This window comes from Haemophilus sp. THUN1690 (assembly GCF_059704375.1).
This window is the reverse complement of the sequence record NZ_AP046582.1, coordinates 807,399-1,268,771: the sequence shown is the minus strand read 5'-3', so window position 1 is coordinate 1,268,771 and position 461,373 is coordinate 807,399. Positions and strand designations below refer to the sequence as shown.

At 38.3% G+C, this 461,373-nt stretch carries 415 protein-coding genes, 11 tRNA genes, 1 other RNA gene, 5 pseudogenes, 2 riboswitches and 1 other annotated feature (2 of these 435 running past the window's edge); of the genes and pseudogenes, 253 read left to right on the top strand and 179 right to left on the bottom strand.

Features of this window, described 5'->3' with window-relative positions:
- From AC6H22_RS05965 to AC6H22_RS05955, 3 genes are all read right to left on the bottom strand, one after another.
- Positions 1-449 carry the beginning of a heavy metal translocating P-type ATPase gene (locus tag AC6H22_RS05965; protein ID WP_118817164.1) on the bottom strand. The gene continues 1,723 nt to the left of window position 1, outside the view, so the window shows 449 of its 2,172 coding nt (coding positions 1-449); its start codon is at positions 447-449; its stop codon lies off the left edge, out of view.
- Complete coding sequence (locus tag AC6H22_RS05960) at positions 424-630, bottom strand: heavy-metal-associated domain-containing protein (RefSeq protein WP_118817163.1); 207 nt, start codon at positions 628-630, stop codon at positions 424-426. Before AC6H22_RS05960 ends, AC6H22_RS05965 begins: the two co-directional genes overlap by 26 nt.
- 85 nt (positions 631-715) lie before the next feature.
- Positions 716-922, bottom strand: coding sequence for a heavy-metal-associated domain-containing protein (locus AC6H22_RS05955; protein ID WP_005634291.1), 207 nt, complete (start codon positions 920-922; stop codon positions 716-718).
- Positions 923-998: 76 nt separating this feature from the next.
- On the opposite strand from AC6H22_RS05955, the gene cueR reads away from it, so the two are divergent.
- On the top strand, positions 999-1,385 hold the full coding sequence (cueR, locus tag AC6H22_RS05950) for a Cu(I)-responsive transcriptional regulator (RefSeq protein WP_497515509.1): 387 nt from the start codon (positions 999-1,001) through the stop codon (positions 1,383-1,385).
- Between the two features lie 13 nt (positions 1,386-1,398).
- Here cueR and metJ read toward each other — a convergent pair whose 3' ends face one another.
- Positions 1,399-1,716, bottom strand: coding sequence for a met regulon transcriptional regulator MetJ (gene metJ / locus AC6H22_RS05945; RefSeq protein ID WP_005634287.1), 318 nt, complete (start codon positions 1,714-1,716; stop codon positions 1,399-1,401).
- Positions 1,717-1,963: 247 nt separating this feature from the next.
- On the opposite strand from metJ, the gene rho reads away from it, so the two are divergent.
- Positions 1,964-3,226, top strand: coding sequence for a transcription termination factor Rho (gene rho / locus AC6H22_RS05940; protein ID WP_005629550.1), 1,263 nt, complete (start codon positions 1,964-1,966; stop codon positions 3,224-3,226).
- 54 nt (positions 3,227-3,280) lie between these two features.
- Here the strand turns inward: rho and AC6H22_RS05935 are convergent, their stop codons facing one another.
- Genes AC6H22_RS05935 through ppdD form a run of 4 tightly spaced genes read right to left on the bottom strand, consistent with a single transcriptional unit; the run spans position 3,281 to position 7,018 of the window.
- Positions 3,281-3,973, bottom strand: a complete 693-nt coding sequence (locus AC6H22_RS05935) for a prepilin peptidase (RefSeq protein ID WP_497515507.1) — start codon at positions 3,971-3,973, stop codon at positions 3,281-3,283.
- Entirely contained in the window at positions 3,970-5,190 is a 1,221-nt protein-coding gene (locus AC6H22_RS05930; RefSeq protein WP_497515506.1) for a type II secretion system F family protein, read from the bottom strand. The genes AC6H22_RS05935 and AC6H22_RS05930 overlap by 4 nt, the downstream gene beginning before the upstream one ends.
- A complete protein-coding gene (locus AC6H22_RS05925; RefSeq protein ID WP_497515505.1) occupies positions 5,187-6,581 on the bottom strand; it encodes a GspE/PulE family protein in 1,395 nt (464 codons plus the stop codon). Before AC6H22_RS05925 ends, AC6H22_RS05930 begins: the two co-directional genes overlap by 4 nt.
- Complete coding sequence (gene ppdD / locus AC6H22_RS05920) at positions 6,578-7,018, bottom strand: prepilin peptidase-dependent pilin (protein ID WP_106013961.1); 441 nt, start codon at positions 7,016-7,018, stop codon at positions 6,578-6,580. The genes AC6H22_RS05925 and ppdD overlap by 4 nt, the downstream gene beginning before the upstream one ends.
- 114 nt (positions 7,019-7,132) lie before the next feature.
- Between ppdD and ampD the strand changes: the two genes are divergently transcribed.
- The 6 genes from ampD to tadA all read left to right on the top strand — a co-directional run bounded on the left by ampD (position 7,133) and on the right by tadA (position 11,792).
- Positions 7,133-7,687 (top strand): 1,6-anhydro-N-acetylmuramyl-L-alanine amidase AmpD, encoded by a 555-nt coding sequence (ampD, locus tag AC6H22_RS05915; protein ID WP_497515503.1) that lies wholly within the window; start codon positions 7,133-7,135, stop codon positions 7,685-7,687.
- Positions 7,688-8,212: 525 nt separating this feature from the next.
- Positions 8,213-8,803 (top strand): RNA pyrophosphohydrolase, encoded by a 591-nt coding sequence (gene rppH, locus AC6H22_RS05910; RefSeq protein ID WP_497515501.1) that lies wholly within the window; start codon positions 8,213-8,215, stop codon positions 8,801-8,803.
- Positions 8,803-9,600, top strand: coding sequence for a sulfite exporter TauE/SafE family protein (locus AC6H22_RS05905; RefSeq protein ID WP_005627469.1), 798 nt, complete (start codon positions 8,803-8,805; stop codon positions 9,598-9,600). Before rppH ends, AC6H22_RS05905 begins: the two co-directional genes overlap by 1 nt.
- 8 nt (positions 9,601-9,608) lie before the next feature.
- The gene (gene lgt, locus AC6H22_RS05900) at positions 9,609-10,415 is read left to right on the top strand and encodes a prolipoprotein diacylglyceryl transferase (protein WP_005627471.1); all 807 of its coding nucleotides are present in this window, start codon (positions 9,609-9,611) and stop codon (positions 10,413-10,415) included.
- A 10-nt stretch (positions 10,416-10,425) separates the two neighbouring features.
- On the top strand, positions 10,426-11,277 hold the full coding sequence (locus AC6H22_RS05895; RefSeq protein WP_005627473.1) for a thymidylate synthase: 852 nt from the start codon (positions 10,426-10,428) through the stop codon (positions 11,275-11,277).
- Positions 11,277-11,792 carry a tRNA adenosine(34) deaminase TadA gene (tadA, locus tag AC6H22_RS05890; RefSeq protein ID WP_005627475.1) on the top strand — a complete coding sequence of 172 codons (516 nt, stop codon included), beginning with the start codon at positions 11,277-11,279 and terminating at the stop codon, positions 11,790-11,792. The genes AC6H22_RS05895 and tadA overlap by 1 nt, the downstream gene beginning before the upstream one ends.
- 33 nt (positions 11,793-11,825) lie before the next feature.
- Here the strand turns inward: tadA and AC6H22_RS05885 are convergent, their stop codons facing one another.
- A complete protein-coding gene (locus tag AC6H22_RS05885) occupies positions 11,826-12,140 on the bottom strand; it encodes a DUF721 domain-containing protein (RefSeq protein WP_005627477.1) in 315 nt (104 codons plus the stop codon).
- Between the two features lie 78 nt (positions 12,141-12,218).
- Here AC6H22_RS05885 and secM point away from each other — a divergent pair, with 78 nt between their 5' ends.
- The 3 genes from secM (at position 12,219) to mutT (ending at position 15,829) form a co-directional block, all read left to right on the top strand.
- Positions 12,219-12,521 carry a secA translation cis-regulator SecM gene (secM, locus tag AC6H22_RS05880; protein WP_118817160.1) on the top strand — a complete coding sequence of 101 codons (303 nt, stop codon included), beginning with the start codon at positions 12,219-12,221 and terminating at the stop codon, positions 12,519-12,521.
- A gap of 124 nt (positions 12,522-12,645) precedes the next feature.
- Positions 12,646-15,351 (top strand): preprotein translocase subunit SecA, encoded by a 2,706-nt coding sequence (secA, locus tag AC6H22_RS05875; protein WP_118817159.1) that lies wholly within the window; start codon positions 12,646-12,648, stop codon positions 15,349-15,351.
- Between the two features lie 64 nt (positions 15,352-15,415).
- Positions 15,416-15,829, top strand: a complete 414-nt coding sequence (mutT, locus tag AC6H22_RS05870; protein ID WP_005627484.1) for an 8-oxo-dGTP diphosphatase MutT — start codon at positions 15,416-15,418, stop codon at positions 15,827-15,829.
- Positions 15,830-15,877: 48 nt separating this feature from the next.
- Here mutT and AC6H22_RS05865 read toward each other — a convergent pair whose 3' ends face one another.
- From AC6H22_RS05865 to yggU, 5 genes are all read right to left on the bottom strand, one after another.
- Positions 15,878-16,141, bottom strand: a complete 264-nt coding sequence (locus tag AC6H22_RS05865; protein WP_032825592.1) for a DUF5339 domain-containing protein — start codon at positions 16,139-16,141, stop codon at positions 15,878-15,880.
- A gap of 89 nt (positions 16,142-16,230) precedes the next feature.
- Positions 16,231-17,265, bottom strand: coding sequence for a DNA polymerase III subunit delta (gene holA, locus AC6H22_RS05860; RefSeq protein ID WP_005627489.1), 1,035 nt, complete (start codon positions 17,263-17,265; stop codon positions 16,231-16,233).
- On the bottom strand, positions 17,265-17,768 hold the full coding sequence (locus AC6H22_RS05855; RefSeq protein WP_005627491.1) for an LPS-assembly lipoprotein LptE: 504 nt from the start codon (positions 17,766-17,768) through the stop codon (positions 17,265-17,267). The genes holA and AC6H22_RS05855 overlap by 1 nt, the downstream gene beginning before the upstream one ends.
- 97 nt (positions 17,769-17,865) lie before the next feature.
- Entirely contained in the window at positions 17,866-20,451 is a 2,586-nt protein-coding gene (gene leuS, locus AC6H22_RS05850) for a leucine--tRNA ligase (RefSeq protein ID WP_046952731.1), read from the bottom strand.
- A gap of 128 nt (positions 20,452-20,579) precedes the next feature.
- The gene (gene yggU, locus AC6H22_RS05845; RefSeq protein WP_005627500.1) at positions 20,580-20,867 is read right to left on the bottom strand and encodes a DUF167 family protein YggU; all 288 of its coding nucleotides are present in this window, start codon (positions 20,865-20,867) and stop codon (positions 20,580-20,582) included.
- 152 nt (positions 20,868-21,019) lie between these two features.
- On the opposite strand from yggU, the gene uppS reads away from it, so the two are divergent.
- The 6 genes from uppS to lpxD all read left to right on the top strand — a co-directional run bounded on the left by uppS (position 21,020) and on the right by lpxD (position 28,108).
- The gene (uppS, locus tag AC6H22_RS05840; protein ID WP_118817158.1) at positions 21,020-21,739 is read left to right on the top strand and encodes a polyprenyl diphosphate synthase; all 720 of its coding nucleotides are present in this window, start codon (positions 21,020-21,022) and stop codon (positions 21,737-21,739) included.
- 21 nt (positions 21,740-21,760) lie between these two features.
- The gene (locus AC6H22_RS05835; protein WP_118817157.1) at positions 21,761-22,627 is read left to right on the top strand and encodes a phosphatidate cytidylyltransferase; all 867 of its coding nucleotides are present in this window, start codon (positions 21,761-21,763) and stop codon (positions 22,625-22,627) included.
- Between the two features lie 9 nt (positions 22,628-22,636).
- Positions 22,637-23,968 (top strand): sigma E protease regulator RseP, encoded by a 1,332-nt coding sequence (gene rseP / locus AC6H22_RS05830; RefSeq protein ID WP_118817156.1) that lies wholly within the window; start codon positions 22,637-22,639, stop codon positions 23,966-23,968.
- Positions 23,969-23,987: 19 nt separating this feature from the next.
- On the top strand, positions 23,988-26,366 hold the full coding sequence (gene bamA, locus AC6H22_RS05825; RefSeq protein WP_118817155.1) for an outer membrane protein assembly factor BamA: 2,379 nt from the start codon (positions 23,988-23,990) through the stop codon (positions 26,364-26,366).
- 110 nt (positions 26,367-26,476) lie between these two features.
- Positions 26,477-27,070 carry an OmpH/Skp family outer membrane protein gene (locus tag AC6H22_RS05820; RefSeq protein WP_118817154.1) on the top strand — a complete coding sequence of 198 codons (594 nt, stop codon included), beginning with the start codon at positions 26,477-26,479 and terminating at the stop codon, positions 27,068-27,070.
- A 12-nt stretch (positions 27,071-27,082) separates the two neighbouring features.
- Positions 27,083-28,108 carry a UDP-3-O-(3-hydroxymyristoyl)glucosamine N-acyltransferase gene (lpxD, locus tag AC6H22_RS05815; RefSeq protein WP_118817153.1) on the top strand — a complete coding sequence of 342 codons (1,026 nt, stop codon included), beginning with the start codon at positions 27,083-27,085 and terminating at the stop codon, positions 28,106-28,108.
- Between the two features lie 181 nt (positions 28,109-28,289).
- Here lpxD and tsf read toward each other — a convergent pair whose 3' ends face one another.
- From tsf to mtr, 4 genes are all read right to left on the bottom strand, one after another.
- Positions 28,290-29,141 (bottom strand): translation elongation factor Ts, encoded by an 852-nt coding sequence (tsf, locus tag AC6H22_RS05810; RefSeq protein ID WP_005627519.1) that lies wholly within the window; start codon positions 29,139-29,141, stop codon positions 28,290-28,292.
- 133 nt (positions 29,142-29,274) lie between these two features.
- Positions 29,275-29,997 (bottom strand): 30S ribosomal protein S2, encoded by a 723-nt coding sequence (rpsB, locus tag AC6H22_RS05805; RefSeq protein ID WP_118817152.1) that lies wholly within the window; start codon positions 29,995-29,997, stop codon positions 29,275-29,277.
- A gap of 177 nt (positions 29,998-30,174) precedes the next feature.
- Positions 30,175-30,939: a class I SAM-dependent methyltransferase gene (locus AC6H22_RS05800; protein WP_118817151.1), complete on the bottom strand. Its 765-nt coding sequence runs from the start codon at positions 30,937-30,939 to the stop codon at positions 30,175-30,177.
- 64 nt (positions 30,940-31,003) lie between these two features.
- Positions 31,004-32,260: a tryptophan permease gene (mtr, locus tag AC6H22_RS05795; RefSeq protein ID WP_497512701.1), complete on the bottom strand. Its 1,257-nt coding sequence runs from the start codon at positions 32,258-32,260 to the stop codon at positions 31,004-31,006.
- A 120-nt stretch (positions 32,261-32,380) separates the two neighbouring features.
- Between mtr and AC6H22_RS05790 the strand changes: the two genes are divergently transcribed.
- Complete coding sequence (locus tag AC6H22_RS05790; RefSeq protein WP_005627527.1) at positions 32,381-33,160, top strand: M48 family metallopeptidase; 780 nt, start codon at positions 32,381-32,383, stop codon at positions 33,158-33,160.
- Between the two features lie 97 nt (positions 33,161-33,257).
- Here AC6H22_RS05790 and AC6H22_RS05785 read toward each other — a convergent pair whose 3' ends face one another.
- Positions 33,258-34,472, bottom strand: a complete 1,215-nt coding sequence (locus tag AC6H22_RS05785; protein WP_497512700.1) for a pyridoxal phosphate-dependent aminotransferase — start codon at positions 34,470-34,472, stop codon at positions 33,258-33,260.
- A gap of 156 nt (positions 34,473-34,628) precedes the next feature.
- On the opposite strand from AC6H22_RS05785, the gene AC6H22_RS05780 reads away from it, so the two are divergent.
- The 4 genes from AC6H22_RS05780 (at position 34,629) to AC6H22_RS05765 (ending at position 39,797) form a co-directional block, all read left to right on the top strand.
- The gene (locus tag AC6H22_RS05780) at positions 34,629-35,900 is read left to right on the top strand and encodes an isochorismate synthase (RefSeq protein ID WP_192885332.1); all 1,272 of its coding nucleotides are present in this window, start codon (positions 34,629-34,631) and stop codon (positions 35,898-35,900) included.
- Between the two features lie 14 nt (positions 35,901-35,914).
- Entirely contained in the window at positions 35,915-37,621 is a 1,707-nt protein-coding gene (gene menD, locus AC6H22_RS05775; protein WP_118817147.1) for a 2-succinyl-5-enolpyruvyl-6-hydroxy-3-cyclohexene-1-carboxylic-acid synthase, read from the top strand.
- Between the two features lie 61 nt (positions 37,622-37,682).
- Positions 37,683-38,426 (top strand): 2-succinyl-6-hydroxy-2,4-cyclohexadiene-1-carboxylate synthase, encoded by a 744-nt coding sequence (menH, locus tag AC6H22_RS05770; RefSeq protein ID WP_118817146.1) that lies wholly within the window; start codon positions 37,683-37,685, stop codon positions 38,424-38,426.
- 54 nt (positions 38,427-38,480) lie between these two features.
- Positions 38,481-39,797, top strand: coding sequence for an MFS transporter (locus AC6H22_RS05765; RefSeq protein ID WP_118817145.1), 1,317 nt, complete (start codon positions 38,481-38,483; stop codon positions 39,795-39,797).
- Positions 39,798-39,868: 71 nt separating this feature from the next.
- Here the strand turns inward: AC6H22_RS05765 and raiA are convergent, their stop codons facing one another.
- From raiA to arcA, 3 genes are all read right to left on the bottom strand, one after another.
- Positions 39,869-40,192, bottom strand: coding sequence for a ribosome-associated translation inhibitor RaiA (raiA, locus tag AC6H22_RS05760; protein ID WP_118817144.1), 324 nt, complete (start codon positions 40,190-40,192; stop codon positions 39,869-39,871).
- Positions 40,193-40,427: 235 nt separating this feature from the next.
- Positions 40,428-41,798, bottom strand: coding sequence for an alanine/glycine:cation symporter family protein (locus AC6H22_RS05755; protein ID WP_118817143.1), 1,371 nt, complete (start codon positions 41,796-41,798; stop codon positions 40,428-40,430).
- Positions 41,799-41,909: 111 nt separating this feature from the next.
- Positions 41,910-42,020: riboswitch (glycine riboswitch) on the bottom strand.
- A 198-nt stretch (positions 42,021-42,218) separates the two neighbouring features.
- Positions 42,219-42,929 carry a two-component system response regulator ArcA gene (arcA, locus tag AC6H22_RS05750; protein WP_497515498.1) on the bottom strand — a complete coding sequence of 237 codons (711 nt, stop codon included), beginning with the start codon at positions 42,927-42,929 and terminating at the stop codon, positions 42,219-42,221.
- 190 nt (positions 42,930-43,119) lie between these two features.
- Between arcA and AC6H22_RS05745 the strand changes: the two genes are divergently transcribed.
- The 15 genes from AC6H22_RS05745 (at position 43,120) to adk (ending at position 58,313) form a co-directional block, all read left to right on the top strand.
- A complete protein-coding gene (locus AC6H22_RS05745; protein WP_497515497.1) occupies positions 43,120-44,859 on the top strand; it encodes a protein-disulfide reductase DsbD in 1,740 nt (579 codons plus the stop codon).
- Between the two features lie 111 nt (positions 44,860-44,970).
- Positions 44,971-45,369: a DoxX family protein gene (locus AC6H22_RS05740; protein WP_118817140.1), complete on the top strand. Its 399-nt coding sequence runs from the start codon at positions 44,971-44,973 to the stop codon at positions 45,367-45,369.
- A 178-nt stretch (positions 45,370-45,547) separates the two neighbouring features.
- Positions 45,548-47,146, top strand: a complete 1,599-nt coding sequence (gene purH / locus AC6H22_RS05735) for a bifunctional phosphoribosylaminoimidazolecarboxamide formyltransferase/IMP cyclohydrolase (RefSeq protein ID WP_497515495.1) — start codon at positions 45,548-45,550, stop codon at positions 47,144-47,146.
- 182 nt (positions 47,147-47,328) lie between these two features.
- Positions 47,329-48,618, top strand: coding sequence for a phosphoribosylamine--glycine ligase (gene purD / locus AC6H22_RS05730; protein ID WP_497515493.1), 1,290 nt, complete (start codon positions 47,329-47,331; stop codon positions 48,616-48,618).
- A gap of 24 nt (positions 48,619-48,642) precedes the next feature.
- Positions 48,643-49,866 carry a DUF711 family protein gene (locus AC6H22_RS05725; protein ID WP_118817137.1) on the top strand — a complete coding sequence of 408 codons (1,224 nt, stop codon included), beginning with the start codon at positions 48,643-48,645 and terminating at the stop codon, positions 49,864-49,866.
- 64 nt (positions 49,867-49,930) lie between these two features.
- The gene (locus AC6H22_RS05720; protein WP_118817136.1) at positions 49,931-50,476 is read left to right on the top strand and encodes a hypothetical protein; all 546 of its coding nucleotides are present in this window, start codon (positions 49,931-49,933) and stop codon (positions 50,474-50,476) included.
- Positions 50,477-50,572: 96 nt separating this feature from the next.
- A complete protein-coding gene (locus tag AC6H22_RS05715; RefSeq protein ID WP_118817135.1) occupies positions 50,573-51,142 on the top strand; it encodes a hypothetical protein in 570 nt (189 codons plus the stop codon).
- Between the two features lie 115 nt (positions 51,143-51,257).
- Entirely contained in the window at positions 51,258-52,523 is a 1,266-nt protein-coding gene (gene glyA, locus AC6H22_RS05710) for a serine hydroxymethyltransferase (protein ID WP_118817134.1), read from the top strand.
- The gene (locus AC6H22_RS05705) at positions 52,520-52,816 is read left to right on the top strand and encodes a DUF1294 domain-containing protein (protein WP_118817133.1); all 297 of its coding nucleotides are present in this window, start codon (positions 52,520-52,522) and stop codon (positions 52,814-52,816) included. The genes glyA and AC6H22_RS05705 overlap by 4 nt, the downstream gene beginning before the upstream one ends.
- Positions 52,817-52,923: 107 nt before the next feature.
- On the top strand, positions 52,924-53,544 hold the full coding sequence (gene coaE, locus AC6H22_RS05700) for a dephospho-CoA kinase (RefSeq protein WP_118817245.1): 621 nt from the start codon (positions 52,924-52,926) through the stop codon (positions 53,542-53,544).
- The gene (yacG, locus tag AC6H22_RS05695) at positions 53,537-53,743 is read left to right on the top strand and encodes a DNA gyrase inhibitor YacG (protein WP_005645697.1); all 207 of its coding nucleotides are present in this window, start codon (positions 53,537-53,539) and stop codon (positions 53,741-53,743) included. Before coaE ends, yacG begins: the two co-directional genes overlap by 8 nt.
- A 116-nt stretch (positions 53,744-53,859) precedes the next feature.
- The gene (gene rhlB / locus AC6H22_RS05690) at positions 53,860-55,107 is read left to right on the top strand and encodes an ATP-dependent RNA helicase RhlB (RefSeq protein ID WP_192885331.1); all 1,248 of its coding nucleotides are present in this window, start codon (positions 53,860-53,862) and stop codon (positions 55,105-55,107) included.
- Positions 55,108-55,150: 43 nt separating this feature from the next.
- Positions 55,151-56,167 carry a UDP-glucose 4-epimerase GalE gene (gene galE, locus AC6H22_RS05685; protein ID WP_497515490.1) on the top strand — a complete coding sequence of 339 codons (1,017 nt, stop codon included), beginning with the start codon at positions 55,151-55,153 and terminating at the stop codon, positions 56,165-56,167.
- A 139-nt stretch (positions 56,168-56,306) separates the two neighbouring features.
- Positions 56,307-57,584, top strand: a complete 1,278-nt coding sequence (locus AC6H22_RS05680) for an MFS transporter (RefSeq protein ID WP_497515489.1) — start codon at positions 56,307-56,309, stop codon at positions 57,582-57,584.
- A gap of 84 nt (positions 57,585-57,668) precedes the next feature.
- Positions 57,669-58,313, top strand: a complete 645-nt coding sequence (adk, locus tag AC6H22_RS05675; RefSeq protein WP_005625977.1) for an adenylate kinase — start codon at positions 57,669-57,671, stop codon at positions 58,311-58,313.
- Between the two features lie 67 nt (positions 58,314-58,380).
- Here adk and acrB read toward each other — a convergent pair whose 3' ends face one another.
- From acrB to AC6H22_RS05645, 6 genes are all read right to left on the bottom strand, one after another.
- Positions 58,381-61,461 (bottom strand): multidrug efflux RND transporter permease subunit AcrB, encoded by a 3,081-nt coding sequence (gene acrB / locus AC6H22_RS05670; RefSeq protein WP_497515488.1) that lies wholly within the window; start codon positions 61,459-61,461, stop codon positions 58,381-58,383.
- 17 nt (positions 61,462-61,478) lie between these two features.
- Positions 61,479-62,675 (bottom strand): multidrug efflux RND transporter periplasmic adaptor subunit AcrA, encoded by a 1,197-nt coding sequence (gene acrA / locus AC6H22_RS05665; protein WP_192879470.1) that lies wholly within the window; start codon positions 62,673-62,675, stop codon positions 61,479-61,481.
- Positions 62,676-62,723: 48 nt separating this feature from the next.
- Entirely contained in the window at positions 62,724-63,269 is a 546-nt protein-coding gene (gene acrR, locus AC6H22_RS05660) for an efflux transporter AcrAB transcriptional repressor AcrR (RefSeq protein WP_497515487.1), read from the bottom strand.
- Positions 63,270-63,464: 195 nt separating this feature from the next.
- The gene (locus tag AC6H22_RS05655) at positions 63,465-64,457 is read right to left on the bottom strand and encodes an amidohydrolase family protein (protein ID WP_497515485.1); all 993 of its coding nucleotides are present in this window, start codon (positions 64,455-64,457) and stop codon (positions 63,465-63,467) included.
- A gap of 197 nt (positions 64,458-64,654) precedes the next feature.
- Entirely contained in the window at positions 64,655-66,412 is a 1,758-nt protein-coding gene (locus AC6H22_RS05650) for a DUF3413 domain-containing protein (protein ID WP_497515484.1), read from the bottom strand.
- Position 66,413: 1 nt separating this feature from the next.
- Positions 66,414-66,632, bottom strand: coding sequence for a YejL family protein (locus tag AC6H22_RS05645; RefSeq protein ID WP_005625990.1), 219 nt, complete (start codon positions 66,630-66,632; stop codon positions 66,414-66,416).
- A 128-nt stretch (positions 66,633-66,760) separates the two neighbouring features.
- Here AC6H22_RS05645 and yejK point away from each other — a divergent pair, with 128 nt between their 5' ends.
- The 4 genes from yejK (at position 66,761) to cpxA (ending at position 70,407) form a co-directional block, all read left to right on the top strand.
- Positions 66,761-67,777 (top strand): nucleoid-associated protein YejK, encoded by a 1,017-nt coding sequence (gene yejK, locus AC6H22_RS05640; protein ID WP_118817126.1) that lies wholly within the window; start codon positions 66,761-66,763, stop codon positions 67,775-67,777.
- Between the two features lie 64 nt (positions 67,778-67,841).
- A complete protein-coding gene (gene bamE / locus AC6H22_RS05635) occupies positions 67,842-68,255 on the top strand; it encodes an outer membrane protein assembly factor BamE (RefSeq protein ID WP_005625994.1) in 414 nt (137 codons plus the stop codon).
- 57 nt (positions 68,256-68,312) lie between these two features.
- Entirely contained in the window at positions 68,313-69,011 is a 699-nt protein-coding gene (locus AC6H22_RS05630) for a response regulator (RefSeq protein ID WP_046952703.1), read from the top strand.
- Positions 69,012-69,015: 4 nt separating this feature from the next.
- Positions 69,016-70,407, top strand: a complete 1,392-nt coding sequence (gene cpxA / locus AC6H22_RS05625; protein WP_118817125.1) for an envelope stress sensor histidine kinase CpxA — start codon at positions 69,016-69,018, stop codon at positions 70,405-70,407.
- 38 nt (positions 70,408-70,445) lie between these two features.
- Here the strand turns inward: cpxA and epmA are convergent, their stop codons facing one another.
- Positions 70,446-71,417: an elongation factor P--(R)-beta-lysine ligase gene (epmA, locus tag AC6H22_RS05620; protein ID WP_118817124.1), complete on the bottom strand. Its 972-nt coding sequence runs from the start codon at positions 71,415-71,417 to the stop codon at positions 70,446-70,448.
- Positions 71,418-71,633: 216 nt separating this feature from the next.
- Between epmA and frdA the strand changes: the two genes are divergently transcribed.
- From frdA to frdD, 4 genes are read left to right on the top strand one after another with little or no spacing between them, the layout of a single operon-like run.
- Positions 71,634-73,433 carry a fumarate reductase (quinol) flavoprotein subunit gene (frdA, locus tag AC6H22_RS05615; protein ID WP_497515482.1) on the top strand — a complete coding sequence of 600 codons (1,800 nt, stop codon included), beginning with the start codon at positions 71,634-71,636 and terminating at the stop codon, positions 73,431-73,433.
- Positions 73,426-74,196, top strand: coding sequence for a succinate dehydrogenase/fumarate reductase iron-sulfur subunit (locus AC6H22_RS05610; RefSeq protein ID WP_005696861.1), 771 nt, complete (start codon positions 73,426-73,428; stop codon positions 74,194-74,196). The genes frdA and AC6H22_RS05610 overlap by 8 nt, the downstream gene beginning before the upstream one ends.
- A gap of 10 nt (positions 74,197-74,206) precedes the next feature.
- The gene (gene frdC / locus AC6H22_RS05605; protein WP_497515481.1) at positions 74,207-74,617 is read left to right on the top strand and encodes a fumarate reductase subunit FrdC; all 411 of its coding nucleotides are present in this window, start codon (positions 74,207-74,209) and stop codon (positions 74,615-74,617) included.
- Positions 74,618-74,629: 12 nt separating this feature from the next.
- Complete coding sequence (gene frdD / locus AC6H22_RS05600) at positions 74,630-74,974, top strand: fumarate reductase subunit FrdD (RefSeq protein WP_005631316.1); 345 nt, start codon at positions 74,630-74,632, stop codon at positions 74,972-74,974.
- A gap of 105 nt (positions 74,975-75,079) precedes the next feature.
- Here frdD and mtgA read toward each other — a convergent pair whose 3' ends face one another.
- The 11 genes from mtgA to AC6H22_RS05545 form a co-directional block, all read right to left on the bottom strand.
- On the bottom strand, positions 75,080-75,820 hold the full coding sequence (mtgA, locus tag AC6H22_RS05595; RefSeq protein WP_497515536.1) for a monofunctional biosynthetic peptidoglycan transglycosylase: 741 nt from the start codon (positions 75,818-75,820) through the stop codon (positions 75,080-75,082).
- Positions 75,807-76,112, bottom strand: a complete 306-nt coding sequence (gene trpR / locus AC6H22_RS05590; RefSeq protein WP_005633437.1) for a trp operon repressor — start codon at positions 76,110-76,112, stop codon at positions 75,807-75,809. The genes mtgA and trpR overlap by 14 nt, the downstream gene beginning before the upstream one ends.
- A gap of 37 nt (positions 76,113-76,149) precedes the next feature.
- Complete coding sequence (locus tag AC6H22_RS05585) at positions 76,150-77,931, bottom strand: transglycosylase SLT domain-containing protein (protein ID WP_497515480.1); 1,782 nt, start codon at positions 77,929-77,931, stop codon at positions 76,150-76,152.
- 25 nt (positions 77,932-77,956) lie between these two features.
- Complete coding sequence (locus AC6H22_RS05580; RefSeq protein ID WP_005633433.1) at positions 77,957-78,253, bottom strand: YciI family protein; 297 nt, start codon at positions 78,251-78,253, stop codon at positions 77,957-77,959.
- A 15-nt stretch (positions 78,254-78,268) separates the two neighbouring features.
- Positions 78,269-78,748 carry an acyl-CoA thioester hydrolase YciA gene (yciA, locus tag AC6H22_RS05575; RefSeq protein ID WP_497515478.1) on the bottom strand — a complete coding sequence of 160 codons (480 nt, stop codon included), beginning with the start codon at positions 78,746-78,748 and terminating at the stop codon, positions 78,269-78,271.
- A complete protein-coding gene (locus AC6H22_RS05570) occupies positions 78,748-79,305 on the bottom strand; it encodes a septation protein A (RefSeq protein ID WP_223893630.1) in 558 nt (185 codons plus the stop codon). The genes yciA and AC6H22_RS05570 overlap by 1 nt, the downstream gene beginning before the upstream one ends.
- Before the next feature lie 5 nt (positions 79,306-79,310).
- Positions 79,311-80,045, bottom strand: coding sequence for a hypothetical protein (locus AC6H22_RS05565; protein WP_497515476.1), 735 nt, complete (start codon positions 80,043-80,045; stop codon positions 79,311-79,313).
- 159 nt (positions 80,046-80,204) lie between these two features.
- Positions 80,205-81,215: a galactose/methyl galactoside ABC transporter permease MglC gene (gene mglC / locus AC6H22_RS05560; RefSeq protein ID WP_005645969.1), complete on the bottom strand. Its 1,011-nt coding sequence runs from the start codon at positions 81,213-81,215 to the stop codon at positions 80,205-80,207.
- 18 nt (positions 81,216-81,233) lie between these two features.
- Positions 81,234-82,754: a galactose/methyl galactoside ABC transporter ATP-binding protein MglA gene (mglA, locus tag AC6H22_RS05555; RefSeq protein ID WP_497515475.1), complete on the bottom strand. Its 1,521-nt coding sequence runs from the start codon at positions 82,752-82,754 to the stop codon at positions 81,234-81,236.
- Between the two features lie 65 nt (positions 82,755-82,819).
- Positions 82,820-83,815: a galactose/glucose ABC transporter substrate-binding protein MglB gene (gene mglB, locus AC6H22_RS05550; RefSeq protein ID WP_005628316.1), complete on the bottom strand. Its 996-nt coding sequence runs from the start codon at positions 83,813-83,815 to the stop codon at positions 82,820-82,822.
- A 187-nt stretch (positions 83,816-84,002) separates the two neighbouring features.
- Positions 84,003-85,001 carry a substrate-binding domain-containing protein gene (locus AC6H22_RS05545; protein WP_497515474.1) on the bottom strand — a complete coding sequence of 333 codons (999 nt, stop codon included), beginning with the start codon at positions 84,999-85,001 and terminating at the stop codon, positions 84,003-84,005.
- A gap of 209 nt (positions 85,002-85,210) precedes the next feature.
- Here AC6H22_RS05545 and galT point away from each other — a divergent pair, with 209 nt between their 5' ends.
- The 17 genes from galT to pnuC all read left to right on the top strand — a co-directional run bounded on the left by galT (position 85,211) and on the right by pnuC (position 101,672).
- A complete protein-coding gene (gene galT, locus AC6H22_RS05540; RefSeq protein WP_497515473.1) occupies positions 85,211-86,254 on the top strand; it encodes a galactose-1-phosphate uridylyltransferase in 1,044 nt (347 codons plus the stop codon).
- Positions 86,255-86,323: 69 nt separating this feature from the next.
- Positions 86,324-87,478 (top strand): galactokinase, encoded by a 1,155-nt coding sequence (gene galK, locus AC6H22_RS05535; RefSeq protein WP_497515472.1) that lies wholly within the window; start codon positions 86,324-86,326, stop codon positions 87,476-87,478.
- Positions 87,479-87,487: 9 nt separating this feature from the next.
- On the top strand, positions 87,488-88,522 hold the full coding sequence (galM, locus tag AC6H22_RS05530; RefSeq protein WP_118776904.1) for a galactose-1-epimerase: 1,035 nt from the start codon (positions 87,488-87,490) through the stop codon (positions 88,520-88,522).
- Between the two features lie 119 nt (positions 88,523-88,641).
- On the top strand, positions 88,642-90,876 hold the full coding sequence (locus tag AC6H22_RS05525) for a TonB-dependent receptor domain-containing protein (protein WP_118817117.1): 2,235 nt from the start codon (positions 88,642-88,644) through the stop codon (positions 90,874-90,876).
- 147 nt (positions 90,877-91,023) lie between these two features.
- Complete coding sequence (gene corC / locus AC6H22_RS05520; RefSeq protein WP_118817116.1) at positions 91,024-91,923, top strand: CNNM family magnesium/cobalt transport protein CorC; 900 nt, start codon at positions 91,024-91,026, stop codon at positions 91,921-91,923.
- Between the two features lie 119 nt (positions 91,924-92,042).
- Positions 92,043-93,581, top strand: a complete 1,539-nt coding sequence (lnt, locus tag AC6H22_RS05515) for an apolipoprotein N-acyltransferase (protein WP_118817115.1) — start codon at positions 92,043-92,045, stop codon at positions 93,579-93,581.
- A gap of 39 nt (positions 93,582-93,620) precedes the next feature.
- The gene (gene mlaF, locus AC6H22_RS05510) at positions 93,621-94,415 is read left to right on the top strand and encodes a phospholipid ABC transporter ATP-binding protein MlaF (protein WP_118817114.1); all 795 of its coding nucleotides are present in this window, start codon (positions 93,621-93,623) and stop codon (positions 94,413-94,415) included.
- On the top strand, positions 94,412-95,197 hold the full coding sequence (gene mlaE / locus AC6H22_RS05505; protein WP_118817113.1) for a lipid asymmetry maintenance ABC transporter permease subunit MlaE: 786 nt from the start codon (positions 94,412-94,414) through the stop codon (positions 95,195-95,197). The genes mlaF and mlaE overlap by 4 nt, the downstream gene beginning before the upstream one ends.
- Before the next feature lie 9 nt (positions 95,198-95,206).
- Positions 95,207-95,713, top strand: coding sequence for an outer membrane lipid asymmetry maintenance protein MlaD (gene mlaD, locus AC6H22_RS05500; RefSeq protein ID WP_118817112.1), 507 nt, complete (start codon positions 95,207-95,209; stop codon positions 95,711-95,713).
- Positions 95,714-95,741: 28 nt separating this feature from the next.
- Positions 95,742-96,386 carry a phospholipid-binding protein MlaC gene (mlaC, locus tag AC6H22_RS05495; RefSeq protein ID WP_192877056.1) on the top strand — a complete coding sequence of 215 codons (645 nt, stop codon included), beginning with the start codon at positions 95,742-95,744 and terminating at the stop codon, positions 96,384-96,386.
- 10 nt (positions 96,387-96,396) lie between these two features.
- On the top strand, positions 96,397-96,723 hold the full coding sequence (locus AC6H22_RS05490; RefSeq protein WP_118817111.1) for an STAS domain-containing protein: 327 nt from the start codon (positions 96,397-96,399) through the stop codon (positions 96,721-96,723).
- 11 nt (positions 96,724-96,734) lie between these two features.
- The gene (locus AC6H22_RS05485) at positions 96,735-96,992 is read left to right on the top strand and encodes a BolA family protein (RefSeq protein ID WP_005631356.1); all 258 of its coding nucleotides are present in this window, start codon (positions 96,735-96,737) and stop codon (positions 96,990-96,992) included.
- Positions 96,993-97,003: 11 nt separating this feature from the next.
- Positions 97,004-98,278: a UDP-N-acetylglucosamine 1-carboxyvinyltransferase gene (murA, locus tag AC6H22_RS05480; protein ID WP_009499784.1), complete on the top strand. Its 1,275-nt coding sequence runs from the start codon at positions 97,004-97,006 to the stop codon at positions 98,276-98,278.
- 300 nt (positions 98,279-98,578) lie between these two features.
- Positions 98,579-99,352 carry an amino acid ABC transporter substrate-binding protein gene (locus AC6H22_RS05475; protein WP_009499785.1) on the top strand — a complete coding sequence of 258 codons (774 nt, stop codon included), beginning with the start codon at positions 98,579-98,581 and terminating at the stop codon, positions 99,350-99,352.
- Positions 99,336-100,052 (top strand): amino acid ABC transporter permease, encoded by a 717-nt coding sequence (locus AC6H22_RS05470; protein WP_005633396.1) that lies wholly within the window; start codon positions 99,336-99,338, stop codon positions 100,050-100,052. Before AC6H22_RS05475 ends, AC6H22_RS05470 begins: the two co-directional genes overlap by 17 nt.
- Before the next feature lie 9 nt (positions 100,053-100,061).
- The gene (locus AC6H22_RS05465) at positions 100,062-100,829 is read left to right on the top strand and encodes an amino acid ABC transporter ATP-binding protein (RefSeq protein ID WP_118817110.1); all 768 of its coding nucleotides are present in this window, start codon (positions 100,062-100,064) and stop codon (positions 100,827-100,829) included.
- A gap of 165 nt (positions 100,830-100,994) precedes the next feature.
- Entirely contained in the window at positions 100,995-101,672 is a 678-nt protein-coding gene (pnuC, locus tag AC6H22_RS05460) for a nicotinamide riboside transporter PnuC (protein ID WP_118817109.1), read from the top strand.
- Positions 101,673-101,742: 70 nt separating this feature from the next.
- Here the strand turns inward: pnuC and gorA are convergent, their stop codons facing one another.
- Positions 101,743-103,113: a glutathione-disulfide reductase gene (gene gorA / locus AC6H22_RS05455; RefSeq protein WP_118817108.1), complete on the bottom strand. Its 1,371-nt coding sequence runs from the start codon at positions 103,111-103,113 to the stop codon at positions 101,743-101,745.
- Positions 103,114-103,280: 167 nt separating this feature from the next.
- Here gorA and AC6H22_RS05450 point away from each other — a divergent pair, with 167 nt between their 5' ends.
- The 7 genes from AC6H22_RS05450 to AC6H22_RS05420 all read left to right on the top strand — a co-directional run bounded on the left by AC6H22_RS05450 (position 103,281) and on the right by AC6H22_RS05420 (position 113,465).
- Complete coding sequence (locus AC6H22_RS05450; RefSeq protein WP_118817107.1) at positions 103,281-104,234, top strand: ABC transporter permease; 954 nt, start codon at positions 103,281-103,283, stop codon at positions 104,232-104,234.
- Positions 104,227-105,186, top strand: a complete 960-nt coding sequence (locus tag AC6H22_RS05445; RefSeq protein ID WP_118817106.1) for an iron chelate uptake ABC transporter family permease subunit — start codon at positions 104,227-104,229, stop codon at positions 105,184-105,186. Before AC6H22_RS05450 ends, AC6H22_RS05445 begins: the two co-directional genes overlap by 8 nt.
- On the top strand, positions 105,177-105,944 hold the full coding sequence (locus AC6H22_RS05440; RefSeq protein ID WP_118817105.1) for an iron ABC transporter ATP-binding protein: 768 nt from the start codon (positions 105,177-105,179) through the stop codon (positions 105,942-105,944). The genes AC6H22_RS05445 and AC6H22_RS05440 overlap by 10 nt, the downstream gene beginning before the upstream one ends.
- Positions 105,945-106,174: 230 nt before the next feature.
- Positions 106,175-107,083 (top strand): siderophore ABC transporter substrate-binding protein, encoded by a 909-nt coding sequence (locus AC6H22_RS05435; RefSeq protein WP_118817104.1) that lies wholly within the window; start codon positions 106,175-106,177, stop codon positions 107,081-107,083.
- A 217-nt stretch (positions 107,084-107,300) separates the two neighbouring features.
- Positions 107,301-110,387: a TonB-dependent siderophore receptor gene (locus tag AC6H22_RS05430; protein ID WP_118817103.1), complete on the top strand. Its 3,087-nt coding sequence runs from the start codon at positions 107,301-107,303 to the stop codon at positions 110,385-110,387.
- A 77-nt stretch (positions 110,388-110,464) separates the two neighbouring features.
- Positions 110,465-112,543 carry a TonB-dependent receptor domain-containing protein gene (locus AC6H22_RS05425; protein WP_005629162.1) on the top strand — a complete coding sequence of 693 codons (2,079 nt, stop codon included), beginning with the start codon at positions 110,465-110,467 and terminating at the stop codon, positions 112,541-112,543.
- Between the two features lie 55 nt (positions 112,544-112,598).
- Positions 112,599-113,465 carry an alpha/beta hydrolase gene (locus AC6H22_RS05420; RefSeq protein ID WP_118817102.1) on the top strand — a complete coding sequence of 289 codons (867 nt, stop codon included), beginning with the start codon at positions 112,599-112,601 and terminating at the stop codon, positions 113,463-113,465.
- 14 nt (positions 113,466-113,479) lie between these two features.
- Here the strand turns inward: AC6H22_RS05420 and AC6H22_RS05415 are convergent.
- A pseudogene (locus AC6H22_RS05415) lies at positions 113,480-114,109 on the bottom strand (FAD-dependent oxidoreductase); the annotation flags it as partial.
- A gap of 62 nt (positions 114,110-114,171) precedes the next feature.
- Entirely contained in the window at positions 114,172-114,771 is a 600-nt protein-coding gene (locus tag AC6H22_RS05410; RefSeq protein WP_005629168.1) for a YajG family lipoprotein, read from the bottom strand.
- 92 nt (positions 114,772-114,863) lie between these two features.
- Between AC6H22_RS05410 and AC6H22_RS05405 the strand changes: the two genes are divergently transcribed.
- From AC6H22_RS05405 to mnmA, 10 genes are all read left to right on the top strand, one after another.
- Positions 114,864-115,175: a BolA family protein gene (locus AC6H22_RS05405; RefSeq protein WP_005629170.1), complete on the top strand. Its 312-nt coding sequence runs from the start codon at positions 114,864-114,866 to the stop codon at positions 115,173-115,175.
- A 293-nt stretch (positions 115,176-115,468) separates the two neighbouring features.
- Positions 115,469-116,812, top strand: a complete 1,344-nt coding sequence (locus AC6H22_RS05400; protein WP_005629172.1) for a Na(+)-translocating NADH-quinone reductase subunit A — start codon at positions 115,469-115,471, stop codon at positions 116,810-116,812.
- A gap of 2 nt (positions 116,813-116,814) precedes the next feature.
- Positions 116,815-118,050, top strand: a complete 1,236-nt coding sequence (locus AC6H22_RS05395) for an NADH:ubiquinone reductase (Na(+)-transporting) subunit B (RefSeq protein WP_005629174.1) — start codon at positions 116,815-116,817, stop codon at positions 118,048-118,050.
- Positions 118,043-118,777 carry a Na(+)-translocating NADH-quinone reductase subunit C gene (locus AC6H22_RS05390; protein ID WP_005629176.1) on the top strand — a complete coding sequence of 245 codons (735 nt, stop codon included), beginning with the start codon at positions 118,043-118,045 and terminating at the stop codon, positions 118,775-118,777. The genes AC6H22_RS05395 and AC6H22_RS05390 overlap by 8 nt, the downstream gene beginning before the upstream one ends.
- Positions 118,777-119,403: an NADH:ubiquinone reductase (Na(+)-transporting) subunit D gene (nqrD, locus tag AC6H22_RS05385; protein WP_005629349.1), complete on the top strand. Its 627-nt coding sequence runs from the start codon at positions 118,777-118,779 to the stop codon at positions 119,401-119,403. The genes AC6H22_RS05390 and nqrD overlap by 1 nt, the downstream gene beginning before the upstream one ends.
- 3 nt (positions 119,404-119,406) lie before the next feature.
- On the top strand, positions 119,407-120,003 hold the full coding sequence (gene nqrE, locus AC6H22_RS05380; RefSeq protein ID WP_005629181.1) for an NADH:ubiquinone reductase (Na(+)-transporting) subunit E: 597 nt from the start codon (positions 119,407-119,409) through the stop codon (positions 120,001-120,003).
- 12 nt (positions 120,004-120,015) lie between these two features.
- Positions 120,016-121,251, top strand: a complete 1,236-nt coding sequence (nqrF, locus tag AC6H22_RS05375) for an NADH:ubiquinone reductase (Na(+)-transporting) subunit F (RefSeq protein WP_005629183.1) — start codon at positions 120,016-120,018, stop codon at positions 121,249-121,251.
- A gap of 144 nt (positions 121,252-121,395) precedes the next feature.
- Positions 121,396-122,436: an FAD:protein FMN transferase gene (locus AC6H22_RS05370; RefSeq protein WP_005629185.1), complete on the top strand. Its 1,041-nt coding sequence runs from the start codon at positions 121,396-121,398 to the stop codon at positions 122,434-122,436.
- Between the two features lie 2 nt (positions 122,437-122,438).
- Positions 122,439-122,699 carry a (Na+)-NQR maturation NqrM gene (gene nqrM, locus AC6H22_RS05365; RefSeq protein WP_118817099.1) on the top strand — a complete coding sequence of 87 codons (261 nt, stop codon included), beginning with the start codon at positions 122,439-122,441 and terminating at the stop codon, positions 122,697-122,699.
- Positions 122,700-122,815: 116 nt separating this feature from the next.
- Positions 122,816-123,967 (top strand): tRNA 2-thiouridine(34) synthase MnmA, encoded by a 1,152-nt coding sequence (gene mnmA / locus AC6H22_RS05360; protein ID WP_114892576.1) that lies wholly within the window; start codon positions 122,816-122,818, stop codon positions 123,965-123,967.
- 42 nt (positions 123,968-124,009) lie between these two features.
- Here mnmA and pgeF read toward each other — a convergent pair whose 3' ends face one another.
- Both pgeF and rluD read right to left on the bottom strand, forming a co-directional pair.
- On the bottom strand, positions 124,010-124,744 hold the full coding sequence (gene pgeF, locus AC6H22_RS05355) for a peptidoglycan editing factor PgeF (RefSeq protein WP_005627440.1): 735 nt from the start codon (positions 124,742-124,744) through the stop codon (positions 124,010-124,012).
- Position 124,745: 1 nt separating this feature from the next.
- Complete coding sequence (gene rluD / locus AC6H22_RS05350) at positions 124,746-125,720, bottom strand: 23S rRNA pseudouridine(1911/1915/1917) synthase RluD (RefSeq protein WP_005627435.1); 975 nt, start codon at positions 125,718-125,720, stop codon at positions 124,746-124,748.
- A 107-nt stretch (positions 125,721-125,827) separates the two neighbouring features.
- Here rluD and AC6H22_RS05345 point away from each other — a divergent pair, with 107 nt between their 5' ends.
- Complete coding sequence (locus tag AC6H22_RS05345; protein WP_005636887.1) at positions 125,828-126,616, top strand: outer membrane protein assembly factor BamD; 789 nt, start codon at positions 125,828-125,830, stop codon at positions 126,614-126,616.
- Positions 126,617-126,667: 51 nt separating this feature from the next.
- Here the strand turns inward: AC6H22_RS05345 and smpB are convergent, their stop codons facing one another.
- The 5 genes from smpB to dprA form a co-directional block, all read right to left on the bottom strand.
- On the bottom strand, positions 126,668-127,150 hold the full coding sequence (gene smpB, locus AC6H22_RS05340) for an SsrA-binding protein SmpB (RefSeq protein ID WP_118817098.1): 483 nt from the start codon (positions 127,148-127,150) through the stop codon (positions 126,668-126,670).
- 238 nt (positions 127,151-127,388) lie between these two features.
- Positions 127,389-128,354, bottom strand: coding sequence for a 6-phosphofructokinase (pfkA, locus tag AC6H22_RS05335; protein WP_005627427.1), 966 nt, complete (start codon positions 128,352-128,354; stop codon positions 127,389-127,391).
- A 107-nt stretch (positions 128,355-128,461) separates the two neighbouring features.
- The gene (locus tag AC6H22_RS05330; RefSeq protein WP_005627426.1) at positions 128,462-129,043 is read right to left on the bottom strand and encodes an HI_0983 family protein; all 582 of its coding nucleotides are present in this window, start codon (positions 129,041-129,043) and stop codon (positions 128,462-128,464) included.
- A complete protein-coding gene (gene yaaA / locus AC6H22_RS05325; protein WP_005627424.1) occupies positions 129,036-129,812 on the bottom strand; it encodes a peroxide stress protein YaaA in 777 nt (258 codons plus the stop codon). Before yaaA ends, AC6H22_RS05330 begins: the two co-directional genes overlap by 8 nt.
- A gap of 52 nt (positions 129,813-129,864) precedes the next feature.
- Positions 129,865-130,986, bottom strand: coding sequence for a DNA-processing protein DprA (gene dprA / locus AC6H22_RS05320; protein ID WP_032825579.1), 1,122 nt, complete (start codon positions 130,984-130,986; stop codon positions 129,865-129,867).
- Positions 130,987-131,529: 543 nt separating this feature from the next.
- On the opposite strand from dprA, the gene leuA reads away from it, so the two are divergent.
- The 4 genes from leuA to leuD all read left to right on the top strand — a co-directional run bounded on the left by leuA (position 131,530) and on the right by leuD (position 136,428).
- Entirely contained in the window at positions 131,530-133,077 is a 1,548-nt protein-coding gene (gene leuA / locus AC6H22_RS05315; protein ID WP_118817097.1) for a 2-isopropylmalate synthase, read from the top strand.
- Positions 133,078-133,251: 174 nt separating this feature from the next.
- The gene (leuB, locus tag AC6H22_RS05310; protein ID WP_118817096.1) at positions 133,252-134,328 is read left to right on the top strand and encodes a 3-isopropylmalate dehydrogenase; all 1,077 of its coding nucleotides are present in this window, start codon (positions 133,252-133,254) and stop codon (positions 134,326-134,328) included.
- A gap of 77 nt (positions 134,329-134,405) precedes the next feature.
- On the top strand, positions 134,406-135,815 hold the full coding sequence (gene leuC, locus AC6H22_RS05305; RefSeq protein ID WP_005627415.1) for a 3-isopropylmalate dehydratase large subunit: 1,410 nt from the start codon (positions 134,406-134,408) through the stop codon (positions 135,813-135,815).
- 10 nt (positions 135,816-135,825) lie between these two features.
- Positions 135,826-136,428, top strand: a complete 603-nt coding sequence (gene leuD / locus AC6H22_RS05300) for a 3-isopropylmalate dehydratase small subunit (protein WP_118817095.1) — start codon at positions 135,826-135,828, stop codon at positions 136,426-136,428.
- A gap of 40 nt (positions 136,429-136,468) precedes the next feature.
- On the opposite strand, the gene recF is transcribed toward leuD, so the two are convergent.
- From recF to dnaA, 3 genes are read right to left on the bottom strand one after another with little or no spacing between them, the layout of a single operon-like run.
- Positions 136,469-137,548 (bottom strand): DNA replication/repair protein RecF, encoded by a 1,080-nt coding sequence (gene recF / locus AC6H22_RS05295; protein ID WP_118817094.1) that lies wholly within the window; start codon positions 137,546-137,548, stop codon positions 136,469-136,471.
- A gap of 1 nt (position 137,549) precedes the next feature.
- Positions 137,550-138,650: a DNA polymerase III subunit beta gene (dnaN, locus tag AC6H22_RS05290; protein ID WP_005627409.1), complete on the bottom strand. Its 1,101-nt coding sequence runs from the start codon at positions 138,648-138,650 to the stop codon at positions 137,550-137,552.
- Between the two features lie 12 nt (positions 138,651-138,662).
- The gene (gene dnaA / locus AC6H22_RS05285) at positions 138,663-140,027 is read right to left on the bottom strand and encodes a chromosomal replication initiator protein DnaA (RefSeq protein WP_005627407.1); all 1,365 of its coding nucleotides are present in this window, start codon (positions 140,025-140,027) and stop codon (positions 138,663-138,665) included.
- Between the two features lie 254 nt (positions 140,028-140,281).
- Between dnaA and rpmH the strand changes: the two genes are divergently transcribed.
- From rpmH to rlmC, 11 genes are all read left to right on the top strand, one after another.
- Positions 140,282-140,416 (top strand): 50S ribosomal protein L34, encoded by a 135-nt coding sequence (gene rpmH / locus AC6H22_RS05280; RefSeq protein WP_005539760.1) that lies wholly within the window; start codon positions 140,282-140,284, stop codon positions 140,414-140,416.
- 12 nt (positions 140,417-140,428) lie between these two features.
- Complete coding sequence (gene rnpA, locus AC6H22_RS05275) at positions 140,429-140,788, top strand: ribonuclease P protein component (protein ID WP_032803246.1); 360 nt, start codon at positions 140,429-140,431, stop codon at positions 140,786-140,788.
- Positions 140,752-141,012 carry a membrane protein insertion efficiency factor YidD gene (gene yidD, locus AC6H22_RS05270; RefSeq protein WP_005627402.1) on the top strand — a complete coding sequence of 87 codons (261 nt, stop codon included), beginning with the start codon at positions 140,752-140,754 and terminating at the stop codon, positions 141,010-141,012. The genes rnpA and yidD overlap by 37 nt, the downstream gene beginning before the upstream one ends.
- Complete coding sequence (gene yidC / locus AC6H22_RS05265) at positions 141,012-142,643, top strand: membrane protein insertase YidC (RefSeq protein WP_005627400.1); 1,632 nt, start codon at positions 141,012-141,014, stop codon at positions 142,641-142,643. The genes yidD and yidC overlap by 1 nt, the downstream gene beginning before the upstream one ends.
- Before the next feature lie 158 nt (positions 142,644-142,801).
- Positions 142,802-144,160, top strand: a complete 1,359-nt coding sequence (gene mnmE, locus AC6H22_RS05260) for a tRNA uridine-5-carboxymethylaminomethyl(34) synthesis GTPase MnmE (RefSeq protein WP_005629369.1) — start codon at positions 142,802-142,804, stop codon at positions 144,158-144,160.
- 10 nt (positions 144,161-144,170) lie between these two features.
- Positions 144,171-144,737, top strand: coding sequence for a manganese efflux pump MntP (locus AC6H22_RS05255; protein WP_497515470.1), 567 nt, complete (start codon positions 144,171-144,173; stop codon positions 144,735-144,737).
- A gap of 66 nt (positions 144,738-144,803) precedes the next feature.
- Entirely contained in the window at positions 144,804-146,672 is a 1,869-nt protein-coding gene (ppiD, locus tag AC6H22_RS05250) for a peptidylprolyl isomerase (protein ID WP_114892578.1), read from the top strand.
- A gap of 78 nt (positions 146,673-146,750) precedes the next feature.
- On the top strand, positions 146,751-147,101 hold the full coding sequence (hinT, locus tag AC6H22_RS05245) for a purine nucleoside phosphoramidase (RefSeq protein ID WP_118867726.1): 351 nt from the start codon (positions 146,751-146,753) through the stop codon (positions 147,099-147,101).
- The gene (locus AC6H22_RS05240; RefSeq protein ID WP_114892579.1) at positions 147,101-147,451 is read left to right on the top strand and encodes a YcfL family putative periplasmic lipoprotein; all 351 of its coding nucleotides are present in this window, start codon (positions 147,101-147,103) and stop codon (positions 147,449-147,451) included. Before hinT ends, AC6H22_RS05240 begins: the two co-directional genes overlap by 1 nt.
- Before the next feature lie 3 nt (positions 147,452-147,454).
- Positions 147,455-148,507 carry a beta-N-acetylhexosaminidase gene (nagZ, locus tag AC6H22_RS05235; protein ID WP_497515469.1) on the top strand — a complete coding sequence of 351 codons (1,053 nt, stop codon included), beginning with the start codon at positions 147,455-147,457 and terminating at the stop codon, positions 148,505-148,507.
- Positions 148,504-149,682: a 23S rRNA (uracil(747)-C(5))-methyltransferase RlmC gene (rlmC, locus tag AC6H22_RS05230; protein ID WP_497515468.1), complete on the top strand. Its 1,179-nt coding sequence runs from the start codon at positions 148,504-148,506 to the stop codon at positions 149,680-149,682. The genes nagZ and rlmC overlap by 4 nt, the downstream gene beginning before the upstream one ends.
- A gap of 366 nt (positions 149,683-150,048) precedes the next feature.
- Here the strand turns inward: rlmC and crp are convergent, their stop codons facing one another.
- The 5 genes from crp to coaBC are packed head-to-tail and all read right to left on the bottom strand — an operon-like array spanning position 150,049 to position 153,349.
- A complete protein-coding gene (gene crp, locus AC6H22_RS05225; RefSeq protein WP_005627381.1) occupies positions 150,049-150,726 on the bottom strand; it encodes a cAMP-activated global transcriptional regulator CRP in 678 nt (225 codons plus the stop codon).
- On the bottom strand, positions 150,711-150,962 hold the full coding sequence (locus AC6H22_RS05220) for a YheU family protein (RefSeq protein WP_005631427.1): 252 nt from the start codon (positions 150,960-150,962) through the stop codon (positions 150,711-150,713). The genes crp and AC6H22_RS05220 overlap by 16 nt, the downstream gene beginning before the upstream one ends.
- A gap of 21 nt (positions 150,963-150,983) precedes the next feature.
- Entirely contained in the window at positions 150,984-151,640 is a 657-nt protein-coding gene (slmA, locus tag AC6H22_RS05215; protein ID WP_005627377.1) for a nucleoid occlusion factor SlmA, read from the bottom strand.
- Between the two features lie 3 nt (positions 151,641-151,643).
- Positions 151,644-152,099: a dUTP diphosphatase gene (gene dut / locus AC6H22_RS05210; RefSeq protein ID WP_005627376.1), complete on the bottom strand. Its 456-nt coding sequence runs from the start codon at positions 152,097-152,099 to the stop codon at positions 151,644-151,646.
- Between the two features lie 47 nt (positions 152,100-152,146).
- The gene (gene coaBC / locus AC6H22_RS05205; RefSeq protein WP_497515466.1) at positions 152,147-153,349 is read right to left on the bottom strand and encodes a bifunctional phosphopantothenoylcysteine decarboxylase/phosphopantothenate--cysteine ligase CoaBC; all 1,203 of its coding nucleotides are present in this window, start codon (positions 153,347-153,349) and stop codon (positions 152,147-152,149) included.
- 163 nt (positions 153,350-153,512) lie between these two features.
- On the opposite strand from coaBC, the gene radC reads away from it, so the two are divergent.
- From radC to mutM, 4 genes are all read left to right on the top strand, one after another.
- A complete protein-coding gene (gene radC, locus AC6H22_RS05200; RefSeq protein WP_005627369.1) occupies positions 153,513-154,178 on the top strand; it encodes a RadC family protein in 666 nt (221 codons plus the stop codon).
- Positions 154,179-154,391: 213 nt separating this feature from the next.
- On the top strand, positions 154,392-154,628 hold the full coding sequence (gene rpmB / locus AC6H22_RS05195) for a 50S ribosomal protein L28 (protein ID WP_005542826.1): 237 nt from the start codon (positions 154,392-154,394) through the stop codon (positions 154,626-154,628).
- 11 nt (positions 154,629-154,639) lie between these two features.
- A complete protein-coding gene (gene rpmG / locus AC6H22_RS05190) occupies positions 154,640-154,810 on the top strand; it encodes a 50S ribosomal protein L33 (RefSeq protein WP_005613503.1) in 171 nt (56 codons plus the stop codon).
- A 71-nt stretch (positions 154,811-154,881) separates the two neighbouring features.
- Positions 154,882-155,697 carry a DNA-formamidopyrimidine glycosylase gene (gene mutM / locus AC6H22_RS05185; protein WP_497515465.1) on the top strand — a complete coding sequence of 272 codons (816 nt, stop codon included), beginning with the start codon at positions 154,882-154,884 and terminating at the stop codon, positions 155,695-155,697.
- Between the two features lie 60 nt (positions 155,698-155,757).
- On the opposite strand, the gene degS is transcribed toward mutM, so the two are convergent.
- The 8 genes from degS to AC6H22_RS05145 form a co-directional block, all read right to left on the bottom strand.
- Complete coding sequence (gene degS, locus AC6H22_RS05180; protein WP_497515464.1) at positions 155,758-156,780, bottom strand: outer membrane-stress sensor serine endopeptidase DegS; 1,023 nt, start codon at positions 156,778-156,780, stop codon at positions 155,758-155,760.
- Complete coding sequence (gene ribD, locus AC6H22_RS05175; protein WP_497515462.1) at positions 156,781-157,899, bottom strand: bifunctional diaminohydroxyphosphoribosylaminopyrimidine deaminase/5-amino-6-(5-phosphoribosylamino)uracil reductase RibD; 1,119 nt, start codon at positions 157,897-157,899, stop codon at positions 156,781-156,783.
- Between the two features lie 2 nt (positions 157,900-157,901).
- Positions 157,902-158,351: a transcriptional regulator NrdR gene (nrdR, locus tag AC6H22_RS05170; RefSeq protein WP_005627362.1), complete on the bottom strand. Its 450-nt coding sequence runs from the start codon at positions 158,349-158,351 to the stop codon at positions 157,902-157,904.
- A gap of 61 nt (positions 158,352-158,412) precedes the next feature.
- On the bottom strand, positions 158,413-161,787 hold the full coding sequence (gene recC / locus AC6H22_RS05165; protein WP_497515461.1) for an exodeoxyribonuclease V subunit gamma: 3,375 nt from the start codon (positions 161,785-161,787) through the stop codon (positions 158,413-158,415).
- 48 nt (positions 161,788-161,835) lie between these two features.
- The gene (locus AC6H22_RS05160) at positions 161,836-162,123 is read right to left on the bottom strand and encodes a DUF5374 domain-containing protein (protein WP_497515535.1); all 288 of its coding nucleotides are present in this window, start codon (positions 162,121-162,123) and stop codon (positions 161,836-161,838) included.
- Positions 162,116-162,799: a DUF2572 family protein gene (locus AC6H22_RS05155; protein ID WP_497515460.1), complete on the bottom strand. Its 684-nt coding sequence runs from the start codon at positions 162,797-162,799 to the stop codon at positions 162,116-162,118. Before AC6H22_RS05155 ends, AC6H22_RS05160 begins: the two co-directional genes overlap by 8 nt.
- The gene (locus tag AC6H22_RS05150) at positions 162,799-163,515 is read right to left on the bottom strand and encodes a hypothetical protein (RefSeq protein WP_497515534.1); all 717 of its coding nucleotides are present in this window, start codon (positions 163,513-163,515) and stop codon (positions 162,799-162,801) included. Before AC6H22_RS05150 ends, AC6H22_RS05155 begins: the two co-directional genes overlap by 1 nt.
- Positions 163,509-164,027: a prepilin-type N-terminal cleavage/methylation domain-containing protein gene (locus AC6H22_RS05145; protein ID WP_497515459.1), complete on the bottom strand. Its 519-nt coding sequence runs from the start codon at positions 164,025-164,027 to the stop codon at positions 163,509-163,511. The genes AC6H22_RS05150 and AC6H22_RS05145 overlap by 7 nt, the downstream gene beginning before the upstream one ends.
- 199 nt (positions 164,028-164,226) lie before the next feature.
- Here AC6H22_RS05145 and suhB point away from each other — a divergent pair, with 199 nt between their 5' ends.
- The 6 genes and pseudogenes from suhB to AC6H22_RS05115 form a co-directional block, all read left to right on the top strand.
- On the top strand, positions 164,227-165,030 hold the full coding sequence (gene suhB / locus AC6H22_RS05140) for an inositol-1-monophosphatase (protein WP_118861791.1): 804 nt from the start codon (positions 164,227-164,229) through the stop codon (positions 165,028-165,030).
- A gap of 107 nt (positions 165,031-165,137) precedes the next feature.
- On the top strand, positions 165,138-167,045 hold the full coding sequence (gene nrfE, locus AC6H22_RS05135; RefSeq protein ID WP_497515457.1) for a heme lyase NrfEFG subunit NrfE: 1,908 nt from the start codon (positions 165,138-165,140) through the stop codon (positions 167,043-167,045).
- Positions 167,045-167,575, top strand: a complete 531-nt coding sequence (locus AC6H22_RS05130; RefSeq protein ID WP_005627344.1) for a DsbE family thiol:disulfide interchange protein — start codon at positions 167,045-167,047, stop codon at positions 167,573-167,575. Before nrfE ends, AC6H22_RS05130 begins: the two co-directional genes overlap by 1 nt.
- Positions 167,572-168,729, top strand: coding sequence for a heme lyase NrfEFG subunit NrfF (nrfF, locus tag AC6H22_RS05125; RefSeq protein WP_497513555.1), 1,158 nt, complete (start codon positions 167,572-167,574; stop codon positions 168,727-168,729). The genes AC6H22_RS05130 and nrfF overlap by 4 nt, the downstream gene beginning before the upstream one ends.
- The gene (locus tag AC6H22_RS05120) at positions 168,726-169,931 is read left to right on the top strand and encodes a BaiN/RdsA family NAD(P)/FAD-dependent oxidoreductase (RefSeq protein WP_497513553.1); all 1,206 of its coding nucleotides are present in this window, start codon (positions 168,726-168,728) and stop codon (positions 169,929-169,931) included. The genes nrfF and AC6H22_RS05120 overlap by 4 nt, the downstream gene beginning before the upstream one ends.
- 202 nt (positions 169,932-170,133) lie before the next feature.
- Positions 170,134-170,321: pseudogene (locus tag AC6H22_RS05115) on the top strand (5-methyltetrahydropteroyltriglutamate--homocysteine S-methyltransferase); the annotation flags it as partial.
- Positions 170,322-170,383: 62 nt separating this feature from the next.
- Here AC6H22_RS05115 and yedF read toward each other — a convergent pair.
- The 4 genes from yedF to asd form a co-directional block, all read right to left on the bottom strand.
- The gene (gene yedF, locus AC6H22_RS05110; protein ID WP_005627337.1) at positions 170,384-170,653 is read right to left on the bottom strand and encodes a sulfurtransferase-like selenium metabolism protein YedF; all 270 of its coding nucleotides are present in this window, start codon (positions 170,651-170,653) and stop codon (positions 170,384-170,386) included.
- Between the two features lie 17 nt (positions 170,654-170,670).
- A complete protein-coding gene (gene yedE, locus AC6H22_RS05105; RefSeq protein ID WP_118789831.1) occupies positions 170,671-171,891 on the bottom strand; it encodes a selenium metabolism membrane protein YedE/FdhT in 1,221 nt (406 codons plus the stop codon).
- A gap of 204 nt (positions 171,892-172,095) precedes the next feature.
- Positions 172,096-172,719: a BamJ family beta-barrel-assembly machinery protein gene (bamJ, locus tag AC6H22_RS05100; protein ID WP_005627333.1), complete on the bottom strand. Its 624-nt coding sequence runs from the start codon at positions 172,717-172,719 to the stop codon at positions 172,096-172,098.
- Between the two features lie 24 nt (positions 172,720-172,743).
- Entirely contained in the window at positions 172,744-173,613 is an 870-nt protein-coding gene (gene asd / locus AC6H22_RS05095; RefSeq protein ID WP_032825584.1) for an archaetidylserine decarboxylase, read from the bottom strand.
- Positions 173,614-173,771: 158 nt separating this feature from the next.
- Here asd and yceD point away from each other — a divergent pair, with 158 nt between their 5' ends.
- The 12 genes from yceD (at position 173,772) to hflC (ending at position 185,680) form a co-directional block, all read left to right on the top strand.
- Positions 173,772-174,296: a 23S rRNA accumulation protein YceD gene (yceD, locus tag AC6H22_RS05090; RefSeq protein ID WP_005627329.1), complete on the top strand. Its 525-nt coding sequence runs from the start codon at positions 173,772-173,774 to the stop codon at positions 174,294-174,296.
- Positions 174,297-174,318: 22 nt separating this feature from the next.
- Positions 174,319-174,489, top strand: coding sequence for a 50S ribosomal protein L32 (rpmF, locus tag AC6H22_RS05085; RefSeq protein ID WP_005544470.1), 171 nt, complete (start codon positions 174,319-174,321; stop codon positions 174,487-174,489).
- Positions 174,490-174,510: 21 nt separating this feature from the next.
- On the top strand, positions 174,511-175,530 hold the full coding sequence (gene plsX / locus AC6H22_RS05080; RefSeq protein ID WP_005627327.1) for a phosphate acyltransferase PlsX: 1,020 nt from the start codon (positions 174,511-174,513) through the stop codon (positions 175,528-175,530).
- 20 nt (positions 175,531-175,550) lie between these two features.
- The gene (locus AC6H22_RS05075) at positions 175,551-176,501 is read left to right on the top strand and encodes a beta-ketoacyl-ACP synthase III (RefSeq protein WP_497513550.1); all 951 of its coding nucleotides are present in this window, start codon (positions 175,551-175,553) and stop codon (positions 176,499-176,501) included.
- A 627-nt stretch (positions 176,502-177,128) separates the two neighbouring features.
- Positions 177,129-178,067, top strand: coding sequence for an ACP S-malonyltransferase (gene fabD / locus AC6H22_RS05070; RefSeq protein WP_114892584.1), 939 nt, complete (start codon positions 177,129-177,131; stop codon positions 178,065-178,067).
- 12 nt (positions 178,068-178,079) lie between these two features.
- Complete coding sequence (gene fabG, locus AC6H22_RS05065) at positions 178,080-178,808, top strand: 3-oxoacyl-ACP reductase FabG (RefSeq protein WP_005627320.1); 729 nt, start codon at positions 178,080-178,082, stop codon at positions 178,806-178,808.
- 272 nt (positions 178,809-179,080) lie between these two features.
- Positions 179,081-179,311: an acyl carrier protein gene (gene acpP, locus AC6H22_RS05060; RefSeq protein WP_005627318.1), complete on the top strand. Its 231-nt coding sequence runs from the start codon at positions 179,081-179,083 to the stop codon at positions 179,309-179,311.
- A 204-nt stretch (positions 179,312-179,515) separates the two neighbouring features.
- A complete protein-coding gene (locus AC6H22_RS05055; protein WP_005627315.1) occupies positions 179,516-180,847 on the top strand; it encodes an anaerobic C4-dicarboxylate transporter in 1,332 nt (443 codons plus the stop codon).
- 60 nt (positions 180,848-180,907) lie between these two features.
- Positions 180,908-181,615, top strand: coding sequence for a 4'-phosphopantetheinyl transferase family protein (locus AC6H22_RS05050; RefSeq protein ID WP_005627311.1), 708 nt, complete (start codon positions 180,908-180,910; stop codon positions 181,613-181,615).
- Between the two features lie 827 nt (positions 181,616-182,442).
- A complete protein-coding gene (locus AC6H22_RS05045; RefSeq protein WP_497513547.1) occupies positions 182,443-182,805 on the top strand; it encodes a hypothetical protein in 363 nt (120 codons plus the stop codon).
- 752 nt (positions 182,806-183,557) lie between these two features.
- Positions 183,558-184,793: an FtsH protease activity modulator HflK gene (hflK, locus tag AC6H22_RS05040; protein WP_497515456.1), complete on the top strand. Its 1,236-nt coding sequence runs from the start codon at positions 183,558-183,560 to the stop codon at positions 184,791-184,793.
- Positions 184,793-185,680, top strand: coding sequence for a protease modulator HflC (hflC, locus tag AC6H22_RS05035; RefSeq protein WP_005639909.1), 888 nt, complete (start codon positions 184,793-184,795; stop codon positions 185,678-185,680). Before hflK ends, hflC begins: the two co-directional genes overlap by 1 nt.
- Before the next feature lie 42 nt (positions 185,681-185,722).
- Here hflC and AC6H22_RS05030 read toward each other — a convergent pair whose 3' ends face one another.
- The 5 genes from AC6H22_RS05030 to AC6H22_RS05010 all read right to left on the bottom strand — a co-directional run bounded on the left by AC6H22_RS05030 (position 185,723) and on the right by AC6H22_RS05010 (position 191,929).
- Positions 185,723-186,154, bottom strand: coding sequence for a methyltransferase family protein (locus AC6H22_RS05030; protein WP_497515455.1), 432 nt, complete (start codon positions 186,152-186,154; stop codon positions 185,723-185,725).
- A gap of 63 nt (positions 186,155-186,217) precedes the next feature.
- Positions 186,218-187,681: an N-acetylglucosamine-specific PTS transporter subunit IIBC gene (gene nagE / locus AC6H22_RS05025; RefSeq protein ID WP_497515454.1), complete on the bottom strand. Its 1,464-nt coding sequence runs from the start codon at positions 187,679-187,681 to the stop codon at positions 186,218-186,220.
- 88 nt (positions 187,682-187,769) lie between these two features.
- Positions 187,770-188,897 (bottom strand): N-acetylneuraminate epimerase, encoded by a 1,128-nt coding sequence (locus tag AC6H22_RS05020; protein ID WP_497515453.1) that lies wholly within the window; start codon positions 188,895-188,897, stop codon positions 187,770-187,772.
- Between the two features lie 123 nt (positions 188,898-189,020).
- Positions 189,021-190,871 carry a TRAP transporter large permease subunit gene (locus AC6H22_RS05015; RefSeq protein WP_497515452.1) on the bottom strand — a complete coding sequence of 617 codons (1,851 nt, stop codon included), beginning with the start codon at positions 190,869-190,871 and terminating at the stop codon, positions 189,021-189,023.
- Positions 190,872-190,942: 71 nt separating this feature from the next.
- On the bottom strand, positions 190,943-191,929 hold the full coding sequence (locus tag AC6H22_RS05010; protein ID WP_497515533.1) for a sialic acid TRAP transporter substrate-binding protein SiaP: 987 nt from the start codon (positions 191,927-191,929) through the stop codon (positions 190,943-190,945).
- 358 nt (positions 191,930-192,287) lie between these two features.
- Here AC6H22_RS05010 and AC6H22_RS05005 point away from each other — a divergent pair, with 358 nt between their 5' ends.
- From AC6H22_RS05005 to AC6H22_RS04975, 7 genes are all read left to right on the top strand, one after another.
- Positions 192,288-192,974: a putative N-acetylmannosamine-6-phosphate 2-epimerase gene (locus tag AC6H22_RS05005; RefSeq protein ID WP_118817073.1), complete on the top strand. Its 687-nt coding sequence runs from the start codon at positions 192,288-192,290 to the stop codon at positions 192,972-192,974.
- 44 nt (positions 192,975-193,018) lie between these two features.
- Complete coding sequence (locus tag AC6H22_RS05000; protein WP_497515451.1) at positions 193,019-193,921, top strand: N-acetylmannosamine kinase; 903 nt, start codon at positions 193,019-193,021, stop codon at positions 193,919-193,921.
- Positions 193,914-194,780 carry a MurR/RpiR family transcriptional regulator gene (locus AC6H22_RS04995; RefSeq protein WP_005625613.1) on the top strand — a complete coding sequence of 289 codons (867 nt, stop codon included), beginning with the start codon at positions 193,914-193,916 and terminating at the stop codon, positions 194,778-194,780. The genes AC6H22_RS05000 and AC6H22_RS04995 overlap by 8 nt, the downstream gene beginning before the upstream one ends.
- A gap of 10 nt (positions 194,781-194,790) precedes the next feature.
- Positions 194,791-195,669: an N-acetylneuraminate lyase gene (gene nanA / locus AC6H22_RS04990; RefSeq protein ID WP_046953070.1), complete on the top strand. Its 879-nt coding sequence runs from the start codon at positions 194,791-194,793 to the stop codon at positions 195,667-195,669.
- Positions 195,670-195,846: 177 nt separating this feature from the next.
- Positions 195,847-196,650 carry a glucosamine-6-phosphate deaminase gene (nagB, locus tag AC6H22_RS04985; protein WP_009500377.1) on the top strand — a complete coding sequence of 268 codons (804 nt, stop codon included), beginning with the start codon at positions 195,847-195,849 and terminating at the stop codon, positions 196,648-196,650.
- Between the two features lie 57 nt (positions 196,651-196,707).
- On the top strand, positions 196,708-197,853 hold the full coding sequence (nagA, locus tag AC6H22_RS04980) for an N-acetylglucosamine-6-phosphate deacetylase (RefSeq protein ID WP_046953069.1): 1,146 nt from the start codon (positions 196,708-196,710) through the stop codon (positions 197,851-197,853).
- Between the two features lie 132 nt (positions 197,854-197,985).
- Positions 197,986-198,741 carry a class I SAM-dependent methyltransferase gene (locus AC6H22_RS04975; RefSeq protein ID WP_046953068.1) on the top strand — a complete coding sequence of 252 codons (756 nt, stop codon included), beginning with the start codon at positions 197,986-197,988 and terminating at the stop codon, positions 198,739-198,741.
- A 75-nt stretch (positions 198,742-198,816) separates the two neighbouring features.
- Here AC6H22_RS04975 and AC6H22_RS04970 read toward each other — a convergent pair whose 3' ends face one another.
- A complete protein-coding gene (locus AC6H22_RS04970) occupies positions 198,817-199,518 on the bottom strand; it encodes a YggS family pyridoxal phosphate-dependent enzyme (protein WP_005625604.1) in 702 nt (233 codons plus the stop codon).
- A gap of 170 nt (positions 199,519-199,688) precedes the next feature.
- Positions 199,689-199,807 (top strand) — a sequence feature (Thr leader region).
- Positions 199,808-199,842: 35 nt separating this feature from the next.
- On the opposite strand from AC6H22_RS04970, the gene thrA reads away from it, so the two are divergent.
- The 3 genes from thrA to thrC are packed head-to-tail and all read left to right on the top strand — an operon-like array spanning position 199,843 to position 204,565.
- Entirely contained in the window at positions 199,843-202,290 is a 2,448-nt protein-coding gene (gene thrA, locus AC6H22_RS04965) for a bifunctional aspartate kinase/homoserine dehydrogenase I (RefSeq protein ID WP_005625603.1), read from the top strand.
- A gap of 12 nt (positions 202,291-202,302) precedes the next feature.
- Entirely contained in the window at positions 202,303-203,247 is a 945-nt protein-coding gene (gene thrB, locus AC6H22_RS04960) for a homoserine kinase (protein WP_005625602.1), read from the top strand.
- A gap of 43 nt (positions 203,248-203,290) precedes the next feature.
- Positions 203,291-204,565, top strand: coding sequence for a threonine synthase (thrC, locus tag AC6H22_RS04955; RefSeq protein WP_497515450.1), 1,275 nt, complete (start codon positions 203,291-203,293; stop codon positions 204,563-204,565).
- Positions 204,566-204,772: 207 nt separating this feature from the next.
- Here thrC and AC6H22_RS04950 read toward each other — a convergent pair.
- The 4 genes from AC6H22_RS04950 to AC6H22_RS04935 form a co-directional block, all read right to left on the bottom strand.
- A tRNA-Lys gene (locus AC6H22_RS04950) sits at positions 204,773-204,848 on the bottom strand.
- Positions 204,849-204,867: 19 nt separating this feature from the next.
- Positions 204,868-204,954, bottom strand: a tRNA-Leu gene (locus AC6H22_RS04945).
- Between the two features lie 27 nt (positions 204,955-204,981).
- Positions 204,982-205,055 (bottom strand) — tRNA-Cys (locus AC6H22_RS04940).
- A 6-nt stretch (positions 205,056-205,061) separates the two neighbouring features.
- Positions 205,062-205,137, bottom strand: a tRNA-Gly gene (locus AC6H22_RS04935).
- A gap of 245 nt (positions 205,138-205,382) precedes the next feature.
- On the opposite strand from AC6H22_RS04935, the gene AC6H22_RS04930 reads away from it, so the two are divergent.
- The 3 genes from AC6H22_RS04930 (at position 205,383) to trxA (ending at position 207,944) form a co-directional block, all read left to right on the top strand.
- On the top strand, positions 205,383-206,492 hold the full coding sequence (locus AC6H22_RS04930) for a methionine biosynthesis PLP-dependent protein (RefSeq protein WP_192885328.1): 1,110 nt from the start codon (positions 205,383-205,385) through the stop codon (positions 206,490-206,492).
- Positions 206,493-206,504: 12 nt separating this feature from the next.
- On the top strand, positions 206,505-207,500 hold the full coding sequence (locus AC6H22_RS04925) for a 2-hydroxyacid dehydrogenase (protein ID WP_005627942.1): 996 nt from the start codon (positions 206,505-206,507) through the stop codon (positions 207,498-207,500).
- A 120-nt stretch (positions 207,501-207,620) separates the two neighbouring features.
- Positions 207,621-207,944: a thioredoxin gene (gene trxA, locus AC6H22_RS04920; RefSeq protein WP_005627940.1), complete on the top strand. Its 324-nt coding sequence runs from the start codon at positions 207,621-207,623 to the stop codon at positions 207,942-207,944.
- Between the two features lie 100 nt (positions 207,945-208,044).
- On the opposite strand, the gene AC6H22_RS04915 is transcribed toward trxA, so the two are convergent.
- The 6 genes from AC6H22_RS04915 to AC6H22_RS04890 form a co-directional block, all read right to left on the bottom strand.
- On the bottom strand, positions 208,045-208,509 hold the full coding sequence (locus AC6H22_RS04915; protein WP_046953137.1) for a hypothetical protein: 465 nt from the start codon (positions 208,507-208,509) through the stop codon (positions 208,045-208,047).
- Positions 208,502-209,671 carry a cobalamin-independent methionine synthase II family protein gene (locus AC6H22_RS04910; RefSeq protein WP_005627935.1) on the bottom strand — a complete coding sequence of 390 codons (1,170 nt, stop codon included), beginning with the start codon at positions 209,669-209,671 and terminating at the stop codon, positions 208,502-208,504. Before AC6H22_RS04910 ends, AC6H22_RS04915 begins: the two co-directional genes overlap by 8 nt.
- Before the next feature lie 53 nt (positions 209,672-209,724).
- Positions 209,725-210,531, bottom strand: coding sequence for a phosphate/phosphite/phosphonate ABC transporter substrate-binding protein (locus AC6H22_RS04905; RefSeq protein ID WP_005627932.1), 807 nt, complete (start codon positions 210,529-210,531; stop codon positions 209,725-209,727).
- Between the two features lie 13 nt (positions 210,532-210,544).
- Entirely contained in the window at positions 210,545-211,672 is a 1,128-nt protein-coding gene (locus AC6H22_RS04900) for an acyl-CoA dehydrogenase family protein (RefSeq protein ID WP_046953139.1), read from the bottom strand.
- 111 nt (positions 211,673-211,783) lie between these two features.
- Positions 211,784-212,572: a TatD family hydrolase gene (locus AC6H22_RS04895; protein WP_114892342.1), complete on the bottom strand. Its 789-nt coding sequence runs from the start codon at positions 212,570-212,572 to the stop codon at positions 211,784-211,786.
- Between the two features lie 54 nt (positions 212,573-212,626).
- Positions 212,627-213,136 (bottom strand): peptidylprolyl isomerase, encoded by a 510-nt coding sequence (locus AC6H22_RS04890; RefSeq protein ID WP_005627927.1) that lies wholly within the window; start codon positions 213,134-213,136, stop codon positions 212,627-212,629.
- Between the two features lie 102 nt (positions 213,137-213,238).
- Between AC6H22_RS04890 and cysS the strand changes: the two genes are divergently transcribed.
- Complete coding sequence (gene cysS, locus AC6H22_RS04885; protein ID WP_005627925.1) at positions 213,239-214,618, top strand: cysteine--tRNA ligase; 1,380 nt, start codon at positions 213,239-213,241, stop codon at positions 214,616-214,618.
- Positions 214,619-214,692: 74 nt separating this feature from the next.
- On the opposite strand, the gene AC6H22_RS04880 is transcribed toward cysS, so the two are convergent.
- The 4 genes from AC6H22_RS04880 to grpE all read right to left on the bottom strand — a co-directional run bounded on the left by AC6H22_RS04880 (position 214,693) and on the right by grpE (position 219,585).
- A complete protein-coding gene (locus tag AC6H22_RS04880; RefSeq protein ID WP_005627921.1) occupies positions 214,693-215,559 on the bottom strand; it encodes a ferritin-like domain-containing protein in 867 nt (288 codons plus the stop codon).
- A 10-nt stretch (positions 215,560-215,569) separates the two neighbouring features.
- Entirely contained in the window at positions 215,570-216,430 is an 861-nt protein-coding gene (gene tesB / locus AC6H22_RS04875) for an acyl-CoA thioesterase II (protein WP_005627920.1), read from the bottom strand.
- 119 nt (positions 216,431-216,549) lie between these two features.
- On the bottom strand, positions 216,550-218,673 hold the full coding sequence (gene nrdD / locus AC6H22_RS04870; protein ID WP_005627918.1) for an anaerobic ribonucleoside-triphosphate reductase: 2,124 nt from the start codon (positions 218,671-218,673) through the stop codon (positions 216,550-216,552).
- A gap of 318 nt (positions 218,674-218,991) precedes the next feature.
- Positions 218,992-219,585: a nucleotide exchange factor GrpE gene (gene grpE / locus AC6H22_RS04865; RefSeq protein ID WP_005627916.1), complete on the bottom strand. Its 594-nt coding sequence runs from the start codon at positions 219,583-219,585 to the stop codon at positions 218,992-218,994.
- 100 nt (positions 219,586-219,685) lie between these two features.
- Here grpE and AC6H22_RS04860 point away from each other — a divergent pair, with 100 nt between their 5' ends.
- Positions 219,686-220,576, top strand: coding sequence for an NAD(+) kinase (locus AC6H22_RS04860; RefSeq protein WP_032825633.1), 891 nt, complete (start codon positions 219,686-219,688; stop codon positions 220,574-220,576).
- Between the two features lie 111 nt (positions 220,577-220,687).
- Complete coding sequence (gene recN, locus AC6H22_RS04855; protein WP_118817065.1) at positions 220,688-222,364, top strand: DNA repair protein RecN; 1,677 nt, start codon at positions 220,688-220,690, stop codon at positions 222,362-222,364.
- Positions 222,365-222,385: 21 nt separating this feature from the next.
- Here the strand turns inward: recN and glnE are convergent, their stop codons facing one another.
- The 8 genes from glnE to dksA form a co-directional block, all read right to left on the bottom strand.
- Positions 222,386-225,331, bottom strand: a complete 2,946-nt coding sequence (gene glnE / locus AC6H22_RS04850) for a bifunctional [glutamate--ammonia ligase]-adenylyl-L-tyrosine phosphorylase/[glutamate--ammonia-ligase] adenylyltransferase (RefSeq protein WP_118817064.1) — start codon at positions 225,329-225,331, stop codon at positions 222,386-222,388.
- A 5-nt stretch (positions 225,332-225,336) separates the two neighbouring features.
- The gene (gene miaA, locus AC6H22_RS04845; protein WP_005627905.1) at positions 225,337-226,272 is read right to left on the bottom strand and encodes a tRNA (adenosine(37)-N6)-dimethylallyltransferase MiaA; all 936 of its coding nucleotides are present in this window, start codon (positions 226,270-226,272) and stop codon (positions 225,337-225,339) included.
- 7 nt (positions 226,273-226,279) lie between these two features.
- Positions 226,280-228,169: a DNA mismatch repair endonuclease MutL gene (mutL, locus tag AC6H22_RS04840; protein WP_497515449.1), complete on the bottom strand. Its 1,890-nt coding sequence runs from the start codon at positions 228,167-228,169 to the stop codon at positions 226,280-226,282.
- Positions 228,170-229,543: an N-acetylmuramoyl-L-alanine amidase gene (locus AC6H22_RS04835; RefSeq protein WP_118817062.1), complete on the bottom strand. Its 1,374-nt coding sequence runs from the start codon at positions 229,541-229,543 to the stop codon at positions 228,170-228,172. It abuts the gene before it with no gap.
- Between the two features lie 7 nt (positions 229,544-229,550).
- Complete coding sequence (gene tsaE, locus AC6H22_RS04830; protein WP_118817061.1) at positions 229,551-230,027, bottom strand: tRNA (adenosine(37)-N6)-threonylcarbamoyltransferase complex ATPase subunit type 1 TsaE; 477 nt, start codon at positions 230,025-230,027, stop codon at positions 229,551-229,553.
- Positions 230,028-230,102: 75 nt separating this feature from the next.
- Positions 230,103-230,585, bottom strand: coding sequence for a 2-amino-4-hydroxy-6-hydroxymethyldihydropteridine diphosphokinase (folK, locus tag AC6H22_RS04825; RefSeq protein ID WP_118817060.1), 483 nt, complete (start codon positions 230,583-230,585; stop codon positions 230,103-230,105).
- A gap of 8 nt (positions 230,586-230,593) precedes the next feature.
- On the bottom strand, positions 230,594-232,036 hold the full coding sequence (pcnB, locus tag AC6H22_RS04820) for a polynucleotide adenylyltransferase PcnB (protein WP_420897177.1): 1,443 nt from the start codon (positions 232,034-232,036) through the stop codon (positions 230,594-230,596).
- A gap of 164 nt (positions 232,037-232,200) precedes the next feature.
- The gene (gene dksA / locus AC6H22_RS04815; RefSeq protein WP_005630220.1) at positions 232,201-232,638 is read right to left on the bottom strand and encodes an RNA polymerase-binding protein DksA; all 438 of its coding nucleotides are present in this window, start codon (positions 232,636-232,638) and stop codon (positions 232,201-232,203) included.
- Between the two features lie 259 nt (positions 232,639-232,897).
- Here dksA and AC6H22_RS04810 point away from each other — a divergent pair, with 259 nt between their 5' ends.
- The 8 genes and pseudogenes from AC6H22_RS04810 to AC6H22_RS04775 all read left to right on the top strand — a co-directional run.
- Complete coding sequence (locus AC6H22_RS04810; protein WP_118817059.1) at positions 232,898-235,264, top strand: DNA internalization-related competence protein ComEC/Rec2; 2,367 nt, start codon at positions 232,898-232,900, stop codon at positions 235,262-235,264.
- Between the two features lie 40 nt (positions 235,265-235,304).
- A complete protein-coding gene (msbA, locus tag AC6H22_RS04805) occupies positions 235,305-237,068 on the top strand; it encodes a lipid A ABC transporter ATP-binding protein/permease MsbA (RefSeq protein WP_005627993.1) in 1,764 nt (587 codons plus the stop codon).
- 71 nt (positions 237,069-237,139) lie between these two features.
- Positions 237,140-238,138: a tetraacyldisaccharide 4'-kinase gene (gene lpxK, locus AC6H22_RS04800; RefSeq protein WP_497515448.1), complete on the top strand. Its 999-nt coding sequence runs from the start codon at positions 237,140-237,142 to the stop codon at positions 238,136-238,138.
- Positions 238,139-238,208: 70 nt separating this feature from the next.
- A complete protein-coding gene (gene kdsB, locus AC6H22_RS04795) occupies positions 238,209-238,973 on the top strand; it encodes a 3-deoxy-manno-octulosonate cytidylyltransferase (RefSeq protein WP_005643449.1) in 765 nt (254 codons plus the stop codon).
- A 1-nt stretch (position 238,974) separates the two neighbouring features.
- Positions 238,975-240,804 carry an excinuclease ABC subunit UvrC gene (gene uvrC, locus AC6H22_RS04790; protein ID WP_046953435.1) on the top strand — a complete coding sequence of 610 codons (1,830 nt, stop codon included), beginning with the start codon at positions 238,975-238,977 and terminating at the stop codon, positions 240,802-240,804.
- 97 nt (positions 240,805-240,901) lie between these two features.
- A complete protein-coding gene (locus AC6H22_RS04785) occupies positions 240,902-241,615 on the top strand; it encodes a TerC family protein (RefSeq protein ID WP_497515447.1) in 714 nt (237 codons plus the stop codon).
- Between the two features lie 174 nt (positions 241,616-241,789).
- A complete protein-coding gene (gshAB, locus tag AC6H22_RS04780) occupies positions 241,790-244,078 on the top strand; it encodes a bifunctional glutamate--cysteine ligase GshA/glutathione synthetase GshB (protein WP_497512951.1) in 2,289 nt (762 codons plus the stop codon).
- Between the two features lie 458 nt (positions 244,079-244,536).
- Positions 244,537-244,832: pseudogene (locus tag AC6H22_RS04775) on the top strand (IS3 family transposase); the annotation flags it as partial.
- A 47-nt stretch (positions 244,833-244,879) separates the two neighbouring features.
- Here the strand turns inward: AC6H22_RS04775 and AC6H22_RS04770 are convergent.
- Entirely contained in the window at positions 244,880-245,206 is a 327-nt protein-coding gene (locus AC6H22_RS04770; protein WP_046953438.1) for a zinc ribbon domain-containing protein YjdM, read from the bottom strand.
- Positions 245,207-245,309: 103 nt separating this feature from the next.
- Between AC6H22_RS04770 and AC6H22_RS04765 the strand changes: the two genes are divergently transcribed.
- The gene (locus tag AC6H22_RS04765; protein ID WP_114892336.1) at positions 245,310-245,864 is read left to right on the top strand and encodes a YtfJ family protein; all 555 of its coding nucleotides are present in this window, start codon (positions 245,310-245,312) and stop codon (positions 245,862-245,864) included.
- A gap of 56 nt (positions 245,865-245,920) precedes the next feature.
- Here the strand turns inward: AC6H22_RS04765 and AC6H22_RS04760 are convergent.
- Positions 245,921-246,010 (bottom strand) — tRNA-Ser (locus tag AC6H22_RS04760).
- Positions 246,011-246,190: 180 nt separating this feature from the next.
- On the opposite strand from AC6H22_RS04760, the gene AC6H22_RS04755 reads away from it, so the two are divergent.
- Genes AC6H22_RS04755 through AC6H22_RS04735 form a run of 5 tightly spaced genes read left to right on the top strand, consistent with a single transcriptional unit; the run spans position 246,191 to position 250,288 of the window.
- Positions 246,191-246,853 carry a Bax inhibitor-1/YccA family membrane protein gene (locus AC6H22_RS04755; protein ID WP_005628031.1) on the top strand — a complete coding sequence of 221 codons (663 nt, stop codon included), beginning with the start codon at positions 246,191-246,193 and terminating at the stop codon, positions 246,851-246,853.
- 59 nt (positions 246,854-246,912) lie between these two features.
- Positions 246,913-247,977 (top strand): YcjF family protein, encoded by a 1,065-nt coding sequence (locus tag AC6H22_RS04750; protein ID WP_005628034.1) that lies wholly within the window; start codon positions 246,913-246,915, stop codon positions 247,975-247,977.
- Positions 247,977-248,651 carry a TIGR01621 family pseudouridine synthase gene (locus tag AC6H22_RS04745; RefSeq protein WP_005628037.1) on the top strand — a complete coding sequence of 225 codons (675 nt, stop codon included), beginning with the start codon at positions 247,977-247,979 and terminating at the stop codon, positions 248,649-248,651. The genes AC6H22_RS04750 and AC6H22_RS04745 overlap by 1 nt, the downstream gene beginning before the upstream one ends.
- Positions 248,652-248,698: 47 nt before the next feature.
- Positions 248,699-249,502, top strand: coding sequence for an exodeoxyribonuclease III (xthA, locus tag AC6H22_RS04740; RefSeq protein ID WP_005628039.1), 804 nt, complete (start codon positions 248,699-248,701; stop codon positions 249,500-249,502).
- Between the two features lie 9 nt (positions 249,503-249,511).
- The gene (locus AC6H22_RS04735; protein WP_114892333.1) at positions 249,512-250,288 is read left to right on the top strand and encodes a TIGR01619 family protein; all 777 of its coding nucleotides are present in this window, start codon (positions 249,512-249,514) and stop codon (positions 250,286-250,288) included.
- A gap of 51 nt (positions 250,289-250,339) precedes the next feature.
- On the opposite strand, the gene mreD is transcribed toward AC6H22_RS04735, so the two are convergent.
- The 4 genes from mreD to AC6H22_RS04715 form a co-directional block, all read right to left on the bottom strand.
- The gene (gene mreD, locus AC6H22_RS04730; RefSeq protein ID WP_139989125.1) at positions 250,340-250,828 is read right to left on the bottom strand and encodes a rod shape-determining protein MreD; all 489 of its coding nucleotides are present in this window, start codon (positions 250,826-250,828) and stop codon (positions 250,340-250,342) included.
- Positions 250,828-251,883 (bottom strand): rod shape-determining protein MreC, encoded by a 1,056-nt coding sequence (mreC, locus tag AC6H22_RS04725; RefSeq protein ID WP_005629099.1) that lies wholly within the window; start codon positions 251,881-251,883, stop codon positions 250,828-250,830. The genes mreD and mreC overlap by 1 nt, the downstream gene beginning before the upstream one ends.
- 79 nt (positions 251,884-251,962) lie before the next feature.
- Entirely contained in the window at positions 251,963-253,018 is a 1,056-nt protein-coding gene (locus tag AC6H22_RS04720; RefSeq protein WP_005629101.1) for a rod shape-determining protein, read from the bottom strand.
- Between the two features lie 134 nt (positions 253,019-253,152).
- On the bottom strand, positions 253,153-254,931 hold the full coding sequence (locus AC6H22_RS04715; protein WP_497512957.1) for an ABC transporter ATP-binding protein/permease: 1,779 nt from the start codon (positions 254,929-254,931) through the stop codon (positions 253,153-253,155).
- Between the two features lie 205 nt (positions 254,932-255,136).
- On the opposite strand from AC6H22_RS04715, the gene AC6H22_RS04710 reads away from it, so the two are divergent.
- Complete coding sequence (locus AC6H22_RS04710) at positions 255,137-256,792, top strand: putative transporter (protein ID WP_005629106.1); 1,656 nt, start codon at positions 255,137-255,139, stop codon at positions 256,790-256,792.
- A 272-nt stretch (positions 256,793-257,064) separates the two neighbouring features.
- Here AC6H22_RS04710 and ribA read toward each other — a convergent pair whose 3' ends face one another.
- Positions 257,065-257,715, bottom strand: a complete 651-nt coding sequence (gene ribA, locus AC6H22_RS04705; RefSeq protein ID WP_005629111.1) for a GTP cyclohydrolase II — start codon at positions 257,713-257,715, stop codon at positions 257,065-257,067.
- Between the two features lie 69 nt (positions 257,716-257,784).
- Between ribA and AC6H22_RS04700 the strand changes: the two genes are divergently transcribed.
- From AC6H22_RS04700 to AC6H22_RS04690, 3 genes are all read left to right on the top strand, one after another.
- Positions 257,785-258,510: a phosphatase PAP2 family protein gene (locus AC6H22_RS04700; RefSeq protein ID WP_497515446.1), complete on the top strand. Its 726-nt coding sequence runs from the start codon at positions 257,785-257,787 to the stop codon at positions 258,508-258,510.
- Between the two features lie 63 nt (positions 258,511-258,573).
- Positions 258,574-259,488, top strand: a complete 915-nt coding sequence (gene nagK, locus AC6H22_RS04695) for an N-acetylglucosamine kinase (protein ID WP_046953448.1) — start codon at positions 258,574-258,576, stop codon at positions 259,486-259,488.
- 183 nt (positions 259,489-259,671) lie between these two features.
- Positions 259,672-261,111 carry an alanine/glycine:cation symporter family protein gene (locus AC6H22_RS04690; protein WP_046953449.1) on the top strand — a complete coding sequence of 480 codons (1,440 nt, stop codon included), beginning with the start codon at positions 259,672-259,674 and terminating at the stop codon, positions 261,109-261,111.
- 185 nt (positions 261,112-261,296) lie between these two features.
- Here AC6H22_RS04690 and fghA read toward each other — a convergent pair whose 3' ends face one another.
- Positions 261,297-262,124 (bottom strand): S-formylglutathione hydrolase, encoded by an 828-nt coding sequence (gene fghA, locus AC6H22_RS04685; protein ID WP_046953450.1) that lies wholly within the window; start codon positions 262,122-262,124, stop codon positions 261,297-261,299.
- Positions 262,125-262,132: 8 nt separating this feature from the next.
- Positions 262,133-263,269 carry an S-(hydroxymethyl)glutathione dehydrogenase/class III alcohol dehydrogenase gene (locus tag AC6H22_RS04680; RefSeq protein WP_118817050.1) on the bottom strand — a complete coding sequence of 379 codons (1,137 nt, stop codon included), beginning with the start codon at positions 263,267-263,269 and terminating at the stop codon, positions 262,133-262,135.
- Between the two features lie 121 nt (positions 263,270-263,390).
- Between AC6H22_RS04680 and AC6H22_RS04675 the strand changes: the two genes are divergently transcribed.
- From AC6H22_RS04675 to gdhA, 5 genes are all read left to right on the top strand, one after another.
- Positions 263,391-263,798, top strand: coding sequence for a MerR family transcriptional regulator (locus tag AC6H22_RS04675; RefSeq protein ID WP_007526955.1), 408 nt, complete (start codon positions 263,391-263,393; stop codon positions 263,796-263,798).
- A gap of 444 nt (positions 263,799-264,242) precedes the next feature.
- Positions 264,243-264,470, top strand: coding sequence for a twin-arginine translocase TatA/TatE family subunit (gene tatA / locus AC6H22_RS04670; protein ID WP_005629124.1), 228 nt, complete (start codon positions 264,243-264,245; stop codon positions 264,468-264,470).
- A gap of 3 nt (positions 264,471-264,473) precedes the next feature.
- Entirely contained in the window at positions 264,474-265,034 is a 561-nt protein-coding gene (tatB, locus tag AC6H22_RS04665; RefSeq protein ID WP_046953451.1) for a Sec-independent protein translocase protein TatB, read from the top strand.
- Positions 265,035-265,043: 9 nt separating this feature from the next.
- A complete protein-coding gene (gene tatC, locus AC6H22_RS04660; protein ID WP_497515444.1) occupies positions 265,044-265,814 on the top strand; it encodes a twin-arginine translocase subunit TatC in 771 nt (256 codons plus the stop codon).
- 374 nt (positions 265,815-266,188) lie between these two features.
- Positions 266,189-267,538, top strand: a complete 1,350-nt coding sequence (gene gdhA, locus AC6H22_RS04655; protein ID WP_046953453.1) for an NADP-specific glutamate dehydrogenase — start codon at positions 266,189-266,191, stop codon at positions 267,536-267,538.
- A 106-nt stretch (positions 267,539-267,644) separates the two neighbouring features.
- On the opposite strand, the gene fur is transcribed toward gdhA, so the two are convergent.
- The 3 genes from fur to AC6H22_RS04640 all read right to left on the bottom strand — a co-directional run bounded on the left by fur (position 267,645) and on the right by AC6H22_RS04640 (position 269,523).
- Positions 267,645-268,088 carry a ferric iron uptake transcriptional regulator gene (gene fur, locus AC6H22_RS04650; protein ID WP_114892332.1) on the bottom strand — a complete coding sequence of 148 codons (444 nt, stop codon included), beginning with the start codon at positions 268,086-268,088 and terminating at the stop codon, positions 267,645-267,647.
- A 29-nt stretch (positions 268,089-268,117) separates the two neighbouring features.
- Complete coding sequence (gene fldA, locus AC6H22_RS04645) at positions 268,118-268,642, bottom strand: flavodoxin FldA (protein ID WP_005629135.1); 525 nt, start codon at positions 268,640-268,642, stop codon at positions 268,118-268,120.
- Positions 268,643-268,740: 98 nt separating this feature from the next.
- Entirely contained in the window at positions 268,741-269,523 is a 783-nt protein-coding gene (locus AC6H22_RS04640; protein WP_046953454.1) for an alpha/beta fold hydrolase, read from the bottom strand.
- A 69-nt stretch (positions 269,524-269,592) separates the two neighbouring features.
- Here AC6H22_RS04640 and seqA point away from each other — a divergent pair, with 69 nt between their 5' ends.
- The 8 genes from seqA to selD all read left to right on the top strand — a co-directional run bounded on the left by seqA (position 269,593) and on the right by selD (position 279,953).
- Positions 269,593-270,204, top strand: coding sequence for a replication initiation negative regulator SeqA (gene seqA / locus AC6H22_RS04635; RefSeq protein WP_114892331.1), 612 nt, complete (start codon positions 269,593-269,595; stop codon positions 270,202-270,204).
- A gap of 2 nt (positions 270,205-270,206) precedes the next feature.
- Positions 270,207-271,568 carry an o-succinylbenzoate--CoA ligase gene (gene menE / locus AC6H22_RS04630; RefSeq protein WP_118817241.1) on the top strand — a complete coding sequence of 454 codons (1,362 nt, stop codon included), beginning with the start codon at positions 270,207-270,209 and terminating at the stop codon, positions 271,566-271,568.
- 16 nt (positions 271,569-271,584) lie between these two features.
- Entirely contained in the window at positions 271,585-274,923 is a 3,339-nt protein-coding gene (mscK, locus tag AC6H22_RS04625) for a mechanosensitive channel MscK (protein WP_118817049.1), read from the top strand.
- Positions 274,924-274,934: 11 nt separating this feature from the next.
- Positions 274,935-276,008 carry a chorismate synthase gene (gene aroC, locus AC6H22_RS04620; protein ID WP_046952968.1) on the top strand — a complete coding sequence of 358 codons (1,074 nt, stop codon included), beginning with the start codon at positions 274,935-274,937 and terminating at the stop codon, positions 276,006-276,008.
- Between the two features lie 198 nt (positions 276,009-276,206).
- A complete protein-coding gene (mepA, locus tag AC6H22_RS04615) occupies positions 276,207-277,067 on the top strand; it encodes a penicillin-insensitive murein endopeptidase (protein WP_118817048.1) in 861 nt (286 codons plus the stop codon).
- 17 nt (positions 277,068-277,084) lie between these two features.
- Complete coding sequence (locus AC6H22_RS04610) at positions 277,085-277,852, top strand: TSUP family transporter (protein WP_118817047.1); 768 nt, start codon at positions 277,085-277,087, stop codon at positions 277,850-277,852.
- Between the two features lie 46 nt (positions 277,853-277,898).
- On the top strand, positions 277,899-278,855 hold the full coding sequence (gene lpxM / locus AC6H22_RS04605; RefSeq protein ID WP_118817046.1) for a lauroyl-Kdo(2)-lipid IV(A) myristoyltransferase: 957 nt from the start codon (positions 277,899-277,901) through the stop codon (positions 278,853-278,855).
- Between the two features lie 57 nt (positions 278,856-278,912).
- On the top strand, positions 278,913-279,953 hold the full coding sequence (gene selD / locus AC6H22_RS04600; protein ID WP_497515443.1) for a selenide, water dikinase SelD: 1,041 nt from the start codon (positions 278,913-278,915) through the stop codon (positions 279,951-279,953).
- A gap of 51 nt (positions 279,954-280,004) precedes the next feature.
- Here the strand turns inward: selD and serS are convergent, their stop codons facing one another.
- Positions 280,005-281,294 carry a serine--tRNA ligase gene (gene serS, locus AC6H22_RS04595; RefSeq protein ID WP_005628254.1) on the bottom strand — a complete coding sequence of 430 codons (1,290 nt, stop codon included), beginning with the start codon at positions 281,292-281,294 and terminating at the stop codon, positions 280,005-280,007.
- A gap of 142 nt (positions 281,295-281,436) precedes the next feature.
- Between serS and AC6H22_RS04590 the strand changes: the two genes are divergently transcribed.
- Both AC6H22_RS04590 and AC6H22_RS04585 read left to right on the top strand, forming a co-directional pair.
- Positions 281,437-281,580, top strand: a complete 144-nt coding sequence (locus AC6H22_RS04590) for a hypothetical protein (protein ID WP_239994370.1) — start codon at positions 281,437-281,439, stop codon at positions 281,578-281,580.
- A gap of 252 nt (positions 281,581-281,832) precedes the next feature.
- Positions 281,833-282,051 carry an HP1242/YdcH family protein gene (locus AC6H22_RS04585; RefSeq protein ID WP_005628252.1) on the top strand — a complete coding sequence of 73 codons (219 nt, stop codon included), beginning with the start codon at positions 281,833-281,835 and terminating at the stop codon, positions 282,049-282,051.
- A 48-nt stretch (positions 282,052-282,099) separates the two neighbouring features.
- Here AC6H22_RS04585 and AC6H22_RS04580 read toward each other — a convergent pair whose 3' ends face one another.
- Both AC6H22_RS04580 and AC6H22_RS04575 read right to left on the bottom strand, forming a co-directional pair.
- A complete protein-coding gene (locus AC6H22_RS04580) occupies positions 282,100-282,579 on the bottom strand; it encodes a threonine/serine exporter family protein (protein WP_005628250.1) in 480 nt (159 codons plus the stop codon).
- A gap of 1 nt (position 282,580) precedes the next feature.
- On the bottom strand, positions 282,581-283,351 hold the full coding sequence (locus AC6H22_RS04575; protein WP_032825681.1) for a threonine/serine exporter family protein: 771 nt from the start codon (positions 283,349-283,351) through the stop codon (positions 282,581-282,583).
- Between the two features lie 217 nt (positions 283,352-283,568).
- On the opposite strand from AC6H22_RS04575, the gene AC6H22_RS04570 reads away from it, so the two are divergent.
- The 3 genes from AC6H22_RS04570 (at position 283,569) to AC6H22_RS04560 (ending at position 289,304) form a co-directional block, all read left to right on the top strand.
- On the top strand, positions 283,569-286,925 hold the full coding sequence (locus AC6H22_RS04570; protein WP_118817044.1) for a TonB-dependent receptor domain-containing protein: 3,357 nt from the start codon (positions 283,569-283,571) through the stop codon (positions 286,923-286,925).
- A gap of 66 nt (positions 286,926-286,991) precedes the next feature.
- Complete coding sequence (locus AC6H22_RS04565; RefSeq protein ID WP_005626879.1) at positions 286,992-287,810, top strand: hemophilin; 819 nt, start codon at positions 286,992-286,994, stop codon at positions 287,808-287,810.
- Positions 287,811-287,864: 54 nt separating this feature from the next.
- Positions 287,865-289,304 carry a porin family protein gene (locus tag AC6H22_RS04560; RefSeq protein ID WP_118817043.1) on the top strand — a complete coding sequence of 480 codons (1,440 nt, stop codon included), beginning with the start codon at positions 287,865-287,867 and terminating at the stop codon, positions 289,302-289,304.
- Positions 289,305-289,369: 65 nt separating this feature from the next.
- Here the strand turns inward: AC6H22_RS04560 and AC6H22_RS04555 are convergent, their stop codons facing one another.
- A complete protein-coding gene (locus AC6H22_RS04555) occupies positions 289,370-290,632 on the bottom strand; it encodes an HlyC/CorC family transporter (protein WP_118817042.1) in 1,263 nt (420 codons plus the stop codon).
- A gap of 280 nt (positions 290,633-290,912) precedes the next feature.
- On the opposite strand from AC6H22_RS04555, the gene ffh reads away from it, so the two are divergent.
- Positions 290,913-292,301: a signal recognition particle protein gene (gene ffh, locus AC6H22_RS04550; protein WP_118817041.1), complete on the top strand. Its 1,389-nt coding sequence runs from the start codon at positions 290,913-290,915 to the stop codon at positions 292,299-292,301.
- Between the two features lie 55 nt (positions 292,302-292,356).
- Here the strand turns inward: ffh and AC6H22_RS04545 are convergent, their stop codons facing one another.
- Entirely contained in the window at positions 292,357-293,112 is a 756-nt protein-coding gene (locus tag AC6H22_RS04545) for a Nif3-like dinuclear metal center hexameric protein (RefSeq protein ID WP_118817040.1), read from the bottom strand.
- Positions 293,113-293,489: 377 nt separating this feature from the next.
- On the opposite strand from AC6H22_RS04545, the gene AC6H22_RS04540 reads away from it, so the two are divergent.
- A complete protein-coding gene (locus AC6H22_RS04540) occupies positions 293,490-293,633 on the top strand; it encodes a hypothetical protein (RefSeq protein ID WP_005630689.1) in 144 nt (47 codons plus the stop codon).
- 50 nt (positions 293,634-293,683) lie between these two features.
- Here AC6H22_RS04540 and AC6H22_RS04535 read toward each other — a convergent pair whose 3' ends face one another.
- On the bottom strand, positions 293,684-294,715 hold the full coding sequence (locus AC6H22_RS04535; protein ID WP_005646627.1) for a branched-chain amino acid aminotransferase: 1,032 nt from the start codon (positions 294,713-294,715) through the stop codon (positions 293,684-293,686).
- A gap of 475 nt (positions 294,716-295,190) precedes the next feature.
- Here AC6H22_RS04535 and AC6H22_RS04530 point away from each other — a divergent pair, with 475 nt between their 5' ends.
- From AC6H22_RS04530 to cysB, 7 genes are all read left to right on the top strand, one after another.
- Complete coding sequence (locus AC6H22_RS04530) at positions 295,191-296,084, top strand: transcriptional regulator GcvA (RefSeq protein ID WP_005626304.1); 894 nt, start codon at positions 295,191-295,193, stop codon at positions 296,082-296,084.
- Positions 296,077-297,168, top strand: coding sequence for a 23S rRNA (cytidine(2498)-2'-O)-methyltransferase RlmM (gene rlmM, locus AC6H22_RS04525; RefSeq protein WP_005626302.1), 1,092 nt, complete (start codon positions 296,077-296,079; stop codon positions 297,166-297,168). Before AC6H22_RS04530 ends, rlmM begins: the two co-directional genes overlap by 8 nt.
- 35 nt (positions 297,169-297,203) lie before the next feature.
- Positions 297,204-298,373 carry an ADP-forming succinate--CoA ligase subunit beta gene (gene sucC / locus AC6H22_RS04520; protein ID WP_046952980.1) on the top strand — a complete coding sequence of 390 codons (1,170 nt, stop codon included), beginning with the start codon at positions 297,204-297,206 and terminating at the stop codon, positions 298,371-298,373.
- Positions 298,373-299,242, top strand: coding sequence for a succinate--CoA ligase subunit alpha (gene sucD, locus AC6H22_RS04515; protein WP_046952981.1), 870 nt, complete (start codon positions 298,373-298,375; stop codon positions 299,240-299,242). The genes sucC and sucD overlap by 1 nt, the downstream gene beginning before the upstream one ends.
- Before the next feature lie 134 nt (positions 299,243-299,376).
- On the top strand, positions 299,377-300,000 hold the full coding sequence (locus tag AC6H22_RS04510) for an L-threonylcarbamoyladenylate synthase (protein WP_497515442.1): 624 nt from the start codon (positions 299,377-299,379) through the stop codon (positions 299,998-300,000).
- Positions 300,001-300,047: 47 nt separating this feature from the next.
- Positions 300,048-301,121, top strand: coding sequence for a 23S rRNA pseudouridine(2605) synthase RluB (gene rluB / locus AC6H22_RS04505; protein WP_118817039.1), 1,074 nt, complete (start codon positions 300,048-300,050; stop codon positions 301,119-301,121).
- Between the two features lie 11 nt (positions 301,122-301,132).
- The gene (gene cysB / locus AC6H22_RS04500; protein WP_497515441.1) at positions 301,133-302,104 is read left to right on the top strand and encodes an HTH-type transcriptional regulator CysB; all 972 of its coding nucleotides are present in this window, start codon (positions 301,133-301,135) and stop codon (positions 302,102-302,104) included.
- Between the two features lie 54 nt (positions 302,105-302,158).
- Here the strand turns inward: cysB and AC6H22_RS04495 are convergent, their stop codons facing one another.
- Together AC6H22_RS04495 and prmB are read right to left on the bottom strand one after the other, a co-directional pair.
- A complete protein-coding gene (locus AC6H22_RS04495) occupies positions 302,159-303,223 on the bottom strand; it encodes an MFS transporter (protein ID WP_497515440.1) in 1,065 nt (354 codons plus the stop codon).
- Positions 303,224-303,326: 103 nt separating this feature from the next.
- On the bottom strand, positions 303,327-304,271 hold the full coding sequence (prmB, locus tag AC6H22_RS04490; RefSeq protein WP_497515439.1) for a 50S ribosomal protein L3 N(5)-glutamine methyltransferase: 945 nt from the start codon (positions 304,269-304,271) through the stop codon (positions 303,327-303,329).
- A 129-nt stretch (positions 304,272-304,400) separates the two neighbouring features.
- Here prmB and smrB point away from each other — a divergent pair, with 129 nt between their 5' ends.
- Positions 304,401-304,904 (top strand): endonuclease SmrB, encoded by a 504-nt coding sequence (gene smrB, locus AC6H22_RS04485; protein WP_497515438.1) that lies wholly within the window; start codon positions 304,401-304,403, stop codon positions 304,902-304,904.
- 75 nt (positions 304,905-304,979) lie between these two features.
- Here the strand turns inward: smrB and pta are convergent, their stop codons facing one another.
- Complete coding sequence (pta, locus tag AC6H22_RS04480; RefSeq protein ID WP_046952987.1) at positions 304,980-307,115, bottom strand: phosphate acetyltransferase; 2,136 nt, start codon at positions 307,113-307,115, stop codon at positions 304,980-304,982.
- 67 nt (positions 307,116-307,182) lie between these two features.
- Positions 307,183-308,388, bottom strand: a complete 1,206-nt coding sequence (locus tag AC6H22_RS04475; protein WP_497515437.1) for an acetate kinase — start codon at positions 308,386-308,388, stop codon at positions 307,183-307,185.
- 221 nt (positions 308,389-308,609) lie between these two features.
- Between AC6H22_RS04475 and yfbV the strand changes: the two genes are divergently transcribed.
- The 3 genes from yfbV (at position 308,610) to purF (ending at position 311,159) form a co-directional block, all read left to right on the top strand.
- Positions 308,610-309,053: a terminus macrodomain insulation protein YfbV gene (yfbV, locus tag AC6H22_RS04470; RefSeq protein ID WP_497515436.1), complete on the top strand. Its 444-nt coding sequence runs from the start codon at positions 308,610-308,612 to the stop codon at positions 309,051-309,053.
- 86 nt (positions 309,054-309,139) lie between these two features.
- Entirely contained in the window at positions 309,140-309,631 is a 492-nt protein-coding gene (locus AC6H22_RS04465; protein WP_497515435.1) for a CvpA family protein, read from the top strand.
- Positions 309,632-309,641: 10 nt separating this feature from the next.
- Positions 309,642-311,159, top strand: a complete 1,518-nt coding sequence (gene purF, locus AC6H22_RS04460; RefSeq protein ID WP_497515434.1) for an amidophosphoribosyltransferase — start codon at positions 309,642-309,644, stop codon at positions 311,157-311,159.
- Positions 311,160-311,223: 64 nt separating this feature from the next.
- Here the strand turns inward: purF and AC6H22_RS04455 are convergent, their stop codons facing one another.
- Both AC6H22_RS04455 and argR read right to left on the bottom strand, forming a co-directional pair.
- Positions 311,224-312,114, bottom strand: coding sequence for a TIGR01777 family oxidoreductase (locus AC6H22_RS04455; protein ID WP_497515433.1), 891 nt, complete (start codon positions 312,112-312,114; stop codon positions 311,224-311,226).
- A complete protein-coding gene (gene argR, locus AC6H22_RS04450) occupies positions 312,114-312,569 on the bottom strand; it encodes a transcriptional regulator ArgR (protein WP_497515432.1) in 456 nt (151 codons plus the stop codon). Before argR ends, AC6H22_RS04455 begins: the two co-directional genes overlap by 1 nt.
- Positions 312,570-312,776: 207 nt before the next feature.
- Here argR and mdh point away from each other — a divergent pair, with 207 nt between their 5' ends.
- The gene (gene mdh / locus AC6H22_RS04445; RefSeq protein WP_005634845.1) at positions 312,777-313,712 is read left to right on the top strand and encodes a malate dehydrogenase; all 936 of its coding nucleotides are present in this window, start codon (positions 312,777-312,779) and stop codon (positions 313,710-313,712) included.
- A gap of 85 nt (positions 313,713-313,797) precedes the next feature.
- On the opposite strand, the gene lysS is transcribed toward mdh, so the two are convergent.
- Both lysS and prfB read right to left on the bottom strand, forming a co-directional pair.
- Positions 313,798-315,306 carry a lysine--tRNA ligase gene (gene lysS, locus AC6H22_RS04440; protein WP_497515431.1) on the bottom strand — a complete coding sequence of 503 codons (1,509 nt, stop codon included), beginning with the start codon at positions 315,304-315,306 and terminating at the stop codon, positions 313,798-313,800.
- Positions 315,307-315,418: 112 nt separating this feature from the next.
- Positions 315,419-316,517 (bottom strand): peptide chain release factor 2 gene (gene prfB, locus AC6H22_RS04435; protein ID WP_497515430.1). Its coding sequence is split into 2 segments (ribosomal slippage): positions 315,419-316,441 and positions 316,443-316,517, totalling 1,098 coding nucleotides; the frame shifts between segments, so codons are not numbered across the junction.
- Positions 316,518-316,649: 132 nt separating this feature from the next.
- On the opposite strand from prfB, the gene dsbC reads away from it, so the two are divergent.
- The 4 genes from dsbC (at position 316,650) to AC6H22_RS04415 (ending at position 320,528) form a co-directional block, all read left to right on the top strand.
- Positions 316,650-317,339, top strand: a complete 690-nt coding sequence (gene dsbC / locus AC6H22_RS04430; RefSeq protein WP_497515429.1) for a bifunctional protein-disulfide isomerase/oxidoreductase DsbC — start codon at positions 316,650-316,652, stop codon at positions 317,337-317,339.
- 75 nt (positions 317,340-317,414) lie between these two features.
- A complete protein-coding gene (gene recJ, locus AC6H22_RS04425) occupies positions 317,415-319,142 on the top strand; it encodes a single-stranded-DNA-specific exonuclease RecJ (RefSeq protein WP_497515428.1) in 1,728 nt (575 codons plus the stop codon).
- Complete coding sequence (locus AC6H22_RS04420) at positions 319,135-319,839, top strand: thiol:disulfide interchange protein DsbA/DsbL (protein WP_497515427.1); 705 nt, start codon at positions 319,135-319,137, stop codon at positions 319,837-319,839. The genes recJ and AC6H22_RS04420 overlap by 8 nt, the downstream gene beginning before the upstream one ends.
- Positions 319,839-320,528, top strand: coding sequence for a 5'-methylthioadenosine/adenosylhomocysteine nucleosidase (locus tag AC6H22_RS04415; protein ID WP_497515426.1), 690 nt, complete (start codon positions 319,839-319,841; stop codon positions 320,526-320,528). The genes AC6H22_RS04420 and AC6H22_RS04415 overlap by 1 nt, the downstream gene beginning before the upstream one ends.
- Positions 320,529-320,625: 97 nt before the next feature.
- Here the strand turns inward: AC6H22_RS04415 and AC6H22_RS04410 are convergent, their stop codons facing one another.
- Positions 320,626-323,472, bottom strand: a complete 2,847-nt coding sequence (locus AC6H22_RS04410; RefSeq protein WP_497515425.1) for a TonB-dependent receptor domain-containing protein — start codon at positions 323,470-323,472, stop codon at positions 320,626-320,628.
- 294 nt (positions 323,473-323,766) lie between these two features.
- On the opposite strand from AC6H22_RS04410, the gene cmk reads away from it, so the two are divergent.
- From cmk to yciH, 7 genes are all read left to right on the top strand, one after another.
- Positions 323,767-324,444 (top strand): (d)CMP kinase, encoded by a 678-nt coding sequence (gene cmk / locus AC6H22_RS04405; protein WP_049374308.1) that lies wholly within the window; start codon positions 323,767-323,769, stop codon positions 324,442-324,444.
- Positions 324,445-324,540: 96 nt separating this feature from the next.
- The gene (gene rpsA / locus AC6H22_RS04400; protein ID WP_005630739.1) at positions 324,541-326,190 is read left to right on the top strand and encodes a 30S ribosomal protein S1; all 1,650 of its coding nucleotides are present in this window, start codon (positions 324,541-324,543) and stop codon (positions 326,188-326,190) included.
- 103 nt (positions 326,191-326,293) lie between these two features.
- Complete coding sequence (locus AC6H22_RS04395) at positions 326,294-326,593, top strand: integration host factor subunit beta (protein ID WP_474509137.1); 300 nt, start codon at positions 326,294-326,296, stop codon at positions 326,591-326,593.
- An 80-nt stretch (positions 326,594-326,673) separates the two neighbouring features.
- Positions 326,674-326,967 carry a LapA family protein gene (locus AC6H22_RS04390; RefSeq protein WP_053465343.1) on the top strand — a complete coding sequence of 98 codons (294 nt, stop codon included), beginning with the start codon at positions 326,674-326,676 and terminating at the stop codon, positions 326,965-326,967.
- On the top strand, positions 326,967-328,157 hold the full coding sequence (gene lapB, locus AC6H22_RS04385) for a lipopolysaccharide assembly protein LapB (RefSeq protein ID WP_497515424.1): 1,191 nt from the start codon (positions 326,967-326,969) through the stop codon (positions 328,155-328,157). Before AC6H22_RS04390 ends, lapB begins: the two co-directional genes overlap by 1 nt.
- 23 nt (positions 328,158-328,180) lie before the next feature.
- Positions 328,181-328,873, top strand: coding sequence for an orotidine-5'-phosphate decarboxylase (pyrF, locus tag AC6H22_RS04380; RefSeq protein ID WP_497515423.1), 693 nt, complete (start codon positions 328,181-328,183; stop codon positions 328,871-328,873).
- Between the two features lie 5 nt (positions 328,874-328,878).
- On the top strand, positions 328,879-329,199 hold the full coding sequence (gene yciH, locus AC6H22_RS04375; protein WP_118782413.1) for a stress response translation initiation inhibitor YciH: 321 nt from the start codon (positions 328,879-328,881) through the stop codon (positions 329,197-329,199).
- Positions 329,200-329,227: 28 nt separating this feature from the next.
- Here the strand turns inward: yciH and hda are convergent, their stop codons facing one another.
- The 8 genes from hda to aceE form a co-directional block, all read right to left on the bottom strand.
- Entirely contained in the window at positions 329,228-329,923 is a 696-nt protein-coding gene (hda, locus tag AC6H22_RS04370; protein ID WP_497515421.1) for a DnaA regulatory inactivator Hda, read from the bottom strand.
- A 70-nt stretch (positions 329,924-329,993) separates the two neighbouring features.
- Complete coding sequence (locus tag AC6H22_RS04365) at positions 329,994-331,238, bottom strand: nucleobase:cation symporter-2 family protein (protein ID WP_005628846.1); 1,245 nt, start codon at positions 331,236-331,238, stop codon at positions 329,994-329,996.
- A gap of 110 nt (positions 331,239-331,348) precedes the next feature.
- The gene (gene upp, locus AC6H22_RS04360) at positions 331,349-331,975 is read right to left on the bottom strand and encodes a uracil phosphoribosyltransferase (protein ID WP_118817035.1); all 627 of its coding nucleotides are present in this window, start codon (positions 331,973-331,975) and stop codon (positions 331,349-331,351) included.
- A gap of 123 nt (positions 331,976-332,098) precedes the next feature.
- Positions 332,099-334,165, bottom strand: a complete 2,067-nt coding sequence (dnaX, locus tag AC6H22_RS04355) for a DNA polymerase III subunit gamma/tau (RefSeq protein WP_046953034.1) — start codon at positions 334,163-334,165, stop codon at positions 332,099-332,101.
- An 11-nt stretch (positions 334,166-334,176) separates the two neighbouring features.
- A complete protein-coding gene (apt, locus tag AC6H22_RS04350) occupies positions 334,177-334,719 on the bottom strand; it encodes an adenine phosphoribosyltransferase (RefSeq protein ID WP_046953035.1) in 543 nt (180 codons plus the stop codon).
- Between the two features lie 157 nt (positions 334,720-334,876).
- The gene (gene lpdA / locus AC6H22_RS04345; protein WP_118817034.1) at positions 334,877-336,301 is read right to left on the bottom strand and encodes a dihydrolipoyl dehydrogenase; all 1,425 of its coding nucleotides are present in this window, start codon (positions 336,299-336,301) and stop codon (positions 334,877-334,879) included.
- A 100-nt stretch (positions 336,302-336,401) separates the two neighbouring features.
- A complete protein-coding gene (aceF, locus tag AC6H22_RS04340) occupies positions 336,402-338,297 on the bottom strand; it encodes a pyruvate dehydrogenase complex dihydrolipoyllysine-residue acetyltransferase (RefSeq protein ID WP_118817033.1) in 1,896 nt (631 codons plus the stop codon).
- Positions 338,298-338,360: 63 nt separating this feature from the next.
- Complete coding sequence (gene aceE / locus AC6H22_RS04335) at positions 338,361-341,021, bottom strand: pyruvate dehydrogenase (acetyl-transferring), homodimeric type (protein WP_118817032.1); 2,661 nt, start codon at positions 341,019-341,021, stop codon at positions 338,361-338,363.
- Positions 341,022-341,324: 303 nt separating this feature from the next.
- On the opposite strand from aceE, the gene mgsA reads away from it, so the two are divergent.
- Positions 341,325-341,783 carry a methylglyoxal synthase gene (gene mgsA, locus AC6H22_RS04330; protein WP_048954058.1) on the top strand — a complete coding sequence of 153 codons (459 nt, stop codon included), beginning with the start codon at positions 341,325-341,327 and terminating at the stop codon, positions 341,781-341,783.
- A gap of 67 nt (positions 341,784-341,850) precedes the next feature.
- Here the strand turns inward: mgsA and AC6H22_RS04325 are convergent, their stop codons facing one another.
- A complete protein-coding gene (locus tag AC6H22_RS04325; RefSeq protein WP_497513016.1) occupies positions 341,851-343,290 on the bottom strand; it encodes a YdgA family protein in 1,440 nt (479 codons plus the stop codon).
- A gap of 313 nt (positions 343,291-343,603) precedes the next feature.
- Here AC6H22_RS04325 and dnaK point away from each other — a divergent pair, with 313 nt between their 5' ends.
- The 3 genes from dnaK to dnaJ all read left to right on the top strand — a co-directional run bounded on the left by dnaK (position 343,604) and on the right by dnaJ (position 347,350).
- Entirely contained in the window at positions 343,604-345,511 is a 1,908-nt protein-coding gene (gene dnaK / locus AC6H22_RS04320) for a molecular chaperone DnaK (protein ID WP_497515420.1), read from the top strand.
- Positions 345,512-345,735: 224 nt separating this feature from the next.
- Positions 345,736-346,140 carry a GyrI-like domain-containing protein gene (locus tag AC6H22_RS04315; protein ID WP_497515419.1) on the top strand — a complete coding sequence of 135 codons (405 nt, stop codon included), beginning with the start codon at positions 345,736-345,738 and terminating at the stop codon, positions 346,138-346,140.
- A 61-nt stretch (positions 346,141-346,201) separates the two neighbouring features.
- The gene (dnaJ, locus tag AC6H22_RS04310) at positions 346,202-347,350 is read left to right on the top strand and encodes a molecular chaperone DnaJ (protein ID WP_497513024.1); all 1,149 of its coding nucleotides are present in this window, start codon (positions 346,202-346,204) and stop codon (positions 347,348-347,350) included.
- 78 nt (positions 347,351-347,428) lie between these two features.
- Here dnaJ and proA read toward each other — a convergent pair whose 3' ends face one another.
- Positions 347,429-348,682, bottom strand: coding sequence for a glutamate-5-semialdehyde dehydrogenase (gene proA, locus AC6H22_RS04305; RefSeq protein ID WP_497513026.1), 1,254 nt, complete (start codon positions 348,680-348,682; stop codon positions 347,429-347,431).
- 20 nt (positions 348,683-348,702) lie between these two features.
- Positions 348,703-349,365: a trimeric intracellular cation channel family protein gene (locus AC6H22_RS04300; RefSeq protein ID WP_005646565.1), complete on the bottom strand. Its 663-nt coding sequence runs from the start codon at positions 349,363-349,365 to the stop codon at positions 348,703-348,705.
- 97 nt (positions 349,366-349,462) lie between these two features.
- On the opposite strand from AC6H22_RS04300, the gene AC6H22_RS04295 reads away from it, so the two are divergent.
- Entirely contained in the window at positions 349,463-350,263 is an 801-nt protein-coding gene (locus tag AC6H22_RS04295; RefSeq protein ID WP_046953049.1) for an HI_1241 family integral membrane domain, read from the top strand.
- Positions 350,264-350,295: 32 nt separating this feature from the next.
- Here AC6H22_RS04295 and AC6H22_RS04290 read toward each other — a convergent pair whose 3' ends face one another.
- The 3 genes from AC6H22_RS04290 to AC6H22_RS04280 form a co-directional block, all read right to left on the bottom strand.
- The gene (locus AC6H22_RS04290; RefSeq protein WP_046953050.1) at positions 350,296-351,492 is read right to left on the bottom strand and encodes a Bcr/CflA family multidrug efflux MFS transporter; all 1,197 of its coding nucleotides are present in this window, start codon (positions 351,490-351,492) and stop codon (positions 350,296-350,298) included.
- Between the two features lies 1 nt (position 351,493).
- Positions 351,494-352,192, bottom strand: coding sequence for a 16S rRNA pseudouridine(516) synthase RsuA (rsuA, locus tag AC6H22_RS04285; RefSeq protein ID WP_046953051.1), 699 nt, complete (start codon positions 352,190-352,192; stop codon positions 351,494-351,496).
- 90 nt (positions 352,193-352,282) lie between these two features.
- Entirely contained in the window at positions 352,283-352,903 is a 621-nt protein-coding gene (locus tag AC6H22_RS04280; RefSeq protein WP_046953052.1) for a DUF1919 domain-containing protein, read from the bottom strand.
- 196 nt (positions 352,904-353,099) lie between these two features.
- Between AC6H22_RS04280 and AC6H22_RS04275 the strand changes: the two genes are divergently transcribed.
- Together AC6H22_RS04275 and AC6H22_RS04270 are read left to right on the top strand one after the other, a co-directional pair.
- The gene (locus AC6H22_RS04275; protein ID WP_046953053.1) at positions 353,100-355,370 is read left to right on the top strand and encodes an NADP-dependent malic enzyme; all 2,271 of its coding nucleotides are present in this window, start codon (positions 353,100-353,102) and stop codon (positions 355,368-355,370) included.
- A 282-nt stretch (positions 355,371-355,652) separates the two neighbouring features.
- Complete coding sequence (locus AC6H22_RS04270; protein WP_497513030.1) at positions 355,653-357,578, top strand: LTA synthase family protein; 1,926 nt, start codon at positions 355,653-355,655, stop codon at positions 357,576-357,578.
- A 30-nt stretch (positions 357,579-357,608) separates the two neighbouring features.
- Here the strand turns inward: AC6H22_RS04270 and uvrB are convergent, their stop codons facing one another.
- Together uvrB and AC6H22_RS04260 are read right to left on the bottom strand one after the other, a co-directional pair.
- A complete protein-coding gene (uvrB, locus tag AC6H22_RS04265; protein ID WP_005646675.1) occupies positions 357,609-359,648 on the bottom strand; it encodes an excinuclease ABC subunit UvrB in 2,040 nt (679 codons plus the stop codon).
- Positions 359,649-360,075: 427 nt separating this feature from the next.
- The gene (locus AC6H22_RS04260; RefSeq protein ID WP_497515417.1) at positions 360,076-362,136 is read right to left on the bottom strand and encodes a YadA-like family protein; all 2,061 of its coding nucleotides are present in this window, start codon (positions 362,134-362,136) and stop codon (positions 360,076-360,078) included.
- A gap of 228 nt (positions 362,137-362,364) precedes the next feature.
- Here AC6H22_RS04260 and AC6H22_RS04255 point away from each other — a divergent pair.
- A tRNA-Asn gene (locus tag AC6H22_RS04255) sits at positions 362,365-362,440 on the top strand.
- 102 nt (positions 362,441-362,542) lie between these two features.
- On the opposite strand, the gene zevB is transcribed toward AC6H22_RS04255, so the two are convergent.
- The gene (gene zevB, locus AC6H22_RS04250; protein WP_497515416.1) at positions 362,543-363,511 is read right to left on the bottom strand and encodes a zinc transporter permease subunit ZevB; all 969 of its coding nucleotides are present in this window, start codon (positions 363,509-363,511) and stop codon (positions 362,543-362,545) included.
- Positions 363,512-363,513: 2 nt separating this feature from the next.
- Positions 363,514-364,134: a zinc transporter binding subunit ZevA gene (gene zevA / locus AC6H22_RS04245; protein ID WP_497515415.1), complete on the bottom strand. Its 621-nt coding sequence runs from the start codon at positions 364,132-364,134 to the stop codon at positions 363,514-363,516.
- A gap of 325 nt (positions 364,135-364,459) precedes the next feature.
- Between zevA and ettA the strand changes: the two genes are divergently transcribed.
- From ettA to mfd, 5 genes are all read left to right on the top strand, one after another.
- Positions 364,460-366,130 carry an energy-dependent translational throttle protein EttA gene (gene ettA / locus AC6H22_RS04240; RefSeq protein ID WP_497515414.1) on the top strand — a complete coding sequence of 557 codons (1,671 nt, stop codon included), beginning with the start codon at positions 364,460-364,462 and terminating at the stop codon, positions 366,128-366,130.
- A 61-nt stretch (positions 366,131-366,191) separates the two neighbouring features.
- Positions 366,192-366,533 (top strand): SirB2 family protein, encoded by a 342-nt coding sequence (locus AC6H22_RS04235; RefSeq protein WP_497515413.1) that lies wholly within the window; start codon positions 366,192-366,194, stop codon positions 366,531-366,533.
- 3 nt (positions 366,534-366,536) lie between these two features.
- Positions 366,537-368,381 carry a tRNA(Met) cytidine acetyltransferase TmcA gene (locus AC6H22_RS04230; protein ID WP_497515412.1) on the top strand — a complete coding sequence of 615 codons (1,845 nt, stop codon included), beginning with the start codon at positions 366,537-366,539 and terminating at the stop codon, positions 368,379-368,381.
- Entirely contained in the window at positions 368,378-368,551 is a 174-nt protein-coding gene (locus tag AC6H22_RS04225) for a DUF5363 family protein (RefSeq protein WP_497515411.1), read from the top strand. Before AC6H22_RS04230 ends, AC6H22_RS04225 begins: the two co-directional genes overlap by 4 nt.
- A 102-nt stretch (positions 368,552-368,653) precedes the next feature.
- The gene (gene mfd / locus AC6H22_RS04220; protein ID WP_497515410.1) at positions 368,654-372,094 is read left to right on the top strand and encodes a transcription-repair coupling factor; all 3,441 of its coding nucleotides are present in this window, start codon (positions 368,654-368,656) and stop codon (positions 372,092-372,094) included.
- A gap of 55 nt (positions 372,095-372,149) precedes the next feature.
- Here the strand turns inward: mfd and AC6H22_RS04215 are convergent, their stop codons facing one another.
- A complete protein-coding gene (locus AC6H22_RS04215; RefSeq protein ID WP_497515409.1) occupies positions 372,150-373,541 on the bottom strand; it encodes a DegQ family serine endoprotease in 1,392 nt (463 codons plus the stop codon).
- Positions 373,542-373,743: 202 nt separating this feature from the next.
- Between AC6H22_RS04215 and accD the strand changes: the two genes are divergently transcribed.
- Together accD and folC are read left to right on the top strand one after the other, a co-directional pair.
- On the top strand, positions 373,744-374,634 hold the full coding sequence (gene accD / locus AC6H22_RS04210; protein WP_497515408.1) for an acetyl-CoA carboxylase, carboxyltransferase subunit beta: 891 nt from the start codon (positions 373,744-373,746) through the stop codon (positions 374,632-374,634).
- 1 nt (position 374,635) lies between these two features.
- Positions 374,636-375,940, top strand: coding sequence for a bifunctional tetrahydrofolate synthase/dihydrofolate synthase (gene folC, locus AC6H22_RS04205; RefSeq protein ID WP_497515407.1), 1,305 nt, complete (start codon positions 374,636-374,638; stop codon positions 375,938-375,940).
- Between the two features lie 80 nt (positions 375,941-376,020).
- Here the strand turns inward: folC and AC6H22_RS04200 are convergent, their stop codons facing one another.
- From AC6H22_RS04200 to AC6H22_RS04190, 3 genes are all read right to left on the bottom strand, one after another.
- Positions 376,021-378,648: a YadA-like family protein gene (locus AC6H22_RS04200; RefSeq protein WP_497515406.1), complete on the bottom strand. Its 2,628-nt coding sequence runs from the start codon at positions 378,646-378,648 to the stop codon at positions 376,021-376,023.
- A gap of 414 nt (positions 378,649-379,062) precedes the next feature.
- Positions 379,063-382,485 (bottom strand): autotransporter family protein, encoded by a 3,423-nt coding sequence (locus AC6H22_RS04195; RefSeq protein ID WP_497515405.1) that lies wholly within the window; start codon positions 382,483-382,485, stop codon positions 379,063-379,065.
- A 100-nt stretch (positions 382,486-382,585) separates the two neighbouring features.
- Entirely contained in the window at positions 382,586-383,266 is a 681-nt protein-coding gene (locus AC6H22_RS04190; protein WP_497515404.1) for a SanA/YdcF family protein, read from the bottom strand.
- Positions 383,267-383,423: 157 nt separating this feature from the next.
- On the opposite strand from AC6H22_RS04190, the gene metX reads away from it, so the two are divergent.
- Complete coding sequence (gene metX, locus AC6H22_RS04185) at positions 383,424-384,500, top strand: homoserine O-acetyltransferase MetX (RefSeq protein ID WP_497515403.1); 1,077 nt, start codon at positions 383,424-383,426, stop codon at positions 384,498-384,500.
- Between the two features lie 69 nt (positions 384,501-384,569).
- On the opposite strand, the gene gyrA is transcribed toward metX, so the two are convergent.
- From gyrA to AC6H22_RS04170, 3 genes are all read right to left on the bottom strand, one after another.
- Positions 384,570-387,212 carry a DNA topoisomerase (ATP-hydrolyzing) subunit A gene (gene gyrA, locus AC6H22_RS04180; protein WP_497515402.1) on the bottom strand — a complete coding sequence of 881 codons (2,643 nt, stop codon included), beginning with the start codon at positions 387,210-387,212 and terminating at the stop codon, positions 384,570-384,572.
- Between the two features lie 505 nt (positions 387,213-387,717).
- Positions 387,718-389,481, bottom strand: coding sequence for a 30S ribosomal protein S12 methylthiotransferase accessory factor YcaO (ycaO, locus tag AC6H22_RS04175; protein WP_005628093.1), 1,764 nt, complete (start codon positions 389,479-389,481; stop codon positions 387,718-387,720).
- A gap of 137 nt (positions 389,482-389,618) precedes the next feature.
- Entirely contained in the window at positions 389,619-390,095 is a 477-nt protein-coding gene (locus AC6H22_RS04170) for a hypothetical protein (RefSeq protein WP_005628091.1), read from the bottom strand.
- 230 nt (positions 390,096-390,325) lie between these two features.
- On the opposite strand from AC6H22_RS04170, the gene AC6H22_RS04165 reads away from it, so the two are divergent.
- Positions 390,326-391,132, top strand: a complete 807-nt coding sequence (locus AC6H22_RS04165; protein WP_497515401.1) for a methyltransferase domain-containing protein — start codon at positions 390,326-390,328, stop codon at positions 391,130-391,132.
- On the opposite strand, the gene AC6H22_RS04160 is transcribed toward AC6H22_RS04165, so the two are convergent.
- A complete protein-coding gene (locus AC6H22_RS04160) occupies positions 391,129-391,827 on the bottom strand; it encodes a class I SAM-dependent methyltransferase (protein ID WP_497515400.1) in 699 nt (232 codons plus the stop codon). The genes AC6H22_RS04165 and AC6H22_RS04160 overlap by 4 nt on opposite strands.
- Positions 391,828-391,860: 33 nt before the next feature.
- Between AC6H22_RS04160 and gloB the strand changes: the two genes are divergently transcribed.
- Positions 391,861-392,577 carry a hydroxyacylglutathione hydrolase gene (gene gloB, locus AC6H22_RS04155; RefSeq protein ID WP_497515399.1) on the top strand — a complete coding sequence of 239 codons (717 nt, stop codon included), beginning with the start codon at positions 391,861-391,863 and terminating at the stop codon, positions 392,575-392,577.
- Between the two features lie 53 nt (positions 392,578-392,630).
- Here gloB and tehB read toward each other — a convergent pair whose 3' ends face one another.
- Positions 392,631-393,491: an SAM-dependent methyltransferase TehB gene (gene tehB, locus AC6H22_RS04150; RefSeq protein ID WP_497515398.1), complete on the bottom strand. Its 861-nt coding sequence runs from the start codon at positions 393,489-393,491 to the stop codon at positions 392,631-392,633.
- A 112-nt stretch (positions 393,492-393,603) separates the two neighbouring features.
- Entirely contained in the window at positions 393,604-395,652 is a 2,049-nt protein-coding gene (gene metG / locus AC6H22_RS04145) for a methionine--tRNA ligase (RefSeq protein ID WP_497515397.1), read from the bottom strand.
- Between the two features lie 150 nt (positions 395,653-395,802).
- Between metG and apbC the strand changes: the two genes are divergently transcribed.
- Positions 395,803-396,915: an iron-sulfur cluster carrier protein ApbC gene (gene apbC, locus AC6H22_RS04140; RefSeq protein ID WP_497515396.1), complete on the top strand. Its 1,113-nt coding sequence runs from the start codon at positions 395,803-395,805 to the stop codon at positions 396,913-396,915.
- Between the two features lie 52 nt (positions 396,916-396,967).
- On the opposite strand, the gene AC6H22_RS04135 is transcribed toward apbC, so the two are convergent.
- Positions 396,968-397,630, bottom strand: a complete 663-nt coding sequence (locus AC6H22_RS04135) for an NAD(P)H-dependent oxidoreductase (protein ID WP_497515395.1) — start codon at positions 397,628-397,630, stop codon at positions 396,968-396,970.
- Positions 397,631-397,742: 112 nt separating this feature from the next.
- Here AC6H22_RS04135 and siaB point away from each other — a divergent pair, with 112 nt between their 5' ends.
- Both siaB and AC6H22_RS04125 read left to right on the top strand, forming a co-directional pair.
- Complete coding sequence (siaB, locus tag AC6H22_RS04130; protein WP_162790458.1) at positions 397,743-398,417, top strand: 5-acetyl neuraminic acid cytidyl-transferase; 675 nt, start codon at positions 397,743-397,745, stop codon at positions 398,415-398,417.
- A gap of 295 nt (positions 398,418-398,712) precedes the next feature.
- A complete protein-coding gene (locus AC6H22_RS04125) occupies positions 398,713-404,481 on the top strand; it encodes a YadA-like family protein (RefSeq protein ID WP_497515394.1) in 5,769 nt (1,922 codons plus the stop codon).
- Positions 404,482-404,569: 88 nt separating this feature from the next.
- On the opposite strand, the pseudogene AC6H22_RS04120 reads toward AC6H22_RS04125, so the two are convergent.
- The 3 genes and pseudogenes from AC6H22_RS04120 to lysC form a co-directional block, all read right to left on the bottom strand.
- Positions 404,570-404,668: pseudogene (locus AC6H22_RS04120) on the bottom strand (IS1595 family transposase); the annotation flags it as partial.
- 274 nt (positions 404,669-404,942) lie between these two features.
- A complete protein-coding gene (gene purA / locus AC6H22_RS04115; RefSeq protein WP_005633671.1) occupies positions 404,943-406,241 on the bottom strand; it encodes an adenylosuccinate synthase in 1,299 nt (432 codons plus the stop codon).
- A gap of 129 nt (positions 406,242-406,370) precedes the next feature.
- A complete protein-coding gene (lysC, locus tag AC6H22_RS04110) occupies positions 406,371-407,723 on the bottom strand; it encodes a lysine-sensitive aspartokinase 3 (RefSeq protein WP_118817002.1) in 1,353 nt (450 codons plus the stop codon).
- Between the two features lie 365 nt (positions 407,724-408,088).
- Here lysC and AC6H22_RS04105 point away from each other — a divergent pair.
- The 5 genes from AC6H22_RS04105 to AC6H22_RS04085 all read left to right on the top strand — a co-directional run bounded on the left by AC6H22_RS04105 (position 408,089) and on the right by AC6H22_RS04085 (position 409,203).
- Positions 408,089-408,165: transfer RNA gene (locus AC6H22_RS04105), tRNA-Met, on the top strand.
- 5 nt (positions 408,166-408,170) lie between these two features.
- Positions 408,171-408,255, top strand: a tRNA-Leu gene (locus AC6H22_RS04100).
- Positions 408,256-408,283: 28 nt separating this feature from the next.
- A tRNA-Gln gene (locus AC6H22_RS04095) sits at positions 408,284-408,358 on the top strand.
- A gap of 46 nt (positions 408,359-408,404) precedes the next feature.
- Positions 408,405-408,479, top strand: a tRNA-Gln gene (locus AC6H22_RS04090).
- Positions 408,480-408,891: 412 nt separating this feature from the next.
- Positions 408,892-409,203, top strand: coding sequence for a DUF2726 domain-containing protein (locus AC6H22_RS04085; protein WP_497515530.1), 312 nt, complete (start codon positions 408,892-408,894; stop codon positions 409,201-409,203).
- A gap of 93 nt (positions 409,204-409,296) precedes the next feature.
- Here the strand turns inward: AC6H22_RS04085 and rplY are convergent, their stop codons facing one another.
- The gene (gene rplY, locus AC6H22_RS04080) at positions 409,297-409,584 is read right to left on the bottom strand and encodes a 50S ribosomal protein L25 (RefSeq protein WP_005633680.1); all 288 of its coding nucleotides are present in this window, start codon (positions 409,582-409,584) and stop codon (positions 409,297-409,299) included.
- A gap of 225 nt (positions 409,585-409,809) precedes the next feature.
- Between rplY and AC6H22_RS04075 the strand changes: the two genes are divergently transcribed.
- Positions 409,810-410,415, top strand: a complete 606-nt coding sequence (locus AC6H22_RS04075) for a DedA family protein (protein WP_118817001.1) — start codon at positions 409,810-409,812, stop codon at positions 410,413-410,415.
- A gap of 246 nt (positions 410,416-410,661) precedes the next feature.
- The gene (locus AC6H22_RS04070) at positions 410,662-411,309 is read left to right on the top strand and encodes an OmpW/AlkL family protein (RefSeq protein WP_497515393.1); all 648 of its coding nucleotides are present in this window, start codon (positions 410,662-410,664) and stop codon (positions 411,307-411,309) included.
- Between the two features lie 77 nt (positions 411,310-411,386).
- On the opposite strand, the gene ribE is transcribed toward AC6H22_RS04070, so the two are convergent.
- A complete protein-coding gene (gene ribE, locus AC6H22_RS04065) occupies positions 411,387-412,001 on the bottom strand; it encodes a riboflavin synthase (protein ID WP_046953484.1) in 615 nt (204 codons plus the stop codon).
- Positions 412,002-412,043: 42 nt separating this feature from the next.
- Between ribE and hmrM the strand changes: the two are divergent.
- From hmrM to tyrS, 3 genes and pseudogenes are all read left to right on the top strand, one after another.
- Positions 412,044-413,422 (top strand): annotated as a pseudogene (gene hmrM, locus AC6H22_RS04060) (sodium-coupled multidrug efflux MATE transporter HmrM).
- Positions 413,423-413,430: 8 nt separating this feature from the next.
- Complete coding sequence (gene sfsA, locus AC6H22_RS04055) at positions 413,431-414,147, top strand: DNA/RNA nuclease SfsA (protein WP_046953482.1); 717 nt, start codon at positions 413,431-413,433, stop codon at positions 414,145-414,147.
- Between the two features lie 198 nt (positions 414,148-414,345).
- Positions 414,346-415,533, top strand: coding sequence for a tyrosine--tRNA ligase (gene tyrS / locus AC6H22_RS04050; protein WP_005625679.1), 1,188 nt, complete (start codon positions 414,346-414,348; stop codon positions 415,531-415,533).
- 82 nt (positions 415,534-415,615) lie between these two features.
- Here the strand turns inward: tyrS and AC6H22_RS04045 are convergent, their stop codons facing one another.
- The 7 genes from AC6H22_RS04045 to AC6H22_RS04015 form a co-directional block, all read right to left on the bottom strand.
- Positions 415,616-416,563 carry a ribose-phosphate pyrophosphokinase gene (locus AC6H22_RS04045; protein WP_005641811.1) on the bottom strand — a complete coding sequence of 316 codons (948 nt, stop codon included), beginning with the start codon at positions 416,561-416,563 and terminating at the stop codon, positions 415,616-415,618.
- Between the two features lies 1 nt (position 416,564).
- Positions 416,565-417,506, bottom strand: coding sequence for a 4-(cytidine 5'-diphospho)-2-C-methyl-D-erythritol kinase (gene ispE / locus AC6H22_RS04040; protein WP_046953497.1), 942 nt, complete (start codon positions 417,504-417,506; stop codon positions 416,565-416,567).
- 11 nt (positions 417,507-417,517) lie between these two features.
- Entirely contained in the window at positions 417,518-418,138 is a 621-nt protein-coding gene (gene lolB, locus AC6H22_RS04035; protein WP_032825338.1) for a lipoprotein insertase outer membrane protein LolB, read from the bottom strand.
- Positions 418,139-418,209: 71 nt separating this feature from the next.
- Positions 418,210-419,460 (bottom strand): multifunctional CCA addition/repair protein, encoded by a 1,251-nt coding sequence (locus AC6H22_RS04030; RefSeq protein WP_497515392.1) that lies wholly within the window; start codon positions 419,458-419,460, stop codon positions 418,210-418,212.
- A gap of 6 nt (positions 419,461-419,466) precedes the next feature.
- Positions 419,467-420,078, bottom strand: a complete 612-nt coding sequence (locus AC6H22_RS04025) for a TIGR04211 family SH3 domain-containing protein (protein ID WP_118800343.1) — start codon at positions 420,076-420,078, stop codon at positions 419,467-419,469.
- A 67-nt stretch (positions 420,079-420,145) separates the two neighbouring features.
- Positions 420,146-421,408, bottom strand: a complete 1,263-nt coding sequence (locus AC6H22_RS04020; protein WP_497515390.1) for an inorganic phosphate transporter — start codon at positions 421,406-421,408, stop codon at positions 420,146-420,148.
- Positions 421,409-421,432: 24 nt separating this feature from the next.
- Positions 421,433-422,113, bottom strand: coding sequence for a TIGR00153 family protein (locus AC6H22_RS04015; protein ID WP_005641798.1), 681 nt, complete (start codon positions 422,111-422,113; stop codon positions 421,433-421,435).
- 218 nt (positions 422,114-422,331) lie between these two features.
- Here AC6H22_RS04015 and AC6H22_RS04010 point away from each other — a divergent pair, with 218 nt between their 5' ends.
- From AC6H22_RS04010 to AC6H22_RS03965, 10 genes are all read left to right on the top strand, one after another.
- A complete protein-coding gene (locus AC6H22_RS04010; RefSeq protein ID WP_497515528.1) occupies positions 422,332-422,772 on the top strand; it encodes an HvfX family Cu-binding RiPP maturation protein in 441 nt (146 codons plus the stop codon).
- 34 nt (positions 422,773-422,806) lie between these two features.
- A complete protein-coding gene (hvfA, locus tag AC6H22_RS04005; protein WP_209364332.1) occupies positions 422,807-423,043 on the top strand; it encodes an oxazolone/thioamide-modified RiPP metallophore HvfA in 237 nt (78 codons plus the stop codon).
- A 77-nt stretch (positions 423,044-423,120) separates the two neighbouring features.
- The gene (locus AC6H22_RS04000; RefSeq protein WP_497515389.1) at positions 423,121-424,041 is read left to right on the top strand and encodes an HvfB family MNIO-type RiPP peptide maturase; all 921 of its coding nucleotides are present in this window, start codon (positions 423,121-423,123) and stop codon (positions 424,039-424,041) included.
- The gene (locus AC6H22_RS03995; protein WP_497515388.1) at positions 424,031-424,747 is read left to right on the top strand and encodes an HvfC family RiPP maturation protein; all 717 of its coding nucleotides are present in this window, start codon (positions 424,031-424,033) and stop codon (positions 424,745-424,747) included. Before AC6H22_RS04000 ends, AC6H22_RS03995 begins: the two co-directional genes overlap by 11 nt.
- A gap of 400 nt (positions 424,748-425,147) precedes the next feature.
- Entirely contained in the window at positions 425,148-426,185 is a 1,038-nt protein-coding gene (locus AC6H22_RS03990) for a CYTH domain-containing protein (RefSeq protein ID WP_118816993.1), read from the top strand.
- Between the two features lie 125 nt (positions 426,186-426,310).
- Positions 426,311-427,687 carry a DNA repair protein RadA gene (radA, locus tag AC6H22_RS03985; RefSeq protein ID WP_497515387.1) on the top strand — a complete coding sequence of 459 codons (1,377 nt, stop codon included), beginning with the start codon at positions 426,311-426,313 and terminating at the stop codon, positions 427,685-427,687.
- Positions 427,688-427,809: 122 nt separating this feature from the next.
- Entirely contained in the window at positions 427,810-428,289 is a 480-nt protein-coding gene (gene lrp, locus AC6H22_RS03980) for a leucine-responsive transcriptional regulator Lrp (RefSeq protein ID WP_005633718.1), read from the top strand.
- A 1-nt stretch (position 428,290) separates the two neighbouring features.
- Positions 428,291-431,062, top strand: a complete 2,772-nt coding sequence (locus AC6H22_RS03975) for a DNA translocase FtsK (RefSeq protein ID WP_497515386.1) — start codon at positions 428,291-428,293, stop codon at positions 431,060-431,062.
- A 17-nt stretch (positions 431,063-431,079) separates the two neighbouring features.
- Positions 431,080-431,697 carry an outer membrane lipoprotein periplasmic chaperone LolA gene (lolA, locus tag AC6H22_RS03970; RefSeq protein ID WP_497515385.1) on the top strand — a complete coding sequence of 206 codons (618 nt, stop codon included), beginning with the start codon at positions 431,080-431,082 and terminating at the stop codon, positions 431,695-431,697.
- Between the two features lie 60 nt (positions 431,698-431,757).
- The gene (locus AC6H22_RS03965) at positions 431,758-433,098 is read left to right on the top strand and encodes a replication-associated recombination protein A (RefSeq protein ID WP_497515384.1); all 1,341 of its coding nucleotides are present in this window, start codon (positions 431,758-431,760) and stop codon (positions 433,096-433,098) included.
- Positions 433,099-433,182: 84 nt separating this feature from the next.
- Here the strand turns inward: AC6H22_RS03965 and aroA are convergent, their stop codons facing one another.
- The 3 genes from aroA to AC6H22_RS03950 all read right to left on the bottom strand — a co-directional run bounded on the left by aroA (position 433,183) and on the right by AC6H22_RS03950 (position 435,792).
- Positions 433,183-434,481 carry a 3-phosphoshikimate 1-carboxyvinyltransferase gene (gene aroA / locus AC6H22_RS03960; protein ID WP_497515383.1) on the bottom strand — a complete coding sequence of 433 codons (1,299 nt, stop codon included), beginning with the start codon at positions 434,479-434,481 and terminating at the stop codon, positions 433,183-433,185.
- Positions 434,481-435,317, bottom strand: a complete 837-nt coding sequence (purU, locus tag AC6H22_RS03955; protein WP_497515382.1) for a formyltetrahydrofolate deformylase — start codon at positions 435,315-435,317, stop codon at positions 434,481-434,483. The genes aroA and purU overlap by 1 nt, the downstream gene beginning before the upstream one ends.
- Positions 435,318-435,387: 70 nt before the next feature.
- Positions 435,388-435,792 (bottom strand): H-NS histone family protein, encoded by a 405-nt coding sequence (locus AC6H22_RS03950; protein WP_046943189.1) that lies wholly within the window; start codon positions 435,790-435,792, stop codon positions 435,388-435,390.
- A gap of 218 nt (positions 435,793-436,010) precedes the next feature.
- Positions 436,011-436,186, top strand: a riboswitch (Lysine riboswitch).
- 57 nt (positions 436,187-436,243) lie between these two features.
- Between AC6H22_RS03950 and AC6H22_RS03945 the strand changes: the two genes are divergently transcribed.
- The 3 genes from AC6H22_RS03945 to ilvN all read left to right on the top strand — a co-directional run bounded on the left by AC6H22_RS03945 (position 436,244) and on the right by ilvN (position 440,244).
- Positions 436,244-437,764: a Na+/H+ antiporter NhaC family protein gene (locus AC6H22_RS03945; RefSeq protein ID WP_005626248.1), complete on the top strand. Its 1,521-nt coding sequence runs from the start codon at positions 436,244-436,246 to the stop codon at positions 437,762-437,764.
- Between the two features lie 267 nt (positions 437,765-438,031).
- Positions 438,032-439,753 carry an acetolactate synthase 3 large subunit gene (locus tag AC6H22_RS03940; protein ID WP_497515381.1) on the top strand — a complete coding sequence of 574 codons (1,722 nt, stop codon included), beginning with the start codon at positions 438,032-438,034 and terminating at the stop codon, positions 439,751-439,753.
- Positions 439,753-440,244, top strand: a complete 492-nt coding sequence (gene ilvN, locus AC6H22_RS03935; protein WP_005626246.1) for an acetolactate synthase small subunit — start codon at positions 439,753-439,755, stop codon at positions 440,242-440,244. Before AC6H22_RS03940 ends, ilvN begins: the two co-directional genes overlap by 1 nt.
- A gap of 293 nt (positions 440,245-440,537) precedes the next feature.
- Here ilvN and argS read toward each other — a convergent pair whose 3' ends face one another.
- Positions 440,538-442,271, bottom strand: a complete 1,734-nt coding sequence (gene argS, locus AC6H22_RS03930; RefSeq protein WP_497513112.1) for an arginine--tRNA ligase — start codon at positions 442,269-442,271, stop codon at positions 440,538-440,540.
- Positions 442,272-442,350: 79 nt separating this feature from the next.
- On the opposite strand from argS, the gene AC6H22_RS03925 reads away from it, so the two are divergent.
- Genes AC6H22_RS03925 through AC6H22_RS03915 form a run of 3 tightly spaced genes read left to right on the top strand, consistent with a single transcriptional unit; the run spans position 442,351 to position 443,712 of the window.
- A complete protein-coding gene (locus AC6H22_RS03925) occupies positions 442,351-442,920 on the top strand; it encodes a VOC family protein (protein ID WP_005626242.1) in 570 nt (189 codons plus the stop codon).
- A gap of 4 nt (positions 442,921-442,924) precedes the next feature.
- The gene (locus AC6H22_RS03920; RefSeq protein WP_118816983.1) at positions 442,925-443,221 is read left to right on the top strand and encodes a hypothetical protein; all 297 of its coding nucleotides are present in this window, start codon (positions 442,925-442,927) and stop codon (positions 443,219-443,221) included.
- A gap of 26 nt (positions 443,222-443,247) precedes the next feature.
- Positions 443,248-443,712, top strand: a complete 465-nt coding sequence (locus AC6H22_RS03915) for an outer membrane lipoprotein (RefSeq protein ID WP_118816982.1) — start codon at positions 443,248-443,250, stop codon at positions 443,710-443,712.
- A 221-nt stretch (positions 443,713-443,933) separates the two neighbouring features.
- On the opposite strand, the gene pgi is transcribed toward AC6H22_RS03915, so the two are convergent.
- From pgi to pyk, 4 genes are all read right to left on the bottom strand, one after another.
- Entirely contained in the window at positions 443,934-445,583 is a 1,650-nt protein-coding gene (pgi, locus tag AC6H22_RS03910) for a glucose-6-phosphate isomerase (RefSeq protein ID WP_118816981.1), read from the bottom strand.
- Positions 445,584-445,689: 106 nt separating this feature from the next.
- Positions 445,690-446,772 carry an alanine racemase gene (gene alr, locus AC6H22_RS03905; protein WP_118816980.1) on the bottom strand — a complete coding sequence of 361 codons (1,083 nt, stop codon included), beginning with the start codon at positions 446,770-446,772 and terminating at the stop codon, positions 445,690-445,692.
- A gap of 9 nt (positions 446,773-446,781) precedes the next feature.
- Positions 446,782-448,197 (bottom strand): replicative DNA helicase, encoded by a 1,416-nt coding sequence (locus AC6H22_RS03900; RefSeq protein WP_268988379.1) that lies wholly within the window; start codon positions 448,195-448,197, stop codon positions 446,782-446,784.
- Positions 448,198-448,329: 132 nt separating this feature from the next.
- On the bottom strand, positions 448,330-449,766 hold the full coding sequence (pyk, locus tag AC6H22_RS03895) for a pyruvate kinase (RefSeq protein ID WP_118816979.1): 1,437 nt from the start codon (positions 449,764-449,766) through the stop codon (positions 448,330-448,332).
- 228 nt (positions 449,767-449,994) lie between these two features.
- Here pyk and AC6H22_RS03890 point away from each other — a divergent pair.
- A tRNA-Val gene (locus tag AC6H22_RS03890) sits at positions 449,995-450,071 on the top strand.
- Between the two features lie 134 nt (positions 450,072-450,205).
- On the opposite strand, the gene AC6H22_RS03885 is transcribed toward AC6H22_RS03890, so the two are convergent.
- Both AC6H22_RS03885 and AC6H22_RS03880 read right to left on the bottom strand, forming a co-directional pair.
- Entirely contained in the window at positions 450,206-450,610 is a 405-nt protein-coding gene (locus tag AC6H22_RS03885; RefSeq protein WP_005629056.1) for a Z-ring associated ZapG family protein, read from the bottom strand.
- A gap of 29 nt (positions 450,611-450,639) precedes the next feature.
- Entirely contained in the window at positions 450,640-450,990 is a 351-nt protein-coding gene (locus AC6H22_RS03880; protein WP_005629055.1) for a RidA family protein, read from the bottom strand.
- A gap of 111 nt (positions 450,991-451,101) precedes the next feature.
- Here AC6H22_RS03880 and AC6H22_RS03875 point away from each other — a divergent pair, with 111 nt between their 5' ends.
- Both AC6H22_RS03875 and AC6H22_RS03870 read left to right on the top strand, forming a co-directional pair.
- Positions 451,102-451,818 (top strand): YwiC-like family protein, encoded by a 717-nt coding sequence (locus tag AC6H22_RS03875; RefSeq protein ID WP_005629053.1) that lies wholly within the window; start codon positions 451,102-451,104, stop codon positions 451,816-451,818.
- Positions 451,819-452,361, top strand: coding sequence for a tetratricopeptide repeat protein (locus AC6H22_RS03870; protein WP_005629051.1), 543 nt, complete (start codon positions 451,819-451,821; stop codon positions 452,359-452,361).
- Positions 452,362-452,375: 14 nt separating this feature from the next.
- Here AC6H22_RS03870 and AC6H22_RS03865 read toward each other — a convergent pair whose 3' ends face one another.
- A complete protein-coding gene (locus AC6H22_RS03865; protein ID WP_005629049.1) occupies positions 452,376-452,783 on the bottom strand; it encodes a Cd(II)/Pb(II)-responsive transcriptional regulator in 408 nt (135 codons plus the stop codon).
- A 95-nt stretch (positions 452,784-452,878) separates the two neighbouring features.
- On the opposite strand from AC6H22_RS03865, the gene AC6H22_RS03860 reads away from it, so the two are divergent.
- The 8 genes from AC6H22_RS03860 to hypE all read left to right on the top strand — a co-directional run bounded on the left by AC6H22_RS03860 (position 452,879) and on the right by hypE (position 459,019).
- Positions 452,879-453,562, top strand: a complete 684-nt coding sequence (locus AC6H22_RS03860; protein WP_118816978.1) for a DUF4198 domain-containing protein — start codon at positions 452,879-452,881, stop codon at positions 453,560-453,562.
- Between the two features lie 12 nt (positions 453,563-453,574).
- Positions 453,575-454,060 (top strand): HI_1622 family ECF transport-associated protein, encoded by a 486-nt coding sequence (locus AC6H22_RS03855; RefSeq protein ID WP_005632431.1) that lies wholly within the window; start codon positions 453,575-453,577, stop codon positions 454,058-454,060.
- Complete coding sequence (gene cbiM, locus AC6H22_RS03850) at positions 454,060-454,680, top strand: cobalt transporter CbiM (RefSeq protein ID WP_005644665.1); 621 nt, start codon at positions 454,060-454,062, stop codon at positions 454,678-454,680. Before AC6H22_RS03855 ends, cbiM begins: the two co-directional genes overlap by 1 nt.
- A complete protein-coding gene (locus tag AC6H22_RS03845; protein ID WP_497515380.1) occupies positions 454,680-455,312 on the top strand; it encodes an energy-coupling factor transporter transmembrane component T family protein in 633 nt (210 codons plus the stop codon). The genes cbiM and AC6H22_RS03845 overlap by 1 nt, the downstream gene beginning before the upstream one ends.
- Before the next feature lies 1 nt (position 455,313).
- Entirely contained in the window at positions 455,314-455,931 is a 618-nt protein-coding gene (locus AC6H22_RS03840) for an energy-coupling factor ABC transporter ATP-binding protein (RefSeq protein ID WP_497515379.1), read from the top strand.
- Positions 455,932-456,078: 147 nt separating this feature from the next.
- On the top strand, positions 456,079-456,888 hold the full coding sequence (hypB, locus tag AC6H22_RS03835) for a hydrogenase nickel incorporation protein HypB (RefSeq protein WP_118796277.1): 810 nt from the start codon (positions 456,079-456,081) through the stop codon (positions 456,886-456,888).
- Positions 456,889-456,891: 3 nt separating this feature from the next.
- Entirely contained in the window at positions 456,892-458,004 is a 1,113-nt protein-coding gene (hypD, locus tag AC6H22_RS03830; protein WP_497515378.1) for a hydrogenase formation protein HypD, read from the top strand.
- 1 nt (position 458,005) lies between these two features.
- Complete coding sequence (hypE, locus tag AC6H22_RS03825) at positions 458,006-459,019, top strand: hydrogenase expression/formation protein HypE (RefSeq protein ID WP_497515377.1); 1,014 nt, start codon at positions 458,006-458,008, stop codon at positions 459,017-459,019.
- Positions 459,020-459,235: 216 nt separating this feature from the next.
- Here hypE and AC6H22_RS03820 read toward each other — a convergent pair whose 3' ends face one another.
- Together AC6H22_RS03820 and ssrA are read right to left on the bottom strand one after the other, a co-directional pair.
- Complete coding sequence (locus AC6H22_RS03820; protein ID WP_005629036.1) at positions 459,236-459,616, bottom strand: pyrimidine dimer DNA glycosylase/endonuclease V; 381 nt, start codon at positions 459,614-459,616, stop codon at positions 459,236-459,238.
- Positions 459,617-459,792: 176 nt separating this feature from the next.
- Positions 459,793-460,158: a transfer-messenger RNA gene (ssrA, locus tag AC6H22_RS03815) on the bottom strand.
- A gap of 174 nt (positions 460,159-460,332) precedes the next feature.
- Here ssrA and dinB point away from each other — a divergent pair.
- On the top strand, positions 460,333-461,373 hold the 5' portion of the coding sequence (gene dinB / locus AC6H22_RS03810; protein ID WP_005629034.1) for a DNA polymerase IV. The gene runs 27 nt beyond the window's last position; 1,041 of the gene's 1,068 nt are visible here — the first part of the coding sequence; its start codon is at positions 460,333-460,335; the stop codon falls past the right edge of the window.

Sequence of the window (461,373 nt, the reverse complement as noted above, 5' to 3'; positions counted from 1 at the left end):
CGAATACTACCGATTGCTCCGCGATAAAATGGAATGGCTAACCAAAGTTGCACAATGCTCGCTAATGCAAATTGCCAAATCGGGGGCAACATCAAGTGATGAGATCCACTCATCATACCAAGCATACCAATCAGAAATGGAATATTGATTATCCAAAGAACGATTAATCGCCAAGGGATTAATGTATTTTTTTCTTCTATTGGCAATTCATTGGCTTGTTTGATATGAGCAGAGAAACCTGTTTTATGGATAATCTCTATAATTTGAGTTTCGTTTACTTGCGTAGAGTCAAATACAACTTGAGCTTCTTCAGCGGCAAAATTCACCCCAGCTTGTTGCACAAATGGTTTTTTATTTAAAACTTTTTCAATACGATTAGCACAAGATTGGCAGGTCATCCCACCAATCTGAATCGAAATTTTTTTACTCTGTGGCGTCAAATCCGGCATCTTCAATTACCTCAATCAACTTGGCAACATTGACTCGATTTTCATCAAAAGTAATATTTGCTTTCCCTTCTAGTTGGACATCAGCAGATTGTACGCCATCTAATTCAGTTAAAACTTGAGTAACGCTTTTTACGCAACAGCCGCAATGTATGCCTTCTATGTTTAATGTGATAGTTTTCATTTTTACTCCTTGTTAGTGGTTCTATTGATGAATACGATTGGTACAAGATTGGCAGGTCATCCCACCAATCTGAATCGAAATTTTTTTACTCTGTGGCGTCAAATCCGGCATCTTCAATTACCTCAATCAACTGTGCAACATTGACTCTATTTTCATCAAAAGTAATATTTGCTTTACCTTCTAATTGCACATCAGCAGACTGTACGCCATCTAATTCAGTTAAAACTCGAGTAACGCTTTTTACGCAACCGCCGCAATGCATGCCTTCTATGTTTAATGTGATGGTTTTCATTTTTACTCCTTGTGAGTTGTTTTATTGATGGCTACACTATAAACCTTTACGTAAGGTTAAGGTCAAGGAATTTTTTATGAATATTAGTGAAGCCGCAAAATTAGTAGGTTTATCTACGAAACAAATCCGTGATTATGAAAAAATGGGTTTAATTAAACCCGCTGTGCGCAGTTTGTCAGGCTATAGAAATTATGGAGAAAGTGATTTAGAAAGGTTGAATTTTATTCGACACTCCCGCGATGTGGGATTTTCGCTACATCAAATCGCACAATTATTAGAACTACAAGATAATCCTAAGCGTAGCAGCCGCGAAGTGAAAGCGCTAACAGCTCAACATATTGCGACATTAAATCAACAAATAGAACAGTTACAAAAAATGGTACAAGAATTGCAGCGTTGGCATGATAATTGTCAGGGCAATGATTGCCCTGAATGTTCAATTTTGAATGGATTAAAAGGATAAATGAAAAGTGCGGTTAATATTCCCAACTTTCTGGATCGACACCTAATTCACGCATAAGTACTTTGGCATCTTCGGGAATTTCATCATTACGCTCTTTCATTAAATCTGCATCGGTGGGCAAAGGTTGACCGGTGAAAGCATGCAAAAATGCTTCGCAAAGTAATTCACTGTTAGTTGCATGACGTAAACTTTTTAATTGGCGGCGAGTGCGTTCATTCGTCAAAATTTCCAATACTTTGATTGGAATAGACACAGTGATTTTTTTTACTTGCTCGCTTTTTTTGCCATGTTCTGCATAAGGGCTGATATATTTTCCGTCCCAATCCGCCATAATTTACCTTAGTGCTTATTGATAACCTTACAAATTGTCCGTATTCTAATGAAAAATCAAATAAATAACAATCTAGACGGCTAAACTTCTATGTTAAAAAGAGAAAGAAAAGTGCGGTAATTTTTTAGATTAAATATAAAGAAACGCTAGACAGTACAGGGTTTTAGTGGTAATTTACGCGCCATTCAAAGAGCATTAGCTCACCATTCGAATCACCAATTCTTATTAATTCCAATATTTATTCATTATGCATTTAACTGAACTTAAAAATACCCCTGTTTCTGATCTTGTGAAACTTGGCGAAGAACAAATGGGCTTGGAGAATTTAGCTCGTTTACGTAAACAAGATATTGTCTTCGCAATTTTAAAACAGCACGCCAAAAGCGGTGAAGATATTTTCGGCGGCGGCGTGTTAGAAATCTTACCGGATGGTTTTGGTTTCCTTCGTTCTGCTGACAGTTCCTACCTTGCAGGTCCTGATGATATCTATGTTTCCCCAAGTCAAATTCGTCGTTTTAATCTTCAAACTGGTGATAAAATCGAAGGTAAAATCCGACCACCAAAAGAAGGCGAACGCTATTTTGCACTTTTAAAAGTTGATCAAGTTAATGATGACAAACCTGAAGTTTCTCGTAGCAAAATCTTATTTGAAAACTTAACGCCATTACATGCTAACTCTCGTTTAAGAATGGAGCGAGGCAATGGCTCAACAGAAGATTTAACCGCACGTATTTTGGATTTAGCATCACCAATTGGTAAAGGTCAACGTGGTTTGATTGTTGCTCCGCCAAAAGCAGGTAAAACCATGTTGCTGCAAAATATTGCGCAAAGTATCACACATAATTATCCTGATGTAGAGCTTATCGTATTATTGATTGATGAACGTCCAGAAGAAGTGACAGAAATGCAACGTTCCGTAAAAGGCGAAGTGATTGCGTCTACTTTTGATGAGCCTGCAACTCGTCACGTTCAAGTGGCAGAAATGGTAATCGAAAAAGCGAAACGTTCAGTAGAGCATAAAAAAGATGTGGTGATTTTGCTTGACTCTATTACTCGTTTAGCACGTGCTTACAATACGGTAACCCCAGCTTCAGGTAAAATTTTATCTGGTGGTGTGGATGCTAATGCGTTGCATCGTCCAAAACGTTTCTTTGGTGCTGCGCGTAACGTGGAAGAAGGTGGTAGTTTAACTATTATTGCGACTGCGCTAGTTGATACCGGTTCGAAAATGGATGAAGTTATTTTCGAAGAATTTAAAGGTACAGGTAATATGGAATTACATCTTTCTCGTAAAATTGCAGAAAGACGCGTATTCCCAGCCATTGACTTTAAACGCTCTGGTACTCGTAAAGAAGACTTACTCACAACATCTGATGAATTACAAAAAATGTGGATTCTTCGTAAGATTCTTAATCCAATGGATGAAGTGGATGCAATGGAATTCTTGATTGATAAGCTCATGATGGCGAAAACTAACGAAGAGTTTTTTGAAGTGATGAAACGTTCGTAAAAGCAACCGCACTTCTATGAAGAATAAGGGGAAAATATTATGTTTTCCCCCTTTTTAATATCCGTAATATTTGACGAAATAAATGATGATAGCCGATAAGTTCATAAAAGGGGCAAAAGGTAAAAATTCTTTTTTCTTCCTATGAATAAGCGAAAAACATATTCCAAGAACTGAGGCTAATAATAAAAAGTGCGGTAAAGTTTCTAAATGAATAAAACTTCCTAATGCCATTGCTAGCCAATAATCTCCCCGTCCAAAGGCTTCTTTTCCGTAATAGAATTTTGCAATCGAATAGATTGCATAGAAAACAATAAAAAAACTTGCCGCACTTTTTATGCTTTCAGATAACGTAAGCAATGAAAAGTTATTGTCTGCGCCAAATAAACCCATTGTAAGTAACCATAAACAGGGTGTAGTAGAAATAAGTTGATAGTGCCAATCAAGATAACTGATTGCCCAAAGGATAAGAAGTGTGATCCCTAGCCATATAGTGAAAGTAGAGTTCCTGAAGGCAATTTGTAAAAATATAAATCCTACTCCAATACCTAAAAAATACCTCAAAATATGACCGCACTTCTTTTGTTGAATAGAGGCAAAGTGCGGTTGAAATGGAGAACGGTTTTGTGGGAATAATTCAACGTAAGTCGCATAAACCTCTTGCTGCAAACGCGTAATAAAACCAGATAGGTAGAACCACAATGCGATCCCTAAGATGCCGCCTAATAAAAACATTGCGAAGTAAATCATTGAATAACAGAGCCCATATTAAAGATAGGTAAATACATTCCCATCATAATAATCCCAATCAGACTGCCAATTATCACCATCATTAATGGTTCTAGCATTTGTGAGAGTAAGTCAATTTGATGATTAAGTTTTTCTTGGTAATTATCCGCGATGTGCTCTAGCATCAAAGTGAGTTTTCCGCTTTGCTCGCCAATTTGGAGCATTTGTTGTGCTTCCATCGGGAAAAGATCGCTACTTACACTATGAGAAAACGCATAGCCTTGAGAAACCCATTGTAAAATTGACCGCACTTCTTTATCTAATACGATGTCATTTACAAGCGTTTTCTTAGTTTGCCACGTTTGTGTGCGAGGGAGAAAACTGTCTAGTGCTTGATTAAGCGGTACGCCAGCCTGCAACATAATTTGTAAACTTTGACTAAAGTTCACTAAACGTGAAAGCTTTTGAATTGTGCCAAAAATAGGCGTGATAGAAATAAGTTTATTTTTCTGTTGATGAAACCAAGTCTGGCGTTTTAGATAGAAGTAATAAAATAGAAAAAAACTAAAAGCGAAAAATAGCAAAATGCCAATATTTTGCTTAAGAAAATTGGATATAGAGAGCAATATTGCGGTTATTTTTGGTAATTCGGCATTGTTGCCACTGTACATTTCAGCAAATTGAGGCACGATAAAAAGCAGTAATGCGAGTGTCAATAATAGAGAAATTCCCAACACCATTGAAGGGTACAGCATAATTTTCTGTAATTTGCGTTGTAATGCTAAAGATTGGCTACGATGCGTGGCTATTTTTTTACAAACAACGGAAAGTTTGCCCGTCATTTGTCCCACTTGAATCAGTTGAATTTCTTGTTGAGTGAGATATTTCCCTTGTTGTTCAATGGCTTGTGAGAATGCTAAACCAGATTCAATGGATTGAAGCAGTCGCTCAAGCCATTCATTGAGCATAATTTGAGTGCAATTTTGTTGCAAAATTTGCAGACTGTTTTTTAACGGAATTGCGGACTGTAGCAATGTCGCTAATTGATTGAGTAATTCACTGATTTCTGAATTTTTGGGCTTTGCCCCAAATTGCCAGTTTTGTTGTAATTTGATGTGAGTAAGCCCGCGGCTTATTAATTGAAAGTGTGCTTGTTGTTTCGTATCCGCAATAATTGAGCCTTTTTGTTTCTGATTTAATGCGTTACTACCTTGATAATAAAAGAGTTTTTTAGTCATGAGTTTTTACCTAACACACGTTCAATTTCTTTCTCATCTGTTATACCTTGGCTAACTTTTTCTAAACCACTCTCACGTAAATTTTTAAAATCGGTTTGATAGCCATTCTGCTGCCAATGTAGAAATTGATACACGCCGATTCGACCTCGATAACCTTGATGGCAATCACAAGAATTTATTAAATTTCCACCGCACTTTGGACAGATTTTTCGTACAAGACGCTGTGCAATGACGAGTAGTAAACTGTTTTCAATTTCATGTTGCTGAATACCGAGTTGTTGTAAGCGGGAAATGGCAGATATTGCATCATTGGTATGTAAAGTTGAAAGCACCAAATGCCCCGTTTGGGCGGCACGTAGTGCCATCATTGCACTTTCTTCATCGCGAATTTCACCTAGCATAATAATGTCTGGATCTTGGCGTAAAAAAGCGCGCAATAGACGGCTAAAATCTAATCCAATCTGTAGATTAATTTGGCTTTGAATAATGCCATCCAGCTCAATTTCAATGGGATCCTCGGCGGTCATAATATGTTTATCTGGTGTATTCAGCCACTGAAGTGCAGTGTAAAGTGAGATACTTTTCCCACTTCCTGTTGGGCCGGTTACTAAAATTAATCCTTGTGGTTGGCTAAGCGCGCGTTGAAATTCTTTCTGTTGGTTTTCAGTCATGCCTAGTTCAGAAAAGCTGAGTTCTACTGGTTTATTTTGCTGTGCTCTCAGGACAACTTTCTCTCCCCAATGAGTTGGTAACGTTGAAAGACGGAAATCAAGAATATCGGAAAACGTAGTTTTAAATTGAAATCGTCCATCTTGTGGAAGGCGAGTTTCACTGATATCTAATTTAGCGAGCAGTTTTAGGCGAGAAATAATTCGATTAGCCAAATTTTTACTAAGTGGAGGTTGAGCTTGTAAAACACCGTCAATTCTAAACCGCACTTGGAAATGATCCGATAAGGTCTCCAAATGAATATCTGAGGCATTGTTTTGTAGAGCAGATTCAAAAATTTGATTAAGCAAGCGAATGACGGGCTCATCATCTTGTTGTTCAAGATAGGACTGTTCTTGATGTTGGTAATATTTAACTTGCTCTTCCACTTGAAGTTGATTAGGGGCAAGTTGTTGTAATAGTTTTTTAAGTTGAGTGCTTTCTAATAAAACTGGCTCAACAAGCTTGCCAGTTATAAAAGCAATAGTTTCACAGGCGGAAAGATTAGAAAGGGAATCGACACCTAGCCAAAGACGATTATTTTCTTCTTTGAGTGGTAAAGCAAAATAACGTAAGAGCAGTGACTGTTGTTGCTGATTACGTACCCATAAATCTGGCGAGATCGTAAATATCTCGCCATTTTGTGCTTTTACACGAGGTTTCGCACTAGTTAAGTCGATCATTTTGAACAGAATCCAGCAGGGAAAATATCGGCATTCGTTGTGCCACAGGTGGTTTTCCATGTAACGCCTTTTGCACTATCGCCTTCAGCCGTGAGCGTGTAACTCATTCCATCTAATGTACCATTACCCGCTACTGTTATTGCACCGTTGCTTGTTGTCACTGATTTTACATAGCCTTTTGCTGTTGTAATATCAGCCGCGATTCCATTGCTTCCTCCTGAGCAACTGGAAGGTTTACCTGTGCTATAAACGCATAATTCCACATCTGACTTATAAGGTGCGGAAGCTTGCAGTAATTCGGATACCGCAGCTTTTTTGGTATAATTTTGATAAGAAGGAATAGCGATAGTGGCTAAAATCGCGATGATGGCGATGACTATCATCAATTCAATTAAGGTAAAACCTTTTTTCAAGGTAGTTTGTGTAGTTAGTTTCATTTATTTTCCTTTTGTTAAGCCTTTATTGGCTGAAATATTGTGAAAAGGGAAAATTGTTTTGTAAAACAGACCGCACTTTTTCTGCGATCCTGATCGCAAAAATAGGAAAAATGTATGCGAAAAATAAAAGATATTGAGAAAGGATTGCTGACTAATTGTCGACAAATTCCATCTCCTCATTTTGATGAACGTCCAGATTTACAAGATATTTCACTTCTGGTGATCCATTACATTAGCTTACCGCCAGAACAATTTGGTGGAGGATATGTGGATGATTTTTTTCAAGGAAAATTAGATCCTAAGATTCATCCTTATTTTGAAGAAATTCATCAAATGCGTGTTTCTGCCCATTGTTTGATTGAACGAGATGGGCGAATCACGCAATATGTTAATTTTAACCAAAGGGCTTGGCATGCTGGATTATCTTGCTTTCAAGGGCGAGAAAAATGTAATGATTTTGCCATTGGAATTGAGTTAGAAGGTAGTAATGAACAACCTTTTACTAATGAGCAGTATTTGGCATTGCAAGAACTCACTAACCTAATCATGAAAAGTTATCCTAAAATTACGAAAGAGCGGATTGTTGGGCATTGTGATATTTCTCCAGGGCGTAAGATCGATCCCGGTCAATATTTTGATTGGGAACGTTATTTTGCTAGCCTAAGATAATTTGTTTAAAAATTAGACATTAAAATTTAGAGACTTCTGTGTATTACAAATGTTGTTATGTTTTTCTGTTAAATACTTGAATTTAAATGAATAAATTTTATCTTGAAATTATCTTAGAAAGGTTTGTTTGAGTTATACAACATTATGGATTTTCTCAACCACAATTTTATCCACAGAAATATTGAATAACTCAAAGAGATAGCTAAAAAATCGTTTGTGAATGGAGTCCCTTCAAAAATTGTATTTTTTTACCGCACTTTCTTCTATTTTTGTATGTAAAAAGTGCGGTTTATTTTTTCTTTAGATCTTTAGATCGAAAATAACTCAATTTATTTTTAAGTTTGATGAGATAAGGATCCTTTCCTATTTTTACGTGATCAATTCACAATTAGAAATCCGTTATTCACAATGTTATCCACAATCTGTGTATTTTATTGCGTAATCAGCCCTTTGGTTGATAAAAACACTGATTTATGAAACAATCTGCAGACTATTTTTATATGAAAAATTTAAGGTAAAACGATAGTGATCGATTTTGATGGCTACCGTCCAAATGTGGGTATTGTGATTTGTAATCGCAACGGGCAAGTGCTTTGGGCGAAGCGCTGTGGGCAAAATTCGTGGCAGTTTCCGCAAGGTGGCATTAATGATAATGAAAGTGCCGAGCAAGCGATGTATCGTGAACTGTACGAAGAAGTTGGTCTACAGCCTAAAGATGTGCGCATTTTATATGTATCTAAGCATTGGTTGCGTTATAAATTACCAAAACGTTTGTTGCGTTATGACAGCAAACCGATGTGTATAGGGCAAAAACAACGCTGGTTTTTGTTGCAGCTTGTTGGCGATGAAAAAAATATCAATATGCAAACAACCAAATCGCCAGAATTTGATGGATGGCGTTGGGTTAGTTTTTGGTATCCTGTTCGTCAGGTCGTATCGTTCAAAAAAGAAGTGTATCGCAAAGCAATGAAAGAGTTTTCGAGTGTGTTGTTCTCAGTAAATCCTCCTGTATATCAACCTGCGCGAGAATTGGAGCAAAAATCTTATACTCATCCTAAAAAATATAATGGTTCAAAATTTCCAAAACGTTCTTTTAATAAAACAAGGAATTCATAATGCTTAGCTTTATTTTACTTTGTTTGCTTGTGGGGGCTGTGGCTGGCTTTTTTGCGGGGCTTTTTGGTATCGGCGGTGGATTAATGATTGTTCCTGTGTTGGTGTACTTACTACCAATGGTAGGCGTGCCAGAACCTTTGTTAATGTCTACCGCACTTGGAACCTCTTTCGCAACGATTGTTATTACTGGCTTTTCTTCGGCTCAACGACATCATAAGTTAGGTAATATTGTGTGGAGTGCGGTGAAGATCCTTGCTCCAAGCATCATGGTTAGCGTATTTATTTGTGGTTTCTTTATCGGAAAACTTGATCGCGATATTTCTAGTAAATTATTTGCCTGTTTAGTGGTTTATCTCGCAGTTAAAATGGTCTTATCTATTAAACCTAAGACAAATAAAACAGTTAAACCTTTAACGACTCAATCGTCTATTATCGGAGGCATTCTAATTGGTATGGCATCTAGTGCTGCAGGTATCGGTGGTGGCGGATTTATTGTGCCGTTTTTAAATTCTCGCGGCATCGATATGAAAAAGGCTATTGGTTCCTCGGCTTTCTGTGGCATGTTACTCGGAACTTCTGGAATGTTCAGTTTTATGTTAAGTGGCTGGGGCAATGCTGCAATGCCGGAATATTCTTTAGGTTACATTTATTTCCCTGCAGTGTTATGTATTACTGCTACATCGTTTTTCACGTCAAAACTTGGTGCGACAGCCACCTCAAAACTACCAGTGCCAACTTTAAAGAAAGGATTTGCCCTTTTATTAATTACCATTGCTGTTGATATGTTTATTAGATAGAGAAAATTATGAATTCAAATTACTTGCTTCTGCCTCATTTTGATCCAACTATTTTTACTCTTGGTGATAGCAATATCGGCTTACGTTGGTATGGTTTGATGTACCTTTTAGGTTTTATTTTTGCACGCTGGCTTGCGGTTCGTCGTGCTAATCGCCCAAATAGCGGTTGGACAGTGGATCAAGTTGATACCTTACTTTTCAACGGTTTTATGGGCGTATTTATTGGCGGACGTGTTGGCGATGTATTTTTTTATAATTTAGATCGTTTCTTACAAGAGCCGCTTTATTTATTCCGTGTTTGGGAAGGTGGGATGTCTTTCCATGGCGGCTTAATAGGCGTCATTGTTGCCATGATTTGGACGTCTTATTCACAAAAACGTAATTTTTGGCAAACGGCTGATTTTGTTGCGCCTTTGATTCCGTTTGGTTTAGGTTTAGGTAGAATTGGTAATTTCATTAACCTTGAGCTATGGGGACGCGAAACGGATGTGCCTTGGGCAATGATTTTCCCGAATGATCCGCTATTACTTCCACGCCATCCATCACAACTTTATGAAGCCTTTTTAGAAGGCGTAGTGTTGTTTACGATTCTGAATATTTTTATTAAAAAGCCACGTCCAATGGGCTCTGTTGCAGGCTTATTCTTAATTGGTTATGGCGTCTTCCGTTTTATTGTGGAATATGTGCGTGAACCTGAAGTTGAAAATTTCTTTGGCGTCATTACAAGAGGACAAGCGCTGTGTTTACCAATGATTATTGGTGGCGCTTTAATTATGGCTTGGGCTTATTCACGCAAAAGTGCGGTAATAAAATAGGAGATTTTTTATGAAGCAATATCTTGATCTTTGTCGTCGCATTGTTAATGAAGGTGAATGGGTTGCCAATGAGCGTACAGGTAAGCGCTGTCTCACCGTTATTAATGCTGATTTAGAATATGATGTGGCGAACAATCAATTTCCGCTGATTACTACACGTAAAAGTTATTGGAAAGCGGCCATTGCTGAATTTTTAGGTTATATTCGTGGATATGACAATGCCGCTGATTTCCGCGCACTTGGTACTAAAACTTGGGATGCCAATGCGAATGAAAATGCCGCATGGCTTGCCAATTCGCACCGTAGAGGTATTGACGATATGGGGCGCGTATATGGTGTGCAGGGCAGAGCATGGCGTAAGCCTAATGGTGAAACCATCGATCAGCTACGCAAAATTGTTAATAATTTGACAAAGGGCATTGATGATAGAGGGGAAATTTTAACCTTCTTTAATCCAGGGGAATTTGATCTTGGTTGTCTTCGTCCTTGTATGCACACGCATACTTTTTCTCTTGTGGGCAATACTTTACATCTTACTAGTTATCAACGTTCTTGTGATGTTCCGCTTGGATTGAATTTCAATCAAATCCAAGTGTTTACGTTCTTGGCGCTTATGGCTCAGATTACGGGCAAAAAAGCAGGCAAGGCATATCATAAAATTGTGAATGCACATATTTATGAAGATCAGCTTGAGTTAATGCGTGATGTGCAACTTAAACGCGAGCCTTTCCCATTGCCAAAATTAGAAATCAATCCAGATATAAAAAGCCTTGAAGATTTAGAAACTTGGGTCACGATGGATGATTTCAACGTCATTGGCTATCAATCTCATGAACCGATTAAATATCCTTTTTCCGTCTAATGGATGCAACAAAAGTGCGATCAGAATTTGACGAGAAAATGATGCGCTATGCCCTTACTCTTGCGGATAAAGCAGAAGCGTTAGGTGAGATTCCTGTGGGGGCGGTTTTGGTGGATGAGAGTGGGAATATTATTGGCGAAGGTTGGAATCTCTCCATTGTTCAAAGTGATCCTACCGCACATGCTGAAATTATCGCCTTGCGTAATGGCGCGAAAAATATTCAAAATTATCGCCTACTGAATACCACGCTTTATGTGACATTAGAGCCTTGCACAATGTGTGCTGGGGCAATTTTGCATAGCCGAATTAAACGCCTTGTGTTCGGCGCTTCTGATTATAAAACTGGTGCGGTTGGATCACGTTTCCATTTTTTTGATGATTATAAAATGAATCATACTCTGGAGATTACATCTGGTGTATTGGCAGAAGAGTGTAGTCAGAAATTAAGCGCATTTTTTCAGAAGAGACGCGAAGAGAAAAAAATAGAGAAAGCATTGTTAAAAAAGTCTGATTGATATTAAATCTCCATTTTCTCCTATTCTTAGCTTTTAAAAACCAGGGTTTATTGTTATCTCAAGTCGTTTTACCTGCGGAAATTCTTCTTGAATGAGTTTCAACAATTCTGTCTGTCTGAATAAAATTCCTTGACGAACGATCGCATTTGCTGTTTCAATAAAAATTGAGTTATCTATCATATTACCAATACGAAATTTGCCGTGAAATTCCTGTGGAAAAATGCGGTTAAATTTTTGATTAAGTTCATTCATGGCAAGACCTTTTTTCATTATTTTGGCAAAGGGGGATTGCTCAAGCACATCCATAATATTGACTGCTTTTTGATAACGCTCAGCCTTGTTTTCCATAAAGTCTGCCCTCAGTAAATGACATTAGTTTAGATTTCCGCTACAATACACGCAATTTTCATAATAAACAACGAGACGATGATTTCAGGCACTGTCAAACCGAATTTTTGGTCGCGATTACTTTTAAGTATTATCGCGATTTTTGCTTTGCCTAACGCACAAAGTTTTGAAAATCAAAATAATGCGGAAAATTATTCCTCGAGTGTTTCCATTCAACAAGCGTTGGAAACGGTAAAAGTAGCACGTGCAGTGCAACGACAAGCCATTCCTCAACCTTCAATTTTCCGTCAAACTGAAAAACAACCTAAAATTCAACCGCACTTTTTTGCTGAAGTGTTGAACATTAGTGCGCCAATTCGAGCTGGTCCCTTGCTTATTTAATTTTCTGTTTTCTGTGAAGAATATTGCTATTGAAATAGCGATATTTTAAAAAAATTATTGTGCATGAAAGAAAGTATTTCATACGCATTTAACTATTTAACTTATATATTTAAAAAGAGAAATTATGAGCATTTTAACGAAAATTTTTGGCAGCCGTAACGACCGTATTTTACGTAAATTAAGAAAACAAGTTGCAAAAATCAATAAATTAGAACCTGAGTTTGAATCCCTCACAGATGAACAACTTCGTGCAAAAACAGATGAATTCCGTCAACGTTTAAGTGCGGGTGAAACTTTGCAACAAATTTTACCAGAAGCATTTGCAACGGTACGTGAAGCAAGTAAGCGCGTGCTTGGTATGAGACATTTTGATGTTCAGCTTATTGGTGGGATGGTATTGACTAACCGCTGTATCGCAGAAATGCGCACTGGTGAAGGTAAAACATTAACTGCGACTTTGCCTTGTTATTTAATCGCACTTGAAGGTAAAGGCGTTCATGTTGTTACGGTGAATGATTATCTTGCTCGCCGAGATGCAGAAACCAACCGTCCGTTATTTGAATTTTTGGGCATGAGTGTAGGCGTAAATATTCCTGGTTTACCGCCTGAAGAAAAACGTGCCGCTTATTCAGCAGATATTACTTATGCAACCAATAGTGAACTTGGTTTTGATTACTTACGTGACAACTTAGCTCACTCAAAAGAAGAGCGTTTCCAACGTACTTTAGGCTATGCGTTGGTGGATGAAGTGGACTCTATCTTAATCGATGAAGCGCGTACACCATTGATTATTTCTGGTCAAGCGGAAGACAGTTCTGCACTTTATATTGCGGTAAATAAACTGATTCCAAACTTAATTAAGCAAGAAAAAGAAGATACAGAAGAATACCAAGGTGAAGGTGATTTTACTTTAGATCTTAAATCTAAACAGGCGCACTTAACTGAACGTGGCCAAGAAAAAGTGGAAGATTGGTTGATTGCGCAAGGTTTAATGCCAGAAGGTGATTCTTTGTATTCTCCTGGTCGAATTGTATTGCTTCACCATGTTATGGCTGCCTTGCGTGCGCACACATTGTTTGAAAAAGATGTCGATTACATTGTGAAAGATGGTGAAATCGTGATTGTTGATGAACACACGGGTCGTACGATGGCAGGGCGTCGTTGGTCAGATGGTTTACACCAAGCCATTGAGGCAAAAGAAGGGGTTGAAATTAAGAGTGAAAACCAAACTGTTGCGTCAATCTCTTACCAAAACTACTTCCGTTTATATGAGCGTCTTGCGGGTATGACGGGGACTGCGGATACCGAAGCGTTTGAGTTCCAACAAATTTACGGTTTGGAAACCGTTGTGATTCCAACAAACCGTCCAATGATCCGTGATGATCGTACCGATGTGATGTTTGAAAATGAACAATATAAATTTAATGCAATTATTGAAGACATCAAAGATTGTGTAGAACGCCAGCAACCAGTGTTAGTGGGGACGATTTCAGTAGAAAAATCAGAAGAATTATCTAAGGCTTTAGATAAAGCGGGCATCAAACATAATGTATTGAATGCGAAATTCCACCAACAAGAAGCAGAAATCGTGGCAGAAGCTGGTTATCCCAGTGCGGTGACTATCGCAACGAATATGGCGGGTCGCGGTACAGATATTATCCTTGGTGGTAATTGGAAAGCGCAGGCTGCTAAATTAGAAAATCCAACTCAAGAACAAATTGAAGCGCTTAAAGCTGAGTGGGAAAAGAACCACGAGATTGTAATGAAAGCCGGTGGTTTGCATATTATCGGTACAGAGCGTCATGAATCTCGCCGTATCGATAACCAGTTGCGTGGTCGTTCTGGCCGTCAAGGTGACCCTGGCTCTTCTCGTTTCTATCTTTCTTTGGAAGATGGCTTAATGCGCATTTATTTGAATGAAGGTAAACTCAATTTAATGCGTAAAGCGTTCACCGTGCCTGGTGAGGCAATGGAATCGAAAATGTTGGCGAAAGTTATCGCATCTGCCCAAGCAAAAGTTGAGGCTTTCCACTTCGATGGTCGTAAAAACCTACTTGAATATGATGACGTGGCAAATGACCAACGTCATGCAATTTATGAGCAACGCAATTATTTGCTTGATAATGATGATATTTCTGAAACTATCAACGCCATTCGCCACGATGTATTTAATAGTGTGATTGATCAATATATTCCACCGCAATCTTTGGAAGAACAATGGGATATTAAAGGGCTTGAAGAACGTTTGGCTCAAGAGTTTGGTATGGAATTACCAATTTCTCATTGGCTGGAAGAAGATAATAATCTGCACGAAGAAAACTTGCGTGAACGCATCGTAGAAGTCGCTGAAAAAGAATATAAAGGAAAAGAAGCGCTGGCTGGTGAAGAAACTATGCGCAACTTTGAAAAAGGCGTCATGTTACAAACCTTAGATGAGCTTTGGAAAGAGCACTTAGCTGCGATGGATTATTTACGCCAAGGTATTCATTTACGCGGTTATGCGCAAAAAGATCCAAAACAAGAGTATAAAAAAGAATCTTTCCGTATGTTTACGGAAATGTTGGATTCTTTAAAACATCACGTTATTACGACTTTAACGCGTGTACGTGTACGTACTCAAGAAGAAATGGAAGAAGCTGAACGTGCTCGTCAGGAGATGGCTGCTCGTATCAATCAAAATCATTTACCTGTGGATGAAAATGGTCAGGCAATCCAAAATTCAGATTCTGAAGATTATTCAGATCGTCGCATTGGACGCAATGAGCCTTGTCCTTGTGGTTCGGGTAAAAAATACAAGCATTGTCATGGCAGTCGTGCTGCTCGCCATTAATGATTAGCCAAAGTGCGGTGATTTTTCACCGCACTTTTTTCATACGTGCTATTGGATAGAAGAAATGGATAAAAAAATTATACAAGTTGCTGCGGGGATTATTCGTAATGAGTTTGGGCAGATCTATTTAACGCAGCGTTTAGAAGGACAGGATTTTGCCCAATCTTTAGAATTTCCCGGTGGAAAAGTGGATGCGGGAGAAACTCCAGAACAGGCTTTAAAACGTGAACTGGAAGAGGAAATTGGCATTGTTGTATTAAATGCTGAACTTTACGAACGCTTCCAATTTGAATATCCAACAAAGATTATTTCTTTTTTCTTTTATGTTGTAGATGAATGGATTGGTGAGCCTTTTGGGAGAGAAGGGCAAGAAGGTTTTTGGGTTGAGCAACGCGCATTAGATGCAGGACAGTTTCCGCCAGCTAATGCTAAATTAATTCATCGCTTATTGAATGAAGCTCTCCATCCCATAAAATAAAACCCTAGTCAGGCTAGGGTTTATATAATATCTATTGATTTTTTCAAATTATTTCGGCATTGCGGCTTTCATTTGTTTAAGTTGCTCTGCCGCTTGATTACAAGCCTGATCCTGTGCCGCTACGGGCATTGATGCAAATTGTTGTTTGCTTGATTCATATTGAGCTTTCATCGCATTTGCTTGCGCAGCTGGCATTGATGCTAAGAAAGAATCAATTTCAGCGAAATAAGTTTTACAACTTGCAGACAAATCAGTTGCTGAAGCTGAAAAACCAAATCCCATTAAAATAAGCGTAGCTAGTGTTTTTTTCATCATGATATCCTCACGAAAGTTAATTAATAAGTCATTGCCGATATGGCGTTTTATTATACCGCTTTAGTGCAAAAAAAAAACAATAGCAATTACAAACAAATTTTTACAGATAAATCAGCGAGTTTAATCCACACTTTATCACTAAATTCTTGCTTAGCAAGACGTTCAATATTGGCAAGCTCTTGGATAATTTCGTAGAGTTTTTGGTAGGTTAAACGTTGAATCGCACTTAAAAAGAGCGGTCGGCGATTTTGCCAGATTTTTAGACGGTCAAATTCAGCCTTAATTCGTTGAGTTGGAAGTTTTTCCGTTGTCATAATGCGTTGCTGTGGTTTGGTAAGTTCAAGCAACGTAAATAATTCTCGCTGTAGCGTGCGTAATAAAATAACAGGTTGCACATCTTCTGCTTGTAAACCTTTTAAAATACGTTTAGCGCGATTTGCTTTTCCCATTAGCAAAGCATCAATCCATTGAAATGGTGTAAAAATTGATGATTGTTCGACGACGCTAATGACACGATTATAGTTAAGTTTATGGTCAGGATAGAGCAAATCTAAAAGCTGCAGAGATTGTTTGAGCGCAAGCAGGTTATTCTCATAACTGTAACAAAGTTGTTGAATTGCTTCATCATCAGCGTCTAATCCCATCGCTTTGGTACGATTTTTTACCCAACGAGGGAGATTTTCAGCCGTAGGTGTTTGGCAATTTACAAGAATCGCACTGGTTTCATATTGGTTTAGTTCAACAAACCATGCTTGGTTTTCATTTGCTTTTGTTAGTTTTGCAATTTGTAAAATTAGCAAGATATCTTCATGTAGAACCGAAATAAATTCTTGCAGATTTTTTTGTAAAAGTGCGGTGAAATTTTCAGGTAAATTTAATACCATGACTTGTTTATTAAAAAACAATCCCATAGACTGACAGGATTCTATGAGTTGTGCCCAGTCAGTTTGGCTATCAATCTGGATGCTATTTTTCTCATCGAATCCTTGTTGGCTGGCTGTTTTATAAATGGCATCTTCACTTTCACTCAGTAACAAGGGATCTTGTCCTACCAAAAAGTAAACTTTGGCTAAACGCTGGGAAAGATGTTGATTGAGTTGCTCAGGAAAGATGCGATTCATTATTTGTTTTTCACTTGTTTTTCTAATGCAACCATTTTAGTAATGAGCTGACGTGCAGCTTGTTCCCGCATATCATTCCAAATTACTTCTCGTTCGGCGGATTTAGCCAATGCTGCGCGAGAGTTATCAAAGAAAGTACGGTTGACTTTTGCCGTGATTGGGTGGCTTTCACCATTCGCTAAACGAATGCTTGCTTCCACTTCTAACATCAATACTTTTTCAGCTTCACGTCCGCGTTTAAAGACAGAGGCGACTTCATCATTTGTGCGGAATTTATTGATACGCAAAACAGGAACGCCTTGAGTCGAATTGACGAGCTGAATGTTGTTCGCTTGTAGCTGATTATGCATCGCCACTGACATTTCGCTGTATGGATCAGGGCTTTCAAATGTAAGAGTACGTAATTCTTGTGGAATTAATGTACCATTTTGAAAATGCCAGCCGCAAGCAGAAAGCGCGGTAATGCTTGCTACAATAAAGAACGCTTTGATTGATTTAATCATAAAAATTACCTTTATTGTGGAGTGTATGAATTTAAAATCCATACACTAATATAAAGATAGAACCTGTGAAATATCAATATTCCACAGATTCTACGGATTATGGTTTAACCACAAAATTCAACATTTTTAATGGAATATAGATTTCTTTAAGAATTTCTTTTCCATCAAGGAATTTTGCAACATTAGGATCTGCTTTGGCCACAGCTTTAATTTCCTCTTCTGAAGACGTTGCAGGAACAGTCACTTTTCCACGAACTTTGCCATTTACTTGCACAACAATGAGTTTTTCATCTTCTACCATTGCGGCTTCATCAGCTTTCACCCATTCAGCGGTATCGATGTTACTTTCATTTCCTAGCGCTTGCCATAATTCAAAGCAGATATGTGGCGTAATTGGATAAAGCATACGCACAACTGCACTTAATGCTTCCGCCATGACTGCACGATCTTGATCGCTTTCTAAGGAAGCCTTAGTCAGTTTATTCATCAACTCCATTACTGCTGCAATCGCAGTATTAAATGTTTGACGACGACCAATATCATCGCTCACTTTTGCAATGGTTTTATGTACTTCACGACGAAGCGCTTTTTGCGCGGCTGAAAGTGCGGTGATATCTAGGCTAGTTTTTGCTGGATTTTGTTGATATTGATACACTAAATTCCATACACGACCTAAGAAACGTTTCGCACCTTCTACGCCAGATTCTTGCCATTCCAAGGTCATTTCTGCTGGAGAGGCAAACATCATAAACAGACGAACAGTATCAGCGCCATATTTTTCTACCATTTCTTGTGGGTCAATACCGTTATTTTTGGATTTAGACATTTTGGTCATGCCACTGTGGACTAGTTCACGCCCTTCAGGATCGGTCGCCTTAATAATTCTGCCTTTTTCATCACGTTCAAGAGTCACCTGTGTTGGACTTACCCAAATACGCTCATTTGTTGGACTGGTGTAGTAGAAGGCATCTGCAAGCACCATACCTTGACATAATAATTTATCGGCTGGTTCGTCACTGGTTACAAATCCTGCATCGCGTAATAATTTGTGGAAGAAACGGAAGTAAAGTAAGTGCATTGTTGCGTGTTCAATACCACCGATATATTGATCCACTGGTAACCAATAGTTTGCTTCTTCCGCATCAAGCATGCCATTTTGATATTGTGGACAAGTGTAGCGCGCGTAATACCAAGAGGATTCCATAAAGGTATCAAAGGTATCCGTTTCTTTTAACGCTAGTGCGCCGTTAAAGGTTGTTTTTGCCCAATTAGGATCAGCTTTAATTGGACTTTTCACGCCATCCATTACCACATCTTCAGGAAGAATAATTGGTAAATCTTCCATTGGTGCAGGTACTACATCACCATTTTCAAGGGTTAGCATCGGAATTGGCGCCCCCCAATAACGTTGGCGAGAAACGCCCCAGTCACGTAAACGATAATTCACTTGACGTTTTCCAACACCTAATTTTTCTAATTTATCTGCAATACCATTGAAAGCACCATCAAAATCTTTACCATCAAATTCAGCTGAATTAACAAGTTTGCCGTGTTCAGTAAAGGCTTGTTTGGTTAAATCAATTTCTTCATCTGCAAGTGGTGCGATCACTTGTTTAATTGGTAAGCTGTATTTTTGAGCAAATTCAAAGTCGCGTTGGTCGTGAGCTGGAACAGCCATTACCGCACCAGTACCGTAGTGCATTAACACGAAATTAGCGACCCAAATCGGTAATTTTTCACCCGTCAATGGATGAATAGCAAATAAGCCCGTTGCCATTCCTTTTTTCTCCATTGTCGCAAGATCTGCTTCTGCTACTTTTGCGTTTTTCGCTTCTTGGATAAAGGCGGCTAATTCGGGATTGTTTTGAGCTGCCAAACTTGCTAATGGATGTGCCGCCGCAATGCCTAGATAACTCACACCGTAAAAGGTATCTGGACGCGTGGTGTAAACTGCTACTTTTTCGTTGGTATCTGCAACATCAAAGGTAATTTCTACCCCTTCAGAACGACCAATCCAGTTGCGTTGCATGGTTTTTACCATGTCAGGCCATTGTGGAAGGGTATCTAAACCACCTAATAATTGCTCTGCATAGTCAGTAATTTTGATAAACCATTGTGGGATTTCTTTTTGTTCCACAGGTGTATCACAACGCCAGCAACAACCTTCGTGTACTTGCTCGTTTGCGAGTACGGTTTCATCGTTCGGGCACCAGTTTACGGTTGAGGTTTTTTTGTACACTAAGCCTTTTTTATAAAGCTCAGTGAAGAACCATTGCTCCCATTTGTAGTATTCTGGTTTACAGGTTGCGATTTCACGATCCCAGTCGAAACCAAAGCCTAAAAGCTGAAGTTGTTTTTTCATGTAAGCGATGTTTTCGTACGTCCATTTAGCTGGCGCAGTTTTGTTTTTGATTGCGGCACCTTCTGCTGGTAAGCCGAAAGCATCCCAACCAAATGGTTGTAATACGTTTTTGCCTAGCATGCGTTGATAACGAGAAATTACATCACCAATAGTGTAGTTGCGCACATGCCCCATATGCAGGCGGCCAGAAGGATACGGGAACATAGAAAGACAGTAATATTTTTCTTTAGATTCGTCTTTGATTGCTTTGAAAACTTTATTTTCTGCCCAATATTGTTGAACCTTTGGTTCGATCATATCGGGGCGATATTGTTCTTGCATAAAATCACCTTAAATTTTAACCGCACTTTTGCAGCATTTTGACAATAGAAAATGTGGTATAGAATACCGTAAAACGGCATAAATTGATAGGGTGAGAGTCCAAAGTGCGGTGATTTTTTTCTTTGTTTTTACAATAGATTTTGAATTTCTTTGGGAATTAATTTTGGGTCAGGAATCCAAACTTGTTTGTGTCGGCTCAATTCCCCTTTTTCTAAAATAATACTGCTTTTGGGCACTTTGAAGGATTTACTTAAAAATTTCAATAAATGCGCATTTGCTTGACCATCAACAGGTGGCGCAGTAATGGTAATTTTTAGTTCATCATCGTGAATGCCAGCAATATGATCTTTACTGGCTTTTGGCTGTAAGAATATTCTTAATCTAATACCGTCTTTATTTTGTTCAATCGCAGACATAAATTCTTCGTTTTGTTTATTTTTCTTTATTATAAAAATGAATTATGTAAAAAATAAAGTGTGGATTAGGGATCGCTAATCCATAGCAAGCAAATACAACTTATGATATAGTTCACAGCCGAATTTATAGGGATCTTTTTATAATAAAAATAATGATAGAACTCGATCAAAACAATATTCCAAAACACGTTGCCATTATTATGGATGGTAATGGGCGGTGGGCAAAACAAAAAAATAAAATGCGTATTTTTGGTCATACCAATGGCGTATCTGCAGTTCGCCGAGCAGTAAGTTATGCTCGCCAAACTGGCGTGAATTTTCTTACACTTTATGCCTTTAGTAGCGAAAATTGGAATCGACCAGAGCAAGAAGTCAGCGCATTAATGACGCTTTTTATGCAAGCGTTAGACCACGAAGTGAAAAAATTACATAAAAATAATATTCGCCTGAAAATTATTGGCGATGTATCTCGTTTTAGTGAATCTTTGCAAGAAAAAATTGCAAAAGCGGAAAATTTAACAGAAAAAAATACCGCACTTACGCTTAATATTGCTGCAAATTACGGCGGTTGTTGGGATATTGTGCAAGCAGCAAAACAACTTGCAGAAAAAGTAAAAAATAATGAAATGAGCGTTGAGGAGATTGATGAAATTGCTTTTCAGCGTCATTTGGTTACACAAGATGAACCACCAGTAGATCTATTGATTCGTACCAGTGGTGAACAACGGATTAGTAATTTTTTATTATGGCAAATTGCATATGCGGAACTTTATTTTTCCGATGTGCTGTGGCCAGATTTTGATGAGGCGGAATTTAACCGTGCCATCGCCTGTTATCAACAACGTCATCGCCGTTTTGGTGGGACAGAATAATTCAATAAATGGATTAAAATTATGCTTAAACAACGAGTTTTATCTGCCATTGTGTTAATCGTAGCGGTGCTATGTGCGCTATTTTTATTCACGCCTTTTTATTTTGCCCTTGCGTTAGGTACAGTAGCGACTTTAGGCGTTTGGGAATGGACTCAGTTTGCTCGCCTTAAACAGCCTTTAGCGCGTTTTTGTGTTGCAGCCTTTTTAGGCGCCTTTATTTTTTTATGGCTCTACACTGAGGGCAACTATTTAGATGCTGGTCGTGTGTTTGAACAGCATCTTCAGCTTTTATTGATGAACGCTGTTGGTTGGTGGCTTTTAGCTTTATTGCTTGTGGTGAGTTATCCTCAATCAGCTAAATTTTGGTCTAAAAATCCTCTTTTACAGCTTTTATTTGCCTTTTCTACTTTAATTCCATTTATCGCTGGGGTATTGCGTTTACGTTTAGAACACTATACCCATGATCCTTATCACGGCTTATTTTTATTACTTTATGTATTTGTGCTTGTTTGGGCGGCTGATTCTGGTGCTTATTTTAGCGGGCGCGTATTTGGTAAACGTAAACTTGCGCCAAAAGTTTCACCTGGTAAAAGTTGGGAAGGCGTTGTTGGTGGTTTAATTACAGCGTTAGTGCTTGCTTTTGTATTTATTCATTTCTCTGGCGATGTTTTAGTTGGTGAGAGAAATATCTCTGGATTCATTATTCTTTCCGTTGCTACAGTTGCAATTTCAGTATTGGGCGATTTAACTGAAAGTATGTTTAAACGTGAGTCAGGAGTTAAAGACAGCAGTCAATTAATTCCGGGTCATGGTGGTGTATTAGATCGCATTGATAGCTTGACTGCTGCGGTACCTTTTTTCAGCTACTTCTATTTCTTTGTGTTATAAGGATTCTGAATGTCATTTTTGTGGTCGCTAGGTTCTTTTATCATTGCTATTGCGGTATTAGTATCCGTTCACGAATATGGTCACTTTTGGGCTGCTAGAAAGTGCGGTATAAAAGTCCATCGTTTTTCGATTGGCTTTGGTAAGGTAATTTGGAAACGTATCGATAAGCATGGTACAGAATTTGCGGTTTCAATGATTCCTTTAGGCGGCTATGTAAAAATGCTTGATGGACGTAATGAAGCGGTTCCAGTTGAACAAAAGTCACAAGCATTTGACAGTAAAAGCGTATTACAACGCGCATTTGTGATTATTGCAGGCCCTTTGGCGAATTTTATTTTCGCCATTTTTGCCTATTGGGTCATCTACCTTTATGGAATGCCAAGTGTTAAACCTGTGATTGAATCAATAACACCAAGTTCAATCGCAGCACAAGCTCACATTGAACCTAATACGCAAATTCTTGCTGTTGATGGTGAAGAAACTCAAGATTGGGAAACCATCAATATGCTACTTGCCACAAAAATGGGTGAGCCTAATGTTGAAATTACCCTTTCTCCTTTCGGTTCTAATGTTGAACAACAACGTATTTTAAATCTTACAAATTGGACTTTTGATCCTGAAAAAGAAAGTGCTTTTGAGGCATTAGGGATTATGCCTATGCGTCCTAAAGTTGAAATGGTGCTTTCTAAAGTTGTTCAAGGTTCTCCAGCTGAGAAAGCAGGTTTACAAATCGGTGATAAAATTTTAAAAGAAAATTTAACCGCACTTCCTTGGCAAGATTTTATAAAACAGGTCGAACAAGGCGAATCTTTTTCTATTAAAGTTGAACGTAATGGGGAAACGCTTGACAAAATTATCACTCCAGTGCGTAATCAGAGTGGAAAATGGTTTGTAGGTTTAAGCCCAACTTTCGTAAAATTATCTGATGAATATCGTACTGAATTAAAATATGATATCCTTAACTCTTTGCAAAAAGGCATTGAAAAGACTGGCCAACTTTCTGTGTTAACCTTGAAGGTGTTAGGAAAATTAATCACGGGTGATTTGTCATTAAACAATTTAAGCGGCCCGATTTCTATTGCTAAAGGTGCTGGTGCATCCGCTAATATTGGATTGGTGTATTTTTTAAGTTTTATGGCATTGATTAGTGTGAATTTAGGTATTATGAATTTATTCCCATTGCCTGTATTAGATGGCGGTCATTTAGTTTTTTTAGCAATGGAAGCTGTTAAAGGAAAACCTGTTTCTGAGCGGGTGCAAAGCATCTGTTATCGAATTGGCGCAGCACTGTTATTAAGTTTAACAGTGTTTGCATTATTTAATGATTTTTTACGTCTATAATTTATATAGGATACAATCGATGAAAAAACTTCTAATCGCAAGTTTATTATTCGGTACGACAACGACTGTGTTTGCCGCACCTTTTGTGGCAAAAGATATTCGTGTGGATGGTGTTCAAGGCGACTTAGAACAACAAATCCGAGCAAGTCTACCTGTTCGTGCCGGTCAGCGTGTGACTGACAATGATGTGGCTAATATTGTCCGCTCTTTATTCGTAAGTGGTCGATTCGATGATGTGAATGCGCATCAAGAAGGCGATGTGCTTGTTGTTAGCGTTGTGGCTAAATCGATCATTTCAGATGTTAAAATCAGAGGTAACTCTGTTATTCCCACTGAAGCACTTAAACAAAACTTAGATGCTAACGGTTTTAAAGTTGGTGATGTTTTAATTCGAGAAAAATTAAATGAATTTGCCAAAAGTGTAAAAGAGCACTATGCAAGCGTAGGTCGCTATAACGCAACCGTTGAACCTATTGTCAATACGTTACCAAATAATCGTGCTGAAATTTTAATTCAGATTAATGAAGATGATACTGCAAAATTAGCATCATTAACTTTCAATGGTAATGAATCTGTTAGTAGCAGTACGTTGCAAGAGCAAATGGAATTACAACCTGATTCTTGGTGGAAATTATGGGGTAATAAATTTGAAGGCGCTCAGTTCGAGAAAGATTTACAGTCAATTCGTGATTATTATTTAAATAATGGTTATGCCAAAGCACAAATCACTAAAACTGATGTTCAGCTAAATGATGAAAAAACGAAAGTAAATGTAACCATTGATGTAAATGAAGGTTTACAGTATGACCTTCGTAGTGCTCGCATTGTTGGTAATGTGGGTGGGATGGCTTCAGAACTTGAACCCTTGCTTTCTTCATTACACTTAAATGACACTTTCCGTCGAAGTGACATTGCCGATGTTGAAAATGCGATTAAAGCCAAATTGGGTGAACGTGGTTACGGTACTGCAACAGTGAATGCTGTACCTGATTTTGATGATGCAAATAAAACTTTAGCTATTACTTTTGTTGTTGATGCTGGTCGACGTTTAACTGTTCGTCAACTACGCTTTGAAGGAAATACTGTTTCAGCGGATAGTACTTTACGTCAAGAAATGCGCCAGCAAGAAGGGGCGTGGTATAACTCGCAATTAGTTGAGTTAGGTAAAATCCGTTTAGATCGTACAGGATTCTTTGAAACCGTAGAAAACCGAATTGATCCTGTAAAAGGTACGGATGACGAAGTAGATGTCGTGTATAAAGTTAAAGAGCGTAATACAGGTAGTATCAACTTTGGTATTGGCTACGGTACAGAGAGTGGTATTAGTTATCAAGCTAGTGTTAAACAAGATAATTTCTTGGGAACTGGTGCTTCAGTTAGCCTTGGTGGAACACGTAATGACTACGGTACTAGCGTAAATTTAGGTTATGTTGAGCCGTATTTCACGAAAGATGGAGTCAGTTTAGGTGGAAATGTTTTCTTTGAAAACTATGACAACTCTAGAAATGACACCTCTTCTAATTATAAACGTACGACTTATGGTGGTAACGTTACTTTAGGTTTCCCTGTAAATGAAAATAACTCTTACTATGTAGGATTAGGTTATAGCTATAATAAAATTAGTAACTTCGCGAGAGAATATAGTCGTGATTTATATATGCAATCGATGAATTTTAATGGAAATGCTATTAAAACAAACGACTTTGATTTCTCATTCGGTTGGAACTATAACAGTCTCAATAGAGGATATTTCCCAACTAAAGGGGTCAAAGCAAGTCTTGGTGGACGAGTTACGACTCCTGGTTCTGATAATAAATACTATAAATTAAGTGCTGATGTTCAAGGATTCTATCCATTAGATCGAGATCATCGCTGGGTAATGTCGGCAAAAGCATCTGTTGGCTATGCAAATGGATTTGGTAACAAACGCTTGCCATTCTATCAATATTATACTGCTGGTGGTATTGGCTCTTTACGTGGATTTGCATATGGTGCTGTTGGACCGAATGCTATTTATTTAAATCCAACCCAAAATAAATGGGTACCAAGCACAGATATTGTGGGGGGTAATGCAATAGCTACAGCTAGTGCAGAGTTAATTGTGCCAACTCCATTTGTCGGTGATAAAGGCCAAAACTCTGTTAGAACCTCATTATTTGTGGACGCTGCAAGTGTGTGGAATACAAAATGGAAATCCGATAAAGCATTAGACGCAAGTATTGCTGCGTTAAATTTACCTGATTATGGAAAAGCTAGTCGAGTTCGTGCATCTGCTGGGGTTGGTTTCCAATGGCAATCACCTATTGGACCGTTAGTGTTCTCTTATGCTAAACCGATCAAAAAATATGAAAATGATGATGTAGAACAGTTCCAATTTAGTATTGGTGGTTCTTTCTAATAAATTGAACTTTTTCCATCATTAGAATTCAAAGATAACATTCTCTGCCTAATTTTATTAGGTAGAGAAAATATTAAACAAACCACTATTTAATTAAGGATATTTATCAAATGAAAAACATCGCAAAAGTAACCGCACTTGCTTTAGGTATCGCACTTGCTTCAGGCTATGCTGCAGCTGAAGAAAAAATTGCTTTTATTAATGCAGGTTATATTTTCCAAAATCACCCAGATCGTCAAGCGGTAGCGGATAAACTTGATGCTGAATTTAAGCCTGTAGCTGAAAAATTAGCTGCAAGTAAAAAAGCAGTTGATGATAAAATCGTAGCTGCTCGTAAGAAAGTTGAAGCAAAAGTTGCCGCTTTGGAAAAAGATGCGCCTCGCTTACGTCAAGCAGATATTCAAAAACGCCAAGAGGAAATTAATAAATTAGGCGCTGCTGAAGATGCTGAATTACAAAAATTAATGCAGGAACAAGATAAAAAAGTTCAAGAGTTCCAAGCGCAAAATGAAAAACGTCAAGCAGAAGAGCGTGGTAAATTATTAGATAGTATTCAAACTGCTACAAATAATTTAGCAAAAGAGAAAGGTTATACTTATGTGCTTGATGCAAATTCAGTTGTGTTTGCGGTAGAGGGTAAAGACATCACAGAAGAAGTATTAAAATCTATCCCTGCTTCTGAAAAAGCTCAAGAGAAAAAATAATAGGTTCTCATAATGCAAAAATCCTATTCTTTACAAGAATTGGCAACTCAAATCGGCGCTACCGTTCGCGGTAACGCCGATGTTGTTGTTGAGAATATCGCTCCACTCGATAAAGCCCAATCAAATCAACTTACTTTTATTTCTAACGCAAAATTTCGTGCATTATTGAAAGATTCTAAAGCAGGAATTTTGGTTGTTTCTGAAGAGGATGTCGAACACTGTTCTCCAGAAAGTAATTTACTTATTGTTAAAGATCCTTATGTAGCTTACGCAATTTTGGCTCAATATATGGATAGCACACCAAAGGCTGCGCAAGGCATTGCAAAAAGTGCGGTAATTTTTGATGACACATTTTTAGGGAAGAATGTTTCAATTGGCGCCAATGCAGTGATTGAAGAAGGTGTTGTACTTGGTGATAACGTGATCATTGGTGCAAATTGTTTTGTTGGTAAAAATACTAAGATAGGTTCAGGCACTCAACTCTGGGCTAATGTAACTGTTTACCATAACGTTGAGATTGGCACTAATTGCTTAATTCAATCAGGAACAGTCATCGGTAGTGATGGTTTTGGTTACGCAAATGATCGTGGTCGTTGGATTAAAATTCCACAAGTAGGGCAAGTAATAATTGGTAATAACGTTGAGATTGGTGCGAATACCTGTATCGATAGAGGCGCATTAGACGCAACGATTATTGAAGATAACGTGATTATCGATAACCTTTGTCAAATTGCACATAATGTTCATATAGGCACAGGTACAGCGGTTGCTGGTGGCGTTATTATGGCAGGTAGTTTGACTGTTGGGCGCTATTGCTTAATTGGCGGTGCAAGTGTGATTAATGGCCATATGGAAATTTGCGATAAAGTCACGATTACTGGAATGGGAATGGTTATGCGCCCAATTACAGAGCCTGGAGTATATTCCTCTGGTATTCCATTGCAAACGAATAAAGAATGGCGTAAAACAGCGGCACTGACGTTAGGTATTGATGGAATAAATAAACGTTTAAAAGTGTTAGAAAAGAAAATTTCTTAATTTCTTCTGAAGTTTTATTACAAAATCCAGACTTTAAAAGTTTACTATTAAAGTGTGGATTTTTTATTTTACTAAACGTAACTAAAAAAGTTTAAGCCCGTTAATTAAGCACAACTTATCCTATAAAATAAATAAGCCCAACTTAAGTTGGGCTTATTAACATATCGTTATCTTTAAAGAATTACGCGTTACCGCCAGTGATTTTTGCTACTTCAGCAGCAAAGTCTTCTTCTTTTTTCTCGATACCTTCACCAACTTCTAAACGGATGAAGTTAGAAACTGAGGTGTTTACTGATTTTAAGAAGTCACCTACAGATACAGAAGGATCCATTACGAATGGTTGGCCAGTTAATGAAACTTCACCAGTGAATTTCTTCATACGGCCTTCAACCATTTTCTCTGCGATTTCTTTTGGTTTGCCAGAGTTAACTGCGATGTCGATTTGGATTTGACGTTCGTGTTCAACCACTTCAGCAGATACATCTTCTGGGTTCACGAATTCAGGTTTAGATGCAGCTACGTGCATAGCTACTTTTTTAAGTTCATCTGCAGAACCTTGACCTGCAACTAATACACCGATTTTCGCGCCGTGTAAGTATTGAGCAATTACTTGACCATCTAAGTAAGCAACACGACGGATGTTCATGTTCTCACCGATTTTAGCTACTAATGCAGCACGTTTTTCTTCGAATTGTGCTTGTAATGCTTCGATAGTTGTACCTTTGTTTGCTGCTGCGAAATCAGCAACTTCGTTTGCTAAACCTAAGAAGCCAGCATCTTTTGCTACGAAGTCAGTTTCACAGTTCATTTCAACTAATACACCGAAACCATTTTCTACACGAGCAAGGATAACACCTTCAGCTGCAACACGGCCTGCTTTTTTAGCTGCTTTAGCTTGACCAGATTTACGCATGTTGTCGATTGCTAACTCGATATCACCGTTTGCTTCAACTAATGCTTTTTTACATTCCATCATACCGGCACCGGTACGTTCACGAAGTTCTTTTACTAATGATGCTGTGATTTCAGCCATTTTTAAAATCCTCTGTCGAAAATGCGGTTTATTTTGACCGCACTTTTAGATAAAAATATAGGGGCTAAATTTTAGCCCCTATGCCAATTAATCGTTTGATTATTAAGGGCTTCGCCTTACTGCAAAACTTAAATTATTCTGCGTCAGCTGCTAATTCTTCAGCAACTTGAGCTTCATTACCACGACCTTCTTTAACCGCTGCTGCAGCTGTAGAAACGTAAAGTTGGATAGCACGAGTCGCATCATCGTTACCAGGGATAACGAAATCTACGCCAGCTGGAGTTGAGTTAGTATCAACGATAGCAAATACAGGAATACCTAGGTTGTTTGCTTCTTTAACCGCGATATGTTCGTGGTCAGCACCGATAACGAATAACGCATCTGGTAAGCCGCCCATATCTTTGATACCGCCAAGGCTTAATTCAAGTTTTTCCATCTCACGGGTACGCATTAACGCTTCTTTTTTGGTTAATTTTTCAAAAGTACCGTCTTGAGATTGAGTTTCTAAATCTTTTAAACGTTTAATTGATTGACGAACGGTTTTCCAGTTAGTCAACATACCACCTAACCAACGGTGGTTTACGTAATATTGTTGACAGTCTAATGCTGCAGCTTGTACTGCTTCAGACGCTGCACGTTTTGTACCAACGAATAATACTTTACCATTGTTGCTAGCAATGCGAGTTAATTCCGCTAAAGCTTCGTTGAATAAAGGTAAAGTTTTTTCAAGGTTGATGATGTGAACACCGTTACGAGCACCAAAAATGAAAGGTTTCATTTGTGGGTTCCAGTAACGAGTTTGGTGTCCGAAGTGTACGCCTGCGTTGATCATGTCGCGCATTGAAACTTGTGCCATAATATTTTCCTTTTGTTGGGGTTGAGCCTCCACATATCAGCTAATCGACCGTTTGGCACCCCGATTAAGCCTTGTTGATATGTGTGTGTTGTTAGTAATTAAAAAGCTGCTTTTGAAAGGCAAAAACAGCGGGGCGATTTATACCATAAAGTGCGGTTAAAAACCAGTTTATTTTGTTTATTTCTCCACTTTTCTTGCTTTGATAAATAACAGTGGTGGTCGGTGTGATAAATCTTTAAATTCATTATGCCATTGCGGTTGGTCGGCAAGCATAGGTTCTTCCATTTGCTCGATTTGAAACCCTGTATGAATTAAATTATTGATAATTGTCGCTGTTGTTCGATGATAGGTTTGAAAAGGTTGTTTGAACCAATTTCTATTGCGTTTCCCTTCTTCTCGATAATGATTTAAACGATAAGCAACTTGCTGTTTTTTGTCATTTTTTTCCCAGCGTTCTCCTTCTTTGTGGCAGGTAGTTATCGGATGTTCTTGTGAGAAAATTAATGTGCCATTGGACAAGAGTTTGTCATAGATAGTTGATAATAATGCTGGAAAATTTTCAATATAATGAAAGGCAAAAGAGCTAGTAATCACATCAAAATGACGTTCTGGTAACTCAGCTAATTTTTCCATAGGTAACTGATATAAGGAAAAACGCCCTGAAAATTGGCCGCACTTTTGCAGATCTTTTTCAGCTTGTTCGAGCATTTTTTCGGAAAGATCGGTTCCAATCACTTTAGCCGCCCCTCGTTCTAAGTAAAGTTGTAAATGTCCTCCTGTACCACAGCCTAAATCGAGTAATTTTTTCCCTTTTAAATCAGGCAACAGTGAGAGCATGGTGGGCTTTTCAACAATTTCATTGAGACTAATTGGATTTGCGCGGAGTTTCTGATAAAGATCAAAGAAGTTTTCTTTGTCATAAACGCTAGTTTTATTATTCATCTCGTATCCTATATTACAAATAAAAAGGGCGCATGATATACGCCCTTATTGTATTGAGTAAAACTTATCCTGTGAAATTGGCAAACCATCCTAAGTTGGCACCGACTTGTGCCACAATGTTTAATACACCGAATAAGATCACAAAGCCAATCATAAAATTGCCACCGTAAACTTTATAAGTCGCATTTGGGAATTTTTGACGGCTTGCTTTAGCAAGAAGTGCAGGTACGATTGCAGCCCAAATGGTTGCTGCTAATCCTGCATAACCAATGGCAATCACAAAGCCATAAGGAAATTGTAAACTTAATAATAGCGGTGGTAAAAATGTCACCAATGTGGTTTTTGTTCGTCCTAACAAGCTATCGTCAAATTTAAACAGATCCGCAATATAATCAAATAGGCCTAACGTTACGCCTAAGAATGATGTGGCAATCGCCATATAAGCAAAGAAATTTAATGCGACGGCAAGGTATTCTACTTCAATATATTTATGTAATGCCTCTAGTAATGCAGAAACATCGCCGCCTTTTTCAATTACCGGAGCAAATTCGTTGCGTGGCAAATTACCTTGCACAGCAAGTTGCCATAAAATATAAATTACGAGTGCTAACCCCGTACCAATAAAGATTGATTTCATCACGCGGCTACCATCGCGATCGTAATATTTTACGAGACTCGGTACATTTCCATGGAAACCGAAAGACACTAAGCAAACAGGAAGTGCGGTGAATAAATAAGGTAAATATGTTTGTTCGCTTTCAGCAACGGTATTGAATAACACCTCTGTTTTTACAGAGCTTAATAAACCGGTAGTAGAAAGGAAAAAAGCGACCACCATCCCGACAATTAACACGGTTGTGAAACGGTCCACAGCTTTGGTTGAAAGCCACACGAAAGCTGCAAGGATAAGGCAGAAAATTAAAGATCCTGAAGTTCTTCCAATATCTACCGCACTTTCAGCAGAACTGAATGCTTGGTTGAGCAGATTTTGTGTAATGCCTCCGCCTGAGGTGATGTAGGCATAAGTCAAAATATACAAGACGAAAGCAACGGAAAGACCATTGATAACATTCCAACTTTTTCCTAATAAATCTTTAACGATAGTGTCAAAACTTGAACCTGTTGGATAATGTAGATTAGCTTCTAGGATCATTAATCCTGATGTTGTCATACAAAACCAAGTATAAATTAAAGCGAGAATCGAACCAATAAACCATACACCAGCCGTTGAAGTTGGATTGGCAAGCATGCCTGCACCAATAGCTGTACCCGCGATGATCATCGCTCCGCCTAAGAGAGAGGGGGATTTTTGTTGTGTCATAAAATGCCTCTAAAACAAATTTGCACTATTATAGTAGTGCAAAAGAAAAGTGCAATATATTTATATCGACAAAAAATAATAAATTCATATAATCTGCGTCAGTTCAAAAAAGGATCACTTATGAAAAAACAACTTAAAAGTTTTGCTTTTGCGCTATTAGCTAGTTCACTTATCACAGCTTGTGCTGATTCGGCTTCTATAAATCGAGAGGCGGCGAGTAGTTATGCACAAGAAATGGGAAAAATTCGTACTCAGGGGGCAATTGATACTTCATCAAATACCGCAAAACGAATTCACCATGTGTTTCATAAAATGGTGAATTATGCAAACCAAGCTAATGAAACCGGACAGCAATTTAACTGGCAAATTAATGTTATTAAGTCAAAAGAATTGAATGCTTGGGCAATGCCGGGCGGTAAAATGGCATTCTATACTGGGTTAGTTGATACTTTACAACTTAATGATAACGAAATCGCGGTGGTAATGGGGCATGAAATGGCTCATGCATTAAAAGAGCATGGTAAAGCTAAAACTAACTTTGGAACCGTTAGTAATATTGTTGGTGCCATTGGAGGGACAGCATTATCTATTGCAGTTGGGACGGATGTGACTGATTTGGTTTCGCTTACTAAAGATTTTGCTTTAGACAAACCTTATTCTCGTAGCGCTGAAACCGAAGCAGATGAAGTGGGATTAATGTTAATGGCTCGTTCTGGATACAACCCACAGGTAGCGCCAGGATTGTGGCAAAAAATGGTAAAAGTGTCTGGTGGTTCTCGAGGTGCTCTTGATGTGTTAGCTTCTACTCATCCTAGTGATCAATCTCGTCAAGAAAACTTACAACGTTTATTACCTGAAGCGATGGAGCTTTATAAAGCCGCTAAAGATAAAAATGGCTAAGTAAATTTAGTCAAAAAAATGACCGCACTTTATTTTTGAAATTTACAATAAAAATAGGGGACATTTAGTCCCCTTTGTAATTTTGTCAACGCATACATTATTGACGGTAATCCGACAAAAATCTTGCTAATTTTGTAATGGCTTCTTCAAGCTGATTCACATAAGGAAGGGTCACTACGCGGAAGTGATCAGGTGAATGCCAATTAAATCCTTTACCGTGCACAAGTAGCACTTTTTCTTGGCGGAGTAAATCTAGCACCATTTTTTCATCACTGTGAATATTGAATTTTTTCACATCAATTTTTGGGAACATATACATCGCTCCCATTGGTTTCACGCAAGTAATGCCTGGAATTTGAGTGATGAGATCGTAGGCTTTATTGCGTTGCTCAAGTAATCGTCCGCCTGGCAAAATAAACTCATTAATACTTTGATAGCCACCCAGTGCGGTTTGAATTGCATGTTGCATTGGTACGTTGGCACATAAACGCATTGATGCCAGCATATCCAAGCCGTCAATATAACCTTTCGCATTATGTTTTGGTCCGTTCAAAATCATCCAGCCTTGGCGGAAGCCTGCAACTCGATAAGCTTTTGATAAACCATTCAGCGTAACAGTTAATAAATCAGGAGCAAGTGCGGCAATGTGATGATGCACTGCGTCGTCATATAAAATTTTGTCGTAGATTTCGTCAGCGAAGATAATCAAATTATTTTGGCGCGCGATTTCCACAATTTCTTGTAATAATTCTTTGCTATACACCGCTCCAGTTGGGTTGTTCGGGTTGATGATGACAATCGCTTTAGTCTTTGCATTCACCTTGGCTTTAATATCATCAATAGCGGGAAACCAATTTGCTTCTTCATCACAAAGGTAATGAACAGCTTTACCGCCAGAAAGTGTTACCGCAGCAGTCCAAAGCGGATAATCAGGCATCGGCACAAGTACTTCATCACCATCATTGAGTAATGCTTGCATGGCCATTGTGATAAGCTCAGAGACGCCGTTACCAATATACACATCATTGACGGTCGCGCCGTGAATCCCTTTTGATTGGTAATATTGAACAATGGCTTTACGAGCAGAATATAACCCTTTTGAATCACAGTAGCCTTGCGCTGACGGCAAATTACGTAGCACGTCCACTAAAATTTCGTCTGGTGCTTCAAAGCCGAAAGGTGCGGGATTGCCGATATTAAGTTTTAAAATTTTATTGCCTTCTTCTTCTAAGCGTAGTGCTTCTTTGTGCACTGGCCCGCGAATGTCATAACATACGTGTTCTAATTTGTCGGATTTTGGGAATAATCGCATAGTGAAATCCTTTTGTTTCTAATAAATTTTTCGAGAAAAGTGCGGTTAATTTACGCTGAATTTTCAATATTGAAAAGATTTTGTAAAAAAATTTTTTGTCATTAACAATCTGCGGTAGAATACGGCTAATTTTTTGTGTATTTAAAACAAAATCTAATGAATGATTTAGCGCAGGCAATAGGCGAGTTAAAATCGCAAATTCACGCATATTTACAGCAATCAACGAATGAACTTGTCCGTTTTCAGGTGAAACTGGACAAGGTCGATTTGTTGGCTTGGCTGAAAGGTCAATCTGCGTATCCACAATTTTATTTACATTTTCGTGATGAACCAAAAGCATTAGCCGCTCTTGGTGAAGAGCGGTCATTTTCACAGTTAAATTTAGCGCAAGAGTTTATTGAAGAAAGTGGTTTCCCATTGGTAGGTGGTTTGCAATTTCAAGGCACCGCACAATTTGTATTGCCAAAAATTCTTGTTGAACAGGATGAGAAAGGTGCATTGGTATCATTTTTTGTACCAGATGAGCAAAGTGCGAATGATACTTTAGCCCACCTCAAAACTTTTGAAAATTTCACAGCACTTTCTGCTTTGCCAAAACAAATTCCTTTGCATACAGAGCCTCGAGCTAACGAAAGAACTTGGTGTGATTGGGTAAATCAGGCTTTGGTAGAAATTAAAAGTGGGGATCTGACAAAAATTGTATTAGCCAATGAAACCACTTTTCATTTAAAGCAAGCGATTAATGCGTACGATTTTTTAGCAGAAAGCGAAAAACAAAATCAAGGTTGTTATCATTTTTTGTGGGCTGAAAACCCTCATTCAGTTTTTGTTGGTTCTACACCAGAACGCCTATTTGCTCGTGAGTATAACTTGTTGCTAACCGAAGCTTTGGCGGGGACGGCATCGGTTTCTGAAAGTGAGGAAGAAACGCAATCTCAAGCCAATTGGTTGTTAAATGACGAGAAAAATTTAAAAGAAAATTGGTTGGTCGTAGAAGATATTTCACAGAATTTATGTAAGCAAGTAGAAAGTTTTGATGTAAGCAATGTGAAATTGAAACCGTTACGTAAAGTACAACATTTGATTCGTAAAATTCGTGCAAATTTGACCGCACATTATGCAGATGTAAATATATTAAAAGCGATTCATCCTACAGCTGCCGTATCGGGTTTGCCACAGCAACAAGCCAAAATGATTTTGTCAGAAATTGAAACCTTTGATCGTGGCTGGTATGCGGGAACATTGGGCGTGATGAGCGATGCATGTTCAGAGTTTTGTGTAGCGATTCGTTCTGCCTTTATTGAAGGTCATCGTATTCGTGTATTTGCTGGCGCGGGCATTGTGGCAGGCTCGCAGCCATTGGAAGAATGGAAAGAAATTGAACGTAAAGCGGCAGGGTTAATTTCCTTGTTTGCAGAAGAAAAATGATAACGGAGAAAAAAATGTCGGTAAGCGTGTTTAATCGTTGTTGGTCGAAAGTGATTTTAGAAACCTTGGTGCGCCAAGGCGTTTCTCACGTTTGTATCGCGCCAGGTTCGCGTTCGACACCTTTAACTCTAGAAGCGGTACGTTTGCAAAATGCGGGTTCAGTCACTTGTCATACGCATTTTGATGAACGCGGTTTAGGTTTTTTTGCCTTGGGTATTGCTAAGGCAACTCAATCGCCTGTTGCCATTATTGTGACATCAGGTACGGCGACTGCAAACCTTTATCCCGCAATTATTGAAGCACGCCAAACAGGTGTGAATTTATTTGTTTTAACTGCTGACCGTCCACCAGAACTTTGGGAGTGCGGTGCAAACCAGGCTATTTTGCAGCAAAATATGTTTGGTCAATATCCAGTTGCAAATGTTAATTTACCTAAACCGAACGTTGATTACTCTGCGCAATGGTTGATTTCTCTGCTTGAACAAGCGGCCTTCCAACAAAAACAACAGGGTGGCGTTGTTCATATTAATGTGCCATTTGCCGAGCCTCTTTATGATGCAACTGATGAGGCTGTAGACTCTCACCCTTGGCTGCTGCCGTTACAACGCTGGTTAATTCAAACTAAGTCTTGGATGAATGTGGAAGCGCAACAGAACGAAGTATTAATGCATGAAAATTGGGATCATTGGCGTACAAAACGTGGTGTCGTTGTGGTTGGTCAATTACCTGCAGAACAAGTGATGGGCATTAACTCTTGGGCAAGTGCCATGGGCTGGGTGTTACTGACGGATATTCAATCTGGTGTTGTTCCAACGACGCCTTATGAAGATATTTGGCTAGCAAACCAAACTGTTTGTGAAAAACTTCTGCAAGCTGATATTGTGATTCAATTCGGTGCACGCTTTATCAGTAAACGAATTAATCAATTCTTACAGGCGTTTAAAGGTGAATTTTGGTTGGTTGAACAAAGCGGTAAAGCATTAGATCCTTACCATCATTCATTGACAAGATTCAATGCTAAAGCACATCATTGGTTGCGTGCACATCCACCTTTACGCCAAAAGCCTTGGTTGCTTGAGCCGTTAGCTTTATCTAAGTTCTGTGCGACCTTTATTGAACAGCAAGTAGGCGGAAATTTAACGGAAGCCTCGCTCGCATTACGTTTACCAACACTTTTACCTTATAACGGTGTTTTATTTTTAGGTAATAGTTTACTTGTTCGTCTGGTTGATGCACTAACGCAATTACCAGAAAGTTATCCTGTTTATACCAATCGTGGCGCGAGTGGAATTGATGGTTTGTTGGCTACTGCTGCGGGAATTGGTATTGGTTCAAATAAACCTGTTGTTGCGGTGATTGGCGATACGTCCACTTTATATGATCTAAATTCTTTTGCATTATTCAAAAATGTTACGCAACCAACGGTAATCTTTGTGATCAATAATAATGGTGGCGCGATTTTTGATATGTTACCTGTGGATGAACAAGTCAAAGATCAGTTCTATCGATTACCGCATAATGGTGATTTTTCTCAAATTGCGGCAATGTTTGATCTCAAATACGCTCATCCTTATACTTGGGCGGATCTCAATTCCGTTGTGAAACAGGCTTATAGTCGTCGCAAGGCAACGTTAATTGAAATTAAAACAAATCCGAGTGATGGTAGTAGTTTGTATAAACGCTTAATCGAGCAAATTAGTCACGCCGTGATTGGTGCTTAAGTATTCTGTAGGCGGGTTTTAGTCCCGCCATATTTTATTATTTCTATCAATAATCCCTTCAATGATAAACATCATTTTTCTTCATGGACTTCTTGGTACAAAAAATGACTGGCAAAAAGTCATTGAAAATCTACCGCACTTTAATTGTATTGCGCTAGATTTACCTTTTCACGGGCAAGCTAAAGATATTGAAGTCACAAATTTTGAAGATACGGCAGAGTATTTATCTCAGCAAATCAAAAGTGCGGTGAAAAATGAACCCTATTTTCTTGTTGGGTATTCTCTAGGTGGAAGGATTGCTTTGTATTATGCGCTGCAAGCTCAGGTGGAACGATCTAATTTGCAAGGCGTTATTTTAGAAGGGGCGAATCTAGGTTTAAAAACTGACGAAGAAAAGCAGGCTCGTTTTCAGCAGGATTTTGCTTGGGCGCAACGTTTTATACAAGAACCACCAGAAAAAGTGTTGAATGATTGGTATCAACAGCCCGTGTTTTCCCATTTGACTACCGAAGAAAGATTACAGTTGGTTGAAAAACGAAAATCAAATTGCGGTGAAAATATTGGCAAGATGCTGCTGGCGACAAGTCTATCTAAACAACCTGATTTTAGTGAAAAAGTGCGGTTAAGTTCTTTGCCATTTTTTTATTTTTGTGGGGAACGAGATCATAAGTTCCAAGTTTTAGCCAAAGAAAATCAAATTGATTTAGTAACCATTCCTTCCGCTGGACATAATTCACATTTAGAAAATTCAAAATATTTCTCTGAAAAAATAGAAAATTGCATATTAAAAATTGCTAGGCCTTAGTTAAAATGCTAGGATTCAATCCTTTCTCTTTATAATAAACTACTAAGGAAACACATGTCTACACAACTTCGTAATAATCCGATGAAAGTGGCGTTAGCCTCGATGGTCGGTACGGCAATCGAATTTTTTGATTATTATATCTATGCGGCTGCCGCTGTATTAGTTTTCAATACGCAATTCTTCCATAGCGATGATCCGCTTTCTAATGATTTACTTTCTCTTTCTACGCTTGCTTTAGCATTTTTTGCGCGTCCAATTGGTTCTGCATTATTCGGTCACTTTGGCGATAAAATTGGTCGTAAAAAAACCTTGGTTGCCTCACTTGTTTTAATGGGTGGTTCAACGGTAGTAATTGGTTTACTTCCTAATTATGCTCAAATTGGTATCTGGGCACCGATTTTGCTTTGCGTATGCCGTGTTGGTCAAGGAATTGGTCTAGGTGGTGAATGGGGCGGTGCAGCTTTAGTTGCAACAGAAAATGCGCCAGAAGGTAAACGTGCATGGTACGGTACGTTCCCTCAATTAGGTGCGCCAATCGGCTTATTTGTAGCGAATGCAACATTCTTCTTAGTTAGCTATTTCCTCGGACAAGATGCCCTTGTGGAATGGGCATGGCGTATTCCGTTTGTATCTTCTGTTTTATTGGTCGCTGTCGGCTTATATGTTCGCTTAACTTTGCATGAAAGCCATGTATTTATGGAAGCTGAGCAAAAAGGTAAAAAGTTGAATGCACCAGTGAGTGTTGTTTTTACTAAACACTTAAAACCAATGATTATTGGCACATTTATTATGGTGGCAACTTATTCTCTGTTTTACATTATGACGGCTTTTGCTCAGGCATATTCTCGAACAGCACCAAAGCTTTCTGAAGCAGGTTATGCGCTTGGCTTAGGTATCCCAGCAAATACGTTTACTGGCTTGTTATTAATTAGTGCTATTGTATTTGGTATTTTTATCAGTATTTCTGGTGTTTATGCCGATAAAATTGGTCGCCGTAAATGGTTGATTTGGGTGACTGTAGCTGTTGGCGTGCTCGGTTTAACCATGCCATTCTTCTTAGAAAATGGCACCCCAATGAGCGTATTTGCATTTTTAGTAATTGGTATGGCGATCATGGGGATGACATTTGGTCCAATGGCTGCGCTATTACCAGAATTATTTCCAACGGAAGTGCGTTATTCAGGCGCATCTCTTGCCTATAATTTAGCATCAATTATTGGTGCAACGATTGCGGCGATGATTTCTTTAAAAATTAATGCATCATTTGGTGTGATGGGCGTAGGTATTTATTTAGCAATCAATGCCCTCATGACTCTATTGGCATTATTAGCGTCAAAAGAAACTAAAAACGTAGATTTAACACAAATCTAAGCTAGTTAAGAAAAAAGAGCGGTGAAATTTCACCGCTCTTTTGCTTTTCTTTGTTTAGCTTATTTTCAATATTAACTTTCAAATGAATCTTTTAAGCGTTCATCTGCTCGACGAGATTCATTTTTATGTTGAAGTTTATTAAGCTGGCGCTCTAATTTTTCCTCAACTTCATTAATTGCTTTATACATATCATCTGAGGTTGCACTTGCCAATAAATTGCCCAGTGGCGTGCCAATAGATGCTTCTACAGTAAATCCATTCGGTACTTTGTTTAAAACAAAATGGGGGTTAATTAACTGTGTTTGCCATTTACCTAATTTCGCGAGTCTTTCCTCCACGTGTTCACGAATTGCAGGGGTGATTTCCATTTGTTTGCTGGTGATATTAAGTGTCATAGCATTTACCTCTTTGTTGCGTGATTTACAGTTTTCTTTAATTACAAAATAGCTTTGTTAATTCAGGTTTTCAAGGGCTTTAAGAGGAAATGTCAAAGTAATTTTTAAAAATATGATCTATGTCTAATTTCTGAAAAAAAGTTGCTTTTCTTTCTAAGATAAGTTGTTAAGATGGGAAATTGTGATAAGAAAAAAGGTGTGGATATTGACTATATCCACACCTTTTTTCATTTGATTATTCTACGATTTCGTCTTGATCGTGATGATTTATTTTCAAGCGTTGGAAATAATCTTTTGTTTCTTCAATCACAACTTTTCGCAATCCAATGAGTGCGATGAGATTTGGAAAGGCCATTAAACCATTTACGATATCAGCGATAATCCATATTAAATTTAAGTGTAAGAATGAGCCTAATCCTACCAACACAATATAAGCTAAACGATATAGTTTTACGCCACGAATACCAACGAGATAAACAAAGCAACGTTCACCGTAGTAACACCAGCCTAAAATAGTTGTGAATGCAAAAAATAATAAACCGACGGTTACAATCGTTGCGCCAATTGATGTCCCTAAACCTTGTGCAAAGGCATAGTTTGTGACTGTAGCACCCGCTAATTCAGGATTGTTCCACGCTCCAGTTAATACCAATACAATACCTGTCATTGTACAAACGATGATGGTATCTAAGAATGTACCGGTCATGGAAATTAAGCCTTGTCGAACAGGTTCACGAGTTTGTGCCGCTGCGGCTGCAATTGGTGCGCTTCCTAAACCTGATTCATTGGAGAAAATGCCTCGAGCGACGCCTGATTGAATTGCCTTCATTACGGTAAAGCCAACAGCCCCGCCTAGCGCCGCTTGCGGATCAAAAGCACTATAAATAATTAATGAGATCGCATCTGGTACTTTTTCTATATTTAAAAGGATAATAACCAGTGAAGTAGTGACATATAAAATCGCCATAAACGGCACAATTACCGATGATGCGGTTGCGATACGTTTTACACCACCAAGAATGATTAAGCCGACTAAAAGCGTTACAATAATTGCAGTAACTAAAACGGGAATATTAAAAGTATCTTGCATTGCATAGGTAATCGCATTGACCTGTGGGAATGTACCGATCCCGAAAAAGGCAACCATTACACCAAATAATGCAAATAATTTTGCTAGCCACTTGATGCCTAGACCGCGTTCAATGTAATACATTGGACCGCCAGCCATAAAGCCATTTTTATCGCGAACACGGTATTTAACCGCGAGTAAACATTCGGCATATTTTGTTGCCATTCCTAATAAGGCGACTAGCCACATCCAAAAAATAGCGCCAGGACCACCTGCCTGTACAGCAGTTGCAACGCCCACAATATTCCCAGTTCCGATTGTTGCTGCTAATGCGGTACAAAGTGCGGCAAAAGATGATACATCGCCTTTCCCGCCTTTATCTTTTTTAAATAAATAACCCAGCGCACGTGGTAAATAGCGAATTTGAATAAAGCCTAAACGTAGCGTTAAATAGAGTCCCGTGCCCGATAAGAGTATGAGTAGCGGTGCACCCCAAATAAAGCTATCAATAGCTGAAAGAATTGACTCAATTGTCATGTGATTCCTCGTCGTTTAAATCAAAAATAAACACGACAAGAAGACGAAAAGATACAATGGAAAAGAAAGTGCGGTGAAAAGATAGATAATTTCCACACTTACGATAGATTGTCTTTTGCCCCTGTCCTTTTGCCTGAGCGTTTGAAAAACGATTGAAAAATTAACCGCTCTTTTGCGCCTTCGGCGTCCATTTCTAAAATGGATCTCTCCAAGGGTTCGTCCAGTAACAGTCCCTGCCATCGCACCTGAAAGATTTTACATCGTCGGTGTGGGGTCAATTCCCCGCTCTCCAGCTACCTTCATCCGAACTCACTTTTCATTGTGACAATCACAATGAAAGCGTATGGATTCTATCAAAATGGGAAATTAATTTCAAAAAGGAATTTTAAAATAGTCTTTCAGTTGATAGAAATAATGACTTTATTCTATATCCCCACAAAAACGATATCCTTCACCATGCACCGTCATAATGATATTTGGGGTATCAGGATGATCTTCAAAATGTTTTCTGATACGTCGAATTGTAACATCTACAGTTCGATCCTGAGGTTTCAATTCACGTCCTGTCATTTTTTTTAGTAATTCTTCGCGAGTTTGTAATTTTCCTGGATTTTCACAGAAATGCAGCATTGCACGAAATTCACTGCGCGGAAGTTTAAATTCTTGACCTTCTGGCGTAATTAAACTGTGGCTATTTAAATCTAATTTCCAACCATTAAAACGATAGAATTCTCGACCAAATGTATTTTCTTTTTCTTGATGTGGCATTGTGCGATGCAATAAATTTCGTGCACGGATAGTCAATTCTCGAGGGTTAAAAGGCTTGGTTAAATAATCGTCGGCACCGATCTCTAGCCCTAGTATTTTATCGACTTCATTATCACGACCAGTTAAGAAAATAAGTGGCAAGTTGAGTTCTTCGCGGAGCTCTCTTGCTAATAATAAACCGTTTTTACCTGGTAAATTAATATCCATTACAACCAAATTTATATTGTGGTTTTCTAGTATGTGATGCATCTCTGCACCATTTTCTGCTTCAAGCACATCATACCCTTCCGCTTCAAAAATCCCTTTAAGCGTATTTCGGGTAACGATTTCATCTTCAACAACGAGAATTTGTGGAGTAGCCATTTTCCATCCTTATACTTATTTTGGTGTATGCTATCATGATTCCATTCTAGCGGTGTAACATTGTTGTAACAATAAAAAAGTGCGGTTATTTTTTATAAGATTTTCCTTTTTATGATCTAAATCATAGTTTTAGATATTCAAGTTTCTTTGTGATAGAATTTCGCGCATTTTTACTTTTCCTTTCAATTCTATGAAAAAACTTTTTCTTTTTTTTACACTGATTTTTACCGCACTTGCAGCGAATGCTGGTCTATTTGATAAAAAACAATCTTTCTTGAAAGTAGATGATGCTTTTGCATTTTCCGCAACTTTATCTAAGGATAAAAGTCAATTACAGGTTCATTGGGATATTGCTGATGGCTATTATTTATATCAAGATAAGATTAGTGCTGAATTAGTGGGTAAATCGGATGCTCTCACTTTGCATGCTCAACAAGCAGCTGAATTACATCAAGATCCTTATTTTGGTGAAGTGAAGGTGTTTACTCGTTCAATTGATGGTGTGTTTGGCGGCGCATTTAGCAATGCTGATGATCAGGTTGAAATCAGTTATCAAGGATGTACAGAAGGTTTTTGTTATCCGCCTGAAACTAAAGTATTACGAATTGGGGATTTAGCCGTTTCTCAAGAGAAAATTGTCGAAAAAATAGTTGAAAAAAATACCGCACTTTTATCTGAACAAGATCGTTTGGCCGATGGTTTATTCCATAGTAAATGGGCGATTTTCGGTTTCTTTTTATTGGGATTGGGGCTGGCTTTTACACCTTGTGTATTGCCAATGTTACCGTTGCTTTCTGCTATTGTTATTGGTCAGCAACAACGTCCAAATATGATGCGAGCGTTTAGTTTAGCTTTTCTTTATGTTCAAGGCATGGCACTGACTTACACCTTGTTAGGTCTCGCAGTAGCGGCTATCGGTTTGCCGTTTCAAATTGCCTTGCAACATCCTTATGTGATGATCGGGCTTTCTATTTTATTTGTTGTTCTTGCCCTTTCAATGTTTGGCTTATTTACTATTCAATTGCCAAATAGCTTACAAAATAAATTGAATACATGGAGCCAAAAACAAACCTCAGGTGCTTTTGGCGGTTCCTTTGCGATGGGAATGATTGCTGGGCTTGTAGCATCACCTTGCACATCTGCACCACTTTCTGGCGCTTTACTTTATGTGGCGCAAAGCGGTGATTTATTCACAGGCGCAGCAACCCTTTATTTACTCGCACTTGGTATGGGCGTACCGCTAATGTTAATCACATTGTTTGGTAATAAAATTTTGCCAAAATCAGGTGAGTGGATGAACACAGTGAAACAAACATTCGGTTTTGTTATGTTAGCGTTACCTGTGTTTTTGCTTTCTCGTATTTTGCCTGAAGTATGGGAGCCACGCTTATGGGCTGGATTAGCGACAGCATTCTTTATTTGGTTTGCGTTGCAGATGCCTAAGAGCGGTTTTGGCTATGCCATTAAAATTATTAGTTTTGCGTTGGCTATGGTTTCCGTACAACCTTTGCAAAATTGGATTTGGCAAACTCAAACTACAACACAAAGTGCGGTAGAAAATAAGCCTGTTTCTCAGGTTAAATTTAAGCAAATTAAAAATATTGAAGAACTTGACCACACTTTAGCGGAAAATGCACATTCGATCGCGATGTTGGATTTATACGCAGATTGGTGTGTTGCTTGTAAAGAATTTGAAAAGCTGACTTTTTCAGATCCAAAAGTGCAACTGCAATTTCAAAATATCTTATTGTTACAAGTGAATATGACAAAGAATAGCCCTGAAAATAAAGCATTAATGGAACGCTTTAATGTGATGGGATTACCCACAATTTTATTTTTTGATAAGCAAAATAATGAGATTCAAGGAAGTAGAGTAACAGGCTTTATGGATGCTGATTCTTTTTCTAATTGGATTGAAAAGCTACTTTAGTTATTTTTTATTTTTGGTAAAAAGTATTTTTCAATTTTAATTATTGTTTAACTATCCATTAAAGATTAATATGGTGCCGTTTTAATTCATCTTTAAACAAAAGGAAAGCAAATGAACAATCTTGAAAAATATCGCCTTTATGTATTAGCTCTATTACGCATCACTGCAGCTTACATGTTTATCTTACATGGCACAGCAAAATTCTGGGAGTTCCCAATTTCCATGACGGGTGGAAATGGCCCGGTCGGTGACTCTATGATGATTGTAGGTGGTGTGATTGAAATTGTCGGTTCAATCTTATTAATTTTAGGATTATTTACGCGTCCAGCTGCGTTTATTTTATCTGGTCAAATGGCTTTTGCGTATTTCTTTATGCATGTTGCTGGAAAAGGGAATTTATTATTCCCAATTGCGAACGGTGGTGAACTCGCTTTACTTTACTCTCTCGTGTTCTTCTATTTTGTGTTTGCTGGTGCTGGTGCATTTTCTTTAGATAACCGCAAACGTTAATTAATCATCTTATTCATTTATTGCCCGCATTTTGCGGGCTTTTTTGTTTTTAAAATCACTTAAATAAATCACCGCACTTTAAGTGCGCTTACCAGGAAAATTTTCTCTATATAAACGCAAACGTTTGCGTTATAATTCACCCCGCTTATTTTTAACCATTTAATGAAAGGAAAATGTAATGACAGATCGTCTAATTCGTCAGGCTTTACTGAGTGTTTCTGATAAAACCGGTATCGTAGAATTTGCTCAAGGCTTAGTACAGCGTGGTGTAAAACTACTTTCCACAGGCGGTACCGCAAAATTATTGGAGCAACATGGTTTACTGGTGACTGAAGTGTCTGATTATACGGGGTTCCCTGAAATGATGGACGGTCGTGTGAAAACCTTGCATCCCAAAGTACATGGCGGGATTCTTGGTCGTCGTGGTACAGATGATGCCATCATGCAACAACATGGTATTGAAGGCATCGATATGGTCGTCGTGAATTTATATCCGTTTGCCGCCACCGTGGCTAAACCAGATTGTACCTTGGCTGATGCGGTAGAAAATATCGATATCGGTGGACCAACCATGGTGCGTTCTGCCGCGAAAAACCATAAAGATGTGGCGATCGTGGTGAATAATCATGATTTCAACGCAATTCTTGCGGAAATGGATAAACACCAAAACAGCCTAACACTTGAAACCCGTTTTGACCTTGCGATTAAAGCCTTTGAACATACCGCTCAATATGATTCCATGATTGCCAACTACTTTGGACAAATGGTGAAACCGTATCATGTAGCTGAGGAAGAAGATGCGAATGCTAAGTGCGGTCAATTCCCACGGACTTTAAATCTTAACTTCGTTCGTAAACAAACCATGCGTTACGGTGAAAATTCTCATCAAAATGCAGCCTTTTATGTTGATTTAAATGTGAAAGAGGCGAGTGTAGCTACAGCTCACCAACTACAAGGTAAAGCCTTGTCTTACAATAATATTGCTGATACTGATGCAGCACTTGAATGCGTGAAAGAATTTGATGAGCCGGCTTGTGTGATCGTTAAACATGCCAATCCATGTGGCGTGGCTTTAGGAAAAGATATTTTAGAAGCCTATAATCGAGCTTACCAAACCGATCCAACTTCTGCATTTGGCGGCATTATTGCTTTCAACCGTGAATTAGACGAAAAAACTGCGAATGAAATTGTGGAACGTCAATTCGTTGAAGTGATTATTGCGCCGAAAGTTTCTGCTGAAGCGCAAGAAGTCGTGAAACGTAAGAAAAATGTTCGTTTGCTTGAATGTGGTGAATGGACTTCTCATTCCGAACGTTTAGATTTCAAACGTGTAAACGGCGGTTTATTAGTACAAGATGCGGATTTAGGCATGGTTGGTTTGGATGATTTAAAAGTAGTAAGTAAACGTCAGCCAACTGAACAAGAATTAAAAGATTTATTATTCTGCTGGAAAGTAGCGAAATTTGTGAAATCCAATGCCATTGTTTACGCCAAAGATAACCAAACCATCGGCATTGGTGCTGGCCAAATGAGCCGTGTGTATTCTGCTAAGATTGCGGGTATTAAGGCGCAGGATGAAGGCTTGACTGTGGCAGGTTGTGTGATGGCATCTGATGCTTTCTTCCCATTCCGTGACGGCATTGATGCAGCGGCGAAAGTGGGTATTCAATGTGTGATCCATCCAGGTGGCTCAATGCGCGATCAAGAAGTCATCGATGCGGCAGATGAACATAATATGGTGATGGTATTAACTGGAATGCGTCATTTTAGACATTAATTTATGTCGTCACTTCGCTCAATGAGCGACTTATTCCTCCCCCCCTCTTTCGTAAAGAGGGGGCCGGGGGGAGATTTAAACGATTCTAAATATACTATGAGGTTGAAATAACTTCTGCCAAATCTCCCCTTCCCCTCTTTGCTAAAGAGGGGGGTTAAATTCAAAAAGATACAAGGAGCATTATGAACATCCTCATCATCGGAAATGGCGGTCGTGAACACGCCTTGGCTTGGAAAGCAGCACAATCTCCACTAGCAGATAAAGTTTTTGTCGCACCAGGCAACGCAGGTACAGCATTGGAACACAAAGTAGAAAACGTGAATATTTCTGCAACAGATATCCCTGCATTAGTGAAATTTGCTCAAGATAAGCAAATTGGATTAACCATTGTTGGCCCTGAAGCACCGCTAGTGATTGGGGTGGTTGATGCGTTTCGTGAAGCTGGATTGAAAATTTTTGGTCCAACTAAAGCAGCTGCACAATTGGAAGGTTCAAAAGCATTCACTAAAGATTTCCTCGCTCGTCACAAAATTCCAACAGCAGAATATCAGAACTTCACCGAAGTTGAGCCTGCGTTAGCGTACTTGCGTGAGAAAGGCGCGCCAATTGTCGTAAAAGCAGATGGTTTAGCGGCGGGTAAAGGCGTCATCGTGGCAATGACATTGCAGGAAGCGGAAGAGGCTGTGCGTGATATGCTTTCAGGTAATGCCTTTGGCGAAGCGGGTAGCCGAGTGGTGATTGAAGAGTTTCTAGATGGTGAGGAAGCCAGCTTTATCGTCATGGTAGATGGTAAAAATGTCGAACCTATGGCGACTAGCCAAGATCATAAACGCGTGGGCGAAAATGATACAGGTCTGAATACCGGCGGTATGGGGGCATATTCACCAGCCCCAGTGGTGACACCAGAAATTCATGACCGCATTATGCGTGAAGTGATTTATCCAACAGTCAATGGCATGGCGGCAGAAGGCAATGCTTACACCGGTTTCTTGTATGCAGGGCTAATGATTATGCCGAATGGCCAGCCGAAAGTGATTGAATTTAACTGTCGTTTTGGTGATCCGGAAACGCAGCCGATTATGCTTCGTCTTGAATCCGATCTCGTTGAGCTTTCTCTTAAGGCTTGCGAGGGAAAATTGGATGAAGTGAAATCCCAGTGGCATCCAAAAGCGTCCTTAGGTATTGTATTAGCTGCGGAAGGGTATCCAGGCGATTATCGTAAAGGTGATGTGATTAGCGGTTTACCACAAAGTGCGGTCGAAAATGAGAAAGTTTTCTTAGCGGGCGTTGCAGAACAAGAAGGCAAGTTAGTCACGAACGGCGGTCGCGTGCTTTGTGTTACTGCGTTAGGCGAAAGTGTATTTGAAGCGCAACAAAAAGCCTTAAAACTAGCTGAGCAAATTCAATGGTCTGGACGTTTTTATCGTCGAGATATTGGCTATCGTGCTGTTGAACGTGAGCAGCAAAAATAACTACATTAAATGTTAAGGTATCGCATGGATTATAAAAATAAAGAATTATGTCGTATTCGCACAATAAGTTTTTTTCTAACATTACATAAAGATAAATCGCAATGGGAAAGAGTACTTTATTCAGTGAAACGTGATGTTGATTTGTTATTGCCTGCTGTGCAGAAAGCTGGTTATACCTTGCAATCGATTCGAGTCATTACCAATCCTTTTGGTGAATATTTGGATTTAACCAATTTGCAGACGGCAAAAGCAGATTTACAGTATTTAACGGAGTTATTGAATAAATTTAATGAAAGTGGAATTCGTATTCGATTTGCTATTGGTGCAGCTAGAAATACAGAGGAAATTGCTTTATTGCCTGAGTTAATCGCGGCTTATGGAGACTTGTGTAATGCTTGTGTCAACGTGCCATTAGATGAAAATGCTGTGTTAGATAATGAACTCATTGAGCAATCTGTTTATGCCGTACAAAAAATTGCAAACATCACACCACGTGGTGAAGGTAATTTTAACTTTACTGTCAATTTTAACTGTAAGCCATTTATTCCTTATTTCCCTGCCGGTTATCATCTAAGTCATTTGCCAAACAGTTTTGTTATTGGTTTAGAAACACCAGATTTATTAGTCGAAGTATTAAAATCTGTACCAAAGTCTCCTCATAATCAATTTTATGCGGATTGTTATCAAGCGATGTCGCAAGCGTTGCAATATCATGTAGATCAAGTATTAGAGATGTTAAGTGCGGTCAAATTATCAGGTGAATTTGAATTTGCAGGCATTGATAGTTCGGCGGCACCATCTAAAAATTGTTCATCCATGACAAAAGTGTATGAATTAATGGGATTGCCCTATTTTGGTGCGGCTGGTTCAGTAGAGGTTTCTGCTTTACTGACAAAAGTCTTTAAATCAATCCAGCGTGTACCATTGGTTGGATTTTCTGGATTAATGTTGGCGGTGACAGAAGATTTAGGTTTAGCCGAAGGGACACAAAAACACTATTTTGATATTCGCGCTTTACTAACTTATAGCGCCGTATGTGGTATCGGTTTAGACACGGTTCCAGTGGCGGGAAATGTTAAGGCAGAAAGTATAGCAGCTATTATGCGCGACACTGGGACGATGGCATTTCGCTTAAATAAACCACTTACAGTACGCTTATTTCCAATTCCGAATAAGGTCGCAGGTGAAATATCAGAATTTGAGAGTGATGATTTATGTAACTGCCGCCTTTTACATATTCCTGATTAAGCGAAAATTTTCCTATTTTGTTGTGATCAATGTTATCCCTACTGTCAATAAAAAGGAGTATCTCATGAGAAAATTAATATTGGGTAGCCTTGTTGCTGCATTATTAACAGGTTGTGCGGGAGCATCAAATGTCTCACAAAGTGCAACATTAGATGGCGAGTGGATTTGTCGTACTATACCGACAAAAGATAGACAAACTTACGATCGTTTAGAACACTTCGTCTTAAAATCTGATGGAACAGGCTCCTTGCGAGGCATTTCCTACATTGAATTGGATAAAGAGACGACTATTCGTTATTTAACAAAAGGTAAGGTGAAATGGCAGAGCCAAAATAATGTTTTGAGTTTTGATTTTGTTAATCGCGCGATGGTGCCTGCACACAGTAACAATGTGGCTAAAGCCATTAAGCAAGATAAGAAATTACAAAAACAAGAAAAAGAGAAACTAGCTACGTTTTATAGCAAATCAGGCGATCACGTGAATATGCCAATTGAGCTTAAACAGAATGGCAATCAACTTATTTTAGATAAGGATTTTGCGACTTGCCGACGAGTCACCGAGAATGACAAAGATATTCAGTTATTGAATCAGTGGTTTGTAAAGAAATAAATACAATTATTTTAAGCTTGATAAAAAACAAGCGTGATTTTAACCGCACTTTATTTTTGATAGTGAGGAAATCAACTAAATAAAAGGAGTATTACTATGAGAAAATTAGTATTAGGTAGTCTTGTCGCTGTATTGCTATCGGGATGTGCAACGGCGCATCAGCAAACTGAACAGGAAAAAGCATTGGTGGGTGATTGGGTTTGTCATGTTAAACCAACCGCCAAGGCACCTTTGCCAGTTGAGCATTTTGATTATGTCACTTATCGAGCGGATCAAACCGTGCTGATGCGTGGTATCTCTCAGATTAATACAAAAGAAGGCTGGATGCGTTATTTATTGCAAGCTAAAGCTAAATGGCAGGCAGGTGATGGTAAATTGAGTTATGATTTTACCGATCGTCTATTTAAAACCGCGCATTCACCACAAGTCGCGAAAATTATTGAACAATCTCCAGAATTTAAAGAGTATGATAAGGAATTTGTTTCACCTTGTAATAGTTGCGGTAATCATTTGGATATGAAGATTAAAATGAAAAGCCCAACCAGTATGACTAATTTTAATACTTATACGAAAGAGACCAGCCAATGCCGTAAACTGGGTGCAGGCGAGAAAACAAAAGAAGTTAAACTAATTGAGAAATTAGTGAAAGAAAAAGGCTCGATTTAGATAAATGAATGTTTTTCATTGTAATAATGAAAAATATGATCGAAATTTCTGATTAAGTTTTTACTTGGAAACAGGTAAACTATACACAAATAATTCAAACAACGAGGAATACACAATGTTTAAAAAAAGTATGAACATCGCTGATTACGATCCAGTATTGTGGCAAGCGATTCAAGATGAAAATCGTCGTCAAGAAGAGCATATCGAACTAATTGCATCTGAAAACTATGCTAGTCCGCGCGTGATGGAAGCTCAAGGTTCACAATTCACTAATAAATATGCTGAAGGCTATCCAGGTAAACGTTATTACGGTGGTTGTGAGTATGCAGACATTGTGGAACAGTTAGCAATTGACCGTGCGAAAGAATTATTTGGTGCAGATTACGTGAATGTTCAACCACACTCTGGATCACAAGCAAACGCTGCAGTGTATGGTGCATTGATTAATGCAGGCGATACTATTTTAGGTATGGATTTGGCTCACGGTGGGCACTTAACTCACGGTGCAAAAGTCAGTTTCTCTGGCAAGATTTATAACTCTGTGCTTTATGGAATCACTGCGGATGGCTTAATTGATTATGAAGATGTTCGTCAAAAAGCATTAGAATGTAAACCAAAACTTATCGTTGCGGGTTTCTCTGCTTATTCTCAAGTGGTGGATTGGAAAAAAATGCGTGAAATCGCCGATGAAGTGGGCGCCTATTTATTTGTTGATATGGCTCACGTTGCGGGCTTAATCGCAGCAGGTTTATATCCAAACCCATTACCATACGCACACGTTGTGACAACGACTACCCATAAAACCTTAGGTGGTCCACGTGGTGGTTTAATCCTTTCTTCTTGCGGTGATGAAGAAATTTATAAACGCTTACAATCTTCTGTTTTCCCTGCAAACCAAGGTGGTCCATTAGTTCATATTATTGCGGCGAAAGCAGTATGTTTCAAAGAAGCATTAGAACCAGCTTATAAAGAATACCAAGCAAACGTGATTAAAAATGCGAAAGCAATGGTGGAAGTGTTTAAACAACGCGGTTATGACGTTGTGTCAAATGGTACTGAAAACCACTTGTTCTTAGTAAGTTTCATTAAACAAGGATTAACAGGTAAAGCAGCTGATGCGGCATTAGGCAAAGCAAATATTACCGTGAATAAAAATGCTGTACCAAACGATCCGCAAAAACCATTTGTTACTTCAGGTATTCGTGTAGGTACACCATCTGTGACTCGCCGTGGTTTCAATGAAAATGATGTGCGTGAATTAGCTGGCTGGATGTGTGATGTTTTAGATGCTTTAGGCAAAGAAAATGAAGAACAAGTGATTGCTGAAACTAAAGAAAAAGTGTTAGCAATTTGTAAACGTCTTCCAGTTTATCCTAAATGATTTATTTTCTTTCGTTGATTATATGGTTAGCGGCGATCAATATCGCCGCTTATTTTTTTATGTGGAGAGATAAAATTCGGGCTGTGCGTAATGAGTGGCGAATTCCTGAAAAAACATTTTTTCTTCTAAGCCTTTTAGGTGGCTTTATGGGAATACATTTAGCCATGAAACATTTTCGTCATAAAACGCTGCATTTTAGTTTTAAATTTATTGTTGTTATTAGCGGATTTCTTTGGATTGTTGTTTTTCCATGGTTAAATTTTTCTTTTATTTTTCAATATGTAAAAGCATGATGATTTAGATAAAATAATTTGTTATGGTTCGCTAACCATTGGCTTGGAGAACTGATTTTTACTAGCGTTATTTTGTATAATATTGGAAATTTTTTATGAGAAATCATATGAGTTATATTGTTGGATTAACTGGTGGCATTGGTAGTGGTAAAACAACGATTGCTAATTTATTTGCCGATCTTGGGGTACCTCTAGTGGATGCGGATGTGGTTGCTAGAGAAGTCGTCGCGAAAGATTCCCCCTTATTGTCTAAAATTGTTGAATATTTTGGTGCTCAAATTTTAACGGAACAAGGTGAACTTAATCGCGCGGCTTTACGAGAGCGAGTGTTTAGCAATGATGAAGATAAATTGTGGTTAAATAATCTTTTACATCCCGCTATTCGTGAACGAATGAAACAACAATTAGCTGAACAAACTGCGCCTTACACATTATTTGTCGTCCCTTTATTAATAGAAAATAAATTGACCGCACTTTGTGATCGTATTTTGGTGGTGGATGTGAGTCCACAAACTCAACTTGAGCGTTCATCGCAACGAGATAACAATAATTTTGAGCAAATTCAACGAATTATGAATTCTCAAGTTTCTCAACAAGAGCGTTTAAAGTGGGCAGATGATGTAATTAATAATGATGCTGAACTGGCCCAAAACTTACCGCACTTGCAGCAAAAGGTGTTAGAATTGCACCAGTTTTATTTACAACAAGCGGAACATAAAAATGTCTGACGAAATTATTGAAGTACCTTGTCCGATTTGCCAAAAATCTGTGCCTTGGACAAATGAAAGTACTTTTCGACCTTTTTGTAGCAAACGTTGCCAGTTAATCGATCTTGGCGAATGGGCAGCTGAAGAAAAAGCGATTCCAAGTGATACAGCTGATTTTGCTATGGATCCAAATGTGAGTGACGAATGGAGCATTAAATAGAGATTAACCGATAGGAAACCCTATCGGTTAATTTTTATAAGTGCGGTCCTTTTTTGAGGATTTTCCCTAAGCATGCTATGCTAAACGTAATTTTATTATTCTAAAATGTGATTTTTATGCAACAAGATTATTTAAGCCAACAGCGATTCTCCGATCTTCCTCTACATCCGATTGTACGAGATGCTTTGGCAAAAAAAGGCTTTGATTTTTGTACCCCAATTCAGGCTTTATCCTTGCCTATCAGTTTAAATGGACGAGATGTTGCAGGACAAGCTCAAACTGGTACAGGCAAGACAATGGCTTTTTTAACGGCTACTTTTCACCATCTTTTAACTCACCAAGATCCTAATCTTGAATATCCCCACCCAAGAGCTTTGATTTTAGCACCTACTCGAGAATTAGCGGTGCAGATTAGTAATGACGCAGAATTTCTTGCAAAAGCGAGTGGATTAAAGACCTCACTTGCCTATGGTGGCGATGGTTATGACAAACAGCTACAAGCGATTGAGCGTGGCGTAGATATTTTGATTGGTACGACGGGACGAGTCATTGATTATGTGAAACAAGGCGTAATTAGTTTAGATGAAATTCAAGTTGTCGTGCTAGATGAAGCGGATCGAATGTTCGATCTTGGGTTTATCCGTGATATTCGTTATTTATTGCGTAAATGCCCCGCTCCGCAATCTCGTTTAACGATGTTATTTTCAGCGACACTTTCTTATAAAGTGCGTGAATTAGCATTTGAAGATATGAATGACCCTGAATATATTGAAATTGAACCGGAACAAAAAACAGGGCACCGAATCAAAGAAGAACTTTTTTATCCATCTAATCAGGATAAAATGGCACTTCTCTTAACCTTAATGGAAGATGAATGGCCTGAGCGTTGTATTGTATTTGCGAATACGAAACATCGTTGTGAAGAAATTTGGGGTTATTTAGCGGCTGATGGGCATCGTGTCGGCTTACTGACTGGCGATGTAGCACAGAAAAAACGTTTATCGTTATTAAAACAATTTACTGACGGTGATTTAGATATTTTAGTAGCAACAGATGTGGCTGCTCGTGGCTTGCATATTTCTGATGTAACGCATGTTTTCAATTATGATTTACCCGATGATCGAGAAGATTATGTTCACCGAATCGGTCGTACTGGACGAGCTGGGGAAAGTGGCGTTTCTATTAGTTTTGCTTGCGAAGAATATGCGATGAATTTACCAGCAATTGAAGAATATATTGGCCATTCTATCCCAGTGAGCCAATATGAAATAGAAGCCTTGCTTGAACTGCCGAAACCGTATCGGTTAAAACGTACAGCTCCGGCGCAAGGGCATACAAGACATCGTTCTTATCACACAAAATAGTGATATAATTTTTTTAGTCTCAATAATTAATAAGGAAATCATTATGGCCATTTTAGTGACAGGTGGCGCCGGTTATATCGGTTCTCACACAGTTGTAGAATTATTAAATGCTGGCAAAGAGGTGGTGGTATTAGACAATCTTTGCAATTCATCGCCAAAATCCCTTGAGCGTGTAAAACAAATTACAGGCAAAGAAGCAAAGTTTTATGAAGGTGATATTTTAGATCGTGCGTTGTTACAAAAAATCTTTGCAGAAAATGAGATTAGCTCTGTTATTCATTTTGCAGGGTTAAAAGCCGTAGGGGAAAGTGTTCAAAAGCCGACAGAATATTACATGAACAATGTAGCTGGCACCCTTGTATTAATTCAAGAAATGAAAAAAGCGGGTGTTTGGAACTTTGTATTTAGCTCATCTGCAACAGTTTACGGTGATCCAAAAATTATTCCAATTACAGAAGATTGTGAAGTCGGCGGTACAACCAATCCTTATGGTACCTCTAAATATATGGTTGAGCAGATTTTACGTGATACAGCAAAAGCGGAACCAAGATTTAGCATGACCATCTTGCGTTATTTTAATCCAGTTGGGGCGCATGAAAGTGGCTTAATTGGTGAAGATCCAAATGGCATTCCAAATAATTTGTTGCCTTATATCAGCCAAGTTGCCATCGGTAAATTAGCTCAACTTTCTGTATTTGGTAGTGATTACGACACCCATGATGGAACAGGCGTGCGTGATTATATTCATGTAGTGGATTTAGCTGTGGGGCATTTAAAAGCGCTTCAACGTCATGAAAATGATGCTGGTTTACATATTTATAATCTTGGTACAGGCCATGGTTATTCCGTATTAGATATGGTAAAAGCCTTTGAAAAAGCCAACGACATTACAATTGCATATAAACTTGTAGAACGCCGCCCTGGTGATATTGCAACATGCTATTCTGATCCTAGTTTAGCTGCAAAAGAGCTTGGTTGGGTGGCAGAATGTGGTCTTGAAAAAATGATGCAAGATACGTGGAACTGGCAGAAAAATAATCCAAAAGGGTATCGAGATTAATATTCTATAATATTTGTTTTCTTCTTTATGAAGAACGCTAAACATTGGGGGATGTGATTAAAAATCCCCCTAATTTTTATACTTATCCTTTAATTGAAAGGCGAAGTTTCTAAAATACAACCCAAATTAACCGCACTTTATGTCAAATTCCCTTTCTTCCCAAATTTTTACACGCAAGATGTTAATTTGCGTATTCACAGGTTTTAATTCTGGTTTGCCATTATTTGTGTTATTGCAAATGTTGCCTGTTTGGCTAACAGATAAACATCTTTCAATTGAGCTTATTGGTGCAGTAACCGGTGTGATGTTGCCTTATGGATTGAAATTTTTGTGGGCACCATTATTGGATCGTTATTTCCCGAGTTTTTTAGGGCGTCGTCGTAGCTGGATGCTGCTTTCACAAGTGGCATTATTGATTTTACTTTACATAATTAGCCTGTTTGATCCGCTCACACAACTGAGTACGGTGGCAAATATTGCTTTGCTTATCGCCTTTTTTTCAGCCACACAAGATATCGTGTTGGATGCGTATCGTCGTGAAATTTTGAGTGATCATGAATTAGGTTTGGGAAACACTATTCATATTAATGCTTATCGAATTGCAGGATTAATTCCTGGTGGATTATCGCTATATTTGGCAGCGATTTATCCTTGGGAAACAGTCTTTTTATGGACCGCACTTTGTATGTTAGCGGGCATCTTCATGACACTATTTTTAGCCAAAGAGCCAAAAATCAACGTACAACAATCTAATCAGCCGTTCTATCAAGCATTTTGGATTCCATTACAAGAATTTTTCCAGCGTAAGGGCGTTATTCAGGCTATCGGTTTTTTACTGTTTTTGTTTTTATATAAATTCGGGGATTCTTTTGCCACAACGCTACAAACCAAATTTATTTATGATATGGGGTTTAGCAAAGAGGATATAGCCATTGTTGTAAAAAGTACCGCACTTTGGTCAAGCATTTTATCTGGACTTGCTGGTGGTGTGATCATGCTAAAACTGGGTATTAACCGTGCATTGTGGCTATTTGGATTTGTACAAATGGTGACAATTGGTGGGTTTATTTGGTTGGCCGCTTTCGGACATTTTGATGTTATTACATCGGCCGAGTTATGGAAATTGGGTGTTGTGATTGCAGCAGAATATATCGGCGTTGGACTTGGTACCGCAGCTTTTGTGGCTTTTATGGCGCGTGAGAGTAATCCTCTTTATACCGCAACACAGCTTGCACTTTTTACAAGCCTTTCAGCTTTGCCAAGTAAAGTTTTAGGTATGCTTTCTGGTTATGTTGTGGGAGCAGTGGGGTATTATCAGTATTTTTGGTTTTGTTTATTTTTAGCGATTCCTGGCATGCTTTGCTTATTTTGGGTAGCGCCTTGGAATCAAGAAAATAATACGGCCAATTCACTATAAAAGTGCGGTAAAAATTATAAAAAATTTGACCGCACTATGCTTTATCAGTATCTTAATCACGTTTTTTATTAATGGAGATTTTTTATGAAAATTATTCTTTTAGGTGCACCAGGCGCAGGTAAAGGCACTCAAGCGCAATTTATTATGAACAAATTTGGTATCCCACAAATTTCAACAGGCGATATGTTCCGTGCTGCAATCAAAGCGGGGACTGAACTTGGCAAACAAGCTAAAGCATTAATGGATGAAGGTAAATTAGTACCAGATGAATTAACCGTTGCCCTTGTAAAAGATCGTATTGCTCAACCTGACTGCGCAAATGGTTTCTTGTTAGATGGTTTCCCTCGTACTATTCCACAAGCGGATGCTCTAAAAGATTCAGGTGTTAAAATTGACTTTGTTTTAGAATTCGATGTGCCAGACGAAGTGATTGTTGAACGTATGAGTGGTCGTCGCGTACACCAAGCGTCTGGTCGTTCTTACCATATAGTTTATAATCCACCAAAAGTGGAAGGTAAAGATGATGTGACAGGTGAAGATTTAATTATTCGTGCGGACGATAAACCAGAAACTGTGTTAGATCGTTTAGCCGTATATCATAAACAAACCAGCCCATTAATTGATTATTACCAAGCAGAAGCGAAAGCGGGGAATACTCAATATTTCCGTTTAGATGGTACAAAAAAAGTAGAAGAAGTTAGCCAAGAGTTAGATAAAATCTTAGGCTAAAAATAATCTAAAAAAATAAACCGCACTTTGGGTGACCTAAGTGCGGTTTGTTTTTTCTATGTTTTAATTAGTGGGTTGTTTTATTTTCATCAAAAACCGGTAATGGTTTGTGTTCGGTTGCGACATAGCTATATACCACAGGCAATACGAACAAGGTGAAAATAGTACCAATGGATAATCCCGCTACAATCACTATCCCCATACTAAAGCGAGATACTGCTCCCGCACCTGTTGCATAGAGTAATGGAATTAAGCCAGCGACCATTGCCGCAGTTGTCATTAGAATTGGGCGTAAACGTACTTTGGCTGCATGAGTGATTGCCTCAATTCGAGTTTTACCATGGTTTAGCTGCTCTTCTTTTGCCACTTCACACATTAAGATACCGTGCTTGGTGATTAATCCTACGAGAGTAATTAACCCAACTTGAGAATAGATATTTAATGTTGTTCCCGAGATGCCAAAGAAGGATAAAATATTTAAGCTCACTAATGCACCACTCACCGCTAATGGTACGGAGATCATAATTACCATTGGGTCACGTATAGATTCAAACTGAATGGCAAGTACCAAGAATATGATGATAACAGCCAATGCAAAAGTGACGGCTAATGCGTTACCTTCTTGGACTAATTGACGTGCTTCGGATTTAAAATCAAACGTATAGCCTTGCGGTAAGTTATCAGTCGCATGTTGTTGTAGCCATGAAACTGCATCACCCGTTGATGAACCAGGCATTGGAACGGCGCTAATCTGTGCTGAGTTTAATTGGCTAAAGCGTGATAATGAAGTTGGTTGTGTTTCTAGCTTCATCGTGATTAAACTGCTTAATGGCACAGATTGCCCATTACTTGCCGTTAAGTAATAGTTTTTGAATGCTTCGGGCGATAAACGATCATCACGTTTGACTTGCGAAATGACTTTATAAGCTCGTCCATCTACATCGACTCGCGTAATCGTCGCACCAGATAAGAAGCTCCCTAGAGTATTACTAATTTGTTGCATCGTAATACCGTAAGTCCCAGCTTTCTCTTTATCGACTGAAATTGTCATTTGTGCCGTGTCATAGGTCAAATCTAAATTTGTATAAATAAATTTGCCAGAGGCTTTCATCGCACTTAGGAATTTCTCTGCGGTATTTGCCAAAGATTTATAATCTTGAGCAGTTTTCAACACGATAGAGACTGGAGGGCCTTGTTCCCCTGTATCAATTTCAGGAAAGTTAAATGCAGATACGGAGACTTCTGGAATTGATTTCGCTTTTGCATTGATTTCATTCATTACGGCAGATTGCTTGCGTGAGCGTTCTTTCCAGTCTTTCAATGTGATGATGTTTAACGAACCATTAGAATTTGGCGCGCCAGCAATACTCATCCCAAAAGAGACTTCAGGTGTTTCCATTACATTTTTCATGTATGGCTGCATTGCATTTTGAATGTAATCCACATTTACGCTAGATGGCGCATTACCAATCGCAATAAATGCACCTTTATCTTCATTTGGTGTTAATTCATTAGAAAGTGAATTAAATAAAAATGGGAGCGTTGAGAAAATCACCACAGCAAAAGCCAGCATTGATTTACGATTGAGCATAACGAGATCAAGCATGTATTCGTAAATACGATTTACTTTACCTAAGGTATGTTCTACGCGTTCTTCCATCCATGTTGGTTTAGCATTGGATTTAAGTAATTTACTACTCATCATTGGCGATAACGTTAATGCCACGATACCAGAAATAAATACCGAGCCAGCTAGAGTTAAAGCGAACTCTTTAAACAATGTGCCAGTAATGCCCCCCATTAAAGCCATTGGTGAGTAAACCGCGATCAATGCGATAGTCATAGAAATTACAGGCACAGCAATTTCACGAGTACCAATAATTGCTGCGCGGAATGGCGTTTCCCCTTCTTTAATATGGCGATCTACGTTTTCTAAGACCACAATCGCATCATCTACGACTAAACCGATAGCAAGAATAAGTGCTAATAATGTCATTAAGTTAATAGAAAAATCTAAACTTTGTAGCATCATTAAAACACCGATCAAAGAAATCGGAATGGTGAGAACTGGAATTAAAATTGCGCGAAGCGATCCAATAAACATCAAAATAACCACTAATACAATAACAGTCGCTTCCACAATAGTTTTAATTACTTCATGGATTGAACTATTAATCGCAATAGTGCGGTCATAAAGAATGTCAGTTTCCATACTATCCGGTAGTTGCTTTTTAATACTTTCAAAGAGCGGTCGGATTTTTTCTGCAACGGTTAATGGGTTAGCTGATGAAGTTGGATTGATGCCTAATACGACAGAATCTGCACCGTTTGCAGTTGCACGAGAATTATCGCTTTCTTTGTTTAATTCAATGGTTGCAATATCGCGTAAGCGGACTAAATCATCGCCACGAGAGGAAACAATTAAATTACCTAATTGCTCAACCGATTTGGTCGTTGTTTCAACTTTGTTACGGTAAGTGACATAGTAGCCGTTATCATTACCAGCCGCAGTTTGTACATTATTTGCAGAAAGGGCAGACATCACTGTTGGCGCAGAAAGATTTTGTGACGCCATTTTTTGTGGATCTAACCAAATACGTAATGCATATTCAGCTGCGCCAAATACTTGTACTTCGGCCACACCTTCAATCGTAAAGAATTGAGGTTTTACTACGCGATTAATGTAGTCCGTAACTTGACTTGAGTCGAGTTTGTTGGAACGGAAACTTATATACATAATTCCCGTGCCACCAGATGAAGAGGCCACGGTTGGTGCTTCAATTCCACTTGGTAATTTAGAACGTACAGCATTTACTTTGGCTAATACATCGGCAAGCGCCCCAGCAGGATCGGTATTTAGTTTCATTTTGACTGTAATAGTCGATGCATTTGGTGCACTACTGGATGACATATAGTCAATGTTATCCGCTTGGGCGATAGATTCTTCTAATGTAGAAGTAACAAATGCTTGAATTAGATTTGCATCAGCACCAGGGTAGGCGGTTGTTACCGTAATTACTGTGGTGGTCATTTTAGGGTATTCACGCACTGCCAATTTCGAAATAGCTTGCAAACCTAAAATAATAATAAGCAAGCTAATTGAAATCGCTAAAACAGGACGACGAATAAATATATCGGTAAATTTCATTCGTATTTCCTAGTTAATTAAAGGTTAGTTTTATTTACTGGCTCTGTTGCACCTACAATGTCTTTTTCAATCCATTCTACAAGACTGCCATTGCCGATACCTTGTTGACCACCAGTGATAATCTTATCACCAGGTTTTACTTCATTACCCTGTAATTGAGAATAAATGCCTTGGCGATCTTTAGTAAATACAGTGATTTGTTTTGCTCGATATAAACGATCTAATTTTTTATTCTCAGCCATTTTCTCTTTATCTTCATCAGATAATGGTGTGAGTAAATAAGCAATTTCACCATACATATTGTAGCTAATGGCTACTTGTGGAACGACAACTTGATTTGTTTCAGTTGGAAGCGCAATGCGTAAACGAGAGAACATGCCTGAAAGCAATTTACGTCCATCTTCAGGATCAAATGTAGCCTGAACATCAACCAAACCTGTTGATGAATTAATAGCGGGTTCAATAGCCGTGATTCGAGCTGAAAATGTTTCGCCCAAGCGAGCATCCGTTGTCGCCGTGACGCGTTGACCGATATGCAATTTATCTAAATCATTTTGTGAAAGAGCAAAATCCACTTTCATTGAGCTCGTATCTTCTACACGCACAATTTCTGTTCCAACATTCACATATTGACCAACATTTACTTTCACAATACCTGCTTTGCCATCAAATGGCGCAACGATTTTACGGCGTTCAATTGCTGCTTTTAGAGATTCGATATTGGCTAGTTGAGCATCATAAGCCGCTTTTGCGTTATCCATTTCTTGTCGTGAAACAGCATTGCTTTTCAATAAATTCGCATAACGTTGATAAGTTTGACGAAGAGCGGGGAGCTGTGCTTGTGCAGCTTGAAGGCTTGCATGTTCTACTGAACTGTCGAGTTCAATGAGTAAATCGCCTTTTTTAACTTGTTGGCCATTTTGCACAAGTACTTGAGAAATCGTACCTGCATTTTGTGTACTGAGCATCGCGCCTTGATTTGGACGCACAAGACCTGTTGTGTTGATAACTGGCGTCCATTCTCGAGGTTGAACTTCAAGTGCGGTCACTGGGCTTGAAGGTTCTGGCATTCCTGCAATGGCTCGGCTTATCATTACACCTTTTATCATATTAAAACCGATGACACCGGCAAAAATTAAGACAAATACCACTAAAATTATTTTCATAAAGAAAATATGTGAGCGTTTTGGTCTTTGATGTTGAGTTTGACTCATGTTTAAAGCTCCGTTATAAAATAACAACTATTATTTCTGAATTGCACGTCAAGAGCGTTCAATCACAGATTCTAAAATTTCAGGCTTAAGATCGAAATCGATAAATTTTGCATCAGAGGCTAAATTTATCGCCGTTTTCAAACTTAATAAAAAGAGAATATCTTCAGATAATTCCGCTAATAAGCCAGCTTTTTGTGCTTGATGACAAAATAAATCCCAACGGCAATTTTTAACGTTTTTACAAATATCCTTGAAATTAGGCAAAGATTCATATTGCTTTAAATTGGATAAGATAGTGGGATTTTTTTGTAAGAAATACCAAATGTTTTTCCACATTTGTCGATACTGTTCGAAAAAAGGCTTAGATTCATCAAAATCTTTTTCAAGCGTTGCCATAAACATTGAAAACACTCTGTGTGCAAATTGTTCAAGCAACTCATCTTTGTTTTTGAAATAAAGGTAAATCGTTCCTGCGGCTACATTCGCTTCTTTCGCAAGTTTGTGCATAGAAAGTTGATTCAACCCTTCTTTTGCCATTAAACGATCTGTCGCTGAAAAAATCTGTTCAGCTAAGTCAGTTTTAGCTTGTCGCATAAGATCCTTGAGTAAAATAAGGAGCAATAATTGCTCAAAAATGAATCAGCGTTCATTTTATTTATTTTTTATTTTTTGGCAAGTTAAAAAACACAAAAGCACAACGAAAATGGGCAACATTTAAAAGCTAGATTTTTTAATCAACTTTTAAATGTTGCCCATTTTGACCGCACTTTTGATTGGGAGAATAAAAAGCTAAATTGGATCTAGTCCTAACACTTTACGACCATTAATACTTGCGATGTTGACCATTTCATCTAAGTGAGGGAAACGGCAACCTGCAGCCAATAGGCTTAATTCTTGCCATAAATCGCCTTCACATAAAGGAACCATGTAATCACAAATATTATCAGTGCCTAGGGCAACAGTAATACCTTCGGGGATCATTTCATCTGCTGGCGTGAGTGCATTATGGAATGGCATAAGATCTTCTTTGCGATTACTGTCAATCCATGCCATCGGACAGGCTATCATCATCATTTTGGCTTTACGCATTTTTTCGTAAAGTTTGTAGCGATATTCTTTTGAATGTGAGCCAATGGAAATTCCGTGGATACCCACAACTCGCCCCTCCATTCTGTGTTCAATGGTTTTGTCGCAAAGTTGCTCAGTTTCTTTTTCACTTGGATTATTGAATTGGTCGACATGTACATGACACATAATTCCAAGAGATTTGGCCTTATCTAATAAAATATCCATCGCCTCTAGGCCGCGTCCATAATCCAATTCATCACGATATGGTAAGCCGCCAATCATATCTACCATTTCCGCACCAATATCAAACCATTTACGCGCAGTGGGTTCGATAACCCCTTTTAAAGTTTGATTGGCAAATTTTAAAATTATGTCATGTTTATACACTTCGCGGGCTTTGTGTGCGGCAATAATTGCACGATCTTCACAAATTGGGTCTATATCGACAAAAGTACCAAATGCGGTTACACCTTGGGATATCATTAATTCAATAGATTGGCAAAAACGTGCGTAATAATCATCAACACTGGAAGTGCGTTTTACTTCATCCACTAAATCCCATTTTTGTTGCAAATTACTACTATGATAAATCCCAATTTTTTCTGGCGTCATCGTAAAAGCGCGGTCAGCATGAGCATGGGCATTTACCCACCCGCCTTTTTTGATAATTTCATCGCGAATATAGGTTTTAAAACTACGAACGTGGCTTTTCATACAAACTCCGTAAAAAAGAAAGGATAAAAAGACGAGAATGTATATTAATTGAAAGGTGCTGTAAGTACGGCGAGAAGCATTATGATAATGTTATGAAAAACTCACGGATTTTCATTAATAACATTTTTCAGTCTTAAACTGAGTCGTGAGTATAAAGGCTTAAGGGCAAAAAATCTATTCTTTTATGCCCTTATAGATTATTTTTCAAAGAAGAAATTTTGTAATTGGAAGGCTTCTAAGAAGATCCCAAGTGGCGGTCTGTCTGACGATTGCTCGATATAATCTTTATCAAATTTTTTGTAATTCCCTTTGCGATCAATGTGATATTGTGTTCCATCAGGTTGAATCACTACATTCCAATGGAAATTAGAGGCAAGTACCCAGTCATCACCCTTAAGATCAAAGAGATTACGTCCTTGACTATAATCCATCAACGGGTTTTCTACTCTGAACACTGTTTGCATTAATGCAGAGAAAATATCAGCATGATTACTTAATCCATTTTGTTTGCCTACAGGTAAATCTTTCCAATATACAAGCAATGGCACTTGAACTTCATCGCGCCCAAAGTAGTTTTCTCGCTCTTTTTCATTCATTTCATTAAAGGTTAAACCATGCTCTGACGTGATGATGACTAATGTATTTTCAAGCGGTGTACTTTCTAACGCTTTTGCTAAAAGAGAATCAATGTCCTGCAAAGTGCGGTCATAATCTGATGGTTTTTTAGCCTCCAAGGCTACATCCAAATAAGCAAACCAAGGTGAGTCAGTTTTTTGTGCTTTAATAAAAGCATTGAGATTTTTTACCGCACTTTCATTATTTAGTTTGTTGGTTTTATTCGATGAAAGTTTTATTTCACGAAATAATGCTTGGCGGAAGACGCTATCTTTGAAATTCGTAGCAGAAAATAAACCCAATTGATAATTTTCAGCACGTAATTTTTCGATTAAAACAGATTGGGTATGATTGCTTAAAACGCTATCGGTGTAATTTGCATTTAGCCCGTAAAATAACCCAATTAAGCCTGCGTTATTACTATTGCCTGTGCTGTAATGATTAGTGAATTCCGTTGAACTTGTTGCAAATTCAGCAAGTTTTGGCATCTTTTCATTAGAAATCGCATCATGGCGTAAACCCGAAACCGTTACGATCAGAATATTAGGTTTGTGCGTAATTGGTGCGTAAGTGAGTTCTTTTTTCGGATAATCAATTTTTAAGGCATCTAAACGACCTTCTTGCGCCAATTTTTGCGTATATTCTTCTCCATCCAAGAAACCGTGTTTTTCTAAAAAAGAACGAGCTGTCATTGGATAAGATAAAGGGAAATTAGATCGTTGCATGGTGATAGGACGATATAAATAAGCATCTGCCCAAGCATAAATTAAATGCGTCGCAATGAACGTTGTGGTTAAGAATATGCCAGTGCCTTTTAGCCATTTTTGGCGTTCAAGACTACGTAATTTTTCCCAACTCCAGCGAGAAAATAACATTTGTGCCAGTAAAATTATTGGCATTGGTGCAAAGAAAATTTGCCAATCGCGCGACATTTCACCATTTTCTGGATTGACCAGCAAATTCCATACAATAGAGGATAAATGTAGATTGAAACGATTGAAAACGGCGGTGTCAAATAATAATAAGGTTGTACAAATGGTGGAAAAAATCACGGTTAATCCGCGAAAAGTGCGGTGATTTTTAACAATGAAACTCAGTGGAAAGACAACGAGTAAGTACAACGCAAAAACGTTGAAACTGAAATGCCCGAGCAAACTCACAAAGAAATAAAGTTTTCCTGCGAGAGTATCTGGCCAGTCAATGATAAAGGCATAACGAGTGCCAATAAGAATAGCAACAATAATATTAAAAAAAGCAAACCAATGACCCCACGAAATTTTTCGTGAAACGTCATCGCGGTATTGTTTGCCGCTGAAGGTGCCTTTTTTAATCCATTTCATATTAACGTGTTTTTACCGCATTAATTAAGGAATTCGAAAATGCTTGAGCTAATGCCTCACGTTGAGTTTGTGGCACACTGGTGGTTAATAAATTGCTTGCCATGTTACCCAGTGCGATTAAGGATAGATCTACAGGGGCTTTATGCTTTTCTAATACCGCGATCATATCGTTCACAATTGCACTTAGCTGTGCATCAGAATATTTAGAATGTTGAGCCATAATGTCAAAAATAAAACAAAAAATTTAGCTTATGATACCCGATTATTTGGTAGAACCTAAATAATTTCTTTTTTCTTGCTTAAAAAGTGCGGTTATAATTTGCGACAAATTTTTCAAAGGTGACAAAAATGAGTATTACCGTTAATCAAATTGTTTTGCATCAGTTAGTCAAAAATGTGGATGGCGACATCATAAAAATGGAAAGTGTATTACGCGATGAGTTGCTGTCCATTACGCCAGAAGTAGAACAAATGATGTTGCAACTTCATCAAGGCTATCAAAATAAATCGAAGGCTTTTGGCGTATTTCAGGAAAAGTCTATCTTTGCACAACATTTAAATCGTTTATTAGAACAAGAAATTGAGTTTTTAGGTTTTAGTCAATATTCAACAAAATTGCTTGCAGATGAGTTAGGTAAATATAACTTTGCAGAAAGTGGTACTTTGATTTTATGTCAATATAATTTCTTAGCGACAGATTATTTGTTTATTGCATTGCTTGATAGTCGTTATAGCATGTTAGTTGATGAGCATTTAGAGATTCGTCGTACAGAATATCTTGATATAACTCAGTTTGATATTGCGGCAAGAGTGAATTTGACGGATTTGCAGGTGAATGCAAACTCTAATCGTTATTTAACTTTCATAAGAGGCCGAGTTGGTCGAAAAATTAGTGATTTTTTCATGGATTTTTTAGGTGCCGAAGAAGGATTAAATCCACAAGTTCAAAATCAATGTTTATTGCAAGCTGTGAGTGATTATTGTGATCAAGGTGAACTCAACAAAGAGCAAACTCAAGCGGTGAAAAAACAAGTGTTTGAATATTGCAAAGCTCAACTTGCTGGCGGTGATGAAATTGAATTGCAGGAACTTTCTGATTCCTTACCCACTCTAAATGAACAGCCTTTTGTTACTTTTGCGGAAGAACAAAACTATGGCTTGGAAGATAGCATTCCGCCAGTACGTTCAACTTTAAAATCCCTAACGAAATTCACTGGTTCAGGAAAGGGGGTGAGTATTAGTTTCGATGCTGATTTATTAAATACTCGAATTCAATGGGAACCGATGACGGATACGCTTACAATCAAAGGTTTGCCACCAAATTTAAAAGATCAATTACAAAAGGCTTTAAAATCAGAGAATTAATTTGGAAATATGCTCAAACTTGGGTATTATTTAACAGTACTTTTGCACAAATAAGGTAAAGAAAATGCAAGTTAAAACACTTTTAGGCGCAACCTTCTTAGCATTAAGCGTCGTTTCTTGTTCGACCGTTGAAAAAGTTGTATATCGAATTGATGTGCCACAAGGCAACTATTTAGAAGCGACTACCGTTGCTCAAGTTAAAGAAGGCATGACAGCTCAACAAGTACAATATTTGTTGGGTACGCCTGTATTAATTGATCCTTATAATAGTCAGACTTGGTACTATGTGTTCTTACAACAACGTGCTTATGAAACACCTGTTCAACACACTTTCACTGTAAAATTTGATCAACGTGGTATTGTGACTGAAACCAATCTTGATAAACCTTTGCCAGAAGTTTCGCAACAAGGCGAGAACAACACCATTATTCAAACTGGTGAGAAACAAAAATCAAGCTGGTGGAAATTCTGGAAATAAGCTGTACATATATAGTGACAGTATAAACACAGAAGTTTGATAAAAAGGACTGTGCCCATGTCGAAGCTCTTGCTCGTTGATGACGATGTTGAATTGACGGAATTACTTTCGTCCCTTTTAGCGTTAGAAGGGTTTGATGTTCAAACAGCAAATAATGGATTAGAGGCATTACAAAAACTGAATGAAAGCCACGAGTTGGTTTTGCTTGATGTCATGATGCCTAAGCTAAGTGGTTTTGAGACATTAAAAGAAATTCGTAAAGTCTCTAATGTACCAGTGATGATGCTTACTGCAAGAGGAGATGACCTTGATCGTATACTCGGTTTAGAATTAGGCGCTGATGATTATTTACCCAAGCCATTTAATGACCGTGAACTTATTGCTAGAATAAAAGCTATTTTACGTCGTAGCATACTTGTTAAAACAGAAAGCATAGAATCAGATGAAAATGAAGAGCTGGTAACACATTTTCGTGGTATTGAATTACACCCTATTGCTCAACGAGCTATTTACCAAGGACAAGATTTAAATTTAACTAGCTCTGAATTTTTACTATTTTATCAACTAACTCAATCTCCAAATGGTATTGCTACTAAAGAAGAACTCAGTGAAAAAGCATTAGGGAAACCACTTGCTCCTTTTGATCGTTCTGTTGACATGCATATGTCAAATATTCGTAAAAAACTTCCTCTCCGAGAAAATGATCTACCTTGGTTTAGAACATTACGTGGACGAGGATATCTTTTAGTTCCCTAGAATAATGAGACTCTCTAGAATCTTTAATATCAATCAATTAGCTATACGTACATTTTCAATTTTTTGGATAGCGTTTTTTTTCATGATGACACTTGTTGTTATAATACCTTACTTCGATCTTCGTATTTATACCCCTTTAAAAGAATCGGAAGTGATCAGCTATCAAAAAAAGATTATGGATACAATACGAAATAAACAACTTAGCGATCTACTTGCCAAAGCGCCAGTCTTGCCAACAGATAAATATAATCCATCTCGCCCTGTTTTAGTCAATTTACAGACTAAAAATATATTAGGTGAATTACCAGAAGAACATAATGCGATTTTATCCTTTACCATTGTATCTGATGATTTTTCTCATCCTAAGCGTAAAATATTCGGTGACTTGGAAATTATAGGCCCCTTCCAAATTTATCTTAGTGATAAATCTGATGAATATGCTTTATTTTTCATCAACCATATAAATCCACAACAAGAAATTTTAAATTATTTATTTGATAACCCAGCAGTGACTGCTTTCTTAATTTTACTAATTACTACACCATTACTCTGGTGGTTCACAAAAACTATTGTCAACCCAATATCTCGTTTACAAGAAGCTGCAAATTCCGTTGCCCTGGGGAACTTTAAAATTGACAATAACCTATCTTTATCGGGCCCTCTTGAACTCCGACAAGTCGGGAGAAGTTTTAATAGAATGTCAATAGCGATTGATAATCTTATCTCCAATCAACAATCTTTACTTTCATCTATTTCACATGAGCTTAAAACACCACTTACACGTTTACAATTAGCTACAGCGCTTATTCGCCACCAATATGGTGAAACAGATAGTATAAAACGTATTGAGAAAGAAATAGGGCGAATGGACAAAATGATTAGCGAATTACTCTTGCTCTCTCGTCAAAAGATGAACAGCCAAGTTGAACGAGAGATCTTTCATGTTGAAGCACTTTGGACGGAGAGTATAAAAGATGCATTATTTGAAGCTGAACAACGAGGTATAACGTTTCTCACAAATATTCGTTTACCTAAAAATAAATTACAACTTAACGGCAATTTTAGATTGCTGGAAAGTGCGGTTGAAAATATCGTGACAAATGCACTCAAATACACCAAGGATAAGATCGAACTTCATATTTTTATACAAGAAGAATTTCTCAGAATCCGTATAGATGACAACGGATCTGGAGTCCATCCAGATGAATTTGAAAAAATCTTCAAACCGTTTTATCGTGTGGATGAAACACGAACTAGAACGACTGGCGGCACAGGATTAGGATTAGCGATTGTATCTAATGTTATTCAGGAGCATCAAGGAAAGGTCTGGGCTGAAAAAAGCCCGATGGGTGGACTTGCAGTTACCATACAATTGCCATTATGGATCAGTAACTAAAAATCAAAAGTGCGGTAAATCTTTACCGCACTTTTCGTCTAGGCATTATCCACGGAAAAAGAAATCACTTCATTAATTTTTTCACAACCTAACGCAACCATAATCAGGCGATCGACTCCTAGCGCAACGCCAGAAGAATTTGGTAAGACAGCTTCCAATGCAGATAGAAAACGTTCGTCAATGTCTCGAACTGGCAATCCATGTTTCTTTCTTTGCTGATTATCTAATTCAAAACGATGTCTTTGTTCTCGTGCATCTGTCAATTCATGGAAACCATTTGCCAGTTCTAACCCTTTGTAATAAAACTCAAAGCGTTCTGCAACCCGCTGATCTTCTGGGCTAACTTGTGCTAGGGCGGCTTGCGTTGAAGGGAAATGATAAACCGCCACAGGTCGATCTTTTCCTATTTGGGGTTCAACGACTTCACTAAATAAAAACTGTAATAAAGTATCGCGATCTTCATTATCTTCCGCCATAAAGTTATGTTTACGCGCCGCTTCGATTAATTCTGAACGTTCTGCAGATAAGGGATCTAAACCTACATATTCTTGGAAAACAAATTGGTAGCTTAAACTTTCTGCAGGTGGGCAATCTAAAATTTGTTGGAGTAAATCATCCACTTCATTAATTAAACGATGCATACTAAAGTGCGGTCGATACCATTCCAACATGGTAAATTCTGGATTGTGGCGATTACCCGCTTCTTCATTACGGAACACTTTACTGATTTGGAATATTGGTCCACTGCCTGCAGCAAGCAAGCGTTTCATATGATATTCAGGGCTTGTAGAAAGCCAAAGTGTTTTGGATTGTTCACCAAAAGGCGCGAGAAATTCTGTGCTAAATGTGGAAAGGTGCAAATCAGTGACGCCAAATTCACTTAGAACAGGCGTCTCAACTTCAAGTAAGCCTCGTTCTGTAAAAAATTGACGAATTTCAGCAATAATTTTTGCACGTTTAAGCAGATTTTTTATATCGGCAGAAGGTTGCCAATGAGTAAGTGCGGTCATTTTTATTCCCATTTTTAAATTTGCATCATTGTAAACGAGAGCCCTTCTCAACTCAATCTAAGCTTTTTTGAGGTAGATCACAAAATCATACTTTTTCCCCTTTTCCTACATAAAAAACGTTATTAATTTGTAACAAAAAATGGCAGAATGGCCTTACTAGATTACCCTTTTAGGGTGATTTCTATTTTTTACTTTCTACATTTATTGGAGGATATCGTGCAAACAGTTAATGTCGATATTGCGATTGTTGGCGCTGGTGGTGGCGGTTTACGTGCAGCGATTGCAGCAGCAGAAGCAAATCCTAACTTAAAAATTGCATTAGTTTCAAAAGTGTACCCAATGCGTAGCCATACTGTGGCAGCAGAAGGTGGCGCAGCGGCAGTTATCAAAGAAGAAGATTCTTACGATAAACACTTCCAAGATACTGTGGCTGGTGGTGACTGGCTTTGCGAACAGGATGTTGTGGAATATTTCGTACAACATTCACCAGTGGAAATGACTCAATTAGAACGTTGGGGTTGCCCTTGGAGCCGTAAAGCAGATGGCGATGTGAACGTGCGTCGTTTCGGTGGGATGAAAATCGAGCGTACTTGGTTCGCGGCAGATAAAACTGGTTTCCACTTATTACATACTCTTTTCCAAACATCCATTCAATATCCACAAATTCAACGCTTTGACGAGCACTTCGTTTTAGACATCTTAGTTGATGATGGTCATGCTCGCGGTATGGTTGCGATGAATATGATGGAAGGCTCACTTGTTCAAATCAACGCAAATGCGGTTGTAATTGCAACTGGTGGTGGTTGTCGTGCATTTAAATTCAACACCAACGGCGGTATCGTAACTGGTGATGGTTTATCAATGGCATATCGTCACGGTGTTCCTCTTCGTGATATGGAATTCGTCCAATATCACCCAACCGGCTTACCAAACACCGGTATCTTAATGACTGAAGGTTGTCGTGGTGAAGGCGGTATCTTGGTTAATAAAGATGGCTACCGTTATCTTCAAGATTACGGTCTAGGACCAGAAACCCCAATCGGTAAACCTGAAAACAAATATATGGAACTTGGTCCACGTGATAAAGTTTCACAAGCTTTCTGGCAAGAATGGAAAAAAGGCAACACCTTAAAAACAGCAAAAGGTGTTGATGTGGTTCACCTTGACTTACGTCACTTAGGTGAAAAATATTTACATGAACGTCTTCCATTCATTTGTGAATTAGCAAGTGCTTATGAAGGTGTAAACCCAGTTAATGAACCAATTCCAGTTCGCCCGGTTGTTCACTACACCATGGGTGGTATCGAAGTGGATTTCAACAGCGAAACTCGCATTAAAGGTTTATTTGCTGTGGGGGAATGTGCGTCTTCTGGTTTACATGGCGCAAACCGTTTAGGTTCTAACTCGCTTGCAGAATTAGTGGTTTTAGGCCGTGTTGCAGGTGAATATGCAGCACAACGTGCAGCAGAAGCACAACCTGCAAACCGTGCAGCAGTTGATGCACAAGCTCAAGATGTTGTGGCTCGCCTTGAAGCACTTTATAACCAAGAAGGTAATGAGTCTTGGTCTGAAATCCGTGACGAAATGGGTACTGTGATGGAAGAAGGTTGTGGTATCTACCGTGACCAAGAAAGCATGCAAAAAGCAGTAGATAAAATTGCTGAGCTTAAAGAACGTTATAAACGTATTCGTGTTGCAGACCGTTCAAGCGTATTCAATACCGATGTGCTTTACACTGTAGAATTAGGTTACATCCTTGATGTGGCACAATCTATTGCCAACTCTGCAATTGAACGTAAAGAGTCTCGTGGTGCACACCAACGCTTAGACTACACTGAACGTGATGATGTGAATTATTTAAAACACACCCTTGCTTACTACAATGGCGATGATGCACCGCGTATTGAATACAGTCCGGTGAAAATCACTAAATCTCAACCAGCAAAACGTGTTTATGGTGCTGAAGCAGAAGCGGCAGAAGCGGCTGCGAAAGCTAAGGAGCAAGCAAATGGCTAATTCACCGGTAATGACTGTAGAAGTATTACGCTACAACCCAGAAAACGATCAAGAGCCACATTTAAGCTCTTATCAAGTACCTTATGATAACCAAACCTCTCTTTTAGATGCGTTAGGTTACATTAAAGATAAACTTGAACCGTCTCTTTCTTATCGTTGGTCTTGCCGTATGGCAATCTGCGGTTCTTGTGGGATGATGGTCAATAACAAACCAAAATTGGCTTGTAAAACGTTCTTACGTGATTACAGCGGCCATATGCGTATTGAACCATTAGCAAACTTCCCTATTGAACGCGACTTAGTGGTTGATTTAAGCCACTTCATCGAAAGTTTAGAAGCAATTAAACCTTACATTATTGGCAACGAAGCGCCAGCATTAGATGGTAAACCACATCCATCGAAAGAATTGCAAGTAAGCCGTACTAAACAAACCCCAGCACAGCTTGAAAAATATCGTCAATTCTCAATGTGTATCAACTGTGGCTTATGCTATGCCGCTTGTCCGCAATTTGGTTTAAACCCTGAATTCTTAGGCCCTGCAGCAATTACAATGGCGCACCGTTACAACCTTGATAACCGTGACCATGGTAAAGCACAACGTATGCCATTATTAAATGGTAAAAACGGTGTTTGGAGCTGTACTTTCGTGGGTTATTGTTCTGAAGTGTGTCCAAAACACGTGGATCCAGCTTCAGCAATCAACCAAGGCAAAGTGGAAAGTGCCAAAGATTATGTTATCTCAATGCTAAAACCAAAAGGCTAAGGGGAAGAATATGTCAGTAACAGTAAGTAAACGCAAAAAATATGTTCGCCCAATGATGGCTACTTGGTGGCAAAAATTGGATTTCTACAAAGCTTATATGCTACGTGAAGCGACTTCAATCTTTGCTGTATGGTTTTGTATTGTATTGCTTTATGGTGTTCTTTGCCTTGCAAGCAATCCAATGCCAGGTTTAGGCATCTTGAGCTTTATTGAGTTTTTAAGAAACCCAATTGTGGTGTTCTTAAATATTATTACGCTTATTGCAACGCTTTATCATACGGTGACATATTTCTTAATGACACCAAAAGTGATGAATATCATTGTGAAAAATGAACGCTTACCACATACTGTTGTAAGAAATGCACTTTGGGCGGTAACCGCATTAGTTAGCGTGATTGCTTTAGTTTTAGTTTATATTTAAGGGAGAGAAAAAATGGTTGATCAAAATCCAAAACGCTCCGGCGAACCGCCAGTATGGTTAATGTTCGGTGCAGGCGGCACAGTGAGTGCAATTTTCTTCCCTGTCGTTATTTTAATTATCGGTTTGTTATTACCATTTGGTTTAGTCGATGCGCATAATTTAATTACTTTTGCTTATTCTTGGATTGGTAAATTAGTTATTTTAGTGCTTACTATTTTCCCAATGTGGTGTGGTTTACATCGTATTCACCATGGTATGCACGATCTTAAAGTGCATGTGCCAGCTGGTGGATTTATCTTTTATGGTTTAGCCACAATTTATACTGTTTGGGTGTTATTTGCGGTAATAAACCTGTAATAAAAATGCTATAAATAAAAAAACGAGTCTAAGACTCGTTTTTTATTTTGTGTATCAAGTAAATATTTTTTAGTTTGTTTTACTTTAGAAATTCGATTGGATTTTTTATAAATGGCTCAAGTATTCAGTACCTAAATTTTCCATTTGTCTCAAAATCCAAGCTTGTTTTTTACGAACTAATAAGCTTGGCTTATTTACTTTATAAATGATTGGATTGGGCAGCACAGCAGCTAAAAGTGAGGCTTCATTTTGAGATAAATTTTTAGCTGATTTTTTAAAGTAATAGCGACTTGCCGCTTCCACACCAAAAATGCCGTTCCCAAATTCTGCGATATTTAAATACACTTCTAAAATACGTTTTTTTGACCAAGTCAGCTCGAGTAGCATAGTTGCTGGAACTTCTAAACCTTTTCGTAGCCAATTTTGTCCGTGCCAAAGTATTAAGTTTTTAGCGGTTTGCTGGGAGATGGTTGATGCTCCTCGGATTCCTTTTTTAGATTTTTCGTTATACCGAATTGCTCGTTGGATAGCCTCAAAATCAAATCCGAAATGTTCAGGAAAACGCTGATCTTCTGATGAAATCACAGCTAATTGAATGTTTGGGGAGATATTTTCTAGGCTGACCCAGTTATATTGGATTTGATATCGAAAATCGCCTTGTAAAAGATTAGCGATTTTTTGTTGTACCATATAAGCGGAAAATGGAATAGGTACAAAGCGAAAAATCAGCAACAAAGCAAAAACGGCGAAAAAAAAACGAAAGACAACTCGCTGCCAGTTTTTTTTCCACCATTTAAGACTAAATAAGTGAGAAAGCGCGGTAAAAATTCGCTTAGTTTTTTTCAATGAGATCAAGATTTTGTTTCATCCATTGCATAAAATCAGGATCCATCGTTTTAATCATATTGGAACCTCGAGTGATTGTTGCAGCACTTGTATTCAGATTTTGTTGAATTTCCCGCTGAGGCATATTTTTATCAATCAGCTGAGAGACAATCTGCAAGCGTAATCCTACAGCATCCCGTTCGTCTGCCGTTAATAATAAGGTTAGAAACTCCTGTGCTTTATTTTCTTCAAAGGCAATTTTTAGCATTTGAAGAAATGCATTCCATTGTTCTAAATTGCGGCTGATATACATAATTACGCTCCCATTCCACACTATTAAACTAGTGCGATTAGTATAGCCGATTCAATTCTTCTTGGCTAAAGATTTGTGGGTTTTCTTTATTTTGTAAAATTTGATAGTAAAAGTCATAAGTGACTACATTTTGCACATAACCACGAGTTTCGTAAAAAGGAATAGATGCGACAAATTCGTCTAATGCTAATTTTCCATTCGCGCGGCTTAACCATTTTTCTACTCGATTTGCCCCTGCATTGTAAGCGGCTGCAATCAATATTCGATTATTAGGATATTTTCCATTGAGTTCATTAAGATGTGCGGTACCTAGTAAAATATTATTCAATGGTTTGAATAAATCTTGTTCGCCTTGATAAGGTAGTTGATTATTCTCTACTGTCAATTTTGCCGTGCTTGGCAGAAGTTGCATTAAGCCCCGCGCATTTGCAGAAGATTGTGCCATTGGATTCCAAGCACTTTCTTGACGGGCGATTGCCATAGCAAAAGTTTTGCTGATATTTAAATTCTGTAATGCTGCATTGAAGTATTCTGAATAAGCATTTGGCAGACGAAGGGTCAGGTAATCCCACGCTTTTGCAACAATAGAAGCATCAACAGCTAATTCAAACCATTGTTGGTTTTCAGCATATTCTGCAAGTTTTAGCTGAGTCGTGAAATCAGCATTATCAAGTAAAATTCGCCAACGTTGTTTTGCTAAACCATTTCGTCCAAGTTCTCTCAGCTCTCGAATCATGGCTAAAACTTGCTCGAAAGGAAGTTGTTCTGCCACGGTAAAACTTGGTGCTACTGGAAAATCAACTTTATACGCTTGATTTAATTGTGCAGCTGCTAACATTGGATAGAACCCCCGCTCTTTTGAAAGTGCGGTTAGTTTTTCTATATTTTTTGATATATCTTGTTTGGCTTCCCAATAACGCCATTCTTGTTTTGCTTTTCCTTCAGTTGTAAGTGAATTAAGCCACAGAGAAAGGTCGGTCTTCTGCCAAATTGCCATTCGTAAACGGCGTTCGGTTAGATTATCAGTCTGTAATTGTCGGATTTGTTCATCACGCCATTTTTGAAAATCAGCGTTTTCATTATCAAAAAAACGATTTAAAAAGGCTATTTTCCACTGTTTGATTTCATCTTCTGAGAGTTGCCAAGTATCACCCCATTGCTGATAGAGCTCAAAATTTGGATTCTCTATTTGTTCCGATAGTGTTTTTAGATAACGAGGAAAAGAATCGATTAATACACTTTTATCTAAAGTGCTAGGATTACTGTTCTTTATAATCTCAGCAAGCTGTTTAGGATTTTCTACTTGATTTTGTTCTTTTTGATTCGTGTTATTTTCTTTAGCATTATCCGACGTTGCTGATGTTTGTTGTTCCTCTAACGTGGATAGTTTTTGTAATAAGGTTTGAAATACTGGTGTTACAAAAGGGTAATTTTGTTGCACTAATGCATTGAGTTCATTTATTGCTTGTTGTTTGCCTTGAATGTCATCACTTTTTAAAAAGGCAATTTTGGTTTCCCAAAAGCGTGCTAGCAAATCGTATTGCAAAGGGTAGTCTTGCAATGAGTCTATTAAGGTTTTTGTGATATTTTGAGTCGCTTCAGAAAATTGCTGGTTTTTTACCGCACTTTTTAGCAAACCTTCAACCTGTAAAAAGGTTTCACGTTGTTTTAAACGTTTTAAGTAGTCTTGATGCTGTATTGACGCCCAGTTTTGTTTTTCTTGCTCAAGATTGATGGATGCTGTTGCCGTGTTAGGTGTATCGGCAAAGGCAGAAAGTGCGGTCAAAATGCAGAGAGAAATTAAAGCGAGTTTTTTCATATTAGCTTATTAGAATTGAGGAGGGCTAAAATACTTTTTTAAATGGTTTTACAATAACATCACCATATACGCCAGCTTCAACATAAGGATCTTGTGCCGCCCAGTCTTTTGCTGCTTGTAAATTTGCGAATTGTGCAATGACGGTTGAACCAGTAAAACCTGCCTCTCCAGGATTTTCATCATCAATAGCTGGATTGGGGCCTGCCGTAAGTAAACGGTTTTCTGCTTGAAGTTGTTTTAAACGAGCTAAGTGTTGCTCGCGTACGGCAAGACGTTTTTCTAATGTATTTGGAATGTCTTGAGCAAAAATCACATAGAACATTATTATTTCCTTCTATTAACAAGCGTTTTGTTCAGCCTCTAACTCTGCAATTGAGGCCAATGTTTTTTCTAATTCGTGGTTATTTTCACGAGGAATCGTGCGTGAGCGACCATTATTATCTACTGCAACGAAGGTAAATACTGCATCAGTCACACAATAACGTTCACCAATTGGCTCACTTGCCACTTTTTTCACCCATACTTCCACTTTAATTTTAATGGAAGAACGTCCTACTTTTAGACATTGGCCGTAGCAACAGACCACATCGCCCACAGAGATTGGTTTGATGAAATTCATGCTTTCAACCGCAACGGTAACGACGCGCCCATGTGCGATTTCTTTTGCTAAAATTGCCCCACCCATATCCATTTGAGACATGATCCAACCACCGAAAATATCTCCGTTAGCATTGGTATCAGAAGGCATTGCTAAGGTTCGTAGTAATAGAATTCCTTTCGAATGGCGGCCATTTTTATCAGTAAAATTGGAAGACATTATTTTTCTCCATCTTTTGAATTTGAATCATCTTTAGGTAAATAGCGATAGATATAAGCACCTGAAATAATCGTTGCAATCACCGTCATACCAATAATTCCGAAAGATTTGAAATCAACCCAAGCTTCTTCCGACATATTATGGCTGATATAAATATTCACCAACATGCAAATAATAAAGAATAATGCCCAGCCAAGGTTAAGTGTATTCCAAGCCTTTTCGGGCAGTTGTAGCTCTTTACCAAGTAATTTCTTGATTAATGGGGTTTTAAATTGAAATTGTGCGACGAGTAAAACAATGGCAAACAAGGCATTGATAATTGTCACTTTCCATTGCAAATAGCGGATTTCATTAAAGTAAGCAGTTAAAAGTCCAAAAAAAACGACCGCACTTGCCATGATTTTTTGTTGTTTTTCAACGGTTCCATATTTCCATTTTAAAATCACGATCTGCAAAATTGTTGCCACTACTAATACGATGGCTGCTTCACGTACACCACCGAGTTTGTAAGTGACAAAAAATAAAATTAAAGGGATAAAGTCAAGGAGTTGTTTCATATTGATTAATCCTTCATAAATAAACTGTAGAAACGATAAGTCACTACTAGCATAAAAATATTAAGTAATGCGGTGAAAATGCCTATTACCATATCAAATACAGCATTATTGGAAAATGCGCTTAATTGGAAAACAAGCACTGGCACGAGAAAATAAACCAGTAGAGTGTAAATAAACAATACGCCTTTTCGAGTATTTCCTCGCATCCAAATTTTTCGGATAGTTTGCGAAAGTGTATCTTGAGTCGAAAGATAATGTACTGCCGTCAAATTTAAACGGACGAAGAACCAAACGCCAACAATCATCGCGATAACTGACATGATAGAGGGCGATTTTTTTGTGAGTAATGCAGCAAATGCTTCACCAAGACCAAGTAACATTGGTGCAACCATTAATAGATCTAACAGAATTACACCTGCAAAACGACGCAAGGTAAGTGAGAAGGTTTCACCCAAAGTGCGATAATTTTGTAAGCTAATTTTATGGATTGAGGTTAATCCCCAAGCTGCAATAAAGCTCGTTAAAATTTGAGTGATTACAACTGAAAAGAGAAAACTCGTGATATCTGTATTGGCGAAATTTAATACATCATTTTTATTTTCATCATTAACTGGGAAACTTAAAAGTGCACTTGGGCTTTGCACAATAAATAAAATTGCGACAAATTGCAGCATGATTTTTTGTTGATTACGGAAGAAGTTCCAACTGTCTTGCAATACTTGTGTAAAGTTAATTTGCATGATTATCTCTCTATAAAAATGGTGGCGCAATTATACAGGGTTTGCTGATTATTGCATAAATATCGTTAGTGAGGTATGAATTCACGTTGAATTGAGTATATAAAACAAAAGTGGGCAAGGATGCCCACTTTTTTGTTATCTTTAGAGAGATTATTCGTATTATTTTTTCTTCGCGTATTTTAATGAGTCAATAGCTACCGCTAGAATAATAATGCTACCTTTAATGATGTATTGCCAGTAAGGGTTTACACCGATATAAGTTAAGCCGTAGTTGATAACTGTAAAGATGATAACACCTGTGATTACACCAATTACGGTACCTACACCACCTGCGAAGGATACGCCACCCACTACGCAAGCGGCGATCGCATCTAATTCATACATGAAACCTAGGTTGTTAGTTGCAGAACCGATACGACCAGCTTCGAGCATACCACCGAATGCATAGAACATACCTGCAATCATGTAGATGACAACTAAGTTACGCGCAACGTTTACACCTGATACTTTCGCCGCTTCTGGGTTACCACCGATAGCAAATACGTTTTTACCGAAACGAGTTTTATTCCACATAATCCATACTAATAATGCTGCGATAGCTGCATAGATCGTGATGTAAGAGAGTTTAAAACTACCAACTCGGAAGAATCCCTGAGCGAATGTTGAGAAGTTTTCGCTAAAACCTGCGATTGGAGAACCACCTACAGCATCATAGTATAGTGAGTTGAAACCATATACGATGATCATTGTACCCATGGTTGCGATGAATGGCGTTACATTTAAGTAAGCAATAACTAAACCATTCACTAAACCAATTACTGCACCGATAGCACAAACTGCAAGAATTACCACAGGAATTGGAATTTCACCCATTTCAGGGAATACGCGGTTCATATTTTCCATTGATTGCAACATGGTTGCAGAGATAACCGCTGCTAAACCAACTTGACGACCAGCAGATAAGTCAGTTCCTTGTGTAATCAACAATCCAGCAACCCCAAGAGCAATAATTAAGCGCACAGAAGATTGGGTTAAGATGTTACTGAAGTTGATTAAATTTAAAAAGGTTGGATCTTGCGCAATAATAATGCCGAGCAAAATCAGCAAGACAAAATAAATCGCATTTTGTTTTAATAAATCAAAGGATTTGTTTTTTTGTAAGGCACTCATGATTTGTTCCTTTTATCTTTATAAATATTTCGCAGCGAGTTGCAAGATTTCTTCTTGTGAAGTTTTTGCAGTTTCTACAATACCCGCCAATTTACCGTTACTCATCACTAAAATGCGGTCAGTTACACCTAGTAATTCAGGCATTTCTGATGAAATCATAATAATGCCTTTATCTTTTTTAGCGAGTTCTTGAATGAGTTGATAAATTTCAAATTTTGCTCCGATGTCGATACCACGAGTCGGCTCATCAAGCATCAGAATTTCAGGTTGAGTTAAAAGCCAACGACCGATAATGACCTTTTGTTGGTTACCGCCAGAAAGAGAACCTATTGTTGTTCTATGTGAGGGCGTTTTAACATTCATTGAATCAATGACCCACTGGGTATCACTTTTCATTTTCTTCGTGCTAAGTAATTTCCATGGTGTGAGATAAGATTTCATATTTGAAATCAATGAGTTAAATTCAATGCTTAAATTAGAGTAAATACCTGTTGAACGACGCTCTTCAGTTACCAATGCAAAGCCATTATTAATCGCTTCAAGTGCGGTATGATTTTTCACGGTTTTTCCGTGTAACTTGATAGTTCCTTCGGTTAATTCACGTACACCAAAAATAGCTTCAACGATATCAGTACGTTTAGCTCCCACAAGACCTGCAATACCGAGAATTTCACCTTTTCGTAATTCAAAAGATACGTCTTGAATGGATGGTTGATTTTTAGCGGTAAGATTTTCCACCTGTAAAATTACTTCTTTTGGCGTGTTTGTTTTTTCAGGGAAACGCTGTGTTAATTCACGACCTACCATCATTCCGACAATTTGTTCCATGCTGGATTTTTTCACGTTTACTGTGTTGATCCATTTACCGTCGCGTAAAATAGTAATTTCATCACAGATTTTGAAGATTTCATCCATTTTGTGAGAAATATAAATAATTCCGCAACCGCGTTGTTTTAATTTGTCGATAATTTTAAACAGATGCTCAACTTCTTTTTCAGAAAGCGAGGATGTTGGTTCATCCATGATTACGATTTTAGCGTTATACGAAAACGCCTTCGCAATTTCGATCATCTGCATTTGAGAAACTGAAAGTTTGGCGACCTTTTCTTTAGGATCTACATCAATATCCAATTCATCAAAAATCGCTTTAGTATCACGGTACATTTTTGCGTGATCGACAAAAGGTCCTTTAAGTGGATAGCGTCCAAGCCACAAGTTATCCATTACGCTAGTTTGGCGCACGAGATTGAGTTCTTGGTGCACCATTGAAATACCATTCTCAAGGGCTTCTTTAGATGTTTTAAAATTGACGGGTTGGCCTAAGAAAAGGATTTCGCCTTCATCTTTGGCATAAATGCCGAATAAGCATTTTAGTAATGTAGATTTGCCCGCGCCGTTCTCACCCATTAAAGCATGAACAGAATGTGAACGAACCGTTAAGTTTGCGTTATCTAAGGCTTTTACGCCTGGAAAGGACTTGCAGACATTGGTCATTGTGAGCAGCACTTGGCTGTCTTGACTTTGAGTTTGAGATGTCATATCCAACCTCGTTAAAAAGGGGAAGGGTAACTTCCCCTTGGATTACAACAAAAATTGATGAGAAATTATTTTAAGAAGTCGCCTAAGTTGTCTTTATCTACACCAACATAAGGGATACGTACAACACGATCTTTTAATTCCCATTTTGTGCCTTCAGTCGCTGCTTTGCCTTGTGCTAAGTTGTTAGATAATTGAACAACTGCTTTACCTTGGTTCACACCATCGTTTAACACAGTACCTGCAAGTTCACCTTTTTTGATGAGTTGCAATGCTTCTGGTAATGCATCCACACCGAAGATAGGGAGTTTTTTACCATGTGCTTTGGTCGCTTCTAATGCGCCTAATGCCATACCGTCGTTGTTAGAAATAATTACTTCAATGTCGTTAGCTTTAGAGCTAGATAACCACGCATCTACTTTATCTTTCGCCATTGCAGCATCCCACATACCGGTATCAATAAATAATTGTTCAGTTTGGATACCTTTCGCATTAAGTTCTTCAACTACGAATTTTGTACGTGCTTCAGCATCTGGGTGACCTGGTTCACCTTTTAATAATACGAATTGGATTTTGCCATCTTTATTTAAGTCTAGAGCTGGATTTGCTTTCCATTGTTTTGCAATTAAATCCCCTTGAATTAAGCCAGATTCTTTTGGATCAGTACCTACATAGTAAGCGTGTTCATAAGAACCGATAGCTTTTGCACCTGGGTCTTTATTAAAGAATACAACAGGAATGTTATCTGGTTTTGCTTTGCTAATAATGGTTGGTGCAGCGGCAGGGTCAACTAAGTTAATTGCAAGAGCTTTCACACCTTTGGAAAGTAATACATCAACTTGGTCATTTTGAATTGATTGTGCATTTTGGGAGTCATTCATTAATAAGTTAATGCCACCAAGTGCTTTAGCTTCTTTGTCGATTTCTTTACGCATTAAAGACATGAAGTTGTCATCGTATTTGTAAATGGTTACACCAATTTTGTTACTTGCTGCGAAGCTAGAAGATGCTGCACCTAAACCGATAGCCAAAGCAACTGCACTTAATACTGCTGTTTTTTTCATAATAACGCTCCTATTTTGGAATGTTGATGTTAGAGATAAATATTGCATTACATTCTGCAATTGATGCCATATTAGCAGAATAATCTGCTTGGAATCTGTGATCAAACTCACATAAATGAAAACGATTACATTAAAAGTTCGGATTTGTGATCGACATCACATTTTATGAGTGTGTTTATTTTCAAATTTAGATAGATTCCACAGAAAAACGACGTACTAATGTTGGGTTAAATTGAATTGTTGATGGCGTTCTCACCCCATTATCAACAAGGCTTAATGCAAGGTTGGCAGCATAAGTTGCCATTAAATCAATAGGATAGCGAATGGTTGTCAATTTAGGAATTAAATAACGAGCAATTGGCATATCGTCAAAACCAATGATTGAAAATTGGCTTGGTACACTAATATTGTTTTCATTGAGAACTGAAATGGCTCCCGCCGCCATTGAATCGTTATAAGCAACCACAGCAGTAAGATCTTTGTTATAACTAAGCAAATCAATCATTGCTTTTTCACCACCTTCGAAGTCTGGTGAATTGTGCGTTATGGCGTGTTCAATAATTGGATAATTGTGATCTTTTAATGCAGTAAGATAACCATCTCGACGCTCAATTTCATCGAAAATAGCATGGTTAGATCCAATATATGCAATATGTTTATGGCCGCATCGGATAAGCATTTCTGTTGCTAAGTAGGTTCCCTTTTTATTATCTAAACTTACGCAACGATTTTCATAGCCTTGAATGACTCGGTTGATAATCACCATTCCTGGTACTGTTTTCAAATAATGACTAAGTTCATCGTCGGATAAAGCCTTAGAATGCACTACTAAACAACTACAACGCTTGCGAAGTAAAGTATCAATAGCTTCACGTTCCTTCTCTGCATGGTGATAGCCAATGCCAATCAAGATTGTTTTACGGTGTGCTTCAGCAACTTTATCTACGGCTTTCACTAAAATAGCAAAAAACGAGTCTGTTACATCGGTGACAACCACACCAATAGTATCGGTGTTTTGTATTGCAAGGGCTTTAGCATTTGCATTGGGCTGATAATTAAGTTGCTCAATTGCTTGTTTTACGGCAAGGCGGGTATCTTCACTGACTGAGGGATGTTGATTTACAACACGAGAAACCGTAGCAATAGATACATGGGCTAATTCGGCTACATCATGAATGGTGCTCATAGAATGCTCTCCATAATGGAATCACGTTTCTTATTATGTTCTTTCTAGATAAAATTGAAAGCGGTTACTTTCTGATTTGTAACCGAGATCACAAAAAACTTTCAGAGATTTTCCCATTATGTGATACTGATCACGGTTTATTTTTGTGAATTTGCTATCTTATGCGTAGTCTTTTATGTAACCGTTTACAATTTAGAGAGGGAGCAATTATGAGTGATATTTTTGAGCCAACCGAGCATCCACATCGTCGCTATAATCCGTTAATTGATCAATGGGTTTTGGTATCACCACATCGTGCTAAGCGTCCATGGCAAGGGCAACAAGAAAAAGTGAATGAAGAACAAAAACCAAGTTATGATCCAACTTGTTATCTTTGCCCGAGTAATAAGCGTATTACAGGTGAATTAAATCCAGATTATCGTAAACCTTATGTGTTTAAAAATGATTTTTCCGCGCTTTTAGAAGATACGCCAGCCCCTGAAAAATCCTCCGATCCACTTTTCCAAAGTTCTCAAGCTCGTGGTGAAAGTCGAGTCATTTGTTTCTCTCCAGATCATAGTAAAACATTGCCATTATTGACCGCACTTGAGATTGAAGATGTGATTAAAGTATGGCAAGCGCAACTTCGGGAACTTGGTGCGAAATACCAATGGGTGCAAATTTTTGAAAACAAAGGGGCGGCAATGGGCTGTTCGAACCCACATCCACATGGCCAAATCTGGGCGAATAGTTTCTTGCCAAATGAAGTCGCTCGTGAAGATCGTACACAACGTGATTATTTGCTAAAACATGGCTCAGTAATGTTGGTTGATTATGTAAAACGAGAATTGGAGTTAAAGGAACGTATTGTCGTTGAAACTGAGCATTGGGTAGCTTTAGTGCCTTATTGGGCTGTTTGGCCATTTGAAACATTGCTTTTACCAAAAACTCATGTAAAACGTTTAACTGAATTAAGTGACGAACAATCAAAAGATCTTGCGGTTATTTTGAAAAAATTGACGACCAAATACGACAATCTATTTGAGACCTCTTTCCCATATTCAATGGGATTCCATGCCGCACCGTTTAATGGCGAAGATAACGAACATTGGCAGCTACATGCTCATTTTTACCCTCCTCTTTTACGCTCAGCAACCGTGCGTAAATTTATGGTGGGATATGAAATGTTAGGCGAAAGCCAACGTGATTTAACGGCGGAACAGGCAGCAGAAAGACTGCGCGCGTTGAGTGAAATTCACTATAAACTTAAATAATGCGCCCAATTCCCCTCTTACAAAAGAGGGGAGCTGATTGAGCGATACTTGAAGATAAAGGACACAAACATGACCCCAATCCAAAAATCCCAACACATTTTCACCCAAAAATACAACAAACAACCTGAATTGACCGTCTATGCGCCTGGTCGAGTCAATATCATCGGCGAACATACCGACTACAACGACGGCTTTGTTATGCCTTGTGCGATTAATTTTGGTACGGCTGTTTCTGGTACAAAACGAGATGATCATATTTGGAATGTTTATGCGGCGGATCTTGATGAAATTGATGAATTTTCTCTCAATGTTGAAATTCCTAAGAGTGAACACAAATGGGCTAATTACGTGCGTGGGGTTGTAAAATTTATCCAAGAACGTTACCCGTACTTTCAACAAGGTGCAAATTTAGTGATTTCTGGAAATGTGCCGCTTTCTTCTGGATTAAGTTCATCTGCAGCGTTAGAAGTTGCGGTGGGTAAATTCTGCCAACAACTTGGCAATTTACCGCTTTCTCACACAGATATTGCATTGAATGGACAAAAAGCGGAAAACCAATTTGTTGGAGCAAATTGTGGCAATATGGATCAGTTAATTTCGGCACTTGGGCAGGAAAATCACTTACTGATGATCGATTGTCGTAGTCTTGAAACCACTCCAACACCTGTGCCACAAGATGTTGCCGTTATTATTGTGAATTCAAACGTACCGCACGATTTGGTAACGGGGGAATACAATACTCGCCGTCAGCAATGTGAAGAGGCAGCAAAATTTTTTGGAGTAAAAGCGTTGCGTGATGTTTCAGTTGAACAATTCCGAAAAAGAGAAGCAGAATTGACCGCACTTTCTCCGTTAGCAGCAAAACGTGCTCGTCATGTCGTAACAGAAAATCAACGAGTACTCGATGCAGTGGAAGCCTTGAAGAAAAATGATTTGACTCGTTTAGGTGAGTTAATGGGGGAATCTCATGATTCAATGCGTGATGATTTTGAAATCACCGTGCCACAAATTGATTATTTAGTTGAATTGGCTCAACTTGTTATTGGCAAAAGTGGCGGTGCGCGTATGACGGGCGGCGGTTTTGGTGGCTGTATTGTTGCACTTGCGCCGCATGATAAAGTCGATGCGGTTCGTAAAATTATTGCTGATAATTACGAGAAAACGACTGGTTTAAAAGAAACTTTTTATGTGTGCACTGCATCACAAGGTGTTAGAGTGATTTAAGAGAAAATGATGTTAGAACAAACCACTTTTAATGCGCCTGATGGTGCACCTTATCAGCTTGTAACCCTGCAAAATGAAAATGGGATGCGCGTTCAATTTATGGATTGGGGCGCAACGTGGCTTTCCTGTAAAGTGCCAGTAAGTGGCACCTTACGCGAGGTTTTATTGGGTTGTAAGGTAGAGGATTATCCCACTCATCAAAGCTATTTAGGCGCAAGCGTAGGGCGTTATGCAAATCGTATCGCAAACGCACAATTTGAATTGAATGGTGAACTCATTCAGTTGAAAAGTAATCAAGGTAAACATCAGCTTCATGGTGGAGAGGGCTTTGATAAACGCCGTTGGAAAATTCAAGAGTGCGGTGAGAATTTTGTGTGTTTTTCATTACATTCAGAGCATGGTGATCAAGGTTTTCCTGGTAATGTGGATGTGTCTGTAACCTATACGCTAACAGATGATAATAGCGTAAAAATTGAATATGCAGGGATGAGTGATAAGGATACCGCATTGAACCTAACGAATCATGCCTATTTTAATTTAGAAAATGCAGAGCAAGGCAGTGACGTGCGTGAACATACATTACGTTTAAATGCTGATTTTTATCTGCCTGTAGATAATGAGGGGATTCCTAATTCTCCATTAAAGCACGTAGTGAATACGAGTTTTGACTTCCGTATTGCTAAACCCATCAAGCAAGATTTTTTACAAGGGGATCAGCAAGCAACAAAAGGTTACGATCATTCCTTTATTGTCAATAAAGCTTGGCAAAAGCCTTGCGTGTTACTGACTTCTCCAACTGGTGATTTAAGTTTGGAAGTAAGAACCTCGCAAGCCGCATTGCAGGTTTATACGGGTAATTATCTTGCTGGCACACCAACGAGAAATGGCGAATTATATGCCGATTTTTCTGGCGTAGCACTAGAAACTCAATGTTTACCCGACACTCCTAATCATCCTGAATGGCAAAATTACGGCGGGATTCAAAAAGCAGGCGAGCGATATTATCAATGGACGGAGTTTAAGTTCTTATTGATCTCTGGTTAACTGTGTTCGGTTTGTTAGCGATAAGGTTATGTCAATCACTTAAGCATGAAGAAATTTTGAAAAAATAATACACTCAGATATAATTGATAATGTTTATCAATTATATCTGAGGTTTATTTATGAAAAAAACAAAGCTTGCTACATTAGTAGCGTTTTTTTGCACATCTCCGATAGTGTTTGCTCAAGAACAGGCTGCACTTTCTCATAACTCACCGCAAGAAAAGTTGAATGAAATTGTTGTGAGTGATTCAAATATTAGCGATGCATTGGTGAATACATCGGTAAGCCATCAACAAATTTTCTTAAAACAGTCACGTGATGTAAAAGATGTTTTTGCAGGAAAAATGGATGTTAATGTCAGCCAATTGCAAGGTGCACGCTCCGGCGGAGAAGGTGTAAACATTCGAGGTTTACAAGCTAACCGAGTCACTACAACAATAGATGATATTCCTTTACCAGAAGCGCAAGAAGCGAAACATTTTATTTCTTATGGTTCAGAATTTGGTCGTACTGATTACATTGATGTAAGTGCTTTACATAGTGCGGATGTTCGTTATGCTGGTTCAGCTAATAGCCTTTCTGGTAGTGTTAATTTTACAACGATAGAACCTTCAGATTTATTAAAAGGTCGTCATTTTGGTGGCGTTGTAGGAACTGGTTATAACAGTGTTGATCATTCAGTTTATGGTAGTGCTGGAGGCGCAGTCAAAGCTGCAGATTATGAAGGCATGGTAATGCTAACTCAACGAAAAGGGAATGAAACTAAAAACCAAGGTAAAAATAATAGTGTAGGGGAAACACGCACAGCACCAAATCCAACGGATACTAAAAATACTTATCTACTAACTAAGCACTATTATCAACTAGACGATAAGAATAAGTTAGGTTTTATTTTTGAACATCAACATAAGAATATTAATAAAGATTTACTTTCTTTCAATAATTCTAACATTGATATGCGTACAGGAACGCAGATCACGGGCTATACGCAGGATAAAGTAACTAGAGATCGTTTTTCGTTAAGTCACGAATACAATAGTGAAAAAGGCTGGTTGCAATATGCAAAAACACAAGTTTTTTATCAAGACGCCAAAACTGAAAACTATCGTTATCGTTTAGGTACGCGAAGCTATCGTCAAGAAAATACTAAATTTAGTGATAAAAGCTATGGCCTTATAAGTAATTTAATTTCAGTAATTGATGGCACTATTCCTCAAGTGTTACGCTATGGTTTATCTTATGTGCATAATAAAGCGAGTGATGATATTCATCTTATCAGACCAGCTTATCGTCAAATTACAAATATGTATCCAATGGCAGAGATGCAACAGGATAAGTTTACTGGTTATTTAGAAGATGAAATGGCGTTTGGTAATTTTGCCATTACACCACAATTGGGGTTTGTACATTATCGAGTAAAACCAATATCTAATAATGATCGAGTTGCTGAATTGCACGCTCGTAAGCAATCCGAGACCCAATTTACGCCAAAAATTAGCTTGGAATATCGCTTGTCCGATAATTTCATTCCTTATTCACAATATTCCCGCGGTGTTAGAACGCCATCAACACAGCAGCTAAGCTCGTATTTCTTTGAAAGTGTTATCTATCCTATTCCAGGGCGTGGTACACAAACGGTAAATGTCGCAGTAGTAGGTAATCCTAATTTGAAATCAGAAACGGCAGATAATTTTGAGGTTGGCGTAAAAGGTAAAACATCAGAGATTAATTATTTAGTGACTGGTTATTACAACCGCTATCATAATTTTATTGATTGGGTTGCCAAACCAACGAATGGTTACACCAGCTTTATTCAATATGATAATCTTGATAAAGCTAAGGTATACGGTGTCACAGCCGATATGAAATGGAATTTTTATGATGATTTTTACACTATTACAGGTCTTTCATATTCACGTGGTAAAGCTGAAAATAATGGTATAAAAACACCAATAAATAGTATTCAGCCAATGAAAACAAAATTAGGTTTTGGTTATGAAGGAGAATCTTTTGGGGCTACTATCCAATGGACATACAGTCGAGGTAAATCAGACAAAGATATTGAACAATCATCTGCTTATCTATACAACCCAACAGGTGGATATTCTTTATTTGATTTAGGTGCTTATTGGAAACCAACCAAAAACTTAATGTTTACAGCTAATGTGAATAATCTGTTTGATAAAAAATATTGGAATTGGAATGATATTTCTTATCTTGCCCTGTTAAGTAAAGCAACGCAAGATCAAGGAAGACCTTCATCAACTATTCCAATGGCTATTACATCAGCCAATGCGGATCGTTATAGCGCGCCAGGACGTAATTTCAATATTGGCGTACGTTATGAGTTCTAACTAAAATCTTGATGAAATTAACCGCACTTTAGGTTCAAACCTAATGTGCGGTTATTTTTTTATTGATTTTCGTCTTTTCGCTTTTTGCGCTTTTTTTTAAAATGTGATACTTTTTCGCCGTCAATAAGACATCAACTACAAACCAATATGAACGACGAACAGCAAAATTCAAACCAATCTGAAAATACGAAAAAAACTTTTTTCCAATCTTTATTTGGTCGCTTTTTTCAAGGTGAACTAAAAAATCGTGAAGAACTCGTCGAAGTGATTCGCGATTCAGAACAAAACGATTTAATTGATCAAAATACGCGTGAAATGATTGAAGGTGTGATGGAAATCGCGGAGCTTCGTGTTCGCGATATTATGATTCCTCGTTCACAAATTATTTTTATTGAAGATCAACAAGATTTAAATACTTGTTTAAACACAATTATTGAATCAGCTCATTCTCGTTTTCCTGTGATTGCCGATTCGGATGATCGCGATAATATCGTAGGTATTTTACATGCGAAAGATTTATTGAAATTTTTACGTGAAGATGCCGAAGAGTTTGATTTATCTTCATTATTGCGCCCAGTTGTGATTGTGCCAGAAAGCAAAAGGGTGGATCGTATGTTGAAAGATTTCCGCTCTGAGCGTTTCCATATGGCTATTGTGGTGGACGAGTTTGGTGCAGTGTCGGGTCTTGTTACCATTGAAGATATTTTGGAACAAATTGTTGGCGATATTGAAGATGAGTTTGATGAAGAAGAAGTCGCGGATATTCGTCAGCTTTCTCGTCATACTTATGCTGTGCGTGCGCTCACAGATATTGATGATTTCAATGCGCAATTTAATACAGATTTTGATGATGAAGAAGTGGATACCATTGGTGGTCTGATTATGCAAACTTTTGGTTATTTACCAAAACGTGGTGAAGAAATTACGTTGAAAAATCTTCAATTTAAAGTCACCTCGGCAGACAGTCGCCGATTGATTCAACTTCGAGTCACAGTGCCTGATGAACATTTGGCAGAAATGGATGATGTGGAAGAAAAAGCCGAATAGCATTTTATCATCCTTAATGATGGCGCGCGTTTTATAACGCGTGCTTTTTATTTACTTGAAATGGAATTTTAAATTTCAACACACAAGACGCTCGTGAGGGCGAAAATATAATTGAATCTATGAATAAATATTTTACTTATCTTATCGCGATTACGTCTGGTTTACTCGGTGTTTTTGCCTTCTCGCCATTTGATTATTGGCCTTTAGCCTATGTGTCTTTACTCGGTTTACTTTATGTCGCTAAAAATCCTAAAAAATCCACCGCACTTTTAGCGACGTTTTTGTGGTCGATGGGATTTTTCTGTTTTGGGGTGAGTTGGCTTAATGTCAGTATTCACCAATTTGGCGGTGCGTCTTTAGGTGTAAGTTATTTCCTTGTCGGTTTACTTGCAGCTTATCTTGCTCTATACCCGATGCTCTTTACCTATTTGGTTCAGCGTTTCAACGTTCAAAGTGCGGTAATTTTTGCCGTGATTTGGACATTGACGGAATTTTTACGAGGTTGGATTTTTACCGGTTTTCCTTGGCTTCAGTTTGGTTATACACAAATTGACAGCCCATTTTATGGCATCGCTCCGATTTTTGGGGTAACAGGATTAACGTTCTTTACCGTTTGGGCAAGTGCGGTAATTTTTAATTTTGTTTTGTCTTTGTTTAAAACGAAAAATCTTAAATTAGTCTTGGCGAATGTTTTGTTATTGATCATCGTGGGGGGATTAAGTGCTTATTCATCCCGAATTCACTTTGTAAAAGCTGTTGAAGATAAGGCAATTTCAGTCACGCTTGCTCAAGGCAATATTGAACAAAATCTCAAATGGGATCCGGCTTATTTCTATTCTACTTTGGAGATTTATCAAAAATTAATCGCAAAAAATCTTGGTAAAACAGATTTAATTATTTTGCCTGAATCAGCGTTGCCAACTCTTGAAAATGTGATTACGCCATTTTTTGAAGGTTTAGATCGAGCTGCTAAAGAAACGAAAACGGAGATAATGGTTGGAACCGTATTCCAAGATACGAAATCTGGTAAGTTGCTTAATTCTATTATGACTGCTGGGAACCCAGACTTTCCTTATCTGCCAGATACGTCAAATCGTTATAGTAAACATCATCTCGTGCCGTTCGGTGAATATGTTCCGCTAGAAAGTATTTTGCGACCACTTAATTCTGTGTTTAATTTGCCGATGTCTGCATTTCAAAGCGGGGATGCTATTCAGCCATCTTTAATGGCAAAAAAACGCGCTTTTTCGCCAGCAATTTGCTATGAGATTATTTTCGGTGAACAAGTGCGGCAAAATTTGAAACAAGATACAGATTATTTGCTCACAATTTCTAATGACGCTTGGTTTGGTGATTCGATTGGACCTTGGCAACATTTACAGATGGCAAGAATGCGAGCTTTAGAACTGGGTAAACCGCTTATTCGTGCAACGAATACCGGGATTTCAGTCTTTGTTGATGCACAAGGTAAGGTGTTAGCGCAGGCACCGCAGTTTATTGAAACAACGTTGACGCATAACATTGCACCAGCGGAAGGCAAAACCCCTTATTCTGTGTTGGGAAATATGCCTTTATATGCTTTATCATTGTTGTTTTTAGTATTACACGGCATGATGGAGGTTGTTCGTCGTAAGATGAACCTTTCACAAAAATGGTAGTCAAAACGACCGCACTTTTTATTTATAAACGAGATTTTAATGAATCAAAATCTAATTAAAGTTAAGAATCTCACCTTTAAACGCGGTGATCGCGTGATTTACGATAACCTGAATTTGCAAGTAAAAAAGGGAAAAATCACTGCGATCATGGGGCCGTCCGGGATTGGTAAAACCACCTTACTTAAATTGATAGGTGGGCAGCTAATACCAGAACAAGGTGAAATTTTGTTTGATGGGCAAGATATTTGTCGTCTATCTAATAGTGAACTGTACGAAGTACGCAAGCGGATGGGGATGTTATTTCAATCCGGTGCGCTTTTTACGGATATTTCTACTTTTGATAATGTCGCCTTTCCAATTCGTGAACATACGCATTTGCCTGAAAGTTTAATTCGTCAAATCGTATTGATGAAATTGGAGGCGGTTGGGTTGCGAGGCGCAGCCGCATTGATGCCTTCAGAACTTTCTGGTGGTATGGCTCGTCGAGCTGCATTAGCGCGCGCTATTGCACTTGACCCTGATTTAATTATGTTTGATGAGCCATTTACTGGGCAAGATCCAATCAGTATGGGCGTAATTTTGAGCCTCATTAAACGATTAAATGAAGCGTTAAATTTGACTTCTATCGTCGTGTCACACGATGTGGAGGAAGTATTGAGTATTGCAGATTATGCCTATATTATTGCAGACCAAAAAGTCATCGCAGAAGGAACATCTGAGCAGCTTTTACAAAGCCAAGATCCGCGAGTGGTGCAATTCTTAAAAGGTGAATCTGATGGTCCAGTGCGCTTTAAGTACCCAGCGCAAGATTATGTGAAGGAATTGTTTGAATGATCGTCAATTTTATTTCTGCTTTAGGAAAACAGGTGATCGACTTTTTCCGTGCATTAGGGCGAGCAGGTTTTATGTTATTTGGCGCATTGATCGGCAGGCCACAAATTCGTAAGCATTTTCCTTTGCTTGTGAAGCAAATGCATGTTTTAGGTGTCCAATCGTTACTCATTATTTTGTTGTCCGGTTTATTTATTGGAATGGTATTAGGACTACAAGGTTATGTTGTGTTAGTCGATTTTTCTGCTGAAACAAGTTTGGGGCAGCTCGTAGCGCTTTCTCTTTTACGAGAATTAGGGCCTGTTGTTACCGCACTTTTATTTGCTGGTCGAGCAGGTTCTGCATTGACCGCTGAAATAGGCTTAATGAAAGCGACTGAACAACTTTCTAGTCTTGAAATGATGGCTGTTGATCCTTTACGTCGAGTGATTGCACCTCGTTTTTGGGCAGGAGTTATTTCCATGCCAATTTTGTCAATCTTGTTTATCGCGATTGGTATTTGGGGCGGTTCCTTAGTTGGTGTGGATTGGAAAGGTGTTGATTCAGGTAGCTTTTGGTCTGTGATGCAAAATTCCGTGAGTTGGAGCTATGATATTTTAAATGGCTTTATTAAAGCGATTTTCTTTGCTGTAGCCGTGACTTGGATTGCGCTTTTTAATGGTTATGATTGTATGCCAACATCAGAAGGTATCAGCCAAGCTACAACACGAACAGTTGTTCATGCCTCTCTTGTTGTTCTAGGATTAGATTTTATTTTAACTGCTATTATGTTTGGAGCAGGTTAAGGATTTTTTATGAGACAAACAATTAAATATGAATTTTGGGTAGGGTTATTTTTATTACTTGGTATTGGCGCCTTAGTTTTTTTAGGTTTACGCGTAGCCAACGTACAAGGTTTTGGTGAGACGAAATCTTATACTGTGACGGCAACTTTTGATAATATTGGTGGACTTAAAGTACGTGCACCATTAAAAGTTGGTGGAGTGGTTATTGGGCGCGTGAGCGGTATTACACTTGATGAAAAAAGCTATTTACCAAAAGTCAGTATCGCAATTAATCAGGAATATAATGAAATCCCAGAAAACAGTTCTTTATCAATTAAGACATCTGGCTTATTGGGTGAGCAATATATTGCATTAACAATGGGATTTGATGATGGTGAATCGGCTATGCTTAAAGAGGGTAGCCAAATTCAAGACACAAAATCTGCTATGGTGTTGGAGGATTTAATCGGCCAATTCCTTTACGGCGATAAAAAATCTGATGGTAACAGTGAAAAGACTGAGCCTAAAGGGCAATAACAACTAACATTTATTTAGGAGATTTATGATGAAATTTTTCCAAGTGAAAAAATGGTTTGCAATTTTAACCTTAGTATTTACCGCACTTTTTGCTGCTGGTACTGCTATGGCTGAAACAAGCCCTTATGTATTGATGCAACAAGCATCAGATAAATTGTTTTCTGATATTCAGGCAAATCAAAGCCAGATTAAAAAGAATCCAAATTATCTACGTACTATCGTTCGTAATGATTTGCTGCCTTATGTTCAAGTCAATTATGCAGGTTCTTTAGTTTTAGGTTCTCATTTCAAATCTACTACACCTGAACAACGTGAAAAATTCTTTAAAGCTTTTGGTGATTTTATTGAACAAGCTTATGCACAAGTATTAACGGCATATTCAAATCAACAAATCCAGATCGAGCCAGAAAAAGCATTAGGCGATAAAAACTTAGTAAATATTCGTGTGAATATCATTCAAGTTAATGGAGCTGCGCCAATTAAATTAGATTTTAAATGGCGTAAAAATAGTAAAACTGGCGAATGGCAAGCTTATGACATGGTTGCTGAGGGCGTGAGCATGGTTGTGACAAAACAACAAGAATGGAGTGGTATCTTACGTCAACATGGCATTGATGCATTAACTGCACAAGTACAAAAATCAGCAGCCCAACCTGTAACATTAAGCAAATAATCTTGTTGCCATGTTAAATTGGGATTTAAAGAAAAATGATGATAAGATAGCGCTCCTTTTGTCAGGGGAGCTATCTCGCAACACGTTGTTGCCTATGTGGCAGCAACGTGATGTTTTTTTATCAGCTAATGCGCTGGATAAAACAGTTGTTGAATGGGATTTGTCTGGTATTCAACATATTGATTCAGCAGGTTTTGCAGCTCTTTGTGATTTTTTACAAGAGTGTCAAAAGCTTAACAAAACAGTGCGATTAGTTTATCCACCAAAACAATTATTAACCCTTGCAGATCTTGTTGGTTTGTCTGATTGGATCGCAAATTTTACAGATCTTAATTAAACGGAAATTTGATGGAACTTCAAGAAATTGAACGAATTTTAAAAGATGCGCTAAACGTAGAAGAGGTTTATGCTCAAGGTGAAAATGCGCATTTTGGCGTGATTGTAGTGAGTGATGAAATTGCTGCACTTTCTCGCGTAAAACAACAACAAACAATTTATGCTCCGTTAATGGCTTATTTTACTACTGGCGAAATTCACGCGTTAACAATTAAAACTTATACCACTGAAAAGTGGAAACGTGATCGTGCATTAAACCAACTTAATTAAGGATTCAAAAAATGGAAAAATTTCGTGTTTATGGGCAATCTCGTTTAAGTGGAACCGTGAATATTTCAGGTGCAAAAAATGCCGCACTTCCAATTCTTTTTGCCGCTATTTTGGCAACAGAACCCGTTAAACTCACGAATGTTCCTGCGCTTAAAGATATTGAAACCACTTTGAAAATTTTACGTAAATTAGGCGTGGTGGTAGATCGTGATGAAACTGGTGCAGTTTTATTAGATGCATCGAATATTGATCATTTCACTGCCCCTTATGAATTGGTTAAAACCATGCGTGCTTCAATTTGGGCATTGGCGCCTTTGGTTGCTCGTTTTCATCAAGGCCAAGTATCGTTACCTGGTGGTTGCTCTATCGGTGCTCGTCCAGTTGATCTCCATATTAGTGGTTTAGAAAAATTAGGCGCAGACATCGTTCTTGAAGAAGGATATGTAAAAGCACAAGTATTAGATCGTCTTGTGGGCACTCGAATTGTCATGGAAAAAGTGAGCGTAGGTGCAACTTTATCTATTATGATGGCAGCAACGCTTGCGAAAGGAACCACTGTGATTGAAAACGCGGCTCGTGAGCCTGAAATTGTAGATACCGCTGACTTCCTTAATAAAATGGGTGCGAAAATATCTGGTGCAGGTTCTGATCATATTACGATTGAAGGTGTTGAACGTTTAACTGGTTGTGAGCATAGTGTCGTGCCAGATCGTATTGAAACGGGTACATTCTTAATTGCCGCAGCAATTTCGGGCGGTCGTGTTGTTTGTCAAAATACTAAGGCTGATACCTTAGATGCAGTGATTGATAAACTTCGTGAAGCTGGCGCTCAAGTTGATGTTACTGAGAATAGTATCACTTTAGATATGCTTGGAAATCGCCCTAAAGCAGTGAATATTCGTACTGCGCCACATCCAGGTTTCCCTACTGATATGCAGGCTCAATTCACCTTATTAAATATGGTGGCAGAGGGCACAAGTATTATTACTGAAACGATTTTTGAAAATCGTTTTATGCATATTCCTGAATTAATTCGCATGGGCGGAAAAGCAGAAATTGAAGGGAATACTGCGGTATGTCACGGTGTTGAACAGTTATCTGGCGCCGAAGTAATGGCGACAGATTTACGTGCATCAATCAGTTTGGTTCTTGCAGGTTGTATCGCAACAGGTGAAACCATTGTAGATCGTATTTATCATATCGATCGTGGCTATGAACATATCGAAGATAAATTACGTGGCCTAGGTGCAAAAATTGAACGTTTTTCTGGAAGTGATGAAGAGTAATTAGCTACTCCACTTTTCTATTAGAAATTACAAGTTTATTTATAATCTTAAATTTCTACTAATGCCTTTCTCTAGAAAGGCATTTTTTTACTGAAATTTTATAAGGGTAGATTGAACACATTGTTTAGAAACCTGTTTTTCTGCAAGAAAGTGCGGTAGATTATTTTCTTATTTTGATAGTAATCTGTCATATCGCTTTTTTATAACTAAAATTTATAAACTATAAATAAATAATCTTGTTTTTTCATAAGTTTGGTTTTTATAATCACGTCTAGTCAAACACAACACAAGGAAGAAAAAATGAAAAAATTACTTTTTACAACCGCACTTTTAAGCGCTGGTATTGCTTTCTCAACATTTTCTCACGCAGGTGAAATTGCTGACCGCGTTGAAAAAACTAAAACTTTATTAGTGGGAACTGAGGGTACTTATGCGCCATTTACTTTCCATGATAAAAGTGGAAAATTAACAGGCTTTGATGTAGAGGTTATTCGTAAAGTTGCTGAAAAGCTCGGTTTGAAAGTGGAATTTAAAGAAACACAATGGGATGCAATGTATGCGGGGTTAAATGCAAAACGTTTTGATGTGATTGCAAACCAAACTAACCCAAGCCCAGAGCGTTTAAAAAAATATAGTTTCACAACGCCTTATAATTATTCTGGTGGGGTGATTGTAACAAAATCATCGGATAACAGTATTAAATCATTTGAAGATTTGAAGGGGCGTAAATCTGCGCAATCTGCAACAAGTAACTGGGGTAAAGATGCAAAAGCAGCAGGCGCGCAGATTCTTGTAGTGGATGGTTTAGCACAGAGCTTAGAGCTTATTAAACAAGGCCGTGCAGAGGCAACAATTAATGATAAATTGGCGGTATTAGATTATTTTAAACAACACCCAAATGCTGGTTTAAAAATTGCTTATGACCGTGGGGATAAAATTCCGACTGCCTTTGCTTTTTTACAAGGTGAAGATGCATTGATTACAAAATTTAATCAAGCACTTGAAGCACTTCGCCAAGATGGTACATTAAAACAGATTTCAATTGAATGGTTTGGTGATGATATTACTCAATAATTGGTTAGCGAGTCTTCCATTTATGAGCGCAGAACGAGCTGATTATGTAATCAGCTCGTTTTGGCCTATGTTGGAAGCAGCAATTTTATACACATTGCCATTGGCAGTCATTTCCTTCTTCTGTGGTTTGCTTATTGCAGTGATTGTTGCAGTTATTCGTACTTTGCCTAGCCCTAATTTACCCTTAAAATTGTTACAGGCTTTATGTCGAGTGTATATCTCTATAATTCGAGGTACACCGATGTTAGTACAAATTTTTATTATTTTTTATGGATTACCTGAAGTTGGTATTACTTTAGAGCCCTTTCCAACAGCGATTATTGCATTTTCTATTAATATTGGTGCTTATGCAGCAGAGACAGTTCGTGCTTCAATTATTGCTATACCTAAAGGACAGTGGGAAGCCTCTTATGCGATAGGTATGAATTATCGACAAGCATTTATTCGTACAATTATGCCACAGGCTTTACGTATTTCAGTACCATCGCTTTCTAATACTTTTATTAGTACAGTGAAAGACACTTCATTAGCTTCTCTTGTTTTAGTGACAGAATTATTCCGTGTTGCACAGAATATTACGGCAGCAAACTATGAATTTATTTTAATTTATAGTGAGGCAGCTTTGATTTATTGGATTTTCTGTTTTGTTTTATCTTTCTTACAAGATCGTCTTGAAATTCGCTTATCTCGCCATTTATAAGGAATGTTTATGTTAAAAGTAACCGATATTCAAAAAAACTTTAATGGCAATGATGTATTAAAAGGCATTGATTTTGAGATAAATAAAGGTGAAGTTGTCGCTATTTTAGGTCCCTCAGGCTCAGGGAAAACGACATTTTTGCGTTGCCTAAATTTGTTAGAACGCCCAGAGCAAGGTAAGTTAGTTTTTACTGATGGTGATTTGAAAATTGATTTTAGTCGAAAAATTACGAAATCGGATGAATTAAGTTTACGCCGTCGTTCATCAATGGTATTTCAACAATATAATTTATTTCCTCATCGTTCCGCCCTTGAAAATATCATGGAAGGAATGGTTGTCGTACAAAAACAAGATAAGGCTCAGGCTAGAGAAAAGGCTCTTAGCTTGTTAGAAAAGGTAGGGCTAAAAAATAAAGCGGATTTATTCCCATCCCAACTTTCTGGCGGTCAGCAACAGCGAGTTGGAATTGCCCGAGCCATTGCGGTAAAACCTGATATTATTTTATTAGATGAACCTACATCGGCGTTAGATCCCGAATTAGTTGGCGAGGTGTTACAAACACTAAAAATGCTTGCTCAAGAAGGCTGGACAATGATTATTGTTACGCATGAAATGCAGTTTGCGAAAGATGTTGCGGATCGTGTAATTTTTATGGCAGATGGGAATATTGTAGAACAAAATACAGCAGATAAATTCTTTACTTGCCCACAACACGAGCGAACTAAACAGTTCTTGCTACAAGCAAAAATACCACTTGAGCCAGATTATTGTATTTAAAGTGCGGTAAATTTTTAGAGAGTTTTCTGAATAATGGATTATTTAGGATTTGATTGAAATGTGATGAATTTCACAAGTTGAGAATTAAATTTCTCTGAATCTTTACATTATCAACGCACAATGCAAGAATGATCGCATTCAAATTTAAGTCAACAGGAGTAAATCATGACTTTGTCAGAACGTTTAAAACAAGAATTTGTTTCTGGTTGGAAACCTTTTGAGGTAGTTTGGCTTGCGCTTTTCATCATTGCACAGATTTGGGCTTATGTACAAGCGCCAGATTCTTGGTTAGCAATGATTTCTGGTATTTCCGGTATTTTGTGTGTGGTATTAGTAAGTAAAGGTAAAATTAGTAATTATTTCTTTGGATTAGTTTTTGCTTACACTTATTTTTATGTCGCTTGGGGATCAAATTTCTTAGGCGAAATGAATACCGTACTCTATGTATATTTGCCATCTCAATTTATTGGTTACTTCATGTGGAAAGCCAATATGCAAAATAGTGATGGTGGAGAAAGTGTAATTGCAAAATCTTTAACTGTTAAAGGATGGATGACATTAATCGTTGCGACTACGGTTGGGACCTTGCTTTTTATTCAAGCATTACAAGCGGCTGGCGGTAGTTCAACTGGTTTAGATGGTCTAACCACAATTATTACGGTTGCTGCACAGATTTTAATGATTTTGCGTTATCGTGAACAGTGGTTGTTATGGATTGCTTTAAATGTCCTTTCTATTTTCTTATGGGCAGAAACACCAGCCATGTACTTAATGTATTCAGCCTACTTACTTAACTCGTTGTACGGTTATTATAACTGGACGAAATTGGTTAAACGTATCTAAACATACTTAAGCAAACTTAGAAACAAAGAAGAGCGGTAATTTTACCGCTCTTTTTTCTTTGCTTTGAAGATTAACGCATGGTCACGAATTCTTCTGAACCCGTTGGGTGAATAGCCACGGTGTTATCAAAATCAGCTTTTGTTGCGCCCATTTTGATTGCGACGGCAAATCCTTGAATCATTTCATCTACACCGAAGCCAATACCGTGTAAACCTACAATTTTTTCATCCTTGCCCACACAAACTAATTTCATTTTGCACGGTTGGCGATGTTGAGTGACTGCAGTGTACATTGCAGTGAAAGAGGATTTATATACCTTAACATTTTCAGCACCATATTGTTCGATAGCTTGAGGTTCAGTTAAACCTACAGTGCCGATTGGTGGATGGCTGAATACAACGGTTGGAACTAAATTGTAATCTAAATGTTCAGTCGGTTTATTATTGAATAAACGCTCAGAAAGGCGACGACCTGCTGCAACTGCAACTGGTGTTAATTCAATGCCGTTTTCGATAATATCGCCTACCGCATAAATGCCTTTCACATTAGTATTTTGATATTTATCTACTTTGACATAGCCGCGTTCATTCGTTTCTACGCCAGCATTTTCTAAGCCAATTGTATCTGTCGCTGGAACACGACCTGCCGCCCAAATAACACAGTCCACAGTAATATCAGATTGACCATCACATTTTACTGTAAGAGATCCATCTGCATTTTTAACAATTTCAGATGGAGTGGAATTGGTATGTAATTGAATTCCATCTTGCGCAAGCACTTCCACTAATGTTTCTACGATTAATGGATCTTGATTACGCATTGGTGCATGGCGACGTACTAATAAATGCGTTTCCACGCCTAGGCTGTTTAATACACCAGAAAGTTCAACGGCAATATAGCCAGCCCCGATAACAGCAGCGCGTTTTGGTAATTCGGTTAATGCAAAGAAACCATCTGAATCAATGCCGTATTCTTGTCCTTTAATGTTTGGACGATATGGACGACCACCGGTTGCGATTAAAATATGATCTGCGGTTACTTGTTCTTTTGTACCATCAGCAAGTGCTACTTCAATAGTATGAGCATCTACAAATTTTCCGAAACCGTTAATTACATCAATGTTATTTTTCGCTAATACATTGTTATAAGATGTATGAATACGACCAATATAGGCTTGGCGACTTTCAATCAGTTTTGAAAAATCAAATTTTTTCACTTCAACATCAAAGCCATAATCTGGCGCATAATTGTTAATTGCTTCTGCAATATGTGCACCATAAAACATTACTTTTTTAGGTACGCAACCTACATTTACACAAGTACCACCAAGATGTTTTGCTTCAATGATTGCGCATTTTTTTCCATAGCTTGCAGCACGATTTAGAGAAGCAATACCGCCACTGCCACCGCCAATAGCGATGTAATCATAATGTTTAGTCATAGTTTGATCCTTTTTTGAACTCAAAAATTTTCCGTATTTTGCCTAATTTTTATAAAGAATGCTATAAATTGATGTAATTGGTCATTATTAATAATCGTTCTATCCCCTTTTCTTTTTTAACTTTGATATGTTATCCTTTTTCCGTTACGAATCATTCTCATTTTAAGATGTTTAAACGGCGATACTTAGTTTTTCTATTAGTTTTACTTTCCGCTATTTCTCTTTTTCTTGGCATAAGTACGGTTAATTTACAGGGATTGCTCTATTTTAAAGGCAATCAATGGCAGATTCTTCTTGATAGTCGTGTGCCACGTTTAGTGAGTATTTTGATTGCGGGCGCGTCGTTGAGTATTTGTGGCTTGGTGATGCAGCAACTGAGCCGAAATCGTTTTGTATCGCCAACAACCGCTGGCACAATGGATAGCGCGCGTCTTGGGATTTTGCTGGCAATTCTATTTTTTCCAGGTGCCTCGATGCTGCTGAAAACCACTATCGCGGTACTGGTGTCTTTCCTTGGCTCGCTGTTATTTATGACGATCCTATCCCGTCTGAAGTTCAAAGATACGATTTTTGTACCTTTAGTAGGGATGATGTTCGGCAATATCATTAGTTCGATCACTGCTTTTATCGCTTATCAACAAGATTTGTTGCAGAACCTTTCCGGCTGGTTACAAGGAGATTTTTCTCTTGTCATGAGCGGTCGCTACGAGCTGCTTTATTTCAGCATCCCGATGTTGATTGTGTCTTATCTGTTTGCGCATCGTTTTTCTATCGTCGGAATGGGTAAAGATTTCGCTACTAATCTAGGATTAAATTATAACCAAGTGCTTTATGTTGGCTTGATGATTGTGGCAACGGTGTCGTCGATTATTATTGTATCTGTCGGCGTAATTCCTTTTTTAGGCTTGATTGTGCCGAATCTCGTCACATTGTATTTGGGCGATAACTTGAAAAAAAACCTTTCTCACACCGCACTTTTAGGGGCTGTTTTTGTGTTGTTCTGCGATATTTTGGGGCGCGGCCTAATTTACCCTTACGAGATTTCTATTAATGCTGTTGTTGGTGTGATTGGCAGCGGAATTTTCTTGTATTTTTTACTGAAACGGGAGCGTTATGCGTAAATCATCGTTCCTTCATTTAGTGACTTTAGGGATTCTGGTGCTCGTGAGCATTTCCTTATATCTTGGCTATCATTTACCAATCCGCTGGCAATATGCTTTAACCAATCGCGCTTTATCGGTAACGGCAATTATCGTGACAGGCATTGCGATTGCGTTAGCTACGATGCTTTTCCAAACGGTGGTAAATAATCGTATTCTCACGCCGAGCATTTTAGGGGTGGATTCACTGTATTTATTAATCCAAACAGGCATTTTGTTTTTATTCGGTTCGAACACGCTACTTTCCATCAATCCGATTACGCTTTTTCTCGGCAGTACTAGCGTGATGATTTGCTTTATGCTTGCACTCTATCATTTTCTGTTCAAAAAGGAATCACAGAATATTTTCTTTTTATTGCTCGTCGGGATTGTGTTTGGCACGTTTTTTGGCAGCCTGACGATCTTTATGGAAGTATTGATTGACCCCAATGAATTCCAAATCTCGCAAGATATTGGCTTTGCCAGTTTCAACCGAATTAATACTCATATTCTTTGGTTAGCGTTGGTGATTTTGATTGTCGTCATGCTGTTTAGCTTGCGTTATTGGAAATACTTGGATGTGCTGGCACTGGGGCGCGAACAGGCGATTAATTTGGGCGTGGATTATCAACCGATGATAAAAAAACTGCTGATTATTGTGGCAATTTTAATGTCTGTTTCCACCGCACTTGTGGGACCATTGACTTTTTTAGGCTTGCTGGTGATGAATGTGACCTTTGAATTTATGCGTGATTATCGTCATAAATTCCTTATTCCGGCAGCCATGTTACTTTCCGTTTTTACCTTAGTAAGCGGACAATTTTTATTGGCGCAAGTGTTTACTTTCAGCACACCACTGAGTGTGATCATTAATTTTGTGGGCGGCATATATTTCCTTTCTCTGTTATTAAGAGCAAATAAAAAATGGCAATAGAAATCAAACATATTCATAAATCTTACGGCATAAAAAAAGTGGTGGATGATGTATCACTCACCATTCCCACTGGGAAAATTACATCTTTTATCGGCCCGAATGGTGCAGGAAAAAGCACTCTTCTAGGCATTATCAGCCGATTGTTAGCAGCCGATAGCGGCGAAGTGTATCTGAATAATCAGTTACTGAATGAACAAAAAAGTACTGACATTGCTCGTCAATTAGCCATCTTAAAACAATCTAATCACATTAATTTGCGCATTACTGTGGAAGAATTGGTGGCATTCGGTCGTTTTCCTTACTCTAAAGGAAATCTCACCGAAAACGACCGCACTTTTATCAGCAACGCTATTGCTTATATGAATTTAGATGAAATTCGTCATCAATACATTGAAAACCTAAGTGGTGGACAACGCCAGCGCGCTTATATTGCGATGACTTTAGCGCAGGATACAGATTATATTTTGCTCGATGAACCGCTCAATAATTTGGATATGAAACATTCCGTGCAAATTATGCAGGTGCTGCATAAACTCGTCACGGAGCTGAATAAAACCGTCGTGATTGTGATTCATGATATCAATTTTGCGTCCTGTTATTCTGATTATATTATCGCCATGAAACAAGGTAAGCTCGTTGCGCAAGGTTCTGTGGAAGAAATGATGCAATCACCAGTGCTGCAGGATATTTACGAAATGACGATTCCGATTCAAGAAATTGATGGGAGAAGGATTGCGGTTTATTTTCGTCAGGAATGATCTTTTATTAAATAAAAATTATCTTGCCCTTCCACTGCTTGTGGGGAACAAAATACATAGCATTTTGAGTATTGGCTTTGCCAACGAACCCTATCGGGTGAACGTAGCGAATAACGTGCTGAAAGGGAGGAAGGGGCCATATAGGGTTCCCCTCTCAACTTGCGCACCTCCTCTGTAAACAGGGTGAGCGAAGCATTCTTTACCTTAATAACATTACACAAGGAAACACTATGAAAACATTGAAAAAACTCACCGCACTTAGCATTGCAGTTTTCGCAGCGGCAACGGCAAACGCACAAGACATAACCGTAAAAAATGCAGCTGGTGAACAAATCGTGCCACAAAATCCACAAAAAGTGGTGGTGCTGGATTTTGGCGTAGCGGATACCATCCGCGCCTTAGGCGATGCTGGTAAAATCGTGGGCTTCCCGAAAGCAGGGCATATTCCAGAGTATTTAGCTGAGTTCAACCAAGACAAATTCAAAAACGTCGGCACCCTACCTGAACCAGCATTTGAAGCCATCAACGAACTCAATCCGGATTTAATTATCGCCGCGTCGCGCCAACAAAAATTGTTGGATAAATTGAAAGAAATCGCGCCGGTGTTCTATGTACAAAACGACTACGCCAATTATTACCCAAGTTTCCAAGAAAATGTGACCGCGCTTGGTAAAATTTTCAATAAAGACGCCGTGGCAAAAGAAAAATTGGATGCTTTAGAAAACAAAGTAGCGCAAGTAGCAAAAGATGCGAAAGGCAAAACGGCGTTGCTAGTGTTAGTAAATGAAAGCAAAATCAGCGCCTTTGGCGACAACTCGCGTTATAGCATGGTGTATCAAAAATTTGGCTTTAAACCGGCGGATCCGAATATTAAATCTTCCACTCATGGAATGAGCGTTGGTTTTGAATATATTTTAGAAAAAAATCCAGATTATTTACTTGTGGTGGATCGCACTGCGGTAGTCACCGACAAAGTAAACAATGCGCAAAAAGTGCTTGATAATTCCCTCATCCAACAAACAAATGCATTTAAAAACAACCATATAGTATATTTAGATGCCGCAAATTGGTATTTGGCTTTTGGAGGATTGGAATCCATGGAGATTATTGCTGCGGAGCTTGAAAAAGCGGTGAAATAAACGCAATATTTTTCTTTTTTGATAAGTCGGCGGTTCTTTTGGCTCGCCGATTTTCTTTTTCACTCAAAAATCTAAATTTACACTTTACTAAATTAATGCAAATCATTATCATTAATGTGATTTTAGGATGTTCTCTATTCTTTCTTTTTTATAATTATTCAGTGACGTAAGCAAATGGAGAAATGTATGGAACACAAGAAAACAATAGGATTAAGTTATGTCGAATAATGTAGTCTTTGACAAACAAACAAATTCCACCTCTCCCCTAGGCTTTTCTTTAAGCCTCATTTCTTTAGCGATATTTGCTTTTCATCCCTTTGCTCAGGCTGAAAGCTTAGAGCAAATTAATGTTGTTGATGAAAGCCCAGCTAACTCCACAGCTGGCAGTAAAAGCTATACTATCAAATCAATGAATACAGCTACCGGTTTGCGTATTTCTGGTAAAGACACGCCACAATCTGTTAGTGTGGTAACAAGAAAACAACTTGATGATCGTGCGATTCATACCCTTGAAGACGCAATGAAAAACACTACAGGTGTGAATGTTGTGCATGATTCTGGTTTACAAACCCGTTTTCTCTCTCGTGGTTTCTATGTGGATCAAATTGGTGAAGATGGTATCACTACCAATGTCGGCGGGCGTTCAGGTTATACTGCTAAAATTGATGTGGTGCCGAGCACAGACTTAGCCGTTTACGATCATATTGAAGTAGTACGCGGTGCAACAGGTTTAACTCAATCCAATTCCGAACCAGGCGGAACTATTAATCTTATTCGCAAACGCCCAACAGATAAATTCCAACATTTAGGTGAAATTACCGTAGATCACCGTGGCAGTGTTCGCACTATGCTTGATGTGTCAGGCCCAATGAATAAAGAAAAAAACGTACGTGGGCGTTTAGTGGGCGTGGATGAAAAATCACATTCTTTCAAGCAAGATGTAAAAGGCAGTAAACAAATGGTTTATGGCGTATTTGAGAGCAATATCCGTGATAAAGGTTTATTTACCCTTGGCGGTATGTATCAAAAAATTAATGAAGTACCGGATTTTGCCGGTGTTATGTTGCCTTGTGAGAATCCAAAAGTTGCGGCATTTTCTTCTCGCCCAGCTTGCCAAGATCCCCTTAAATTTCCACGAAGTACATACTTAGGCGAAAGTTGGTCTCGATTAAAAGGAGATAAATATAATCTTTTCTCTGAAACAAAATTATTTTTAGATAATGATTGGGAATTAAGTCTAGAACTTTCTTATACACAAAATAATTCCGATGCCAAAGTGGGGCAATATTTTATTAAAGATGAACATGCTGCGGGGGTTTCTGGCGCAGATGCTACAAGCTTTTTAACTGAAAAAGGTGAAGTAATTCCCTTTGAGCCTAAAGATAAAGCATTAGAAAAACTAGCTTCATATCGCAAAGACGCCAAAACAGAATTTGAATCTAAAAAAGCGGATTATTTAAAGAATGGTTTTAATCAACAAGATTTTGAGCAATATAAAAATAAACGTATAAATGACCGCGCTTTATTACGCCAGCAATGTATTGATGAGGGAACATTGGATTTCTTCTGCGATGGTTATTATCCTGCCTTGACTGATGAAGAATACAAACAAGATTTTATTAATAAAGAGCTTGCCGATCAGGGAATTAGTGATAATGCAAATGAACGCTTCCCTAATCGTTTATATGATTCAGCCTATAATAATCGAGATGTGATAAATCGTCGATTTAACTATATGCCAATGAGATATCAAAAAAAGGATAAACAATATGGTATTAAGTTAAATTTAAAAGGCAACTATGAACTCTTTGATAGAAGCCACGATTTTTATCTTGGTTATGCTTATAACAATGAAAATATAGAATCAACTTACCTTGAAATTTTCCAAAAGAAATATAGAGTACGCCCAAGTACCGGAACTATTCATGCACAATTTGATGGCTTATGTGAAGTACATCCATTAGGTAGTAATAAACTACCAACAGAAAAAGGAAATCGTGAGCCGGATTGGGATAAATATAATGAATATGGAAATGTGAGTATCTATGAACCAGATTGTAAAAATGCCATTAAAACCAAATATAAACCGATGCTTGATGCCAGTGGCAAACAAATTTATAAAATTGATGATTTTGGTAATAAAGTACCTGCTTTAGAGCCAGTTTATGAGCTTGATGCCAATGGCAATAAGATTCAAGAAGTTGATGAAAAAGGCAATCCTATTTTTGTTGGTTTTGCAGGTACTACGCCTGTTTATAAACACGTTAAAATTCCAGATGATCATATTTTGGCACAATATAATTACGCTAAATATTTTAACAAAAATCAAACTCACACCATTACAGCAAGTAACCGCTTTAATGCCACAGATAAATTGCATATCTTAACTGGGTTAAGTTTTGTACATTTCACCACTTCACAGCAGAAAGAAATGCCTGTTCGTTATGGTGAACCTATCACAAACTTTCAGTCAGCCAGTAATGTTAAAGTGGATAATGAACATTATAAAGCCAGTATGACGGGGCATAAGTTTACGCCTTATTTGGGGATAACTTATGATCTTACTGACAATCACAGCGTTTATGCGAGTTATACCAAAATCTTTAAGCAACAAGATAATGTTGATGTCACAACAAAAACAACCTTGCCACCCCTTGTTGGAACAAATTACGAAGTCGGTTGGAAAGGAGCATTTTTAGACAATCGTTTAAATGCGTCATTGGCTTTATTTACTTTAGAGCAAAAGAATAGAACCGTTGTTGATTTTGGTTTTGTGCCTGATTCTACTGGTAGACAAGGCTCTTTCCAAACTATTGCGAAACCAATAGGAAGAGTTGAAAGCAAGGGCTTTGAAATCGAAGCTGCAGGCAATCTCACCGAAAACTGGCAACTCTTTTTAGGTTACACTTACAACAAGAGCAAATATAAAAATGCTCAAGAAGTGAATGCTGAACGTCTAGAGAAAAACACAAAAGCGACTCCTTATAACTTCAGTAACTTCACACCGGTTCAAATGTTCCGCTTGGCGACTTCTTATCATATCCCAAATACAAAATTAACCATCGGTGGAGGTGCTTCTGCACAAAGCCCAACAAGCAGTTTATATGGCATCCATCAAGCTGGTTACGCTCTTTGGGATGCGAATATTCAATATGAATTTAATCCGCACGCTAAGTTAAGCCTAATTGGGACGAACTTAACGGATAAAATCTATTTCGAGAACAATTATAACCGCACTCGAGGGATGAACAATTTCTATGGTCGCCCACGCACAGTTATGATGAAACTCGATTGGACATTCTAGGAAAAATCAGTCGCAAAAGTGCGGTCGATTTTCCCATTGTTTTTGAACATTAATCATCACAAATTTAAGGACAAACTATGAACCCATTCAAAATAAAACTTTCACTTTTAAGTCTGTCAATTCTTGCTGCCCTTGCAACCAATGCGGCAGCTACGGAGCAAAATACTGAAAACCTTGATGCGATTGTGGTTACAGCCTCAGGTACGACGCAAGAATTACGTGATGCACCGGCAAGTATTAGCGTGGTGAATCAAGCGAAATTAAGATCGCATCCTTCTAATCGCTTAGAGAACGCGTTGCAAGATATTCCTGGAGTAAATGTAAGTGGGAGTAATGCAAACCGAACCGATATTGCTATTCGCGGCTTACCGGCGGACTACACTTTAATTATGGTGGATGGTCGTCGTCAAAATACGCGTGAATCCCGCCCAAATGGCAATGGCGGATTTGAAGGGGGATTTATTCCGCCTGTTAGTGCAATTGAACGAATTGAGGTTGTTCGTGGACCAATGTCATCACTCTACGGCTCGGATGCGATGGGGGGAGTGGTAAATATCATCACGAAAAATGCAGCAAAAGAATGGACAGGATCGGTTTCGACAGGATTTACCGTACATGATAAGTCAGACTTTGGTGATGGTTATCATGGTGATTTCTTTGTGTCAGGTCCACTTGTTAAGGATATATTAGGTCTTCAGGTTTATGGTGGGGGGAACTATCGTCAAGAAGATAACTTGATTGGCGCATCGAATAAAAATAAAGATCAAAATTTGAATGCGAAATTGACTTTTACGCCGGTTGATAAACAAACCTTTATTTTTGAGGCGGGGCGCCATCGTTTAGAAAAAGATGAAACACCGGGGAAAACTATTGATTTGACCACAACACGTGGAACATCAGTCACGCCTAATAATCCAAGTTCTACTCGTGCAAGCCGTAATCATTGGTCTATCACACATCAAGCTGATTGGGATTTGATGACATCAGAATTAAGTTTTTCACAAGAAATTGCAAAACGCGAAGTCAGTGTTAATGGCGTGATGAATACCCGTAAACCAGAAATCAAAAATAATGTCTTTGATGCAAAATTTATGCTGCCTTTATCCAATCATTTCTTTGTATTTGGCGGACAGGTTCAACAAGCTAAATTACAAGATGACTCGGTAACACGTGTTTTAACAAAAACTTTACCAAATGGTCATAAAGCCTCAAGAGCTGTATTTGAAAATAGTAAAAATAGTGTAAAACAATCCGCACTTTTCTTAGAAGATCGCATTGATATTGGCAAAGACATTTTATTAACGCTGGGATCTCGTCTTGATCATCATGAAAAATATGGTTCACATTGGAGCCCAAGAGTTTATGCGGTTTATCATATCAATGATAATTTCTCGTTAAAGGGCGGTGTAAGTAAAGCTTTTAAAGCACCAAGTATTCGTGAAATCAGTGAAAGTTATGTGACATCCACAGAGGCTGGCGCAGGGGTTATTTATGGTAATAAAGATTTAAAACCGGAAACCAGTGTGAACGAAGAAATTGCGTTAGTTTACACCAATGATAATGGTTATAACGCGAGCATTACCTTATTTAATACGGATTTTAAGAATAAATTAACGAGCCATTATACCGGTTTAACTGATCCAGTTATGAAGGCAAAACTTTATGAGTATGCTAATGTTGGACGTGCGAATATTAAAGGCACTGAAATTGCCACTCATATTCCATTCAATGAACATTGGAATGTTGATATGAGTTACACATATCAACACTCTAAACGCCAATCTGATGAAGATATTTCTGCATCCAAAATGAGCCTACGTGGCTTACCGCTTGATAATACACCAAAACATGCAGCGAGTGCTAAATTAAACTGGCAAATGAATGATGCCTTGAGTGCTTATACGCGTATTGCTTATAAAGGCAAACAAATATGGGCAAACCCACGTAATGGCGATAGCAAAAATCACTATCGAACCCGCGCAGCTTACACCACAGTAGATTTAGGGACAACTTACAAATTTAACCCTAATGTATCCTTAAGCTTGGCAGTGCTTAATATTGGCAATGAAATTGGTGAACGTGTGAATACGAATGGGGGAAGCTGGACGGTTGAAGAAGGCCGACGTTTTTGGACGAATCTGAATGTTACATTCTAATTAGCACGAAAATAAGCTACATTTAGCACCGTCTAAATGTAGCTTTCTTTTTCTTATGAGTACTTTATTTAAAATTCTTTTTTTCTATTTAGGGGCGATCAATATAGCTATGGCTGCACCTGATTTTTCTATCTCTAAAATAAATCCGAAAATAACCGCACTTTATCACATTCATCAACAAGATTTAGTGTTTGAGAATAAACATTATCGTTTATTTATCGCCGAGCCGAAAAGACGACAGCACAATTTATCGGTGTTTTATACACTTGATGGCAATGCGCAATTTCCTTTAGCGGTAAATGCAGTGAATGCTAATTTACCTTTACCGTTGATTGTAGGCATTGGCTATGTTTCAGAAAAAGCCTATGCCATTGAAGAGCGTCAAAGAGATTACACATTTCCAGCACAAGGTGATGAGTTTAAGCAAGGTGGTGGCGCGGGAGATTTTTTACGTTTTATCCAAACTAAAATTAAACCGAATATTGAGAAAAATTACGACATTAATCCTGAAAAACAATATTTCTTTGGGCATTCCTTTGGGGGATTATTTGGTCTTTACGTGCTGTTTCATCAGCCAGATTTATTCCAATATTACACCTTGGCGAGTCCATCACTTTGGTGGGGAAACGGTGCGTTTTTGTCTAAAAATGAATCTTGGATTACATCTCATCCTAAGCATATTTTAATCACTTTAGGCGAATATGAAGAATATCCGGAACAAGATCCTAAAATGACAGGGGAGCAGCAACAACGCATTGAGCAACGAAAGAAGATGCGACCATTTAATGCTCAACAATTAGCGGAAAAATTACAAGCTCAAGGCAATCATGCAATATTTAAATGGATTCCGAACAAAAATCACGGGGATTCGGTTATTGATGCAATAAAGTATTCTTTAGATTTTATGCAAAATGATAGGTAAAAATAAGGCCGATATTTGATAATATCGCCTACCACATAAATGCCTTTCACATTGGTATTTTGATATTTATCTACTTTGACATAGCCGTGTTCATTTGTTTCTACACCTGCATTTTCTAAGCCAATTTTATCTGTCGCTGGAACACGACCCGCAGCCCAAATAACGCAATCTACAATAACATCAGATTGACCATCACATTTTACTGTAAGGGAGCCATCTGCATTTTTAACAATTTCAGATGGCGTGGAATTAGTATGTAATTGAATTCCATCTTGCGCAAGCACTTCCACTAATGTTTCTACGATTAATGGATCTTGATTACGCATTGGCGCATGACGACGCACTAATAAATGCGTTTCTACGCCTAGGCTGTTTAATATACTAGAAAGTTCAACGGCAATATAGCCAGCCCCAATAACCGCAGCGCGTTTTGGTAATTCAGTTAATGCAAAGAAACCATCCGAATCAATGCCGTATTCTTGTCCTTTAATGTTTGGACGATATGGGCGACCACCTGTTGCGATTAAAATATGATCTGCGGTTACTTGCTCTTTTGTACCATCAGCAAGAGTTACTTCAATAGTATGCGCATCGACAAATTTTCCGAAACCGTTAATTACATCAATGTTATTTTTCGCTAATATAAAAAATGAGGAAGGTTATAGTAACCTTCCCCACTTCAGAGCATATCTAATTAGCTATACGATTAATTAGCATATTGGTTAATCGCAGCGGATACTTCTTGATCTTGATAAATGTTATTCACAATATCGTTAAATGTTTGAGACAGAACTTTTTGAATTTCGTCATTATCCGCGTTTAATGCGCCTTCTTGTGAACGAGTAGCATTAAATGCTTTGTTATATGAACCTCTCGCACCTTGAACATAAACAGTCGCTTGAATTTTGGTATTCAGTTTATAACGAAGATTACCTTGTTCTACTTGAGTAGCAAATTCACGTACATCTACAGTTACCCACGCATTTGATCCATTGGATTGCCCAATTCTGAAACCTTTACTAATAAGATTTTGTTGCATCACTTGTTGGAATAATTGCGTAACACTCGGCGATGAATTTAATTTAATGAGTTCTCCACGCTTGGTATAGCTCGCGATATCTTGCGTTGTGCGGCTATCTTTCGTTGTTACATACACAATCGCATTTTGATTAATGTTCATTGTGGCATTCGGTGCCGGTGGTGTGAACGTTAATGTATTTGATTGTGCTTGGCAGCCAGCAAGGAACAGCGTAGCTGCTGCAATACTTACTGCTGATAATGTTTTGATTTTGTTTGATAATGTCATAATTTCCCCAATGAGCCAGTTAAAACTGTGTTATTCTTGCAAACTTCACTGCTAATGTATAGCGTTTCATTGTGATTTTGTGGAGATTTATGATGTCTGTTCAACAAACTATCGAACAAAAAATTCAACTAGAATTTCAACCGCACTTTTTTAGTGTAGAAAATGAAAGCCACTTACATAGTTCTGGTCGTGGCGCGGAATCTCATTTTAAATGTGTGATTGTGAGTAATGTTTTTGAAGGAATGCGTAAAGTACAGCGTCATCAACGTGTTTATCAATTGCTTGCAGATGAGCTTAATAGCGGTGTTCATGCGTTAGCGTTGCACTTATTTACTGTAGAGGAATGGGGCGAGTTAAATGAGAAAATTCCTGCTTCAACGAAATGCGCAGGCGTTGGACATTAATTTTTTATGTTATGAAGATGTAACATTTTTTTGATATATCGCAAAAGGTTTTTACAAAAAAGTAGGCGTTTAAGTAGCGAAAAAAGCAGATTTTCGCTAGAATAAGGCGTCTAATTTTATCCAAATTCAATTTCTCGATAAGGATGTTTATCGTGAAGTTAACCGATTTGAGTTTTTTATTTTTGTGACATTAATGTCTTTCTAAAGGTGTTTTGTCACGCTCAAACACGAGATTGCATTTAACTTGTTTATTTGCAATTGTATTTTTAACCTTGAAAAGTAGTGCAAACAGTATGATTACAATTAAGAAAGGCTTGGATCTCCCAATTGCGGGAAAACCAGCACAAGTAATCCACAACGGAAATGTTGTGAATCAAGTTGCGATTCTAGGTGAGGAGTATGTGGGGATGCGTCCTTCTATGAAGGTGCGCGAAGGCGATGTTGTAAAGAAAGGCCAAGTGCTTTTTGAAGACAAGAAAAATCCCGGTGTGATTTTTACAGCCCCTGCAAGTGGTACTATCACTGTAATCAATCGTGGTGAGAAGCGCGTATTACAATCTGTCGTAATTAATGTGGAAGGAAATGAGCAAATCACTTTCGCAAAATATAGTGCAGAACAATTGAATACGCTTTCTTCTGAACAAGTAAAACAAAACCTTGTTGAATCAGGTTTATGGACTGCATTACGTACTCGTCCATTTAGCAAAGTACCTGCGATTGATAGTGAACCAGCCTCAATTTTCGTGAATGCAATGGATACCAATCCATTAGCCGCAGATCCTGCTATCGTGCTAAAAGAATTTTGGCAAGATTTCACAAATGGTTTAACGGTATTAAGTCGTTTATTCCCTTCAAAACCGTTACACTTGTGTAAAGCAGGTGATACGAATATCCCAACTGTTGATCTTGAAAATTTACAGATTCATGATTTCGGTGGCGTTCACCCTGCAGGTCTTGTTGGTACTCATATTCATTTTATTGATCCTGTTGGTGTAAATAAAACTGTATGGCACATCAATTATCAAGATGTGATCGCAGTGGGTAAATTATTTACAACAGGCGAGCTTTATGTTGAACGTGTTATTTCTCTTGCTGGTCCGCAAGTGAAAGAACCTCGTTTAATTCGCACTGTAATTGGCGCTAATCTCTCTCAATTAACCCAAAATGAATTAAGTGCGGGTGAAAATCGCGTAATTTCTGGCTCAGTGCTTTGTGGGCAAATTGCAAAAGGTGCACATGACTATTTAAGTCGTTATGCATTACAAGTTTCTGTGATTGCAGAAGGTAATGAGAAAGAATTCCTTGGCTGGATTACTCCGCAATCAAATAAATATTCAATTACTCGTACAGTGTTGGGTCACTTCGGTAAGAAATTATTCAATTTTACTACCGCAGAAAACGGTGGTGAGCGTGCAATGGTGCCAATTGGTAGCTACGAGCGCGTGATGCCGTTGGATATTTTACCGACATTATTATTACGTGATTTAATCGTGGGTGATACCGATGGCGCGCAAGCGTTAGGTTGTCTTGAATTAGACGAAGAAGACTTAGCATTGTGCTCTTTCGTTTGCCCAGGCAAATATGAATACGGTTCAATCTTGCGTCAAGTACTAGATAAGATTGAGAAGGAAGGTTAAAAATGGGTTTGAAAAATCTTTTTGAAAAAATGGAACCCGCGTTTTTACCAGGTGGTAAATACAGCAAGCTTTATCCGATCTTTGAATCGATTTATACCTTGCTTTATACACCAGGTACAGTAACGCACAAAAACACTCACGTTCGTGATGCGTTAGACTCAAAACGTATGATGATTACGGTTTTCCTTGCGTTGTTCCCAGCGATTTTTTACGGGATGTACAATGTGGGTAACCAAGCGATCCCTGCCTTAAATCAATTAGGCAATTTAGATCAATTAATTGCTAACGATTGGCACTATGCCTTTGCAAGTTCATTAGGTTTAGATTTAACAGCCAATGCAACTTGGGGCTCAAAAATGGCGCTGGGTGCAATTTTCTTTTTACCAATTTACTTAGTGGTGTTCACCGTTTGTACGATTTGGGAATTATTGTTCTCAGTTGTGCGTGGCCATGAAGTAAATGAAGGGATGTTCGTTTCAACTATTTTATTTGCGTTAATTGTTCCACCAACATTGCCATTATGGCAAGCCGCATTAGGTATTACTTTTGGTATCGTTGTTGCAAAAGAAATTTTTGGTGGCGTAGGTCGTAACTTTATGAACCCTGCACTTGCAGGCCGAGCTTTCTTGTTCTTCGCCTATCCAGCTCAAATTTCAGGTGATACTGTTTGGACTGCCGCTGATGGTTTCTCTGGCGCAACCGCACTTTCACAATGGTCACAAGGTGGTCAGGGAGCATTACAACATACAGTAACTGGTGCTCCAATCACTTGGATGGATGCTTTTGTTGGTAATTTACCTGGTTCAATGGGTGAAGTTTCTACGCTTGCAATTTTAATCGGTGGCGCAGTGATTGTGTTCACTCGTATTGCCGCATGGCGCATCATTGCTGGTGTGATGATTGGTATGATTGCAACTTCAACTCTATTCAATTTAGTTGGTTCTGATACTAACCCAATGTTCTCAATGCCTTGGCATTGGCACCTTGTTTTAGGTGGATTTGCATTAGGTATGGTATTTATGGCAACAGACCCTGTTTCAGCATCCTTTACCAATGCAGGTAAGTGGTGGTACGGTGCATTAATTGGTGTAATGGCTGTATTAATTCGTACTGTAAACCCAGCTTATCCGGAAGGCATGATGTTAGCGATTTTATTTGCAAACTTATTTGCACCGATTTTCGACTACATCGTAGTTCAAGCAAATATCAAACGTCGGAGAGCAAGAACAAATGGCTAAGTTTAATAAAGACAGCGTAGGCGGCACAATTCTTGTCGTATTGCTACTGAGTTTAGTTTGTTCCATTATTGTTGCTGGTTCCGCAGTAATGTTAAAGCCAGCACAAGAAGAACAAAAGTTACTCGATAAACAAAAAAATATCTTAAATGTAGCTGGTCTTTTACAAGAAAACACTAATGTAAAAGAAACTTATGCAAAATTTATCGAGCCCCGTTTCGTTGATTTAGCAACGGGTGAATACACACAACAAGCAGATGATAGCCAACAAGCAATTCCTGCTGATGCCGATAAAGCACGTATCCGTTCTCGTAGCAAAACGACCGAAGTTTATCTTGTAAAAGATGAACAAGGTAAGACTCAACAAGTTATTTTACCAATTTATGGAACTGGCTTGTGGTCAGTGATGTATGGTCTAGTATCTGTTCAACCAGATGGTAATACTATTAATGGTATCACTTACTACCAACATGGTGAAACGCCAGGATTGGGTGGTGAGATTGAAAATCCAAACTGGGCAAGTTTATTTAAAGGTAAAAAATTGTTTGATGAACAACACCAACCTGCAATTCACATCGTGAAAGGGCAAGCTCCACAAGATGAGCATAGTATTGATGGTTTATCAGGCGCGACTTTAACTGGTAATGGCGTACAGGGTACGTTTGATTATTGGTTTAGTGCAAACGGTTTTGGTCCATATCTTGAAAAACTTCATGCGGGAGCAAACTAATGTCTGAAAAAGCAAATTATAAAGATCTGTTGTTAGCTCCAGTTGTTAAGAACAACCCAATTGCATTACAAATCTTGGGTATTTGTTCTGCATTGGCGGTAACAACAAAATTAGAAACTGCTGTTGTAATGGCGATTGCAGTGAGTTTGGTAACTGGGTTATCAAGTTTCTTTGTTTCTTTGATTCGCAATTATATTCCAAACAGCATTCGTATTATTGTGCAACTTGCGATTATTGCATCACTTGTAATCGTTGTTGACCAAATATTAAAAGCCTACGCTTATGGTTTATCTAAACAACTTTCGGTATTCGTTGGTTTGATTATTACTAACTGTATCGTAATGGGACGTGCCGAAGCATTTGCGATGAAGTCGCCTCCCGTTGAAAGCTTTGTAGATGGTATCGGTAATGGTTTAGGTTATGGTGCGATGTTAATTATCGTAGCATTTTTCCGTGAACTTATCGGTTCAGGTAAATTATTTGGTATGACTATTTTTGAAACCATTCAGAATGGTGGTTGGTACCAAGCAAATGGTTTATTCCTACTTGCACCAAGTGCATTCTTTATCATCGGATTTGTTATCTGGGGATTAAGAACTTGGAAACCAGAGCAACAGGAGAAGTAATCAATGGAACATTATATTAGCCTATTCGTTAAGGCAGTCTTCATTGAAAATATGGCACTTTCTTTCTTCTTGGGAATGTGTACTTTCTTAGCGGTATCTAAAAAGATATCAACTGCGTTTGGTCTTGGTATTGCGGTAACTTTCGTTCTTGGTATCGCCGTGCCGGTAAACCAATTAATTTATGCAAATGTGTTAAAAGAAAATGCTTTAATTGAAGGTGTGGACTTATCATTCTTGAACTTCATTACCTTCATTGGGGTTATTGCTGGTTTAGTGCAAATTCTTGAAATGGTATTAGATAAATTTATGCCATCTCTTTATAACGCATTAGGGATTTTCTTACCGTTAATCGCAGTAAACTGTGCGATCTTTGGTGGGGTGTCTTTCATGGTTCAACGTGATTACAATTTCCCTGAATCTATCGTGTACGGTTTTGGCTCAGGTTTAGGTTGGATGTTGGCGATTGTTGCGCTTGCTGGCTTAACTGAGAAAATGAAATACGCGGATATTCCTGCAGGATTAAAAGGTTTAGGTATTACCTTTATCTCTGTTGGTTTAATGGCGTTAGGCTTTATGTCTTTCTCTGGTATTCAATTATAAGGAGTGTAATCAATGAGCGATTCAGTAATTCTTGCACTCGGTATTGCCGCATTCACGGTTATTGTATTAGTGTTAGTGGCAATCATCTTATTTGCGAAATCAAAATTAGTCGATTCTGGTGATATTACTATCGGCATCAATGACGATCCTGAAAAAGCGATCACATTACCTGCAGGTGGTAAATTATTAGGTGCTTTAGCAAGTAAAGGTATTTTCGTGTCTTCTGCTTGCGGTGGCGGTGGCTCTTGTGGTCAATGTATTGTTAAAGTGAAAAATGGTGGTGGAGAAATTCTTCCAACCGAACTTTCTCACATTAACAAACGTGAAGCAAAAGAAGGTTATCGTCTAGCTTGTCAAGTTAACGTGAAAGGTAATATGGAAGTTGAACTTCCTGAAGAAATCTTTGGCGTGAAAAAATGGGAATGTACTGTTATTTCTAACGATAACAAAGCAACCTTTATCAAAGAGCTTAAATTGGCTATTCCTGAAGGCGAGGAAGTACCTTTCCGCGCGGGTGGTTATATCCAAATCGAAGCTGATCCACATGTGGTGAACTATAAAGATTTTGATATTCCTGAAGAATACCACGAAGACTGGGATAAATATGATTTATGGCGTTATGTCTCTAAAGTGGACGAGCATATCATTCGTGCTTACTCAATGGCCTCATACCCTGAAGAGAAAGGCATTATTATGCTTAATGTTCGTATTGCAACGCCTCCGCCTCGTCAACCTGATGCACCTCCAGGTCAAATGTCTTCATACATTTGGTCATTAAAAGCAGGTGACAAAGTTACTATTTCTGGTCCATTTGGTGAATTCTTTGCGAAAGAAACTGATGCAGAAATGGTATTTATCGGCGGTGGTGCAGGTATGGCTCCAATGCGTTCTCATATTTTTGACCAATTAAAACGTCTCCACTCTAAACGTAAAATGTCATTCTGGTATGGTGCACGTTCTAAACGTGAAATCTTCTATCAAGAAGACTTTGACCAATTGCAAGCTGAAAATCCAAACTTTGTATGGCATGTTGCATTATCGGACGCATTGCCTGAAGATAATTGGACTGGCTATACAGGCTTTATTCACAATGTACTTTATGAAAACTACTTGAAAAATCATGAAGCACCAGAAGATTGTGAATACTATATGTGTGGACCTCCAGTGATGAATGCTGCTGTAATTAAAATGTTGAAAGATCTTGGTGTTGAAGATGAAAACATTTTATTAGATGACTTTGGTGGCTGATTTTAGTTAATCAATTCATCATAAAAACTGACCGCACTTTGTGATGAAGTGCGGTCAAAATTTAAGGTGTTTTTAGAAAATTTTCTATGATTACAGGTAAGTTTTGTTGAATTTGCCAGTAATTCACAGATGTAGGAAATCCAGATGAAAAAATTAATAAGTGGTATTATGGCTGTGGCAATGGTATTAAGTCTTGCAGCCTGTCAAAAAGAAACAAAAGTTATCTCATTAAGTGGTAAAACAATGGGAACAACTTATCATGTTAAATACCTTGATGAAGGCTCGATGAAAGCAACATCTGAAAAGACGCATGAAGAAATTGAAGCTATCTTAAAAGATGTGAACGCTAAAATGTCCACTTACAAAAAAGATTCGGAACTGAGCCGTTTCAATCAAAATACTCAAGTGAATACACCGATTGAGATTTCAGCAGATTTTGCCAAAGTATTGGCCGAAGCGATTCGTTTAAATAAAGTGACTGAAGGTGCACTGGATGTAACTGTTGGCCCAGTTGTGAATTTATGGGGATTTGGCCCAGAAAAACGCCCAGAAAAACAACCTACGCCAGAACAATTAGCTGAACGCCAAGCTTGGGTTGGTATTGATAAAATTGCCCTCGATATGAGTGGTGCAAAACCGACATTAAGCAAAGCACTTCCTCAAGTTTATGTCGATTTGTCCTCGATTGCTAAAGGCTTTGGTGTTGATCAAGTGGCTGAAAAGTTAGAAGAACTAAATGCTCAGAATTATATGGTTGAAATCGGCGGTGAAATTCGTGCGAAAGGAAAAAATATTGAAGGTAAACCTTGGCAGATCGCAATTGAAAAACCAACTACAACAGGTGAAAGAGCGGTTGAAGCTGTCATTGGATTAGACAATATGGGAATGGCAAGCTCTGGCGATTATCGGATTTACTTTGAAGAAAATGGTAAACGCTTTGCTCATGAAATTGATCCGAAAACAGGTTACCCAATTCAGCATCATTTAGCCTCAATTACGGTACTTGCACCAACTTCAATGACTGCAGATGGCCTATCAACAGGGTTATTTGTACTGGGTGAAGACAAGGCGTTAGAAGTGGCAGAGAAAAATAATTTTGCCATTTACTTAATCATTAAAACAGATAGTGGTTTTGTCACAAAATCATCCTCTGCGTTCAAAAAATTAACAGAAACAAAAGAATAGTTATGCAAACTTTATTTTTTACTTTAATCGCTTTCGTCGCAATTATATTGTTGATGTCTATTGGATTTATTATCAAAAAACAAAGTTTAAAAGGCAGCTGTGGTGGTTTATCTACCCTTGGTATTGCCAAAGTTTGCGATTGTGATAAACCTTGCGATACGCTTCAATCAAAATTAGATGCGGGCGATGAACAAGCGAAAGCTGAATATGAGCAAAAATTTGCAAAAAAAGATGATGACTCGCAATTTTATGAAGTGAAATAACTTGCTCAAAAATGACCGCACTTTATGTGCAAAATAAAATTAACGGCAAAATTATTTTGCCGTTTTCTCATTCAATAACCAATGTGCTTCGCCTTAACCGAAGTTACGGGAGAACTATGTTAATTTCAAATACTTATAATCAACACTTTCCTCAATTGACGCAAGAGCAGCTTGCGAGAAATGCGACAAAAAAAGTCATTTGTGGTATGTCTGGTGGTGTAGATTCTTCTGTGTCAGCGTTTATTCTTCAACAGCAAGGCTATCAGGTTGAAGGCCTGTTTATGAAAAACTGGGAAGAAGATGATGATACGGATTACTGCACTGCAGCAGCTGATCTTGCAGATGCTCAGGCTGTATGTGATAAATTGGGTATCAAATTACATAAAATTAATTTTGCTGCAGAATATTGGGATAATGTCTTTGAGCATTTTCTAACTGAATATAAAGCAGGGCGTACGCCGAACCCAGATATTTTGTGTAATAAAGAAATTAAATTTAAAGCATTTTTAGAATATGCTGCTGAAGATCTTGGTGCTCATTACATTGCAACAGGGCATTATGTACGTAGAGCTGGTGATGATGAAAATGCAAAATTATTACGTGGTCTAGATGCCAATAAAGATCAAAGTTATTTTCTTTATACCTTAAGCCACAAACAAGTGGGGCAAAGTTTATTCCCCGTTGGTGAAATCGAGAAGCCGATTGTTCGCGCTATTGCTGAAGATCTTGGCTTAATTACGGCGAAGAAAAAAGACTCTACCGGTATTTGTTTTATTGGTGAGCGTAAATTTAAGGATTTCTTAGCGCGTTACTTACCGGCTCAGCCTGGTGATATTCGTACTGTTGATGGTGAAATTATTGGTCGCCATGATGGTTTGATGTATCACACGTTGGGACAGCGTAAAGGATTAGGCATTGGTGGTTTAAAAAATGCGGGTGATGAGGCTTGGTATGTGGTAGATAAGGATGTAGAAAATAACGAACTTATTGTTGCTCAGGGGCATGACCATCCTCGTTTATTTTCAAAAGGTTTGATTGCTAGCCAATTACATTGGGTTGATCGCGAGCCAATTCATGAGTTATTACGTTGCACGGTGAAAACACGTTATCGCCAACAAGATATTCCTTGTGTGATTGAACCGATTGATGATGAAACTATTCGAGTGATTTTCGATGAACCTCAATCAGCCGTCACACCAGGACAATCTGCCGTATTTTACCTTGGTGAAGTTTGTTTGGGCGGTGGTATTATCGAAGAAAGAATATAAAATAAAGATACTAAAAGCGCATTTTATGCGCTTTTAGACTATTTATTCAAACCAAATGACACTTGCCATTCGGCCCGTTTGGTTGTCACGGCGATAAGAAAAGAACAATTCTTTTTCATTGAATGTACAGTGATTTCCACCATAAATTTGCGTAATGCCTAGATTGTTTAATCTCTGAGTTGCGATTTGATAAAGATTACCTAGGTACTTACCTTCTTCTATGGCATCAGGTTGAAAGGCGAGTTTGGCTTTTTCATCTATCGCAATAAACTGTTTTACAACATCAATTCCAACTTGAAATGCAGTTGGTCCAATTGCAGGGCCAAACCACGCGACAATACCTTCAGGTTTAGCCTGAAAGCATTTGACAGTTTCTTCTAATACGCCATCACATAAACCACGCCAGCCAGCATGTGCTGCAGCTACTTCATTGCCAGATGTTGTGGTGAATAGAACTGGCAAACAGTCTGCCGTCATAACAGCACAAACTTGATGAGGAACATTTGTATAAACTGCATCCGCTTCAAGATTTTGTCCTGAGTAAGGTAATTGAATCACTCGAGTACTGTGTGTTTGAGTTAGAAATATAGGTGTTTGTGGCAAACCAAATTTTTCTACTAATAAAGTGCGGTTAGTTTTTACCGCACTTTTGTTATCACCGACATGATCGCCTAAGTTGAAACTAAAATAAGACGCCAAGCTCACGCCCCCTTCACGAGTAGTAGTAAAGGCATGAATATTCTTTGGAACGTTCCAATTTGGGTTTATCGCTTGCATGTTAATAATCTAACTCATCTTGATGTTCGAGATAGTCGGCTTTGAGTGCATTAAGCAATTCAACAAAGTCATCTGGTAATGGTGCATACCATTCCATCATTTCACCTGTAATTGGATGAGCTAAGCGTAGCATGACCGCATGTAAAGCTTGACGTTTGAAATTACGCAATACTTCCATAAAGTCTTCACTTGCATTTTTGGGTGGACGAGGGCGTCCGCCATAGGTTTGATCGCCTAGTAATGGATGGGCAATATGTGCCATATGAACACGGATTTGATGTGTACGTCCCGTTTCTAAACGTAAACGTAAACGGGTGTAGTTACGGTAATTCTCCATAATACGATAATGGGTGACAGCTGGTTTTCCCATTGGATGAACCGCCATTAAAGTACGTTTGGTTGCATGACGAGCCATAGGTTGATCGACTGTGCCACCTTTAGTCATAATGCCTGATGCTACTGCTTCATATTCACGCGTAATTTTGCGTTTTTGTAAGTCGCGTACTAACTTGGTTTGTGCTGGAATAGTTTTCGCAACAACCATTAGACCTGTCGTATCTTTATCTAATCGATGCACAATTCCTGCTCTCGGTACTTCTGCAATTGGCGGATAATGATAGAGTAGTGAATTGAGCACAGTTCCATTTGGATTGCCAGCACCAGGGTGTACGACAAGATCTTTGGGTTTGTTAATCACAATAATGTCGTCATCTTCATACACGATATTCAATGGAATATTTTCTGGTTCAAAACGTGTCTCATCTTCCACTTCTACGGTGATTTCTATTTTTTCTCCTCCGAGCACTTTCTCACGCGGAATATTGGCAATGCGATCATTAAGTTTTACGAGATCGGCTTCAATCCACGTTTTTAATCGGGAACGAGAATATTCCGGGAACAACTCTGCAAGTGTTTGGTCTAAACGCTGTCCGATTTGTTCTGGCTGCACTTCAGCCGAAAGGGTAATTTGTGGCATAAATAGCTCTCAAAAATTTTAAAAGTTGGCTTATTGATTAATGTTCTATACAATAGCGGACAATTGTATCTTATTTATTGGTTTTCGTAAAAATTAAGGAAAAAACAATGCGTAAAATAAAATCTTTGGCATTGCTTGCCGTGGCAGCATTAGTTGTTGGATGTTCAAGTGGTTCAAAAGATGTTGAGCAAGCATCAGTAAATGAGTTGTACACTAAAGGTGTCACATCATTACAAGAAGGCGGCTATTCTGAAGCTATTCGTTATTTAAAAGCAGCGACTGAACGTTTCCCTGGTAGTATTTATCAAGAACAGGCGATGCTAGATTTAATTTATGCAAACTATAAAGCACAAGATTATACGCAAGTATTATTGACGGTAGATAGCTTTTTACATCAATTCCCACAAAGTCCGAACCAAGACTATGCAGTGTATATGGCGGGGTTAACCAACGCTGCAACAGGTGATAATTTTATTCAAGATTTCTTTGGAATTGATCGTGCGACACGTGAAACCACTTCTATGCGTACCGCTTTTTCTAATTTCCAAAATTTAGTTCGTGTATTCCCTAACAGCCCTTATGCTCAAGATGCTTTAGCGCGTATGGCTTATATTAAAGATGCGCTTGCTCGTCATGAGTTAGATATTGCAAAATTCTATGCAAAACGTGATGCTTGGGTTGCAGTATCAAACCGTGTAGTTGGAATGTTGAAACAATATCCTGATGCTAAAGCAACTTATGAAGGTTTATCTTTGATGAAAGAAGCTTATGAAAAAATGGGTTTAACAGCATTAGCCAATGATACCCAAAAAATTATTGATGCGAATAAAGATAAAACCTTTGCACCAATTGAAAAACCAGATGAGCCAGAATTAAAAGTTCCGACTGCTAAATAGTCATAAGATATGAATAAAAAGCCCGAATAACTTCGGGCTTTTTGCTATATATTATCCTCGATGTGCATTTTTCATAATGCGATCTTTTGTTACTTTCCATTCACGCTCTTTGATATCATCGCGTTTATCATGTTGTTTTTTACCTTTAGCTAAACCAATTTTGACTTTTGCCCATGCACTTTTCCAGTAAAGAGAAAGCGCTACGATGGTAAAACCGTTTCGGTTTGCTTTGCCAAATAGGGATGCTAGTTCACGTTTATTTAATAATAACTTACGAGTGCGAGTTGGATCACAAACAATGTGCGTTGATGCAACATTTAATGGCTGAATGCTTGCGCCGAATAAAAAGGCTTCGCCATTTTTGAAAATGACATAACTATCACTAATGTTTGCCTTGCCTGCGCGCATTGATTTGACTTCCCAGCCTTGTAGTTCAAGACCTGCTTCAATTTCATCTTCTATAAAATAATCATGTCTCGCACGTTTATTCAGTGCGATAGTATTTGATCCTGGTTTTACTTTTTTCTTTGTCATAATTTTTATACCTTATTTTGCTTGGCGCATTTTATCGGATATCTATTTTTATAGCAAAAAAGATCATCTAGGGAGAACTGGCAGTCGCGTTTATTTTCAAGCTTTAAAAGATTTATAGAAAACTCAAGAAAAAATCACCGCACTTTTGTAAGAAAAAACAGACACATTGCTGTGTCTGTTTAAGTGAGATAAAAAAGATGAATTAAGTTTTGGTGATTTATATAAAGTGAATAAACGATTATTCCAAACGTTTTGCCACTTTAAGCCAATCAGCCTTAAATACACGCTGCATATTATTAATGGCATCAATAATATCATGGTGAACAAGTTGTTCATTTTGGATGCCTACGCAGTAGCCACCTTTACCTTGTAGCAATAAATCTACCGCGTATGCGCCCATACGTGAAGCAAGAATACGGTCAAATGCACAAGGAGAGCCGCCACGTTGAATATGCCCTAAAACAGTTGCACGAGTTTCGTGCCCAACGCGAGCTTCAATTTCTTTTGCCAGAGAATGGACATCGGTTAAAAGTTCAGTGATTGCAATAATTGCATGGCGTTTACCACGAATAATGCTACGTTCAATTTGTTGAATTAATTCTTCTCGATTAAATTCAATTTCTGATGCGACGATATATTCACAACCGCCAGCGATGCCTGCAGAAATCGTTAAGTCACTACAGTGGCGACCCATAATTTCAACGATAGAAATACGTTGGTGTGAGCTTGAGGTATCGCGTAAACGGTCGATAGCATCGACTGCAGTTTGTAATGCGGTTTGATAGCCGATGGTATAGTCAGTACCTGCAACATCATTATCAATAGTGCCAGGTAAGCCAACACAAGGGAAACCATGTTCTTCAGTTAACAATTTTGCGCCCATGTAAGAACCGTCACCACCGATAACAACAAGTGCATCAATGCCGTGAGAACGTAAAATTTCAGCACATTTCGCACGAACATTTGGATCCTTAAATTCAGGAAAGCGTGCAGAACCTAAGAACGTACCGCCACGATTAATCACGTCTGATACGCTGTAGCGGTTTAGTTGCTTGATTTTATTGTTGTATAAGCCTTGGTAACCATCATAGATACCAAATACATCTAGACCTTCTGCAAGTGCTGAACGTACTACGCCACGAATTGCTGCATTCATACCTGGCGCATCGCCACCACTTGTTAAAACTGCAATTTTTTTGATCATATTTACCTACTTTTAACCGTAATTGGAAACTGGCATAAGATTACATCATTAGAGGTATCTGCTCTAGCAAAATCTGATGAGATTTTGATCCGGCATAATTTTTTACATTATTTTTGACAGAACAGTTGCCACTTCAAATCTTGTAAATGCTTTCTTTCTATATCCACAACGTATTTTTGCAAATGTTGTTGCACTTTATCGACGGATAAATGTTTAGAAAGTGTTGGTTGCTGTACTTTTTGTGAATATTGATACTGAACAAAGCCACATTGCGGTAATTGTCGTCCTTTCATCACATTCACTTGCCAAGATGGATTTTCTTTCGTTGGCGAATAGATGACATATCCATTTAATTCATGTGGATTCGTCGAATTTTCTGGAATAGCATTAAAATGGAAATCTTTTACGCCTGTATTACGATAAATACGTTCTCTCAATGCGATCCGCTCTTTAATTGAACGCGTAGGTTGATTGCGATCAAAGAGAATTTCAATTTCAGATTGCCAATTTTCTAGCGTATCTGGCTTAGCTATATAAACATAGCGTGCAATGGTTTCTAAATCTTGGCTGCCGGTAAGGGCATAATTTTTACCGTTGTGCTCTAACTGTGTAGGAACATTTAATTGAGTCAGTTTAGTTGCACAGCCAGAGAGTATAAGTGCGGTCAATATAACAAAAATTTTATTCATTGATATCTCGCTTAAATACAAATTCGTTTTCAGTGGATGAGGCTGAATCAAACCAATAACCAGCTAAATCAAATTCTTTTAACTGTTCAATGTCAGTTAAACGATTTTGAATAAGATAACGGCACATTAAGCCTCGAGCTTTTTTAGCATAAAAGCTAATTACTTTGTATTTGCCATTTTTATTGTCTAAGAAAACTGGCTTAATAATTTTTGCATTAAGCTGGTTTTCTTTAACAGATTTATAATATTCATCAGAGGCTAAATTTATCAGAACATTATCACCTTGTTCATCTATAGCTTGTTGAACCGCTTGAGTAATCACATTTCCCCAAAAGGCATACAGATCTTTTCCTTTCGGATTGGATAATTTTGTTCCCATTTCTAATCGGTAAGGTTGCATTAAATCAAGTGGTTTTAAAAGCCCATAAAGCCCAGACAGCATACGTAAATGGGATTGTGCAAAGGCAACATCATCTTCCGAAAGGGAATCAGCATCTAAACCAGTATAAACATCGCCTTTAAATGCAAATAATGCAGCGCGGGAATTATTTTCATCGTGAATTTTTGTCCATTCTGCAAAGCGTGCAACATTTAGACCAGCTAATTTATCGCTGATAGACATAAGAGATGAAAGAGCTTGTGGAGAAAGTTTACGACAAACCTCAATAAGTTGTTCGCTGTAATCAGTAAAGTGCGGTTGAGAAACAGGAAAATTTTTTACCGCACTTTCAAAGTCAAGGGTTTTCGCAGGGGAGATAATGGCTAACATAATCGTCCTTTTATGAAAAAAGAATGGGCGTATATTAGCATAAAAATTTACACTAAACGCGTTTATATAGCCCATTTTCACTCATGATGAGATCTTGCAATTCAAGATCGAGCAACTGAACAAGTAAAACATCGACACTCAAGTTAAATTCTTCAGCTAAATCATCAATACTCACAGGCGTGTAACCGATACGCGAGTAAAGTTTAGGGTGACTTGGTGCTTCCACCAATCGGCGAGGATCGGGTGGTGGCGTGTAATTAGGCACAGAGATCTGGTCAAAATCGATTTCAGTTTGGCTATGGATAGAATGTTGGTAGAGAGTTTCCAAAATATCCTTTGCATTTTCCACCAACATTGCGCCTTGTTTAATGAGACGATTACAACCTTGGCTAAATTCACTTTGAATATTGCCTGGCACAGCAAAAACCTCTCGGTTTTGTTCCAATGCATATCGAGCGGTAATCAGAGAGCCACTTTTTTCTGTGGCTTCAACCACTAATGTCCCGACTGAAAGCCCGCTAATAATCCTATTACGACGAGGGAAATTTGTTGCAATTGGTGCTTGGTTTGGTAAAAACTCAGAAACTAATGTACCGTTGTTTTGCAAAATGAGTTCTGAAAGTTTTCGGTGCTTTACGGGATAAATTTGTTCTAATCCGCTTCCTAAAACTGCAATGGTTTGTCCTTGAATATCAACAACTGCTTGATGACAATGCCCATCTATTCCCAATGCTAGTCCACTGGTAATCGTAAAGCCTGCCAATGATAGTTCCGTAGCAAAATATTTAGCCCAATATTCACCATAAGCCGTGCAGTAGCGACTTCCCACCATGGCAATTTGACGTTGTGAAAGTGCGGTCAAATTTCCTTTTACAAATAGCAGAGGGGGAAAGCTCGCTATCTGTTTCAATAGAAAGGGGTAAAAAGGGGAAAAATAATTTACCAAATGATTTCTCTCTTTTTGTGACCACTCTAGCGCTGGCTCAATAAATTTTGTTTCAGGCTTGAACCAACGACGAATTTGAATGGCTCCCCATCCCATTTGTCGAAAAGCAACATCATCATAATTGAGCAACTCATCTAGCGTAATATTGGATAAAATTTTATCAATGCCCACTCCGCTAAGTTTAGGGACTTGCATTAGGCGGAGTAGCGTGTAAGTAATATCGTGCATGCTTTTTCCTTTTTGATTTGAAAATTTAGTATGGAAAAAACGATTGAAAGAAACGATTAACTTGAAAGCATTTTGCGATATAGATCGCAAAAATTCTTTTTGATGAGTAAAAAATTGCAAAATTTTTCTTATTTTGAAAATGTAAAAAATTTAATAATAAAAATTTGCTGATTGCAATCAATTTGGTTGAATATTCTTTTTATTTTAAATTTATTAGTTAAATGTATATTTTATCTTGTGTTTGAATGATTGCTTTTAATATAAAACGCTAAAAAATAGTTTGACAACCAGTTTTTTATTCGTAATATGAAAAGCGTTTTACACAGAAGGATTTTTATTTATGTCTCGTATTGTTTCTTTATCTCTCAACCTGCTGCTCTCACACTTTGTGTGCGGCTAAGTTGTGGATGAAAAACAGTCAGATGTAAATACCCAATTTTAAACCCGCACTTTATAAGTTGCGGGTTTTTTGTCTAAAAAATACAGGAAAATGCACCGCACTTTTGGAGTGATTTCAGAAGGACTTTTAGTAAGGACATTGTTATGACAGATCGCGTTATTATTTTTGATACTACCTTGCGTGATGGGGAACAGGCATTAAAAGCAAGTTTGACGGTAAAAGAAAAATTACAGATCGCTTTAGCACTTGAACGCTTAGGCGTGGATGTAATGGAAGTGGGGTTCCCTGTTTCTTCTCAAGGGGATTTTGAGTCTGTTCAAACCATTGCGCGTCATATCAAAAACTCTCGTGTTGCGGCGTTATCTCGAGCCGTAGGTAAAGACATTGATGCCGCATACGAAGCATTGAAAGTTGCTAAAGCATTCCGTATTCATACTTTTATTGCAAGCTCTGCATTGCATGTTGAAGCGAAGTTAAAACGTTCTTTTGATGATGTGGTAGGAATGGCCGTTGCAGCAGTGAAACGCGCACGTAATTATACGGATGATGTTGAGTTCTCTTGCGAAGATGCAGGCCGTACAGGCATCGATAATATCTGTCGTATTGTTGAAGCCGCAATTAATGCGGGTGCGACCACAGTAAACATTCCAGATACCGTTGGTTTCTGCTTACCAAATGAATACGGCAACATTATTGCTCAAATGCGCAATCGCGTGCCGAATATCGACAAAGCCGTGATTTCTGTGCATTGCCACAATGACTTAGGTATGGCAACCGCTAATTCTTTAACGGCAGTGCAAAATGGTGCTCGCCAAATTGAATGTACCATTAATGGAATTGGTGAACGTGCGGGCAATACTTCCCTTGAAGAAGTGGTGATGGCCATGAAAGTGCGTCAGGATTTTATGGGCGTGGATACTCGTATCAATACTCAAGAAATTCATCGCGTGAGTCAAATGGTCAGCCAACTTTGCAATATGCCGATTCAACCGAATAAAGCCATTGTGGGTTCAAATGCTTTTGCGCACTCTTCTGGCATTCATCAAGATGGTATGTTGAAAAACAAAAATACCTACGAAATAATGTCTCCAGAAACGATCGGTTTGAAAAAAGAAAAATTGAATTTAACCGCGCGTTCCGGCCGTGCAGCAGTGAAGGGCCACATGACCGACATGGGCTACACTGAGCAAGATTATGATTTGGATAAATTGTATGATGCGTTCTTAAAATTGGCGGATAAAAAAGGTCAGGTATTCGATTATGACTTAGAAGCATTGGCGTTCATCGATATGCAACAAGGGGATGAAGATCGTTTGGTATTAGATAAGCTTTCAGCGCATTCAACAAAAGAATATCCAGCAACAGCTTTTGTTCAATTGAAATTGGATGGCGAAAAATTAAGTACGTCTTCAATTGGCGGCAATGGCCCAGTGGATGCGGTTTACAACGCCATCTTAAATTTAACTGGCTTAGAAATCAAAATGTCTCACTATAACTTAACCGCTAAAGGCGAGGGGGCAGAAGCATTAGGGCAAGTGGATATTGTCGTTGAAAACGAAGGGCGTAAATTCCATGGTGTTGGTTTAGCGACAGACATCGTTGAATCTTCCGCACTTGCTTTAGTTCATGCAATTAATGCCATTTATCGTGCGCATAAGGTGGCAGATATTAAGAATCATAAACATCATTAACTCAATCCCCCTCTTTAGCAAAGAGGGGTTAGGGGAGATTTGGCAGAAGTAACATCAACCTCAGTGGTGAATTTTATATCGTTAAAATCTCCCCCCAGCCCCTCTTTACAAAATAGGGGAGAAATATGAAGAAAATTAACCGCACTTTAGTGTGAAAGAAATAGGAAAAATAATATGCAATCATACAACATCGCTGTTCTACCAGGAGACGGTATTGGCCCGGAAGTCATGGCGGAAGCCATTAAAGTATTAAATAAAGTCCAAGAAAAATTTGGTTTGAAACTCAACTTCAACGAGTTTTATGTGGGCGGTGCTGCAATTGATCATTGTGGTTGCCCATTACCGGCAGAAACCTTAAAAGGTTGTGATGATGCTGACGCGATTTTATTTGGTTCAGTGGGTGGCCCTAAATGGACAAATTTACCTCCGGATCAACAACCAGAACGCGGTGCATTATTACCATTGCGTAAACATTTCAAATTATTCTGCAATCTTCGTCCTGCAACCCTTTATAAAGGACTCGAAAAATTCTGCCCATTACGTGCAGATATTGCAGCAAAAGGCTTTGATATGGTGGTTGTGCGTGAATTAACGGGCGGGATTTATTTCGGTCAGCCTAAAGGCCGTGAAGGTGAAGGCGCACAAACCAAAGCATTCGACACTGAAGTTTATTACAAATATGAAATCGAACGCATTGCACATGCGGCTTTTGATGCAGCAATGAAACGTCGTAAACACGTGACTTCTGTGGATAAAGCTAACGTACTACAAGCCTCAATCTTATGGCGTGAAACCGTGACTGAAGTGGCGAAAGATTACCCTGAAGTCACCTTAGATCACATTTATATCGACAACGCGACCATGCAATTAATCAAAGCGCCAGAGTCTTTCGATGTGCTCCTCTGCTCTAACATTTTCGGCGATATTATTTCTGATGAAGCGGCGATGATCACAGGTTCTATGGGGATGTTGCCATCTGCTAGCTTAAACGAAGAAGGTTTCGGCTTATATGAACCGGCTGGCGGTTCTGCGCCGGATATCGCTGGCAAAGGCATTGCCAACCCAATCGCACAAATTCTTTCTGCCGCGATGATGTTGCGTTACAGCTTCAACTTAAATGATGCCGCAGATGCGATTGAAAATGCGGTACAAAAAGTCTTAGCAAATGGTCACCGTACGGGTGATTTAGCTGATGATTCTGCCCCTGTTTCAACTGCGGAAATGGGTACGTTAATCGCTAACGCAATCTAATAAAAACAATTAAAGTGCGGTTCAAAAATACTCCGAAATTTGACCGCACTTACTACTCTAACGAATTGAGAAAAATTATGGCAAAAACTCTTTACGAAAAATTATTCGATGCCCACGTGGTGTACGAAGCTGAAGGCGAAACGCCGATTTTGTATATTAACCGTCATTTAATCCATGAAGTGACCAGCCCACAAGCCTTTGATGGTTTACGTGTTGCAGGCCGTCAAGTGCGTCAAGTGAGCAAAACCTTCGGTACTATGGATCATAGCATTTCTACTCAAGTGCGTGATGTGAACAAACTTGAAGGACAAGCGAAAATCCAAGTGTTAGAACTTGATAAAAATACCAAAGCGACGGGTATCAAATTATTTGATATAACAACGAAAGAGCAGGGAATCGTACATGTGATGGGGCCTGAGCAAGGCTTAACTTTACCTGGTATGACAATCGTCTGTGGTGACTCCCACACAGCCACTCACGGTGCATTCGGTGCTTTAGCATTTGGTATTGGTACTTCTGAAGTGGAACACGTATTAGCCACGCAAACCTTAAAGCAAGCCCGTGCAAAAAGCATGAAAATTGAAGTGCGTGGCAAAGTAGCGCCAGGCATTACCGCAAAAGATATTATTCTTGCCATTATCGGTAAAACCACCATGGCAGGTGGCACAGGTCATGTGGTGGAATTCTGCGGTGAAGTGATTCGTGATCTTTCTATGGAAGGCCGTATGACTGTTTGTAATATGGCGATTGAAATGGGCGCGAAAGCGGGATTAATCGCACCCGATGAAACCACTTTCAAATACTTAAAAGATCGTCCACACGCGCCTAAAGGCAAAGATTGGGATGATGCCGTTGCTTATTGGAAAACCTTAAAATCCGATGATGATGCAAAATTTGATACGGTCATCACATTAGAAGCCAAAGACATCGCACCACAAGTCACTTGGGGGACAAACCCAGGGCAGGTGATTTCTGTGAATGAAACCATACCAAATCCGCAAGAAATGACAGATCCTGTACAACGAGCTTCGGCGGAAAAAGCCTTACACTATATTGGCTTGGAGGCTGGCACTAATTTAAAAGAAGTTAAAGTTGATCAAGTATTTATCGGATCTTGTACCAACTCACGTATTGAAGATTTACGTGCAGCAGCGGCGGTGATGAAAGGACGTAAAAAAGCCGATAACGTAAAACGGATTTTAGTGGTGCCAGGTTCCGGTTTAGTAAAAGAACAAGCGGAAAAAGAAGGTTTGGATAAAATCTTTATCGAAGCAGGCGCTGAATGGCGTAACCCTGGTTGCTCAATGTGTTTAGGGATGAACGATGACCGTTTAGGCGAATGGGAACGTTGTGCATCTACTTCAAACCGTAACTTTGAAGGTCGCCAAGGCCGTAATGGTCGCACTCACTTGGTGAGCCCTGCTATGGCAGCGGCTGCGGGAATGTTCGGTAAATTCGTTGATATTCGTGACGTAACATTAAACTAAGGAGCAGAAAATGGCAGGATTTAAACAACTTTCAGGCTTAGTCGTACCATTGGATGCGGCAAACGTGGATACAGACGCGATTATCCCAAAACAATTTTTACAAGCCATTACTCGCGTAGGCTTCGGCAAACATTTATTCCATGAATGGCGTTATTTGGATGTGGAAGGGACCAAGCCAAATCCAGATTTCGTATTGAATTATCCACAATATCAAGGCGCGACCATTTTATTAGCACGTAAAAACCTAGGTTGTGGTTCGTCTCGTGAACATGCGCCTTGGGCATTAGCTGATTATGGTTTCAAAGTGATGATCGCACCAAGCTTTGCAGATATTTTCTACAACAACAGCTTAAATAACCACATGTTACCGATTCGTTTAAGCGAAGAAGAAGTAGAAGAAATCTTCCAATGGGTGTGGGTAAATGAAGGCAAACAAATCCATGTGGATTTAGAAGCCATGACGGTTATTGTAGGGGATAAAGTTTATGCTTTTGAACTTGATGAATTCCGTCGTCATTGTTTGTTAAACGGCTTTGATAATATAGGTTTAACCCTTCAGCATGAAGAAAAAATCTCAGAATACGAGAAAAACATTCCAGCGTTCTTGCGCTAAAAAAGATAAAAGTGCGGTGATTTTCACCGTACTTTTTGATCTAATCTAACGTTTTAATGATTCCATTATCGACTGAAAACATTTTTCTGTTTTCGACTTGCATCTCTTTTAATTGTTGTTGAGTAATGGCTGTAACAAACACTTGTGAACCGCTTTGTTGTAATCGTTCTGCCAACAGTGCTCGTTTATATTGATCTAATTCTGATGCAAAATCATCGATTAAAAAAATACAATGGCGTTGCTTTTCTTTCATTAAATGCTCGCCTTGAGCCAGTCTCAATGCGCACATTAAAAGTTTAAGTTGTCCACGAGAAAGTACATCTTCCACTGGCAATCCTTGCGCTTTGAAACGAAAATCAGCTTTTTGAGGTCCAGAAAATGTGTAATTTAAGGCACGATCTCGTTCAAAATTTTGCTCAAGAACTTCTGCGTAATCTGTATTTTTTTCCCATCCTTGATGAAAGCTGACATTAATTTCTAATTCAGGGAGAAAAAGTTGGCAAGTTTGCTCGATTTCAGGGCGTAGTGCTTCTGCATATTCGGCGCGCCATTGACTCACTTGATGAGCGAGTTTGGCAAGCTCGACATCCCAAACTTTAATAGCGGAGTAGGGCTGATTTTGTGCAAGTGCTGCATTTCTTTGTTTGAGTAATCGATTAAGGTTGCTCCAGGCAGCATAAAAACTTGTTTGATGGTGAAACAGTCCCCAATCCAAAAATGCTCGTCGATAACTTGGCCCACCATTCAGTAAGGTTAAGCCTTCTGGGGTGATTAATTGCATTGGCAAAAGATGAGCAAGATCGGAAATTTTATTGCCATCTTCGCCGTTAATTTTTACTAACGTGTTGCCTTGACGAAGTTTTTGTAATCCCACTGACCATTGATGTTGGCTTTCTTGGATTTGTCCAAATAAGGTGAAGTGAGGTTCGTCGTAAGAAATGATGCGATTTGTTACCGCACTTTTGAATGAGCGTCCGTGACCAAGATAAAAAATAGCTTCTAATAGGCTCGTTTTCCCGCTGCCATTGTTGCCAACCAAAAAGTTAAAGCCGGGATCAAAATCAAGATCCACGGCTGTTAAGTTACGAAATTTTTCGACCAGTAAGCGCGAAATCGCCATATTATAAACGCATTGGCATAATTACATATTCGCTACTGCTGTCTTCGCAGTTTTCGATTAAGCAACTAGAAGAAGCATCAGTTAGGCGCATGCGAACTTGATTGCACTTAAGCGCATTTAGCACATCAAGAATATAGGTGACATTAAAGCCCACTTCTAATTCTTCGCCATTGTAATTGACATCAACGATTTCTTCCGCTTCTTCATGCTCGGTATTAGAGGCTGTAATTTTTAGTTGGTTTTCGCTTAAGTTTAAACGCACGCTACGCACGCGCTCGTTCGATAAAATTGATGCGCGAACAAAGGCTTGTTTAAGAATTTCCCAGCTGCCTTCGACAATTTTCGTCGCGTTACGAGGCAGCACTCGGCGATAGTCAGGGAAACGACCATCGATTAATTTCGATGTAAATACAATGTTTTTGAGATGGATACGTAAATTGTTAGTACCGATTTGTAAACGTGCTGGCTCATCACTTGTTTCTAATAAACGAACCAGTTCTAACACGCCTTTACGCGGTAAAATCACAGAATGATTTTGTAATTCTTGTTCAAGCGAGATGGTACAGACCGCAAGTCTATGGCCATCTGTCGCCACAGTACGCAATAAATTGCCTTCTGTTTCAAATTTCATACCATTTAAGAAATAGCGCGCATCTTGGTTTGCCATGGAAAATTGAGTGGCTTCAATTAAACGGCGCAAGGTATTTTGCGGTAGTTCAAAATCTACTTCAGACTGCCAATCCGTGAGGTTCGGATATTCTTCTGCAGGTTGAGTTGTGAGTGTAAAGCGGCTACGCCCAGATTGTACTAACGCACGGTCTTCTTCAAAAGTAACCGTGATTTCTGAATCATCAGATAAAGTGCGGCAAATATCTAAGAATTTTTTTGCTGGAATCGTGAAGGTGCCATTTTCAGAAGACGATGAAAGCTGAGTTTGACTAGAGAGTTCAACTTCTAAATCTGTGCCTGTGATAGTCAATCTATTGTCTTTAATTTGCAACAACACGTTGTGTAATACAGGAATGTTTGGACGACTACTCAATACGCCGCATACTTGTTGCAACGGTTTTAATAAATTTTCTCTTGAAATACTAAATTGCATTGCGTTCTCCTTTTATGCGGACAAAGTGCGGATTAAATTCGCCCAATCTTCTTGAATGCTATTGTCTTGCTCGCGGAATTTTGGTACTTCGCGACAAGCGTTTAATACAGTCGTGTGATCACGGTCAAAGGCGCGACCGATTTCAGGCAAACTGCGGTTTGTTAATTCTTTTGCTAATGCCATTGCAATTTGGCGAGGACGAGTCACTGAACGTGCACGGCTTTTTGATTTTAAATCTGAAACCTTAATTCGATAATATTCAGCCACCACTTTTTGAATATTTTCAATGGTAACCAAGCGTTCTTGCAGAGCCAAAATATCTTTTAAGGTATCACGTACGAAATCAATATCAATGTCACCGCCTTTGAAGTCTTGCATTGCTTTCACTCGATTTAACGCCCCTTCGAGTTCACGCACATTGGTACGCAAGCGTTGAGCAATGAAGAACGCGACTTCTTCTGGCAAGTTCATATTATGTTCTTCCGCCTTTTTCAATAAAATCGCTACACGCGTTTCAAGATCGGGCGGCTCAATGGCTGTTGTTAAGCCCCAGCCAAAACGTGATTTTAAACGTTCCTCAATTTTTTCAATTTCTTTAGGATAACGATCTGATGTTAAGATAATTTGACGACCAGTTTCAAATAAGTTATTGAATATATGGAAGAATTCTTCTTGAGTTTTTTCTTTTTCAGCGAAAAATTGAATATCATCCACTAAAAGCGCATCGAGAGAACGATAGAATTTTTTAAACTGATCCATTTTATTGTCACGCACGGCTTTTACCATATGTTGCATAAAGTTATTTGCGTGAATATAAAGCACACGCGCATTTGGTTTATTAGCTAAAATGCCGTTGCCAATCGCGTGTAACAAGTGGGTTTTCCCTAAACCTGTACCACCATATAAAAAGAAAGGGTTGGCCGAAGGTTCGCCTGGAGCTTGAGCAAGTTTTTGACCGACTGCGCGTGCGAGTTGGTTCGATTTACCTTCAACAAAGTTATCAAATAAGTGTTTAGTATTTAGATGAGATTCAAATTTTACTGAAGCACTAGATTCAGTTTGAAAATCTACCGCACTTTCTGTTTTAGGATTGCCACTTGGTTCACTGTCCACTACTTTGGGTGCAGGCTTGACCCCTTCTTTTAAAGAAATACGCAGTTCAGGATTTTGTGCAAGTGTTTGACAAATTTGCTGGATTTGTGCGAGATAATGAGTTTCCACCCAACCTTTCACAAACATATTAGAAGCATATAAAACAATGTGATTATCCGCCACCACATCAGCCTGTAAAGGACGAAGCCAAGTGCTAAGATCGCTGGCTGAAACTTGATCTTGAAGTTGTAACAGGCAACTTTGCCAAAGATTTGAGAGATTCACAAAAGGATCCTTGTTGTTTTTGTAATAGAGAAAAGTGCGGTAAAAATTGGCGGAGATTTTACAATAAATGCGTGGAAAGATCTTCTAAAAAATCGGCTTGAGATTTATACAAAAATCCGTATAATCCCCCCGATTTTGGAAGTCCGAGAGTTTTTCCCGAAAAATTTCCGTTTCTTATTTGACGAACGCGTATTTTATGATTAAAATTGCGCTCTATTTTTATTAACTCATAATCTGGATTTAGGTAGATTACAATGAAACGTACATTTCAACCTTCTGTATTAAAACGTAGTCGTACTCACGGTTTCCGTGCTCGTATGGCAACTAAAAATGGCCGTCAAGTTTTAGCGCGTCGTCGTGCTAAAGGTCGTAAAAGTTTATCTGCATAATCACCGTTCTTAGTGGTTAAGCTGAACTTTTCAAGGGAGTTACGTTTGTTAACTCCCGTTCAATTCAAAAATGTCTTCGAACAACCGTTCAGAGCTAGCACTCCAGAAATAACCATCCTCGCCAGAAAAAATAATCTTGAGCACCCTCGCTTGGGTTTGACTGTCGCTAAAAAACATTTAAAACGAGCTCATGATCGTAATCGTATTAAACGCTTAGTACGAGAAAGTTTTCGTTTATCGCAACATCGTTTACCCGCATGTGATTTTGTTTTTGTTGCAAAAGGGGGTATTGGTAAGCTTGATAATAGCTCTTTTGTACAAATCTTAGAAAAATTATGGCAACGACACATTCGTTTGGTGCAAAAATCTTAATTGGATTTATTCGTTTCTATCAAGTTGTTATTAGTCCTCTTATCGGACCGCGTTGTCGGTTTGTGCCTACTTGTTCTTGCTATGGCATTGAAGCGTTAAAAACACATGGATTGTTAAAAGGTAGTTGGCTTACTCTAAAACGTGTATTAAAATGTCACCCCTTGAACGCTGGTGGATTCGATCCTGTTCCACCTAAAATCAATAATAACGATGAGAAAAAATAATGGACTCAAGACGTAGCCTATTAGTGTTAGCGCTAATTTTTATTTCTTTCCTTGTTTATCAGCAATGGCAGTTGGATAAAAATCCACAGGTGTCAACTGAGCAAACAACTTCAATGACTGCCAATTCTGATGTTCCGGCAAGTTCTCCTTCTTCTAATTCGCAAGTTGTAGCAGATTCTCAAACTCATGGCCGTATTATTACTCTTGAAAACGATGTATTCCGTTTGAAAGTTGATACTTTAGGCGGTGATGTAATTAGTTCTGAATTACTAAAATATGATGCTGAATTGGATTCAAAAACACCGTTTGAGTTATTAAAAGACACCAAAGAACATGTGTATATTGCACAAAGTGGTTTAATTGGTAAAAACGGTATCGATACTCGTTCTGGTCGTGCGCAATATCAAATTGAAGGCGATAATTTTAAATTAGCAGAAGATGGTCAAGAGTCTCTTTCAGTTCCTCTTCTTTTTGAAAAAGATGGTGTGACTTATCAAAAAATCTTTGTATTAAAACGTGGTAGCTATGATTTAGGTGTGGATTACAAGATTGATAACCAAAGTGGTCAAGCTATTGAAGTCGAGCCTTATGGTCAATTAAAACATTCTATTGTTGAAAGCTCTGGTAATGTCGCAATGCCAACTTACACTGGTGGCGCATATTCTTCTTCAGAAACTAACTATAAAAAATATAGTTTTGGCGATATGAAGGATAATAATCTTTCTATTGATACTAAAGCTGGTTGGGTTGCAGTATTACAGCATTATTTCGTATCTGCCTGGATCCCTAATCAAGATGTAAATAATCAGCTTTACACAATTACAGATACTAAAAATAATGTCGCTTCCATCGGTTATCGTGGCCCAGTTGTTACTATTCCTGCTGGTGGTCAAGAGACGATTACAAGTTCATTATGGACTGGCCCTAAACTTCAAAATCAAATGGCTACTGTGGCAAATCACTTAGATTTAACGGTTGATTATGGTTGGGCTTGGTTTATTGCTAAACCGTTATTCTGGTTATTAACCTTTATTCAAGGGATTGTGTCTAACTGGGGGTTAGCGATTATTTGTGTAACAATCGTAGTGAAAGCAATTTTGTATCCACTTACGAAAGCACAATATACTTCAATGGCTAAAATGCGTATGTTGCAACCGAAAATGCAAGAAATGCGTGAACGTTTCGGTGATGATCGCCAACGGATGAGCCAAGAAATGATGAAACTTTACAAAGAAGAAAAAGTAAATCCACTTGGCGGTTGTTTACCAATTCTTCTTCAAATGCCAATCTTCATCGCATTGTATTGGACATTTATGGAAGCAGTTGAATTACGTCATGCTCCGTTCTTTGGTTGGATTCAAGATTTATCAGCACAAGATCCTTATTATATTTTCCCTATTTTAATGGGTATCTCAATGTTCTTGTTGCAAAAAATGTCTCCAACACCAGTGGCTGATCCAATGCAGCAAAAAGTGATGAACTTTATGCCATTAGTCTTTATGTTCTTCTTTTTATGGTTCCCTGCTGGTTTAGTGTTGTACTGGTTAGTTTCTAACTTAATTACAATTGCACAACAGCAATTAATTTATCGAGGGTTAGAGAAAAAAGGGTTACATTCCCGTAAGAAATAGTCACTAACTGGCAAAAAGAAAGGCACGAATAGTGCCTTTCTTTATTATTTGATCTTAATATATTCCGCATTTTGTAGAGATAGAGTTTTTTTAGTAGAAACAGGGATAAGCGTTATCCCTCTAAATTAAAAGTGCGGCTAGATTTTAAAGAGTTTTTTATGAAAGAAACAATCGTTGCTCAAGCTACTGCGCCAGGTCGTGGTGGTATTGGGATTTTAAGAGTCTCTGGGCCTTTAGCAACAGAAGTTGCACAAGCGGTGTTGGGAAAATGTCCTAAGCCAAGAATGGCTGATTATCTCCCTTTTAAGGATGCTGATGGCACTGTTTTAGATCAAGGGATTGCCCTTTACTTCAAATCACCAAATTCATTTACCGGTGAGGATATATTAGAGTTGCAAGGCCATGGTGGGCAGGTTGTATTAGATTTATTACTCAAACGTATTTTACAAATTGATGGAATCCGTTTGGCGAGACCGGGTGAGTTTTCTGAACAGGCTTTTTTGAATGATAAATTGGATCTTGCTCAAGCGGAAGCCATTGCTGATTTAATTGATGCAACATCAGAACAGGCAGCACGTTCCGCATTAAAATCTTTGCAAGGTGAATTTTCAAAGAAAGTAAATGAATTAGTTGATTCTGTGATTTATTTGCGCACCTATGTAGAAGCTAGCATTGATTTTCCTGATGAAGAAATTGATTTCTTGGCGGATGGAAAAATTGAAGCAAACTTACGCGGTATTATTAATCAGTTGGAAGATGTTCGCTCTGAAGCCAAACAAGGTTCTATTTTACGTGAGGGTATGAAAGTGGTGATTGCCGGTCGTCCGAATGCAGGCAAATCCAGCTTGTTGAATGCCCTTGCCGGCCGTGAAGCAGCTATTGTGACGGATATTGCCGGCACGACACGCGATGTGTTACGTGAGCATATTCATATCGACGGTATGCCATTGCATATTATTGATACCGCGGGTCTTCGAGATGCAACCGATGAAGTCGAGCGCATTGGCATTTCTCGCGCATGGACGGAGATCGAACAAGCCGATCGTATCATTTTGATGTTAGATAGTAGCGATCCTGAAAGTGCAGATTTAAGCAAAGTGCGGTTAGAATTTTTAGCAAAATTACCCACAACATTGCCTGTCACTATTGTTCGAAACAAAATTGATTTAAATGACGAACAAGCAAGTGAAAGCGAACAGGGCGGTTATCAAATTATTAGTCTTTCTGCTCAAACGCATGATGGTATACAACTTTTACGTGAGCATTTGAAACAAGCAATGGGTTTCCAAACTGGCATGGAAGGGGGCTTTTTAGCTCGTCGTCGTCATTTAGATGCACTTGAGAAAGCGGCAGAGCATTTACAAATCGGTTTGGTTCAACTTACTGAATTTCACGCAGGAGAACTTTTAGCGGAAGAATTACGCTTAGTACAAACGTACTTGAGTGAAATTACAGGAGAATTCACATCTGATGACTTGCTAGGTAATATTTTTAGTTCTTTCTGTATTGGAAAATAATTTCTAAATTATGAGCTTTTATACACTTTGTATTATTGCACTGGGCTTATCAATGGATGCTTTTGCTGTATCCATTTCTAAAGGTGTTGCATTAAGATCTTTTCGTTGCAAACAAGCTCTTTATATTTCTCTCTGTTTTGGATTTTTCCAAGGTATCATGCCTGCAATAGGTTTTTTTGTAGGCTTGCAATTCAGTTCAATGATTCAAGATTGGGATCATTGGATTGGTTTTGTTTTACTTGCATTAATTGGTATTAATATGGTGCGTGAGGGATTAAATGCTGATTCCGAAGCAAGTGTAGAGCCATCTATAAATTTGAAACGTTTATTGACTTTGGGTTTAGCTACGAGTGTGGATGCCTTAGCAATTGGCATATCTTTTGCTTTTCTTTCTGTCGATATTTTTTCGGCTATGGTAATTATTGCACTGACTACTTTTATCGTTTCATTATTCGGCGTAAAGAGCGGTCATTTTCTTGGGCAAAAATTTAGATCAAAAGCGGAGATTCTTGGTGGAATAGTGCTGATTGGAATTGGTATTAGCTTGCTTTATGAGCACGGTGTTTTCACTTTTTAAGATGCTAATTTTCTACGTTTAGATTATAATCGGGGAAAATTTTATGTTTATAACAAGGGTTATAGAATGTTAATTGAAAAAATGCACAATTTATCAAATTCAAAGGCAGCTAAGTTTATTTTGGGTTTGATTACTTTATCGTTTTTAGTCGGCGGTATGTCTGGCTATCTTTTTAGTTCAAATGATACTTATGCTGCAAAAGTTAATGGTGAAGTGATTTCGCAACAGGATTTTTTAAATCGCTACAACCAAGAATTTGAGGCTCGTGCACAACGCGAAGGCGAAGCATTTATGGCTCAGTCAGATTCTCCTGAATTTGTTACTGCACTTCGTCAAAGCACCATTAATCGAATGATTGATCAAGAATTACTTCGTCAATATGCGAAAGAATTAAAATTAGGCGTCAGTGATGAAATGATTAAACGAGCAATCGTGACAGATCCTAATTTTCAAGTTAATGGCAAATTTGATAACGGTGTTTATCAACAAGTATTACAACAAAATCGTTTAACGTCAGATGGTTATGCGGCTATTTTGCGTGGCGCATTAACCCTTGAACAAATGCAAAGTGGTGTTGCTAACAGTGAGTTTATCGTGCCAGTTCAAGCAAAAAATACCTCACAAGTTTTCTTTCAAAAACGCTCAGCACGTTTAGCAACATTATCTCTTGCTGATGAAATGGCAAAGCAAGCGGTATCTGATGATGAAATTAAAGCTTATTACGAGGCTAATCAAAAATTTTTTGTTCAGCCAGAACAAGTGAAGGTTCAATATATTGATCTCTCAGGTAGCCAAATCGAAAAAGGTATCGAAGTTAAAGATGTAGAAATTGCGCAATATTATCAAGATAATAAAGCTCAATTTATGACTCAGCGTTTAGCTCATATTCAATTTGCAAATGAGCAAGATGCTAAGGCTACTTACGATGAATTACAAAAAGGTGCAAATTTCGCTGATGTAGCTAAAGCTAAATCTTTAGATAAAGTTTCTGGTGAGAATGGTGGTGATTTAGGTTGGGTAAATGCGAATGAATTACCAAAAGCCTTTGAAGATGCTGCAGCTGCATTGCAGGTAGGGCAATATAGCCTGCCAATCAATGTGGATGGCAATTACCATATTGTTTTAGTGCAAGAGCGTAAAGCTCAAACTTTAGATGAAGTGAAAGCACAGGTTGCCGATTTAGTGCGTAAATCCTTATTAGAAAATCGTTATTACGCAATTGAAAAGCAAGTGCGTGATAAGGCTTTTGAAGATAGCAAATCACTGAATACCGCGGCACAAGTTGCAGGTGTTAAAGTTCAAGAGAGCGGTTATTTTTCTCGTCAAAATGTACCTGAAGAATTAAATTTCCCTAATGTAGTTTCTGCCGTTTTTGAATCTGATATTGCCAATGGTGGCGCTAATTCAGAGCCTTTGAATGTCGGCGATTATCACGCTATTGTAGTTCGTGTGTTAGATCACAAACCTGAAGGTGTGAGATCATTGGAAGATGCAAAAGCGGATATTGAAATGTTCTTAAAACGCCAGAAGGCTGAAAATGTGCTTAACGAAAAAGCACAACAGGCGGTGAAAGCATTAAGCGAAAATGCTGAATCGAAAGTGGATGGAATTAATTTCTCAAGTGAGCAAACTTTTACTTTAAGTGAAAATAAAGATCCAATTTTAACAAATGGCGTATTCTCAATTGCTAAACCAGAATCAGGTAAAACGGTTTACCAAGTTGCTCGTAATGAGAAAGGCGATGTGGTTATTATTGCTCTAAATAAAGTAGAAGACAGCGTGCTTAACGATAAAGAATTAAGCCAATTTAGTGCTCAATTATTACGTACAAGTCAGGCTGAAGTTCAAGCGCAATTAATGCAAGGATTACGTGAGAGAGCAAAAATTGAAGTAAATGATTCTTTCATCAATCAAGATGATGAAGCACAGCAATAATTGATTAAATTGCAATCTCAGATAAATTTTGATAAAAAGTGCGGTAAATTCACCGCACTTTTTTATAGGGAGCAAATAATGGCAGAAGAAACAATTTTCAGCAAAATTATCCGTAAAGAAATTCCTGCAAATATCGTCTATCAAGATGAATTAGTCACAGCGTTTCGTGATATTTCACCACAAGCTAAAACACATATTTTGATCATTCCAAATAAAGTAATCCCAACAGTGAATGATGTGACGGAGCAAGATGAAGTAGCGCTAGGTCGATTATTTAGCGTAGCGGCTAAACTCGCCAAAGAAGAGGGTGTTGCGGAAGATGGGTACCGCCTAATTGTGAATTGCAATAAACATGGTGGGCAAGAAGTATTCCATTTGCATATGCATTTAGTCGGTGGTGAACCTTTAGGTAGAATGTTAGTTAAATAATGAAAAAATATTTTTTAATTTTGGCGAGCCTTGTGCTCGCTGCTTGTTCAAGTTCAGTAGAAAACTTAACTTATTCAACGAAGCCGATTTTAAATATCACATCTAATCTTTCTCCTTTAATTCAAGTTGAAACGAGTCAAAAATCAGCGCTTATAAAAAATAAAAGTCAGCAACTTTTGAATATAAGTTACTACTTGTATTGGTACGATCATTTAGGGGTAACCCAAACTTGGGAAAATCACCAAGAGAGCTATTCCGCTCAATTGTTGCTAAAACCACAAGAAGAGAAATCGATCGATTTAATTAAACCCACTGTAGAAAGTAAAAATTATCGCCTTTATTTAAAATAATTTATGAGCACATTGTTAATTGATTTAAAAGGAAAAGAGTTGGAACAAGAGGAAGTTGAGTTACTTTCTCACCCTCTTGTTGCGGGATTGATTTTATTTACTCGAAATTTTGAAGACAGAGAACAAATTCAAGAATTAATTCGTTCTGTTCGTCAGCGAGTGAAAAAGTCTTTATTGATTACGGTGGATCAAGAAGGTGGACGAGTTCAACGTTTCCGCGATGGATTCACAATGTTGCCTTCAATGCAGGCTTTTCAAGAAATATTGTCAGCAACTGAACAAGTGAACTTCGCTAAAGAAGCAGGTTGGCAAATGGCTGCAGAAATGATTGCCTTAGATATTGACTTGAGTTTTGCGCCGGTGTTGGATTTGGGGCATAAATGTCGAGCGATTGGTGATCGCAGTTTTTCATCTGATGTAAAAAGTGCGGTAAATTTAGCAGCCGCTTTTATCGATGGTATGCATCAAGCAGGTATGGCATCTACAGGTAAACATTTCCCTGGTCATGGCCATGTATTAGCTGATTCTCATTTAGAAACACCTTATGATGATCGCGCAAAAGACGAAATTTTTAGTGGCGATCTCCAACCTTTCCAACAGTTGATTTCACAAAATAAACTCGATGCTATTATGCCTGCGCATGTCATTTATAGACAATGTGATAGTCAACCCGCAAGTGGCTCAGAATATTGGTTGAAAGAAATCTTACGAAAACAATTAAATTTCCAAGGTGCAATTTTTTCCGATGATCTTGGTATGAAAGGCGCAGGTGTAATGGGCGATTTTGTAGAGCGTAGCCAAAAAGCGCTCAATGCAGGTTGTGATCTTTTATTACTGTGTAATGAACGTGAAGGTGTCATTCAAGTATTAGATAATCTAAAACTTACTGAAAATGAACCGCACTTTATGGCTCGTCAAGCTCGCTTACAAAATTTATTTAAACGTAGAGAGAGCGAGTGGAATGACTTGGTTTTAGATCAACGTTGGAAACTGAATCACCGAAATCTCGCAGATATTCAAAGCCGTTGGTTAGATGTTCAGGCCGCAAGAAAATGATTGATTGTCGATACTATCAACAAAATGAATGTCGTTCTTGTCAATGGCTTGACATACCCTATAGTCAGCAGCTAACTGAAAAACAACGTCATTTAAAGCAGCAACTGATTTCTATTAATTGTGATGGAGTTCAATGGTTGGCTCCTTTTGAATCTGATGAACAAGGCTTTCGTAATAAAGCTAAAATGCTTGTTAGTGGCAGTGTTGAACGCCCGATACTTGGCATTTTAAAAAATCCTAATGATCCACAAAGTGCGATTGATTTGTGTGATTGTTCCCTTTATCCAACTCATTTTTCACTGATTTTTCCTGTTCTGAAGGATTTTATTGGCCGTGCTGGTTTAGTACCTTATAACATTGCTAAACAAAAAGGTGAGCTTAAATATATTTTGCTGACAGAAAGTCTTGCGACGGGAAAATTAATGTTGCGCTTTGTATTGCGCACAGAAAATAAATTGTCATTAATTCGTCGAGAATTACCCAAATTATTGGAAAAATTACCGCTCTTAGAAGTGGTTAGCATTAATTTACAACCACAGCACGCGGCTATTTTAGAAGGTGAACAAGAAATTTTTTTGACCGAACAACAATTTTTGCCTGAAAATTTCAATGGTATTCCGCTTTTTATTCGCCCACAAGGTTTCTTTCAAACCAATCCTAAAGTGGCGGCAGGATTATATGCAACCGCTCAGCAATGGGTAAGAGAATTACCAATTTATAAAACCTGGGATTTATTTTGTGGTGTGGGTGGATTTGGCTTACATTGCGCTAAAGCTCTACAGGAAAAATGGGGAAAAAATATTGAGTTGACTGGAATTGAAATTTCCTCATCAGCTATTTTTGCAGCGAGTCATTCCGCTAAAATATTAGGTTTAGAAAATATAAATTTCCAATCCCTCGATGCAGCAAGTGTAATGAAAAATCAGGATGAGAATAAGCCAGATCTTGTGATTGTAAATCCACCACGTCGTGGAATTGGACGGGAACTAAGTGAATTTCTTAACCAAATTCAACCGCACTTTATCTTGTATTCCAGTTGCAATGCCGTGACAATGAGTAAAGATTTACAGCATCTCACTTTTTATAAACCATTGAAAATTCAACTTTTTGATATGTTTCCGCAAACATCTCACTATGAGGTATTAGTTTTACTAGAAAGAAAAAAGATTAATTAAGGTGAGATAGAAAAAAGCTAGGGAATTAGAAAGAAGGGTGGTGGAACTAAGCAGAATTGGTCTTAACAGCAAGTGGCTTACTGCACGCATCCCTGCGGGATTTCTACCTAGCCCACCATAGATTAGAAAATGCATCTTGGTGTTCTAGCTTTTGCGGCATAAAACTATGCAATAAGGTTATAAACCTTTAAAGCCACTATATCAGGAGACCAATCCTGTCTTCCCACTATATTTGTAAGAAGTTGGATAATGATAGAATTCTTTATATTAATTGTCAATTAATGTTTTGAATATTATTTCTAATTAAACAAAAACCATCCAAATTGATTTTGGATGGTTTCATTTTTAATGATTTATGATGAAAAATTATCTTGCGCCATATACAACGATGGTTTTTCCATGAGCATGGATAAGATTCTGATCCTCTAACATCTTAATAATACGCCCTACAGTTTCTCGTGAACAACCAACCATTTGCCCTATTTCTTGACGTGTAATTTTGATTTGCATCCCATCAGGATGTGTCATCGCTTCAGGCTGTTTAGCTAAGTTCATTAGCGTTTGAGCAATACGACCTGCCACATCTAAGAATGCTAAATTACTGACTTGGCGTGAAGTATTTTGTAAACGTCTTGCCAATTGTGCGGTTAAAAACATTAAGATTTCTGGGTTTGCTTGAATTAATTGACGATATTTTTTATAAGAAATCTCAGCAATTTCACATGTTGTTTTTGTTTTTACCCAAGCTGAGCGTTTTGAACCTTCATCAAATAATCCGGCCTCACCAAAGAATTGTCCTGCACCCAAATAAGTGAGGATCATCTCTTTACCTTCATCATCTTTTGCTGACACCATCACAGAGCCTTTAATGACATAATAAAGTGTCGTTGCATCTTCACCTGCGTGAATTAAAGTCGATTTTGCGGGATATTTATGTAAATGGCAGTGAGTAAGAAACCAATCTAAAACTGGATCTCGTTGAGTTGTCTCTTCTTCTTGAGAGGAGGTTACAACTTCATCAATTTCGGTTAATTCATTTGACATTCGTGCTCCTTACATTCCTGTTTCAAAAATTCCGTTTTATTTTTGATGTCAATGGATTCATGCAATTCAGACCATACAATCACCGCAATTCCATTGCGAATTTGAGTCAGTAAAAGTTGTTTTTTTTGGTTGAGTGAAAGTTCTTCTATACCGTAATCGGTTCCTTCGCGTAAAATTACGCTTTCTACGATATTATCTAGTGTTTCTGCTTCTAGTTCTTGCCAAGGAATAATCATATATTTACTCGGTAAAGTCAATTAGGCAAAAAGTGGCTCGATAAAACGCCATTGTTGTTCGAAAGACTGGCTTGCATTCAGACGGAAATTAGTACGAACATAGCGCATAAATTGTCCTTCACATAGTGTCACTAAATGCGAAGCAATTATGCGTTCATCCACATTAAAGCCTCGCCCTTCACGCAATTTTCGCATCTGTAAGATATTGACAAACTGCATTTCAAGACGATTAAAAAATTGCGCGACTCGAACTTGTAATTGTGCATCTTCAAACATTAATGCATGGCCCGTTAGAATTCGAGTTAACCCTGGATTTTTACGGGCAAAATCTAAAATCGTTTGTAAAATATCATGAATGCGATTCATTGTTTGGGTTTCGTTACGCATAGAAGCGGTAATACGGCTTAATAAGGTATTTTCGATGTGCTCGATTAAGGCTTCAAACATTTTTGTTTTGCTTGGAAAGTAACGATATAACGCAGCTTCTGATACCCCAACTTCTTTTGCTAGACGAGCCGTTGTCATACGTTCCATGCCGCGTTCGGAATGAAGCATATGTATCAATACAGTAAGCACTTGTTGACGACGTTCTTTTACCGTTCTTTTTTCAATTTTTGGTGTTTCAATTTTAGGCGTAATGTCTTCTACGCCTGATAAAGATAATTGTTCTTCTACCATAAATTATTGTTTACCTGAATGACCGAAACCGCCTTCACCACGTTCGGTTTGTTGAAAATCTTCTACAATATTAAATTCAGCTTGTACTATTGGCACGAAAACAAGTTGAGCAATGCGATCACCGACTTCAATGTTGAATGGCTCATTTCCACGGTTCCACATTGATACCATTAATGGCCCTTGATAATCGGAGTCAATTAATCCCACAAGGTTTCCTAGCACAATGCCGTGTTTATGACCAAGGCCCGAGCGAGGCAAAATCACTGCAGCTAAATTTGGATCCGCAATATAAATTGATAGCCCCGTCGGAATTAATTTGGTTTCACCAGGTTGAATTTCAAAGCTTTCATCGACCAAAGCACGTAAATCAAGACCTGCAGAGCCTTCAGTTGCATAAGTTGGCAGAGGAAATTCATTTCCAATGCGAGAATCTAAAATTTTTACGTCAATTTTTTTCATGTAATACTCCGTTTGAAATTCATTTTTAGGTAAAAGTGCGGTTGGAATTATAAGGTTTTTTGATAGCGTTCAATGATTTCATTAACTAAATCAGTTGCAAGTTCCACTTTTGATTTTAGCGATAATTTTTTATGACCATTTTTCCAGAAAAGCTGCAAGGCGTTTTCATCAGCGTTAAAAACTTGTCCTCCAGATACATCGTTGGCACAAATCATATCAAGATTTTTGCGTTCAAGTTTATCTTTTGCATAATCATCAACATTTTGGGTTTCGGCCGCAAATCCAACAGTAAAAGGACGATGTGTTTTTAAATGTCCTACATCCGAGATAATATCGGGATTTTTAATTAACTTGATAGATATTTCATCCCCAGATTTTTTGATTTTTTGGTCAGCAACCTCAGCTACTCTGTAATCAGCAACGGCCGCACAACCAATAAAAATTTGATTTTTCACCGCACTTTCAAGAGAGGCTTGCCACATTTCTTGTGCTGAGATGACATTGATTCGATTTACATTTTTTTGTGTTGTTAAATTCACTGGCCCTGAAATCAGCGTGACGTTCGCCCCGCGTTCGGCAAATGCTTCAGCAATTGCAAATCCCATTTTGCCTGAGCTATGGTTAGAAATATAACGAACGGGATCGATTGCCTCACGCGTTGGGCCTGCTGTAATGGCGACATTTAATCCTTGTAGATCTTGTTTTTGAGAGAAAAAGTCAGAAAGTGCGGTAAAAATTTCCTCTGGTTCTGACATACGCCCTTTCCCTATATCGCCACAAGCTTGAAAACCACTATTCGGGCCAACAAGCTCAATCCCTCGAGTTTGAAGAACCGTTAAATTTTGTTGAGTAACGGATTGGCGATACATCTGCTGATTCATTGCTGGGGCAAGAAAAATTGGCGCATCAGTCGCAAGACAAATTGTTGAAAGTAAATCATTCGCCATGCCTACAGTAAGACGGGCAATAAAGTCTGCACTAGCTGGCGCAATAATAATGGCATCAGCCCATTTGGCAAGTTCAATATGACCCATTGCCAGCTCTGCTTGAGGATCAAGTAAAGATTGTGCGACAGCATTGCCAGAAATGGCTTGAAGCGTTAAAGGAGTAACAAATTCTGCCGCAGCTGGAGTTAATACTACACGTACTTCAGCTTCTGCTTTGCGTAATAAACGAATCAACTCTATTGTTTTATAGGCCGCAATACCGCCAGTTATGCCGACTACAATATGCTTTCCGTTTAATTTCATGTTTCAACCTTTGTTAGTGCTTAGCCACAATTCCGTTATTTTACTTTAATTTTATTGAATGCCCAATGCTATTTTTGCGATACATATCGCAGACTTTGTATAAGTTACTCGTAAAACAAGAAAAGAGCGGTCAAAATTTTTTCTATTTTGCGTTTAATATTTTATGGAAAACAATGATGATTTAATGCCACGAGAAAAATTGCTTAAATTTGGCGTAGAAACTCTTGCTGATTATGAATTGCTGGCGATCTTTTTACGAACTGGCATAAAAGGCTGCCCAGTCATTCAGCTTTCAAAAAATGTCTTATTACATTTTGGTTCCTTACATACTTTACTTTCTTCAGATGAAAAAGCCTTCTGTTCCGTGAAAGGCTTAGGCATTACGCAATTTATTCAACTGCAAGCAATTACGGAGATGACCAAGCGTTATTTAAAGCAAGAGATGTTAAGTACGCCAATTATTAATGATCCTGAAACGGTAAAACTTTTTTTACTCACTGAATTGCAACATGAGGAAAGAGAAGTGTTTATGGTTTTATTTTTGGATAATCAACATCGTCTGATTAAAAAAGAGCGGTTATTTTTAGGTACAATTAATGTATCAGCGGTTTATCCTCGGGAAATAATTAAAGAGGCACTTTATTGTAATGCGGCTGCTTTAATTTTGGCGCATAATCATCCTTCGGGTATAACGGAGCCGAGTTATTCGGATCAGCTTATTACTAAAAAAATTCAGGAGTCTGCAGAACTAATGGAAATCAGAGTGCTTGATCACTTAATTGTCGGAAAAACAGATTGCTATTCTTTTGCAGAGAACTTTTTATTATAAATTTTTATAATGTTGACCATTTTTTTACCGATTACATCCAGGAAAATCGCATTTACACTTGAGAAATGAAAACAAAGCCAGTATAATTTGCGACCTTTAATATAGTAAGCGGGTCGGATTAGCGCGACCTGACGAGGTAGCAAGCTGGTTTTAACTGGCTTTAAACAATCCGAACCGTAAGCTCGAGCTTATATTTAATTATTGGAGATTATTATGTCTAGAGTTTGTCAAGTAACAGGCAAGCGTCCAGCTGTGGGTAATAACCGCTCACACGCGATGAATGCGACACGTCGTCGTTTTCTTCCAAACCTTCACACTCACCGTTTCTGGGTTGAAAGTGAAAACCGTTTCGTAACCTTACGCTTAACTGCGAAAGGTATGCGTATTATTGATAAAAAAGGCATTGATGCAGTATTAGCTGAAATCCGTGCTCGTGGCGAAAAAATCTAAGGAGCTAAAAAATGGCAGCTAAAGGCGCTCGTGAGAAAATCCGTTTAGTTTCTACTGCAGAGACCGGTCACTTCTACACAACTGATAAAAACAAACGTAATATGCCTGAAAAAATGGAAATCAAAAAATTTGATCCAGTAGTGCGTAAACACGTTATCTATAAAGAAGCAAAAATCAAATAATTTTGCTTATTTAGAAAAAGCCCGACATTGTTCGGGTTTTTTTGTATCCCAGATTTATTAAGGAACAAATCATGCCGGAACTTCCCGAAGTTGAAACTGCACTACGTGGTATTAGCCCTTATCTTAAGAATTTTACGATTGAAAAAGTTTTCGTACGCCAGCCTAAATTGCGCTGGGCTGTATCAGAAGAATTGATAACCCTTAAAAATGTAAAAATTGTCGATCTCACTCGTCGAGCAAAATATTTGATTATTCACACGGAAAAAGGCTATATCATCGGGCATTTGGGCATGTCAGGTTCGGTGCGAATTGTGCCACAGGATAGTGCAATAGATAAACATGATCATATTGATATTGTGATGAATAATGGCAAATTATTACGTTATAACGATCCCCGTCGTTTCGGTGCATGGTTGTGGACGAAGAATTTAGATGACTTTCATCTTTTCTTAAAGCTAGGGCCTGAACCGCTTTCTGATGAATTTAATGCAGAATATTTATTCAAAAAATCTCGTCAAAAATCCACCGCACTTAAAACCTTCTTGATGGATAACGCTGTGGTGGTGGGCGTTGGTAATATTTATGCGAATGAAAGTTTGTTTATTTGTGGTATTCATCCACTTAAACTCGCTAAAAATTTGACCCGCAATCAATGTATTTCCTTAGTGAATACGATTAAAGATGTTTTGAGAAAAGCCATTATTCAAGGTGGAACGACACTTAAAGATTTTTTACAGCCGGATGGGCGCCCAGGTTATTTTGCACAAGAATTATTAGTATATGGTAATAAAGATAAACCTTGTCCGAAGTGCGGCACAAAAATTGAAAGTTTAGTGATAGGGCAGCGTAATAGTTTCTTTTGTCCGAAATGTCAGAAAATGGGCTAGGGTGAATAGCTGTTTAATGGAAAATAGAATGAAAATAGCGGTCAGAAACGACCGCTATTTTTAATTTACTGGAAATTCTTCAATGACAACAGGAAGTTGTAAAATTTTGCCTAATCGTAGAATGGTGACGAGAACTTTTGAATTAGGTTTTGTATTTGCGATAATTTGCATCATTTCTCGGGCTGAAATGCCTTTTTGATTATTTAATTCCAAAATGACATCGCCTAATTGAATGCCTGCTTTTGCTGCTGGGCTATTCGGACTTACACCAGTGATGACTATGCCTTCTTCACTACTTGAACTGATGTCACTTTGCACACCAAAATATCCTCGGATAACACGTCCATCTCGTATAATTTTCTGTAAAACATCATTTGCAATATCCATTGGAATCGCAAAATTTAGTCCTTCTGCGATTTCATTGGCGGTTTTGCCAATACTAAGGGTGCTGATTCCAACCAATTCCCCTGCAGAATTAATTAATGCGCCGCCTGAGTTGCCACGGTTAATTGAAGCATCGGTTTGGATGAAGTTTTGTCTGCCAACAGAATCACCTACCACATTACGTCCCACTGCGCTAATAATACCTTGAGACACGCTTTGCCCTAAGTTGTACGGATTACCGATTGCTAATACCACATCACCAACGTGAGCTTGACGATTTGAGTTTTGTGGAATGGTTGAAAGATTATTTGCACGAATTTTGAGAACAGCGAGATCGGTGAGATTATCCGAACCAACAAGACTAGCCTCAAAAATATTTCCGTTTTGCAACGCTACTACAATTTGATCCGCATTTTGGATAACGTGTTTATTCGTCAGAATATAGCCATCTTTACTCATAATCACGCCAGAACCTAAGTTATTCACTTGTAGCTGATCATTATCATTAATGCTGGCAGATGAAAAAGAGCGGTTATAAACATTCACTACCGCAGGTGAGGCAATACGCACCGCATTTTTGAACGATACAATATCGTCTGAAGTGAAAATATTTCTGTTATTCAGTCTTGGAACCGCAAACAAAATCACGCCTGCAGCCGCCAAGCCCCAAAGTGCGGAATGGAAAAGTTTTTTAAGCATTTAGATTCCTTTCGGTGTATAAGTTAATTTTATATCGTCACCGATTTGTTCTAATTCATTGAGTTGCCATAATGGTGCATCGGCAAGTTTAGTTAAATTCGGTAATTGGCATAAACCACGAGCATTGTCGCCAAGTAATTTTGGCGCAATGTAAATAATTAATTCATCGACTAATTTCGCATCAATTAAACTACCCGCTAAATTTGCCCCAGTTTCTACCCAAAGGGTATTTATTTGTCGTTTTCCCAGTTCTCGCATTAATTCTTTTAGTAAATTTTCTTTTGGAAGAAGAATTTGTTCGCAGAAATCAGGAAAGCCAGCTAAATCTCGCGATTCATTAGAAACTAACCAAACGGGAGAATGAGTTAAAAAAAGTTTATGAGTCGGCTGAATGCTATGTTGTGAATCTAAAATGACTCGCACAGGCTGGCGAAGATCTTCTTTTTTATATTCTGTTTTAAGATTTTCAGGAAATTCGTCCCAGCGTACGTTCAGGCTTGGATCATCTGCAAGTACTGTCGCAGAAGTGGATAAAAGCGCAGATGATTTTGCTCGCATTTTTTGAACGTCCGAACGAGCATCAGGGCCCGTAATCCATTTACTTTCTCCGCTTGCCATTGCTGTTCGTCCATCTAAACTCATTGCAAGTTTGAGTTGAACAAAAGGCATACCTTGACGCATTCGTTTTAAAAAGCCTTTATTTATTTTTTCCGCTTGATCATTTAATAAATTCACCGCACTTTCGATACCTGCATCAGACAACATTTTCAAACCTTTCCCTGCGACTTGAGGATTAGGATCTTGCATAGCAGCAATGACTTTCACTATTCCAGCCTCGATTAATCCTAATGCACAAGGCGGTGTGCGACCATAATGAGAGCAGGGCTCTAAGGTGACGTAAGCGGTTGCTCCTTTGGCATTTTCACCAGCTTGAGCTAGGGCAACGCGTTCAGCATGAGGTTGCCCCGCTTTAAAATGAAAGCCTTCCCCCACAATTTCACCATTTTTTACCAATACGCATCCTACCGATGGATTCGGTGTGGTGGTATATTGTCCTTTGGCGGCTAAATCTAAGGCGCGTTGCATAAATTTGCTATCTTGTGTGGAAAATTCGCTCATGGTTAATCCTTTAAGCTCTCAATTTCTTTGGTGAATTGATTAATATTATCGAAACTCAAATAGACCGATGCAAAACGAATATAAGCCACTTTATCGAGTTTTTTTAACTCATTCATCGCGAGTTTTCCAACCAGTTTACTTGGTACTTCACGTTCACCCGTCGCGCGTAATTGAAAAATTATATGGTTAATTGCTTGTTCAACATCATCCGCACTTACAGGGCGTTTTTCCAACGCATGCTGAATACCACTGCGTAATTTATCTTCATTGAACGGCTCTCGAGTGCCGTCAGTTTTAATAATTTTTGGTACGATTAATTCGGCTGTTTCAAAGGTAGTAAAACGCTCATGACAATGACCGCACTCACGACGGCGACGAACCTGATAGCCATCCGATACCAAACGGCTATCAATTACCTTGGTTTCTTCTGTAAAACAAAATGGACAGCGCATAGACAATTCTCCGTAAAAAGGCTGTTATCTTAGCAAAAAATCGGTTCTTTGACGATGAGCTTTATGCCTTTCTTGTCTTCTTTTGTACGAATAATAAGCCAAACCAATCTTTTGTTTGTTTTAATAATTTTTCGATATTTCCAGTTTGTTCAAATCTTGAGGTTTGCGCCAATATGCGTGACCAATATGGATCTGCTTGAGCGCCGGATTTGCTGTCTTCACGTAGTTCCTGAAGTTTTCTAGAAATATTGTCAAAATCAACCGTGCTTTCATCGTTCACAATAAAATCATTAATATTTTTTATGGTTGGTACTAATTGGATTTCTATTTGGCTTTGTAAATAATCTTTTACGTAAATTTTTAATTGAGCGAGAGCGGTTTCACGCTCAATAGGCGGTAATTCGATAACTTGATCTTGCGTAATTAATTTTGGTGGTACAGCATTTTCTTGTGTGACACATTGAATCAAATAATAAATCCAAGGACGGATGCAATAGCGATCTTTGTATTTCGCAAAATGCCACTGAATCACCTGTGAATCATCGCCAAATAAAGGCTCCATATAACCAAATAGACGAATTTCTTGATTTTCATTTTGCCAATCTGCGGAGAGATTGAAATCGACGGAAGCGTGTTTGGCTTCACCAAGATCTGATATTTTCTTTTTAAATTCCAAAACATTGTCTCGAATATTTTCAGCATAAACTTTTCCAAATTCGGCTCGAGGTAACACGCCTTTAACTTCTGCTTGTCTAAAATAATCAGCAAAATTTTGTTCATCAAGGTAGATTAAGTCATTATTGAGAGAGTAATTATCTAATCCACTTAAGGTGAAGTTTTCACTGTCGGCAATACGAGCATCTTCATCGCGGAAATAGACACCGAGTTGTTTTTCAAAGAAAAATTTCACAGGGTTTTCCACAAAGCTGACTAAACGATCCAGTTCAATTTCTTCGATTTTTTCTGGGTTTTCTGTCATGGTGACGGCAAATTCTGAATTGCTAGCAGTCGCGTCAAATTGTGCTATTGGCAACCATTTTGTCGCAAAAGAGCGGGTAAATTTTTCGTTATATTTGAAATTATCTGGACTAAATGCCGTCATCGGATGCTCAATCACCGTAAGAGTATTTTCTCGTTGTCCTTGATTAATATAATCTAAGAGTTGGCTTACCAATACAGAAGGTTCTTTTGGTTGATTATCTGTAATGGAACGGCCAACATAGCTGATATAGCAATAATCACGTGCTGCCAATAAGGCTTCTAAGAACAAATATCGATCATCATCACGGCGAACACGGTCGCCTTTTTGATGGTGATACTGCATTAAATCAAAACTGTTTGGTGTTTGTGTTCTAGGGTAATCCGCATCATTCATTCCAAGTAAACAAACCGCTTTGAATGGCACTGAACGCATTGGTAATAAGGTGCAGAAGTTTACTTTCCCTGCAAGGAATTTGAGGCTATTTGGCGCATCTTCCAATTTCATTGTGATGACATCGGCAATCACATCTGCTTGTAATTCTTCAGTAAAATGGAGCACTTTTAGGTGCTCAGCTAATTCATTAATTTTCTCTTGAATATAGAAAATCGTGTCGCTTGTGTCTTCATTTTGCACGAAGAAATCTGATAAAAGTGCGGTTAAAATTTCTTGCCATTTTTCGATGGAATGCGCTTGTTGCAGCGTTTCATGCAGCGCGGAAAGTGCGGTGAAAAAGTGAGATAAATTTCCAGCAAGCTCGCCCTTTAAGCCATAACTGCTGTTTAAGCCCAGACTATCTTGCCAAATGCCGTGTTCTTCACGCATCGCATAGCCTAAAATCATTCGTTCTAATCCAGCTTGCCAAGAATTGAAATTGATGCCATCTTGATTTTTTTGCAAACCGAAACGAATCCCTGAATCCGCCACCCATTCTCTCACTAATGGTAAATCAGCAAGAGAAATATTAAATCGTTCTCGCATCGCAGGAATATCCAACAATGCTAAGACATCCTCTGCACTAAAATTGCTTTCTTTTAAGCGTAATAAAGTTAAGTAACTTGATACCAACACATCGCTTTCTGAAAGTTTATTATCCGAAAGTGAAAATGGAATTTGTGGGGCATCTCCATTTTTTTGCCCGAAAACTGCCTGAATATAGGGTGTGTATTGGTTAATATCTGCCACCATAACAACTACATCTTTTGGCGTAAGGTTAGGATCCTGATTGAATAAATCCAGTAAATAATCGTGCAATACTTCCACTTCCCGCATAGCACTGTGGCAAGAATGTAGGGTTAAAGTACGGTCATTTTTTGCGATATTTAGCGGTTTATTTTCTAAATGAAGAATTTGAGATTGCAATTGTCCAAGTAAACCCTTTGTATTAATTTCTTGATAGGCATTGACGGGATAAGTTGGAATATGTTCTTCATCTCTCACCAAGGTGTAAAGAAAATCTCGCCCCATTTTTCCCCAAGCAGCCAGTAACGGATTACCTACTTGAAGGTTTTCATTTTGATAAGTGACGTCAAACTGAGCGTTTTCTAGTTGAGAAAGTTGTTCCTCGGAAAAGAGCGGTTGATTTTCATTTTGTTTATTGAATTGATAACGCTGACGAGAACGCAAATAATCAAGGCGTAGATCACTAATATCCCCCCAATATTCTTGGCATGGATTATTAAAAAATAAATGAATATCCACTTCTGATGACATGGCTTGCAAAATATTGAGATAAGCAGTTGGGAGCGCAGGAATACCAAAAATAAATATGCGTGAAGGTAATTTTTTCGGTGCTTTTTTATCAGCAAGTAAGGCTAAGAATTGATTATGCAAAGCCGCTCGATGTGTAGCATCACCAACCTCTGATTTAACATCGACGACCAATGCACGCCATAACTCACCTTGCCATTTTGTATTGCCTTGAATTTGCTCAAACAAAATATTGTTTAGATTAGGTTGTTGTTTTTGTATTTGAGCAGTGATTTGTTCATCTTCGTCTTTTTCCCAAGCAAAAATCCATTCTGGTCGATAAACTAAATATTGGTCAAATAAATCGGCAATTTTGCTGCTGAGTTGATAAAGTTTGTATTGTTCAGAATGAGGCGATGATGCTAAATAATTACGTAAAGGTGAAAAACTTTCTTTCTCGAGAAAAGTCGGGATTAATCGCATTAAACGCCATGTCATTGAATCTTTATCAAAAGGGTTTTCCAATGCTGTTGCAGGTAAGTTCTGAGCATAAAGTTGCCATATAAAACTTGCTGGCATAGGAAATTTGAGGTTCGCTGAAATGCCTGTTTCTTTCGCTAATTCAATTTGCAGCCATTGCGCCATACCCGGGCTTTGCACCAAGATAATATCCTGCTGAAAAGGATCTTCTGGAGGTAACGATTTGAACAAGGAAGAAAGAATCTCTTTTTGTTTTTCGAGTTGATTGGAATAATAAACAATGAACACAATGGCAACCTTTTGTGATGATTTAATCTAGAAAAAGACAATGCCATTCTACTTAGTTTTTATCGAAATTTCACCCATAGGATAACGCACAATGACGCGTTCGTTTTGACATTGAACACGAAAAGTTAAGCCATTTTGTTGTATCAATTGTTCACAAGCTAACCCTAAAAATTGGCGTTGAGCTTGATTCTCCGCAATCTGTATCGCCTGAAAATCTTGATAAGTTTTTACCGCACTTTTTCTTTGGCTTGCCGTCCATTGATTGAAAGCAATAAATAAAACGCTAAATAAAGCCAAAGAAAATAATAGGGTAGTGAGCGACATGCCTTTATTCATCTGGAACATTAAAATCACTCCAACTTTTTTCTGCCAATTGCCACTGGCTATATTGTTGTACTAAGGTTGTTACGACAGGTTTTCCATAGGCCAACGTCACCCCATCTAAAGTTAAATTCCCGTTGGTGAGTATCGCGCCACTAATCCTTCCTTTGCCCGTTAGTTTTAAATCTCCCTCCGCAATTAATACGGCAGACACGATGCCATTAATTTCAATTTCCGCTTGTGAATCTGAAAACCAATAAAGTTTAGGTGTTTTATTCGCGTTTAAAATCTTGGGCGGGGAAGAAAAGTGCGGTCGAAAATCCGTTAGTTTTTCTGTGTGAATAAAATCTTTCAATGCACCTTGATTATCGCCTCGGGTAGGCGATTTTTTAAATAGGCTCATTCTTTCACACCAAAGAAAATATTGAATTGCATCGGTGGCACCATCAAGCGTGATACTGATTTGCTTTACACTTTCATTATTATTTAACGGTAAATCAAGGCAGGCAGTTTGTTTTTTCTCCTCTGTCATTTTTTGCAGTTGTAATGTTCTTTCCACATAGTGTTTTCGTTGATTTTGTTGCGCACGAAAAAAACTTAAATGGCTGTCATCCAACAATAAAAACGCAGTTAATAAACCTGAAATAAAAATCAGAATAGTCAGCGTAATAATGCCTTTTTGTGTTGTCATTATTTTTGATTCCAAAGCGCAACGACAAGGGATGTTTCATAACTGATGTTTGGGGTTTGTTTTAAATTTCCTTTTAGCTTGATTTCTAATCCTTTGCCTTTAATTAACCAATTAAATTGCAGGGTAGTGACTTCGTATTCATTGTTATCTAATAAATCTGTCCAACCGCCCCCAGCGTTACAAGCGGTTTGTTGAAAAGCTCGTTTACAAGTTTCTGCTGTGCAATTAGCTGGAATAACACTTTGATAAGTTAGTTTGGTTTTTATCATTTTGTTACTCACTTTATAACCGAATAATTCTTCTGTACTGGTTTTGGATGTATTTTTCCCATTTTTCATACAGGTTTTCGGTGAATCTTTGCCAATACAACCATTTTTATTTAAATCATAAAAGAACAACACGCAGCTATTAGGTGGTGCGTTATCTTCTTGGCTAATGAAAATGGCCGTACCTTGTTCATCTAATTCAAATAAAGATAAATTGCTTTCTGTTCCTTTTGTATTTAATGCTCTAAATCCCAATCGTCGAAGATCTTTACCTATGAGCTGTAATGTTCGTTGTAATTCTGCTTGTAGTTTTAAATACAATAACATGTGTTGATTTTGCGTTTGTATTTGCACATAAAAATGTGAAATGCTTAGCAATAATAAAGACGACAATGCTAGCGAAATCATTAGTGCTAATAGGGTTTGTCCTTTTAATAATGTTTTCATGATTGATTGCATGCACTAGCCGCTTGATTGGTTTTCAAACGAATACTGCCAACATTGAAAAATGAAAATAATGTACGTTCATTTTCCGCTTGCAGAATAAAGCAACGAGTAACACTGGTATTACGAGCCCCATAAAACCTCGTGATTTCTTTGGGATAAATATAATGGCTTTGAATCATCGTTTTTTTAGGAAAATAAGGATAGTAAAAATGAGCATAGGCCTCTTTCGGGCAGTTTGTTGGGTTTAAACAATCGCAAGTTTGATCATTTTTTACTTGTGCCGTTAAGCACCATTGTTGTGTCGCAAGGTTACGATTGATAAGTAAAAACCACACTTCCGATGAATTTTCTGCTCGTGCTTGAATTTGACGTAGAAATAAATATAGGCGATGTTGCTCTTTGGCTAAAATCGTTTTAGGTGAGTCTGTTTGCCATAATGGCACGGCAAAATTCAGCGCAATGCTGATGATTGCTAACCCAATCAATAATTCTACTAATGTCACACCTTTCTGCATAAAACGCTCCAATTTTCTACCGCACTTTAATGGCAAATAATTAATGGAAAAATCACTTCATGCTATTTTTGCGATCTGTATCGCAAACTTTTCCTGAAAACCTATAAAAACCATTGTTTTATAATTTTCAACTGGTTATTCTGGCAAATCTCGCTATAATGGCGCGGAATTTTTCTGTTCTTTAAAATCTGGTGGAAATATGAATCCAATGTTAAATATCGCAATTCGTGCGGCACGAAAAGCGGGCAATGTGATTGCTAAAAATTATGAACGCCGTGATGCTATCGAAAGCACACAAAAAGGTATTAATGATTATGTGACAAACGTTGATAAAGCGGCAGAAACAGAAATCATTGAAATTATTCGTAAATCTTATCCTGACCACACCATCATTAGCGAAGAAACGGGTGCGCTTGAAGGCAAAGATAGTGATGTACAATGGGTGATTGATCCACTAGATGGTACCCGTAATTTTATGACGGGCCTTCCTCATTTTGCCGTGTCTATCGCAATTCGTGTAAAAAATCGTACTGAAGTCGGGGTTGTTTACGATCCAATCCGCAATGAATTATTTACCGCTGTGCGTGGTGAAGGCGCAAAATTAAATGAAGTACGTTTACGTGTAGATAGTAAACGTGAAATTCAAGGTTCAATTTTAGCGACCGGTTTCCCATTCAAACAACCAAAATTAATGCCAACTCAATTTGCAATGATGAATGCCTTAATTGAAGATGCCGCAGATTTTCGTCGTACTGGTTCTGCTGCATTGGATTTATGCTATGTGGCGTCAAACCGTATTGATGGCTATTTTGAAATGGGCTTAAAAGCATGGGATTGCGCAGCGGGCGATTTAATCGTGCGTGAAGCGGGTGGTTTAGTTTGTGATTTTGATGCTGGTAACGGCTACTTACGTAGCGGCAATATTATCGCCGCACCATCACGCGTAATTAAAGAAATGTTAAATAAAATCCGCCCTTGTTTAGGTGCTGAATTTAATCATTAATTTTTATAAGTACAATAGCACCTATTAAGGTGCTATTTTTAATTTTATTAATGAAAAATACTTGATTAGTGACTTTATCTGCGCATCAACGAAAAAACGACGACATTATGCTTCCAGAACTTGGCTTTTTCCTTCTTTTGCTCGCAACAGCTAGCGCATTTTTTCTTGCGTTAGTGCCTCAATTTGGGTTATTCAAAAAAAATTCAACTTTAATTAATGCTGCTTGGCCGCTTAGTTATATTTTTACCCTTGCGACGACGTTCTCAATTGGTTTGCTTGCTTATTCTTTTGCGGTGGATGACTTCACCCTTGAATATGTAGCGACACATTCCAACTCTCAATTACCTACATTTTTTAAAGTGGCTGCCACTTGGGGTGGGCATGAAGGTTCAATGTTGTTTTGGTTATTTTCATTGAGTTTATGGCTTGCCGCTTTTGCTTTTTTTAATCGAAAAAATGACCGCACTTTTTCCGCTCAATCTTTATCTTTATTGGGATTGATTTGCTTTGGTTTTGCGGTGTTTATTTTATTTTATTCCAATCCATTTGGACGTATTTTCCCAGCACCCGCAGAAGGGCGCGATCTCAATCCAATGTTGCAAGATGTGGGATTAATTTTCCATCCACCGTTGTTATATGTTGGCTATGTAGGCTTTGCGGTAAATTTTGCGATGAGTTTGAGTGCGTTGATTTATAACCAGTCTGCACGACAAATTGCACGCTCAATGCGTGGCTGGGTGTTGGTTTCTTGGTTATTTTTAACCATTGGCATTGTGCTCGGTGCGTGGTGGGCATATTACGAACTCGGCTGGGGCGGTTGGTGGTTCTGGGATCCTGTAGAAAATGCCTCTTTAATGCCTTGGTTGCTTGGTTTGGCGTTATTACACAGTTTAATGGCGACAGAAAAACAAGGTGTATTTAGTTATTGGACTACGCTTTTTTCTTTGCTTGCTTTTGCCTTTAGCGTATTAGGCACGTTTATTGTTCGTTCTGGCGCACTCACTTCTGTGCACGCTTTTGCATTGGATAACACGCGCGGTTATGTGTTGTTATTAATTTTCTTTGTTTTGACGGTGTTAGCTTTTGGATTATTCGCCTTACGAGCGGGTAGTTCATCAGAAAGTGCGGTGAAATTTCAGTTCGTTTCTAAATCAGGTGGCATTTTATTACTGAATATTTTGCTTACCATTGCAACCGTTTCCACTTTTTTAGGCACCTTTTACCCGATGTTATTCCAAGCGATGAATTGGGGATCAATTTCGGTGGGTAGTCCTTATTTTAATAGTATTTTCTTCCCAATTATTACGGTGATTTTAATCCTAATGGTGATTTCACTCACCATTCGTTGGGTGCAATTTGATCGCACATTATTGATACGTTGCGTATGGTTGTTGATTCCGTCTTTAATTCTTGCCGGCTTGATGATTTGGCAACAGCTACGCCATAATTCTGCATTACATTTCCACGCTTTCGCCTTTGTGTTATTAACTCTTGCGATTTGGCTTTTGTTCGTCACTTTGTGGCAAAATTGGCGACAAATTCGTTTGTCTCAATTTGGTATGATTTTAGCGCATTGTGGCGTGGCGATTGTGACCATTGGCGCAGTCATGAGTGGTTATTTTGGCAGTGAAATTGGTGTGCGTTTAGCGCCGCAACAAAGTCAAAAATTGGGGCAATATGAATTTCATTATCGTCAATTTTCTAATGAAATCGGGCCAAATTTTACCGCAGAAGTCGCCTTTTTTGATGTGACTGAAAATGGCAAGCCTTATGCAGAAATTATCCCAGAGCGCCGTTATTACGATGTGCGAACTATGACAATGAGCGAAGTGGGACTTGATGGCGGTTTTTGGGGCGATTTATATATTGTGATGGGCGATTCTCTCGGCAAAGGGGAATTTACTTTCCGCTTACATTATAAACCGCTGATTCGTTGGCTTTGGGCTGGCGGTATTTTAATGGCATTTGGCGCACTTTTTAGCGTCTTCGGATTACGCAGAAAACAGGAAAAATAATGAACAAAAAACTTATCTTTTTTGCACCGCTCTTTGTGCTCTTAGGTGTGTGTGTATTATTAATTGCTGGGTTAAATCAAGATCCGAAAAAAATTGCGTCGGCTTTAATTGATAAACCAGTTCCAGAGTTTTATCAGGCTAATTTACATGAGCCGTCACAAATCGTAAGCCCGAAAGATTTTCCTAAACAGCCATTTTTATTAAATGTGTGGGGCAGTTGGTGTGGTTATTGCAAGGAAGAACATCCTCTGTTGATTGAGATTGCAAAAACGTTGCCTATTGTGGGCGTGGATTATCGCGACAATCCGCAAAATGGCATTGAAATGCTCAAGAGAATGGGCAATCCGTTTGTCTTAACCATTGATGATAGTCATGGGGAATTGGGATTAAAATTAGGCGTAGATGGTGCGCCAGAAACTTATCTTGTGGATGAAAATGGTGTGATTCGTTATCGCCATTCTGGTTTACTGGATAAAGAAACTTGGCAAACGGTATTTTTGCCAAAAATTGAAGCAATGAAGAACAAATGAAAAGCATATTAGATATTTTTACTCGCGGTTTTATTCAGGTTCAAAAAATAGTCTTTTTTGCGACCGCACTTTTATTCGCATTTTCCTTATTCGCCCAAGCGGAAATGGTGGATACCTATCAATTTCAAAATCAAGATGATCGTACTCGCGCCGTAGAGTTGGCAAAATCTTTACGCTGTCCACAATGTCAGAACCAAAATTTGGTGGAATCTAATTCTCCAATTGCTTATGACTTGCGTCTTGAAGTGTACAAAATGGTGGATGAGGGCAAAAGTAATCAGCAAATTATCGATCAAATGACCGCTAGATTTGGTGATTTTGTGAATTATAAACCACCGTTCAAATGGAATACGGCATTGTTGTGGCTATTGCCAATCGCTCTTTTAATTTTAGCTGCAGTATTGCTTTATTTCTCAAATAGGAAAAAATCGTCCCTATCTTCAGTCGAGCAGGGAACTGCGTTGGAAAAAGAACAGAGATATTTTTCTGTTAATGCTGAGTCTCATTCGGATCCTAAGCAAAAGGAACAAAAGACAGATTCCTTTGGGAAAAGTAATCACAAACTTTCTTTTGTGGTTTTCTTTTTATTAATTGCGATTCCAACCGCTTATTATTTTTCCCTTGATCGTTTTAGTCGTGTTCAACAAGGTGAGCAATCGATGATTGAGCAACATAATCAAAATGTTGAAATGAATGATGAACACAAAAATGAAAATGTGATTGAGAAGATCCAAAATAAACTGCGAACTGATCCAAATAATGCGGAAACTTGGCTTCAGCTTGGGGAAGTTTATGTGCAGAATAATGAATTTGATAGTGCGCTTGTGGCTTATTCTAACGCAGAAAAAATATCAGGAAGTAAACCTAATATTTTAGGCTTGGCAGCCACCGCACTTTATTATCAAGCAGGCCAGCAAGTGACAGCAAAAGTCGAGCAACTTTTGAATGAAGCGTTGACAAAAGATAAAAATGAAGTATCGAGCCTTTCTTTGTTAGCGACAATTGCCTTAGAAAATCGTCAATATCAACAAGCCGGTGCGTATTTACAGCAGTTATTAGATTCAGGTAATGCGGCAGTGGATCGTCGTTCAGTTATTCAACGAATGAAGATGTTGGATTTTTTACAACGTGGTGAAAAAGGGCAAAATCCGTGAGCCAATATTCTGAAAACATTATTATTGGTGCAGGTGCGGCAGGATTATTTTGTGCGGCACAGTTGGCTAAGCTAGGCAAGTCGGTGACAGTTTTCGACAACGGCAAAAAAATCGGGCGTAAGATTTTGATGTCGGGCGGTGGATTTTGTAATTTCACCAATTTAGAGGTTACGCCCGCTCATTATCTTTCGCAAAATCCTCATTTCGTCAAATCGGCACTGGCTCGTTATACCAATTGGGATTTTATTTCTTTAGTAGCGGAGCAGGGGATTGCTTATCACGAAAAGGAATTGGGGCAATTATTTTGCGATGAGGGCGCAGAACAAATCGTTGAAATGCTGAAATCTGAATGCGATAAATATGGTGCTAAGATTTTATTGCGTAGCGAAGTTTCTCAAGTTGAACGGATTCAAAATGATGAAAAAGCGCTGTTTGTTTTACAGATAAATTCAACCCAATGGCAATGTAAAAATTTGATTATCGCCACTGGTGGGCTCTCTATGCCTGGGCTTGGTGCAACGCCATTTGGCTATCAAATTGCAGAACAATTTGGCATTCCTGTTATTCCTCCTCGCGCGAGTTTAGTTCCTTTTACTTATCGAGAAACAGATAAATTTTTAACCGTACTTTCAGGCATTAGCTTGCCAGTTACGATCACAGCGCAGAGCGGAAAATCTTTTTATAACCAGCTTTTGTTTACTCATCGTGGTATTTCAGGCCCTGCGGTATTGCAAATTTCCAATTATTGGCAGCCAACTGAGTCTGTAGAAATTGATTTATTACCGAACCACAATGTGGAAGAGGAAATTAATCAAGCAAAACAATCTTCGCCAAAACAAATGTTGAAAACCATCTTGGTTCGATTACTTCCGAAAAAATTGGTCGAGCTTTGGATTGAACAAGGCATTGTGCAAGATGAAGTTATCGCTAACATCAGTAAAGTGCGGGTAAAAAATCTAGTGGATTTTATTCATCACTGGGAGTTTACTCCAAATGGCACGGAAGGCTATCGTACGGCAGAAGTCACAATGGGCGGGGTGGACACCAAAGTGATCTCTTCTAAAACAATGGAAAGCAACCAAGTCAGCGGTTTATATTTTATTGGTGAAGTATTGGATGTGACTGGCTGGTTAGGTGGCTATAATTTCCAATGGGCGTGGAGCTCGGCTTATGCTTGTTCACAAGGAATTAGTGAAAAATAGAAGGGGTGTAGAAAATACGTTAGAATTCTTTTAATTAAATCATAAAATAAGGAAGTAAAATATCAAAAAAACTCCCATTACATGCAGCCACAGTAGGCTTTTATTTACGCTCACAAGCATTAAAAGAGGCTCGTTTAAAATTTGCATAAGGTGAAATCTCTCGTGAATAATTAACTGAGATTGAAGATCAAGCAATTACAAAGTTAGTCCAAGCTCGGTTAGATGTAGGTATTCAAATCATCTATTTATTGAGCATTTTAAGAAATTGAATGCTATTGTTGGTGATCGTGGCATAGTTAAATACAGCATCCCTAGTCCCAATCAATTAATGTATCCTATCCAGTGGATGCGGGCATTTATGGTACACGCGAAGAAATCGCTAAAGAGGTTTGGGGCGAAGATTAATTTGATTTTATTGGTAGATAATAAATGGCTCCTTATGGAGCCATTTATTAACGCTGAATTAAATAACGCAATTTTGTTCCATCTTGCTCTACACTTAGCAGTGTATAGCCATGATTTTTAGTATCAATAGGAATATTGTTGATAGATTGTGCGCAATCGCTTAATAGTTCTAAAATTTCACCTTTTTGTAATTGTGGCATGGTTTCTAACATTACAATAGCGGGGTAAGGGCAGGGTTCGCCTAACGTATCTAATGTATAATCGGGTGAAATGTCTTTTGGATCTTTATCTAATTTTTGAACAATAGTAAATGCCATGATTATGCTCCTTTTGGTTAATTACATCCACAGCCAGTTTGTGCGGTTATTTGAGATTTTGCTTTGGCTAAGAAACGACGTTCCCACCAGACTACGGCAATTAAACATAAAATTAATAAACCGTAATTCACAAGTAAGCCACCTACGGGCCCGAAAGATTTTAGTAAATTAAGTTTTTCGTAATCAAGTGCTAAAACAGGAGCGATATCATCCCAAACATAGGCGAGATAAGTTGATCCGACTACGTTACCTAAGCCAACCCACATAAAGTGTACTTGACCTTCCATTGAGCGATACATCCAACCTGTTTCACAACCACCAGCGAGTACAATACCAAAGCCGAATAATAAACCGCCAATAATAGCATTGGGGCCAGCCCACATAATTTTAGGTGAGACGCCAAGTTGAATGTAGCTAAATACACCAATTGTGCCCACTAATATTCCAAAAATAATCGCTTTTGCCATATAAGCACGCCCTGTTACCCATAAGTCACGGAAAGCTGAGGTAAAACAAATTTGAGCTCGTTCAATTAATAACCCGAAAGCCAAACCACAAACCATAGCAAAACCAAGTTTAATAGATTGAGTCATTACATAAAGTGAAGCAATAAGATAAGCAAAAAATACAACCATACCAATCCAGAAACGGCGTTGTGCTTGTTTAGGATCTGTTTCTTTTATTTTCGCTGCGCCTTTTTTCAGTTCTAATTTAACGCGAAATATTGGTAATAATGTGACTTTCACACCCGCATAAGTACCTATTGCTGTTGCGATAGTGAAGAACCAAGCGTGTACCGAAAATTGTGGAATACCTGTAAAAAGTGAAGCTAAATTACATCCCATTGCTAAACGTGCGCCAAATCCTGCTAATGCACCGCCAATTAAAGCTTGAACAATCCGACGTTTATGTGGTTGGTTGCGCCATTTTACATTATTTGCCCAAAGTGCTGCAGAAATACAACCTGCAAACATGCCTAAGATCATGACACCATCAACACGTGAGAAGATATTACCTTGCATTCCTATGATTTTGTAGTAACTCCATTCAGATACATCAACGCCTAATGCTTGTAATGCATGCCCTCCCCACCGAGTAAATTCCCCTGTAACAGCCCAATAAGTGCCTGTTACCCCAAAGTAATAAGCGGAAAGCAAACCCGCTGCAGTCACTGCAACAATCGGATTCCAGTATTTAATTAAATAATTTTGTTTAAATTGTAGCCAAATCTCTTTCATAAGATAACCTAAATTTATTGAAAAGAAAGATTTGCAAGAAAGGTATAAATAATGAATACAGTGAAAAAAAGAAGTGCCCATTTTCCTATACACAAAACTTGCGATATAAGACAAATGAAATTTGTCAGATAAAATAATAACATTATTTTAACAATAAAGGCAAAACCTTTATAGCTTTGCCTTTATAAATATCATATTTTTCGATTAAAGAATATCTAATAATTCTACTTCAAATACGAGTGTTGAGAATGGCGGAATTGATGCGCCAGCTCCACGTTCACCGTAAGCAAGTTCGTGTGGAATTGTGAGTTTCCATTTAGAACCGACCGGCATCATTTGTAATGCTTCAACCCAACCACGGATTACGCCATTTACTGGGAATTCAGCTGGTGTGCCACGAGCCACAGAGCTGTCGAATACGGTGCCATCTGGTAATGTACCAGTGTAGTGTACACGCACTTTATCTGTTGCAGATGGTTTTGCACCATTGCCTTCAGTCATGATTTCGTATTGCAAACCGCTGTCGGTTACGTTTACGCCCGCTTTTTTCGCATTCTCTTCTAAGAATTTTTTGCCTTCTTCTTCAATGGCTTTAAATTGCGCTTGTTGTGCTTCAGTTGCTTGTTGTTGAAGAGCTTGAACAGAATGCATTAAATCATTGATGTCTAATGCAGGTTGATTATGGTTTAACGCGTCAAAAATGCCTTTTGCCACAGCTTCAACGGTGATCTCCATTTGGCTATCGGCTAATTGTTGACCAATTTGTAAACCAATACCGTAGCTACCTTTTTCAGAAATGCTTTCTAATTTTACTTGTTCAAAATTCATTTGATGTTTTCCTTTCGTTAAAAATTATTTTTTATATGCCAAGATTTCGCCCATGCGAACAGGTTCGTTGACGCTTAAATGATCAGCTAAACGGACTTGATTTGCTTGGAATAAATTAATTACTGTCGAACCAAGTTGGAACCAACCCATTTCTTGACCTTTCAATAATTTGACCGCACTTTCTCCTTCATAAGTCCAAGTTTTCACTTCGTTGTGGCGTGGTGGATTAATTACGCCCGCCCAAGTTGTGCCAATGCTTGCAGTAATGGTTGCACCGACTAAAATTTGTACCATTGTGCCAAATTCAGTATCAAATACACAAATCACACGTTCATTACGCGCAAATAAATTGGGTACATGTTGGGCTAAAAATGGATTCACAGAGAATAAATCACCCGGCACATAAATCATTTTACGCAACGTACCATCGCACGGCATATGTACTCGGTGGTAATCACGAGGAGAAAGATAAGTGGTAGCAAATTCACCATTTTTAAAGGTTTCCACTAATTCTTTATCTTCTGCCAGTAAGCCTTCTAGGCTGAAAAAATGCCCTTTAGCTTGCAATAAAAGATTATCGTCAATATGACCGCACTCGCTAATGCGCCCGTCTGCTGGTAAACAAAGTGCGGTAGGATTTTGATTAATTGGACGCGCGTTTTCTTTTAACGGACGAATAAAAAATTCATTAAAACTTGCGTAATCAGAAAATTGTTCTTTTTGCGCAATGCTCATATCAATGTTGTATTTTTTCGCAAAAGCTTTAATTACAACATGGGTTAGCACACCCCATTTTTGTTTAGCAAACCAGCCAGCAATTTGAGTTAAATAAATTTGCGGCATAACATATTGAAATGCCACCTTTAAGCGTTGCCAATAAGAATTTGAAGTCATCATTATCTTTCCTTGTTAAAAAAGAGGCGTGATTATAGCAATTTTTGTTATAGTTCCAACCTTTTTAGTTAGCGGATAATTTCCTTTATTGAGTTATCCAATAAAAAATGTGATTTCCCTTTGACTATCTTCGCAACAACAGGTAATATTCACGCCCTATGCAAAAGGTAAAACTACCCCTAACCGTTGATCCGGTAAAAGATGCTCAAAGACGGCTTGATTATGTTGGCTATTATGCTGCTAATCAGCTTGAGCGTTTGGCCGAATCAGTGGTAAACGTGCTCAGCGATGCACAGGTAACATTATCGTTTTATATTGATCCACAAAAATTAGTGGTGATGAAAGGTAATGTACAAGTTGATGTTGAATTAGAATGTCAGCGTTGTAACGAGCCTTACAAACAAACATTGGAATGTGAGTTTACTTATAGTCCAGTGGCTAATTGGGATCAAGCTGATGTATTGCCGGAAATTTATGAGCCAATCGAGTTCAATGAGTTTGGCGAAATAGATTTAATTGGCACGGTGGAAGATGAGCTAATTTTAGCTTTGCCGCTTGTACCAATGCATTCATCTGAACACTGTGAAGTGTCCGCGCAGGAACAGGTTTTTGGCGAATTGCCTGACGAATTGGCAAAAAAACCGAACCCGTTCGCTGTATTAGCTAATTTAAAGCAAAAGTAAATTAAATTTAGGAGTATGGCCAATGGCTGTTCAACAAAATAAAAAATCTCGTTCACGTCGTGACATGCGTCGTTCACACGATGCGTTAACTACTGCTGCAGTATCAGTGGATAAAGCAAGCGGTGAAACTCACTTACGCCACCACGTAACTGCAGATGGTTACTATCGTGGTCGTAAAGTGATCAATAAGTAATTTTTACTTATAGGTATTCACTTGACTCGTCTAACCTTAGCGTTAGATGTGATGGGCGGGGACATTGGTCCCCGTATTCCTATCTCTGCCTCTCTTTTAGCGTTGGAAAATGATCCTGAGCTTTCTTTAATCCTCTTTGGCGATAGCCAACAAATTTCTCCTCTTCTCAATAACTGTTCTCAATCAGTTTTAGAACGAATACAAGTTCAACATTGCTCAAGTGTTATCGAAAATAATCAAGGCATATCTTATGCGTTGCGTCATAGTAAAGGTACATCAATGCGTTTAGCATTAGAAACGGTACAACGTGGCAAAGCGCAAGGTTGTGTCAGTGCGGGCAATACAGCGGCATTAATGGGATTGTCGAAGATTTTATTGCAGCCTTTACAAGGCATTGCACGTCCTGCATTGATTTCTTTTATTCCGACCATTGATGGTGAAAAATCAGTGATGTTGGATCTTGGTGCAAATATTGAGTGTAGTGCGGAAAATCTTTATCAATTTGCTATAATGGGTGCGATTTTTGCTGAAGCTCGACTTAATTTGGTGTATCCGAGAATTGGATTATTGAATATTGGTATTGAAGAAATCAAAGGCCATCAATCTATTCGTGATGCTGCTAATTTACTGCAAAAATCAACCGCACTTAATTATGTCGGATTTATCGAAGGTGATGTTTTATTGAATGGGAAAGCCGACGTAATTGTGAGTGATGGATTTGCAGGCAATGTCGCGTTGAAAACCTTAGAAGGGGCGGTGAGAAATTTGTTATCTTTGTTTAAAGATAAAGCGAATTCACGTTTTATAAAGCCCATTCTTGCTTGGCTTTTTCGCTTTGTATTTAAACAATGCTATAAACGCTTGAAACGAATTAACCCTGATGAATATAATGGCGCATCACTTATTGGCTTAAAAGCTGTGGTGGTAAAAAGTCACGGTAGTGCAAACGTGAATGCTTTTGCACATGCTATTGCTGATGCCGCTTTCCAAGCTCGCCAGCAACTTCCAGAAAAAATATTGGCTGGGCTTTCTCGTTATTAATGACTTAATTTTTATTTATTATGAATAGCAGAATTTTATCTACTGGTAGTTATTTACCAAGCTACATCCGCACAAATGCGGAATTGGAAAAAATGGTTGATACATCAGATGAATGGATTGTCACTCGTTCCGGTATTCGTGAACGTCGTATCGCAGCGGCAGATGAAACTGTTGCAACAATGGGATTTGAGGCAGCAAAAAATGCGATCGAGGCTGCTCAAATTAATCCTCAAGATATTGAACTGATTATTGTTGCAACTACAAGTAATTCACATGCTTATCCAAGTGCCGCGTGCCAAGTGCAAGGTTTATTAAATATTGATGATGCGATTTCTTTTGATTTAGCCGCAGCTTGTACAGGCTTTGTCTATGCATTGAGCGTGGCAGATCAATTTATTCGTGCAGGCAAGGTGAAAAAAGCCTTGGTGATTGGTTCAGATCTCAATTCTCGTAAATTAGATGAAACAGATCGCAGCACTGTTGTGCTATTTGGTGATGGTGCTGGAGCGGTCTTTCTTGAAGCGGGTGAACAAGAAGGGATTATTTCTACTCATTTACATGCTTCAGCAGATAAAAATAATGCCCTTGTTTTAGCTCAGCCAGAACGTGGTATAGAAAAATCTGGATATATTGAGATGCAAGGTAACGAAACCTTCAAATTGGCAGTTAGTGAACTTTCAAATGTGGTGGAAGAAACGCTTTTAGCAAATAATTTAGATAAAAAAGATTTAGACTGGCTTGTACCACACCAAGCAAATTTACGTATTATTACAGCGACAGCTAAAAAATTAGAAATGGATATGTCGCAAGTTGTGGTAACGTTAGATAAATACGCTAACAACAGTGCAGCAACTGTTCCAGTCGCTTTAGATGAAGCTGTTCGAGATGGCCGTATTCAACGTGGGCAGTTACTATTATTAGAAGCCTTTGGCGGTGGTTGGACTTGGGGTTCAGCGTTAGTACGCTTCTAATTAATTTGTTAGAATGGATAAGTAATTTAAAAAGTGCGGTAAAATTTGACCGCACTTTTTCTGTTAAAGAGTCAGGGATTCGCCTGACGGCAACTTACTTTTTCTTTGCTTTGCCAAAGAAAAAGTAAGCAAAAAGAAAAGTAACCCTGCTTTGCCTTGTTTCCTGAAAAAATAGAAATTTGCTTCACGGAAATTTGCTGAACTCGCTTCGCTCAAACAGACGCAAATTTCCTACAAATTTCTATTTTTCCAGGCGGCAAAGAAGGGAACCCGATTTATTCTTTCTTCGATGTAAAGTGCGGTGAAAATTCAAAATGTTTTTCACTCTAAAAATGAACTCAAAATCAATTGCACTTTTTAAATAATGCTCCGATTAAATTTGGGCCCCATATAAATCGCCTTTGTGACTTTCAATTTTTAGGCAATTTGCGTCTGTTTGAGCGAAGCGAGTTCAGCAAATTGCCGTAAAGAAAATTGAAACAAAGCAAAGATCAGCGATTTAATTGGGGAGTGTTTCTTTTGCCTACTTTGCTTTGCACAAGCAAAGAAAAGTAGGTCGCCGTCAGGCGAAATCCTGATGTCAATTATCGAAAAATATTTTTAATTAAAACAATAGGACAAAACATAATGAAAAAATTCGCAATGGTCTTCCCAGGCCAAGGCTCCCAAACTGTCGGTATGCTTGCTGATCTTGCAACTGAATATCCAATCGTTACTGAAACATTTAAACAAGCATCTGATGCTCTTGGATATGATTTATGGCATCTTGTTCAACAAGGCCCAGTTGAAGAACTCAATAAAACTTGGCAAACTCAGCCTGCACTTTTAGCTGCATCTGTAGCTATTTATCGCGTATGGCAAGAAATATTTCCTCAATTAAAACCAGAAGTGATGGCAGGCCATAGCTTAGGTGAATATTCTGCGTTAGTTTGTGCTGGCGTGTTGGATTTCCAAGATGCGATTAAATTAGTGGAATTGCGCGGAAAATTAATGCAACAAGCTGTGCCTGAAGGCACTGGTGCAATGTATGCAATTATTGGTTTAGATAATGAAGCGATTATTAATGCTTGTAAACAAGCGGAAGAAGGTGAAGTTGTATCAGCAGTGAACTTTAACTCACCAGGCCAAGTCGTTATCGCTGGTGCGAAAGCTGCAGTTGAGCGTGCGGCTGCATTATGTAAAGACGCGGGAGCGAAACGTGCATTGCCATTAGCGGTGAGCGTACCTTCTCACTGTGCCTTGATGAAACCAGCAGCAGAGCAATTAGCTGTAAAACTTGAGAATATTCAAATTAATACACCAACAACATCAGTATTAAATAACGTTGATGTGAAAGCTGAAACTGAAGGTGCAGAAATTCGTACCGCACTTGTTCGTCAGTTATATAGCCCAGTTCGTTGGACTGAAACAGTTGAAAAAATGGCGCAAGATGGTGTTCAAGCGCTTGTTGAAGTGGGACCGGGTAAAGTATTAAATGGTTTAACTAAACGCATTGTGAGTGATTTACAAGCAATATCTGTAAATGATGTTGCATCATTCAATGCTGTAGAAGAATTTTTAGCGTAAAAGGAAGAAAAAATGCAAGGTAAAATTGCTTTAGTGACAGGGGCTACTCGTGGTATTGGCCGTGCGATTGCAGAGGAACTTAGTTCAAAAGGTGCATTTGTAATTGGTACTGCAACATCTGAAAAAGGTGCAGAGGCAATTTCTGCATATTTAGGAGATAAAGGTAAAGGTTTAGTTTTAAACGTAACGGATAAAGAATCTATCGAAACTTTACTTGAGCAAATTAAAAATGATTTTGGCGATATTGATATTCTCGTAAATAACGCAGGTATTACTCGCGATAATTTATTGATGCGTATGAAAGATGATGAGTGGTTTGATATTATGCAAACTAACTTAACTTCGGTGTATCATCTTTCTAAAGCCATGTTACGTTCAATGATGAAAAAACGTTTTGGTCGTATCATCAATATTGGTTCAGTGGTGGGTTCAATGGGGAATCCAGGACAAGCTAACTATTGTGCGGCAAAAGCGGGTGTGATCGGTTTTTCTAAATCTTTAGCGAAAGAAGTGGCTGCACGAGGTATTACTGTAAATGTGGTTGCACCAGGTTTTATTGCAACGGATATGACAGAAGTGCTTACTGATGAACAAAAAGCGGGTATTTTATCTAATGTTCCTGCTGGTCGTTTAGGTGAAGCCAAAGATATTGCTAAAGCCGTTGCTTTCTTAGCTTCTGATGATGCGGCTTACATTACGGGCACAACCTTGCATGTAAATGGTGGTTTATATATGAGCTAATGCTGAAAATCAGCATTTCTCTTTATTTAGACTTGAGCGGTGTTCTAAACACAAAATCATAGCCAAAGATTTTAGATAATGTTAGAATCCCATTCGCAGTGTAGCTTGGTTACGCCTTGAGCGTATGCAAAGGTACGTAACTATTTTTAATGTGTGTATTCAGATTGCCCATTTTGTGGTGCGACCAGCCTATAAAATAGTTGCAAGTTGATAAAAAATACATACACTAACCGCTCTTTTATGAGTTAAAACCAACAAAATAGGAAAAACAAATGAGTATTGAAGAACGCGTGAAAAAAATCATCGTTGAACAATTAGGTGTTAAAGAAGAAGATGTTAAATCTGAAGCTTCTTTCGTTGAAGATTTAGGTGCGGACTCTTTAGACACAGTTGAATTAGTAATGGCTTTAGAAGAAGAATTCGATATCGAAATTCCAGATGAAGAAGCTGAAAAAATCACAACTGTTCAATCTGCGATTGACTACGTGCAAAACAATCAATAATTTCAAGTTGGGCGACTTTTTAAGTCGCCTAATTTTTTTCAAAAATTTCTTTCTAACATCACCGCACTTTTCTCTTATTCCAGCATTGTAAAATTGATCTGAATTATCTTTTAATTCAATTCTTGCTCTAAAATTTAAAAAATATCTAGTTTTATTCCTCAAAAAGGGTATTATTTTTACAGTTTTTTTATTTTTGAGGTACTTATGCTTTATTTAGAATTTTTATTCTTATTATTAATGCTTTATATGGGCAGCCGTTATGGTGGTATCGGATTAGGCGTTGTTTCTGGTATCGGTCTTGCTATCGAAGTTTTCGTATTCCGTATGCCAGTGGGGAAAGCACCGATTGATGTAATGCTCATCATTCTTGCAGTGGTGACTTGTGCATCCGTACTTGAAGCTGCAGGCGGTTTGAAATTTATGTTACAAATTGCCGAACGCATTCTCCGTAAAAATCCAAAACGTGTAACTTTACTCGGCCCATTAGTCGTGTATTTATTAACGTTTATGCTTGGTACTGGTCACTCTGTTTACACAATTATGCCAATCATCGGCGATGTTGCATTGAAAAACAAAATCCGTCCAGAACGTCCAATGGCTGCCTCTTCGGTGGCATCTCAATTAGCCATCACATCTAGCCCACTCTCTGCAGCTGTTGTCTTCTATCTAGGTAAAATTACTGCAATGCCTGGTTTTGAGCATATTAGTTTGTTAGATATTATTTGTGTGACTGTTCCTGCAACCTTAGCGGGTACCATAGCGCTTTCTTTATATAGTATGCGTCGTGGTAAAGAGTTGGAACAAGATCCTGAATATCAACGTCGTTTACAAGATCCAGTATGGCGCGAACGTATTTTCAATACCACAAGCACAACATTGAATGAAGCCCTTCCACAAGGCGCTAAAAAATCAGTTTATTTGTTCTTATTAGCATTAGTTGTGATTGTTGCGATTGCGATGATTCCTGAAATTCGTACTATCGGTAGCGGAAAAGCGATTTCCATGTCACTAATCATCCAAATGATGATGCTTTGCTTTGGTGGTGTGATTTTACTTGCAACGAAAACGAATCCTCAAATCGTGCCAAATGGCGTGGTATTTAAGTCTGGTATGGTGGCAGCGATTGCGATTTATGGTATTGCTTGGATGAGCGATACATACTTCCAATATGCAATGCCAGAATTTAAAGCCGCGATTACTGACATGGTTCAAACTTATCCTTGGACATTCGCATTGGCATTATTTGCAGTTTCAGTCGTAATTAATAGCCAAGCTGCAACCGCAGTTATGTTATTACCTGTGGGTATTGGCTTAGGTATTCCAGCACCAATCTTGGTTGGTTTAATGCCAGCAACTTATGCCTATTTCTTTATTCCAAATTATCCATCAGACATTGCAACAGTAAACTTTGATGTAACGGGTACAACGAAAATTGGTAAATATTATTTTAACCACAGTTTTATGGTGCCAGGTTTAATTGGGGTTGTTGTCGCTTGCTTGGTAGGTGTTTCTGTGGCGGAATTAGTGATTCGCTAATTTACACACAAACTAAATCCTTTTAATATAAAAGCACCTTTGAATGGTGCTTTTATTTTTATGACAACCTACATCGCCTACGGCAATATAAATCAACCTTTTTCTTTGGAATCCTTACCCGATGAACTGATTCCAGAAAATCTGTATCAAATTGAAACGGATAGTTCGCGTGTTTTTCAGCGTCATCAGTGCCGTCGGCTTGCCCACTTATTACTTTTCCAACTTCTAAAAATAGCAGGAAAATCCACCGCACTTTTATCTCAAATTCATCGTACTGAAAGTGGCAGACCTTATTTTCTAGATGATCGAATAGATTTTAATATTAGCCATTCTGGTGATTGGGTGGCGGTAATATTAGATATTAGAAATGAAGAAAAAAGTGCGGTGGGAATTGATATTGAATTTCCTAAAATAAGAAATTTTACGGCGTTGATGGAACATATTGCACCAAAAGAAGAAATTGATTGGTTTCATCATCAGCAGGATTCTTTGAAGGCTTTTTATCATTGTTGGTGTTTGAGAGAGGCTGTATTGAAATCCCAAGGATTTGGAATCGTAAAATTATCCAATGTTCGTCATTTTCCTGAACAACAAAAAATTTTTTCAGATTATTGCCCGCAGGGGAAGTTGTGGTTTACTGATGAACTCCCTATTTATTTAGCCGCTTTTGTCAATCATCAAGAAAAATTACCGCACTTTTATGAGTGGAGTGGGGAACGATTGCAACTTAAAATACTACAAGAATTCAGCTTTTATCATGTGAACTAGAGGGGCTATTATTATATTTAAAACCTCACCGTAAGGAGCCGTCAAAATAGTGATTAAGCGCAAGAAATCAGTAAACAAATTAGCCTTATTAAAAAAGGGATTGATGATTACGGCATTGGTAGTGAAAAAGACCTGGCGATTCGTGCGGTGACAGCAGCATTACAAGCAGCGGCACAAAACGATACTTTGGCTGGATATAGTATGGGAGTAGAAGGTTGTTATTATCGGTGTATAGGTTACGGCGAAACAATTTCGTCTACGCCTAAGAAAATACTTTCAATTGGTGTTGAGCAGAGATTCTCAATTGAGACTGAATACACGGAGAAATTAAAATGAATAATGTATTGAAATTTTTATTTATATCTTGTTTCTTTTTTCTTCTCTTATCTTTGTTAAAAGAAGGTGCTGTTGATAAGGGAAAAAATAATAAAAAAAGCAAGATATTTATATGCTTGTTTTGGAAAGATATAAAGATAAAATTGTTGATATATCTGATTCTAACAGGACCTATGCGTCTGTAAAATTCTACATAAAAGAAACTAATTATAATGAGTTAAATGATTTTATATTATCTCTAGGGTTTGTTAAGGTTAGTGATGGAGATTATTGTAAAGGTGAACAATATATGGGAGTAAACTTTTATGATGGACTATTTTTTTTAAATTATTTTTATCCTGATTTAGATATATGTCATTTGAAGTAGATAGATTTAATCAGGATATTGTGGGAACTCTTATCAAGGTAAAGATACATCAGCCAGTGATTTAGCTTGGAGCGGTACAACAGGATTTATTACTGGTGGAATAAATTTTAAAACGACATTGATAGTGAATACCGTGAGTTCAGGCTTGCAAGGATATTTTGAGTCTAATGAGGATTCAATTAAACATGCTGGTTATAAAGCGGCTTCATCTGCTATCGCAACTTCATTGGGTGGAGCTGTAGGTAAAAGTATGGAAAAAGCCGCTGATATGGCTATTCTAAAAGGTCTTAGTAAAAATCGGAGTTATTATAATCCTGAGTATAGAAATAGGAGCTTTTATTATACTGGTTATGAGGATTATAAGAAATATCCGGTTAGATTGGGGGTTGCAGCTGACTCGTTTACAGGTGAGTCATTAAATAAATTTTTAGAAAGCGATGAGCAAGATATTAGAAATTTTTCCAGAGAGAGTTTATATGCTAAGTAGATTAATGAGTTTTTTAGTTTATTTTACTGGTTATTCTTTGTTCGTGTTTATATTTTGTTTTGTTGGTATGTCTTCTCTTATTATATTATTTAAATTTATTGTGAGTTTTGGAAATATCTCTATGAAAGATATTCTTGACGTATTGTCATTTAACTTATATAGTTTTTCCAGATTATCACCATTAATAGTATTATCAATTCTTATATCTAAAAAACTAAGAGGTGGATAGTATAGAAAGTGTTTAATTTCTGATGTTAAGTTATTAGAAATTTGTAGTCTGTTTGATATTTAAATAGACTACAATTTAAAATACAGAAGTACAAAGTGCGGTCTCTTTTAAAGAGTTTTAAAACTTCTCAAAAATTGACCGCACTTTTTGTATTTTCAATTATGCTTGTGTTAAGTAAACCTTATAACTTTACATCCAATCTAGCGTAAGCACACCCAATTTTCTACGGAAATATCACGAGAGAGCAAGACCCCTAAGCTGCGATGAGAATTAACATTGCTTTTTCTGAAAATATGCGTATTGCTATTAAAGGTAATCTTAATTTAAAAATCTGTTAAGGCTGTAACTGCTACGATAGCAAACAGCAAAAGCTATCTAACGCTAATGGCAAAAAATCTCCGCTTCTAAGAGGGATAACTTGAAAGTGAGGCGAAATTAATGGTTATCGCCTCTTGCATTTTCATAGACGCGCCCCATTTATTTAGCTAAACTCTTAACAATTTTTTGACAAATGGAGAATGAAATGTCACAGAACGGTTCAGATCGCGATCCTTGGAGTAAACCAGGGCAAAGCAACGACCAACAGCCGGGAAATTCATCCAATAATAATGGATGGAATAACAATCAAAATCGTGGGAATCAAGAACAATCTCCGCCAGATATTGAGGAGATTTTTAATAACCTTCTCAGAAAATTAGGTGGTGGAAATAAAAAGAGCGGTCAAAATAATGGTAGTTCTCAAAACAATACGCCATTTAATTTTGGAAAGGTGGTTCCACTTGCCGTGGCGATTGGTGCGATCATTTGGGGCGTAAGTGGTTTCTACACTATTAAAGAGGCTGAGCGTGGTGTGGTGCTTCGTTTTGGTGAATTACATTCCATTGTTCAACCGGGTTTGAACTGGAAGCCAACATTTGTAGATAAAGTATTGCCAGTGAATGTAGAGCAAGTTAAAGAACTTCGTACGCAAGGTTCAATGCTTACTAAAGATGAAAATATGGTTCGTGTGGAAATGACCGTGCAATATCGTGTGCAAGATCCTGCAAAATATCGTTTTAGCGTGACGAATGCGGATGACAGTTTAGGTCAAGCGACTGACAGTGCATTGCGTTATGTGATCGGCCATATGTCAATGAATGATATTTTAACAACAGGCCGTGCGGTTGTTCGTGAAGATACGTGGAAAGCGTTAAATGACATTATCAAATCCTATGATATGGGACTTGAGGTGATTGATGTGAACTTCCAATCTGCGCGCCCACCTGAAGAAGTAAAAGATGCGTTTGATGATGCGATTAAAGCGCAGGAAGATGAACAACGTTTCATTCGTGAAGCGGAAGCTTATGCTCGTGAGAAAGAGCCGATTGCGCGTGGTGATGCACAACGTATTATTGAAGAAGCAACAGCTTATAAAGATCGTATCGTGTTAGATGCACGAGGCGAAGTGGAACGTTTGCAGCGTTTGTTGCCTGAATTTAAAGCTGCGCCAGATTTACTGCGTGAGCGTTTATATATTCAAACCATGGAAAAAGTCATGGCAAATACGCCAAAAGTGATGCTTGATGGCAATAATGGTAACAATTTAACCGTGTTACCCTTAGAACAAATCATGGGTAAAAAAGTATCAGCTAAAGCGCCAGCCGTAACAGAAAGAGCGGTAGAATCTGCGCCTGTTTTATCACAGCCAGAGCGTCTTAATCATTCTTCAAGCCAACTACCAAGCATTGTTGAGCCGATTCGCCAAGGGAGATTTAACTAATGCGTAAATTTTTATTACCAGCTATTTTTGTCATTGCGGCAGTGGTGTATTCCAGTGTCGTGGTCGTGACGGAAGGTACTCGCGGTATTATGTTGCGATTCAACAAAGTACAACGTGATGCAGATAACAAAGTGGTTGTCTATGAACCAGGCTTGCATTTTAAAGTGCCTTTGATTGATAGCATTAAAGTTTTAGATGCGCGTATTCGTACTTTAGATGGATCGGCAACACGTTTTGTTACTGTTGAGAAAAAAGACTTGCTAGTAGATTCTTATGTGAAATGGAAAATTAGTGATTTTGGTCGATTCTACACATCTACTGGAGGTGGCGATTATACTCAAGCTTCAAGCTTGTTAAGCCGTAAAGTAAATGACCGTTTGCGTTCTGAAATTGGTACAAGAACCATTAAAGACATCGTTTCTGGTACGCGTGGTGAATTAATGGAAGGGGCAAAAAAAGCTTTAAATTCAGGGCAAGATAGTACGGCAGAATTGGGTATTGAAGTAATTGATGTGCGTGTAAAACAAATTAATTTACCGGACGAAGTATCTTCTTCAATTTACCAACGTATGCGTGCAGAACGTGATGCAGTCGCGCGTGAACATCGTTCTCAAGGTAAAGAAAAAGCAGCATTTATCCAAGCTGATGTAGATCGTAAAGTGACGTTGATTCTTGCTAATGCAAATAAAACTGCACAAGAATTACGAGGCTCAGGTGATGCAGCGGCGGCAAAATTATATTCAGATGCTTTTGCTCAAGAACCACAGTTCTTTACTTTTGTACGTAGCTTAAAAGCCTATGAAGCGAGTTTTGCAAACTCTGATAATATGATGATTTTAAAACCAGATAGTGATTTCTTCCGCTTTATGCAGGCACCGAAGAAATAGATTTTAAATTGATAAAAACACCTTCCTTGTGAAGGTGTTTTTTTATAGCCAGCGTCTTACTTTTTGTTTGTAACGACGATATTCATCGCCAAATTTACTTTCTAAATAGGCTTCTTCTCGGGCTATTTGAAAGCGATTCATAACTAGTATAAAGACAATCACGCCTAACCAAGCCAAACTATTACCCAACCAAAGAGACCATGCAATTAACATTAACAGCAAACTTAAATACATTGGATTACGGCTAAATTGAAATATGCCCGTAGAAACTAATTGTGTTGTATGTTTAAAGTCATGAGGATTGATGGTCGTTTTGCGGATAAAAAATTGAAGCACACTGCCCCCAGCAATCAAAAATGAAAAAGTAATGACAAAGGCAATAACTGCAAAATGGACAGAATAACTGGCAACTTTTGGCAAAAAATACATTGCTGTGCCAATTAATAAACAGAGTGGTGGTGGAATAAATAACATCGCTAAATCTCATTAATAAAAATGCCGCCTAGTGATAGACGGCATGTAAAGTGCGGTCAAAATTTATTTTAATTTTGCTTTAATCGCTTCTGCCACAAGTTCTGCTTCAGGCCCTAAAATGACTTGTAATCCATCATTACCTAATTTTACATTACCTTTTGAACCAAGCGCTTTAAGTTGATCTTCATTAATATTGTGATGGTCAACTAAAGTTAAGCGTAAACGAGTGATACACGCATCCACAGTTTTGAAGTTTTCTGAACCACCTAAAGCCGCGATAAATTTGACCGCTCTTTCTTCGCGAGATTGGTTGCTTTGTGTTGGGGCTGCAGCTGTATCTGCTTTATCTTCACGGCCCAGCGTTTTGAGATTAAAGGCATTAATTGCAAAACGGAACACAAAATAATAGATAGCAAAGAATACAATACCTTGTACAAGTAACATATACCAGCTAACAGCAAGTGGGTTGCGGCTAGAAAGTACCATATCCACTAAACCAGCACTAAAGCCGAATCCTGCGATCCAGTGCATTGTGGCTGCAATGAATACAGAGATACCCGTTAATAATGCATGCAATACATAAAGTACAGGTGCAACGAACATGAATGAGAATTCAAGCGGTTCGGTGATCCCTGTAAAGAAAGAGGCTAACGCACCCGCAAGCATAATTGAGGCAACTTGTACTTTTTGATTTGGTTTTGCGCAGTGATAAATTGCAAGAGCAGCACCTGGTAAACCAAACATCATCACTGGGAAGAAACCAGCTTGATACATACCTGTTACCCCCATAGTTGCAGTGCCTTCGGCAATGGATTTAGCGCCGCCCAAGAAGTTTGGAATATCGTTGATACCCGCTACGTCAAACCAGAATACAGAGTTTAAGGCATGATGTAAGCCAACAGGAATTAATAAACGGTTGAAGAAACCGTAGATGCCAGCACCGACCGCACCTAAATCTTTGATCGATTCACCAAATGAAACGAGCGCGTTAAAAATATGAGGCCAAATATAGAGTAAGGCAAATGATACAGCGATCATCACGAAAGAAACCAAAATTGGGACGAGGCGTTTTCCGCTAAAGAACGAAAGTGCTTTTGGTAATTCAACTTGATAGAAACGGTTATAAAGTTCAGCTGAAATCACACCAATTAAAATCCCGATAAATTGGTTATTGATTTTTTTGAATGCTGCAGGCACTTCACTAATATCAATGTGTTGTAATTGTGCTACACCAGCAGGGGAAAGTAGGGTGGTCACTACGTAGAAACCAACAAGACCTGAAAGTGCGGCGGAACCGTGTTTGTCTTTTGCAAGCCCAAACGCGACGCCCACAGCGAAGAGTAAGCCCATGTTGTCAATAATTGCTGCACCAGATTTAATTAATAATGCCGCTAATTGACTGTTTGCACCCCAACCATCTGGGTCAATCCAATAGCCAATACCCATTAATAATGCTGCAGCAGGTAAGGCTGCTACAGGCACCATTAAGGCTTGACCGATTTTTTGTGCGTAACTAAGTACACTCATATAATCTCCTTAATTTTTATATTTTGATGAAATCAAAAGGCTTGAGCCCATTCTTTGCCTCAAGCCTTATACATTATTCTATGCCAAATTATTCAACGGTCAATTTTTTACCATCGTAGCTAATTGCTTTAACGCTGGTCAACGCTTTACCACCGTCTGTTTCACCACCGATGAGCAATACTTTATTGTTGTAAGACACAGAGAAACCATAGCCAATATTCATTGGTAATTCACCAACGATACTCCATTTACCATTATTTAAAGTATAAACTTCATTATGCCATGTTTTGGTTAAACCTTTATGCGCATGAAGTTTGCCTTCTTTGAATTGTTTAATTGAACCAGGGAAGTTTGCTCCACCCGTGACTAAATAATGGCCATGGCTATAGCCTGCGAGTGCACCGGCTAAACCATCTTGTGATTTACCTTTTGGCGCAGGTAAGTCAGGTAAGTTTTTCCATTGCACACCTTTAGCAGTGAATTTGCCTTGATGAGTTTCTGCAGTACGAAGACCTGGTTTCACTTCACCATTGACCACCACTAAGTCATTACCTTGGATAGTGAATACCGCACCAGCACGACCAGAGAATGGAATACGACCTTCATTGCGCCATTTATTGGTTGATGGTTCATAGCTCAATAATTCTGTTGTGAAGAAATAATCTTCAGGACGTTGATCGAAATAAGCTGCTGCGATTTCATCTTTTTTCGCTTTATCTTCACCTGCTGCCACGGTGTCTTGGAAGAAACCATTAAATATAGAGAGGTTAGAACCACCTAAAATATAAACTTTATCACCGTGAGATGCGCTGCTTGAACCGACTAATCCACGCGGAGAGCGAGTAGGAAGTTTCACCCAAGTATTATCAGCCGGATTGTAGCTGTAAGCATCATTAACAAGTTGTAGTTCACCTTTTTCATTTTTTTGCAAACCACCGAATACATAAAGTTTTCCATCTACGGCTGCTGCAACAGGTTGATTACGTTCACCACCAGGAAATGCTGCAATTTCTTTCCATTGTGCAGCAGGATCTTTTAAGTCTAAAGAATAGAATTTATTGCCACCAGAACCTAAGCCTACATATACGGTATCGCCGATGAGTGCACCTGTTCCACTTTTGATGCCTACTGGTAAATCTGGATAGACTTGTGCGCTAGCTGAAAATGCAACAGTTGCAAAAAGTGCGGCGCATAATGCTGTTTTTGTCAATTTCATAATAAACCTCATTTATTAAGTTATGTTTATGGTTTGCTATTCATAAAACCGCATTGAATAGGATTTATTTTATAAAAAAAGTGCGGTTATAAAAGCCTTGCTTTTTTTAACCGCACTTTAGTGTTAAGACATCAATAGATTTGGCACAAAAGTAATGATTTGTGGGAAAATCGTAATTAATACTAATGTTAAGAATATTGGTATTAAGAACGGCAATACACCTTTCGTTACAGTGGATACTGACATATTACCCACACGTGCCACCACAAAGAGAGCCATACCCATTGGTGGTGTTAAGATACCGATCATCATATTCAAAGTAGTCATTACACCGAAGAATACTAAGTCGATATTAAATTGCATTGCGATTGGAATTAACATTGGTAACACTAAGAATTGCAATGCTAATGCATCAATGAACATACCCAAGAAGAGCAAGAGCGCATTGATCATGACTAATACCATAAGTGGAGAATCAGCTACGGCAACGAACACATCTGCAATACGCATTGCAACTTGTTCACGCGCGATCATATCTCCGAAGAAGGTCACAGTCATAATCATTAATGCAACCACACCAGTAATTGCCATTGCTTCAACGCAGCTATTAAAGAGCATTTTCATGGTTAATTCTTTATAAACGAATTTACCAATGATTACGGAATAAGTCGCAGCAACAACGGCAGATTCTGTTGGGCTAAATAAGCCAGAGAAGATACCACCGATGATGAGTAATGGGGTTAAAATTGCCCAGAACGCTTTTTTGAATGATGTGCAAAGTTCTTCACGAGTTGCTTTTGGTGTTCTTGGATAACCACGTTTTTTGGATACGTAGTAGTTCATGATCATCAAAGCAATTGTTACAAGTATGCCTGGTACAAAACCTGCAACGAAGAGTTTCGCAATGGATTCGTTGGCGATTACACCGTAAATAATCATGGCAATACTTGGTGGAACTAATGGACCGATGATACAAGAAGCTGCAGTGATACCACCACAAATATCATCATCATAACCTGCATCGCGCATAGCCTTGATTTCTAACTGACCTAAGCCACCAGCATCAGCAAGTGCAGAACCTGACATACCTGAGAACAATAAACTTGCGCCAATATTTACATGACCCATACCGCCAGTGTAGTGACCGAGTAAGGCTTTCGCAAAATTAAAGATACGTTCTGTTATACCGCCTGTATTCATTAAAATACCTGTTAGGATATAGAACGGCACAGCAAGTAATGAGAAGCTATCTAAACTCATGGTTAGTTTTTCGGCTGCTGCGTTTACCACGTTCCATCTGGTCATTGAGAAATAAAGTAATGTGGTGATAAATAATGACCAACCTACTGGCACGCCCAGGAACATAATAACTAGCCAGAATATTAGAGCAACGTATACGGAGTTAGAACCAAATTTCACATATTCTGTGATGCGTAATACTTTGTACCACTCTGGGAACGTAAATAAAATGCCTAATAAAATGACCGCACTTACAATGAAGAATGTCGCCGGTAAAAAGCTTTTATCTTCTTTAAAATTGTCTGCTTGTGCTTGGAAGAAGCGCACTAACATTAGGATAGAAATGATCGGCAGAGAAGCATAAATCCATTTCTCTGAAATTCCACCTAATGCGTCAATAGGGAAATCTGCACCAAGGAACGTTTTAATACCAAAATGGATAAAGAAAATAATGCCAAGGAAAATCACTAATTGCACAAAAGAGTTTGTTACTTTTTTGATAGAAGCAGGCATTAAATTGGTTAAGAAGTCGATGTAAACGTGTTCTTGTTTGCGAATTGCCACGCTAATACCAAGCATTCCTACATAAACAAACAATAGTTTAGCGAGTTCTTCACTCCAAATTAACGGCGAGTGGAAAGCTTGGCGGAATAGGATTTGAGCAACAAGAATACCGAAGATCACAAGGAATAGCGCGCCGCCAATCCATTCTTCAAGTTTGTTAAAAAATTTCATACTTCACTCCGGGAGATTGTGGAGAACGAAAATGAGTGCGCCAACCAAATTGCTGGCGCACGTGATAGAGATTATTTAATAGCTTGGATTTCTTTTAATGCTTTTTCACCTTTCTCACCAGTTTGTTTCACAAACTCAGCATAGAATGGTTTCATCGCCTCTTTGAATGGAGTTAAATCTGGGTGAGTCACTTTAACACCTTGTTTTTCAAAGAATGTCACTAAATCTTTTTCACCATCTACGAATAATTTAGTGTGGTATTTTGCTGCATTTTCAGCGGCGTCTTTGACTACTTTTTGAAGATCTTCAGGTAATTCTTTATAAGTTTCGTTACTCACTAAATAAAGTTGGTCATTCAAAATGTGGTTAGTTATCGCTAAGAATTTTTGCACTTCATAGAATTTTTGCGCTTGTACTGTTGCTAATGGGTTTTCTTGACCATCTACAGAGTTAGTTTGAAGTGCAAGATATACTTCAGAGAATGCCATAGGTGTTGGAGATGCGCCCACATATTTTGCGTACGCTAAGTTAGTTGCAGCATTTGGTACACGAAGTTTTAAGCCTTTCATATCAGCAATGCTATTGATCGCTCTATTTGAAGTTGTTTGGCGAGTACCGTTATAAGCTTGTGATAATAAGGTTAAGCCTAATTCTTTATTCATTTTTTGCACTAAATCTTTACCAAATGCGGTTTCTTGTAATGCTTTTTGTGCAACGTTGTAGTCGCTGATGACATATGGTAACGCGAACACTGCTGCTTCAGGATAGAATAATTGGAAACGAGCTGATTCAGCAAAAGTGAAGTCAAGAGAACCGTCTTTTAATTGTTTTAACATTGCACGGTCATCACCAAGTTGTGAACTTGGATAAAGTGAAACTTCAATTTTACCATGTGATTTTTCTTTTACTTCTTTTGCAAACATTTCTGCTGCTTTGTACTCGTTAGATGAAGTACCCGCATTCATACCAAATTTTAAGTCATAATCTGCGGCAAAAACGGCTGAAGAAACGCCTAATGTGATAGCAGTTGCAAGGAAAAGTTTAGTAAATTTCATAATGTTCGCTCCTGTGTGAACCTATGTTGATATAAGCCATAATTGGCTTGGATTGAAAGTGAATGCTTGATGTTTTAGACATCAAAAAACTACTCGGGCGCTATTCTAAAGTAAAAAAATACTTTTTGAACTGCTCTTTGAAGTTTTATTTCAAAATTGAGAGGTAGATCACATTTACAAAAAAATACTTCAAAAAATCTTTTAAAATGGAGTTATGTTTTTATATAATGCTGAGCACTGACGAAAATGCGGGCTCAGTTATATTTTTGAGGATGATTGAGTCTAAATAATGCTAACGCCTAGATGGCTTGTAATAAAGCATTTAAGCATTATCGGCCTCAATATATTTAGGAGTGATATTATGTCGAAATTATCTCATCAAGATGTGCTTTCTCAAATTCAATATGGTCTCATTGCTTCTTGCCAACCTGTTGATGATGGCCCAATGGATAAACCAGAAATTGTTTCTGCCATGGCCCAAGCTTCTGTTGCTGGTGGCGCATCAGGTTTACGTATTGAAGGTGTAGATAACCTTAAAGCGACACGTCCTTTTGTAAACATTCCAATTATCGGTATTGTAAAACGTGACTTACCTGATTGTCCGATTCGTATTACGCCATTTCTGCAAGATATTGAAGATCTTGCCAATGCTGGGGCAGATATCATTGCGGTAGATGGCACTAGCCGTCCTCGCCCAGTTGATATTGAAAGTGCGGTGAAAAAAATCCATGAAATGGGCTGTTTGGCTATGGCAGATTGCTCTAATTTAGAAGAAGGCTTGTATTGTCAAAAACTCGGTTTTGATATTGTGGGGAGCACAATGTCTGGTTATACAGGTGGTCCAGTTCCCGAAGAACCTGATTATCAATTAGTGAAAGATTTAAAAGCGGCAGGTTGTTTTGTTATGGCTGAAGGTCGCTATAACACCCCTGAATTGGCAAAAGTGGCGATTGAAATTGGCGCAGATTGCGTAACCGTTGGTTCAGCCTTAACTCGCCTTGAGCATATCGTGAGTTGGTTCGCTAATTCTGTGAAATCTGCAAGATAGTCGTAAGACGTGTGAGAAAATACTTCATACTATAAGGATAAGTTATGCGTTGTTTAGCTCTAGACATTGGCGGTACAAAAATCGCAGCGGCTATCGTAAAAAATGGCGAAGTTGAACAACGCCAACAAATTCATACGCCGCGTGAAAATGTGGTAGAAGGAATGCATCAAGCATTGGAACAACTTCTTACTCATTATGCGGGGCAATTTGATTATGTGGCGGTGGCGTCAACAGGCATTATAAATGATGGTATTTTAACCGCACTTAATCCTAAAAATCTGGGTGGTTTGAATCAATTTCCATTAAAAGAAAGTATTGCTAAACACACGGATAAACTAATTGGCTTATTAAATGATGCACAAGCTGCAACTTATGCGGAATACCAACTCCAAGATTCAGAAAAAGTATCAAACTTTGTTTTTATTACTGTTTCAACTGGCGTGGGTGGCGGTGTCATATTAAACCAACAATTACAAACTGGTCCAAAGGGAATCGCAGGACATATCGGGCATACATTAGCGGATCCAAATGGCCCAATGTGTGGTTGTGGTCGTCGAGGTTGTGTAGAAGCCGTTGCTGCTGGTCGTGCTATTGAAGCGGTGTCTTCTCAATGGGACGATCCTTGTGAACCAAGAGAGGTTTTTGAACGCTTTAGAAAAAATGATGAAAAAGCTACCGCACTTATAGAACGTTCAGCCCAAGCCATTGCCAATTTAGTGGCGGATTTAGTGATTGGATTGGATGTGCAAAAAGTCGTTATAGGCGGTAGTGTCGGGTTGGCTGAAGGTTATTTACCATTAGTCAAACGTTTCTTACAGGCTATGCCTGCTGTATATAGCTGTGACATTGAATCTGCTAAATTTGGTCAAGATGCAGGATTAGTCGGCGCAGCTTATTGGGTAAAAGATGTTCTGCTTGATAAACCAAAAGGAACAATTTATGGCTAAATCTGGAAATGTGTTAAACACCATTAGTTCGCTTTACCACAGCCTAACCAAATCAGAGAAAAAAATTGCTGATACGATCTTGCGTTCCCCTGATTTGGTGTCTCAATGCCCCCTTTCAGAAATCGCTAAGCATTTGGAAGTTGGAGAAGCCACACTTGTCCGTTTTTGTCGAACCATTGGTTTTAAAGGTTTCAGCGATTTTAAATTAGAACTCTCCATTGAGCTTGCCACGAAAGATAACAATGATGAAACTGTGCTCGAAACAGAAATTATGCCGAGCGATGATTCTTTAACGATTGCGCAAAAGTTGCAAGCGGCAGTTTCTAATGTAATGGAAGAAACGGTTAATTTATTAGATTTGAAACAGCTTGAACAAGTCGTTAAAGCCATTAAAAAAGCACGTCGTATCTTTTTATTCGGCGTGGGATCATCTGGTGTGACAGCTGAAGATGCAAAAAATAAATTGATGCGTATAGGTTTCCAAGTGGATGCAACAGGTAATAATCATTTTATGTATATGCAGGCGGCATTACTTACGTCTTCTGATGTGGCAATTGGTTTAAGTCATTCCGGCTATTCCGCTGAAACAGCGCACACACTCAAAATTGCTAAACAAAATGGCGCAACGACAGTGGCATTAACTCACAGTTTGCGTTCACCCGTTACAGAATATGCTGATTATGTTTTGGTAAATGGTAATAAACAAGGGAAGCTACAAGGTGACTCCATTGGTACCAAAATTGCACAGCTTTTTGTATTAGATTTAATTTATGCTTTGTTAGTGCAGGGCGAAGAAGAACTTGCAGCTCAAACCAAGCAAAAAACCCTCAATGTGATTCTTGAACAACGTATAAAATAGGAGAAAACTTATGCGTGATTTAAAAGGTATTTTTAGTGCATTATTAGTGTCATTTAATGAAGATGGCACAATTAATGAAAAAGGTTTACGTCAAATTATCCGCCACAATATCGACAAGATGAAAGTTGATGGTTTATATGTGGGTGGTTCAACAGGCGAAAACTTTATGCTTTCAACTGAAGAGAAAAAAGAAATCTTCCGTATTGCAAAAGATGAAGCAAAAGATCAAATCGCGCTAATTGCTCAAGTGGGTAGCGTAAACTTAAAAGAAGCAGTTGAATTAGGTAAATATGCAACAGAATTAGGCTACGATAGCTTATCTGCAGTTACTCCGTTCTACTATAAATTTAGTTTCCCTGAAATCAAACATTATTACGACACCATTATTGCAGAAACAGGCAATAATATGATCGTGTATTCTATTCCGTTCTTAACTGGCGTGAATATGGGAATTGAACAATTTGGTGAACTTTACAAAAACCCGAAAGTATTAGGGGTAAAATTCACAGCAGGTGACTTCTATTTATTAGAACGTTTGAAAAAAGCTTATCCAAACCACTTAATTTGGGCTGGTTTCGATGAAATGATGTTACCTGCGGCCGCACTTGGTGTGGATGGTGCAATTGGTTCAACTTTCAACGTAAACGGTGTTCGTGCTCGTCAAATTTTTGAATTAACCAAAGCGGGTAAATTAGGCGAAGCGTTAGAAATTCAACACGTAACCAACGATTTAATCGAAGGCATTTTAGCGAACGGTTTATATTTAACCATCAAAGAATTGCTTAAATTAGAAGGTGTGGATGCGGGTTATTGCCGTGAGCCAATGACAGCAAAAGCAACAGATGCTCAGCTTGCTAAAGCAAAAGAGTTGAAAGCGAAATTTTTATAATTAATGGAATATCGTGAGAACCTAGGGGAGTGACTTTCCTAGGTTACTCATAATTTATCCCTCTTTGGGTGCAATTCTCGTTTCCTGCTTCTCAGTTTTTCTATTTCGTAGTGGGGAACCATTATGTTTAACCGTTGGTTTGTTTATCCACGGTATCGAAAATAAAGGAAGTATAGTATGCGTCTTATCCCTCTACACAACGAACAACAGGTGAGTCGTTGGGCTGCACGCCATATTGTTGATCGTATCAATCATTTTAATCCTACGGCTGAACGCCCTTTTGTTCTTGGTTTACCAACTGGTGGCACGCCATTAAAAACTTACCAAGAATTAATCGCACTTTGTAAAGCGGGAGAGGTGAGTTTTAAGCATGTGGTAACATTCAATATGGACGAATATGTGGGTTTACCAGAGGAACATCCTGAAAGTTATCATAGTTTTATGTATAACAATTTCTTCAATCATATCGATATTCAGCCAGAAAATATCAATATTCTTAACGGCAACACGGATGATCATGATGCGGAATGTCGCCGTTATGAAGAAAAAATTAAATCTTACGGAAAAATTAATTTATTTATGGGCGGAGTAGGCAATGATGGCCATATTGCCTTTAATGAACCGGCGTCATCATTAAGTTCCCGTACTCGTATTAAAACGTTAACTCAAGACACGCTGATCGCAAATTCACGCTTCTTTGATAATGATGTGAATAAAGTGCCTAAATATGCTTTAACTATTGGCGTAGGCACATTATTAGATGCAGAAGAAGTGATGATCCTTGCGACTGGCCATCATAAGGCGCTTGCAGTTCAAGCAGCCGTAGAAGGTGGTGTGAACCATATGTGGACAGTGAGTGCACTTCAACTACATCGCCATTTTGTGTTAGTTTGTGATGAGCCTGCACAACAGGAATTAAAAGTAAAAACTGTTAAATATTTTACTGAATTAGAACAACGCGCGATTCATAGCGTGTTATAAGATCCTACCGCTCAAAAGAGCGGTAATTTTTCTGATTATTTTATTTAAGGACAAAAAATGAGATATGCATTAACGAATTGTGTGATTTACACAAAATATGATGTTTTACGTGATTTTGCTGTAATTATTAACGGTGAAATTATTGAAGCGGTAGTTCCACAAGCTGAATTAGAAACAGGCATCAAAATCATTGATTTGCAAGGTAATAATTTAACCGCTGGTTTTATTGATCTGCAATTAAATGGCTGTGGTGGCGTGATGTTTAACGATCAAACTAGCGTTGAAACCTTGGAAATTATGCAGGAAACTAACTTGAAATCAGGTTGTACAAGTTTCCTTCCAACTTTTATCACGGCACCAGATGAAAACATAAAAAGTGCGGTGAAAATTATGCGTGAATATTTAAATAAGCATAAAAACCAAGCACTTGGTTTACATATTGAAGGACCGTTTATCAGCGTTGAGAAAAAAGGGGTACACCGTCCCGAATATATTCGTGAAATTACGCCTGAAATGAAGGATTTCCTCTGTGAAAATGGTGATGTCATTACAAAAATTACCATTGCCGCAGAAAACCCGACCATTAACTATACGCCTGATTTTGTGAAAGCGGGTATCATTGTATCTGTAGGCCATTCTAATGCGACTTATGAAGTCGCTAAAGCCGCATTCCACAAAGGCGCAACTTTTGCGACTCACTTGCATAATGCAATGTCGCCAATTAGTTCTGGACGTGCTATGGGCGTAGTAGGTGCGGTACTAGATTCTGATGTTTACACTGGTATTATCGTGGATGGTGTGCATATCAATTACGGCAATGTTCGCATTGATAAAAAAATTAAAGGTGACAAACTTTGTATTGTGACTGACTCTCTCGCAGCAGCAGGAGCTCCACCTGAATTGGAAACATTCACCTTTGTAGGTAAAACCATTTATATCCGAGATGGCCGTTGTTTTGATGCAAACGGTACGATTGCTGGCGCATCAATTACCATGATCGAATCTATTAAGAATGCAGTGGAGTTTGTTGAAATTCCACTTGCTGAAGCAATTAGAATGAGTAACCTTTATCCTGCGCGAGCAATTGGTGTAGATGATCGTTTAGGTTCGGTAGAAAAAGGAAAAATCGCGAATTTAGCTGTGTTTACGTCAGATTATAAAGTGACGGCAACCGTGCTCAATGGTGAATGGAAACCTAATTGATTTAAAGTGCGGTAAATTTTTCTGATCTTTTATAGCCCAACCAATCGGTTGGGTTATTTTTTGCTTTACTACTTTAATAAGAATAATTTTCATCTATAATATGAAAACCAAGTTAATTACTAGGAGATAGATATGGCAAAAGATGAAGTAGGGCATAATTTTCTTGCACGTTTAGGTAAAACTCGTTTGCGTCCAGGCGGTAAAAAAGCAACAGATTGGTTAATTGCTAATGGCGATTTTAGCCAAGATAAAAAAGTATTAGAGGTTGCCTGTAATATGGGAACGACAGCAATTGGATTGGCGAAACAATTTGGTTGCCATATTGAAGGTGTGGATTTAGACGAACATGCGTTAGAAAAAGCACAAGTAAATATCGAAGCAAATGGCTTGCAAGAAAAAATTCATGTACAGCGTGCGAATGCGATGAAGTTGCCTTTCGAGGATGAAAGTTTTGATATTGTCATCAATGAAGCGATGCTGACGATGTTACCCGTGGAAGCGAAGAAAAAAGCCATTGCAGAATATTTTCGAGTGTTAAAACCCAATGGTTTATTGCTTACTCACGATGTTATGCTGGTGGGGAATGATCATCAAACTATTCTAGAAAATATGCGCAAAGCGATTAACGTGACGGTAACGCCATTAACGAAAGATGGATGGAAAGGTATATTCCAAGAAAGTGGCTTTAGAAATGTTGATACTTTCTCTGGCGAGATGACCTTACTTTCACCAAAAGGAATGATTTATGATGAGGGCATTCTTGGGACGTTAAAAATCATCCGTAATGCTATGAAAGCGGAAAATCGTGAGCAATTTAAAAGAATGTTTAAAACCTTTAATGATCCTGAACATAAATTACATTTTATTGCTGTATGCAGCCAAAAATAACATAAAAAAATGAACCGCACTTTTATGTGCGGTTTGCTTTTTCTTACGATAATTTTTTCAATAGTTTTTTTAGATTTATTTTGAATAATCCCTTGCACCGAAAATTGCAGTACCAATACGTACCATAGTAGAACCGCATTTTATTGCGCTCGGCATATCATCCGTCATTCCCATAGAAAGAGTATCAATTTGTTGATTAGGTAAGGCTTGTTTAAGTTGTTCAAATAGAGATAACATCTTTTTAAATGCATTTTCTTGTTCTGCGATGTTATCAGTCGGCGCGGGTATTGCCATTAAGCCACGTAGGCATAAGTGCGGTAAATTTTCGATGTGTTTTGCCAGTGTTAACATTTCCTCAGATTGAATGCCTGATTTACTTTCTTCATCGCTGATATTAATCTGAATCAAGACATTCAACGGTGTCTTATTAGTCGGTCGTTGTTCATTTAAACGATCTGCAATTTTTGCTCGATCAAGCGTTTGCATCCAATCAAAATGTTCTGCCACGAGACGGGTTTTATTCGATTGTAATGGGCCGATAAAATGCCATTCAAGGTTAATACCTTGAGACTCAAAATATTGGATCTTTTCTACACCTTCTTGCACATAATTTTCCCCAAAGGCTATTTGTCCAGCTTGATAAGCCGAAAGTATAGCGGAGATAGGTTTGGTCTTAGATACGGCAAGTAATTTTACGATATTTTGATTGCGTGTTGCTTCTTCGCAAGCCGTTTCAATTTTTTGATGAATTAGGTTGAGATTATGCTGGATATCCATAGGTTCTCCTTTATAAAAGTGCGGTTAGTTTACACGAAATTTATTTACTGAGAAAATTTCTGAAAAATTTGTTACTTTCTGTTTGACAAGCTCGGAAAATTTCGGTATTTCTTTACGCATTCATTTTTCAAGATAAAACACAATGAAAAATAACCGCACTTTATCCGTAATCATTAGTACGATTACCACTATTATGATGACCATTACTATGATTAATGGCGCGGGTTAGTGCACCAAAAAACAGGATACAGAAAACCCGCGATTCAACCGAATAGCGGGTTTTTTTATAAATTTAAAAACACAATATCTCTAGGAGAACCAATCATGCGCGTACTTAAATTTGGCGGCACTTCGCTTGCAAATTCGGAACGTTTTTCCCAAGCAGCGAAATTGATCGAGCAAGCTCATTTAGAAGAGCAGGCTGCAGGTGTTTTATCAGCACCAGCAAAAATAACTAATCATCTCGTCGCCCTTTCTGAAAAAGCTGCATTAAATCAACCAACCGATACGCATTTCAACGAAGCAATCGAAATTTTCTATAACATCATCAATGGCTTACATGCCGAAAATAATCAATTCGACTTAAATGGCACAAAGGCGCTTATTGATGCTGAATTTGCTCAAATCAAAGGATTATTAGAAGAAATTCGTCAGGCAGGAAAAGTAGAAGATGCAGTTAAAGCGACGATTGATTGCCGTGGTGAAAAACTTTCTATCGCAATGATGAAGGCTTGGTTTGAAGCGCGTGACTATAGCGTACATATTGTGGATCCGGTCAAACAATTATTAGCAAAAGGCGGTTATCTTGAATCGTCTGTTGAAATTGAAGAATCAACAAAACGTGTTGATGCAGCAAGTATTGCAAAAGATAAAGTGGTGCTTATGGCAGGCTTTACTGCGGGTAATGAAAAAGGTGAGTTGGTGCTGCTCGGTCGTAATGGCTCAGATTATTCTGCAGCCTGTTTAGCAGCTTGTTTAGGCGCAGGCGTATGCGAAATTTGGACTGATGTGGATGGCGTTTATACTTGCGATCCGCGTTTAGTGCCTGATGCACGTTTATTGCCAACTCTTTCTTATCGTGAAGCGATGGAACTTTCTTATTTCGGTGCGAAAGTGATTCATCCTCGTACGATTGGTCCATTGTTGCCACAAAATATTCCTTGTGTCATTAAAAATACAGGAAATCCGTCTGCGCCGGGTTCGATTATTGATGGCAATGTGAAATCAGAAGGTTTACAAGTCAAAGGTATCACTAACTTAGATAACTTGGCGATGTTTAATGTATCAGGCCCTGGTATGCAAGGCATGGTAGGCATGGCATCTCGCGTATTTTCAGCCATGTCAGGCGCAGGCATTTCAGTCATTTTAATTACTCAGTCTTCGTCTGAATATAGTATTAGTTTCTGTGTGCCTGTGAAATCTGCAGAAGTAGCGAAAACCGTACTAGAAACTGAGTTTGCTAATGAATTAAATGAACATCAATTAGAACCAATAGAAGTGATTAAAGATTTATCCATTATTTCTGTTGTGGGCGATGGAATGAAGCAAGCGAAAGGCATTGCTGCTCGTTTCTTCTCGGCGTTAGCACAAGCAAATATTAGCATTGTGGCGATTGCACAAGGTTCTAGTGAACGTTCAATTTCTGCAGTTGTGCCACAAAATAAAGCGATTGAAGCGGTGAAAGCTACCCATCAGGCTCTTTTCAATAATAAAAAAGTAGTGGATATGTTTTTAGTCGGCGTTGGTGGAGTAGGTGGAGAATTAATTGAGCAGGTAAAGCGTCAAAAGGAGTATCTAGCAAAGAAGAATGTTGAAATTCGAGTGTGTGCTATTGCGAATTCCAACCGCATGTTGCTCGATGAAAATGGATTATGTTTAGACGATTGGAAAACCGATTTAGAAAATGCGACTCAGCCATCAGATTTTGATGTATTGCTTTCTTTCATTAAATTACATCATGTGGTGAATCCTGTATTTGTAGATTGTACCTCAGCCGAATCTGTAGCGGGGCTTTATGCTCGTGCGTTAAAAGAAGGTTTCCATGTGGTCACACCAAATAAAAAAGCGAATACACGAGAATTAGCTTATTACAATGAGTTACGCCAAAACGCTCAAGCAAGCCAACATAAATTTTTGTATGAAACGAATGTAGGCGCTGGTTTGCCAGTAATTGAAAATCTTCAAAACTTACTTGCTGCGGGTGATGAACTTGAATATTTTGAAGGCATTTTATCTGGCTCCCTTTCCTTTATTTTTGGTAAATTGGAGGAAGGACTTTCTCTTTCAGAAGTCACCGCACTTGCCCGAGAAAAAGGCTTTACTGAGCCAGATCCCCGAGATGACCTCTCTGGACAAGATGTAGCGCGCAAATTATTAATTCTTGCTCGTGAAGCTGGAATTGAGCTTGAATTGTCTGATGTTGAAGTTGAAGGTGTATTGCCGAAAGGTTTCTCTGAAGGAAAATCTGCAGATGAATTTATGGCAATGTTGCCACAGCTTGATGAAGAGTTTAAAACTCGAGTTTCCACCGCTAAAGCTGAAGACAAAGTATTGCGTTATGTTGGAAAAATTTGCGAAGGTAAATGTAAAGTATCCATTGTTGCAGTCGATCAGAATAACCCACTTTATAAAGTGAAAGACGGTGAAAATGCTCTGGCATTTTATACTCGTTATTACCAACCTATCCCACTTTTATTACGTGGTTATGGCGCAGGCAATGCGGTTACTGCGGCAGGTATCTTTGCCGATATTTTAAGAACATTACAACATTAATAAGGATTCCCAATGTTAAGAATTTACGCCCCTGCATCTAGCGCGAATATTAGCGTAGGTTTCGATACTTTAGGTGCTGCGATTTCTCCTATTGATGGTTCATTGTTAGGTGATGTGGTTCAAATAGAATCTATTTCAAGTGGTTTTGAGTTAGAAAGTGCGGGCTATTTTGTTCGTAAATTACCAAAAGAACCACAAAAAAATATTGTTTACCAAGCTTATGTGCTATTTCGCGAGCAATTAAAATTACGCGGAGGAAATGTGAAGCCTTTGCGTTTAACGCTTGAAAAAAATATGCCTATTGGCTCTGGTTTAGGCTCCAGTGCTTGTTCTATTGTTGCTGCATTAGTAGCATTAAATCAGTTTCATGATGGCCCTTTTTCGAAAATGGAATTGCTTGAAATGATGGGCGAATTGGAAGGTCGTATTTCTGGTTCAATCCATTATGATAATGTTGCACCTTGCTATCTTGGCGGTGTGCAATTTATGGTGCAATCGCTCGGCAATATTTGTCAAAAGCTTCCATTTTTTGATAATTGGTATTGGGTGTTGGCGTATCCAGGAATTGAGGTTTCCACTGCTGAAGCTCGTGCAATTTTACCAAAAAGCTATACTCGACAAGATGTGATTGCCCATGGTCGTCATTTAGGTGGCTTTGTACATGCTTGTCATACCCATCAGGAAAACCTTGCGGCGATTATGATGAAAGATGTCATTGCCGAGCCTTATCGTGAATCTCTGCTACCTAATTTTGCTGAAGTAAAACAAGCTACGCGAGATTTAGGTGCACTTGCCACTGGTATTTCAGGCTCAGGGCCAACAATTTTTTCTATTGCCCCTGATTTACAAACTGCAATTAAACTTTCAACTTATTTAGAGAATCATTATTTACAAAATAATGAAGGTTTTGTACATGTATGTAAGGTTGATAACGAAGGCGCAAGAGAAATTAAATAAGCATAATTTAAATAGATAAAGTCAGATTAAAAACGGATTAAATATGAATTTATACAATATCAAACATCCCGAAGAACAAGTCACTTTTTCTCAGGCTGTTCGTCAAGGTCTTGGACGGGATCAAGGTTTATTCTTTCCAGAAGTTATTCCTCAACTTAATAACATTGATGAATTACTTGAATTACCTCTTGTTGAGCGTAGCCAAAAAATTCTAGGTGCATTAATTGGTGAAGAATTATCGAAAGCAACGTTAGACGAGATGGTGAAAAATGCGTTTACTTTCACCGCACCATTAGAAAAAGTTGAAGATAATATTTATGCACTTGAATTATTTCATGGTCCCACATTGGCATTTAAAGACTTTGGGGGGCGTTTTATGGCACAGGCACTTGCGGCGGTACGTGGTGATGGAAAAATCACTATTTTAACGGCAACGTCTGGCGATACTGGTGCGGCTGTAGCACATGCGTTTTATGGATTAGAAAATATTAATGTAGTTATCCTTTATCCAAAAGGCAAAATCAGCCCATTACAAGAAAAGCTATTCTGTACTTTAGGTGGGAATATTCGTACTGTTGCGATTAACGCTGATTTCGATGCATGTCAGGCTTTAGTTAAGCAAGCCTTTGATGATGTTGAATTGCGCCAAGCTATCGGACTCAACTCCGCAAATTCTATTAATATTAGCAGATTATTAGCTCAAGTTTGTTATTATTTTGAGGCTGTCGCACAATTACCAAAAGAAAAACGTGATAATGTTGTAGTTTCTGTGCCAAGTGGTAATTTTGGTAACTTAACTGCGGGATTAATTGCAAAAACCTTAGGCTTGCCAATAAAACGCTTTATTGCTTCAACCAATGCGAATGATACTGTGCCGCGTTATTTAGAATCGGGTAATTGGGATCCTAAAGCGACAGTTGCAACTCTTTCTAACGCAATGGATGTAAGCCGTCCAAATAACTGGCCAAGAGTGGAAGAACTGTTTAAACGAAATGGTTGGAATTTAACTGATTTAGGTTCGGGGATGCTGACTGATGCACAAACTGAAGAAACCTTAAAAGCAATGAATGCTGAAGGTTATGTTTATGAACCGCACGGAGCGATTGCTTATCAGGTGTTGAAAGATCAACTTAAAGCTAGTGAAACAGGAATCTTCCTGTGTACAGCTCATCCAGCAAAATTTAAAGAATCCGTAGAACGTATTCTTGGTATTCAGCTTTCATTACCTGAAGCCCTGGATAAACATAATCAGCTACCATTGCTTTCTGATGAAATGGATAATGATTTTGCCCAACTACGGGCTTACTTATTGAAATAATAAAGTGCGGTAAATTTTTATTGTATTTTGGATAGCGCTTGATTTTCAGGCGCTATTTTAGAAAATATAACGTAGCGATAAAATATATTAATTATTTTAGATTGGGTAGAAAGAATAACTATTTTTTAATAATCAAGTGATTTGTAAGAGTTTTACAAGATATTAGGCAATAAAAAAACACCTTCCAGTGCTTACTTTATTTTTAAGTGGTGGGTCGTGAAGGATTCGAACCTTCGACCAACGGATTAAAAGTCCGCTGCTCTACCGACTGAGCTAACGACCCACTAATATCATTTTTGAAATGGTGCCCGAAGCCAGACTTGAACTGGCACGCCTCGAAAGGCGAGGGATTTTAAATCCCTTGTGTCTACCGATTCCACCACTCGGGCATATAGACAACTAACATTTGCGTATTATGGAGGCGTGTCCCGGAGTCGAACCGAGCTACATGGATTTGCAATCCAGTGCATAACCGCTTTGCTAACACGCCACGAATTGGAGCGGGAAACGAGGCTCGAACTCGCGACCCCGACCTTGGCAAGGTCGTGCTCTACCAACTGAGCTATTCCCGCATTCGCTGTTAGTGGTGCGCATTTTACGGAAATTCAGATAACTGTCAATTACAGATTTAAAAAAATTATCTAACCGTTTAAAAAAAGTTCATTTTGTTCAAATAAATCACAGAAAATGATGGAAAAATGGAATTTTATGTAATTTTCTAATTTCTACTTTTATCACTTTTTCCTTTGTGCCAAAATGTTAAACGTTTTTAGCACGTAAAGTGCGGTTGATTTTTTCATTATTTTTAGAGGATGTTATGACACAACAATATGCTATCGATACTTTATTAGCTCAAGCAGGAAATCGTAGTGATGAGGGTACGGGCGCGGTTTCTACACCAATTTTTCTTTCTACGGCTTATGGACATTATGGTATCGGTGAAAGTACGGGCTTTGATTACACGCGTACCAAAAACCCAACTCGTACAGTATTAGAAGAAACGATAGCTAAATTAGAGAATGGAGATCGTGGTTTTGCTTTTTCTTCAGGTATGGCTGCCATTCAAGTTTTGATGACACTTTTCACCGCACCAGATGAATGGATCGTTTCTAGCGATGTGTATGGTGGTACTTATCGACTATTAGATTTTTCTTATAAAAATAACAATAGTGTAAAACCTGTTTATGTCAATACGGCATCTGCTTCAGAAATTGAGGCTGCCATTAACCTAAATACGAAAGCGATTTTTATTGAAACTCCATCAAATCCTTTAATGGAAGAATGTGATGTGGTTGAAATTGCAAAACTTGCGAAAAAACATAATTTGATGTTGATCGTGGATAATACGTTTTTAACGCCAGTGCTTTCTCGCCCATTAGATTTAGGCGCAGATGTGGTGATTCACAGCGGGACTAAATATATTGCCGGTCATAATGATGCACTTGTTGGTTTAATTGTTGCGAAAGGACAAGAACTTTGCGATCGCATTGCTTATATTCAAAATGGTGCGGGTGCGGTGCTTTCACCTTTTGATTCTTGGCTGACTATTCGTGGTATGAAGACCCTTTCTTTACGAATGAAACGTCATCAAAAGAATGCACAAGCCATTGCGGAATTTTTAAAAGCTCAACCACAAGTGGAATCAGTGCTTTATCCAAATAAAGGTGGGATGTTGTCTTTCCGTTTGCAAGATGAAGCTTGGGTTAATACGTTCTTAAAATCCATCAAATTGATTACTTTTGCAGAAAGTCTAGGTGGCACAGAAAGTTTTATTACTTATCCTGCTACTCAAACTCATATGGATATTCCAGAATCCGAGCGTGTAGCTCGCGGGATTACTAATACCTTGTTGCGTTTTTCAGTCGGTATTGAAGATGTAGAAGATATTAAAGCGGACTTATTACAGGCTTTTGCACATTTAAAATAATTGGAGCAAACCATGAAAATTGCAATCTATAGCACTAAAAGCTATGACAGAAAATATATTGAGCTCATTAACGCGAAATATAATTTTGATTTAGAATTTTTTGATTTTATGCTGAACGAGAGCACTGCACGTTTGGCAGAACATTGCGAAGTAGTATGCATTTTCGTGAATGATAATGGTAGCCGAAAAGTATTAGAAAAATTAGCTAGACTTGGCGTGAAAATCGTGGCTTTGCGCTGTGCGGGTTTCAATAATGTTGATTTAAAAGCAGCTCAAGAATTGGGCATCCAAGTTGTCCGCGTTCCCGCTTATTCGCCTGAAGCAGTGGCAGAACATACCATCGGTTTGATGATGACTCTGAACCGTCGAATTCATCGTGCTTATCAGCGTACCCGCGAAGCAAATTTCTCTCTTGAGGGGTTAATTGGTTTCAATATGCATGGGCGCACGGTCGGCGTAATCGGAACGGGTAAAATTGGGATTGCGGTGATGCGCATTCTGAAAGGTTTCGGCATGAATATCTTGGCGTACGATCCTTTCAAAAATCCAGTGGTGGAAGAACTGGGGGGACAATATGTTGAATTAGATGAGCTTTATGCTAAATCTCATGTGATTACGCTTCATTGCCCAGCAACGCCAGAAAACTATCATTTATTAAATCGCGAAGCTTTTGCCAAAATGAAAGATGGCGTGATGATCGTTAATACGAGTCGCGGCTCTTTGATTGATACCCAAGCTGCAATTGATGCGTTAAAACAGCGCAAAATCGGGGCGTTAGGTATGGATGTGTATGAGAATGAGCGAGATTTGTTCTTTGAAGATAAGTCTAACGAAGTGATTCAAGATGATATTTTCCGCCGTTTATCTTCTTGCCATAATGTATTGCTGACAGGCCATCAAGCATTTTTAACCGAAGAGGCACTAACCAATATTGCGGATGTGACTTTATCAAACGTTTATAAATTGAAGTCTGGTAAAGTGTGTGAAAATATTGTTTTGCCGTCTTAGCTTTTGGCAATTAAAACGATTAGTTTACATTTTTTAAAACGGTGTTATTCTGCACCGCACTTGTAAGTTTAAAAAAAGCCCTTATATAGGGATTCCATTCACAAAATTAAGGAAAACAAAATGAGCGAAGTATTACACATTAATGACGCAGATTTTGAAAGTGTTGTAGTTAATTCAGATATCCCCGTTTTATTAGACTTTTGGGCACCTTGGTGTGGTCCTTGCAAAATGATTGCTCCAGTGTTAGATGAACTTGCACCTGAATTTGCTGGTAAAGTTAAAATCGTGAAAATGAATGTGGATGACAACCAAGCAACCCCAGCACAATTTGGTGTTCGTAGTATCCCAACATTATTATTGATTAAAAATGGTCAAGTTGTAGCAACTCAAGTTGGTGCATTACCAAAAACTCAATTGGCTAACTTCATTAACCAACATATTTAATCGTTGCTTAAAGCTATAAGTAACTTTAGTACATTGATAAGATTGCCCCTTAATGGGGCAATTTTTTTGTCTAAAATTTTGATGAACGACCTGATGAGAATCAAAGCACTTGCTCAAATTCTATATTTAAAGGAAAGGCTTTGGTTATCGTATTGTAAATAAAACAACAGCGTAATGCGTTTTGTGTGAGTTGTGTGAAGATATCATCGGTTAAATCCGATGAAATAAAAATTTTAATTTTTCCGTCATTAATGACAGGCTGCTCACTATAGCCGCGAACGCCAAGTAAGGTTAAAGGATTGGCGAGGTTGAGCCAAATTTTTCCTTCCATTTCTACAATATCGGCACGTTGTTGAGCAAAATGTGCTTTTACACTGCTCAAAATACCACCTAAAATAGAAACGGCAAAATAATCCACCGCACTTTTTTGTAACGATTGGTTATCGAAATTGACTTGTGAATAGAGAGAAATACTGTCATTTGGTGTGAATAATTTAATTTCTTCTCCGCGTAATACGGCTCGATATTTCGCTGTAAAAGATTCACTTTCAGGTACGTTATACATAACGTTCCCTCAATATTGATTTTGCTTCATTTAATACCTTAAGTTTGGCTTCAATAATGTCAAATCCATTTAAAGGGCGGTTAGAAAAAGTGGCAAATCCACAATCTGGATTTAGCCAAATTTGCTCTGGTGGAAGGTAATTTAAGGCTTTTTCTGCTCGTTGAGTAATCTGATCTACGGTTTCCACTTCATCTGAACGAGGATTGATGACGCCTAAGCCTAAAATACATTTTTGTCTTAAGATTTTACTTTCTAACAACGAACTTAATTCTCCCGCTCTTGGCGTAGAAAATTCGAGCATTAAAATATCAGGTAATGCCGATTCAAATAAATCCACTAATGATGTATAAGGCCCGCGCAGTAATACGCTCTCATCTTTGCTCCAGTTGCCACGGCATACATGTAATGCAGTTTTGATATTTTTATTTCTTGCATACTCAAAGATTTGAGTAATTAAACTTTTTGCAAACTGTAGTTCCGCTGCAAAATCTTGTTTTTCGCTTAACGCCGCACACATAAATGAACGTGTTTGATGATGGCTAAAAATAACCTCAGTCAAAACAGGCTCATCAAATTGGACTACACTTACGCCTAGCTCACATAAATGATCAATTTCTTGCTTTAAGATAGTAACAACATCTTTTGCCATTTCTTCTTTTGATGAATAATGTTGCCCTGACACAGGCGAAAGCCACATGGAGCGAGCCATTAAGTAAGGCCCTGGCAAGGTTGCTTTAATTGGTTGCTTAGTTAGATTTTTCAGTAGTAGCATTTCATCTGCTACTAAAGATTGTTTGTAGCTGATTTTTCCCACGCAAATCGCATTTTTTATGGAAAGTGCGGGAACATCCAAGGTTTCTAGCATTGACTCAAAAATTTGCTTTTCTTTAATGTGATCGAACATTTCACTCATGCTCATTAAGATTGCGCCTTGAATTTTTTGTGCAATAAAAGAAAGGTAATTGTCGCGAAGTAATTCGCCACTCGTGATAATATCAATGCCAGTACGTTGTTGAAGTTCGACAACTTGTTTTGTTTCTTGAACAACAATTTGCTTAAGCTCTGTTGTGGTGATTTTACCGAGTGCGTGCTTTTTACGCGCCATCAAAAGTGCTTGGCTACGAGGCATTGAGCCTAAAAGGGAAGTTGTGAAAAGTTCCATAGAAAATCCACAATGATGGGCGTTTATTACACGCCCATCATGACATATCAATCTTAAAAGAATTTTAAATATTCATTGGCAGCTTGTAATTGAGCAAAACCTTCTGTTCTACCCGCAACCCAACGTTTTAATCCTTCCAAATCCATCATTTCTTTATGTTCTGGATTGTTGTAATCCATTTTGAACAAGGTTTCGGTGAATGCATTGAATTTGGTTTCATCTAATCCCACGCGCCCACTAAAAATACAATGGTCAAATGATGGTGTTTTTGCGAGTACTCGAACTGTTGCAGGATCGAGCGTACCATCTTTTGTCCAACGTTCAAAATTGAAATCTAACATCCATGTCGCCGCAACTTGGCGATCTTTTAATGCATTGGCTGCATCTAATTCACCGCCTACATGATCACCGTGTAAACCAACACCCACATCAAAGCGTTTTTCTACATAATCTTGACCAAATTCCAAGCCATGTTGATGTAAAAACTCGATTGGAATTAACCGCGCTTGTGGGGAATCAATCGCACCAAAAGCTATAGTTTTATTTTTTAAATCTTCAATAGATTGTATAGCTGGATCATTAACAACTAAATAGCTTTGACGATCTTGGTCGGTATCACGCATTGCACCATTTAAGGTTTTACCCGCACTACGCAAGTAACCATCTAACCAAGCAAGGGGAGAGTTCCACGCCATATCAATTTCATTATTGAGTAACGCATCAACTTGTCCTTTGTAGTCTTTGAAATAGACTGGCTCAATAGGGAAACCTTCTTTTTCGAAAAAGTCTGCAATAATGCCCCAAATAACTGTCACTTGTGGGGCGTAGATTACCGCCCCGATTTTTAATTTCTCACTCATTTTTCACCACTCTTTATGGAATTTGTTGACCTGTAATGGCTTTACCTAACCAAATATTTAGCACATCGACACTTGGCGCCATTACTTGGCTTGCTAATGCATCGCGTAAATAGCGTTCCATTGGCCCCATTTTGTTATAAGCCTTGCCACCGCCAATACGCATACCAATTTGAGCAAGAGTAATAGCGTTTTCGCTCGCAAGAATTCGGGCAGCTAATAATTTAGCTAATGCATCTGCATCACCTTCTGTGGCTGATCGAGCCGCATCTCGCGTAGCACATACAGCAGCGTTTGTGTTTGCATAGATTTTAGCTAAGTGAATTTGCACGGTTTCGATTTCAGCTAATGCAGTGCCAGATGTGTATTTACGGTGTGTTGAATGTTTAATTGCCTCAGTGAGCACTGCTTTACAGACGCCGCTATAGACAGCAGCCAAGCCACAAATAAAGGCAGGTGCAATGCCACCAAATACTTGTTCTGCGCCTGCGCCAACTTCGCCAATGCGCCAGCCACGATCTAATGGCATATCGGTCATTCGCATAAAGCAAGAGACATTGCTACGCATACCTAAGCCATTCCAGCTATCGGATTCAAACGTTAAGCCTTGAGTACCAAGTGGAAGCACCCAGTTATCAATAGTTTCACCATTTTCGGAAGGCAAAAGTGCTAAATAATAAGAGGCATAATTGCCTGATGTCACCATGGATTTTAAGCCATTGAATACTGCATGTTCAGCATTAAATTGTGCGGTTGCATCGGTAATATAGAAGTGAGTACCTGTGCCTAATTCACTATAGGCGAGTGCGGCAAAGGTTTGATTTTGAACAATGTCAGAAAAGATTTTTTGTTTGAGTTGATCGCTGCCGAATAGATTTAAGCAATTCACTGCAACATTACTCATCATGTAACAGAGACCAGCAGAGGCTGAACTTTCTGCTAACGCCATACAGACTTCAGCATGTTCTTTCAGGGTTAATCCCATTCCGCCGTATTCTCTCGGAATTAAAAGTGAAAACCAACCGGCTTTACCTAATTCCTTAAATGCCTGAACAGGAAATTCTTTTTTTTGATCGAGTTCGTCGGCGTAAGGCTCAATAAACTGTTCCGCTAACTTTCTCACCTGAGTATAGATTTGCGACATAATATATCCTTATTGTGTGTTGAGAAAAACTTTCTACGAGGCGGATATTATTATGCTCGGTTTCTTTTTTCTAGTATTTAATTCAAAATAATTTCAGTAATGTGACGTGGATCAAGAAAAAATCTGGCAAGAATTTTCCCATGTGACTTTTTTAATCAATTCAGCAGGTTCATTTTTTAAGGTACAAAGAGCTTTGAAACTTTCCACAATACGCTCTGGTCGATTAGGTTGGCCTTGAAAACCAAATACAGGCATATCTGGACTATCTGTTTCCAACACTAAGGCATCAAGTGGCAACTTCGCGATCGCTTGACGAGTTTTATTGGCGCGTTCATAAGTGATCGTGCCGCCAACCCCGATTTTATAACCTAAATCAACAAAGCGTTTTGCTTGCTCGTAGCTTCCTGAAAAACCGTGTACCACGCCAAGTTTAGATAATGGAATACGTTTTAAAAAAGTAAAAATTTGATCATGAGTTTTTCGACTGTGAATATTGACGGGTAAATTAAATTGTTTTGCCAAATAAAGTTGGCTTTCAAAAAAATGACATTGTTTTGCCCAAAGTTCATCGGTGAGCAAATCAGGAATTGCGCGTTCCAAACCAATTTCTGCCACCGCCGTGCAATTTGCATCACGATTTTTTAAGGCTTGTTCTAACAGAATTAAATCATTTTCGGCGTGTTCTTTAATATAAAGAGGATGGAGCCCAAGCCCATAGCGCAAATTATCAGGAAAAAGTGCGGTCATATTTTGGATTGTTTTAAAATCAGTTTCTTTCACCGCCACAATCAGTATTTTTTGCACATCGGCTTGCTTAGCATTATCAATAAGCTGTGACAACGGTTCTCCTGTAAATTGTTGGAGATAATCGAGATGCGTGTGAGTGTCGAAGAAAGGCATGAGCATTTTCCTTTAGGTCAATAAAAAATGGCGGAATTTATCCGCCATTCACGATTATTCTACTGAAACTGATGTAATAACCACATCTTCAGTTGGAACATCTTGATGAAAGCCTTTGTTGCCTGTCTTCACTTTTTTGATTTTATCAACAACATCCATACCTTCAACTACTTCACCAAATACCGCATAGCCCCATTCTTGAACGACTTCGCGACCAAACATTTCTTTTGAACGATAATTTAAGAAATCATTGTCTGCTACGTTAATGAAGAATTGTGCTGTCGCTGAATGTGGATCTGAAGTGCGAGCCATTGCAATGGTTCCACGTTTGTTACTTAAACGATTGTTCGCTTCATTTTGGATTGGTGCGTTTGTTGCTTTTTCGCGCATACCGCTTTCCATACCACCGCCTTGAATCATAAAGCCATCAATAACACGGTGAAAAATTGTGTTATTATAAAAACCGTCTTTGCAGTAATTTAAGAAGTTTTCTGCTGTAACTGGAGCTTTATCAAAATCCAATTTAATTTTAATGTCGCCAAAGTTTGTGTGTAACGTAACCATTTTGTTTTCCTTCTGAAAAATTAAGGGTCGTATTATTCCACAATCGAGGTAAAAGTGCTATAAAAGTGCGGTTTGTTTTTATTTCATTTTACGAGCTTAAAAATGCTAAAAATTTTCAATACCTTAACGAGAGAAAAAGAAATCTTTAAACCTATCCACGAAAATAAAGTGGGAATGTATGTTTGTGGCGTCACTGTTTATGATTTGTGCCATATCGGTCATGGACGCACTTTTGTGTGTTTTGATGTGATTGCCCGTTATTTACGTTCTTTGGGTTACGATTTAACTTATGTACGCAATATTACGGACGTAGATGACAAAATTATTAAACGAGCGTTAGAAAACAAAGAAACCTGCGATCAACTTGTGGATCGTATGGTGCAGGAAATGTATAAAGATTTTGATGCACTTAATGTATTACGCCCTGATTTTGAGCCTCGTGCGACCCATCATATTCCAGAAATTATTGAAATTGTGGAAAAATTGATTAAACGCGGACATGCTTATGTTGCGGATAATGGCGATGTGATGTTTGATGTGGAAAGTTTTAAAGAATACGGCAAATTATCTCGTCAAGATCTTGAGCAATTACAAGCTGGTGCACGTATTGAAATCAATGAAATCAAGAAAAATCCAATGGATTTCGTGCTTTGGAAAATGTCGAAAGAAAACGAACCAAGCTGGCCATCCCCATGGGGGGCTGGTCGTCCAGGTTGGCATATTGAATGTTCTGCAATGAACTGCAAACAGCTTGGCGAACATTTTGATATTCACGGTGGTGGCTCTGATTTAATGTTCCCTCACCACGAAAATGAAATCGCGCAATCTTGCTGTGCACATGGCGGCCAATATGTGAATTATTGGATCCATTCCGGCATGATTATGGTGGATAAAGAAAAAATGTCGAAATCTCTCGGCAACTTCTTCACTATTCGTGATGTATTAAACCACTACAATGCAGAAGCGGTGCGTTATTTCTTACTAACGGCACACTATCGCAGCCAGCTCAATTATAGCGAAGAAAACTTGAATTTAGCACAAGGTGCATTAGAACGTTTGTACACCGCTTTACGTGGCACCGTTCAAAGTGCGGTTGCTTTTGGCGGAGAAAATTTTGTGGCAACTTTCCGTGAAGCAATGGACGATGATTTTAATACGCCAAATGCACTTTCTGTTTTATTCGAAATGGCGCGTGAAATTAACAAGTTAAAAACAGAAGATGTTGAGAAAGCCAATGGACTTGCCGCGCGTTTGCGAGAATTGGGTGCGATTTTAGGATTACTTCAACAAGAACCAGAGAAATTCTTACAATCGGGTTCCGACGATGATGAAGTAGCAAAAATTGAAGCGCTGATTAAACAACGCAATGACGCCCGCGCTGCTAAAGATTGGTCTGCTGCAGATGCTGCGCGTAATGAGCTTACCGCTATGGGCATCGTATTAGAAGATGGGCCGAATGGAACAACTTGGCGTAAGCAATAAATTTAAATGTTAAATTAATTTCATTAAAAAGACTAAGTTCAGAATGTAATAGAACTTAGTCTTTTGCTCTTTCATCATTTCTTAATATAGGATTTTAATGTTTGTTCCACTTCATAAATCCAATCCAACTCATGCTGAGTGAAACCCGCTTGAATGCGAGCATCGGTATTAATGACACCTTTAAAAATCACAATACGGTATTTGTGTAGCAACTCAGTAAAGCATTTCATCACATCTAAACCACGTTTTTTAGAAAGGGCGTGATACCAATGATTGCCGATATAAACATGGCCAATTTCATCGCGCAAAATAATATCCAAAATGTTCACTGCGGCAAAATCTTTACGTTGTGCGATTTTTTCTTGCAGAACAGGTGTTGCATCGAGGCCGCGTGCTTCTAATACACGAGGAACTAACGCCATTCGTTCCCAAATATCGTACGCGGTGGCTTGCGCCATTTCCCATAATCCAGCATGAGCTTCAAAATCACCATATTGATAACCCAATGTTTTTAAATGTTCATTGACTAAGGAAAAGTGAGTGCTTTCTTCACGAGCGACACGCAGCCAATCTTTCACAAAAGCCAAGCCTTCGCCAAGTTCTTGTTGTGCATTACGCCCGAATCGCCAAGCCGCATCTAAGCCTAAATTAATCGCATTAAACTCAATATGTGCGATAGCGTGCAATGTGGCAGCATAGCCTTCTTCTGTAGCAAAAGAACGTTTTGGCACATCTTTCGGTGTAACTAAGAGCGGTTTTTCAGGAAAAGCGGCAATATTATCTTGTGGCACGACTTTGGGAAAATCTTCTAATTTTATTAACTGAATTTGTGGCAGAAGATTATCGTAGAGATCATTAACTAAACGACATTTTTCTTGTGGATTCGCTGTTTTTAGTGCAGTTTCAACTTGTTGCCAAAATTGTGTAATAAGTACGGTCATTTTTTCTCTCTCATTCGTTAAAACGGATCAAGCCTTCTTGTTGTGTTGTTGCGATTAATTGACCATCTGGCGAGAAAATCTGCCCTCGAGCCAAACCACGGCCTCCAAAGGCATTATTGCTTTCAATTGCGTGTAAATGCCAGTGATTTAAATCAAACGGACGATGGAACCAAATACTATGATCAATGGTTGCCACTTTCATTCCTTTTTGTAAAAAGCCTTTTTCGTGCGGATGAAGTGCGGTCAAAATACAGTGAAAATCGGAAAAATAAGCCAATAAACATTGCTGAATTTTTATATCAAGCGGCGTTTCACCATTGGTTTTAAACCAAGAATATTGCTCGGCTGGCAATTTTGTCCCGTTAAATGGGTTATTCAAATATTTGGTACGTACCTCAAATGGACGCTCTGCGGCAAATTTTTCATTGAGTGGTTCTGGCAAGGTTTGAGCTACTTTTTGTAGCATCACATTTTCATCTGTAAAGTCTTCAGGTGCGCCAACATTTGGCATTGTATTTTGATGTTCAAAACCTTTTTCTGGCACTTGGAAAGAAGCAGTTACATGGCAAATGGTATTTTTATGTTGAATAGCTTTCACGCGTAATGCAGAAAAATTATGCCCTTCACGCAAGGTTTCCACATCGTAAATAATCGGATATTGGCTGTCTCCTGGAGCAAGAAAATAGGCATGACAAGAATGTAAAATTCGATCTTCTGGCGCCACCTGCATTGCCGCTGATAACGCCTGCGCCACTACTTGCCCGCCAAATACTTGACGAAAACCTAAATCTTGGCTTTCACCACGAAAGATTAAATCATCAATTTTTTCAAGTTTAAGAAGATGAATGAGGTTATTGAGAATATCTGACATATTGCTTTCCTTGAAGAGACGATAAAAGTGCGGTTATTCTATCGAAGATTTTTAGGAATGCCAAAGTTGGAAATAAAAAGCACGCATTAAAAAACGCGTGCTATTGCTAGAGAGTTAAATCAAAGGTGTTTAACTCTTCTCTTCACTTCTTCCTGTTTTCCCGCATTAAATGGGCGGGCATCAGGGCTGCCTAGATAGCCACATACGCGGCGAGTGACAGACACTTTTGTGCTATCGTGATTGCCACATTTCGGGCAAACAAAACCTTTACTGGTACATTCAAATTCACCGGTGAAACCACATTCATAACATTCATCAATCGGTGTGTTTGTGCCGTAGTAAGGTACGCGATCGTAGCTATAATTCCACACATCTTCCAATGCTTTTAAGTTGTGTTGAATATTTGGGTATTCGCCGTAGCAAATAAAACCGCCGCTGGCGAGTGGGGGATATGCCATTTCGAAATCCAGTTTATCGTAAGGATTCACTTTCTTTTCTACATCTAAGTGGTAACTGTTAGTGTAGTAGCCTTTATCCGTGACGCCTTCAATCACGCCAAATTTTTTGGTGTCTAGACGGCAGAAGCGGTCGCATAAGTTTTCGCTTGGCGTGGAGTAAAGGCTGAAGGCATAGCCTGTTTCTTTTTGCCAGCGTTTTACTGCCTCACTAAGATGGCGAACAATCGCAATGCCTTTTTCGCGTAATTGTTCATCATCAAAAATATGCCCTTTGCTATATAGCGCATTAATGGTTTCGTGAATACCGATATAGCCGAGCGAAATAGAGGCGCGTCCATTTTTGAAAATTTGTGCCACATTTTCATCCGCTTTTAACCGCACTCCGCATGCGCCTTCCATATAAAGAATGGGGGCAACGCGAGCTTTGGTATTTTCAAGGCGGGCAATACGTGTCATTAATGCTTTTTTCGCAATAGCTAAACGTTCATCTAAAGTGCGGTAGAAATCTTCTTCGTTTTTAGACTCCAACGCGATACGCGGTAAATTCAAACTCACCACGCCAAGATTATTACGCCCATCGTGAATTTCATGTCCGTCTTCTTCGTATGCACCTAAAAAGCTACGGCATCCCATAGGGGCTTTAAAAGAGCCTGTGACTTTGACAACTTGATCGTAATTGAGAATATCTGGATACATACGTTTTGATGCACATTCCAATGCGAGTTGTTTGATATCGTAATTCGGATCGCCTTGAGTTTGGTTCAAGCCTTTTTTGATGGTGAAAACAAGTTTTGGAAAGACTGGCGTTTTATGGTTTTTTCCGAGTCCACGAATACGATTTTTTAAAATAGCTTGCTGAATTAAGCGGGATTGCCAACTTGTACCTAAACCAAAACCAAAGGTCACAAATGGCGTTTGCCCATTCGACGTATGCAGTGTATTCACTTCATATTCTAAAGATTGGAAGGCATCGAAACACTCTTTTTCAATCAATGCTTTGGCGTAACCTTCAATATCAGGCACGTTCCATTCTTGGGCATGTTTGAGGTGTTTTTCGTAACTGATTTGCACATAAGGGGAAAGTACTTCATCAATACGGTTAATGGTTGTGCCACCGTAAATATGGCTGGCAACTTGAGCGATAATTTGTGCTGTCACTGCAGTAGCGGTGCCAATGGATTTAGGGGGTTCGATTTCCGCATTGCCCATTTTGAAACCACGAGAAAGCATGCCTTCTAAATCCACTAACATACAGTTAAACATCGGGAAGAACGGTGCGTAGTCTAAATCGTGATAATGAATTTCACCTTTTTCGTGAGCCTCTACTACATCGCGTGGAAGAATATGGTGTTTGGCATAATGTTTTGCCACAATTCCAGCAAGCAAATCACGTTGCGTTGGAATCACTTTCGCGTCTTTATTGGCATTTTCATTAAGTAATTCTACGTTGCTTTGTTCAATCAAGCCTTCAATTTCTTTTGTTAGCTGGCTACGTTTTTCTCGCGCTAAATCACGATCATGACGATATTCGATATACGCACGAGCAACCTCAGGATAACGACTTGCCATCAATTTATCTTCAACGATTTTTTGAATCTGATTAATATCAATCTCGCCTTGATGATGGGTGAATATTTCATTTCCTACTTCTTGTCCAATTTGGTGGCAATAAAATTCATCGGAAATATTGACCGCACTTGCGGCTTTTTTAATGGCATTGATGATACGTTGAATCTCAAACTCCGCACGAGAACCATCGCGCTTGATGACCCCAAAGTTACTCATGATATAGCTCCAATATATAGTGTTTTTGAAATGCGGACTGCACTATATATAGATCTAAAAAGATAATCAACACACAATATGTAGTGTTTTTAGGTGTTTTATTGTAATAGAATTTTGTTAAAGATTGATTTTATTAGAAAAATATCAAATTAAGTTGTTGAGAACTTTTCTCAAACATTTTTTGATTTTGTGAGCGAGATCAAAGTTTTTATTTTTAAAACTGAAGGGCAGTGTGAACAATAAAATTAATCATATAATTGTTATTGATGAATATAAAAAAACGGCCGAAAAATCGACCGCTCTTTTTTATCTTATGGCTTAAGCCGCCACCATTACCATCGCTGGGCGAATGACTCGACCATTTAAGGTGTAGCCTTTTTGCAATACGACGCTAATTTGATTGCTTTCAAAGCCTTCAGCAGGTTGCATTGAAATGGCTTGATGTAAGTCAGGATTAAATGCTTCACCGACAACCCCCACAGCTTCCACACCAAAACGACTAACGGTTGAAACTAATTCTTTTAAGGTCAGTTCTACGCCGTCAAATAAGGCTTTTACGCTTTCATCTTCTTTATTTGCTGGAGTGGCAAGCGCACGCTCTAGGTTATCGATAGTATTCAAAATGTCTTTTGAGAATTTTTCCAATGCGAATTTATGTGCTTTTTCTACGTCTTGTTCAGTTCGACGACGAAGGTTTTCAATTTCAGCACGAGAGCGAAGTAAAATATCCTGTTCTTTGTTTGCCGCTTCTTCAATTTGAGTTTTTAGTTGCTCTTCAAGTTCTTGTACTCGGGCAATAGCTTCTTCTAAAGGATCAAGTTCTTGAGAAGGCTCTGTTTGTTGTGTTTCTTCCACAACAGCCTCTTCTTTTTCTACTTCTGGGGTTTCAACTTTTTGTTCTTGTTCTGACATTTTTTTCTCCGTAAATACAAAATTCGCTATAGTCGTTAGCTATAGTCTAACAAAAAACTATATAATGATGAAAATGTTAAATTCAAGTGCGGTTTATTTTATGAATAATTTATATCGTTCCTTTAAAACCATTGGACTTGTAGGAAAACCTAGAAATGACATTAACCTACAAATGCACAAAAATTTGTTTCACTGGTTAACGGAACGTGGTTATCAAGTAATGATGGAAAAAGATGTTGCTGAAAAACTGGGGCTTCCTGCAGAAAATCTTGCGACACTTGATGAAATTGGTTGCCAAGCACAGTTGGTTATTGTGATTGGTGGTGATGGTAATATGTTGGGCCGTGCTCGCGTATTAGCAAAATATGATATTCCATTGATTGGAATTAACCGCGGTAATTTGGGATTTTTAACAGATATTGACCCGAAAAATGCCTATGCTCAACTTGAAGCTTGTTTAGAACGCGGTGAATTCTTCGTGGAAGAACGTTTTTTATTGGAAGCAAAAATTGAGCGAGCAGGTGAAATTGTATCGACAGGCAATGCAGTGAATGAGGCGGTTATCCACCCTGCGAAAATTGCACATATGATCGATTTTCATGTGTATATCAATGATAAGTTTGCATTTTCACAACGTTCTGATGGATTAATTGTTTCTACGCCAACAGGTTCTACGGCTTATTCTCTTTCTGCTGGTGGACCTATTTTGACACCAAACCTTAATGCTATTGCGTTAGTGCCAATGTTTCCACATACATTAACTTCTCGTCCTCTTGTTATTGATGGTGATAGCAAAATATCGATTCGTTTTGCTGAACATAATACATCTCAATTGGAGGTGGGCTGTGATAGTCAAATAGCCTTACCTTTTACGCCTGATGATGTGGTTCATATTCAAAAAAGTGAGCATAAACTCCGATTGCTTCATCTAAAAAATTATAATTATTATAATGTATTAAGTACCAAATTAGGTTGGTTGAAATCATTTTAATTTTTATAAAAAAGCATAGTAGAAACGCATCATTAAAATACTGTAAAAAAATCCTTTACTGTAAATTAAATCAGTTGTAATATAATTGATATACAGTTAAAGGATTTTGCTATGCTTACTCAACTTACTATCAATAATTTTGCGATTGTTCGCCAGCTTGATATCGAATTGGCGAAAGGAATGTCTGTTATTACTGGGGAAACTGGGGCTGGTAAATCTATCGCTATTGATGCTTTAGGTTTATGTTTCGGACAAAGAGTTGAAACCTCAATGGTACGCGAAGGGCAAGAACGAGCAGAAATTTGTGCAACTTTCCAACTAGAATCGCAAAATTCTGCTTATCAATGGTTGAGTGAGCAAGAATTACAAGATCCCGATAATCCCACTGAATGTATTTTGCGTCGTGTGATTAATGCAGACGGACGTTCTAAAGCTTTTATTAATAGCACTCCTGTATCCGCTTCTCAATTAAAAGAAATTGGTCAATATCTTGTTCATATTAATGGGCAGCACGCTTCCCAATTATTGCTAAAAAATGACTATCAGCTTCAGTTAGTTGATAATTTTGCCGCTCATCCTGAATTACTTGTGAAAATGCGTGAAGATTATCAAGCATGGAAAAATCTTCAAAATCAAGTTAAAACCTTTCAACAAAAAGTGGCAGAAAATGAAGCACGTAAACAACTTTTACAGTATCAAGTTGATGAATTAGATGAATTTAATCTTCGATCAAATGAATATTTGGAATTAGAAGATGAACAACGTCGTTTATCTAGCAGTGAACAGTTAACCCAACTTTCTCAATCAGCCCTGCAAATTTTAAGTGAAAATGACACAGTAAATATCGATAGTTTGCTGTATCGTGCGACACAATATATTGATGAATTAGCTGAACTTGATCCGCAATATGCTGAAGTGCAAAGTATGTTGAATGATGCGTTGATTCAAGTGCAAGAAGCAACCAGTGAAGTGCGAAATTTATCGAGTAATATCGAGCAAGATCCTCAACTTTTACAGGAAATCGAACAAAGAATTAGTCAGGCTTTACAACTTGCTCGTAAACATCAAGTTAAACCTGAAGATCTTGTGGAACATCACAAAAAATTAAAAGCAGAATTAACCGCACTTTTAGATTTTTCTGAAAGTGAAGAGATGTTGATTGAGCAAGAAAAACTCGCATTTGAACAAATGCAAGTAACGGCTAAAGCATTAACTGAAAGTCGTCAGCAATCTGCAGCTCGCTTAGCGCAGAATGTCACGCAGTCTATAAAACAACTTGCAATGGAAAATGCAGAATTTTATGTAGAGTTGAATACGGACTTCGATAAAGTGGGATCAAACGGTTCAGATAATGTGATTTTTACTCTGCGTAGTAATTTAGGTCAACAACCTCAACCGTTAGCTAAAATTGCCTCTGGTGGTGAGCTTTCTCGTATTTCTTTGTCGATTCAAGTTTTAACTTCTGATCAATCGGCTATTCCAACGTTAATTTTCGATGAAGTGGACGTGGGCATTAGCGGAAAAACTGCAAGCGTTGTCGGAAAACTCTTACGTCAATTAAGTGAACGTTGCCAAGTATTATGCGTAACTCACTTACCACAGGTTGCTTGTCATGGCCATCATCAGTTCAATGTAGAAAAATTTACTGTGGATAATAAAACTGAAACACAAATGACCGCACTTTCACAAGCTGAACGTGTACCAGCCTTGGCAAGACTCTTGGGCGGAAGTGAAATTACAGAATTAGCTTTAGCCAATGCTCAGGAAATGTTAGATTTAGTTCATTAAAAATGGGATTTAATTAGTATTTTATGAACTAAATAACTTATCCCAAAATGCTTGAATAAATGACCGCTCTTTGACAAATTCAGTTTCATCTACAACAGGGGATTTGCCAATCAAATTTAAATGGTGAATAGCATTGCGTAAATCGACATAACTTTGTTTTAAAGCGTCGCAGTCTGTTTGGCTAATAATTTTAGCCTCTGCCATATCATCGAAAATACGTACATTGTCTGACCATTTTGTCAGTTGTGGGTTTTGTGGGGCATTGGCAAGCATTAAATATTGAGCAATAAATTCAATATCAGTGATGCCACCGCGATCTGTTTTAAGATTAAATTCACCATCTTTTGAATGGGACAAATGAGTGAACATTTTTCCTCGCATCTCCGCAACATCTCGCTTTAATTGTTCAAGATCTCGTGATGCAGAAAGTACTTGTTGGCGGATATGCTCAAATTTAGCTTTAAGAGATGATTCGCCAAATACAGGGCGAGCACGCACAAGCGCTTGTTTTTCCCATGTCCAAGCTTCATTTAATTGATAATGGGCAAATGCAGAAAGAGAGCAGCCAATTAAGCCAGCATCGCCAGAAGGGCGTAGGCGCATATCTGCCTCATAAAGTACGCCAGCGGAAGTATTTATGCTGAAAATACTTACAATCTTTTGTGCCAAGCGTAGGTAAAATTGATTGCTATCAATCACTTTTTTGCCACCTGTTGTTTGATTTTCTACGGCATCGTACAAAAATACGAGGTCTAAATCGGATTTATAACCGAGTTCAATACCACCCAGTTTTCCATAACCAATCACTAAAAATCCTTTTTCATTATTTTGCAAATGTTCAGGCACGCCAAATCTAGACGAAACTTGTTTCCAAGCTAGATTCACAACGACTTCAATAATCGCTTCGGCAAGATAGGTTAAATGATCGCTTACCTTCATCACTGGTAATGCCCCCAAAATATCTGCTGCGGCCACTTTTAATAGGGTTGCTTGTTTAAATTGACGTAAAGCATCAATAAGCTGTTCTTCATCATCAGGAGGTAAACGAAGCAAATATTGGTGTAACTCCGCAGGATATTGGGTAAATGGCAACGGATGGGCTAGCGCTTCTGTATTAAGCAATTCATCTAATAAGATAGGATGGCGGGCCAGTTGCTCTGAAATAAGTTGAGACTGAGCACAAAGTTCAATAACTTGCTGAAGTGCGCGAGGATTTTCCAATAATAATTCTAAATAAGTCGTGCGACTCGAAATTTTTTCAATAATGTTCAGAATTCGGGGGAGCAAAGTGCGGTAATTTTCTTGTTGAAAAATGAGTGCAAATACTGTTGGCATTAAATGACTCAAAACATCACGCCCACGCGAACCAATCACTCTGTGATTTAGGCTGTCTTTGAATTGAGAAAGCTTTTCTAAAACTTCATCAATATTATTTTCTGATACACCACTCTCTAATAATGTTTGTTCAATATCCTCAAAGTCTGATTCTAAAAAATCTTGCCACTGGCTATCCGTTGGTGAAGGCTCATCTTGTTCATCACCGATTAATTGAGTAAATACCGCTCGCACTTTTTCTTGTTTTTGTTGCAAAGTGCGGTAAAAATCATCCCAATTTTCTATTGGATAATGTTTTTCAATGGTTTGATTATTTTCATTTAAACAGGTGAATGTTTTACATGCCTCGACTAAACGAATTTGATCTATTTCATCGGTTGGTAGTGTTTGAGTTTGTTGATCGTTAATGGCTTGTAGAATGTTTTCTACGCGGCGTAAAAAAATATAACTTTCACGTAAATCGTGGAATTGTTGCTCGGTAATTAATCCTAGTTTGGTAATTTCAGGTAAGATCTTTAAGAGTGAATGTTGTTGCAGATTGATTTCTCGTCCACCTCGAATGAGTTGAAAAACTTGCACGATAAATTCGACTTCACGAATACCACCAGCACCTAGTTTAATATTATCTTTCAAACCACGACGGCGTACTTCTCGCTCAATTTTGCCTTTCATTTCGCGTAAAGATTGAATCACACTAAAGTCAATATAGCGACGATACACAAAAGGGCGTAACATTTTTTTCAATTTTGAAACGTTGGGATCCTTTGTTTGTGCGCCCAATAGTCGTCCTTTGATCATTGCATAGCGTTCCCAATCTCGACCTTGATCTTGATAATATTGTTCCATTGCTGCAAAGCTGAGAACAAGCGCGCCGCTGTCACCAAATGGGCGCAAGCGCATATCGGTTCGATATACAAAACCATCAGAGGTAAATTCATCTAAGGCAGAAATAAGACGTTGCCCTAACCGTGTGAAAAATTTCGTATTATCCACAGAACGTCGAGCATTCGTATTCTCAATGGACGTTTCCCATTGTGATGGATAAGTAAAAATTAAATCAATATCTGAGGAAAAATTTAGTTCAAAGCCGCCTAATTTCCCCATTCCTAGGATATAAAGCTGCTGCGGATTGCCTTGTTCATCCATTGGCGTGCCCATCTCCATACAGGCTTGATGATAAAGCCAATCGCGGGCAGCGATAATTAAACTCTCTGCAAGTTGTGAAAGCTGAATAAAAATTTCCTCAACAGTCGCAAGATTCAAACTTTGACAAAAACTTAATTTTGCCATTTCAATGTTACGGAATTGGCGTAATGTTTGATAGAGTGAGGTTTCGTCATGAACATTGGCTAACTCTTTATTCAAACGTTCAATATAGGCAGAGCAATCTGCAAAACAGGGGGATTTTTCCCACCATTGTTTCACTAAGTGCGGGTATTTTTGCAAGACATTTTCTACAAAGTCAGACATTGCCATAGCATAGCCTAATTGATAAACAGGCAGTTCTGGATGATTTGAATTTTGTTGAATAGCTTCGTGAATTTTTTCTGGGGAAAGTTCTGGAAAAGATTGGCACAGAATTGTGCCAAGAGATTGCAATTTTTGTTCAATGAGGGCAGAAAGTGCGGTCATTTTTTCTAACCTTTTTGATAAGAATTTAAGTGACGTAATACGGTTTCTTTCGCTTGTTGAGGTTGCAAACTGTCAAGCCATTGTATTGGTGTTTTCCAACCGCGCAGCCAAGTGAGCTGGCGTTTAGCTAGCTGGCGAGTTGCACAAATACCACGGAAAATCATTTCTTCGTGATCGTAATCGCCTTGTAAATATTCCCACATTTGACGATAGCCTACACAGCGAATTGACGGTAGATTAATATTTAAATCACCACGCGCATAAAGTTTTTCTACCTCTTCTTGAAAGCCCAGTTCAATCATTTTATGAAAGCGTTGTTCAATGCGGTCATGCAAAATATGACGATCTTGCGGCGCGATTGCAAATTGTACAAAATCATAAGGCAAGGCTTCGCCTTTTTCTTCTGTAAGTTCAGTAAGTGATTTTCCCGTGATATAAAAAACCTCTAAAGCACGATTGATTCGTTGAGAATCACTCGGATTAATTCGGGCGGCAGAAATAGGATCGATTTTGGCGAGTTCTGCGTGTAATGTTGCCCAACCTTGTTGAGCTGCTTTTTGTTCAAGCTCGGCGCGAATATTTTCATCAGCAGAAGGCAAGGGAGAAAGCCCTTCAATTAATGCTTTGTAATACAACATCGTGCCGCCCACTAGTAACGGAATTTTGCCTTGTGCGGTAATATCTGCCATTTCTCGTAGCGCATCATCGCGGAAATTCATTGCGGAATAGCTTTCTGATGGATCTAAAATATCAATCAAACGGTGAGGGGCAAGAGCAAGTTCTTCTTTTGATGGTTTCGCTGTGCCAATATCCATTCCTTTATAAATGAGCGCTGAATCTACACTAATCACTTCGACTGGAAGTGAGCTTCGTAGTTGAATGGCTAAATCTGTTTTACCTGAGGCTGTTGGGCCCATTAAAAAAATTGCGGTTGGTTTCATGAAGAATCTAAATTTCGTCTAATAAAGGCTGCCAATTAACAGGTTTGAGTAATTGGGTGAATGCCGTGCGATTCGTTTGCGTCAGTAAACGTTCCGTCTCGCTCAATAAATTGAGTGCGTCCGCTAAAGCGTCAAAGGTTTTACATTCTAATTGTGAGCAAAGTGCGGTTAAAAATAGTGATGAATTTTCATCTCTAGTCAGTATTGCCATTACGCATTTTTGTAGATTTTGTGTACGCAATAAACTTGGCACTTTATTTAAGGTTAAGCGTAATTGTGCTTGATTTTCGATAAATTCAAAGCCAATTTTTTTGAAGTCGTCTGAGTATTGTTGCCATGTTTGAAATTGTGATTCAGTTAATCGGAACACGATGGGAATCAATAAAGGTTGTTGTTCAATGTGTATTTGTTGTAAAGCCAATTGCCATTGCAAGCGTTGTAATTTTTCCAATGAAAGCAAAAAGAAATTTTGGTTCTGTTGTAATAACAACGCGCGATTTTCAATAAGTGAAAGGGCGCGTAGATGTGATGGGCAGTCAATTATTTCAGTTGAGATGATTTTAGCTGTATCTGAAATATTTTGTTGTACTGTTTTTGATATATTCTTTTGCTCTGTAGGTGGTAATGTACGTAACAATTCACCATATAAACGTTGCTCGGTTTTACTCGGCGCATCAGAACGGTAATCTCGATAACCAGTACTTACATGATTTGGCAACACTGGTGTGTTAGAAAAGTGCGGTTGATTTTGCTGTGGTTTTTCATGATATTGTGGCGCAAAGATATTTTGCCCCGCAGCGGCACGATTAGGTCGAATTCTGTAATTTGGTTGGGGTTCACGCACCGTATTTTCTTCGTGATTTTCTACCGCACTTTGGTCTGTGTGCCAATTAAGCTGTTCTTGATTGTTTAGCGCATGGCTGATGCCTTCGTAAATAAAATCATGAATGAGGCGTTGTTGATGAAAGCGCACTTCATGTTTGGTCGGATGAACATTGACATCCACATCGTGTGGGTTTAAGTCAATAAACAACACAAACGCAGGATAAGCATCGGTTGGTAAATATTGTGCATAGGCTTGTCGAATAGCATGGCTGATCACTTTATCTCTCACCATTCGGCCATTAATGTAGCAATAACTTAAATCATTTTGAGTTCGGCTAAAATTTGGTGTAGCTACCCAGCCCGATAAGTGTAAATCATCGTGTTTCCAATCAATTCGTAAGGCATTTTTGACAAAATCATCCCCACAAATAGCGGCAACACGTTTTAGTTGCTGACTGAGCTCTTCAGCAGGACGATATTGACGGATAATTTTCCCATTATGAGTCAATGTAAATGCCGTATTGAATTTTGTTAAAGCAATGCGGCGAATGACTTCATCAATATGAGTAAATTCTGTTTTGTCTGTGCACAAAAATTTTCGACGAGCTGGCGTGTTGAAAAAAAGATTGGCAACTTCAACTGTTGTGCCGACAGGATGTGATGCAGGTTTGATTGTGGTTTCCATATCACGACCTTGCGCATAAACTTGCCACGCTTCAGTTTGCTCTGCTGTGCGAGAGGTGAGCGTTAAGCGCGATACCGAGCTGATACTTGCCAATGCTTCGCCTCTAAAACCCAAACTTAAAATGGCTTCTAGATCGTCAAGGTCAGCTATTTTACTCGTAGCATGTCGTGCCAAAGCAAGGCCTAATTCTTCTTTTGGAATGCCACAGCCGTTGTCACGAATGCGGATTAAATTTGCCCCACCATTTTCGATATCGATTTGGATTTTATTTGCACCTGCATCAAGGCTATTTTCCACTAATTCTTTCACCACAGACGCAGGGCGTTCTACTACTTCACCAGCAGCAATTTGGTTCGCAAGTTGTGGGGAAAGAATTTTAATTGGCATTTATTTTTCTCTTAATTTAATTTTTTGTCCGCTCAGGGCTTTACCATCTTTTAATTTTGGATTCAGCTTTAAAATTTGGTTGACTGAAATATTGTATTCTCGCGATACAGCATAGATTGTCTGATCTTTTTGAATGACATGGTAAAGCGGAATTTCTTTTTTTTCATCATCCGATTTTTTAGTGGATGAGGTTTCCTCTTTTTTCATTTTATTTGAGGATTTATTTTTATCCGTTTTATTTTCTGATTTTTCTATTTTTGGATTGTTGGTTTTTTCAGTCGTTTTCTCTGTCTTTTTCACCGCACTTTCTTTATTTTTTGATGAATTTGTTTTGTCATCTTGTGCTTTCTGAGTTTTTCCATTATCTGGAATTTTGATGGTTTCTCCAATCCAAAGCGCTTCGCGTTTTAATTTATTTAACGCCACAATGTCAGCCACTTTGACATCGTATTTATTCGCAAGGCTTCCTAAACTTTCCCCATTTTTGACTGTATGGCGAAGGCCGCTATCTTTTACACTGTTTTCATTGGCATTTTTATCGGAAGTGCGGTCATTTTTTTCAGTATTTTTTGTATCATTTTGTTTGCTATTCTGAACAATATCATCACTAATGAAAGATTTGGCTTTTCCGCCGCGGAAAACCACTAATCCCTCATAAATCATATAGGCGATACGACGGCGATAAGCTGGAGAGTTAAGTTTTTGTTCTTCGTCAGAATTTGATAGAAAACCTGTTTCCACTAATACGGAAGGAATATCGGGCGAACGTAAAACGCCAAGGCTTGCGTGTTGAGGAATGCTGCGGCTTAAGGTTGTCACTTTTGAAAAATGACTTAAGATATGTTTGCCAAGTTCATAACCAGTACGTTGGCTATGACCAAATTGTAAATCAAGCACAGTTTGATCAAGATATTTATCGTTATTGTGTGAAAGCACTTTTCCTGCGCCACCGAGTAGTTCAGAGCGTTTTTCATCGTCTTCTAACCATTGACCCATTTCATCATTGGCTCGACGGTTTGACAATACCCAGACTGATGCACCGCGACGTTCAGGTGATTCAGATGAGTCCGCATGAATGGAAATGAGATAATTCGCTTTAAATTTACGTGCGATTTCTGAACGCTCAGGCACGGAAATATAGTAATCGCCACTGCGTGTTAATACGCCGCGAAGATTTGGGTCTTTATCGAGTAAGGCTTTTAACTCTTTTGCAATCGAAAGTGTGACATTTTTTTCATAAATGCCCAAGTTTCGGCTGATTGCACCGGGATCTTTTCCCCCATGACCAGGGTCAATCGCAATCGTGATTGGGGCTGCAAAAAGAGAGAAGCTAAACGTTGAGAAAAAAAGAAAAAATAAAATTTTTGTTTTCATAAATAAATTAATTAGAGAATGCTTTTATAATATTTTTACCTAAGTTTGTTTGTGCGACTAATTCAATATTTCGTGCATCATCGTAATAATCAATATTTACTAAAATATCCGCTTCCGGCAATATGCCTTGGCCTTTTTCAGACCATTCAATTAAGCAGATGCTATCCGTATTAAAATAATCTCTAATGCCCATAAATTCGAGCTCTTCAGGATCTGCTAAACGATATAAATCAAAATGATAAATCATTTTGCCTGCAATATTGTATTCTTCAACCAACGTATAAGTTGGACTTTTTACATTACCCTGATGACCGATACCTTGCAACATTCCGCGTGTCAGCGTTGTTTTTCCTGCCCCAAGATCACCGTTAAGATAAACCATAATGGCTTTTTCTGTATGCAATTTTAAAAGAATTTCCGCGAATTTTTTGCCGAAGCAGAGCATAGAAAATTCATCAGGGATATATTGAGTCAAGCTTTCCATAACGGGTCATGAATGAAGAAAAATGTGGGCTGATTCTACCGCACTTTTGAGGTTCATAAAAGTGCGGTGAAATTTCTAGGGATTTAATTTTATCATTTCATGGTCATCAAATTGCTTGACCAAATCTACTAGTGGTTGAGTGTTAGGTAAGACCAAATCCGATGCGATTTCAAATAACGGCACAATGACAAACTCACGGTTATGCATATCATAATGGGGAATCGTTAGGCGTTCGTTTTGAATGATTTCGTTGCCGTAAAGCAAAATATCCAAATCTAATGTACGCTCACCCCAGCGACGTAAACGTACTCGACCTTGCTCATTTTCAATGCGTTGCAATTCATCCAATAGAGCAAGCGGGCTAAGCTTGGTTTCAATTTTTGTAACAGCATTCACATAATCGGGTTGATCTTGTGGGCCGAGCGGTTTGCTTTTATAAAAAGAGCTCGTCGTTACCAAATGAGTGTTTGGTAACTGACTTATCGCTTTAAGCGCAGCATGTAATTGTTCCACTGGTGTGTTTAAATTGCTACCAAGGGCAATATATGCAGTAATCATCTTTTCCCTTATTCTGCTGAGCGCGTGGTTTTACGACGGCGTGGACGATAGTATTTTTTCTTTGGTTTAGGATGTAAGCGTTGTTGCTCGTGTACTAACTGTTCACGCTGTTCACCATTGCTGAATTGATATTCGTGCCACCATTTGGCCAATTCAATCGTTTCGCCACCTTCAATTTCCGCACGCATAGCCAGTAAATCAAAGCCTGCACGGAATTTTGGATGTTCCATGGTGCGCATTGGTGCTGAGCCAGTACGTTTTAATAATTGTAGCTGTAAGAACCAAATATCACGAATGACCGCAGTATGACGACGTGGCGCAGCTAAAGCTCGGCAGAATAAGTCTAAAACTTCATTAGCCGCTAAAGCATAAGCATCATGATTATTTAAACCGCCTTCATTTTTCAAAATTTCCACTTTTTCGCGCAATGGATACCAGAAAAATGCTGCAAATAAAAATGCAGGATTAATACGAAGTTTATCCGCAACACGTTCATCCGTAGAAGTAAGCGCGGTTACGATCATGCGTTCTGCAAAGCTATCTTCTTTCTCTGTAAAATATGCGCTTAATGCAGGGAAAAGTTGTTCAAATAAACCATATTGACGTAATAAACGATAGGTTTTTACCCCTTGTCCCGCCTGCAATAATTTTAAACTTTCGTCAAATAAGCGAGCTGGCGGAATATTTTTTAATAAAGGTGCAAGTTCACGAATTGGTTGTTCGCTTGGTTTTTCAAGGAACATATCAAGTTTTGCCATGAAACGAATTGAGCGTAGCATGCGCACAGGATCTTCTTGATAACGCGTAACTGGATCGCCGATTAAGCGCAGTTTTCCCGCTTTGAGATCCTGAAGACCATCAAAATAATCACGTAAGGTATTGTCTTGAGGATTGTAATACAGCGCATTGACCGTAAAATCACGGCGTTCTGCATCTTGTTCGATCGTGCCGTAAACATTATCGCGCAGCAACATGCCTTCATTGCTCTGTTTCGCTTGATTTTCATTGCGAGCATCACTGTGATTTGCACGGAAAGTGGCGACTTCAATAATATCTCGACCAAACATAATATGTGCTAATCGGAAACGGCGACCCACTAAACGGCATTGGCGTTGAAAAATGTTTTGGATTTGCTCAGGACGGGCGTTTGTTGCAACATCAAAATCTTTTGGTTTTTTTCCGAGCAATAAATCGCGGATACATCCACCGACGATATAAGCCTCGAAACCTTGACGTTGCAGTTTTTCCACTACGGTGAGTGCATTACGGCTAAAATCACGCGGTGAAATATCAAATTGAGCCGCTTTAATCACATTTTTATCGTAGCGGTGTGTTTGTTCTGATTTTTTTGCCCGCGCTTTTGGCATTTGACTATTAGAACGCTCAACTCGTTTAGAATGAGCACTTGTTTTGGCAACCTCTTTTGATTTTTTTGTCTTTTTGCCAAACAAATTTTTGATATAAGTAAGAATAATTTACTCCGTTTTTTTAGTTGGAAATAAATGACTTAGTTCTTTTTCTGTAAAGAAAAAGGCAAGGGGATTTTTCCGCATTTTTAAATGCAAAAAAGTGCGGCTAATTTTAACCGCACTTTTGTATTTTTCAATAGAATGAATTAACCAGCGACTTGTTTTTCACGGATTTCAGCTAACGTTTTGCAATCAATGCAGAGATCTGCTGTTGGGCGTGCTTCTAAACGGCGAATGCCAATTTCTTCACCACAACAATCGCAGTAACCGAAATCATCTGTATCAAGTTTTTTTAAGGTTGCTTCAATTTTTTTCATTAGTTTACGTTCGCGATCGCGATTACGTAATTCTAGACTGAATTCCTCTTCCTGAGTTGCTCGGTCTGCAGGATCGGGGAAATTGGTTACTTCATCCTGCATATGTGCAACGGTGCGAGAAGCTTCTTCCACGATTTGTTCGTGCCAAGCATTAAGAATTTTTCTGAAATGAAGAATTTGCTCTTCATTCATATATTCTTCATCTTTTTTCATTTGATAAGGCTTAACGCCTGCTAAATCTAGCAAGCTCAATGATGCTCTTGACATCTCTCACTCCTAATACATACAGAATTTAAGCGTGAACTTCACGACTTCCTGTCTTGTTATTTTAGTTTGTTCCTGACAGCACTTTTAGGAACCCAATTTTTGCGGGCGGTATAAATATCAGAAGTTGTTTGTTTTAGCAAGTAAATTTTCCTGAGAAATTTATTTTTACGATATGGATCGCAAAATTTGAGGCAACCGTTTGCATATTTAAATAAAACTAGCCTAGGCTTAGAGAGACTGGAATTAATCTTTTATAAAAATGAAATTAAACTTAATAACTTTAGCTGTCTTGTTAATTGTTGCAGATTTAACGTTGTTATTTCTACCGCAGTCATGGCTACTGACTTGGCAAGTTGCTCTGGTTATTGCGCTTGCTTTGATTTTTCTTTTTATTTTTTTGCGTAGAAATTTCTTAGTTTTTCTTGCTTTTTTTGTTGTTTCTCTAGGGTATACACATCATTCCGCATTCAGCTTGTTACAACAGGCTCAAAGTATTACCGCTCAAAAGCAAGTGGTAACTTTTAAGATCCAAGAAATTTTGCACCAACAGGATTATCAAACTCTCATTGCTACAGCAAAATTTGCGGATAACTTGCGAGAGCAACGAGTTTTTTTAAATTGGAAAGCAAAAGAGGTGCCTCAATTATCGGAAATTTGGCAAGCGGAAATTTCCTTACGGCCACTTTCTGCGCGATTAAATTTTGGTGGATTTGATCGGCAACAATGGTATTTTTCCAAGGGGGTTACTGCTGTTGGAACCGTAAAAAGTGCGGTGAAAATTTCTGATATTTCATCATTGCGCGCAGAAAAATTGCAACAAGTAAAGAAGCAAACGGAAGGATTATCTCTACAAGGTTTATTGATCGCGTTAGCTTTTGGTGAACGGGCTTGGTTAGATAAAAACACCTGGTCAATTTACCAACAAACCAATACCGCACATCTTATTGCTATTTCAGGCTTACATATTGGGTTGGCTATGGGAATTGGATTTTACTTGGCGTGTGTTGTGCAAGTATTTTTACCCACCCGTTTTATTCATCCTTATTTTTCTTTAGTTTTTGGTGTTTTATTTGCTTTAATTTATGCGTATTTGGCTGGTTTTAGCGTACCAACTTTTCGTGCCATTTCAGCACTTGTTTTCGTTTTCTTCATTCAAATAATGAGGCGACATTATTCTCCTATTCAGCTTTTTATGCTGGTTGTTGGATTCTTGCTTTTATGTGATCCATTAATGCCGCTTTCGGTCAGTTTTTGGCTTTCTTGTGGAGCAGTTGGTTGTTTGATCGTCTGGTATCGCTATGTACCTTTTTCTCTTTTTCAATGGAAAAATCACACCTTTTCACCAAAAGCTCGGTGGATTTTGAGTTTATTTCATTTGCAATTTGGGTTATTGATCTTTTTTACGCCTTTGCAACTTTTTCTATTTAATGGCTTATCGCTGAGTGGTTTTTTAGCCAATCTTATTGCTGTACCACTTTATAGCTTTTTCCTTGTTCCCTTGATTTTATTTGCTGTTTTTACCAACGGCGCAGTTTTTTCTTGGCAACTTGCAAATAAGCTAGCCGAAGGAATTACTTGGTTAATTTCTGTTTTTCAAGGGAATTGGTTAAATGTTTCATTTAATTTAGCACTGGTTTTAACTGCATTTTGTGGCGGAATTTTTATGTTAATTATTTGGAGTATTTACCGAGAACCCGAGATTTCATCATCAACCAGGCAAATAAAACGAGCAAAATTTTTTACATTAAATCTTAGTAAACCTTTGCTAAAAGATGAGCGAATCAACGTTTTGCGATGTTCTTTCGGCATTATGTCGCTTTGTTTTATGATTTTGTTGTTTAAACAATTGAGCAAGCCAACTTGGCAGGTAGATACTTTAGATGTGGGGCAAGGCTTGGCAACATTGATTGTGAAAAATGGTAAAGGGATTCTCTATGATACAGGCCCAGCATGGCAAAGTGGAAATATGGCTGAATTAGAAATTTTGCCTTATTTGCAAAGAGAAGGGATTACTTTGGAAAAGTTGATTTTGAGCCACGATGATAACGATCATGCAGGTGGTGCTTCGGCAATTTTAAAGACGTATCCCAATGTGGAATTTATTACCCCTTCACAAAGAAATTATTGGGAAAATTACCGCACTTTTTGTACTGCTGGACGTGATTGGGATTGGCAAGAGCTACATTTTCAAATACTTTCGCCGCATTCTATTGTGGAGCGAGCAGATAATGCCCATTCTTGTGTGATTTTAGTCGATGATGGAAAGCATAGCGTTTTGCTAACTGGCGATGCTGAAGTAAAAAATGAGCAAATTTTTGCCCGCACTTTAGGAAAAATTGATATGTTACAAGTGGGGCATCATGGGAGTAAAACATCGACAAGTGAATACTTGCTTTCTCAGATTAGACCAGATGTGGCGATTATTTCTAGTGGACGTTGGAATCCGTGGAAATTCCCTCATTATTCGGTTATAGAAAGGCTTCAACGCTATAAAAGTGCGGTAGAAAATACCGCTATTTCAGGGCAAGTACGGGTAAATTTTTTTAAAGACCGATTAGAAATCCAACAAGCACGCACAGAATTTTCCCCTTGGTATGCGCGTGTAATTGGATTCTCGAGCGAATAAAAGGTACAATGCGCGCAATTTTTACCATTAGATAGTGATTATGCAAGAGCAAAAATTACAAGAAAATGATTTTTCAACCTTACAAACGTTTAAGCGTTTATGGCCAACAATTAAACCTTTTAAAGCAGGTTTAGTGGTAGCTGCTATCGCATTGGTGCTTAATGCTTTGGCAGATTCAGGCCTTATTTATTTATTAAAACCTTTGCTAGATGATGGATTCGGTAAGGCGGATCATTCATTTTTGAAAATGATGGCTGTGGTCGTCGTGGGAATGATTTTTTTGCGTGGGATCTCTAACTTTATTTCTAATTATTGTTTAGCATGGGTGTCAGGCAAAGTTGTGATGACAATGCGTCGCTGCTTGTTTAAACATTTGATGTTTATGCCTGTGAGTTTCTTTGACAGAAATTCAACGGGTAAATTACTTTCTCGTATCACTTATGATTCGGAGATGATTGCAAGTTCTTCTTCAGGATCTTTGATTACAATTGTGCGAGAAGGAGCATATATTATTTCGCTATTGGCCGTAATGTTTTACACAAGCTGGGAATTAACGCTTGTGTTATTTGTTATCGGGCCAATTATTGCGGTATTGATCACTATCGTTTCAAAAATTTTCCGTAAATTGAGTAAGAATTTACAAGATTCAATGGGGGAATTGACAGCGACGACCGAGCAAATGTTGAAAGGACATAAAGTCGTGCTTTCTTTTGGTGGTCAGCTTGTCGAGGAAGAACGTTTTAATAAAGTCAGTAACAATATGCGTCGTAAAGGTATGAAAATGGTCACCGCAGATTCCATTTCCGATCCTGTTGTGCAGATTATTGCTTCTCTTGCTTTGGCGGCAGTATTGTTTTTAGCGACTACTCCATTGATTGCGGAAGATAACCTAAGTGCGGGTTCTTTTACGGTGGTTTTCTCATCTATGTTGGCGATGATGCGTCCATTAAAATCTTTAACCAATGTAAACTCTCAATTCCAACGTGGAATGGCAGCCTGTCAAACTTTATTTGCCATTTTAGATTTAGAACCAGAAAAAGATAACGGTACTTATAAAGCAGAACCTGCGAAGGGTGCACTGGAATTTAAAAATGTGAGTTTTGCATATCCAGGAAAAGAGGAACTTGCATTAAATAATATTTCTTTTAGCGTGCCTGCAGGAAAAAACGTTGCTTTGGTTGGTCGTTCTGGATCGGGTAAATCAACTATTGCTAATTTAGTGACCCGTTTTTACGATATTGAGCAAGGTGAAATTTTACTGGATGGCGTAAATATCCAAGATTATCGTTTATCTAATTTACGCGAAAACTGCGCTGTGGTTTCTCAACAAGTCCATTTATTTAACGATACCATTGCGAATAATATTGCTTATGCAGCGCAGGATAAGTATTCTCGCGAAGAAATTATTGCAGCAGCAAAAGCGGCTTATGCTTTAGAGTTTATCGAAAAATTACCACAAGGTTTTGATACGGTCATTGGTGAAAACGGTGCTAGCTTATCCGGTGGGCAACGTCAACGTTTAGCGATTGCTCGTGCTTTATTGCGTAATTCTCCAGTATTAATTTTAGATGAAGCTACATCTGCACTAGATACAGAATCAGAACGAGCAATTCAATCTGCATTAGATGAATTGAAGAAAGATCGTACTGTTATCGTAATCGCTCATCGTTTATCAACCATTGAAAATGCGGATGAAATTCTTGTGATTGATCATGGTGAAATTCGTGAGCGTGGTAACCATAAGGCATTGCTTGAACAAAATGGTGCCTATAAACAATTACACAGTATGCAGTTTAGTGGCTAATTTATTGATTATCGAAAACGCGAGTTGAAAAACTCGCGTTATTTATCCGCACTTATTAGAAAGGATTTTCTATGCCCTTCTGGTATTCCAACTCCAAACTTATTTGGCTCTTATCGCCTTTTTCTTTATTGTTTTGGTTGATTAGCCAACTTCGTCGCGCCTTATTCTCTTTGGGGATAAAATCTTCTTATCGCGCACCAAAACCGGTGATAATTGTGGGAAATTTGTCTGTTGGTGGAAATGGCAAAACGCCTGTGGTTGTTTGGCTTGTGGAAGATTTAAAAAAACGAGGTTTGCGCGTAGGTGTGATTTCTCGTGGTTACGGCAGTAAATCTAAAACTTATCCGTTATTTGTCACTGAAAATACGAATCCAATTGAAGGTGGCGATGAGCCAGTATTGATCGCGAAACGAACCAATGCGCCAGTAGTGATTTCCCCGAATCGCCAGCAAGCGATTGAATTACTCTTAAGCCAAGCAGAGTGCGATATTATTATTTCTGATGATGGTTTACAGCATTATAAATTACAGCGTGATTTAGAAATTGTCGTAATGGACGCTGAGCGTGCATTAGGAAATGGTTTTGTATTGCCTGTAGGCCCATTGCGTGAATTACCAAGTCGATTAAAATCCGTAGATTTTGTGATCACTAATGGTGGACAAAATCAGTATTCAGATGCGGTTATGCGTCTTGTGCCTCATTTCGCGATTAATTTAAAAACCAATGAAAAACGCCAATTAAAGGAATTTCAATCAGGTTTTGCCATTGCAGGGATTGGCAATCCACAGCGTTTTTTTACTATGTTAGAAAAGTTAGGGATTCAATTACAGAAAACTCAAGCATTTCAAGATCATCAACATTTTGAAGCGTCTCAATTAGAAAAAATTGCTGAAAATCAACCGCTCTTTATGACGGAAAAAGATGCCGTAAAATGCCAATCTTTTGCCAAAGATAATTGGTGGTATGTCCCTGTGGATGCGGAGATTATTGAGGCTGAAAAACAAAGTGAAAATTTACCGCTCTTTTGGGACAAAATAGACAAACTTGTGGCGCAATATAGAAATGGCTGAAAGAATTAATCTCCAGTTGTTTTGATTACTTGCCGATAAAGCTGAAATATTAAAGAATAAGGAATAAATTATGTCATTTACTGTGATTATCCCCGCTCGTTTTGCATCAAGTCGTTTGCCTGGAAAACCTCTTGCTGATATTGCGGGTAAGCCAATGATTCAACATGTATTTGAGAAAGCGTTGCAGTCTGGGGCGAGCCGAGTGATTATTGCCACCGATAATGAAAATGTGGCTGATGTTGCCAAAAGTTTTGGTGCGGAAGTGTGTATGACTTCGGTTAATCATAATTCTGGTACAGAACGTTTAGCGGAAGTTGTAGAAAAATTAGCGATTCCTGACAATGAAATCATTGTCAATATTCAAGGGGATGAGCCTTTGATTCCTCCCGTTATCGTGCGACAAGTGGCAGATAATTTAGCAAAATTTAACGTGAACATGGCAAGCCTTGCGGTAAAAATTCATGATGCTGAGGAATTATTCAATCCAAATGCAGTGAAAGTGTTAACAGATAAAGAGGGCTATGTACTGTATTTTTCTCGTTCGGTTATTCCTTACGATCGTGATCAGTTTATGAATTTACAGGATGTTCAGAAAGTACAGCTTGCGGATGCTTACTTACGTCATATTGGTATTTACGCGTATCGTGCGGGTTTCATAAAACAATATGTGCAATGGGCACCGACTCAACTTGAAAATCTAGAAAAACTTGAGCAGCTTCGTGTGTTATATAACGGCGAACGCATTCATGTGGAACTTGCGAAAGAAGTGCCAGCAGTGGGGGTGGATACCGCTGAAGATTTGGAAAAAGTGCGGGCAATTTTAGCGGCGAATTAAAATGTTTGATGCTAAAAAGTTCTTAGCGGATGTCTCTCACGAACCAGGTGTTTATCGTATGTATGACGATAAAGATCAGGTTATTTATGTTGGGAAAGCAAAGGATCTAAAAAAACGTCTTTCAAGCTATTTTCGTAAAAATCTGAGCAGTAAAAAAACAGAGGCGTTGGTGGCATCAATTCATCATATTGACACCACGCTAACTTCATCTGAAACGGAAGCTTTACTGCTAGAGCATAATTTTATCAAGCTTTATCAACCTCGTTATAATGTGTTATTGCGAGATGATAAATCCTATCCATTTATTTTATTAACCAAAGAACGTCATCCAAGAATCACTTCCTATCGTGGGTCTAAAAAATTTGCGGGTGAATATTTCGGGCCTTATCCTCACGCCGGAGCCGTGCGTGAAACGTTATCGCTTTTGCAAAAACTTTTCCCTGTTCGTCAATGTGAAAATTCCGTTTATTCCAACCGCTCTCGTCCTTGTTTGCAATATCAAATTGGGCGTTGTTCCGCACCTTGTGTACAGGGATATGTTTCTGATGAAGAATATAATCAGCAAGTTGAATTAGCGCGCTTATTTTTACAAGGCAAAGATCAACAGGTGTTAGATTATTTAATCGGTAAAATGGAGCAGGCAAGCAGAAATTTAGATTTTGAACAGGCTGCTCGTTATCGCGATCAAATTCAGGCGGTGCGTTCGGTTATTGAAAAACAATTTGTATCCAATGAGCGTTTAGATGATATGGATATTATGTCCATCGCTTACCAACACGGTTTAGCCTGTGTACAAGTGATGTTTATTCGTCAAGGAAAAGTGCTCGGCAATCGCAGTTACTTCCCAAAAGTACCCGCCAATACGGATTTATCAGAACTTACCGAAACTTTTGTGGGGCAATTTTATTTACAAGGTCATCAAGGACGAAGTATCCCGAATAGCATTATTGTCGATCGTCAATTAGCTGAAAAATCAGAGCTTGAGCAACTTCTTACTGATCAAGCGGGCAGAAAAGTGACGATTCAAGAAAGCGTAAAAGGCGATAAGAGTAAATATTTACAGCTCGCACAAGTTAATGCCAAAGCGGCTTTAAATGTACAACTTAAACAATCTTCACGAATGTCAGAGCGTTATCAAGCGTTGTGTGATCTGTTAAATCTTCCTGAAATTAAGCGTATGGAATGTTTCGATATAAGCCACACGATGGGAAATCAAACGGTGGCATCTTGTGTTGTCTTTAATCAAGAAGGTCCAATGAAATCTGATTATCGTCGTTTTAATATTGAAGGGATTACTGGCGGGGATGATTATGCTGCGATGGAACAAGCGTTGCAGAAACGTTATGAGCGTGATTTAGAAGAAGATAAAATTCCCGATATTATTTTTATTGATGGTGGAAAAGGGCAATTAAATCGTGCATTGAATGTATTCCAACATCTTCAAGTAAAATGGGATAAAAATAGACCGCACTTAATTGGCGTGGCAAAAGGTGTGGATCGTCGAGCAGGGCAGGAAGTACTGATCATCAGCAAACAAGACCGCGAAATTCATTTACCTGATGATAGTTTGGCATTGCATTTGATTCAACACATCCGTGATGAAAGCCATAATCACGCAATAAGCGGGCACCGTAAAAAACGTCAAAAAGCCTTTACACAAAGTGGTTTAGAAACCATTGAAGGTGTGGGCGCTAAACGTCGTCAGGCTTTACTGAAATATCTTGGTGGTTTACAAGGTGTGAAAAAGGCGACCTTAGATGAAATAGCCTCTGTACCTGGGATTTCCCTTAAACTTGCCGAAACGATTTTTGAAACGCTCAGAAACGATTAATCAATTATCTCTTAAATGTAAATAACGATTGCTTTTCATCATAAAGCCATTATGATCCGCACTTTCGGATTTATTTAACTTTATTATAGGAAAAATTATGTTTGAATGGATTACTGATCCTGAAGCGTGGATATCACTTGCGACACTTGCTGCTTTGGAGATCGTTTTAGGGGTCGATAATATTATTTTTATTAGTATCCTAGTTGGGCGTTTACCTGAAAGCCAACGCCAGTCTGGTCGTATTGTTGGACTTGGTTTAGCAATGCTGACAAGAATTTTACTTTTAATGTCACTTGCTTGGATGATGAAGCTTACCGCACCGTTATTTACTGTGTTTAATCAAGAAATTTCTGGGCGTGATTTGATTTTATTAATCGGTGGTTTATTCCTGATTGTAAAAAGTTTAGGCGAAATTAAAGAAGCAATCAATCATCAAGAACACCATGAATCTGAAAGCAAAAACAAAGTGAGTTATCTTGGTGTATTAATTCAAATTGCAGTGCTAGATATTGTGTTTTCTTTAGATTCCGTGATTACTGCAGTAGGTATGGCAAGCCACCTTCCTGTTATGATTTTGGCGATTATTATTGCCGTTGGCGTGATGATGTTTGCAGCAAACCCAATCGGCGATTTCGTAGATACGCATCCAACCTTGAAAATTCTAGCTTTAGCCTTCTTGGTTTTAGTGGGAATTAGTTTAATTGCAGAAAGTTTAGATATTCACATCCCGAAAGGTTACATCTATTTTGCAATGGGATTCTCTGTTGTGGTCGAAATGATCAATATTCGAATGAGAAAACGGATTAAATAGAAGATTAAAAATAATTTAAGGGCTGAGTTCTGTGATTTGAGGAACTTGGCCCTTTTAGTTTATTTAGTTAATCTTTATATAACTAAATTATCTATTCAGTTCCATTTCAACATAAATGGGACTCTTTTAGTATGGTATTATTTCAATAAAAGTTTTTATTTGAAAGGGGACATAATGAAATTACAACGATGGGTTAAACAATATCAACTAGGTTTACTTTTTCAGCAGGGTCAATTTGGTTTAGAAAAGGAAAGTCAACGTATTGACGATAAGGGGAATATTGTGACGACCCCCCATCCACGAGTATTTGGTAACCGTTCTTATCATCCCTATATTCAAACAGATTTTGCCGAGAGTCAGCTTGAGTTGATTACGCCACCAAATGCTAAACTGGAAGATAGCCTACGTTGGCTTTCTGCAATTCATGAGGTGGTGCTGCGTTCTTTACCTGAAAATGAATATATTTTCCCATTTAGTATGCCTGCGGGATTACCACCAGAAAATGAGATTCAAGAGGCGCAGCTTGATAAACAGGAAGATGTGGAATATCGAGAGCATCTGTCTAAACAATATGGCAAATACAAGCAAATGGTAAGTGGAATTCATTACAATTTCCAGTTGTCACCTGAATTTGTGAAAGCTGTATTCCTGTTGCAAGATGAATATGTTCATCTTAAAGATTTTCAGAATGCTTTATATATGAAATTGGCTAATAATTTTCTACGCTATCAGTGGATCTTAGTTTATTTACTTGCAGCAAGTCCTATAGTGGAAGCAAATTATTTTTCTCGAAATGGCGTACTGAATTTTCCTTTGAAAGAGGGGCAGTTAGTACGTAGTTTACGTTCTAGTCCCTATGGTTACGTTAATTCATCTAATGTTGTGGTGAATCATGATAACCTTGAAAATTATGTAGAAACATTAGAGTTTCAAGTTAAATCTGGTCATTTGATTGCAGAAAAAGAATTTTATTCTAATGTTCGTTTACGAGGTTCGAAAAAAGCTCGTGAATTGCTAGAAAAAGGCGTTCAGTATGCAGAATTTCGTTTGTTTGATTTGAATCCACTTGAACCATATGGTATCAGTCTAGATGATGCAAAATTTATTCATACTTTCTTATTAGGAATGTTATGGCTTGATGAGACAAGTGGTCAAAAAGAAGTAGAGCTTGGTAAACAAAGATTATATCAAGTATCCCTTGAAGATCCTCGTGAGCAAACAGCATTTCGAGAAGAGGGGGAAGCAATATTGCGCCAAATTATTGATATGTTGAAAATTATCAATGCAGATGAAAGATCGGTTAAAATTTCGGAAGAAAAATTGGTGCAATTGGCAGAGCCAAGTCTAACAGTAAATGGAAAATTGCTTGAAGCGATTGAGCAGGAGGGAAGTTATAAAGCCTTGGGGATAAAACTTGCGAAGCTATATAAATCTCAAGCTTTTAAACGTTTTTATGCTTTATCTGCATTTGATAATATGGAGCTTTCCACTCAAGCTTTACTATTTGATTTGATTCAAAAAGGTGTTACAACTGAAATTCTAGATGAGAATGATCAATTTCTTGCACTTAAATTTGGTGAACACTTTGAATATGTTAAAAACGGTAATATGACTAGCCATGATCAATATATCTCTCCATTGATTATGGAAAATAAAGTAGTGACGAAGAAAGTATTATCAAAGGCTGGTTTTAATGTACCAAAAAGCTTGGAATTTACATCGATTGAACAAGCTGTTGCACATTATGCTTTATTTGAAGGGCGCGCTGTCGTTATTAAGCCAAAATCCACAAATTATGGTTTAGGTATCACAATTTTCAAACAGGGTGTGGCACATAGAGATGATTTTGTCAAAGCGATTGAGATTGCTTTTCGCGAAGATAAAGAAGTGATGGTTGAAGATTATTTAGTTGGTACAGAATATCGCTTCTTTGTTTTGGGGGATGAAACGCTTGCAGTGTTGTTGCGTGTACCTGCAAATGTTATTGGTGATGGAAAGAACACGGTGCGTGAATTGGTCGAGATAAAAAATGCAGATCCTTTACGGGGAGATGGTTCTCGTTCACCTCTCAAAAAGATCGCTTTAGGTGACATAGAATTATTACAGTTAAAAGAACAAGGATTAACACCTGATAGTGTACCTCAGGATGGTCAAATTGTGCAGTTACGTGCTAATTCTAATATCAGTACAGGTGGTGATTCTATTGATATGACTGATAAAATGCATGAGAGTTATAAACAGATTGCTGTAGGGGTTGCTCGTGCGATGGGGGCTAAAGTTTGCGGGGTTGATTTAATTATTCCTGATTTAACAAAACAAGCTGAACCATCCTTAAATTCCTGGGGAGTAATTGAAGCTAATTTTAATCCAATGATGATGATGCATATTTTCCCTTATCAAGGTAAATCAAGAAGATTGACTAAGAACGTCATTAAAATGTTGTTTCCAAATATAGAAATGTAGTATCAACTTAAGTTAAGAGATAAGAAATGATCTGTACCCCAAGAGTTGGATTAAACAAACTAACAATTGAGGTGCAGATTTTATTATGGGTAAACACTACACAATCGAATTTAAATTACAGCTTCTCCAATCTATTCTGAATTGAAAAATGATTATCAGAGAAGCGGCTCATTTTTATAATATTCCCTCAGATACATTAGTTGGAACCTAGTTGAAACGCATTGAAAAAATAGCATAAATAGGCTGATTCCTTGTAATCCATTAGAACGACCCTCTATGAAATAAATATGCCCAAATGCCTCCTTCTAAAACGGAAGAAGACCGCTTACGTTTGATAATTTTACAGCTTGAAGCGGAGGTAGCTTATTTAAAGGAGTTGAGAATGCTCCGACTTTAGAACTAAACCGAACAACGGAAATTATCCAAACGCCAAAGGATTAAACAAAGCTTTTGGTGCCATTTTACATTCAGCCCAAGGCTGTCAGTATCAAATGGTGATTTATCGTCGAATTTTGGCTGAACATGGTATCATTCAAAGTAGGTCGAGAAAAGGGAGCTGCTTCTTGGATAATGTTGCGATGGAAAGTTTCTTTGGGCGATTAAAACCGGAATGTTTTTATGGCCTGGAATTTACAGTAGAGAAGAGATAGTTGATGCCGTCAGGGATTATTTGGATTACTATAATCATCGACGGATTAAACTAAAATTAAAAGGACTGAGTCCAATACAATATCGAAAACAATCCTTTAAATAAGAGTCTAACTTTTTGGGGTCAGATCATTTAGACCGCATTTTTTTCGATTAAGCTTTTTTCAAAAACTCAGATTTCAACATGATTTTGCCGCAATCGACGTTATGATCGCCATTTACTAAGCGGATGTTTTTGAATTTTGTACCTTTTTTCAATACTTCTGATGAACCTTTTAATTTTAAATCTTTAATCAAAAGTACATCGTCGCCATCTGCAAGCAAATTCCCATTGCTGTCTTTTACGATTAGTTTATCGTCATCTGATTCTTGAATTTCATTATTGTCCCATTCATTACCGCAATCAGGGCAAACAAAATTAATTGAATCGTGGTAAACGTATTCACTTTGACATTTTGGGCAATTAGGCATTTGATCCATTGGGTTTTCCTTCTTGATTACATATAATAGGCGCGCGAGTATAGCAAAAAAGATGTCTTTCGCCAAAGCGTGAAAGTATTTGATAAATTTTTGAGGAAAATGTATGAAGAAACAAATTCTTGCCTTAGTTTGTGGCGTGATGTTTAGTAGCTCAACTTGGGCTCACAATTTGCAATTAGAGCAATCTTTACCATCGGTCAAAGTGAGTGAGTATGGTGAAATTGTACTTTCTGGAAAAGATACCGCGTTTCAACCTTGGGGGGCTGCGGGGTTAGCGGGTAAAGTGCGTGTTGTACATCATTTAGCGGGTAGAACTGCAGCAAAAGAGAAAAATCAGCCAATGATTGATGCAATAAAAGCATCTCATTTTAATCCTGCAAAATACCAAACAACGACCATTATTAATGCAGATGATGCGATTGTTGGTACAGGTATGTTTGTAAAAAATGGTGCACAAAAAGGAAAACAGCAAAATCCACATAGCCAGGTTGTATTAGATGATAAAAGTGCAGTGAAAAATGCTTGGGGATTAAATCCTAAAGATAGTGCAATTATCGTGTTAGACAAAATGGGAAAAGTAAAATTTGTGAAAGAAGGAAAATTGTCTGATAGCGATATTCAGGCTGTTATTTCACTAGTGAATGGATTAACCAAATAATGTAATACAAAGTAAAAATCCCTAAGCCTTTCGACTTAGGGATTTTTTAATTCTGATGGCGGAGGAATAGGGATTCGAACCCTAGGAGGGCGTAAACCCTCGCCGGTTTTCAAGACCGGTGCCTTCAACCACTCGACCATTCCTCCGTGATTGATGGGCGTAGTATAATGAATATTTTATTGATGTAAACAGAAATCTCATGATTTAAGTTTAGGTGATGATAATTTATTCATTTTGATGAAATTAATTCTATCAATACCATTGACTTTTTTACCCCTAACCCTTACTTTACAAGAGACTTTTTACTTATTCTACAAGGAGCTTTTATGCAATCACGTCTTATTGTGGATGTTCAGCAGGAATCGCTACTCAGCACACATAAAGTGTTGCGTAACACGTATTTTTTATTGGGATTAACCATGGCATTTTCAGCGGTTGTTGCATTTATTTCAATGAGCCTAAACCTGCCGTATCCAAATATTATTGTGTTACTAGTGGGTTTTTATGGTTTACTTTTCTTAACAAATAAATTAGCTGATCGTCCTGCTGGTATTTTGGCGGCCTTTGCTTTCACCGGATTTATGGGGTATACCATCGGGCCAATTTTAAATATGTATGTGGCACGTGGAATGGAAGATTTGATTATGCTTGCATTCGCTGGAACTGCTATCGTATTTTTCGCGTGTTCCGCTTATGTATTGACTACGAAAAAAGATATGTCATTTTTATCAAGCGCAATGTTTGCATTATTTATTGTGCTATTGCTTGGTATGGTGGCAAGTTTCTTCTTCCAAATTCCTGCGTTATCAGTCGCAATTAGTGCATTATTTGTTGTGTTCTCTACAATGACTATTTTGTATGAAACCAGTAATATCATCCATGGAGGTGAAACGAATTACATTCGCGCAACCGTGAATATTTATGTTTCAATCTACAATTTATTCTTGAGTTTATTAAGATTACTTTCTATCTTCTCAAACGATGAATAATGATTGAATTTTGACATTGTGACCCCACTTTTCAGTGGGGTTATTTTTTGGAATAGGCAATGGAAAAACAAATTTTTGAACATGCAGTCAACGTTGAGGAAGAACAATATCAGCCTAAGCAAGAGTTTCATCATGTAGAAACAAAGCTGGATGAACCCTTAGAAGGGGAATTACTTGATGCTCAACTTGAACAGGCATTGAAACCAAAATCAGGTTTTGGAAAAACTTTATTAAAATTTACCGCACTTTTATTTGGTGCGGCGACAGTTGCGCAATCTGTGCAGTGGATTTGGGATAGCTATCAACAACATCAATGGATTTATCTTGCTTTTGCTTTAGTCAGTTTAATTGTCATTTTATTGGGTATTAAAGAGATTATTGGTGAGTGGCGACGTTTAGTTCGTTTAAAAAAACGTGAGCAATTGCAACAACAAAGTCAGCAAATTTGGTTAGAGAGTGCGGTAAAAAATGGTGATGTTTTTTCTGTTCATAACTCAGAAAAAAGTAAAGTTCTTTGCTTAGATATTGCAAAATCGCTACGTTTGGAAAATGACTCTCCAGAGGTAATTCAATGGCAACAGCAATTAAATGAAGCTTATTCAGCGCAAGAAATTACACATTTATTTAGTCGTAATGTTTTGTCTACTTTTGATTCACAAGCTAAAAAATTGATTAGTAAAATTGCTGCTGAATCAGCGGTGATTGTCGCGATTAGTCCACTTGCTGTAGTGGATATGTTTTTTATCGCGTGGAGAAATCTTAGATTAATGAATAAGATTGCTGAGATTTATGGAATTGAATTGGGGTATTTTTCACGTATTCGATTGTTAAGAATGGTATTGGTCAATATCGCTTTTGCTGGGGCAACCGAAGTGGCACAAGATATTGGAATGGATTGGCTTTCTCAAGATGTAACAGCAAAGCTTTCTGCACGTATAGCTCAAGGAATCGGCGTGGGATTGCTCACTGCTAGATTAGGCGTGAAAGCAATGGAGCTTTGTCGCCCATTAGCATTTCAATTAAATGAAAAACCAAAGCTCTCACACATTCAACAGGAATTACTTCGCTCGGTAAAAGATATTGTTCTCGGTAAAAATAAAATTTACAAAAAGGAGCAAGTCTGATGAAAATCGAGGTTGCTTATCAACATAGCGATTTTATTATTATCAACAAGCCTGAAGGTATTAGTGTTCATAAAGATCAAGAAGAACAAGGCTTAACAGAACTTGTTGCAAAACAACTGAATGTGCCTCAAGTATGGTTAGTTCATCGCTTGGATAAAGTGACGTCGGGTCTATTAATTTTGGCATTGAATGCTGAAAGTGCGGCTGAATTTTCACGACTTTTTTCTGAACATAAAATTCATAAAACGTATTTGGCATTAAGTAACCAAAAGCCTAAAAAGAAACAAGGATTGATCGTCGGGGATATGAAGAAAGCCAGAGATGGCGCATGGAAACTTTGTCAAACAAAAGAAAATCCCGCAATTACCCGTTTTGAGAGTGTAAGTTGTGAACCTAATTTACGTTTATTTATTTTAAAACCACAAACGGGGAAAACGCATCAATTACGTGTTGCGATGAAAAGTTTAGGTAGCCCGATTTTAGGCGATGGACTTTATGGTAAAAATACTGAAAAAATTGACCGCACTTATTTGCATGCTGCTCAATTGGAATTTGATTATTTGAATGATTTTATTTCGGTAACTTGTTTACCCTCTCAAGGTCAATTTTGGATTAAATCCAGTGTGTTTGAGCAAATTAAGGCTTATCTGACAAAGCCGTTTTTATCAAAATAGAAATCTCTGTATAATAAAGACAATTTTACTCTTTAATAGGAACAAAAATGAAATTTATCTCTTTTAATATAAATGGTTTACGTGCTCGACCACATCAACTTGAAGCCATTATTGAAAGATATCAGCCAGATGTAATCGGCTTGCAAGAAATTAAAGTCGCTGATGAGGCTTTTCCTTATGAAATTACAGAAAACTTAGGTTATCACGTATTTCATCACGGACAGAAAGGTCACTATGGCGTAGCATTATTGACTAAACAAGAACCTAAAGCGGTTCGTCGTGGTTTTCCAACAGACAATGAAGATGCGCAAAAACGCATTATTATGGCTGATCTTGAAACTGATTTTGGTTTGTTGACCGTAATTAATGGCTATTTCCCGCAGGGGGAAAGTCGTGCGCACGAGACTAAATTTCCAGCTAAAGAGAAATTTTATGCGGATCTTCAACAGTATTTAGAAAAAGAACATGACAAATCGAATCCTATTTTAATTATGGGCGATATGAATATTAGCCCAAGTGATTTAGATATTGGTATCGGAGATGAAAATCGTAAACGTTGGTTACGCACAGGGAAATGTTCTTTCTTACCTGAAGAAAGAGCGTGGTATCAACGTTTGTATGATTATGGATTAGAAGATAGTTTTCGTAAGCTAAATCCAACAGCAAATGATAAATTCTCGTGGTTTGATTACCGTTCTAAAGGTTTTGATGATAATCGAGGTTTACGAATTGATCATATTTTAGTAAGTCAAAAATTGGCTGAGCGCTGTGTCGATGTGGGCATTGCATTGGATATTCGAGCAATGGAAAAACCGTCTGATCACGCACCGATTTGGGCTGAATTTAAATAGGAAAGCGAAATGGATATGGCAAATTGGCAGAATTATCGTTCTACTGTGAATGGTATGCCCGCCGTGTTTACCGCAAATATTGAAGATGTTGAAAAATATCACGGTAAAGATCTCGATAAAATAGTGCAATTCACAATCGCTTATAAGGCAGATGATGAAACTGGTTTGCCCTCAGAAATTGAATACGATAAGTTAATTAATCGTGTATTTAAAATTCTGGCGCAATTAACCGCACTTCCGAATGTATTTTTTGCCGGACATTTTATTTGTAATGCCCAAGCTAAAATGCATTTTTACTGTGAGCATGAAAATCTTGTTGTAGAAACTTTACAGCAAATTGATTTTGTTAAAGATATTAATGTGCAAAAGGATTTAAGTTGGGATACTTATTTTGACTTTTTGCTTGCTTCTCCATTAGAGATTAAATTAAATGCAACGGAAGAGTTACTTGATTTGCTGAAAAATAAAGGTCGCGATTTAAGTGATACGTATCTGGTGGAGCATAGTTTTCATTTTGATGTAGAAGAGAAAATGTTCCCTTTTATGGATGAGCTTAGTTTAGGAGATTATTCTTTCACGACATTACAATATTCCGCACAAGCTATTCAGTTTAATGAAGATGATGAACCTTATTTCTTGGTAAAATTAGAGCAAGAAATTTCATTAGATAATGGTGAGATTTTTGAACAAGTAGAACGTTTTGAAAAACTGGCTGGTCAATTTGCGGGAGAGTATATCGGCTGGGAATGTGATTCTTTGATGGATTCTAATAAACAGTTGAATTAGCTTTTTAGATACTCGTAAGTCATAAAAAAGAGAGATATTTATCTCTCTTTTTTAATGTAATTTAACTTTTCGGCGTATTTTACGCATTAATAAAAATACCCATGGCCATAGTATTCCCGATGCTAAAGCCCCAAAGATTTCTTGCCAGTTAAAAAATGCGGTATGCAGGGAGAATTCAACTAAGAAAATAGCTAATCTGACAATAAACACAAACGCAATCACTAAAAGGCTTTGAAACCAAAGCGATAAATTTCTGAGTACGAGATAGTTTTTTGCCACAAAATAAATTGTCACAGAAAGGACTAAAGCATGAATGCCTAATGTGGAACCTAGGATTAAATCCCATACAAGTCCTAATAAAAATGCCCATCCAATACTGACTTTATTTGGAATAGCCAGAACCCAGTAAAGTAAAACGAGAACTAACCAAGCTGGCTTAAATGCTTGAAAACCAAGCGGCCAGGGTGCCAGTTCTAGCACTAATGCCACGACAAAGAAGCTTAAAATTGTGAGCCATTGTAAAATAAAGCGAGTTTGCATTAATCTTCTTCCCTATGTTCTTGTTGTTCTGACGGTACAGCTTCTTCATTTTGCGGTGCATCGGTTGGGATTTCAGGTTCAACCGTTGATTTATCCTTATTTTCTTGAAGATTATCGTCTGTTAATGGGGCTTTTTTTACTTTGTAATCAGCTTCATTCGCTTGGCTTTCTAAACGTTTTTGCACTAAATTACGCACTTCTTCTGGAGACATAGATTTTACTTTAGACATATCTAAATTGCTTGGCCAAAGCAGCAATACATAGCGTAAGCGTTCAAGGGCCGCGAGAGGTTTGGCTTTGACCGTCGCAAAGTAATTGGAACCATCGCGTGAAACGCTTTGTACAACCGCTACTGGATAGCCTTCAAGGAAACGACCACCAAGACCAGACGTTACAAGTAAGTCGCCTTTTTCGATATCTACAGAACGAGGTACATTATCAAGAGTTAGCTCATCAGTATGTCCTGTACCACTTGCAATGACGCGAACATCGTTACGTAGAACTTGTACTGGAATAGAATGAGTGACATCAGTTAAGAGTAGTACTCGGCTGGTATTCTCTCCCACAGAAATAATTTGACCAATGACGCCTTTTTCATCAATTACAGGCTGACCTACATAAGCACCGTCTTTTTCGCCTTGGTTAATAACAATTTGTTGACGATAAATATCTGTTTCTGCGGTTAAAATTTCAGCAATCTTTTTGTATTCATCGGTGCGTAAAGGGGAGTTTAACAATAAACGTAAACGCTGATTCTCGACTTTGAGTTGATCTAGTAAGAGTAAATCTGCATTTTTTTCACGTAATTGTTCGCGTAATACTTTATTTTCGATTTGTAATTTACTGGTATCTACTAAATTATCAGATACCCCATCTAATACTGTACGAGGGCTATTGGCAAGATAATAGAGGCCACCCACTGCAGTTTCCATGGCGCTGCGAGCTTTAGTCATTGAATTAGTTTGACCATCAGCTAAGATTAAAGAAAGGGAAGCTGCTACAGCTAATAATAATCGAATGCCAAGCGGGGGGGCTTTACCGAAAATAGGCTTCATTAAGCGTCCTACATTGAGATAAAAAGATTAAAAGGAAAAGTGCGGTCATTTTAACCGCACTTTTTATTTTTGTTCTAAATTAAATTTCGTCACTAAAAATGTCGCCACCGTGCATATCGATCATTTCTAATGCCTCACCGCCACCGCGAGCAACACAGGTTAATGGATCTTCTGCGATAATTACTGGAACGCCAGACTCTTTAGAGAGAAGCGTATCAATATTACGCAATAGTGCACCACCACCAGTTAACACCATACCTCGTTCAAAAATATCAGCAGCGTGTTCTGGTTGACATTCTTCGAGTGCAGTTCGAACAGCCGCAACAATACCATTTAATGGCTGTTGGATAGCTTCTAAAACATCGCGTGAGGTTAAGGTGAATGAACGAGGTGCCCCTTCAGCAAGGTTATGACCATGCACTTCCATTTCTTTAATTTCATCACCTTCTTGAATGTAGGCTGTACCGATTTCTTGTTTGATTCGTTCTGCTGTTGGCTCACCAATAACAGAACCAAAAGTACGGCGAACATAAGAAATAATCGCTTCATCAAAACGGTCACCGCCGATACGAACTGAAGAAGAATATACGATACCGTTTAAAGAAATTACAGCGACTTCAGTTGTCCCGCCACCGATGTCAATTACCATCGAACCAACTGCAGTAGAAACAGGTAATTTAGCGCCGATTGCAGCTGCCATTGGTTCTTCAATTAAATATACTTCACGCGCACCAGCACCGATTGCGGATTCTTTAATTGCACGACGTTCTACTTGTGTTGCACCAGCAGGCACACAGACGAGTACACGAGGGCTTGGACGCATAAAATTACCGCTGTGAACTTGTTTAATAAAGTATTGCAACATTTTTTCTGTAACAAAGAAATCTGCGATTACGCCATCTTTCATTGGGCGAATTGCAGCGATGCTTTTGGGTGTACGTCCAAGCATTAATTTTGCTTCTTTACCTACAGCAGCGATGCTTTTTAGTGAACCAACGCGATCTTGTCGAATGGCAACAACGGAAGGTTCATCTAAGACAATACCTTGACTTTTTACGTAAATTAAAGTGTTTGCTGTACCTAAATCAATAGAAAGATCATTTGAGAAAAGTCCACGAATTTTTTTAAATAACATAATTATTCCATTCTAAAATCAGAGTTAATTTTGTTTGGCTGAAAAAGTGAAATTATTTCACAGCCAAGCACGCAAAAAAATTGTGCTAAATGTACCAAAAAATGTGTTGAAATTACAGTTGTTTTTCGTGTTTTTTACGTTAGTTGCCACTGGCCTTTATCTTGTAGGGTCAGTTGTTGCTGATGTAAAGCTTTCAGCGTTGAATGGTGGCCAACACTGATTAGTGTGGTTTTTGGTAGCTCTTGTTTTAATAGTTGATACATCGCAAATTCTAAACCTTCATCCATACTTGCTGTGGCTTCATCTAAGAAGGCGACGGCAGGTTTGTGTAGAATCAAACGCGCAAACGCTAAACGCTGTTGCTCACCAAGAGAAAGAATACGCGTCCAGTCTTGTTCTTTTTCTAATTGTTCAGCCAAATGTCCTAGTTGCACTTTGTTTAATATTTCTACCGCTTGCTTATGTGAAATATTGTCAGGCTTATTGGGATAAGTTAATGCCGACATCAAATTTCCTTGTGGCACATAGGGTTTTTGCGATAAGAAAAGTTGACTGTTTGTTGGGCAAATCACTTCACCTTCTGCGTAGCTCCAGAGTCCTGCGATTGTTCGTAAAAGAGTCGTTTTCCCTACACCAGATTTTCCTTGAATGAGTAAGCTCGCTCCTTGCGGTAGCGTAATGTTGAGATTTTCTACCAGAGTGTGACCTAATGGATTTTTAACACTTAAGTTGTTGAAAATAACATTTGTAGGGTGATTGTAGATTTGTGCCTGCGACTCATGATTCACCATTTCAATGGCATAGCTGAAACCAGTTAAACGGTCAAGCGTCGCTTTATACCCAGCAAAACTATCATAAGTATTACGGAAAAATGAAAGATTGCTGTGCAATTTTCCAAATACTTGTAAAGTTTGCATTAAATCACCGAGTTTTATTTGTTTTTCAAAGTAACGTCCAACTTGAATTAACAATGGAAAAACAACAGAAACTTGACTTACAACTAAGTTAAATCCTGAAAATTTTAGTGTTCTAAATACGATTACCCACATGTTATGGATGACAGCGTTGAATTGTTGGTAAAGCTGATTTTTTTCTACTTTTTCACCTGCGTAAAAAGCAATGCTTTCGGCATATTCTTTTATGCGAATTAAAGAATAACGGTAGTTTGCGTTTAAGCGTTCATTAATAAAATTTAACGATATTAATGGTCGACCGAGCCAAAATGCAATGAGGGTAGTGAAAATGACATAGCCAAACACTAAGAACACCATCATATGTGGAATTTCCATGCCAAGTACCATCATTGGACCCGCTAATCCCCATAACAAAATCGTGTAAGAGATCATCGAGGTGACCGCATCAATCACTCCGGTGCTTAAAGAAAGCGTGGTTTTTACATAAGATTGGACATCTTGTTGAATACGTTGATCGGGGTTATCTAGATTTTCTGATAAATACTGTGTTTTGTAATAGGCTCGATGTGCCATCCATTTATCAACAAGCTGTTCATTAAGCCACTCAATCCAGTTGATGACGAAACGTTGTTCTAAATAATAGCTTACTAATGCTGCTGAAACAGAACTTGCAGCAATGACGCAGAACAAGCCCATTTGTTGCCAAAATACATGTTCATTAAATTCTTGCAATGATGTGTACATATTTTTGTACCACTCAGAATGCACTAGGCTGATACGCACACTGAGTAATGTCATCGCAACGATAAGCAGAAAGAATAGGATAGGTTTGATGCTGCGTTTAGGTGAAAGATAGCCACCTGCAAACATCCAAAATTGTTTTCCCCATTGGGTAAAACGCACCAAAAGAAAAATGCCGAAACTAAAGACGACTGAGGTGATGGCTAGCGTTTGTAAAATCCAAATAAGAGAAGTAATGGCTTCTTGGCCGTAATCCATAAATATTCCATCCGAGATAGAAATGCGGTGAAAAATAACCGCACTTTTTGTAAAAGGGTCAAAAATTTTCGGTATTGTAGAGTCTATGCTCAATTTCGCAAGAAAAAATGTGACGAACGTATCATTTTTTGAGTTTGATTAAGGTTTTCAAAAAACAACTTGGATATAATCCGAAGGAGTTAAATTTCATTTTTAAGGGGTCAATATGAGTGATATTGCAATCACGATTAGTCTTCTTGCCCTTGTTGCCGTAATCGGTTTATGGATCGGGCATTGGAAGATCCGTGGGGTTGGGCTTGGCATTGGTGGTGTGCTGTTTGGCGGCATCATTGTGGCTCATTTCACCAATCAATATGGTTTGCAACTAGATGCGCGTACGTTGCATTTTGTGCAGGAATTTGGCTTGATTCTGTTCGTTTATACGATTGGGATTCAAGTTGGGCCTGGCTTTTTTGCATCTTTAAGAAAATCAGGTTTAAAACTGAATGCTTTTGCCATTTTAATCGTTGTACTAGGTTCTGTTGCTGCGGTTATTGTGCATAAGGTCGCGGATGTTCCGTTAGATATCGCTCTTGGTATTTACGCAGGGGCGGTAACTAATACGCCAGCCCTTGGTGCTGGTCAGCAAATTTTGACTGAACTTGGCGTGCAACAAACTACAGTGACAATGGGGATGTCTTATGCGATGGCTTATCCATTCGGGATTTGTGGTATTTTGCTTGCAATGTGGTTGATCCGCTTATTTTTTAAAGTCAAAGTGGACGATGAAGCCGCTCGTTTTAATGCAGAGAGCGGTCAAGAAAAAGAAAGTTTGCATAGCATTTCTGTGAAAGTGACCAACCAAAATTTAGATGGTTTAACGCTGATTGAAGTGCCTGGATTTAGTGATGAGGAAGTGGTTTGCTCTCGCCTGAAACGCGAGGATATGGAAATTGTTCCAAAGGCTAGCACAGAAATTCGTGCCAATGATATTTTGCAATTAGTGGGAGATGATGCTGCGCTTTCAAAAATGCGCTTGATTATTGGTCATGAGGTAGATGCGCCAACATCCTCTTATAGTGGGGAGATTCGTGCCGAACGAGTAGTGGTTACTAATGAAAAAGTCTTAGGTAAAAAGATCCGCACGTTGGGTATTCATCAAAAATATGGCGTAGTGATTTCGCGCTTGAATCGTGCGGGTATTGAATTAGTGCCAACTGCGAATACGACCTTGCAATTTGGTGACGTACTTCATATGGTGGGGCATACCGATGTGCTAAACAAAGCGATTTCCGTAATTGGTAATGCACAACAAAAATTACTTCAAGTACAGATGTTACCAGTGTTTATCGGTATTGGTTTAGGTGTGCTTGTCGGCTCGATTCCATTCTATATTCCAGGTTTCCCTGTTGCGTTAAAATTAGGGCTTGCTGGTGGACCATTAGTGGTTGCGTTGATTTTAGCGAGAATTGGCACGATTGGTAAACTTTACTGGTTTATGCCACCTAGTGCTAACTTGGCATTGCGCGAAATAGGGATTGTTCTTTTCTTGGCTGTGGTAGGTTTAAAATCAGGTGGAAGTTTCTTTGATACCTTGTTGAATGGCTCAGGCCTTGAATGGATGGGATACGGTATTTTTATCACCTTTATTCCATTAATGATTACCGGTATTTTGGCTCGTCTATATGGTAAACTGAATTACCTTACAATATGTGGTTTACTTGCCGGTTCAATGACAGATCCTCCAGCTTTAGCATTTGCTAATGAAATTAAAGAAGATAATGGTGCTGCAGCACTTTCTTATGCAACAGTGTATCCATTGGTGATGTTCTTGCGGATAATGTCGCCACAGTTATTGGCTGTGTTATTGTGGGCCGCGTAGATGGTTTTTATTTAATAGAAAATACTGAATGCAAGAATAATTCATATAAATAACGTTAGCGTTTATTTTTATAATTAACTTTAGGTTCATTCTTAGTTAAGAATATGATCCATTTAATACATAAGATTTATTCTTTTTATCTTAATATGTATTAATGGATCGTATCTTTTAGTTACTAGAAAGTTCTAAATAAAAATCCTTAATTGAGACTTCTAAAGGTTATATCAATCTGGAAGGTTAGTTTCAGTTAATTTTTTATATATTAAGAAGTATCAAATAATCTCTTCCTGGCAATGTGGGCAAGTCATTAAATGTTGTTCATCATTGTTATGCACAATGTAATGCCCCATTTTTTTCGCTTTAGTATCAAGATATTTTGTGTTGTAGCGGTTTTCGCCAACATTAAGCGGAACTCTCTCAACCACATTGATACCTGCTTTTTTCATGGTTTCTACTTTTTCTGGATTGTTGGTCATCAAGCGAACTTTTTTGACACCAAGTAGCTCGAACATATCGGCACAGACCTCAAAGTTACGTTCATCTGCTTTGAAACCTAAAGCAAGATTGGCTTCAATGGTATCCATTCCCTTATCTTGTAAAGAATACGCACGGATTTTATTAATCAAACCAATTCCGCGGCCTTCTTCACGATGATAAATTAAGACGCCACGTCCTTCTTCTTGAATTTGTTTCAATGCTGTCGCCAGTTGGAACCCACAATCGCATTTTAAGCTGTGAAGTGCATCGCCAGTTAAACATTCAGAATGGATACGTGCTAACACAGGTTCATCTGCATTAGAAATATCACCCATCACTAAGGCTACATGTTCTTTTTTTGTATCTGGAAATTCAAATCCCACCATTTTAAAAATGCCGTATTCAGTAGGTAAATTAGCTTGGGCAACTAGCTGAATTTTTGCCATAAAGTGATCCTTATTCGTAGTCATTTCTGTTAGAATGCGCGCGTTATTTTTTATTATCAAGGGGCGAGCATGTTTAAAAGACTGTCATTATATACGTTATTACTTTGTCTTGTACCATTTTTTATTTGGGGTATTTCCTATCAGTGGCATGGCAATAGCCAATTAACTGAAGCTGATTATTGGCTTTATTTGCTCACTGAAACGGGTAGCGTACCTTATGCGTTGATCACCTGTGTGTTGTTTACATTTTTGTTCGCGTTTTTATTTAAAAATCCAAAACAATGGCTATTAGGCGTAATTGTGATGGGGATTTCAGTTATTGCAACTCAAGCCGCAAAAATAGGGGCTAAAGCATTATTTGAAGAACCTCGTCCATTCACCGTTTATCTGGCTGAGCAAACTCATTCAACGCCTGAAAACTTTTATAAAAATGACCGCACTTTGCGTGCTGAAATAGCTAAGGATTTTTATGCGATGGATGCCATCACACCAGCTTGGTTAGTTCATCATTATGAAAATGAAACGGGGTATTCATTCCCCTCTGGACATACAATTTTTGCGGCAACTTGGCTTATGCTTGCTGTTGGCTTTACCCAATTATTGGGTAACCGTTCTTTTAAAGCAAAATTGCTGGTGGTGGGTATTGCGGCGTGGGGCTTGTTGATGTTGATTAGCCGTGTGCGATTAGGCATGCATTACCCAATTGATTTATTGGTAGCGACATTACTGGCATGGTTGATTAATAGCATTATTTTTGCCTTTTTGAAGAAAAAGGCGATCTTCGTCATAAAATAATGATTTAAGTGCGGTTAAAATTTTGGCTAATTTTAACCGCACTTCTTTATAAGGGAGTAGATTATGTATTATGGTTTAGATATTGGTGGCACGAAAATAGAGCTTGCCGTATTCAATGAAAAATTAGAAAAATTATATTCTGAACGGGTGCCAACACCTAAAAACGACTATGAAGAATGGCTTAACACGATTGTAGATTTAGTGAATCGTGCTGATGAAAAGTTTGGTGAAGTGGGCACCGTAGGTTTGGGCGTACCTGGTTTTGTTAATCAACAAACTGGATTAGCCGAAATTACCAATATTCGTGTGGCAGATAATAAACCAATTTTACGCGATCTGTCTGCGCGTTTAGGCCGAGAAGTGCGGGCTGAAAATGACGCAAATTGTTTTGCGTTATCTGAAGCGTGGGATACGGAAAATCAGCAATATCCGACTGTACTTGGTTTAATTCTTGGGACTGGTTTTGGTGGTGGCTTTGTCTTAAACGGTAAAGTTCATTCAGGTCAAGTAGGAATGGCGGGAGAGCTTGGTCATTTACAACTAAATTATCATGCCTTGAAATTATTGGGATGGGATAAAGCCCCAATTTATCAATGTGGTTGTGGCAACAAGGCTTGTTTGGATAATTATCTGTCAGGTCGCGGTTTTGAAATGCTTTATCGAGATTTGAAAGGCGAAACATTATCCGCTCGTGAAATTATTGATTTGTTCTATCAAGGCTATGAAAGTGCGGTAGATTTTGTGAATCTTTTTGTTGAATTAGCGGCGATTTCTATTGGCAATATTATTACGGCATTTGATCCTCATATGATTGTGTTAGGTGGTGGATTATCTAATTTTGATTACCTTTATGAGGCTTTACCAAAAGCACTCCCGCCTCATTTGATGCGGACAGCAAAAGTTCCGCCAATTAAAAAAGCGAAACATGGCGATTCCGGTGGTGTGCGTGGTGCGGCAGCGTTGTTTTTAACCAAATAATTCAGCAAACTAGTGGGGCGTGTTTAAATAATACGCCCTTTATTTTGAAAAATATTTAGAATATTCTAAATTTATTAGATTTTTTCTTCTTTGTATTTCTTTTCTTTAGAGAAATTATTAAAAAATCTCGCCTTTTCATTGAAAACCCATACAATCAAATTATTTATCGCTTGAGGGATGATTATGGAATTTGAATTTTCAAAAATGTTAGAAGAAGTGCTAACTTGGATAGTCGCACACCTTGATGGACCTTTATGGGATGCCACAATTATTATTTTGCTTGGGACGGGTCTATTTTTTACCATTACAACAGGATTTGTACAGTTCCGTTTATTCCCAGCAAGCCTTCGTGAAATGTGGTTTGGTCGTGCGGTGGAGGGGAGTTCGTTAACACCTTTCCAAGCGTTTACGACAGGTCTTGCGAGCCGCGTTGGTGTAGGTAACATTGGTGGGGTTGCAACGGCAATCGCCTTAGGAGGCGAAGGCGCAGTGTTTTGGATGTGGGTAACGGCATTTATTGGTATGTCGAGTGCTTTCGCTGAATCCACTCTTGCTCAATTATTTAAAATTCAAGATAAAGATGGCTCATTCCGTGGTGGCCCCGCTTATTATATTGTGCAAGGTTTAAAATCACGCTGTATGGCAGTGGCTTTTGCGCTTGCATTAATTTTTACATTTGGTTTTGCCTTTAATTCTGTACAAGCGAACTCCATTGTGGAAGCAACGAGCAATGCGTGGAATTGGAAAGGAGAATATGTCGGTATTTCATTAGTAATTTTGACCGCACTTATTATTTTCGGTGGTGTTAAGCGTATTGCGGTTATTTCGAGTAGTCTTGTGCCAATGATGGCGCTTTTCTATTTGATTATGGCTGTGATTATTCTTGGCATGCATATTGATATGATTCCTTCTGTGATTCATCGTATCATTCAAAGTGCATTTAGTGTTGACGCTGCCGCTGGCGGAATGTTTGGTGCGCTGGTATCAAAAGCAATGATGATGGGAATTAAACGCGGATTATTCTCTAACGAGGCTGGGATGGGTTCTGCGCCTAATGCAGCGGCTGCTGCTCATGTTAAACATCCTGTTAGTCAAGGCTTAGTACAGATGTTGGGTGTGTTTGTTGATACCATGATTGTTTGTTCTTGTACTGCCGTGATTATTTTGCTTTCAAATAATTATGGTAGCGAAACGCTAAAAAGTATTTCACTTACGCAAAATGCCTTGCAATATCACATAGGTGAATTTGGGGTGCATTTCCTAGCGTTTATCTTATTGTTATTTGCTTATTCTTCTATTATTGGTAACTATGCTTATGCGGAAAGTAATATCCGTTTTATCAAGAATAAACCTTGGTTTGTATTTTTGTTCCGTTTAATGGTGCTATTCTTCGTGTATTTTGGTTCGGTTCGTTCAGGCAATGTAGTGTGGAATTTCGCAGATACGGTAATGGCAGTCATGGCAATTATTAACTTGATCGCAATTTTGATGTTGTCGCCAATCGTATGGAAATTGATGAAGGATTATCAACGCCAGCTTAAAGAAGGAAAAACGCCAGAGTTTAAAATTGACGAACACCCTGAATTACGTAAGAAAATATTTGATTCCCGTATTTGGAAATAAAGATAAAATGGCTAGAAAGAGATCATCTACCTTTCCAAAAAGTTAGATTCTTATTTAAAGAAATGTTTTGATATTGTTTCAGGCTTGGTTCTTCTAGTTCAGACGGAATAAACTTTTGCCGGCACATCTTTACCGCCCTCGTGCCGGCTATCCCAAACAGCTTTGAAAATTGTCCACTCTTTGGCTTACTTCAAAAATGCCGCATGATAGGCAATATGCTCATCAATAAAACTGGCGATGAAGTAATAGCTATGATCGTAGCCTTTGTGGAAGCGCACATCGGCCGGTTGATTTGCCGCACGACAGGTTTCAATAAAATCTTCGGTACGCAATTGTGTTGGCAAAAATTCATCTTCCAAGCCCTGATCAATGCGCATGCCTTGCACTTTACAGCCTTGTTGAATGAGCGAACTGGCATCATATTGCTGCCATTTTTCACGATCTTCCCCTAAATAAGCAGTAAAGGATTTTTCTCCCCAAGGCACGAGGCTTGGCGATAAAATAGGCGAAAAGGCAGAAACACTTTGATAACGTTCTTGGTTTCGTAGTGCTAATACCAATGCACCGTGTCCGCCCATTGAATGTCCCATAATGGAACATTTGCCGTTGGTAGGGAAATTTGCTTCAATCAGATCAGGCAATTCATTCAAAATATAATCATACATTTGATAATTCGTCGCCCAAGGTTGCTCGGTCGCATTAAGATAAAAGCCCGCACCTTGCCCTAAATCGTAAGCTGCATCGTTCGGCACTTGCTCTCCGCGAGGGCTGGTATCAGGGGCAACCACAATCACTTGATGTTCTGCTGCATAACGCTGAAAGCCTGATTTAGTAATGAAATTTTGTTCCGTACAAGTCAAGCCGGAAAGCCAATAAATCACACCAAGCGGTCGATTTTCCGGATTATTTGGCAAATAGACGGCAAATTTCATTTCGCATTGAAGCGTTTGGGCATCATGTGCCCAAACTTGCTGCAAACCGCCAAAAATTTGATGTTGTTCAATAAGTTTCATAGCGTACCTTAGTAATGAATAACCGTGCGGATCGATTTACCTTCGTGCATTAACTCAAAGGCTTCATTGATTTGATCGAGTGTCATTGTGTGAGTCACAAACGGTTCTAACTGGATGTCACCTTTCATTGAATCTTCCACCATTTTCGGCAGTTCAGAGCGGCCTTTCACGCCACCAAATGCGGAGCCTTTCCAAACACGACCTGTGACCAACTGGAACGGACGCGTTGAAATTTCTTGTCCTGCACCCGCTACGCCGATGATAATGGATTGTCCCCAACCACGGTGTGCACTTTCTAATGCTTGACGCATTACGTTTACGTTACCGATACATTCAAAGGTGTGGTCAATGCCCCACTTGTTGATGTCTAACAACACATCTTTGATCGGTTTATCGTAATCGTTCGGGTTCAAACAATCCGTTGCACCAAACTGTTTTGCCAACTCGAATTTTGCAGGATTAGTATCAATGGCGATAATACGACCCGCTTTGGCTTGACGTGCACCTTGCACCACAGCTAAACCAATTGCCCCTAAGCCAAACACGGCAACAGAGTCGCCTTCTTGTACTTTTGCTGTGTTATGTACCGCACCAATACCTGTGGTAACACCACAGCCGAGTAAACATACTTGTTCGTGGTTCGCTTCTGGATTGATTTTTGCCAGTGACACTTCTGCAACAACAGAATATTCACTGAAGGTTGAACAGCCCATATAGTGATAGATAGGCTGACCTTGATAAGAAAAACGTGTCGTGCCATCTGGCATTAAGCCTTTACCTTGTGTATCACGCACTGAGACGCACAAGTTAGTTTTACCTGAACGACAAAACTCACATTCGCTACATTCTGCGGTGTAAAGCGGAATAACGTGATCACCTGGTTTTACGCTTAACACACCTTCGCCCACGGCGACAACTACACCGGCACCTTCGTGCCCAAGCACTACTGGGAATACGCCTTCAGGATCGCTTCCTGATAACGTAAATGCATCAGTATGGCACACGCCAGTGTGAGTGTTACGGATTAGCACCTCGCCTTTGCGTGGCATTTCTACGTCGATTTCTACAATTTGTAAGGGGTGATTTGGGGCGAATGCTACCGCCGCACGAGATTTGATTGTTGAATTGATTTGTTTAATTTCCATTGTTCTTCCTCTTAATTCATTGACAAAGTTGCCTTGCCTAAGCAAGATAGCAACAGTTTACACTTTAGAGCTCACTCTAAGGCAAGCGTTTTTTGCAATTTTTTATTGGGAAGAAAGGGAAATGACTTACACCACCGCTAAAGCTGCCGAAAAAATCGGTATCTCCGCCCACACCTTACGCTTTTACGACAAAGAGGGCTTATTGCCTAACGTTGGACGCGATGAACACGGCAATCGCCGTTTTACAGATAACGACTTGCAATGGTTGAGTTTATTACAATGCTTGAAAAATACAGGAATGAGCTTAAAAGACATCAAACGCTTCGCTGAATGTACCACCATTGGCGACGATACCATTGACGAACGCCTTGCATTATTTGAAAGCCAAACAGAAAATGTGAAGTGCCAGATTGCTGAATTAAAACGCTATTTAAACTTACTGGAATACAAGTTAGCATTTTATCAAAAAGCCAAAGCATTAGGCTCGGTGGAAGCCGTAAATTTGCCGCAGATTCCTGAAACGACCTAAAAGGGGAAAAGTGGTCAAAATTTAGCTAAAAATAAACCGCTTTTTAAGATTGTCTTACCGTTATCACGCCGAATGCTTTGATATTGAAGATAAAGTAGTAATCTGCTCTAAGCGATGGCTTATGTTACTATATTGGAATAGTTACCTATCCATCAAATAGATTGCACTAGTTATACTTACAATAATTTCATAGTTACCTATATCCATCTTTTCCAACATAACGAATTTGTTAAATTTAGCTATAGAAAATCTGTAGATTGTTTATCTCATTTTGGCATATAGATAAATTTTTTAACTTTTTTATTACATAAACAAGTTAAAAATTGAGTTTTATGATTAAGATCAGAATAACATAAAAATAATCCGCGATAGCTATTGTTCTACGTGGGTAAAAAGGGTATATTCCGACCCAAATTTTTTCTTTTTTACAGAACGGAGTTTATTATGTTTGGTTTATCCCCTGCTCAAATGATTATCTTATTAGTGGTCATTTTATTGGTTTTCGGTACGAAAAAATTAAGAAATGCGGGTTCAGATCTTGGCGCTGCTGTGAAAGGCTTTAAGAAAGCAATGCAAGATGATGAAAAAGCAAAGGATGCTGAATTTAAGTCTATTGACAATAATGCAACATCTGCAAAAACTGAAACCACAAAAGAGAAAGAACAGGCTTAATCCGTGTTTGATATTGGTTTTTCAGAACTTGTTTTGTTAATGGTGGTTGGCCTAGTTGTGCTAGGACCGAAGCGTTTGCCTATCGCTATTCGCACAGTGATGGGCTGGGTGAAAACGATTCGTGGTTTAGCTGCCAATGTGCAAAATGAGTTGAAACAAGAACTAAAATTGCAAGAATTACAGGATAGTATCAAAAAAGCTGAATCTTTGAACTTGCAAACCCTTTCACCAGAATTGAGTAAAACGGTGGAAGAATTAAAAGCTCAAGCAGATAAAATGAAAGCAGAGCTAGAAGATAAAGCGGCTCAAGCTGGTACAACGGTGGAAGAGCAAATTAAAGAAATTAAAAGTGCGGCTGAAAATGCAGAAAAGCCTCAAAATGTGGCATTAACTGAGGATTCTACAGAAACTTTACCTGAAGTAGAAAAAAAACCTGCAGATTTAACCGCACTTGAAGCCCACGAGCAAGCAGAATTGACTGAGCGTTTATCTGATTATTATCCGCCGGATGAGATTGACATCGCTCCAGCACCAAAATCTCAATCTTCAAAAACTGAATCATAGCGAGTTTTTATGAGTAATGTGGATGAATCTCAACCTTTAATTACACACCTTGTTGAGCTAAGAAACCGTTTATTACGCTGTGTGATTTGTGTCGTATTGGTTTTTGTCGCATTGGTGTATTTTTCTAATGATATTTATCATTTCGTTGCTGCACCTTTAACGGCTGTTATGCCAAAAGGTGCGACGATGATCGCAACCAATATTCAAACGCCTTTCTTTACGCCAATTAAATTGACAGCGATTGTTGCTGTTTTTATTTCTGTCCCTTATTTGCTTTATCAAATTTGGGCTTTTGTTGCGCCTGCATTGTACCAACATGAAAAACGGATGATTTATCCGTTGCTATTTTCAAGTACGATTTTATTTTATTGTGGCGTGTCTTTTGCTTATTACGTCGTGTTCCCGTTTGTATTTAGTTTCTTTACACAAACTGCACCAGAAGGCGTTGCTATTGCAACAGACATCAGCAGCTATTTAGATTTTGCTTTGGCATTATTTTTAGCGTTTGGTGTGTGTTTTGAAGTACCGATAGCTATTATTCTACTTTGCTGGACTGGCGTTACGACTGTGAAGGCTCTGTCCGAAAAACGTCCTTATATTATCGTAGGGGCATTTTTTATCGGCATGCTTTTAACACCTCCTGATGTTTTCTCACAAACTTTACTCGCGGTGCCGATGTGCTTGCTCTTTGAGCTTGGCCTATTAGTAGCTCGTTTTTATCAACCCAAAGATGATGAAAATGGGGTTGAAAACAATGAAGAATCAGAAAAAGTAGAATAATGAATCGATTAATATATAAAATGGGGCTTAGCCCCTTTTTTATTGTGTTGATGTCATCCTCGCGTTGTTTTTTCATAAAACAATATCTATTGTTTATTCACGAATAAATGTGATTTATAGTTTAGTAAAAGTTTTGTATTTTCACCTAAAACACCACCATTTTATTACGTTATTATCCTTATTTTTGTTTTCTGTTTAATAAATTAGGTAGTTTTTTAGATAATTTCTTTTCATTTTGTTTTTCTTTAAATTTACTTCATAAAAATTATTGCAACGTTAAATCGCTCATTGCATATTGTCATTGCGAGCCTATGAGGCGAACATAATAAAAAACACAATACACACAACATCAACAACAAAGAAGGAAATTCATTATGTCAACAGTTGCTTCCTTAGATGCATTCTTAGCAAAAGTCGCTCAACGTGATGGTCATCAACCTGAGTTTTTACAAGCGGTGAGAGAAGTATTTACTTCTATTTGGCCCTTTTTAGAAGCGAATCCTAAATATCGTTCAGAGGGATTATTAGAACGTTTAGTCGAGCCTGAACGTGCATTTCAATTCCGTGTAGCTTGGATCGATGACAATGGTCAGGTGCAAGTTAACCGTGCATTCCGAGTGCAATTTAATAGTGCAATTGGTCCATTTAAGGGCGGTATGCGATTCCATCCATCAGTAAACTTATCTATTTTAAAATTTTTAGGTTTTGAGCAAATTTTTAAAAATGCTTTAACTACATTGCCTATGGGCGGAGCAAAAGGTGGTTCGGACTTTGATCCGAAAGGGAAATCAGATGCAGAAGTCATGCGTTTTTGCCAAGCATTGATGGCTGAACTTTATCGCCATGTCGGGGCGGATACTGATGTGCCTGCGGGTGATATTGGTGTTGGTGGGCGCGAAGTTGGTTATTTAGCGGGCTATATGAAAAAATTATCGAACCAAGCAGCATGCGTCTTTACTGGGCGTGGATTATCTTTTGGTGGTAGTTTAATTCGTCCAGAAGCAACGGGATATGGATTAGTTTATTTTGCTCAAGCCATGTTGGCTGAAAAAGGCGATAGCTTTGCGGGTAAAGTCGTATCGGTTTCAGGTTCTGGTAACGTAGCGCAATATGCTATTGAAAAAGCATTATCGTTTGGCGCAAAAGTGGTGACTTGCTCTGACTCATCAGGCTATGTTTATGATGCGGAGGGATTTACTACTGAAAAATTAGCCGCACTTTTAGAAATTAAAAATGTAAAACGTGGTCGCGTGAAAGATTATGCAGAACAATTTGGTTTGCAATATTTTGAAGGTAAACGCCCTTGGGAAGTGAAAGTTGATATTGCGCTTCCTTGTGCAACTCAAAATGAATTAGAACTTTCAGATGCTCAACTTTTAATTAAAAATGGCGTGAGATTGGTCGCTGAAGGCGCCAATATGCCAACTACCATTGAAGCAACAGAAGCCTTACAGGCTGCAGGTGTATTATTTGGACCTGGTAAAGCGGCTAATGCTGGTGGCGTAGCGACTTCAGGTTTAGAAATGGCGCAAAGCTCACAACGTTTGTATTGGACTGCAGAAGAAGTAGATTCAAAATTGCATCGAATTATGTTAGATATTCACGCAAACTGTAAAAAATACGGCACGATTGAGGGGCAAGAAAATATCAACTATGTGGTAGGCGCAAACGTAGCAGGTTTTGTCAAAGTTGCTGATGCTATGCTGGCACAAGGTGTTTATTAATCCTCAAAATTTCAAATAGAAAATAACCGCACTTTAAAAAAGAGCGGTTATTTTTTCGGATAAAATTTGAATATAAGAAAGGCGACATTGAGTCGCCTTAGTGATGTTATTTATTTGAATTGTTTTCATCGCACTTATTGATATCACTACATTTACCGTAAAGATATAAACTGTGTGCTTTTAACTTAATACCATATTGTTGGCTAATTTCACGTTGACGTTGTTCGATGATATTGTCACTGAATTCAAATACTTTTCCGCAATCCTCGCAGATAATATGATCATGATGTTCAGTTGGAGCTAGCTCAAATACAGATTTGTTACCTTCAAAATTGTGACGAATTAGAATATGAGCCTCGTCAAATTGATTTAATACTCTGTAAACGGTCGCTAAGCCAATTTCACTCCCTTGCTCAAGTAGGATTTTGTACACATCTTCTGCTGAGAAATGTTCGTGTTTGTGTTCTTGCATTAAGCTAAGAATCGTTAAACGAGGTTCAGTGATTTTTAATCCAGCTTTTTTAAGTAATTTAATGTTTTCTTCAGACATAAAGTTCCCTTCCTTTTATGTGAAAAATTCTAAGCGAGCTCGGCTAAACACATTTCATCGTAAATTTGTTTACACCATTTTTCTACACGTTCTGCCGTGAGTTCAGGTTGGCGATCTTCATCAATACACAACCCAATGAAAGTTCCATCTTCTAATAATGCTTTTGATGCTTCAAAAGTATAACCTTCAGTTGGCCAGTTACCCACAATGATTGCGCCGCGCGGTTCTACGATGTCGCGCACGGTGCCGATAGCATCGCAGAAATAATCAGCATAGTCTTCTTGATCGCCACAGCCGAAAATACCTACGAGTTTATCTGTAAAATCGATTTCTTCTAACGTTGGGAAAAAATCATCCCAGTCAGCTTGTGCTTCGCCGTAATACCAAGTCGGAATACCGAAAAGTAAGAAATCGTATGCTTCAATATCTTCTTTGCTACTTTTTGCAATGTCACGAATATCGATTAAGTCATTACCTAATTGTTTTTGGATCATTTTCGCGATGTTTTCGGTATTGCCTGTGTCACTGCCATAAAATAGACCAACAACTGCCATTTTTCTTTCCTTTTAAAATTTAACGTATTGATTATAAATAGGGGATATACCCTAAATTATGTGGGAGTATACTACAAAAGTATTCTCATTTAAATTAATTAATTCTTATTTACAAATCGCGCTATCGCACGTATAACAAATTCAGGTTTTTCAGCATGTACCCAATGCCCACAACCACTAATAGTAAAAGACGTCGCATGAGGAAATTGTTCTAAAATTTTGTCGCTATTCTCTATTTTTATATAAGAAGAATTTCCGCCTTTGATAAACAACGTCGGCGTGAGTACATGCACCTTTTCCCAATCCATAATGTTAGCGTAATTGTTGAAAAGTGCGGTGAGATTAAAGCGAAAATAATCAGGTGAATTGGGTTCAAAAGATTTCAGCATAAATTGAACGACATCCTGATCACCAATTTCCTTTTCTAAGAGCGGTTTGGCTTCTTGACGAGTTTGAGGGGCTGCATTTTTTACAGCGAACAAGCCATTAAACACATCTTTATGTCCAAATCCTTCGTAAGGCAGGGGAGACATATCAATTACAATTAATTTTTCGACTAATTCTGGACAAAGTGCGGTGATTTTCATGGCGGTTTTTCCCCCCATGGAATGGCCAATTAATATCACTTTGGATAAATTTAAGTGGCGGATTACTGCGATAACGTCTTCCGACATAAGTTGATAATCCATTTTTTCCGAATGAAAACTATGGCCGTGATTGCGCAGATCTACGCGTAAAATATTGTAATTTTCGCTAAAAGCTCTGGCGATGATGCCAAGGTTATTCATGTCCCCGAATAAACCGTGAATAAAAACTAAAGTTGGAGAATTAATCGTTTGTTTTACTTGATGAAATTGATAATTGAGCAATGAATTTGCCATAATTTTTGCGTGAGAATTTGTAAAGAAGTCGCTATAATTAAAAAAATTCTAGCAAACAGAGAGAAAAAAATGAAGATCATTGAAGTTGATGAAGAATTATACCAATACATTGCGAGCCAAACCCGCTCTATTGGGGAAAGTGCTTCGGATATTTTACGCCGTTTGCTTAATTTACCGGCACATGCGAGTGTTTTCGCTGATGACTTAACATTTGCTCCGGCTGAAAATAACGAAAAAACAGAATCAAAAGTGGAAGTACAGACGGAACCAACTAAGTCAGAAAGTGTAAAACCGATCAAAAAACAGCCGATAACTGCAATTAATCAGATCGTAGAAAAAGTTCAAACGTTGTTGAATTCAACAGAATTTCAAGAAGAAGGCAAAGCTGTTACGCGTTTTTTATCTATTCTGCGCGTGCTTTATCGCACTAATCCTGAGAGTTTTGCACAAGCTACAGAATCTTTACAAGGCCGCACTCGAGTTTATTTTGCTCGAGATGAAGCAACATTGTTAATGACCGGCAATCATACAAAACCAAAACAAATTCCAGATACGCCTTATTGGGTTATTACTAACACAAACAGTGGCCGTAAAATGCTGATGTTGGAAGGCGCAATGCAATCAATGGATTTGCCTGAAAGTTTAATTGACGAAGTGCGGGCATATTTCACGGTAAATTAATGATGTATCCTTGGCAAGCCTTTGCTATCCAACCTAAGTTTTCTCATAAAATCGCCTTGCGCACTGCACAGGGCGATGTTTTTAATTGGGCGCAAGTAGCCGAGAAAGTGAATCAAACTGTTTCTTTCTTACAAAATAAAGGTGTAAATCCTGAAAGTGCGGTTGCTTTTGTCGGAAAAAATACAGAAAACATTTTATTTTTATATCTTGCTACAATCCAACTGGGTGCAAAAATTTTAGGTATTAATCCAGCGTTTCCTCAAGAAAAAATTACAGAATTGTGTAATGTTCATCATATCGATTTTTGTTTTTGTGATGAAGATTTGAGAGCTTTTCCAAAAGCTGACTTTGCTATACAAAAAGCCGATTTCTTTCGCCCTGCAACAATGACGCTCACGTCTGGCTCGACAGGTTTGCCAAAAGCGGTAGTGCATAATGTTCAAGCGCATTTAGATAATGCGAAGGGAGTATGCGAATTGATGAAGTTCGATAGCGCACATTCTTGGCTACTTTCGTTGCCGTTATATCATGTTTCAGGTCAAGGTATTGTTTGGCGTTGGTTCAGTTGTGGCGCTGAATTGCATTTTCCGAAAACGGATTTTTACGCTTCATTATTGGAGGCGACTCACGTTTCTCTTGTGCCAACACAATTACAGCGTTTATTAGATTATTTACAGGAAAATCCGAGTATTTCATTTTCTACGCGCCATATTTTACTGGGCGGTGCGCATATTCCGTCAGAACTTACACAAAAAATGGTTAAATATGGCATTAAAACTTATTCTGGTTATGGAATGACGGAAATGGCGTCTACGGTTTTTGCCAAACAATCTGATAAAAAACAAGGCGTAGGGCAACCCTTATTAGGTCGAGAATATCGTTTGGTGGATGATGAAGTTTGGTTAAAAGGCGCAGGTTTGGCGATGGGGTATTGGAAAGATCGACAAATTTTTCCATTAACGAATAGCGACGGCTGGCTTCAGACAAAAGATAAAGGCATTTTGCAAGAGGGTGAACTGGTTATTATCGGACGACTTGATAATATGTTTATTTCAGGCGGTGAAAATATTCAGCCAGAAGAAATAGAGCAAGTGATGTTGAAAAATGCTATGGTGAAACAAGTTTTTGTTTTACCCAAAGCCGATCATGAATTTGGCTATCGCCCAGTTGCGATTGTTGCTTTGAATGAACCCTTTAATCAAAGTGCGGTCGAAAAACTCACTGAATTTTTACAAGATAAATTGGCTCGCTTTAAACAGCCAATAGCTTATTATGAATTGCCTGTAGATTTATCTGCTGGCGCAATAAAAATATCACGTAAAGTGCTTGCCGATTGGTTAGCAAAACAAATAAACGAACAATAAAAAATACAGGTAAATTATGAAAACATCACGTTTTTTCACCGCACTTTTAGCGACAGCTTTAATTGGTTGGGCAACTGTGTATCCAACATTGGCTGCAAATAAAATCAATATATTATTACCTACGGAGCAAGAGCTCTCTGCAGATTTAGCTGATGCGCAAAAAATGTCTGATGGTGATGTAAAAACAGCACTTATTAATGAATTGCAAACCTCTTTGGATTTATTGCAGCTCATTCAAACTCAACAAAAAAATAATGAAGATTTACATGATGTTTTAGCCCATGCTGATAGTGAAATTAAGAAAAATAATGCAGATTTATTGGCGTTTAAGAAGCAGTTAGAACAATCTAAATCAGTCGATTATCAAGCTCAAAATTTAGCGGATTTACAGGCTACATTAAGTAAACTTAATGCTCAACAGCAGGAAACCCAAACAGCATTAAGTAAAGCGAATACTCAATTAGCGGGGCAAAGTTCTGTATCTGAGCGTGCACAAACCAGTCTTACTGAGAATTTGAAACGCACACAAGAAATTAATCAACAATTAGCAGATAGCAATCTTACAAAAACTTTACGTCAAAAAAATCAAATAGAATTACAGTTGATTGATTTAAAAAACGCTTACAACCAAGATTTATTGAAAAATAGCGATCAGCTGACATTGCTTTATCAAAGCCGTTATGATTTGTTGAATGCTCGTTTGCAACTGCTACAACAACAAATTGTGGCGATCCAAGAAGTGATCAATCAGAAAAACTTGGCGCAAACTCAAAACCAAGTAGAACAAGTTCAGCAACAGCAACAAAATAGTGCGAAAAATGCTTATATTCAGAAAGAATTGGCGCGTAATGCAGAGCTGAGTCAATATTTGTTGCAACAAACTGAAAAGACGAACATCTTGACACAAGATGATTTAAGAATGCGTAATGTGTTTGATAGCCTAACCCAAACTCAACACACGATCGAAGAGCAAATTAGTGCATTACAAGGTACGTTGGTGCTTTCTCGTATTATTCAACAACAAAAACAAAAATTACCAACTAACTTAAATATTCAAGGTTTATCAAAACAAATTGCGGATTTACGGGTACAAATTTTCGATATTACTCAAAAACGTAATGAACTTTACGATTTAGATGCTTATATTGCCAAAGTCGAATCAGATGAAGGTGAGAAATTTACTCACGTTGAAAAAACACAATTAGTTAATTTATTAACTGAACGTCGTAAAATGGCTTCTGACTTAATTAAGTCATTGAATAATCAACTTAATTTAGCCATTTCTTTAGAGCTTACTCAGCAACAAATTACTCAAATCAGTGATCAAATCCAATCAAAATTGGAGCAACAAAGTTTCTGGGTTAAAAGCAATAATCCTATTAATTTAGATTGGTTTGCTGAATTGCCTCGAGCCTTTATGGCGCAAGTTGATGGTATTGTGAAAAAAATTGGTTTACCCACAAATTATAGTAACTTGCCTTACTTATTGATGTACTGCTTAGGCTTGTTTGTTGTTGGTGGCGCTATTTTTAAATTCAAAGATCGCATCAAACAACGCCTATCAAAAATTAACGGCGAAATTAACCGATTAAAATATGATAATCAGTGGAATACTCCACAAGCTTTATTGCTTACTGTATTTTTAACGCTTTCAGGAACTTTATGGTTCTTAGCAGTTTGTCAAATGCTTGGCTTCTTCTTTATGAAAAATCCAACTGAGTTTTGGGATTGGTCGTTTAGTATGGCGGGCTATTGGTGGTTCTTCACGTTTTGGCTTTCTTTATTCCGTCCGAATGGGATTTTTGTTCGTCACTTTGAATTTTCTCAACAAAGTGCGGTGCGTTTTCAAAGTGTAATTAAACGTATTGTTGTAGCGGTTGTTTTATTACTGAATACATCAGTATTTAGTAACGTGACTGATTATGGGTTGGCAAATGATGTGATTGGACAGGTGAATACAATAGTTTCATTGCTGTTCTGCATTATTATCATCGCCCCACGTTTCAAAAATGTGCTACGTTCTTACGAAGATGAGAAAAAAAGTCATAACCATATTATTGTCAAAATCGTTCAATTTGGTTTACAGATTATTCCTGTTGGCTTAGTAATATTAGTTGCGTTGGGATACTATTACACTGCGTTGAATTTAATACAGCATTTGATTAATTCTTATATCGCATGGTGTGTGTGGTGGTTGATTCGTCAAGTGATTTATCGTGGTATTACTGTATCTTCTCGTCGCTTGGCTCATCGCCGTTTAGAAGAAAAACGTAATCAGAAACGAGCAAGCATCAATGAAGGATCAACATCTGATGAGCTTGTGCTTAATGAAAAAGAAGAAGGTTTAGCGCTAAATGAAGTGCGTAGCCAATTATTGCGTTTTGCAGATCTTTTCATTTGGACTGCTTTGTTTGGCATTTTCTACTATGTTTGGTCAGATCTTGTAACGGTGGCAAGTTATTTGCGTGAAGTGACCTTATGGCAGCAAACAACAACTACTGAAGCTGGCACAGTGATGGAAAGTATCACTTTATTTAATCTTCTCGTTGCCTTGGTAATTGTAGGGATTACTTATGTGTTAGTGCGCAATATCTCAGGTATTTTAGAAGTATTAATTTTCTCACGGGTTAAACTTTCACAAGGCACGCCTTATACTATTACTACATTATTAACCTATGTTTTAGTTGCGGTTGGTGGTGCGTGGGCATTTGCTACATTAGGCATGTCGTGGTCTAAATTGCAATGGTTGTTTGCTGCCCTTTCAGTTGGTTTGGGCTTTGGTATGCAAGAAATCTTTGCAAACTTTGTATCTGGGATTATTTTATTGTTTGAACGCCCAATTCGAGTGGGCGATACCGTTACTATAAACGGTGTCACAGGTACGGTAGCAAAAATCCGTATTCGTGCTATTACGATGATTGATCCAGATAGAAAAGAAGTGATTGTACCTAATAAATCGTTTGTAACAGGGCAAGTGACCAACTGGGCATTATCAAATACCATTACTCGTTTAGTCATCTCTGTGGGAGTTGCTTATAACTCCGATTTAGAATTAGTAAAACGTTTGTTGTTACAAGCGGCTAATGAATTGCCAAGTGTTTTAAAAGAGCCTGAGCCAAGAGCGTTGTTTTTAAATTTTGGTGCAAGCACTTTAGACCATGAGTTACGAGTTTATGTTGGACAGGTTTCAGATCGTAATGATACGCTTGATTTATTAAATCGTCGTGTAAATCAATTGTTTAAAGAAAATAATATAGACATTGCTTTCAATCAATTGGATATTTTTATTAAAAATAAAGACACGGGTGAAGAGATTCCTTTTATTAATATGGAAAAATTAACTAAAACTAATTAAAGAGAAATAATATGGCGGGTAACACAATTGGACAACTTTTTCGTGTGACAACCTTTGGGGAGTCACATGGTATTGCATTAGGCTGTATCGTTGATGGGGTACCGCCAAATCTTGAATTATCAGAGAACGATATTCAACCAGATTTAGATCGTCGTAAACCTGGGACATCACGATATACCACGCCGCGTCGTGAGGATGATGAAGTTCAAATTTTATCTGGTGTGTTTGAGGGAAAAACGACAGGCACAAGTATTGGAATGATCATTAAAAATGGTGATCAGCGTTCGCAAGATTATGGAGAGATTAAAGATCGTTTTCGTCCAGGACATGCGGATTTTACCTATCAGCAAAAGTATGGCATCCGTGATTACCGTGGTGGAGGGCGTTCGTCAGCGCGTGAAACAGCAATGCGAGTTGCAGCGGGAGCGATTGCAAAAAAATATTTACGCGAACATTTTGGTATTGAAGTCCGCGGTTTTTTAAGTCAAATTGGCCATGTGAAAATTGCGCCGCAAACCATCGGAGACATTGATTGGAAAAAGGTAAACAGTAATCCATTCTTTTGTCCTGATGAAAGTGCGGTAGAAAAATTCGATGAATTGATCCGTGAACTTAAAAAAGAAGGGGATTCTATTGGCGCTAAACTTACTGTTATCGCTGAAAATGTTCCAGTAGGATTAGGTGAGCCAGTATTTGACCGTTTAGATGCGGATCTTGCTCATGCATTAATGGGAATTAATGCAGTAAAAGGAGTCGAAATTGGTGATGGTTTTGCTGTGGTTGAGCAACGTGGAAGTGAACATCGTGATGAAATGACACCAGATGGATTTGCAAGCAATCATGCAGGTGGCATTTTAGGCGGAATTAGTTCTGGTCAACCGATTATCGCCACTATTGCGCTAAAACCGACTTCAAGTATTACGATTCCTGGCCGTTCAATCAATCTTAATGGTGAACCCGTAGAAGTTGTAACAAAAGGTCGTCACGATCCTTGTGTGGGTATTCGTGCTGTACCCATCGCAGAAGCCATGATGGCGATTGTCTTATTAGATCATCTATTACGTTTTAAGGCACAGTGTAAATAATCTTAGTATAAGATGGGAGTCTGTGCCTAGGGTAGGTATACCCTAGGTTAGTTTGATACTACCCTTTTGGGGTGGGTGTAAAGTTCCCCAAAGGGGAACTATTTTTCTAACCGTGGGTATACTTACCCACGGCAAGACATAGGATATACTTACCCACGGCAAAACCTAGGGTATACTTACCTACGGTAAAACTTTAGAATGAATAAAATTTTATTAAAAACAACCATAATTTTTACCGCACTTTTCTCTATAAATGTTGTTGCCTCTCCTCTAGATTGGCAAAAAGTGAAACGTCCTATTCCAAGTGACGATGGGAAAGCAAAACCTATTGGTAGTTATACCAATGGGTGTATTATAGGGGCACAAGCATTACCGCCAAAAGGTGAAGGTTACCAAGTGATTCGTATGAATCGCAATCGCTATTATGGCCATCCAAATATGATTCAGTATCTTGAACGTTTAGGACAACGCGCTAAAGCTGCTGGGTTGCCAACGATGTTAGTAGGCGATATTGCCATGCCGGGTGGTGGACGGTTTTTAACGGGTCATGCTAGCCATCAGATGGGATTAGATTCGGATATTTGGTTAAGAATGGGCGAAATGTCAGACGCCGATGCGCTCAATTCTGATGGTAAAGGTTTATTAGTTGTGGATAGAAAGGCGCAACGAGTGGATGAACGCGTATGGAATGGCAATCATGCGACGTTAATCAAGTTAGCCGCGCAAGATCCAAATGTGACGCGTATTTTTGTTAATCCTGTGATTAAGGTAAAATTATGTCAAACCGCTGGCAATGATCGAGGTTGGCTACACAAAGTTCGTCCTTGGTATGGTCACGACTCTCATTTTCATGTTCGTTTAACTTGCCCTGCAGATGCGCCTTATTGTGAAAATCAAGTACCAGTGCCTGCCGGTGATGGTTGTGGAGACGAATTATATTCTTGGTTTGAACCACCAAAACCAGGCACTTCAGTGAGTAAACCTAAAGTTACACCACCGGAACCATTTTTGTGCCAACAAATTTTGAACTCACCGAATCGGAGTGAATGGTTAGAATAGCATTAAGGTAAATCAATATGGATATCGGAATTGATCTTTTAGCAATATTGTTTTGTGTTGGTTTTGTCGCATCCTTTATTGATGCAATTGCTGGCGGTGGTGGATTAATCACTATTCCAGCGTTGCTCATGACAGGTATGCCACCTGCAATGGCGTTAGGTACCAATAAATTGCAAGCTATGGGGGGCGCATTATCCGCAAGCCTTTATTTCTTGCGAAAAAGAGCGGTCAATTTACGCGATATTTGGTTTATTTTGATTTGGGTTTTCTTAGGTTCTGCCCTAGGTACATTATTAATTCAATCAATTGATGTGGCGATTTTCAAAAAAATTCTGCCTTTTTTGATTTTAGCCATTGGTCTATATTTTTTATTTACCCCTAAATTAGGTGATGAAGATCGGAAACAACGATTAAGTTATCTGTTATTTGGTCTTTTAATTAGCCCATTTTTAGGTTTTTATGATGGCTTCTTTGGCCCAGGAACTGGTTCAATCATGAGTTTAGCCTGTGTTACTTTGCTAGGATTTAATCTCCCGAAAGCGACAGCACATGCAAAAGTGATGAATTTTACTTCGAACCTTGCTTCTTTTACGCTTTTCTTATTGGGTGGGCAAATTCTTTGGAAAGTGGGATTCGTGATGATGGCAGGAAGCATTTTAGGTGCAAATTTAGGCGCCAAAATGGTGATGACGAAAGGTAAAACCTTGATTCGACCAATGGTTGTTATCATGTCTTTTATGATGACGGCCAAAATGGTTTACGATCAGGGTTGGTTTCATTTTTAATTCGGAAAGCGCGCAAAAGTGCGGTTAAAATTAATTACATTTTATTATGTCAGATAATCAACAAAATTTACGTTTGACGGCGAGGGTGGGCTATGAAGCACACTTTTCATGGTCGTATTTAAAGCCTCACTATTGGGGAATTTGGCTCGGTATTTTCTTTTTATTGTTGTTAGCATTTGTGCCTTTTCGTCTGCGCGATAAATTGGCGGGGAAATTAGGTATTTGGATTGGGCATAAAGCAAAGAAACAGCGTACGCGTGCACAAACTAACTTGCGATATTGTTTCCCTCATTGGACTGAGCAACAACGTGAGCAAGTCATTGATAAAATGTTTGCGGTTGTTGCACAAGTTATGTTTGGTATTGGTGAGATTGCTATCCGTTCAAAGAAACATTTGCAAAAACGTAGCAAATTTATCGGTCTTGAACATATCGAACAGGCAAAAGCTGAAGGCAAGAATATTATTCTTATGGTGCCACATGGCTGGGCGATTGATGCCTCGGGCATTATTTTGCACACTCAAGGCATGCCAATGACTTCTATGTATAATCCACACCGTAATCCATTGGTGGATTGGCTTTGGACGATTACACGCCAACGTTTCGGCGGAAAAATGCATGCGCGCCAAAATGGTATTAAACCTTTTTTAAATCATGTTCGTAAAGGTGAAATGGGTTATTACTTACCCGATGAAGATTTTGGAGCCGAGCAAAGCGTATTTGTTGATTTCTTTGGAACTTATAAAGCGACATTGCCGGGATTAAATAAAATGGCAAAACTTTCTAAAGCCGTTGTCATTCCAATGTTTCCTCGTTATAACGCTGAAACGGGCAAATATGAAATGGAAATTCATCCTGCAATGAATTTAAGTGATGATCCTGAACAATCAGCCCGAGCAATGAACGAAGAAATAGAATCTTTTGTTACGCCAGCGCCAGAGCAATATGTTTGGATTTTGCAATTATTGCGTACAAGGAAGGATGGCGAAGATCTTTATGATTAAGAATAGGGTTTGAAAGTCATATTCTCGAAAACGGATATTCAATAAGGTAAATAAGAAATGGAAGAAAAAATTCGGCTGACGCAATACAGCCATGGTGCGGGTTGAGGTTGTAAAATTTCGCCTAAGGTGTTAGGGACAATTTTACATTCAGAACTGGAAAAATTTTATGATCCAAATTTGCTCGTCGGCAATGAAACCGCAGACGATGCAGCGGTGTATGATCTTGGTAATGGAACTGCAATTATCAGTACCACTGATTTTTTCATGCCGATTGTAGATGATCCTTTTGATTTTGGACGAATTGCCGCAACCAATGCCATTAGTGATATTTTTGCTATGGGCGGTAAGCCGATTATGGGAATCGCCATTTTAGGTTTTCCAACCAATGTATTACCTGCAGAAGTTGCACAGAAAATTGTTGATGGTGGGCGTTTTGCTTGCCATCAAGCGGGTATTGCTTTGGCGGGGGGGCATTCCATTGATTCGCCTGAACCTATTTTTGGTTTAGCCGTGACAGGCGTGATTGATACTGAAAAAGTGAAACGTAATGCGTCTGCAAAATCAGGTTGTAAGCTTTATATGACGAAACCGCTTGGTATTGGTATTTTGACGACGGCGGAGAAAAAAGGAAAACTTAAGCCAGAACATCAAGGTTTAGCCACTGCTGCTATGTGCCAAATGAATTCCATTGGCAGCCAATTTTCCCAAGTGGATGGCGTTACCGCAATGACGGATGTCACAGGATTTGGTTTACTTGGTCATTTAATTGAAATCTGTGAAGGTTCAAATCTAAGTGCGGTAGTTTTTTCGGACAAAATTAAAACCTTGGACGGTGTAAAAGATTATATTGCTCAAGGTTGCGTACCCGGTGGAATAGGGCGTAATTTTGAAAGTTATGGACATAAAGTTGGCGCATTAACGGAAGAACAAAAAGCGATTTTGTGCGATCCTCAAACATCAGGCGGTTTATTAGTGGCAGTTGAGCCTAATAGCGTTCAAGCGGTCATTGAAATAGCTAAAGATACGGGCATTGATTTATATGAAGTGGGGGAGTTAAACCCTAAATCAGAATCCGATGTCGTCGTTGAAATAGCTTAATAAAAAAGCGTGGAAATTTTAAAATCCACGCTTTTTTATCTTCTAGAAGGATTATTTGCCGATAACTTCTAATCCGCCCATATATGGACGTAGCACTTCTGGCACGGTGATTGATCCATCCGCATTTTGATAGTTTTCAAGTACAGCCACTAAAGTACGACCAACCGCTAAGCCAGAACCATTTAAGGTGTGTACTAAGCGGGTTTTCTTATCGCCTTTTGCTTTACAACGTGCTTGCATACGGCGAGCTTGGAAATCCCACATATTTGAGCAAGAAGAAATTTCGCGATAAGTATTTTGTGCAGGCACCCAAACTTCTAAGTCGTAAGTTTTGCAAGAACCAAAGCCCATATCCCCTGTGCAAAGTAAAACTTTGCGGTATGGTAAATTTAATAATTGCAATACTTTTTCAGCATGACCTGTTAACTCTTCAAGTGCTTCCATTGATTTATCTGGATCAACGATTTGTACCATTTCCACTTTATCAAATTGGTGCATACGAATTAAACCGCGAGTATCACGACCGTAAGAACCTGCTTCTGAACGGAAACATGGCGTATGTGCGGTCATTTTTATTGGTAATTCTGCTTCATCAATAATTACATCACGCACTAAATTAGTAACAGGCACTTCTGCGGTTGGAATTAATGCGTAAGGTTGTTCGCCTTCTAAGGCTAAAGTATGGAATAAATCTTCACCGAATTTTGGTAATTGACCTGTTCCGTAAAGTGTTGCGTGATTTACTAAATAAGGTACATAGGTTTCTAAATAGCCGTGTTGTTCAGTATGAAGATCTAACATGAATTGCGCTAATGCACGGTGCATTTTAGCGATTTGACCTTTCATTACAGCAAAACGCGCGCCCGCTAATTTAGCCCCTGCGGCAAAATCTAAGCCATTGGCGTCTTCACCCAAAGTGACATGATCTTTCACTTCAAAATCAAATATACGCGGTGTACCCCAACGTAAGATTTCTTTATTTTCAGAGTCATCTTTGCCTAATGGCACTTCGTCTGCTGGTAGATTTGGAATACTTAATGCAATTTGATTGATTTCCGCAAGTACCGCATCTAATTGTGCTTTTGCTTCAGTCAATTGATTGCCCATATTATCCACTTCAGCTAATAATGGCGCGATATCTTCACCACGCGCTTTGGCAGCACCAATGGCTTTGGAACGAGTATTACGTTCCGCTTGTAAATTTTCGGTAGTGACTTGTAAGTTCTTGCGTTGTTCTTCTAATGAGGTGAGTTTTTCTGTATCAAGAATAAAGTTACGTTTTACTTTTAATTTTTCTGCGACTTCCGCTAAATTATTACGGAGTAAATTTGGATCGATCATGGTATTTCCTTACTTTTTTCGTTGAAATGAAAACGGTTTTATTCTATCGCACGTTGTTGAAATAAACCAGTTAAAAGCTGAGGGAAAAGCAAGATTCTGAAAATAAAGGAAAATACACAGCACTCAGACATTAAATAATGAATTGATTACAAAATGGAAATCGTTATTCGAACAAGTGAAAAATGCTGCAGACGCTAAAATTGATGTTTCTTGGGAAAACAAATTGAAAATGATGCAATCTGTTCAACCCTTAGATAATAATTTGGTGGCATTTCATTTTGTGTAACAGCCTAATCTTGTGATGGCAGAGAAACCTTATGTTACCTCAACGGGTATTGGTGCTGGCTTTGGAATTATTCTTAGTTTGTTATCTATTCTGATTTTAGGTGCAGGAAAAAATAAAAAAGCAAAAGAGTAAAGGATAATTTGCGAGAAATAAATTTTTGTGATCGTTGTCAAATTTTTAAGATTGCGTTCTGTTTATTTGGAGCGAATGTAGTAAACTGAAATCAGTTAAAACCACTATAGGAGCAATGCTATGTTTCCCGAATACCGAGAATTAATCACCAAACTTAAAAGTAATGATGCTTATTTCGATCGTCTTTTTGAAAAGCACAACGAATTAGATCATGAAATTAAGAATATGCAGGAAAATATTCAGCTCGCCACTCATATGGAAATTGAGGCTTTGAAAAAAGAGAAATTACGGATTAAAGATGAGCTTTATGAATATCTCAAGAAAAAATCACAAGAATAGTAAAAGAAAACCGGCTGATGCCGGTTTTTTTGTTGAACTATTTTAGTGTCACACCACGGGTTTTTGTCGATAAAACAATAAGCCTGGTAAAGCTAATCCAAATACTATTGCGCCTAGGATAAAACTGGTATTAATAAAGGAACTAATCATTTGTTCAAATAAAGCATCGGAAAAGCCGAAATGGTGGATTTGTACCATTGAAATCATTGCTTTATAGGCATGAACACCGGGGATCATGGGGATAATTGCGGCAACGGTGAAGGCTTTGGGATGGGCTAAATAACGATGGGAAAGATGCACGCCTAAAAATCCAATTACGCAAGTGGCAAAGAAGGTGGCAAATACAATAGGCATATTAATATGCAGTAATAATGTGCGTGTAACATGCCCTAGTGCGGCTAAAATTGCGCAATATTTTAAGGCTTTGGGTGGCACATTAAATACTAAAGCAAAGCCTACAGCTGGAATTGCGGCAAATAACATATCATCAAGTAATTTCAAGATAAATATTGTGATATCTAATAACATTTTAATGCCCCCAAGTTGTAATATGTAATACGCTTAAAGCGAATACAATACCAAGACATGCACCAAAAGTGAGAATAGTCGCAATTGTCCAACGGCCTAATCCCATATTGACATAACCTTTTAATATATCTGCCAAAGAATTAATCAGCGGAAATCCTGGCACAAGTAATAACACACTAGATGCTAAGGCAATTTGAGGATCGTTACCTAAGTTATATTTTAAGCTCATTCCAGAAATCAGCGAGGCGACAAAAGAGGTGATAGAAAAGACGATAAGGGGATTATAGTGCCGTTTAGAAAATTCTTGTCGCACAAACATTGCAATGATTGCTGCAATAAAGGTAATGCCACAAATTATCCAATCGCCACCCGATAAATGGGCGAATGCCGCACAAGATAAGCCAATCATAAACACTACTAACCAGCGGTTATATTTAAGCGGTTTTAATTGGTCCAATTTTCTTTGTGCGATTTCTAAGTCATACAAATGATGTTCAACGGCAATCACAATGCGCTGAACATCTGTTACCATTTGCATATTAATGCCTTTATCTGTATTTTTTCGTGCGGTGGTAATGCAATGATTATCTGATAAGGTCGTTAGCACAACTGCATTTGCCGTGAGCGCACATTCTACACTTTCTACGCCAAGTGCTATGCCTAAACGCTGCGCCATTTGCACTACCACAGTGCTTTCTGCCCCATGTTGTAACAAGAGCAGTGCCGTTTGTACGCACACGCGAGTCACCGCCCGTTGATATTCGTGTTCCATATCTTTCTTCTCTATCAAAATATACCTAGAAAGAATTATAAAAATCTTTTCTGAAAAATGCGCAAAAAAGAACCGCACTTGTGATTTAAGTCAAAAAATTTTTAGTGAAAAATTTTGTTACATCGATCACAAAATAAACAATTTTTCTTTGCTGATACAAAAAAACAGGACTAACATTTAAATGATAATTGTTATTGTTTGATATGGAGATTAAAAAATGAAACATAAATTTTCCTTTATGCTCTGTCCACTCACCTTGCTTATTCATCAAAGTATCTATGCTTCCCCACAAATAAATCAGCTTGATACGATCTCTGTTTTAGGGACTTCTGAAAGTAAAGCCGAAGCAGGTAAAGATAAAATGTTTTCAGAAAACCAAGTAACCGAATATAAAAGCAAGAAAGAAATTGAAACTTACAAAGGACATTCTGTAGCGGATTTATTGACAGGTACAACGGGCGTATATAGTGGTGATGCACGCAATAGTGGTGCGTTGGATCCTAATATTCGTGGTGTACAGGGGCAGGGTAGAATTCCTGTTTTAGTTGATGGCACAGAACAAGCTATCACTGTTTGGCGTGGTTTTGCGGGTGTGAGCAACCGTAACTATCTTGATCCTTTCTTAATTAGTAGTGTCTCTGTTGAAAAAGGCCCAAATTTGAACCGCACTTTAGATAGTGGCGCAGCGGGCACTATTCGTTTAAGCACATTAGAACCTGATGACATTATTAAAAAAGGTGAAAAATTTGGTATCGAATTTAAAGCTGAAACAGCTAATAATTCTATTAAGCAACGTGGTTATCCTATTTCTATTGGTGTCGATTACCGGAGTTTAGAACATCCAGAAGATGTAACTGCGGGAGAATATGCAGCATATTTTAAAACGTCGGATCGCTATCCTGCACGATCTCAAGGTCGTAATAAATTTTTCAAAGACAATGCTTATCGTTTAGCTGTCGCGACCAAAGATGAACACTTTGAAGGATTATTATCTTATGCCTATCGCAGTAAAGGCAATTATTTTTCTGGTGGTCATGGTGGGCATAATTATGGTGAGGGGATGACAATTTGGGACTATGACAAAATCCATAACTTCGGTTCAAATTACACTACTGATGATCCTTATATTCCTTGGATTGCTACCGTATACACACCGAAAAAAGAAGTGCCGAATACTTCTTTTGAATCCAAATCTTACTTAGGTAAAGCCACATTCAAATTTAATGATGAAACCAAACTTAAATTCGGTGTGCGTCATAGCGATATGACTTACGGAGAAATTATGCCTTCACGTTTATGGCAAACTGGTTACCAACAAGGCACGGTGTTGCAATGGCCACTTGCCAATGTAAAACAAACTGCCGTGGATACTCACTTTGAATACAACCCACAAAATAACCGCTGGATTAATTTTGCTTTTGGTGCTTATGCGGTGTTTAACAAAGCAAAAACCAATACTTCTGGTGCTTCCCCAGCTGATGTCTTAGCAAGGGACAACGATTTTAATAGTAAAGGTTTGAATATTAGTGGTAAGCCTGCCCCCTGCTACCCTGGAGAAGCCTGCTACAATGAAAACTATTTACGCGCGGTATCAGAGTATATGAAACGAGTACAAGAAGAATGGAGAAAATATTATACATCTAATACAAAAACGCCAAATCTTTATGGCTTATTTAATACCCAAGAAGCCCAAGCGCAATGGGCGAAAGATAACCATTATGGTGTAAATGCCAGTAACCGTTTTGAGTTGCATAAAAAATTAAATTTAGATGTGATGGCAGCTTATAAATGGGAAGATTTAAATTCAACTAATGTTTATGCCCAAAAATTGGGGGATGTAAAAAAACTTTGTAATGCTAACGAAGGTGGGTTTGGAAATGGTTCAAAGGAGCATAGTCAAATTTATTGTAATAGCATAGAAAATTATGTTAGTGGAGAACGGATGGGGAAACGAAAAGAATTAAATATAGGATTTAATTTTCAGTATAACCCAGTAGATTGGTTAATTTTAGATGCTGGAGCAAAATATACTCATTATAAATCTCGAGATGATGGGTTAATTAAGTTATTACAGGATAAGATGAGAGAAGATGTGAAATATGGCGGAGAGATATTATTAGAAGTAGTAAAAAGACATAAAATAACACAAGAAATGGTTGATGAGTATAATAAATATAAAAAATCAAGAAAAGAATATAATAAAGCTCTCGATTATTATAATAAAAAAGAATACGAATTTACTAAGGAGTATCGACCAAATCAGCCAGATGATAAGGATTCTACTAAATATTGTGAACTTGAAGAAGATGGAACCTGTGATATTAATGATGAAGGTGGCTTTGCTCTTAATGACAAATATTATGAGGATTATGAGATTTATCGGAAAAAAGAAAAAGAATATGTTGAAAATAAACTAAAGGAAAATAATATAACGAAACCTGAGGAACCTAAAGATGTTAATATTGATTCAATGATATTAGATATTATAGATAATAACAAAGAAAAGAAAGAAACATTTTCTATAAAGAGAAATGCGTATGGTAAATTTGATTTAGAAAGTAATCAAGCGGCTAAACAATTGATTCAAGATAAATTAACTGAAGAGCAATATAACGCATATACAGGAAAAATGGAAAAAGTTATTAAAAGAGTAAATTCAGAAATTAACAAGATTACACCTACACTAGAGCAATGGGAAAAAATGAAAAAGGCACAACGTACAGCTCACGCTTGGTCTCCATCTTTTGGAATAACTGCATTTATTACAGATAATATTCGTTTATATACTCGCTATACTGAAACAAAACGTATGCCAAGTATTTTTGAGGATACTATAGGATATTCTCTTGATGCAATTACTCCATTATATAAAAGAAAACCTGAGCATAGTAAAAATATTGAAATTGGATATGTCCATGATTTAAAAGGTTTTCTACCTAACGCTAGACGTGCTGATGTTCGTTTAAACTATTTTCATAATTTGACAAAAAATATTTTTGATAGAGATTCAAATTATACTTTGCAACAGTTTGATAAGCGAATTTTGTCAGGAATAGAATTTCAATCTCGCTACGATCAAGGCAATTTATTCGCAACTTTAGGCGTAGTTTATAATTTAAAAAATAAATTTTGTGATAATAGTTTTGAAATATTTAATTATGATGAAAATCAAGGAGTCTCTAAAAAAATACCTTATTGTGTTAATGGAGGAAATGGAAGTGGGTATTTAAAGAATACTATACTGCCAAAATATTCAATTACAGCTAATTTAGGATTACGTTTTTTAGATGAAAAATTAGAACTTGGATCACGCTGGTTATATCATTCTCAAGTAAAGGATACTCGCGCTAAGTCATTAAGAAAGGCAGGAATTACGTGGGCAAGTGGAGAAACTAATCGCTGGAATCCAGTATTAGTTGTTGATGCTTATATTAATTATCGGGTGAATGATAATTTCACAATTGAATTAGTTGGAACAAATTTAACTGATCGATATTATCTTGACCCTATTACTCGTTCAACAATGCCAGCTCCAGGAAGAACTATAAAATTAGGTATGACCGCAAGATTTTAATTATTTCTAAACCGTGAAATTCAAAAGAATTTCATTTACATCAACATCTCAAATAGGAGAAAAACTATGTCTGTAATTAATAAGACAATTTTAGCAGTGGTAGTATGTGGTGTAGTAAGCGTTGCGCAAGCACAGGTAGTGGGAAATGTATCAACTGATACAAATCAAACTCGATATATAAAAATCAAGGCAGGAGAAAAAGATGGAAAGGCTGGCGTTGAGATATATGACAGTAGTATTCCTAATGATCCCGCTGTCTTAAGTAAAACAGCAAATAATAAAGGACAGTCCTTTGAAAAAATGGCAGAACGTGCCGATAAATGGATTTCACACCTTACAGGGGTAGCGAAAAAAGATAAAAATGGTGTAATTGTGGCTAAAATGAATAAAATGCCAAATCTAACACTTATTATGCCAGATCATCGTGGCTTAGGTCGTTTATCCTTTAAGCAAGTAGGAAATCAAGATACTTATTTTGGTGAATGGGAAAATGTAGATGCAGCAACAAGTGCGGCTAAAAATGTTAGTGTTTATTATGCTGGTTCAGATCCAACAAAAACCTTACCAAGTGGTAAAGCCACTTATACAGTGGAAGGTATTAATAAGTACGGAAACTTTAATAGTCGATTAATGAAGGGGACATTTGATGTTGATTTTGAAAGAGCTAGTATTAGTGGTTATTTAAGCAAACCTAATTTATCTCTTTCTATTGAGAGTAAAATTGATAAAACAAATGCAACTTTTGAGGGAATAGCTAAAGCTGAAGGAGTAATTGGTAAATCAGAAGGTCGTTTCTATGGTGCGAAAGCAGAAGGCTTAGCAGGTATGGCAACATTTGCTTCAAAACCTGAATACAACACAGCCTTTGGCGGTACTAAAAATTAAGTTTAATAAACAAAAGGCTTGCGAAAGCAAGCCTTATTGTAAACAGGATGTTTTATGTCGAAATTCCCTTTTATTTTTCTTTTTATTCCTTTTTTGGTTCTTGCCGAAAATCAAGAAAAAGATTTCCGCTTACAGCAACAATCTCAATTAAATCAACAACGACAAGAACAACAATTTATTCAACAAGATAAATTCTTTACTACATTAACAATAAACAACCAAGAATTTGATGTGAGTGATAATATAGAAGAGATAATGACCGCTCTTTTTCTTGCAATTAATCACAAACAAACGAATGATATTGAACATTTATTAATCCGTTATAAACAATTTCCGCAAGCAGAACAAGGAATGATTTTATTTGCAGAAGCGAATATTGCATTTAATCAAGGAAATACCAAAAAAGCCATTCAACTTTACGAGCAACTTGTTCAACAAGAACCCGATTTCACACGCGGAAAATTAGATTTAGCTAAACTCTATTTTCTAAACTGGCAAAACAATCAATCTAAAATTCTTTTTAATCAGATAGCATTGCCACAACAACCAAATGTAATGGCACGTGTAAACCAATATTTATCACAACTTGATTATCGCGAATCTTGGCAGGGTTCCTTTTCTTTTGGCACAATTTATAATTCTAATTTAAATCAATCTGGTAATGAAACTAGTAAAGAAATTGTCGAAAATCCTTATCTTGGCACATTAGAATTTACACGAACTAGACCAACTATTCAAAAAAGCACAGGATTTAGTTATGAAGCGGTATTAAATAAATATACTGAAATATTAAATAATCAAGGTATTATTTTTAAAGGATTAGTTTATGGTGAGTTTTATCCGAAAAAATCAGAATTTACTGAACATAATATTTCACTTGGATTAGGATACCGTTTTAAAGATCAAAAAAATCAATTAGATCTTTATCCTTTAATTGAAAAAACAAGAGCCTATCATCATTGGTATAGCGAAAGAAAAGGGGTTAATATCTCTTATTCAAAGATTTTCAATCCGAATTTATACTTTTCTTTGCAAACAGAATATAAATGGGAAAAATATCAAGATCGTAATTTATCTTATCAAGATGGAAAAATTCTCTCTTTCTTTTCTACTTTAGTTTATAGCTTACCAAATGATTGGATTTTATTTGGTGGATTGGATTATGCGAAAAAGTTTTCAACAGAATCAAAAATTGATCAATATGCTAGAAAGGGGTTAAGAATAGGTATTAATAAAAGTTTTGAAAGCGGAATTGATATTACTGCGCAAGGTATTTTTAGAAAAATAGATTATCAAGATTATAATGCACTTTTAGGAAAAACAAGAAAAGACAATGAACAAAAATATCTGTTTACCTTTGCCATTCCTAAATTCAAATTTTACGATATTGTGCCTAGTATCAATTTTATTCATACAAATCATCAGAGTAACGTAGAAATGTTATATCGCTATAAACAGAATGAAGTGGTATTGAAATTTGAAAAAACCTTTTAAAAACAAACCGCACTTTGAGAGATATTTAACTCTAAGTGCGGTTCAATTTGTCTGAGTTTTTATGATTAAAGTTTGACGACTTTCGCTTGTTTAATCATATTATCGCCCACTTCAAGAATGGTAATTTGCAAGCCATCAATTTCGCAAACAGTGCCTTCATCGGGAATTTCTTCTAAGTGTTCGAGGATTAAACCATTAAAGGTTCGGGCATCTTCTGTATCCAATTCCCAGTTAAACATTTTGTTGAGATCGCGTAGGTTGGCAGAGCCATCGATAATCATGGAACCATCGGATTGTTGAGTTACTTCCTCGTCAATGCTTGGGGCGGTGGAAGTGGTAAAATCGCCAACGATTTCTTCCAAAATATCTTCCAACGTCACAAGTCCTTTAATATCGCCGTATTCATCTACAACTAAGCCAATGCGTTCTTTATTTGCACGGAAATTCGCAAGTTGGGTTTTTAATGGCGTGCTTTCAGGAATGAAATACACTTCATCAGCGGCACGAATTAAGGTTTCTTTGGTAAATTCGTTTTTTTCCAGCAGTAAGCGGAATGCTTCACGAACGCGCAAAATACCAAGCACTTGTTCATCAAGGCTACCTTTGTAAAGCACCACGCGGTTGTGTGCTGCGTGATTGAGCTGGCGCATAATGGCTTTCCAGTCATCATCAATATCAATGCCGCCAATTTCGTTGCGCGGAACCATAATGTCATCAACGGTGACGGTTTCCATATCTAAAATAGAAAGCAACATTTGTGGATGTTGTTCATCAGGCGTCGCTTCGCCCGCTTCTGATACGATACTACGAAGTTCCTCACGGCTAATTACTTGTTTTTGCATATCGGGTTTTAATCCCACCAAATGCATTAATGATTTGGTAAAAATATTCATCAACCAAACGAGCGGATAGAAGATTTTAAGTAATACCGTCAAAATATGGCTGGAAATGAAACCGACTTTTTCCGCGTGCATCGCTGCCACCGTTTTAGGAAAAATTTCAGAAAATACAAGCATCACGAAAGTGAGCAAACCCGTTGCAATCGCCACGCCTGCATCACCGTATAAACGCATACCAATCATGGTCGCAATCGCCGATGCGCTGATATTCACAAGGTTATTAAAAATAAGAATAAAGCTTAACAAGGTGTCAGGCTTTTCTAGCAGCTTTTCTGCTTTTTGTGCGCCTTTATTGCCTTGTTCAGAGAGAAAACGAAGACGATATTTATTGAGAGAGAGTAGTCCGGTTTCTGAGCCAGAAAAATATGCAGATAAAACTAAACAGATAATGAGAATAATAAATAAAGTACTAATGGGAATACTGTCCAAGGGAAAATCCTTTTGTTTGTTAATCAACAAAAAGTGCGGTCATTTTTCACCGCACTTTTTACCTGTTATTTGATTTTGCTAAATCAAATGGCTACTCAAATAGCCAAGAGTGGGCAGAATGATACCTGAAATTGGCTAAATAATCATTCTTTTTCCTTATATCCTATGCTTTCTTCATGAAATCGCCTACTCAAAAAGCCATTTTCATTTGAAATGATGAAAAACGCCTAAATTTCGGTATAATCAGCGCAATTTTTTAAGAAAAACAGGATTGTTAGCCATGTTTGAGAATTTATCGGATCGCCTTTCCAAAACTTTACGTAATATCACAGGAAAAGGCCGTTTAACGGAAGATAATATTAAAGAAACCTTGCGCGAAGTGCGTATGGCATTACTTGAAGCAGATGTTGCTTTACCTGTGGTACGTGAATTTATCGCAAAAGTAAAAGAAAGCGCGCTTGGGGAAGAAGTCAATAAAAGCTTAACGCCGGGGCAAGAGTTCTTAAAAATCGTTCAGCGTGAGCTTGAAAAAGCTATGGGCGAAGCGAATGAGAGTTTAAACCTAGCAACTCAACCACCTGCAGTTATTTTAATGGCGGGTTTACAAGGTGCGGGTAAAACCACCAGCGTGGGTAAATTGGCAAAATTCTTGAGTGAACGCCATAAAAAGAAAGTGTTAGTGGTTTCTGCCGACGTATATCGCCCAGCTGCGATTAAGCAACTTGAAACCTTGGCTCAATCCGTTGGCGTGGATTTTTTCCCATCGGATGTTAAACAAAATCCAGTTGATATTGCTAAAGCGGCACTTGCTGATGCAAAACTGAAATTCTACGATGTGTTGATTGTGGATACGGCAGGTCGCCTACACGTTGATACAGAAATGATGGATGAAATCAAGCAAGTCCATGCAGCGTTAAATCCAATCGAAACCCTTTTCACTGTTGATGCGATGACTGGTCAAGATGCCGCCAATACGGCAAAAGCCTTTAATGAAGCATTGCCACTTACAGGTGTTATTTTGACTAAAGTGGACGGTGATGCTCGTGGTGGTGCGGCGTTATCGATTCGTCAAATCACAGGTAAACCAATCAAATTCTTGGGTGTGGGCGAGAAAACAGAAGCACTTGAGCCGTTCCATCCTGATCGTGTCGCTTCCCGTATTTTGGGCATGGGCGATGTGCTTTCACTGATTGAAGATCTTGAACGTTCTGTTGATCGTGAGAAAGCAGAAAAAATGGCGCAGAAATTCAAGAAGGGCGATGATTTCACTTTAGATGATTTCCGCGAGCAGCTTATTGAAATGAAAAAAATGGGCGGAATGATGTCTATGCTTGAGAAATTACCGGGTGCCAAAAATTTGCCTGATCATGTTAAAAATCAAGTAGATGACAAAATGTTTGTCAAAATGGAAGCGATCATTAACTCTATGACTCTAAAAGAACGTGCCAACCCAGATATTATCAAAGGATCTCGCCGTCGTCGTATTGCATTAGGCTCTGGCACCCAAGTGCAAGATGTCAATAAATTACTTAAACAATTCGATGAAATGCAACGTATGATGAAGAAAATGCGTAAAGGTGGCATGGCTAAAATGATGCGTGGAATGCAAGGTTTAATGGGCGGAGGCTTAGGCGGTCTTGGCAGTTTAGGCGGAATGTTTAAACGATAATTTCAGAAGATAAAAGTGCGGTAAAAAAGAAATATTTTTACCGCACTTTTGTATTTTACGCTGGATTATCTATATCTTTAAATTCTACATCAAAGCCATATTCTTTCGCCAACCATTCACCTAATGCCTTGATGCCATATCGTTCAGTTGCGTGATGGCCTGCAGAGAAGAAATGTAATCCTTGCTCACGGGCAGAATGAATCGTTTGTTCTGACACTTCACCGGTAATAAAAGCATCGCAGCATTGTTCTGCAGCAAGATCAATATAACCTTGTCCGCCACCAGTGCAGATACCAATTTTTCGGATTAAGTGCGGTCCGTTTTCAATGCAAATTAACGGTTTTCGATTTAACACTTTTTCTACTTTTTCTGCAAAGTCTTTACCTGTCATCGGTTCTTTTAATTCGCCCCAAACAGGAATACTCACAGCGCCTTTTTCTAATGGTTGTAAATTTTCAATATTGAGCAGTTTGGCTAATTGCGCATTGTTGCCTAATTCTGGGTGCACATCTAATGGCAAATGATAGCCATATAAATTAATGTCATTCACTAAAAGGGCTTTAATTCGCTTGCCTTTCATTCCTCGAATACAAGGGTTTTCACTTTTCCAAAAATAGCCGTGATGAACCAAAATCGCATCGGCATTTTGGCTGATTGCGTAATCAATTAGAGCCTGACTCGCTGTTACGCCAGTAATGATTTTTTTGATTTCTGTTTTACCTTCGACTTGTAAGCCGTTGGGCGCATAGTCATTGATTTTATCAGAAGAAAGTTTTTGATTAATGAGTTGTTCAAGTTCGAGATTATTCATAATTGCTCGTTGATTGGAAACAGGTGGGTTATGGTACAAAATTCCAAAAAAAATGGCTAGTGCGAAAGGAGTGGGGGAATGCACTAGCCAAGTTTCATTACTATTAAATTACTATCTAGTATCTAAAACAGGATTCATTATATATAAAAATTTATAGCGATCAAGGGGAAATAAGAAATTTTTTATTTTATTTAAAGTGCGGTTTAAATTTCTTACGTTTTTTAATAGTTCAATAAGTCGAATTTATCAGCAAAGAAGGGAAACTTGGCTTTGGTGAAAGGTGTTAATGATGGCAAGGAAAGCAAAATATTTCGTTGGGATGTGGCGTCGTTGTGCTACAATTCGCACGTTTTTTAATTTAGCAAAAAGGTTTACTTATGAAAAAATGGTTATTCATTATCGCCGGCGCATTGATTATTTCAGCTTGCGCAAATAAGGATGTGTATTTTAACGGCGCAGAAGGCTCTCATTCAGGTGTTAAATTTGATAAAGATTCTCGCCAATGGGGATTGAATCAATAAAAAAGTGCGGTTGATTTTTAACCGCACTTTCGTTTTTCTATTGGTAGAAATTATTCTACTTTCACAATCCAGCCTTCAGGCGCTTCGATATCACCGAACTGGATACCAGTGAGCTCTTCATAAAGGCGACGTGTTACTGGACCCACTTCAGTTTCAGAATAAAACACATGGAATTTGCCTTTATGTTGGATTCCGCCAACAGGTGAAATAACCGCTGCAGTACCACAAGCGCCAGCTTCAGCAAATTGATCTAGCTGATCGATATAAACATCGCCTTCAATTGCTTCCATACCTAAACGCTCTTTTGCGATATGTAAAAGAGAGTATTTGGTGATACTTGGTAAAATAGATTCTGATTTTGGTGTGATGAATTTATTGTCTTTTGTGATCCCAAAGAAGTTTGCCGCACCGACTTCTTCAATTTTAGTGTGAGTTTTTGGATCTAAATAAATCGCATCAGCGAATTTACGTTCTGGCGTACCTTGTTCTGCTGCTAATACGTGTGGCAGAAGGCTTGCAGCGTAGTTACCACCCACTTTTACGCCGCCTGTTCCCATTGGTGCAGCACGATCGTATTCTGTGGTAATAAAGTTAGATGGTGTTAAACCACCTTTGAAATAGGCACCAACTGGGCAGCAGAATACAGAGAAAATAAATTCTGGTGCAGCTTTCACACCGATATTTTCACCCACACCAATTAAAAATGGACGTAAGTATAAGGTTGCGCCAGAGCCGTAAGGTCCGACCCATTCTTCGTTTGCTTTCACCACTTCTTTACATGCACGGATAAATAATTCAGTGGGCACTTGTGGCATGAGTAAACGATCTGAAGTATGTTGCATGCGTTTTGCATTTTCTTGTGGACGGAATAGGTTGATTGAACCGTCTTTGCAGCGGTAAGCTTTTAAGCCTTCAAAGCATTGTTGACCGTAGTGAAGTGCGGTAGAACCTTCGTGAATATGTAAAGTATTGTCTGTGGTGAGTTTGCCTTCGTCCCATTTACCATCTTTCCAGTGAGCAATGAAACGGTAATCTGTTTTAATATAACTAAAACCAAGGTTATTCCAGTCTAAGTCTTTCATTTTGCTTCCTTAATATTATTTTTTTGAATGAAATACCGTTTAATCTACACCATTCCCGAGGTGATTTAAATAATAAATTCTCGAAATTATGCAATTTTTAGCCAATTAAAAAGGAATAATGAAATTTTGGAAACAGGGCAGGAAATAAAGATATAGTTATGCTAAAATCGGGATGAAAAAAACGCCACTCAATGAGAGCAGCGTTTAACCAAATCGGTTTAATAATATACAGGAAGTAAATGAGTAACATATTTGTTACTCAAGTTCGGTTACCCGAACTATATGCAAACACAACATCATACTTAAGTCCGAAACTCATTAACTAGTAAGGAATTACCAATCATTAAGTATGGTTGTATTGTAAGGAAAAGGGTAGGAAAGGACAAATGACGTTTTTTTATTTGAAGTATTAGAAAAACTAATTCGAATTAAATCTTGTCTATTATAGACAAAAATTTTATGAATGGAAATACTTATGTATAAACGTTTGCCACCATTGAATTCGCTAAAATCTTTTGAGTCAGCTGCTCGCCATTTAAGTTTTACTAAAGCGGCAGATGAGCTTTGTGTCACACAAGCGGCAGTTAGTCATCAAATTAAATTATTAGAAGAGTTCTTAGGAATTGAATTATTTAAGCGAAAGAATCGTTCTTTAGAATTAACAGAGCTTGGAAAAGCATATTTTGTTGATATTAATAAAATTCTGCGTCGCTTAAATGAAGCAACAGAGCGATTATTAACGTTAAAAACGGATCCGCATTTAAATATTAGTGTGCCACAAACTTTTGGTATTCAATGGCTCGTGCCACATTTAAGTGAATTTAATCAGCTTTATCCGCAAATTGAGGTGCGTTTAACGGGCGTGGATCAAGATGAAGGCTTGTTAAATAAAGAAATTGATCTTGCCATTTATTATGGTTTAGGACATTGGCAGAATCTTCAAGTGGATCGTCTTGGTGAAGAAAATTTATTGATTTTAGCCTCACCTGAATTGTTAGCCGAAAATCCAATTATTCAGCCTGAAGATTTAAAAAAACACACATTAATTCACATTCATACGCGCGATAATTGGCAAGCGATGGCAAATCATTTACAGTTAGATGATTTAAATATTCAGCAAGGGCCGTTATTTAGCCATACATTTATGGCGTTACAGGCTGCTATTCATGGACAAGGCATTGTATTAGCTAATCGGTTATTAGCCTTGCAAGAAATTGAAAATAGCTCATTAAAAGTAGTATTGCCAACCAATTTACCTGATCCGAAATCATTTTATGTGGTCAATCATCTTGATCGCCTTGATGATCAAAAAATTCAAGCATTCCGTCAGTGGATTATTAACTCAATTAAACAAGAAGAAAATGAATAAACTCGTATTATATTGTCGCCCAGGTTTTGAGAAAGAAGTTGCCGCAGAGATCACTGATCAAGCAAGTAATTTAGGTGTATTTGGTTTTGCTCGAGTACAAGATAATTCGGGCTATGTCATTTTTGAATGTTATCAACCTGATGAGGCTAATCGCCTTGCCCGAGACATTCCTTTTAATCGTTTGATTTTTGCTCGTCAGATGATTGTGGTTTCCGATTTATTGGAAGATTTAGATCCCGCTGATCGTATTAGTCCCATCGTGGCGGCGTTTGAAGAATTATCACAACAAATTAATTTTGCTCAATCTAGCGAGCTTTTTGTCGAAACTGCAGACACAAATGAAGCAAAGGAGCTTTCCACTTTTTGTCGTAAATTTACCGTGCCTTTACGTCAGACATTAAAAAAACAAGGCTGGCTTTCGGCAAAAGCGACTCAAAAGAGCGGTCAATTTTTACATTGTTTTTTTGTGAAACCGAATTGCTGTTATGTCGGATATTCTTATGTGGATAATCATTCCCCCCATTTTATGGGAATCCCTCGTTTAAAATTTCCGGCAGATGCGCCGAGTCGATCTACGTTAAAACTGGAAGAAGCTATTTTGACTTTTATTCCACGTAAAGAAGAGAATAAACGTTTAAATGAAAATATGATTGGTGTTGATTTAGGGGCTTGCCCTGGCGGTTGGACGTATCAACTAGTCAAACGAGGTTTATTTGTTTATGCAGTTGATCACGGAAAAATGGCTGCGAGTTTGCATGATACGGGGCGCATTGAACATTGTGCGGAAGATGGTTTTAAATTTCAGCCCCCAAAAAGGAAAAAAGTGGATTGGTTAGTCTGTGATATGGTGGAACAACCAAGTCGTATTTCTTTATTGATTGGTAAATGGTTGTTGAATGGTTGGTGCCGAGAAACGATCTTCAATTTAAAATTACCCATGAAAAAACGTTATCAGGAAGTTGTATTATGTTTAGAAAACTTGGCTGTGATGTTGGCTGAGCAGAATTTGAATTTTGAGATTCAAGCAAAACATTTATATCACGATCGTGAAGAAATCACGGTACATATAGCATTAAAATCTTGAGTGAATTGTTTTCATAACCAAAAAGGACGTCGCGAATGAATTTACACGAATACCAAGCAAAACAACTATTTGAGCATTATGGATTACCCGTAAAAAATGGGGCGGTCTGTCAATCTGTTGATGAAGTAGATTTGGTACTGGCTCAACTTTCAGGCGATAAGTGGGCAGCGAAATGCCAAGTTCATGCGGGTGGGCGTGGTAAAGCGGGTGGCGTTAAATTAGTGCACGATGTAGAGGAAGCAAGATCTTTTTCAGAAAAATGGCTAGGACAACGTTTAGTCACTTTTCAAACGGATAAATCGGGTCAGCCAGTAAACCAGATTTATTTTGAAGAAACTTGCGATATTGATAAAGAATTTTACTTAAGTGCGGTTGTTGATCGCGCCTCTCAAAAAGTGGTGTTTATTGCTTCTCCTGCGGGTGGTATGGATATTGAAGAAGTCGCGCAAAATTCACCGCACTTACTCCACAAAGTCACCATTGATCCTTTATTTGGAGGATTGCCTTATCAAGGCCGTGAATTGGCGTTTAAATTAGGGTTAAGTGGTACGCAAAACAAACAGTTTACCGATATCTTTATGGGATTGTCTCGTTTGTTTTTAGAAAAAGATTTATCTTTAGTGGAAGTTAATCCACTTGTTCTGACTAAACAAGGCAATTTGGTTTGTCTAGACGCCAAAATATCTGTTGATGATAACGCTTTATTTCGCCATAAAGATCTCTTAGCACTGCAAGATTTAACTCAAAATGATGCTCGTGAAGCAGAAGCTGAAAAATTCCAGTTAAACTATGTGGCTTTAGAGGGCGATATTGGTTGTATGGTAAACGGGGCTGGGCTTGCAATGGGAACCATGGATATTGTGAAACTCTATGGTGGTAAGCCTGCGAATTTTCTTGATGTGGGTGGTGGTACAACGAAAGAGCGGGTTGCTGAAGCGTTCAAAATCATTTTAACCGATCCTTCAGTGAAGGTGATTTTAGTGAATATTTTTGGTGGCATTGTTCGTTGTGATTTGATTGCTGAAGGCGTGATTGCTGCAGTAAATGAAGTGGGCGTGAGAGTGCCTGTGGTTGTACGATTAGAAGGGACTAATGCTGAAATAGGTCGCCAAATTTTAGCGGAAAGCGACGTTAATATTCTTACCGCACAGAGTTTACAACAAGCCGCAGAATTAGCCGTGAATGCAGCAAAAGGAGAACACTAATGGCGATTTTAATTGATAAAAATACGAAAGTGATTTGCCAAGGTTTTACTGGTGGACAGGGGACTTTTCATTCTGAACAAGCATTAGCCTACGGAACGCAATTAGTTGGTGGCGTATCGCCAAATAAAGGTGGAACTACCCATCTTGGTTTGCCTGTTTTTAATACAGTTCGTGAAGCTGTCGAAAATACGGGGGCAACCGCGACAGTCATTTATGTGCCAGCACCATTTTGTAAAGATGCCATAATTGAAGCTATTGATGCAGGGATTAAGTTAATTGTCTGCATTACTGAGGGCATCCCTACATTGGATATGCTTAAGGTGAAACAAAAATTAAATGAAACAGGCGTTGTGATGATTGGGCCAAATTGCCCGGGTGTGATTACACCTGATGAATGTAAAATAGGCATCATGCCGGGACATATACATAAAAAAGGCAAAGTGGGGATTGTTTCTCGTTCTGGTACTTTAACGTATGAAGCGGTAAAACAAACTACAGATGAAGGTTTTGGTCAATCGACTTGTGTGGGTATCGGTGGCGATCCCATTCCAGGCTCTAGTTTTATTGATATTCTCGAAAGATTTCAACAAGATCCCGAAACAGAAGCCATTGTGATGATTGGCGAGATCGGCGGTTCCGCTGAGGAAGAAGCCGCAACCTTCATTAAAGATAAGGTCACTAAACCAGTGGTTGCCTATATTGCGGGTATCACTGCGCCAAAAGGTAAACGGATGGGACATGCGGGGGCTATTATTAGTGGCGGAAAAGGCACTGCCGCAGAAAAAATTGCTGCGCTTGAGGCCGCAGGTGTGACCTGTGTAAAAAGCCTCGCTGAAATTGGTGCAGCCTTGAGAAAGATATTAAAATAATTTCATAAAATTAACCGCACTTTAGTTTGATAAGGCGTAGATTGACTCTCTACGCCTTTATTTTTATATATTTGCCATTATAAAGTGAGCGCAAAACTGCTATAATCAGCACACACTTTTTAAGGAAGAAACAGATGAGCCAATTTTTTTATATCCACCCTGAAAATCCACAAGCGCGCTTGATTAATCAAGCCGTAGAGATTTTACAAAAAGGCGGTGTGATTGTGTATCCGACGGATTCTGGATATGCCTTGGGCTGTATGATGGGCGATAAACATGCAATGGATCGCATTGTAGCGATTCGTAAATTGCCTGAAGGACATAATTTTACGTTGGTGTGTAGTGATTTATCGGAGCTTTCAACTTACGCAACGGTGAGCAATACTGCGTATCGTTTGATTAAAAATAATACGCCTGGGAGTTATACTTTTATTCTTACTGCAACGAAAGAATTACCGCGCCGTTTAATGACATCAAAACGTAAAACCATAGGTTTACGCGTACCAGATAATAAGATCGCTTTAGATTTACTTTCAGCCTTAGATGAGCCGATTTTATCTTGTTCGTTAATGTTGCCAGGTGAAGAACATACCACGCAATCTGATCCTGAGGAAATTCGAGATCGTTTGGAGCACCAAGTTGATTTAATTATTCATGGTGGATATTTAGGGCAAGAGCCTACAACAGTGGTGGATTTAACGGAAGAATCGCCAGTGATTTTGCGCGAAGGAAGTGGATGTACTGCTCCTTTTATTTAACTTATAGACGCTTGTGAAAGCGACCTTTCCATTATTTAAGGAAAACAATGAAACCTAGTCAAAAACAAACTCAAAGACAACCGTACTTTTCCAAAGATTCAGCAAAGAAAAGTGATTTTTCAGCTAAAAATGATAGACGTTCAGTGTCTCGTACTGCTCGCGTAGAAATGGTAAATACGAAAAAAAGTGCGGTTAATTCTGACAACAAATTTTTATCTAAGCCAAAAGCGAAACCCGTTGTAAAAGCCTCGAATCAACCTAAAGTAGAGGGTGAAAAATTACAGAAAGTTTTAGCGCGTGCTGGACAAGGCTCTCGTCGTGAAATTGAAACAATGATTGCCGCAGGCAGAGTGAGCGTAGAGGGTAAAATTGCGACTTTAGGCGATCGTATTGACGTACATTCTGGCGTGAAAGTGCGTATTGATGGTCAAATTATTAATCTTAGCCACGCACAAAAAGAAATTTGCCGCGTGTTAATGTATTACAAACCTGAAGGTGAACTTTGTACTCGTAGCGACCCAGAAGGGCGTGCCACAGTGTTTGATCGTTTGCCACGTTTAACAGGTTCTCGTTGGATTGCGGTGGGGCGTTTAGATATTAATACATCAGGTTTATTGCTTTTCACTACTGATGGTGAATTAGCAAATCGCTTAATGCACCCAAGCCGTGAAGTGGAACGTGAATATTCGGTGCGAGTATTTGGTCAAGTTGATGATGCGATGTTAGCGCGTTTACGCAAAGGCGTTCAGCTTGAAGATGGACCTGCCAACTTTAAAGAAATTAAATTTACAGGCGGTGTGGGTATTAACCAATGGTATGACGTAACCTTGATGGAAGGACGTAACCGTGAGGTTCGCCGTTTGTGGGAATCCCAAGGGATTCAAGTTAGCCGATTGATTCGTATTCGTTACGGCAATATCAAACTGATGAAAGGTTTGCCTCGTGGTGGCTGGGAAGAAATGGATCTTGAAAGCGTCAACTACTTGCGTGAACTTGTGGGATTACCGGCTGAAACCGAAACGAAATTAGATGTTACACAGCCACGTCGTCGTCCAAAATCTGGACAAATTCGTAAAGCGGTAAAACGTTATTCTGAACTGAGCAAACGTTATAAAAAATAAGGACTTTTTTTATGAAAATGCAGCAACTGCGGTATATTGTTGAAATTGCTAACCATAATTTAAATGTAACTGAAGCGGCTAATGCGCTTTATACATCACAGCCTGGAATTAGTAAGCAAGTGCGGTTGCTGGAAGATGAATTAGGTCTAGAAATTTTTGAACGTCATGGCAAGCATATAAAATCAATTACGCCAGCAGGGAAAAAGATTATTTCGATTGCACGTGAGTTACTTGTTAAAGCGCAAGGTATCCGTGCTGTTGCGGATGAATATACTCAGCCGAATCACGGTGTATTACGTATTGCGACGACAAATACTCAGGCACGTTATATGCTGCCAAGCGTGATTGAACGTTTTTCTAAAAAATATCCTGATGTGAGTTTGCATATTCACCAAGGTTCGCCAACACAAATTCATGATGCATTAATGTCAGGCGAAGTAGATTTGGCGATTACTACCGAAGCGCCTTATTTATTTGATGATTTGGTTCAGATTCCATGCTATTGGTGGAATCGTGCAGTGATTGTTACGCCAGAACATCCTCTTGCCAAAGTGAAAGAATTGACGATTGAGGAATTAGGTAAATATCCACTCGTGACCTACACGTTTGGTTTTACAGGGGTTTCTGATTTAGATTACGCATTTAATAGCGCAGGCATTTTGCCGAATATAGTCTTTACGGCTACTGATGCTGATATCATTAAGACTTATGTACGCTTAGGCTTAGGGGTGGGCATTATGGCATCTATGGCTTATACGCCATCAGATACAGATCTTGTGGCGATTGATGCCAGTCATTTGTTCCGCCCGAGTATGACGAATATTGCATTTAAACATAGCACGTTCTTACGTAATTATATGTACGATTTCATGGAATATTTTTCACCACACTTAACTCGTAGTGTCGTAGAAAAAGCGGAGCGTTTGCGTGATAACAATTCAGTGAAAAAATTATTTGAAGGCATTGAATTAGAAACAAAATAACAATGTATTAATGAAGTGCGGTTGAAATTTAATAAGAATTTCAACCGCACTTTTTCATATCAAAAAGAGAACTGGAACAAGGTTCATCACACCGACTGTCGCGATAGAAAGTAATAATCTTGATGCGCCAAAAATAAAGCCACGATTGGTGCCATTATCAAATTTCACTAATAAGTTTGCCATCGCCGTGAGGGCATACACTTCAATGACGGTAAAAATGACAAGATAGGCATAGGCTGAAAATACGGAAAGATAACGTAAGGTGATAAACCAAGGCACGATAATTCCAATAGCCAACAGAGGGGCAACCCATGCGGCTTGTTTGATTGTTAAATTAATTTTTCTGGAAAAATAGCTTTGTAATAGCACGGTGAGTAAGCCATTGCCAAATAATGCTATCGGCGAATGTTCAGGCATGCCAAGTTTATTGTTAAATAAAAATGGGAAAATGACAAAGAAAGAGCTCGCAATGGCAAGAGGTAAAAAGAGCATTAAATGCACCATGAGAAATTCTTTTGTAATAATTTCTTTAATTTGAGTAAAACGAAATTTCACCAACGTTTGTAAGGTTTGAATTTGATAGAAAGGCTTCACCATTAAGGCGAATAATACGGCTTCCATTGAAAAGCAGACCCAAATGAGCAAGTCGATATGTTCGTATTTAATAAATGGGATGACTAAAAGCGGCGCAAACATGGATGACATGGAGGTCACTTTTAGATATTTCCCTTGCAAGCGAGTTTTTTCTTTGTATTCATCCCCAGCCAGCACAAGCAAACAGGCTTTGGCGTTGGTTCCAAATAAGCAACTACCTAAACCAAAACAAGTGGTCGCAATAAGAAGTAATAAATAATTATCTGCTGCGAGAAAGAAAATATAAGCTATCACATCTAAAAAACAGCCGAGTAACATCATTTTGGCTAAACCATAACGATCGCCCCAAATACCAGCAAGAATGGAAAGGGCTTGGTTTGAGAAAAAGAGTAGTGATAAGGAAAAGGCAATTTCGCTGTTGCTCAATCCTTTACTTTGTAGATAAATCAGAAATACCGTTTGCACAGAAAAAAAGGCAAGGGTGGAAAAGAAACGCCGAGTAAGTAAAAGTTTTTGTAAATTCATAGAGTCAAATGATAAAAAAGAAAAGCACGCGTTGAATAACGCGCGCCATGAATTTTATAAGTGTAGTTGAAATTGATATTAAAATTTTACCGCACTTGAAAGATTAAAACAGATCGTGATATTTCACTAAATCTTTACGCTGAATAGCAAATACGCCTAGTCCGCCATTTTTAAGCTCTGCCCATTCAAATGGCACATCTGGATATTGCTCAATTAAGCTCACCATGCTATTGCCCACTTCACATACCAACACGCCATTTTCGGTTAAGTAATCTGGCGCTTGTTTTAAAATTTGTTTGGTAATGTTTAAGCCATCATGGCCAGAACCTAAGGCTAATTCTGGTTCAAAATGGAATTCTTCTGGCATATCGGCGAGATCTTCTTCATCCACATAAGGTGGATTGGTCACGATAAGATCGTATTTTTGTCCTAAAATATTTTCAAATAAGTTTGATTGAATAGGGAATACGCGATGCTCTAATTGATGGCGTGAAATATTGATCTCCGCGACATTAAGTGCATCAACCGATAAATCTACCGCATCTACTTCCGCATTCGGGAAAGCATAAGCACAAGCAATGGCAATACAACCGCTGCCTGTGCATAGATCGAGAATATGATTTGGTTCTTGTGAAATTAAATCTTCAAAGCGCTCTTGAATTAACGCACTAATTGGAGAACGTGGAATAATAGTTCGTTCATCAACATAAAATTCGTGACCACAGAACCAAGCACTATTTGTTAAATATGCCACCGGTACGCGTTGTTCGATTCGGGTTAATACAAGTTGAACTAAGGTTTCTTTTTCAGATGGGGTTAATCGACTGTTAAATAATTCGGTAGGTAAATCAATGGGTAAATGTAAGCCACTTAAAACGAGTTGCAGGCTTTCATCCCAAGGATTATCGTGCCCTTGCCCGAAGTAAATATCAGATCGATTGAGAATGCTATACGTCCAACGCAGAAAATCTTGGATGGTTTGCAGTTCGTTTGCAACATTATCTTCCAAGATAGTTGCAACTAATTCTTGGTTATGTGAGGTTTCCATCGCATTTCTCCATAAAAGTGAGTAGAAAAGTTAGCATAAAATTCGGTATGAAAATTTGGCGTAGTTATACCACAGATGAGAATGTAGAACTATGATATGATACGCAAAATTTGAAATTAATGAGAAAAAATGCAAGACGAATTTGATTTATTCCGTGCGGAAACCAAAGGTATTAAGCCAATTAAACAAGATACTTTTGTTGCTCCTCGCCAAAAACGTGATCAGAAAAAAATAGAATTGAAAGACTTACGAGCGAAAGAAGATACATTGTTCTATTTTTCTGATGAATATGAGCCGTTACTGAATGAGCATGATGGTGTTGTAAAATATTTACGTGATGGGGAAGATTCCCATTTATTAAAACAACTTCGTCGTGGAGATTTTTCGCCAGAATTGTTTTTAGATTTACACGGTTTAACCCGTGAACAAGCTAAGCAAGAATTAGCCGCACTTTTACTGGCTTGTGAAAATGAGCATGTTGATTGTGCCAGTATAATGACGGGCTATGGCACCTTTACCTTGAAAAAGCAAATTCCACGTTGGTTAGTACAACATCCTAAAGTGCGGGCATTACATCAAGCGCCAAGAGAATGGGGCGGTGAAGCCGCAATTTTGATTTTGGTTGATTTGTAAAAAACGTTATAAAAAATACCGCACTTTTACTGCCTAGGGCAAAGTGCGGTATTTTCTTTTATGTTTTTACTTGAACTATTGTGTCGCTTGAATTGCAGTTAAGGCAATTGTGTACACAATATCATCAACTAAGGCACCGCGAGATAAGTCATTGACTGGTTTGCGCATACCTTGAAGCATTGGGCCAATAGACACTAAATCTGCAGAACGTTGTACTGCTTTGTAAGTCGTGTTACCCGTATTTAAGTCAGGGAATACGAATACCGTTGCTTTACCTGCTACTGGTGAATTTGGTGCTTTAGAGCGAGCCACATCTTCCATCACAGCCGCATCGTATTGTAATGGGCCATCGATTAATAAATCAGGGCGTTTTTCTTTTGCAATACGAGTTGCTTCTTTCACTTTTTCTACATCAGCACCGCTACCAGATGTACCTGTTGAGTAAGAAATCATTGCGACTTTTGGATCAATACCAAATGCTTTCGCAGAATCCGCAGATTGAATTGCGATTTCAGCAAGTTGTTCTGCTGTAGGATCAGGGTTTACCGCACAGTCACCGTAAACAAGTACTTGATCTGGTAATAACATAAAGAAGATAGAAGAAACAATTGAACTACCCGGTGCAGTTTTGATGATTTGCATTGGTGGACGAATGGTGTTTGCAGTCGTGTGAACGGCTCCAGATACTAAACCATCTACTTCATTTGCTTCTAACATCATGGTGCCAAGCACTACGGTATCTTCTAATTGTTCACGAGCTGCAGTTTCTGTCATACCTTTTGCTTTACGTAATTCAACTAAACGAGCAACATAGTTTTCACGAACATCTGCTGGGTTAATGATTGTAATGCCTTTACCTAGTTTAACACCTTGTGCTTCAGCTACACGTTGAACAGATGCTGGATCTGCTAAAAGCACACATTCCGCAATGCCACGTTCTGCACAAAGTACGGCAGCTTTGATTGTACGAGGTTCATCACCTTCAGGAAGCACAATGCGTTTTTTCGCAGCACGAGCAAGTTCAGTCAATTGGAAACGGAATGCTGGCGGGGATAAACGACGTAAACGAGTAGAATCTGCAACTAAGTTATTGATAAAGTCACCATTAAAGTGTTGGCTAGTGTATTGTTTGATGTTTTCGATACGCTCTTTATCATCAACGGGCACTTCAAGATTAAAGTTTTGTAAATTTAATGCTGTTTGCCAGGTGTTACCTTCAATACGGAAGATTGGCAATTTTGCTTTTTCAAAAGCTGGTTGGCAAAGTTTATTGATTTGAGCATCAATTTTATAACCGCCAGTTAATAAGAGACCGCCGATTTCAATACCATTTGACGCTGCGAGAGCGGCTGCAACAAGTACATCTGGACGATCTGCTGAAGCGACTAATAAGCTACCTGCACGGAAATGCTCAACCATATTTGGTAAACTTCTTGCACAGAAAGTGATACCACGGATACGACGGTTAATATCTCCTTCAGTGATAATTGATGCGCCTAAGTATTTCACTAAATCGATCGCACGTGTTGCGATTAAATCTGCTGACCAAGGCACACAAGCTAATAATTTGATTGAGCTATTTGCAAATAATTTGCTCACTTCTGCTTCACATGCATGGCTGTGTTGGAACGAATCAAAGATTTCAGCAAGATCAGGGCGTGTACGACCAGATTCATCAACGGGTGCATTAAATTTGTTTACAACTACGCCTAAAAGATTCGGATTGTTTTTACCACCAAATAGAGAGGCTGCTGCTTCTACGCGATCTTTTAATTCAGTTGGGGTTTCAGTTGCAGGTGCTGCAACTAATACGATTTCTGCATCTAATGCTTGTGCAATTTCATAGTTGATGCTATTTGCGTAACCGTGTTTTCTTGTGGGAATTAAGCCTTCAACCACAACGATATCGTTGTTTTTAGTTAATTGTTGGTGATTTGCCACAATTTTTTCTAGTAATACATCAGACTGATTTTGCCCAATCAATGATTCCGCAACGCTTAACATAAACGGTTCAGACGTTTCAAGGGTAGTGCTGGTGCGAATGATAGAGGTTGTACGATCCAGTTTATCTTCACCTGTGCTTGGTTGAGAAACAGGTTTCATAAAACCAACTTTTGCGCCTTTTTGTTCAAGAGAATGGATTAATCCCAGACTAATGCTAGTTAAACCCACGCCTGTGCTTACAGGGATAAGGATAATCGTGCGAGACATAGTTAAACCTTAATGTGTATATGTTATAAATAAAAACTGCCGAAAAATTCGGCAGCTTGTTGTTAAATTAGAAACAAAGTTTAGCGGTATCTTGTGCGATAACTAATTCTTCGTTAGTTGGAAGAACAATCGCTTTAAATGCGGAATCATCAGTGGTGATTACGCCATCTTTACCGAAACGTGCCGCTAGATTGCGTTCGTTATCTACTTTAATACCAAATAATTTTAAGTGATTTAATGCTAATTCACGAACGTGTGCTGAGTTCTCACCAATACCACCAGTGAAAGCAATCGCATCTAAATGATCATCACCTAATACAGCCATATAAGCACCGATGTATTTCGCTAAACGATAGCTGTATACGTCTAAAGCGCGTTTTGCTTCTGGTTTAGATGCGTCATCGTAGTTATCTTCAGCATAACGGCAGTCGCTTGTTACTTCAGTTAAACCTAAAAGACCAGATTTTTTCACTAAAGTCTCTTCGATTTGTTCCATAGACATACCTAAAGTTTTGTATAGGTAGAATACGATTGCAGGGTCGATATCACCACAACGAGTGCCCATGACTAAACCTTCTAACGGGGTTAAGCCCATTGATGTATCGATACATTTACCGTTACGCACAACAGAAACAGAACCACCATTACCTAAGTGACAAATAATCGTATTGACTTGGTCTGCAGGTTTATCTACATATTCAGCGACTTCACGAGAAACGAAGTAGTGGCTAGTACCGTGTGCACCGTAGCGACGAACGCCATGTTCTTTATATAAAGAGTATGGAAGGGCATAAAGGAATGCTTCTTCAGGCATAGTTTGGTGGAATGCCGTATCAAAAACTACCACGTTTTTATCTTTTAAGTGCGGGAATGCGTTGAATGCTTCGCGAATACCGATTAAGTGTGCTGGATTGTGAAGTGGTGCAAATTGTGCAGCATCTTCAATACCTTTAACGACTTCATCAGTTACGATAACAGATTGGGTGTATTTTTCACCACCATGTACGATACGGTGACCAATTGCCGCGATAGAGTTTTTAAGCTCATCTGTCATGATATTAGACGCGATAAAGTTAAGCGCTTCAGTATGCGCTGCGCCTGCGCCTAAATCTGCGTTACCTTTCTCACCATTGAGTTTCCATTTGATACGCGCTTCTGGTAAGAAAAATGCTTCCGCTAAGCCGGATAATTTTTCTTCACCTGTTGCAGGATCAAGAATTGCAAATTTTAGTGAAGAACTACCACAGTTAAGGATAAGAACAAGTTTTGACATGGGAACCCTATATTTGATTAAAGTTAATGGAAATCCACCTTGCTGATGGACTGAAAAAATCTGGCATAGGATACACCTTTTGATAAACAAAATAAATTCATCCCAGCATAAAAAGGCAATGATTTATGGAACTTTTTGAAAAATTAAACTTTTTCAGTAAGGTGACAATTTCAGGCAAACTGGGGTATGATAAGTGCGGTTGTTTTTTTAAAGGTGTTTTTATGGCATTTTTTTCCATTTTAAAACAGGGACAAATTTATCTTAATACTTGGCCACAGGAGGCTAAGTTAGGCATTATCTTCCCAGAAAACCGTATCATGAAAGCCACGAATTTTGCACAAAAATTCATGCCCTTTGTTGCTGTATTTGCAGTGGTGTGGCAACAGATTTATGCAAAAAATGATTTGATGGCATTTTCTATTGCAATTTTAACCGCATTTTTTGCCTTGCTTATCCCTTTTCAAGGTCTTTATTGGCTTGGTAAGCGTGCGAATTCGCCATTAGAAAATCAAAGTGCGGTATGGTTTTATGATATTTGCGAACGCTTAAAACAACTACATGAACCCTTGCCTTTTGTGCAAGATCAACCGACATACCAACATTTAGCAGAAGTCTTAAAGAAAGCTCAAAGCAAATTTGAACGAGCTTTTTGGCAGGAAATTTAGTTTACGCAAACGTTTTCTTTTTGGCTTTATTTTTGTAGAATACCTCGGTCGTTTTAAACGGCCGTTTTTCATTGAGAGATTTTTTAATGATCGATTACATTATTATTGGCATTATCGCTTTTTCCATTCTTGTCAGTTTATTACGCGGTTTTGTGCGCGAAGTGCTTTCACTCGGTAGCTGGGTTGTGGCATTTATTGTAGCAAGTCAGTTCTATCCTGATCTTGCCGCTTATCTTACGCAAATAGAATCAATGTATATTCGTAATGGAACCGCAATCGGGATTTTATTTGTACTGACTTTAATCGTGGGCGCCATAGTAAATTATGTGATTAGTCAATTAGTAGATAAGACGGGTTTAAGTGGCACCGATCGTGTGTTAGGTGCGATTTTTGGTTTAGTGCGCGGTGCACTGATTGTCGCTGCGTTATTATTTTTCATGGATACCTTCACCAATTTTGAACAAACTGATTGGTGGAAAGAATCTCAATTAATACCGCACTTTGGTTTTATTATTGAATGGTTCTTTCAACAACTTCAGGCTAGTTCAAGTTTTTTAAATCCAACGCTTAATCAATAAGGAACACAAAATGTGTGGTATTGTCGGTATTGTTAGCCAAAGTCCGGTTAATGAATCTATTTATGCAGCATTAACTCTTTTGCAACATCGTGGGCAAGATGCTGCGGGAATCGTGACGGTTGATGATGAAAATCGTTTCCGCTTACGCAAAGCTAACGGTTTAGTGAGTGATGTGTTCCATCAAGAGCATATGCTACGGTTGCAAGGAAATGCTGGGTTGGGGCATGTTCGCTATCCTACAGCGGGGAGTTCTAGCGTCTCAGAGGCGCAGCCTTTTTATGTGAATTCTCCCTATGGTGTCACTTTGGTGCATAACGGCAATTTAACCAACTCAGTGGAGTTAAAAGAAAAGGTCTTTAAAAGTGCCCGCCGTCATGTAAACACCAATTCAGATTCCGAACTTCTTCTAAATATTCTTGCAAATCACCTTGATCACATTCCTCAAGAGAAACTTGATCCAAAAGATATTTTTAATGCTGTTCGTCAAACTCACAACGATGTTTGTGGTGCTTATGCTTGTTTAGCGATGATTATTGGGCATGGCATGGTTGCGTTTCGTGATCCTTTTGGTATTCGTCCCTTGGTGTTGGGTAAACGCGAAGAAAATGGCAAAACTGATTATATGTTTGCCTCTGAAACAGTAGCTTTAGATATTGTTGGTTTTGACTTTGTTCGCGATATTGCCCCGGGTGAAGCCGTTTATGTGACGTTTGATGGTGAGCTTTATTCGCAGCAATGCGCCGAAAGTGCGGTGCTAAATCCTTGTATTTTTGAGTATGTTTATTTTGCACGCCCAGATTCAACAATTGATGGCGTCTCTGTTTATGCTGCACGTGTTCACATGGGCGAAAAACTCGGACAAAAAATTGCAAAAGAATGGGCGGATGAAATTGATAATATTGATGTGGTGATTCCCGTTCCTGAAACCTCCACAGATATTGCGTTACAAATTGCCCGCGTACTAGGGAAACCTTACCGCCAAGGATTTGTGAAAAATCGCTATGTTGGTCGTACGTTTATTATGCCAGGACAAGCACAGCGTATTAGTTCTGTTCGTCGCAAATTGAATACCATTAAAGCTGAATTTAAAGATAAAAACGTTTTATTGGTGGACGATTCTATTGTTCGCGGCACAACCTCTGAGCAAATTGTTGAAATGGCTCGCTCAGCTGGTGCGAAGAAAATTTACTTTGCCTCTGCTGCTCCAGAAATTCGTTATCCTAATGTATATGGTATTGATATGCCGAGCCGTGATGAACTGATCGCTTACGGTCGAAATGTTGATGAAATTGCGCATTTGATTGGCGTAGATAAATTAATTTTCCAAGATTTGACCGCACTTACCGAATCAGTTCAATTAGAAAATCCGGCTATTCAAGGTTTTGATTGTTCAGTATTCACAGGTGAATATATTACAGGTGACATTACGCCAGAATATTTGGACAAAATCGCAAGTCAACGGAGCGATAGTGCAAAGAAAAAACGCGAAAAACAAGCATCTAATCTTGAAATTTATAATGAACAATAAATTGTGATAAGGCGAGATATTTAGTCCGATAAAAATCACCGCATTGAAAAAGTGCGGTGATTTTTTATTTGTTTTTTAGGATGTCTTCTAGATATGTTTCGCAATCAGAATATTTAAATTGGAATCCTGCGTTGAGTAATTTTTCAGGCACAACATTTTGGCTTTCTAGTAATAGATTCGCTCGTTCGCCAAGAATGAAATGTAATATCCATTTTGGAATGATTGCAAAGGCAGGGCGCTTTAATATTCGAGCCAAAGTGCGGTTAAATTTATGCTGTTTTATGGGATTCGGGGCGGTGAAGTTAAATGATCCTTGGCACTCTGAATGATCGAGTAAAAATAAAATGCCATTTACCATATCTTCCAAAGCAATCCAGGGAAAATATTGCTCTCCGTTGCCCAGTTTTCCGCCAAGTCCCCATTTGTATAAAGGCAACATTTGAGTAAGTGCGCCCCCTTTTTTAGAAAAGACCATGCCTGTTCGAATCAAACAAACTCGTGCATCAGCTTGTCGCGCAATATTTTCCCAATCTTGACATAATTGTGCGGTGAAGGTTTTTGCTGTTTTGCTTGTTTCGGTAATTTTTTGTTCGTCTTGATCTCCGTAAATTCCAGTCGCTGAACCTGAAATAAAAATAGGGTATTGCTGATATTGATTAATGAATTCAACTAGTTGAGTGGTAAGGTTTAAACGACTTTTTCGTAAAATAGATTTTTGCTTTGTCGTCCAAGCTTTATGAAAAATCGGCTCGCCAGCAAGATTGATGATGGCATCAAACTGTTCTTGTAAATCGAGTTCTGAAAGTGCGGTAATAAATTTGATATTTTTTTGCTTTGAGATAGTGTACGGCGTATTTGAGCGCGTTAAGATCGTCACTTGTTCATTGCGTAAGCAGAGTTGTTCTACAAGTGCTTTCCCAATAAGTCCCGTGCCTCCAGTTAATAAAATATTCATTACAACGCGTTTTCAAATAAACGTTGAACATTTTTGAGTAAATCGACAATTTTTGTGTCACGTGTTGGTGTGATAAAAATTGTGTCATCGCCTGCGATAGTACCTAAAATGCCTTCTGATTTTCCGATTGAATCGAGCAAGCGAGCGATAAGTTGTGCCGCACCTGGAGAAGTCTTAATGACAATTAACATATCATTGTAATCAACGTCTAATACAAGATTTTTTAATGGGCTACTGGTATTAGGAACACTTAATTCACCTGGTAAACAATAGACCATTTCCATTTTGGTATTACGGGTACGAACAGCGCCAAATTTGGTAAGCATTCTGGATATTTTTGATTGATTTATGCCTGTAAAGCCTTGTTTTTTTAAGGCATCGACAATCTCACTTTGAGAGCCAAAGCGTTCTTGATTGAGTAATTCTTTAAAAGCGCGAGTTAAATTGTCAGTCATTTTTATTTTTCAATAGTCAAAAATTTGCATAAGAATTGCATAAAAATTCATTTTCATCAACTTGAATGTGAATAAAAGCAAAGAGAAGGAAAAAATTACCTCAGAAATGTGAACTAGATCATAGAATGATATTTCTCTGTTTGTAATTGTGAGATGAAAATTTTAAAATCAGGTCATCTTAAATTAACTAACACATAAGGAGTATTTATGAAAGTTGCAGTATTAGGCGCCGCAGGCGGTATTGGTCAAGCATTAGCGTTATTACTAAAACTTCAGTTGCCTGCTGGTTCAGATTTAGCATTATATGATATTGCCCCTGTTACCCCAGGTGTTGCAGTGGATGTGAGCCATATTCCAACCGCAGTGAATGTGAAAGGTTTTTCTGGTGAAGATCCAACACCAGCACTTGAAGGTGCGGATGTTGTATTAATTTCTGCTGGTGTTGCGCGTAAACCTGGTATGGACCGCTCTGATTTATTTAACATTAATGCAGGCATTGTTCGTGGTTTAATTGAAAAAGTCGCGGTTACTTGCCCGAAAGCGTGCGTTGGTATTATAACTAACCCAGTAAATACTACCGTTGCGATTGCGGCTGAAGTATTGAAAAAAGCAGGTGTTTACGACAAACGTAAATTATTTGGCGTGACAACTTTAGACGTGTTACGTTCTGAAACCTTTGTGGCTGAATTAAAAGGTTTAAATGTTTCTCGTACGAGCGTTCCTGTTATTGGTGGTCACTCAGGTGTGACTATTCTTCCATTACTTTCTCAAGTTCAATATGCTGAATGGAATGAAGATGAAATCGAACCATTAACAAAACGTATCCAAAATGCAGGAACAGAAGTGGTCAATGCAAAAGCGGGTGGTGGTTCTGCAACGCTTTCAATGGCGCAAGCTGCAGCACGTTTTGCTCGTTCTTTAGTGAAAGGATTGAGTGGCGAGACAGTTGTTGAATGTACTTATGTTGAAGGTGACGGCAAATATGCTCGTTTCTTCTCTCAACCAGTTCGTTTAGGCAAAGAAGGCGTAGAAGAAATTTTACCAATTGGTCCATTAAGCAATTTTGAACAACAAGCCTTAGAAAATATGTTGCCAACTTTACGTGCAGATATTGAATTAGGTGAAAAATTTATTAATGGTTAATCATTAAAAAATAAGGGGAGCGTTATCTCCCTTTTTCATGTTTCGATAAAAAGCCACCAAATGGTGGCTTTTGTTTGTATCTTTATTATTTCTGACGCATTGCAGGGAATAAGATAACATCACGAATTGATGGTGCATTTGCATAAAGCATAGCTAGGCGGTCGATACCTAAACCTTCACCAGCAGTTGGTGGTAAACCGTGCTCTAATGCAACAACAAAGTCTTCATCTTTAAACATCGCTTCATCATCGCCCGCTTCTTTCGCAGCGACTTGTGCATCAAAACGTTCATTTTGATCTTCCGCATCATTTAATTCTGAGAAACCATTACCGATTTCACGACCACCGATAAAGAGTTCAAAACGATCTGTAACATCTGGGTTTTCATCATTACGACGTGCAAGTGGCGAAATTTCCGCAGGGTGAGCCATTAAGAAGGTTGGTTGAATTAGGTGATGTTCAGCCACTTCTTCAAAAATTGCGTTCACAATGCTGCCTAAACCCCAAGATTTTTGTACTTCAATACCTAAGCGTTCCGCCGTAGCTTTTGCACGATCAAAGTCATATAAATCTTCTTTTACGATACCTTTGTCTGCACCATATTTAATGGTTGCATCGTGTAGCGTAATACGTTCGAATGGTTTACCAAAATCAAATTCGTATTCGCCGTATTTCACAATAGTGGTACCAAGAATATCAATCGCTAATTTACGAAGAAGTTCTTCGGTGTTATCCATTAAATCATGGTAGTCCGCATACGCTTGGTAGTATTCAAGCATGGTAAATTCTGGATTATGACGAACAGAAACCCCTTCATTACGGAAGTTGCGGTTTAATTCAAATACTCGTTCAAATCCACCCACTACTAAGCGTTTTAAATAAAGTTCAGGTGCGATACGTAAATACATATCCACATCTAATGCATTGTGATGGGTCACGAAAGGACGCGCAGATGCACCGCCTGGAATCACTTGTAACATTGGCGTTTCAACTTCCATAAAGTCTTTAGAAATGAAATATTCACGAATACCCGCGACAACTTTAGAACGAATAATAAAAGTGCGGCGAGATTCTTCGTTAGAAATTAAATCTAAATAACGTTGGCGATAGCGAACTTCTTGGTCGGTTAAGCCATGGAATTTATCTGGTAATGGGCGAAGAGCTTTAGTTAAAAGTTGAACTTCGGTGGTTTTAACGGTGAGTTCATCTGTTTTTGTTTTAAATAAAGTGCCTTTAACGCCAACGATGTCACCTAAATCCCAAGTACCAACGTCATCTTTATAAACGCCTTCAGGCAAATTATCGCGTGCAACATAAAGCTGGATTTTACCGCTCATATCTTGAATGGTGATAAATGTTGCCTTACCCATTGCACGGCGAGTCATAATACGGCCAGCAACTTGTACTTCAATGCCTTTCTCTTTTAAGATTTCACCGTCTTCTGCATCATATTGATTGTGCAAATCTTGTGCGAGAGCATCACGACGAAACTTATTTGGAAAGGCATTACCTTTTGCACGCAATGCGGCTAATTTTTCACGACGAACGAGCATTTCGCCATTGAGATCTAATTCTTTAACTTCTTGTTCTGACATGTTGTTTACCTTTAATTTTAACTTTAAAAATACCTTCAAAAATAACCGCGCTTTTGGGTTATTTCTTATGATGGGATAAGTAACGCGTCTTTACTTATCCTGCAAATCATGATTAAAGACCAGCTTTTAAACTTGCTTCAATAAATCGATCTAAATCACCGTCTAATACGGCTTGCGTATTACGGTTTTCTACGCCAGTACGTAAATCTTTAATACGTGAATCGTCTAATACATAAGAGCGAATTTGGCTTCCCCAACCAATGTCGGATTTATTATCTTCCATTGCTTGTTTATCCGCATTTTTCTTCTGTAATTCAAGCTCATACAATTTCGCTTTTAATTGTTTCATCGCTTGATCTTTGTTCTTGTGCTGTGAACGGTCGTTTTGACATTGCACCACAATACCACTTGGCATATGGGTAATTCGCACCGCACTTTCTGTTTTGTTTACATGCTGACCACCAGCCCCTGATGCACGATAAACATCAATACGTAAATCAGCAGGATTGATTTCAATATCAATATCATCATCAATTTCAGGGTAGACAAATGCTGCGCTGAATGATGTGTGACGACGGTTATTGGAATCAAATGGACTTTTACGCACTAAACGATGAATCCCCGTTTCTGTTCGTAACCAACCAAAGGCATATTCACCACTCACTTTAATCGTTGCCGATTTCAATCCTGCTACATCACCATCAGATACTTCCATAAGTTCTGTTTTAAAACCTTTGTTTTCAGCCCAACGGAGATACATACGGAGCAACATTTCTGTCCAATCTTGAGCTTCCGTACCGCCAGAACCTGCTTGTAAGTCCACATAGCAATCGCAAGCATCATGTTCACCACTAAACATTCGACGGAACTCTAATTTTTCGAGTTGTTGTTCGAGTTCATCTAATTCAGCTACCGCTTCATTGAAGGTGTCTTCGTCTTCTGCTTCGATGGCGAGTTCTAACAACCCATCAACATCTTCTAAGCCTTGTTCTAAATTTTTGATGGTATTTACAACTTGTTCTAAAGAAACGCGTTCTTTACCAAGCGCTTGGGCTTTATCTGGATCATTCCAAACATCTGGCTGTTCTAATTCCGCATTGACTTCTTCTAAACGCTCAACTTTGGCATCGAAGTCAAAGATACCCCCGAAGCACCGAAGTGCGGTCGGATAAGTCGGTGATTTTATTTTTTACAGGATTGATTTCAAACATAATAAATTCACTGTGTGATAAAGTGTGGAATTATATGCTATTTTCTGATTTTTGGATAGTTTGACCTTGCAGAAATTAGCAATCTCTCTATAATTTCAGACTTTCTTACTCAAGCTAATTTAGGAACAAAAAATGAAGAAAATTTTTACCGCACTTTTATGCGTGGCTGCGGCCAATGCAATGGCAAACGATGCCACAATTAAAAGCAAATTACAGTCTCTTGGCGCATCAAATATTGATGTAAAATCCTCGCCAATTTCAGGTATCAAAACTGCCGTAACAGATCAAGGCGTACTTTATGTGACGGACGATGGAAAATATGCTTTCCAAGGTAAACTTTACGAACTTACAAATAATGGTCCTGTTGATGTGGCGGGTAAAATTTTAGTGGATAAACTTAATTCTTATAAAAACGAGATGATTGTTTATCCCGCTAAAAATGAAAAGCATGTTGTGACGGTATTTATGGATATTACTTGCCATTATTGCCATTTATTACATCAGCAATTAAAAGAATATAACGATCTTGGTATTACCGTGCGTTATTTAGCTTTCCCTCGTGCGGGCATGAATAACCAAACTGCAAAACAAATGGAAGCGATTTGGACGGCAAAAGATCCTGTTTTTGCTTTAAATGAAGCAGAAAAAGGCAATTTACCAAAAGAAGTTAAAATCCCAAATGTTGTGAAAAAACATTATGAATTAGGCGCACAATTTGGCGTAAATGGCACACCAAGTATTGTTACCTCAACTGGTGAGCTTATTGGCGGTTATTTAAAACCAGCTGATTTATTGAGCGCACTTGAAGAAACAACAAAATAATTTTAGCGATATTCATATTTATAAGGGCATATCTTGTATGCCCTTTGAATGTGATAAATTAAAATAAAATACACCGTGAAAAAACTTATCAAACGCCGTGAAATTCCAATTGGAAATTCTGTTTCAAACCATCCGTTATTAGATCGCCTTTATCGCGCACGCCATATTCAAAACACCGAAGAATTAGACCGCACTTTAAAATCAATGCTGAATCCAAATCAGCTATATGGTATTGAGCAGGCTGTAAATTTATTAGTGGAAGCTTACCAACAACAGCAAAAAATAGTGATTGTTGGGGATTTTGATGCTGATGGTGCAACTAGCACAGCATTGAGTGTGCTGGCTTTAAGACAACTTGGTTTTGCTGACGTGGATTATCTTGTACCAAATCGATTTGAACAAGGTTATGGTTTGAGTATTCCAGTGGCTGAAATGGCTATTGAAAAGGGCGTTCAGCTGTTAATGACGGTGGATAATGGTGTTTCATCTTTTGAAGGCATTGCATTTTTGAAAGAGAAATGTGTCCGTGTTTTAGTGACAGATCATCATTTACCTCCCGAAACTTTGCCGCCAGCTGATGCCATTGTTAATCCTAATTTAAGTCAGTGTGGTTTTCCTTCAAAATCCCTAGCGGGCGTTGGTGTTGCGTTTTATTTGATGTTAGCTTTACGAGCAAAATTTCGTGAACTCGGTATTTTTACTGCAGAAACACAACCTAATTTTACTGACTTGCTCGATTTAGTGGCATTGGGTACTGTCGCGGATGTTGTGCCTTTAGATCAAAATAATCGTATCCTTGCTTATCAAGGTTTAATGCGGATTCGTGCACGGCGTTGTCGTCCTGGTATTATTGCGTTGGCTGAAGTGGCCAACCGCAATGTTGAACAGTTTACTTCAAGTGATCTCGGTTTTTGTATCGGACCTCGTTTAAATGCAGCGGGGCGCTTAGACAATATGTCGATTGGGGTAGAGCTTTTACTGGCGGACAATATGCTAAAAGCCCGAGAATTAGCGTTAGAACTTGACCAACTCAACCAAATGCGTAAAGAAATTGAAGCTGGAATGAAGCTTGAGGCGCTAGAAATTTGCCAAAATCTCACCGCACTTTTTAAAGAGTTACCTTCGGGGATTACACTTTATCAACCAGATTGGCATCAAGGTGTGTTGGGTATTGTGTCATCTCGGATTAAGGAGCAATATCACCGTCCTGTGATTGCCTTTGCGAAAGATGGTGAGGGAGTTTTGAAAGGCTCTGCTCGTTCTATCGAAGGTTTGCATATGCGTGATGTTTTAGAGCGTATTCATTCGCAACATCCTAATATGATTTTAAAATTTGGTGGCCATGCGATGGCTGCGGGATTAAGCCTCCGAGAAGAACATTTTGACGATTTCCAACATATTTTTAATCAAACCGTTGTCGATTGGCTTGATGAAGAACATTTGCAAGGTGTAATCTGGACCGATGGCGAATTAAATTCAAATGAATTTAATCTTGAAACGGCAGAACTGATAAAATCAGCAGGCCCTTGGGGACAAGCTTTCCCAGAGCCTTGTTTTGATGGCGAATTTAAAATTTTAGACCAACGTGCAATTGGGCAAAATCAAAACCATCTCAAAATGTTAGTGGAGCCAAAACAAGGCGGGCCTTTATTAGATGCCGTTGCGTTTAATATTGACACAAGATTGTATCCTGATCTTTCAATTAAACAGGCAAGATTTGCATATAAATTGGATGTTAATGAGTTTCGTGGTAACCGAAATGTACAGCTTTTAGTGGAATATATTGAAGCGATTGATGAGTAATATTTTGAAATTTTATGGATTATTGGTATTAGGTTTATTTGGGTTTACATCATCGGCTCTAGCTGAAGTAAATCAAAAAGAATTTTCTACTCAAAATCCACCGCACTTACCATCTTCTGATGTTATGCATTTTGAAGATGGCCGAGATTATTTTTCTTATCAAGAGCCTATTGAACAAGCGCCTAGAGCGGATAAAAAAATACGTATTCAATTCTTTTTTGATTACGATTGCCGCGTATGTTCATCAGCGCAAGATATTTTGGAGCTTTATAGTCAAATGCGTACAAATAAAGTTGCGTTGGAACAATATCCTATTGCAACTGCGGATAGTCAGTTTAGCGCACGTATTTTTTATACCTTGCAAGCACTAAGTGCGGGTGAATTATCTAATGTTTTATTATTTGAAACTTCAGAAAAATCTCGTTATGCAGAGTTGTCTGCGACAAATAAAATTCAACAATGGGCGGAAGAACAAGGGCTAGATAAGCAGTTATTTATTCAAACTGAAAATTCAGAAAGAGTAAAAGAACAAATTCAAGATGCGATTGAATTGACGGAAGAATATGGTGTTTTTACCTATCCTTACGTTGTCATTGGGGGAAAATATGTACTCACGGCGAGCACGCTTTATAACGATGATTATAGCGTGGCGGTGTTAGATTTTTTGGTAAATAAAATAGAACAGGAACAAAAGTGATGAAAATTGGAATTGTTGGCGCAATGGCGCAAGAAGTAGAAATTTTAAAAAATTTAATGGCAGAGAGAACTGAAACTCGAGTAGCAAGTGCGGTAATTTTTGAAGGCAAAATTAATGGTAAAGATGTTGCATTATTGCAATCAGGTATTGGAAAAGTGGCCGCTGCAATTGGCACGACGGCATTGTTGCAATTAGCCAAGCCAGATTTTGTGATCAATACTGGTTCTGCGGGTGGGGTAGCAAAAGGCTTGAAAGTGGGGGATATTGTAATTTCTGATGAGACACGCTACCACGATGCGGATGTGACAGCTTTTGGCTATGAAAAAGGGCAGTTGCCAGCTAATCCCGCAGCATTTTTATCGGACCAAAAACTGGCTGACCTCGCTCAAGAAATCGCAGAAAAGCAAGGACAATCAGTAAAACGTGGTTTAATTTGCTCTGGAGATAGTTTTATTAATAGTGAAGACAAAATTGCACAAATAAAAGCAGATTTCCCGAATGTGGCAGGTGTTGAAATGGAAGCCACTTCGATTGCTCAAGTTTGTTATGCTTTTAATGTGCCTTTTGTGGTAGTTCGAGCAATTTCTGATGGAGGAGATGGTGAAGCAAGTATGTCCTTTGAAGAGTTCTTACCGTTGGCCGCAAAACAGTCTTCGGCATTAGTGTTGGGGATGATTGATAGACTGTAGTAATAATCTTTTAATAAGATAATAAATTCTAAAATTGAATCATAAACATTATTTAAAAAGGCATAGCTTATTAGCTATGCCTTTTTATATGAGCCAATTAGAATTTATAATTTAAACTCAGAATATAAGTTCTTCCACGTGCAAAGTTATAAAGTACAGATTTATCTTTTCCTCCATCTTCACAAGTATTATTTTTACTACAAATTGAATCATTTAAGCTTGAATAATAGCGCTGTGAAGCAGCATCATTTCCAGCATCTAGCGGATCAACATAACGTTTATCTAACAGATTTTGTACTTCCGCTTTAATAATCAAATCTTTGATTGGTTCATAGCTGACGTGTAAATCTAAGATAATCGGTTGTTTTTTGATCTCTTCTGTCTCTTTAATAGCATAATAAATTCTGTCGCTCGCAGTATTTTTTTCATAGCGAGAGCCATTGATGTATTCTTCTTGAGTTGTAGCACGCTTACTTTTTCCATAGTAACGGGCCGCGATACCAAGAGTTAATTTTTGATCAAACCAGCGTGTGCCAAGCTCTAATCTACCGTAGTCCTTTGGTAACATAGTGATACGTGATAAACCATAACCTTGTTTCAAAATTTCTTCTTTTGAAGCATTATTCGGACGTGGGCTGGCATCGGCATAATTGGTCGGCTGATTTGTGCGTTGATAAGCATAGGATAAGTTAGCAAAGAAAGATCCCATATCATAATTGAGCTCTAACTCAGCTCCGCTTTTTTTCACTATTGATTGATAATTTTGATGAGCAATCGTCAGACGAAAAAGATTGAGTCTTGCCCACTCAGGAAGAACACCACCTTGTGACCAATCTCCATATACATTGTGGATATAGTTTTTAATAAAACTACGATAGCCAACAACCTTAACTCCTAATATATCTTCTTTTGTAAAAACACCTTTTTTATAGGTATTAAAACCAAGTTGATAAGTTTCTGCACGTTCAGGTTTCAATGCGGTATTCACCCCCGCATCAGACACTTGAGAGAAAAACATCTCTTGAATATTTGGCATTCTGTGTGTGCGCGAATAAGTGAAAAATGGCATAAAATAATCGCTTAGCTCTACACTTAATGTTGCGGAATGATTGAATGCCTTTTTATGCCCTGATTTATGCAAAATCGGTTCATTAATTTGTGTTGGTGTATTTTCGTAACCTACATACTCACCGTTAAATGCATAATGGGTAAAATTGACACTATAGTCTAAATGGTAAATTCCTTTAGAAAGTGCGGTATCAAAATAAACAGTTTTAAATTTTTGTTTACCGGAAGGTTGTAAGATTACTGAACGTTGTGGTAATGAACCTCGTGTGCCAGAATATCGCCCTTTTTTACTGTATGAAAATAAGCCTTGATCATGTGAAGCATCATCATAAAACAAACTTAATTCTTCTGGAAAACGGTTTTTACTGTATTCATTGGTAAAATAGTTAAAACCTAATGTGGTTTTTAAATCGATTTCTTTTGGCAATAAGAAGGTATAGCTGTTATTTATATCAACAATATTTGCGACATTTTTAGTGATAAGTTTATCTGCCACTTGCCAGCTAGCAAAAAATCCACCCTTAGGATAAATGGTTTTACCTAAGTTATGTGCTACCATTAGATTTAGATCAAGATAGCGATTATTATTAAAATTATAATTTAATTGATAATTACGATTTTCGATTTTTCGAGAACCAATTTTATTATCAAGGGTACGTATTTGTGCACCTAAGGTATGGTTATCATCGCCATATTCAAATTTTAATAAATGGCTACGTGAGTGAGATTGCAAACTACCAGGTTCAATTGGTGCAACACTATATTGATCTTTATTTTCGTCAAAGGAGTCATCAGTTTTCTTTATGTCTGCTTGTAGTTCTGGTATATCTTTTAAAGGCTTACCATCATCTATATCTTTAAGTATTTTTTTTCTTACTTGATCTTCATAAATCTTGTCTGTAGTTTCTTCTTTTTCAATAGGATCATCGTATATATTGGATTTCTCACTATGGAAAACACAGTTTTCATCAGTCCATCTTGTTTCTGTATCTCCAGTTAAAGGACTAGAGCTTGTTGTTTTTTCTGTATTTCCATTAAATTTGGGATTTTGAGCATTACAAGACCAATGATTTTTGTTTAAATCAGGAGTCCATTGCCCTGCAGGATTTAAAACATAACCCGCATTACGAAAATAAGCTTCTTTTTCTTTCTCTAAAATATCCTGCCCTAATGATGCTAATCGTTCTCCTCCACCAATACGATAATCTTGAGACACCTCACGTTGACTGTAGCCATATACCACACCGACATAACCACCATTATCAAGCCATTTTCTGCCTGCAGCCATTGTCATAAAATTCGATTTAGTGGCATTGCTCCCCGTCATTCCTTTTACGATGAGCCCAAATGGTTTGTCATCAGTAATAACATCATTAACGCCTAATGTTCTAAAATTAGCACTCCCAGACAAGGTATTTATACCATTGGAACCAGAAAAATTACTTTTATTGACATCGACACCAGCAATAAAATTGGGATCTATCGCTGCACCAAATTGAGAGCTACCACCAGATTGTCCTGAATCCATTGAGGTGGAATAAAAGGTTTGTGTAACCCCATCGACCATTGTATTGACACGACCTAACCCATTTTCACCACGAATATTCACAGAAACTACGCCAGAGCCTTTATCTTGTTGAGTAAATGCACCAGGGATACTTCGAATGACTTGATCGATAGTCTGGGTTTCTTTAAAAATATGCTCTCGGGTGCTTTTTGCTTTTGCTTCCGTAAAAGGTTTTTTATCGTTGGCGACATTCTTTTCTACTACATCAATTTGATCTAATGTTTCTTCAGCTTTGGCATCAACGATAGAAACACTTAGGGTATTGATTAAGCAGAGTGTGATTAAATTTAATTTAATAACTTTCTTCATTACATATCCTTATTGTTTTTTTGAGAAAGATTCGCATTATCTTATTATGTTTTGTAAAACTCAATGGTTTTTTATTAAAATTAATATAAAGCCACAAAAAAATGAAAAAAATTAATTTTAAAAGGTAGGGGATAAGTGGGTTAGCTCCTTAACTAAAAAAGCTTATAGGTACGCGTTTGTTATTTTTTTACTCTTTGTTAGTGGATCTTGAGTTAAGTTTGAAAGGTGGTAATAGCGAAATAGAGTGTTTATCTCTATAATATGTCAAATTGTGATAAGTAAAGGATAAGTTATATGGGAACGATTATTACCGTTGATGGGCCCAGCGGTGCTGGGAAAGGCACGCTTTGTTACGCTTTGGCAGAAAAGCTAGGTTATGCGTTATTGGATAGTGGAGCAATTTATCGCGTTACAGCATTGGCGGCATTACAACGTAAAACTGATTTAACAAATGAATCGGCACTAGCTGAATTAGCTCGTCACTTAGATATTCAATTTATTCTTCAAAATGGCGAGGTAAATATTTTGCTTGCTGGCATGAATGTAAGCCATTTAATTCGCACTCAAGAAGTCGCTGATGCTGCATCTAAAGTAGCTGTGTTTCCCCAAGTGCGGTCAGCTTTGTTACAACTTCAGCAAGATTTTGCGAAAAATGATGGATTAATTGCTGATGGTAGAGATATGGGGACTGTTGTATTCCCAAATGCTCAAGTGAAGTTATTTTTAGATGCGAGTGCTGAAGAACGTGCAAAAAGACGCTATAAACAGTTGCAAAATAAAGGAATAAATGGTAACTTTGAGCAGATTTTAGCCGAGATAAAAGAGCGTGATTTTCGTGATAGAAATCGAGAGGTTGCGCCTCTAAAACCGGCTGATGATGCTTTATTATTGGATAGCACAACGTTGAGTATTGATGAAGTTATTGATCAGGCGTTAGCTTATATTCAAGAAAAGGTGTCAGTTTCTATTTAACTGTTTGTTCAAGGAAGAATAAGCATTTATCCTCAACCCCGCATTTTATGGATTTTAATGTGGATGTTATTAACTTAAATTAAGAAGATTATTTATATGTCAGAATCTTTTGCTCAACTTTTTGAAGAATCATTAAAAGGCCTTGAAACTCGTCAAGGTTCAATCGTTAGCGGTACTGTAGTAGCTATCCAAAAAGGCTTTGTGCTTGTTGATGCAGGTTTAAAATCTGAGTCTGCAATCCCAGTTGCTGAATTCTTAAATGCACAAGGCGAACTTGAAATCCAAGTTGGCGATACTGTAAATGTTGCATTAGATGCAGTTGAAGATGGTTTCGGTGAAACTAAACTTTCTCGTGAGAAAGCTGTTCGTCACGAATCTTGGATTGAATTAGAAAAAGCTTACGAAGAAAAAGCGACCGTTATCGGTTTAATCAACGGCAAAGTGAAAGGTGGCTTCACAGTTGAGTTAAACGGTGTTCGTGCATTCTTACCAGGTTCTTTAGTTGATACTCGTCCAGCGCGTGAAGCAGATCACTTACTTGGTAAAGAATTAGAATTCAAAGTAATCAAATTAGATCAAAAACGTAACAACGTTGTTGTTTCTCGTCGTGCAGTGATTGAATCTGAAAATAGCCAAGAACGTGAACAAGTATTAGAAAATCTTGTTGAAGGTTCAGAAGTTAAAGGTATCGTTAAAAACTTAACTGAGTACGGTGCATTCGTTGATCTTGGTGGTGTTGACGGTTTATTACATATCACCGATATGGCTTGGAAACGTGTTAAACATCCAAGCGAAATCGTGAATGTTGGCGACGAAGTTACTGTTAAAGTATTAAAATTTGATAAAGATCGTACTCGTGTATCTTTAGGCTTAAAACAATTAGGTCAAGATCCATGGGCTGCAATTGCTGAAAATCACCCAGTAAACAGCAAATTAACTGGTAAAGTAACTAACTTAACAGACTATGGTTGTTTTGTTGAGATCTTAGATGGCGTTGAAGGTTTAGTTCACGTTTCTGAAATGGATTGGACTAACAAAAATATCCACCCATCTAAAGTTGTTAGCTTAGGCGATACTGTTGAAGTAATGGTATTAGAAATTGATGAAGAACGTCGTCGTATTTCTTTAGGCTTAAAACAATGTAAAGCTAACCCATGGACTCAATTTGCTGAAACTCACAATAAAGGCGATAAAGTAACTGGTAAAATCAAGTCTATCACTGATTTCGGTATCTTCATCGGTCTTGAAGGTGGTATCGATGGTTTAGTTCACTTATCTGATATTTCTTGGAATGTATCAGGTGAAGAAGCAGTTCGTAACTACAAAAAAGGTGACGAAGTTTCTGCAGTAGTATTAGCTGTTGATGCAGTGAAAGAGCGTATCTCTTTAGGTATCAAACAACTTGAAGAAGATCCATTCAATAACTTCGTAGCAATCAATAAAAAAGGCGCTGTAGTATCTGCAACAGTAGTTGAAGCAGATGCAAAAGGTGCTAAAGTTGAATTAGCGGGCGGCGTTGAAGGTTATATCCGCGCAGCTGATTTAACAAATGAAGTTGCTGCAGGTGATGTAGTTGAAGCTAAATACACTGGTGTAGATCGTAAATCTCGTATCGTTCACTTATCAGTGAAAGCAAAAGATCAAGCTGAAGAAGCTGCTGCAGTTGCAAATGTGAATAACAAACAAGAAGAAGTAGCTATTCCAAACGCAATGGCTGAAGCATTTAAAGCAGCTAAAGGTGAATAATTAATTCACGTCATAAGGCTGGGCTCATGTCCAGCCTTATTTTTAGGGCTTATTGCTAATATATTGAAATAATGTATTAGCAATAAATCTTAATTTGAATAATATTAAGGGAGAGAAGACGATGACTAAGTCAGAACTTATAGAAAAATTATTAGCGAAACATCCGACTTTACCCGTAAAAGAAATCGAAAATATGGTAAAAGATATTTTGGAGTTTATTTCTCAATCTCTTGAAAATGGCGATCGTGTTGAGTTGAGAGGATTTGGAAGTTTTTCACTGCATTATCGTAATCCTCGTTTAGGGCGTAATCCAAAAACGGGTGATTCTGTTAAATTAGAAGCTAAATCTGTACCGCACTTTAAAGCAGGTAAAGAATTAAAAGAGCGTGTAGATATTTATTAATAAAATTAAAATGCACGAATATGCCTTTTAAACTACAACCTTTGCCATTATTTAGAAAAGCCATATTTTAAGGAAATGTTATGATTAAATATATTTTAGGGATTGTGATTTTTATCGCTATCGTGTTGGTTGCAATTACCGTTGGAGCAAATAACGATCAAGTTATTACATTTAATTATATTGTGGCGGAAAGCCAGCTCCAACTATCAAGTCTTGTTGCTATTTTATTTGGATTAGGTTTAATTCTTGGCTGGTTAATCACCGCTTTTTTCTATCTTAAGTTAAAACTTAAAAATATGGCATTGGCTCGTCAAGTTAAGCGTCAAACTTTACAAATCAACGAATTGACTACTGTGCGCGATAAGGTCGCCTGATGCTAGAATTACTCTTTCTACTATTGCCTATCGCTGCAGCCTATGGTTGGTACATGGGGCAGCGTAGTGCAAAGAAAGATCAAGATGACATTAGTAATAAACTCTCCCGAGATTATGTTACGGGAGTAAACTTCTTACTTTCCAATCAAACCGATAAAGCTGTAGATTTGTTTTTGGACATGCTCCAGAAGCAAGAAACCGAAAATGAAATCGAAAGCCACTCCCAATTTGAAGCTGAGCTTACACTTGGCAATCTATTCCGCTCTAGAGGCGAAGTTGATCGTGCATTACGTATTCACCAAGCTTTAGACCTTAGTCCTAATTATACATTTGAGCAAAAATTACTCGCAAAGCAACAGCTTGCTAGAGATTTTATGGTGGTTGGTTTTTTTGACCGCGCTGAGAATCTTTATATTTTACTAGTGGATGAACCTGAATTTGCAGAAAATGCTTTACAGCAACTTTTAGTAATTTATCAAAAAACTAAAGAATGGAAAAAAGCAGTTAATATTGCTGAAAAACTCGCTAAAATAAAACCACAAGAGAATAATATTGAACTTGCCCAGTGTTATTGTGAATATTCACAAAGTTTAGAGCCTGAAAGTGCGGTTGAAAAACGCGGTGTTTTACAAAAAGCTTTGTTGGTTTCTCCTACTTGTGTTCGCGCTTCTTTATTACTTGCAAATTTAGAAATGCTTGAAAGTCAATATCAACAAGCTGCAAAAATACTAGAACATGTTTTGGAGCAAAATCCAGATTATACGGGTGAAATTTTGTCACCTTTAAAACATTGTTATGAAGAATTAAATCAGTTAGATAGCTTTGAGTTATTCTTAATTCGTGCTGGCCAAATTACTAATAATGATGAAGTAGAGCTAGCTTTGGTTAAATTAATTGAAGAAAAAGATGGTAAGTCTGCTGCTCAGGCTAAGCTTTATCAGCAACTCACGAAAAAGCCAAGTACTTTAATTTTCCATCGTTTTATGCAGTATCAAATTGATGATGCAGAAGACGGGCGGGGAAAAGAAAGTCTAATTTTATTACATAAAATGGTTGGTGAAAGAATTAAGCAAACATCAGCTTATCGTTGTACAAATTGTGGTTATCAAATCCATAAGCTATTGTGGAATTGCCCATCTTGCCGTCAATGGGAAAGTATTAAACCAGTTTCAAGTCAAGAACATAATTAATTGATACTCAGCGAGGTAACATTATGACAAGCAAAATTATTGTGGCATTGGATTATGAGAAAGAAGCAGAGGCTCTTGCTTTAGTTGATCAAATTGATCCGAGTTTGTGTCGATTAAAAGTGGGTAAAGAAATGTTTACTACACTTGGTATTAATTTTGTAAAACAATTACATCAACGTAATTTTGATGTTTTCTTAGATCTTAAATATCATGATATTCCAAATACTGTAGCAAGAGCGGTCAGATCTGCAGCTGATTTGGGTGTATGGATGGTAGATTTGCATGCAAGCGGTGGGCTACGAATGATGGAAGAAGCTAAGAGAATTCTTGAACCTTATGGGAAAGATGCGCCATTGCTTATTGCTGTAACGGTATTAACCAGTATGGAAGATTTGGATTTATTACAAATTGGGATTAATGCATCGCCAATGGAACAAGTTTTACGCTTAGCTCATTTAACCCAACGTGCAGGTTTGGATGGTGTGGTTTGCTCTCCGCAAGAAGTTGAAATTTTACGTAACCCTTGTGGAGAAGACTTTAAATTAGTGACCCCAGGGATTCGTCCAATTGGAGCTGATTTTGGTGATCAACGACGTGTGATGACGCCTACAGCTGCGATTCGTGCTGGTTCCGATTATTTAGTGATAGGGCGTCCTATTACTAAAGCCGATAATCCTGCAGCGGTTCTTCGTTCTATTAATGCATCTATTGGGTAATTATGATGTCAAATTCTGTTTTAGTGTATTCAACAGATGTGGGGCGAATTAAAGAGGAAAAGGCTTCTGTAGTTCGCCCAAAAGGAGACGGTGTGGTACGTATCCAAAAACAAACGAGTGGTAGAAAAGGTGCGGGCGTATCCGTTATAACTGGTTTAGATTTATCTGATGAGGAATTGAAAAAATTAGCGGCTGAATTAAAAAAACGTTGTGGATGTGGTGGTTCAGTTAAAAATGGAATAATTGAGATTCAAGGTGAAAAGCGTGATTTGCTCAAGCAATTGTTAGAGCAAAAAGGGTTTACCGTTAAATTATCAGGTGGATGATTAAAAAGGCGCATTAGCGCCTTTTTTGTTAGAGATTCAAAATTTCTTTGACGAAAGGAATCGTAAGATTTCGTTGTGCTTGTAATGAGGCTTTATCTAGTAGATCAAGTGCTTCAAATAATGTATGCATGTCTCGAGCTAGTCGTGTAAGTAAAAAATTAGCCGTCTCATCGGCTAATTGAATTCCTCGTTGATAAGCATTATGCTGCAGTACACTAATTTTTTGCTCGTCAGTTAGGGAATTTAATTGATAAATTTCACCCCAAGTCAAGCGAGAGTTCAAATCAGGCAATTTTACAGAAAGTGCGGAAGGCGATTTATCTGAACTAATAAGCAAAAGCGTTTTTCCGCTCGCTTTAATTCGATTGAATAGATCAAAAATAGCTAATTCCCATTCATCATTGCCGATCACGGTTTGTATATCATCTAGACACACTAATTCTTGCAGTTCTAGATTTTCAAGAACTGCGGTAGAAAAATATTGAGATTTGCTGAGCGGTACATAAATAGCAGTACGTTGATTGATTAAATATTCGTTACTGAATGCTCTAAGCAGATGAGTTTTTCCAGAACCTTTATTTCCCCAAATATAGAAAAACTGTTGTTTTAATTCAGATGAATTTTTGCGTAAAGAATCGAGCAATAAAAGATTATTATCGCCGTAAAAGTTTTCTAATGTGGCATCATCAATTTGATGAATAGGTAAGGGAAGCTGCTTATTCAAATATTTATGTATTACAGATTATAAGTAAGAAAAAGGGCTAAATTAGTATTTAACCCTTTTAAAAGGAATCTTATTCTACTTCATTTTTTGCTTTCGGTAAAACAAGGTTTAAGATGATAGCAACAATCGCGCACAAGCTGATACCTTTTAGTGATACGTTACCCACATCTACAAACATATTGCCGATACCAAATGTCATGACGACAGAAATAATACACAGATTACGTGCTTCGGTAACATCAACTTTGCCACGAATTAAGGTGCTCATGCCCACGACTGCGATTGAACCGAAAACAAGCATCATAATCCCACCCATTACAATAGTTGGAATCGTTGATAGGAATGCGCCTACTTTTCCACAGAATGAAATGGCAATAGCCCAAACTGCAGCCCAAGTCATAATATTAGGGTTGAAATTTCGGGTTAACATTACGGCACCAGTTACTTCCGCATAGGTTGTATTTGGTGGTCCACCCACTAAAGATGCAGCTGCTGTTGCTAAGCCATCACCTAATAAAGTGCGGTGTAATCCTGGTTTTTTTAAAAAGTCTTTACCTGTCACAGAGCTGATTGCCATGATGCCTCCCACGTGTTCTACTGCAGGTGCAATGGCAATGGGTAACATATAAAGAATAGCTTCTAGGTTAAATTCAGGCGCAGTTAATTTTGGTAAGCTGAACCAAGGCGCATCGATCACTGGTTGGAAATTAATTAAACCTAGGAATAAACATAAAATATAGCCCGCAGTAATACCAAACATAATCGGGATGAGTTTCATCAATCCTTTGGCAAATACAGCTACAGACAAAGTAGTAAGAAGAGTTACCATTGAAACTAATACCGCGTCGTTATAAGCATAAGCACTATTTTTGCCTAGTGACATATCAACTGCCACAGGAGCAAGTCCCATACCAATAATAATAATTACTGGACCAACGACAATCGGTGGGAAAATGCGTTGTAATGCTTCTGTTCCACGTAATTTTACTAACATGCTTAGTGCTAGATATACAAGACCAGCAGATGCTAAACCACCCATAGTGGTCGCAATGCCCCAAGTTTGAACACCATATTGAATTGGCGCGATAAAGGCAAAAGATGAGGCTAAGAAAATAGGAACTTGTTTGCCTGTGCAAAGTTGGAAGAGTAGGGTGCCAACGCCGGCAGTTAATAATGCGGTATTGGAATCAAGTCCTGTAATTAATGGTACAAGAACGAGCGCACCAAATGCGACGAAGAGCATCTGTAGTCCAACGAATGATTGTTTTAATGTACTTTGTTTTTCCGAAGGGAACGAAGAAGTTTGATTTGTCATTTAGTTTCAACTCTCTGTTTGAATTAACTTAAAGTGCGGTCAGTTTTTCTTGTGTTTCACGCACACAAAAAGACGGCAAGAAAATGCCGTCTATCTTTTATTTTTTGGGATTATTTGGTCCCAAAAATTTTATCACCCGCGTCACCTAGACCCGGAATAATGTAACCATGTTCATTTAGATGGCCATCAATAGAAGCGCAGTAAAGTTCAATGTCAGGATGTGCAGCTTCAAGCGCCTTAATACCTTCTGGCGCAGCGACCAACACTAATACTTTGATGTGTTTACAACCTTTTGCTTTTAAAAGATCAAGGGTTGCAATCATAGAACCGCCTGTTGCAAGCATCGGATCGACCACAATTGCGAGACGCTCTTCTAAATCGCTAGCTAATTTTTGGAAGTAAGGGACTGGTTCAAGGGTTTCTTCATTACGGTAGATTCCCACTACGCTGATACGTGCGCTTGGTACATGTTCAAGTACACCATCCATCATACCTAAACCTGCACGTAAAATTGGAACAACCGTTACTTTTTTACCTTTAATTCGATCGATTTCTACTGGGCCATTCCAACCGTTGATCGTTACTTTTTCAGTTTCTAAATCAGACGTTGCTTCATAGGTTAATAGGCTACCGATTTCTGTTGCCAGTTCACGGAATTTTTTTGTATCAATCTCAGCTTCACGCATCACACCTAGTTTGTGTTTTACAAGTGGGTGTTTTACTTCAACCAGTTTCATTTTCACTCTCCTTTTGACTCTTAAAAAACAAATTGACGAATTTTAGATTAAAAAAATACAAAATGGTAGAGGTTTATAAAAATATTCTGACTTGAAACGGGAGTTTTCAATATAATATTGTCTTTAAACTGGTCGAATACTCTCTATATCTAATTTTGCGTCAAACTCATTAAGTAGAATTTGTAATTTACTATCTTTTTGCAACTCATTTTGAGCTTTTTCCCGCAATGCTTGATAAATATTGCGGCGATATTCAATTGGAGTCGTGACATTGCTATCATCAATATTAATTGTTAATCGAATATCTTTACTTTGCAATTTGCTTAAAGCTTCAACCAAATTTTTTATGCTTCTGTCTTGGCGTAAATGAGATTTTTCTGAATGTAGTCCAAGATTGATTTCATCATCAGTTTTGCTTTGTAAGAAACAATTTAACGCTAATTCTTTGCTAAATCCTGTTACACCAGAACGCTCAACTATATCTGCCCATTCATCTTGTTGTTGAGTTTGGGTAATGATTTTTAAGCGTAGTTCAGGCGTAATATCTTTCAAAATCGCTTGTTTTATATCGGAAGGACGAACGCCTGTATCGGCTTTAGCAAGTTCTGGATTGCTCCATTCCCAACGATAGGTGTCAGCACTCAAGATTTCTTGCTCATCTTGGGCAATTTCTACATTATCATCACTTGAATTTTCTTCAGTGCTATTTTCTTGTGGAGTCTGTGCGGCATTTGATGGTGATGTAGGCTTTTCTATGTGCTTGGGCTTCGGCTCAGTCATTTCTCGCACAGGAAGTGCGGTCATTTTTTTATGGGATTTTTCTTCGTCCAGCTCTTGGATGTGATGTAAAGTTTCACTTACCGCAGCTAATGATTCAGCTTTGTGTTCTTGACGTTCTTGGTTTTCCAGTTGTGTTAAATGTTCAAGCGCATCTAGAGCCGAAAGACTTGCCAAATTTGGAATGCTCGTTTTATTTGGTTTTGCTTGAGAATAAGCTGATTTTATACTTTGCGACAGTACCGGCACATCTACATAATTACCTGTATTTTCAACCGCACTTGGAGTTGATGGCGGTCGAGTAATACTGGTGTTAGCCTTTGGTACTGCCGTAAGGAACTTTGGGTGGAATGCCAATGCCCTCAATAATGTCATTTCTGTGCCAATACGACGGTTTGGCGCATTTGATAAGTCTTTTCTACCAGAAACAATGACCTGATAAAAAAACTGAACATCTTCTGGAGAGATATGTTTGGCTAAAAATGAAAAATGTTCGTTGTCATCTGAAGATTTTTGTGGAAGAAGTTGCATGAGTGCAATTTGATGTAATTTTTCTGCACATTCGCCAAGTAATTTGTCCCAATCGCCTGCCGCATCTGCAACTCTTTGCAGTGTTCGCATTAAGAGTTCACCATTACCTTGGTGTAAGGCGTATAAAATATCAACAGAATAGTTATCATCAAGCAACCCTAACATATTACTTACAACACTATTTGTAATTTGTCGGTCTCCCATTGCAATGGCTTGATCCGTTAAACTTAAGCTATCACGAATACTTCCTTGCGCCGCTTTTGCAAGTTTAACTAATGCAGGATCTTCAAAATGAATATTTTCTTGCGTCAAAATATGGGCAAGATGCTGGGAGATTTGGGTTTCATCTAATGCTTTGAGATGAAATTGTAAACAGCGAGAAAGAATGGTTACAGGTAATTTTTGTGGATCAGTTGTCGCAAGTAAGAATTTTACATATTCGGGTGGTTCTTCCAAAGTCTTGAGCAACGCATTAAATGAATGACGGGATAGCATGTGGACTTCATCAATTAAATAAACCTTAAATCTGCCCACAACAGGTTTATATTGCACGTTATCCAATAATTCACGCGTGTCTTCAACTTTTGTGCGGGATGCCGCATCAATTTCAATTAAATCAATGAAATTACCTTGTTCAATAGCTTTACAATTTTCACATTCACCACAAGGTGTAGCTGTTACACCATGTACACAATTTAATCCTTTTGCAAATAATCTGGCAATAGAGGTTTTCCCTACTCCACGCGTGCCTGAAAAGAGGTAAGCGTGATGTAGTCTATTATCTTTTAATCCATTTGCTAATGCCGTGATAATGTGTTCTTGCCCAACGACATCAGCAAATGTTTTTGGTCGCCACTTTCTGGCTAAGACTTGATAGCTCATCGAATCCTTAATTAATGACCTTCAAAATTGACGAGTGTATAGCAATCAATGCCCAAATTATTTAAGCGTTTTTCGCCACCCAATTCAGGTAAATTAATGACAAATGCAGCGTGTTTTACCACTCCACCTAAACGTTGCACTAATTTTACTGTAGCTTCAACTGTGCCACCTGTTGCTAATAAATCATCAATGATTAAAACATTGTCACCTTCTGAAATTGCATCAACGTGCATTTCCAAAGTATCTTGACCATATTCTAGTTGATAAGATTGAGAAATGGTTTCGCGTGGTAATTTTTTAGGTTTACGTACTAATTCGAAAGGTAAACCTAGTGCTAAGGCAACAGGTGCTCCAAAAATAAAACCACGAGATTCAGTTCCAAGTACTTTGGTAATTTCTTTATCATGATATTGTTCCACAATAAGATCTACTGTTGCTTTAAAAGCTGCTGGAACTTCTAAAAGGGTAGTAATGTCGCGGAAGATAATGCCTTCTTTTGGATAGTTAGGAATTGATTTGATAGAAGATTTAATTAAATCAAGTTGTGTAGTCATAAATAATGCTCAAAAGTGCGGTAAAAAAGAAACGTTTTTAGGACGGTATCTTATCATAAAAAAGTAAAAAGATAGGAAAATAAAAATCCCCTATTGGGGATTTTTATTTAGGTTTAAATTTATAATTTTAGCTGAATTAAAACTTCTTAAATAGAAATTATTTTTTCTTCGATTTTGCATTTGGAAGGTCAGTGATTGAGCCTTCAAATACTTCCGCGGCTAAACCAACAGACTCGTGTAAAGTTGGGTGGGCGTGGATAGTTAATGCGATATCTTCTGCGTCGCAACCCATCTCAATGGCTAGACCGATTTCACCTAATAATTCACCACCGTTAGAACCTACGATTGCACCTCCAAGTACCCGATGAGTGTCTTTATCAAAGATTAACTTTGTCATACCTTCTGAACATTCAGATGCAATCGCGCGGCCTGATGCTGCCCAAGGGAATTTAGCGACTTCGTAGTTTAAACCTTCTTGTTTACATTCTTTCTCAGTTTTACCTACCCAAGCCACTTCTGGTTCGGTATAAGCGATGGATGGAATAACTTTAGGATCGAAGTAGTGTTTTTGTCCCGCAATGACTTCTGCAGCAACGTGGCCTTCATGAACACCTTTGTGTGCTAACATTGGTTGGCCAACAATATCGCCGATTGCAAAGATATGTGGCACATTGGTGCGCATTTGTTTATCAACATGAATGAAACCACGATCATCCACTTCAACGCCTGCTTTACCTGCATCAATCAATTTGCCATTTGGTACACGACCGATAGCGACAAGCACTGCATCATAACGTTTGGTGTCATTGCATGCTTTGCCTTCCATTGAAACGTAGATACCATCATCTTTTGCTTCAACAGCAGTCACTTTGGTTTCAAGCATTAATTTGAATTTTTTCTCGATTTGTTTGGTGTAAATTGCAACAACATCTTTATCCGCTGCAGGGATAACTTGGTCGAACATTTCCACAACTTCAATTTCTGAACCTAATGCGTGGTAAACCGTACCCATTTCTAAACCGATGATACCGCCACCCATAATGAGAAGTTTTTTAGGTACTTCTTTTAATTTTAGCGCATCAGTTGAGTTCCAAATACGTGGATCTTCATGTGGAATAAATGGTAATTCAATTGGGCGAGAGCCTGCTGCAATAATAGCATTATCAAATTTGATTGTAGTTGGATGCCCATCACGGTCACGCGCGACTAAAGTATTAGGATCAGTGAATGCTGCTAAGCCTTCAACAACAGTGACTTTACGCGCTTTTGCCATACCCGCTAAACCACCAGTTAATTTAGCGACAACTGCTTCTTTACCTGCACGAACTTCATCTAAATCAATTTTTGGCTCACCAAAGTAAACACCATTTTTACTTGCGTGTTTTGCCTCTTCAATCACTTTTGCTACATGCAACAATGCTTTAGACGGGATACAACCTACATTTAAACAAACCCCTCCAAGAGTTGAATAACGTTCAACTAATACAGTTTCTAAGCCTAAATCCGCACAACGGAACGCAGCTGAATAACCCGCTGGGCCTGCACCAAGCACGACGACTTGGGTTTTAATTTCTTTACTCATTTTTACCTCGTAAAAACGTTCAAAATATTGACCGCACTTTTGGCGATCGTAATGGATTTGCTAAAACGCCCTTTCTTCTAATTAGAAGAAAGGGGCGTTATTACATAATCAAACGGCGTAAATCTGCTAATACAGCACCGATATAGCTGATGAATCGAGCACCATCCGCACCATCAATAACACGGTGGTCGAATGATAACGACATCGGAAGAATTAAGCGCGGCGCAAATTCTTTACCATTCCATACTGGTTCCATTGATGATTTAGATACACCAAGGATGGCAACTTCTGGCGCGTTTACGATAGGTGCAAAGTGAGTTGTACCAATTCCACCAAGACTTGAAATAGTGAAACAGCCACCTTGCATATCAGATGCAGTCAATTTGCCTTCACGTGCTTTTTTCGATACTTCCATTAATTCACGCGAAAGTTCGATAATGCCTTTTTTGTTCACGTTCTTGAATACAGGCACGACTAAGCCATTTGGCGTATCTACTGCGACACCGATGTTAATATATTTTTTCAGGATTAAGCGTTGTGCATCTTCAGTAATTGAGCTATTGAAACGTGGATACGCTTCTAATGCTTTTGCCACAGCTTTCATAATGAACACAACTGGCGTGATTTTTACGCCGAGTTTTTGTTTTTCTGCTAACGCATTTTGTTCTTTACGGAATGCTTCTAAATCCGTGATATCTGCTTTATCGAAGTGAGTAACGTGTGGAATCATTACCCAGTTACGATGTAAGTTTGCACCTGAAATTTTGTTGATACGACTTAATTCAACTTCTTCAATTTCTCCAAATTTACTGAAATCAACTTTTGGCCATGGTAATAAGCCTAAGCCAGCGCCATTTGCTACACCATTGCCAGCAGCTTGTGCTGTTGCACCGCTTTCATAAGCTTTAACGGCGGTCTTCACATAAGCTTCGATATCTTCTTTAACGATACGCCCTTTACGGCCTGTACCTTTTACTTTATCTAAGTTTACGCCAAATTCACGTGCTAAACGACGAATAACTGGGGTAGCATGCGCATAGCCAGCACTTGCTACCACTTGTTCTTGGCTTAAGCCCGATACATTGCCAGATTGAGCAGGTTGTGCAGTAGGTGCAGGAGATGCAACTTGTGGTGCTGATGCTTGAGCTGGTGCTGTTGCAGCTGGTGCTACACCCGCTACTTCAAAGCGCATAATTAATGAACCAGTCGATACTTTATCACCTGATTTCACGAGAATTTCTTTTACTACACCACCGAATGGAGCAGGAACTTCCATTGACGCTTTATCACCTTCAACAGTAATTAATGATTGATCTTCTGAAACAGTATCACCAACGGCAACCATAATTTCAGTCACATTGACTTCATCACCACCGATATCTGGCACATTCACATCTTTAATTGCAGATGTTGTGGCAGTTACAGGTGCTGCTGTTTGAGCTGGTGCAGCCGCAGCAACTGGAGCAGCTGATGCCGTTTCAAATTTCATGATGAGTTTGCCAGTTGAAACTTTATCACCGACATTAATTAAAATTTCTTTTACCACACCTGCTATTGGTGCTGGAACTTCCATTGAAGCTTTATCGCCTTCAACATTGATGATTGATTGATCAACTTCAACACTATCACCCACTTTAACCATAATTTCAGTAACGTTTACTTCATCAGAACCAATATCTGGTACGTTTACTTCAACAACAGCCGACGCAGTTGGTGCGGTAGCAGCTACTGGTGCTGCAGGTGCTTCAGCCGCTGGTGCTGCGCCCGCTGCTTCTAATACGAGCATTGGGGTGCCTGTTGTGACTTTATCACCGACTTTGACTAAAACCTCTTTTACAACACCTGCTTCTGGTGCAGGCACTTCCATTGAAGCCTTATCACCTTCAACATTAATGATTGATTGATCAACAGAAATGGTATCGCCTACGTTTACCATGACTTCTGTTACTGTAACTTCATCACTACCAATATCAGGAATTTGAATTTGTTTTGACATTTTTTTGTTCCTTTTAAAGTGCGGTCATAAAACACGATGTTTTTTGACCGCAGTTTTCATCAATTACGCGTAAAGCGGATTGATACGATCTACATTCAAACCGAATTTCGCAATCGCATCTGCAACAACTTGGTTAGATACTGTACCTTCTTTCGCTAATTGAGAAAGTGCAGCAACCACAACATAACGTGCATCAACTTCGAAGTGTTCACGTAGGTTTGCACGGCTGTCTGAACGACCGAAACCATCTGTACCCAACACATGATAATGACGACTTGGTACGAATGCACGGATTTGATCTGCGTATGCTTTAACATAGTCAGTTGAAGCAACGGTTGGTAAATCAGCTAATACTTGAGCAACGTATGGTACGCGTTGTGTCTCTGTCGGGTGTAATAAATTCCAACGTGCAGCATCGTGACCTTCACGCGCTAATTCATTGAATGAAGGTGCTGAGAATACATCGGAGGTGACACCATAATCTTTTGCAAGAATTTGTGCCGCTTCACGAACATGACGCATGATAGCACCAGAACCTAACAATTGAACGTGGCCTTTGCCTTTTTTACCTTCCACTGTTTCAAATTTGTATAAACCTTTACGGATACCTTCTTCTGCACCAGCTGGCATTGCAGGTTGATCCATGACTTCATTTAATGTTGTCATGTAATAGAATACATCTTCTTGTTTTTCGCCATACATACGGTTAATACCGTCTTGCATAATTACTGCAACTTCGAATGCGAATGATGGGTCGTAAGTGACACAGTTAGGAATGATACCTGCTTGAATATGGCTATGGCCATCTTCGTGTTGTAAACCTTCGCCGTTCAGGGTTGTACGACCAGAAGTACCCCCCACCATGAAACCACGAGCTAATTGGTCACCAGCAGCCCACATCATATCGCCCACACGTTGGAAACCAAACATTGAGTAATAGATGAAGAATGGAATCATTGGTTGATTATTAACGGAGTATGAATTCGCTGCGGCCAACCAAGATGCGGTTGCACCTAATTCATTGATACCTTCTTGTAGAACTTGACCATCTTTTGCTTCGCGGTAGTAAGCAACTAAGTCACGATCTGAAGGTACATAGTTTTGACCATGTGGGTTATAAATACCAACTTGACGGAATAAACCTTCCATACCAAAAGTACGTGCTTCATCAGCAATCATTGGAACGATGGTTTTACCAATGTTTTTATCTTTTAATAAGATGTTTAATGCACGAGTAAACGCCATTGTAGTTGAAATACCACGTGGTTGTTCTTCTAATAATGCTTTAAACTCTTCTAATGCAGGGACTTTATATTCAACATCAAATTTAGTACGACGAGCAGGAACATAACCGTTTAATGCTTTACGGTGGCCATGTAAATATTCGTATTCAGGGGTACCTTCAGAAAATTTAATGTATTCTAATTTTTCTACTTGCTCATCAGTCAATGGTAAATCGAAGTAGTCACGGAAACCTTTAAGGCTTTCGTAAGACATTTTTTTAGATTGGTGAGCGGTGTTTTTACTTTCCGCTTCAGGAATTTTATAACCTTTAACTTGATGCGCTAAAATCACAACTGGTTTCGTTGCATTTTGTGCTTTTGCATAGGCTGCATATAATTTTTCGCTATCGTGTGCACCACGGCGTAATGCCCAAATTTCATCATCCGTCATATCAGCAACTAATGCGGCGGTTTCTGGATAACGACCGAAGAAGTGTTCACGCACATAAGCACCATCTTTAGATTTAAAGGTTAAATAATCCCCATCAACCACTTCCATCATTAACTGAGTTAATTTACCAGAAGTATCTTTCGCGAATAATTTATCCCAATCGCTTCCCCATAAAACTTTAATCACTTCCCAGCCCGCACCAGTAAATAATCCTTCTAATTCTTGAACAATTTTACCGTTACCATTAACTGGGCCGTCTAAGCGTTGTAAGTTACAGCTGATAGTGAAGATTAAGTTATCTAATTTCTCACGAGCCGCAAAAGTTAATGCACCTTTAGACTCAATTTCATCCATTTCACCATCGCCTAAGAATGCATAGACTTTTTGATCTTTGGTATCTTTTAAGCCACGGTTATCTAAGTATTTTAAGAAACGCGCTTGGTAGATGGCGTTCACAGGGCCTAAACCCATAGAAACCGTAGAGAATTGCCAGAATTCAGGCATTAATTTAGGGTGTGGATATGAAGATAAACCATCGGTAAAGGCTTCTTGACGGAAGTTATCCATTTGTTCTTCAGTTAAACGACCTTCTAAGAATGCACGCGCATACATACCTGGAGCTGCATGGCCTTGGAAGAAAATTAAGTCACCACCGTTTTTCTCGGTTGCTGCTTTGAAGAAGTGGTTATAGCAAACTTCATACATGGTTGCAGCAGATTGGAAAGTTGAGATATGGCCACCTAAGTCAAGATCTTTCTTCTGACTACGCAATACCATAGCAATAGCATTCCAACGCACAGCAGAACGAATACGACGCTCAATAGCATGATCACCTGGGTAAGCAGGTTGTTCAGAAGCTGGAATAGTATTGACATAATCGGTCGTTACACCTGTCGGTAATGAAACACCGTTGGTGCGCGCTTGGCCGATAACTTGCTCAATAATATATTGTGCACGTTCTACGCCTTCTTCACGAATCAAAGAATCTAATGATTGTAACCAATCTTGAGTTTCGATTGGATCAACGTCATTTTTTAAAATCTCAGACATAGGTTTTCCTTATCTGTTAATTAAGTGAACATTAGTTTAGTAAACACTAAACACGAATATCAGAAATGCTTGCTTTTTTACAAACATTTAACAAATCCTGCAAATTTTAGAAGATTTTTTGAGATAAAGATAGTAAATTTTCATCAAATATCCCTGTTGAGTACTGTGTTAATCGGTAATCTTTTGAAAGTGCGGTAATTTTTCTCACCTTTTGTAAAGCCTATTAAAATCATAAGTAAAACATTGCATTCTGTAGGGCTTTGCTTTAAAGTTTTTCAAACTTATTTCAAAAAGGAATCAATCATGCATATAACAACTCGAACGCTCACCCAACACAAACGTATTGCACTTGTGGCTCATGATAGCTGCAAAAAAAATTTACTGAATTGGACTCAAAAACATAAAGAAGCACTTAAGCCTCATATACTTTATGCGACAGGTACGACAGGGCATATTTTAGAACGAGAAACAGGTTTAAGCATTCAATCTTTATTAAGTGGTCCGATGGGCGGCGACCAACAACTTGGCGGATTAATCGCAGAAAAGAAAATCGACATGATGATCTTCTTTTGGGATCCAATGAATGCCGCACCACATGATCCAGATGTGAAAGCCCTCATGCGTATTGCAACAGTGTGGAATATTCCTGTTGCCATTAATCAAAGCTCCGCAGATTTTATGTTAACTTCAGTTTTATTTGAACAAGATGTCGAAATTGAAGTGCCAGATTATGAAGGGTATTTAAAAGAACGTTTAGCTTAAACTGTAACGAAAATTTACCGCACTTTATAGTGAAACAGGGCGATAATTTATCGCCCTGTTTTTGTTATCATCCAAAGCCCCCCATCACAAGCATAAAGAGTACCATTTTCAACTGTTCTTCTGGGATTGGCTTACCATTTAGTTTCAATTCGTTATTCTCTAAAGCAAGCGTTAATGTGACGGTTTTATCGGTGTTTACGATAATGCCATTTGCTTCGTCTTCAGCAATTAATTCGTCCATTCTGTAAACTAAATCTTGTTTTTGATTTTCTGGTATAAATTTAGATAACAATGAAATTGCAGTTTCTTTGTTCACATCAAAATTGATCGAAAAATCTTTGAATTGTTTGTATAAGTCGCTGCGCATTAAATCAAATTTAGGATTTGGCACTAAAGCAATATTCAGATCCAATGCCACTTTGCCTTTTTCATCAGAAATAGAAAGAGGGGCAAATTTAATTTGAGGCTGATTATTCGCAATGGCCATGCCTGCTTGTTGTAATTTTTGCACTAATGGTTTAGGTAACGGCATATCTGAATCAGCCTTGCCTATTGCTACTAAAATGTTTAAAAGTTCTTGTAATGCGTTGCCATCAATATGGTTGAATTCTACATTGTTGGTCACTTTACCTAAGTTGTTACCGTTAATATTTAATTCATCCAGATTTGTTTTATTGATGATATTTACTGTATCACCCTGAACTTGTGTAGTTAAATTTGCTTGGCTGTTTTTCTGAATCAGAGAGAATTTTTCCCCAGCCTCTGCAGATTCGGTATTTTGCTCAAAATAGCCTATTTTACTATTGATATTTCCGCTATAAATAAGTGGCCATTTTGTGCTTTGTAGTGAGCCTTGTACGACAAGATCTTTTATTTTAATTGATGAAGCGGTTGAAACTGCATGATTTGGGTCATTTGAATTAAATGCATCTACAGATAACGTATAATTGCTTGGTTCATTTTTGTCTAAATCTATATTTAATACGACATTTGACCAATCAAAATCAGCCTTGGATTGCTCATTGTGATATTGCCCCGCTGCAAGTTTTAATTCCGCATTACCGCTTAATGAATAATTCATTGCGACATTTAGTTGTAACGGTTTCTCTGATTTTGTGATATCAAAGAATGCCTGAGTTGTTGCATTTTTTCCTAACAAGGTTTGGCTTGAAAAAATGGCTGGAACGAAATTTAGTTTCGCCACACGATCAAGCGGCAAAGGCCCGTGATAAAGTGTTGATGATAAAGGAATAAGGATCGTTTCATTTGCCTTGTGGATTTCTATTTGATCTTGAATATGAGATGCAAATAATCCTCTATCAAATTTTATATTTTTATAAAAAATTTTACTTTCTTCTAATGCATCTGTTTTGGCAAATAGTTGATTTAACTGTTTTAGTTGATGTAAATATTCTTCTTCCGCTTTTTTCCCTGTAAACCATGCACCGGTACACCAAACGGCAGCAAGAGCAACGACTACGCCTGCAGCAATTTTTGATTTTTTCATTTATTTCTTTCCTATTTTAAAGTAAAAATTTTCGCCAAATTTATCATAAATCCCTTTTTCTTGCATGAAAATTTTTGTTTTCCCCTTGAAGTTCATCATTTGAGACTTATCTTGAAAACAAGAACGGAAATCACCGCACTTGAAGAAATAAAAAATTTTTAAAATTTTCTCTTGAAATGCGAAAGAATATCCACATCTTACAATTCGTAACAAATAGGGCTTGTAGATGTTTCAAAAATATTTGTGATAGAGGCTATTTTGAGACGTTTATAAGTTCAACCCCGAATTTTAAAATTTTTACTAGGAGTACAAAATGGGAAAAATTATTGGTATTGACTTAGGTACAACAAACTCTTGTGTAGCTGTAATGGACGGCGACAAAGCGCGCGTAATTGAAAATGCAGAAGGTGCACGTACAACTCCTTCAATTATTGCTTATACAGATAATGAAACCTTAGTTGGTCAGCCAGCAAAACGTCAAGCAATCACTAACCCGAAAAATACATTGTTTGCGATTAAACGTTTAATTGGTCGTCGTTTTGAAAGTGAAGAAGTTCAACGCGATATTAAGATTATGCCTTTCGAAATTACTCGTGCTGACAATGGCGATGCTTGGGTAAACGTAAAAGGTGATAAATTAGCACCACCACAAATCTCTGCTGAAGTATTGAAAAAAATGAAAAAAACGGCAGAAGATTTCTTGGGTGAATCTGTAACAGAAGCGGTAATTACTGTTCCAGCATACTTTAACGATGCACAACGTCAAGCAACTATTGATGCAGGTAAAATCGCAGGTTTAGACGTTAAACGTATCATTAATGAACCAACAGCGGCTGCGTTAGCGTTTGGTTTAGGTTCAAGCAAAGAGAACCAAGTGATCGCAGTTTACGACTTAGGTGGTGGTACATTCGATATTTCAATCATCGAAATTGATAACTTTGATGGCGAACAAACTTTCGAAGTATTAGCAACAGGTGGTAACACTCACTTAGGTGGTGAAGACTTCGATAACCGTGTAATTGATTACATTATTGATGAATTCAAAAAAGAACAAAACATCGATTTACGTCATGACCCAATGGCGTTACAACGTGTGAAAGAAGCTGCAGAGAAAGCAAAAATTGAACTTTCATCAGCGCAATCCACCGAAGTAAACTTACCTTACATCACTGCAGATGCGACAGGCCCTAAACACTTAGCATTAAATATCACTCGTGCAAAATTAGAAGCATTAGTAGAAGATTTAGTGGCAAGCTCAATTGAGTCTTTGAAAGCTGTATTAAAAGATGCAGGTAAAGGCGTGAGTGAAATTCACGACATTATTCTTGTGGGTGGTCAAACTCGTATGCCACTTGTACAACAAAAAGTTGCAGAGTTCTTTGGTAAAGAAGCTCGTAAAGATGTTAACCCTGATGAAGCGGTGGCAATCGGTGCGGCTGTTCAAGGTGGTGTATTAAAAGGTGATGTGAAAGACGTTCTTTTATTAGACGTAACCCCATTATCTTTAGGTATCGAAACCATGGGCGGTGTGATGACCACTTTAATTGAGAAAAATACCACGATTCCAACCAAAAAATCGCAAGTGTTCTCAACAGCGGAAGATAACCAAAGTGCGGTAACTATTCACGTTCTTCAAGGTGAACGTAAACGTGCGGCAGACAATAAATCTTTAGGTCAATTCAACCTAGAAGGTATTAATCCTGCACCGCGTGGTATGCCACAAATCGAAGTAACATTTGATATCGATGCAAACGGCGTAATCAACGTATCTGCAAAAGATAAAAATACGGGTAAAGAACAACAAATTCGTATTCAAGCATCTTCTGGCTTATCTGATGAAGAAATTCAACAAATGGTGCGTGATGCAGAAGCAAATGCTGATGCAGACCGTAAATTTGAAGAAGTTGTTCAAGCTCGTAACCAAGCAGATGGTATTACTCACGCAACACGTAAACAAATTGCAGAAGCTGGCGATGCATTGAGTGCCGCAGACAAAGAGAAAATTGAAGCTGCAGTCGCTGATCTTGAAACAGCGGCAAAAGGTGAAGATAAAGCAGAAATTGAAGCGAAAATTGAAGCAGTAATTAAAGCCTCTGAACCATTAATGCAAGCAGCCCAAGCAAAAGCTCAACAAGCTGGTGGCGAGCAACCACAACAATCATCAGCAAAAGATGATGGCGTGGTAGATGCTGAATTTGAAGAAGTGAAAGATAATAAATAATTCACCGCTCTTCTTACCATAAACAAAGGGCGTGGAAACACGCCCTTTTGGTGTATATAAATGATCCCCCTCTTTAGAAAAGAGGGGTTAGGGGATATTTGATAGCGATATCAAATTCTCTTATTAGCTAAATTTACTTCTGCCAAATCTCCTCTTTGCTAAAGAGGGGAGTATGTTATAAGCGCCCAAATTTACCCAGAATTTTGTAAATTTAAGGAATAGTTATGCCACTTACACTTTATCCACTTGCTACAATTCGTACGCATAACACAAAAGAAAATCCCGCAGAAAAGATAGGAGAGCTTTGGCAGAATAATTTTGCAAAATTGCCTCAAAATGAGCCTTATTATGGTGTTTATCTGAATTACGAATCGGATTTTACGGGCTATTATGATGTTGCTGTTGCTCAAGAAAGTAAACCTGAAGGCAGTTTTTCAACCATTGAAATTGAAGATCTGACTTGGTATGAAATCTTCCCCACGACTTGTGAATTAGTAGTTCAAACGTGGCAACGCATTTGGAATAAAGAAAAGCAAGGCTTATTAAAACGTGCTTATAAAGTGGATTTTGAGAAATATTATCCAAATGGAAAAGTGGATATTTACATTTCAATTTGCCCGCATTGCTAAAATAGCGAATGTAAGCGGTCAGAAATGACAAAATATTTGCAAATAAAAATACGGAAACACTATGGCAAAAAAAGATTACTACGAAGTCCTTGGATTGAAAAAAGGGGCGAGTGAGAATGACATTAAACGTGCGTATAAACGTTTAGCATCTAAACATCACCCTGATAAAAACCAAGGCAGTAAAGAAGCGGAAGAAAAATTCAAAGAAATTAATGAAGCTTATGAAGTATTAGGCGACGATCAAAAACGCGCAGCTTATGATCAATATGGCCACGCAGCCTTTGAACAAGGTGGTGGCGCAGGTGGTTTCGGTGGCGGCTTTGGCGGTGCTGATTTTGGTGATATGTTTGGCGATATCTTTGGCGATATTTTTGGTGGCGGTGGCCGTGGTCGTCAACGAGTTGTTCGTGGCGAAGACTTACGCTATGACTTAGAAATCACTTTAGAAGAAGCCGTAAAAGGTATAACTAAAGATATTCAAATCAATACTCTTGTGCATTGTGATAGCTGTGGTGGTTCTGGTGCTGAAAAAGGCTCTAAAGTTGAAACTTGTCCGCATTGTCACGGTTCTGGTCGAATTCGTCGTCAACAAGGTTTCTTCGTATCTGAAAGTATCTGTCCAACTTGTCATGGTAGCGGTAAGAAAATTGAAAAACCTTGTCGCAGCTGTCATGGAGAAGGGCGTGTTCATAAGAAAGAAAATCTTTCAGTAAAAATTCCAGCAGGCGTAGATACGGGCAACCAACTTCGTTTAGCAGGAAAAGGCGCAGCAGGTGAAAATGGCGCGCCAGCAGGAGATTTATATGTTGTGATTCACGTGAGAGAACATAACATTTTTGAACGTGACGGTAACAACTTATATTGTGAAGTACCGATTAGTTTTGCTACAGCAGCGCTTGGCGGCGAAATTGAAGTACCGACCTTAGATGGCCGAGTGAAACTTAAAATCCCAGCTGAAACGCAAACGGGAAAATTATTCCGCATGCGAGGCAAAGGTGTCTCCTCTACACGTAGTGGTTATGCGGGTGATTTAATTTGCCGTATCGTGGTCGAAACACCCGTTAATTTAACCAGCGAGCAAAAAGAATTACTCCAAAAACTTGAAGAAAGTTTACAAGGTAAAGATTTAAGTAAACATGCACCGAAATCTTCAGGATTTTTGGACGGTGTGAAAAAATTCTTTGATAACTTGGGTAAGTCTGACAAATAAAGATAATGAAAAAGTCCGCATTTCGCGGACTTTTTTATATGCAAATAATCTCTTCTAAAAATTACCGCACTTTGGGTTTTATTTGCGAACCGTATATTCGCCTTCACATACCCATTTATAACTTGTTAATGCTTCTAATCCCATTGGGCCACGAGCATGAAGTTTTTGGGTACTCACGGCAACTTCTGCGCCTAATCCAAATTGTCCGCCGTCAGTAAAGCGTGTACTTGCATTCACATAAACGGCAGCCGCATCAACTTGATTGATAAATTGACGCGCGAGGTTTTGTGAGGAAGTTAAAATACTTTCAGAATGTTGCGTACCATATTGGCGGATATACTCAATAGCAGCATGAATATCTTCCACAACAACGATATTCAAATCCAATGATCCCCATTCTTCGCGCAATTCTTTTTCTGTCACTTCGCAGACATTCGCACCCGCTTGTTTTAATATATTAAGTGCGGTGGATTTTGCGTGATATTTTACGTTTTTGGTAGCGAGGTGAGAGACGAGTTTTGGTAAAAATTCTTTAGCAATAGAATGTTGAACTAACAATGTTTCCAATGTGTTACAGGTGCTTGGACGTTGTGTTTTAGCGTTATCAATAACACAAATCGCTTTATTTTGATCCGCACTTTCTTCAACGAAAGTATGGCAAACACCCACACCACCCACAATAACTGGAATAGTCGAATGTTGTTTACACAATTCATGTAAACCCGCACCACCACGAGGAATAATCATATCCACATAGCGATCTAGTTTTAATAATTGCATAACGAGTTCACGGTTTGGATTGGTAATGGCTTGCACTGCAAATTTTGGTAAGCCTGCTTGCTCTAAAGCATTTTGTACAACTTCGATTAAGATCTTGTTAGAAAACTGTGTTTCCTTACCGCCGCGTAAAATCACTGCATTACCCGTTTTAAGGCAAAGACTTGCCACATCAATGGTCACATTTGGGCGAGCTTCATAAATTGTGCCAATGACACCGATCGGAGTGCGTACGCGTTCGATTTTAAGTCCGCTATCCAATGTGCCGCCGTCTATGATTTTCCCAACAGGATCTGCAAGAGAAATAACGTGGCGTACATCATTAGCAATGCCTTGTAAACGTTCTTGTGTGAGCAGTAGGCGATCAATCAAGGCATCAGACAATCCATTTTGTTTGGCAAGTTCAATATCTTTTGCGTTTTCGGCTAAGATAAGCGGTGCTTGTTGTTCGAGTTGTTCTGCAATAATGGATAATGCACGATTTTTTTCAGCAGTGGTGAGTTGAGCCAAGATAAATGCGGCATCTTTGGCTTGTTTACCCATTTGTTCTAGCATAGTTATTCCCTTTATTGTATTTATTTCTTTTTATTTGGCAGCTTATCTTGTTCTTCCGATGTGAGTTCTTGGTAATTAAACACGGGTAAACCCCATTCGAAATGAATAGCTAAAAGGCGCAAAGTAAAGCTACTAATAAGTGTGAGTAACACGGCAAGTGTATGTTCTACTTGAAGTGTGCTTAATGCGTAATAAGTCAGAGTAGCAAATAGCGCAATGCTGGCGTAGAGTTCTTTTTGGAATACGAGAGGAATTCGATTGCATAGCATATCGCGTAGAACCCCGCCAAAGGCACCTGTAATACAGCCTGCAATGCTTACAATGGTGAGACCGTGTCCCATATCCATCGCAATTTGTGCGCCAATAATGGAATACACCACTAAACCCATCGCATCGAGTACCAAGAAAATAGTGCGAAAGTAGCGCATAAAATGATTGATGAACGGTGCAACATACACGGTAATTACCGCTGCACTTGCCACCATTAAAAAATATTCTGGATGCTTAACCCAGCCGAGAGGGTAATGTCCGAGTAGTACATCACGCACAGAGCCGCCTCCAATGGCAGTGACGGATGCGATAATTATCACGCCAAAAATATCCATTTTTTCACGACCAGCCGCAAGTGCACCTGTCATTCCTTCAGCGGTGATACCGATGATATATAAAATACTAAGTAACATTTATGTACCTAAGTGCGGTTATAATTGGTTTCATTCTACTTTAAAATTTAATGAATTTTTAGCATAATGGCGCATTATTTTTTCAGACGTCAAAATTATGTCAGAACAATCTTCTAAATATATCGCGGCATTGCTTGCGATATTATCGATCTCAATGGTGCTTGGCATCGATCTATTTATTTTTTCTTTGCAATCTGAAAAGCAAACAATGCCCCATTTAGGTGTAGGCGTGTTGGTTGCACAGCTAATTTCTTTGTTGGTGTTTTATCGCGGCGAAATTTGCCCAGGACAACGTGGTCGTTTAATCAAAGTTAATTTGACTTTTGCTATTTATTGGGCGGTGTGGTTGCTGATAAGCCTATTACAGAATAATCACACGCTTACTAACGTGATGAGCGTATGTGGCCTTTCTGTTGTGTATTTTATTTGGAAACAACCAAAAACTGAAAAAATCCGTAACAGTTTTTTATTGATGGCTGCATTAATTGCGGGTTTAGGTTGCTTGAGTTATTTAATGATTTTTGCCGTGCTTCCTGCAAGTGATTTTGCTGAGTATAACCCGTTTGCACCGATTTTATCTGGCGTGATTTTGGCAAATCTTGCGCTTGTTATTGCACGAAATCGTTTACAAGGTTTTATTGCATTGTTGCCCTTAGCCATGATTATATTGCTGGCCTTAAATGCTTTGGCAATATTTTTATTTTTACTTTTAAATGGCATGGAAAGTGCGGTTAATTCTGACAGTATTTTTGCTTACATCATTTATTTTGTTTGCCATTTTGTTATTGCGGCTATTCTGATTTTGCATAGTTTCCAAAAGTGGAAATTATCTGCCAATAGTTTATTTATCCTATTATTTATTGCTGTTTGTTTGCCGTTATGGATGGTCTTCGCTTAATAAAGGAAACAATCATTGAGCCGTGGGGATATTTACCTACGGCTTTTTAAATTTCGGCTGGTTAGAAAGTAATACGCCAATACGGAAATCGCGACACATGCCCCCATAGTAAAGAGCATTGGTGCGGCAGTATCCATTTTCATTGACGCAACTAAACTTCCCATAATTGCACCCACTGCAAAACGTACGCTACCAATCAAAGAATTTGCTGTGCCCGCCATTTGAGGACATCTTTCTAAAGCTGATGCCATTGAATTTGATGAAATCACTGGGTTTGGACCGACGAAAAAGGCGACGCCAATTGCCATTGGCCAAAAACCGAGATCTAAAAGTGCGGTCAAAATTAGCCACATTCCAGAAAGGAATTGAATTGTGAGGGCTATCCGTAACATTGTTTCTGCGCCCACTTTAGTGACAAATCGGCTATTTAAAAAAGAGGCAAAGATCATTGTAACGATATTCATCATAAAGAAATAACCGAACTGATCAACGGGAACGCCATAAATGCCGATATAGACAATTGATCCTGCAGTCACAAAAGCAAACAACCCACCAAAGCCAAAAGAGGCGGCAAACATATAGCCGAGCACGTCTTTTTGCTTCCAAAGCAGAAGGAAATTGCGAGCAATAATATTTAAGCGCAGCGGAATGCGATTTTCTTTTTTATGGGTTTCTGGAATGATGAAAAAGACCAATGTCGCGGCTAATAATCCCACGAGCGAAATAACGTAAAAAATCGCGTGCCAGTGGAAAAATTTAACGATGTAACCACCAATAATTGGTGCAACTAAAGGTGCAAGCATAAATACTAAGGTGATGGTGGACATTACTTTAGATAGCTGATCTTTACTAAATAAATCACGCAATAATGCGCCAGAAAGCACAACAGGGGCAGCACCAAAGAAACCTTGCACAAAACGAAGTGCGGTGAAATTTCCGACCGAATTTATTTCGGTGAGCACCAAAGCGGTTAGCGCGCCCACAATGACACCGAGTAAAATGATCGGTTTTCGTCCGAAACTATCACCAAAAGGCCCCCAAAAAAGCTGACCAAACGCCATGCCATAAGCAAAAGAAGTGAGCGTGTGTTGTACTTGCTCTGGACTCACGCCGAGATCTTTCGCAATTTCTAAAAAAGATGGCAAATACATATCCACTCCAAAAGGCGGTAGCATGGAGAGAATACCGAGCGTAAGAATAAAGATAAAAGTAGATTTTTGTTGACTCATCTTATTTCACCAAACTTTCGATTTCATTTTGAGTCAATGGGCGGTATTCGCCTTCTTCTAAGGATTCATCTAGTACAACATCCCCAATTTTCCAGCGATGTAATCCAACAACTTTATTCCCAAGTGCGGCAAACATACGTTTTACTTGATGATAGCGACCTTCAGAAATCGTCAAATTCACATTGTAATCATCTAAGATTTCTAATTTTGCTGGTTTAGTGGGTTCTTTTTCTCCGCGTAATAAAATGCCTTCCGCACAAGCAGCCGCATAATTTTCTTCTACGGGATCAGCTAATGTCACCAAATAGGTTTTTTCACAATGATGTTTTGGAGACGTGATGCGATGTGACCATTGTCCATCATCGGTAAGCAAGACGAGACCTGTTGTATCAACATCTAAGCGACCTGCGCTATGTAATTTCCCCGCTAAAGGGTAATCAAAAAATTGATAAATAGTTGGATAGTCGCCGTCATCATTAGAACAAACACAGCCTTGTGGCTTATTCAACATAAAATACTGGCCTTCTTCCACCCAAGTTAATAATTCATCTTCAAAATAAATTTCGTCTTCTTGTGAAATTTGTACCGAGCCACTTTTGACAATTTCACCATTAATTTTTACCGCACTTTGGCGGATCGCTTTTGTTGCTTGAGAACGCGTTAATCCCGTATTTTCAGCAATAAATTTATCTAATCTCATTATGTTTTCTCTTGTTAAAATTCGCTGGGCATTGTACAGGTTTTTGCTTTTAGAACGAAACAAAAAAGGCTGCAATGCAGCCTTTATCTATTAAGCTTGGTTAAACCACTTCACGTAATCGAATTGATCGTAATATTTTTTCCCATTCCAGCCAGAAAATTCAAAAATATCGCCCACCTGATTTTGCTTCTCGAAGCCTTTTATATAACAAGCCGATTTAAAAGTAGGGTAGGGCTTGTGAGTAAAAATTACTTTATTTTTGAAAGGGAGTTGATCAAAAAGTTGAATGTCTTTTTCGGTTACACCATCTCGATCTGTCATCATAATAAAAAGATTGTCTAAATTCATTCGTGACGTGCGAAGTTGCCATTTTTCATTGGCTTCTTGCTCACTGTGATAGTGCATAAAATGAATTTCAAGATCGGCAAGTTTTCCCACTGGATAACTTTTTTCTGTTTGTACGAATGTGAGAGGTTGAGTGCGGTAGAAATCTATATTTTGTAAATAACGCAAAAAATCCTGTGGCGAGAGATAGAGATTCACAAAAGGGGAATTAAACGGCTGGTGCAAATCATGTAAGATAAAAGCCCCCACGCAATTGGCTGAAATGACAGTCATGCCTTGGTTAGTCAATTTACGTTGTAATGAACGATTGATAAAAAATCGTTGGCATTTATTCACCGCACTTTTAAGTTTTTGAAATGGATTCATTTTATTATCCTCTATGATTCTCTTGTGAAAATCCTACCTTTTTTGCTAAAAAATGAAAAGTCTAGCTAATGCCTCGCATCAAAAAATTTTGTAATGATTTTGTGAAAATTTGCAGTCTGTCACAATTTTTTGAATAAAAAACCGCTATAATCGACGTAATATTTCAATCCTGTTTCAAGAAAATGGAGCATTTATTATGACCGAACAATTACGTCAAGCAGCCTTAGATTTCCACGAATTTCCAATTCCTGGAAAAATTGAAGTTACCCCAACAAAATCATTAGCAACCCAACGCGATCTGGCTTTAGCTTATTCACCGGGTGTGGCAGAGCCTTGTTTAGAAATTGAAAAAGATCCTGCTGCCTCTTACAAATATACAGCACGTGGCAATTTAGTGGCGGTGATTTCCAATGGTACAGCGGTGCTTGGACTTGGCAATATTGGCGCGCTAGCGGGCAAACCTGTAATGGAAGGAAAGGGCGTATTGTTCAAAAAATTCGCGGGCATTAACGTATTTGATATTGAAGTGAATGAACATGATCCCGATAAACTTGTAGATATTATTGCCTCGTTAGAGCCGACTTTTGGTGGGGTAAACTTAGAAGATATTAAAGCACCAGAATGTTTCTATATTGAACAAAAATTGCGCGAGCGAATGAATATTCCTGTCTTCCATGATGACCAACATGGAACAGCGATCATCAGTGCTGCTGCGATCATCAATTCTCTTCGTATTGTAGGTAAAAAAATTGAAGATGTTCGACTTGTTGCGTCTGGTGCGGGGGCTGCATCTATTGCGTGCTTGAACTTATTGCTTTCTTTAGGTATGAAACGTGAAAATATCACGGTTTGCGACTCGAAAGGCGTAGTATATAAAGGCCGTGATGACAAAATGGATCAAACCAAAAAAGATTATGCAATTGAAGATAATGGCTGGCGTAAACTTGGCGATGCGATGCCAAATGCTGATATTTTCTTAGGTTGTTCTGCGGCTGGTGCGCTTACACAAGATATGGTGAAAACCATGGCTGCACATCCAATTATTCTTGCTTTAGCTAACCCAAATCCTGAAATTACCCCGCCAGAAGCGAAAGCGGTTCGTCCCGATGCGATTGTATGTACAGGCCGCTCCGATTACCCAAACCAAGTAAATAACGTGCTTTGTTTCCCATTTATTTTCCGTGGTGCATTAGATGTGGGCGCAACCACTATTAATGAAGAAATGAAACGTGCGGCAGTTTATGCCATCGCTGACCTTGCATTAGAAGAGCAAAACGAAGTTGTAACCTCTGCTTACGGTGGTGAAGGCGCGACATTTGGTGCCGATTATGTGATTCCTCGCCCATTCGATCCTCGCTTAATTGTGCGTATCGCACCAGCGGTAGCAAAAGCCGCAATGGAATCTGGTGTGGCAACTCGTCCAATTCAAAATTGGGATACTTATGTTGAAAAACTAACTCAGTTTGTTTACAAAACGAGCTTGTTTATGCGCCCTATTTTCAACCAAGCAAAAGCGGCAAAACAACGTATTATTTTAGCGGAAGGGGAAGAAAATAAAGCATTGCATGCCACCCAAGAAGTCATTTCAATGGGCTTGGCAAATCCAATTTTAATTGGTCGCCGCAGCGTGATTGAAGAAAAAATTAAAAAACTTGGTTTACGTTTAACCGCCGGTGTCGATTTTGAAATTGTGGATAACGAAGATAATCCTCGCTATGAAGAATGTTGGAAACATTACTACGAGCTTACCAAACGTAAAGGCATTACACCTGCAATCGCAAAACGCGTGGTGCGTTCTAATACAACCGTATTAGCTTCTACGTTACTTAGCTTAGGTTATGCAGACGCTTTAGTATGCGGCTTATTTGGTTCATACGGAAAACACCTTGCATCTATTCGCGATATTATTGGCTTAAAAGATGGCGTGAAAACTGCCGCAGCTTTAAATAGCCTTGTATTACCGACGGGTAACGTATTCTTAACGGATACCCATGTAAACAGTAATCCAACAACAGAAGAATTAGCCGAAATCACCTTAATGGCCGCAGAAGAAATTCACCGTTTCGGTATTGAGCCTGCAGTTGCATTGCTTTCCCATTCTAATTTTGGTTCCTCTAATTCACTCGGTGCACCAAAAATGCGTGAAGTGTTACAGATCGTCAAAGAGCGTAATCCGCACTTAATGATCGATGGTGAAATGCGTGGCGATTTAGCGATGAATGAAGCTCATAGAAAAGAAGTTATGCCTGATAGTCCATTGAAAGGAAGTGCAAATTTATTAGTGTTCCCTGATTTGAGCTCATCACGTATTAGTTATAGCTTATTACGCGGCACCACTACGGCAATTACTGTTGGCCCGATCTTAATGGGTATGAACAAGTCTGCGCATATTCTTAATCCAGGGGCGTCTGTTCGCCGTATTATTAATATGATTGCCTATGCTGCGGTGAAAGCACAACAAGAGTAATCGAAAAAGTGCGGTGAATTTTTATTAAATTTTTGCTGTTTGCTTTATAAAGCCTCGATTTTTCTCGAGGCTTTATTTTTACTTTCTAGTGAATGTGATTAGCTAAAATTGCTCTATACAGAATTCGGCATATTGTTTACATTTGAGATTAAGTAAAACTATGCGAAAATTGACCGCACTTTAAGACTTTTGTCGTGTCGAAAAGGAACCGACCGATAGACAGTTGCCTATCTTTCTTTAATTTAATACGGCTTGGATGCCGTTACATTAGTGGTTTTTACAATGAAAAAAGCGCATTCCCCTTTATTTCCCATCTTCACATTCGTGTTGATTAATCTCATTATCCTTTCCTTATCACGTTTGGGACTTGCTATATGGCAATCAGAGCGTGTATCCGCCGTAGATGGCTGGTTGCAATTATTTTTGCAAGGCGTACGAATGGATGTTGTGGCACTCTGTTATTTATTTGGCGTACCTGCATTACTCACAACATTGTTCCATAGCAACAAAGTTTGGGTAAAAATTTTACGCCTTTGGTTAACGCTTGGTAGCGTGTTTATTATCTTTATGGAAATTGCCACGCCTGCCTTTATTGAAACCTACGATTACCGTCCAAATCGTTTATTTATCGAATATCTGATTTATCCGAAAGAAGTTTTTTCAATGCTTGCGGAAGGGCATTTAAGTGCGGTGATTTTTAGCCTTGTTTTCACGGTTTTAGCTGCCGTGATTTATTGGAAAATTTCTGGTTGGGCTGTCAAAAATTTACGTTCAATGAGTTGGAAACTTCGCTCTGTGATTGCTTTGCTTGTGATTGTAGTGAGCTTTCTTGGCGCGCGTTCAAGTTTTCAACACCGCGGTATCAATCCCGCCATGGTGGCTTTTTCTTCTGATGCGTTAGTGAATTCTTTGGTGCTTAACTCGGGCTATTCCGTCATTTATGCGGCACAGCAATTTAAAGATGAAGAAAAATCTTCAGAAATGTACGGAAAAATGGATGCAGATGAAATGTTTCGTATTGTTAAAGCTAGCCGAGGCCGCCCAGACAGCGATTACATTTCAGATAAATACCCAACTTTAACGAAAAATGTCGCGACTTATCAGGGTAAACCTAAAAATATCGTAATTTTGTTACAAGAAAGTCTCGGTGCTCAATTTATTGGTACACTCGGTGGCAAACCACTTTCTCCAAATGTGGATCAGCTCGCAAAAGAAGGGTGGTTATTTGAAAATCTTTATGCAACAGGCACGCGTTCAGTACGCGGTATTGAAGCAACCACCGCAGGTTTTACGCCAACGCCAGCTCGTGCAGTGGTGAAACTTAATAATGCCCAAAGTGGTTTCTTTACTATTGCAGATTTATTACATAAACAAGGCTATAACACTTCCTTTATTTATGGTGGCGAAAAGCACTTTGACAATATGGCGAGCTTTTTCTATGGCAATGGTTTTAAAGATATTTGGGATCAACAAGATTACCAAAATCCAACATTTACTGGCACTTGGGGCGTGAGTGATGAGGATTTATTTGATAAAGCTAATGAAACTTTCACGAAATTACAAAATGAAGGTAAACCGTTTTTTAGTTTAGTATTTAGCTCCAGTAATCACGATCCATTTGAATATCCAGATGGCAAAATTGAGCTTTATGAGCAACCAAAAGCCACTCGTAATAATGCGGCAAAATATGCGGATTATGCGTTAGGTCATTTCTTTAAAATGGCAAAACAGTCTAATTATTGGAAAGATACGATTTTCTTAATTGTTGCGGATCACGATTCTCGTGTAGGCGGAGCAAGTCTTGTGCCGATTAAGCATTTCCATATTCCAGCCTTGATTCTTGGTGATGGCATTACGCCACGTCGTGACAGCCGTCTTGTGAGCCAAATTGATATGCCAACCACATTGCTTTCTTTAGCAGGCGTAAGTGGCAATTATCCAATGATTGGGTTTGATTTAACGCAAGATGTAAATCCAGATCGTGCCTTTATGCAATACGATCAAACTCAAGCAATGATGAAAGGTAATAATGATGTGGTGATTCAAATGCCAAATAAAGCGGCGCAAGGTTATCATTATGATAAATCAACAGAAACTTTAACGCCAAAAGACGTGCCTGATGCGATGAAAAAAGAGGCATTAGCTCACGCTTTATTAGGCAGTTATTTATATAAGAATCGCTTGTATTCCTCGGGTGAAAACAAATAAACGGAACGCCAGCTTAAGCTGGCGTTTCTTTTAGTTATCAAAAACAAATTGTTCACGTAATTGATGTAATTGATCTCGAATTGCCGCGGCTTTTTCAAATTCCAAATCTTGCGCAAATTTATACATTTGTTGTTCCAATTTTTTGATTTGTTGTTGGTATTCTTTGGCATTTTTCGGTGCATTATAAAGTGCGGTTGGTTCTGCTGCCATTTTTCCACGTTGTTTATTGGCTTTCGCTTTTTGGTTTGCACCCTGCCCAATATCTAACAATTCTCCGACTTTCTTATTTAATGCTTGTGGCACAATGCCATGTTCTTCATTGTATTTGGTTTGTTTTTCACGACGACGATTGGTTTCGGTAATGGCCTTTTCCATCGATTTTGTGATGCTATCCGCATATAAAATTGCTTTACCATTTAAGTTTCGTGCAGCACGGCCGATGGTTTGGATTAAAGAACGTTCGGAACGTAAAAATCCTTCTTTGTCGGCATCTAAAATCGCCACAAGAGACACTTCAGGAATATCTAAGCCTTCACGTAATAAGTTAATCCCAACCAATACATCAAATTCGCCTAAACGCAAATCACGGATAATTTCGACGCGTTCCACAGTATCAATATCGGAATGCAAATAACGCACACGAATCCCGTGTTCATCTAAATAATCCGTTAAATCTTCAGCCATTTTCTTGGTGAGTGTTGTGACTAAAACTCGCTCATTTTTATCCGCTCTTTGGCGAGCTTCAGAAAGTAGATCATCCACTTGAATAGACACTGGGCGAATTTCAATGAGTGGATCAAGTAAACCAGTCGGGCGAACCACTTGATCGATGATTTCGCTGCCTGATTTTTCTAATTCATAAGGCCCTGGTGTTGCGGAAACATAAATGGTTTGTGGAGCTAAGCGTTCAAATTCCTCAAAGCGTAACGGACGATTATCTAATGCGGACGGCAAACGGAAACCATATTCCACTAAGGTTTCTTTGCGAGAACGGTCGCCACGATACATCCCACCAATTTGAGGCACAGTCACATGAGATTCATCAATAATTAAAATGGCATCAGAGGGCATATAATCAAATAATGTTGGTGGTGGCTCACCCTCATTTCTGCCCGATAAATAGCGAGAGTAGTTTTCGATGCCCGAGCAATAGCCCAATTCATTCATCATTTCAATATCAAATTGGGTACGCTGGCTGATACGTTGTTCTTCTAAAAGTTTATGTTCTTTAATGAAGTATTCACGGCGTGATACGAGTTCTTTTTTGATGTTTTCTATCGCATCTAAAATACGTTCTCTGGGCGTTACATAGTGAGTTTTAGGATAGATCGTAAAACGTGGGACAGCACCAAAACTACTGCCAGTAAGCGGATCAAATAAACTTAAACGCTCAATTTCATCATCAAATAATTCAATACGCACCGCACGATCATCGGATTCCGCGGGGAAAATATCAATAATTTCTCCGCGAACACGGAATGTTCCACGCTGAAATGCTTGATCATTGCGGGTATATTGCAATTCCGCTAACTTCGCTAAAATTTGGCGCTGATCGATAATAGCACCTTGTTGTAAATGCAACATCATTTGTAAATAGCTATCAGGATCGCCCAAACCATAAATTGCAGAAACAGAAGCTACCACGATAGTATCTCGACGTTCTAAAAAAGATTTCGTCGCAGAAAGACGCATTTGTTCGATTTGATCATTAATAGACGCATCTTTTTCAATGAAGGTATCACTGCTCGGCACATAGGCTTCTGGCTGATAATAATCATAGTAAGAGACAAAATATTCCACCGCATTTTCTGGAAAAAAGGCTTTCATTTCTGCATAAAGTTGGGCCGCAAGGGTTTTATTTGGCGCAAGTAACATGGCGGGTCGATTTAATTGAGCAATTACATTGGCGATAGTAAAGGTTTTCCCCGAGCCTGTTACACCGAGCAAAGTTTGATGTGCCAAACCATCCGTTAAATTTTCAGCCAGTTTTTCGATAGCTTGTGGTTGATCGCCAGAGGGACGAAAGTCAGAATGCAGAATGAATGGTTTTGTGTTTATTTTTTCAGACATAAAGTGCGGTCGGTTTTTTCATAGTTTTGAATAATGTCTATTTTAGCATATTTAATGTGTAAAATTGATCAGGCAAAAATCTAAGTTTTACACAGACTTAGTGATGTCAAGAGGAAGATGTCACAAATTCATAAAAAAAACTTTAATTTTTTACTAGACAAAATATAACTTATTGATTTTAAATTAAAATTTAATTTTAGGCTAATCTGTAATCAAGATCGAATAATCCTTGTAAGAACAAGGGATCCGCAAAATTTTAAAAAGTTAATCCACAAAGTTATCCACAGGCTCTGTGGATAGAAAAAGAAGTCGAAAATTCATAAAAATGAATGATGAAAAAAGATTATTAGCATGAACTATAATCCATTACTTATAAAAAAACTCTCTCGAGATGTCGAGAGAGTTTTTATTATCGTTTAGTAATGAACTACCATTGATAGCCCATACCAGCACCTACAGCATAATCTCCAGAGGTGGTTGCAGAGCCACTCATTTTGAAATGTGTTCGATTGGTGTCACTTGCACGGTTGATACCTACAGCAACAGCACTTCGGCCTTTAAAGTTACCAACACCTACACCAACCATAGTTCCGCCTGCTCGGTTTGCTGTTGGTATATTCGCCATTGCTACAGCGCCTGCGATACCGCCTCTCAGTTTTTTATCTGTTTGTTGTAATTCTCTACGAACAGAATTTACAGAATTATCAACATAGCTCTTATTCGGTGCGTTAGCAATAGATTGTCTAAATTCATTACGAACAGAATTTATAGAATTATCAACATAGCTTTTATTTGGTGCGTCAGCAATAGATTGTTTTAATTCATTACGAACAGAATTTACAGAGTTATCAACATAGGTCTTATTCGCCGCATTATCAATAGATTGTTTCAATTTATCTTTTAATTTATAGGCTATATTACCATTGTCATATGAAACCTCTAATCCCTCATCTGCGTTGAAATTAAGCGTGTTATTAGTATTATTTTTTGCTGATTGACTATTATTCGTCATAGTTTTAGCGTCCTTGCCATTTACTTTGAATTTATATTCCGTTTTGGCAATTTCATCAGTTGCTGTACGAACAGAATTTACAGAATTATCAACATAGCTCTTATTCGGCGCCTCAGCAATAGATTGTTTTAATTCATCACGAACCGCATTTACAGAATTATCAACATAGGTCTTCTTGGCTGCATTCTCAATAGATTGTTTCAATTCATCCTTTAATTTGTAGGTTATAGTATCATTTTCATATACGACGTCTAACCCCTCACCCGCTGCGAAATTAAGCGTGTTACTAGCATTATTTGTTGCTGAATCACTCTTATTCCCCATAGTTTTACCATTGCCATTTACTAGGAATTTATATTCCGTGTTGGCAATTTCATTAGTTGCTTTGATTACATTGTGAAGCTGTGCACCATTAATTGCATCTGTTGAAGTTTCAGAAATTGATCCAGCTGCCACATTTTGAATCTGACGTTTAATATTATCCTTACCAAAACTGACAGTACCATTATTGTTACTTTGTTTAACAGAATTACCTAAACTATAGGTTTTATTACCAATTTGGATATCGCTTACAGTATTTGCATCTGAGGACTCTGAGTTATAACCAATGGCAATATCACCAGCTTTCTTCGATTTGGCATCTTGACCTAATGCAAGCCCATTCACTGCTTCTACTGTAGATCCTTTACCAATGCTAATGCCTTGTTGACCTAATGCTTTTGCATTATATCCAATCGCAATAGCTCTCTCATGATGTAGATCTGACTTTCTTGTTTTTTTATCGTTAGAATATTCAACACCAACCGTAGCGCCAGTACCTATAGCAATGGAATTCTCTGAATAGCCACCAATCTCTGCACCGCCTCCAATAGCGGTAGCGCCAATAGAACCATTTTGAATGTTTTTACCAATAGAAATAGCATTATAATTAGCTGCACTTGCCTTATCACCAATAGCAATAGCGCTATTTCGAATAGCTTCTGCCTCAGATCCAATTGCAATCGCATTGTCTGAATCGACATGGGTTGTTGGTCCAACTTTACCGACATTAGCTTTATAACCTAATGCTAATGAGTTTTTTGACCATTTCTTTACTTTTGATTCTGTACCAATAGCGATAGAGTTATCACTTCCTGTATTTGCCGATACACCAACAGTAATTGCATTAGCCCCCGTCGCGCCAGCTGCAGCTGTAAAGTTACCAAAGTTCTTGGCACTATCATCTGAACTACCTGATGCATTAACATGTACAAAACCTTTATTCTCAACGATTTCATTAGAATTACTAGCTGCATAAGCTATGTTACTGGCAAGAATAGATGTAATCACTGTAGCCAGAATAGATGCACAATGTGTTTTGGCTATTTTGTTTGTACGAGATGTTGAGTTAGATTTAGCTGCACCTCTTGCCAATTCTGAAACGACTTCTTGTCTTTGCATACTTTTGTTCCAAATAACTTTAAATATAGTGTTCATTGATAATCCTCAATAGGTTAAATTCTAGGTATTAAACATTTCTAGAAGGTATAGCTAAGCCATCTAAAAATATCAGCGCATTCTGTCATATAAATGATGATAAAACCATCGTTTTTTTTGTAAAGATTTGTAAAGAAAATGATCGTTAAATTGTTATATCTTCCTGCTTGACAAGATATTCTCTTCTCATTAAAATCTGCGCTCTATTCCTTGTGATACAAAGTTTATTCCTCCTTAGTTCAGTCGGTAGAACGGTGGACTGTTAATCCATATGTCGCTGGTTCAAGTCCAGCAGGAGGAGCCAATTTTTCTTTTGGTTTAGGGTTTGTTTGTCTCCTTTTACAGATTCTAAATTAGTAACCAAAAGATTTTGAGCCCATCATGTTGATGGGCTTTATTTTTAATTTCAAAATAGGATTTTGCTTCCGCCAGTTGAGATGGTTGTGCCATATAACAAGCTCAAGGCAAAAAATAGCATTATTCCACCTGCTATTAATTTCACGATACTTTCGCTTTTTCCTTTCGTATTTTTTGAACTATACCAACTCCCTAAGTGAATCGCAGTATTTCGTGCATAACGTACAATTCCCGCGAAGGCTGACAGCATAAGTCCTGTGCCGAAAGACATAGCTAATACAGCTAAAATTCCCCAGCCATAAAGATCAAGCATATAAGCTAAAAATAATACGAAAATTGCACCGCTACATGGTCGCATACCAATTGTTAGAATCACGAGAAATTGTGATTTTAGATTGGTAGCTTGTGCAGTTTGCGTCGGGCTTGGCAAATGTTGGTGTCCACAGCTACAGGTGTTTAGTTGAAAAGTGCGGTTATTTTTTACCGCACTTTTTTCGTGTAGGGAGAGGGGATTTAGGGATTTAATGGTTAATTTAGCTTTTTTACGATAGGCACGTAAACCTTGCCAAATCCAATAACAACCGAGAAATACCAATAATAGCAAGGCAGATCGCTCTAACCAAAGCTGACTTAATTTGAAATAACGTGATGATAGATTAAGTACCACAACGAGCAATGTTGTTGCTGTAATTGCGACAATACCTTGCATTAAGGAAGAAAGTAAACTCAAAATGGTGCTTTGTTTTAATTGGCTTTCATGAGAGGAAAGGTAGCTGGCGATAATAAATTTGCCGTGCCCTGGCCCGAGGGCATGAAGTACGCCGTAAACAAAGCTAGCGAAAATAAGTGTGATGCCTGCCTTGATACTATTATTTTGAATTTGATGTAAATTTTCCGAAATAAGTTGATTAAAATCTTTTTGCCATGCAGCAATATGTAAGAAAAACCAAGGGGAAAAATAGCCAAGTAAGGCGAGTGCAATCACTAATAACACGAGCCCAGTTTTATATTTTTTCATTTCTACTCACATTGAATTATTATTTTTTGCGCGAACATTACGCCTAATGAATCATCTTCGTTCTTTTGGGATTTATCAAGTGAAGATGCGTAGGCTTGGATTTTTTCATCCACGTTAGGTTCAATTAATTTTCCTTGGCAATTTTTCGGAAGTGCGGAAAAATCTACCGCACTTCTTGAGGCGTAAGTCATCGCCACATAATAAGTGGGATCGTAAGTTTGTAAGCTAAATGTGTTTTTTTCTAACTGTTGTGAATGGGCGAGTGGCACATCAAAATAATATTGCAGTTGTAATCCTTGGATTTTTACGCCGTAATTTTTGGGGTGTGAAGAATATTTAATTTTGTTATTTTGAGCGTCATATAGATAGCTAAAATAATGTTCACTCACAATATTTCCCATGACATCATCGATGAGTTTTTGCTGATCATTTTTTGTTTTAGCCTGTTTCATATCATAAATAACTGCGGACGAACTTGGTTCATCCAATGTCCATTTCATTGATAAACCGGTGAGTTGACTATTTTCTATAATAGGCGTGGTTTGCATATCTATAAATGCATGGGGGTGAGCTAAAACACCACAACTAATGAATAGACCGAGTAATAATGAATACGTTTTCACAAAAAATCCTAATTATTTTGAACGTTAGCATTAGAAGTTGTTTATTCTACACGCAAAAACGAATTTTTCTGTTAAAAATGTTGATGTAAATCAAAAAAACTCTCAATAGCATTTCCTTTAGCTTTCAATATTCAGTAACATAGCGCTGTCAAGTAATTGCTTGATATTCATAAAGTTCCTAAATAAAATAATCATAAATATAGCTAAACTACTTTCCTGCCACCCGTTTCGGGTGGTTTTTTTTGTCTATTATTTGCCTATTGTTAGGCAAATAAAGAAACTTCAAGTAAAATGATCGCACTTTTTTATTAGATAAAGGATAAATATGTCAACTCAATTTGTATATACGATGCACCGTGTCGGCAAAGTAGTGCCACCGAAGCGTCATATTTTGAAAGATATTTCTTTAAGCTTTTTCCCTGGAGCTAAAATCGGGGTTCTAGGCTTAAATGGTGCGGGTAAATCAACCCTCTTACGCATTATGGCAGGCGTGGATAAAGAATTTGAAGGGGAAGCGCGTCCGCAGCCAGGTATCAAAATCGGTTATCTTCCACAAGAACCAAAACTTGATCCTCAACAAACCGTGCGTGAAGCGGTAGAAGAAGCCGTTTCTGAAGTAAAAAATGCACTGACTCGTTTAGATGAAGTTTATGCACTTTATGCTGATCCTGATGCGGATTTCGATAAATTAGCGGCTGAACAAGCGAACCTTGAAGCCATTATTCAAGCACATGATGGGCATAATTTAGATAACCAGTTAGAACGTGCCGCAGATGCATTACGTTTACCAGATTGGGATGCAAAAATTGAGCATTTATCAGGGGGCGAACGTCGTCGTGTTGCACTTTGTCGCTTATTACTTGAAAAACCAGACATGCTCTTATTAGATGAACCAACTAACCACTTAGATGCGGAATCTGTAGCATGGTTAGAACGTTTCTTACATGACTACGAGGGCACTGTTGTCGCAATTACCCACGACCGTTATTTCTTAGATAACGTAGCGGGTTGGATCTTAGAGCTTGACCGTGGTGAAGGTATTCCTTGGGAAGGCAACTATTCTTCTTGGTTAGAGCAAAAAGAGAAACGCTTAGAGCAAGAACAAGCGGCTGAAAATGCGCGTCAAAAATCCATTGCGAAAGAGTTAGAATGGGTTCGTCAAAATCCGAAAGGCCGCCAAGCGAAAAGCAAGGCACGTATGGCGCGCTTTGATGAATTGAACTCTGGCGAATATCAAAAACGAAACGAGACGAACGAACTCTTTATTCCACCTGGTCCACGTTTGGGTGATAAAGTGATTGAAGTCCAAAACTTAACCAAATCTTATGGCGACCGCACTTTAATTGATGATTTATCCTTTAGTATTCCAAAAGGTGCAATCGTTGGGATTATCGGGGCAAATGGTGCGGGTAAATCAACCTTATTCCGTATGCTTTCAGGTCAAGAACAACCAGATAGCGGCTCAATTACAATGGGTGAAACTGTGGTACTTGCCTCTGTCGATCAGTTCCGTGACTCAATGGATGATAAGAAAACCGTATGGGAAGAAGTGTCTAACGGACAAGATATTCTCACTATTGGTAACTTTGAAATTCCAAGCCGTGCGTATGTTGGACGCTTCAACTTCAAAGGCGTAGATCAACAAAAACGTGTGGGCGAATTATCGGGTGGTGAACGTGGTCGTTTACACTTAGCTAAACTTCTACAACGTGGTGGTAACGTACTGTTATTGGACGAACCAACCAATGACTTAGACGTTGAAACCTTGCGTGCCTTAGAAAATGCGATTTTAGAATTCCCGGGCTGTGCAATGGTAATTTCCCATGACCGTTGGTTCTTAGACCGTATCGCAACACATATTTTAGATTACGGTGATGAAGGTAAAGTCACCTTCTATGAAGGTAACTTCTCAGACTACGAAGAGTGGAAAAAGAAAACCTTAGGCGATGCAGCGACTCAGCCACATCGTATTAAATATAAACGTATTGCGAAGTAATTTATATTGAGAAAGTGCGGTTGATGTTAACCGCACTTTTCTTACTTTTTTGGGAGTGATTATGCTAGTTTATTTACATATTTTTTTCGCCTTTTTAAGTTTTGCCTTGTTGGTGATTCGTGGCGCAATGCAACTTACTGGCAAAAATTGGCGTTCGATAAAATTATTAAAAATTTTACCGCACTTATCAGATACCTTATTGATTGTTTCTGGTGTTGTCATTTTATATCTCTTTGCTTTTGATATTGAATGGTGGTTAATAGCTAAATTCGCATTACTGATTTTATATATCGTGTTTGCAGCGAAATTTTTCAGTAAAAAAGTTTCTCAACCCAAAAGCATTTTCTTTTGGCTTGCTTGCGTAAGTTTTATTGGTGCGATCTTAATTGCCTATTTAAAATAAAAGATGCCATTTCGCCAGCTTCAAATTTTAATCAGAAAAACTTTGCCGCTTGTGCCTGATAACGTATTGATTATCGGTGAAAGTGGCATTGTTTTTTCTAAAGCAACGAATTTGCTCGGACAAGAATTTGAACATATCTTATTTGATGGACGAAATGGCATTCATCTTGAAGCGCTAGCTATTGCAGCTGGAACACTGAAAATGGGTGGCACACTTTGTTTAGTCTTATCCGATTGGGAAAATTTATCTCAGCAGCCTGATCAAGATAGTTTACGTTGGAATGGAAATCAGGCAGCGATTGCTACGCCTAATTTCATTTATCATTTCAAACATTGCATTGAACGCTACCATTTCCCTATTTTAAGAGATAAAAGTGCGGTTGAATTTCCTACGGTTTTTTATTCTAACGAGCATCACAAAAATGCTACGTTAGCGCAACAACAAATTATCGAGAATATTTTACAAGCTGAGCAAGATATTTATTTTCTAACCGCCAAGCGGGGAAGAGGGAAATCCGCATTATTGGGGATGCTTGCTAACCAAATTCAGGCGCCAGTTTATCTCACTGCACCGAATAAAAGTGCGGTGCATTCGGTTATTGAATTTTCAGAAGAGGAAATTGAATTTATCGCTCCCGATGAACTGACTATTCGATTACAAAATGAACCCGAATTTAGTCAATCAGCTTGGTTGCTTGTAGATGAAGCTGCGATGATTCCATTACCATTATTACAAGAATATTCTCGATATTTTCAACATATTGTCTTCAGTACTACAATTCATAGCTACGAAGGAACAGGGCGTGGTTTCGAATTAAAATTTAAACGGAAAATCAACCGCACTTTTCAGCATTTTGAGCTTAAACAGCCCCTACGTTGGCAAGAAAATGATCTGTTAGAAGATTTTATTGATGATCTTTTGTTGCTAAATGCCGAAGATGCTTTTCAGCAATTTCCTTTTCAGCCCCATCTCCCTTATCAAATTCGAGAAGTGCAAAAACCACATCATATTGCAGAGTTTTATGGCTTAATGACATTGGCGCATTATCGAACATCGCCACTCGATCTTCGTCGTTTACTTGATGGAGAAAATCAACGTTTTTATTTTGCTGAATATCAACAGAATTTGCTCGGTGCAATTTGGGCATTAGAAGAAGGAAATATGGCTGATGATGAGTTGATTATTCAAATTCAACAAGGCAAACGCCGCCCAAAAGGGAATCTTGTTCCACAAGCGTTATGTTTCTACGAAAATTTGCCCCAAGCCTGTAAATTAAGATCTTTACGCATTTCTCGTATCGCGGTTCAGCCAAATTGGCAAAAACAGGGTATTGGTCAAAATCTAATGAAATTTATGGAAAATTCAGAAGTGGATTTTCTTTCAGTAAGTTTTGGCTACACTGACGAACTGGCAAAATTTTGGCAAAAGTGCGGTTTTGTTTTGGTGCATTTAGGTGAGCACCAAGAAGCGAGTAGTGGTTGTTATTCAGTGATTGCCCTTAAAGGTATTTCCAAAGAAGGCTTGGCTTTAGTTGATACTGCGCACCAACAATTTCAGCGTAATATCCCTTTATCTTTTCGTCCGTTCGCCATAAATTTTGAGAAAAATCAGCTTGATTGGCAGCTTGATGAGTTCGATTGGGTGAGCTTAAAAAATTTCGCTAATTTTCACCGCACTTTATTTTCGAGTATTCCTGCGATAAGGCGTTTATTAAAATTAGCAGGCAAAGAAAATTTCCCATTAATTTCCGCTTATTTAACAAAAAAACAACTTCCCATTAACAAGAAAAAAGGCGTAGAATGGCTACGTTTAGAAATTAAACAATATTTAGAACGAGGAACTTTATGACAGAACAAACTGAGAAACCAAAATGTTGGTTTAAGCGTGCACTTGAAAAATATGATAATTTCATTAAAGAGTGGGGATTAGATCAACCTAATTGTAGCTGCGTGCCTATGTCAGCAATAGAAGATGAAAATGGTAATTTGAAGAAAGAAGAATCTTCTTTAAAGAAATAAACATCAACTGTTTTTTTAAACAGTAAATTTATTGAAAGATAATTCAAATTCCAGTACACTATGCGTCAATTTTTATACAAGATTGGCGCATTATTTATATTTATGAAAACGGCTTTTTTCCAACCTGATATTCCTACCCAACCCAATGATCACAAAATTTTAGGCAATGTATTACCAGGCGCTGATGCATTGGCGATCAGTGAAATTGCAGAGCAAAATCAAAATTTAACCGTAGTGGTGACTCCTGATACACGAAGTGCGGTGCGTTTATCACGTGTTTTATCGGAATTAAGCAGCCAAGATGTATGCCTTTTTCCTGATTGGGAAACCTTACCTTATGATACGTTTTCTCCCCATCAAGAAATTATTTCCTCTCGTTTAAGTGCGCTTTTCCATTTACAAAATGCGAAAAAAGGCATTTTCTTATTGCCGATTTCGACATTAATGCAACGCCTTTGTCCGCCACAATATTTACAACACAATGTGCTTCTGATTAAAAAAGGCGATCGTTTGGTCATCGATAAAATGCGCTTACAATTAGAAGCAGCGGGCTATCGTGCTGTGGAGCAAGTATTAGAACACGGCGAGTACGCAGTTCGTGGTGCTTTGTTGGATCTTTTCCCAATGGGAAGTGCGGTGCCTTTTCGTCTAGATTTTTTTGATGATGAAATTGATTCTATTCGCACTTTTGATGTGGATACGCAACGTACTCTTGATGAAATTACATCGATTAATCTTTTACCAGCGCACGAATTTCCAACGGATGATAAAGGGATTGAATTTTTCCGTGCGCAATTTCGTGAAACTTTTGGTGAAATTCGCCGAGATCCCGAACATATTTATCAGCAAATCAGTAAAGGTACCTTGATTTCTGGCATTGAATATTGGCAGCCACTTTTCTTTTCTGAAATGGCGACGTTGTTTGATTATTTGCCGGAACAAACGCTGTTTGTGGATATGGAAAACAACCAAATGCAAGGCGAGCGTTTTTATCAAGATGCCAAACAGCGTTATGAACAACGTAAAGTGGATCCAATGCGTCCGCTTTTATCGCCTGAAAAATTATGGCTTAATGTTGATGAAGTCAATCGCCGATTGAAATCTTATCCACGCATTACATTTAAAGCGGAAAAAGTGCGGTCATCGGTACGCCAGAAAAATTTACCTGTTGCCGCTTTACCAGAAGTGACCATTCAATCCCAGCAAAAAGAACCATTGGGACAACTCCGCCAATTTATTGAGCATTTTAAAGGAAATGTACTGTTTTCTGTGGAGACGGAAGGTCGCCGAGAGACGTTGCTTGATTTGCTTTCACCATTAAAACTCAAGCCAAAACAAATTCAATCCTTGGAACAGGCTGAAAATGAAAAATTTAGCTTGTTAGTCAGCTCTCTTGAACAAGGTTTTATTATTGAACAATCGTTTCATGTTGCGATTATTGGTGAAGCAAATTTACTTGGCGAGCGCGTTCAACAACGTTCTAGAGATAAACGTAAAACAATTAATCCTGACACGCTTGTGCGCAATCTTGCCGAACTGAAAATAGGGCAGCCAGTTGTGCATCTTGATCACGGTGTAGGGCGTTATGGCGGTTTGGTCACCTTAGATACAGGCGGCATTAAAGCAGAATATTTGCTGCTAAATTATGCAAATGAATCGAAACTTTATGTGCCAGTGACTTCATTACATCTGATTAGCCGTTATGTGGGTGGTTCTGATGAAAGTGCGCCATTACATAAATTGGGTAACGAAGCTTGGGCAAAATCGCGTCAAAAAGCAGCGGAGAAAATTCGTGATGTGGCGGCCGAGTTATTAGATGTTTACGCACAACGTGAAGCGAAGAAAGGCTTTGCCTTTAAATATGATCGTGAAGAATTTCAACAATTTGCTGCAACCTTTCCTTTTGAAGAAACTTACGATCAGGAAATGGCAATTAATGCGGTAATTTCTGATATGTGTCAACCAAAAGCAATGGATCGTCTTGTTTGCGGCGATGTGGGTTTTGGTAAAACTGAAGTGGCAATGCGTGCCGCATTTTTGGCTGTGATGAATCATAAGCAAGTAGCAGTGCTAGTGCCAACTACACTGTTAGCCCAACAGCATTATGAGAATTTTAAAGATCGTTTTGCGAATTTGCCTGTGAACGTAGAAGTGTTATCGCGTTTCAAAACTGCAAAAGAACAAAAACAAATTCTGGAAAATCTTGCAGAAGGCAAAGTCGATATACTGATTGGTACCCATAAATTAATTCAATCAGATGTCAAATTTAGCGATCTTGGCTTGTTGATTATTGATGAAGAACACCGTTTTGGTGTAGGGCAAAAAGAGAAAATAAAACAGCTTCGTGCGAATATCGATATTCTTACGCTAACGGCAACGCCAATTCCTCGAACGCTTAATATGGCGATGAATGGCATTCGTGATCTTTCCATTATTTCTACGCCTCCTGCGCGCCGATTAAGTATTAAAACTTTCGTCCGCCAGAATGACGATCTTGTTGTACGAGAAGCGATTTTGCGTGAAATCTTACGTGGCGGGCAGGTTTATTATCTCCATAATGATGTCGCAAGTATTGAAAATACAGCAGAAAAACTCACTGCACTTGTGCCAGAGGCGCGAGTGATAGTGGGGCACGGACAAATGCGAGAACGTGAGTTAGAACGTGTGATGAGTGATTTTTATCATCAGCGTTATAACGTCTTAGTTTGTTCAACCATTATCGAAACGGGTATTGATGTGCCAACGGCAAATACTATTATTATTGAACGAGCGGATCATTTTGGATTAGCTCAGTTGCATCAATTACGTGGACGAGTTGGGCGTTCACATCATCAGGCTTATGCTTATTTGCTTACGCCCCCACCTAAAATGATGACAAAAGATGCCGAACGTCGTCTAGATGCCTTGGAAAATCTTGATAATCTTGGGGCTGGTTTTATCTTGGCAACCCACGATTTAGAGATTCGTGGCGCTGGCGAATTACTCGGAAACGAACAAAGCGGACAAATCGAAAGCATCGGTTTTTCGCTTTATATGGAATTATTGGATGCGGCGGTTAAAGCGTTAAAAGAAGGGCGAGAACCATCATTAGAAGAATTGACGCAACAACAAGCGGATATTGAATTGCGCGTGCCTGCTTTATTGCCAGACGATTATTTAGGTGATGTGAATATGCGTTTATCCTTTTATAAACGTATTGCCGCAGCAGAGAGTAAATCAGAATTGGATGAGTTAAAAGTTGAGTTAATAGATCGATTCGGATTATTGCCTGACGCGACAAAAAATCTAATGCAAATTGCAGAATTGCGTTTGCTGGTTGAGCCGTTAAAAGTTGTGCGCATTGATGCAGGAACGCAAGGCGGTTTTATTGAGTTTTCACCAAAAGCACAAGTGAATCCAGATAAATTTATTCAATTAATTCAAAAAGAACCTATTGTGTATCGCTTTGACGGCCCATTGAAATTTAAGTTTATGAAAGACCTATCAGATAACAAAGTGCGGTTAGAATTTGTGGTAGATTTGTTGAAAGCAATTGCTTCATAAAAAAGAAGTCCGATCATCATGATCGGACTTTTTGTTTATATTTTCGGTGGAAGAATTATTGTACTAATAAGTAAAAATTGTTGTCTCCACGTAAAATATTTAAGGCCACAGCCGATGGCTCCTCATCAAGCGCTTTGCTTAATTCAGCCGTGTTTTCAACCTGCTGGCGGTTTATGCCAATAATAATATCGCCAGCTTTTAAACCACGTTGGGCTGCGAGGGAGTTCGGTTGAATTTTGGTGATTTCAATCCCTTTGATGCCTTTTGCATCATAGTTTTTCAATGTCGCGCCATCTAATGCAGGCAATTCCGTTTTAGAGGAAAGCTGATTTCCATCATCCGCTTGTAATTTCACTTTAACATCGTGAGATTTACCATCACGTAAGTAAGTTAAACTAATCTCTTTTCCTGCACCAGAGGTGGCAATTTTTGCTCGCATTTCTGCGAAACTTGAGATTTTTTGACCGTTCATCGCCGTGATAATATCCCCCGCTTTAATGCCAGCTTTTTCAGCTGCAGATTTCGGTAAAACCTCACTCACAAATGCGCCTTGTTGCGCACTTACATTAAAGGCTTTGGCTAAATCAGCATTGAGTTCACCGCCTTTAATACCAAGCAATCCTCGGCGTACTTCACCAAATTCTAAAATTTGTTGTACTAAATTGTTTGCTTGATTACTTGGAATCGCAAAGGCAATTCCCGCATTGCCACCGCTTGGCGAAATAATCGCGGTGTTGATACCAATGAGCTCACCATTTAGGTTGACTAATGCACCACCTGAATTACCGCGGTTTACAGCAGCATCAGTTTGAATATAGTTTTCATAAGCACCGCTATCAGAGCCAGTTGAGCGACCTAATGCAGAAACAATGCCTGATGTAACAGTTTGACCTAAACCAAATGGATTACCAATTGCAACAGTGAAATCGCCTACGCGTAATTTATCGGAATCAGCAAATTTGATTTCTGTTAAATTACTTGGTTTTTCAAGCTGTACTAATGCAATATCTGATTGCTCATCTTTACCCACTAATTTGGCTTTAAACTCACGGCCATCTTGTAATTGCACGGTAATTTTATCTGCCCCGTCAATAACATGATTATTCGTTAAAACATAGCCTTTATTTGCATTAATAATGACGCCAGAACCTAAACCACGGAAGTTACGTTTTGATTCACCGCGTCCACCAAATTGTTCAGCAAAACGATCGCCGAAGAAGAATTTAAATTCTTCAGGAATATCGTCTTGAAAAGGAGAACGTGAGTCAACTTTTGCTTTTCCTTCAACAGAAAGTGTCACCACCGCAGGTTGAACTTTTTCTAACATGGGTGCCAAACTATTTTGCTCTGAAATAAAATTTGGTAAACCAGCTTGAGTCACAAATGGTGTACTCAAGACACTTAATCCGAGCGCAATACTGCTTAATACAAAACGTGTTTTTTTCATAAAATACTCCAAAATAGATTTCAGATAACGTGCTCTATGAGACAAAGAAATAAAAAAAATGTTCAATCATGGATTTATTTCTCATATTTATTGAACGTTTCTAAAGGAAATCGGAGCAGTACAAAAACGCCTTACAAGTAGCAAATTCTGTAAATTTATGGTCTAATACGCAGAATTTTCTAGTCAATAAAAAGGTCAAAAAATGAGCTGGATTAACCGAATTTTTAGTAAAAGTCCGTCTTCTTCTACTCGAAAAGCAAATGTGCCGGAAGGTGTGTGGACAAAATGTACTTCTTGTGAACAAGTACTTTATAGTGAAGAACTTAAACGTAATCTTTATGTTTGCCCTAAATGCGGTCATCATATGCGTATTGATGCACGTGAGCGTTTATTAAAATTATTGGACGAAGGTTCAAGCCAAGAAATTGCGGCGGATTTAGAACCAAAAGATATTTTAAAATTTAAAGATTTAAAGAAATATAAAGATCGTATCAGTGCAGCGCAAAAAGAAACGGGTGAAAAAGATGCATTAATTACCATGACAGGCACGCTTTATAATATGCCAATCGTTGTGGCTGCATCGAACTTTGCTTTTATGGGCGGTTCAATGGGGTCTGTAGTTGGTGCAAAATTTGTTAAAGCGGCTGAAAAAGCAATAGAAATGAATTGTCCGTTTGTGTGTTTTTCTGCGAGTGGTGGTGCTCGTATGCAGGAAGCATTATTCTCTTTAATGCAAATGGCAAAAACCAGTGCTGTGCTTGCCCAAATACGTGAAAAAGGTGTGCCGTTTATTTCGGTATTAACGGATCCGACCTTAGGCGGCGTATCAGCAAGTTTTGCTATGTTAGGTGATTTAAATATTGCCGAGCCAAAAGCTTTAATTGGGTTTGCGGGGCCGCGTGTTATTGAACAAACCGTACGTGAAAAACTCCCAGAAGGTTTCCAACGTAGTGAGTTTTTACTTGAGAAAGGGGCAATTGATATGATCGTGAAACGTTCAGAAATGCGTAAAACTTTGGCAAGTGTACTGAGTAAATTAACGAATCAACCTTCTCCTTTTGTAGAACCTGAACTCATTTCAGAAGATGAATAATATGCAACTTAAAGCCACTTCGCCACTCGCTGAGTGGCTTTCTTATTTAGAAAAAAGCCATTTTAAACCGATTGATCTTGGTTTAGATCGTATTAAATCCGTGGCAGAAAAATTGGATTTACTTCATCCTGCCCCTTATGTGATAACTGTGGGGGGGACGAATGGTAAAGGCACGACTTGTCGCTTATTAGAAACGATTCTGCTTAATTATGGATTACGTGTGGGCGTGTATTCTTCGCCTCATTTACTACGTTATAACGAGCGAGTACGCATTCAAAATCAAGATTTACCCGATGAAGCACATACCGCCTCTTTTGCCTTTATTGATGAAAATAAAACAGAATCGCTGACTTATTTTGAATTTAGCACGCTTTCTGCATTGCATTTATTTAAACAAGCAAAATTAGATGTAGTGATTTTAGAAGTGGGGCTGGGCGGACGTTTAGATGCAACCAATATTGTGGATAGCCATCTTGGTGTGATTACTAGCATTGATATTGATCATACCGATTTTCTTGGGGATACCAGAGAAGCCATTGCTTTTGAAAAAGCAGGCATTTTCCGCAAAAATTGCCCTGTCGTGATTGGCGAACCTAATGTGCCACAAACAATGCTCAAGCAAGCTGAAAAATTACATTGCCAAGTTGCTCGACGTGATGTGGATTGGTTTTTTAATCAAAATGCTGAAAATTGGCAGTGGCAAAATAAAAAAGTGCGCTTAGAAAATTTACCGTTTTGTCAGATTCCATTAGCGAATGCCGCAACGGCTCTGGCTGCCGTTCAATGTTTACCTTTTGATATTTCAGAACAGACTTTGCGAAAATCTTTGCAAGAGGTAGAACTGGTTGGTCGTTTTCAAGCTATAAAAACAGATAAACGTGAGAAACTAGCGGATTATCTTGGCGTATCAGTTGAAACCTTGCCAACAATCATCGTTGATGTGGGGCATAATCCTCATGCCGCAAAATATTTATCTGAAAAATTGACCGCACTTAAATGCAACATTGAGGGCAAAATGATTGCCGTATGTGGGATACTCAAAGACAAAGATGCAAATGGGGTATTTGCGCATTTAACGCCTATTATTGATGAATGGCATTGTGTAACCTTAGGCGGCTATCGTGGGCAGTCAGGCGATGAATTAGCAGAGAAATTGAAAAGCCATTTCCCACATGTTCAAGCTACATCAGATAATTCTGTTATGGATGGCGTGCGTACAGCACTCAAAAGTGCGGTAAAAAATGATGTGGTTTTAGTCTTTGGATCTTTCCATACTGTTGCTGAATTTTGGGCTGTGGTGGAGTAAAATTTACCATTAAAACAAAGGGCTGATATTTAAAATCAGCCCTTGCTTTTTAAAAGGGGATTATCTCCCCAGATTAATGATTACCAGTGATAGCCAACGCCAACACCCGCTGAATAATCCTTACTGGTATTTGCCGTACCGACAAATTTTACAACGGTTTTCGCATTATCAGACATTCTTGAATAGCTAACTGCTACAGCTGAAGAGCCTGCAGAAATACCACTACCCGCAGCAAACATTGATTTACCTGGAATAGTTGATTGTGGTAATGCAGCTGCAGCAGCGATTGTTGCACTTAATCCATTTACGCGCTTATCAAGTTTATTAACACGATTTTCAAGATGATGAATGCGTTGGTCCATAATACGGATTTCTTGTGGTTTCATTCCTGTTGGACCTTGAGGACCGACTGGACCTATATCACCTTTATCACCCTTATCACCTTTATCACCTTTAGGGCCTGGGGCACCAGCTGCACCATTTTGTCCAGCAGGACCTTGAGGGCCAGCAGGACCAGTATCACCTTTATCACCTTTAGGGCCAGGGGCACCAGCTGCACCATTTTGTCCAGCAGGACCAGTATCACCTTTATCACCTTTATCACCTTTATCACCTTTATCACCTTTATCACCTTTATCACCTTTATCACCTTTAGGGCCAGGGGCACCAGCTGTACCATTTTGTCCAGCAGGGCCTTGAGGGCCAGCAGGACCAGCTACACCTTGCTCACCTTTAGGACCTGATTGACCATTTTTAATAGTTGCGGTCGTTGTGCCATCGCTGTCTGTTATAGTAATGGTATGTGAACCATCATTATTAGTGGCGACTTTCGCTGAAACTTTGGTTCCTGTCCCATCAGTTGTATTTTTCGTATTCGAGCCTACAAAAATAAAGTCACCTTTGGAATCTTTACGTTTTTCTGCATATAAACCATCCCCAAAATCCATACGTAAGCCGTTAGCGAGGAAGTTTTCAACAACTGTACTACCAATTGCTGGAGATGTGGTTGCGCCTGTAGTTGCTTTCTCACCTCCGCTGTAGAAAGATACTCGAGGAATAAAGCTGTAAAGTTGGGAACCATTGATTGCATCGGTACTGTCCGCTGAAATTAAGCCTGGCGCAACGTGTTGGATTCGGCGAGTTTCTGTTCCATTACCTACGCTAAATACACCTACAACATTTGTGCCACCTGCAAAATTAGCAAAATTTTTAACCGCACTTTCAGCAGTTGTGTAATAGCCAATATCTTGAGATGAGTAGGTATTATTAGTACCCTTTGTATACGGATTTGATGTCGTTAAAGTCGCAACGGTGGTTGCATTACTGCCTATTGCCACACTCTTTGCAATGCTTGCATTTGCTTTATAACCTAAAGCCAAAGATTGTTCTTCTGAAGCTTCACTTTCATTTCCGAATGCTGCTGCATTGGCTTTTGTTGCTTTAGATTTTTTACCGATCGCGATAGTTTCGTTAGCGGTTAATACTTTGTCATCCGAAAGTGTACCAGCTTCGTTACCGATGGCGATGTTGTCGTTCCCTTTGATTTTATTACCAGATTTTTTGCCGAGTGCGAGGTTATCGCTGCCTTCAACATTACTGCCGGCTGCGTGCCCAGCCGCATAGTTGCTATGACCAACAACATTGCTACCACTGTTGTAACCGAGTACCGTATTGAAGTTACCTTCAATTTCATTTCCGGCAACTTTACCGAGCGCGATATTGCTTTCGCCGATAATCTTATTGCCCGAATATACGCCAACAGCGAAGTTATCTTGCCCTGCAATTAAGTTACCTGCATTAAATCCTAATGCAATGTTGTGTTCTGCACCATCTACAGGTTTAAGCTTGGCTACATTGCTAATATAACTATTAGCTCTTCCATCTCCATCTGCGATCCAAGTTGGTTCGGCAAAACCTTGGGCTTTTTCTTCTGCTGTTAATTTATATTTATAACCAACATAACGTCCTGATCGCTCAGCAAAAGCTAAGTTAAAGTTACCAATGATGCTATTTCCTGATTCTTTGCCAAAAGCGATATTATTCCACCCAACAGATTGACCATATTTATCTTTAGGTGTAGTACCTGCAGGATTTTTAATAAAACCATCAATATTTTGTCCCGCACTTAAACCAAAAGCATAGTTGTAATTCCCTTTTACATTTTGACCAGCATTTTGCCCTAAAGCTATATTACGGCTACCTGATGTATTTGTACCAGCATCTTGACCATAGGCAAAGTTATGATTACCTGTTACATTTTGTCCTGCAGAATGACCTAAAGCAAAGTTGTCATCACCACTTTTAATATCAGTAGTGTAGCTTTCTCCTGCGTGGAAACCAATATTGACATTTCGACTTCCTGAGTTGTTATATCCAGAATTTTGACCAAAATTGAAGTTATAGTGACCCTCGGTTATTGTATCAGCAGAATAAGAATTTTCACCGAAAGAAAAGTTATAGTTGCCATTCATTTGACGAGCTGCATTTTTGCCAAAGGCATATACATATGTTCCACCTGCATTCCAGCCTGCACCGTTCCCAAAGATAAATTTATATTGGCTTGTTTCCCACGTGCTTTCACCAGCATGTTCACCTACGAGTAAAAGATATTTAGTATTGCCCGAATACTTACCTGCCTCATGACCTGCGCGATGACCAATAACCAAACTATAGGAACCGCCAAATATTGGATTCCCTGTTGTATTCATAATATTATTCTTGGCGTTTGAGTATAAATTAGTACCCTCACCAGCGATGATATTATGCTTATTTGAGGCACCATAGGTTGTTGTGCCTCCTAAAATAAAATTATTATTAGAATCCGCCCCAAACGAATAAGTGGACCACAAAGTCAAAGTAATTAGAGAATAAGAAAAAGAAGTTTTTGTATTCATAATAAAAAATCGTATAAAAGAAGAATTTCTTACGACAGAAGAAAATTAACTAGCTAGAATAGATAGCTCCTTATCTTTTCTGTCACCAAATAACAGGAAAAGAGAAGTACTACATTGAATTTCAGTGATAGATTGGGATTTTAATTTTTTCGATGTGTAACTATGTTACACATCCCCCTGTAGTACTACAGGGCGTTTATACGCCCTGATTATTCTCTTTGTTATTCATTATTTCCAAGAGTATTTCACACCCACGGTGCCTTGGTAGCCTTTGTGTCGGTTGCTATCGAATGATTTTTCATAGCGAGCATCCGCATAAAGGTAAGTGTTTTCACTTAATGAGAATTGAGAGCCTAAGCCTAATTCCCACCAAGTGCGGTCAAATTTCTCGGTTAATTTATCACGACCAATTAATGCATTGTCCGTTGCTTTAAAATCGTGCCAAATATTACCGATGAGATAATAGGTGCGAGTGCGTTGTTTATCATTTGGTTTGTTATATGCCAAACGGAAACCAACACGACCGCGCAAGCCATAACCTTTTTGCGAAACTGCACGAGTGCCGTCGTTAAAATCTCCCAAGCGCAAGTATTGAGCAATCAGTTGTGCTTGTGGCTCTAAAATCCAGCTATCCCCGTTGTTAGTTTTATCTTTACCTAATGCGTAAGGGCGACCAGTTTCCACTGAAAGGGCAGCACCCCAGCCGTGATTTTTCGCACTTGTGCCATCAACCGATGAATAACGGTTATTTAACCAAGAGACTTGTCCCACCCAGTCAATGTAAGTGCCATTTTCATTGTAACGCGTATCAGTTACACCAAGATTAAGTGCGGTAGTTTTTACGCGAGAAGTTAATTTATCTGCGATCACGACACCGTTTTTCGCGCGGTATTCATCATAGAATTTGCTGTGAGAACGTAACGCGCCGAAATACAGGCCAGTAAAACGACGGGTGAGTTTGCCCTCGTCATCTTGTTTGGTTTTAACATCAAAGTCGTGCCCCACTTGGAAACCGTACATATTGGTTTTTAAACCAAAACGTTCTTTTCCATCGAGTTTGAGGTGTTTACCAATCACACGACCCCAAGATTGTTTTTCCACATCTTGCCAATAACTGCCTTGTTTATCCCAAGAAAGGGTTTGATTTTCGCCACGACGTTGGTGAAGTGTATCCAACATTGTATAGCCTAATTCCAAGTTTTGGCGAGGAATAAGTGTATAAGCAACCGCACTTGGCGTGATGATTACAGGCCCTGTTGGCGGTACAGGCTGAGGTTGTGGTTCAGGCTGTGGTTGTGGTTCAGGCTGTGGTTGTGGTTCAGGCTGTGGTTGTGGTTCAGGTTGTGGTTGTGGAATTTCATCTAAAGAAGGTAATTCAGGTTGCACTGGTGGCGTTAATTTAACAGCAGTTACTGTCCAAAAGTATTCTGTTTTTCCATCAACAACACGAGATGCTAATTGAACTTCGCCTGCGCCAGTGGTTCGGGCAGTACCTGTGAACGTTGGACGAGTATTAAATGGAGTACCCGCCAAAGAAGATGTGACTCCGTTATCAGTACCTAACACTCTGACGACTGGTGCGCTAATCTTATGTGAATCTGCGACAATACTTGCAATAGAACCATCAATAACTTTTTCTCTTCCATCCTTACTCACTGAAATAACTTCTGTTTTTCCAGAGGCATCACCTGTGATTTCAAGTAAATCAGATTGAGAGTTTGCACCATTTTCATCACCAGGTAAGTTCCATTCCGTATTTGTTTTTAATACCCCGTTATTACCAACATAATTCCCTTCAATGGTAAGTTTGTCGGCATAGGACTGATTAGCGAGAGTGATGATACCACCGTTGGTGAAAGTTCCGTCATTATCTACACTATTTGATGATACTTTGACAATGTATTTTTCCGCTGGATGACTTCCTGCATCTAATACACCGCCATTACTAAGCGTGACTGATGTTGCAGTAGAGCGTTGTTCAGTTTCATCTTCTTTTTTCTTCAATGTCCAAACGGCTTTGTTATCCACATTCATTGTTAAGGTTGAACCAATATCTTTATGAATCAAACCAGTTAATGTAGCTTTATCGGCTAAATTTACGGTGAGTTCAGAAGTAGCTTTTGCTGTATTCGCTGTGGTATCAATTGCATCAGATTTCGCATAAACCGCCCAGCCTTTACTTGCCGCCGTCGCTTGAGATTTTTCACCGGATAGGGTGAATTGGGCGTTGGTGACGTTGAATGCACCGGTTTGGAACCTTGTATCAATTGGTCCACGCGCACCAACCGCTCCTGCACCTGAATAAATTAAACCTTCTTTTTTAAATCTGGCATTTGATAATATTAATGCGTCACTGTCGCTTTTTGTACTTAGTTTGGTATTACGTAAAGAAGCCGTGTTACTTACATTATTTTTACCACGCATTAATACTTCTGTGTAGGTGCCAAACATTCCAGCGTTTACAGTGGCTAAGTTTTGGTAGTCAACGGTATCAAATACAAGGGCATTTGTACTGGCTTTGATTTCAGATGCTTCGTCTGTTTTGGTGCCTGTGATTTCAAAATTTGATTTATTATCAAACAATCGTACTGCACCTGAGCCGCGATAGTCGGTTGTCGATGTGCCGTCATTATGGGTATAAGAGCCATCAATATCTGTGGTATCTACAATTAATTTACCATTTGAGATTACAGTTGCATTTTCGCCGCCATCTTGTGGTTTGCCAATTTTGATACCTGCCGAGTTTACGCCAGTTGCAGAAACTTTAATTTCGGTATTTCCGTTAAATGTGGCTTTGGCATCTTTGCTGGAGACATATAAACCAACGTTATAATCGTTGATTTTATCTGTGCTTTTATCTTCAACATTAATAGAAACATCACCCGTTGTAACCAATTCAGGTTTTGCACCATTAGTACGATATACACGGATACCCGACATTTGATAGCCGCTTAAAAAATCGCCTTTGACATGAACTGCTCCAATAAAAGGCAAGTTAAGCGTTCTCTCAATTCCTGCAGTGTAGTGACCTTTTACTGAGTCAAGTGTATTGGATACAGTAATATTTGCCTTATCCACAGTCACTTTTGCTGTTGCTGAATTGTCTCCACCGAGAAAATTATAACCAACAGCTAAACCATAGGCAGCATCGCTATCTGGTGATTCACCGGTATTTGCTTGACGGTTAGATTTTATGACATTGATATTGAGATTTTGAACATTTGCATCGGAATTGCCGCGAACAATGATACCTTTAGGGCGATTATTTACGGCGGTGGAATCGGATGTCATATTAATGTTCAGTGTATCAGCTGTAAGTTTTGAATCTTGAACGATCATCGAAACGACTTCATCGCCACCTTTTGCCAAGGTGACGTTCATTTTTTCTGTACCAGTAATCGTAAGATGTGCACCCTTATTTACACCTACACCTGAATTTGTATAGGTATCGGTATCACCAGCGATGGTTGTATCAGTGGAAACAGGATTTTGGAGAGTGGCAAAAGCAGTAGTAGAAAGGGCAGAAGAGATTAGAACACTAAGAAGTTTTTTTTTACAATTTTGCTTGCTTGTTTTTGGGATTCTAGTTTCATAAATTAACCTAATTAAAGTTGTAAGTTCAACGACAATATAAAGAAAATCCTTTAGCATAAAACAGGATTCCTCTTGTTGCATTAATTTTAACCGCTTTTTGTTTATTTAACAAGCTTAGATTAGTTTGATTTTAAAGAAATGTGATGTAGATCAATATTTATAATTTAGTGCTGTTTGGCAATGGGGTGGGGTTCCCCAAAAAATAAGGCTCAACACCTAATATCAAATCCAAAACTGCTTTTATACGCGCAAAAACTTCTCTTATTCGAGTAGATAGATGTAATTCAGGTTGTTTTGCTACAAAACAAATCGCATCAATATCATGTGCTTTAGCAATTAAAAGTGCGCGTTCGCAATGAAATTTTTGGCTGACAATCGTAAATGTTTGTACTTGGAAAATTTTATCTGCGCGGATAACGGAATCTAGCGTACGGAAACCCGCAAAATCACGGAACATAGAGGCTTCAGATACGCCCATTTTTCGTAAATCACGAAACATTGCTCTTGGTTCGTTATATTGGACAGTACGATTATCGCCACTTAATAAAAGGTAATTGACTTTTTGATGATCGATCAACTCTTTTGCCGCAGCTAAACGATACTCGTAATAAGCATTGGGTTTTCCACCAATAATATATTTTGATGTGCCCAGCACAAGAGCATATGCGCGAGGGGGGAGTTCATCAATATTCGTGAATATCTTATCACGCACATAAAAACTTACGCCTTTATCGATAAGCAAGCAAAGCATAATCAGTGCAAAGATTGTATAGAGCGATATACGAAAAAGTGCGGTTAATTTTGATGGTAATTTTTTTATTATCATGCCTGTAAACATAATGAAAAATTCCCTGCACTTCAAGGAGAATTTGATGGATTTTATGAATTGTATTGATGTGTGATAATTTAGCCGTTTAGACGGCTAAAATTTCTTGACAATCTAATCGACTTACTGATAGTTTAGGCGCCATTCTCATTATTACAATAGGTTTCCAATGTCTGTGCAAAATGTAGTGCTTTTTGACACACAGCCTTTAACCATGACGCTTGGTGGCAAGCTTTCCCATATCAATGTCGCGTATCAAACTTATGGTACGCTCAATGCTGAAAAAAATAATGCGGTATTAATTTGCCATGCTTTGACTGGCGATGCTGAGCCTTATTTCGATGATGGTCGCGATGGCTGGTGGCAGAATTTTATGGGAGCAGGTTTAGCATTGGATACGGATCGTTATTTTTTTATTAGTTCGAACGTATTAGGTGGTTGCAAGGGAACAACAGGGCCTTCATCAATTAATCCGCAAACGGGTAAACCTTATGGTAGCCAATTTCCTAATATTGTCGTGCAAGATATTGTCAAAGTACAAAAAGCCTTGCTTGATCATCTTGGCGTTAGCCATTTAAAAGCTATTATTGGTGGATCTTTTGGTGGCATGCAAGCAAACCAATGGGCGATTGATTATCCTGATTTTATGGATAATATCGTAAATCTTTGTTCATCCATTTATTTTAGTGCTGAAGCCATCGGCTTTAACCATGTTATGCGTCAGGCGGTCATTAATGACCCTAATTTTAATGGTGGCGATTACTATGATGGTACACCGCCGGATCAAGGGCTATCTATTGCGCGCATGCTAGGTATGTTGACTTACCGCACTGATTTACAATTAGCCAAAGCCTTTGGGCGTGCCACAAAATCAGATGGCAGCTTTTGGGGCGATTACTTTCAAGTTGAATCCTACCTTTCTTATCAAGGCAAAAAATTTTTAGAACGTTTTGATGCCAATAGTTATTTGCATTTGTTACGTGCGTTGGATATGTATGATCCAAGCATAGGGTATGAAAATGTCAAAGAGGCATTGTCACGCATTAAAGCACGCTATACATTGGTTTCAGTGACAACGGATCAACTCTTTAAGCCACTTGACCTTTATAAAAGTAAACAGCTTTTAGAGCAAAGTGGAGTCGATCTACATTTTTACGAATTCCCATCAGATTATGGACACGATGCGTTTTTAGTGGATTATGATCAGTTTGAAAAACGAATTAGAGATGGTTTGGCTGGTAATTAATTAGTCATAAAAAAGTGCGGTGAAATTTCACCGCACTTCTTCGTTTATAATAGGTTCTTTTATAATAAGCTATTCTTCAGAACCGATTTCTTCTAAAGAATCCTCTTCATCTGCATCACAAACACGCTCTAAACTTACAACATGTTCATCATCTGCAGTACGAATTAAACGAACACCTTGCGTGTTACGACCTACGATACCCACTTCGCTTACGCGTGTGCGAACAAGGGTTCCTGCATCAGTGATCAACATAATTTGGTCTGTTTCTTCTACTTGAGTTGCGGCAACGACTTTACCATTGCGTTCACTCACTTTAATTGAAATCACACCTTTTGTATTACGTGATTTAGTTGGGTATTCACTTAATTGTGTGCGTTTTCCGTATCCGTTTTGTGTTGCGGTTAAAATAGCACCTTCACCTTTTGGTACAACGAGAGAAACCACTTTATCGATATTTAAGTCTAATGATGCTTCAGCGTTGTCATCAGAAATATCTTCAATTTCTACCGCACTTTCATCGTCAGAAATATCGTTTGTTAAAGCAAGTTTGATACCGCGAACGCCTGTTGCTAAACGCCCCATTGCACGAACAGCATTTTCAGCAAAACGTACCACTCGACCTTGTGATGAGAACAACATTATTTCGTTGCTACCATCGGTAATATCTACGCCGATTAACTCATCTTCATCACGTAAATTCAATGCGATGATACCGTTTGAACGTGGACGGCTAAATTCGGTTAAGGCGATTTTCTTCACAATACCGCCTGCAGTTGCCATAACTACGAATTTATCTTCTTCGTAAGCAGAAACTGGCAAGATTGCAGTAATACGTTCGTTTTCTTGTAACGGAAGAATATTCACAATTGGACGACCGCGTGCGCCACGGCTTGCTTGTGGAAGTTGATATACTTTCAACCAATATAAACGGCCACGGCTAGAGAAGCAGAGGATCGTATCGTGAGTGTTTGCCACCAGTAATTTTTCGATGAAATCTTCTTCTTTCATCTTCGTCGCAGATTTGCCTTTACCGCCACGACGTTGAGCTTCATAGTCGGTCAGTGGTTGGTATTTCACATAACCTTCGTGAGAAAGCGTTACAACTACGTCTTCTTGTGCGATTAAATCTTCTAAATCAATATCACCAGAAGCTGCGGTAATTTCAGTTAAACGATCATCACCGAATTGTGCTTTTACTTCTTCCAATTCTTCACGAATCACTTCCATTAAGCGTTCTGCGCTACTTAAAATATGAAGAAGATCCGCAATTTTAACTAATAATTCCTCATATTCTTTTACAACTTCTTCAAACGCAATGCCCGTTAAACGATGTAAGCGAAGTTCTAGAATCGCGTTTACTTGCGCTGGCGATAAGTAATATTGTTCACCTTGAATACCAAGATTTTCTTCTAAATCATCAGGACGAGCAGAAACATCAAGAAGATTAATAATATCGCTGTGCAACGTCCAAGAACGTGAACTGATTGCTGTTGCGGCCTCTTCACGGTTTTTAGAGTTGCGAATGATCGCAATCATTTCATCGATATTAGAACGTGCAACCGCTAAACCTTCCAAAATATGCGTACGTTCACGCGCTTTGCGAAGTTCAAAGATAGAACGACGAGTCACCACTTCACGGCGGTGTAAAACAAAGGCTTCAATGATTTCTTTAAGATTAAATAAACGTGGTTGACCGTGATCCAATGCCACCATATTGATACCAAAGGTCACTTGCATTTGAGTGAGGGAGTAAAGATGGTTTAATACCACTTCCCCTACAGCATCACGTTTAATATCAATTTCAATACGGATCCCTTCTTTGTTTGAAAGGTCAGTAATATTGCTGATGCCTTCGATTTTTTTCTCGCGAATTAATTCAGCGATTTTCTCGACTAATTTTGCTTTATTTACTTGGTATGGCAATTCAGACACGATAATTTGTTCGCGTCCTTTTGCGTTGGTTTCTACTGTTGCACGAGCACGAACATACACTTTGCCACGACCAGTGCGATAGGCTTCTTCAATCCCTTTACGACCATTAATTAACGCAGCCGTTGGGAAGTCTGGGCCCGGAATATGTTGCATTAATTCATCAATGGTAATTTCATTGTTGTCGATATATGCCAAGCAGCCATTTAATACTTCATTTAAGTTGTGTGGAGGAATGTTAGTTGCCATCCCCACTGCAATACCGGAAGAACCATTTGCTAAAAGTGCTGGAATACGAGTCGGCAATACATCTGGAATCATTAATTCGCCATCATAGTTTGGCGAGAAATTGACGGTTTCTTTATCCAAATCCGTGAGCAATGCTTGCGTAATTTTTTGCATACGCACTTCGGTATAACGCATTGCAGCTGGCGCATCACCATCAATTGAACCGAAGTTACCTTGCCCATCAACCAACATATAGCGAAGTGAGAAGGGTTGCGCCATACGAACGATGGTATCGTACACGGCAGAGTCACCATGCGGGTGATATTTACCGATTACATCACCCACAACACGCGCTGATTTTACATATTTTTTATTGGCGGTATTGCCTTCGCGATCCATTGAGAATAGTACGCGGCGGTGAACAGGTTTTAAACCATCTCGAACGTCAGGTAATGCACGCCCAACGATAACCGACATCGCGTAGTCAAGGTAGGAAGATTTGAGTTCTTCTTCGATATTGACAGGGGTGATAGATGATTGGATTGAATCCGTCATTGGTATTCCTTTTTTGATCAAAAATTGTGGCGGATTATAGCATAAAATTGTGGATATGTGGTTTTTGATATCAGGATTTCGCCTGATGGCGACCTACTTTTTCTTTGCTTTGCCAAAGAAAAAGTAGGCAAAAAGAAAGGCAACCCTGCTTTTCCTTATTTCCTTTGTTCCATTGAATTTGTTTCACGGAAATTTTCTGAACTCGCTGCGCTCAAACAGACGAAAATTTCCTACAAATTCAATTACACAAAGGCGGAAAAGAAGGGATTATTTTTAAGTGCGTGTGATGCTTAGATAAATTAAAGACCCCATATAAATCGCCTTTGCGACTTTCAATTTTTAGGCAATTTTCGTCTGTTTGAGCGCAGCGAGTTTAGAAAATTGCCGTTAAGAAAATTGAAATAAAGCAAAGATTAGCGATTTAATTGGGGCGTGTTTTCTTTGCCTACTTTCTTTTACACGAGTAAAAGAAAGTAGGTCGTCGTCAGGCGAAATCCTGACCTAATTATTTCCAATTTTCTTTTTTGGCTTTCTGCAACTTCCCATAAGCGTCCAGTAACGCCTGATGTTCCTTAAAGTTTTCCAAATTCTCATCACTTGCTGGAAGATTGTAGAACGGATTACCACCTTCAGAGACAGCAGCCCAAGCGTGTTTAACCGCATCTTTACCATACATTTTCTCAAATACTGCACGATATTGTGCTGGGTCGCGATTTTGACCTAAATGTAATTCTATGATGGAAATTAATGCGCGGTAATAATTCACACGTTCTGTAGTGAATACGGAGCTGTTCATATTCAGCGTCCAGTTTGCCCAATCTAATCCCTGTTCTAATTCACCTAATGCAAGGTGGAGCATTGATTTTAATTCACCTATGCGTAAGGTTGTCCAGCCGCTATTTTTAGGTGCAACGATACCGATAAATTCACGCACGCGAGTCGCATCATCAATATCTTGTCCGTCTAATTCATCTAATAGTTCTTGATAGGTTTCTGCATCGTGATGCCAGTTTGGTAAATCGAGTAAAATTTCGCGCCAATCCATTCCCATATTATTATTGGCGTAAATTAAATCGTCTGCAGGATAAATATCAGACATGCCTGGCACAATAATACGGCACGCATAGACATCCAAATGGTTGTAATCCATTACGTAAACTTCTTTTTCATCCGCACGGAAAATTGCCATTAAATTATTGTATTCTTCTTGCGTGGTACCGCTGAAATTCCAATCAGCAAATTCATAATCAGGCGTTTCTTTGAATAAATCCCAAGAAATTAAACCGCTTGAGTCAATAAAGTGGGTTTCTAAATTAGCGTGTTCAGCCACATCATCGTTATTGAAAGATGGTGGAGAGAAAACATCTAAATCTTTCAAACTACGCCCTTGTAAAAGTTCAGTCACTGTACGTTCTAATGCCACTTGGAAATTTGGATGTGCACCGAAAGAGGCAAAGCAAGTGCCGTTATTAGGATTTAATAACACGACGCAAATAACAGGGTATTTTCCGCCAAGTGAAGCATCAAAAGCATAAATTGGGAAACCTTCTTCCTCTAATTTTGCAATGGAAGCCTGAATAGATGGATAGCGATCCATCACAGATTTTGGAATTTCTGGCAGACTGATCGCTTCAGCGATAATTTTGTTTTTCACATAACGCTCAAATACCTCTGATAAGCCTTGCACGCGAGCTTCAAATTTCGTATTGCCCGCAGACATGCCATTTGAGACATAAAGGTTGGCAATAATACTTTGTGGAATATAAACGGTTTGTTCGTCCGATTGACTAACATAAGGCATCGCCACGATCCCACGATCGTAATTGCCAGATTGTAAATCTACCAATAATTCAGGCGTAAGCTCGGCATTAGGATCAAAATAATCCAATAAATAATCATCTAAAATGCCATTAGGCAGTAAAGCATCATCTTCAATCGGGAACCATTTTTCATTGGGATAATGAACAAAATCGCCGTTTGCAATTTCTTGCCCTAAATAGAAATCAGCAAAGAAATAATTAGTGGAAAGACGCTCAAAATATTCGCCAAGGGCAGAGGCTAACGCCGCTTTTTTGCTTGCGCCTTTACCATTAGAAAAACATTGCGGGCAGTCTTTATCGCGAATATGCACAGACCACACATTTGGCACTGGATTCAACCAAGATGCCTCTTCAATATTAAAACCAAGTGCGGTCAATTTTTGCTGAAATTTTGCAATGCTATCTTCTAATGCGGCATCTTTGCCAGGGATAAACGTTTGTTCTGTCATTTTTTGTTCCTAAACAAGAAAAAAGTGCGGTGAATAATAGGGGAGTTTTAATGGCTGGGCAAGATTTTTTCGGTAAAAATAAACCCCGAAAAATTTCGGGATTTTCTACCGCACTTTTAATGTAGATTTGATTGTAGTTAAAGTAACGTTGGATTGAACCGCATTTTCAAGGCAATCGTAATGGCGGCGAAAATTTTTTCATCGTTGAGAGGAAAGTTTTCTCGTAAAGTGCGGTGGGAATCAGTTATATTTATTTGGGCTTGTGATAATTCATTTAATAAAATCGGGAGAGAAAGATTGAGTTGCTCAGCGATTTGTTGAATGGAGAAATGTTCGAAAGTCATCATCAAGCGATCTAAATTGCAGTAAGAAGGCATGCGATTATGTGTGATGAGATCGGCAAATTGAGTGTTGATTTTTACCCATTTCTTCTTGCGGCTATAAAAATGCAGTAATAAACCAAATACGGTAAATCCAGCAAAGAAAAGATGAATGTCTAAGGCCTGAGCAAAAGGAAATCCTAGCCACATTGAAATGCCACTTGCAACAACGAAAAGCAAACTTAAGGCTAATCCCCACACTAAGAAAAATTTATAAATCACTTCAAATTTCATTGAATTATCCTTTTCTACGAAATAACCATAGGAAAATATAGAGCACCTAATATTATAGAATCCTTTTATCTTATTTTGCTACGTTATATTTGAATTAATATATCGATGCTGTAGAATTCGTTGTAATGTCTCGTTTTTAAAAAGTAAAAATGAAAAAACGCTTACCATTTTAACCGCACTTCGCCCGAACTTTTACATCAACATTTGAATAACCACATTGAAAAATCACTATGACTATTTACGACATCAATTTTGCTGAACTTTATCAACAACACTTAATCGCTTGTAATCATTATAACTTGCCTCCGACAAAATGGGATAAAAAAGCCGTGAAAATGGCAGAGAATTTAGTTGGCAAGCCTTCAGCATATAATCAGCAATTATTGCAAGCTATGAATGTGCAAGCCGATGAAACTGTATTGGATATTGGCTGTGGACCTGGTACTTTTGCTGTGCCACTCGCACAACAAGGCTCAACGGTATATGCCTTAGATTATAGCAATAGAATGTTAGATTGCTTGGCGCAATTCAAGCAGAAATTTGGTTTACATCATCTCACGACATTTCATAAATCTTGGGCGGATAATTGGGATGATGTGCCGCAAGCTGATGTGGTATTGGCATCTCGTTCAACGTTGGTGGACGATTTGGACGATATGATCGAAAAACTCTGTGCCAAAGCGAAAAAACGTGTGTTTTTGACTTCTGTCACACAACGTCATTTTTTAGATGAGGGCGTATTTGAGGCGATTGGCCGTGAAGATATTGGTTTCCCCACTTATATTTATTTACTCAATCGGTTGTATCAAAAAGGCATTCAGGCAAATTTGAATTTTATTGAAACTGAATCGGGTTGTTTTCAAGGTGAAAGCTACGAGGATTTATTAGTCTCGGTGGAATTTTCTTTAGGCGAGCTTTCCGAAAAAGAAAAACAGGGTTTAAAAGCCTTTTACGATCGTAAACAAGCCAATAACGAACCCATTTCTCACGGACAGAAAAAATGGGCGTTGATTTGGTGGAATGTGGAACGTGCCTAACTTTTAAGTTTGAATGCATTTACCGGCTCTAAAAATACCGGTATTTTTGACCGCACTTTTTCTGGGTTGAGAGTCAGTGGATAAGTCCGTTTTTGCGCAATGATTAACGTGAGCGGCGGAAAAATTTTTGCGCGTTTATTTTTGGTTGGGATAGAGCATTTTTCAATCACTTCAAAATTGAGTAACGAAAGCCAATCAATCACACGCCAATCAGGGTAGTGACGCAACGGATAATTTCCCATTTTTCTTTTGAAAATCAGTGGACTTAATGGATTAAATAAAGCAATGAAAATCCAGCCATCGTCAGCTAGTACACGATGAGATTCGCGCAGAATTTGATGTGGATCTTGCGCAAAATTGAGCGTATTCATTAAAAACACAGCATGGATTTCTTTTTGAATGAATGGCAATTCGGTGAGGCTTGCTTGAACTAAGCTAACTTTAGCATTGCAAAGTGCGGTGAGATTTGGCGTGATTTTTTCGCTCAGAATAATCTGATGGTGCATAGGCAAAGTTGTCGTAACTTCAGCGCTTAACCCACCGATTTTCAAAACCTGATGGCCTAAAATTTTAGGCATCCAAGGTATTAACGTTTGGCGTAAGGCTTGGCAATAATCATCACCCTTTGGCAAATTTTGCCAACTTTCAGGCTGAATGAAAGGCTTGGTCGCTTTGGCATTCCAGTTTACAATCATTTTATTCCTCCATCACAAATGAAAAGGACGATTATGTTATTTGCTTTGCCTGCGCTGAATGATAACTACATTTGGCTTTATCAACGAGAAAATCTGCCTCTTATTATTGTCGATTTGCCTGAAACGGACAAGCTGTTTACATGGCTAGATAAGCAAAACGCAAGAGTTGAAGCGGTGTTGCTTACTCACGAACATGATGATCATACACAAGGTGTGTCGGCATTTAAAAAACGTTATCCAACAGTGCCGATTTATGGGCCGCAAGAATGTGAGAAAAAAGGCGCAACTCAAATTGTGAACGAAGGGACGATCCTTACCGAACATTATCAAATTGATGTCATTCCGACGGGGGGGCACACTAAACAGCACGTTAGTTTTTTAGTGGATAATCATTTATTTTGTGGCGATGCGTTATTTTCTGCTGGTTGCGGACGTGTTTTCACAGGTAATTATGCGCAGATGTTTGAAGGTTTGCAGCGTTTGAATACATTGCCTGACGAGACGATTGTTTGTCCTGCTCACGAATACACCTTGGGAAATTTAGAATTTGCGGAAACGGTGCTGGTGGAGAAAAGTGCGGTAGAAAAAAGTGCGGTAGAAAAACAACGTATTTTTGTTGAAAAACAGCGGGCTGAAAATAAACCTAGTTTGCCGACAACATTAAAACTAGAGCGAGAAATTAATCTGTTTTTACAAGCAAAAACACTTGAAGAATTTACCGCACTTCGCAAAGCAAAAGATATTTTCTAAGTTACTTTTTATTGGGGGTAGCGCAAAGTGCGGCGATTTTTTAAATTAGCAGATTATTTCTTTCTCGCTAACATCGTGGCGAATTTCATTTTAATGCGATTGCCGTTTTCATCGGTTTTGTGTAATTCGCCCATATTTTCGTTATATTCTAAGAATTCCCAATCTTTGTAATATTCTTTCAATTCGTTTTCAGCGAAGGTGAAGGAGAATTGAAGTGGGCAAGGTACATCATCTGTGGACATCGCAGCAACGATTAAGTTATACCCGCCAACATTAGTGTGTTCTTGCATATTTTTAATGATTGACGGCACATGTTCACGATTTAAGAACATAAACACCACCGTTGAAACAATAAAATCATAGTTTTCTTGAATGTTGGCGGTGTTAATGTCGTAAAGTGCGGTAGAAATATTAAGATTTTCTTTTTCTTTGGTTTCATTTAAAAAGGCAATGCTGTTTTCATTGTGATCCCAAGAGGTCACATCATAGCCCAATAAACTTAAATAAAGTGAATTACGCCCTTGGCCGCAACCTAAATCTAATACTTTACAAGGCGAGATAATTTTTGCAGCATCCACCACATCGCTGTGAGTGGCAGTCATATTGTATTTTTTACTGAAATAATCTTCTTTTTTGCAATAGAAACCTAGCGTACATTCTAGGTCATCAGAAAGCGCTTCAACACGATGCCATGCTTGAGGTTCAACAAAAGGAATGTCGCTTTCTGGGGTGAAAATATGCTCGGCAATAATATCGCCATTTTCGGTTAGCTCATAAAATTTGAGCTTACCTTTTAATACAGTTAATTTCCCCCAAGTGCCGACTTTTGTGTTGTGCTTTTCTTGGAACATTTGTGGCAATTTGTCTTTTGTCCACACTGGCATTTGTTTATAGCAAATTAATTCGTTTTTCATAATATTCTCCAAATAGATAAATAGTTGAGTGTTATAGTAGGTTATAAGTTACCTATTTTCAACTAGAAAATAAAAGGGCAACGTAATGTTGCCCTCATTTAGATTGAATTGATTATTTTACTTGCATGCCTGCAGTGACACCACTATCGGCAGATAACAAGAATAAATCACTACCGCCTGTTCCTGCGGATAGAATCATTCCTTCAGACACGCCAAATTTCATTTTACGTGGTGCAAGGTTTGCCACCATAATCACAAAACGACCTTCTAATTCTTCAGGCTTATTGTAAGCCGCTTTAATGCCAGAGAAGACTTGACGAGTATGATCGCCAAGATCTAATTCAAAACGTAAAAGTTTATTAGATTCTGGCACCGCTTCGCATTTCAATACTTTTGCTACACGCATATCAAGTTTGGCGAAATCATCAATAGTGATGGTTTCCGCAATAGGTTCAACAGCAGAAAGTGCGGTTGGTTTTGCTTCAGTTTTTTCTGCAGCTTTATTGGCTGCTGCAAATAAGGCTTTGGTTTCTTCCACAACGGCATCAATTTGTTTTTTCTCTAAACGAGAGAATAAGGCTTTAAATGGTGCAAGAGTATGGCCAAGTAATGGTTGATGAATATTATCCCAACGTAATTCAGCTTGTAAGAAGGCTTCTGCACGTTCTGCCAGTTTTGGAAGAACAGGTTTTAAGTAAGACATCAACACGCGGAAAAGCTCAATTCCCATTGAACATACGGCTTGCAATTCTGCCTCTTTGCCTTCTTCTTTTGCAATCACCCAAGGGGCTTTTTCATCAATGTATTTATTGGCTTTATCCGTTAATGCCATAATTTCACGAATAGCTTTATTGTATTCACGGCTTTCGTAATAAGCAGCGATTTGCTCAGCTTGGGCGGTAAATTCTGCAAATAATGCTTCATCTTCCAGTTTATTTGCAAGTTTGCCTTCAAAGCGTTTCGCAATAAAGCCTGCATTGCGAGAAGCTAAATTCACTAATTTGTTTACAATATCCGTATTTACACGTTGTACGAAATCTTCAAGGTTAAAGTCTAAATCTTCAATGCGATCATTTAATTTTGCTGCATAGTAATAACGCAAACATTCAGGATCGATATGATTCAAATAAGTGCTGGCTTGAATGAATGTGCCGCGAGATTTTGACATCTTCGCCCCATCCACCGTGACATAACCGTGAGTGAATACATTAGTCGGTTTACGGTAGCCGCTGCCTTCAAGCATTGCTGGCCAGAATAGACTGTGGAAATAAACGATGTCTTTACCGATGAAATGATAAAGCTCCGCATCACTGCCTTCCGCCCAAAATTCATTGAAATCAATGCCTTCACGATTACATAGATTTTTGAATGAAGCCATATAGCCGATTGGCGCATCTAACCAAACATAGAAGAATTTATCTTTTGCGCCCGGAATTTCAAAACCAAAATAAGGCGCATCGCGTGAAATATCCCATTGTTGTAAACCGCTCTCAAACCATTCTTGCATTTTGTTCGCAATTTCAGATTGAAGTGAGCCAGAACGAGTCCATTCTTTTAACATCCCTTCAAATGCAGGTAAGTCAAAGAAAAAGTGTTCAGATTCTTTTACAACAGGAGTTGCGCCAGAAACGGCTGAACGAGGATTAATTAAATCCATTGGGCTATAAGTAGAAGCACACACTTCGCAGTTATCGCCATATTGATCTTCTGCTTTACATTTCGGGCAAGTGCCTTTCACAAAACGATCAGGCAAGAACATATTTTTTTCAGGGTCGAATAACTGAGAAATGACTTTACTCTTAATAAAGCCATTGGCTTTAAGTTTATTGTAAATTTCTGCGGTGAGCTGTTTGTTTTCTTCGCTGTGAGTGGAATGGTAGTTATCAAAGCTAATATTGAAACCTGCAAAATCACGCACGTGATCGGCTTTTGCTTTAGCAATTAATTCTTCAGGTGTAATGCCAAGTTTATCGGCATTCAACATGATCGGCGTGCCGTGCGCATCGTCTGCACAAACAAAATGGATTTTATTGCCACGCATACGTTGAAAACGCACCCAAATATCCGCTTGGATATGTTCTAACATATGGCCTAAATGAATTGCCCCATTGGCATAAGGCAAGGCGCAAGTGACTAAAATTTTACGGGGTTGAGTTGTCATTTATTATTCTCTTTTTTAGCATATAAAAATTGTGGACATCTTACCCGATACAGGGCTTTTTTTCTAGTTTGAAAAACTTTAACTTAACATACCGCACTTTCCGTGATTAAATATGCCCGACAAATTTACTCTACTAAACAGGAAGTTATTATGGCAACCTACTTTTCTGATAATTTGACTGCCGAGCAGCAAAATCAAGTTCAGCAGATTATTCAACAATTTCAGCATCCAACCCTGCAAAAGGATCTGATTGCGCTTAATACTTTGAAAAAAGTGGAAAAGGGCGGTGATACTTTACGTATTGAATTGCAATTACCTTTTGCGTGGAATTCTGGTGTTGAGCAATTAAAACAAGCGGTTTCAGATGCCTTGTTGAAAGCGACAGATTGCAAAGCAATTAAATGGGCGATCTCGTATCAAATTGCTACACTTAAACGTGCAAATAATCAACCAGCCGTAAAAGGTGTGAAAAATATTATTGCGGTGAGTTCTGGTAAAGGCGGTGTAGGGAAATCATCAGTTTCCGTTAATCTCGCTTTAGCATTACAAGCACAAGGTGCACGTGTTGGGATTTTAGATGCGGATATTTATGGCCCTTCTATTCCTCATATGTTAGGCGCAGCGGATCAACGTCCAACTTCGCCAGATAATCAACACATCACCCCAATTAAAGCACATGGTTTATCCGCAAATTCCATTGGCTTTTTAATGAATGAAGACAGCGCAACAATTTGGCGTGGCCCAATGGCAAGTAGCGCATTAAGCCAATTATTAAATGAAACCCTATGGGATAGTTTAGATTATCTTGTTATCGATATGCCACCAGGCACCGGCGATATTCAACTTACCTTATCACAACAAATCCCTGTGACTGGTGCAGTAGTAGTGACAACTCCGCAAGATATTGCTTTGCTTGATGCAGTGAAAGGTATTTCAATGTTTGAGAGAGTATCCGTGCCGGTATTGGGTATTGTGGAAAATATGTCAATGCATATTTGTAGCGAGTGCGGTCACCACGAAGCGATTTTTGGTACAGGCGGTGCAGAGAAAATGGCTGAAAAATACAATGTGAAAGTATTAGGTCAACTTCCTTTACACATTCGTATTCGTGAAGATTTAGATGCGGGCAACCCAACTGTTGTGCGAGTGCCTGAAAATGAAATTTCACAAGCGTTCCTGCAACTTGCCGAAAAAGTCTCTACAGAACTTTACTGGCAAGGTTCTGTAATTCCAAGTGAGATTTTATTTAAAGAAGTGAAATAATCGAAAAAAAGATAGGGCTGCATTTGCAGCCCTTTTTTAATGGGATTTATTTTTATCCAACCCATTTCACCACTTCATCCAACGTTTTACGGGATTTTTTCGCAATATCGCGTGAGCGGTAGCCAAAGGTTGCGGCAACAGAAACCGCATATTCTTGAGGATCGAATAATCCTTCTTCGGCGAGGCATTCATTCATTTTGTCGTAATGAAAACCTTCAATTGGGCAAGAGTCGATGCCAAGGGCGGCAGCGCCAGTAAGCATATTGGCAAGGGCGATATAAGTTTGTTTACTACACCAATCAAATAAAGTGCGGTCGCTTTCAAGTAATTTCATATCCTCTTCTTGCAAGGCTTTGTATTTTGCGAGGGCGGCTTGTTGTTGCTCTGCGTTCAAGCCTTTACGCGCCATCACATCCACAAAAAATGGGCTGTCATAACGGGCATTTTTCTTCGCTAAAATCACCACAAGGTGACTGCAATGATCAAGCTGATTCATCATTCCCCAGCTAAAAGGTTTCATTTTTTCGCGTAGGGTTTTATTTTGAATCACTAAAAATTTCCAAGGCTCAGAGCCCACAGAACTAGGCGATAATCGACCGCACTCTAAAATACATTCAAAATCTTCATCACTGATTTTTTTTTCGGGGTCGTAATAACGAGTTGAGCTGCGTTGATGAAAGAGTTTAAGAACTTGTTCACGAGTAAGTTGAGTCATTTTATTTCCTCTTTTTAAACAAAAATGTGGTGCCATATTAAAGATTAGTTTTTGCTAAAACAAGGGAAAGATTCTAGAATAGTCAGCACTTTTATCACAGAGGGTGCAAATAATGACAAGAATTGCAATTATTCCTGCGAGAGCAGGTTCTAAAGGAATTAAAGACAAAAATTTACAGCTTGTGGGGGGCGTTTCTTTGGTGGGGCGTGCGATTTTGGCAGCGCAAGAATCGGGTATGTTTGATCAAATTGTGGTGACATCAGATGGTGAAAATATTTTAAAAGAAGCCACAAAATACGGTGCAAAAGCAGTGGCACGCCCTGAAAGTTTGGCGCAAAGTGATACACGCACTATTGATGCTATTTTGCATTGCTTAGAAACACTCAATATTTCACAAGGCACCGCCGCACTTTTGCAACCAACCAGCCCATTGCGCAATGCTTTAGATATTCGTAATGCGATGGAAATTTTCCTGGGCGGCAAATATAAATCTGTGGTTTCCGCTTGCGAATGTGAGCATCATCCTTATAAATCCTTCACTTTAGAAGGCACCGAAGTTCAGCCTATCCACGAATTAACGGATTTTGAAGCCCCACGCCAAAAATTACCGAAATCTTATCGTGCAAATGGCGCAATTTATATTAATGACATCGCAAGTCTCTTTAAAGAAAAACGCTTTTTTATTGCGCCAATGCGTTTTTATTTAATGCCAACTTATCGCTCCATTGATATTGATTCCACACTTGATTTGCAATTAGCAGAAAGTTTAATTTCAAAAGAATTCTAAAAAAATTGGCCGCACGTTGCGGCCTTTGTTTTTTGATACGCATATTTGCTTTTTCTTAATAAAAACGCGCCTAAAAATCACCGCACTTTTGATTACTTCTTGCGCAAAAAAAAAGCAAACGTTTGCTATTGTTTTTTCTTACACTTGATAAATGTAAATTATTGTAAAGATTGTATTTTTAAATTGAACTTAATGACTAAGTCTGTATAATTTTTCCACTTTATTTATGCCTTACTTCTTTTATTAATTGAATAAGAGATTAAGGGTATTTTTTAATATCGTTAGAGAGACATTTATGAATAAAATTTTCCGTATTGTATGGAGCCAAGCAACTCAATCTTGGGTGGCAGTATCCGAATTAACTAAGGCACATAAAAAACAAAGCCGTAACTCACTGAAAGCGGTATTAGGTGGGGCATTAGTGTTGTTAAGTATAAATGCGTCAGAAGCTGCAGTAAATATTGAAAGTACAAATGGTAATTCCATTGATCCTGGTCATACAAAAACTGGTCGGGAAGGGATTGCTATCGGTACGTATGCAGATACAGGTGTAGGTTCGACTAATATTGCTATTGGTAAATTCGCGCGGACAGGATCAGATGGCGAAGGCAGAACTCAGTGGGTGAATCAATCGCTTGCGATTGGTAGTGGTGACTTACAGCATCAAGGTGCTCGTGCTTTTGGTGATCAATCTATTGCTATCGGTAGTAATACTTTTGCAGAGGGTAACTCCTCGATTGCTATTGGTAATGATGACGTAGATAAAGCAGTAACAGTGTCCACAACATATACAAATTCTGATGGTAATGAAACAACAGGTACCGTCGGTGATGCTTATCACAATCTTACAGGTAGAGACCTACTTCACGATGGTGGACAGTATCAAGATACTAAAGCTGGTCAAGCAGCTGTTGCTATCGGTGTAAAAGCACAAGCAGGAGATATTTCTATAGCTCTCGGTTCAGGTGCACGTGCTGAAGTGACGAACTCTGTAGCTTTGGGTTCTGGAGCAACAGCTACGTTGCATAACTCTGTAGCACTTGGTGGCGGATCACTAACGGATAAAGAAGGTACAAAACAAACTTCTACTACTGTTAATGGACATACATATAAATGGAGTGGTGGCGATCAAACTAACAAAGGTGACATAGTATCTTTCGGTAAAATAGGTTTTGAACGTCAGTTGAAGAACGTAGCAGCGGGTGAAGTATCTGACAAGTCCACTGATGCTATTAATGGTTCTCAGTTACATGGCATTTTGAATAGCATAACAATAGATCCAGCATTCTCATATGCCGGTGATAATTCTGCTAAAGATGAAGTAACAGGCGCGGATTCTGATGCAAAAAAAGCTGATGCAAAAACGAAAAGAATCGTTATTAGAAGCATTAAAGATGGCCGTTTGAATCTGTTGGGCGGTGCAACCGGTGAATTGTCAGACAACAACATCGGTGTAAATTATGACAGCGAAAACACCATAAAATTTAAACTGGCAAAAGCATTAACAGGCTTAACCAGCACTGATGTTGGCGGCATTGTAACCAATGCTGGCGGCATTAATATGAACAATAAACCAATCACGAATTTAGCCGCGGGAACGAATTCAACTGATGCAGTTAATAAATCACAGTTAGATAAAGTCGCAACGAATAATATTAAACTTGGCGGTGATTCAGGAACTACTGATGCTCAGCAGCTAGATAAAACTGGTGGTTTACAGTTTAACGTGAAAGGTACAAATGGCTTGACTACAACAGCCAGCGGTACGGATGTAACCGTTAAATTGGATGATGCCACGAAAGCAGCTGTCGATTCAATTGCGAATAAAATTGAAAATAACAAAATCAAACTATCCGCGACAAATGATTCAACTTCAACCGATCAACAAGATTTAAATAAATCGGGAGGGATTGAGTTTAAGGTCAAAGGTGACAACGGATTAACGGCATCTGCGTCAGGTGATACCGTTACATTAAAATTGGATGATACCACTAAAGCTAAAATTGATAACGCGGCGGATAAAGATTTAAGCAATATCACTCCTGCTGGTAAAAAACAAATCAAAGATCAGGTAACTTGGAAAGCGAAAGCGAATAACTCAGGAATCAATTTAGACGATGATACGGTAGATACGGATGATACCGCTGTAACTATTGGTGCAGACGGCATATTAACGCTAGATGCAGGTAAGAACCTACGTTTACAACGTAAAGGTAAGGTATTCACCTATGGATTAGATTCTGATTTAACAGGTATCAACAGCATCACTGGTTTAGTCAACACCTTGCCAGTAACGAAAAATGATGCAGCGGCACCAACAACAAATCAAGCAGCGCCAACAAATGTAAATGGAACAAAAGCTGCGTCTGTAAATGATATTTTAAATGCTGGTTGGAATTTAAAAGAAAATGGTGCAGCCAAAGATTTCGTTAAAGCTTATGACACCGTGAACTTTGTGAATGGTACCGGCACAGCTGCGAATGTAACAGTCACTGAAAACGGTGCTGTAAGTGCGGTTAAATTTGATGTGAAAAAGACAACCATTACTCCGGATGCTGATAAAGGTACGGTATCGGCAGGTGATGCAGGAGATAGCTTTGCAACAGCGAATGATGTTGCAAATGCAATTAATAATGCTTTCTGGAAAGTAACTGGCGCTGAAGATGGCGGTAAATTTGCTGACGGCAATACAACAACAGAAGAACAAGTAAAAGCTGGTGATAAAGTAACATTTAAAGCGGGCGAAAACATCAAGTTAAAACAAGCTGGCAAGGATTTTACTTATTCTTTAAATCCTGTGTTAAGTAACATTACAAGCATTGGTGGTAATGGTACGACAATGACCTTTAAAGATGCTGGTGTAGATTTGGGTGGTAAAAAAATTACAGGTTTAGCGTCAGGTGAAGCACCAACTGATGCAGTTAATAAGTCTCAGTTAGATGCGGCTGTAAATGGTATGTCGGCGAAACCATTGTCATTTTCCGGTGATAATAAAGAAGCTGGAAAATTTGACCGCACTTTGGGTACTGAGGTTAAAGTTGTTGGTGGTGAAACAGAGGCATCTAAATTATCCGATAACAACATTGGTGTGATTGGGGATAAAACTGATACTTTAACGGTTAAATTGGCGAAGTCGTTAAAAGGCTTGAGTAGTGTTGAAGTAAAAGATGATGCTGGTAATACCACGAATATTACTCCAAATGGAATCACTATTTCACAACCAGAGAAAGATGGTAAGAAACCTGACGATGTATCTTTGACAAAAGACGGTTTAAATAACGGTGGTCAAAACATCACTAATGTAGCGGGCAACTTGCCAGGTGCAAAAAAAGATACAACTGCACCAACAACTAATGCAGCTGCACCTAATAATGTAGATGGTATTAAAAATAATGCAGCTACTGTAGGTGACGTATTAAATGCAGGTTGGAACTTGCAAGGTAATGGTAAAGATGTTGATTTTGTAAAACCATATGACACTGTAAACTTTATTGATGGTGAAGGTACTACAGCAGTAGTAACTACTACAGATAATAAAGTATCTACTGTGAAATACGATGTAAAACTTGGCACAGGTCTTAAAAAAGACGAACAAGGTAATATCACTGTAGATGCAGGCAATATTACTAGTGAAAATGGTGCGCCAAAAGTAGAAGATGCAGATAAAGATAAAGTAGCCACTGCAGGTAATGTAGCAGATGCTATTAATAACTCATACTGGACAGCATCTGCGGAAAAAGATGGCAAAGTAATCGGTAACGACGATAACATCAAACCTAGCGGTAAAGTTACGTTTGATGCTGGTAAAAACATCGAAATTGATCACAGCACTGCCAATAAATTTACTTTCAAAACAGTAGATAATCCAGAATTTAAAACTCTTGATTTAAATGATGGCGCTGGAAATAAAGTTAACTTAGCTCCAACAGCAGATGGCCTAAAATTAGGTAAAGGTGATAAGAATGATGAACCTGCTAATATTACGAATGTAACATCTGGCTTGAAACCATATGGAGATGCGAAACCAGATGCTAAAGATTTGGTTAATTTAGATACTCCAAATGTATCTGATAACACAGCTGCTACAGTAGGTGATTTACGTAACATGGGTTGGGTTGTTGGCACACCTGAAAATGGTTATGTAGATACTGTGAAAAATGCTAATAAAGTAGATTTCAAGGCTGGGGCTGGAGTTTCTCTAACTGGTGAAACTAAAGACGGTGTTCGTGAAATTACTATTGGTATTAAAGATGGTGAAGTAGCTAAACCAAATGAATTTACTGCTAAAGTCAATGGAAAGGATACTCCGGTAATCAAAGTAGGAGAACAATATTACAATACAGCAGATATTGATCCGAAAACGGGTAAGCCAAAAGCCGATAAAAACCCGGTAACCCCTGACGCGGGTACGACTCCGACCAATGCAGGTGACGGTTATGTAACAGGTAATAAAGTTGCAACAGCGATTCAAAAATCTGGTTTTGTTGTTGGTAAGCAAACAGAAACATTATCGGATGCAGACTTTAAAAATGAAGATGAAAAAGTGAATCCTAATGATGAACTTCGTTTTGCAGACGGCAACAACACGAAAGTTAAGTTGGCGACGAAAGAGTCTGTTGATAAAGACGGCAATAAAGTAACCACAACGACGGTAAAAGTCGATGTGACTGGTTTACCTGTCCAATATACGGACAAGAACGGTACGCTAGTAACTAAAGTGGGTGACGAATACTTTACCGTTGATGACAAAGGCAACCCGACTACAACGGAAGTGAAGCCTGCAGATTTAACAACTAACATGGTTAATCCTGCGGCCGCACCGAATGTAATTGGCGCACCGACAGCATTGGGTAATGTGAAATCTAATCTTCCGTCTGTAAATGACGCAGATAAGAATGCCAAAGATGTTGCGGGCAATCCGATTGCAGGTAAAGACAATAAGTCTGCGCCGATTACGGCAACTGAAGCAGCTGACTTGTTGAATCTTAAAACGGCAGATGGAAAAGCTAATCCTAAATTTGCAGGTAACAATGCTGCAACAGTATCAGATGTGTTGAATGCAGGTTGGAATTTACAAAATAATGGTGAAGCGAAGGATTTTGTAAAACCTTATGACACTGTTAACTTTGTGGATGGCAAAGGTACCAAAGCTGTGGTGGAAACCACGCCAAACGGTACAACAAGTAACGTGAAGTTTGACATTGATACAGGCAGCATTACCAATAATGCTGATGGTAGCGTTCAAGGCCCTGTGGTGACGCCTGAAATGACTAAAGCGTTAGAAGACGCGACAAATGCATTAAATAGCTTACCGCCGACGGCACCAGCTGCAGTTATTGATGCTGCTAAAAAAGCAGTTGCAGATGCGGCAAATAATATTGCAAATGTTGCAAATAAAGTGGCGACTGCACAAGATGTAGCAAATGCAATTAACAAGTCTGGCTTTGTATTAATGACTTCGGCAAATGGTGGAGAGAAAATTTCAGGTACACCAGAAATGATCAATCCAGGTAAAAAAGTTGAAATGGTTGCAGGCAAAAATATGACCGTGAAACAAGAGTCTAACGGTAAAGTGACTTATGCAACAGCTTCTAATGTAACCTTTGACAGTGTTCAGTTTGGTGATAAAGGGCCTAAGATCACTAATAAGGCTGGAAATATCAACGTAAGTGGTCCTGATGGTAAAACACCTACTAAAATTACAGGTGTGGCACCAGGTGAAATTTCAGCAACTTCTAAAGATGCTATAAATGGTAGCCAGTTATATGCAGTAGCTGCTAGTGTTAGCCATAGACTTGGTGATTTGAATAACAAGATCAACCGAGTTAGCAAACAAGCAGATGCGGGTACTGCAAGTGCATTAGCGGCGGCGACAATTCCGCAAGCTTATACACCAGGTAAGAGCTTAGTTGGTATTGCAGCCGGTAATTACCAGGGGCAAAATAGCCTTGCGCTAGGTATGTCTCGTATTTCTGATAACGGTAAGATTATTATCCGTTTATCTGGTACGGCAAATAGCCAAGGTAAAACTGGCGTTGCAGCTGGCGTAGGTTACCAATGGTAATCAGCTGATAGCGAAAACATAATGAAAAAACACCGCACTTTGCGGTGTTTTTTTATGTTTTTTTATTTAGGGGGAACGTAGATTTGTCCTAAATACCATACCACCTTAGCCATGTTTTAAGTTGTTCTTTTGCTGTTCTCAAATTAAACCGAAATTCACATTTCTTTAAGAATAAAGGAAAGTTTTTTGGTCAATTTTGCTATGTTTTTGGAGTATGATCAGGCTTGATTTTCCTTACTATAACAGGCATTGATGTTTCTGTTTTGGTATTTTAAACCGAATAAGACAAGTTTTTCTGGTACACCTGGTCCTTGTTTTCCTCTGCGATGAGCACCAATACTTCCTAATCTACATTTGCCTCAATGAGAAAGTATTTGAAAGGTTATTTTGATAGAGATGCAGTAGATGAAATTTATAGTAAAAAACCGCACTTTTAAGGTGCGGTCAGAAATTTAAAGTAATTAAGCTGCGAACGGATCACGTAAAATCATTGTTTCTACACGATCAGGGCCTGTTGAAAGAATATCAATTGGTACCCCAGTTACTTCTTCAATACGTTTAATGTAGTTAATGCAGTTTTGTGGTAATTTATTTACATCTGTGACCCGGAAAGTATTTTCTTTCCAACCTGGTAATGTTTCATAAATTGGTTCTACACCTTCCCAATCCTTCGCTGCTAATGGTGCATATTCAACGATTTCACCATTTGGCATTTTGTATGCAACACAGATTTTAACTTCATCAAAACCATCCAATACGTCCAGTTTGGTCATGCAGAAGCCAGAAATAGAGTTGAGTTGGATTGCACGTCGAATGGCTACGGCATCGAACCAACCACAACGACGTGGACGGCCTGTTACCGCACCAAATTCGTTACCTTTACGTGCAATTTCAGCCCCCACATCATCAAATAATTCCGTTGTGAATGGACCACCACCTACACGAGTACAGTAAGCTTTGATGATACCAAGTACATAATCAAGATTACGCGGGCCAAAACCAGAACCTGTTGCCACACCACCAGCCGTTGTGTTTGAGCTGGTTACATACGGATAAGTACCGTGGTCGATATCTAACATGGTACCTTGTGCACCTTCAAATAAAATATGCTCACCATTTTTGCGTGCTGTATCAAGAATTGTAGTGATGTCTGCCACCATACCAGTGATTACATCGGCAATTGCCATTACATCATCTAAGGTTTTTTGATAATCGACAGGTTCAACTTTGTAGTAGTTCACCAATTGGAAATTATAGTATTCAAGGATGTTTTTGAGTTTTTCGGCAAAGGCTTCTTTATTAAATAAATCGCCTACGCGTAAACCACGACGGGCCACTTTATCTTCATAAGCAGGGCCAATACCACGACCAGTTGTACCGATAGCTTTTTTACCGAGTGCTGCTTCACGGGCGTGATCCATCGCTACATGATAAGGCAAGATTAAAGGACAAGCTTCAGAAATTAATAAACGTTCACGAACTTTAATACCACGGCTTTCAAGTTCGCCCATTTCTTTCATTAATGCTTCAGGCGAAACCACAACACCATTACCAATTAAGCAAGTTACGTTTGGATGTAACATACCAGATGGAATTAAACGTAATACGGTTTTTTCTCCATTGATGATAAGTGTATGGCCTGCGTTGTGACCGCCTTGGTAACGAACTACGTATTTTACGCGATCCGTTAGAAGATCGACGATTTTCCCTTTACCTTCATCGCCCCATTGAGCGCCTAAGATAACAACACTTTTTCCCATAATTTCCGCCTTTTATTCGGTTAAATTAGTCAAATGAACAGCCGTTTACTTTACTCTTTTTCGGCTTTAATCTCAATGATATAAAAGAAAAAGTGCGGTGATTTTTCACCGCACTTTAGGCTTTCTACTTTATTCAAATAAAGATTTGTGTAACGAACGAACGACTTCATCAGCATGTTCACTTTGCACGAGCATACAAATATTGTTGGTGCTTGCGCCATAACTAATCATGCGAATGTTGTAAGATTGAAGCGTATCAAAAATACGTTTTGCTACACCGGAAGCAATGTGTAAGTCGTTTCCAATTAATGCGACTAATGACACGCCGGTATCGACTTTTACTGCACAATATTGACGGAGTTCATCTAATAATTCGGTTGAAAGTAATTCCGCTCCTGAAGATGCTGAGCCAGTTTTGTCTAATGTCAATGCAACGCTCACTTCTGATGTGGCGATTGTATCCACTGAAATTTTGTGTTTAGCCAAAATGTTAAATACATTCGCTAAGAAACCTTGCGCATGCAGCATACTTAAGCTTGAAAGAGTGAGTAAAGTTTGATCTCGGCGTAATGCAATTGCACGGAAAGTTGGACGAGGTTGAGGATCGCGAGTGACCCAAGTTCCGCCTGCTTCTGGTGCTTTACTTGAACCCACATAAACAGGGATATTGCTACGTACGGCAGGGAGCAATGTGGCTGGGTGCAGTACTTTTGCGCCAAAGGTTGCCATTTCAGCGGCTTCTGCAAAACTCATGGTATCAATTCGTTGTGCAGTAGGAACAATGCGTGGATCGGTTGTGTAAATACCTGCAACATCAGTCCAAATTAAAACGTCTTTTGCATTTAATACTTCGGCTAACAAAGCAGCAGAGTAGTCGCTACCGCCACGGCCTAATGTGGTTGTTTTACCGCTTTGTTCACGTCCGATAAAACCTTGAGTAATGACTAATTCACCTCGGTCTATTAATGGTTTTAAAATGCTATCGCTGTTTGATTGAGTTTGTTCATCATTCGGTGCTGCTTTACCAAAATGGTTATTGGTTGCAACAATTGTACGCACATCAACCCAAGTGCCCGATGTGTTTTGTTCACGTAAAATCTCAATAAAGATTTGAGTTGACATCATTTCACCGTGACTGATGAGTTCATCAGTTAATGCAGGGGACGTTGCAAGACTGGCTGCTTCAGAAAGTGCGGTAATATTTTCAAGATATTTTTCAATAATCGGACGAACACGGCTGTCGTCTTTTAATTCATTCAAAATATTCTCTTGAATTTGACGGATTTCACCGATTAATTTTTCACGTTCTGTCACTTCTACACCATTTGCTAACGCGACTAATAAATTCGTCACCCCAGCTGATGCAGAAAGCACGACTACGCGCGTATTTGGATCAGCGATGACAATTTTTGCACAAGCTGTCATTGCCGCATGGTTGGCTACAGATGTTCCGCCAAATTTGGCGACTGAGAGATGGGACATAAGATACTCCATTGATGTTGTGTGTTTTTTTATATAATTAGCTATACAAATAACGAGTTAGCTTTTTATTGTCAAATAGATTTTGGTTTAAAATTTAGAGAGTGTTTGTTTTTTAAACATAACTATATTTAGATATGATCTTTGTCATAAATCTGATTATGACAAGAGAGAAAAATTAAAGCGTCAAACTAAATAATCTCGTTGGTAATTCAGACTATAAATGCGTAAAAAATAATTGATGTGTTTTATTAATAATCAAATGAAAGGGAAAATCCAAATATTTTAAAAAAAGTATTTGACGAGTATCCTCAAAATCAGCATAATACGCCCCGCAAAGCCGATATGGTTAGGCAAATTAAGGTAATGGCTACATAGCTCAGTTGGTTAGAGCACAACACTCATAATGTTGGGGTCGCAAGTTCGAATCTCGCTGTAGCCACCAAATTTGCGGGACTGGCGAAATTGGTAGACGCACCAGATTTAGGTTCTGGCGCCGAGAGGTGTGTGGGTTCAAGTCCCTCGTCCCGCACCATTTATCGCTTTGTAAGTCAAATAGTAGTTGGGGTATCGCCAAGCGGTAAGGCACCGGGTTTTGATCTCGGCATCCCTAGGTTCGAATCCTAGTACCCCAGCCATACTATCAAATAAATCTTCTTTATATCTAATCAAAGATTTCTCTGTTGGGGTATCGCCAAGCGGTAAGGCACCGGGTTTTGATCTCGGCATCCCTAGGTTCGAATCCTAGTACCCCAGCCATATTTTTGAAATTCTCATAGCTCTAGCAAAAGCTAGTTTTTTGCCTTATTTAAGGTTGTTTTTGCGATCCAGATCTCAAATACGTTTATTTGTAATATAAAGTAATATTCTATTAATACTATCTTGTTTTCCTGTTCATTTAGGAGAGCAATATGGAATTTTTTTACAATACATCATTATTTTCATTTTTGTTATTTTATTTGTAATTGGCTTATTTTCATCTAAATCAAGATCAACTCGCCCTAATGCAAGAAGAGTCGTCTTTATCTTTCGACAGAAAACAAAATTAATATTGTGAATAAAAATGATCATTTTGATGTCGTTATATTGAGTAAGTATAAAAGAAAAGCCTTGATGAATAAGAGTGAATATCAACTTTTTCTTCGTTTAGAAAAGTTGTTGTCTAAAGGTTATCAAGAGTTCCGTTTTATTTACTCAGGTTTTAATGGGAGAGTTTTTAGAATCAATAGATAAAGAGGCCCATTTTGCGATAAATAGTAAACGAGTAGATTTTTTGATTGTAGATAAGAACGGCTGTGCCGTAATAGTAATTGAATATCAAGGGCAGGGACATTATCAGGATAATGCGGCGAAGCGTGATGCAGTGAAACGGGAGGCTTGTCGAAAGGCAGGGGTGATTTTTTTAGAATTTCAGCCAAACTATGGAAAAGCAGAATTAGAATTTATTGGTGAAAACTTAAAACGTTATTTGATAAAAAATTAAAGTTTAGGTATTTATTGAGAAATAATTAAAATACTCAGAACAAAAAAGCTAAGACTGATATCTTAGCTTTTTTACTTTGTTCAAACTTGTGAATTACGCGCGTTTGAAGTCAATGTGAACCAATTTTGGTTTGAATGGGTGACGTTGCATTGCTTGTACTTTAACTGCAACTTCTTTACCACCGATCACTAAAGTAATCACTTCAGAATAGAAAGATTCATGTGCTTGCGCGTTGTTTAATTCATCGTGGTTTAAGATGATTGAAACTGGCTCTTCGCTACCACCATAAACGATTGCAGGGATTTGACCATTGTGACGCAGGCGGCGGCTCGCACCCTTACCTTGCGCTGTACGAACTTCAGCGTTAAATTTAAATGCCATTTTAATGTTCTCTTTAAATTAATGTTAAAAGAAAGAAAATTGCAGGCGACCCAGCAATTTTCCAAATATTGTTCTCGAAGATAACTGTTGAGTCATGCTTTGAGACGGCGAATTATAGAATATCCCTCTTTTCAAAGCAAACTTTTTCTAGGTTTTTTACCCTGAAAAGATTAGAATGTTTAACAATTTTTTACGATATTCATTAAAAAATAAAGTAGGAAGATTATGGAATTTCTGATTGGATTTTTTACTGAGTACGGCTATTGGGCTGTTCTTTTTGTTTTAATTATTTGTGGATTTGGTGTGCCTATTCCAGAAGATATCACGTTAGTTTCTGGCGGTGTCATTGCGGGGCTTTATCCAGAAAGCGTGAATTCACATTTAATGTTGCTAGTCAGTATGATTGGTGTACTTGCGGGCGATTCTAGTATGTATTGGCTTGGTCGTATTTATGGCACAAAAATTTTACGTTTTCGCCCAATGCGTAAAATCGTGACATTACAACGTTTAAGAATGGTGCGTGAAAAATTCGGCCAATATGGCAACCGAGTGTTATTTGTCGCACGTTTTTTACCCGGTTTGCGTGCCCCAATTTATATGGTCTCTGGCATTACTCGCCGTGTCAGTTACACACGTTTTGTCTTAATTGATTTCTGTGCTGCCATTATTTCTGTGCCAATTTGGGTTTATTTAGGCGAACTGGGCGCAAAAAATTTAGACTGGTTACATGCTCAAATCCAAAAAGGTCAAATGGTAATTTATGTGCTTATCGCTTTACTTGCCCTATTCCTTTTCTGGAAATGGAAAAAATCGAAAAAACAAGCGAAGTAATCAAACAAAAGAGCGGTTAAAAAATTCTGTGTTTTTTAGCCGCTCTTTTTTATTTTGAATCTAAGTATATTGGCTTTATTTGATCACTTAATTCAACTCAAATACCCAATTTTGACATAGATTATATATTTACCTTTTCAATAATCATCAAAAAAATTGATTTTAATCAATAAAATTTTTCTTTAAATGAGTAAACTTTTTATACCTCTTGTTGGGTATGGGTAAAATTTTTTAAGGAATGTCACTATGAAAAAAACAGCATTAACACTTATGTTAGGTGGGATTTTATTAGCAGGTTCAGCTGCAGCACACGAAGCTGGAAGTGTTGTGGTTCGTGCCGGTGCAATTACTGTAGATGCAAATTCAAGCTCAAGAACTCAAACTGCTATTGATGTGGGATTAAAAGTAAAAAATAATACTCAACTAGGTTTAACCGGAACCTATATGTTAACAGATAATATTGGTGTGGAATTATTAGCTGCAACGCCGTTCTCTCATAAAATTCATGCGAATGTACCTACACTTAACCTTGATTTAGGTAAAACAGCAATCGTGAAACAATTGCCCCCAAGCTTATATGCTCAATACTATTTCTTTAAAGCAGATTCAGTTGTACGTCCTTATTTAGGTGCTGGTTTAAACTATACTCGTTTCTATCACGCAAAATCTGTTAACCCTGCAGTGACTAACTTAGAAGTGAAAAAACATTCATTTGGTCCTGTAGCAAATGTGGGTTTAGATGTGAAATTGGCTCAGAATGTTTATTTCAATGTTTCAGCATGGTATACACATATTAAAACCACAGCAAAATTCCAAGCGCTTGGTGCAAATCATGAGGTTAAGTTAAAACTTGATCCAATGGTGTACTTTGCGGGCATTGCGGTGAAATTCTAATTTCATTGATAAAACGGTCAAACAAAAGAGCGGTTAAAAAATCCTGTATTTTTTAGCCGCTCTTTTATTTCAATAGACTATAAATTTCTCGCTTTTAGATAATTTTCCACTGTATCTACTATGGCTTGGGTTTGTGGATCGATTTCAATATTCACGATATCGCTCACTTTACGTTGCCCCATTAAGGTTCGTTGCAAAGTTTCAGGAATTAAATTCACGCAGAATTGTGAACCTTTTACTTCGCCAATAGTGAGGCTAATGCCATCTACGGCAACAAATCCTTTCGTTAAAATATATTTCATTACATCTGCGCTTGGCAGCTCAAACCAAATTTGTCGGTTATTTTCACTAGCGATAATGTTTGAAATTTTTGCCGTACAATATACATGGCCAGATAATAAATGTCCGCCGATTTCGGTTCCCATTTGCATGGCTCGTTCGATATTTACATTATCACCTACTTTCAACAAGCCAAGATTCGTAATTCTTAAGGTTTCTTGCATGAGATCAAAGCTAACGAGATCGCCGTTAATTTCAGTCACGGTTAAACATACACCGTTATTTGCCACCGATGCGCCAATTTCTAGGTCTTTACGCATTTCAGGTGGTAATTTTACCACTTGTGTTCTAAAATTAGCCTTTTCTGTAATTGAATGAATAGGCGCAGTGCCTTGTACAATTCCGGTAAACATATTTTCTCCTTTTCTAAAAATTTTTCTTAGTATATCAAATTTATGAATTTTCGTCTTTTATCCCAATATCACGCTGATATTAAAAAATTAATTAAAATTTCTTTACCCATTTTGTTAGCGCAAATCGCACAAAACTCAATGGGACTAGCGGATACCATTATGGCTGGTCGAGTGAGTTCTACTGATATGGCAGCGATTTCTGTCGGCGCATCTATTTGGATGCCATTGGTGCTTTTCGGTCAAGGTTTATTATTGGCGCTCCCACCGACTATTTCTTACCTAAACGGTTCAGGCCAACGCCATCGCATTGCCCATCAAGTTCTGTGTTAGGCATGAGTATTCCTTTAGGTTTGCTGATTTATTTCTGTGAAATTCCGCTGCAATATATGCAAATGGAAAGCAAAATGTCAGATTTAGCACGTGATTATTTACATGCGATGTTGTGGGGATTGCCTGCTTATTTGATGCTGATTAATTTTCGTTGTTTAAATGATGGTATTGCCAAAACCAAGCCTGCAATGGTCATTACCTTTTTAGGTTTACTGCTGAATATTCCGCTTAATTATATTTTTATTTATGGAAAATTTGGTATGCCTGCTTTTGGTGCGGTGGGCTGTGGCATTGCGACAGCTATTGTGAACTGGGCAATGTGCTTAATGATGATGTTCTATTCCTACACGAATGCTCAAGAACGCTCACTAAAAGTATTTAGCCAATTAATTGAAATGCCGAATCCCAAAACACTTAAAAAACTACTGCGTTTAGGGTTGCCCATTGCTATTGCACTTTGTTGTGAAGTGGCATTATTTGCCCTCACTTCGTTAATGCTTTCTCCGCTAGGCTCAACCGTTGTGGCGAGCCATCAAATTACATTGAATACCAGCTCTTTTATTTTCATGTTCCCCCTGTCAATTGGTATGGCAACAACGATTTTAGTCGGACAAGCATTGGGGGCAGGTTCTCCTCAAAATGCGAAAAAAATGAGCTATGCCGCATTATTATTAGGGCTGACTATCACAATCATTACCGCATTAATTACGATTTTCTTCCGTTATGAAATTGCCTCTATTTTCGTAACTGATGAAATTGTCATCGCCATGGCGGCAAATTTATTATTATTTGCCGCACTTTATCAATTTTCAGATACCGTCCAAATGGTGGTTGGCGGCATTTTACGGGGCTATAAAGATACTAAAGTCATTTTATATATTACCCTTTTCTCTTATTGGGTAATTGGTGTGCCACTTGGTTATACGCTCGGTCGTACAGATTGGCTTGTTCCACACATTGATGCGAAAGGTTTCTGGATTGCCTTTGTGGTATCACTCACTTTTGCGGCGATCTTACTTTCTTTGAGAATGAAAAAAATGCAAGCCATGAGCGATAATGCCATTTTACAACGTTTAGAAAAACTCAAATAAGGAACTTTATGCAACTTCCAGCTTTACAATCGGCAAAATTAATTCGTCGTTACAAACGCTTTCTTGCGGATATTGAACTACCAACTGGTGATGTGATGACAATCCATTGTGCCAATACAGGCGCGATGACTGGGTGCGGTGAAAAAGGTGATATAATTTGGTATTCACATTCCGATAGTCAAACCCGCAAATATCCTCATTCTTGGGAACTTACTCAACTTGAAAATGGGCAACTTTGCTGTATCAATACGCATCGTTCTAATCAGCTTGTCTTTGAAGCACTGCAAAATAAGCAAATCAAAGAATTAGCAATGTATGAGGAAATTTATCCTGAAGTGAAATACGGCGAAGAAAATAGCCGAATTGATTTCTTACTAAAAGGCGAAGGCTTACCCGATTGTTATGTGGAAGTGAAGTCCATCACCTTAGTGAAAGGAAATTTAGGCATGTTCCCCGATGCGGTTACTACGCGTGGGCAAAAACATGTCCGAGAATTACTGGCAATGAAAAAACAAGGTCATCGCGCAGTGGTACTATTTGCTGGGTTACATAATGGTTTTGATCGTTTCAAAATCGCAGAATATATCGATCCCGAATATGATCGCTTATTAAAAGAAGCAATGGAACAAGGCGTTGAAGCCTATGCTTATGCGGGTAAATTTGAAATTTCTAATGGAATTCCTACCGCACTTTCCTTAACAGAATCGGTGCCTTATATAAAATAATATTTTTTGAGAATTATTTTCATTTAATTATTGACAAGGTTATTGATAACAATTATCATCTAACTATTCCAACAACAATATTAGATAATCACTCCAACATTCCCGCCTATTTCCCCACAAATAGGCGTTTTTTTTATTCACAAATCGCCAAGAATCCCTATAATAAAACCTTTCAAAAAACATAATTAGGAAATAATAATGACTGACATTAATACCGTTCTCGCGGAACTAAAGCGCGGTACTGATGAAATCCTTTCAGAAGCGGATTTAATCGAAAAACTGAAAGAAAATCGCCCATTAAAAGTAAAATTAGGCGCCGATCCAACCGCACCAGATATTCATTTAGGGCATACTGTTGTATTAAATAAATTACGTCAATTTCAACAACTCGGTCATGAAGTCTATTTCTTAATTGGTGATTTCACTGGAATGGTGGGAGATCCATCGGGAAAAAACGCCACGCGTCCTCCACTCAGCCGTGAAGACGTATTGCGTAATGCTGAAACCTATAAAGAGCAAATTTATAAAATTCTCGATCCACAAAAAACTAAAATCGTCTTCAACTCTGAATGGTTAAGCAAACTTGGTACAGAAGGCATGATTCGTCTTGCAAGCAACTACACCGTTGCGCGTATGCTTGAACGTGACGACTTCAAAAAACGCTTTAGTAACAACCAACCCATTGCAATCCATGAATTTATTTATCCATTATTACAAGGTTATGATTCCGTTGCATTAGATGCAGATGTGGAACTAGGTGGTACAGACCAAAAATTCAACTTACTTGTTGGTCGTGAATTGCAAAAATCAGCAGGCAAAAAACCACAGGTTGCGATTACACTCCCGTTACTCGTTGGCTTAGACGGCGAGAAAAAAATGTCCAAATCACTTGGTAACTATATCGGCGTAACGGAAGCACCAAGCGACATGTTCGGTAAAGTGATGTCAATTTCTGATGAACTCATGTGGGATTGGTATAACCTTCTTTCATTCCGTCCATTAAGTGAAATTGCACAATTAAAATCAGAAGTAGAAAACGGCAAAAATCCACGTGATGTAAAAATCTTATTAGCAAAAGAATTAATTGCACGTTTCCACAATGAAGAGGCAGCAAACGCCGCAGAACAAGAATTTATTAATCGTTTCCAAAAAGGCGCGATGCCTGATGAAATGCCTGAATTTACGTTTTCTGGTGAAATTGGTTTAGCCACCTTATTAAAAGAAGCGGGACTTGTGCCTTCTACTTCAGAAGCAATTCGCTCTGCTCAACAAGGCGGTGTAAAAATCAATGGTGAAAAAGTCGATAACGTAAAAGACAATGCACCGAAAGGCACAAATGTTTACCAAGTGGGTAAACGAAAATTTGCGCGTGTAACGGTTGAATAAAGTAGATACAGATAAATAATGTAAATAAAAAAATACCGCACTTTGGCAATAAAAGTGCGGTATTTTTCATTGAAATTTTAATTTAGTTAAACATAGCAGAAATAGATTCTTCGTTGCTAATTCGACGAATAGCTTCTGCCAGCATGGAAGAAAGCGTAAGCACGCGAACTTTACCGATAGCTTTCATTTCTTCTGATAATGGAATGGTGTCAGTAACAACAATCTCATCGATGGCATCGCTGGCTAAGTTTTTGGCTGCAGCGCCAGAGAAAACTGCGTGAGTTGCATAAGCAAAAACACGTTTCGCACCACGTTCTTTTAATGCTTCTGCCGCTTTACAAAGCGTACCGCCAGTATCAATCATATCATCTACTAAAATACAATCACGATCTGCAACATCACCGATAATATGCATCACTTGTGCTACGTTTGCGCGAGGGCGGCGTTTGTCAATGATAGCCATATCGGTATCGTTTAATAATTTAGCCACAGCACGAGCACGTACAACACCGCCAATATCTGGGGAGACAACAATTGGGTTTTCAAGATCAGATTTTTTCAAAATATCGTGAATTAAAACCGGAGAACCAAATACGTTGTCTACTGGAACATCAAAGAAACCTTGAATTTGTTCTGCGTGTAGGTCGCAGGTTAATACACGGTCAATACCAACAGTTGAAAGTAAATCAGCTACAACTTTAGCGGTAATTGGTACACGTGCCGAACGAACACGACGATCTTGGCGAGCATAGCCGAAATAAGGAATCACGGCAGTAATACGACCAGCAGACGCTCGACGTAATGCATCTACCATCACAATCAATTCCATCAAGTTATCATTGGTTGGTGCACAAGTTGATTGGATGATAAATACATCCGCACCACGCACATTTTCATTGATTTGAACTTGAATTTCACCATCGCTGAAACGTGCGACCGTCGCATCGCCTAGTGAAATATATAAACGTTCAGAAATACGTTTTGCAAGTTCAGGTGTTGCATTACCCGCGAAGAGTTTAATGTCAGGCATTTTATAAAACCTCAGGTTTAGATTGTCGATGAGTATAAGTTGATGATAGCTGCTTCAACATTGCGTGCAAGGGAGAAACATTGAGTCCTTTAGTGACGAAACCAAAAAATTCTTTTGGTTTTTGTCTAAATACCGCTTGTGCCTCTGCCTCATGCTCAAATTCAGCAAAAACACATGCTCCCGTTCCTGTTAATCTTGCCGGCGCATATTGTAGCAACCAGTTTAGCGCTTTTTCAACGTTTGAATAATGATTTATCACAATTTTTTCGCAATCGTTTACATAAGATTCGCTCAAAAGTTGTTCTAGGGATTTTTTCGGTGTATTACGTGGTAAATTTGGATCTTGAAATATCGCAGCCGTCGATATTGAATCATCGGGTTTTAATACAACAAACCATTTTTCGGCAGGTTCACAATAAGTGATTTTTTCCCCTACACCTTCAGCAAAAGCAGCATGTCCATGTACAAATATTGGCACATCAGCGCCTAGTGTTAATCCTAATTTTGCCAGTTCATCAATGGATAAATTGGCTTGCCATAAATAATTTAACGCGACTAATGCGGTTGCTGCATTGGATGAACCACCACCGACACCGCCTCCCATTGGAAGAATTTTGTCTAAATGAATATTTGCACCTAATTGAATATTGGCTTTTTCTTGTAAAAGTTTTGCAGCTCGATAAATTAGATTATTTTCCGTTTTTAGATTTGGAATTTCTGGGGTTAAAACAATTTGATTATCTTCTTCACGGATACTCATTTCTAACCAATCGCCGAAATCTAAAAATTGGAAAAGTGTTTGTAATTCATGGTAGCCGTTCGGCAATTTTCCGTTGATATAAAGAAATAAATTCAGTTTGGCTGGGCTAGGGAAGCGCAATGGCTTCCCATTTGATTGTGTTGTATTTTGACAAAGTGCGGTAGAAAATTGATGTGATTTCATTAATGTATTCATTAGTAAATCCACTCATCCACGCGAATTTTTAGAGTTTGTTTCGTGCTGTCATTTTTTAGCAGAATATTTTCAGGCATCGAATTATTTGAGTGATAGGTTAGATAATCTGCTGTCCATTGAGAACCATCCACATGATAAGTAAATGCGCCAAGTAAATGGTTGGTGCCCACTTGATAATCCGCGTTCATTGCCGGTTGGCCTTTCAACCAATAAGCTAAATGTTCTAATGGCACATCCATGCCAATGATCTCTTGTAATAATAGTTTCGCATTGGCTGCAGATTGTTGATTACCGTTGTTATCGGAAATTGTCATACCGCTTTGATGCATTTGAATCCAAAGGGTAGATTTACTGATCAAAGAATAGAGTTTAAGTGTATAAGATTTTGGATTTTGGTATTGCCATTCAAAGCGGCTAGAAAAACGTTCTGTAGGACTGATATAACCAATTTGTCCTTTAGCTTGATAGGATTGAATTTTTTGAATCTTTTGTAGATGCTGTTGCCATGTGGCATCCGTTTTATCGATGTATTGCACGTTAACTGGACGTTCAGCATCCATCGTACAGGCTGTAAGTATGCTGGTTACAAAAAGTGCGGTGAGAAATTTAAACGTTTTCATATTATTCATCAAGTTAATAAGCTCGCGTATTTTAAGGATTTAGTTTAATTGAGTAAAGTTACTTTTATTTGTTAATTTTTGGGGTAATTTGCTTTTGTTTGTTTAACCGCTAAGATTCTTCGTTTCGTCAATTCATTTCTAATTTCTTGTTTCTCAAATCCATCAGCAATAACTTGCTGTACATCTACTTCATTTGCCGCTTGTAATAATTGATTGATGTAATCTATTTGTGGATAGTCTTTATTTTCAAAACCTGTTCTTCCTCGAGTATCAGCTAAACATACTTGTAGAAATTCTTGAAAGCGTTGTGCTTTTCTCCACACATCAAAACGATTAAACAGCGTTATGACGGTTTCAGCTCGAAGCTCGAAGGCTTTGTGAATATGCGTGTGAAATTCACAAGTCAGTTCTGCAAGTTCTTGAAAATAACTTGGGACTTTCAAGCGTCTGCACAATGATCTAGTCGGTTTTATGCCAGTTTGTTCATGCCCATAATGATGAGGAAGAATATTTTGAGGCGTAAGAGCCTTGCCAAGATCATGACAAATTGCGGCAAAACGGACTGCACTTCTGTTTAGGATAGGATTATTTTCAGTCAAATTAACCGCTTGTTTTAATACCAGCATGGTATGAATAAAACTATCTACTTCTGGATGATGTTTTACTGGATTTGGCACGCCATAAAGGGCATCGATTTCAGGAAATAAAATGCTTAATGCGCCTGTTTTATGTAAGGTTTCAAAATAAATTTCAGGATTTTTTTCGTTTAAGGCTTTTTCTGTTTCTAGCCAAACGCGTTCCGCCGTGAGATGTTGTAATTCTCCCGATTGTGCAAGTTCTGCCATTAGGGATAGCGTTTCCGAGGCAATTTTAAAACCGAGAGAATGATAACGAGCTGTAAAGCGTGCCACACGCAATACACGTAAAGGATCTTCTGAAAAAGCAGGAGAAATATGGCGTAAAATTCGATTTTCTAAATCTTGTTTTCCACCATAAGGATCGATAATTTCACCGTCTTCGCTTTGAGCCATCGCGTTAATAGTGAGATCTCGTCGAATTAAATCTTGTTCTAATGTGATTGTTGGGGAGAAATCACAAATAAAGCCCGTGTAACCTGCTCTAGATTTACGTTCTGTTCGGGCAAGCGCATATTCTTCTTTTGTTTTAGGATTGAGAAAAACCGGAAAATCTTTGCCTACTTGTTGATAACCGAGAGAGAGTAGCGTAGCGGGGTCTGCGCCTACTACAATCCAATCACGATCTTTTACCGGTAAACCTAATAATTGATCGCGAACAGCCCCACCAACCAAATAAACTTTCATTCGTGATTATGCCCAATCATCACGACGGCGACGTTTTGGTAACACATAAGGAATGAGCAAACCGAAGAGTAAGCCTACACCCAATACTGAACCGCCATAAATAAACCATTGAATCGCAATTTCTCGTTTACCTGCATCAAGCATCGCTTCTAAATCACGATTTTTATTTTTGGTCATTTCAAGTTCGCGTTTCAGTTGAGAATTTTGTTCTAAAAGATCCGCACTTTGTTGCTCAGCTTGTTTGGTTCGACGTTGCATTTCGACAGTACGTTGTTGCCAATCGCCATCTAAACGACTAAGTTTTAAAGTTAATTCTTGGACTTGAGCTTTTAATTTTGGATTTTCTTCTTTACTACTTGGCGTGTTGCTTAAGTCTGAATTTAAAATCCAAGCTTCACGATTTTTATTGTCGCGAATGAGTGTGTATTTGCCTTGACGATCTAATACATTCACCGCTTCTCCAGCTTGAATTGAACCTGCAATTTTAAATTGTTCACCGGCACCGCGGCGTAAGAACGTACTGAGATTTTCAGTAACATATTGTGTTTCTGCATGAGCAGTTGCAATACCTGTACCAAGTAACGCGCAAGATAAAAGAGTATTGTAGATTTTTTTCATGCTTTCTCCTTAAAAATAAAAACAACAAAAGTGCGGCTGAATAAACCGCACTTTTTGTTGCAATAAATTAATTAAACACCGCACGCAGTAAATAGAAGATAATAATTGCGAAGAATGCGCCGGCTGGTAAAGTGATTATCCAAGAACTAATGATGTTTCGGATAACCGTTAAATTGAGTGCCGCGATACCGCGAGCAAAACCGATACCTAAAATTGCCCCAACAAGTGTTTGTGTTGTTGAGATCGGCAAGCCTGTACCGGATGCAACTACAACGGTCATCGCAGTGGCAAATTGAGCGGCAAAGCCACGGCTTGGCGTTAAATCGGTGATCCCAGATCCAACAGTCGCCATTACTTTTTGTCCCATAGTAATTAAGCCTACAGCAATGCCTAATGCACCTAGTGGTAAAATCCACCAAGTTAAGGTTCCGCCTGAAACAATTTTACCGCCTTGTTCAACGATTGATACAACCGCTGAAAGTGGGCCAATTGCATTGGCTACGTCATTCGAACCATGAGCGAAAGCCATCGCACAGGCGGTTAATAACATTAAAATACTGAAGACTTTTTCTACCGCACCAAAAGTCCCTTTGCTTACAGATTGGGTGAATGTTTTGCTTTTAAAATAGAAATGGAAAAACAACATGCCTACAAGGCTAATGACAAGCGAAATGATCAAAGTTTCTTTATTGGAAAGATTTAAACCAACATGTTTTAAACCTTTTGTCATGGTTACGATACACAGAACAAATACGGTTATCCCCATGTAATAAGGACCATATTTTTGTGCATTTTTCAGAGGGTGTTCGGTATCAAAAATAAGTTTTTGCGTACTTGCAAAGATTGCATAGGCGAGAATACCTGCAATGACAGGCGTGATAAACCAGCTACCAACGATGCTACCAATATTTGACCAATCTACTGCGCCAGGGCCAATCGTAATGCACGCAAACCCAATAATTGCACCGATAATAGTGTGAGTACCAGAAACTGGCCAGCCCATTTTCGTTGCGATAAATAACCAAGCACCAGAGGCAAATAAAGCAGAAAGCATACCCAGTGCCAAAATATCGGGCGTATCCACAAATTGCATTGGATCGATTACGCCACTTTTAATGGTTTCTGTTACTTCACCACCAGCTAGATATGCGCCAGCAGATTCAAAAATTAACGCAATAATAATTGCTTGTTTGGCTGTTACAGTACCGGATCCTACAGATGTCCCCATTGAGTTTGAAACATCATTGGCTCCAATACCGAAAGCCATAAAAAAGCCGAAGGCTGCTGTAACCCACACCAACCATGAACCATATTGACTAATAACTTCCATAGTTAATTTCCTATGTTTTGTTGATTATGAACGCGCCAGCATTAATTCAATGCGTGAGCCAACACGTTGTGCTTGGTCAGCTAGCACACCAACCCATTCAATAATTTTATATAAGAACATCACATCAATTGGGTTATAACGGCTTTCTATGGTGTAAAGCATTTTACGTAATTTGATCTGCATTTGGTCGGTATCATCTTCAATTGCATCAAGTTCTTGAATCATATCGTTAACTAATTTTAGTTCGCGGCCTTTAAAACCGGTTTCTAAAAGTTGATCCATTTCTTCGATTACTCGATGAGCTTGATGAATGGCATCTAAACTACGTTTTACGTAATGTAAGAATTCTTCCTGCATTTCTTCAGGAATACCAAATTGACGACCAATCATACGGCCTGCAATATCTTTAGCAAAATTTGCTAATTTATCTTGTTGCGTGACTAATTCTAAGAGATCAGTACGATCAATAGGTAAGAATAAACCACGAGGCAATTTCAAACGAATCTCACGTTTCAAGCTATCTGCTTCACGTTCACGCTGAGAGATTTCTAAGCGTTTTTCTTCCGCTTTTTCCCAATCCTTTGAGAAGGTTGTTTCAAAAAAAGGAATTAAAAGATCGCAACATTCAGTGACTTTTTCCGAATGCTTTTGCAATGGTTTTAAAGGCGAATGGGCAAATAATCCGAGAATATTATTCATTGCCATAAGTGATTTACTCCATAAGGGGTTAAAAATTCGTGCGCATATTACCCGATTTTTGTTGATATTTAAAATTTTTCAAAAAAATTTGTAAGAAAAAAGCTTTATCTTCGACTAACTAAACAACTGGGTAATATTTCCTAGTGTGGTAAGATAAGTGACCCAATACACTTTTCGCTTTAAAAGCGAGAAAATTTGAAAGGTAAAAAATGAAGGATTGTAAGATGCAAGGTATCAGCAGCAGCGTGAGTTTATTGATTTTACGCTTTTTTCTTGCGTGGGAATTTTTAGAGGCAGGGTTAGAAAAATGGAATGGTCAAAATTGGTTTACTGAAATACAAGATCGTTTTCCTTTTCCGTTTAATCTTATTCCTGCTGATATTAATTGGCACATTGCAATGGGGGCGGAATTAATTCTCCCTTTCTTGCTAATATTCGGAGTACTAACTCGTTTTAGTGCATTAGGTTTGACGATTTTAATCTCTGTTGCGTGGTATAGTATTCATGCTGATGCAGGTTATAACGTTTGTGATAATGGTTATAAATTACCATTAATTTATGTGGTAACTTTATTAATCTTAATTACGCAGGGAGCAGGGAAACTCTCTTTAGACACGCTTATTAAGAAGGTTTATCCAACTAAAAGCTGGTTGAAATTCCTCTAACTATATATTCAAGATCAAACTCTAGGAGACTTAAATGAAAAAATTATCCACTTTAGCCGCATTAGCTGGAGCATTAACGATGACAGTAGCTACTGTTGCACACGCTGAGCCAAAATCAAGCAGTACAGATAAAGCTGCAACACCTTGTATGGGTGATAAATGTGTGAAAACAAAAGCTGCAGAAGGTAAATGTGGTGAAGGTAAATGCGGTGCGAGCAAACCAAAAGCTGCAGAAGGTAAATGTGGTGAAGGTAAATGTGGCTCTAAATAATCGTATTTTAATCTAGATGCCATACATAACACTGGTGTAAATTTACACCAGTGTTGTATTAAAAGGAGTAAATAATTATGTTACAAGGTGCAGGATTAGGGTATCGTCGAGATTTAGCGGATGATTTTTTAAATTTATCATCAAATAATGCGATTCAGTTTATGGAAGTTGCTCCAGAAAATTGGGTAAAAATGGGAGGAGCTGCTCGTTATAGATTTGATCAAGCCGCTGAAAGATATCCACTTGCGGTACACGGACTATCACTTTCATTAGGCGGGCAAGCACCACTTGATCGCGAGTTATTAAAAAATACTAAAGCATTAATGACTCAATATAATTCGACATTTTTTTCTGAACATTTGAGTTATTGTGAATGTGAAGGGCATTTATATGATTTATTACCTATGCCATTTACTGAAGAAGCTGTAAAACACGTAGCACAGAGAATCCGCTATGTGCAAGATTTTTTAGGATTACAAATTTCATTAGAAAACACCTCTTATTATTTACACTCTCCCACCAGCACAATGAATGAAGTAGAATTTTTAAATGCTATTGCACAAGAAGCGAATTGTGGTATTCATTTAGATGTGAATAATATTTATGTAAATGGCGTCAATCACGGTTTACTTGATCCTTATGTTTTTTTAGATCAAGTAGATGTGAAACGTGTCAATTACATTCATATTGCAGGACACGACGAAGAACATTCTGCGGCACAAGTTGTGGAGGATTTAGAAGGAGAATCATTTAATAAAATAAAAGGGGCATATCGCTATTTACCAGAGTTATTAATTGATACGCACGGTGAGGCAGTAAAAGGTACTGTGTGGGATTTATTAGAATATGCCTATCAACGACTACCTGCCATTCCGCCAACATTATTAGAGCGTGATTTCAATTTCCCTCCATTTGCAGAACTTTATGCTGAAGTTGAACATATTGCACAACTACAGCAAAAATATGCTCAAAAAGAGGTAATATCCTATGCAGCCTAAACCTTCGCTTATTGAAACACAAAAAGCACTTGCCACAGCAGTTCGATTGGCTAATGCTCAACCTCTAAATGGTTATGCTCCGAATCGCCTTGCTGTTTATGCTCGCTTAGTTCGAAATAACATCTTTGGTTTTATTGACCGTTGTTTTGTTGAAGCACCTAAACACGTTTCTGCTGAGAGTTGGTCTCAGACAAAAGAAATGTTTGTATTAACAGGAAAATCACATTCTCCTTATTTTCAAGATATTGCTGGAGAATTTCTCTTATTTTGTCAAGAAAAAGAGAGTTTTGATGCCAATATACTGGCATTGATGGATTTTGAAAATACTCAATTACTTGCAGAAGTTTCTTTAGCAAAAGTACCTGAAAAATTTGAGTGGAATAAGCATAGCGTAATGCAGTTATCTGATGCAGCTTATTTAAAAAGCTATGAAGTCGATTTTTTATCAAGCGATTTTAAACAATTTGATGAAAACCCTATGCAAGCTGTTATATGGCGGGATAGCGATTTTAATATTCTGCAACAACGCTTATCTGAACTTGACTTTTGGCTATTAAGTTATATACAAGAACAACCTTCGTCTTTAGAAGAGGTATTATCTGCCTTGAATACCGTAGTTGAAGATAGCACCCCCTTAATTTCATTATTGGAAAACACTTGGGTGAATTGGATTAATGCTGAAGTGCTTTATCCGAAAGAGAGATAAATTTTTTATAGAAAAACTCACAAAATGTTAGACAGGTGAAAAAGATGACTTTTTCACCTAATTTTTTCTTGGTTAGTATTTTCCATATATTATCCAAATCTTTTTAATATAGATTTGAGAACAGTTCGAATCATATTCTCTGCTTAAATGAAATCTTTCAGTTATAAATCTAAATATTTGATTTTCAATTTATTCAATTTCATATAATAAAAATTATGTCACATAATTATTTGAATAACCTTTCATTTATAATTTCCTATATTTTAATTATAGGAAAATACTGCACAATAAATAAAAATTCATTTATAGTTGTTTAATATGTAAAGTAAAACACCACAAAAATCTTGATTTATTTTTATTGTATTGTATATTCAAACAGTTAATTTGAGTAAGGAATATTATGCTACAAGAAATTGAATTAAAATTGGCGATCTCGCCACAAATCAGTATTGAATTGCCACAATATCTTGCAAAATTTACGATTTTAGATCATCAAGATTTATTTTTGAGCAATACTTATTATGACTATCCTGATCATTTTCTTGCTAAACAAAAGATGGGATTACGTATTCGTCAAGAAGATCAGGAACTTACATTAACGCTAAAAACCAACGGCGAAGTTGTTGGTGGATTGCATAGTCGCCCAGAATATAATTTATCATTAACCGAAAAAGAAACGCCAACTAATGCCCAATTAAGAGAGCTTTATCCTTTTAAACAATTACCTAGTTCAACACTACAACCTATTTTCTCCACAGATTTTAACCGCACTTTTTGGTTAGTTGAATTTCAACAATCCAAAATTGAAGTGGCGTTTGATCAAGGCAAAATTATTTCAGGAGAATCTGAGCAATCGATTTGTGAAATTGAGTTTGAATTGAAATCTGGCAATGTGCAGGATCTTTTTGATTTTGTAGAAACCTTGCCTTTCGAAAGAGATATTTATTTTAGTAGCTCAAGTAAAGCGAAGCGTGGTTATTTGTTAGGTTCAAAACAATTTTTGACGGATTGGCTAAATAAATGGCGTGATTTCTTAAAAGAAGAACGAGAAGAAAGATCGGTAGATTTTTGTGTAAAATTTAATTCCGTGTTGAAAATGGAACAGAAACTTTTGGAAGAAACCTTATCCTTTTCTCCTGCACTTTTTAGCCAAGATTTTATGAAAACAGTGGAGCGAGTTGGGGCATTTTTTAATCTTTATCATTATTATGATGAAAATGGAAAAATCCTAGAAGCGGTGGCAACAGAAAAACAAAAAGAAACGCTCTTACCAGCTTTGTTAGAAAGCAATCAGAAAATCTTTGTTGAAATCCGTGATTTGATTCGTTTTCATAGTGAAACGAAAGACAATGAAAAAACTATTGAAAAATTGACCGCACTTTTGAAAAGTCGAGTTTATTTTGAGCGAATGATCAAATTAATGAGATTCTCGGCATAATGCGAATCAACCGTGCAAATGGGGAAGCTATATTTCTAGGCATTATGTCAGCTTGCCCTGAACCATATAACGATATTTAGCCGTAGGTATATGAATACTCGGTTAAAGAATGAGAAGGATGAAAAATGGCTAAAGCCCCGAAAACAGCTTATGTATGTAACGATTGTGGTGCGGAGTTTTCTCGTTGGCAAGGGCAATGCTCGGCTTGTAAAGCGTGGAATACAATCACGGAAGTGCGGTTAATTTCCACCGCAAAATCAAAAAACGATCGTTTTAGTGGATACGCGGGTGAAACTCAGGCAAAAATTCAAACGCTCTCTGAAATTAGTTTGCAAGAAACTCCTCGTTTTTCCAGTGGCTTTAATGAGTTAGATCGCGTACTGGGTGGTGGAATCGTACCAGGTAGTGCGATTTTAATTGGTGGGCATCCTGGTGCAGGGAAAAGTACCTTGTTATTACAAGTCATGTGCGGTTTAGCGAAAAACATGACCGCACTTTATGTAACGGGAGAAGAATCATTACAACAGGTTGCGATGCGTGCAAGTCGATTGGGATTGCCAAACGATCAATTAAAAATGTTGTCAGAAACCTCTGTGGAACAGATTTGTAATTTGGCGGATCAGTTAAAACCACAAATTATAGTGGTGGACTCGATCCAGGTAATGCATTTGGCTGATATTCAATCATCACCAGGCAGTGTAGCTCAAGTACGTGAATGTGCTTCTTTCCTCACTCGTTATGCGAAAACCCGCCAAGTCGCGATTATTATGGTGGGGCATGTAACGAAAGACGGGACACTTGCTGGGCCGAAAGTGTTAGAGCATGCGATTGACTGTTCATTACTATTAGAAGGCGAAGCCGATTCTCGCTATCGTACCTTGCGTAGCCATAAAAACCGTTTTGGTGCGGTGAATGAATTAGGCGTATTTGGTATGACCGAGCAAGGCTTGCGAGAAGTAAAAAATCCATCTGCGATCTTTTTAAGCCGAGGTGATGAAATTACATCGGGCAGCTCTGTTATGGTACTTTGGGAAGGAACTCGTCCTCTTTTAGTTGAAATTCAAGCCTTGGTGGATCATTCAATGCTATCGAATCCTCGTCGTGTTGCGGTGGGATTAGAGCAAAATCGCTTAGCACTATTATTGGCGGTGTTACACCGACATGGTGGCTTACAAATGGCTGATCAAGATGTCTTTGTAAATGTCGTTGGTGGTGTAAAAGTCAGTGAGACAAGTGCGGATTTGGCTTTGTTGCTTGCATTAATTTCTAGTTTTCGTAATCGCCCTTTGCCACAAGATTTAGTGATCTTTGGTGAAGTTGGATTAGCAGGAGAAATTCGCCCTGTGCCAAGTGGGCAAGAGCGTATTAGTGAAGCGGCAAAGCATGGTTTTAAACGTGCTATTGTTCCTTTTGGTAACAAGCCGAAAAGTGCGGTCGAAAATATGCAAGTTTTTACAGTGAAGAAACTTTCCGATGCGTTAGCCGTGTTGGATAATTTTTAAATACTTCCATTAGAGACAATTAATAGTCTTAATGGAAATGAATTATCTAATCCCGTTGTACTGAAAACGTTAGCAAAATTTGTTAAAATAAACATACTTTTTATTCAAAGAAAAATAAAAAAATGGAAAAAAAACTGAATAAAGCGCTGGATGCGATTGATATAAAAATTCTTAATGAATTACAACGCAACGGTAAAATTTCTAATATTGATTTGTCGAAAAAAGTAGGGCTTTCACCCACGCCTTGTTTGGAACGTGTTAAACGTTTAGAAAAACAAGGCGTAATTATGGGATATCGCGCGTTGTTGAATCCTGAATTATTGGAAGCGCCTTTGCTTGTGATCGTGGAAATTACGTTAGTTCGTGGAAAACCTGACGTATTTGAGGAATTTAATGCTGCGATTCAAGAGTTGGAAGAAATTCAAGAATGCCATTTAGTATCGGGCGATTTTGACTATTTATTAAAAACTCGTGTTGCAGACATGGCTGAATACCGAAAATTGCTGGGGACGACATTATTGCGTTTACCTGGTGTAAATGACACTCGCACTTATGTTGTGATGGAAGAAGTAAAACAAACAAATTTCCTTGTATTGAAATAATATGATTAAACAAATAACAGAACGATTTACACCAAAACAGTATTTAGCTGAACTTTTGCTTGGATTAACCGCACTTTTTGGGCTTTATTTAATTATTGCTTGGTCAAGTTATACTCCGCTTGATAATTCTTGGGCAACGGCTGGTGCGCATGGTGAAACAATTAATAAAGTCGGCGCATTTGGTGCGTGGATTGTCGATCTTTCTTTTGTTTTCTTAGGCTATGTTGCCCATGTTATTCCTTTTACGGCTTTTTTGGTACCAGTCTATTTATTGAAAACAAAAGCAGTTAAAAACCTTTCCTGTACTCGAATTATTTTACGTAGTTTTGGCTTTATAATGCTGATTATTGGGCTTTGTGTGATGAGTATGTTGCTTTTGTCAAGCAATGCCTTTTATTTAAGTGGTGGCGTATTGGGCGGTTCACTTGTTGTAAATTGGCTTTATCCAGCATTAGGTAAATTTGGATCGGTTTTAATTGGTTTCACATTTGCTTTAATCGGTTTTATTTTTTGCTCTGGCGCCTCATTAATTCGACTGATTGTGGCCTTTTATCATTGGTTAACAATGAAAAATGAGCAGGAAGAACGTGTTGAGCAAGAAAAAACAACGGAAGAATTAGAGCAAATCGTGATTGTAAAATCAGATAGTTCAGCAACAGAAAATCTAGATCAAAATAATCTTAATTTGGAACAAAATGGTGAGATTGAAACTCAAAAATCGTCTTTAGAGGCAGAAGACAACTCAGTTGAGCATCCTTCGCATTTCATTAATATTCATGGTTTAAATCCAGAGGTCTCGATTAAATCAGAATATGAAGTTTCTCCTGAAGAGAGTGTAAAACCTCAGTTTTCTCTTGAGTTTGAATCTGAAGCATTACCTAGCGTGAATTTATCGAGCGACGCGCATGGACAAACGGTAAGTAAAAATGATTTTGTGCCAGTGTGGAATAAACCGATAAAGCCTGCTGTTCAGGACAATGTCTCAATGGATCAAAGTGCGGATGATTTTACTAAGGTTTGCTTGCTTACAAATGATGAAATGCCAACAGTTTCATTAAAACCGACTCATGAATCCTTGAATACTGAAATGGCGGATAATAATTTTAATGTTCAAGCTGATGAAAAAGTCCGTTTGGGTGATGATGAACTAAAATTTAACGTATCCTTACAGGATGATATAAGGGATGTTCAATTAGACAAAAATCAAGAGGAATCACCTAACTATAAAGGTTATAGTGGCAGCTTGATTCATCCTGCATTCCAACAGCAAACAACTAAACGTGAAAAGCCTAGTACACCCTTACCAAGTTTGGAGTTATTATCAAAACATCCCGCAGTGGAACAAAATATTACGCAAGAAGAAGTTTTTGAAACGTCTCAACGCATTGAGCAACAATTACGTAATTTTAATGTGAAAGCGACTGTAAAAGATGTGCTTGTTGGCCCAGTTGTCACTCGCTATGAATTAGAATTACAACCTGGGGTGAAAGCGTCAAAAGTAACGAGTATTGATACCGATTTGGCGCGTGCATTAATGTTCCGCTCGATTCGTGTGGCAGAGGCTATTCCTGGCAAGCCTTATATTGGTATTGAAACGCCTAACCTTCATCGTCAAATGGTACCATTACGTGATGTGTTAGATAGCAGCGAATTCCGTGATACTCATGCAACTTTGCCAATGGCTTTAGGTAAAGATATTAGCGGAAAGGCAGTGATTGTTGATTTAGCGAAAATGCCACATTTGTTGGTTGCAGGATCAACGGGATCGGGTAAGTCTGTTGGCGTGAATACGATGATCTTAAGTTTACTTTATCGTGTTCAACCAGAAGATGTGAAATTTATCATGATCGATCCTAAAGTCGTTGAACTTTCAGTTTATAATGATATTCCGCATTTGCTAACGCCTGTTGTAACAGATATGAAAAAAGCCGCTAATGCGTTGCGTTGGTGTGTAGATGAAATGGAACGCCGTTATCAGTTGCTTTCTGCTCTACGTGTACGCAATATTGAAGGCTTCAACGAAAAAATCGATGAATACGAAGCGATGGGAATGCCAGTGCCGAATCCAATTTGGCGACCTGGTGATACAATGGATGCAATGCCACCCGCCTTGAAAAAATTGAGTTATATTGTGGTTATTGTCGATGAGTTTGCTGATTTAATGATGGTAGCGGGTAAGCAAATTGAAGAACTTATTGCGAGATTGGCACAAAAAGCGCGGGCTATTGGTATCCATTTAATTTTGGCGACACAACGTCCTTCTGTCGATGTGATTACAGGTTTAATTAAAGCGAATATCCCAAGTCGGATTGCCTTTACCGTTGCAAGTAAAATTGACTCACGAACTATTCTTGATCAAGGCGGGGCAGAGGCGCTTTTAGGTCGTGGTGATATGCTTTATTCGGGGCAAGGTTCATCGGATTTGGTGCGTGTTCATGGTGCCTTTATGAGTGATGATGAAGTTATTCGTATTGCGGATGATTGGCGCGCACGTGGTAAACCTGATTATATTGATGGTATTTTAGAAAGTGCTGACGATGAGGAAGGTACAGAAAAAGGAATATCAAGTGGTGGGGAATTAGATCCACTCTTTGATGAAGTAATGGATTTTGTTATTAATACCGGTACAACTTCAGTATCTTCTATTCAACGTAAATTTAGCGTAGGCTTTAACCGAGCAGCGCGTATTATGGATCAAATGGAAGAACAAGGGATTGTCAGCCCAATGCAAAATGGTAAGCGTGAGATTTTATCGCGTCGTCCGGACTACTAATTTAAAAGGAAAGTAAAATGAAAAAAACAACGTTAAAATTTGCCGCACTTGCCTTACTTGGTTTGAGTAATTTGGCATTGGCTGATGCGGCAAGTGAATTGCAAATGCGTTTAGCTAAAGTCGATGTATTAAGCGCTGAATTTGTGCAAACAGTGACTTCTGGAAGTGGCAAAAATGTTCAACAAGGAAGTGGCAAACTTCAAATTAAACGCCCAAATTTATTCCGTATGGATACTAAAACCCCTCAAGAAACCCAGATTATTTCTGATGGTAAAACCTTATGGTTCTACGATCCATTTGTGCAACAAGTAACAGCACAATGGGTTAAAGATGCGGTAAATAACACCCCTTTCGTGTTGCTTACAAGTAATGACAAAAACCATTGGGATCAATATTCGGTTATGCAACAAGTGGATACCTTTGTATTGAAACCTAAATCTTCAAAAAGTAATATCAAGCAATTTGATATTCGTGTCGATGCCAATGGCGTATTAAGAAATTTCAGTACGACAGAGAAAGATGGGCAAACCAATCTTTATGTTTTACGTAATATTACTAATCAAACTTTGTCTGATACCTTGTTCCAATTTAAGCCAGAAAAAGGCGTTGAAGTGGATGACCAACGTAAAAAATAACAAATGATTATTTTAAATAAGGGCGTAGAAATACGCCCTTCAATTTTGTGAGAAATAAACATGTCGAATCTCAATTTTGATTTTGCCGAAAATGATTTTCGTCCACTGGCAGCCAAGATGCGTCCAACGAGTCTAGAGCAGTATTTTGGGCAAACTCATCTTATTGGTGAAGGTAAGCCGCTGCGTAAAGCTATTCAAGCTGGGCATATTCATTCTATGATTTTCTGGGGGCCACCAGGTACAGGAAAAACAACGCTCGCAGAAATTATTGCGCAACGTATTAATGCTGAAGTTGAGCGAATTTCTGCGGTGACGAGTGGTATCAAAGAAATTCGTGAAGCCATTGATCGTGCAAAACAAAATCGTCTTGCAGATCGTAAAACTATCTTATTTGTGGATGAAGTCCATCGTTTTAATAAAAGCCAGCAAGATGCATTTTTACCGCACATTGAAGATGGAACCGTTATTTTTATTGGGGCGACAACAGAAAATCCCTCTTTTGAGCTAAATAATGCATTGCTTTCTCGTGCCAGAGTATATGTGCTGAAATCACTTACAACGGCTGAAATTGAACAAGTTTTGCAGCAAGCTGTAGAAGATCCTGAACGTGGATTGGGTAAAGAGCGGTTAATTTTAGAAGAGAATTTACTGCAAGTACTTGCCGAATATGTCAATGGAGACGCGCGATTAGCTTTGAATTGCCTCGAATTAATGGTGGATATGGCAGATGAAACCGAAAATGGAAAAAAAATTGACCGCACTTTATTAAAAGAAGTCTTAGGCGAACGTCAAGCGAGATTTGATAAACAAGGTGATCGTTTCTACGATTTAATTTCTGCGCTACATAAATCTGTTCGAGGTTCTTCACCAGATGCGGCTCTGTATTGGTATGCAAGAATTTTAACAGCGGGTGGAGACCCTTTATATGTTGCGCGCCGATTACTTGCCATTGCTTCAGAAGATGTGGGAAATGCAGATCCTCGCGCTATGCAAGTCGCATTGGCTGCTTGGGATTGCTTTACTCGAGTCGGGGCTTATGAAGGGGAGCGAGCCATTGCCCAAGCCATCATATATCTTGCGGTAGCGCCAAAAAGTAATGCGGTTTATACTGCATTTAACACTGCAAAACAGCAAGCGAAAGATTTGCCAGATTACGATGTTCCACCACATTTACGTAATGCGCCAACTAATTTAATGAAAGAGCTTGGCTATGGTGCTGAATATCGTTATGCTCACGATGAACTTAACGCTTATGCGGCAGGTGAAAATTATTTCCCGCCTGAATTAAAAGACACTCAATATTATTTTCCGACGAATAGAGGTATGGAAATTCAGATTAAGGAAAAATTAGAACGATTATGTGAGCAAGATAAAAGTGCGGTGAAAAAACGGTATAAATAATCTTTATTTAGGATTTTTTTTAGAATGGAATGAAAGTGCGGTTAATTTTGAAAACTTTTTTGAAATTTACCGCACTTTTTTAATTTAATCTCTTAAGCAAATTTTCTCAAATTCACTAAAGAATGTTGGAAAGGTTTTGGCAGTACATTTAGGATCTAAAATTGTCACTGGTGTATTGGACAGAGCGATTAGAGAAAAACACATTGCCATCCGGTGATCGTTATAAGTTTCAATATTAGCATGTTTAAACTGATTGAGTGCAAGCGGTTGAATACGAATAAAATCTTCACCTACTTCGACTTCTGCACCGACTTTACGCAGTTCAGTTGCCATTGCTGTTAAACGATCTGTTTCTTTCACGCGCCAGTTATAAATATTGCGAATGATGGTTTCACCATTAGCAAAAAGTGCTGTGGTTGCTATCGTCATTGCGGCATCTGGAATGTGGTTCATATCCATATCAATGCCATGCAATTCAGCACGTTCGGCTTGAATAAAATCTTCTCCCCAAGTGATTTTTGCCCCCATTCTTTCTAATACATCAGCAAATAAACGATCGCCCTGAATAGAGTTTTTACCAATTCCAGTGACTTTCACTTTTCCTTTAATGGCTCCAGCTGCGAGAAAGTAAGATGCCGATGAGGCATCCCCTTCTACCAAGTATTTTCCAGGTGAAATGTAGGATTGATTTCCTTTAACTTGAAATTTTTGGTAGTGATGGTTTTCAACGTGAACACCAAAATCTCGCATCATTGCAAGGGTGATGTCAATATAGGGTTTAGAGACTAGTTCACCGATAATTTCGATTTCGGTGTCATTTTCTGCAAGTGGCGCAGACATTAAAAGTGCGGTCAAAAATTGGGATGAAATAGAGCCATCAATTTTAACATTTCCACCTTTTATCCCTTTGTTGCGAATTGCGACTGGAGGATAACCTTCATTTTCTAAGTAGCGAATATCTGCACCAGCTTGGCGTAATGCATCGACTAAATGGAGTATTGGACGCTCTTTCATACGAGGTTCACCCGTTAAGATGATTTCAACTTCGGCGTTTCCTTTTAAGCAAAGCGCAGCGGTTAATGGACGCATTGCAGTGCCCGCATTGCCAAGAAAGAGAGAAAGATTGTCCTGTATATTGAATACTCCACCTAATCCCTCTATTTCACAAATAGTTTTGTCATCAGAAAGATGGTAGAGTACGCCTAATGCTTTGAGTGCGTTAAGCATATGTCGAATATCATCGCTATCTAATAAATTGGTTACTTTTGTTGTGCCTTTAGATAAGGCGGCTAAAAGTAATGCTCGGTTCGATAAACTTTTAGAACCTGGTAAATTAATTGTTCCTTCAACCGCACTTATTGGCGCAAGGATGATTTTTTCCACTACAACACCACCGTTTTATTTTTATAAACAAAAATTCTATCGTGTAAAGCAAGATCAAGGGCTCGACTTAACACGGTTTTTTCCACATCACGGCCAGCACGCATCATAGCTTCAGCGCTATAAGTATGATCCACATTAATGACATTTTGCATAATGATTGGGCCTTGATCCAATTCATTATTAATGAAATGTGCTGTTGCACCGATAATTTTTACACCTCGTTCATAGGCTTGTTGATAAGGCTTGGCACCAATGAAAGCAGGTAAAAATGAATGGTGAATATTAATCACTCGATTTGGATAACGAGCGACAAATTCAGGATTTAACACACGCATATATTTAGCGAGAACAATATAATCTGGCGTGTATTTATCAATTTTTTTAGCTAATAATTTATCGTGCTCAATACGAGTTAAGCCTTCATGACTAACCAAATGAAACGGAATATTAAAACGCTCAACGAGTTCGCGTAAATTATCATGGTTGCCGATCACTGCAGCAATTTCTACATCAAGCGCACCATAATAATTTTTCATTAAAATATCGCCGAGGCAGTGAGCTTCTTTGGTGACTAAAATAACAATTCGTTTACGTTGTGTACCAATTAATCGACAATGCGTTCCTTCGGGTAAGCTATATTTTAGATCTTCTAATAAGGTAGCTTCGTTAAAAATACCTTCCAATTCTGTACGCATAAAGAAATGCTTGGTTTCAAAATCTACAAATTCATTATTATGCAGAATGTTTAGTTGATGTTTGTAACAAATGTTGGTTATTTTAGCTATTAGGCCTTTATCATCGGGACAATCGGTGAGTAATATTTTTTTTTCGATCATAATGTTGTGCGCTAGATTTAGATAAAAAAATAGAACCCATAAAAATGGGTTCTAGTTTCAAATAGAAAAATTAAATTTCGAAATCAGATAATGATTTACCAGAATTCAATGCATTTTGAATTGGGCGCGGTGTGCGGCCTTGGCCAGTCCATGTTTTACGTTCGCCATTTTCATCAATAAATGCATATTTTGCTGGGCGAGGTGGACGTTTTGCTCTAGCAGATGTTGCTGCTGTACCAAAGATCTCTTGTAATTCTTCAGGTGTAATACCTTCTTTTTCCATTAATTCTTTATATTTAGCTAAGCGTTCTTTTCGCTCTGTTTCTGCTTTAATTAATTCTGCTTCATTAGTACGTTTCTCTTCAACAGCAGTTTGTAATTTTTCAAGAGCACTTTCCGCTTGTTCTAAAGTTAATTCGCGCACTGCCGCACGTAAACTACGAAGATTTGTCAAACCTTTTGCTAATTCGCTCATAATAAACCTCGATAAAATAATCTTGTATGTGGAAAAACTTATTTAATAATAGGGAAAATAATATTTATTGTAAATATCTATTTTAAATAAATGGTCGGAGCAGGTATATATCTTTAAATTTCTTTTTGTTTATTTTTTATATTTTTAATTCAATCTAATAAAATTTTTTATAAAACTTGTTGGCATTTGGATTTTTTTACGGTAATCTCTTGAATCACTACAAAAGTAGAGGTGCAATCATTATAAGTATTTTTTCAGAGTGGATAACGATGAAGAAAAAAGAAAGGAATGATTGCCGAAATCAAACAAAAGTCGTTTTGTTTGGTTGGTGGCGTACTTGAAAGGGGCGACACTGTCATAGTTTTTTGATTAACTATGGAGCGCTACGGTTGTTCTGGTCTTATTCTGTCCTTTGCTTTCCGTTCTCTCCATTAATTGTAGGTATCTCTTAATGGAACTTATCGATTTTTCATCCTCAGTTTGGTCAATCATTCCAGCTTTATTGGCGATTGTCTTGGCCATTGCAACTCGTCGTGTATTGGTGTCTCTCAGTGCAGGGATTATTGTTGGTGCGTTAATGTTAGGTGGCTGGAATATTGGCTCATCTTTCAGTTATCTATCAAGCAACGTGATTTCACTTGTTTATGCTGATGGCGCAATTAACTCTAATATGAACATTGTCTTGTTCTTATTATTGCTTGGTGTTTTAACCGCACTTTTAACTGTATCAGGTAGTAATCGTGCGTTTGCTGAGTGGGCACAAAACCGTATTAAAGGTCGTCGTGGGGCTAAATTATTAGCTGCATCATTAGTTTTTGTTACTTTTATTGACGATTATTTCCACAGTCTTGCTGTAGGCGCAATTGCTCGTCCAGTGACAGACCGTTTTAAAGTTTCTCGTGCGAAACTTGCTTATATTTTGGATTCAACGGCTGCGCCGATGTGTGTAATGATGCCAGTTTCAAGTTGGGGCGCATACATTATTACCTTAGTAGGCGGTTTATTAGCGACTTATTCGATCACTGAATACACACCAATTGGTGCATTCGTGGCAATGAGCTCAATGAACTTCTATGCAATTTTCTCAATTATCATGGTGTTCTTTGTGGCATATTTTTCTTTCGATATTGCTTCAATGGCACGTCATGAAAAATTAGCTTTGGAAAATCCTGAAGATGAATTAGAAGAAGAAACGGGTGCAAAAGGTCACGTACGTAATCTCGTATTACCTATCTTAGTTTTAATTTTTTCAACGGTTACAATGATGATTTACACTGGTGCATCAGCATTAGCAGCGGATGGTAAAGAATTTAGCATTTTAGGTGCGTTTGAAAATACTGTTGTTGGAACATCTTTAGTTGTAGGTGGTTCTTGCTCAATTCTAGTTTCTACTTTATTAATTATTATTGATCGTCAAGTGAGTGTTCCAGAATATGCACGCTCTTGGATCGCAGGTATTAAATCAATGGCTGGTGCAATCGCAATTTTATTCTTTGCGTGGACAATTAATAAAGTTGTTGGGGATATGCAAACTGGTAAATATTTATCTTCTCTTGTTTCTGGTAATATCCCAATGCAATTCTTACCTGTAATTTTATTTATTCTTGGTTCTGCAATGGCATTCTCAACCGGTACTAGCTGGGGGACATTCGGTATTATGTTACCAATTGCAGCGGCTATGGCTGCAAATGCAGCGCCAGAATTATTACTCCCTTGTTTATCAGCAGTAATGGCGGGGGCTGTATGTGGTGACCATTGTTCGCCAGTATCTGATACAACGATTTTGTCTTCAACTGGTGCAAAATGTAACCATATGGATCATGTGACTACTCAGCTTCCTTATGCAGCAACAGTTGCAGCTGCAACGGCTATTGGTTACATCGTGGTAGGTTTCACTTATTCAGGTTTAGCTGGTTTTGCTGCGACGGCAGTTTCATTATTTTTAATCGTATTTGCAGTGAAAAAACGTTAAAAATGTGATCTTGCTCAAAAATCTAAATAAAATATAAAATTTTGATAAATTTATAAAATGCGACATATGGTCGCATTTTTTTATTTAAAAGTATTATTTTTTTTATAAAAATCTAATTTTATTATATTGTTTGATTTTTTATTCTGTTTTGTCGGTGTTTTTAGCCATTATGTAGACTAGACAAAAACTTTTTGCTTAGTATGATGTAAATCATTGATACAAAGCATGGGCACTTTTGAAAAGTGCGGTTCGTTTTAGGAGTAAAAAATGAAGAAGTTATCTGGCGCAGAGATGGTCGTTCAATCTTTACGCGATGAAGGCGTAGAGTATTTATTTGGTTATCCAGGTGGGGCAGTATTAGATATTTATGATGCGATCCATACACTAGGTGGTATTGAACATATTTTAGTTCGCCATGAACAAGCAGCTGTGCACATGGCGGATGGCTATGCACGTTCTACAGGTAAAGTTGGATGTGTGTTAGTGACTTCGGGGCCCGGAGCAACAAACGCAATCACTGGCATTTTAACGGCTTATACAGATTCTGTGCCTATGGTCATTATTTCTGGTCAGGTCATGAGTAATTTAATTGGTCGAGATGCGTTCCAAGAATGTGATATGGTGGGGATTTCTCGTCCAGTTGTGAAGCATAGCTTTATTGTCAAAAAAGCGGAAGATATTCCATCTATTTTGAAAAAAGCTTTTTATATCGCATCAACTGGTCGTCCAGGTCCTGTAGTGGTAGATATTCCAAAAGATACTGTAAATCCGAATTTTAAATATCCTTATGAATACCCTGAATCTGTAGAGTTACGCTCTTATAATCCAACAGTAAATGGACACAAAGGCCAAATTAAAAAAGCATTAAAAGCACTTTTAGTAGCGAAGAAACCAATACTTTTCGTCGGTGGTGGTGCAATTGCTGCTGAATGTAGTACGCAGTTAATTCAGTTTGCACAACGTTTAAATTTACCGGTTACCTCATCATTAATGGGATTAGGGGCTTATCCAAGTACAGATAAACAATTCCTAGGTATGTTAGGGATGCACGGTACTTTCGAAGCCAATACGGCAATGCACGAAAGTGATCTTATTTTGGGGATTGGCGTTCGTTTTGATGATCGCACAACAAATAATTTAGAAAAATATTGCCCGAATGCCAAAGTGATTCATATTGATATTGATCCAACCTCGATTTCTAAAAATGTTCCAGCAGCAATTCCAATTGTCGGAAATGCGAAAAATGTCTTGGAAGAATTTTTGAGTTTATTGAATGAAGAGGGATTGAAATCTCAAACAGATCTTGAAAATTGGTGGCAAGAAATCAACCAATGGAAAGCAAAAAAATGTTTGGAATTTGACCGTGCTTCTGGTGTGATTAAACCGCAACAAGTCATGGAAGCAGTATATCGTCTTACTAAAGGACAGGCGTATGTGGCTTCTGATGTAGGGCAACATCAAATGTTTGCTGCGTTACATTATCCATTCGATGAGCCTCGTCATTGGATTAACTCTGGTGGCGCGGGCACCATGGGATTTGGTTTACCCGCTGCATTAGGCGTGAAATTGGCTCATCCGGAAGGAACAGTTGTTTGTGTTACTGGTGATGGAAGTATTCAAATGAATATTCAAGAACTTTCTACCGCAACGCAGTATGGCATCCCTGTTGTCATTATTTGTTTGAACAATCATTTCTTGGGAATGGTAAAACAATGGCAAGACTTGATTTATTCTGGTCGCCATTCGCAAACCTATATGAATTCCTTGCCTGATTTTGTGAAATTGGCTGAATCTTATGGGCATGTCGGTATAAAAATTGCTACACCCGATGAACTTGAAAGTAAATTGAAAGAAGCATTCAGTATTAAAAATAAATTAGTATTTGTGGATATTAATGTAGATGAATCTGAGCATGTGTATCCAATGCAAATTCGTGGTGGCGCAATGAATGAAATGATTTTAAGTAAACCTCAAGAGGAGACAAACTAATGCGTAGAATTTTATCTGTTTTACTCGAAAATGAGTCTGGTGCTTTATCGCGTGTTGTTGGTTTATTCTCCCAACGTGCCTTTAATATTGAAAGTTTGACGGTGGCGCCAACGGATGATCCAACACTTTCTCGAATGACTATTGAAGCAGTGGGCGATGCTCAAGTATTGGAACAAATTGAGAAACAACTCCATAAATTAGTGGATGTGTTTAAAGTGATTAATTTGAGTGAGCAAGAGCATATAGTTCGAGAAATTGTTTTAGCGAAGGTAAGGGCAGTAGGTTCATCTCGTGATGAGATTAAACGTTTAGCCGATATTTTCCGTGGACAAATTGTAGATGTCACACCAAAATCTTACACAATTCAATTAAGTGGCACGAAAGATAAAATTGATGCATTTATTTCTGCATTGAAAGAAGAAACCACATTGTTGGAAATTGTTCGTTCTGGATTGATTAGTGTGTCTCGTGGAGAAAAGAATATTCTCTAAAGTAGGGGCGTAAAGTGCGGAAATATTGTAATAGAATTTTACCGCACTTTATTAGAAATATATTTGTTTTTAGTTTTTTTATAAAAAACTTGTGACCAAGTTCACAAATCTAAAAATATGTATTTGCATAACTGATCGGATTTCTTTATTCTGAAACCACTAAAAACAAGTGCTATCTTAAATAGCCGACATCTATTTTGCTTTCCGAGTAGTGCCCCATTGGGGCACTTTTTTTATTCTGTAAATAAGTATAAAAAATCCCTTTCGTAAGAAAGGGATTTTAATTATCTAAATTACATTTTTTCTACGGTTTTAATACCGAGTAACTCTAAACCTTGTTTTAAGGTTTTTTCTGTTAATAATGCCAATTTTAAACGGCTTAATTTTACGGCCTCATCTTCAGCATTTAAAATTGGGCAATGCTCGTAGAATGACGAGAATATGCCTGCTAGTTCGTATAAATAAGCACAAAGCACGTGTGGTGTGCCTTCTTTTCCGACTGTTTGCACTGCTTCTTCAAATTGTAAAAGTTTAATTGCAAGCGCTCTTTCTTTATCATCTTCAAGCGTTAAAGGTGCAGCTAAAAGTGCGGTCGAATTTATATCTGTTTTATTAAAGATCGAACGAATTCGAGTATAGGCATATTGCATATAAGGTGCAGTGTTACCTTCAAAGCTTAACATATTATCCCAATCAAAAACGTAATCAGTAGTACGGTTTTTGGAGAGATCCGCATATTTCACCGCACCAATACCGACAGCCTCAATCACAGCTTCTTTTTCATCATTAGATAAATTTGTATTTTTTTCATTAATTAATACAGTGGCGCGCTCAATCGCTTCATCTAATAGATCGGCTAATTTCACCGTGCCACCAGTACGGGTTTTAAATGGCTTGCCATCTTTACCAAGCATCATTCCAAAGTTTTTATGCTCTAAAGAAAAACTGTCTGGTACATAACCTGCTTTACGAGTAATTAACCAAGCTTGTTGCATATGTTGGCTTTGACGAGTATCTGAAAAAACAAGTGCGCGATCAGCTTTTAATGTTTCATAACGATATTTTGCTGCAGCAATATCGGTTGTAGTGTAAAGGAAACCACCGTCTTTTTTCTGAATGATCACGCCCATTGGATCGCCTTCTTTATTTTTGAACTCATCCAAATAAACAACCAATGCACCATCATCTTCTACAGCTAAACCTTGTTTTTTAAGATCTTTTACGATGCTTGGTAACATAGGATTATAAAGACTTTCACCCATAACATCTTTTTCGGTTAAAGTCACATTCAAGCGATCATAGTTGTGCTGATTTTGTTGCATCGTGATGTTAACTAAACGTTTCCACATCGCTCGACAATATTCATCACCACCTTGTAATTTCACAACATAATTACGCGCTTTTTCTGCGAATATTTCATCTTCATCGTAGTGTTTTTTGGCTTCGCGATAAAAGGCTTCAAGATCTTGCAATTCCATTTCACTCGCATGCTCGTTTTGCATTTTTTCAAGATAAGCAATAAGCATACCGAATTGCGTTCCCCAGTCACCAACATGGTTTGCACGAATGACATTGTGACCTAAAAATTCTAGGGTTCTCACAACAGCATCGCCGATGATCGTAGAACGTAAGTGACCTACATGCATTTCTTTTGCTACGTTTGGAGATGAATAATCAATCACGACAGTTTGCTTATCCGTAGCTTGAATACCTAAATTCTTTTGGGACAGCGCAGTTGAAACCTCTGTTGTTAGCCAAGTTGGATTTAAGAAAATATTAATAAAGCCTGGTCCTGCGATTTCTAATTTTTCTGCAATATCAGATAGTTGAGCATTATCTAAAACTTTTTGAGCAAATTCTCGTGGATTTAAACCTAATTTTTTTGCCGCAGCCATAATGCCATTGGCTTGATAATCGCCAAATTGTGGTTTTCCTGATTGACGAACAAGCGCATCGCAAGATTGATCTGCTCCAGCAAGAATCATAGCTTGTTTGATTTTGTCGGATAAAATAGATTGAATATTCACGTTTTTTCCTATGTTCAAATTGAATAATGAAAATAATCGGCTATGATACCGTTCTTTATGAGTTTCTCAAAGGGACAAAATGACAAATTTACAGGAAAAATCACCCGCACTTTTTTCTGATTTGGCGGAATTTGAAAAAAAAATTCAACAATTAGCTCAAATAATGTTAATTGATTTTTCAAATTATGAAATTGATCACCTTGCTGTGCGTGTAAATAATGAACAAAATGCAAAAGACTGGCTGACACTTTTATTGAAATACGGTAGAATTTTATCCGATAACGTTGTCAACGGGCGCAAGATTTATCTAATTCAGTTAGAAAAAGCAGTGACATTTGCTAATCAGTTCGTTGATGTTATTGAACTTCCGTTCCCTAAAAATAAGGAGTATCCCATAGAAGGTTGGGAGCATATTGAGGTTGTAGTGCCATTTTTACCGAATGAATCGATAAATGAATGGGTACAGCGTATTAATATGCGTTTTTTATGGAGCGAATTAACTCAATTAACTATTAAAGTTAGTGAGCCTAAAGTGGATGGCGAGAGATTGCCTAATCCATCTATTGCAGTAAGTTTTGTTGATAAGACATCAAATCATACTTGTATTAAGGTTCATCCTTATTCTATAAAGAAAATACTCGAGGTTTAGCAAAATGAAAAAATTATCTCTTGCATTAACGGTTTTAGCGGCTGTAGGTTTAAGCGCTTGTTCTTCTTTCCAAAAAGATGAAAATGCTTATAAAGGCCAAATCGTTTTTAGCCAAATGGAAGGTGAAAATCTTAAATTAACCATCCGTAAAAATGATTGTTCTGGTCGTCAACAGGATGGCGAGCAAGTTGAGCTTAGTCACAAGTACGATTCAACTTTAGTTGTTGGTGCTTGTGTTTTAGTATCTGACAATGGTAATACTAAAAACATTTCAACTTTTTCTCCAAGAAACCCACTTTAATTCCTTTCTAATATAGAGAATATTATATGAAAAAAACAAATATGGCATTAGCACTGTTACTTGCTTTTAGTGTAACTGGTTGTGCAAATACTGATATTTTCAGTGGTGATGTTTATAGCGCATCTCAAGCTAAAGAAGCTCGTTCAATTACTTATGGTACGATTGTTTCTGTGCGTCCTGTTAAAATCCAAGCTGATAATCAAGGTGTAGTTGGTACGCTTGGTGGTGGTGCTTTAGGTGGTATTGCTGGTAGTGCAATTGGCGGTGGTCGTGGTCAAGCTATTGCAGCAGTAGTTGGCGCGATTGGCGGTGCAGTAGCTGGAAGCAAAATCGAAGAAAAAATGAGTCAAGTAAATGGTGCTGAACTTGTAATTAAGAAAGATGATGGTCAAGAGATCGTTGTTGTTCAAAAGGCTGACAGCAGTTTTGTAGCTGGTCGCCGAGTTCGTATTGTGGGTGGTGGCTCAAACTTAAATGTTTCCGTGCTATAACTAATAGCGTTAACACCTAATATCTTATTAATCAGCGTCTTAACCCTTTAAGGCGCTGATTTTTTTATTATTAAACATACAAAAAACAATCAATTAAAAATTGCTATATCTATTCATAACATCTTAAAGATAAATTAAAGGACTAAATCCTATAATAAATATGGAATTTAGTCCTTGATATAAAATTATAATTGTTTAAATCTTTTATATTAAATAAACAATTAACGCCATGCTTTAAATTGATTAATTAACCCATTGGTTGAACTGTCATGACTTGCTACTTTTTCAGAATTTGTTAATTCAGGAAGAATTCTGTTTGCAAGTTGTTTGCCTAGTTCTACACCCCATTGATCGAAACTAAAGATATTGAAAATCACACCTTGTACAAAGATTTTATGTTCATACATAGCAATTAATGCCCCCAAGGTAAATGGAGTGATTTTTTGAACGAGAATCGAATTAGTTGGCTTATTACCAGTGAATACTTTAAATGGAACAATATTTTTTACATCATCTAAAGATTTACCTGCTTTTACAAATTCAGCCTCGACTTCCTGTTTTGTTTTTCCGAACGCTAATGCTTCTGTTTGTGCGAAGAAGTTAGAAAGCAATTTATTATGATGATCCGCCAAGGAATTATGGCTTTGGGCTGGCGCAATAAAATCACAAGGAATTAAAGTAGTGCCCTGGTGAATTAATTGATAGAACGCATGTTGTCCGTTTGTACCTGGTTCTCCCCAAATGATTGGGCCAGTTTGGTAATTGTTAATGACATTGCCATCACGATCCACATATTTACCATTTGATTCCATATTACCTTGTTGGAAATAGGCTGCGAAACGATGTAAATATTGATCATAAGGTAAGATCGCTTCTGTTTGTGCACCAAGGAAATTGGTATTCCATAAGCCAACTAATGCTAAGGTGGTTGGAATATTTTTTTCAATTGGAGTAGAACGGAAATGTTTATCCATTTCATGCGCGCCATTCAATAACTCTTCAAAGTTTTCAAAGCCAATTGATAGTGCAATTGAAAGACCAATAGCTGACCATAAAGAGTAACGACCGCCAACCCAATCCCAAAATTCAAACATGTTATTGGTATCAATACCAAATTTTTCTACATCTTTAGCATTGGTTGATAACGCTGCAAAATGTTTTGCAACCGCACTTTCATCTTTCGCTGCTTTTAGTAACCAATCACGTGCACTTTGCGCATTTGTCATGGTTTCTTGAGTGGTAAACGTTTTAGATGCCACTAAGAAAAGCGTGGTTTCTGGATTGACTTTTTTTAAGGTTTCCGCAATATGTGTACCATCGACATTTGAAACAAAGTGCATATTTAGGTGATTTTTATATGGGCGAAGCGCTTCTGTTACCATATAAGGGCCTAAATCAGATCCGCCAATACCAATATTCACGACATCAGTAATCGCTTTTCCTGTATAGCCTTTCCATTCACCAGAAATAATACGCTGACAGAAATCTTTCATTTTATCTAGCACAGCATTGACTTCAGGCATGACATCTTTACCATCAACAAGCACTGGAGTATTAGCACGATTGCGGAGTGCGGTATGTAGTACAGCCCGATTTTCAGTACGATTGATTTTTTCACCTGTAAACATTGCTTCTTTTGCGCTATCAAGAGAACATTCTTGAGCAAGTTGGCGAAGATGTGAAAGGGTTGTTTGATTGATATTGTTTTTGGAAAAATCTACAAGAATTTGGTTATTGAATGTTAAAGAATAATCGTCAAAACGATTTTTTTCTTGTTTAAATAAATTTTGGATGGTGGTGTTTGACAATTCAGCTTTATGTGCTTCGAGAGATTTCCACGCATGGGTGTGAGTCGGGTTAATGTTTTTCATGGTATTTCCTTTCATTAAAAATAATCAAAATTTTAACCGCACTTTCTAGGGTTTCTATCAGAGAGGGAGTGAATCCCTCTCTTCAGAAAATGCAGTGATTAACAGATTAATCAACATATTCAGTTATAACACGCGGTGTTAATTTTGTAATTAGCTCATAGCTTAAAATTCCTGTGAATTTAGCTACGGTTTCAATAGGTAATTCCTTACCCCATAGAATTACTTCATCACCTACTTCATCTTGGCTATCAGGTCCTAAATCAACGGTTAACATATCCATTGAAACCCTTCCAACGATTGGCACGATACGACCATTCAAATAAACAGGCGTGCCTTCAGGCACATCTCTAGGATATCCATCGCCATAACCAATAGCCACAACACCGATTTTTGTATTATGCGAACTTGTCCAAATGCCACCGTACCCAACTGGTTCACCTTGTTTATGGTTGCGAACAGCAATCAATGATGAAGTTAAATTCATCACTGGCGTTAAACCAAACTCAGCACCGACGGTATCAGTTGGTGAAATGCCATACATAATAATACCTGGGCGGATACATTCCAGATGAGATTCAGGCCAGAAAAGAATGCCACCTGATGCCGCAATAGTACGTTCACCTTGTTTATCTTTTGTGGCGGATAAAAAGCGGTTGATTTGAAGTTGGGTATAATTGGATTCTAATTCATCAGCGCGGCTAAAATGGCTAACAAAGCCTAAGTGCGGTTGAATATATGGAAGTTTTTTAAGTTCATTATAGAAAAAATCCACTTCATCTAATGAAACACCTAAACGATGCATGCCTGTGTCTATTTTTAACCAAACTTTAATTGGACTTGGTAAATTCGCACGTTTTAGTGCTTCCAATTGTTCACGATTATGTACGATAGTTTCGATATTATTGACCGCTAAGACGGGCAAATCTTGTTCATTAAAAAAGCCTTCAAGCAATAAAATCGGTTTAGTAATACCATTGGAACGTAATGCCAGAGCCTCTTCTAAACGAGCCACGCCAAAGCAATCGACATTTTGTTCTAAAGTTGATGCGACAAACACAACGCCGTGACCATAGGCGTTTGCTTTAACCACTGCGATGATTTTACTATTTGGTGCTTTTTGTTTAATTATTTCTAAATTTTGTTTTAAGGCGTGCGAGCTAATTTTCGCTGTCGCCGGTTTTACATTCATTGTTATTCCTTAATAATCATCATGATATTCACGTTGTTCGGCGAGATTGTCGAAGCGTGAGAATTGTCCATTAAATTTTAACCGCACTCGACCAATCGGGCCGTTACGTTGTTTACCGATAATAATTTCTGCAACACCTTTATCTTCCGAGTTATCGTTATAGACTTCATCTCGGTAAATAAACATAATCAAGTCTGCATCTTGCTCAATGGAGCCTGATTCACGTAAATCTGAGTTTACAGGGCGTTTGTCTGCACGTTGTTCTAAAGTACGATTTAATTGAGAAAGCGCGACTACTGGCACTTGTAATTCTTTGGCGAGCGCTTTGAGGGAACGGGATATTTCTGCGATTTCTAGTGTTCGGTTATCTGAAAATGCGGGTGCGCGCATTAATTGCAAATAATCCACCATGATCATACTTAATCCAGCATTTTCACGATAAACTCGGCGTGCGCGGGAACGAACATCAGTAGGCGTTAGGCCTGAAGAGTCATCGATATAAAGATTATTTTTTTGCTTGAACATCCCAACTACGCTAGCAATTTTGTTCCACTCGATCTCATCTAAATTTTGACCTGTTCGGATTTTAGTTTGATCAACGCGAGCAAGTGATGCGATCATACGCATCATAATTTGTTCTGCTGGCATTTCTAAACTAAATACTAAAACAGGTTTTTCACTTGCCATTGCGGCATTTTCGCAAAGGTTCATGGCGAAAGTAGTTTTACCCATTGACGGACGTGCCGCCACGATAATTAAGTCAGAAGGCTGTAAACCTGCCGTTTTTTTATCAAGATCAGTGAAACCGGTCGTAATGCCCGTTACGCCTGAATGATTTTCAAGTTTGCTCAAAATATCGATTTTTTCAATAGTACTTTCCAGAACATTGATCACATTTTGTGGACCTTCGCTAGAAGTCGTCCGTTTTTCTGCAATCGCAAATACTTCACGCTCTGCTTCATCAAGAATTAACTTGATGTCTTGTCCTTTGGGAGAATAGCTATTTTCAGCAATACGATTTCCTACCGAAATAAGTTCTCGTAATATGGCTTTTTCTCTCACAATATCCGCATAAGCCAAAATATTAATGGCGTTCGGAGTATTATTGGAAAGCTCTGCTAGATAAGCAAACCCACCCACTTCATCGCTTACACCACGGTTTCTTAAGGCTTGATCTAGCGTAATTAAATCAATAGGCGATTGATTACGCATTAGATGTTCCATTTCTGTAAAAATTAGACGATGCTGAAAAGTATAAAAATCGTCAGCAATCACACGTTCAGCAATACCATCCCAATGTTGATTGCTCAGCATGATGCCACCCAACACGGCTTGTTCAGCCTCAAGTGAGTGCGGTGGAATACTTATTTGTGCTGTTTTTTTGTCAGAAGATTTGATTTGAGGTTGTGATGCCATAGGACTTATTTCGATACTAGAATGTCGTCTATGATACCGCAAATATCTATTGGATTTAAGTGAAAAGTGCGGTGAAAAAAGGAAATAAAAAACGGTGGAAAAATCCACCGCTCTTTCATTTTAAAGTATTCATATTGTTGATTATTCAACAATTAATGTACGACATACGTTGGTTTGTGTCGCACCTTGACCACCGTGAGTAACAAGCACTAAATCACCAGTAGATAAGTAACCTTTTTCTTTTAATGATTGAAGTGCTACTTTTGCACTGGTTTCTGTACGGCTATCTTCATCATGATAAACTGGAGTTACACCACGGTATAGAGCACAAAGGTTTAAAGTTTCTTGATTACGAGATAACGCAAAGATTGGTAAGCCAGAGCTAATGCGTGACATTAATAATGGAGTACGGCCTGTGCTAGTTAAAGTGACGATTGCCACCACACCTTTCATGTGGTTTGCAGCATACATTGCAGACATCGCAACAGATTCTTCAATGGTTTCAAATTCTTTATCCATACGGTGACGAGAAACGTTAATACTTGGCATTTTTTCTGCACCTAAACATACGCCAGCCATTGCCGCTACTGTTTCAGAAGGATATTGACCTGCTGCTGTTTCTGCAGAAAGCATAACTGCATCAGTACCATCTAATACTGCGTTTGCAACGTCCATCACTTCAGCACGAGTTGGCATTGGGTTGCTAATCATTGATTCCATCATTTGAGTCGCTGTAATTACAGCACGATTTAATTGACGTGAACGACGGATTAATTTTTTCTGTACGCCGACTAATTCAGGATCACCGATTTCTACACCTAAGTCACCACGAGCAACCATAATTACGTCAGATGCTAAAATGATATCGTCCATTGCTTCCTCATTAGCCACCGTTTCTGCACGTTCAACTTTAGCAATGATTTTTGCATTTAAACCAGCTTGTTGTGCAAGTTCACGCGCATAATTTAGGTCAGCACTTGAACGAGGGAAAGAAACGGCTAAGAAATCAACGCCAATGCGTGCAGCGGTAATAATGTCTGCTTTATCTTTTTCTGTTAATGCTTCTGCAGATAAACCGCCGCCTAATTTGTTGATACCTTTATTATTTGATAATGGACCACCAACAGTCACTTCAGTGAATACTTTTGCACCATCAGTTGATAATACTTTCAATTGAACACGGCCATCATCTAATAAAAGAATGTCGCCAGGAACAACATCTTGTGGAAGCGTTTTATAGTCTAAACCAACAGATTCTTGTGTACCTTCGCCTTTTGGTAATTCTGCATCAAGAATGAATTTATCACCAACACTTAAGAAAATTTTACCGTCTTTAAAAGTAGATACACGAATTTTAGGACCTTGTAAATCACCTAAGATTGCCACGGTTTTACCTAATTTTTTCGCGATAGAACGTACACGTTCAGCTCGTTCAATATGGTCATCAGGTGTACCGTGAGAGAAGTTCATACGAACTACGTTAGCGCCCGCTGCGATAATTTTTTCAAGATTGTTATCACGGTCAGTTGATGGGCCCATAGTACATACAATCTTCGTTCTTCTTAGTCTTCTAGACATTATTTACTCCGTCAATAATTACAAAATTTTAAAGATACTATTTTTACTTGGCTATATATTAGCCAGATGAAAATCGGTGCGCATTATACGCTTAAAAATTTGGGAAATCAAAAATAGCCCTGTTATTTAAGGCAATACTGTTTACTTTTTTGTCAGTTATCTCGAGTTTTAAGAAAAATACTTGTTTTCAGATTAAAAATATCTATAATTCCAGAAAATTTATACAGTGCGACTATAGCTCAGTTGGTTAGAGCACCACCTTGACATGGTGGGGGTCACTGGTTCGAGTCCAGCTAGTCGCACCATCTAACCCTTTCATAACCCCGCGAAACTAATCGCGGGGTTTTGTTTTATCTAGGTTTTATGAGTGATATAAGAGAGCAAAAAATTGTTTCTATATAAAAACGGCTAAAAACATTTCTATTTTTAGCCGCACTTTTTAATTTTCTTCTTTATTTTCTTTAAATAAGCCTGATGCACCCTCTGAATAATCTCTAGGCTGTTCATTTTGAGATTTATCTGTTGCAGTAATCAACTGTTGGGTGAATAAACCTTTTTGATCTTTTTCGCCCAGTAAATTATTGGAGGAGGTTGCGTAGTGGCGATAAAGTTTTTGATAATCGTTAATTAAGGTTTTGAATAATTCAGCACTTTCTGCAAAATGTTTTTCGATTTGCGCCTTTTGTGTATCAAGTTGCGTTTTGACTATTTTTAATTCAGCTTCTGTCTTGGCTTGATGTTTTACGGAGCCTTTGGTTAAACGCACAATAATGTAACCAATAAATAATCCAACAATAAAAGCGATACCAATCGCTCCCCAAATTTCATTTGTCCAATTTTCCATAATATTCTCCTGTTTATTTGGCTTAAAAACTAACAAGTTGCAATAATAACAATTTCAACTTTCCAACGAGGATCCGCTAATTTAGCTTCGACTGTCGCTCGACTTGGTGGACTAACATGATCGACCCATTCATCCCAAGCTTGATTTAATTGTGCATAATCTTGCATGTCTGCTAAGAAAATTTGTGCGGTTAAAATATTGCTTTTATTGGAGCCAATTTCTGCTAACAATTTATCAATTAAACCTAATACTTCTTTGGTTTGTTCGTAGGCATTTTGCTCGATGGTTAATTCTGGAACTTGCCCTGCAAAATAGGCTAGGTTGTTATGAATTGAAACTTCACTTAAACGTGCGCTGGGTAAAATGCGTTGAATTGTCATAGTGTTCTCCTTTGGGGTATTTTCTTCTATTCTAAATAGCGTTTACTACTTTGTAAAATCCTCTTTACTAGGCTAGAATACCCGACAATTATTCTCAATTATTTAATCATTATGAAACTGCTTATCTCTAATCAGCATGGTGCTATTGTTATGGCATTGGTGCCTTTTATTTACGGTATGTTACTTGCTAATCCAGTATGGGCGCACGTATTTTTATTATTAGGATGGTTTTCGCTTTATTTGATGACTTATCCTTTTTTGAATTTTTTTAAAGGTAAAAATCTTGAGTTATACAAAAAATGGTCTGTGATTTATTTTGCTGCGGCAGTGATTTTTGCGATTCCCGCGTTAATTTATAATTGGCAAGTACTGTATTTTATGTTTGCCATGCTGCCGTTTGTCGCTGTAAACATTTATTTCACGAAGAAAAAAGATGAGCGTAATTTATGGAATGATTTGGCGGGGATCTTAATTTTTGCTCTAGCTGGAATGGGATCTTATTACTTTTCTGACCGCACTTTTGATGAAAAAATGCTTTGGGTAGCGATTTATCCAACATTATTTTTTATTGGAACAACACTTTATGTGAAATCAATGATGCGTGAGCGAAAAAATCCACGTTATTTTTGGGCGTCAGTAATTTTTCACTTATTATGTGTGCTGATTTTTGTAGTTTCGCAACAATTTATTTTAGCATTATCTTTTGTTCCCGGATTCGTGCGCGCGGTTTATCTGCCCACTAAAAAGCTTTCTGTTATGCAAGTTGGATTAACAGAATTTGCGATTACTGCTGTGTTTTTTATTTTACTTTTAATAGCAACTTTATAAATGAAACTGAAGTTATTTTTTCATACAGTATTACTTTCTTGTAGCTTGCCTATTTGGGCAATAAAAACCGTTGATATTACAGCGAGTTCGAAAATGGATGATCAAGCAAGAATGAATTTGGCACAAGACTTTGCCAATAAACAACAATGGATCTCTGTTTTCGATATTATGTATCCGATGGCTTTAGAAGGAAATATCACCGCTCAAAGCAATCTAGGCATGTTATATAACCTTGGGCGTGGCACGGTGAGAGACTACGAAAAGGCTTATTGGTGGTTTAGCGAAGCGGCAGAGAAGGGCAGTGTGAAAGGGCTAAATAACCTTGGCGTTATGTATCTACGTGGCGATTACGTCAAACAAAATACAGCGCAAGCCATTAAGCTTTTTGAACGTACAGCTCGAGCTAAAGATACGGATGCGATGATGATGTTAAGTAATATTTATCGATCACAAAACCAACCTGAAAAATCATTGGAATGGCTGAAGAAAGCCGCTGAATTAGGCAATAAGGAAGCAAAACAGCGTTTATCTAGTCAGCCGTAATCTTAAAAGTGCGATTATTTTAATCGCATAAATTTCACGCCACTATGTTGCAATAGCAATTTCATTGGATCTTCATCATTCGAGACTGTTTTCTCACGTAATTCAATTAATTTCATCCGTAAATGGGCAAGTTCATGAATTCGTGTGGCCACTTCTTTAATATGTTTGTCTAACACACGATTTATTTCTTCTGCTTGTTGTTTGGAGGCATTTTTTAAATTCAGTAGGCTTTTTATTTCACTTAATGAAATATCTAAATTTCGACAGTTACAAATAAATGATAAACGTTGCAAGTGTTCTTCATTATATTGGCGAAAATTGCCTGAAGTGCGTTTTGGGGGCGGGATTAAACCTTGTTGTTCATAATAACGAATGGTTTCTACGGTACAGCCTAGGGCTTTAGCAAGTGCTCCAATTTTCATCAATTTCCTTAAAAAATGACTTGACTCTAAAGTTACTTCATATTTTATCATGCGTTCAGATTTTCTTAAACAAAAACAAACAAGGAGCATCCAAAATGGAATTAAAAAAAATCGCAGTGGGATTAACCGCACTTTTAGGTATGTCTGTTGCTAACGCGCACAATGTTTGGCTTGAACCTGCTTCAGCCCAAGGTGAATACGTGGTGAAATTTGGACATGAACAAACTGAAACCTATCCAGAATCTAAACTTAAATCTATCCAAGCTTTAAATGCTCAAGGAAAATTAACCGCAGTTGACTATCAATTCAGAAATGGCGAAGCCTATCTTATGCCTAAATCAGATTTAGTATTCGTTCATTTCGATAATGGTGTATGGTCAAAATTACCAAGCGGTAAATACATTGAAAAAACAAAACGTGAAGAACCAACAGCAGAGTTTAGTACCAATCCTGTTAAATTTGGTAAAGCGATTTTGAAATGGGATGCTGAATCTTTCAAATCTCATCAACAAGCATACGAATTGATTCCTCAAGAAAAAGCACAAGCGAACAAACCACTTTCTATCCTTGTGTTACATAATGGTAAACCGGTTCAAGGTATTAAAGTGGGCGTGAGTGAAGATGCACCGTTCAATTTAACCAATGAAAAAGGTATCGCTCAATTTACGCCAGTTAAAGGCTTCAACAAAGTATGGGCAGAGTTTGAGGAAAAAGTAACTAATAATGCGGATTACGATCGTCGCTCTGTGGAATATATGTTAACTTTTGATGCGCAATAATATGGATTTGGGATGAAGAAAATTGTTTTTTTAACCGCACTTTTTGCGGCTTGCTATCTCCCGAATGCTTATGCCCACGCGCTTTATGTGTTTGCCCAATATGATGGGCAAACACTCTCTGGCAAATCCTATTATTCTGATATGACCCCAGCGGCTGAAACTTATTTAGAAGTTTTCCGCTCAGGTGTTTCTGATCCAGTTTTAACTGGAAAAACTGACCGCCAAGGTGCATTTAAGCTTTCTATTGCTGATGTGCCACATACAACCTTAAAAGTTGTGGTGGAAGGCGATGAAGGACACCGTGCGTCAGTGGTTGCTGCTCATACATCTGCCGAAAATCAAAGCGGTGCAGATTTAATGCTGCTTCGTGAAGATATTGCGCATTTAAAAGATAAAATTTATTTGCATGATATTTTAGGTGGAATCGGTTATATCGTTGGTATTGCTGGACTTATTGCTTTACGTAATGCGCGTAAAATTAAACAAGGACGTATTTAATGCATTTATCTGAAGGCGTGTTACATACGCCTATTTTATTAGCTGGCGCAGTGCTTGCTGTTGCGGGCATTGCTGTGGGGTTACGTCGTTTAGAATCAGAACGTTTACCGCTCACCGCACTTTTTGCTGCGGCATTTTTTGTGGCAGGAACTATTCATGTGCCCGTAGGAATTGGTAGCGTGCATTTAATTTTAAATGGCATGGCTGGTTTATTCCTAGGGTGGGCTGTATTTCCTGCATTCCTCATCGCACTTTTATTGCAAGTCATCTTCTTTTCTTTTGGCGGATTTGCAGTGTTAGGTGTCAATCTCTGCGTGATGGCAACGCCAGCGGTGATCGCTCATTATCTTTTCCGTTCTCGTTTACAACCACACATGGCTTTAAAAGATCGCTTATTAGTCGGTATTGGAGCTGGCGTAATTGGCGTTGGCGGGGCAGGCGCACTTGCTTCTTTTGTGCTGATGTTAGATGGTGGAAAAAGTTATCTGAATCTTGTTTGGCTCTTGCTAGTCTCTCATATTCCGGTATTTATTTTGGATAGCATTATCAGCGTAGGGGTGATTACCTTGCTTGGTAAAATGTATCCTGAAGTCATGAATCGTACCGAGAATGTCTCTTAATGAAAATTCACCGTTTATTTCAACCGCACTTTAGGTTGATTTATCTGTTTATCTGGGGGCTAATCATTAGTGGATTGAGTGATCTCACTTGGCTTATGCCCCTTAATGTGCTTGCCGTTTCTCTCTTTTTTATTTCACTACAGTTCAGTCAAAAATCTTTTTTGCCTTACCTTAAACGTTGGTTTGCGTTAGTCATTTTTATTGCTTTAATGTGGGCGACATTAAGCTGGAAAATTGGAGAAAATGGCATTGAACTCCATTTGCAAGGCATAGAATTAGCAGAAAAATTGAGTTTAAGGACTCATTTATTGTTGATTTCTCTTTGGCTTTTTTTATGGAATATTAATGATGCGGTGCTTGTTCAAGCCATTGGTAAATTGCCTTTGCCAGAAAAATTAATTCAACTTTTTGTACTGACCGTACGTTACATTGCACTGCTTGGCGAATTGCGTCAAAAAATGGATATTGCTATGCGCGCTCGTGGGTTTCGTCCTGGTCTTAATCGCCGAACCCTTTATGTGACCGCTCAAAGTGTCGCTTTATTATTGATTCATGCCCTGTTGAAAGCTGAAACGGCGCAAATGGCGTTAAAATGTCGTGGTTTTCAGTTTGGCAAAAAGAGAGAAAAATAACATGTTAGCTGTAAATAATCTTTATATAGAACGCAATGGTAGAGCGATTATTCAAGATTTGAGTTTTACCTTAGAAGGACAAAAACGTCTTTTCGTACAAGGGGAGATAGGTTCTGGAAAAACGACATTACTTCTAGCTTTGTTGGGATTTGTTCCTGTAACCAAAGGGGAAATTAAACTATTTGGCCAAGTTTGTTGTGAAGAAAAAGATTTCGCACCCTTTCGTGGCACGATTGGTATTTGTTTTCAAAATGCCGATGATCAACTTTTTGGCCCAACAGTGTTGGATGATATTGCCTTTGGACCATTAAATCAAAATGTGCCCAGAGAGCAGGCGTATCATATTGCAGAGGAGCAATTAGAACGTCTTGGTATTACACGTTTAAAAGATCGTATGGTACATACTTTATCTGGTGGTGAGAAAAATTTCACTGCACTTGCAGGTGTTTTAGCGATGCAGCCAAAAATTTTATTATTAGATGAACCCACCAATGGATTAGATCGAAAAAATACTGAAAAATTGACCGCACTTTTGCGTGAACTTTCCTTACCCATTTTGATTTCATCCCATCATCATGGATTTATTAACGAATTAGCCACAGAAATTATCAGTTTATGATCTTCATCAAAAAGCCGAATTTTGATTGTGCTATGCTTGTTGCAAATTTGTTGACAAAGCTAAGGGCTTTGAGTGTTTTAAACATCATTTCTGTTGAAAGTCAGTTTGAAACCTCAGCCCAAATAAGCACATTAAAACGGAGGATTTATGTGTACAACCTGTGGCTGCGGACATCCAGAGCAAGTCCGCATTGGCGAATTGCCTCATACTCATGATGATCAAGGAAGTCATCAATCAGGTACGCCAAACTTTTCACATTCAACATTTCATTTCAATAAACCAGTCGATGCAGACGATACTCAAAAACGTTTGTTAAAAATCGAACAAGATGTTCTCGGAAAAAATAATCAACTAGCGGATCACAACCGAGCATTCTTTTCTAAACAACATATTTTAGCTTTAAATCTTGTATCGAGTCCGGGTTCAGGCAAAACCACCCTTTTAACGACGACGCTAAATGCCCTCAAGAATGACCGCACTTGTTATGTCATTGAAGGCGATCAACAAACTGAAAATGATGCAGATCGTATTCGTGCTACTGGCGTGCCGGCTATTCAAGTGAATACAGGCAAAGGTTGTCATTTAGATGCACAAATGATTAGCGAAGCTATGGTGAAATTAAGACCACAAGCTGACAGTATTATGTTTATCGAAAATGTAGGAAATTTAGTTTGTCCATCTGAATTTGATCTTGGTGAAAAAGCTAAAGTGGTGATTTTATCAGTCACAGAAGGCGAAGATAAACCGCTTAAATATCCGCATATGTTTGCCGCATCAAGTTTAATGATTTTAAATAAAGTTGATTTATTACCTTATTTGAAATTTGATGTAGAACAGTGCATTGCCAATGCAAAACGTGTGAATCCAAATATTGAAGTGATTCAACTTTCCGCTACCACTGAACAAGGTCTTAGCGAGTGGTTAAATTGGCTAGAACAGCAACGTAAACAAGGATAATCGATGCGATTTGTTGATGAATTTCGCGATCCTGAACTTGCCCGTAGTTTAGTGGCGCAACTTGAAAAATTAATGGAAAAAATGCCGCACTTTACGGTGCAGAATCCATTGTATTTAATGGAAGTATGTGGCGGGCATACCCATACGATTTTTAAATTTGGATTGGATCGGCTATTGCCAAAAAGTATCGAATTTATTCATGGCCCGGGTTGCCCAGTCTGTGTGCTTCCGATGGGGCGTATTGATGTTTGTATTGAAATTGCGCTGAAACCTGATGTCATTTTTTGTACCTTTGGTGATGCAATGCGAGTGAAAGGTCGCAAAGGTTCGCTTTTAGAAGCAAAAGCGAAAGGCGCAGATGTTCGCATTGTGTATTCACCTTTGGATGCATTGAATATTGCACAAAATAATCCGAATAAAAAAGTCGTCTTTTTTTCCTTAGGATTTGAAACCACAATGCCGAGCACGGCAGTAACGCTTCAGCAAGCCAAAAAACTAGGAACAAAAAATTTCTGGATTGTTTGTCAAAATATCACGATTATTCCAACGTTACATAGCTTACTGGCACAAGATCAAGTCAAAATTGATGGTTTTCTTGCGCCAGGACATGTGAGTATGGTGATTGGTTCATCGCCTTATCAAGGGATTGTCGATAAATATCACAAACCTTTTGTGATTACCGGTTTTGAACCTTTAGATATTTTGCAGGCGATTGTGATGTTAGTACAGCAATTTGTTGATGGCCGTTGTGAAATCGAAAATCAATATAAACGCATTGTTGATGATCACGGAAATGCTTTAGCCCAACGTTCAATGCAAGAAGTGTTCCAGCTTAAAGCAAGCAGTGAATGGCGTGGCTTGGGAGAAATTGAACAATCAGGCGTGGAATTGACGGATGCTTATCGTGAATTTGATGCCGAAATTTATTTCCAAAGCCAAGCACAACAGGTGGCGGATGATCCTAATTCTCGTTGTGGTGATGTCTTGACTGGGCGTTGTAAACCATCTGATTGTCCATTATTTGGCACAGGTTGTAATCCTGATAATGCTTATGGCGCATTAATGGTTTCTTCCGAAGGCGCATGTGCAGCCTATTATCAATATCGGAGAGAATAAAATGAGCGAATTTATCACTATGGCGCACGGCAATGGTGGTGCAGCCATGCAAAAATTGATCCAAGATTATTTTGTTGAAGCCTTTTCGAATCCTATTTTGGCGCAAGGGGAAGATCAGGCAAGAATTCCATTAACCGAATTAGCAAAGCAAGGCGAAACACTATCATTTAGTACGGATAGTTTTGTAATTGATCCCATTTTTTTCCCTGGTGGCAACATCGGGAAATTAGCAGTGTGCGGCACGGCAAATGATGTAGCGGTGTGCGGTGCGATACCAAAATATTTATCCTGTGGCTTTATTTTGGAAGAAGGATTGCCACTTGCGGATCTTAAGGCAATTATTCAATCAATGGCTGAAACCGCAAAAGCGGCAGGCATTCAGGTTGTTACCGGCGATACAAAAGTGGTGCAAAAAGGCGCAGTGGATAAGATTTTTATCAATACCAGTGGAATTGGAGTTATTCCTAAAAATTTGGATTGGGGCGTTCATAAAATTCAAGCAGGAGATAAAATCATTGTGAGTGGCACCATTGGGGATCATGGCGCAACAATCTTAAATTTACGTGAAAAACTGGGTATCCAAACGGATCTTCATAGTGATTGCGCCGTGCTGTATCCATTGATTGAAAATTTACGCAAAGTAGATGGCGTGAAAGCCGTTCGAGATGCGACCCGTGGGGGAGTTAATGCTGTTTTGCATGAATTTGCACAGGCGCAACAGCTAGGCATGAATATTGATGAACAAACCTTACCTATTCGCCAAGAAGTGCGGGGAATTTGTGAATTACTTGGTCTTGAAGCATTAAACTTCGCTAATGAAGGGAAATTGGTTATCGTTGCTTCAGCTGAAAAAACATCAGAAATTTTGACCGCACTTCGTCGTCATCCATTAGGTGAAAATTCGGCTGTGATTGGTGAAGTGACAACCGATAAAAAAGTGCGTTTAGTGGGTATTTTTGGACAAAGTCGATTGTTAGATTTACCAACAAATGAACCATTGCCAAGAATTTGTTAATGATTAGATAAAATCAATACTTTAGGAAAATTAAATAGGTGAAGTGATTTCTCAACTTACCAAAAATAGCCTAAAACAGCTGGAGCAGTTTATCCATCACTGACCATTTCTACCAAATGGTATAGAAGGCTACCGCACTATAGAGAGTACAATGGTCGGTATGGATGCTGATTATATTTCATCCAAAACAATGGAAGCTAAAGCCCTTTCTGGGCTTTATTTTCTTGCGGTAAATCGTGCCTTTACAGGCATACGCAATGCAATTCGCTCACGGTTTAATGCTAAAGCATTTTCTGTGGGCAAATAATTTTGCCAAAGATTAGGATCATCAGGTAGCTCTTCAGCCCAAAAATATTGCACATTGAAACCACGAGCAAGACACTCTTCATGCAATAAGTCGTAACGTTGCTTTAAAAACGCAAGTTTATTAAAGAAAAATCGTACATGTCCTTCGCCTAATTTATAATTTTCAGGCTGCCCTTTTAAACTAAATTTTCCTTTCGCAACAGCATTTGGAATCCGAGTTAGCTCTCTATGTTCCGCCAGTAGATGTTGATCGCAAAGTTCCGCTGGGGGAACAAGGTTAATTCTGGTCATAAAATCTCTCTTTATTATTTCATATCCCATCGAGTAACGAATATGACTAATTCCGCCAATAATGAACTAGGTAATAAAACAAGGTAACGGTTACTAAAATTAAGGTGAGTAGAAAAACAATAAAAAAACTAAATTATTGCTTTTATTGAAAAGTTAGAATAGGAAAAATAAAGGGGTGGTGGAGCTGGGGGGAGTTGAACCCCCGTCCGAAATTACTCTACCTTCAGTACTACACGTTTAGTCTCGTCTTTAATTTTACTTAAGCATGCGGACAGACACGCTAAACTTAAGCTAGTTTGATTCAATTTAGTGCTTCGATCCTCAAACGGTGGCTTCCACACGATCTCGTTTTGGTTTGACTCCGCGTTATCCCCGTCTTACGAGCGGAAGCTGGGGCGCGAAGGCTAAATGCAGGTTATTAAGCTGCTAAAGCGTATTGTTCGTCGTTTGCGACTATTTTTTTGCGGTTTATTTACGAGGCCTACCGCACCTCGACGTGCACCTTGGGCTTCGCTAATCCCGTCGAATCCAGAATCAGCCCCAAAATTGCGTGTTAGTCTAACAAAAAAAGAAAGGTAGGGAAAGTTGAGATTGATTGAATTGCTGCTTTAAAGGGCATTTATAAAAGGTTAAATTGCAAGGATATTAATTTAAGTGTATATTTAAACAGTTGTTTGCTTGATTAATATTAGAAAATATTTAACCGCACTTTTTTTATGTCACAAGATAAAAAAATTATTCACATTGATATGGATTGTTTTTACGCATCAATTGAGATTCGTGAAAATCCTAATTTACAGGGGAAACCTGTTGCTGTAGGTGGTTCTTCTCGTCAACGTGGTGTATTAACAACTTGTAATTATGAGGCGAGAAAATTTGGTTTGCATAGTGCAATGCCAACGGCCCAAGCCATAAAAAAGTGTCCTAATCTCATTCTTGTGCCTGTGAATATGGCGTTGTATAAACAAGTCTCGGCACAAATTCATCAAATCTTCCATCGTTACACCGATATTATTGAACCACTTTCTTTAGATGAAGCTTATTTAGATGTCACGCACTGCCAAAAATGTTCAGGCTCAGCGACTTGGATTGCGCAAGAAATTCGCCAAGCAATTTTTGATGAGTTGAATTTAACTGCTTCGGCAGGGGTAGCGCCTTTAAAATTCCTCGCTAAAATCGCCTCGGATATGAATAAACCTAATGGGCAATTTGTGATTAAGCCGAACGAAGTCAGTGAATTTATTAAAACCTTATCTTTAAATAAAATTCCCGGTGTGGGTAAAGTAACATCACAACGATTACTTGATATGGGATTAGAAACTTGTGCTGACATTCAAAACTTTGATCAAATCGTCTTATTAAATCAATTTGGTAAAGCGGGTAAACGTATTTGGGATTTTAGTCACGGCATTGATGATCGTGAAGTACAAGCCCATCGTGAACGTAAATCAGTTGGCGTAGAACAGACGTTGATTGAAAACATTCACACAATTGAGCAAGCTTCAGAATTATTGAATAATCTTTATGACGAGTTAATTCGTCGCCTTGAACGTGTTAGCTGTAATATACCGTTATCTGCATTTCGTAAAATTGGCGTGAAACTTAAATTTGAAGATTTTCAAGTAACCACTTTAGAGAAAACAGGGTTGCCACTTTCTTTGGAGAGTTTTCAACAATTATTTCCTCAAATTTTTATGCGAGCAAAAGGGCGATCGATTCGTTTGATTGGGCTACATGTCAATTTACCTGAAGAAAAT

What these genes read in the sequence shown, in the direction of transcription:
- AC6H22_RS05865 (WP_032825592.1), bottom strand. Translation starts at nt 16,141, where the DNA reads ATGAAAAAAACACTAGCTACGCTTATTTTAATGGGATTTGGTTTTTCA.
- AC6H22_RS04545 (WP_118817040.1), bottom strand. Translation starts at nt 293,112, where the DNA reads ATGAATAATCTCGAACTTGAACAACTCATTAATCAAAAACTTTCTTCT.
- recF (WP_118817094.1), bottom strand. Translation starts at nt 137,548, where the DNA reads ATGGCGATTTCGCGCTTACTGGTCGAAAAATTTCGTAACTTAACAGCC.
- yfbV (WP_497515436.1), top strand. Translation starts at nt 308,610, where the DNA reads ATGGCATTTTTTTCCATTTTAAAACAGGGACAAATTTATCTTAATACT.
- acrA (WP_192879470.1), bottom strand. Translation starts at nt 62,675, where the DNA reads ATGAGTCAAACTCAACATCAAAGACCAAAACGCTCACATATTTTCTTT.
- ispE (WP_046953497.1), bottom strand. Translation starts at nt 417,506, where the DNA reads ATGAAATCACATCAATTTTCTACCGCACTTTGTCAAAATACAACACAA.
- menE (WP_118817241.1), top strand. Translation starts at nt 270,207, where the DNA reads ATGTATCCTTGGCAAGCCTTTGCTATCCAACCTAAGTTTTCTCATAAA.
- zevB (WP_497515416.1), bottom strand. Translation starts at nt 363,511, where the DNA reads ATGAAAAAATATAAAACTGGGCTCGTGTTATTAGTGATTGCACTCGCC.
- AC6H22_RS05220 (WP_005631427.1), bottom strand. Translation starts at nt 150,962, where the DNA reads ATGATTATTCCTTGGCAAGAACTAGAAGCAGAAACACTAGATAATATC.
- rpmH (WP_005539760.1), top strand. Translation starts at nt 140,282, where the DNA reads ATGAAACGTACATTTCAACCTTCTGTATTAAAACGTAGTCGTACTCAC.
- gorA (WP_118817108.1), bottom strand. Translation starts at nt 103,113, where the DNA reads ATGACTAAACATTATGATTACATCGCTATTGGCGGTGGCAGTGGCGGT.
- AC6H22_RS04225 (WP_497515411.1), top strand. Translation starts at nt 368,378, where the DNA reads ATGACAGAACAAACTGAGAAACCAAAATGTTGGTTTAAGCGTGCACTT.
- AC6H22_RS05050 (WP_005627311.1), top strand. Translation starts at nt 180,908, where the DNA reads ATGACAACCTACATCGCCTACGGCAATATAAATCAACCTTTTTCTTTG.
- mreD (WP_139989125.1), bottom strand. Translation starts at nt 250,828, where the DNA reads ATGCAAACTCGCTTTATTTTACAATGGCTCACAATTTTAAGCTTCTTT.
- yciA (WP_497515478.1), bottom strand. Translation starts at nt 78,748, where the DNA reads ATGTCTTCCAATTTTACTGATAAAAATGGCCGCCATTCGAAAGGAATT.
- murA (WP_009499784.1), top strand. Translation starts at nt 97,004, where the DNA reads ATGGAAAAATTTCGTGTTTATGGGCAATCTCGTTTAAGTGGAACCGTG.
- AC6H22_RS04195 (WP_497515405.1), bottom strand. Translation starts at nt 382,485, where the DNA reads ATGCTAAAGGATTTTCTTTATATTGTCGTTGAACTTACAACTTTAATT.
- AC6H22_RS04010 (WP_497515528.1), top strand. Translation starts at nt 422,332, where the DNA reads ATGCAAGGTATCAGCAGCAGCGTGAGTTTATTGATTTTACGCTTTTTT.
- AC6H22_RS05680 (WP_497515489.1), top strand. Translation starts at nt 56,307, where the DNA reads ATGTCAAATTCCCTTTCTTCCCAAATTTTTACACGCAAGATGTTAATT.
- AC6H22_RS05570 (WP_223893630.1), bottom strand. Translation starts at nt 79,305, where the DNA reads ATGAAACAACTCCTTGACTTTATCCCTTTAATTTTATTTTTTGTCACT.
- pnuC (WP_118817109.1), top strand. Translation starts at nt 100,995, where the DNA reads ATGACTTTGTCAGAACGTTTAAAACAAGAATTTGTTTCTGGTTGGAAA.
- cpxA (WP_118817125.1), top strand. Translation starts at nt 69,016, where the DNA reads ATGAGACTCTCTAGAATCTTTAATATCAATCAATTAGCTATACGTACA.
- AC6H22_RS04495 (WP_497515440.1), bottom strand. Translation starts at nt 303,223, where the DNA reads ATGAATTTACAAAAACTTTTACTTACTCGGCGTTTCTTTTCCACCCTT.
- AC6H22_RS04275 (WP_046953053.1), top strand. Translation starts at nt 353,100, where the DNA reads ATGACCGAACAATTACGTCAAGCAGCCTTAGATTTCCACGAATTTCCA.
- AC6H22_RS05485 (WP_005631356.1), top strand. Translation starts at nt 96,735, where the DNA reads ATGGAACTTCAAGAAATTGAACGAATTTTAAAAGATGCGCTAAACGTA.
- AC6H22_RS05240 (WP_114892579.1), top strand. Translation starts at nt 147,101, where the DNA reads ATGAAAAAATATTTTTTAATTTTGGCGAGCCTTGTGCTCGCTGCTTGT.
- serS (WP_005628254.1), bottom strand. Translation starts at nt 281,294, where the DNA reads ATGATCGATCCAAATTTACTCCGTAATAATTTAGCGGAAGTCGCAGAA.
- dprA (WP_032825579.1), bottom strand. Translation starts at nt 130,986, where the DNA reads ATGCACGATATTACTTACACGCTACTCCGCCTAATGCAAGTCCCTAAA.
- AC6H22_RS04560 (WP_118817043.1), top strand. Translation starts at nt 287,865, where the DNA reads ATGTCGAAATTCCCTTTTATTTTTCTTTTTATTCCTTTTTTGGTTCTT.
- AC6H22_RS04235 (WP_497515413.1), top strand. Translation starts at nt 366,192, where the DNA reads ATGCTAGTTTATTTACATATTTTTTTCGCCTTTTTAAGTTTTGCCTTG.
- fabD (WP_114892584.1), top strand. Translation starts at nt 177,129, where the DNA reads ATGAAAAAATTCGCAATGGTCTTCCCAGGCCAAGGCTCCCAAACTGTC.
- AC6H22_RS04900 (WP_046953139.1), bottom strand. Translation starts at nt 211,672, where the DNA reads ATGTCGCAAATCTATACTCAGGTGAGAAAGTTAGCGGAACAGTTTATT.
- hinT (WP_118867726.1), top strand. Translation starts at nt 146,751, where the DNA reads ATGGCAGAAGAAACAATTTTCAGCAAAATTATCCGTAAAGAAATTCCT.
- AC6H22_RS05790 (WP_005627527.1), top strand. Translation starts at nt 32,381, where the DNA reads ATGAAAAAACAACTTAAAAGTTTTGCTTTTGCGCTATTAGCTAGTTCA.
- AC6H22_RS04365 (WP_005628846.1), bottom strand. Translation starts at nt 331,238, where the DNA reads ATGACAAATCAAACTTCTTCGTTCCCTTCGGAAAAACAAAGTACATTA.
- pta (WP_046952987.1), bottom strand. Translation starts at nt 307,115, where the DNA reads ATGTCTCGCACGATTATCCTTATCCCTGTAAGCACAGGCGTGGGTTTA.
- yedF (WP_005627337.1), bottom strand. Translation starts at nt 170,653, where the DNA reads ATGGCATTTACTATTGTTCAAAAATTAGATAAAGATCCAAAAGACATT.
- trxA (WP_005627940.1), top strand. Translation starts at nt 207,621, where the DNA reads ATGAGCGAAGTATTACACATTAATGACGCAGATTTTGAAAGTGTTGTA.
- nrdR (WP_005627362.1), bottom strand. Translation starts at nt 158,351, where the DNA reads ATGCGCTGTCCATTTTGTTTTACAGAAGAAACCAAGGTAATTGATAGC.
- AC6H22_RS04750 (WP_005628034.1), top strand. Translation starts at nt 246,913, where the DNA reads ATGGAAAAACAAATTTTTGAACATGCAGTCAACGTTGAGGAAGAACAA.
- frdC (WP_497515481.1), top strand. Translation starts at nt 74,207, where the DNA reads ATGTCAGTAACAGTAAGTAAACGCAAAAAATATGTTCGCCCAATGATG.
- lpxD (WP_118817153.1), top strand. Translation starts at nt 27,083, where the DNA reads ATGCAAAAATCCTATTCTTTACAAGAATTGGCAACTCAAATCGGCGCT.
- AC6H22_RS05630 (WP_046952703.1), top strand. Translation starts at nt 68,313, where the DNA reads ATGTCGAAGCTCTTGCTCGTTGATGACGATGTTGAATTGACGGAATTA.
- yejK (WP_118817126.1), top strand. Translation starts at nt 66,761, where the DNA reads ATGAGTATTACCGTTAATCAAATTGTTTTGCATCAGTTAGTCAAAAAT.
- ppiD (WP_114892578.1), top strand. Translation starts at nt 144,804, where the DNA reads ATGTTAATTGAAAAAATGCACAATTTATCAAATTCAAAGGCAGCTAAG.
- argR (WP_497515432.1), bottom strand. Translation starts at nt 312,569, where the DNA reads ATGACTGACAATTTAACTCGCGCTTTTAAAGAATTACTCAATCAAGAA.
- radA (WP_497515387.1), top strand. Translation starts at nt 426,311, where the DNA reads ATGGCTAAAGCCCCGAAAACAGCTTATGTATGTAACGATTGTGGTGCG.
- dut (WP_005627376.1), bottom strand. Translation starts at nt 152,099, where the DNA reads ATGAAAAAAATTGACGTAAAAATTTTAGATTCTCGCATTGGAAATGAA.
- adk (WP_005625977.1), top strand. Translation starts at nt 57,669, where the DNA reads ATGAAAATTATTCTTTTAGGTGCACCAGGCGCAGGTAAAGGCACTCAA.
- mepA (WP_118817048.1), top strand. Translation starts at nt 276,207, where the DNA reads ATGAATAAAATTTTATTAAAAACAACCATAATTTTTACCGCACTTTTC.
- grpE (WP_005627916.1), bottom strand. Translation starts at nt 219,585, where the DNA reads ATGTCAGAACAAGAACAAAAAGTTGAAACCCCAGAAGTAGAAAAAGAA.
- upp (WP_118817035.1), bottom strand. Translation starts at nt 331,975, where the DNA reads ATGAAACTGGTTGAAGTAAAACACCCACTTGTAAAACACAAACTAGGT.
- menD (WP_118817147.1), top strand. Translation starts at nt 35,915, where the DNA reads ATGTCGGTAAGCGTGTTTAATCGTTGTTGGTCGAAAGTGATTTTAGAA.
- mutL (WP_497515449.1), bottom strand. Translation starts at nt 228,169, where the DNA reads ATGCCAATTAAAATTCTTTCCCCACAACTTGCGAACCAAATTGCTGCT.
- kdsB (WP_005643449.1), top strand. Translation starts at nt 238,209, where the DNA reads ATGTCATTTACTGTGATTATCCCCGCTCGTTTTGCATCAAGTCGTTTG.
- galT (WP_497515473.1), top strand. Translation starts at nt 85,211, where the DNA reads ATGAGTGATATTTTTGAGCCAACCGAGCATCCACATCGTCGCTATAAT.
- hflC (WP_005639909.1), top strand. Translation starts at nt 184,793, where the DNA reads ATGCGTAAATTTTTATTACCAGCTATTTTTGTCATTGCGGCAGTGGTG.
- AC6H22_RS04565 (WP_005626879.1), top strand. Translation starts at nt 286,992, where the DNA reads ATGTCTGTAATTAATAAGACAATTTTAGCAGTGGTAGTATGTGGTGTA.
- mlaD (WP_118817112.1), top strand. Translation starts at nt 95,207, where the DNA reads ATGAGACAAACAATTAAATATGAATTTTGGGTAGGGTTATTTTTATTA.
- AC6H22_RS05780 (WP_192885332.1), top strand. Translation starts at nt 34,629, where the DNA reads ATGAATGATTTAGCGCAGGCAATAGGCGAGTTAAAATCGCAAATTCAC.
- coaE (WP_118817245.1), top strand. Translation starts at nt 52,924, where the DNA reads ATGAGTTATATTGTTGGATTAACTGGTGGCATTGGTAGTGGTAAAACA.
- AC6H22_RS03940 (WP_497515381.1), top strand. Translation starts at nt 438,032, where the DNA reads ATGAAGAAGTTATCTGGCGCAGAGATGGTCGTTCAATCTTTACGCGAT.
- AC6H22_RS05410 (WP_005629168.1), bottom strand. Translation starts at nt 114,771, where the DNA reads ATGACATTATCAAACAAAATCAAAACATTATCAGCAGTAAGTATTGCA.
- gdhA (WP_046953453.1), top strand. Translation starts at nt 266,189, where the DNA reads ATGTCAACAGTTGCTTCCTTAGATGCATTCTTAGCAAAAGTCGCTCAA.
- mdh (WP_005634845.1), top strand. Translation starts at nt 312,777, where the DNA reads ATGAAAGTTGCAGTATTAGGCGCCGCAGGCGGTATTGGTCAAGCATTA.
- AC6H22_RS04735 (WP_114892333.1), top strand. Translation starts at nt 249,512, where the DNA reads ATGGATATGGCAAATTGGCAGAATTATCGTTCTACTGTGAATGGTATG.
- AC6H22_RS04765 (WP_114892336.1), top strand. Translation starts at nt 245,310, where the DNA reads ATGAAGAAACAAATTCTTGCCTTAGTTTGTGGCGTGATGTTTAGTAGC.
- leuB (WP_118817096.1), top strand. Translation starts at nt 133,252, where the DNA reads ATGCAATCATACAACATCGCTGTTCTACCAGGAGACGGTATTGGCCCG.
- lysS (WP_497515431.1), bottom strand. Translation starts at nt 315,306, where the DNA reads ATGTCAGAACAAGAAGTTAAAGAATTAGATCTCAATGGCGAAATGCTC.
- AC6H22_RS04415 (WP_497515426.1), top strand. Translation starts at nt 319,839, where the DNA reads ATGAAAATTGGAATTGTTGGCGCAATGGCGCAAGAAGTAGAAATTTTA.
- dksA (WP_005630220.1), bottom strand. Translation starts at nt 232,638, where the DNA reads ATGTCAAGAGCATCATTGAGCTTGCTAGATTTAGCAGGCGTTAAGCCT.
- sucD (WP_046952981.1), top strand. Translation starts at nt 298,373, where the DNA reads ATGGCGATTTTAATTGATAAAAATACGAAAGTGATTTGCCAAGGTTTT.
- rhlB (WP_192885331.1), top strand. Translation starts at nt 53,860, where the DNA reads ATGCAACAAGATTATTTAAGCCAACAGCGATTCTCCGATCTTCCTCTA.
- holA (WP_005627489.1), bottom strand. Translation starts at nt 17,265, where the DNA reads ATGAATCGCATCTTTCCTGAGCAACTCAATCAACATCTTTCCCAGCGT.
- tsaE (WP_118817061.1), bottom strand. Translation starts at nt 230,027, where the DNA reads ATGGAAAGCTTGACTCAATATATCCCTGATGAATTTTCTATGCTCTGC.
- coaBC (WP_497515466.1), bottom strand. Translation starts at nt 153,349, where the DNA reads ATGAAATTAAACGGAAAGCATATTGTAGTCGGCATAACTGGCGGTATT.
- AC6H22_RS04165 (WP_497515401.1), top strand. Translation starts at nt 390,326, where the DNA reads ATGACTATTTACGACATCAATTTTGCTGAACTTTATCAACAACACTTA.
- radC (WP_005627369.1), top strand. Translation starts at nt 153,513, where the DNA reads ATGGAAAACAATGATGATTTAATGCCACGAGAAAAATTGCTTAAATTT.
- frdD (WP_005631316.1), top strand. Translation starts at nt 74,630, where the DNA reads ATGGTTGATCAAAATCCAAAACGCTCCGGCGAACCGCCAGTATGGTTA.
- AC6H22_RS04200 (WP_497515406.1), bottom strand. Translation starts at nt 378,648, where the DNA reads ATGAATACAACAGGGAATCCAATATTTGGCGGTTCCTATAGTTTGGTT.
- galM (WP_118776904.1), top strand. Translation starts at nt 87,488, where the DNA reads ATGTTAGAACAAACCACTTTTAATGCGCCTGATGGTGCACCTTATCAG.
- AC6H22_RS05015 (WP_497515452.1), bottom strand. Translation starts at nt 190,871, where the DNA reads ATGAAATTTTTTAACAAACTTGAAGAATGGATTGGCGGCGCGCTATTC.
- AC6H22_RS05155 (WP_497515460.1), bottom strand. Translation starts at nt 162,799, where the DNA reads ATGACAACACAAAAAGGCATTATTACGCTGACTATTCTGATTTTTATT.
- tyrS (WP_005625679.1), top strand. Translation starts at nt 414,346, where the DNA reads ATGACTGACATTAATACCGTTCTCGCGGAACTAAAGCGCGGTACTGAT.
- AC6H22_RS04880 (WP_005627921.1), bottom strand. Translation starts at nt 215,559, where the DNA reads ATGACCGTACTTATTACACAATTTTGGCAACAAGTTGAAACTGCACTA.
- mglC (WP_005645969.1), bottom strand. Translation starts at nt 81,215, where the DNA reads ATGAGTGCCTTACAAAAAAACAAATCCTTTGATTTATTAAAACAAAAT.
- hypD (WP_497515378.1), top strand. Translation starts at nt 456,892, where the DNA reads ATGCGATTTGTTGATGAATTTCGCGATCCTGAACTTGCCCGTAGTTTA.
- AC6H22_RS05000 (WP_497515451.1), top strand. Translation starts at nt 193,019, where the DNA reads ATGCGTTGTTTAGCTCTAGACATTGGCGGTACAAAAATCGCAGCGGCT.
- recN (WP_118817065.1), top strand. Translation starts at nt 220,688, where the DNA reads ATGCTTACTCAACTTACTATCAATAATTTTGCGATTGTTCGCCAGCTT.
- mtr (WP_497512701.1), bottom strand. Translation starts at nt 32,260, where the DNA reads ATGACACAACAAAAATCCCCCTCTCTCTTAGGCGGAGCGATGATCATC.
- dnaJ (WP_497513024.1), top strand. Translation starts at nt 346,202, where the DNA reads ATGGCAAAAAAAGATTACTACGAAGTCCTTGGATTGAAAAAAGGGGCG.
- AC6H22_RS05445 (WP_118817106.1), top strand. Translation starts at nt 104,227, where the DNA reads ATGCGTAAATCATCGTTCCTTCATTTAGTGACTTTAGGGATTCTGGTG.
- AC6H22_RS03990 (WP_118816993.1), top strand. Translation starts at nt 425,148, where the DNA reads ATGCTACAAGAAATTGAATTAAAATTGGCGATCTCGCCACAAATCAGT.
- mnmE (WP_005629369.1), top strand. Translation starts at nt 142,802, where the DNA reads ATGAAAGAAACAATCGTTGCTCAAGCTACTGCGCCAGGTCGTGGTGGT.
- AC6H22_RS04995 (WP_005625613.1), top strand. Translation starts at nt 193,914, where the DNA reads ATGGCTAAATCTGGAAATGTGTTAAACACCATTAGTTCGCTTTACCAC.
- AC6H22_RS03915 (WP_118816982.1), top strand. Translation starts at nt 443,248, where the DNA reads ATGAAAAAAACAAATATGGCATTAGCACTGTTACTTGCTTTTAGTGTA.
- AC6H22_RS04295 (WP_046953049.1), top strand. Translation starts at nt 349,463, where the DNA reads ATGTCAGAACAATCTTCTAAATATATCGCGGCATTGCTTGCGATATTA.
- acrB (WP_497515488.1), bottom strand. Translation starts at nt 61,461, where the DNA reads ATGAAATTTACCGATATATTTATTCGTCGTCCTGTTTTAGCGATTTCA.
- AC6H22_RS05005 (WP_118817073.1), top strand. Translation starts at nt 192,288, where the DNA reads ATGTCGAAATTATCTCATCAAGATGTGCTTTCTCAAATTCAATATGGT.
- AC6H22_RS05895 (WP_005627473.1), top strand. Translation starts at nt 10,426, where the DNA reads ATGAAGCAATATCTTGATCTTTGTCGTCGCATTGTTAATGAAGGTGAA.
- rseP (WP_118817156.1), top strand. Translation starts at nt 22,637, where the DNA reads ATGTCATTTTTGTGGTCGCTAGGTTCTTTTATCATTGCTATTGCGGTA.
- purA (WP_005633671.1), bottom strand. Translation starts at nt 406,241, where the DNA reads ATGGGAAAAAGTGTTGTTATCTTAGGCGCTCAATGGGGCGATGAAGGT.
- AC6H22_RS05720 (WP_118817136.1), top strand. Translation starts at nt 49,931, where the DNA reads ATGAGAAAATTAATATTGGGTAGCCTTGTTGCTGCATTATTAACAGGT.
- ribA (WP_005629111.1), bottom strand. Translation starts at nt 257,715, where the DNA reads ATGGCAAAAATTCAGCTAGTTGCCCAAGCTAATTTACCTACTGAATAC.
- AC6H22_RS04910 (WP_005627935.1), bottom strand. Translation starts at nt 209,671, where the DNA reads ATGGAACTTTTCACAACTTCCCTTTTAGGCTCAATGCCTCGTAGCCAA.
- AC6H22_RS04215 (WP_497515409.1), bottom strand. Translation starts at nt 373,541, where the DNA reads ATGAAAAAAACACGTTTTGTATTAAGCAGTATTGCGCTCGGATTAAGT.
- AC6H22_RS04690 (WP_046953449.1), top strand. Translation starts at nt 259,672, where the DNA reads ATGGAATTTGAATTTTCAAAAATGTTAGAAGAAGTGCTAACTTGGATA.
- AC6H22_RS05055 (WP_005627315.1), top strand. Translation starts at nt 179,516, where the DNA reads ATGCTTTATTTAGAATTTTTATTCTTATTATTAATGCTTTATATGGGC.
- AC6H22_RS05490 (WP_118817111.1), top strand. Translation starts at nt 96,397, where the DNA reads ATGTTAAATTGGGATTTAAAGAAAAATGATGATAAGATAGCGCTCCTT.
- AC6H22_RS05345 (WP_005636887.1), top strand. Translation starts at nt 125,828, where the DNA reads ATGCGTAAAATAAAATCTTTGGCATTGCTTGCCGTGGCAGCATTAGTT.
- lpdA (WP_118817034.1), bottom strand. Translation starts at nt 336,301, where the DNA reads ATGAGTAAAGAAATTAAAACCCAAGTCGTCGTGCTTGGTGCAGGCCCA.
- AC6H22_RS05420 (WP_118817102.1), top strand. Translation starts at nt 112,599, where the DNA reads ATGAGTACTTTATTTAAAATTCTTTTTTTCTATTTAGGGGCGATCAAT.
- dsbC (WP_497515429.1), top strand. Translation starts at nt 316,650, where the DNA reads ATGAAGAAAATTTTTACCGCACTTTTATGCGTGGCTGCGGCCAATGCA.
- metX (WP_497515403.1), top strand. Translation starts at nt 383,424, where the DNA reads ATGTCTGTGCAAAATGTAGTGCTTTTTGACACACAGCCTTTAACCATG.
- AC6H22_RS05545 (WP_497515474.1), bottom strand. Translation starts at nt 85,001, where the DNA reads ATGAGCACCATTCATGATGTAGCCGAATTAGCCCATGTATCTATTGCT.
- lolA (WP_497515385.1), top strand. Translation starts at nt 431,080, where the DNA reads ATGAAAAAAACAACGTTAAAATTTGCCGCACTTGCCTTACTTGGTTTG.
- bamA (WP_118817155.1), top strand. Translation starts at nt 23,988, where the DNA reads ATGAAAAAACTTCTAATCGCAAGTTTATTATTCGGTACGACAACGACT.
- rluD (WP_005627435.1), bottom strand. Translation starts at nt 125,720, where the DNA reads ATGCCACAAATTACCCTTTCGGCTGAAGTGCAGCCAGAACAAATCGGA.
- siaB (WP_162790458.1), top strand. Translation starts at nt 397,743, where the DNA reads ATGACAAGAATTGCAATTATTCCTGCGAGAGCAGGTTCTAAAGGAATT.
- nqrF (WP_005629183.1), top strand. Translation starts at nt 120,016, where the DNA reads ATGAGCGATTCAGTAATTCTTGCACTCGGTATTGCCGCATTCACGGTT.
- mglA (WP_497515475.1), bottom strand. Translation starts at nt 82,754, where the DNA reads ATGACATCTCAAACTCAAAGTCAAGACAGCCAAGTGCTGCTCACAATG.
- AC6H22_RS03950 (WP_046943189.1), bottom strand. Translation starts at nt 435,792, where the DNA reads ATGAGCGAATTAGCAAAAGGTTTGACAAATCTTCGTAGTTTACGTGCG.
- AC6H22_RS05755 (WP_118817143.1), bottom strand. Translation starts at nt 41,798, where the DNA reads ATGACAATTGAGTCAATTCTTTCAGCTATTGATAGCTTTATTTGGGGT.
- yidC (WP_005627400.1), top strand. Translation starts at nt 141,012, where the DNA reads ATGGACTCAAGACGTAGCCTATTAGTGTTAGCGCTAATTTTTATTTCT.
- rluB (WP_118817039.1), top strand. Translation starts at nt 300,048, where the DNA reads ATGAAACCTAGTCAAAAACAAACTCAAAGACAACCGTACTTTTCCAAA.
- prmB (WP_497515439.1), bottom strand. Translation starts at nt 304,271, where the DNA reads ATGGAAACCTCACATAACCAAGAATTAGTTGCAACTATCTTGGAAGAT.
- hypE (WP_497515377.1), top strand. Translation starts at nt 458,006, where the DNA reads ATGAGCGAATTTATCACTATGGCGCACGGCAATGGTGGTGCAGCCATG.
- AC6H22_RS05820 (WP_118817154.1), top strand. Translation starts at nt 26,477, where the DNA reads ATGAAAAACATCGCAAAAGTAACCGCACTTGCTTTAGGTATCGCACTT.
- nagA (WP_046953069.1), top strand. Translation starts at nt 196,708, where the DNA reads ATGAGATATGCATTAACGAATTGTGTGATTTACACAAAATATGATGTT.
- galK (WP_497515472.1), top strand. Translation starts at nt 86,324, where the DNA reads ATGACCCCAATCCAAAAATCCCAACACATTTTCACCCAAAAATACAAC.
- AC6H22_RS05130 (WP_005627344.1), top strand. Translation starts at nt 167,045, where the DNA reads ATGAACAAAAAACTTATCTTTTTTGCACCGCTCTTTGTGCTCTTAGGT.
- gloB (WP_497515399.1), top strand. Translation starts at nt 391,861, where the DNA reads ATGTTATTTGCTTTGCCTGCGCTGAATGATAACTACATTTGGCTTTAT.
- AC6H22_RS03840 (WP_497515379.1), top strand. Translation starts at nt 455,314, where the DNA reads ATGTTAGCTGTAAATAATCTTTATATAGAACGCAATGGTAGAGCGATT.
- dnaK (WP_497515420.1), top strand. Translation starts at nt 343,604, where the DNA reads ATGGGAAAAATTATTGGTATTGACTTAGGTACAACAAACTCTTGTGTA.
- lrp (WP_005633718.1), top strand. Translation starts at nt 427,810, where the DNA reads ATGGAAAAAAAACTGAATAAAGCGCTGGATGCGATTGATATAAAAATT.
- rplY (WP_005633680.1), bottom strand. Translation starts at nt 409,584, where the DNA reads ATGGCATTTAAATTTAACGCTGAAGTTCGTACAGCGCAAGGTAAGGGT.
- hflK (WP_497515456.1), top strand. Translation starts at nt 183,558, where the DNA reads ATGTCACAGAACGGTTCAGATCGCGATCCTTGGAGTAAACCAGGGCAA.
- tesB (WP_005627920.1), bottom strand. Translation starts at nt 216,430, where the DNA reads ATGTCAGATATTCTCAATAACCTCATTCATCTTCTTAAACTTGAAAAA.
- AC6H22_RS03885 (WP_005629056.1), bottom strand. Translation starts at nt 450,610, where the DNA reads ATGGAAAATTGGACAAATGAAATTTGGGGAGCGATTGGTATCGCTTTT.
- AC6H22_RS04905 (WP_005627932.1), bottom strand. Translation starts at nt 210,531, where the DNA reads ATGAGTGAGAAATTAAAAATCGGGGCGGTAATCTACGCCCCACAAGTG.
- AC6H22_RS04300 (WP_005646565.1), bottom strand. Translation starts at nt 349,365, where the DNA reads ATGTTACTTAGTATTTTATATATCATCGGTATCACCGCTGAAGGAATG.
- lgt (WP_005627471.1), top strand. Translation starts at nt 9,609, where the DNA reads ATGAATTCAAATTACTTGCTTCTGCCTCATTTTGATCCAACTATTTTT.
- AC6H22_RS05030 (WP_497515455.1), bottom strand. Translation starts at nt 186,154, where the DNA reads ATGTTATTTATTCCACCACCACTCTGTTTATTAATTGGCACAGCAATG.
- folC (WP_497515407.1), top strand. Translation starts at nt 374,636, where the DNA reads ATGCAACTTAAAGCCACTTCGCCACTCGCTGAGTGGCTTTCTTATTTA.
- fghA (WP_046953450.1), bottom strand. Translation starts at nt 262,124, where the DNA reads ATGAAACTTATTGAACAACATCAAATTTTTGGCGGTTTGCAGCAAGTT.
- acpP (WP_005627318.1), top strand. Translation starts at nt 179,081, where the DNA reads ATGAGTATTGAAGAACGCGTGAAAAAAATCATCGTTGAACAATTAGGT.
- AC6H22_RS05765 (WP_118817145.1), top strand. Translation starts at nt 38,481, where the DNA reads ATGTCTACACAACTTCGTAATAATCCGATGAAAGTGGCGTTAGCCTCG.
- gshAB (WP_497512951.1), top strand. Translation starts at nt 241,790, where the DNA reads ATGAAATTACAACGATGGGTTAAACAATATCAACTAGGTTTACTTTTT.
- cueR (WP_497515509.1), top strand. Translation starts at nt 999, where the DNA reads ATGAATATTAGTGAAGCCGCAAAATTAGTAGGTTTATCTACGAAACAA.
- AC6H22_RS04895 (WP_114892342.1), bottom strand. Translation starts at nt 212,572, where the DNA reads ATGCCTTTCTTCGACACTCACACGCATCTCGATTATCTCCAACAATTT.
- ppdD (WP_106013961.1), bottom strand. Translation starts at nt 7,018, where the DNA reads ATGAAACTAACTACACAAACTACCTTGAAAAAAGGTTTTACCTTAATT.
- lysC (WP_118817002.1), bottom strand. Translation starts at nt 407,723, where the DNA reads ATGTCCCATCTCTCAGTCGCCAAATTTGGCGGAACATCTGTAGCCAAC.
- AC6H22_RS04570 (WP_118817044.1), top strand. Translation starts at nt 283,569, where the DNA reads ATGAAACATAAATTTTCCTTTATGCTCTGTCCACTCACCTTGCTTATT.
- pgeF (WP_005627440.1), bottom strand. Translation starts at nt 124,744, where the DNA reads ATGCAAGCGATAAACCCAAATTGGAACGTTCCAAAGAATATTCATGCC.
- AC6H22_RS05585 (WP_497515480.1), bottom strand. Translation starts at nt 77,931, where the DNA reads ATGAAAAAACTCGCTTTAATTTCTCTCTGCATTTTGACCGCACTTTCT.
- dnaN (WP_005627409.1), bottom strand. Translation starts at nt 138,650, where the DNA reads ATGCAATTTAGTATTTCAAGAGAAAATTTATTAAAACCGTTGCAACAA.
- mlaE (WP_118817113.1), top strand. Translation starts at nt 94,412, where the DNA reads ATGATCGTCAATTTTATTTCTGCTTTAGGAAAACAGGTGATCGACTTT.
- glyA (WP_118817134.1), top strand. Translation starts at nt 51,258, where the DNA reads ATGTTTAAAAAAAGTATGAACATCGCTGATTACGATCCAGTATTGTGG.
- AC6H22_RS04720 (WP_005629101.1), bottom strand. Translation starts at nt 253,018, where the DNA reads ATGTTATTTAAAAAAATTCGTGGACTTTTCTCAAATGATCTTTCTATT.
- AC6H22_RS04975 (WP_046953068.1), top strand. Translation starts at nt 197,986, where the DNA reads ATGGCAAAAGATGAAGTAGGGCATAATTTTCTTGCACGTTTAGGTAAA.
- lolB (WP_032825338.1), bottom strand. Translation starts at nt 418,138, where the DNA reads ATGAAAACGTTTAAATTTCTCACCGCACTTTTTGTAACCAGCATACTT.
- pfkA (WP_005627427.1), bottom strand. Translation starts at nt 128,354, where the DNA reads ATGATCAAAAAAATTGCAGTTTTAACAAGTGGTGGCGATGCGCCAGGT.
- mutM (WP_497515465.1), top strand. Translation starts at nt 154,882, where the DNA reads ATGCCGGAACTTCCCGAAGTTGAAACTGCACTACGTGGTATTAGCCCT.
- cbiM (WP_005644665.1), top strand. Translation starts at nt 454,060, where the DNA reads ATGCATTTATCTGAAGGCGTGTTACATACGCCTATTTTATTAGCTGGC.
- leuS (WP_046952731.1), bottom strand. Translation starts at nt 20,451, where the DNA reads ATGCAAGAACAATATCGCCCCGATATGATCGAACCAAAGGTTCAACAA.
- yaaA (WP_005627424.1), bottom strand. Translation starts at nt 129,812, where the DNA reads ATGTTAGCCATTATCTCCCCTGCGAAAACCCTTGACTTTGAAAGTGCG.
- AC6H22_RS04045 (WP_005641811.1), bottom strand. Translation starts at nt 416,563, where the DNA reads ATGCCTGACATTAAACTCTTCGCGGGTAATGCAACACCTGAACTTGCA.
- hvfA (WP_209364332.1), top strand. Translation starts at nt 422,807, where the DNA reads ATGAAAAAATTATCCACTTTAGCCGCATTAGCTGGAGCATTAACGATG.
- purU (WP_497515382.1), bottom strand. Translation starts at nt 435,317, where the DNA reads ATGATCGAAAAAAAAATATTACTCACCGATTGTCCCGATGATAAAGGC.
- AC6H22_RS05370 (WP_005629185.1), top strand. Translation starts at nt 121,396, where the DNA reads ATGAAAAAATTAATAAGTGGTATTATGGCTGTGGCAATGGTATTAAGT.
- AC6H22_RS04190 (WP_497515404.1), bottom strand. Translation starts at nt 383,266, where the DNA reads ATGTTTACAGGCATGATAATAAAAAAATTACCATCAAAATTAACCGCA.
- nagZ (WP_497515469.1), top strand. Translation starts at nt 147,455, where the DNA reads ATGAGCACATTGTTAATTGATTTAAAAGGAAAAGAGTTGGAACAAGAG.
- AC6H22_RS05525 (WP_118817117.1), top strand. Translation starts at nt 88,642, where the DNA reads ATGAAAAAAACAAAGCTTGCTACATTAGTAGCGTTTTTTTGCACATCT.
- purD (WP_497515493.1), top strand. Translation starts at nt 47,329, where the DNA reads ATGAACATCCTCATCATCGGAAATGGCGGTCGTGAACACGCCTTGGCT.
- AC6H22_RS05905 (WP_005627469.1), top strand. Translation starts at nt 8,803, where the DNA reads ATGCTTAGCTTTATTTTACTTTGTTTGCTTGTGGGGGCTGTGGCTGGC.
- epmA (WP_118817124.1), bottom strand. Translation starts at nt 71,417, where the DNA reads ATGACCGCACTTACTCATTGGCAACCTTCTGCCGATATAAAAAATCTG.
- AC6H22_RS04230 (WP_497515412.1), top strand. Translation starts at nt 366,537, where the DNA reads ATGCCATTTCGCCAGCTTCAAATTTTAATCAGAAAAACTTTGCCGCTT.
- arcA (WP_497515498.1), bottom strand. Translation starts at nt 42,929, where the DNA reads ATGGCTACTCCACAAATTCTCGTTGTTGAAGATGAAATCGTTACCCGA.
- AC6H22_RS04160 (WP_497515400.1), bottom strand. Translation starts at nt 391,827, where the DNA reads ATGATTGTAAACTGGAATGCCAAAGCGACCAAGCCTTTCATTCAGCCT.
- secA (WP_118817159.1), top strand. Translation starts at nt 12,646, where the DNA reads ATGAGCATTTTAACGAAAATTTTTGGCAGCCGTAACGACCGTATTTTA.
- rpmB (WP_005542826.1), top strand. Translation starts at nt 154,392, where the DNA reads ATGTCTAGAGTTTGTCAAGTAACAGGCAAGCGTCCAGCTGTGGGTAAT.
- AC6H22_RS05580 (WP_005633433.1), bottom strand. Translation starts at nt 78,253, where the DNA reads ATGTTCTATGTGATTTTTGCTCAAGACATTCCAAATACATTAGAAAAA.
- raiA (WP_118817144.1), bottom strand. Translation starts at nt 40,192, where the DNA reads ATGACACTTAATATCACCAGCAAACAAATGGAAATCACCCCTGCAATT.
- rlmC (WP_497515468.1), top strand. Translation starts at nt 148,504, where the DNA reads ATGATTGATTGTCGATACTATCAACAAAATGAATGTCGTTCTTGTCAA.
- AC6H22_RS05145 (WP_497515459.1), bottom strand. Translation starts at nt 164,027, where the DNA reads ATGCAGAAAGGTGTGACATTAGTAGAATTATTGATTGGGTTAGCAATC.
- AC6H22_RS05470 (WP_005633396.1), top strand. Translation starts at nt 99,336, where the DNA reads ATGATATTACTCAATAATTGGTTAGCGAGTCTTCCATTTATGAGCGCA.
- mlaC (WP_192877056.1), top strand. Translation starts at nt 95,742, where the DNA reads ATGAAATTTTTCCAAGTGAAAAAATGGTTTGCAATTTTAACCTTAGTA.
- mreC (WP_005629099.1), bottom strand. Translation starts at nt 251,883, where the DNA reads ATGAAGCCTATTTTCGGTAAAGCCCCCCCGCTTGGCATTCGATTATTA.
- AC6H22_RS03975 (WP_497515386.1), top strand. Translation starts at nt 428,291, where the DNA reads ATGATTAAACAAATAACAGAACGATTTACACCAAAACAGTATTTAGCT.
- dnaX (WP_046953034.1), bottom strand. Translation starts at nt 334,165, where the DNA reads ATGAGCTATCAAGTCTTAGCCAGAAAGTGGCGACCAAAAACATTTGCT.
- rpmF (WP_005544470.1), top strand. Translation starts at nt 174,319, where the DNA reads ATGGCTGTTCAACAAAATAAAAAATCTCGTTCACGTCGTGACATGCGT.
- secM (WP_118817160.1), top strand. Translation starts at nt 12,219, where the DNA reads ATGATTTCAGGCACTGTCAAACCGAATTTTTGGTCGCGATTACTTTTA.
- mlaF (WP_118817114.1), top strand. Translation starts at nt 93,621, where the DNA reads ATGAATCAAAATCTAATTAAAGTTAAGAATCTCACCTTTAAACGCGGT.
- ribE (WP_046953484.1), bottom strand. Translation starts at nt 412,001, where the DNA reads ATGTTTACCGGAATTGTACAAGGCACTGCGCCTATTCATTCAATTACA.
- bamE (WP_005625994.1), top strand. Translation starts at nt 67,842, where the DNA reads ATGCAAGTTAAAACACTTTTAGGCGCAACCTTCTTAGCATTAAGCGTC.
- AC6H22_RS03875 (WP_005629053.1), top strand. Translation starts at nt 451,102, where the DNA reads ATGAAACTGCTTATCTCTAATCAGCATGGTGCTATTGTTATGGCATTG.
- acrR (WP_497515487.1), bottom strand. Translation starts at nt 63,269, where the DNA reads ATGCGACAAGCTAAAACTGACTTAGCTGAACAGATTTTTTCAGCGACA.
- AC6H22_RS05835 (WP_118817157.1), top strand. Translation starts at nt 21,761, where the DNA reads ATGCTTAAACAACGAGTTTTATCTGCCATTGTGTTAATCGTAGCGGTG.
- pyk (WP_118816979.1), bottom strand. Translation starts at nt 449,766, where the DNA reads ATGTCTAGAAGACTAAGAAGAACGAAGATTGTATGTACTATGGGCCCA.
- AC6H22_RS04680 (WP_118817050.1), bottom strand. Translation starts at nt 263,269, where the DNA reads ATGGAAATTAAACAAATCAATTCAACAATCAAATCTCGTGCGGCGGTA.
- AC6H22_RS05705 (WP_118817133.1), top strand. Translation starts at nt 52,520, where the DNA reads ATGATTTATTTTCTTTCGTTGATTATATGGTTAGCGGCGATCAATATC.
- AC6H22_RS04325 (WP_497513016.1), bottom strand. Translation starts at nt 343,290, where the DNA reads ATGAAAAAATCAAAAATTGCTGCAGGCGTAGTCGTTGCTCTTGCTGCC.
- lapB (WP_497515424.1), top strand. Translation starts at nt 326,967, where the DNA reads ATGCTAGAATTACTCTTTCTACTATTGCCTATCGCTGCAGCCTATGGT.
- AC6H22_RS04785 (WP_497515447.1), top strand. Translation starts at nt 240,902, where the DNA reads ATGTTTGAATGGATTACTGATCCTGAAGCGTGGATATCACTTGCGACA.
- sfsA (WP_046953482.1), top strand. Translation starts at nt 413,431, where the DNA reads ATGCAACTTCCAGCTTTACAATCGGCAAAATTAATTCGTCGTTACAAA.
- AC6H22_RS04135 (WP_497515395.1), bottom strand. Translation starts at nt 397,630, where the DNA reads ATGACTCAACTTACTCGTGAACAAGTTCTTAAACTCTTTCATCAACGC.
- aceF (WP_118817033.1), bottom strand. Translation starts at nt 338,297, where the DNA reads ATGTCAAAACAAATTCAAATTCCTGATATTGGTAGTGATGAAGTTACA.
- AC6H22_RS05655 (WP_497515485.1), bottom strand. Translation starts at nt 64,457, where the DNA reads ATGAAAAGCCACGTTCGTAGTTTTAAAACCTATATTCGCGATGAAATT.
- uvrC (WP_046953435.1), top strand. Translation starts at nt 238,975, where the DNA reads ATGTTTGATGCTAAAAAGTTCTTAGCGGATGTCTCTCACGAACCAGGT.
- AC6H22_RS03820 (WP_005629036.1), bottom strand. Translation starts at nt 459,616, where the DNA reads ATGACCAGAATTAACCTTGTTCCCCCAGCGGAACTTTGCGATCAACAT.
- AC6H22_RS04715 (WP_497512957.1), bottom strand. Translation starts at nt 254,931, where the DNA reads ATGGATTACGGCCAAGAAGCCATTACTTCTCTTATTTGGATTTTACAA.
- AC6H22_RS03865 (WP_005629049.1), bottom strand. Translation starts at nt 452,783, where the DNA reads ATGAAAATTGGAGCACTTGCTAAAGCCCTAGGCTGTACCGTAGAAACC.
- AC6H22_RS05715 (WP_118817135.1), top strand. Translation starts at nt 50,573, where the DNA reads ATGAGAAAATTAGTATTAGGTAGTCTTGTCGCTGTATTGCTATCGGGA.
- crp (WP_005627381.1), bottom strand. Translation starts at nt 150,726, where the DNA reads ATGTCAAATGAATTAACCGAAATTGATGAAGTTGTAACCTCCTCTCAA.
- AC6H22_RS03845 (WP_497515380.1), top strand. Translation starts at nt 454,680, where the DNA reads ATGAAAATTCACCGTTTATTTCAACCGCACTTTAGGTTGATTTATCTG.
- AC6H22_RS03920 (WP_118816983.1), top strand. Translation starts at nt 442,925, where the DNA reads ATGAAAAAATTATCTCTTGCATTAACGGTTTTAGCGGCTGTAGGTTTA.
- AC6H22_RS03860 (WP_118816978.1), top strand. Translation starts at nt 452,879, where the DNA reads ATGGAATTAAAAAAAATCGCAGTGGGATTAACCGCACTTTTAGGTATG.
- nagB (WP_009500377.1), top strand. Translation starts at nt 195,847, where the DNA reads ATGCGTCTTATCCCTCTACACAACGAACAACAGGTGAGTCGTTGGGCT.
- AC6H22_RS05395 (WP_005629174.1), top strand. Translation starts at nt 116,815, where the DNA reads ATGGGTTTGAAAAATCTTTTTGAAAAAATGGAACCCGCGTTTTTACCA.
- pyrF (WP_497515423.1), top strand. Translation starts at nt 328,181, where the DNA reads ATGACAAGCAAAATTATTGTGGCATTGGATTATGAGAAAGAAGCAGAG.
- menH (WP_118817146.1), top strand. Translation starts at nt 37,683, where the DNA reads ATGATAAACATCATTTTTCTTCATGGACTTCTTGGTACAAAAAATGAC.
- alr (WP_118816980.1), bottom strand. Translation starts at nt 446,772, where the DNA reads ATGAATGTAAAACCGGCGACAGCGAAAATTAGCTCGCACGCCTTAAAA.
- yedE (WP_118789831.1), bottom strand. Translation starts at nt 171,891, where the DNA reads ATGAAAGAGATTTGGCTACAATTTAAACAAAATTATTTAATTAAATAC.
- leuA (WP_118817097.1), top strand. Translation starts at nt 131,530, where the DNA reads ATGACAGATCGCGTTATTATTTTTGATACTACCTTGCGTGATGGGGAA.
- bamJ (WP_005627333.1), bottom strand. Translation starts at nt 172,719, where the DNA reads ATGAATTTTGAACAAGTAAAATTAGAAAGCATTTCTGAAAAAGGTAGC.
- smrB (WP_497515438.1), top strand. Translation starts at nt 304,401, where the DNA reads ATGCAAGACGAATTTGATTTATTCCGTGCGGAAACCAAAGGTATTAAG.
- AC6H22_RS04075 (WP_118817001.1), top strand. Translation starts at nt 409,810, where the DNA reads ATGGAATTTCTGATTGGATTTTTTACTGAGTACGGCTATTGGGCTGTT.
- AC6H22_RS04315 (WP_497515419.1), top strand. Translation starts at nt 345,736, where the DNA reads ATGCCACTTACACTTTATCCACTTGCTACAATTCGTACGCATAACACA.
- tatC (WP_497515444.1), top strand. Translation starts at nt 265,044, where the DNA reads ATGAGTAATGTGGATGAATCTCAACCTTTAATTACACACCTTGTTGAG.
- ribD (WP_497515462.1), bottom strand. Translation starts at nt 157,899, where the DNA reads ATGAGCGAATTTTCCACACAAGATAGCAAATTTATGCAACGCGCCTTA.
- sucC (WP_046952980.1), top strand. Translation starts at nt 297,204, where the DNA reads ATGAATTTACACGAATACCAAGCAAAACAACTATTTGAGCATTATGGA.
- ampD (WP_497515503.1), top strand. Translation starts at nt 7,133, where the DNA reads ATGCGAAAAATAAAAGATATTGAGAAAGGATTGCTGACTAATTGTCGA.
- AC6H22_RS04540 (WP_005630689.1), top strand. Translation starts at nt 293,490, where the DNA reads ATGAAAAAATGGTTATTCATTATCGCCGGCGCATTGATTATTTCAGCT.
- AC6H22_RS04270 (WP_497513030.1), top strand. Translation starts at nt 355,653, where the DNA reads ATGAAAAAAGCGCATTCCCCTTTATTTCCCATCTTCACATTCGTGTTG.
- thrB (WP_005625602.1), top strand. Translation starts at nt 202,303, where the DNA reads ATGTTAAGAATTTACGCCCCTGCATCTAGCGCGAATATTAGCGTAGGT.
- AC6H22_RS04260 (WP_497515417.1), bottom strand. Translation starts at nt 362,136, where the DNA reads ATGAACACTATATTTAAAGTTATTTGGAACAAAAGTATGCAAAGACAA.
- cysS (WP_005627925.1), top strand. Translation starts at nt 213,239, where the DNA reads ATGCTAAAAATTTTCAATACCTTAACGAGAGAAAAAGAAATCTTTAAA.
- AC6H22_RS04700 (WP_497515446.1), top strand. Translation starts at nt 257,785, where the DNA reads ATGTTTAAAAGACTGTCATTATATACGTTATTACTTTGTCTTGTACCA.
- AC6H22_RS04390 (WP_053465343.1), top strand. Translation starts at nt 326,674, where the DNA reads ATGATTAAATATATTTTAGGGATTGTGATTTTTATCGCTATCGTGTTG.
- AC6H22_RS04290 (WP_046953050.1), bottom strand. Translation starts at nt 351,492, where the DNA reads ATGAGTCAACAAAAATCTACTTTTATCTTTATTCTTACGCTCGGTATT.
- AC6H22_RS04475 (WP_497515437.1), bottom strand. Translation starts at nt 308,388, where the DNA reads ATGTCAAAACTTGTTCTTATCCTTAACTGTGGTAGTTCTTCACTAAAA.
- AC6H22_RS05930 (WP_497515506.1), bottom strand. Translation starts at nt 5,190, where the DNA reads ATGACTAAAAAACTCTTTTATTATCAAGGTAGTAACGCATTAAATCAG.
- proA (WP_497513026.1), bottom strand. Translation starts at nt 348,682, where the DNA reads ATGCTAGAACAAATGGGTAAACAAGCCAAAGATGCCGCATTTATCTTG.
- AC6H22_RS05725 (WP_118817137.1), top strand. Translation starts at nt 48,643, where the DNA reads ATGGATTATAAAAATAAAGAATTATGTCGTATTCGCACAATAAGTTTT.
- ffh (WP_118817041.1), top strand. Translation starts at nt 290,913, where the DNA reads ATGTTTGAGAATTTATCGGATCGCCTTTCCAAAACTTTACGTAATATC.
- AC6H22_RS05430 (WP_118817103.1), top strand. Translation starts at nt 107,301, where the DNA reads ATGTCGAATAATGTAGTCTTTGACAAACAAACAAATTCCACCTCTCCC.
- mutT (WP_005627484.1), top strand. Translation starts at nt 15,416, where the DNA reads ATGGATAAAAAAATTATACAAGTTGCTGCGGGGATTATTCGTAATGAG.
- metG (WP_497515397.1), bottom strand. Translation starts at nt 395,652, where the DNA reads ATGACAACTCAACCCCGTAAAATTTTAGTCACTTGCGCCTTGCCTTAT.
- AC6H22_RS03855 (WP_005632431.1), top strand. Translation starts at nt 453,575, where the DNA reads ATGAAGAAAATTGTTTTTTTAACCGCACTTTTTGCGGCTTGCTATCTC.
- AC6H22_RS05745 (WP_497515497.1), top strand. Translation starts at nt 43,120, where the DNA reads ATGAAAAAACTTTTTCTTTTTTTTACACTGATTTTTACCGCACTTGCA.
- AC6H22_RS04420 (WP_497515427.1), top strand. Translation starts at nt 319,135, where the DNA reads ATGAGTAATATTTTGAAATTTTATGGATTATTGGTATTAGGTTTATTT.
- tadA (WP_005627475.1), top strand. Translation starts at nt 11,277, where the DNA reads ATGGATGCAACAAAAGTGCGATCAGAATTTGACGAGAAAATGATGCGC.
- fldA (WP_005629135.1), bottom strand. Translation starts at nt 268,642, where the DNA reads ATGGCAGTTGTTGGTCTATTTTATGGCAGTGACACAGGCAATACCGAA.
- AC6H22_RS03965 (WP_497515384.1), top strand. Translation starts at nt 431,758, where the DNA reads ATGTCGAATCTCAATTTTGATTTTGCCGAAAATGATTTTCGTCCACTG.
- AC6H22_RS04020 (WP_497515390.1), bottom strand. Translation starts at nt 421,408, where the DNA reads ATGGAAGTTATTAGTCAATATGGTTCATGGTTGGTGTGGGTTACAGCA.
- AC6H22_RS03995 (WP_497515388.1), top strand. Translation starts at nt 424,031, where the DNA reads ATGCAGCCTAAACCTTCGCTTATTGAAACACAAAAAGCACTTGCCACA.
- slmA (WP_005627377.1), bottom strand. Translation starts at nt 151,640, where the DNA reads ATGGTAGAAGAACAATTATCTTTATCAGGCGTAGAAGACATTACGCCT.
- rsuA (WP_046953051.1), bottom strand. Translation starts at nt 352,192, where the DNA reads ATGAGATTAGATAAATTTATTGCTGAAAATACGGGATTAACGCGTTCT.
- nagK (WP_046953448.1), top strand. Translation starts at nt 258,574, where the DNA reads ATGTATTATGGTTTAGATATTGGTGGCACGAAAATAGAGCTTGCCGTA.
- AC6H22_RS05960 (WP_118817163.1), bottom strand. Translation starts at nt 630, where the DNA reads ATGAAAACTATCACATTAAACATAGAAGGCATACATTGCGGCTGTTGC.
- nqrD (WP_005629349.1), top strand. Translation starts at nt 118,777, where the DNA reads ATGTCTGAAAAAGCAAATTATAAAGATCTGTTGTTAGCTCCAGTTGTT.
- rpsB (WP_118817152.1), bottom strand. Translation starts at nt 29,997, where the DNA reads ATGGCACAAGTTTCAATGCGCGACATGATCAACGCAGGCGTACACTTC.
- nqrE (WP_005629181.1), top strand. Translation starts at nt 119,407, where the DNA reads ATGGAACATTATATTAGCCTATTCGTTAAGGCAGTCTTCATTGAAAAT.
- hypB (WP_118796277.1), top strand. Translation starts at nt 456,079, where the DNA reads ATGTGTACAACCTGTGGCTGCGGACATCCAGAGCAAGTCCGCATTGGC.
- AC6H22_RS05020 (WP_497515453.1), bottom strand. Translation starts at nt 188,897, where the DNA reads ATGAAATTGACAAAAACAGCATTATGCGCCGCACTTTTTGCAACTGTT.
- purF (WP_497515434.1), top strand. Translation starts at nt 309,642, where the DNA reads ATGTGTGGTATTGTCGGTATTGTTAGCCAAAGTCCGGTTAATGAATCT.
- AC6H22_RS04675 (WP_007526955.1), top strand. Translation starts at nt 263,391, where the DNA reads ATGACTTACACCACCGCTAAAGCTGCCGAAAAAATCGGTATCTCCGCC.
- mnmA (WP_114892576.1), top strand. Translation starts at nt 122,816, where the DNA reads ATGTTAATTTCAAATACTTATAATCAACACTTTCCTCAATTGACGCAA.
- trpR (WP_005633437.1), bottom strand. Translation starts at nt 76,112, where the DNA reads ATGTATATCAGCCGCAATTTAGAACAATGGAATGCATTTCTTCAAATG.
- nanA (WP_046953070.1), top strand. Translation starts at nt 194,791, where the DNA reads ATGCGTGATTTAAAAGGTATTTTTAGTGCATTATTAGTGTCATTTAAT.
- ettA (WP_497515414.1), top strand. Translation starts at nt 364,460, where the DNA reads ATGTCAACTCAATTTGTATATACGATGCACCGTGTCGGCAAAGTAGTG.
- pgi (WP_118816981.1), bottom strand. Translation starts at nt 445,583, where the DNA reads ATGAAAAACATTAACCCGACTCACACCCATGCGTGGAAATCTCTCGAA.
- AC6H22_RS03880 (WP_005629055.1), bottom strand. Translation starts at nt 450,990, where the DNA reads ATGACAATTCAACGCATTTTACCCAGCGCACGTTTAAGTGAAGTTTCA.
- AC6H22_RS04530 (WP_005626304.1), top strand. Translation starts at nt 295,191, where the DNA reads ATGTATAAACGTTTGCCACCATTGAATTCGCTAAAATCTTTTGAGTCA.
- rpmG (WP_005613503.1), top strand. Translation starts at nt 154,640, where the DNA reads ATGGCAGCTAAAGGCGCTCGTGAGAAAATCCGTTTAGTTTCTACTGCA.
- glnE (WP_118817064.1), bottom strand. Translation starts at nt 225,331, where the DNA reads ATGACCGCACTTTCTGCCCTCATTGAACAAAAATTGCAATCTCTTGGC.
- fabG (WP_005627320.1), top strand. Translation starts at nt 178,080, where the DNA reads ATGCAAGGTAAAATTGCTTTAGTGACAGGGGCTACTCGTGGTATTGGC.
- tehB (WP_497515398.1), bottom strand. Translation starts at nt 393,491, where the DNA reads ATGAAAAACGAATTAATTTGCTATAAACAAATGCCAGTGTGGACAAAA.
- ilvN (WP_005626246.1), top strand. Translation starts at nt 439,753, where the DNA reads ATGCGTAGAATTTTATCTGTTTTACTCGAAAATGAGTCTGGTGCTTTA.
- yggU (WP_005627500.1), bottom strand. Translation starts at nt 20,867, where the DNA reads ATGTCTGCGATTGAACAAAATAAAGACGGTATTAGATTAAGAATATTC.
- AC6H22_RS05885 (WP_005627477.1), bottom strand. Translation starts at nt 12,140, where the DNA reads ATGGAAAACAAGGCTGAGCGTTATCAAAAAGCAGTCAATATTATGGAT.
- leuD (WP_118817095.1), top strand. Translation starts at nt 135,826, where the DNA reads ATGGCAGGATTTAAACAACTTTCAGGCTTAGTCGTACCATTGGATGCG.
- fur (WP_114892332.1), bottom strand. Translation starts at nt 268,088, where the DNA reads ATGTCTGAAGAAAACATTAAATTACTTAAAAAAGCTGGATTAAAAATC.
- aroC (WP_046952968.1), top strand. Translation starts at nt 274,935, where the DNA reads ATGGCGGGTAACACAATTGGACAACTTTTTCGTGTGACAACCTTTGGG.
- AC6H22_RS05450 (WP_118817107.1), top strand. Translation starts at nt 103,281, where the DNA reads ATGTTTAAACGGCGATACTTAGTTTTTCTATTAGTTTTACTTTCCGCT.
- AC6H22_RS04465 (WP_497515435.1), top strand. Translation starts at nt 309,140, where the DNA reads ATGATCGATTACATTATTATTGGCATTATCGCTTTTTCCATTCTTGTC.
- rlmM (WP_005626302.1), top strand. Translation starts at nt 296,077, where the DNA reads ATGAATAAACTCGTATTATATTGTCGCCCAGGTTTTGAGAAAGAAGTT.
- apt (WP_046953035.1), bottom strand. Translation starts at nt 334,719, where the DNA reads ATGACTACACAACTTGATTTAATTAAATCTTCTATCAAATCAATTCCT.
- AC6H22_RS04030 (WP_497515392.1), bottom strand. Translation starts at nt 419,460, where the DNA reads ATGAAAGTTTATTTGGTTGGTGGGGCTGTTCGCGATCAATTATTAGGT.
- AC6H22_RS04410 (WP_497515425.1), bottom strand. Translation starts at nt 323,472, where the DNA reads ATGAAGAAAGTTATTAAATTAAATTTAATCACACTCTGCTTAATCAAT.
- AC6H22_RS05075 (WP_497513550.1), top strand. Translation starts at nt 175,551, where the DNA reads ATGAATAGCAGAATTTTATCTACTGGTAGTTATTTACCAAGCTACATC.
- AC6H22_RS04710 (WP_005629106.1), top strand. Translation starts at nt 255,137, where the DNA reads ATGAGTGATATTGCAATCACGATTAGTCTTCTTGCCCTTGTTGCCGTA.
- AC6H22_RS05255 (WP_497515470.1), top strand. Translation starts at nt 144,171, where the DNA reads ATGAGCTTTTATACACTTTGTATTATTGCACTGGGCTTATCAATGGAT.
- AC6H22_RS05400 (WP_005629172.1), top strand. Translation starts at nt 115,469, where the DNA reads ATGATTACAATTAAGAAAGGCTTGGATCTCCCAATTGCGGGAAAACCA.
- thrC (WP_497515450.1), top strand. Translation starts at nt 203,291, where the DNA reads ATGAATTTATACAATATCAAACATCCCGAAGAACAAGTCACTTTTTCT.
- uvrB (WP_005646675.1), bottom strand. Translation starts at nt 359,648, where the DNA reads ATGTCTGAAAAAATAAACACAAAACCATTCATTCTGCATTCTGACTTT.
- lpxM (WP_118817046.1), top strand. Translation starts at nt 277,899, where the DNA reads ATGTCAGATAATCAACAAAATTTACGTTTGACGGCGAGGGTGGGCTAT.
- nagE (WP_497515454.1), bottom strand. Translation starts at nt 187,681, where the DNA reads ATGAGTGTACTTAGTTACGCACAAAAAATCGGTCAAGCCTTAATGGTG.
- AC6H22_RS04745 (WP_005628037.1), top strand. Translation starts at nt 247,977, where the DNA reads ATGAAAATCGAGGTTGCTTATCAACATAGCGATTTTATTATTATCAAC.
- AC6H22_RS04535 (WP_005646627.1), bottom strand. Translation starts at nt 294,715, where the DNA reads ATGAAAGACTTAGACTGGAATAACCTTGGTTTTAGTTATATTAAAACA.
- AC6H22_RS05650 (WP_497515484.1), bottom strand. Translation starts at nt 66,412, where the DNA reads ATGAAATGGATTAAAAAAGGCACCTTCAGCGGCAAACAATACCGCGAT.
- seqA (WP_114892331.1), top strand. Translation starts at nt 269,593, where the DNA reads ATGAAGATCATTGAAGTTGATGAAGAATTATACCAATACATTGCGAGC.
- tsf (WP_005627519.1), bottom strand. Translation starts at nt 29,141, where the DNA reads ATGGCTGAAATCACAGCATCATTAGTAAAAGAACTTCGTGAACGTACC.
- AC6H22_RS05955 (WP_005634291.1), bottom strand. Translation starts at nt 922, where the DNA reads ATGAAAACCATCACATTAAACATAGAAGGCATGCATTGCGGCGGTTGC.
- AC6H22_RS04860 (WP_032825633.1), top strand. Translation starts at nt 219,686, where the DNA reads ATGAATAATTTATATCGTTCCTTTAAAACCATTGGACTTGTAGGAAAA.
- AC6H22_RS04170 (WP_005628091.1), bottom strand. Translation starts at nt 390,095, where the DNA reads ATGAAATTTGAAGTGATTTATAAATTTTTCTTAGTGTGGGGATTAGCC.
- AC6H22_RS05465 (WP_118817110.1), top strand. Translation starts at nt 100,062, where the DNA reads ATGTTAAAAGTAACCGATATTCAAAAAAACTTTAATGGCAATGATGTA.
- AC6H22_RS05855 (WP_005627491.1), bottom strand. Translation starts at nt 17,768, where the DNA reads ATGATTAAATCAATCAAAGCGTTCTTTATTGTAGCAAGCATTACCGCG.
- AC6H22_RS04580 (WP_005628250.1), bottom strand. Translation starts at nt 282,579, where the DNA reads ATGTTATTAGATATCACAATATTTATCTTGAAATTACTTGATGATATG.
- mfd (WP_497515410.1), top strand. Translation starts at nt 368,654, where the DNA reads ATGAAAACGGCTTTTTTCCAACCTGATATTCCTACCCAACCCAATGAT.
- leuC (WP_005627415.1), top strand. Translation starts at nt 134,406, where the DNA reads ATGGCAAAAACTCTTTACGAAAAATTATTCGATGCCCACGTGGTGTAC.
- AC6H22_RS04015 (WP_005641798.1), bottom strand. Translation starts at nt 422,113, where the DNA reads ATGGCAATGAATAATATTCTCGGATTATTTGCCCATTCGCCTTTAAAA.
- AC6H22_RS05475 (WP_009499785.1), top strand. Translation starts at nt 98,579, where the DNA reads ATGAAAAAATTACTTTTTACAACCGCACTTTTAAGCGCTGGTATTGCT.
- nrdD (WP_005627918.1), bottom strand. Translation starts at nt 218,673, where the DNA reads ATGAGTAACTTTGGGGTCATCAAGCGCGATGGTTCTCGTGCGGAGTTT.
- AC6H22_RS04930 (WP_192885328.1), top strand. Translation starts at nt 205,383, where the DNA reads ATGACACAACAATATGCTATCGATACTTTATTAGCTCAAGCAGGAAAT.
- AC6H22_RS03925 (WP_005626242.1), top strand. Translation starts at nt 442,351, where the DNA reads ATGACAAATTTACAGGAAAAATCACCCGCACTTTTTTCTGATTTGGCG.
- AC6H22_RS04890 (WP_005627927.1), bottom strand. Translation starts at nt 213,136, where the DNA reads ATGGTTACGTTACACACAAACTTTGGCGACATTAAAATTAAATTGGAT.
- AC6H22_RS04915 (WP_046953137.1), bottom strand. Translation starts at nt 208,509, where the DNA reads ATGTATAACGTACCTGAAAGTGAATCTTTTACAGCGAAATATCGAGCC.
- lnt (WP_118817115.1), top strand. Translation starts at nt 92,043, where the DNA reads ATGAATAAATATTTTACTTATCTTATCGCGATTACGTCTGGTTTACTC.
- AC6H22_RS05740 (WP_118817140.1), top strand. Translation starts at nt 44,971, where the DNA reads ATGAACAATCTTGAAAAATATCGCCTTTATGTATTAGCTCTATTACGC.
- metJ (WP_005634287.1), bottom strand. Translation starts at nt 1,716, where the DNA reads ATGGCGGATTGGGACGGAAAATATATCAGCCCTTATGCAGAACATGGC.
- thrA (WP_005625603.1), top strand. Translation starts at nt 199,843, where the DNA reads ATGCGCGTACTTAAATTTGGCGGCACTTCGCTTGCAAATTCGGAACGT.
- AC6H22_RS05925 (WP_497515505.1), bottom strand. Translation starts at nt 6,581, where the DNA reads ATGATCGACTTAACTAGTGCGAAACCTCGTGTAAAAGCACAAAATGGC.
- mglB (WP_005628316.1), bottom strand. Translation starts at nt 83,815, where the DNA reads ATGAAAAAAACAGCAGTATTAAGTGCAGTTGCTTTGGCTATCGGTTTA.
- AC6H22_RS04455 (WP_497515433.1), bottom strand. Translation starts at nt 312,114, where the DNA reads ATGAATATTTTATTAACTGGAGGCACGGGACTTATTGGGAAAGCACTT.
- asd (WP_032825584.1), bottom strand. Translation starts at nt 173,613, where the DNA reads ATGACTTCAAATTCTTATTGGCAACGCTTAAAGGTGGCATTTCAATAT.
- suhB (WP_118861791.1), top strand. Translation starts at nt 164,227, where the DNA reads ATGAATCCAATGTTAAATATCGCAATTCGTGCGGCACGAAAAGCGGGC.
- folK (WP_118817060.1), bottom strand. Translation starts at nt 230,585, where the DNA reads ATGATTACTGCATATATTGCCCTTGGTAGCAATTTAAACACACCAGTG.
- mscK (WP_118817049.1), top strand. Translation starts at nt 271,585, where the DNA reads ATGAAAACATCACGTTTTTTCACCGCACTTTTAGCGACAGCTTTAATT.
- xthA (WP_005628039.1), top strand. Translation starts at nt 248,699, where the DNA reads ATGAAATTTATCTCTTTTAATATAAATGGTTTACGTGCTCGACCACAT.
- galE (WP_497515490.1), top strand. Translation starts at nt 55,151, where the DNA reads ATGGCCATTTTAGTGACAGGTGGCGCCGGTTATATCGGTTCTCACACA.
- apbC (WP_497515396.1), top strand. Translation starts at nt 395,803, where the DNA reads ATGGCAACCTACTTTTCTGATAATTTGACTGCCGAGCAGCAAAATCAA.
- AC6H22_RS04835 (WP_118817062.1), bottom strand. Translation starts at nt 229,543, where the DNA reads ATGAAAACAAAAATTTTATTTTTTCTTTTTTTCTCAACGTTTAGCTTC.
- uppS (WP_118817158.1), top strand. Translation starts at nt 21,020, where the DNA reads ATGATAGAACTCGATCAAAACAATATTCCAAAACACGTTGCCATTATT.
- cysB (WP_497515441.1), top strand. Translation starts at nt 301,133, where the DNA reads ATGAAAATGCAGCAACTGCGGTATATTGTTGAAATTGCTAACCATAAT.
- cmk (WP_049374308.1), top strand. Translation starts at nt 323,767, where the DNA reads ATGGGAACGATTATTACCGTTGATGGGCCCAGCGGTGCTGGGAAAGGC.
- AC6H22_RS04125 (WP_497515394.1), top strand. Translation starts at nt 398,713, where the DNA reads ATGAATAAAATTTTCCGTATTGTATGGAGCCAAGCAACTCAATCTTGG.
- corC (WP_118817116.1), top strand. Translation starts at nt 91,024, where the DNA reads ATGAACGACGAACAGCAAAATTCAAACCAATCTGAAAATACGAAAAAA.
- AC6H22_RS04280 (WP_046953052.1), bottom strand. Translation starts at nt 352,903, where the DNA reads ATGAATCCATTTCAAAAACTTAAAAGTGCGGTGAATAAATGCCAACGA.
- AC6H22_RS04925 (WP_005627942.1), top strand. Translation starts at nt 206,505, where the DNA reads ATGAAAATTGCAATCTATAGCACTAAAAGCTATGACAGAAAATATATT.
- AC6H22_RS05565 (WP_497515476.1), bottom strand. Translation starts at nt 80,045, where the DNA reads ATGCAAATTAACTTTACACAAGTATTGCAAGACAGTTGGAACTTCTTC.
- AC6H22_RS05160 (WP_497515535.1), bottom strand. Translation starts at nt 162,123, where the DNA reads ATGAATAAAGGCATGTCGCTCACTACCCTATTATTTTCTTTGGCTTTA.
- AC6H22_RS04810 (WP_118817059.1), top strand. Translation starts at nt 232,898, where the DNA reads ATGAAATTAAACTTAATAACTTTAGCTGTCTTGTTAATTGTTGCAGAT.
- AC6H22_RS04070 (WP_497515393.1), top strand. Translation starts at nt 410,662, where the DNA reads ATGAAAAAAACAGCATTAACACTTATGTTAGGTGGGATTTTATTAGCA.
- AC6H22_RS04610 (WP_118817047.1), top strand. Translation starts at nt 277,085, where the DNA reads ATGGATATCGGAATTGATCTTTTAGCAATATTGTTTTGTGTTGGTTTT.
- AC6H22_RS04755 (WP_005628031.1), top strand. Translation starts at nt 246,191, where the DNA reads ATGCAATCACGTCTTATTGTGGATGTTCAGCAGGAATCGCTACTCAGC.
- AC6H22_RS05610 (WP_005696861.1), top strand. Translation starts at nt 73,426, where the DNA reads ATGGCTAATTCACCGGTAATGACTGTAGAAGTATTACGCTACAACCCA.
- AC6H22_RS04640 (WP_046953454.1), bottom strand. Translation starts at nt 269,523, where the DNA reads ATGGCAAATTCATTGCTCAATTATCAATTTCATCAAGTAAAACAAACG.
- rpsA (WP_005630739.1), top strand. Translation starts at nt 324,541, where the DNA reads ATGTCAGAATCTTTTGCTCAACTTTTTGAAGAATCATTAAAAGGCCTT.
- AC6H22_RS05645 (WP_005625990.1), bottom strand. Translation starts at nt 66,632, where the DNA reads ATGGCTCAACATTCTAAATATTCTGATGCACAGCTAAGTGCAATTGTG.
- AC6H22_RS04025 (WP_118800343.1), bottom strand. Translation starts at nt 420,078, where the DNA reads ATGAAAAAAATCTACAATACTCTTTTATCTTGCGCGTTACTTGGTACA.
- AC6H22_RS05435 (WP_118817104.1), top strand. Translation starts at nt 106,175, where the DNA reads ATGAAAACATTGAAAAAACTCACCGCACTTAGCATTGCAGTTTTCGCA.
- AC6H22_RS05425 (WP_005629162.1), top strand. Translation starts at nt 110,465, where the DNA reads ATGAACCCATTCAAAATAAAACTTTCACTTTTAAGTCTGTCAATTCTT.
- msbA (WP_005627993.1), top strand. Translation starts at nt 235,305, where the DNA reads ATGCAAGAGCAAAAATTACAAGAAAATGATTTTTCAACCTTACAAACG.
- AC6H22_RS03870 (WP_005629051.1), top strand. Translation starts at nt 451,819, where the DNA reads ATGAAACTGAAGTTATTTTTTCATACAGTATTACTTTCTTGTAGCTTG.
- AC6H22_RS05935 (WP_497515507.1), bottom strand. Translation starts at nt 3,973, where the DNA reads ATGATTTACTTCGCAATGTTTTTATTAGGCGGCATCTTAGGGATCGCA.
- AC6H22_RS05785 (WP_497512700.1), bottom strand. Translation starts at nt 34,472, where the DNA reads ATGCGATTATTCCCAAAATCCGACAAATTAGAACACGTATGTTATGAC.
- lpxK (WP_497515448.1), top strand. Translation starts at nt 237,140, where the DNA reads ATGCCCTTCTGGTATTCCAACTCCAAACTTATTTGGCTCTTATCGCCT.
- AC6H22_RS04770 (WP_046953438.1), bottom strand. Translation starts at nt 245,206, where the DNA reads ATGGATCAAATGCCTAATTGCCCAAAATGTCAAAGTGAATACGTTTAC.
- miaA (WP_005627905.1), bottom strand. Translation starts at nt 226,272, where the DNA reads ATGAAACCAACCGCAATTTTTTTAATGGGCCCAACAGCCTCAGGTAAA.
- purH (WP_497515495.1), top strand. Translation starts at nt 45,548, where the DNA reads ATGACAGATCGTCTAATTCGTCAGGCTTTACTGAGTGTTTCTGATAAA.
- mgsA (WP_048954058.1), top strand. Translation starts at nt 341,325, where the DNA reads ATGCATATAACAACTCGAACGCTCACCCAACACAAACGTATTGCACTT.
- yacG (WP_005645697.1), top strand. Translation starts at nt 53,537, where the DNA reads ATGTCTGACGAAATTATTGAAGTACCTTGTCCGATTTGCCAAAAATCT.
- AC6H22_RS04575 (WP_032825681.1), bottom strand. Translation starts at nt 283,351, where the DNA reads ATGGAACACGAATATCAACGGGCGGTGACTCGCGTGTGCGTACAAACG.
- AC6H22_RS03945 (WP_005626248.1), top strand. Translation starts at nt 436,244, where the DNA reads ATGGAACTTATCGATTTTTCATCCTCAGTTTGGTCAATCATTCCAGCT.
- AC6H22_RS05440 (WP_118817105.1), top strand. Translation starts at nt 105,177, where the DNA reads ATGGCAATAGAAATCAAACATATTCATAAATCTTACGGCATAAAAAAA.
- AC6H22_RS05800 (WP_118817151.1), bottom strand. Translation starts at nt 30,939, where the DNA reads ATGAATAATAAAACTAGCGTTTATGACAAAGAAAACTTCTTTGATCTT.
- yciH (WP_118782413.1), top strand. Translation starts at nt 328,879, where the DNA reads ATGTCAAATTCTGTTTTAGTGTATTCAACAGATGTGGGGCGAATTAAA.
- ycaO (WP_005628093.1), bottom strand. Translation starts at nt 389,481, where the DNA reads ATGACAGAACAAACGTTTATCCCTGGCAAAGATGCCGCATTAGAAGAT.
- AC6H22_RS04510 (WP_497515442.1), top strand. Translation starts at nt 299,377, where the DNA reads ATGAGCCAATTTTTTTATATCCACCCTGAAAATCCACAAGCGCGCTTG.
- accD (WP_497515408.1), top strand. Translation starts at nt 373,744, where the DNA reads ATGAGCTGGATTAACCGAATTTTTAGTAAAAGTCCGTCTTCTTCTACT.
- AC6H22_RS05405 (WP_005629170.1), top strand. Translation starts at nt 114,864, where the DNA reads ATGTCTGTTCAACAAACTATCGAACAAAAAATTCAACTAGAATTTCAA.
- tatA (WP_005629124.1), top strand. Translation starts at nt 264,243, where the DNA reads ATGTTTGGTTTATCCCCTGCTCAAATGATTATCTTATTAGTGGTCATT.
- AC6H22_RS05330 (WP_005627426.1), bottom strand. Translation starts at nt 129,043, where the DNA reads ATGAATAAAATTTTTGTTATATTGACCGCACTTATACTCTCTGGCTGT.
- AC6H22_RS04970 (WP_005625604.1), bottom strand. Translation starts at nt 199,518, where the DNA reads ATGGATATCCAGCATAATCTCAACCTAATTCATCAAAAAATTGAAACG.
- rho (WP_005629550.1), top strand. Translation starts at nt 1,964, where the DNA reads ATGCATTTAACTGAACTTAAAAATACCCCTGTTTCTGATCTTGTGAAA.
- aceE (WP_118817032.1), bottom strand. Translation starts at nt 341,021, where the DNA reads ATGTCTGAGATTTTAAAAAATGACGTTGATCCAATCGAAACTCAAGAT.
- yceD (WP_005627329.1), top strand. Translation starts at nt 173,772, where the DNA reads ATGCAAAAGGTAAAACTACCCCTAACCGTTGATCCGGTAAAAGATGCT.
- nqrM (WP_118817099.1), top strand. Translation starts at nt 122,439, where the DNA reads ATGCAAACTTTATTTTTTACTTTAATCGCTTTCGTCGCAATTATATTG.
- yidD (WP_005627402.1), top strand. Translation starts at nt 140,752, where the DNA reads ATGGCAACGACACATTCGTTTGGTGCAAAAATCTTAATTGGATTTATT.
- AC6H22_RS04585 (WP_005628252.1), top strand. Translation starts at nt 281,833, where the DNA reads ATGTTTCCCGAATACCGAGAATTAATCACCAAACTTAAAAGTAATGAT.
- smpB (WP_118817098.1), bottom strand. Translation starts at nt 127,150, where the DNA reads ATGACAAAGAAAAAAGTAAAACCAGGATCAAATACTATCGCACTGAAT.
- AC6H22_RS04000 (WP_497515389.1), top strand. Translation starts at nt 423,121, where the DNA reads ATGTTACAAGGTGCAGGATTAGGGTATCGTCGAGATTTAGCGGATGAT.
- nrfF (WP_497513555.1), top strand. Translation starts at nt 167,572, where the DNA reads ATGAAAAGCATATTAGATATTTTTACTCGCGGTTTTATTCAGGTTCAA.
- nrfE (WP_497515457.1), top strand. Translation starts at nt 165,138, where the DNA reads ATGCTTCCAGAACTTGGCTTTTTCCTTCTTTTGCTCGCAACAGCTAGC.
- AC6H22_RS05390 (WP_005629176.1), top strand. Translation starts at nt 118,043, where the DNA reads ATGGCTAAGTTTAATAAAGACAGCGTAGGCGGCACAATTCTTGTCGTA.
- gyrA (WP_497515402.1), bottom strand. Translation starts at nt 387,212, where the DNA reads ATGACGGATTCAATCCAATCATCTATCACCCCTGTCAATATCGAAGAA.
- degS (WP_497515464.1), bottom strand. Translation starts at nt 156,780, where the DNA reads ATGCTTAAAAAACTTTTCCATTCCGCACTTTGGGGCTTGGCGGCTGCA.